The 449670-nt window shown below is 72.2% G+C and carries 426 protein-coding genes, 7 tRNA genes, 1 other RNA gene and 2 pseudogenes (2 of these 436 running past the window's edge); 215 read left to right on the forward strand and 221 right to left on the reverse strand.

What is annotated here, in order from left to right; all coding sequences use genetic code 11:
* On the reverse strand, positions 1 to 1317 hold the 5' portion of the coding sequence (locus OHV05_RS14965; protein ID WP_405018097.1) for a ParB/RepB/Spo0J family partition protein. The gene continues 450 nt to the left of window position 1, outside the view; only the first 1317 of its 1767 coding nucleotides appear in the window; the start codon lies at positions 1315 to 1317; its stop codon lies off the left edge, out of view.
* Between the two features lie 564 nt (positions 1318 to 1881).
* On the opposite strand from OHV05_RS14965, the gene OHV05_RS14970 reads away from it, so the two are divergent.
* The gene (locus OHV05_RS14970; protein ID WP_405018098.1) at positions 1882 to 2910 is read left to right on the forward strand and encodes an NAD-dependent epimerase/dehydratase family protein; all 1029 of its coding nucleotides are present in this window, start codon (positions 1882 to 1884) and stop codon (positions 2908 to 2910) included.
* Here OHV05_RS14970 and OHV05_RS14975 read toward each other — a convergent pair.
* Positions 2907 to 4253, reverse strand: coding sequence for a hypothetical protein (locus OHV05_RS14975; RefSeq protein WP_405018099.1), 1347 nt, complete (start codon positions 4251 to 4253; stop codon positions 2907 to 2909). The genes OHV05_RS14970 and OHV05_RS14975 overlap by 4 nt on opposite strands.
* A 278-nt stretch (positions 4254 to 4531) precedes the next feature.
* On the opposite strand from OHV05_RS14975, the gene OHV05_RS14980 reads away from it, so the two are divergent.
* The 14 genes from OHV05_RS14980 (at position 4532) to OHV05_RS15045 (ending at position 18702) form a co-directional block, all read left to right on the forward strand.
* On the forward strand, positions 4532 to 4942 hold the full coding sequence (locus tag OHV05_RS14980) for an ATP-binding protein (RefSeq protein ID WP_405018100.1): 411 nt from the start codon (positions 4532 to 4534) through the stop codon (positions 4940 to 4942).
* Between the two features lie 143 nt (positions 4943 to 5085).
* Positions 5086 to 6264, forward strand: a complete 1179-nt coding sequence (gene fxlM / locus OHV05_RS14985) for a methyltransferase, FxLD system (protein WP_405021470.1) — start codon at positions 5086 to 5088, stop codon at positions 6262 to 6264.
* A gap of 47 nt (positions 6265 to 6311) precedes the next feature.
* Positions 6312 to 6476: an FxLD family lanthipeptide gene (locus OHV05_RS14990; protein WP_405018101.1), complete on the forward strand. Its 165-nt coding sequence runs from the start codon at positions 6312 to 6314 to the stop codon at positions 6474 to 6476.
* Positions 6477 to 6700: 224 nt separating this feature from the next.
* The gene (locus tag OHV05_RS14995; protein ID WP_405018102.1) at positions 6701 to 6865 is read left to right on the forward strand and encodes an FxLD family lanthipeptide; all 165 of its coding nucleotides are present in this window, start codon (positions 6701 to 6703) and stop codon (positions 6863 to 6865) included.
* 97 nt (positions 6866 to 6962) lie between these two features.
* Positions 6963 to 10025, forward strand: coding sequence for a lantibiotic dehydratase (locus OHV05_RS15000; RefSeq protein WP_405018103.1), 3063 nt, complete (start codon positions 6963 to 6965; stop codon positions 10023 to 10025).
* On the forward strand, positions 10022 to 11236 hold the full coding sequence (locus tag OHV05_RS15005; RefSeq protein ID WP_405018104.1) for a lanthionine synthetase C family protein: 1215 nt from the start codon (positions 10022 to 10024) through the stop codon (positions 11234 to 11236). Before OHV05_RS15000 ends, OHV05_RS15005 begins: the two co-directional genes overlap by 4 nt.
* 11 nt (positions 11237 to 11247) lie before the next feature.
* Positions 11248 to 12108, forward strand: a complete 861-nt coding sequence (locus tag OHV05_RS15010) for a thiopeptide-type bacteriocin biosynthesis protein (protein WP_405018105.1) — start codon at positions 11248 to 11250, stop codon at positions 12106 to 12108.
* Positions 12105 to 13211 (forward strand): hypothetical protein, encoded by a 1107-nt coding sequence (locus tag OHV05_RS15015; protein WP_405018106.1) that lies wholly within the window; start codon positions 12105 to 12107, stop codon positions 13209 to 13211. Before OHV05_RS15010 ends, OHV05_RS15015 begins: the two co-directional genes overlap by 4 nt.
* A 50-nt stretch (positions 13212 to 13261) precedes the next feature.
* A complete protein-coding gene (locus tag OHV05_RS15020; RefSeq protein WP_405018107.1) occupies positions 13262 to 13822 on the forward strand; it encodes a response regulator transcription factor in 561 nt (186 codons plus the stop codon).
* Positions 13819 to 14355 (forward strand): hypothetical protein, encoded by a 537-nt coding sequence (locus OHV05_RS15025; RefSeq protein ID WP_405018108.1) that lies wholly within the window; start codon positions 13819 to 13821, stop codon positions 14353 to 14355. The genes OHV05_RS15020 and OHV05_RS15025 overlap by 4 nt, the downstream gene beginning before the upstream one ends.
* A 169-nt stretch (positions 14356 to 14524) precedes the next feature.
* Positions 14525 to 15760 carry a hypothetical protein gene (locus tag OHV05_RS15030; RefSeq protein ID WP_405021471.1) on the forward strand — a complete coding sequence of 412 codons (1236 nt, stop codon included), beginning with the start codon at positions 14525 to 14527 and terminating at the stop codon, positions 15758 to 15760.
* Complete coding sequence (locus OHV05_RS15035) at positions 15757 to 16656, forward strand: CPBP family intramembrane glutamic endopeptidase (RefSeq protein WP_405018109.1); 900 nt, start codon at positions 15757 to 15759, stop codon at positions 16654 to 16656. Before OHV05_RS15030 ends, OHV05_RS15035 begins: the two co-directional genes overlap by 4 nt.
* Positions 16653 to 17651: a phosphotransferase family protein gene (locus OHV05_RS15040; protein ID WP_405018110.1), complete on the forward strand. Its 999-nt coding sequence runs from the start codon at positions 16653 to 16655 to the stop codon at positions 17649 to 17651. The genes OHV05_RS15035 and OHV05_RS15040 overlap by 4 nt, the downstream gene beginning before the upstream one ends.
* 16 nt (positions 17652 to 17667) lie before the next feature.
* Positions 17668 to 18702, forward strand: coding sequence for a hypothetical protein (locus OHV05_RS15045; protein WP_405018111.1), 1035 nt, complete (start codon positions 17668 to 17670; stop codon positions 18700 to 18702).
* Positions 18703 to 18751: 49 nt separating this feature from the next.
* Here the strand turns inward: OHV05_RS15045 and OHV05_RS15050 are convergent, their stop codons facing one another.
* The 12 genes from OHV05_RS15050 to OHV05_RS15105 all read right to left on the reverse strand — a co-directional run bounded on the left by OHV05_RS15050 (position 18752) and on the right by OHV05_RS15105 (position 30620).
* The gene (locus tag OHV05_RS15050) at positions 18752 to 19246 is read right to left on the reverse strand and encodes a hypothetical protein (protein ID WP_405018112.1); all 495 of its coding nucleotides are present in this window, start codon (positions 19244 to 19246) and stop codon (positions 18752 to 18754) included.
* Positions 19247 to 19351: 105 nt separating this feature from the next.
* Entirely contained in the window at positions 19352 to 19600 is a 249-nt protein-coding gene (locus tag OHV05_RS15055) for a hypothetical protein (RefSeq protein WP_405018113.1), read from the reverse strand.
* A gap of 11 nt (positions 19601 to 19611) precedes the next feature.
* Positions 19612 to 20637, reverse strand: coding sequence for a DnaB-like helicase N-terminal domain-containing protein (locus OHV05_RS15060; RefSeq protein ID WP_405018114.1), 1026 nt, complete (start codon positions 20635 to 20637; stop codon positions 19612 to 19614).
* Entirely contained in the window at positions 20634 to 21467 is an 834-nt protein-coding gene (locus tag OHV05_RS15065) for a hypothetical protein (RefSeq protein WP_405018115.1), read from the reverse strand. The genes OHV05_RS15060 and OHV05_RS15065 overlap by 4 nt, the downstream gene beginning before the upstream one ends.
* A 112-nt stretch (positions 21468 to 21579) precedes the next feature.
* A complete protein-coding gene (locus OHV05_RS15070) occupies positions 21580 to 23394 on the reverse strand; it encodes a type IV secretory system conjugative DNA transfer family protein (RefSeq protein WP_405018116.1) in 1815 nt (604 codons plus the stop codon).
* Between the two features lies 1 nt (position 23395).
* Complete coding sequence (locus OHV05_RS15075) at positions 23396 to 24640, reverse strand: VirB4 family type IV secretion system protein (RefSeq protein WP_405018117.1); 1245 nt, start codon at positions 24638 to 24640, stop codon at positions 23396 to 23398.
* Positions 24641 to 24885: 245 nt separating this feature from the next.
* Entirely contained in the window at positions 24886 to 26427 is a 1542-nt protein-coding gene (locus tag OHV05_RS15080) for an SCO6880 family protein (protein ID WP_405018118.1), read from the reverse strand.
* A 913-nt stretch (positions 26428 to 27340) separates the two neighbouring features.
* Entirely contained in the window at positions 27341 to 28258 is a 918-nt protein-coding gene (locus OHV05_RS15085; protein WP_331730083.1) for an IS3 family transposase, read from the reverse strand.
* Positions 28255 to 28563, reverse strand: a complete 309-nt coding sequence (locus tag OHV05_RS15090; protein WP_331730085.1) for a transposase — start codon at positions 28561 to 28563, stop codon at positions 28255 to 28257. The genes OHV05_RS15085 and OHV05_RS15090 overlap by 4 nt, the downstream gene beginning before the upstream one ends.
* A 38-nt stretch (positions 28564 to 28601) precedes the next feature.
* Positions 28602 to 29531 carry a conjugal transfer protein TrbL family protein gene (locus OHV05_RS15095; protein WP_405018119.1) on the reverse strand — a complete coding sequence of 310 codons (930 nt, stop codon included), beginning with the start codon at positions 29529 to 29531 and terminating at the stop codon, positions 28602 to 28604.
* Between the two features lie 37 nt (positions 29532 to 29568).
* Positions 29569 to 30318 carry a hypothetical protein gene (locus OHV05_RS15100; RefSeq protein ID WP_405018120.1) on the reverse strand — a complete coding sequence of 250 codons (750 nt, stop codon included), beginning with the start codon at positions 30316 to 30318 and terminating at the stop codon, positions 29569 to 29571.
* 2 nt (positions 30319 to 30320) lie between these two features.
* Positions 30321 to 30620 carry a hypothetical protein gene (locus tag OHV05_RS15105; RefSeq protein ID WP_405018121.1) on the reverse strand — a complete coding sequence of 100 codons (300 nt, stop codon included), beginning with the start codon at positions 30618 to 30620 and terminating at the stop codon, positions 30321 to 30323.
* 302 nt (positions 30621 to 30922) lie between these two features.
* Here OHV05_RS15105 and OHV05_RS15110 point away from each other — a divergent pair, with 302 nt between their 5' ends.
* The 4 genes from OHV05_RS15110 (at position 30923) to OHV05_RS15125 (ending at position 33339) form a co-directional block, all read left to right on the forward strand.
* Positions 30923 to 31366: a helix-turn-helix domain-containing protein gene (locus tag OHV05_RS15110; protein ID WP_405018122.1), complete on the forward strand. Its 444-nt coding sequence runs from the start codon at positions 30923 to 30925 to the stop codon at positions 31364 to 31366.
* Between the two features lie 147 nt (positions 31367 to 31513).
* Positions 31514 to 31786 carry a hypothetical protein gene (locus OHV05_RS15115; RefSeq protein ID WP_405018123.1) on the forward strand — a complete coding sequence of 91 codons (273 nt, stop codon included), beginning with the start codon at positions 31514 to 31516 and terminating at the stop codon, positions 31784 to 31786.
* 230 nt (positions 31787 to 32016) lie between these two features.
* Entirely contained in the window at positions 32017 to 33078 is a 1062-nt protein-coding gene (locus OHV05_RS15120; RefSeq protein WP_405018124.1) for a C40 family peptidase, read from the forward strand.
* A gap of 126 nt (positions 33079 to 33204) precedes the next feature.
* Complete coding sequence (locus OHV05_RS15125) at positions 33205 to 33339, forward strand: hypothetical protein (protein WP_405018125.1); 135 nt, start codon at positions 33205 to 33207, stop codon at positions 33337 to 33339.
* A 310-nt stretch (positions 33340 to 33649) separates the two neighbouring features.
* Here OHV05_RS15125 and OHV05_RS15130 read toward each other — a convergent pair whose 3' ends face one another.
* From OHV05_RS15130 to OHV05_RS15140, 3 genes are all read right to left on the reverse strand, one after another.
* Complete coding sequence (locus OHV05_RS15130; RefSeq protein ID WP_405018126.1) at positions 33650 to 33871, reverse strand: hypothetical protein; 222 nt, start codon at positions 33869 to 33871, stop codon at positions 33650 to 33652.
* A 156-nt stretch (positions 33872 to 34027) separates the two neighbouring features.
* A complete protein-coding gene (locus OHV05_RS15135; RefSeq protein ID WP_405018127.1) occupies positions 34028 to 34261 on the reverse strand; it encodes a hypothetical protein in 234 nt (77 codons plus the stop codon).
* Positions 34258 to 34464 (reverse strand): helix-turn-helix transcriptional regulator, encoded by a 207-nt coding sequence (locus tag OHV05_RS15140; RefSeq protein ID WP_405018128.1) that lies wholly within the window; start codon positions 34462 to 34464, stop codon positions 34258 to 34260. Before OHV05_RS15140 ends, OHV05_RS15135 begins: the two co-directional genes overlap by 4 nt.
* Positions 34465 to 34731: 267 nt before the next feature.
* Here OHV05_RS15140 and OHV05_RS15145 point away from each other — a divergent pair, with 267 nt between their 5' ends.
* From OHV05_RS15145 to OHV05_RS15170, 6 genes are all read left to right on the forward strand, one after another.
* Entirely contained in the window at positions 34732 to 35349 is a 618-nt protein-coding gene (locus tag OHV05_RS15145; protein WP_405018129.1) for a helix-turn-helix domain-containing protein, read from the forward strand.
* 344 nt (positions 35350 to 35693) lie between these two features.
* Positions 35694 to 36008 carry a hypothetical protein gene (locus OHV05_RS15150; protein WP_405018130.1) on the forward strand — a complete coding sequence of 105 codons (315 nt, stop codon included), beginning with the start codon at positions 35694 to 35696 and terminating at the stop codon, positions 36006 to 36008.
* 298 nt (positions 36009 to 36306) lie between these two features.
* Positions 36307 to 37425: a tyrosine-type recombinase/integrase gene (locus tag OHV05_RS15155; RefSeq protein ID WP_405018131.1), complete on the forward strand. Its 1119-nt coding sequence runs from the start codon at positions 36307 to 36309 to the stop codon at positions 37423 to 37425.
* 434 nt (positions 37426 to 37859) lie between these two features.
* The gene (locus OHV05_RS15160; RefSeq protein WP_403038258.1) at positions 37860 to 38951 is read left to right on the forward strand and encodes an ABC transporter ATP-binding protein; all 1092 of its coding nucleotides are present in this window, start codon (positions 37860 to 37862) and stop codon (positions 38949 to 38951) included.
* 193 nt (positions 38952 to 39144) lie between these two features.
* On the forward strand, positions 39145 to 39582 hold the full coding sequence (locus OHV05_RS15165; protein ID WP_405018132.1) for a hypothetical protein: 438 nt from the start codon (positions 39145 to 39147) through the stop codon (positions 39580 to 39582).
* 98 nt (positions 39583 to 39680) lie between these two features.
* A complete protein-coding gene (locus OHV05_RS15170; RefSeq protein WP_405018133.1) occupies positions 39681 to 40427 on the forward strand; it encodes an NDP-sugar synthase in 747 nt (248 codons plus the stop codon).
* 112 nt (positions 40428 to 40539) lie between these two features.
* Here the strand turns inward: OHV05_RS15170 and OHV05_RS15175 are convergent, their stop codons facing one another.
* The 7 genes from OHV05_RS15175 to OHV05_RS15205 form a co-directional block, all read right to left on the reverse strand.
* On the reverse strand, positions 40540 to 42045 hold the full coding sequence (locus tag OHV05_RS15175) for a DoxX family protein (protein ID WP_405018134.1): 1506 nt from the start codon (positions 42043 to 42045) through the stop codon (positions 40540 to 40542).
* A gap of 182 nt (positions 42046 to 42227) precedes the next feature.
* Entirely contained in the window at positions 42228 to 43223 is a 996-nt protein-coding gene (gene rlmB / locus OHV05_RS15180) for a 23S rRNA (guanosine(2251)-2'-O)-methyltransferase RlmB (protein WP_403038246.1), read from the reverse strand.
* A gap of 119 nt (positions 43224 to 43342) precedes the next feature.
* Complete coding sequence (gene cysS / locus OHV05_RS15185) at positions 43343 to 44737, reverse strand: cysteine--tRNA ligase (RefSeq protein ID WP_405018135.1); 1395 nt, start codon at positions 44735 to 44737, stop codon at positions 43343 to 43345.
* 72 nt (positions 44738 to 44809) lie between these two features.
* Positions 44810 to 45202, reverse strand: coding sequence for a PPOX class F420-dependent oxidoreductase (locus tag OHV05_RS15190; protein ID WP_403038240.1), 393 nt, complete (start codon positions 45200 to 45202; stop codon positions 44810 to 44812).
* 97 nt (positions 45203 to 45299) lie between these two features.
* Complete coding sequence (gene ispF, locus OHV05_RS15195; RefSeq protein WP_403038237.1) at positions 45300 to 45797, reverse strand: 2-C-methyl-D-erythritol 2,4-cyclodiphosphate synthase; 498 nt, start codon at positions 45795 to 45797, stop codon at positions 45300 to 45302.
* The gene (ispD, locus tag OHV05_RS15200) at positions 45787 to 46560 is read right to left on the reverse strand and encodes a 2-C-methyl-D-erythritol 4-phosphate cytidylyltransferase (RefSeq protein ID WP_403038234.1); all 774 of its coding nucleotides are present in this window, start codon (positions 46558 to 46560) and stop codon (positions 45787 to 45789) included. Before ispD ends, ispF begins: the two co-directional genes overlap by 11 nt.
* A 219-nt stretch (positions 46561 to 46779) precedes the next feature.
* Positions 46780 to 47262 (reverse strand): CarD family transcriptional regulator, encoded by a 483-nt coding sequence (locus OHV05_RS15205; RefSeq protein ID WP_030244332.1) that lies wholly within the window; start codon positions 47260 to 47262, stop codon positions 46780 to 46782.
* Positions 47263 to 47634: 372 nt separating this feature from the next.
* Between OHV05_RS15205 and OHV05_RS15210 the strand changes: the two genes are divergently transcribed.
* The gene (locus OHV05_RS15210; RefSeq protein ID WP_405018136.1) at positions 47635 to 48294 is read left to right on the forward strand and encodes a DUF461 domain-containing protein; all 660 of its coding nucleotides are present in this window, start codon (positions 47635 to 47637) and stop codon (positions 48292 to 48294) included.
* 57 nt (positions 48295 to 48351) lie between these two features.
* Here the strand turns inward: OHV05_RS15210 and OHV05_RS15215 are convergent, their stop codons facing one another.
* Complete coding sequence (locus tag OHV05_RS15215) at positions 48352 to 49047, reverse strand: response regulator (protein ID WP_403038228.1); 696 nt, start codon at positions 49045 to 49047, stop codon at positions 48352 to 48354.
* Positions 49044 to 50312: a sensor histidine kinase gene (locus tag OHV05_RS15220; protein ID WP_403038225.1), complete on the reverse strand. Its 1269-nt coding sequence runs from the start codon at positions 50310 to 50312 to the stop codon at positions 49044 to 49046. Before OHV05_RS15220 ends, OHV05_RS15215 begins: the two co-directional genes overlap by 4 nt.
* Positions 50313 to 50592: 280 nt before the next feature.
* Between OHV05_RS15220 and phoU the strand changes: the two genes are divergently transcribed.
* Positions 50593 to 51267: a phosphate signaling complex protein PhoU gene (phoU, locus tag OHV05_RS15225; protein WP_405018137.1), complete on the forward strand. Its 675-nt coding sequence runs from the start codon at positions 50593 to 50595 to the stop codon at positions 51265 to 51267.
* A 150-nt stretch (positions 51268 to 51417) separates the two neighbouring features.
* Positions 51418 to 51597 carry a hypothetical protein gene (locus OHV05_RS15230; RefSeq protein ID WP_403038220.1) on the forward strand — a complete coding sequence of 60 codons (180 nt, stop codon included), beginning with the start codon at positions 51418 to 51420 and terminating at the stop codon, positions 51595 to 51597.
* A gap of 98 nt (positions 51598 to 51695) precedes the next feature.
* Here the strand turns inward: OHV05_RS15230 and OHV05_RS15235 are convergent, their stop codons facing one another.
* From OHV05_RS15235 to OHV05_RS15245, 3 genes are all read right to left on the reverse strand, one after another.
* Positions 51696 to 52283: a lytic polysaccharide monooxygenase gene (locus OHV05_RS15235; protein WP_403038217.1), complete on the reverse strand. Its 588-nt coding sequence runs from the start codon at positions 52281 to 52283 to the stop codon at positions 51696 to 51698.
* Positions 52284 to 52691: 408 nt separating this feature from the next.
* Positions 52692 to 53933: an XRE family transcriptional regulator gene (locus OHV05_RS15240; protein ID WP_405018138.1), complete on the reverse strand. Its 1242-nt coding sequence runs from the start codon at positions 53931 to 53933 to the stop codon at positions 52692 to 52694.
* A 146-nt stretch (positions 53934 to 54079) separates the two neighbouring features.
* Positions 54080 to 54445: a GntR family transcriptional regulator gene (locus tag OHV05_RS15245; RefSeq protein WP_405018139.1), complete on the reverse strand. Its 366-nt coding sequence runs from the start codon at positions 54443 to 54445 to the stop codon at positions 54080 to 54082.
* A gap of 248 nt (positions 54446 to 54693) precedes the next feature.
* Between OHV05_RS15245 and OHV05_RS15250 the strand changes: the two genes are divergently transcribed.
* The 5 genes from OHV05_RS15250 (at position 54694) to OHV05_RS15270 (ending at position 60416) form a co-directional block, all read left to right on the forward strand.
* Positions 54694 to 55080, forward strand: coding sequence for a hypothetical protein (locus OHV05_RS15250; protein WP_405018140.1), 387 nt, complete (start codon positions 54694 to 54696; stop codon positions 55078 to 55080).
* Positions 55077 to 55343: a helix-turn-helix domain-containing protein gene (locus OHV05_RS15255; protein ID WP_405018141.1), complete on the forward strand. Its 267-nt coding sequence runs from the start codon at positions 55077 to 55079 to the stop codon at positions 55341 to 55343. Before OHV05_RS15250 ends, OHV05_RS15255 begins: the two co-directional genes overlap by 4 nt.
* Before the next feature lie 512 nt (positions 55344 to 55855).
* Positions 55856 to 57544, forward strand: a complete 1689-nt coding sequence (locus OHV05_RS15260; protein WP_405018142.1) for an ATP-binding protein — start codon at positions 55856 to 55858, stop codon at positions 57542 to 57544.
* A 1011-nt stretch (positions 57545 to 58555) separates the two neighbouring features.
* Positions 58556 to 58810 carry a helix-turn-helix domain-containing protein gene (locus OHV05_RS15265; RefSeq protein ID WP_405018143.1) on the forward strand — a complete coding sequence of 85 codons (255 nt, stop codon included), beginning with the start codon at positions 58556 to 58558 and terminating at the stop codon, positions 58808 to 58810.
* 367 nt (positions 58811 to 59177) lie between these two features.
* Positions 59178 to 60416 carry a tyrosine-type recombinase/integrase gene (locus OHV05_RS15270; RefSeq protein WP_405018144.1) on the forward strand — a complete coding sequence of 413 codons (1239 nt, stop codon included), beginning with the start codon at positions 59178 to 59180 and terminating at the stop codon, positions 60414 to 60416.
* Between the two features lie 81 nt (positions 60417 to 60497).
* Here OHV05_RS15270 and OHV05_RS15275 read toward each other — a convergent pair whose 3' ends face one another.
* Positions 60498 to 61256, reverse strand: a complete 759-nt coding sequence (locus OHV05_RS15275; RefSeq protein ID WP_403038215.1) for a phosphoglyceromutase — start codon at positions 61254 to 61256, stop codon at positions 60498 to 60500.
* A 157-nt stretch (positions 61257 to 61413) separates the two neighbouring features.
* Here OHV05_RS15275 and OHV05_RS15280 point away from each other — a divergent pair.
* Both OHV05_RS15280 and OHV05_RS15285 read left to right on the forward strand, forming a co-directional pair.
* Positions 61414 to 61545: pseudogene (locus OHV05_RS15280) on the forward strand (MFS transporter); the annotation flags it as partial.
* 60 nt (positions 61546 to 61605) lie between these two features.
* Positions 61606 to 63291, forward strand: a complete 1686-nt coding sequence (locus OHV05_RS15285; RefSeq protein WP_405018145.1) for a recombinase family protein — start codon at positions 61606 to 61608, stop codon at positions 63289 to 63291.
* A gap of 63 nt (positions 63292 to 63354) precedes the next feature.
* Here the strand turns inward: OHV05_RS15285 and OHV05_RS15290 are convergent, their stop codons facing one another.
* Entirely contained in the window at positions 63355 to 63537 is a 183-nt protein-coding gene (locus OHV05_RS15290) for a hypothetical protein (protein WP_405018146.1), read from the reverse strand.
* 123 nt (positions 63538 to 63660) lie between these two features.
* Positions 63661 to 64056 carry a hypothetical protein gene (locus OHV05_RS15295; RefSeq protein ID WP_405018147.1) on the reverse strand — a complete coding sequence of 132 codons (396 nt, stop codon included), beginning with the start codon at positions 64054 to 64056 and terminating at the stop codon, positions 63661 to 63663.
* Between the two features lie 214 nt (positions 64057 to 64270).
* On the opposite strand from OHV05_RS15295, the gene OHV05_RS15300 reads away from it, so the two are divergent.
* From OHV05_RS15300 to OHV05_RS15335, 8 genes are all read left to right on the forward strand, one after another.
* The gene (locus OHV05_RS15300) at positions 64271 to 64447 is read left to right on the forward strand and encodes a hypothetical protein (RefSeq protein ID WP_405018148.1); all 177 of its coding nucleotides are present in this window, start codon (positions 64271 to 64273) and stop codon (positions 64445 to 64447) included.
* A complete protein-coding gene (locus OHV05_RS15305; protein ID WP_405018149.1) occupies positions 64444 to 64749 on the forward strand; it encodes a hypothetical protein in 306 nt (101 codons plus the stop codon). Before OHV05_RS15300 ends, OHV05_RS15305 begins: the two co-directional genes overlap by 4 nt.
* Positions 64746 to 65177, forward strand: coding sequence for a hypothetical protein (locus OHV05_RS15310; RefSeq protein ID WP_405018150.1), 432 nt, complete (start codon positions 64746 to 64748; stop codon positions 65175 to 65177). The genes OHV05_RS15305 and OHV05_RS15310 overlap by 4 nt, the downstream gene beginning before the upstream one ends.
* Positions 65174 to 65365: a hypothetical protein gene (locus tag OHV05_RS15315; RefSeq protein WP_405018151.1), complete on the forward strand. Its 192-nt coding sequence runs from the start codon at positions 65174 to 65176 to the stop codon at positions 65363 to 65365. The genes OHV05_RS15310 and OHV05_RS15315 overlap by 4 nt, the downstream gene beginning before the upstream one ends.
* A 189-nt stretch (positions 65366 to 65554) precedes the next feature.
* Complete coding sequence (locus OHV05_RS15320; protein ID WP_405018152.1) at positions 65555 to 66493, forward strand: mucin-2; 939 nt, start codon at positions 65555 to 65557, stop codon at positions 66491 to 66493.
* Positions 66490 to 67173: a hypothetical protein gene (locus OHV05_RS15325; protein ID WP_405018153.1), complete on the forward strand. Its 684-nt coding sequence runs from the start codon at positions 66490 to 66492 to the stop codon at positions 67171 to 67173. Before OHV05_RS15320 ends, OHV05_RS15325 begins: the two co-directional genes overlap by 4 nt.
* Positions 67170 to 67616 carry a hypothetical protein gene (locus OHV05_RS15330; RefSeq protein ID WP_405018154.1) on the forward strand — a complete coding sequence of 149 codons (447 nt, stop codon included), beginning with the start codon at positions 67170 to 67172 and terminating at the stop codon, positions 67614 to 67616. The genes OHV05_RS15325 and OHV05_RS15330 overlap by 4 nt, the downstream gene beginning before the upstream one ends.
* Before the next feature lie 155 nt (positions 67617 to 67771).
* The gene (locus tag OHV05_RS15335) at positions 67772 to 67909 is read left to right on the forward strand and encodes a hypothetical protein (protein WP_405018155.1); all 138 of its coding nucleotides are present in this window, start codon (positions 67772 to 67774) and stop codon (positions 67907 to 67909) included.
* On the opposite strand, the gene OHV05_RS15340 is transcribed toward OHV05_RS15335, so the two are convergent.
* On the reverse strand, positions 67876 to 68286 hold the full coding sequence (locus OHV05_RS15340) for a hypothetical protein (protein ID WP_405018156.1): 411 nt from the start codon (positions 68284 to 68286) through the stop codon (positions 67876 to 67878). The genes OHV05_RS15335 and OHV05_RS15340 overlap by 34 nt on opposite strands.
* Before the next feature lie 167 nt (positions 68287 to 68453).
* Here OHV05_RS15340 and OHV05_RS15345 point away from each other — a divergent pair, with 167 nt between their 5' ends.
* The 4 genes from OHV05_RS15345 to OHV05_RS15360 all read left to right on the forward strand — a co-directional run bounded on the left by OHV05_RS15345 (position 68454) and on the right by OHV05_RS15360 (position 71675).
* Positions 68454 to 69296: a hypothetical protein gene (locus OHV05_RS15345; protein ID WP_405018157.1), complete on the forward strand. Its 843-nt coding sequence runs from the start codon at positions 68454 to 68456 to the stop codon at positions 69294 to 69296.
* Positions 69297 to 69457: 161 nt separating this feature from the next.
* Positions 69458 to 70645, forward strand: a complete 1188-nt coding sequence (locus OHV05_RS15350; protein WP_405018158.1) for a hypothetical protein — start codon at positions 69458 to 69460, stop codon at positions 70643 to 70645.
* 102 nt (positions 70646 to 70747) lie between these two features.
* Complete coding sequence (locus tag OHV05_RS15355) at positions 70748 to 70963, forward strand: sigma factor-like helix-turn-helix DNA-binding protein (RefSeq protein WP_405018159.1); 216 nt, start codon at positions 70748 to 70750, stop codon at positions 70961 to 70963.
* A gap of 148 nt (positions 70964 to 71111) precedes the next feature.
* Positions 71112 to 71675, forward strand: coding sequence for a hypothetical protein (locus tag OHV05_RS15360; RefSeq protein ID WP_405018160.1), 564 nt, complete (start codon positions 71112 to 71114; stop codon positions 71673 to 71675).
* A 111-nt stretch (positions 71676 to 71786) separates the two neighbouring features.
* Here the strand turns inward: OHV05_RS15360 and OHV05_RS15365 are convergent, their stop codons facing one another.
* Entirely contained in the window at positions 71787 to 72407 is a 621-nt protein-coding gene (locus OHV05_RS15365; RefSeq protein ID WP_405018161.1) for a hypothetical protein, read from the reverse strand.
* 44 nt (positions 72408 to 72451) lie between these two features.
* Between OHV05_RS15365 and OHV05_RS15370 the strand changes: the two genes are divergently transcribed.
* The 23 genes from OHV05_RS15370 (at position 72452) to OHV05_RS15480 (ending at position 91147) form a co-directional block, all read left to right on the forward strand.
* Positions 72452 to 72970, forward strand: a complete 519-nt coding sequence (locus OHV05_RS15370) for a helix-turn-helix domain-containing protein (protein WP_405018162.1) — start codon at positions 72452 to 72454, stop codon at positions 72968 to 72970.
* Positions 72971 to 72974: 4 nt separating this feature from the next.
* Positions 72975 to 74237: a PBSX family phage terminase large subunit gene (locus OHV05_RS15375; RefSeq protein ID WP_405018163.1), complete on the forward strand. Its 1263-nt coding sequence runs from the start codon at positions 72975 to 72977 to the stop codon at positions 74235 to 74237.
* Complete coding sequence (locus OHV05_RS15380) at positions 74224 to 75696, forward strand: phage portal protein (RefSeq protein ID WP_405018164.1); 1473 nt, start codon at positions 74224 to 74226, stop codon at positions 75694 to 75696. Before OHV05_RS15375 ends, OHV05_RS15380 begins: the two co-directional genes overlap by 14 nt.
* A gap of 21 nt (positions 75697 to 75717) precedes the next feature.
* Positions 75718 to 77958 carry a phage minor capsid protein gene (locus OHV05_RS15385; RefSeq protein WP_405018165.1) on the forward strand — a complete coding sequence of 747 codons (2241 nt, stop codon included), beginning with the start codon at positions 75718 to 75720 and terminating at the stop codon, positions 77956 to 77958.
* An 11-nt stretch (positions 77959 to 77969) separates the two neighbouring features.
* A complete protein-coding gene (locus OHV05_RS15390) occupies positions 77970 to 78140 on the forward strand; it encodes an Rmf/CrpP fold protein (RefSeq protein ID WP_405018166.1) in 171 nt (56 codons plus the stop codon).
* Between the two features lie 97 nt (positions 78141 to 78237).
* On the forward strand, positions 78238 to 78939 hold the full coding sequence (locus tag OHV05_RS15395) for a hypothetical protein (protein WP_405018167.1): 702 nt from the start codon (positions 78238 to 78240) through the stop codon (positions 78937 to 78939).
* A gap of 22 nt (positions 78940 to 78961) precedes the next feature.
* Positions 78962 to 79972, forward strand: a complete 1011-nt coding sequence (locus tag OHV05_RS15400; RefSeq protein ID WP_405018168.1) for a major capsid protein — start codon at positions 78962 to 78964, stop codon at positions 79970 to 79972.
* Positions 79972 to 80181 carry a hypothetical protein gene (locus OHV05_RS15405; protein WP_405018169.1) on the forward strand — a complete coding sequence of 70 codons (210 nt, stop codon included), beginning with the start codon at positions 79972 to 79974 and terminating at the stop codon, positions 80179 to 80181. The genes OHV05_RS15400 and OHV05_RS15405 overlap by 1 nt, the downstream gene beginning before the upstream one ends.
* A 21-nt stretch (positions 80182 to 80202) precedes the next feature.
* Positions 80203 to 80595 (forward strand): hypothetical protein, encoded by a 393-nt coding sequence (locus OHV05_RS15410; protein WP_405018170.1) that lies wholly within the window; start codon positions 80203 to 80205, stop codon positions 80593 to 80595.
* Positions 80592 to 80912, forward strand: a complete 321-nt coding sequence (locus OHV05_RS15415) for a hypothetical protein (protein ID WP_405018171.1) — start codon at positions 80592 to 80594, stop codon at positions 80910 to 80912. Before OHV05_RS15410 ends, OHV05_RS15415 begins: the two co-directional genes overlap by 4 nt.
* Positions 80903 to 81265 (forward strand): hypothetical protein, encoded by a 363-nt coding sequence (locus tag OHV05_RS15420; RefSeq protein WP_405018172.1) that lies wholly within the window; start codon positions 80903 to 80905, stop codon positions 81263 to 81265. Before OHV05_RS15415 ends, OHV05_RS15420 begins: the two co-directional genes overlap by 10 nt.
* Entirely contained in the window at positions 81258 to 81677 is a 420-nt protein-coding gene (locus OHV05_RS15425) for a minor capsid protein (RefSeq protein ID WP_405018173.1), read from the forward strand. Before OHV05_RS15420 ends, OHV05_RS15425 begins: the two co-directional genes overlap by 8 nt.
* An 11-nt stretch (positions 81678 to 81688) precedes the next feature.
* Positions 81689 to 82180 carry a phage tail tube protein gene (locus tag OHV05_RS15430; protein ID WP_405018174.1) on the forward strand — a complete coding sequence of 164 codons (492 nt, stop codon included), beginning with the start codon at positions 81689 to 81691 and terminating at the stop codon, positions 82178 to 82180.
* The gene (locus tag OHV05_RS15435) at positions 82177 to 82677 is read left to right on the forward strand and encodes a hypothetical protein (RefSeq protein WP_405018175.1); all 501 of its coding nucleotides are present in this window, start codon (positions 82177 to 82179) and stop codon (positions 82675 to 82677) included. Before OHV05_RS15430 ends, OHV05_RS15435 begins: the two co-directional genes overlap by 4 nt.
* A gap of 86 nt (positions 82678 to 82763) precedes the next feature.
* Positions 82764 to 82886, forward strand: a complete 123-nt coding sequence (locus OHV05_RS15440; protein ID WP_405018176.1) for a hypothetical protein — start codon at positions 82764 to 82766, stop codon at positions 82884 to 82886.
* Between the two features lie 29 nt (positions 82887 to 82915).
* Positions 82916 to 85360, forward strand: a complete 2445-nt coding sequence (locus tag OHV05_RS15445; RefSeq protein ID WP_405018177.1) for a phage tail tape measure protein — start codon at positions 82916 to 82918, stop codon at positions 85358 to 85360.
* Between the two features lies 1 nt (position 85361).
* A complete protein-coding gene (locus OHV05_RS15450) occupies positions 85362 to 86693 on the forward strand; it encodes a hypothetical protein (RefSeq protein ID WP_405018178.1) in 1332 nt (443 codons plus the stop codon).
* Positions 86694 to 86706: 13 nt separating this feature from the next.
* Positions 86707 to 87855, forward strand: coding sequence for a hypothetical protein (locus tag OHV05_RS15455; RefSeq protein ID WP_405018179.1), 1149 nt, complete (start codon positions 86707 to 86709; stop codon positions 87853 to 87855).
* A 24-nt stretch (positions 87856 to 87879) separates the two neighbouring features.
* Positions 87880 to 88992 carry a hypothetical protein gene (locus OHV05_RS15460; protein ID WP_405018180.1) on the forward strand — a complete coding sequence of 371 codons (1113 nt, stop codon included), beginning with the start codon at positions 87880 to 87882 and terminating at the stop codon, positions 88990 to 88992.
* Positions 88993 to 89718: a hypothetical protein gene (locus OHV05_RS15465; protein ID WP_405018181.1), complete on the forward strand. Its 726-nt coding sequence runs from the start codon at positions 88993 to 88995 to the stop codon at positions 89716 to 89718.
* 79 nt (positions 89719 to 89797) lie between these two features.
* Entirely contained in the window at positions 89798 to 90559 is a 762-nt protein-coding gene (locus OHV05_RS15470; RefSeq protein ID WP_405021472.1) for an N-acetylmuramoyl-L-alanine amidase, read from the forward strand.
* A gap of 28 nt (positions 90560 to 90587) precedes the next feature.
* Entirely contained in the window at positions 90588 to 90827 is a 240-nt protein-coding gene (locus OHV05_RS15475) for a hypothetical protein (protein WP_405018182.1), read from the forward strand.
* The gene (locus OHV05_RS15480) at positions 90824 to 91147 is read left to right on the forward strand and encodes a hypothetical protein (RefSeq protein ID WP_405018183.1); all 324 of its coding nucleotides are present in this window, start codon (positions 90824 to 90826) and stop codon (positions 91145 to 91147) included. Before OHV05_RS15475 ends, OHV05_RS15480 begins: the two co-directional genes overlap by 4 nt.
* Positions 91148 to 91320: 173 nt before the next feature.
* On the opposite strand, the gene OHV05_RS15485 is transcribed toward OHV05_RS15480, so the two are convergent.
* The 3 genes from OHV05_RS15485 to OHV05_RS15495 are packed head-to-tail and all read right to left on the reverse strand — an operon-like array spanning position 91321 to position 92303.
* On the reverse strand, positions 91321 to 91569 hold the full coding sequence (locus OHV05_RS15485) for a hypothetical protein (protein ID WP_405018184.1): 249 nt from the start codon (positions 91567 to 91569) through the stop codon (positions 91321 to 91323).
* Positions 91566 to 91853 carry a hypothetical protein gene (locus OHV05_RS15490; protein WP_405018185.1) on the reverse strand — a complete coding sequence of 96 codons (288 nt, stop codon included), beginning with the start codon at positions 91851 to 91853 and terminating at the stop codon, positions 91566 to 91568. Before OHV05_RS15490 ends, OHV05_RS15485 begins: the two co-directional genes overlap by 4 nt.
* Positions 91854 to 91895: 42 nt before the next feature.
* Positions 91896 to 92303, reverse strand: a complete 408-nt coding sequence (locus tag OHV05_RS15495) for an ATP-binding protein (protein ID WP_405018186.1) — start codon at positions 92301 to 92303, stop codon at positions 91896 to 91898.
* A gap of 295 nt (positions 92304 to 92598) precedes the next feature.
* Here OHV05_RS15495 and OHV05_RS15500 point away from each other — a divergent pair, with 295 nt between their 5' ends.
* The 10 genes from OHV05_RS15500 to OHV05_RS15545 all read left to right on the forward strand — a co-directional run bounded on the left by OHV05_RS15500 (position 92599) and on the right by OHV05_RS15545 (position 99967).
* Positions 92599 to 93465, forward strand: coding sequence for a helix-turn-helix domain-containing protein (locus OHV05_RS15500; RefSeq protein ID WP_405018187.1), 867 nt, complete (start codon positions 92599 to 92601; stop codon positions 93463 to 93465).
* A gap of 5 nt (positions 93466 to 93470) precedes the next feature.
* Complete coding sequence (locus OHV05_RS15505) at positions 93471 to 93671, forward strand: DUF397 domain-containing protein (RefSeq protein ID WP_405018188.1); 201 nt, start codon at positions 93471 to 93473, stop codon at positions 93669 to 93671.
* 146 nt (positions 93672 to 93817) lie between these two features.
* Positions 93818 to 94210, forward strand: coding sequence for a hypothetical protein (locus tag OHV05_RS15510; protein WP_405018189.1), 393 nt, complete (start codon positions 93818 to 93820; stop codon positions 94208 to 94210).
* A gap of 132 nt (positions 94211 to 94342) precedes the next feature.
* Entirely contained in the window at positions 94343 to 94591 is a 249-nt protein-coding gene (locus tag OHV05_RS15515; protein WP_405018190.1) for a DUF397 domain-containing protein, read from the forward strand.
* Positions 94592 to 94674: 83 nt separating this feature from the next.
* Complete coding sequence (locus tag OHV05_RS15520) at positions 94675 to 95520, forward strand: JmjC domain-containing protein (RefSeq protein WP_405018191.1); 846 nt, start codon at positions 94675 to 94677, stop codon at positions 95518 to 95520.
* 360 nt (positions 95521 to 95880) lie between these two features.
* Positions 95881 to 96135 (forward strand): hypothetical protein, encoded by a 255-nt coding sequence (locus tag OHV05_RS15525; RefSeq protein WP_405018192.1) that lies wholly within the window; start codon positions 95881 to 95883, stop codon positions 96133 to 96135.
* Positions 96136 to 96260: 125 nt separating this feature from the next.
* Positions 96261 to 96545 (forward strand): putative ATP-grasp-modified RiPP, encoded by a 285-nt coding sequence (gene tgmA / locus OHV05_RS15530; RefSeq protein WP_405018193.1) that lies wholly within the window; start codon positions 96261 to 96263, stop codon positions 96543 to 96545.
* On the forward strand, positions 96545 to 97513 hold the full coding sequence (tgmB, locus tag OHV05_RS15535; RefSeq protein WP_405018194.1) for an ATP-grasp ribosomal peptide maturase: 969 nt from the start codon (positions 96545 to 96547) through the stop codon (positions 97511 to 97513). Before tgmA ends, tgmB begins: the two co-directional genes overlap by 1 nt.
* Positions 97510 to 98652 (forward strand): ATP-grasp peptide maturase system methyltransferase, encoded by a 1143-nt coding sequence (gene tgmC, locus OHV05_RS15540; RefSeq protein WP_405018195.1) that lies wholly within the window; start codon positions 97510 to 97512, stop codon positions 98650 to 98652. Before tgmB ends, tgmC begins: the two co-directional genes overlap by 4 nt.
* A gap of 187 nt (positions 98653 to 98839) precedes the next feature.
* A complete protein-coding gene (locus OHV05_RS15545; RefSeq protein WP_405021473.1) occupies positions 98840 to 99967 on the forward strand; it encodes an MDR family MFS transporter in 1128 nt (375 codons plus the stop codon).
* Here the strand turns inward: OHV05_RS15545 and OHV05_RS15550 are convergent.
* Both OHV05_RS15550 and mshA read right to left on the reverse strand, forming a co-directional pair.
* Positions 99964 to 100491, reverse strand: a complete 528-nt coding sequence (locus OHV05_RS15550; RefSeq protein ID WP_405018196.1) for a YbjN domain-containing protein — start codon at positions 100489 to 100491, stop codon at positions 99964 to 99966. The two genes, OHV05_RS15545 and OHV05_RS15550, sit on opposite strands and share 4 nt — an antisense overlap.
* Before the next feature lie 65 nt (positions 100492 to 100556).
* Positions 100557 to 101915 (reverse strand): D-inositol-3-phosphate glycosyltransferase, encoded by a 1359-nt coding sequence (gene mshA, locus OHV05_RS15555; RefSeq protein ID WP_405018197.1) that lies wholly within the window; start codon positions 101913 to 101915, stop codon positions 100557 to 100559.
* 142 nt (positions 101916 to 102057) lie between these two features.
* Between mshA and OHV05_RS15560 the strand changes: the two genes are divergently transcribed.
* Positions 102058 to 102888, forward strand: coding sequence for a class I SAM-dependent methyltransferase (locus tag OHV05_RS15560; RefSeq protein ID WP_405018198.1), 831 nt, complete (start codon positions 102058 to 102060; stop codon positions 102886 to 102888).
* Between the two features lie 149 nt (positions 102889 to 103037).
* On the opposite strand, the gene OHV05_RS15565 is transcribed toward OHV05_RS15560, so the two are convergent.
* Positions 103038 to 103571, reverse strand: coding sequence for an O-acetyl-ADP-ribose deacetylase (locus tag OHV05_RS15565; RefSeq protein WP_405018199.1), 534 nt, complete (start codon positions 103569 to 103571; stop codon positions 103038 to 103040).
* Between the two features lie 228 nt (positions 103572 to 103799).
* Here OHV05_RS15565 and OHV05_RS15570 point away from each other — a divergent pair, with 228 nt between their 5' ends.
* Positions 103800 to 105233, forward strand: a complete 1434-nt coding sequence (locus tag OHV05_RS15570) for a PP2C family protein-serine/threonine phosphatase (protein ID WP_405018200.1) — start codon at positions 103800 to 103802, stop codon at positions 105231 to 105233.
* Positions 105234 to 105286: 53 nt separating this feature from the next.
* On the opposite strand, the gene OHV05_RS15575 is transcribed toward OHV05_RS15570, so the two are convergent.
* From OHV05_RS15575 to OHV05_RS15600, 6 genes are all read right to left on the reverse strand, one after another.
* Entirely contained in the window at positions 105287 to 105625 is a 339-nt protein-coding gene (locus OHV05_RS15575; RefSeq protein ID WP_403038196.1) for a DUF2516 family protein, read from the reverse strand.
* 153 nt (positions 105626 to 105778) lie between these two features.
* Positions 105779 to 106345 carry a hypothetical protein gene (locus OHV05_RS15580; protein ID WP_405018201.1) on the reverse strand — a complete coding sequence of 189 codons (567 nt, stop codon included), beginning with the start codon at positions 106343 to 106345 and terminating at the stop codon, positions 105779 to 105781.
* Positions 106346 to 106359: 14 nt separating this feature from the next.
* Positions 106360 to 106767: a helix-turn-helix domain-containing protein gene (locus OHV05_RS15585; RefSeq protein ID WP_403038191.1), complete on the reverse strand. Its 408-nt coding sequence runs from the start codon at positions 106765 to 106767 to the stop codon at positions 106360 to 106362.
* A gap of 77 nt (positions 106768 to 106844) precedes the next feature.
* On the reverse strand, positions 106845 to 107354 hold the full coding sequence (locus OHV05_RS15590) for a DUF664 domain-containing protein (RefSeq protein ID WP_405018202.1): 510 nt from the start codon (positions 107352 to 107354) through the stop codon (positions 106845 to 106847).
* A gap of 115 nt (positions 107355 to 107469) precedes the next feature.
* Positions 107470 to 108066: a dihydrofolate reductase family protein gene (locus tag OHV05_RS15595; RefSeq protein ID WP_405018203.1), complete on the reverse strand. Its 597-nt coding sequence runs from the start codon at positions 108064 to 108066 to the stop codon at positions 107470 to 107472.
* Between the two features lie 114 nt (positions 108067 to 108180).
* Positions 108181 to 108624: a MarR family winged helix-turn-helix transcriptional regulator gene (locus tag OHV05_RS15600; protein WP_405018204.1), complete on the reverse strand. Its 444-nt coding sequence runs from the start codon at positions 108622 to 108624 to the stop codon at positions 108181 to 108183.
* A 112-nt stretch (positions 108625 to 108736) separates the two neighbouring features.
* Here OHV05_RS15600 and OHV05_RS15605 point away from each other — a divergent pair, with 112 nt between their 5' ends.
* Positions 108737 to 109570 carry an alpha/beta fold hydrolase gene (locus tag OHV05_RS15605; protein ID WP_405018205.1) on the forward strand — a complete coding sequence of 278 codons (834 nt, stop codon included), beginning with the start codon at positions 108737 to 108739 and terminating at the stop codon, positions 109568 to 109570.
* Between the two features lie 13 nt (positions 109571 to 109583).
* On the opposite strand, the gene OHV05_RS15610 is transcribed toward OHV05_RS15605, so the two are convergent.
* The 3 genes from OHV05_RS15610 to OHV05_RS15620 form a co-directional block, all read right to left on the reverse strand.
* A complete protein-coding gene (locus OHV05_RS15610; RefSeq protein WP_405018206.1) occupies positions 109584 to 110351 on the reverse strand; it encodes a putative protein N(5)-glutamine methyltransferase in 768 nt (255 codons plus the stop codon).
* 171 nt (positions 110352 to 110522) lie between these two features.
* Positions 110523 to 110714 carry a hypothetical protein gene (locus OHV05_RS15615; RefSeq protein WP_405018207.1) on the reverse strand — a complete coding sequence of 64 codons (192 nt, stop codon included), beginning with the start codon at positions 110712 to 110714 and terminating at the stop codon, positions 110523 to 110525.
* Complete coding sequence (locus OHV05_RS15620; protein WP_405018208.1) at positions 110714 to 113806, reverse strand: SNF2-related protein; 3093 nt, start codon at positions 113804 to 113806, stop codon at positions 110714 to 110716. Before OHV05_RS15620 ends, OHV05_RS15615 begins: the two co-directional genes overlap by 1 nt.
* 135 nt (positions 113807 to 113941) lie before the next feature.
* Between OHV05_RS15620 and OHV05_RS15625 the strand changes: the two genes are divergently transcribed.
* Entirely contained in the window at positions 113942 to 114472 is a 531-nt protein-coding gene (locus tag OHV05_RS15625; protein ID WP_405018209.1) for a DinB family protein, read from the forward strand.
* 104 nt (positions 114473 to 114576) lie between these two features.
* Complete coding sequence (locus tag OHV05_RS15630; RefSeq protein ID WP_405018210.1) at positions 114577 to 115191, forward strand: YceI family protein; 615 nt, start codon at positions 114577 to 114579, stop codon at positions 115189 to 115191.
* A gap of 7 nt (positions 115192 to 115198) precedes the next feature.
* Here OHV05_RS15630 and OHV05_RS15635 read toward each other — a convergent pair whose 3' ends face one another.
* Positions 115199 to 116167, reverse strand: coding sequence for a LysR family transcriptional regulator (locus OHV05_RS15635; protein WP_405018211.1), 969 nt, complete (start codon positions 116165 to 116167; stop codon positions 115199 to 115201).
* A gap of 123 nt (positions 116168 to 116290) precedes the next feature.
* Between OHV05_RS15635 and OHV05_RS15640 the strand changes: the two genes are divergently transcribed.
* Entirely contained in the window at positions 116291 to 117514 is a 1224-nt protein-coding gene (locus OHV05_RS15640; protein WP_405018212.1) for an MFS transporter, read from the forward strand.
* Here OHV05_RS15640 and OHV05_RS15645 read toward each other — a convergent pair.
* Positions 117495 to 118013, reverse strand: a complete 519-nt coding sequence (locus tag OHV05_RS15645) for a GNAT family N-acetyltransferase (protein ID WP_405018213.1) — start codon at positions 118011 to 118013, stop codon at positions 117495 to 117497. The two genes, OHV05_RS15640 and OHV05_RS15645, sit on opposite strands and share 20 nt — an antisense overlap.
* A 46-nt stretch (positions 118014 to 118059) precedes the next feature.
* On the opposite strand from OHV05_RS15645, the gene OHV05_RS15650 reads away from it, so the two are divergent.
* The gene (locus OHV05_RS15650) at positions 118060 to 118833 is read left to right on the forward strand and encodes a TetR family transcriptional regulator (protein ID WP_405018214.1); all 774 of its coding nucleotides are present in this window, start codon (positions 118060 to 118062) and stop codon (positions 118831 to 118833) included.
* 12 nt (positions 118834 to 118845) lie between these two features.
* On the opposite strand, the gene OHV05_RS15655 is transcribed toward OHV05_RS15650, so the two are convergent.
* Positions 118846 to 120114: a GNAT family N-acetyltransferase gene (locus OHV05_RS15655; RefSeq protein ID WP_405018215.1), complete on the reverse strand. Its 1269-nt coding sequence runs from the start codon at positions 120112 to 120114 to the stop codon at positions 118846 to 118848.
* A 97-nt stretch (positions 120115 to 120211) separates the two neighbouring features.
* Here OHV05_RS15655 and OHV05_RS15660 point away from each other — a divergent pair, with 97 nt between their 5' ends.
* Positions 120212 to 121741: a helix-turn-helix domain-containing protein gene (locus OHV05_RS15660; protein WP_403038149.1), complete on the forward strand. Its 1530-nt coding sequence runs from the start codon at positions 120212 to 120214 to the stop codon at positions 121739 to 121741.
* A gap of 193 nt (positions 121742 to 121934) precedes the next feature.
* Positions 121935 to 122849: a hypothetical protein gene (locus tag OHV05_RS15665; protein ID WP_405018216.1), complete on the forward strand. Its 915-nt coding sequence runs from the start codon at positions 121935 to 121937 to the stop codon at positions 122847 to 122849.
* 91 nt (positions 122850 to 122940) lie between these two features.
* Here the strand turns inward: OHV05_RS15665 and OHV05_RS15670 are convergent, their stop codons facing one another.
* The 4 genes from OHV05_RS15670 to OHV05_RS15685 all read right to left on the reverse strand — a co-directional run bounded on the left by OHV05_RS15670 (position 122941) and on the right by OHV05_RS15685 (position 128059).
* Positions 122941 to 124194, reverse strand: coding sequence for a C40 family peptidase (locus tag OHV05_RS15670; protein WP_405018217.1), 1254 nt, complete (start codon positions 124192 to 124194; stop codon positions 122941 to 122943).
* Positions 124195 to 124417: 223 nt separating this feature from the next.
* Positions 124418 to 125488, reverse strand: a complete 1071-nt coding sequence (locus OHV05_RS15675) for a hypothetical protein (protein WP_405018218.1) — start codon at positions 125486 to 125488, stop codon at positions 124418 to 124420.
* Between the two features lie 46 nt (positions 125489 to 125534).
* Positions 125535 to 127316, reverse strand: coding sequence for a threonine/serine exporter family protein (locus OHV05_RS15680; protein WP_405018219.1), 1782 nt, complete (start codon positions 127314 to 127316; stop codon positions 125535 to 125537).
* 107 nt (positions 127317 to 127423) lie between these two features.
* Positions 127424 to 128059: a DedA family protein gene (locus OHV05_RS15685; RefSeq protein WP_405018220.1), complete on the reverse strand. Its 636-nt coding sequence runs from the start codon at positions 128057 to 128059 to the stop codon at positions 127424 to 127426.
* Positions 128060 to 128171: 112 nt separating this feature from the next.
* Here OHV05_RS15685 and OHV05_RS15690 point away from each other — a divergent pair, with 112 nt between their 5' ends.
* Positions 128172 to 129101 (forward strand): cation diffusion facilitator family transporter, encoded by a 930-nt coding sequence (locus OHV05_RS15690; RefSeq protein WP_405018221.1) that lies wholly within the window; start codon positions 128172 to 128174, stop codon positions 129099 to 129101.
* 230 nt (positions 129102 to 129331) lie between these two features.
* Here the strand turns inward: OHV05_RS15690 and OHV05_RS15695 are convergent, their stop codons facing one another.
* Together OHV05_RS15695 and OHV05_RS15700 are read right to left on the reverse strand one after the other, a co-directional pair.
* Positions 129332 to 131656 (reverse strand): hypothetical protein, encoded by a 2325-nt coding sequence (locus tag OHV05_RS15695; RefSeq protein WP_405018222.1) that lies wholly within the window; start codon positions 131654 to 131656, stop codon positions 129332 to 129334.
* 43 nt (positions 131657 to 131699) lie between these two features.
* Positions 131700 to 133604, reverse strand: a complete 1905-nt coding sequence (locus OHV05_RS15700) for an ATP-binding protein (protein WP_405018223.1) — start codon at positions 133602 to 133604, stop codon at positions 131700 to 131702.
* Between the two features lie 304 nt (positions 133605 to 133908).
* Here OHV05_RS15700 and OHV05_RS15705 point away from each other — a divergent pair, with 304 nt between their 5' ends.
* The gene (locus OHV05_RS15705; protein WP_403038123.1) at positions 133909 to 134226 is read left to right on the forward strand and encodes a hypothetical protein; all 318 of its coding nucleotides are present in this window, start codon (positions 133909 to 133911) and stop codon (positions 134224 to 134226) included.
* Positions 134227 to 134301: 75 nt separating this feature from the next.
* On the opposite strand, the gene OHV05_RS15710 is transcribed toward OHV05_RS15705, so the two are convergent.
* On the reverse strand, positions 134302 to 135468 hold the full coding sequence (locus OHV05_RS15710; protein WP_405018224.1) for a TetR/AcrR family transcriptional regulator: 1167 nt from the start codon (positions 135466 to 135468) through the stop codon (positions 134302 to 134304).
* Positions 135469 to 135672: 204 nt separating this feature from the next.
* Between OHV05_RS15710 and OHV05_RS15715 the strand changes: the two genes are divergently transcribed.
* Positions 135673 to 136830 carry an acyl-CoA dehydrogenase family protein gene (locus OHV05_RS15715; RefSeq protein WP_405018225.1) on the forward strand — a complete coding sequence of 386 codons (1158 nt, stop codon included), beginning with the start codon at positions 135673 to 135675 and terminating at the stop codon, positions 136828 to 136830.
* Positions 136831 to 136952: 122 nt separating this feature from the next.
* Entirely contained in the window at positions 136953 to 138593 is a 1641-nt protein-coding gene (locus tag OHV05_RS15720) for a class I adenylate-forming enzyme family protein (protein ID WP_405018226.1), read from the forward strand.
* Between the two features lie 246 nt (positions 138594 to 138839).
* On the opposite strand, the gene OHV05_RS15725 is transcribed toward OHV05_RS15720, so the two are convergent.
* Positions 138840 to 139115, reverse strand: coding sequence for a hypothetical protein (locus OHV05_RS15725; protein ID WP_405018227.1), 276 nt, complete (start codon positions 139113 to 139115; stop codon positions 138840 to 138842).
* A 101-nt stretch (positions 139116 to 139216) separates the two neighbouring features.
* Between OHV05_RS15725 and OHV05_RS15730 the strand changes: the two genes are divergently transcribed.
* Positions 139217 to 139543, forward strand: coding sequence for a cupin (locus tag OHV05_RS15730; protein WP_405018228.1), 327 nt, complete (start codon positions 139217 to 139219; stop codon positions 139541 to 139543).
* 7 nt (positions 139544 to 139550) lie between these two features.
* Here the strand turns inward: OHV05_RS15730 and OHV05_RS15735 are convergent, their stop codons facing one another.
* Positions 139551 to 140129 (reverse strand): TetR/AcrR family transcriptional regulator, encoded by a 579-nt coding sequence (locus OHV05_RS15735; RefSeq protein ID WP_405018229.1) that lies wholly within the window; start codon positions 140127 to 140129, stop codon positions 139551 to 139553.
* A gap of 85 nt (positions 140130 to 140214) precedes the next feature.
* On the opposite strand from OHV05_RS15735, the gene OHV05_RS15740 reads away from it, so the two are divergent.
* The 4 genes from OHV05_RS15740 (at position 140215) to OHV05_RS15755 (ending at position 144361) form a co-directional block, all read left to right on the forward strand.
* On the forward strand, positions 140215 to 141789 hold the full coding sequence (locus OHV05_RS15740) for an MFS transporter (protein WP_405018230.1): 1575 nt from the start codon (positions 140215 to 140217) through the stop codon (positions 141787 to 141789).
* Between the two features lie 283 nt (positions 141790 to 142072).
* Entirely contained in the window at positions 142073 to 142363 is a 291-nt protein-coding gene (gene tatA / locus OHV05_RS15745) for a Sec-independent protein translocase subunit TatA (RefSeq protein ID WP_405018231.1), read from the forward strand.
* 167 nt (positions 142364 to 142530) lie between these two features.
* Positions 142531 to 143802, forward strand: a complete 1272-nt coding sequence (locus OHV05_RS15750; protein WP_405018232.1) for a hypothetical protein — start codon at positions 142531 to 142533, stop codon at positions 143800 to 143802.
* Positions 143803 to 143842: 40 nt separating this feature from the next.
* Positions 143843 to 144361: a potassium channel family protein gene (locus OHV05_RS15755; RefSeq protein WP_405018233.1), complete on the forward strand. Its 519-nt coding sequence runs from the start codon at positions 143843 to 143845 to the stop codon at positions 144359 to 144361.
* A 221-nt stretch (positions 144362 to 144582) separates the two neighbouring features.
* Here the strand turns inward: OHV05_RS15755 and OHV05_RS15760 are convergent, their stop codons facing one another.
* The 3 genes from OHV05_RS15760 to OHV05_RS15770 form a co-directional block, all read right to left on the reverse strand.
* A complete protein-coding gene (locus OHV05_RS15760; protein ID WP_405018234.1) occupies positions 144583 to 146025 on the reverse strand; it encodes a protein kinase domain-containing protein in 1443 nt (480 codons plus the stop codon).
* Positions 146026 to 146188: 163 nt separating this feature from the next.
* Positions 146189 to 147070, reverse strand: a complete 882-nt coding sequence (locus tag OHV05_RS15765) for a hypothetical protein (protein WP_405018235.1) — start codon at positions 147068 to 147070, stop codon at positions 146189 to 146191.
* The gene (locus OHV05_RS15770) at positions 147067 to 147753 is read right to left on the reverse strand and encodes an RNA polymerase sigma factor (RefSeq protein ID WP_405021474.1); all 687 of its coding nucleotides are present in this window, start codon (positions 147751 to 147753) and stop codon (positions 147067 to 147069) included. Before OHV05_RS15770 ends, OHV05_RS15765 begins: the two co-directional genes overlap by 4 nt.
* Before the next feature lie 151 nt (positions 147754 to 147904).
* On the opposite strand from OHV05_RS15770, the gene OHV05_RS15775 reads away from it, so the two are divergent.
* A complete protein-coding gene (locus OHV05_RS15775) occupies positions 147905 to 148606 on the forward strand; it encodes a hypothetical protein (RefSeq protein WP_405018236.1) in 702 nt (233 codons plus the stop codon).
* Between the two features lie 49 nt (positions 148607 to 148655).
* Positions 148656 to 149354 (forward strand): class I SAM-dependent DNA methyltransferase, encoded by a 699-nt coding sequence (locus OHV05_RS15780; RefSeq protein ID WP_405018237.1) that lies wholly within the window; start codon positions 148656 to 148658, stop codon positions 149352 to 149354.
* A gap of 15 nt (positions 149355 to 149369) precedes the next feature.
* Here OHV05_RS15780 and OHV05_RS15785 read toward each other — a convergent pair whose 3' ends face one another.
* From OHV05_RS15785 to OHV05_RS15795, 3 genes are all read right to left on the reverse strand, one after another.
* Positions 149370 to 149867: an NUDIX domain-containing protein gene (locus OHV05_RS15785; RefSeq protein ID WP_403038082.1), complete on the reverse strand. Its 498-nt coding sequence runs from the start codon at positions 149865 to 149867 to the stop codon at positions 149370 to 149372.
* Between the two features lie 105 nt (positions 149868 to 149972).
* Positions 149973 to 150251: a hypothetical protein gene (locus OHV05_RS15790; RefSeq protein WP_405018238.1), complete on the reverse strand. Its 279-nt coding sequence runs from the start codon at positions 150249 to 150251 to the stop codon at positions 149973 to 149975.
* A gap of 93 nt (positions 150252 to 150344) precedes the next feature.
* Positions 150345 to 150578 carry a hypothetical protein gene (locus tag OHV05_RS15795; RefSeq protein ID WP_405018239.1) on the reverse strand — a complete coding sequence of 78 codons (234 nt, stop codon included), beginning with the start codon at positions 150576 to 150578 and terminating at the stop codon, positions 150345 to 150347.
* Positions 150579 to 150811: 233 nt separating this feature from the next.
* Here OHV05_RS15795 and OHV05_RS15800 point away from each other — a divergent pair, with 233 nt between their 5' ends.
* Complete coding sequence (locus OHV05_RS15800) at positions 150812 to 151363, forward strand: heme-binding protein (RefSeq protein WP_405018240.1); 552 nt, start codon at positions 150812 to 150814, stop codon at positions 151361 to 151363.
* A gap of 189 nt (positions 151364 to 151552) precedes the next feature.
* Here OHV05_RS15800 and OHV05_RS15805 read toward each other — a convergent pair whose 3' ends face one another.
* Positions 151553 to 152509: a helix-turn-helix transcriptional regulator gene (locus OHV05_RS15805; protein WP_405018241.1), complete on the reverse strand. Its 957-nt coding sequence runs from the start codon at positions 152507 to 152509 to the stop codon at positions 151553 to 151555.
* An 87-nt stretch (positions 152510 to 152596) separates the two neighbouring features.
* Here OHV05_RS15805 and OHV05_RS15810 point away from each other — a divergent pair, with 87 nt between their 5' ends.
* Positions 152597 to 154078 carry an MFS transporter gene (locus tag OHV05_RS15810; protein ID WP_405018242.1) on the forward strand — a complete coding sequence of 494 codons (1482 nt, stop codon included), beginning with the start codon at positions 152597 to 152599 and terminating at the stop codon, positions 154076 to 154078.
* A gap of 51 nt (positions 154079 to 154129) precedes the next feature.
* Here the strand turns inward: OHV05_RS15810 and OHV05_RS15815 are convergent, their stop codons facing one another.
* Positions 154130 to 155350 carry an MFS transporter gene (locus OHV05_RS15815; RefSeq protein ID WP_405018243.1) on the reverse strand — a complete coding sequence of 407 codons (1221 nt, stop codon included), beginning with the start codon at positions 155348 to 155350 and terminating at the stop codon, positions 154130 to 154132.
* Between the two features lie 149 nt (positions 155351 to 155499).
* On the opposite strand from OHV05_RS15815, the gene OHV05_RS15820 reads away from it, so the two are divergent.
* A complete protein-coding gene (locus OHV05_RS15820) occupies positions 155500 to 156480 on the forward strand; it encodes a DUF5937 family protein (protein ID WP_405018244.1) in 981 nt (326 codons plus the stop codon).
* Here the strand turns inward: OHV05_RS15820 and OHV05_RS15825 are convergent.
* Together OHV05_RS15825 and OHV05_RS15830 are read right to left on the reverse strand one after the other, a co-directional pair.
* Entirely contained in the window at positions 156470 to 157645 is a 1176-nt protein-coding gene (locus tag OHV05_RS15825; protein ID WP_405018245.1) for a low temperature requirement protein A, read from the reverse strand. The two genes, OHV05_RS15820 and OHV05_RS15825, sit on opposite strands and share 11 nt — an antisense overlap.
* Positions 157646 to 157770: 125 nt before the next feature.
* Positions 157771 to 158775 (reverse strand): LuxR C-terminal-related transcriptional regulator, encoded by a 1005-nt coding sequence (locus tag OHV05_RS15830; protein ID WP_405018246.1) that lies wholly within the window; start codon positions 158773 to 158775, stop codon positions 157771 to 157773.
* 300 nt (positions 158776 to 159075) lie between these two features.
* On the opposite strand from OHV05_RS15830, the gene OHV05_RS15835 reads away from it, so the two are divergent.
* The 3 genes from OHV05_RS15835 to OHV05_RS15845 all read left to right on the forward strand — a co-directional run bounded on the left by OHV05_RS15835 (position 159076) and on the right by OHV05_RS15845 (position 160633).
* Complete coding sequence (locus OHV05_RS15835) at positions 159076 to 159399, forward strand: hypothetical protein (RefSeq protein WP_403038058.1); 324 nt, start codon at positions 159076 to 159078, stop codon at positions 159397 to 159399.
* A gap of 266 nt (positions 159400 to 159665) precedes the next feature.
* Positions 159666 to 159902, forward strand: a complete 237-nt coding sequence (locus OHV05_RS15840; RefSeq protein ID WP_405018247.1) for a hypothetical protein — start codon at positions 159666 to 159668, stop codon at positions 159900 to 159902.
* A 62-nt stretch (positions 159903 to 159964) separates the two neighbouring features.
* On the forward strand, positions 159965 to 160633 hold the full coding sequence (locus OHV05_RS15845; RefSeq protein ID WP_403038053.1) for a response regulator: 669 nt from the start codon (positions 159965 to 159967) through the stop codon (positions 160631 to 160633).
* Positions 160634 to 160925: 292 nt separating this feature from the next.
* Here the strand turns inward: OHV05_RS15845 and OHV05_RS15850 are convergent, their stop codons facing one another.
* From OHV05_RS15850 to OHV05_RS15885, 8 genes are all read right to left on the reverse strand, one after another.
* Positions 160926 to 162416, reverse strand: a complete 1491-nt coding sequence (locus OHV05_RS15850) for a SagB family peptide dehydrogenase (RefSeq protein WP_405018248.1) — start codon at positions 162414 to 162416, stop codon at positions 160926 to 160928.
* Positions 162417 to 162473: 57 nt separating this feature from the next.
* Positions 162474 to 164735, reverse strand: coding sequence for a TOMM precursor leader peptide-binding protein (locus OHV05_RS15855; protein WP_405018249.1), 2262 nt, complete (start codon positions 164733 to 164735; stop codon positions 162474 to 162476).
* Between the two features lie 28 nt (positions 164736 to 164763).
* A complete protein-coding gene (locus OHV05_RS15860; protein WP_405018250.1) occupies positions 164764 to 168075 on the reverse strand; it encodes a DUF4135 domain-containing protein in 3312 nt (1103 codons plus the stop codon).
* A gap of 1 nt (position 168076) precedes the next feature.
* Positions 168077 to 170245 (reverse strand): ATP-binding cassette domain-containing protein, encoded by a 2169-nt coding sequence (locus OHV05_RS15865; RefSeq protein ID WP_405018251.1) that lies wholly within the window; start codon positions 170243 to 170245, stop codon positions 168077 to 168079.
* A complete protein-coding gene (locus OHV05_RS15870; protein WP_405018252.1) occupies positions 170242 to 172569 on the reverse strand; it encodes an ATP-binding cassette domain-containing protein in 2328 nt (775 codons plus the stop codon). The genes OHV05_RS15865 and OHV05_RS15870 overlap by 4 nt, the downstream gene beginning before the upstream one ends.
* Positions 172566 to 173432 carry a hypothetical protein gene (locus tag OHV05_RS15875; protein ID WP_405018253.1) on the reverse strand — a complete coding sequence of 289 codons (867 nt, stop codon included), beginning with the start codon at positions 173430 to 173432 and terminating at the stop codon, positions 172566 to 172568. The genes OHV05_RS15870 and OHV05_RS15875 overlap by 4 nt, the downstream gene beginning before the upstream one ends.
* Complete coding sequence (locus tag OHV05_RS15880) at positions 173429 to 174700, reverse strand: cytochrome P450 (protein ID WP_405018254.1); 1272 nt, start codon at positions 174698 to 174700, stop codon at positions 173429 to 173431. The genes OHV05_RS15875 and OHV05_RS15880 overlap by 4 nt, the downstream gene beginning before the upstream one ends.
* 109 nt (positions 174701 to 174809) lie before the next feature.
* Positions 174810 to 174974 carry a thiocillin family RiPP gene (locus OHV05_RS15885; RefSeq protein ID WP_403038029.1) on the reverse strand — a complete coding sequence of 55 codons (165 nt, stop codon included), beginning with the start codon at positions 174972 to 174974 and terminating at the stop codon, positions 174810 to 174812.
* A 263-nt stretch (positions 174975 to 175237) separates the two neighbouring features.
* Between OHV05_RS15885 and OHV05_RS15890 the strand changes: the two genes are divergently transcribed.
* Both OHV05_RS15890 and OHV05_RS15895 read left to right on the forward strand, forming a co-directional pair.
* A complete protein-coding gene (locus OHV05_RS15890) occupies positions 175238 to 176179 on the forward strand; it encodes an ABC transporter ATP-binding protein (protein WP_405018255.1) in 942 nt (313 codons plus the stop codon).
* Positions 176176 to 177018, forward strand: coding sequence for an ABC transporter permease (locus tag OHV05_RS15895; RefSeq protein ID WP_405018256.1), 843 nt, complete (start codon positions 176176 to 176178; stop codon positions 177016 to 177018). The genes OHV05_RS15890 and OHV05_RS15895 overlap by 4 nt, the downstream gene beginning before the upstream one ends.
* A 22-nt stretch (positions 177019 to 177040) precedes the next feature.
* On the opposite strand, the gene OHV05_RS15900 is transcribed toward OHV05_RS15895, so the two are convergent.
* Positions 177041 to 177748 (reverse strand): ABC transporter ATP-binding protein, encoded by a 708-nt coding sequence (locus tag OHV05_RS15900; RefSeq protein WP_405018257.1) that lies wholly within the window; start codon positions 177746 to 177748, stop codon positions 177041 to 177043.
* A gap of 2 nt (positions 177749 to 177750) precedes the next feature.
* Positions 177751 to 179196 (reverse strand): ABC transporter permease, encoded by a 1446-nt coding sequence (locus OHV05_RS15905; protein WP_405018258.1) that lies wholly within the window; start codon positions 179194 to 179196, stop codon positions 177751 to 177753.
* Positions 179197 to 179331: 135 nt separating this feature from the next.
* On the opposite strand from OHV05_RS15905, the gene OHV05_RS15910 reads away from it, so the two are divergent.
* The 3 genes from OHV05_RS15910 (at position 179332) to OHV05_RS15920 (ending at position 182327) form a co-directional block, all read left to right on the forward strand.
* Positions 179332 to 179997: a response regulator transcription factor gene (locus OHV05_RS15910; RefSeq protein ID WP_405018259.1), complete on the forward strand. Its 666-nt coding sequence runs from the start codon at positions 179332 to 179334 to the stop codon at positions 179995 to 179997.
* The gene (locus tag OHV05_RS15915) at positions 179994 to 181241 is read left to right on the forward strand and encodes a sensor histidine kinase (RefSeq protein WP_405018260.1); all 1248 of its coding nucleotides are present in this window, start codon (positions 179994 to 179996) and stop codon (positions 181239 to 181241) included. Before OHV05_RS15910 ends, OHV05_RS15915 begins: the two co-directional genes overlap by 4 nt.
* A gap of 192 nt (positions 181242 to 181433) precedes the next feature.
* The gene (locus tag OHV05_RS15920) at positions 181434 to 182327 is read left to right on the forward strand and encodes a hypothetical protein (protein ID WP_405018261.1); all 894 of its coding nucleotides are present in this window, start codon (positions 181434 to 181436) and stop codon (positions 182325 to 182327) included.
* A gap of 397 nt (positions 182328 to 182724) precedes the next feature.
* Here the strand turns inward: OHV05_RS15920 and OHV05_RS15925 are convergent, their stop codons facing one another.
* Both OHV05_RS15925 and OHV05_RS15930 read right to left on the reverse strand, forming a co-directional pair.
* Positions 182725 to 183381 carry a nucleotidyl transferase AbiEii/AbiGii toxin family protein gene (locus OHV05_RS15925; protein ID WP_405018262.1) on the reverse strand — a complete coding sequence of 219 codons (657 nt, stop codon included), beginning with the start codon at positions 183379 to 183381 and terminating at the stop codon, positions 182725 to 182727.
* 11 nt (positions 183382 to 183392) lie between these two features.
* Positions 183393 to 183716, reverse strand: a complete 324-nt coding sequence (locus OHV05_RS15930; protein WP_405018263.1) for a hypothetical protein — start codon at positions 183714 to 183716, stop codon at positions 183393 to 183395.
* A 369-nt stretch (positions 183717 to 184085) separates the two neighbouring features.
* On the opposite strand from OHV05_RS15930, the gene OHV05_RS15935 reads away from it, so the two are divergent.
* The 5 genes from OHV05_RS15935 to OHV05_RS15955 all read left to right on the forward strand — a co-directional run bounded on the left by OHV05_RS15935 (position 184086) and on the right by OHV05_RS15955 (position 192907).
* Entirely contained in the window at positions 184086 to 185687 is a 1602-nt protein-coding gene (locus tag OHV05_RS15935) for a TIGR02677 family protein (RefSeq protein WP_405018264.1), read from the forward strand.
* Complete coding sequence (locus OHV05_RS15940; protein WP_405018265.1) at positions 185684 to 186979, forward strand: TIGR02678 family protein; 1296 nt, start codon at positions 185684 to 185686, stop codon at positions 186977 to 186979. The genes OHV05_RS15935 and OHV05_RS15940 overlap by 4 nt, the downstream gene beginning before the upstream one ends.
* The gene (locus tag OHV05_RS15945; RefSeq protein ID WP_405018266.1) at positions 186976 to 191103 is read left to right on the forward strand and encodes a TIGR02680 family protein; all 4128 of its coding nucleotides are present in this window, start codon (positions 186976 to 186978) and stop codon (positions 191101 to 191103) included. The genes OHV05_RS15940 and OHV05_RS15945 overlap by 4 nt, the downstream gene beginning before the upstream one ends.
* On the forward strand, positions 191100 to 192371 hold the full coding sequence (locus OHV05_RS15950) for a TIGR02679 family protein (RefSeq protein ID WP_405018267.1): 1272 nt from the start codon (positions 191100 to 191102) through the stop codon (positions 192369 to 192371). Before OHV05_RS15945 ends, OHV05_RS15950 begins: the two co-directional genes overlap by 4 nt.
* A 140-nt stretch (positions 192372 to 192511) precedes the next feature.
* The gene (locus OHV05_RS15955; protein ID WP_405018268.1) at positions 192512 to 192907 is read left to right on the forward strand and encodes a transposase; all 396 of its coding nucleotides are present in this window, start codon (positions 192512 to 192514) and stop codon (positions 192905 to 192907) included.
* Here the strand turns inward: OHV05_RS15955 and OHV05_RS15960 are convergent.
* Positions 192796 to 193947, reverse strand: a complete 1152-nt coding sequence (locus OHV05_RS15960) for an IS30 family transposase (protein ID WP_405018269.1) — start codon at positions 193945 to 193947, stop codon at positions 192796 to 192798. The genes OHV05_RS15955 and OHV05_RS15960 overlap by 112 nt on opposite strands.
* Positions 193948 to 194040: 93 nt before the next feature.
* Between OHV05_RS15960 and OHV05_RS15965 the strand changes: the two genes are divergently transcribed.
* Both OHV05_RS15965 and OHV05_RS15970 read left to right on the forward strand, forming a co-directional pair.
* A complete protein-coding gene (locus OHV05_RS15965) occupies positions 194041 to 194238 on the forward strand; it encodes a helix-turn-helix domain-containing protein (protein WP_405018270.1) in 198 nt (65 codons plus the stop codon).
* A 71-nt stretch (positions 194239 to 194309) separates the two neighbouring features.
* Positions 194310 to 195689 (forward strand): tyrosine-type recombinase/integrase, encoded by a 1380-nt coding sequence (locus tag OHV05_RS15970; protein ID WP_405018271.1) that lies wholly within the window; start codon positions 194310 to 194312, stop codon positions 195687 to 195689.
* Between the two features lie 47 nt (positions 195690 to 195736).
* On the opposite strand, the gene OHV05_RS15975 is transcribed toward OHV05_RS15970, so the two are convergent.
* From OHV05_RS15975 to bldG, 13 genes are all read right to left on the reverse strand, one after another.
* Positions 195737 to 195810 (reverse strand) — tRNA-Thr (locus OHV05_RS15975).
* An 83-nt stretch (positions 195811 to 195893) separates the two neighbouring features.
* Positions 195894 to 196541 carry a leucine efflux protein LeuE gene (gene leuE / locus OHV05_RS15980; RefSeq protein WP_405018272.1) on the reverse strand — a complete coding sequence of 216 codons (648 nt, stop codon included), beginning with the start codon at positions 196539 to 196541 and terminating at the stop codon, positions 195894 to 195896.
* 70 nt (positions 196542 to 196611) lie between these two features.
* Positions 196612 to 198198: an alpha/beta hydrolase gene (locus OHV05_RS15985; protein WP_405018273.1), complete on the reverse strand. Its 1587-nt coding sequence runs from the start codon at positions 198196 to 198198 to the stop codon at positions 196612 to 196614.
* Between the two features lie 81 nt (positions 198199 to 198279).
* A complete protein-coding gene (locus OHV05_RS15990; protein ID WP_405018274.1) occupies positions 198280 to 199347 on the reverse strand; it encodes a hypothetical protein in 1068 nt (355 codons plus the stop codon).
* Positions 199348 to 199525: 178 nt separating this feature from the next.
* Complete coding sequence (locus OHV05_RS15995) at positions 199526 to 200734, reverse strand: DNA polymerase III subunit delta' (protein ID WP_403037958.1); 1209 nt, start codon at positions 200732 to 200734, stop codon at positions 199526 to 199528.
* A gap of 358 nt (positions 200735 to 201092) precedes the next feature.
* Positions 201093 to 204167, reverse strand: a complete 3075-nt coding sequence (gene tmk / locus OHV05_RS16000; RefSeq protein ID WP_405018275.1) for a dTMP kinase — start codon at positions 204165 to 204167, stop codon at positions 201093 to 201095.
* 148 nt (positions 204168 to 204315) lie between these two features.
* Positions 204316 to 207174 carry a type I DNA topoisomerase gene (gene topA / locus OHV05_RS16005; protein WP_405018276.1) on the reverse strand — a complete coding sequence of 953 codons (2859 nt, stop codon included), beginning with the start codon at positions 207172 to 207174 and terminating at the stop codon, positions 204316 to 204318.
* Positions 207175 to 207524: 350 nt separating this feature from the next.
* Positions 207525 to 207980, reverse strand: a complete 456-nt coding sequence (locus OHV05_RS16010) for a DUF3592 domain-containing protein (RefSeq protein ID WP_405018277.1) — start codon at positions 207978 to 207980, stop codon at positions 207525 to 207527.
* 135 nt (positions 207981 to 208115) lie between these two features.
* Positions 208116 to 209651 (reverse strand): methyltransferase, encoded by a 1536-nt coding sequence (locus tag OHV05_RS16015; RefSeq protein WP_405018278.1) that lies wholly within the window; start codon positions 209649 to 209651, stop codon positions 208116 to 208118.
* A 31-nt stretch (positions 209652 to 209682) separates the two neighbouring features.
* Entirely contained in the window at positions 209683 to 210387 is a 705-nt protein-coding gene (locus OHV05_RS16020) for a hypothetical protein (RefSeq protein WP_405018279.1), read from the reverse strand.
* Positions 210388 to 210429: 42 nt separating this feature from the next.
* Positions 210430 to 210798 carry a cyclophilin-like fold protein gene (locus OHV05_RS16025; RefSeq protein WP_405018280.1) on the reverse strand — a complete coding sequence of 123 codons (369 nt, stop codon included), beginning with the start codon at positions 210796 to 210798 and terminating at the stop codon, positions 210430 to 210432.
* A gap of 118 nt (positions 210799 to 210916) precedes the next feature.
* Positions 210917 to 211345, reverse strand: a complete 429-nt coding sequence (locus tag OHV05_RS16030) for an ATP-binding protein (protein WP_405018281.1) — start codon at positions 211343 to 211345, stop codon at positions 210917 to 210919.
* A 177-nt stretch (positions 211346 to 211522) separates the two neighbouring features.
* Entirely contained in the window at positions 211523 to 211864 is a 342-nt protein-coding gene (gene bldG / locus OHV05_RS16035; protein ID WP_057232018.1) for an anti-sigma factor antagonist BldG, read from the reverse strand.
* 221 nt (positions 211865 to 212085) lie between these two features.
* On the opposite strand from bldG, the gene OHV05_RS16040 reads away from it, so the two are divergent.
* Positions 212086 to 214422 (forward strand): DEAD/DEAH box helicase, encoded by a 2337-nt coding sequence (locus OHV05_RS16040; RefSeq protein ID WP_405018282.1) that lies wholly within the window; start codon positions 212086 to 212088, stop codon positions 214420 to 214422.
* Between the two features lie 125 nt (positions 214423 to 214547).
* Here OHV05_RS16040 and OHV05_RS16045 read toward each other — a convergent pair.
* The 7 genes and pseudogenes from OHV05_RS16045 to ssd all read right to left on the reverse strand — a co-directional run.
* Positions 214548 to 214862: pseudogene (locus OHV05_RS16045) on the reverse strand (Rv3654c family TadE-like protein); the annotation flags it as partial.
* Complete coding sequence (locus OHV05_RS16050) at positions 214850 to 215257, reverse strand: TadE family type IV pilus minor pilin (RefSeq protein WP_405018283.1); 408 nt, start codon at positions 215255 to 215257, stop codon at positions 214850 to 214852. The gene OHV05_RS16050 and the pseudogene OHV05_RS16045, both read right to left, overlap by 13 nt.
* Complete coding sequence (locus tag OHV05_RS16055; protein ID WP_405018284.1) at positions 215247 to 215525, reverse strand: DUF4244 domain-containing protein; 279 nt, start codon at positions 215523 to 215525, stop codon at positions 215247 to 215249. The genes OHV05_RS16050 and OHV05_RS16055 overlap by 11 nt, the downstream gene beginning before the upstream one ends.
* Positions 215526 to 215586: 61 nt before the next feature.
* On the reverse strand, positions 215587 to 216405 hold the full coding sequence (locus OHV05_RS16060; RefSeq protein ID WP_405018285.1) for a type II secretion system F family protein: 819 nt from the start codon (positions 216403 to 216405) through the stop codon (positions 215587 to 215589).
* Complete coding sequence (locus OHV05_RS16065; protein WP_405018286.1) at positions 216402 to 217400, reverse strand: type II secretion system F family protein; 999 nt, start codon at positions 217398 to 217400, stop codon at positions 216402 to 216404. Before OHV05_RS16065 ends, OHV05_RS16060 begins: the two co-directional genes overlap by 4 nt.
* A gap of 91 nt (positions 217401 to 217491) precedes the next feature.
* Positions 217492 to 218721: a TadA family conjugal transfer-associated ATPase gene (locus OHV05_RS16070; RefSeq protein ID WP_405018287.1), complete on the reverse strand. Its 1230-nt coding sequence runs from the start codon at positions 218719 to 218721 to the stop codon at positions 217492 to 217494.
* Positions 218722 to 218813: 92 nt separating this feature from the next.
* Entirely contained in the window at positions 218814 to 219926 is a 1113-nt protein-coding gene (gene ssd, locus OHV05_RS16075) for a septum site-determining protein Ssd (protein ID WP_405018288.1), read from the reverse strand.
* A 689-nt stretch (positions 219927 to 220615) separates the two neighbouring features.
* On the opposite strand from ssd, the gene OHV05_RS16080 reads away from it, so the two are divergent.
* On the forward strand, positions 220616 to 221443 hold the full coding sequence (locus OHV05_RS16080) for an HAD family hydrolase (RefSeq protein WP_405021475.1): 828 nt from the start codon (positions 220616 to 220618) through the stop codon (positions 221441 to 221443).
* A 339-nt stretch (positions 221444 to 221782) separates the two neighbouring features.
* On the opposite strand, the gene OHV05_RS16085 is transcribed toward OHV05_RS16080, so the two are convergent.
* Positions 221783 to 222676 (reverse strand): oxidoreductase, encoded by an 894-nt coding sequence (locus OHV05_RS16085; RefSeq protein ID WP_405018289.1) that lies wholly within the window; start codon positions 222674 to 222676, stop codon positions 221783 to 221785.
* A gap of 187 nt (positions 222677 to 222863) precedes the next feature.
* Here OHV05_RS16085 and OHV05_RS16090 point away from each other — a divergent pair, with 187 nt between their 5' ends.
* The gene (locus OHV05_RS16090) at positions 222864 to 223850 is read left to right on the forward strand and encodes an ATP-binding protein (RefSeq protein ID WP_405018290.1); all 987 of its coding nucleotides are present in this window, start codon (positions 222864 to 222866) and stop codon (positions 223848 to 223850) included.
* A 327-nt stretch (positions 223851 to 224177) separates the two neighbouring features.
* Positions 224178 to 226511 (forward strand): SulP family inorganic anion transporter, encoded by a 2334-nt coding sequence (locus tag OHV05_RS16095; protein ID WP_405018291.1) that lies wholly within the window; start codon positions 224178 to 224180, stop codon positions 226509 to 226511.
* Positions 226512 to 226549: 38 nt separating this feature from the next.
* On the opposite strand, the gene OHV05_RS16100 is transcribed toward OHV05_RS16095, so the two are convergent.
* Complete coding sequence (locus OHV05_RS16100; RefSeq protein ID WP_405018292.1) at positions 226550 to 227083, reverse strand: hypothetical protein; 534 nt, start codon at positions 227081 to 227083, stop codon at positions 226550 to 226552.
* Between the two features lie 307 nt (positions 227084 to 227390).
* Here OHV05_RS16100 and acs point away from each other — a divergent pair, with 307 nt between their 5' ends.
* The gene (acs, locus tag OHV05_RS16105; protein WP_405018293.1) at positions 227391 to 229346 is read left to right on the forward strand and encodes an acetate--CoA ligase; all 1956 of its coding nucleotides are present in this window, start codon (positions 227391 to 227393) and stop codon (positions 229344 to 229346) included.
* Between the two features lie 63 nt (positions 229347 to 229409).
* Here acs and OHV05_RS16110 read toward each other — a convergent pair whose 3' ends face one another.
* Positions 229410 to 230555, reverse strand: a complete 1146-nt coding sequence (locus OHV05_RS16110) for a serine hydrolase domain-containing protein (RefSeq protein ID WP_405018294.1) — start codon at positions 230553 to 230555, stop codon at positions 229410 to 229412.
* Between the two features lie 323 nt (positions 230556 to 230878).
* On the opposite strand from OHV05_RS16110, the gene nhaA reads away from it, so the two are divergent.
* The 4 genes from nhaA (at position 230879) to OHV05_RS16130 (ending at position 234239) form a co-directional block, all read left to right on the forward strand.
* Entirely contained in the window at positions 230879 to 232177 is a 1299-nt protein-coding gene (nhaA, locus tag OHV05_RS16115; RefSeq protein ID WP_405018295.1) for a Na+/H+ antiporter NhaA, read from the forward strand.
* Between the two features lie 153 nt (positions 232178 to 232330).
* Positions 232331 to 232807, forward strand: a complete 477-nt coding sequence (locus OHV05_RS16120; RefSeq protein ID WP_405018296.1) for a phage holin family protein — start codon at positions 232331 to 232333, stop codon at positions 232805 to 232807.
* A 111-nt stretch (positions 232808 to 232918) separates the two neighbouring features.
* Positions 232919 to 233863 carry an alpha/beta fold hydrolase gene (locus OHV05_RS16125; protein WP_405021476.1) on the forward strand — a complete coding sequence of 315 codons (945 nt, stop codon included), beginning with the start codon at positions 232919 to 232921 and terminating at the stop codon, positions 233861 to 233863.
* A gap of 115 nt (positions 233864 to 233978) precedes the next feature.
* Positions 233979 to 234239, forward strand: coding sequence for a hypothetical protein (locus tag OHV05_RS16130; protein ID WP_405018297.1), 261 nt, complete (start codon positions 233979 to 233981; stop codon positions 234237 to 234239).
* Positions 234240 to 234246: 7 nt separating this feature from the next.
* Here OHV05_RS16130 and OHV05_RS16135 read toward each other — a convergent pair whose 3' ends face one another.
* From OHV05_RS16135 to nth, 4 genes are all read right to left on the reverse strand, one after another.
* Complete coding sequence (locus tag OHV05_RS16135; protein ID WP_405018298.1) at positions 234247 to 234948, reverse strand: metal-dependent hydrolase; 702 nt, start codon at positions 234946 to 234948, stop codon at positions 234247 to 234249.
* Between the two features lie 148 nt (positions 234949 to 235096).
* On the reverse strand, positions 235097 to 236281 hold the full coding sequence (locus tag OHV05_RS16140; protein WP_405018299.1) for a MarP family serine protease: 1185 nt from the start codon (positions 236279 to 236281) through the stop codon (positions 235097 to 235099).
* Between the two features lie 80 nt (positions 236282 to 236361).
* Entirely contained in the window at positions 236362 to 237024 is a 663-nt protein-coding gene (locus OHV05_RS16145) for an NUDIX hydrolase (protein ID WP_405018300.1), read from the reverse strand.
* Positions 237021 to 237839, reverse strand: coding sequence for an endonuclease III (gene nth / locus OHV05_RS16150; RefSeq protein WP_405018301.1), 819 nt, complete (start codon positions 237837 to 237839; stop codon positions 237021 to 237023). Before nth ends, OHV05_RS16145 begins: the two co-directional genes overlap by 4 nt.
* 188 nt (positions 237840 to 238027) lie before the next feature.
* On the opposite strand from nth, the gene OHV05_RS16155 reads away from it, so the two are divergent.
* From OHV05_RS16155 to OHV05_RS16170, 4 genes are all read left to right on the forward strand, one after another.
* Positions 238028 to 238438, forward strand: a complete 411-nt coding sequence (locus tag OHV05_RS16155) for a VOC family protein (protein ID WP_405018302.1) — start codon at positions 238028 to 238030, stop codon at positions 238436 to 238438.
* A 46-nt stretch (positions 238439 to 238484) separates the two neighbouring features.
* Positions 238485 to 238796, forward strand: a complete 312-nt coding sequence (locus OHV05_RS16160; RefSeq protein WP_405018303.1) for an AraC family transcriptional regulator — start codon at positions 238485 to 238487, stop codon at positions 238794 to 238796.
* A 133-nt stretch (positions 238797 to 238929) separates the two neighbouring features.
* On the forward strand, positions 238930 to 239598 hold the full coding sequence (locus OHV05_RS16165; protein WP_405018304.1) for a GAP family protein: 669 nt from the start codon (positions 238930 to 238932) through the stop codon (positions 239596 to 239598).
* A complete protein-coding gene (locus tag OHV05_RS16170; protein ID WP_405018305.1) occupies positions 239595 to 241325 on the forward strand; it encodes a SulP family inorganic anion transporter in 1731 nt (576 codons plus the stop codon). The genes OHV05_RS16165 and OHV05_RS16170 overlap by 4 nt, the downstream gene beginning before the upstream one ends.
* Here the strand turns inward: OHV05_RS16170 and OHV05_RS16175 are convergent.
* Positions 241317 to 242267 (reverse strand): phytanoyl-CoA dioxygenase family protein, encoded by a 951-nt coding sequence (locus OHV05_RS16175; protein WP_405018306.1) that lies wholly within the window; start codon positions 242265 to 242267, stop codon positions 241317 to 241319. The two genes, OHV05_RS16170 and OHV05_RS16175, sit on opposite strands and share 9 nt — an antisense overlap.
* Before the next feature lie 366 nt (positions 242268 to 242633).
* On the opposite strand from OHV05_RS16175, the gene OHV05_RS16180 reads away from it, so the two are divergent.
* A complete protein-coding gene (locus tag OHV05_RS16180) occupies positions 242634 to 243308 on the forward strand; it encodes a Crp/Fnr family transcriptional regulator (RefSeq protein WP_030392646.1) in 675 nt (224 codons plus the stop codon).
* 75 nt (positions 243309 to 243383) lie between these two features.
* Here OHV05_RS16180 and OHV05_RS16185 read toward each other — a convergent pair whose 3' ends face one another.
* From OHV05_RS16185 to OHV05_RS16205, 5 genes are all read right to left on the reverse strand, one after another.
* Positions 243384 to 244205: an MBL fold metallo-hydrolase gene (locus OHV05_RS16185; RefSeq protein WP_405018307.1), complete on the reverse strand. Its 822-nt coding sequence runs from the start codon at positions 244203 to 244205 to the stop codon at positions 243384 to 243386.
* Positions 244202 to 244384, reverse strand: a complete 183-nt coding sequence (locus OHV05_RS16190; RefSeq protein WP_405018308.1) for a hypothetical protein — start codon at positions 244382 to 244384, stop codon at positions 244202 to 244204. The genes OHV05_RS16185 and OHV05_RS16190 overlap by 4 nt, the downstream gene beginning before the upstream one ends.
* Positions 244385 to 244410: 26 nt before the next feature.
* Positions 244411 to 245256, reverse strand: a complete 846-nt coding sequence (locus OHV05_RS16195) for an NUDIX hydrolase (protein ID WP_405018309.1) — start codon at positions 245254 to 245256, stop codon at positions 244411 to 244413.
* Between the two features lie 293 nt (positions 245257 to 245549).
* On the reverse strand, positions 245550 to 246014 hold the full coding sequence (locus tag OHV05_RS16200) for a RidA family protein (protein WP_403046812.1): 465 nt from the start codon (positions 246012 to 246014) through the stop codon (positions 245550 to 245552).
* Positions 246014 to 246169 carry a DUF4177 domain-containing protein gene (locus tag OHV05_RS16205; protein WP_157531528.1) on the reverse strand — a complete coding sequence of 52 codons (156 nt, stop codon included), beginning with the start codon at positions 246167 to 246169 and terminating at the stop codon, positions 246014 to 246016. Before OHV05_RS16205 ends, OHV05_RS16200 begins: the two co-directional genes overlap by 1 nt.
* 165 nt (positions 246170 to 246334) lie before the next feature.
* Here OHV05_RS16205 and OHV05_RS16210 point away from each other — a divergent pair, with 165 nt between their 5' ends.
* Both OHV05_RS16210 and OHV05_RS16215 read left to right on the forward strand, forming a co-directional pair.
* Positions 246335 to 247393 (forward strand): ArsA-related P-loop ATPase, encoded by a 1059-nt coding sequence (locus tag OHV05_RS16210; protein ID WP_403046808.1) that lies wholly within the window; start codon positions 246335 to 246337, stop codon positions 247391 to 247393.
* On the forward strand, positions 247390 to 248532 hold the full coding sequence (locus tag OHV05_RS16215) for an ArsA family ATPase (protein ID WP_405018310.1): 1143 nt from the start codon (positions 247390 to 247392) through the stop codon (positions 248530 to 248532). Before OHV05_RS16210 ends, OHV05_RS16215 begins: the two co-directional genes overlap by 4 nt.
* Positions 248533 to 248685: 153 nt before the next feature.
* Here the strand turns inward: OHV05_RS16215 and OHV05_RS16220 are convergent, their stop codons facing one another.
* Entirely contained in the window at positions 248686 to 249009 is a 324-nt protein-coding gene (locus tag OHV05_RS16220) for a WhiB family transcriptional regulator (RefSeq protein WP_033333275.1), read from the reverse strand.
* A gap of 400 nt (positions 249010 to 249409) precedes the next feature.
* Here OHV05_RS16220 and OHV05_RS16225 point away from each other — a divergent pair, with 400 nt between their 5' ends.
* On the forward strand, positions 249410 to 251656 hold the full coding sequence (locus tag OHV05_RS16225; RefSeq protein WP_405018311.1) for a transglycosylase domain-containing protein: 2247 nt from the start codon (positions 249410 to 249412) through the stop codon (positions 251654 to 251656).
* 75 nt (positions 251657 to 251731) lie between these two features.
* On the opposite strand, the gene OHV05_RS16230 is transcribed toward OHV05_RS16225, so the two are convergent.
* Positions 251732 to 252187, reverse strand: coding sequence for a GatB/YqeY domain-containing protein (locus OHV05_RS16230; protein WP_405018312.1), 456 nt, complete (start codon positions 252185 to 252187; stop codon positions 251732 to 251734).
* Positions 252188 to 252457: 270 nt separating this feature from the next.
* Between OHV05_RS16230 and OHV05_RS16235 the strand changes: the two genes are divergently transcribed.
* Positions 252458 to 253762, forward strand: coding sequence for a cation:proton antiporter (locus OHV05_RS16235; protein ID WP_405018313.1), 1305 nt, complete (start codon positions 252458 to 252460; stop codon positions 253760 to 253762).
* Positions 253763 to 253833: 71 nt separating this feature from the next.
* Here OHV05_RS16235 and glgA read toward each other — a convergent pair whose 3' ends face one another.
* Together glgA and OHV05_RS16245 are read right to left on the reverse strand one after the other, a co-directional pair.
* Entirely contained in the window at positions 253834 to 255024 is a 1191-nt protein-coding gene (gene glgA, locus OHV05_RS16240) for a glycogen synthase (protein WP_405018314.1), read from the reverse strand.
* Between the two features lie 34 nt (positions 255025 to 255058).
* Entirely contained in the window at positions 255059 to 255235 is a 177-nt protein-coding gene (locus OHV05_RS16245; RefSeq protein WP_403046794.1) for a hypothetical protein, read from the reverse strand.
* A 171-nt stretch (positions 255236 to 255406) separates the two neighbouring features.
* Here OHV05_RS16245 and OHV05_RS16250 point away from each other — a divergent pair, with 171 nt between their 5' ends.
* Positions 255407 to 256759: a helix-turn-helix domain-containing protein gene (locus OHV05_RS16250; RefSeq protein ID WP_403046791.1), complete on the forward strand. Its 1353-nt coding sequence runs from the start codon at positions 255407 to 255409 to the stop codon at positions 256757 to 256759.
* Between the two features lie 102 nt (positions 256760 to 256861).
* Here OHV05_RS16250 and glgB read toward each other — a convergent pair whose 3' ends face one another.
* The 12 genes from glgB to OHV05_RS16310 all read right to left on the reverse strand — a co-directional run bounded on the left by glgB (position 256862) and on the right by OHV05_RS16310 (position 270541).
* On the reverse strand, positions 256862 to 259129 hold the full coding sequence (gene glgB / locus OHV05_RS16255) for a 1,4-alpha-glucan branching protein GlgB (protein ID WP_405018315.1): 2268 nt from the start codon (positions 259127 to 259129) through the stop codon (positions 256862 to 256864).
* A gap of 54 nt (positions 259130 to 259183) precedes the next feature.
* On the reverse strand, positions 259184 to 260698 hold the full coding sequence (locus tag OHV05_RS16260; protein WP_405018316.1) for a maltokinase N-terminal cap-like domain-containing protein: 1515 nt from the start codon (positions 260696 to 260698) through the stop codon (positions 259184 to 259186).
* Positions 260695 to 262698, reverse strand: coding sequence for an alpha-1,4-glucan--maltose-1-phosphate maltosyltransferase (locus OHV05_RS16265; protein ID WP_405018317.1), 2004 nt, complete (start codon positions 262696 to 262698; stop codon positions 260695 to 260697). Before OHV05_RS16265 ends, OHV05_RS16260 begins: the two co-directional genes overlap by 4 nt.
* A 57-nt stretch (positions 262699 to 262755) precedes the next feature.
* The gene (locus tag OHV05_RS16270) at positions 262756 to 263352 is read right to left on the reverse strand and encodes a DJ-1/PfpI family protein (RefSeq protein ID WP_405021477.1); all 597 of its coding nucleotides are present in this window, start codon (positions 263350 to 263352) and stop codon (positions 262756 to 262758) included.
* 19 nt (positions 263353 to 263371) lie between these two features.
* A complete protein-coding gene (locus tag OHV05_RS16275) occupies positions 263372 to 265042 on the reverse strand; it encodes a thiamine pyrophosphate-binding protein (RefSeq protein ID WP_405018318.1) in 1671 nt (556 codons plus the stop codon).
* 95 nt (positions 265043 to 265137) lie between these two features.
* Positions 265138 to 265974: a type 1 glutamine amidotransferase domain-containing protein gene (locus OHV05_RS16280; protein WP_403042912.1), complete on the reverse strand. Its 837-nt coding sequence runs from the start codon at positions 265972 to 265974 to the stop codon at positions 265138 to 265140.
* Between the two features lie 287 nt (positions 265975 to 266261).
* Positions 266262 to 266969 (reverse strand): EthD domain-containing protein, encoded by a 708-nt coding sequence (locus tag OHV05_RS16285; RefSeq protein ID WP_405018319.1) that lies wholly within the window; start codon positions 266967 to 266969, stop codon positions 266262 to 266264.
* A gap of 33 nt (positions 266970 to 267002) precedes the next feature.
* Positions 267003 to 267638: a nuclear transport factor 2 family protein gene (locus OHV05_RS16290; protein ID WP_405018320.1), complete on the reverse strand. Its 636-nt coding sequence runs from the start codon at positions 267636 to 267638 to the stop codon at positions 267003 to 267005.
* 53 nt (positions 267639 to 267691) lie between these two features.
* The gene (locus OHV05_RS16295; RefSeq protein ID WP_405018321.1) at positions 267692 to 268648 is read right to left on the reverse strand and encodes an NADP-dependent oxidoreductase; all 957 of its coding nucleotides are present in this window, start codon (positions 268646 to 268648) and stop codon (positions 267692 to 267694) included.
* 1 nt (position 268649) lies between these two features.
* Positions 268650 to 269390 carry a TMEM175 family protein gene (locus OHV05_RS16300; protein WP_405018322.1) on the reverse strand — a complete coding sequence of 247 codons (741 nt, stop codon included), beginning with the start codon at positions 269388 to 269390 and terminating at the stop codon, positions 268650 to 268652.
* Complete coding sequence (locus OHV05_RS16305; RefSeq protein WP_405018323.1) at positions 269384 to 270070, reverse strand: SDR family oxidoreductase; 687 nt, start codon at positions 270068 to 270070, stop codon at positions 269384 to 269386. Before OHV05_RS16305 ends, OHV05_RS16300 begins: the two co-directional genes overlap by 7 nt.
* Before the next feature lie 30 nt (positions 270071 to 270100).
* The gene (locus OHV05_RS16310; protein WP_405018324.1) at positions 270101 to 270541 is read right to left on the reverse strand and encodes a VOC family protein; all 441 of its coding nucleotides are present in this window, start codon (positions 270539 to 270541) and stop codon (positions 270101 to 270103) included.
* Between the two features lie 164 nt (positions 270542 to 270705).
* Between OHV05_RS16310 and OHV05_RS16315 the strand changes: the two genes are divergently transcribed.
* The 7 genes from OHV05_RS16315 to OHV05_RS16345 all read left to right on the forward strand — a co-directional run bounded on the left by OHV05_RS16315 (position 270706) and on the right by OHV05_RS16345 (position 276498).
* Positions 270706 to 272184, forward strand: coding sequence for an MFS transporter (locus OHV05_RS16315; RefSeq protein WP_405018325.1), 1479 nt, complete (start codon positions 270706 to 270708; stop codon positions 272182 to 272184).
* A 124-nt stretch (positions 272185 to 272308) separates the two neighbouring features.
* Complete coding sequence (locus OHV05_RS16320) at positions 272309 to 272644, forward strand: nuclear transport factor 2 family protein (protein ID WP_405018326.1); 336 nt, start codon at positions 272309 to 272311, stop codon at positions 272642 to 272644.
* An 85-nt stretch (positions 272645 to 272729) separates the two neighbouring features.
* Positions 272730 to 273401: an NAD(P)H-binding protein gene (locus tag OHV05_RS16325; protein ID WP_405018327.1), complete on the forward strand. Its 672-nt coding sequence runs from the start codon at positions 272730 to 272732 to the stop codon at positions 273399 to 273401.
* A gap of 47 nt (positions 273402 to 273448) precedes the next feature.
* The gene (locus OHV05_RS16330) at positions 273449 to 274894 is read left to right on the forward strand and encodes an ankyrin repeat domain-containing protein (RefSeq protein WP_405018328.1); all 1446 of its coding nucleotides are present in this window, start codon (positions 273449 to 273451) and stop codon (positions 274892 to 274894) included.
* A gap of 26 nt (positions 274895 to 274920) precedes the next feature.
* Entirely contained in the window at positions 274921 to 275229 is a 309-nt protein-coding gene (locus OHV05_RS16335) for a muconolactone Delta-isomerase family protein (protein WP_403042940.1), read from the forward strand.
* Between the two features lie 76 nt (positions 275230 to 275305).
* Entirely contained in the window at positions 275306 to 275995 is a 690-nt protein-coding gene (locus tag OHV05_RS16340; RefSeq protein WP_405018329.1) for an NADPH-dependent F420 reductase, read from the forward strand.
* Positions 275992 to 276498 carry a nuclear transport factor 2 family protein gene (locus OHV05_RS16345; RefSeq protein ID WP_405018330.1) on the forward strand — a complete coding sequence of 169 codons (507 nt, stop codon included), beginning with the start codon at positions 275992 to 275994 and terminating at the stop codon, positions 276496 to 276498. Before OHV05_RS16340 ends, OHV05_RS16345 begins: the two co-directional genes overlap by 4 nt.
* A 67-nt stretch (positions 276499 to 276565) precedes the next feature.
* Here OHV05_RS16345 and OHV05_RS16350 read toward each other — a convergent pair whose 3' ends face one another.
* From OHV05_RS16350 to OHV05_RS16370, 5 genes are all read right to left on the reverse strand, one after another.
* The gene (locus OHV05_RS16350; RefSeq protein ID WP_405018331.1) at positions 276566 to 277774 is read right to left on the reverse strand and encodes an IS701 family transposase; all 1209 of its coding nucleotides are present in this window, start codon (positions 277772 to 277774) and stop codon (positions 276566 to 276568) included.
* Positions 277775 to 277853: 79 nt separating this feature from the next.
* Positions 277854 to 280016, reverse strand: a complete 2163-nt coding sequence (locus OHV05_RS16355) for an AGE family epimerase/isomerase (RefSeq protein ID WP_405018332.1) — start codon at positions 280014 to 280016, stop codon at positions 277854 to 277856.
* Positions 280013 to 282133 carry a glycogen debranching protein GlgX gene (gene glgX / locus OHV05_RS16360; protein WP_405018333.1) on the reverse strand — a complete coding sequence of 707 codons (2121 nt, stop codon included), beginning with the start codon at positions 282131 to 282133 and terminating at the stop codon, positions 280013 to 280015. Before glgX ends, OHV05_RS16355 begins: the two co-directional genes overlap by 4 nt.
* Before the next feature lie 134 nt (positions 282134 to 282267).
* Positions 282268 to 282960: an SDR family oxidoreductase gene (locus tag OHV05_RS16365; protein ID WP_403042954.1), complete on the reverse strand. Its 693-nt coding sequence runs from the start codon at positions 282958 to 282960 to the stop codon at positions 282268 to 282270.
* A 238-nt stretch (positions 282961 to 283198) separates the two neighbouring features.
* Positions 283199 to 284542, reverse strand: coding sequence for a sugar phosphate nucleotidyltransferase (locus OHV05_RS16370; RefSeq protein ID WP_405018334.1), 1344 nt, complete (start codon positions 284540 to 284542; stop codon positions 283199 to 283201).
* Between the two features lie 367 nt (positions 284543 to 284909).
* Here OHV05_RS16370 and OHV05_RS16375 point away from each other — a divergent pair, with 367 nt between their 5' ends.
* The 3 genes from OHV05_RS16375 to OHV05_RS16385 all read left to right on the forward strand — a co-directional run bounded on the left by OHV05_RS16375 (position 284910) and on the right by OHV05_RS16385 (position 286718).
* On the forward strand, positions 284910 to 285362 hold the full coding sequence (locus tag OHV05_RS16375) for a hypothetical protein (protein WP_405018335.1): 453 nt from the start codon (positions 284910 to 284912) through the stop codon (positions 285360 to 285362).
* A 240-nt stretch (positions 285363 to 285602) separates the two neighbouring features.
* The gene (locus OHV05_RS16380) at positions 285603 to 286544 is read left to right on the forward strand and encodes a metallophosphoesterase (RefSeq protein ID WP_403042960.1); all 942 of its coding nucleotides are present in this window, start codon (positions 285603 to 285605) and stop codon (positions 286542 to 286544) included.
* 100 nt (positions 286545 to 286644) lie between these two features.
* Positions 286645 to 286718 (forward strand) — tRNA-Pro (locus tag OHV05_RS16385).
* Positions 286719 to 287042: 324 nt separating this feature from the next.
* On the opposite strand, the gene OHV05_RS16390 is transcribed toward OHV05_RS16385, so the two are convergent.
* The 10 genes from OHV05_RS16390 to OHV05_RS16435 all read right to left on the reverse strand — a co-directional run bounded on the left by OHV05_RS16390 (position 287043) and on the right by OHV05_RS16435 (position 297736).
* On the reverse strand, positions 287043 to 288779 hold the full coding sequence (locus OHV05_RS16390; protein WP_405018336.1) for a condensation domain-containing protein: 1737 nt from the start codon (positions 288777 to 288779) through the stop codon (positions 287043 to 287045).
* 64 nt (positions 288780 to 288843) lie between these two features.
* Complete coding sequence (locus tag OHV05_RS16395; protein ID WP_405018337.1) at positions 288844 to 290088, reverse strand: MFS transporter; 1245 nt, start codon at positions 290086 to 290088, stop codon at positions 288844 to 288846.
* A gap of 43 nt (positions 290089 to 290131) precedes the next feature.
* Entirely contained in the window at positions 290132 to 291907 is a 1776-nt protein-coding gene (locus OHV05_RS16400) for an amino acid adenylation domain-containing protein (RefSeq protein ID WP_405018338.1), read from the reverse strand.
* 14 nt (positions 291908 to 291921) lie between these two features.
* A complete protein-coding gene (locus OHV05_RS16405; RefSeq protein ID WP_405018339.1) occupies positions 291922 to 292719 on the reverse strand; it encodes a leucyl/phenylalanyl-tRNA--protein transferase in 798 nt (265 codons plus the stop codon).
* Positions 292719 to 293513, reverse strand: a complete 795-nt coding sequence (locus OHV05_RS16410) for a hypothetical protein (protein WP_405018340.1) — start codon at positions 293511 to 293513, stop codon at positions 292719 to 292721. The genes OHV05_RS16405 and OHV05_RS16410 overlap by 1 nt, the downstream gene beginning before the upstream one ends.
* A complete protein-coding gene (locus tag OHV05_RS16415; protein ID WP_405018341.1) occupies positions 293510 to 294118 on the reverse strand; it encodes a hypothetical protein in 609 nt (202 codons plus the stop codon). The genes OHV05_RS16410 and OHV05_RS16415 overlap by 4 nt, the downstream gene beginning before the upstream one ends.
* A gap of 159 nt (positions 294119 to 294277) precedes the next feature.
* Positions 294278 to 294925, reverse strand: a complete 648-nt coding sequence (locus OHV05_RS16420) for a hypothetical protein (RefSeq protein WP_405018342.1) — start codon at positions 294923 to 294925, stop codon at positions 294278 to 294280.
* Positions 294926 to 294927: 2 nt separating this feature from the next.
* A complete protein-coding gene (locus tag OHV05_RS16425; RefSeq protein WP_405018343.1) occupies positions 294928 to 295728 on the reverse strand; it encodes a hypothetical protein in 801 nt (266 codons plus the stop codon).
* Positions 295725 to 296579 carry an NAD(P)-binding domain-containing protein gene (locus tag OHV05_RS16430; RefSeq protein ID WP_405018344.1) on the reverse strand — a complete coding sequence of 285 codons (855 nt, stop codon included), beginning with the start codon at positions 296577 to 296579 and terminating at the stop codon, positions 295725 to 295727. The genes OHV05_RS16425 and OHV05_RS16430 overlap by 4 nt, the downstream gene beginning before the upstream one ends.
* Positions 296576 to 297736 (reverse strand): MalY/PatB family protein, encoded by a 1161-nt coding sequence (locus OHV05_RS16435; protein ID WP_405018345.1) that lies wholly within the window; start codon positions 297734 to 297736, stop codon positions 296576 to 296578. The genes OHV05_RS16430 and OHV05_RS16435 overlap by 4 nt, the downstream gene beginning before the upstream one ends.
* Before the next feature lie 635 nt (positions 297737 to 298371).
* Here OHV05_RS16435 and galE point away from each other — a divergent pair.
* The 3 genes from galE to OHV05_RS16450 all read left to right on the forward strand — a co-directional run bounded on the left by galE (position 298372) and on the right by OHV05_RS16450 (position 300493).
* Positions 298372 to 299376, forward strand: a complete 1005-nt coding sequence (gene galE / locus OHV05_RS16440; RefSeq protein ID WP_405018346.1) for a UDP-glucose 4-epimerase GalE — start codon at positions 298372 to 298374, stop codon at positions 299374 to 299376.
* Between the two features lie 176 nt (positions 299377 to 299552).
* On the forward strand, positions 299553 to 300149 hold the full coding sequence (locus OHV05_RS16445; protein WP_405018347.1) for a TetR/AcrR family transcriptional regulator: 597 nt from the start codon (positions 299553 to 299555) through the stop codon (positions 300147 to 300149).
* Entirely contained in the window at positions 300146 to 300493 is a 348-nt protein-coding gene (locus tag OHV05_RS16450; protein ID WP_405018348.1) for a nuclear transport factor 2 family protein, read from the forward strand. The genes OHV05_RS16445 and OHV05_RS16450 overlap by 4 nt, the downstream gene beginning before the upstream one ends.
* Positions 300494 to 300543: 50 nt before the next feature.
* Here OHV05_RS16450 and OHV05_RS16455 read toward each other — a convergent pair whose 3' ends face one another.
* Positions 300544 to 301521, reverse strand: a complete 978-nt coding sequence (locus OHV05_RS16455) for an AraC family transcriptional regulator (RefSeq protein WP_405018349.1) — start codon at positions 301519 to 301521, stop codon at positions 300544 to 300546.
* 141 nt (positions 301522 to 301662) lie between these two features.
* On the opposite strand from OHV05_RS16455, the gene OHV05_RS16460 reads away from it, so the two are divergent.
* On the forward strand, positions 301663 to 302529 hold the full coding sequence (locus OHV05_RS16460; RefSeq protein WP_405018350.1) for an NAD(P)H-binding protein: 867 nt from the start codon (positions 301663 to 301665) through the stop codon (positions 302527 to 302529).
* A 59-nt stretch (positions 302530 to 302588) separates the two neighbouring features.
* Here the strand turns inward: OHV05_RS16460 and OHV05_RS16465 are convergent, their stop codons facing one another.
* Complete coding sequence (locus OHV05_RS16465) at positions 302589 to 303275, reverse strand: TetR/AcrR family transcriptional regulator (RefSeq protein WP_405018351.1); 687 nt, start codon at positions 303273 to 303275, stop codon at positions 302589 to 302591.
* A 112-nt stretch (positions 303276 to 303387) separates the two neighbouring features.
* On the opposite strand from OHV05_RS16465, the gene OHV05_RS16470 reads away from it, so the two are divergent.
* From OHV05_RS16470 to OHV05_RS16485, 4 genes are all read left to right on the forward strand, one after another.
* Positions 303388 to 304035 carry an NADPH-dependent FMN reductase gene (locus OHV05_RS16470; protein ID WP_405018352.1) on the forward strand — a complete coding sequence of 216 codons (648 nt, stop codon included), beginning with the start codon at positions 303388 to 303390 and terminating at the stop codon, positions 304033 to 304035.
* A gap of 11 nt (positions 304036 to 304046) precedes the next feature.
* Positions 304047 to 305456: a DHA2 family efflux MFS transporter permease subunit gene (locus OHV05_RS16475; RefSeq protein WP_405018353.1), complete on the forward strand. Its 1410-nt coding sequence runs from the start codon at positions 304047 to 304049 to the stop codon at positions 305454 to 305456.
* 406 nt (positions 305457 to 305862) lie between these two features.
* On the forward strand, positions 305863 to 306603 hold the full coding sequence (locus OHV05_RS16480; RefSeq protein ID WP_405018354.1) for an ABC transporter ATP-binding protein: 741 nt from the start codon (positions 305863 to 305865) through the stop codon (positions 306601 to 306603).
* Positions 306600 to 309404, forward strand: a complete 2805-nt coding sequence (locus OHV05_RS16485) for an FtsX-like permease family protein (protein ID WP_405018355.1) — start codon at positions 306600 to 306602, stop codon at positions 309402 to 309404. Before OHV05_RS16480 ends, OHV05_RS16485 begins: the two co-directional genes overlap by 4 nt.
* A 91-nt stretch (positions 309405 to 309495) precedes the next feature.
* Here OHV05_RS16485 and OHV05_RS16490 read toward each other — a convergent pair whose 3' ends face one another.
* Both OHV05_RS16490 and OHV05_RS16495 read right to left on the reverse strand, forming a co-directional pair.
* Positions 309496 to 309798 carry a hypothetical protein gene (locus OHV05_RS16490; RefSeq protein WP_405018356.1) on the reverse strand — a complete coding sequence of 101 codons (303 nt, stop codon included), beginning with the start codon at positions 309796 to 309798 and terminating at the stop codon, positions 309496 to 309498.
* A gap of 99 nt (positions 309799 to 309897) precedes the next feature.
* Entirely contained in the window at positions 309898 to 310323 is a 426-nt protein-coding gene (locus OHV05_RS16495; protein ID WP_405018357.1) for a hypothetical protein, read from the reverse strand.
* Between the two features lie 274 nt (positions 310324 to 310597).
* Between OHV05_RS16495 and OHV05_RS16500 the strand changes: the two genes are divergently transcribed.
* Genes OHV05_RS16500 through OHV05_RS16510 form a run of 3 tightly spaced genes read left to right on the forward strand, consistent with a single transcriptional unit; the run spans position 310598 to position 313229 of the window.
* Complete coding sequence (locus OHV05_RS16500; RefSeq protein ID WP_405018358.1) at positions 310598 to 311107, forward strand: hypothetical protein; 510 nt, start codon at positions 310598 to 310600, stop codon at positions 311105 to 311107.
* A 53-nt stretch (positions 311108 to 311160) separates the two neighbouring features.
* Entirely contained in the window at positions 311161 to 312978 is a 1818-nt protein-coding gene (locus tag OHV05_RS16505; protein WP_405018359.1) for a prolyl oligopeptidase family serine peptidase, read from the forward strand.
* A complete protein-coding gene (locus OHV05_RS16510; protein ID WP_405018360.1) occupies positions 312975 to 313229 on the forward strand; it encodes a hypothetical protein in 255 nt (84 codons plus the stop codon). The genes OHV05_RS16505 and OHV05_RS16510 overlap by 4 nt, the downstream gene beginning before the upstream one ends.
* A 1-nt stretch (position 313230) precedes the next feature.
* Here the strand turns inward: OHV05_RS16510 and OHV05_RS16515 are convergent, their stop codons facing one another.
* The 10 genes from OHV05_RS16515 to ffs form a co-directional block, all read right to left on the reverse strand.
* A complete protein-coding gene (locus tag OHV05_RS16515) occupies positions 313231 to 314025 on the reverse strand; it encodes an SURF1 family protein (RefSeq protein WP_405018361.1) in 795 nt (264 codons plus the stop codon).
* Positions 314026 to 314337: 312 nt separating this feature from the next.
* A complete protein-coding gene (locus tag OHV05_RS16520; RefSeq protein ID WP_405018362.1) occupies positions 314338 to 315366 on the reverse strand; it encodes a hypothetical protein in 1029 nt (342 codons plus the stop codon).
* The gene (locus tag OHV05_RS16525) at positions 315359 to 315880 is read right to left on the reverse strand and encodes a SigE family RNA polymerase sigma factor (RefSeq protein ID WP_405018363.1); all 522 of its coding nucleotides are present in this window, start codon (positions 315878 to 315880) and stop codon (positions 315359 to 315361) included. The genes OHV05_RS16520 and OHV05_RS16525 overlap by 8 nt, the downstream gene beginning before the upstream one ends.
* Before the next feature lie 225 nt (positions 315881 to 316105).
* Positions 316106 to 317170 (reverse strand): aspartate-semialdehyde dehydrogenase, encoded by a 1065-nt coding sequence (locus OHV05_RS16530; RefSeq protein ID WP_405018364.1) that lies wholly within the window; start codon positions 317168 to 317170, stop codon positions 316106 to 316108.
* Entirely contained in the window at positions 317167 to 318447 is a 1281-nt protein-coding gene (locus OHV05_RS16535) for an aspartate kinase (protein ID WP_403043030.1), read from the reverse strand. The genes OHV05_RS16530 and OHV05_RS16535 overlap by 4 nt, the downstream gene beginning before the upstream one ends.
* Before the next feature lie 292 nt (positions 318448 to 318739).
* Entirely contained in the window at positions 318740 to 319429 is a 690-nt protein-coding gene (locus OHV05_RS16540) for a DUF5063 domain-containing protein (protein ID WP_403043032.1), read from the reverse strand.
* Positions 319422 to 320021, reverse strand: a complete 600-nt coding sequence (recR, locus tag OHV05_RS16545) for a recombination mediator RecR (protein ID WP_057234470.1) — start codon at positions 320019 to 320021, stop codon at positions 319422 to 319424. Before recR ends, OHV05_RS16540 begins: the two co-directional genes overlap by 8 nt.
* 159 nt (positions 320022 to 320180) lie before the next feature.
* A complete protein-coding gene (locus OHV05_RS16550; RefSeq protein WP_184917303.1) occupies positions 320181 to 320519 on the reverse strand; it encodes a YbaB/EbfC family nucleoid-associated protein in 339 nt (112 codons plus the stop codon).
* A gap of 70 nt (positions 320520 to 320589) precedes the next feature.
* A complete protein-coding gene (locus OHV05_RS16555; protein ID WP_405018365.1) occupies positions 320590 to 322803 on the reverse strand; it encodes a DNA polymerase III subunit gamma and tau in 2214 nt (737 codons plus the stop codon).
* Positions 322804 to 322853: 50 nt separating this feature from the next.
* An RNA gene (ffs, locus tag OHV05_RS16560) (signal recognition particle sRNA small type) lies at positions 322854 to 322944 on the reverse strand.
* A 131-nt stretch (positions 322945 to 323075) separates the two neighbouring features.
* Here ffs and OHV05_RS16565 point away from each other — a divergent pair.
* The 3 genes from OHV05_RS16565 to OHV05_RS16575 all read left to right on the forward strand — a co-directional run bounded on the left by OHV05_RS16565 (position 323076) and on the right by OHV05_RS16575 (position 323982).
* Positions 323076 to 323160, forward strand: a tRNA-Ser gene (locus OHV05_RS16565).
* A 127-nt stretch (positions 323161 to 323287) separates the two neighbouring features.
* Positions 323288 to 323566 carry a CopG family transcriptional regulator gene (locus OHV05_RS16570; RefSeq protein WP_405018366.1) on the forward strand — a complete coding sequence of 93 codons (279 nt, stop codon included), beginning with the start codon at positions 323288 to 323290 and terminating at the stop codon, positions 323564 to 323566.
* The gene (locus OHV05_RS16575; protein WP_405018367.1) at positions 323563 to 323982 is read left to right on the forward strand and encodes a PIN domain-containing protein; all 420 of its coding nucleotides are present in this window, start codon (positions 323563 to 323565) and stop codon (positions 323980 to 323982) included. The genes OHV05_RS16570 and OHV05_RS16575 overlap by 4 nt, the downstream gene beginning before the upstream one ends.
* A gap of 453 nt (positions 323983 to 324435) precedes the next feature.
* Here the strand turns inward: OHV05_RS16575 and OHV05_RS16580 are convergent, their stop codons facing one another.
* On the reverse strand, positions 324436 to 325566 hold the full coding sequence (locus OHV05_RS16580) for a GDSL-type esterase/lipase family protein (protein ID WP_405018368.1): 1131 nt from the start codon (positions 325564 to 325566) through the stop codon (positions 324436 to 324438).
* 166 nt (positions 325567 to 325732) lie between these two features.
* On the opposite strand from OHV05_RS16580, the gene OHV05_RS16585 reads away from it, so the two are divergent.
* Positions 325733 to 326227, forward strand: coding sequence for a MarR family winged helix-turn-helix transcriptional regulator (locus OHV05_RS16585; protein ID WP_405018369.1), 495 nt, complete (start codon positions 325733 to 325735; stop codon positions 326225 to 326227).
* A gap of 168 nt (positions 326228 to 326395) precedes the next feature.
* Here OHV05_RS16585 and OHV05_RS16590 read toward each other — a convergent pair whose 3' ends face one another.
* The 18 genes from OHV05_RS16590 to OHV05_RS16675 all read right to left on the reverse strand — a co-directional run bounded on the left by OHV05_RS16590 (position 326396) and on the right by OHV05_RS16675 (position 348695).
* Complete coding sequence (locus tag OHV05_RS16590; protein ID WP_405018370.1) at positions 326396 to 326980, reverse strand: flavodoxin family protein; 585 nt, start codon at positions 326978 to 326980, stop codon at positions 326396 to 326398.
* 68 nt (positions 326981 to 327048) lie between these two features.
* Positions 327049 to 327801, reverse strand: coding sequence for a 4'-phosphopantetheinyl transferase family protein (locus OHV05_RS16595; protein ID WP_405018371.1), 753 nt, complete (start codon positions 327799 to 327801; stop codon positions 327049 to 327051).
* Position 327802: 1 nt separating this feature from the next.
* A complete protein-coding gene (alaS, locus tag OHV05_RS16600; RefSeq protein ID WP_405018372.1) occupies positions 327803 to 330472 on the reverse strand; it encodes an alanine--tRNA ligase in 2670 nt (889 codons plus the stop codon).
* A gap of 134 nt (positions 330473 to 330606) precedes the next feature.
* Positions 330607 to 333183 (reverse strand): aminopeptidase N, encoded by a 2577-nt coding sequence (gene pepN / locus OHV05_RS16605; RefSeq protein ID WP_405018373.1) that lies wholly within the window; start codon positions 333181 to 333183, stop codon positions 330607 to 330609.
* 106 nt (positions 333184 to 333289) lie between these two features.
* A complete protein-coding gene (locus tag OHV05_RS16610; protein ID WP_405018374.1) occupies positions 333290 to 334534 on the reverse strand; it encodes an MFS transporter in 1245 nt (414 codons plus the stop codon).
* Between the two features lie 381 nt (positions 334535 to 334915).
* Complete coding sequence (locus tag OHV05_RS16615; protein ID WP_405018375.1) at positions 334916 to 336253, reverse strand: hypothetical protein; 1338 nt, start codon at positions 336251 to 336253, stop codon at positions 334916 to 334918.
* A gap of 53 nt (positions 336254 to 336306) precedes the next feature.
* The gene (locus OHV05_RS16620) at positions 336307 to 337938 is read right to left on the reverse strand and encodes an ABC transporter substrate-binding protein (protein ID WP_405018376.1); all 1632 of its coding nucleotides are present in this window, start codon (positions 337936 to 337938) and stop codon (positions 336307 to 336309) included.
* Between the two features lie 44 nt (positions 337939 to 337982).
* Positions 337983 to 338903 (reverse strand): transketolase family protein, encoded by a 921-nt coding sequence (locus OHV05_RS16625; RefSeq protein WP_405018377.1) that lies wholly within the window; start codon positions 338901 to 338903, stop codon positions 337983 to 337985.
* On the reverse strand, positions 338900 to 339715 hold the full coding sequence (locus tag OHV05_RS16630) for a thiamine pyrophosphate-dependent enzyme (protein WP_405018378.1): 816 nt from the start codon (positions 339713 to 339715) through the stop codon (positions 338900 to 338902). The genes OHV05_RS16625 and OHV05_RS16630 overlap by 4 nt, the downstream gene beginning before the upstream one ends.
* Positions 339712 to 341562, reverse strand: coding sequence for a M20/M25/M40 family metallo-hydrolase (locus OHV05_RS16635; RefSeq protein WP_405018379.1), 1851 nt, complete (start codon positions 341560 to 341562; stop codon positions 339712 to 339714). The genes OHV05_RS16630 and OHV05_RS16635 overlap by 4 nt, the downstream gene beginning before the upstream one ends.
* Positions 341559 to 342605: an N-acetyl-gamma-glutamyl-phosphate reductase gene (gene argC, locus OHV05_RS16640; RefSeq protein ID WP_405018380.1), complete on the reverse strand. Its 1047-nt coding sequence runs from the start codon at positions 342603 to 342605 to the stop codon at positions 341559 to 341561. The genes OHV05_RS16635 and argC overlap by 4 nt, the downstream gene beginning before the upstream one ends.
* Complete coding sequence (locus OHV05_RS16645; RefSeq protein WP_405018381.1) at positions 342598 to 343917, reverse strand: aminotransferase class I/II-fold pyridoxal phosphate-dependent enzyme; 1320 nt, start codon at positions 343915 to 343917, stop codon at positions 342598 to 342600. Before OHV05_RS16645 ends, argC begins: the two co-directional genes overlap by 8 nt.
* Positions 343914 to 344543: a degT/DnrJ/EryC1/StrS aminotransferase gene (locus OHV05_RS16650; protein ID WP_405018382.1), complete on the reverse strand. Its 630-nt coding sequence runs from the start codon at positions 344541 to 344543 to the stop codon at positions 343914 to 343916. The genes OHV05_RS16645 and OHV05_RS16650 overlap by 4 nt, the downstream gene beginning before the upstream one ends.
* A 16-nt stretch (positions 344544 to 344559) precedes the next feature.
* Positions 344560 to 345441: a RimK family alpha-L-glutamate ligase gene (locus tag OHV05_RS16655; RefSeq protein ID WP_405018383.1), complete on the reverse strand. Its 882-nt coding sequence runs from the start codon at positions 345439 to 345441 to the stop codon at positions 344560 to 344562.
* Positions 345438 to 345626, reverse strand: coding sequence for a lysine biosynthesis protein LysW (locus OHV05_RS16660; protein WP_405018384.1), 189 nt, complete (start codon positions 345624 to 345626; stop codon positions 345438 to 345440). Before OHV05_RS16660 ends, OHV05_RS16655 begins: the two co-directional genes overlap by 4 nt.
* A 64-nt stretch (positions 345627 to 345690) precedes the next feature.
* Positions 345691 to 346992, reverse strand: a complete 1302-nt coding sequence (locus OHV05_RS16665; RefSeq protein WP_405018385.1) for an acetyl-CoA carboxylase biotin carboxylase subunit family protein — start codon at positions 346990 to 346992, stop codon at positions 345691 to 345693.
* Positions 346993 to 347158: 166 nt separating this feature from the next.
* The gene (locus tag OHV05_RS16670) at positions 347159 to 348334 is read right to left on the reverse strand and encodes a peptidogalycan biosysnthesis protein (RefSeq protein ID WP_405018386.1); all 1176 of its coding nucleotides are present in this window, start codon (positions 348332 to 348334) and stop codon (positions 347159 to 347161) included.
* Positions 348335 to 348548: 214 nt separating this feature from the next.
* The gene (locus tag OHV05_RS16675; RefSeq protein WP_405018387.1) at positions 348549 to 348695 is read right to left on the reverse strand and encodes a hypothetical protein; all 147 of its coding nucleotides are present in this window, start codon (positions 348693 to 348695) and stop codon (positions 348549 to 348551) included.
* A gap of 152 nt (positions 348696 to 348847) precedes the next feature.
* On the opposite strand from OHV05_RS16675, the gene OHV05_RS16680 reads away from it, so the two are divergent.
* Complete coding sequence (locus OHV05_RS16680) at positions 348848 to 349915, forward strand: hypothetical protein (RefSeq protein ID WP_405018388.1); 1068 nt, start codon at positions 348848 to 348850, stop codon at positions 349913 to 349915.
* 96 nt (positions 349916 to 350011) lie between these two features.
* On the opposite strand, the gene OHV05_RS16685 is transcribed toward OHV05_RS16680, so the two are convergent.
* Together OHV05_RS16685 and OHV05_RS16690 are read right to left on the reverse strand one after the other, a co-directional pair.
* Positions 350012 to 350683, reverse strand: a complete 672-nt coding sequence (locus OHV05_RS16685) for a response regulator (RefSeq protein WP_405018389.1) — start codon at positions 350681 to 350683, stop codon at positions 350012 to 350014.
* The gene (locus OHV05_RS16690) at positions 350680 to 351861 is read right to left on the reverse strand and encodes a sensor histidine kinase (RefSeq protein WP_405018390.1); all 1182 of its coding nucleotides are present in this window, start codon (positions 351859 to 351861) and stop codon (positions 350680 to 350682) included. The genes OHV05_RS16685 and OHV05_RS16690 overlap by 4 nt, the downstream gene beginning before the upstream one ends.
* A 156-nt stretch (positions 351862 to 352017) precedes the next feature.
* Between OHV05_RS16690 and OHV05_RS16695 the strand changes: the two genes are divergently transcribed.
* The 5 genes from OHV05_RS16695 (at position 352018) to OHV05_RS16715 (ending at position 358521) form a co-directional block, all read left to right on the forward strand.
* Positions 352018 to 352953: an SDR family NAD(P)-dependent oxidoreductase gene (locus OHV05_RS16695; protein ID WP_405018391.1), complete on the forward strand. Its 936-nt coding sequence runs from the start codon at positions 352018 to 352020 to the stop codon at positions 352951 to 352953.
* Between the two features lie 152 nt (positions 352954 to 353105).
* Positions 353106 to 355217, forward strand: coding sequence for an MMPL family transporter (locus OHV05_RS16700; protein WP_405018392.1), 2112 nt, complete (start codon positions 353106 to 353108; stop codon positions 355215 to 355217).
* Between the two features lie 133 nt (positions 355218 to 355350).
* On the forward strand, positions 355351 to 356670 hold the full coding sequence (locus OHV05_RS16705; protein ID WP_405018393.1) for an acyltransferase family protein: 1320 nt from the start codon (positions 355351 to 355353) through the stop codon (positions 356668 to 356670).
* Positions 356671 to 356842: 172 nt separating this feature from the next.
* Positions 356843 to 357835 (forward strand): GlxA family transcriptional regulator, encoded by a 993-nt coding sequence (locus OHV05_RS16710; RefSeq protein ID WP_405018394.1) that lies wholly within the window; start codon positions 356843 to 356845, stop codon positions 357833 to 357835.
* A gap of 77 nt (positions 357836 to 357912) precedes the next feature.
* Entirely contained in the window at positions 357913 to 358521 is a 609-nt protein-coding gene (locus OHV05_RS16715; protein WP_405018395.1) for an isochorismatase family protein, read from the forward strand.
* A gap of 65 nt (positions 358522 to 358586) precedes the next feature.
* On the opposite strand, the gene dacB is transcribed toward OHV05_RS16715, so the two are convergent.
* From dacB to OHV05_RS16755, 8 genes are all read right to left on the reverse strand, one after another.
* Positions 358587 to 360173, reverse strand: a complete 1587-nt coding sequence (gene dacB, locus OHV05_RS16720) for a D-alanyl-D-alanine carboxypeptidase/D-alanyl-D-alanine-endopeptidase (protein ID WP_405018396.1) — start codon at positions 360171 to 360173, stop codon at positions 358587 to 358589.
* A 205-nt stretch (positions 360174 to 360378) separates the two neighbouring features.
* Positions 360379 to 360555, reverse strand: coding sequence for a hypothetical protein (locus OHV05_RS16725; RefSeq protein ID WP_405018397.1), 177 nt, complete (start codon positions 360553 to 360555; stop codon positions 360379 to 360381).
* A gap of 45 nt (positions 360556 to 360600) precedes the next feature.
* Positions 360601 to 361956: a carotenoid oxygenase family protein gene (locus OHV05_RS16730; RefSeq protein ID WP_405018398.1), complete on the reverse strand. Its 1356-nt coding sequence runs from the start codon at positions 361954 to 361956 to the stop codon at positions 360601 to 360603.
* Between the two features lie 55 nt (positions 361957 to 362011).
* Complete coding sequence (locus OHV05_RS16735; protein ID WP_405018399.1) at positions 362012 to 363439, reverse strand: MFS transporter; 1428 nt, start codon at positions 363437 to 363439, stop codon at positions 362012 to 362014.
* A gap of 169 nt (positions 363440 to 363608) precedes the next feature.
* A complete protein-coding gene (locus OHV05_RS16740) occupies positions 363609 to 364127 on the reverse strand; it encodes an SRPBCC family protein (protein WP_405018400.1) in 519 nt (172 codons plus the stop codon).
* Positions 364128 to 364238: 111 nt separating this feature from the next.
* Positions 364239 to 364802, reverse strand: coding sequence for a TetR/AcrR family transcriptional regulator (locus OHV05_RS16745; protein WP_405018401.1), 564 nt, complete (start codon positions 364800 to 364802; stop codon positions 364239 to 364241).
* 48 nt (positions 364803 to 364850) lie between these two features.
* Complete coding sequence (locus OHV05_RS16750) at positions 364851 to 365438, reverse strand: helix-turn-helix domain-containing protein (RefSeq protein WP_405018402.1); 588 nt, start codon at positions 365436 to 365438, stop codon at positions 364851 to 364853.
* Between the two features lie 79 nt (positions 365439 to 365517).
* Complete coding sequence (locus tag OHV05_RS16755; RefSeq protein WP_405018403.1) at positions 365518 to 365991, reverse strand: MarR family winged helix-turn-helix transcriptional regulator; 474 nt, start codon at positions 365989 to 365991, stop codon at positions 365518 to 365520.
* 101 nt (positions 365992 to 366092) lie between these two features.
* Here OHV05_RS16755 and OHV05_RS16760 point away from each other — a divergent pair, with 101 nt between their 5' ends.
* Both OHV05_RS16760 and OHV05_RS16765 read left to right on the forward strand, forming a co-directional pair.
* Entirely contained in the window at positions 366093 to 366938 is an 846-nt protein-coding gene (locus OHV05_RS16760) for an NAD(P)H-binding protein (protein ID WP_405018404.1), read from the forward strand.
* Between the two features lie 79 nt (positions 366939 to 367017).
* Positions 367018 to 367779 (forward strand): group II truncated hemoglobin, encoded by a 762-nt coding sequence (locus OHV05_RS16765; RefSeq protein ID WP_405018405.1) that lies wholly within the window; start codon positions 367018 to 367020, stop codon positions 367777 to 367779.
* A 60-nt stretch (positions 367780 to 367839) separates the two neighbouring features.
* Here OHV05_RS16765 and OHV05_RS16770 read toward each other — a convergent pair whose 3' ends face one another.
* Together OHV05_RS16770 and OHV05_RS16775 are read right to left on the reverse strand one after the other, a co-directional pair.
* Entirely contained in the window at positions 367840 to 368388 is a 549-nt protein-coding gene (locus tag OHV05_RS16770; RefSeq protein ID WP_403043070.1) for a GNAT family N-acetyltransferase, read from the reverse strand.
* Between the two features lie 29 nt (positions 368389 to 368417).
* The gene (locus tag OHV05_RS16775; protein WP_405018406.1) at positions 368418 to 369065 is read right to left on the reverse strand and encodes a DUF998 domain-containing protein; all 648 of its coding nucleotides are present in this window, start codon (positions 369063 to 369065) and stop codon (positions 368418 to 368420) included.
* 154 nt (positions 369066 to 369219) lie between these two features.
* Here OHV05_RS16775 and OHV05_RS16780 point away from each other — a divergent pair, with 154 nt between their 5' ends.
* From OHV05_RS16780 to OHV05_RS16790, 3 genes are all read left to right on the forward strand, one after another.
* Complete coding sequence (locus OHV05_RS16780) at positions 369220 to 369543, forward strand: YciI family protein (RefSeq protein ID WP_405018407.1); 324 nt, start codon at positions 369220 to 369222, stop codon at positions 369541 to 369543.
* 60 nt (positions 369544 to 369603) lie between these two features.
* On the forward strand, positions 369604 to 371535 hold the full coding sequence (locus OHV05_RS16785) for a DUF6596 domain-containing protein (protein ID WP_405018408.1): 1932 nt from the start codon (positions 369604 to 369606) through the stop codon (positions 371533 to 371535).
* A gap of 222 nt (positions 371536 to 371757) precedes the next feature.
* Entirely contained in the window at positions 371758 to 372786 is a 1029-nt protein-coding gene (locus tag OHV05_RS16790) for a DUF4190 domain-containing protein (protein ID WP_405018409.1), read from the forward strand.
* Positions 372787 to 372791: 5 nt separating this feature from the next.
* Here the strand turns inward: OHV05_RS16790 and OHV05_RS16795 are convergent, their stop codons facing one another.
* Positions 372792 to 373142 carry a DoxX family protein gene (locus tag OHV05_RS16795; protein WP_405018410.1) on the reverse strand — a complete coding sequence of 117 codons (351 nt, stop codon included), beginning with the start codon at positions 373140 to 373142 and terminating at the stop codon, positions 372792 to 372794.
* A gap of 112 nt (positions 373143 to 373254) precedes the next feature.
* Here OHV05_RS16795 and OHV05_RS16800 point away from each other — a divergent pair, with 112 nt between their 5' ends.
* On the forward strand, positions 373255 to 373698 hold the full coding sequence (locus OHV05_RS16800; protein WP_405021478.1) for a MarR family winged helix-turn-helix transcriptional regulator: 444 nt from the start codon (positions 373255 to 373257) through the stop codon (positions 373696 to 373698).
* 7 nt (positions 373699 to 373705) lie between these two features.
* Here the strand turns inward: OHV05_RS16800 and OHV05_RS16805 are convergent, their stop codons facing one another.
* Positions 373706 to 374485 carry a TetR/AcrR family transcriptional regulator C-terminal domain-containing protein gene (locus OHV05_RS16805; RefSeq protein ID WP_405018411.1) on the reverse strand — a complete coding sequence of 260 codons (780 nt, stop codon included), beginning with the start codon at positions 374483 to 374485 and terminating at the stop codon, positions 373706 to 373708.
* Between the two features lie 104 nt (positions 374486 to 374589).
* On the opposite strand from OHV05_RS16805, the gene OHV05_RS16810 reads away from it, so the two are divergent.
* Positions 374590 to 374970 carry a VOC family protein gene (locus OHV05_RS16810; protein WP_405018412.1) on the forward strand — a complete coding sequence of 127 codons (381 nt, stop codon included), beginning with the start codon at positions 374590 to 374592 and terminating at the stop codon, positions 374968 to 374970.
* A 54-nt stretch (positions 374971 to 375024) separates the two neighbouring features.
* Entirely contained in the window at positions 375025 to 375621 is a 597-nt protein-coding gene (locus tag OHV05_RS16815) for an HhH-GPD-type base excision DNA repair protein (RefSeq protein WP_405018413.1), read from the forward strand.
* Here OHV05_RS16815 and OHV05_RS16820 read toward each other — a convergent pair.
* Complete coding sequence (locus OHV05_RS16820; RefSeq protein ID WP_405018414.1) at positions 375614 to 375820, reverse strand: KTSC domain-containing protein; 207 nt, start codon at positions 375818 to 375820, stop codon at positions 375614 to 375616. The genes OHV05_RS16815 and OHV05_RS16820 overlap by 8 nt on opposite strands.
* Before the next feature lie 42 nt (positions 375821 to 375862).
* Here OHV05_RS16820 and OHV05_RS16825 point away from each other — a divergent pair, with 42 nt between their 5' ends.
* Positions 375863 to 376579, forward strand: coding sequence for a hypothetical protein (locus OHV05_RS16825; RefSeq protein ID WP_405018415.1), 717 nt, complete (start codon positions 375863 to 375865; stop codon positions 376577 to 376579).
* A gap of 21 nt (positions 376580 to 376600) precedes the next feature.
* Here OHV05_RS16825 and pyrB read toward each other — a convergent pair whose 3' ends face one another.
* Both pyrB and OHV05_RS16835 read right to left on the reverse strand, forming a co-directional pair.
* Complete coding sequence (pyrB, locus tag OHV05_RS16830) at positions 376601 to 377635, reverse strand: aspartate carbamoyltransferase (RefSeq protein WP_405018416.1); 1035 nt, start codon at positions 377633 to 377635, stop codon at positions 376601 to 376603.
* A gap of 198 nt (positions 377636 to 377833) precedes the next feature.
* Complete coding sequence (locus OHV05_RS16835) at positions 377834 to 378352, reverse strand: YbhB/YbcL family Raf kinase inhibitor-like protein (protein ID WP_405018417.1); 519 nt, start codon at positions 378350 to 378352, stop codon at positions 377834 to 377836.
* Positions 378353 to 378423: 71 nt separating this feature from the next.
* On the opposite strand from OHV05_RS16835, the gene OHV05_RS16840 reads away from it, so the two are divergent.
* Together OHV05_RS16840 and OHV05_RS16845 are read left to right on the forward strand one after the other, a co-directional pair.
* Positions 378424 to 379131, forward strand: a complete 708-nt coding sequence (locus OHV05_RS16840; RefSeq protein WP_405018418.1) for a rhomboid family intramembrane serine protease — start codon at positions 378424 to 378426, stop codon at positions 379129 to 379131.
* Positions 379132 to 379216: 85 nt separating this feature from the next.
* A complete protein-coding gene (locus OHV05_RS16845; RefSeq protein ID WP_405018419.1) occupies positions 379217 to 380371 on the forward strand; it encodes a hypothetical protein in 1155 nt (384 codons plus the stop codon).
* Positions 380372 to 380720: 349 nt separating this feature from the next.
* On the opposite strand, the gene OHV05_RS16850 is transcribed toward OHV05_RS16845, so the two are convergent.
* Complete coding sequence (locus tag OHV05_RS16850) at positions 380721 to 382259, reverse strand: helicase HerA-like domain-containing protein (RefSeq protein ID WP_405018420.1); 1539 nt, start codon at positions 382257 to 382259, stop codon at positions 380721 to 380723.
* A gap of 149 nt (positions 382260 to 382408) precedes the next feature.
* On the opposite strand from OHV05_RS16850, the gene OHV05_RS16855 reads away from it, so the two are divergent.
* Positions 382409 to 382729, forward strand: coding sequence for a type II toxin-antitoxin system VapB family antitoxin (locus OHV05_RS16855; protein ID WP_403037817.1), 321 nt, complete (start codon positions 382409 to 382411; stop codon positions 382727 to 382729).
* Between the two features lie 207 nt (positions 382730 to 382936).
* Positions 382937 to 383605, forward strand: a complete 669-nt coding sequence (locus tag OHV05_RS16860) for a LytR C-terminal domain-containing protein (RefSeq protein WP_405021479.1) — start codon at positions 382937 to 382939, stop codon at positions 383603 to 383605.
* Positions 383606 to 383679: 74 nt separating this feature from the next.
* Here OHV05_RS16860 and upp read toward each other — a convergent pair whose 3' ends face one another.
* Entirely contained in the window at positions 383680 to 384315 is a 636-nt protein-coding gene (gene upp, locus OHV05_RS16865; RefSeq protein ID WP_403037814.1) for a uracil phosphoribosyltransferase, read from the reverse strand.
* 173 nt (positions 384316 to 384488) lie between these two features.
* Between upp and OHV05_RS16870 the strand changes: the two genes are divergently transcribed.
* From OHV05_RS16870 to OHV05_RS16905, 8 genes are all read left to right on the forward strand, one after another.
* Positions 384489 to 384692, forward strand: a complete 204-nt coding sequence (locus OHV05_RS16870) for a hypothetical protein (protein ID WP_403037811.1) — start codon at positions 384489 to 384491, stop codon at positions 384690 to 384692.
* A 245-nt stretch (positions 384693 to 384937) separates the two neighbouring features.
* Positions 384938 to 385450, forward strand: a complete 513-nt coding sequence (locus tag OHV05_RS16875) for a hypothetical protein (RefSeq protein ID WP_405018421.1) — start codon at positions 384938 to 384940, stop codon at positions 385448 to 385450.
* Positions 385451 to 385479: 29 nt separating this feature from the next.
* On the forward strand, positions 385480 to 385977 hold the full coding sequence (gene tadA / locus OHV05_RS16880; RefSeq protein ID WP_405018422.1) for a tRNA adenosine(34) deaminase TadA: 498 nt from the start codon (positions 385480 to 385482) through the stop codon (positions 385975 to 385977).
* A 44-nt stretch (positions 385978 to 386021) separates the two neighbouring features.
* Positions 386022 to 386111, forward strand: a tRNA-Ser gene (locus OHV05_RS16885).
* 283 nt (positions 386112 to 386394) lie between these two features.
* Complete coding sequence (locus OHV05_RS16890; protein WP_405018423.1) at positions 386395 to 387816, forward strand: PIN-like domain-containing protein; 1422 nt, start codon at positions 386395 to 386397, stop codon at positions 387814 to 387816.
* An 88-nt stretch (positions 387817 to 387904) separates the two neighbouring features.
* Positions 387905 to 390430: an ATP-binding protein gene (locus tag OHV05_RS16895; RefSeq protein WP_405018424.1), complete on the forward strand. Its 2526-nt coding sequence runs from the start codon at positions 387905 to 387907 to the stop codon at positions 390428 to 390430.
* Positions 390427 to 392196, forward strand: coding sequence for a DEAD/DEAH box helicase family protein (locus OHV05_RS16900; RefSeq protein ID WP_405018425.1), 1770 nt, complete (start codon positions 390427 to 390429; stop codon positions 392194 to 392196). Before OHV05_RS16895 ends, OHV05_RS16900 begins: the two co-directional genes overlap by 4 nt.
* Before the next feature lie 80 nt (positions 392197 to 392276).
* Positions 392277 to 392807 (forward strand): hypothetical protein, encoded by a 531-nt coding sequence (locus OHV05_RS16905; RefSeq protein ID WP_405018426.1) that lies wholly within the window; start codon positions 392277 to 392279, stop codon positions 392805 to 392807.
* A 100-nt stretch (positions 392808 to 392907) separates the two neighbouring features.
* Here the strand turns inward: OHV05_RS16905 and OHV05_RS16910 are convergent, their stop codons facing one another.
* Positions 392908 to 393768: a DNA cytosine methyltransferase gene (locus tag OHV05_RS16910; RefSeq protein WP_405018427.1), complete on the reverse strand. Its 861-nt coding sequence runs from the start codon at positions 393766 to 393768 to the stop codon at positions 392908 to 392910.
* Here OHV05_RS16910 and OHV05_RS16915 point away from each other — a divergent pair.
* Complete coding sequence (locus OHV05_RS16915; RefSeq protein WP_405018428.1) at positions 393768 to 394940, forward strand: ISAs1 family transposase; 1173 nt, start codon at positions 393768 to 393770, stop codon at positions 394938 to 394940. The two genes, OHV05_RS16910 and OHV05_RS16915, sit on opposite strands and share 1 nt — an antisense overlap.
* Positions 394941 to 394962: 22 nt before the next feature.
* On the opposite strand, the gene OHV05_RS16920 is transcribed toward OHV05_RS16915, so the two are convergent.
* Entirely contained in the window at positions 394963 to 395292 is a 330-nt protein-coding gene (locus OHV05_RS16920) for a DNA cytosine methyltransferase (RefSeq protein ID WP_405018429.1), read from the reverse strand.
* Between the two features lie 98 nt (positions 395293 to 395390).
* Between OHV05_RS16920 and OHV05_RS16925 the strand changes: the two genes are divergently transcribed.
* Complete coding sequence (locus tag OHV05_RS16925) at positions 395391 to 396104, forward strand: HNH endonuclease (RefSeq protein ID WP_405018430.1); 714 nt, start codon at positions 395391 to 395393, stop codon at positions 396102 to 396104.
* A gap of 134 nt (positions 396105 to 396238) precedes the next feature.
* Entirely contained in the window at positions 396239 to 397447 is a 1209-nt protein-coding gene (locus tag OHV05_RS16930) for a DNA cytosine methyltransferase (RefSeq protein ID WP_405018431.1), read from the forward strand.
* Here OHV05_RS16930 and OHV05_RS16935 read toward each other — a convergent pair.
* Positions 397355 to 397768: a very short patch repair endonuclease gene (locus OHV05_RS16935; protein ID WP_405021480.1), complete on the reverse strand. Its 414-nt coding sequence runs from the start codon at positions 397766 to 397768 to the stop codon at positions 397355 to 397357. The two genes, OHV05_RS16930 and OHV05_RS16935, sit on opposite strands and share 93 nt — an antisense overlap.
* Before the next feature lie 540 nt (positions 397769 to 398308).
* Here OHV05_RS16935 and OHV05_RS16940 point away from each other — a divergent pair.
* From OHV05_RS16940 to OHV05_RS16955, 4 genes are all read left to right on the forward strand, one after another.
* The gene (locus OHV05_RS16940) at positions 398309 to 398473 is read left to right on the forward strand and encodes a hypothetical protein (RefSeq protein WP_184917147.1); all 165 of its coding nucleotides are present in this window, start codon (positions 398309 to 398311) and stop codon (positions 398471 to 398473) included.
* Positions 398474 to 398543: 70 nt separating this feature from the next.
* The gene (locus tag OHV05_RS16945; RefSeq protein ID WP_403037795.1) at positions 398544 to 398837 is read left to right on the forward strand and encodes a Dabb family protein; all 294 of its coding nucleotides are present in this window, start codon (positions 398544 to 398546) and stop codon (positions 398835 to 398837) included.
* 243 nt (positions 398838 to 399080) lie between these two features.
* Positions 399081 to 399968 carry an RNA polymerase sigma factor SigF gene (locus OHV05_RS16950; RefSeq protein WP_403037792.1) on the forward strand — a complete coding sequence of 296 codons (888 nt, stop codon included), beginning with the start codon at positions 399081 to 399083 and terminating at the stop codon, positions 399966 to 399968.
* Between the two features lie 154 nt (positions 399969 to 400122).
* Positions 400123 to 401037, forward strand: coding sequence for an RNA polymerase sigma factor SigF (locus OHV05_RS16955; RefSeq protein ID WP_405018432.1), 915 nt, complete (start codon positions 400123 to 400125; stop codon positions 401035 to 401037).
* A gap of 33 nt (positions 401038 to 401070) precedes the next feature.
* On the opposite strand, the gene OHV05_RS16960 is transcribed toward OHV05_RS16955, so the two are convergent.
* Together OHV05_RS16960 and OHV05_RS16965 are read right to left on the reverse strand one after the other, a co-directional pair.
* Complete coding sequence (locus OHV05_RS16960; protein WP_403037787.1) at positions 401071 to 401961, reverse strand: tyrosine-protein phosphatase; 891 nt, start codon at positions 401959 to 401961, stop codon at positions 401071 to 401073.
* Between the two features lie 127 nt (positions 401962 to 402088).
* Entirely contained in the window at positions 402089 to 402292 is a 204-nt protein-coding gene (locus OHV05_RS16965; RefSeq protein WP_405018433.1) for a hypothetical protein, read from the reverse strand.
* Between the two features lie 163 nt (positions 402293 to 402455).
* Between OHV05_RS16965 and OHV05_RS16970 the strand changes: the two genes are divergently transcribed.
* Positions 402456 to 403424, forward strand: coding sequence for an aldo/keto reductase (locus OHV05_RS16970; protein ID WP_405018434.1), 969 nt, complete (start codon positions 402456 to 402458; stop codon positions 403422 to 403424).
* 193 nt (positions 403425 to 403617) lie between these two features.
* Here the strand turns inward: OHV05_RS16970 and OHV05_RS16975 are convergent, their stop codons facing one another.
* The 3 genes from OHV05_RS16975 to OHV05_RS16985 form a co-directional block, all read right to left on the reverse strand.
* Positions 403618 to 404565: a C40 family peptidase gene (locus OHV05_RS16975; protein ID WP_405018435.1), complete on the reverse strand. Its 948-nt coding sequence runs from the start codon at positions 404563 to 404565 to the stop codon at positions 403618 to 403620.
* Positions 404562 to 405854 (reverse strand): SPFH domain-containing protein, encoded by a 1293-nt coding sequence (locus OHV05_RS16980; RefSeq protein ID WP_405018436.1) that lies wholly within the window; start codon positions 405852 to 405854, stop codon positions 404562 to 404564. Before OHV05_RS16980 ends, OHV05_RS16975 begins: the two co-directional genes overlap by 4 nt.
* A 167-nt stretch (positions 405855 to 406021) precedes the next feature.
* Positions 406022 to 409186, reverse strand: coding sequence for an Ig-like domain-containing protein (locus tag OHV05_RS16985; protein ID WP_405018437.1), 3165 nt, complete (start codon positions 409184 to 409186; stop codon positions 406022 to 406024).
* On the opposite strand from OHV05_RS16985, the gene OHV05_RS16990 reads away from it, so the two are divergent.
* The gene (locus OHV05_RS16990; protein ID WP_405018438.1) at positions 409173 to 409334 is read left to right on the forward strand and encodes a hypothetical protein; all 162 of its coding nucleotides are present in this window, start codon (positions 409173 to 409175) and stop codon (positions 409332 to 409334) included. The two genes, OHV05_RS16985 and OHV05_RS16990, sit on opposite strands and share 14 nt — an antisense overlap.
* A gap of 222 nt (positions 409335 to 409556) precedes the next feature.
* Positions 409557 to 410738 (forward strand): globin domain-containing protein, encoded by a 1182-nt coding sequence (locus tag OHV05_RS16995; RefSeq protein WP_405018439.1) that lies wholly within the window; start codon positions 409557 to 409559, stop codon positions 410736 to 410738.
* A 60-nt stretch (positions 410739 to 410798) separates the two neighbouring features.
* Here OHV05_RS16995 and OHV05_RS17000 read toward each other — a convergent pair.
* The 3 genes from OHV05_RS17000 to OHV05_RS17010 form a co-directional block, all read right to left on the reverse strand.
* Positions 410799 to 410871 (reverse strand) — tRNA-Arg (locus OHV05_RS17000).
* Positions 410872 to 410910: 39 nt separating this feature from the next.
* Positions 410911 to 410986, reverse strand: a tRNA-Arg gene (locus tag OHV05_RS17005).
* A gap of 129 nt (positions 410987 to 411115) precedes the next feature.
* Positions 411116 to 411209 (reverse strand) — tRNA-Ser (locus OHV05_RS17010).
* Positions 411210 to 411411: 202 nt separating this feature from the next.
* Here OHV05_RS17010 and OHV05_RS17015 point away from each other — a divergent pair.
* On the forward strand, positions 411412 to 414549 hold the full coding sequence (locus tag OHV05_RS17015; RefSeq protein WP_405018440.1) for a PAS domain-containing protein: 3138 nt from the start codon (positions 411412 to 411414) through the stop codon (positions 414547 to 414549).
* Here OHV05_RS17015 and OHV05_RS17020 read toward each other — a convergent pair.
* The gene (locus OHV05_RS17020) at positions 414517 to 415542 is read right to left on the reverse strand and encodes a LuxR C-terminal-related transcriptional regulator (RefSeq protein ID WP_405018441.1); all 1026 of its coding nucleotides are present in this window, start codon (positions 415540 to 415542) and stop codon (positions 414517 to 414519) included. The two genes, OHV05_RS17015 and OHV05_RS17020, sit on opposite strands and share 33 nt — an antisense overlap.
* A 175-nt stretch (positions 415543 to 415717) precedes the next feature.
* Here OHV05_RS17020 and OHV05_RS17025 point away from each other — a divergent pair, with 175 nt between their 5' ends.
* The 13 genes from OHV05_RS17025 to OHV05_RS17085 all read left to right on the forward strand — a co-directional run bounded on the left by OHV05_RS17025 (position 415718) and on the right by OHV05_RS17085 (position 438108).
* Positions 415718 to 415879, forward strand: a complete 162-nt coding sequence (locus OHV05_RS17025; RefSeq protein WP_405018442.1) for a hypothetical protein — start codon at positions 415718 to 415720, stop codon at positions 415877 to 415879.
* A gap of 190 nt (positions 415880 to 416069) precedes the next feature.
* Positions 416070 to 416330, forward strand: coding sequence for an acyl carrier protein (locus OHV05_RS17030; protein WP_405018443.1), 261 nt, complete (start codon positions 416070 to 416072; stop codon positions 416328 to 416330).
* 31 nt (positions 416331 to 416361) lie between these two features.
* A complete protein-coding gene (locus tag OHV05_RS17035) occupies positions 416362 to 419445 on the forward strand; it encodes an amino acid adenylation domain-containing protein (protein ID WP_405018444.1) in 3084 nt (1027 codons plus the stop codon).
* Complete coding sequence (locus tag OHV05_RS17040; protein WP_405018445.1) at positions 419442 to 425834, forward strand: amino acid adenylation domain-containing protein; 6393 nt, start codon at positions 419442 to 419444, stop codon at positions 425832 to 425834. The genes OHV05_RS17035 and OHV05_RS17040 overlap by 4 nt, the downstream gene beginning before the upstream one ends.
* Before the next feature lie 34 nt (positions 425835 to 425868).
* Positions 425869 to 429801, forward strand: a complete 3933-nt coding sequence (locus tag OHV05_RS17045) for a non-ribosomal peptide synthetase (RefSeq protein ID WP_405018446.1) — start codon at positions 425869 to 425871, stop codon at positions 429799 to 429801.
* 80 nt (positions 429802 to 429881) lie between these two features.
* A complete protein-coding gene (locus tag OHV05_RS17050; RefSeq protein WP_405018447.1) occupies positions 429882 to 431177 on the forward strand; it encodes an MFS transporter in 1296 nt (431 codons plus the stop codon).
* A gap of 35 nt (positions 431178 to 431212) precedes the next feature.
* Entirely contained in the window at positions 431213 to 431401 is a 189-nt protein-coding gene (locus OHV05_RS17055) for an MbtH family NRPS accessory protein (RefSeq protein ID WP_057234219.1), read from the forward strand.
* A 29-nt stretch (positions 431402 to 431430) separates the two neighbouring features.
* Positions 431431 to 432477, forward strand: coding sequence for a MupA/Atu3671 family FMN-dependent luciferase-like monooxygenase (locus OHV05_RS17060; RefSeq protein ID WP_405018448.1), 1047 nt, complete (start codon positions 431431 to 431433; stop codon positions 432475 to 432477).
* On the forward strand, positions 432474 to 432989 hold the full coding sequence (locus OHV05_RS17065) for a flavin reductase family protein (protein WP_405018449.1): 516 nt from the start codon (positions 432474 to 432476) through the stop codon (positions 432987 to 432989). The genes OHV05_RS17060 and OHV05_RS17065 overlap by 4 nt, the downstream gene beginning before the upstream one ends.
* Positions 432986 to 434623: an ABC transporter substrate-binding protein gene (locus tag OHV05_RS17070; RefSeq protein WP_405018450.1), complete on the forward strand. Its 1638-nt coding sequence runs from the start codon at positions 432986 to 432988 to the stop codon at positions 434621 to 434623. The genes OHV05_RS17065 and OHV05_RS17070 overlap by 4 nt, the downstream gene beginning before the upstream one ends.
* Before the next feature lies 1 nt (position 434624).
* Entirely contained in the window at positions 434625 to 436160 is a 1536-nt protein-coding gene (locus OHV05_RS17075) for an amino acid adenylation domain-containing protein (protein WP_405018451.1), read from the forward strand.
* Complete coding sequence (locus tag OHV05_RS17080) at positions 436157 to 437362, forward strand: ATP-grasp domain-containing protein (protein ID WP_405018452.1); 1206 nt, start codon at positions 436157 to 436159, stop codon at positions 437360 to 437362. The genes OHV05_RS17075 and OHV05_RS17080 overlap by 4 nt, the downstream gene beginning before the upstream one ends.
* Complete coding sequence (locus OHV05_RS17085) at positions 437359 to 438108, forward strand: 4'-phosphopantetheinyl transferase family protein (protein ID WP_405018453.1); 750 nt, start codon at positions 437359 to 437361, stop codon at positions 438106 to 438108. The genes OHV05_RS17080 and OHV05_RS17085 overlap by 4 nt, the downstream gene beginning before the upstream one ends.
* Before the next feature lie 15 nt (positions 438109 to 438123).
* On the opposite strand, the gene OHV05_RS17090 is transcribed toward OHV05_RS17085, so the two are convergent.
* The gene (locus tag OHV05_RS17090; protein WP_405018454.1) at positions 438124 to 439782 is read right to left on the reverse strand and encodes a long-chain fatty acid--CoA ligase; all 1659 of its coding nucleotides are present in this window, start codon (positions 439780 to 439782) and stop codon (positions 438124 to 438126) included.
* Between the two features lie 142 nt (positions 439783 to 439924).
* Complete coding sequence (locus tag OHV05_RS17095; RefSeq protein WP_405018455.1) at positions 439925 to 440857, reverse strand: DUF1906 domain-containing protein; 933 nt, start codon at positions 440855 to 440857, stop codon at positions 439925 to 439927.
* 120 nt (positions 440858 to 440977) lie between these two features.
* On the opposite strand from OHV05_RS17095, the gene OHV05_RS17100 reads away from it, so the two are divergent.
* Entirely contained in the window at positions 440978 to 441964 is a 987-nt protein-coding gene (locus OHV05_RS17100; RefSeq protein WP_405018456.1) for an EamA family transporter, read from the forward strand.
* A 214-nt stretch (positions 441965 to 442178) separates the two neighbouring features.
* Here OHV05_RS17100 and OHV05_RS17105 read toward each other — a convergent pair whose 3' ends face one another.
* The 6 genes from OHV05_RS17105 to wrbA all read right to left on the reverse strand — a co-directional run bounded on the left by OHV05_RS17105 (position 442179) and on the right by wrbA (position 447507).
* Positions 442179 to 442508 carry a hypothetical protein gene (locus OHV05_RS17105; protein ID WP_405018457.1) on the reverse strand — a complete coding sequence of 110 codons (330 nt, stop codon included), beginning with the start codon at positions 442506 to 442508 and terminating at the stop codon, positions 442179 to 442181.
* A gap of 510 nt (positions 442509 to 443018) precedes the next feature.
* On the reverse strand, positions 443019 to 444245 hold the full coding sequence (locus OHV05_RS17110; protein ID WP_405018458.1) for a 3-hydroxybenzoate 6-monooxygenase: 1227 nt from the start codon (positions 444243 to 444245) through the stop codon (positions 443019 to 443021).
* A 66-nt stretch (positions 444246 to 444311) separates the two neighbouring features.
* A complete protein-coding gene (locus tag OHV05_RS17115; RefSeq protein ID WP_405018459.1) occupies positions 444312 to 445409 on the reverse strand; it encodes a transaldolase family protein in 1098 nt (365 codons plus the stop codon).
* Positions 445409 to 446170 carry an SDR family oxidoreductase gene (locus OHV05_RS17120; RefSeq protein WP_403037711.1) on the reverse strand — a complete coding sequence of 254 codons (762 nt, stop codon included), beginning with the start codon at positions 446168 to 446170 and terminating at the stop codon, positions 445409 to 445411. Before OHV05_RS17120 ends, OHV05_RS17115 begins: the two co-directional genes overlap by 1 nt.
* Positions 446171 to 446204: 34 nt before the next feature.
* Positions 446205 to 446705: an AtaL-like protein gene (locus tag OHV05_RS17125; protein ID WP_403037708.1), complete on the reverse strand. Its 501-nt coding sequence runs from the start codon at positions 446703 to 446705 to the stop codon at positions 446205 to 446207.
* Positions 446706 to 446889: 184 nt separating this feature from the next.
* A complete protein-coding gene (gene wrbA, locus OHV05_RS17130) occupies positions 446890 to 447507 on the reverse strand; it encodes an NAD(P)H:quinone oxidoreductase (protein WP_405018460.1) in 618 nt (205 codons plus the stop codon).
* A 448-nt stretch (positions 447508 to 447955) separates the two neighbouring features.
* Here wrbA and OHV05_RS17135 point away from each other — a divergent pair, with 448 nt between their 5' ends.
* Positions 447956 to 448831 carry a shikimate dehydrogenase gene (locus tag OHV05_RS17135; protein WP_403037703.1) on the forward strand — a complete coding sequence of 292 codons (876 nt, stop codon included), beginning with the start codon at positions 447956 to 447958 and terminating at the stop codon, positions 448829 to 448831.
* Between the two features lie 86 nt (positions 448832 to 448917).
* Here the strand turns inward: OHV05_RS17135 and OHV05_RS17140 are convergent, their stop codons facing one another.
* Positions 448918 to 449670, reverse strand: partial view of an IS701 family transposase gene (locus tag OHV05_RS17140; RefSeq protein WP_403037700.1) — the 3' portion only. It continues 414 nt past the right edge of the window; 753 of the gene's 1167 nt are visible here — the last part of the coding sequence; the start codon falls outside the window, past its right edge; the stop codon is at positions 448918 to 448920.

Raw genomic sequence — 449670 nt, forward strand, 5'->3', positions numbered from 1 at the left:
GCGCTCCGCGCGCACGGCGACGCTGGCGAGAAGCGCGAGAGGAACGCGGGCCTCAGCCATTCGTCCGATGAACCGGCTGTATCGCGCGCTGGCGTCGTCGTCGCCCGGTGCTTGGAGGAACACCAGCGCATCGGGGCTCGTCTCATCTACACCCAGCGTGTAGAGCATCCCCAGCACCCGCTTAGTCAGCCCCTTCGGCACCTTCTTGGAGCGGCAGAGCTCCTGGATGTACTCGTGCCGAATCTCCTCGGCGATGGACAGCGCCTCCTTGCGCTCACGGGCTGCCAGCTCCTCCGCCGCCTTGGCGGCCTCCTCCGCCGGGCTCCGGAACGAGTAGGAACGGGGCACCTGGTGCCCGTACTGATGGGGGTCACGGCAGAGGTACGTGGCCTTGAAATCGCCACTCGCTGACTCATTGAAGAACGCCGCGTTTCCGGGGCAGCTCGCATGGGACTCCGGGGCCAGCACAACACCGTCAGCGTCGGAGAGACGGTCAAGACCCACCTCCTTCGACCCGTTCCAGCCGAAACCGTACGGTTCGCCGACCATGCGGACACCAGCGGCCTTGAGTCCCTGCGTGACCTCCTGCCGCAGCACGGCCCGCGCCGCCTTGCGGCGCTCGTTCTTCAGGGCCCAGTCCAGCTTCCCGTCCCGCTCGATCGTGTCGAGCAGCCGCTTGTACGCCTTCGGGTCGCTTTCGAACTCGGCGATCAGGGCGGCGTCGTCCAGCGTGAGCGCCCCCTCATCCACAGCAGACCGGGCGGTCTTCGGCATTGCGGCCAGCGCGATCGACGCCCGAACCTTCTTCGGGTCCTGGGCGACCCGAGCGGCGATCTGGTCGGCGTCGAGCCCGAGTTCGATGGACAGTTGCGCGTAGGCGTTGGCGATCTCGCTCTCGCGCATGTCCTCGCGGTGCATGTTCTCGATCAGCTGCGCGACGATGCGCGCCTCTTCGGCCGTGAGGTCGTTTCGGACAATGACGTCAACGAGCCGACCCGCCTCGATCGCGCCCTTCGCGCGCCGGTTGCCGAGGATGATCGCTATCCCGTCGTCGTGAGGGGTGGCGATGATCGGCTGAAAGAGGCCGTGCTCACGGATCGAGCTGACGAACTCGTCATCGAGCTCGGCCTTTCGGACGTTGCGGGTGAACACCAGCTCCGCCGGGTCAACACCTTCAAGAAGCACCTTCGCCGAATCCTCCACCGGGTCGGCAGAGTCACAGGTCAGCTCGGCTTCGAAAGCGGCGGTCAGCGAAGCCAGCTCCGGCGAGCCAGCCTCGTCGCTCAGCAGCTCAACAGGGGCAAGTACGGTCGTCACGAATCCTCCAACAGGCGCTTGGTCTCCGTCTGTTGTTCGGGGGTGCCTTCCCCTCCCAACAAGACCAATATTACCTCACTAAGGGTTTTTGGTCAAGCTTGATGGCGTGGATCGGCACGTCGGAAAGGGGGCTGACAGGCCGTCAGTCCAGCGGCGCACCTCCCCCGTCCCCCCGATAGCTGCCTGGGGTCCGGGGCAAAGAGGTCGTCCGGGTCAAGGGCCGGCCGAAGGCCGGTGGCGAAGCCACGCGACCAACGGGAGCGCCCTTGAGGCGGGCGGCCGGCTCCGGATACTGGGCCGCGAAGGGGGGCCGGGGGAACCGCGCAGCGGGGCGCCCGGACCAGAAAAAGCAGCCGTGCCGAAGGCGCGACCACATCCGCCGCCACCGGCGGCCGGCGGGGAACCCGCCCAAAGAAGACAGCCGTGCCAAAGGCACGACCGCATCCCCGCCGTTCCCGGCGGCGACACCCACCAATAAGTGACGGACCGTTTCGGACGTAATGATCACCAGCTGATCCAGCTCGTTGCTGCGGCCGGGAGCCCGCGCCTGGCAGGATCGTCCACATGAGGATTCTGGTACTGGGCGGTGGCTGGTTCCTGGGTCGGGCGGTCGTGAGTGACGCGCTCGCGCGAGGGTGGGAGGTGACCACGTTCACGCGCGGTCGCTCCGGCACCCCGGTCCCCGGAGCGGTTGCAGTGACCGGAGATCGGGAAGTAGCAGAGGACGTCGCACGTCTGGCCACGCACGGCCCCTGGGATGCCGTGATCGACACCTCGGCCTCCGAGCTCGCGCCGCGGACGGTCCTCGGCGGCGCCCGGGCCCTGGTGCACGCGGCCGGGCGGTACGTCTACGTATCCACCGTCTCGGTGTACCAGGGATGGCCGAGCGACCCGCTGACCGCCAACTCCCCCATCCTGGATGGCCCTCCGGATGCCGATGCCGAGTACGGACGGCTGCCGGAGAACTGGACTGGCCCCGATTACTACTACGGTCGACAGAAGGCTGGCGCCGAGCGCGCCATCGAGGAAGCGTTCGGCGCCGAGCGCGCCACCGTGGTCAGGCCCGGTGTGATTCTCGGCCCCGGTGAGTACGTCGGCCGCCTGCCGTGGTGGCTGCGCAGGGCTGAGCGAGGTGGGCGCATCCTCGCCCCCGGAGATCCGGACAAGACAATCCAGCCCGTCGATGTCCGAGACGTGGCTGCCTTCATCCTTGATCAGACTCGGGCAACCGGCCCGCAGGTACACAATCTGACCGCCCCGATCGGGAGGGAGACGATGGGCGGTTTCCTCCGGGCCTGCATGGCCGCGACCGCCAGCTCCGGCAGCCTGGTGTGGGTACCCGACGCGGATCTGCTCCAGAGCGACCTGCGGCAGTGGACCGAGCTCCCGTTGTGGAGGACGCACCCCGGGGTGTGGGACATCGACTCGACATCCGCGTTTGCCGCCGGCTTCCGTAGTCGACCGCTCGCTGAGACTGTTGCCGACACGTGGGCTTGGCTCCAGGACGGCAACTTGCCAGTGCCGCACCAGAGGTGGGATGAACACGGGATCGACCCGGAGAAGGAACGCCGCATCTTGGAGCAGGCTGGTTAACTGCTGGGCCCGCCGACAGCAAGCCGCATCGCGCCTGGTCCCAGGATGCGCGGTGCGGCGACCAGGGTGAAGTCGTCAATCCGATCCGCAAGGTCTCTGGCAGCCGGCGAGTCCCGGAAGGCGGGTGACGCCAGTTCCGTCCGGACCGAATTCACTCGGCTGACCAGCCCTGCGCCGCGCCACTCCCTGGGCAGCTCCAGTACCGGCTGGAGAGCATCCGCGGCGCCGTCCAGGTCCCGACGCAGAAGCAAGGCAGTTGCCAGGTCGGCACCAGCCTGCGGAGCGACCACCAGGGGTGTAGATCCGGATACCTGAGAGGCGATCAGCTCCAGCGATCGCCGCGCAGATGCTTCCGCGCCAGCGCCGTCCCGTAGCAACAGGAAGCTGGCCGAGTTGCTCATCGCGACCCGCTCCAAGCTGAAGTCGAACTCCCCGCCGATCCCGTCGTGGAGTTCGTCCCGGTCCGCCCCGCGTTCGGCCAGGCTGCGCCCTATCGCCGCCTGGGTCTCCTCTACCCGTCCGAGATGGGCATAGGAGCGTGCCGCGATCGCGGCCAGCCGAGCCCTCCCCGTGGCTCCAACACCAGAGAACGACTGCGCCCGCTCGATCTGCCGGACGGCCTGGTTCGGGTTCCCGTTCCAGTACGACAGGAGCGCCAGATATCCGTGGGCATAAGCCTGGAGCGGACCGTGCTCGGCGACTTGGCCGTACAGGGCGGAGGCCCGAAGGAGCTCCACCGCCGTCGGCAGCGAACCCAGATCGAACGCGCAAGCGCCGAGGAGTGCGCTGGCCTGGCCAGCCACAAGGTATAGCCGGCCGCGCTGGGACAGAACCTGCGTACGGTCCAGCATGACCGTGGCAAGGCCCAGCACCTCCCTGGCCTGGGCGAAGATCAGGTGGGGCGGCGTGCTGGTGTTGGCCCGCACGAGACGGACCAGGTCGTCTTCGAGCTGGTCGAGACTCAGATCGGGTAGGAGTTGAGAAGCGGCGTCGGTGGCGTGAGTGTGGGCGTCGCGTGCGGTCATGGCGAGTTCACTTTCATCGAGCACAGGTCGGGGCGGCGCTGCGGGCAGCGCGCGGACCTGCTCGTCGGTGCAGGGTGCAAGTAGTGCCAGTGAGGGCTGGTTGAACAGGCGGGCGAGGATCGCGGGTGCCGGGTGATGAGGGCGACTCGTCCGACCTGACCGCCAGCGCAGGAAGCTCTTGTTGGTCACCGAGGCGTTCCTGTACGCCGAGTCTTCGGTCTCCCGGTAGAGGACTGCGGCAACACGCCGGTACTCGGCCGCGAACGTCCGATAGTTCATGCCCTGCTCAGTGACTAAGGCATCGAACAGCGTGTCCACGGTGATCCCTTCGGGGGCCGGCAGCCCCGAACGCGAGAGCCTTCGATGCCATCTGCCTATCACCACCCCGTCGTTGCTCGCACGGGGTCTCGCCAAAGTGTCTGCGAACTGTCCCTGTTTTGTCCTCACGCTCAACCGATGGGGGACGAAGTGTCTGCCGCTGAGCAGTAGTTATGTCTGCTACCTCAGGCCAATCTTGGTCCTCGCAAGCGAACCACAGCCGGGGCGCGCCGTCGCTCCTGATCTTGGGAGCGAAGCACATGGCCAGAAGTCGGACGATGCCACTGCGCGAGTGGGAGAGTTCCGTTGAAGCTGACTTGGCGTCAGTGCCGGCGGTGCGCCGTGTCGTGTCTGACCTGATGGCCGGTTGGGGCTGGACAGGCGAGCCGCTTGATGACGCGCTGCTCGTCTTCTCGGAACTCGTCGCCAACGCCGTAGTTCATGGGGCGCGGCCGGGCGACAGGATCACGGTGCGGGTGCAGGAGCTCGATGGTGACTGCCGGATTGAGGTTGTGGACACACGCCCGGACTTGCTCCTGGCCACGCGAGCCACCGACACAGCTGAGGAGGGCGGCCGGGGGCTGCTGCTGGTGCGTGCCTGTGCAACGGACATGGCCGTGGTGACCGGGCGAGGCCAGAAGAGGGTGTGGGCGCGGGTGCGGAACTGTAGTCCGGGAGAGGCTGCGTGATGCGACAGTTCCGCTCTTGCGGCCGGGAGAGCAGGCCGCAGGGGTCGGAGGGCATTCTCTCTCCGTCCGAAGCTGCATCAACTAGTCAGGAGAACAGCGTGACCGACTCGAACGAGTGTCAGTCTGACAACCGAACCACCGAGATGAGGTCGGAGATGGTCAACCGGCTTCGTGCGGCGGGTGCCGTGCGGAGCGAGGCGGTGGCCTCGGCGATGCTCACGGTGCCGAGGGAGGTGTTCGCGCCGGAAGCTGAGCTGGGCGTCGTCTACGACGCGTACCGGGCGGTGGTGACCAGGCGCGACGGGAACGGGTTGGCGACCAGTTCGGTGTCGGCGCCTTCGGTCCAGGCGTCGATGCTGGAGCAGGCCGGGGTGCGGCCGGGTGACCGGGTGTTGGAGGTCGGCTCGGGTGGTTACAACGCTGCCCTTGCGGACGAACTCGCCGGCGAAAGCGGCTCGGTGGTGACGGTGGACATCGACCCGTTCGTCACCGACCGTGCCGAGCGGTTCCTCGAACAGGCCGGCTACAACCGGGTCAGTGTGGTGCTGGCCGACGGCGACGAGCCGTTGAAGGAGTACGGCCCGTTCGACCGCATCCTGGTCACGGTCGGGGCCTGGGACCTGTCTCCGGCCTGGACAGATCAGCTCGCGGAGGACGGTGTCATCGTCGTCCCGCTGCGGATGCGGGGCATCACCCGCTCCCTCGCGCTGCGCCGGGTTGGCGACCACCTGGTCAGTGAGTCGGCTCAGCCGTGCGGGTTCGTCCGGATGCAGGGCGGCGGCGCGCACGACGAGCGCCTGGTGCTGCTGCGCGGGACCGAGATCGGCCTGCGATTCGACGAGGACCCGGTTCCCGACACCTCCGCGCTGGACGGTGTGCTGGAGCAACCGAAGGTCGAGGTGTGGCTGTCGGTGACGGTCGGCCAGCAGGAGCCGCTCGACTCTCTGTTCCTGCGGCTGGCCACCTCGCTGCCCGGCTTCGGCCACCTGTCGGTGGACCCGGAGCAGGACACCAAGACTGTCACTCCGGCGAACCGGATGGCGTGCCCGGCGGTCGTGGAGGGCGCGAGCTTCGCCTACCTCTCCCTGCGCAAGGTGTCCGAGGAGCCGGCCCGCTACGAGGTCGGCGCGGCCGGGCACGGCCCGGCCGCCGCCCGCCTGACCGGGCTGATCGCCGAGCAGGTCAAGACCTGGGACACCAAGTACCGCAGCGGCCCGGACCCGGTCTTCACCGTTCACCCGGCAGGCACCCCCGACGACCGGCTCCCGGCCGGGCACGTCATCGACAAGCGGCACAGCCGCATCACGATCTCCTGGCCGTAACCCGCGGCCGGGTTCCACAGCACCACCAACCTGGGAGGGAACAGGACATGACCCAGTCCGTCAACGCCGCTACCGAGATGACCGGCGAGTTCGACCTGGACCTGCGGATCACCGAGGACACCGACAGCATCGCCAACCTGCTGCGCAGCACCGACGACGGCTGCGAGCCCACCTGCGGGGGCTCGTGCACCAGCAACGGCGGCATCGTCTGATCCAGCAGTGACTGGCCCGGGACGTGGTCGGGCAACGGTGTGCTGGCCGACGGTGAGAACCCGTTGAAGGACCAGACCCTCTTCGACCGCGTCCCGGTCAGTGTCTAAGGCCGGGGTCTACCACCGGCTGGGCATCTCATCGAGCGGCGCAGCCTCATCACGATCTCCCGGCCCCGCTCGGCGGCCGGGTTCCACCGCACCACCGACATGGGAGGGAACGGGACATGGCCCGGACCGTCAACGCCGAGGCTCAGAACAGCGGCGAGTTCGACCTGGACCTGCGGATCGCCGAGGACACCGACGTCCTCGCTGGCCTGGTGCACAACACCGACGGCGGCTGCGGTGCCACCTGCGGCAACTCCTGCGTCAGCAGCGGCGGCATCGTCTGATCCCGCGCAGTACCTGAGCAGTAGCTAGTGGCCCGGTGCGCGGCCAGCAGATCCGCGCACCGGGCCGTCCTGTCTTCGAATCCCTGGGGGGAACGCGATGTACCGCGCAGCAGCCATGGCCGTGGCCCGGATCTCGGCCCGTCCCGCCGACGCCGGGAGCGTGGAGGAGCCGGACCTGACCGGCGAGACCGATGCGAGTGCCGAGGGGTGGCGGGCCTGGCTCGAATCGGCTTGGGCCGACCAGGAGTTGGTGTCGGCGATCGAGGTGGCTGCCGGCGCGCAGCTGACCGAGCGGGTGGCGGCGATCGTGGCGGGCGGGGTGATTTCGCCGGTGCGGCTGCGGCGGCTGGTGCTCTCCGTGATGCGCTACGCCCTTCGCGGTGGGCGCCCGACGCCGTTTGGCCTGTTCTCCGGGATCGGCGCGGTGCGGTTCGGCGACCGGTCCGAGGTGCCGGAGGGGGTGGAGCCGTTGGCGGTGGCGCGGGTGGACGCGGTGTGGCTGGACCAGGTGGTGCGCCGTCTGGAGGACCTGCTGGTGGAGCGGCTGCCGGTGGTGGCGAACAACCTCTGCGTCGTACGCGGTGGCCGGCTGGTGCTTCCCGTCCGCCCCGGCTCGGACGGGAGCGGCCCGGTGGAGGCTTCGGTGCGGCTGACCCGGGCGGTCGAGCTGGTGCTGCAGGATGCCGGGAAGGGCTGCACGGTAGGGGAGTTGACCGACCGGCTTCTGGAGCGGTTCCCGCAGCAGAGCGCCGTCTCCGCCCATCGGATGCTGACCACTCTGGTGGACAACGGGGTTCTGCTGAGTGCGCTGCGGGCGCCGATGACGGCGGTCGACCCGCTGGAGCACCTGGTGGGCGTCTTGGAGGTGGTGCGGGCCGACGAGGTCCCGGGGGCCGTGCCGGTGCTGGCCGACCTGCGGGCCGTTCAGCGCGATGTTCGGTGGCACAACGGGCAGGGCAGCGCCGCCGCGCAGCGGGAGGCGCGTGGGGTGCTGGTGGCGCGGATGCGTGAGCTGGTGCCGGAGGCCGGCCAGGGCCTGATGGTGGATCTGCGCTGGCCGGGTGAGATCACCCTGCCGCAGGCGGTCCGGGAGCAGGCCGAGCGCGCCGCCGCCCTGCTGACCCGGCTGAGCCCGCGCCCCGACGGCCATCCCTCCTGGGCGGACTACCACGGCCGGTACGTGGACCACTACGGCCCAGGGGCCGTCGTCGCGGTCACCGACCTGCTCAACCCCGACACCGGCCTGGGCCTGCCCGCCCGCTACCGGGGCTCCCAACTCCCCGAGCCCGCCCGGCGGCTGTCCCGCCGAGACGAGCGACTGTTCGCCCTCGCCCAGCGCGCCGCCGTTCAGAGCGCAGTCGAGGTGCTCCTGGACGACGACCTGCTCGACCACCTCGCCCCCGACGCCGCGCCTGGCCCGATGCAGCCGAACGCCGAGATCACCCTCCACGTGGCCGCAGGCAGCCAGGCTCTTCTCGACCAGGGCTCGTTCACCCTGACCGTGACCGGTGCCCCCCGCGCCGCCGCGACCACCGCCGGCCGCTTCCTCTACCTCCTGGGCGAGGAGTGGACGCAGCAGGCGCAGACGGCTCCGCCCCTGCGGGAGGGTGCCATCGCCGTGCAGGTCTCCACGCCGCCACTGATCACCAAGGTCCAGAACGTCACCCGGGTACCCGGGCTGCTGCCGGTGCTCCACCTCGGCGAACACCCCGGCCTTGAAGCCGAGCCGGGGGTACGGCTGGAGGACCTGGGGGTGTGCGCCGACGAGCGGCGGATGTGGCTGGTCCACCTCGCCGACGGCCGGCCGGTAGAGCCCCGGATGGTGAACGCGCTGGAGTTCCGGTCCGTCACCGACCCGGTCGTCCGGTTCCTGTGCGAGATCACCAACTCCCTCACCCCGCAGTACACCGGCTTCGACTGGGGCGCGGCCGGCCGCCTGCCGTTCCTGCCCCGCCTGCGTCACGGCCGCATCGTCCTCGCCCCGGCACAGTGGCAGCTGCCCGCCGCCGACCTGCCCGACCACAGCGCGGCGTGGCCGCAGTGGGAGAGCGCCACCCGAAAGTGGCTGCACACCTACCGCGTCCCACGGCATGTCCACCTGAGGCACCGTGACCTCAAGCTCCCCCTCGACCTCGGGCAGCGCTCCCACCTGGCCCTGCTGCGCGATCACCTCCAGCACGAGCCGACCGCCGTCCTCAGCGAAGCCCCGGTGCCCGGCGCGAACGGCTGGATCGGCGGCCGAGCCCACGAGATCACCGTGCAGCTCGACAGCACCCGCCCGCAGCTGGCGGCCAAGCAGCATCGCAAGCCCGTTCGCACGGTCCGCCCCGACGCCGGGCACCTGCCGGGCGCCTCGCCCTGGCTGTCCGCCCGCCTGTACGGCAACCCGGACCGCACACAGGAGATCCTCCACGAGCACCTGCCCCGTCTGCTGGACCAGTGGGTGCAACCGCCCCAGTGGTGGTTCCTGCGGCACGTCGAGGGCGGCCACCACCTGCGGCTGCGTCTTCGCCTTCCGGAGGCCGCCGCCTTCACCCTGGCCGGTGAGCGGGTCGGCGAGTGGGCCCGCCGGCTGCGGGCGCAGGGCCTGGTCACCCGCCTGAGCCTGGACACCTACCAGCCCGAGACCGGCCGGTACGGCCACGGCCCAGCGCTCGACCTCGCCGAGCAGGTGTTCGCCGCCGACTCCCGCACCGTCCTGCTCCAACTCGCCTACGCCCAGCAGACGGATACCGACGTGCGGGCGGTGGCCGCAGCGGGGCTCTGCGCGCTGGCCACCGGTCTGCTCGACACCGGAGCCGGCCTGGACTGGCTGCTGGACCACGTCCCGCACCGGATCGGCGTCCGGGTGGAGCGGAGCCTCCACCAGAGGGCCGTCCGCCTGGGCGACGTGAGCGGCGGCTGGGCCGAACTACGGGAATCGGCCGTCGGCCGCGACCTGCTGCGCGCCTGGGCCGCCCGCACCTCGCTCCTCGCCGACTACCGCCACCAGCTGGAGCGGCAGGGCGAGTTGAAGGCGAGCGATGTCCTCGGATCTCTGCTGCACCTGCACACCGTGCGGATGCTCGGTATCGACCCCGACAGCGAGCGCCTGGTCCACCACCTCGCCCGCGCCGCCGCGTCCGCCGCCTGCGCCCGGCAGCTGGCCGGTGCCCGGTGAACACCAGCCAGCGTCACCGCGCCCAGCGCCACCTCGGCACCCTCACCTCCGAGTTGGCCCTGCCACCGGCCGACCGCGGGGCCAGCTGGGGCCAGTCCCTGGCTCAGGGATCGCCCGGCATCGCCCTGCTGCACATCGAACGGGCCGCCACCGGCCTCGGCGACTGGGACACCGTCCACACCTGGCTGCGGGCCTCGATGCGCGCGACCGTGCGCTCCGACACCGCCACCGGGCTGTTCTTCGGCGCCGGAGCCGTCGCGTTCGCCGTCCACACCGCCGCCACCCACGGCCCCGGCGCCTACACCCAGGCCCTGGCCACCCTGGACGCCACGACCGCGCAGGCCACCACCCTCCGGCTGGAGCAGGCCCACGCCCGCATCGAGAGGGGCGAGCGGCCGGCGTTCGCCGAGTTCGACCTGGTCTACGGCCTCACCGGCACCGGCGCCCTGCTCCGCCAGCGCGACCCGAACGGCGCGCTGCTGCGTGACGTGCTGGCCTACCTGGTGCGCCTGACCGAGCCGCTGCCCGGCGGCGAGCCCGGGTGGTGGACCGACCTCGCCCCCTCCGGCGAACTCGACCCCCAGTTCCCGGGCGGGCACGGCAACTTCGGCATCGCCCACGGCATCACCGGCCCGCTCGCCCTCCTGGCGCTGGCCCTGCGCGACGGCATCGAGGTGCCCGGCCAGCAGGAGGCGATCGAACGGATCACTGCCTGGCTGGACGACTGGGAGCAGGACAGCGGCCACGGCCCGTGGTGGCCCGACAAGGTCACCCCTGCCGAAGTCCACCGCGGCCGGCCCCGACTGCTCCGCCCCGCGCGTCCGTCCTGGTGCTACGGCACCCCCGGCATCGCCCGCACCCAGCAGCTCGCCGCCCTCGCCACCGGCGACGCCGCCCGGCAGGAAAAGGCCGAGCTTGCGATGCTCGCCGCGCTCAGCGACACAGGCCAGACCGGCCAGTTCGGTGATGCGTCGCTGTGCCACGGCACCACCGGCGCCCTGCTGGCCGCCCACCGGATCGCCGCCGACGCCGCGAGCGAGCACCGAGGCGCGGCGCTCCTGTTCGCCGCCGGGCGCCTGGCCGATCGCGAGTTCGCCCCGGGTGAGGCCGGCCTGCTCGAAGGCTCCGCCGGGATCGCGCTGGCCCTGCACACCGCCGCCCGCGAACAACTCCCGGTCTCCGGCTGGGACGCCTGCCTCCTGCTCACCTGAGAGAAACCGACATGACCCGCACCGACACGACCCTGCCCGCGCTGGGGCAGGCACCGGCCGCCCCGCCCTGGCTCCAGCAGCACCTCCTGATCGCCGACCGGGCCGATGGGCACGCCGAGCAGTTCGCCGCCGCCCGCCTCGGACCGGGCATGGCCGCCCTGGAAGCGGCCGGGGTGATCACCGCCTGGCACTTCCTGCGCAAGGGCGACCGGTGGCGCCTGCGCTACCAACCCCCCTCCGACCGGCACGCCGAGGCGGCGACCGCCGCCGTCACCACCCTGCTCCGGGCCGGACTGGCCGCCCGCGCACTGACCGGGTGGCGGCCGGTGATCTACGAGCCGGAGACCCACGCCTTCGGCGGCCCCGACGGCATGGAGGTCGCCCACCGGCACTTCCACACCGACAGCCACCACACCCTCACCTACCTCCGCGCCGTCCACGACCGCGAACGCGACGACCAGCGGCGGGAGTTGGCTCTCCTGCTCGCCACCGCACTGATGCGCGGAGCCGGACTGGACTGGTACGAGCAGGGCGACGTCTGGGCGACCGTCGCCGACCACCGCACCCCCGCCGTGGTGCCCACCGCCGCCCTGCGGGCCTCCGCCCGGCGCCTCATCAGCGTCGACTCCAGCCCCGGCTCCCGGCTGATATCGGGCCAACTCGCCCACGCCGCAACCTGGTTCGCCGACCACACGGCCGCCGGTGAGGGGCTCGCGGCCCTGGCCCTCGACGGCCGGCTGACGCGCGGACTGCGCGCGGTCACCTGCCACGTGTTGCTGTTCCACTTCAACCGGCTCGGCCTCAGCACGAACGAGCAGGCCCTGCTCGCCACCGCTGCCGCCGACACCATCCTCACCACGGAGGACCGGTGACCACCACCGGCCCGCTCGCTGACGCGATCCGCCGCTTCCCCCTGGTCCCGCGCAAGCGTGCCCGCGCCCTGCCTCTCGCGACGCGGGTCCGCGCGCTGGCCGACCTCGCCCACGAGGCCGACCGGAACAACGACCTGCACGCCGCCTCCGCCGTCCACAACCGCGCCGCCCTGCTGGCCACCGACACCGGCCAGATCGCCGAGGCCCGCCAGCTGTGCCACGACCACGCCGCGCTCTACATCGCTGCTCGCCCGCTGGCCATGCCGCATGCCACCGTCGTGCTGGAGCCGCTGGTCAACCTCGCCCACCTCAAGATCAGGTGCGACGAGCCCGACGCCGCCTTCGAGCTCCTCACCACCCTCGCCGACGCGGTCACCTCGCGCACCGACACCGTCCTGGACGGCTACCCGGTGGCACTCGCCACCCTCACCGCCACCGAGCTCGACCACCTGGAGTGCGTCGAGTGGATCGACAGCGTCCGCCTCTACGACGGCGCCCGCGCACTGGTCCGGGCGGGCCGCTGGTCGGATGCTCACGCCCATCTGCGCCACGGTGACGGGATCGCCCGTCGCCTCCACGACGGGCGCCAGGTCGCGGTCATCGCCTCCGCCACCGGCGGCCGGCCCTCGGCCGCCCTGGACCTGCTCGCCAGGACCCCGCACGAACAACCCTGGGAACACGCCGTCGGCGCGGCCCTGACCGTGCTGTGCCACCTGGCCGCAGGCCACCCCGTCGCCGCGGGGGAGGCGATGCTGGAGCACTTCGAGCGGACCAACCGGGCGCAGGACCCGCTGACGGACACCCGCCTCGGCCTGGCCGTCACCGACCTCGCCGCCGCCACCGGTGACCACAAGCTCACCGACCGGGCCGCCCGCCTCACCGCCGAGCGCGCCACGCAGGACACGGACGCCTACACCGCCCGCGAGATCCTGCGCCACCCGCCGGTCCTCGCGCACCTGAGCCAGCTCCACCGTCACTCACTGACCGAGACGGTCGAGCAGGCCGGACTCGGCCGCCACGGGCTGACCGGCGAACAACGCCGCCAGGTCACCGCAGCCCTGCGCCGCGCCACCGGCGTGATCATCCGCAACCTCCCCCGCTGACTCACCCCCTCCTTCTCCCCTTCTTCAATACCCGCCTTCCGGAGACCCCGATGACCACCGACCCGCGCACCCACGCCCACGCCATGACCGGCAGCCCGGCAGGTCCCGACGACCCCGGACTCCGAGCGGCGGCAGCCGGGTTGACGCCGGACGAGGCCGAGGTGCTGCGGCTGCTGGCGGGAGCCCTCACCGACAAGGAGGTGGCCAGGCACCTGACGATGACGCAGACGCAGGTGTCCGCCCACGCGCTGGCCGCCACGCGGCGCATGGGCGCCCCGGACCGGACCACCGCGATCCTGCGCGCGATCCACCTCGGGGCGATCCCGGCCGACGCGCTCCCGCCCGTCCGAGCGGACGGCCAGCACCTGACCCGCCGCCAGAGGGACGTGCTCACCCTGATGGCAGCCGGGCTCACCTACCCGCAGATCGGCACCCGCCTGGGCCTCGCCGAAGGGACCGTCAGCGGCTACGCCAGATCGGCCATCTGGTGCGTGGGCGCGAGCACCCGACACGAGGGTCTCCTGCTGGCGGTCCGAAGCGGACTGGTGACGACGGCCGAAGCCTGGCCGCCCGGGACGCTGCCCAGCCCGACCCGGGAGGCAGCGGCGTGACCTGGCCGATAGAACTCGACCTTCCGGCACGGATGGTCATCCCCGGAATCGCCGCCTTCGCCCGCGCGGACCGCCCCGACACGCCGCTGCCAGGCGACGGCAACGAGTGGACCACCGGCCGGTGCTGGCTGTACTGCGCACGCGAGCACGTCCCGGTGCTGTGGATCGGGCCGGTCACCGTCGCCTCCGCCACGGCACCGATGTTCGCCTGCGCGTCCTGCATCAGCCGCCTCAGCGACCTGCTCTGGGACGACCTGCTGGTCGGCAGTGCCCGCCCCATGCCCGCCGCCCCGACCACGCCCGCCCTCGCGGAGGTGACCCTGTTCCACCGGGCCCCGGCCCTGGGTCCGGCCCCGCCCGCTCGCGCCCGGACCAGCCACCGGCGGCCCCGCAGGCGCACCGAACTGCTGGCAGCCACCCTGCCCGGCTGGCTCTCCCGGCTGAGCCGACGCAACCCGACCCAGCCCCCGCCCTGCCCGCCTCCGTGCACCTCCCGGGCCGTCACCGGCCCTGCTGAGAAGAGGAGTTCATGATCGAGGAGATGGGCGCGCACAGCCGCCAGCAGGCTGTCGCCCACGCGGCCGTGGATGCGCTCACGCACTGGCCGAACCCGACCGGCGGGCAGCACGGCGGTGGTCAGCGGTGAGTGCCGAACTGCCGAAGAGGCCAGAGCAGCAGCGGCATCGGCTGGTGCCCGGGGCGATGCTGAGCACCCCGGTCCGGGCTGCGATGGAGAAGGTGCCCCGGCACCTGTTCGTCCCGGTCCGCTCCGCGCGAGCCGCCTACGAGCCGCACCCGATCGTGGTGGCCAAGGACCCCTGCGGCGTGGTGTGCTCGACCACCCCGCCCGGGGTGCAGGCCCAGCTGGCGGAACTGGCGGCCATCGAGCCGGGCCAGCGGATACTGCTGGCCGGCGCCGCACCCGGAATCACCGCAGCCGTGCTGGACACCCTGGCCGGTCCACGTGGGCAGGTCGTCGCCGTCGAGCGGGACGAGGAGCTGGCCGGGCGCACGCGCCTGCTGCTGGCCGCAGCCGGTCACAGCCGAGTACGTGTCCTCTACGCCGACGCGACCGGGCAACTTCCCTTTGGTGAATCCGAGTTCGACAGGATCGTGGCCGCCGGGAGCCTCCCGGGTATCCCACCGGCTTGGTGGGGCCTGCTTCGGCCGGGCGGCCGGCTCGCGATGCCACTGCGCTGGCACGGCCACACCCGCCTGATCGGCCTCACCCACGAAGGCAGCCGGATGACTGCCGACGTCTGGCTGCCCGGTGACGCCCCGCCGCTGGCCTGGCCGTCGGCTCCGAACGGCGGCGCAGACCAGCAGGCGCGGGCCAGCACCGACGGCGAGGTACTGCTGTACCTCGCTCCCGAGCAGCTCGCCGAAGCCGCTGCGGTGCAGGGGGCGGTAGCCGCTTGGGAAGATCCGCTCTGGTCCGGAGTGACTGTTCCCGTCGGGCAGCCCCTCGATGACCTGGCCATCTTCCTGGCTGCTGACGGGGCAGCGGTCGGCCGCCTGCGCGCCACCTACGACCACCGCCGCCCGGTACCGGCCACCGGGCGCAGCAGTCCGGCCCTGGTGGACGGGCGCCGCCTGGCGTACCTGACCCGCCGCCTCCACCACGATGGCCGGCTGGGCGTGCCGTGCTGGGAGCTCGGCGCAGTGGGCCACGGTCCGGGCGGCTCCGAACTTGCCCGGGACTTGCTCTCGTTGGCGGCGTCCTGGGCTCGGACGCCGGGCCACCGCCCAAGCCTTCACCTCTATCCCGACCGCATCCCCGACCGAATTCCCGGGGACGGGACCGCGGTCTCCTTGACCGCATCGGGGCTGCTCATCACACCCCACCGCACGGCCACACCGCCTGGGCCCGGCTTCGAACCGACGCCCCCGCTGTCTGCCCATCACATCGAGAACCAGGAACCGAGGAAGCAGAGTTGAGTACCGTCGCCTCCCACCCCGTCACCGGCAACCCGCCGCCGGCCGCCCCCGGTCGAGCCAGTGGCCGGCACCTGGCCGGACTGCTCCTGGTGGCACTCGGACCGACTGCGGTGTCCGTCGCCCTGGACGCGCTCTCCCGCGCAGGCCACCCCGTCCCCGGCGAGCGGGTGGCCGACGTTGTCCTGCGGCTGATCAGCATCTTCGCCGCCACGGTGTGGCTGGTCCTCCTCACCAGGCCCTCCGCCTGGTGGCGTTCCCTCCTGCTCACCGCGCTCAGCTCCACCGCGCTGATAGCCGAGGCCGCCTTGCTCACGCACCCCGGCGCGCGGCCGGTGGCGGTGGCCGGCGTCACCGGCCTGGTCGCCTGGCTCGCCCTCGTGCTCGTCAGCCGGACCGGCCTGACGCCCCGGCAGCTCCTGGAACGCCCCACACCTGGAATCTCCGAGTCGCGCCAACTCGTCACCGTCGCCCTGACCGTTGCGATCGCCGTGGTCACCTGCCTGGTCGTGCAGGCGCAGATGACCGCGATCACGGACGACCCGGCAGGGATCTACGCCACCGCCCAAGCCAAGGCCGTCGGGATCACCGGCCCACTCACCTCCGTGATCGCCGTGCTCTGGAGCGTCGTTGCCGAGGAGCTGCTCCTGGTCGGCGCCGTCACCGTGCTGGCCGACCGGGCCGGATGGGCAGTCGGCTGGATCTACCTGCTGTCCGTGGGAACGCGGGTCGCCCTGCACGGGTACCTCGGCTGGGCGGCGCTGCCCACCGCACTGCTCGGGGTCGTCTTCCTCCTGCTGTACCGACGTACCGGCCTGCTGCTGCTCCTGATCGGCGTGCACGCGGCAGCAGACCTGCGCTTCGACATCGCCCACCTCCTGGACGGGCTGACGCGATGACTGGTCAGCACAAGACCCAGAGCACCGCTCCTGATTCGGCTCGTATGACGCCTGCGGCGCGTACCGCTTTGGAGGACGCCAGCGCCTCGCAGGGGTTCGACACCCGCGGGGCCAGCCTGTTGCAGCACAACCACAACTGGGTGGTGCGCCTCCCGCATGCGGCCACATGGGGTTCGGTGATCGCCAAGGTTCACCAGGCCGGGGCCGGGCGGGACGCGGTGACCCGGCAGGTGCTCATCACCGAGTGGCTGCACGAGGGCGGCATCCTTACCGCCCGCCCGGCCGGTACCCGCCGGCCCATCCAGGTGGGAGCGCATCTGGTCACGTTCACTCGCGACCTCGGTGACGGCGGCCCCGTGACTTCGGGAGACCTGGGCCGCTTGCTTTCCCAGTTGCACGCTCTCCCCGTGCCTCGCCATCTGGGCCTGTCCCGCCTCGACCCGGCAGCCAGCCTGCTGGCCAGAATCGAGAAGCTGCCCGGCAACGTCCTCGACCCGGCCGACCGGCACTGGCTGACCCACCGCGTCCAGGAAGCGGGCGAGCTGTTCAGGACCGCCGATTGGGTGGGCGAGACCGTCGTCCTCCACGGGGATCTCGCCACCCAGAACACCATCCGTACCTTGGACGGGCCCGCTCTGATCGACTTCGAGTATGTAGCCACCGGTCCGGCGCTCTACGACGCGGCCTTCCTGGCCTGGTCCCGTGACGGATTCGGAGGCGGCCCCAGGCGCTACGACCGGTTCTGCGCCACGTACGGAACCGACGTCACCACCGTGCACGGTGGGAGGCCGTACGCGCAGGTGCTGGCACCGCTTCGGGCCGCCGTCGGCGTCGTCATCGCCCTGGAAGCCTCCCTCCGCGCCCCCAACTGGGCCAAGGAGGCGGCCTACCGGCTGACGTGCCTCCGAAACCAGGGCGATCCCCGGTTCGCCTACCCGTGGCGCTGGTCATCGGCCACCGACTACACGAAGCCCACCGCCCCCGTACCGGCCTGACCATCACGGAGAAGTCATGCGCTTTCGTTTCGGCACCTACAACCTGTTCAACCTCGGACAGTTGACAACCCACGAGGAGCGAGACCGCTACGACCTTCTCGTACAGGTGATTCGCGGCCTCGACACGGATGTCCTCGCCGTCCAGGAGATCATCGGCAGTGACCCGGCCGAAGCCGCCACCGTCCTGCGCCGCCTCGCTGACGACACCGGCATGTCCTGCGAGGCGAGCCGGGCACCCGGCGTGGCACCCGAGGCCGCGATGGCCAGCAGCCAGCACCGGTTCCACGTCGGCCTGCTCTGGCGGCCCGGCGTCGAGCCTGTGCCTGGCAGCCTCTGGACCTGCGGCGGAGGGGTGGATTTTTGGCATGCCATGACCACCGTCGTTTTCGACATCGGCGCCGGACGGTTCATCAAGTTCGGGTCGTACCACGCGGACCCGTTCCGGCCGTCGCAGCGGCTGAGCGAGGCGTACCGGGTGCTGTCGGCGTTCCAGGACGGTTCGATCCCCGGCGGTGTGGGAGCTGACTGGAACGAGATCGGGGCCGACCGCAGGCCGACCGGCGCGTACTTCGACCCGGATACCCTGCCGGGACAGACCCACCGAAAGGTCCGCTACCAGGCCCGCTTCGACCCGGCCGACCCGGCCGCCCCAGCGGTTTCCGACCGGTCCGCGACCACCCTCCTGCTCCAGCAGCCGGGCGGCCTCGTGGACACAGCAGCCGTCGCCGACGTGCCGTGGCTGCCCACCACAGGCCACTGGCTGACCGGCGGCCAGCGCGCCGAAAGCTTCGGCCCACGCCGCATCGACACCCTGCGCGTCACCGCCGACCTGGCCCCCGCCGTCCGGGCCCACACCACCCACGGCGGGCCCATCACCACCAAGCTGGCGGGAGTTGTCTTCCAGCACCTGGCTGACGGCCACGGCTCGATCGCCGCGAAGGCGGCGGCGGTGCTCTCCAGGCACCTGGCCACCGGCGCCCAGTCGGCCGCCGAGCGAGCCAGCGACCACATGCCCGTCACCACCGATCTCGACCTCACGACCATGAAGTGAGTCCGCGCTGCCCCGCCTGGCCGGGCCGAGACGGCGCCGCTGTCCCGGATCAAACCTCGCTGGGCAGCGTCAGGTACTCGCCGGTGGGCCGGGACGCCCCTGCTCGGATGTGTGCCAGGCCGTTGACGAAGATCACCGCACCGTTGTGGAACCTGACCGCGAGGCCGTACTCGATCGCCGACGCTGCCTGCCGGTCCGAGTACGCCTCCACGGACGCGATCTCCTCGCACCCCGCCGCGGCGATCCCCGCAGCCAACGCCTGCTCCACCGCCGCCGTGCGCAGCGGCACGGCGATCAGCTCGGGCATCTCCCGGCTCTTTGGGGCCGCTCCGGTGACTGGTGCCGCTTCGTCGTTGCCGTAGACGTCGCCCGGTGTCGACACTGCGGTGACCTGCCACCAGAGCTGTGCACCGGAGGCCAGCCGCATGGCTACGCCCAGCGGGTGGCCGGTGTGCCCGACCTTGGCGAGCGTGGCCGCCTGCTCGACGCCGGGAAGACCGGCCGCGACGTCCACCAGCAGGATCTCGAACCGCTTCGGGCGCACTCGGCATCTCCTCGTCTCACCAGACGGCAGTGCGTCGCCTGGTGCGCCCCCAAGGTACCGGTGCACCTCGCAGTCGCTTGGAGGACCCGCCCCGCTCTGGTTCTCCTAATCCGCCACCGCTTGCCGGACAGCTTGATCAGCGAGGCGCATGGTCTCGGCCATCTGGTCGAGCTTGGCCGCGACGTCCGCCCTGGTCACTTCCCACCAGCCGGCCCGGTCGTACATCCACCAGGATTCCCGGTACCTGGTGAAGTCGCGGATCGTCTCGCTCATGTACCAAGCGGTGCCGTCCGCGAAGGCAGCGTCCATGGCAGCGTGGCTGAGGTCGGCCAACATGCTCGGGTCATTGGTCACCTTGCTCTCCCTCACGGCCGGATGGTCGGCTGGATGGTGGGGGCTGGCTGCGCCGGTGGCGGTTGCAAGAGCGGCGCCGACTCGACCTGGGGGGCCGGCGTGGTCGCCCTTGTGTCCAGACTCGGCTTGGGCTCCGAACCGAGGCTGCGGGAGGTCACGTCGATACTGCCGAAGTCGCTCGCGAGCTGCGCCCGGATGTCCTCGGCCATGATCTCCCCGCCGAGTTCGACGGCGACACCGACGACGACGGCTGTGGTGGCGAGTCGGGCGAGGTAGTCGGGGCGCTCTTCGACGCTCACCTCGACCTTGACCTCGTAGCGCTCCGGGTCCTGCCGGTACACCTCCCACTCGACGGTCAGCAGGTCGACCGGCTCACCGCGCTCGGCGACGACGACGATCGCCTCGTAGACCTCTCTGCGGGCCCCTGCCTCGAATGCCTCAGGGTAGAGCCAGGCGCTCACTTCCCGGACGTGATCGGGGTGTTGAAGGAGATCGGCGAGCACGGTGTCCTGACGGTCAAGCCGGACGTCGGCCCGCACCTCCTGTCCGCTCGTCGGCCGTGCCCGCGGCTCGTACGGCTCGGGGGCAGGCTCGTTGAACTTGGCGGACGGCAGAGTTTGTTCGGCCCGCTGTGCCAGACGGTCGAGCAACGGATCGGGCCCACGCCTGCCTGTGGTGGTCGTCCGGAGCCGGTCGACGTCAAGTGCGAGGTCCCGTCGGACGGCGGCTTCTTGGACGAGTCGGGCGTAGCTGGCGATGTAGCGGGGCTGCGGCGCAGCGTCGGCAAGCCGTCGGAGGTAGTCGGCACCGACGCCCCGGACGGCTGCCTTCTGGGTGATCAGGTCCGGCATCCGGGCGGCGGGTGTGGTCGGGTGGCTGGTTCGCGACTCGATCAGGGCGGTCATCAGGGCGCGGTTGGTGGGGTGGGCCATCCGGTCCGGGGTCAAGTAGGCGATCTGGTCGAGCCGTTGGGGCTCGCGCAGTGCGGCACCGATCACGGCCTGCTCGGCACGGAGCGCGAGATCGGGGTTGGTCATCTGTTCGTCCTCGACTTCGATCCGGTGGTGGCTTCCCTGTATCGGCGGGCGGCGTCATCGGCGGCGGCCATCCGGGCAGCTGCCTCTTCGAGTCTCTCCAGGAGGTCCTCGTTGGCGACGCGCAGCCAGTCGCCGCCTATTTCGACAGCCCACCAGGCATCGGCGAACTTCACGTACTCGGGGATGCCGGGGCTGATCGGCGTGGCGAGGCCGCGGGTGCGCGCGTCGTCCATCTGGGCGGCGGTGAGACGGTCGGGGCTACCGGCTTCGGCAGTGTCTGCATGGGCGGCCAGCAGTCGGCTGGGAATCCCGGCCCAAGCGTCGGCTTCGGTCCAGCGTTTCTGGAGTTCGGGGGATTCAGCGGCCCGAACTTCCGCTCTGCGGTGCCCGGTTCGGCAGGCCGTGGCATAGACACCGGTCGCGTTCGCCACCACCGCGCGCAGTTCGGCATGCCAATAGCGGGCGGCTTGGCCCACCTGCTGGTCGGGGGCGGCTCCGTAGATCTCCTCGCGCCAGACCTTGAGTGCCCACAGCTCCTCGATCAGCCCGGGGTGCTCCGCCCAGCACTGGGGCAACCTCGATTCCACGGCCAGTTCGTAGCGGTCGTGGAGCCAGATCACCCAGTCGCAGAGAGCGGCCCAGGCTGCGACGCGCTCGGGGCCGGTCATGGTGTGCCACTCGACCAGCTGGGTCCGAGGGTTCGCCACGGCGATGGTTGATCCTGTGTCGGCAGCTGGTGGGCTGTCAGCGCGGCGCTGTCGGAGGGGTCGAATCCGGGCGTGCGGGCGATGCTTGACTCGGCCGATCGGCGTGATCGCGTGCTCGGTCATCTCTGGTCCTGGAGCTGGGCGGGCAGGGTGCGGGTGGCTTCGGGGCAGTCCGGGCACAGGTCGGCGTCCGTGTGCGGCTCGGCGTGGTGCTCGCTCCATGCGGGTCGCGGGGTCACGCGGCCACCACCTCGGCTGGGTCGAGTTCGCCCGCGCGGTAGCGCCGGGACCACTCGATGCTCTCTTCGTATGCCTTGTGGTCGGGGCCTTCGTAGTGGCGCTGCATACGGATCTTGGTGATGGGGGTGGTGGCGTGGATGACCAGAGCTTCGCGCTTCTCCTCGTCCAGGGTGCGGATCTCGTCCGGCGTGACGGTCTTGCGGTCCTGGAGAGTGGTCTGCATCGTGGTGCCGTGGCTGCCGCTCTGGTAGGTCGTCAGGGACTCGCGGTAGATGCCGGCCAACTTGCTGAACTCTTCGAGTTCGTCGCCGCCCAGGCCACCGAGGGCGACCTTGACGGTGGAGCTGCCCCAGAGCATTTCCGCCCCGTCGCGCCCCCAGACCTTGCGGGCCTGGGCCATGTTCTGGAGCACGGCGACGACGTAGATTCCCGAACCGCCCGCGAAGCTCATCAGGTCGGGCAGGTTGGGCAACGGCGAAACGTTGGCGACCTCGTCCAGCAGGGCGCCCAGTGGGGGGTCGAGTCGGCCGCCGGGTGAACGGTCGGCGAGGCGCTTGGCGGTGGCGAACACCTCGGAGACGAAGGCGGAGATCAGCGGGGCGAGCGCGGTGGCCTCCTCCTTGTCCACCAGCAGGTAGATGGTGCCGTTGCTCCGCAGCCAGTGCTCGATGTCGATGCCGTTGCCGGCCTTGGGGACGAAGGTGGCGCGGGCCCGGGGCGAGAAGAGGGGTGTCAGCGCGGTCTGCACCGTGCTGAACAGATTCGCACGGGTCTCACCGGGTTGCCGGTACAGGGCGTCCAGCATCTCGGCGACACCGGGCTCGGCACGGTGGGATTCGGCGAGCAGCCGGATCGGCTCCTCGACCTGGGGGTTGAACGCCCAGCGGAGCACGTCCTCCATACTGCGGCCGGTGATCTCTGCGGCGTGCAGCCACGCGGCCAGCAGGGATGTCGCGGTGGCGCCGAAGAACCCCGCGCCGCTGGAGTCGGAGGTCTCGCTCTTACCGATCTTGACCATCAGGTCCGAGCGTTTCATCGCCTTGCCGAAATCGGCGCAGCCGCTGGCGGGCGACCACTGCACCTGGTCCGGCCACTCGACCATGCCGGTCGGCGCCATTGCCAGGGTCGGGCCGATGCGGCGCCGGATCAGCGCGGTCGCGTCGAGCACGTCGCCGCGGACGCTGGTGACCAGCATCGGGCCCTGCCACGCCTTGATCCAGGGGATGATCACCTGGCTGGTCTTGCCCTGTCGGGGGGCTGCGAGCATCAGCACGGAGTTCTCGATGCAGACCCACAGCAGCATCCCCGCCATGGTCCGGCCGAGTTGCACGGCGACGTCGTCGGCCTTGATCCGGTGCCCCTTGAGTGAGGGCCGGACGATCGGCCCACGGCGGACGACGGCTGCGGCCGACATCGCCTTTGCCAGCTGTGCCGGGGAGGCGTAGCCGCGCACCGAGCGGTTGCGGCGGAGGCGGCGGAGGGCGAAGGCACCCGCCGTGATCATCCCTAGGGTGACGATCACGGTGGCGATGGCGAAACCGAGCGGGCCGGGCAGGTCTGTCCTGGCCGGCTCGGGCCAGGCAAGCTTCGGGTCGTCCAGGTGCTGGGGGATCTGTTTGGCGACGGCGAAGGCGTCGCCAAACTGGACGTCGGGCCACGCGGCATGGGTGATCAGGCCGGCGACCTGGCCGGTGGCCCAGGTTCCGGCGGTGGCGGTGACGACCACGATGATGAGCGCGACGATCAGGTAGTCCGCCGGGCCGTCCAGCACTGGTCGCCGGGCGACGGTCGCGTTCGAGGCGGCGGCCATGTCAGATGGCCATTTTTTCGTTGGTGTAATACAGCTGGCGCTCGATCGGGCTGAGAATGGTCTGGACCACGTGGCTGGAGGTCCGGCCGATCTTCCAGATCGCGCGGCCGATCTGCTCCCCGCTCCAGGAGGCGATGTGTGCGCACTCCGTGTCGGTCAGGCCGATCGCGTCCCTCGTCATGGCCAGTGGCGCGGTGTCCTGGCGCAGGCAGATCCGCACGTCACAGGACGCGATGAGGTTCCGGGCGATGCTCACTTCCTCCGAGCCCGCAGCGCCGACGGCCTCGAAGTCGGCGAGCCTATGAGTCGACAGCACCTGGATGGTGCCCTGTGCACGGCTCAGTCGCAGGTCACTGTCGAGCTTGCGAATCATCGCCGGCACGCGCATCGCACGCCACAGCTCGTCGCGGACGACCAGGCGGACGGGGCCGCCGGGCTCGTCGATCGCGGCTTGTCCCCAGCTCGACACGCAGGCAAGGGTCATGGCTACGGTCTCGTCGCCACGGCCGTCGATCCGGGACAGGTCGACGGTCTGGATCGGCGCGTCGAAGTCCGGCCTCACGGTGGTCGGCCCGTCGAACAGGCCGCTGAGGGAACCACGGACCATATTGCCGAGCGCGTCGGCAGCCGGACGGATCATCTCCCGTAGCTCCGCCACGTCGGCGCCTCGGACGCGCAGGTCCTCGGCCATCTCGGGCAGCGGGTCGCGCAGCAGGGACCAGACCTGCGGGATCGTCGGGTCCACGAGTTGGCTGGCCCCGGTGGCCTGCCCGGAGGCGTGCTGGATCGCCAGAGAGAGAGCAGCCTCCTCGGTGGGCGTCAGGTTGCGGCCGAGCCGCATGACCAGCAGGGAGGACAGCAGGGTGATCCGCCGACGGTGGACCTCGTCCAGGCGCTCCCGCAGTTCCTCCGGGTCGGACGGCAGGTTGTTGCCGAGAGGGCCGGCGTCCAGTGGGTTCAGCCGGTTGCGGAGCCCCGGGCCCAGTTCGACCGGGTCGACGCCGAACGCCCGCGCGAGCGGGGCGTACTCGTTCTTGATGTCGCCCAGGATGAACGAGCGCACCCCATAGGCGGCGAGCCGGGTCACCAGGACCTTGACGGTCGCGGACTTGCCGGTGCCCGGTACGCCGGTCACCAGGAGATTGGGGTTGGTGATCAGCCCTCGGTGCAGCCATTCGATCGGGTGGCAGGCGAACGCGCCGCCAGTGAGGCAGTCAACTCCGATGTAGGCGCCAGCGGTGGGCATGGAGGCGCCGTAGAGCCAGGGGTACAGCCCTTGGACCTGGCCGGTGCTGCCTCTGAAAACCGGGACCTGCGGCATCCTGGGCGCGCGCCCGGCGAACGGGCGGGCGTAGCCGCGCCGGGGCGCGATCGGTTCCCGGCGTTGCTTCGGCGCCTTCTGCGTGGCGGTCTTCGGGACGACGGGGGCCGGGCGGCCGAGCACGTCGGCCAGGTCGAGTACGGGGAGGTCGGTGGTAGGTCGGCGGAACATCACGCCACCCGCTTCTTGGGCAGGCCCATGCCGACCGGCAGCGCTCCGAGGGCAAAGCCGATGTCCTGGGCCAGCCACATCCGCTGTAGTTCGATCCGGCCCTGGTTCGCGTCGGCCTCCAGGGCGGCGCAGGCGTCTTCGAGGTCGGACGGGTTGGTGACGGTGACGGTGCAGTAGGCGGTGTAGCGGACCAGGCCGTGGCCGGCGGCGCGCTCCTGGTCCTGGGCCTCGGCGTGGCGAAGGGCCTGCTTCTCGTGCTCGGGGATGATCTGGCCGGTCTTGTGCCGCATGCTGACGGCGACCTCGCGGGCGGTGCGCTCCTGCATGACCTCGCGCTCAGCGGCGCGGGGGCTGCGAGGTTCGATGTGCATGTTGAAGGTCCTGCGGTACTGGCCCTCCCCCAGCAAAGGGGCCAGCGCTGTACTGAACACCTTGTTCTTGGGCCAGTTGCGGACGGCGTAGGTGACAGAGAGGGCGCCGTCGTGCTCGTACCGGCCGCGCCAGCTCTCTGCGGCGGACGGGCCGGCCGCCACCGGGTCCACCCCGGCTTCGAAGGGGACCTCGTCCCCACGGAACATGGCTGCGGTGGCTGCCGCCCTTCGCTCGGCGAGCATTCGGCTGCTGTGCGGGTCGAAGGCGGTCCGAATGACCTCTGCGAGCTCGCGGGGGTTGAGCCAGCTCTCGACTTGGAGGTCCGCGGAGGCGATCGAGGACGTCAGGGCCCGCAGGTGGCGGACCAAGACGGTGGCGGCACCGGCGTTGCCGCCGCCAGCCGCCTTGATGGGGCCGGCGGCGCGGGCGGCATCCATGGTGATCGCGAGGTACGCCTCTCGCTGGCTGGTGGCCAGGGTGGCGGTGGAGAGCAGCGACTTGGTGATGTCGACTGCGACGGTCGGCGCCTCGTCCGCGACGTGGTCGGCGTGCCAGCGCTGAAGTGCGGCGCCCGATTCCGGAACGAGGCGCTGGAGTGCCTGAATCCGGATGATCGGGTTGCCCTCGGTGCACATCCCGTTGAGCAGTTCACCCCAGCTGGCCACGCGCTGGTCGCGCCGGTGTGAGTCGACCAGCCCGATACCGGGGAAGCGCACCCGGGCGACTGCGGTGAAGGTGCGGTCGAGCTGGTGGTGGACAACGGCGATCGGGTCGCCTCCACCGCCGTCGGCTTCGAGGATCGTCAGCGGGGCGAGGATGCCGGGCAGGTCCATCGTCGGCGCGGTTGGACCGGCCTTACGCGGTGCGAAGGCGCCTGAGAGGAAGCGGTTCTGGCCGCGGAAGCGGAGGATTTCGAAGGACACGAAGGCGACCGCCCATTCGTCAACGGTGCGGCCGACGATGCGGACGAACGCGAGAAGGAAGAGAACAACGGAGAGGGGCCAGGTCACGATGCCGGCCCGGACGTACGAGATGGCGAACGGCCAGATCGTCAGCAGGACAGCGCCGCCGAGCATCGCCGCCCGCTGGGTGGACAAGCCGAACAAGAAGGCGACCCGCTCCTGCTGCCACCCGAAGTACGTGCGAGTGGGGGCCGTGTCGGTACTCATGACCTGGCGCCTCCTTCGGGCTGGTCAGGGGAGGTGGGTGTGGTGCGCTGGTTCTCGGCCGGGTTGGCCTCGGAGCGTGGTGCACGGGGGCGGTCAGCTGGGGCTGGGGCTGGTGCGGACACGGGTGCCGCGTGCCCCTGGACCGCTGCTGCCTGCGGGCCAGGTGCTGGCCGGATGGCGTTGAGTGGGGCTGAGCCGGAAGTCGGCCGGGGCGTGGTTCCCGGGGTGGGGGCCTGGGCTGGCGTAGACGGCGCGTTGCCTGGGTTTCCGGTGGGGGCTGCCTGCGGCGGGGAGCTCGGTCCGGAGCCGCCCTGCGGTGCGGGGCCCGCCGGAGAGGCCATGGCCACCGCAGCGCTGGCGGGGACCGGGGGCATCTCGATCGTGGGCGGGTCACTGCGCGGAGTACCGGCAACCGGAAGATCCGGGGTGGCCTCCTGGAGCGCCTGCGGGTGGTCCGCCTGCTGACCGACAGGGTCCAGCGGTGGCTCCTGCTGGCCGGACCAATCCGGCTGCGGCTGGTCCGGCAGCAGTGCACCAGCGCTGGGCAGCTGCGCTCCCGCGCTGCGGTTGACGTACCCGGCCGGTTGCGCCGCGTACGGGTTCGCGCCCTGCGCACCCGCGTGGCCAGCCATCTTCTCCATGCCGCCGGCCAAGGAGTTGGCCGCCTGCTGAGCGAGTTGCACACCGGCAGCGGCAATCATGCCGATCGGTCCAGCAGCTGCACTGGCGCCGCCCGCCGCCGCCCCTGCACCGCCAGCGCCACCGGAAGCTGCTCCGCCGGCCGCGCCGCCGCCCTTACTGGCGAAGCTGCTCATCGTGCGGCTGGCGCTGTCCTGGCCGAAGGTATCCGGGGAGGGGCCGGACGCGGGACCGCCTGCTGTGTGAGGTTCCCCCGTTGTGCGGGTGTCGCTGATCAGCTGGTCAGGATGGGGTGACGGGTGTTCAGGTTCGCTTGTTCGGCCGTCGCCTGGTCGGCGTAGTGCTTCTCTTCGAACTCGATGGGGCTGAGGTAGCCGAGTCGTTTCTGGATGCGCCGGCTGTTGTAGAAGCCGTCGAGGTACTCGAAGAGCGCGAGGTTCGCCTCGGCACGTGTGGCGAAGACGCGCCCGCGCACGCACTCGGTCTTGATCAGCATCCACAGATTTTCCGCGAGGGCGTTATCGTAGGAGTCCCCGATGGAGCCCATGGAAGCATCAACTCCTGCCCGTAGTAGACGGGTTGTCAGCTTGATGGATGTGTATTGGCAGCCGTGATCGGCATGATGAATGAGCTTGCCCGGCTCGATCTCGCGACTGGCGAGTGCGTACTCCAGCGTCGTCAGGACCAGGTCGGCATCCGCGCGGGCTGAGGTCTCCCAGGCGACGACGCGGCGGGAGAAGGCGTCGCGGATCGCTGAGAGCCACAGCGGGCCCTCGCTGGTCGAGATCATCGTCAGGTCGGTGACCCACAACCGGTTCGGCGCCTGGGCTGTGAAGTCCCGGTTCACCAGGTCCGGGGCCAGGGTGGCCTTCGGATCGCGGCGCGTGAAGCCCTTGCGGCGTGGGCTCATGCCGGCGATGTCGGCTTCGCGCATCAGGCGCTCGACCCGCTTGCGGCCCACCTGGGTGCCCTCGCGTCTGAGGGTGGCGTGCACGCGTGGCGAGCCGTAGTTGCCGCCGGACTCCGCGTGAATCTCCTTGATCCTCCCGGTCAGCTCGACATCGCGGCGCCGCCGTTCGCACGGCTCCTTCTCGGCGCGGCGCCACCGGTAGTAGGTGGTGGAGGGGATGTGCAGTTCCCGAAGTACGCACTCGACTCCCAGGCGGGGGTGCTCGTCAACGAGCGCCGTCACCTGGGCCGGGTCGGGTCGAGTTGCGCCGCGAAAAACGCCGAGGCCGTCCGCAGGACGTCGTTGGCCCGCTTGAGCTGCACGTTCTCCTTGCGCAGGGCGGCGAGTTCGGCACGCTCGTCGGTGGTCAGCCGGTCGTCGCGTTCGCCGGCGTCCGCTTCAGCCTGACGGATCCAGCCGCGCAGAGCCTCGGGATGCACGCCGAGGTCGACAGCCAGCTTCTTGATCTGGGGCTTCGGCTCGGCGGTGCGATACATCCGCACCGCACGCTCACGCAACTCCAACGAGTATTTCCGGGGTGCAGCCATGGTCAGCGGTCCTCTCATGAGTCCCATCTGACCCGCTGTCAGCGCCTTCCGCATCTCGGGGGAACCTCAGTGCTGAGACGGCCTCCTGCGAAGCCGAGCAGGGAGGCAAGGCCAGCGCCACCGCCGACCTGGACGCTCGCGAAGGTGAAGAAGCGCGCGATGGCAGGCCAGGAAAGCGCCGCAAGCAGCAGGACGAGCATCCCGGAGAGGGTGGTCGTCAGGTCCTGGCTGTCGCCTGCCATGTTGAAACCGAGTGTGAAGACCAAGGCGATGATCGGCTTGAGGATGATCAGCTGGATGGTCATCGCAACGAGCTTCGACCACCAGCTCTTGGTGGACTCAGAGACCTGACCGACCGCGCTGATCGGCGACGTGGCGATCAGCACTGCGATGGCCGCGCCGCGCAGCAGCATCTCGAACCACAGCACCAGGGTCAGCAGGATGCCGATGATCGACAGGATCAGTACCAGGGAGACCGAGTTCCCCGGGGGCATGGCTATCAGCTTGGAGATCTTGTCGCTGAACGCTTGCTGCCCGCCCAGGCTGCTGTCCACGATGTACTTGGTCAGCTCATCGCTAGCTACCAGTGTGGTGGACGCGATCGTCAGGGTGAGAAGGAAGGCGAGGACCGCCTTGCCGAGTCCCACGGCGGCGGTGGCCAGGGCCCGCCCGTCATGCGTAACCGCGGTTCGGATGACCTGGCCGACGACCAGCAGGCAGGCTACGAGTGCCGCCACGCCGAGGGACATCGCATAGACACTGCGTACGCCGTTGGAGGCGAGGTCTGGCCCCGGAATCTTGACGAACGCCTGGGCGAAGACCTTGAGCAGGTCGGCCAGCGCATCGGCGAAGCTCTTGCAGATCGACTCCCAGGCGCTGTTCGCCATCTTGCTGACAGCGTCGCCCGCCAGGCCGCCGATGACGTTCTCGCTGACGCAGCCGATGGGATCGGTCAGGCCGCAGGGCATGCCGTCCCCCTGTCGTTCCTGGTGGTGGCCATGGTGCTCATCGCTTCAATTCCTGCCATCCCTTCGCCGATGCCTGGGGGCTGCCCGGCTCGGCGATGAGGCTGGTGTAGTCGGTGGTGGAGTTGCCCGCCGGGGCGGGGATGCGCCAGTCGCCCCCGGACCAGATGAGGTCGAGCGGGTAGACGCCCATGCGGGTCTGCATCCCGCTGCCGGGCACGCTGGTGGTGTAGGTCGCCAGCAGCAGCACCTGGATGGTGTCGGCGCCGACGGACCGGACCTGGTACTCGACCGGGGACAGCACGACGGACGTGCCCGGGTCGAGCTGGCCGGTCGCAGGCAGCCTGAGCGCCTTGCGGGTGGCAGCCGGGCCCTTGGCCAGGGCGTCCGGCGCGTCGGACCAGGCGTCGTCCGCGACGATCCGTGCGACGGCTGCGGCCCGGTCGGGCTCCAGTGTGGAGCCGAGCTGCCTCCAGTACTCGACCGCCGCCGACACCGCGCCTACGCTGGAGTGGGGGTAGCCCACCTGAACACCGTTGACCAGGCGCGCGCCGCGAACGAGCTGGAGCGGCCCGGTCAGGCCGGGAGCAGGTGACGCGCTGGGGTCCGCTCCGGTGACCGAGCCCGGGGCCGGGATGGCGGCCGGCGGCGCGTAGGTCTTGGGAGCACGGGGGCTGTTGTCCGATTCGATGGCGACGCCCACGGCGATGAAGCCCAGGAAGACGACGACTGCGAGGAGGAGCAGCGGAAGAATCCGGCGGCGGGGGCGACGGTCGAGGAACTGGTTCATGGCTAGGCCGCGGCGCCGAAGACCGTGTTGACGACCGGGATGGCGCACGCCGTGACGATCACACCGCCGAGGCTCCAGACAAGGCTCCTCTTTCCCTTCTCTGCCGAGTCGGGCCGGTTGCTCAGGTGGCCGATGCCCATCAGCCCGCCGGAGACGACGGCCGCGACGGCGCACGCGATCAGCGCGCCCCACTTGGCGTACGACAGGAGCAGTGCGGCGCCCTTGCTGCCGTTGGTGGGATCGGCGGGTGCCGGGTTCTGGATATCGGCGAGGTACTGGACGACGTGCAGGGTGGTGGACATAGAGGCTCCCGGAAGTGCGGATGTGCCAGCGGCCTGCACGGCCGTCTGGCTACAAGGAGCCGCCCCTGCTCGATGGGCGCGGGGAGGCAGGAAGCCCTGGCTTCGGAGTCGGCACGTCAAAGACGGTGCGATTCACTCTGGCTAATGGGCTGTTGGCAAACAATAGGCAGGGATGAACCAGTACCGTCAACCAAAGTGAATGTGAGGAGCCTCACTTCGACACTCTCTGTTTTCCCTGGCTAATGAGCGTCACTGTGCGCAACGATGAGGCCCAGTCCGCCGAGAGGAGTGCTACGCGCGTCATGTCAGAAGACGAGACCACCGAGGGTGGAGTGATCGCCTTGCGACTCACTCACCTGTTCGACACCATCCATCCGGCCGGCCGGGCGCCGTACAGCAACCCGGAGGTCGCGAAGGCGATCAACGACGCGGCAGGTGAGCAGATCCTGAGCTCTACCTACCTGTGGCAACTGAAGACCGGCAAACGCACGGACCCAACCCACAGCCGCCTCAAGGCAATTGCAGACTTCTTCGGGGTCGAGGTCGCCTACTTCTACGAGGACGACGCCGCGCGCCGGACCGACGAACAGCTTAGCCTCGCAGCCGCCCTGTCCAACCCGCTAATCCGGCAGATGGCCCTTTCCGCAGACGGTCTCTCGGATGGGACCCTGCGTGCGATCGAAGCCATGATCCAGTCGGCGCGGAAGATCGAGGGCATCACCACCCCCGACGCGACCGGCAAGTGACGCACGCCACCACACAGGATCATTACAACTTCATACAGCCCCCACACTCTGGGCAATCGTTCGCATACGCTTCTGCAAGTCGGGGGCGGGCGGCCGACGGCTACGGCATCTCGTAGCAAATGCCTCCCTGACCAGGGAGGCATTTTCATGAGCACCATCCACTACGACGCCCGGTGGGCTTGCCGCCGACACGCTCCGCCACCGATCACCGGAGGAAGGGCGGCCTCGGCACATGTGGCCCACGGCGAGCAGCGGCTGACCGTGGCAGCACCGCGCTCAGGCGAGGTCGCCGCCGATCGTGGCACCAACGCCAGCCCGACCTTGACTGTCGAGCCCGCACTGCCTGTCGTCTTGGCGCTGGCGGCCATGTTTCCCGACCTGCGGGTGGCCGCCCTCCAGCACATGCTCGGCCGGGCCTGACCCTCGCTCTAGCGAGCCCGCTTCGGTCGGCACCGTCCGGCGCTCTCAGCCGCTCAGCATGGCGATCCCAGCAAGAGCTCGCCTGAGATCCACACTGGCTAAGCAGTGGCGCTAATCACGTTCACTTTGGTTGACCAGAGGGATGCATCTCAGCCTATGGTTCGATCTCGTTCCATTAGCTGAAATAAAGTGACCGGCTGCCGTTGCGCGCAGGTCACCTGAGGTGGCTCGTGAAGAAGGCAGCCCTGATAGCCGTCGTGGCGGCCCTCGCCCCGTGCGGAGTCGTCCTCGGCATCGCACTCTCCGGCGGGACCGCGTCGGCGACTGCGCCGATGGTCGTGGCGGGCAGCGGCATCGGGGGGATCGGCTGCTTCAAGCCGGTGACCGCCGGTGAGGCCACCGCCGACGGGCAGCAGTTGACCACCGAGCAGATCAACAACGCCCAGATCATCTACCAGGTATCGGTCCAGCTCCAGCTCCCTGCGCAGGCCGCGGTGATCGCCATCGCCACCGCGATGCAGGAGAGCACCCTGACGAACCTGGCATGGGGGGACCGTGACTCGCTGGGCCTGTTCCAGCAGCGGCCTAGCCAGGGATGGGGAACTGCGGCCCAGATCATGGACCCCATCTACTCCTCTAAGGCGTTCTACGCCCAGCTCGTGAACGTGCCGCTGTGGGAGGCGCTGCCCCTCACCGTGGCGGCTCAGCGAGTCCAGCGGAGTGGCTTCCCCGATGCATATGCGAAATGGGAAGGGACAGCCACACACCTGGTGGCCACCTTCGGTGGCTCTGCCACCAACTGCTCGACCGGTAACGGCGACGGCGACGGGGGCGGGGGCGGGGGCGGGGGAACGACGACCGAAACGGTGCTTCCCGCAGGCTTCACCCTGCCAGCCGGCACCCCGGTCCAGGTCGTCACCGCGATCACCTTCGGCGTCTCCAAGTTGGGCATGCCCTACCAGTGGGGTGGCACGGGGAACCCGAGCTACGACTGCTCTGGCCTGCTGATGCGCGCCTACGAGGCTGCCGGGATCAGCATCCACCGGACCACCTTCGAGCAGGTCTTCGACGGGACGCCCGTCTACACCGCCTCCCAGCTCAAGCCGGGCGACCTGATCTTCCTCGCCGGCTCCGACGGCACTCCGTCGGCACCCGGACACGTCGGGATGTACCTGGGGTCGAACCTTGTCCTTGACGCGCCACGGACCGGCAAGAACATCCAGATCACGAACTTCACCGGTGGGTACTGGGACAAGCAGGCCACGAGCTTCCGGCGAATCGTCCAGTCGTAGCGACAGTCGCGCAGCCGAGTATCGGACCCTTCGCCACGACGTTGACGGGTTCGGCGAGCCACGCCAGCAGGGGCGGTTGGGCAGGACAACGCCCAGCAGTGACAGAGCCCGAGCCCACTGATCGCCGTGCCGCCGACCACGGCCCACTCTCACCTGAAGACGGCCCTGGGAAGCTTCACCATCGAAGACATCGGCACGCTGTCCGTGCCCCTGGAGGAACTGCAACGCCAGGGCCTGGAGCCGAGCTGGGAGTCGGAGTGAGGTAGATGTGGCGGCCCGCAGGTCGACTGCACCGCCACGTGGGTGGCCTGATCCGGCGGAGCGGCCATCGCCGCTCTGCTCGCCTGGATCGCCCCCTGCTTCCGAATGGTCCCTCTTCCCTGTGCACGGTGGCGGCGGTCGCAGCCACCGTGATCCTGCTGGCGGGGCGCCGCTTCACCCGGCGAAGCTGACGAGATCCGCCTCCTGGTGCCGCCGCGGCCGATCCGGCCGGGCATCCGGCCGCCACCATGAACCGCAAGGGGCTGGGGCCCACCCCCAAGTGAAGGTGTGGGCCCCAGCCCCTGTCGATCTACTCCCGGGCGAGCGTTCCTCTGTCCGATGGCGTCCACTGCTTCGCGGCGGGTTCCCCTGGCGATCGCGGCCACTGTACGTAGACAGCCCCCGGCCGGAGGTCCAGGATCAGGCCGCGCAGGTACTCGCCTGATCCGTCCCGGGTGGTCGAGAGCCAGTGCCGGCCGATCCAGGTGGAGGGCGGCTGCTCGGTGTAGCGGTCGTGAGTGAAGTTGCGCATCGTGGTCTCCTGCGGTGGTGGTATCGGCATCCGAGCCGTGTTGTCGGGGACGGACGGTGCCCGGTCACGGTGGTCGTGGCGGCAGCGGTCGTCTGCCGGGGGCCGTCGGCCAGGTCTCGAAGCTGCAACTCACCTGCCGGGTCATCAGGTGTCGGGTCATCGCATTTGCCCGTTCCATCTGCGGCGGTCGCGCACCAGGCCGGTCGAGCCCCAGAGTCGGATGTCGGCCGGCCGGTAGCGTCGTACGCCTTCAGCGCCCTCGGTGTACTTGGGGCCGATGCCGGCTGCTCCGAGCTCTCGCAGGTCGGAGATTGTGAACCCGAGGAAGTTCGCCGCCTCGTCAATCGACCACCACGGTCGGCGGCGGCCTGCGTCAGCCTGCTGCTTCATCGCGCACCCTCCGCGTCGGAGGAACGGGCTACGAGCCAGGTCCGCACATCGGCTGGGTCGTACCGCCTGTGGCGGCCGACCTTGTAGCTCCTGGGCCCGCTACCCCGCCAGTTCATCTGGTACACGGTCTGCTTCGGGACCTTCAGGTAGTCCGCGAGCTCCTGCAAGGTCCACATCTTCTCGGTGCTGCCGTCCATGCACATGAGCACTCACATCCATCTCGTTCGTCGTTTCGACAAGTTCTGCTGTCGTTCGAACAACTGGGATGAGCATCAGCCAGACGTGCGGTGATTGTCAATATGACTTCTTAACTTGTCATTTCGACAAACTGGCAGGCGGGTTGGCTGGTCCATGCAGGTCGAGCAGTCGACCACTCCTCCCGTCGAGCGTCATAACGACACTCGCGCTTGTCGATTGCGCGATCGAGAGACGGTGAGTACAGTTGCCGATACGACGAGCAAGGAGGCCAGATGTCCAGCGGCTCAGCTCAACCGACGCTGTCGGTGAGCGACGCGGCAGCGATCCGGTTGAAACAGGCCCGGACCAGGCGCGGGTGGACCGTCAAGGACCTGGCGGCCCGATGCGCCGACGCCGGCGCGGAGAAGCTGACCGCTGCCGTGCTGGCCAATATCGAGACAGGTCGCAGAGACGAGAACGGCGTGCGACGGCGAGAGCTGTCGATTGACGAAATCGTGCTGCTGGCCACGGTCCTGGACATCGCGCCGGTCCATCTCATGGGCCTGCCCGACGGGGCCGAGGCAGGGACTCAGCTCCAGCTGACCCCTCAACTGGCGATCAGTGACCGGGAGTTGATTCTGGAGTGGTTCTGCGGGCAACGGGCCCTACCCGGGAGCGACGCCCGCCAGTTCTACTCCGCAGCCCTCCAGCGGATGCCGGCCTCCGACAGCCAGCAGGCCGTCGCCGACCTCACCCGGTCGGTGCTCGAAGAACGCGCAGCCGTGCTAACGGAGACGTTCAACTCGAACCTCGCGGCAACCATGGACAAGATCAACTCCGCCATCAAGGCTGGCGCCTCCCCGGAGGAACTCGCCGCCCTGCTGGGCCCGGACAACCCTGGCCCGAAGTAGGACCCTGCACCACCTCGGCGTTCGGCACTGCCGCGACGCCAGTTAACCGAACCCGCCGCGCGACCCGACCGGTCCGCATCCGCACGGGCAGAGAAGAGGACATTCAATGACATGCACAGACCAACGATTGGCAGCTCGACGTGTACCACGCTCGAATCGAGGACCGCGCTAAGCACGTGTCTTACCAGCAGGCCGTCGCCCGCGCTCACGCAGCCGACAGGACCCCACCGTCCCGATACCGCGTCCGCTGGCGCGACGAGTCAGGCTCCCTTCGCAGCCTGAGCCTGCCCACTCGGCAACTCGCTCGGGACGCCCAAGCTCATATCGCCCGTGGCTGGGCACCGTTGACGCTCGGCAGCCTCGTCGCCGTCTGGTCGCACACGTTGGTGCGGAATGACTACTGGCCAACGCCGCACCCGAGTCGCAGGCCACTCGACCTCCACGCGCTGCCTCGCCTCGGAGCCAGGCTCGCCATCACGATCACCCGAGCGGATGTTGAACGGCTGGTCGCGGCACTCCGCGCCGAGGGCCGACTGAGCATCGCCACGATCAACCGCGTCCTCGCAACACTCAAGCGGGTCTTGGAGTTTGGTGTCCGCAACGGGCACCTGCCGAACAATCCGGCGCTCTACATTCGGCCGCTGCCGCGGCCGGCCTGATCTCCGACTGATCATCCCGCCGCACCGTGCCATCGCGGCCACCGGCACTTGCAAACCACCGATAGACAATGCACCCCGAAATGCGGCAGAAGCCGCTCATTCTACGGGCAGAAAGAAGGAATGAATATGACCATGAAGACTTCAAGGCAATTCCAGGTGATACATGTCCCGCGTATGGATAGAAGACCGCATTAACCACACGGCTTACAAGTCGGCTGTAGCGAAGGCGAAGCCGACTGGGCGCAAGCCTCCGGGCCGATTCCGAGTCCGCTGGTATGACCCGAGCGGGAAGCCTCGGATGCTGACCTTCCTCCGGAAGGTCGACGCCGAAACCAAGCGAACCGAAGTCGAAAGCTCGCTTGGTCTCGGAACCTACCGAGACCCCCGGGCCGGGCGGACCAAGATTGCCACGATCGCCGAATCCTGGTTCGATTCCAAGGTCGATATCCGACGGTCGAGCCGTAGCCGCTACCGGGGCGTCCTGGACCTCCATGTGATCCCCCGTTGGGGCACCACCGCAGCCGCCGACGTTCAGCACGAAGACATCGTGGTATGGCTCGGCAAGATCATGTCGGACTCCGTCGCCTCGGGGTCGCCACTGAGTGCAGCGACCATCCGAAAGATTTGGGTTGTCCTCAAGGGCGTCCTCGGTTACGCGGTCCGGACGAAGAAAATCGCACATAATCCCGCTATCGGAGTGCCGCTCCCCCGGTACACGCCGGCCGAGCATGTCTACCTGACAGATGTGCAAGTGGAGGCACTCGCAGAAGCCTGTGATGAATATCGGGCTCTCATTCTTTTCCTGGCTTACACTGGCGTTCGCTGGGGTGAGGCAACGGCGATCCAGATCAAGCACGTTGACCTGAAAACCAGGCGTGTCAGGATCGCGCAGGCATGGGGCTCCGACAAGGGAAAGTTGTATCTTGAGGACAGCCCCAAGAATCACGAGCGAAGGTCTGTTCCCATTCCAGCTTTTCTCGTGGCCGAACTGGCTATGAGCATTGCGAACCGGGGCCCGGAGGAATATCTCTTCGTCGCGCCGCGCGGTGGTGTCCTGATGATCCGGAACTTCATGCGCAGGCACTTCAAGAGTGCGCTCGTGGCAGCTGGACTGGGTGATCTGGGAATCACCTTGCACAAGCTCCGGCACACTGCGGCCTCGCTGGCGATCGCCAGTGGCGCCGACGTCAAGGTGGTCCAGACCATGCTCGGCCACAAGACCGCGACGCTGACGTTGGACACGTACGGTCACCTCTGGCCGGACCGCTTGGACGAGGTCTCCGACCGGCTCGACGCCCAGCGCACGAAGGCGCTGGAGAAGGCCAGGAAGAAGGCCGAAAAGGCGGCGCGGAAGGCCCGGGAGCTGGCCGAGCAACTGGCGGCCCTGGAGGCCGGCGAACTGGCCGCCGCGGCCTGATGTGTGCTGAATGTGTGCCGCAACGCCAGAGGCCCTTCCAGCGTCTCGCCGGAAGGGCCTCTGACCAGGCAGTTTGTCGGGCTTCCGAGCCCGACGGGGCCAATGAGCACCGCCTTACAAGAGCGGTGCTCTGGCCAACTGAGCTAAGGAGGCGAGGTGACCGTCCACGGCGAGGCCACGGCGGCACCAGTGGGCAGTGTACCGGGCGGTGGTGCCCTGGTGGGGTGGGTTATCGGGGGCCGGGCGGGCGGTCGTGACCGGACTGATGCCGAAATCGGTCGCCCGGAGGGCTGACAATCCGACGATCGGCCGGGTACCGTCGCGAGCAGTCGTCGCGGCGGTGGTTCAGACCACTGACCAGGGACGGCGGACGACAACCCAACCTTTACTCGGATCGTCCGGCACGTTCCTGCCGGTGAAGGAGTGTAAGAACCATGGCTTCTGTCACGTTCGACAAGGCGACCCGGCTGTACCCCGGCGGCACCAAGCCCGCCGTGGACGCCCTGGAGCTGCACGTCGAGGACGGCGAGTTCCTCGTCCTGGTCGGCCCCTCCGGCTGTGGCAAGTCCACCAGCCTCCGGATGCTCGCGGGCCTGGAGGACGTCAACGGCGGTGCGATCCGCATCGGTGACCGCGACGTCACCCACCTGCCGCCGAAGGACCGGGACATCGCGATGGTGTTCCAGAACTACGCGCTGTACCCGCACATGACCGTCGCGGACAACATGGGCTTCGCGCTCAAGATCGCCGGCGTGAACAAGGCCGAGATCCGCGCCAAGGTCGAAGAGGCCGCCAAGATCCTCGACCTGACCGACTACCTGGACCGCAAGCCGAAGGCGCTCTCCGGCGGTCAGCGCCAGCGTGTCGCGATGGGCCGCGCGATCGTCCGTGAGCCGCAGGTCTTCCTGATGGACGAGCCGCTCTCCAACCTGGACGCCAAGCTCCGCGTCTCGACCCGCACCCAGATCGCGTCGCTCCAGCGCCGCCTGGGCATCACCACCGTCTACGTGACGCACGACCAGGTCGAGGCCATGACCATGGGCGACCGGGTCGCGGTGCTCAAGGACGGTCTGCTCCAGCAGGTCGACACCCCGCGCAACATGTACGACCGCCCGGGCAACCTCTTCGTGGCCGGCTTCATCGGCTCGCCCGCGATGAACCTGGTCGACGTCCCGCTGGTGGACGGCGGCGTGAAGTTCGGCGGCTCGGTCATCAACGTCTCCCGGGACGAGCTGGCCGGCGCCGGCACCGACAAGAGCGTCACCGTCGGCATCCGCCCGGAGCACTTCGAGATCGTCCCGGCCGGCGGCATCGAGGGCGTCGCGGTCACCGTGAACGTGGTCGAGGAGCTCGGCGCGGACGGCTTCGTCTACGGCACCACCAAGATCGGTGGCGACGACAAGGACATCGTCGTGCGCGTGCACGGCCGTCAGATCCCGCAGAAGGGCGAGACCATCCACGTGGTCCCGACCGGCGGCGAGACCCACGTCTTCAACACCACCACCGGTGCCCGTCTGAGCGCCTGACGACCCGTCGCGGGGCGCGGCGGCGCCTGACGACTTGTCGACATCACGAACCCCCGACCGGAGATTCTCCGGTCGGGGGTTCGGTCGTCCGTGCGCCGTACGTCAACCGGACGGCAGGACGAAACAGGACACGCGTCACTCATTGGGGTAACGGAGGGCGACCCGGGCCCCACGCACCGCTACGCTCCTGACCGTGAAGCAGCTCGTGCGCCGCATCGGCCAGACCGTTGCCCTGACCCTGCCCGTGATCCTGGTGACCACCGGCACGCTCGCCGTCACCCGCGTCCCCTGGGCGCCACCGACCGGCCTCGACCAGCAGGTGGTGGCCGCCGCCAGTGGTGACGGCACCATCGGCCGCACCGCGACCGCCACCAACACGCAGGGCATGGCCCCGCAGGACGCCCTCCGGGTCGACCTGATGGACGAGCTGCGCACCCACAACCCGGGTACCGCGCTCGACCTGCTGGAGCGCACCATGCGGGAGAAGCCCGCGCTCACCCCGTACTGCAGCACGCTGGCCGCCGACCTCGGCAAGGCCGCCGTGCGCAAGTACCAGGGCGACGCGCAGCGGGCCCGCTCGTTCGCCCGCCCGGTCTGCGACGGCTCGTTCGCGGCCGGGGTGGTCGGCTAACCACCCACCCCGGCCCCTACCGCCCGACGCCCGGCCCCGGCCGGGGCGCGATCCCCGGGCACCCCGTGCGGTCACCCCGGCAGCCCTAGAGTGCTGTCATGACCGCTGACTCGACCGCACCGCACCCGCACTCCCCCGCCGTGACCCAGGCCGTCATCCTGGCGGGCGGGCAGGGTTCGCGGCTGCGCCCGTACACCGACGACCGGCCCAAGCCGCTGGTCGAGATCCCGGGTACCGGGATGCCCATCCTCGGCCACCAGCTCGGCTGGCTCGCCGCCGAGGGGGTGACCGACGTGGTGATCTCCTGCGGGCACCTCGCCGAGGTGCTCCAGGACTGGCTCGACCGGGCCGACCTGCCGCTCGCGGTCAGCACCGTGGTGGAGACCGTCCCGCTCGGCCGGGGCGGCGGCCTGAAGTACGCGGCCAAGGCCCTCCCCCGGCCCGCCGAGCCCTGGTACGCCACCAACGGCGACATCTGGACCCGCTTCAGCCTGCGGGACATGGCCGCCTTCCACCACGAGCGGGACGCCCTCGCGACGCTCGCACTGGCCCGGCCTCGGATCCCCTGGGGCGCGGTGGAGACCGACCAGTTCGGCAACGTGCTGGACTTCATCGAGTCGCCGCCCTCGCCCTTCCTGATCAACGCCGGGCTGTACGTCTTCGGGCCCGGCTTCCAGGAGCTGCTGCCGGACGTCGGCGACCACGAGCGCACCACGTTCCCCCAACTCGCCCGCAGCAAGCGGCTGGCGGGCTACCAGCTGCCCCAGGGGTGCTACTGGCGGGCGATCGACACCGCCAAGGACCTCACCGAGGCCGCCAAGGAGCTGGCGGCGAGCACTTCCTGACGACTGACGACCAACGACAGCGACTGACGACAGCTCAGAGAAACGTCCCGGAACGGCCGAAGCGCGGTGGACGGAAGTCGTCCACCGCGCTTCGGCCGTTCACCGGCGCCGCTCAGGCGTCCACCCCGGCGGCGGCGGGAGCGGACCCCGCCCCCATCCCCACCAGCAGCGGAGCGCCGAGCACCCCGCCGAGCAGCCCGGGGGTACCGCTGGAGGCCGGCTTGGCCGGGGTGCCACCCGTGCCGCCGGTCCCGGTGCTGCCGGTACCGCTGCCCGCCGGGGCGCCCTTGGTCGGGGCCGGGGCGACCGAGCCGGACTCCGACTTGGTCGAACGGGGCTTGGCGCTCCCGCTCTTGGCGGGCGTGGGGGTCGGGCTCGGTGCGGGGGTCTTCGGAGCCGGCCCGGCCGGGGCCGGGGTGGGCGACGGGCCGTTGCCGGGCCACATCGGCGAACCGAAGTCGGTCGGGGGCTTGACCGGCACCGGGTCGGGACGGCCGCCGGTACGGACCGCCGCGCCGAGCATCGAGCCGAGCAGCAGGGTCAGCCCGACCACCACGGCGGTCACCACACCGCTGCGGCGCAGGATCCGCCGGCGCAGCGCGGCCGGGGCCGAGGTGCCGTACCGGCGCCAGGCCTCCAGCGCGATCCGGCCGTCCAGCGAGCCGAACGGCGCCCCGGCGATCAGCAGCGGGCTCCAGGCCGCCAGGAAGATCAGGTCCGGCGTGTCGTAGACCGGCACCGCCCGCCAGCTGACCGTGAACAGCAGCGCCGCCGAGAGGGCCATCGCCGTCCCGGCCGCGACCCGCTGCCAGAGGCCGAGGATCGACAGCACGCCGACCACGATCTGGATGAACGCCACCGCGAGACCGGAGCCCACCGGGTGCGCCATCGCGAAGTCCAGCAGCGGCTGGGCCACGCCCCACGGGTGCAGCGAGGAGAGCCAGCGCATCATCGAGCCGCGGTCGCCGCCGTCGAAGTACACCGGGTCGCAGAGCTTGCTGAACCCGGCGTAGACCGAGAGCGAGCCGAGCACGATCCGCAGCGGCAGCAGCACCAGGCCGAGGTCGACCTTGCGGCCGGGGTACTTGCCCTGTCCGTAGTCGGTGCCGACCGCCGAGACCTCGGGCAGCTCGCCCGTCGGGGCCCAGCTGTCCACCGGCTCCGGGGCGGGCGGCCTGGCCGGCCGGTACGCCTGGAGCTGTTCGGTGGCCTCGCCGCCGACCGGCCGGGCCGGGGCCGGCACGGTGTTGAGGCGGACCGCCTCCAGCAGCTGGGTGGCCGCCAGGTCGCCGGGGGGCGCCTGGCCCGTCCAGGTGACGGCGGTGACCCGCCCCTTGCGCCGGACCGGTGTGGCACCAGCCACCACCGCGCCGCCCGCACCGGCCAGCGCCGGGACCTGGAGCCCGCCGACCACGACCTGGGGGGTGACCATCGGGCGCGGGGTGAAGCCCGCCATGCCGTACGGATCGCCGAAGGCCGCGCCCGCCGGGGCGTCGATCAGCGGGGCCACCGGGGCGGCCAGCCGGACCCGGAAGCTGGCCTGGGTACTACTGAGCCGAGCCGGGTCGGACGGCACCTTGACCGTGTTGAGGCCGGGGCCGGCATCTATTCCCGCCATGCCGCCCGGGGCAGGGCGCCGAGGTGTTCTGGTGTCCACACCCGTCTAACCGGGTGACGGCCGGTTAGGACACTCTCCCGGGTGGATTCCCGACCCGGATTGAAGTGATCATGAGTAAACCGACCGGGCCTGACCAGGCCCGATCGGTTCACTACGACAAATGAGCGTCAAGCTCCGTCGGGTCAGGCGCCCTTGGCCCGCAGCCGGGCGGCCTCGTAGAGCACGATGCCCGCCGCGACACCGGCGTTCAGCGACTCGGTCGCCCCGGGCATCGGGATCCGCACCCGGATGTCACAGGTCTCCGAGACCAGCCGGGAGAGGCCCTTGCCCTCGCTGCCGGCCACGATCACGACCGGGCCGGTGAGCGCCGCCAGATCGCCGATCTCCGCCTCGCCGTCGGCCGCCAGGCCGACCACGATCAGGCCGGCCTTCTGGTAGCCCTCCAGCGCGCGGGTCATGTTGGTGGCGCGCGCCACGGGCAGTCGCGCCGCGGCGCCCGAGGAGGTCTTCCACGCCCCGGCGGTCATGCCGGCGGCCCGACGCTCCGGGATCACCACGCCGTGCGCCCCGAAGGCGGCGGCGGAGCGGACCACGGCGCCGAGGTTGCGGGAGTCGGTGACCCCGTCCAGCGCGATCACCAGCGGGTCCTCGCCGTTGTCGGCGGCGTCGGCCAGCAGGTCGTCCGGGTGCGCGTACTCGTACGGCGGGACCTGGAGCACCATGCCCTGGTGGTTCATCCCACCGGTCATGTTGTCGAGCTGGACGCGCGGCGCCTCCATCAGCGGCACACCGCGCTCGGTGGCGGCCTGCAGCGCCTCGCGCACCCGGTCGTCGGTGTCGATGAACTGCAGCACGTACAGCGCGGTGGCGGGCACCCCGCCGCGCAGCGCTTCGACCACCGAGTTGCGACCGAAGACCAGCTCGGCGGCGCCCGAGCCGCCGCGGCCGCCCCGGCCGCCGGCCCCGGCCCGGCGCATGCCGGCCCGCGACTTGGCGTCCATCTCGCGCTTCACGGCGGCGTTGGCCTGCCGCTGCTTGATGTGCCCCTTGCGGGCCGAGGCGGGCGGGGTCGGGCCCTTGCCCTGGAGCGCCTTCCGGCTGTGCCCGCCGGTGCCGACACTCGCGCCCTTCTTCGAGTCGGGGTTGCGTCGGTTCCTGCGCTGGCTGTTGCCGGCCATGGCTGTACTTCCCTTGTCTGTCTCGCACGCCCCGGCGGCGACCGCCGACGGCATGCTCTGCGTCATGCGGATGGGCCGTACCGGTCAGGTACGGCCCACCCTCACCCCGGTGAGCGGGGTTACTGGTTGTTGAGCGTCCAGCGTGAGCCGGTCGGGCCGTCCTCGATGGACAGGCCCGCCAGCACCAGCTGGTCGCGGATCGCGTCCGCGGTCGCGAAGTCCTTGCGGCCCCGGGCGGCCTGCCGCTGCTCCAGCACCAGCTGGACCAGCGAGTCGACGACCCCGTGCAGGTCGTCACCGCGTTCGGTGCCGGCCCAGTGCTCGTCGAGCGGGTCGAGACCCAGTACACCGAGCATCGCACGGACCTCGGCCAGCCGCGCCACCGCGTTCTCCTTGTCCTCCGCGGTCAGGGCGCTGTTGCCCTGGCGGACGGCGGTGTGCACGACGGCCAGCGCCTGCGGCACCCCGAGGTCGTCGTCCATCGCCTCGGCGAAGGCCAGCGGCACCTCGGGCGCCGCGTCCACCGGACCGCAGCGCTCGACCACCCGCTGGATGAAGTTCTCGATCCGCCCGAAGCCGGTCTCGGCCTCACGGATCGACTCCTCGCTGTACTCGATCATCGAGCGGTAGTGCGGGGCCGCCAGGTAGTACCGGAGCACGATCGGGCGCCAGCGCTGGAGCATCTCGGAGATCAGCACCGAGTTGCCGAGCGACTTGGACATCTTCTCGCCGCTCATGGTGACCCAGGCGTTGTGCACCCAGAAGTTAGCGAAGTCGTCGCCGAACGCCTTCGACTGGGCGATCTCGTTCTCGTGGTGCGGGAAGATCAGGTCCAGCCCGCCGCCGTGGATGTCGAAGGCGTTCCCCAGGTACTTGTGCGCCATCGCCGAGCACTCCAGGTGCCAGCCGGGACGGCCGCGGCCCCACGGGGTCTCCCAGCTGGGCTCGCCCTCCTTGGTCCGCTTCCACATGGCGAAGTCGCGCGGGTCACGCTTACCGGTCTCGCCCTCGCTCTCCGGCTGGGCGAGGTTCTCCAACTTCTGGTTCGAGAGCGCCAGGTACTCCGGGTACGAGGTGACCGAGAAGTAGACGCTCCCCTCGGACTCGTAGGCGTGGCCCTTGGCGATGAGCGTCTGCATCATCTCGATCATCTCGGGCACGTGGCCGGTGGCCCGCGGCTCCACGGACGCGGGCAGGCAGCCCAGGGCCGCGTAACCCTCGTTGAAGGCACGCTCGTTGGTGTACCCGATCTGCCACCACGGGACGCCGAGCTCGCGCTCCTTCCAGAGCAGCTTGTCGTCGATGTCCGTGACGTTGCGGACGAAGGTGACCTGGTAGCCGCGGTAGCCGAACCAACGGCGCATCACGTCGAAGTTGAGGTTGGACCGGATGTGTCCGATGTGCGGGGGCGCCTGGACGGTCGCGCCACACAGGTACATGGAGACACAGCCCGGTACAAGCGGGACGAAGTCGCGTACCTGGCGGGTGCTGGTGTCGTACAGGCGAAGGCTCACAGCGTCAAGCGTAGTGGGCGGCGGGGGGTGCCCCGCCACCTTTCGCCCACGGCGACGTCAACTGCCCCGGGTTCAGGCGTTGCCGACCGCCTTGCGGGGCGACAGCCGGACCACCACCCGGACGTCCTCCGGGCCGTCGTTCCGGTAGTCGTGCCCGAGGTACTTCCGGCTCAGCTCGTCGATCAGCTCCCGGCCGCCCGCCCTGGTCATGGTCACCTCGCCGCGCAGTTCCAGGTACTGGTACGGGCTGCCCGGCGGGTTGACGAGCAGGCTGATCCGCGGGTCCCGGACCATGTTGAGGTGCTTGCGGCGGCCCTCGACGGTGGAGAACAACACGTCGTCGCCCTCCCGCTTGATCCACACCACCGAGGACTGCGGGCTGCCGTCCGGCTGCACGGTCGAGACGGTGACGAAGGACTTGGTGTCGAACAGTGCCTTGGCCTGTTCGGAGAGCTCGACGCCCATGCGGGTCCCTTTCGGTCGGTATGCCCGGTTCACCGGCCACGCTAGTGAACCGGGCACCGCCCGCGGGAGTTGAACACCCGTCAGACCACCGAACGGCCTAGCGGGGCACGCGGTAGACCAGCGCGGTGGCGATCGCGGCCAGGCCCTCGGCCCGGCCGGTCAGGCCGAGGCCGTCGGTGGTGGTGCCGGAGACCGACACCGGGGCACCGACCGCGGCCGAGAGGGCGGCCTGGGCCTCGGCCCGGCGCTTGCCGATCTTCGGCCGGACGCCGATCACCTGGACCGCGACGTTGCCGATCTCGAAGCCGGCCGCCCGGACGATCCGGGCCGCCTCGGCGAGCAGGGTGACGCCGGAGGCGCCGGACCACTCGGGGCGGTCGGTGCCGAAGTGCGCACCCAGGTCACCCACCCCGGCCGCCGAGAACAGCGCGTCGCAGGCGGCGTGCGCCGCCACGTCCGCGTCCGAGTGCCCGGCGAGACCGATCTCGGACTCGGGCCACTCCAGACCGGCCACCCGGAGCGGGCGGCCGGCCTCGAAGGCGTGCACGTCGGTGCCGATCCCGACCAGCGGGATCAGCGGAGCGTCAGAAGCCATCGGAGGCCCTCCTCCGGGCGAGCACGGCCTCGGCCAGCACCAGGTCCAGCGGGCGCGTCACCTTGAACGCCTCCTCGTGACCCGGCACCACGACCACCCGGCCGCCGAACTGCTCCACCAGACCGGCGTCGTCGGTCACCGTCACGGGCTCGGTCAGCGCGCGGCGGTGCGCGGCGGCCAGCACGTCCCGGCGGAAGCCCTGCGGCGTCTGCACCGCCCGCAGCGCCGAACGGTCGGGCGTGGCGAGCACCGGCTCGGGCCGGCCACCGCTCTGCGGCTCGACCAGCTTCACGGTGTCGGCCAGCGGCACCGCCGGCACCACCGCCTCGGCCCCGGCCCGGACGGCCGCGGCGACCGCGTCCACCACCTCGACCGGGACCAGCGGCCGGGCCGCGTCGTGCACCAGCACGATGCCGACCTCGGCCGGGATCGCGGCCAGGCCGAGCCGGACCGACTCCTGCCGGGTCTCGCCCCCGGCCACCACCCGGATGTCCTTGCCGTCCAACCCGTGACTGTCCAGCAGGGCAATCACTTCGGCCACCCCCTCCGCCGGGGCCGCCACCACCACCAGGCCGACCGCCCGGCTGCGCGCCAGCGCCCGGACCGCGTGCACCAGCAGGGGCACCCCGCCGAGCTCGCGCAGGGCCTTCGGGGCTCCGGGGCCGAGCCGCTCGCCCCGCCCGGCGGCGGGGACCACGGCTGCTGCGACTGCTGCTGTGCCGTTCAGGGTTTCGCTCCTTCGGCGCTGTGCCGGTTCGTTCAAGTTTCGCGGTCAGGTTTCGCGCCTTCGGCGCGATGGGTATGGCCCTGGCGAACGTTCGACGGTGCCCGGGTCCCTTCCGAAAGCACCCGGCTCCGTCCGGCCGTTCACCCCCGCACCCGGGTACGCCGAAGCGCCCGAGGTGCCGGGTGACCACCCGGGTCACGTACGTGACCATGGTGACGCACCGGCATCGGGCGCTTCGATCTGCGGGGACTTGCGCTAGGAGGCCAGGACCTCGTCGAGCAGCGTCTCCGCCTTGTCCTCGTTGGTGTTCTCCGCGAGCGCGAGCTCGCTGACCAGGATCTGGCGTGCCTTCGCGAGCATCCGCTTCTCTCCGGCCGAGAGACCGCGCTCACGCTCGCGACGCCACAGGTCGCGGACGACCTCGGCCACCTTGATCACATCGCCGGAGGCGAGCTTCTCGAGGTTCGCCTTGTACCGGCGCGACCAGTTGGTCGGCTCCTCGGTGTACGGCGCCCGCAGCACCTCGAACACCCGGTCGAGGCCTTCCTGGCCAACTACGTCACGCACACCGACGAACTCCGCGTTCTCCGCGGGCACGCGCAGCGTCAAGTCTCCCTGCTGCACCTTCAGCACCAGGTAGGTCTTGTCCACACCTTTGATCTGGCGAATCTCGATGGCCTCGATCAGCGCAGCCCCGTGATGGGGGTAGACCACCGTGTCGCCAACCTTGAACGTCATGTGACAGGGCCCCTTCCGTGGCTTACCAGAATAACACGGTTCTCGGCCCACCCGAAGGGCGTTTTCGCAGGTCAGAGCCGGTCTCGGGGCTTGACAACGGCCCCTCCGGCATGCTGCGACCGGTGTTCGATGCGGCCTTACCGCAGGTCGGAGGCGGTATACGCACCTGACGAAACCTCTGGCAACACTCCCGAAACCATGATTGGATCATGGGTTTTTGCCGTATACGCGGCCGCGGCCCCCGGCGGGCCTCGTCGGCCGTCCGCACAGGGACTCACCCGCGACACGGGGCCACCCCGTGAGAACCGGACAATCGCGGTCGGTAATCTGACCCTGACCACCGACCCGAGATTCCAAGGAGATGCCGCCGCCGTGAGCCGCAGCCTTCGACGCGGCGCGATCGCCGTGATCGCCCTCGCCGCGATCCTCCCGCTGTCCGCCTGTGCCGCCGGGAACTCCCCGGACACCCTGCAGATCAAGCCGGACAACGCCGCGACGTCGATCGGGGACACCCTCAAGCTCAACAACATCGTGGTGGTGACCGCGGACGGCGCGAGCTCCGAGCACGCCGGCCCGGCCCAGCTGACGGTGAACATCAGCAACACCGGCAGCAGCGCCGAGACCCTGCAGTCGATCACCGTCGGTGAGGGTGCCACGGCGACCTTCGCGGACGCCAAGGGTGCCGCGCTCTCCGAGATCGTCATCCCGGCCGGCAGCGCCGTGCTGATCGGCGGCGAGGGCCAGCCGGTCGCCAAGGTCGCCTCGGCCAAGCTGGAGGTGGGTGGCTTCGCCCCCGCCGCCTTCTCGTTCGCCAAGGCCGGCAAGGTCGCCACCGAGGCCCAGGTGCACGCGGCCAAGGGGATGTACGAGGACTTCGGCCCGACCGCCAACCCGTCGGCCTCGCCGTCCGCGTCCGCCTCGCCCTCCGCTTCCGCTTCGGCTTCGGCTTCGGCCGGTGCCTCGACCTCGGCGACGCCGTCGGCCGGCGCCTCGACCTCGCCCTCGGGGTCGACCACCGCGGCCTCGCACTGACCGCAGCCCATGCCGAAGGCCCCCGCTCGCACTGAGTGGGGGCCTTCGGTGTGCGGTTTACGGCTCGAACTTGTAGCCCAGGCCACGGACCGTCACCAGGTAGCGCGGGGCACCCGGGTCCGGCTCGATCTTGGCCCGCAGGCGCTTCACGTGGACGTCCAGCGTCTTGGTGTCACCCACGTAGTCGGCGCCCCAGACCCGGTCGATCAGCTGCATCCGGGTCAGCACCCGGCCCGCGTTCCGGAGCAGCATCTCCAGCAGGTCGAACTCCTTCAGCGGCAGGTCGACCTTGGCGCCGTCCACCGTGACCACGTGCCGGTCGACGTCCATCCGGACCGGCCCTGCCTCCAGCGCGCCGGGGCCGCCACCGTTGTCACCGGGGCCGCCGTCCTCGCCGCGGCGGCGGAGCACCGCGCGGATCCGGGCGACCAGCTCGCGGGTGGAGTAGGGCTTGGTGACGTAGTCGTCGGCACCTATCTCCAGGCCGACCACCTTGTCGATCTCGCTGTCCTTGGCGGTGACCATGATCACCGGGACGTTGGAGCGGACCCGGAGCTGACGGCAGACCTCCGTACCGGGCAGGCCGGGGAGCATCAGGTCGAGCAGCACCAGGTCGGCGCCGTTGCGTTCGAACTGCTCCAGCGCGTCGGGGCCGGTGGCGGCGATGGCCACCTCGAAGCCCTCCTTGCGGAGCATGTACGACAGGGCGTCGCTGAACGACTCCTCGTCCTCGACCACCAGTACTCGGGTCACGATCGCGCCTCCGGGGCAGGAAGGGGGTTGGGGAGGATGGTTGGGCTGTGCGGGCTCGCCGCCGGAGCCTGACCGGCGGGGAGTCGGACGGTGAAGGTGGAACCCTGGCCCTCGACGCTCCACACCGACACGGTGCCGCCGTGGGAGGCGGCCACGTGCTTGACGATGGAGAGGCCCAGGCCGGTACCGCCGGTGGCCCGGGAGCGGGCCGGGTCCACCCGGTAGAAGCGTTCGAAGATCCGCTCGCGGTCCTTCTCGGAGATGCCGATGCCCTGGTCGGTCACCGAGATCTCGATCAGCTCGCCGTCCGCCTCACCGAGGGCGGCGGCGCTTGAGATCCGCCGGGTGGCGATCGCCACCCGGGTACGGGGCGGGCTGTAGTTGACCGCGTTCTCCACCAGGTTACCCAGCGCCGCGGCCAGCTGACCGCGGTTGCCGTGCAGGTAGAGGCCGCCGATGCCGCCCGCCGCGATGTGGATCTGCTTGGCGGCGGCGGGCTGGCGGCAGCGGTCGATCGCCTCGGCGATCAGGGTGTCCACCGGCACCGGCTCCGGGTCGACCATCAGCTGGTCGTCCTGGACCCGGGACAGGTCGATGATCTCCTGCACCAGGCTGGCCAGCCTGGTGGCCTCGATCTGCATCCGGCCGGCGAAGCGCTGCACCGCCTCCGGGTCGTCGGACGCGTCCGCGACCGCCTCGGAGAGCAGCGAGAGAGCGCCGACCGGGGTCTTCAGCTCGTGCGAGACGTTGGCCACGAAGTCCCGCCGGACCGCCTCGATCCGGCGACGCTCGGTCAGGTCCTCGACCAGCACCAGGACCAGCCGGGAGCCGAGCGGGGCGACCCGGACGGAGACCGCCAGCGGGTCGGTGGCGCGGGCCGCACCTGGCCTGGGCACCTCCAGCTCGACCTGGCGGATCTCGCCGTCCCGGCGAGTGGCGCGGGCCAGCGAGAGCATCTGCTCCACGGCCATCGCCCCTCCCCTGACCAGACCCATCGCATAGGCGGCGGAGCTGGCCTTGACCACCTCGTCGCCCTCACCGAGCACGATCGCGCAGGAGCGCAGCACCGAGAGCACGGTGTCCACCCCCGGCGGGAGCGGTGGTTCCTGCGTCGGCGTGCTGCCGACACCTGTCTTTCCGCCCTTGCCGCCGCTGCCTGCCCTGGCCTGCTCCCGCTCACTCCAGCGGAAGGCGATCGCGGCTGTGAGACCGACACCGAGCCCGGCTATGGCGCAGGCTGCGGCGAGGGCCACGTTCACGTCCATGTGGTCAGCGTAAGCGCACACCGGCGGCCCACCCCCGGGGTGAGATCAAGGCATCGGCCGCGCGTTGCCGAGAATTCACCTTCACGCTGCCACTGGTTCACTGCACCGGCCGTGCGTGGTCGCCCAAACGGCCCAGGGTGGATTGCACAGCCCGTTCGGGCGGTGGCGGCACTACGATGCCGCCACCAGCAGCGGCCACCCCGATCATCAGACGGGCTCGCTTGTGACGTGAGAAGGCCGGTCGGCACCGCCACCGACAGAGCTACTGAGGAGAGCAAGAATGCGCGACGCGTACCACGAGGAACTCGACTCGATCAGCGACGGCCTGGTCGAGATGGCCCGGCTGGTCGGTTCGGCCATGGGCCGGGCCACCACCGCACTGCTCGACGCGGACCTGGCGCTGGCGGAGAGCGTGATCGCCGCCGACGACAAGGTCAACGCCCTGCACCACGACCTGGAGAACCGGGCGATCGACCTGCTGGCCCGGCAGCAGCCGGTCGCCACCGATCTGCGGATCGTGGTCACCTCGCTGCGGATGAGCTCCGACCTGGAGCGCTGCGGCGACCTGGCCCGGCACGTGGCCAAGGTGGCCCGGCTGCGCTTCCCGGAGACCGCCGTCCCGGCCGACCTGCACCCGATCGTGCTGGAGATGGGTCAGCTCGCGCAGCGCCTGGTGGCCAAGGCCGGCCAGGTGATCGCCACCAAGGACGTCGAGAAGGCGCTGGAGCTGGAGCAGGACGACGACGCGATCGACGCGCTGCACCGCGAGCTGTTCTCGCACCTGCTGGACGACCGCTGGCAGCACGGCATCGAGACCGCGGTGGACGTCACCCTGGTCGGCCGCTACTACGAGCGCTTCGCCGACCACGCGGTCTCGGTGGCCAAGCGCGTGGTCTTCCTGGTCACCGGCGAGCACGCGGGTGACTTCGTCGCCAACGCCGAGTCCGCCGAGTAGCGGGACGGCCACGGCGCGGGGGCGCACGGGGCGGTTTCGAACCGCCCCTGCGCGCCCGTTGACGCCCCGTCACCGACCGGGCTTCACTCAGGGGGTGGCCACAGCCCCGTGTGCGCCGCAGTGTGCCAGTGCCGAGGAGGGCCCAGCACGATGAAGGCAACCACCGCTCCCACCAGTCCACCGGCGAGCGTCGTCGAGCCGACCAACCCCGCCCTGCTCCCGATCCTCGCCGCCGGCTGCGGCTGTGGCGGCGGCTGCGGCTGCGGCTGCCAGTCGGGCGCCCCCTGCCAGTGCGGCGGCGCCGCGGGTGGCTGCTGCGGCGGTCACTGACCCGGGCCGGTCCCACCGTCCCGCCCGTCGGCCGGGCACCCCTGTCCTGAGCGGGGTGCCCGGCCGACGTACGCCCGGCCGAGGCCCGGAGCCGGTGCCTAGAACTGCAGGTCGACGCAGGAGTAGAAGGCGTTCGTGGTGTCCGCCACGTCCCACACCGCGAGCAGCACGTGGTGCCCGGTCAGCCCGGCCGGCAGCGGCACACTGTGGGTGAGCGTGCTGGGCGGCTGCTGGTTGTTGCCCGGGACGGTCAGCAGCGGGGTGAGGTTGAGGTTGCTCCGGCTCAGCACCGAGGCGGCGTTGTAGCCCGGCTTGGTGAGGAAGTACCGGTACGACGCGGTGGCGTGCCGGGCGGTGAACTTCCAGGTGAAGTTCTGCCGCTGACCCGCCGTCACCTTGGTGGTCGGCCAGGCCCCGTTCCGCGGCGCGTCCAGCTGGGCGAACCGGCTGTTGCCGCCCGCGCAGAGCTTGCCGTCGGCCGGGCCGCTGTTCGGGAAGCCCTTCGGCCCCTCGACGCTCTGCGGCTCCCACTGGATGTCGCCGCAGCCGGTGACGGTGCCCGCCGCGCAGTACGCGGCGCGGCTCGGCGGGCCGCTGATGTAGCCGTGCGAGAAGGCCGGGATCGCGGTGGCGACCGGTACGGCCAGGGCCCCGACGAGGGCCGCGAACAGATGGCGCTTACGCATGGTGCTCCTTCCGGACTCGTCTCCGGGCAGGCCGGAGCGAGCTGTGGGGGTGGATGGAGTGCATGACTGGCGAACGGCCGCCGGTGGGGGATCTTGGCGTGCTCGCGCCAGCGCTGGTGCATACGGTAGGAGCGCACGGCCGACCCGTCAATGGTCTGAACCACCGCCCCACGGCGGCCAGTTGACGATCCGGCGAACGAAAGGGCCCCGCCGGCGCGACTGCGCCGACGGGGCCCTCGGGGACTGCCCCGGACTTACTTCTTGCCCTGGGTCTAACTAGTCGATTTAGCAGGGCAGTTCAACGACCTCTGACCAGGCATCGGGCCGTCAGCGGTGGTCGTCATTGGTCAGCCTTGGCCACCCCTGGACGGCCCACAGACGGCCCGGAAACTGGCCACCGAGCGACGCTCAGGACAGCCCTCCCGGCTTGCTCAGCGCCGTGAGTCGGTCGAGGTAGGACCGCGTGGCAGGCTCCTCGGCGTACTGCTTGCTGACCACGGTGGCCAGCTCTCGGCTGACAGCCAGCAGAGACGGGAGCGACTGGCGCTCACCTCGGAGCGCCCATTCGCCGTAGTTCACCGCGCTCTCCAAGTCGCCTTCCCTGGCCGCCACTACTCCGAGCGTGAGCCGGGCCTCAGCGATCCGCATGGGAGAGCGCTCGGTGCCGTCGTAGTCGGTACCTGCCCGGATGACCTCCTCTGCGAGGTTCCGGGCCATCTTGTTCTCGCCCAGCATCCGGTAACAGTCCATGGCGTAGAAGTCGTACTTCGCCGGGTCCACGACGAAGTGGTTGTCCAGGTTCTCCGGGTAGGGCATGCCTTCCAGCAGGCGACGCCCCCGGTCGAGGGACACTTCGGCCTGCCTGCGGTCTCCGAGTCGGGCCCATGCCTTGGCCTCCTGTGCCGCGAGCTGAACAGCGACGCCCTGGTGAGCGGCCACCTCCCCGCCGGCCGATGCGGCTGCGAGTACGCCCCGGTAGTCGCCCGTGGTGATAGCGAACCAAGCCCGCATCTCGTGAGCCCATCCCTGGATACCCGCGTGCTCCGCCTCGGTCCCGAGCGAGAGCGCAGCCCGCCTGGTGGACTCGGCCGCACGACGGTCGCCCATGTCGTACTCGACACAGCCGACCAGCAGGGCGAGCCACCCTGCCATCGACAGGACCTCCCGATGCTGGGAGAGGGTGAGTCGCTGGGACTGGAGACCGACTACCCGCTTGAGCCACTGCCGTCCCTCGACGGCCAGTTGGGCACTGGGCAGCAACGCGTACTCCGAGCAGAGTCGATCGGTGGTGATCCGGAGCGCGTCCATGGTGGCGTTGTCGACGTCGGACGCCTGCAGGCGACTGACGATGTCCAGCGTCTCCATGCCGCTGACCGCCACGATCTCGGCGTTGCCGTCCCGGCGGCCGGTCAAGGGGAACAGCGCGTGCGTGACCGTGCCGAACGTGGCGGCGATCAGCGGTTGGTAGAAGTCGCTCGGAACTACCTCGCCGGACTCCCACCGCTTCCACTGGCGAAGCATGGTCGCGTTGTCGGGGAGCTTCTTCGGCGAGTGGGCCCGCAGCGCGCCAATTGCGTCTGCCTGCGACCAGTCGCGAGCGTCACGCTCGGCGGCGATGCGCCGTGCCCATGCGGGCCTGTCCAAGCTCATGGTGCCCTCCCTCTGGGGTGGTGCGTGCTCTGAGTCTGGCACTGCGAAGGCCCTGGACAGGAGGGGTGACAGGGCAGTGACACCGGCCCTGTCACCAGCGAGACACCCTCTCTGTCACTCGAACAACACGAGCGGTTACCCGATGGTTAGTCAGGAACGGGCGGCGCCTGCACCTGCCGCTCCAGCTCGGCAACCCGCTTAGTCAACTGATCAACCCTGGAGGCAAGGTGCTCGACCTGGCGAAGCACGTCAGACTCCGCAGCGTCGACTGGCACCGGGGGCACGTCACTGCGCACGAAGGTGCCTCGACCTGGCGTCGAAACGATGCGCCCTTCCTCGCGAAGCACTCGCAGACCGTTGTGCACGGTCATCTCTGCGATGCCGAAAGTCTCGGCGAGCTTCTTCACCGAGGGCAGCTTGGCACCAGGGGGGTACTCCCCCGACCCAATCGCGGCCCGAAGCGTGTCGGCAACTTGCACGTACGGCGGTCGCTCGTCCTGGACAAGGCTCATGTTCCAAACACTACAGGCAGCGCTCTAACACATCTAGGTCGATCGCTTGACAGCTAGAGCCATCTAGAGCAATCTAGGTGATGCAAGGAAGCCCCACACAAGCTGTGGAGCGGCGCCTTTCCGGCAAGTCAGACCGCCGCCCCACACCCCATGAAGGGAGTTCCATCATGCCTGCAACGCTCGCTGATTCGCTGCTGTCCGTCGGTCCGGTCCGTGCATCTGTCACGAGGTTCGGGGAGGACGACGAGATGGAGACCACCCCGCGCGTCGCACTCCAGCTCAACATTCACCTGACGTTCGCCGAGATCCTCGGTCTCCTGCTGCTGAGCCCCGACGGCTGCCTGTCGTGGGAGCACGTGGAGAACCCGGTCGAGAGCGAGATCACCGACTGCATGTGGTTCGCGGTGGCGGACACCAGCATGAACATGGTCGGGGAGTACGCCACGATGGCGATGGACATCTACACCGGCCGCCGGGCCTCGAACCTGCACAGCTTCGCTCTGCGCCTGGGAACCGTCATTACTCACATCTTTGGCGTCACCTCGCCGGAGCAGCCGAGCGCGACCGTCCCCGCCCAGCGTGAGTGGCGTGCGGTGCCCGCTGGCTACGTGCACCCCGACGGGATGCTGGCGTGAACAACCAGACCACCCCCGTTGCCCCGGCCGCCCTGCTGGCGGAGCTGACCGGCTACCAGTCGGACGAGCCGCTGCGGGTGAAGCAGATCGCCCCCGCGCTCGGCGTCTCGGCGGAGACCGCCTACCGGGAGGTGCAGTCGGGCCGCCTGCCGTCCTACCGGGTCGGCACCGGCCGGGGCACCATCCGCATCCAGCGAGCCGACTTCCGCGCCTACCTCAAGGCCCGGGGCATCCCGATCGGTCGAGCCGCACTCACCGACTGACCACCACCGCTCACCGGCGCTCACGGCCGCTCACCGCACGCTCACTTGACCGCCGTACCCGCCGTTCCCAACCGGTGTACCCGCCCGTACCCGCAGGCCCTACCCGGTGTACCCGATCGGTGTACCCGCACCGGATACACCCCCGGGTACACGTACCCGGCCGGGCGCTCACGGATCGCTCACCGGTGCTCACGAAGTAGTCGGGTGTTCGGCGGCACCTTGGCCGCCGCCGAACACTCGACCGGTCGTCACAGCAACAGACGCTTTCCCCGCCCCCGCGCTGCGGCCATCGGTCGCCCTCTGACCAGCCACGCAGCCACCCCGGCGCCAGGAATGAGCGTCCGACTCCCGCCGTGAGCGCGGGGGCGGGGAAAGCCGTCCTGACCCGTCTGCCCGCTGCTGCCGCAGACGAAGACACCACCCGGCCCGGCTGCCCGGGGGAGGCGGTGTCTTCCCCCGATCGACTACCGCTCAACGACCCGACTGGCCCGACCACCCTTGTGAGGTGCCGTATGCAGCCATCGACCCGACCAACCCCGACCGCCCCGCCGACCAACCCCCGCACCGACACCCGACCGCCCGACGCCAGGCCCGCCCGACCGGTCGCCCGCAAGGCAGCCCCGCCGGCCGATCCGGCCGGGGGCGAGCCGGGCGGCAAGCCCAACCAGGCATCCCAGTTGGTCGCGCTCGCCCGGGAGCGGTTCGACCTGGTCGTGTCCGAGGACGGCCGCCCGTACGCGGTGGTCACCGACGGGCCGAACGTGGTGCTTCCGCTGCGGGGCAAGGCAGGGTTGCGCGCCCAGCTGGCCCGGCTGTTCACCGACGCCAACGGCGGGTCCGTCCCCTCCCAGGGCAGCCTGTCCGACGCGATGATGGTCCTGGAAGGCCAGGCGGCGGCAACCGACCCGGTAGAGGTGAGCCTGCGGGTGGCCGGTGGCCCGGAGCGGATCGTCATCGACCTGGGCACCGCCAACGGCCGCGCCGTCGTCATCACCCCCGGCGCCTGGACCGTCGTGGACCGCTCCCCGGTGCTGTTCCGCCGCTCCGGCGCCATGGCACCCATGCCCACCCCCGACCGGGCCCGCACCGCCGAAGGACTGGACGCGCTGCGCGCCCTGGTCAACATGGACGAGCCGACGTTCCGTCAGCTGGTCGGGTGGCTGGTCGCCGCGTGGATGCCGCACATCCCGCACCCCATCCTGACGTTCAAGGGCGAGCAGGGCACGGGCAAGTCCAAGGCGGCTCAGATGATCGTGAACATCATCGACCCCTCCCCCGCCACCCGGCGCACGCAGCCCCGGGACATCAAGATGTGGTCCACGCAGGCGTTCAACTCCTGGGCGCTGTGCCTGGACAACATCAGCGTCATCCCGCCGTGGCTGTCCGACACGCTGTGCAAGGCGGTGACCGGTGACGGGTTCGTGGACCGGGCCCTGTACACCGACGACGACGTGGTGGTGTTGACGTTCCGTCGGGTGCTGGCCATGACCACCATCGACGCCGGAGCGCTCGCCGGTGACCTGGCCGAGCGGCTGATGATCCTCGACCTGCAACTGATCGACCCCACCCAGCGCCGTACCGAACGGGCCCTGGACGCGGCGTTCGAGCTGGCCCGCCCGGCGATCCTGGCCGCGCTGCTGGACCTGCTGGCCGAAGTGCTGACGGTCCTGCCCGGTGTCGCGCTGGACTCCCTGCCCCGGATGGCCGACTTCGCCCAAGTCCTGGCCGCGCTCGACCAGTTGCAGGGGTGGGACACCCTGGCCGACTACGGCGCCGCAGCGGCGGCCGTCAACGCTGATGCCCTCGAAGGGGACCCGTTCGGCTCCGCCGTCCTCACCTTCACCGAGAGCTACGGGCCGTGGTCCGGTACCGCCGGTGAGCTGCTGGAACGGCTCAACCTCACGGCCACGGACAGCATTTACCATCCCAAGTGGCCCAAGGATGCGACCCGCGCGAGCGGCCAGCTCAAGCGGCTCGCCCCGGTGCTGCGCTCGGTCGGGGTGCTGGTGGACGACACCCAGCGCTCCGCCGACCGCCACCGGCGCCGCCTGGTCGCCCTGCGCCTGGCCGACCAGCCCCACACCATCCCCGAACAGGGCAGTGGCCTGGAGACTTCGGGGATCACAGCGTCCGCAGCGCCCACAGTGTCCTGGCCGCCCGTCCGCAAGCCCGGTGAGCTGCGAGAACTCCCCGGACGCTAGGCACGGCCCCAGCGTCCGCACAGCGTCCGCAACGGCCCTCTCAGCGTCCGCACCACCCCGCCAGGTGCGGACGCTGAACCCCCCGCTGCGGACGCTGGCCACCCACCCAGCGACCACACCCCAAACGGCATCTGACCAGTGCGAACACCCGACTGCGGACGCTGCGGACGCACCGGACGCTGCGATCCCCAAACTCTCCAGACACCACCACCCGGAGCACCCACCCATGAACACCCACCGCCACCACAGACCACCCGCCACACCCGGCCGACAGCCCCAACCCCGACCCCGCGCACGCTCCCCACCAAGCCCCGAACAGCCGCTATCGATAGCACCCCACCCCGCTAGCGTTAGCGGCCCTGATAGCAGCCCCAATAGCACCTGACCAGGCTGTTAGCAGATAGCACCCTCCCGGCCGAAGCCCCGGAAAACGGCCCAACCCAGGGTTTGGCTGCCCCACCCCGCACCCGCTATCGGCGCCGCCCCCGACAAGTCGACTGGCGCCAGTCGACTGTCGGGCAGCACAGCCCCAAACCCCGGGTAACGCGCGCGAGCCGACGGTCACCCGACTGTCGCCAGTCACCTGTCACCCCGAACAGCAAGAGGAGCACCTGCTCCGCCCCCGGTGCTCCTCTTGCTGTTCGGGGACAGCCGCACCACCGAGCGTCAGGTGTCTGACGCGTCAGACACCCCTGACGCCAACCGCCCGAATCCCCGGGTAACGCGCGCGCGACTCCCGTCAGACGCGTCTGACACCCCGTCTGACACCCGACCTGACGCACCTGACACCCCGCCCTGACACCCGCTGACGCCACGCCCCGACACCCCGGGGTCTAGCAACGACCCTCGCTAGACCTAGCGAGCCCGCTAGCGACCAAAACCGCCCCTGGCCAGGCACCTAGCCACTAGCGAGACCCGCGCAGGAACACCCGGAACCGCCCCTGGGGCCCACCTGCCACCCTCCGGCGCCGCTAGGACCGACCCCAACCACCACCCGTAGGAGAGCGCCCGATGCCCCGCCGCCAGGTCACCATCACCGCCCTGACCGCACTCCCCACCGCCCCGCCGGCCAACCTCCGGCCGCTGCCCGACCGGTACCTCACCCCCGAAGACGTCGCCTCGCTGTTCGGTGTCCCGCTGGAGACCGTCTACCAGTGGCGCCGCAAGCGCACCGGCCCGCCCGGCTTCCGCGTCGGCCGCCACCTGCGCTACCACCCCGACGCCGTCGCCCAATGGGTCAGCGACCAAGCCCACCAGGCCGCCTGACACCCCGACAGCCGCTGCTACCGGTAGCGCCCCACCCCGCTACCGGTAGCACCCCCGATAGCTCCCCGAACCACACCTGATCAGGCCGCTAGCAGGTAGCGGCCCTCCCCCACCGCGCCCAAAAACAGGCCCACCAGCCCCTCCCGGCCACCCGCCGCGACCGCCCTAACGCCAGGGAGTCGCCAGGGAGGCAGGGAGTTCTCCCTCCCCGCCTCCCTGGCCCGAACATCCGCCCCGAGCAGCGCAGATCACCGCTCAGGGAGGCAGGGAGGCACCCCGTCCCAACCCCGCCAGGCCACCGAAACCGCACCCAACGGCACCCCGGTGCCTCCCTCCCTGCCACACCAACAACCCGAGGACACAGACCATGGCTGGACACATCCAGGACCGCTGGTTCAAGACCGAGACCGGCCCCGACGGCAAGCCCCACCGCGTCAAGACCGACCGCCACGGCACCGGCAAGCGCTACCGCGCCCGCTACACCGCACCCGACGGCGCCGAGAAGAGCCAGTCCTACCCCGACCGGCAGAAGCGCCAGGCCGAACAGTGGCTGGCCAACATCGAGGCGGACATGTCGCGTGGCCAGTACATCGACCCGGCCGCAGCGAAGACCACGTTCCAGGAGTTCGCCGACAGGTGGTTGGCGAGCCAGACCAGCGACCCCAACACGCAGGCGTCCATGAAGTCGCAACTGCGGCTGCACGCCTTCCCGCTGATCGGGGCCCGGCCGCTGGGATCGTTCCAGCCCAGTCACATCCGTGAGTTCGTGGGAGCCCTGGAGACGTCCGGCATGTCCGGCTCGTACGCCCGGGTCATCTTCTCCAACGTCCGTGCCGTGCTGAGTGCGGCCGTGGACGACGGCCATCTGCCCCGGAATCCCTGTGCTGCGCAGACCGTGCGCCCGCCGGCCATCGGGGCGAAGCGGGTCGTCCCCTGGCGGCTGGAACGGGTACTGGCTGTCCGGGCAGCGCTGACCGAGCGGTACCGGGCGACCGTGGACGTGGGCGCCGGGTGCGGACTCCGCCAGGGCGAGATCCTGGGGCTTGCCGTGGACGCTCTGGACTTCGAGAGCGGCACCGTGCACGTCACGCAGCAGCTCAAGCTCAGCCTGAGCAAGCCGGTGTTCGCCCCGCCGAAGGGCGGCACGCTGCGGGACGTGCCGCTGCCCGAACCGGTCGCGGACGCGCTCCGGGCCCACATGAAGCGCTTCCCGCCGGTCGAGATCACGTTGCCGTGGATGAAGGTCGGCGGTCCGCCCGTCACCAAGCGCTTGATCTTCACCAGTACGTCGGACTCGATCGTCTGGCGCGGCATGCTGAACGAGGACTACTGGAAGCCCGCGTTGGCCGCCGCAGGGGTCATCCCGGTGCGCCGGAGGGGAGAGTCACACGCGTCCGCCCGAGAGCACGGCATGCACGCCCTGCGGCACTTCTACGCCTCGGTCCTGCTGGACGCCGGAGAGAGCATCAAGGCCGTCAGCGAGTACCTGGGCCACTCCGACCCGGGGCTGACGCTGCGGGTGTACGCCCACCTGATGCCGGACAGTCGGCACCGGGCTCGCAAGGCGATCGGGGACCTGTTCAAGCCCCAAGATCAGCAGGGCTGACGGCCCACAGGCGGCCCAGGAATGACTACGGCCCCTCACCAGCGCCATACACGCTGGTGAGGGGCCGTTCTGCCTTGGGGCTTACTTCTTGCCCTGGTTCTTGACCGCCTCGATGGCGGCCGCGGCGGCGTCCGCGTCCAGGTAGCGGCCGCCCTTGGCGAGCGGCTTGAAGTCGGCGTCGAGCTCGTAGACCAGCGGGATGCCGGTCGGGATGTTCAGGCCGGCGATGTCCTCGTCGGAGATGCCGTCGAGGTGCTTGACCAGCGCGCGCAGGCTGTTGCCGTGCGCGGTGACCAGGACGGTCTTGCCGGCCGCCAGGTCGGGCACGATCGCGTCGTACCAGTACGGCAGCATCCGGTCGACGACGTCCTTGAGGCACTCGGTGCGCGGACGCAGCTCGCTCGGGATGTCGCCGTAGCGGGCGTCGTCGGACTGCGAGTACTCGGTGCCGTCCTCGAGCGCGGGCGGCGGGGTGTCGTACGAGCGGCGCCAGAGCTGGAACTGCTCCTCGCCGAACTCGGCCAGGGTCTGGGCCTTGTCCTTGCCCTGGAGGGCGCCGTAGTGACGCTCGTTCAGCCGCCAGCTGCGGCTGACCGGGATCCAGTGCCGGTCGGCCTTGTCCAGGGCGATCTGCGAGGTGCGGATCGCGCGGCGCAGCAGGGAGGTGTGCAGCACGTCGGGGAGGAAGCCCTCGGCGGCGAGCAGCTCGCCACCGCGTGCGGCCTCCTTCTCGCCCTTCTCGTTGAGGTCGACGTCGACCCAGCCGGTGAAGAGGTTCTTCTGGTTCCACTGGCTCTCGCCGTGACGGAGCAGGATCAGTCGGTAGGTCGTGTCAGCCATGGGGCTCAGCTTAATAGAGGCGGATAACGGGTGGTCGGGACGAAGGTCCGTCGGTAATGTTCCGATCGAAGATTTGCCACTTACATGGCCGCTGAGCGGGTCGACCTGCCCTGTCCCGCACCGCTCAGCGCGACCTCACGCCCCCGGGGAGCCCCAGATGCCCGCCCTGCACAGCCTGGTCGTCTCACTATCGGAGACGGGCCGTGGACTCCCCCGCCGGTTCTGGTGGCTCTGGACGGCCACCCTGGTCAACAAGCTCGGCGGCTTCGTGGTGCCGTTCGTAACCCTTCGTTAGACCGTACGATCACCTGACCAAGGGGGCAACGTGATTCAAACACCGTCGGGGCCGGTGGCAGGACCGACCAATCCGTACGAGGGGATGCTCGGCGGGAGCTACGCACGCAAGAGCAGCTACCAGGGCAAGAAGCGCCGCAAGGGCGAGTCTGTCCGCGAGCAGCTCGGCGCCAATGAGAAGGAAGCGGCACGGCTCGGCGTGACGATCGCCGAGGAGTTCATCGACGACGACCGTTCAGCGTCTCGCCATGGTGCGAACGCCGAGCGCGAAGACTTCGAGCGCATGATCGAGTGGATCGAATCCGGAAAGATCCACATCGCGTTCGCCTGGGCCTCGACCCGACTGCAGCGCGACCTCGCTGTGTACGTGCGCCTGCGCGATGCCTGCGCCAAGCACGGCGTTCTGTGGTGCTACGGCGGCAAGGTCTACGACCTGTCCAACAAGGACGACCGTTTCCGGACCGCGATCGACGCCGTGATCGGTGAGCGCGAAGTCGACGAGCTGCGCGACAACGTCATGCGGTCGCTGGAGGCGAACGCCGCTGCTGGCAAGCCGCACGGGAAGAACGTCTACGGATACCGACGAATCTACGACCCCTTCACCGGGGCGTTTGTCCGGGTCGAGAAGATCCCCGCCGAGGCCGCGATCGTTCGCGAGATCAGCGACCGGGTCGCCGCAGGCGAGGCGTACACCCGGATTGCTCGCGACCTCAACATGCGGGGCGTCCTGCCGCCGGCGCCTGAATGGACCTGGCAGCAGGTGAACCGCCTAGCCGAGTGGCGCCCTGGGCTGCCCAAGGATGGCGAGCTGCACCCGGCAACGATCCAACGGATCAAAGATCACCGACACTTGCAGGAGGAGGCGCAGCGGCGCCTCGCGGACGGCGAGAAGCCTCTCGACATCTCGCGAGACTTCAACGAGCGGGGCGAGCGTCGGATCATGTGCCGGTGGGTAGCTCCCACCATCGTTGAGTTCGCGCGCCAGACGAGGTACCTCGGAACTCGTACGCGCAACGGCGATGTCACTGCCGAGAAGGCTTGGCCCAGGATCGTCAAGGCATCGACTCATGCCCGCTGCCTGCTCATCATCAGGGCCCGCAAGGACAGCCGGAAGTGGAATACGCGACCTGGCGCCGCGAAGAACTGGCTGTCAGGTGCCATGAAATGTGACGTTTGCGAGATCCTGACGGGTTCAGACAAGAGGGACAGCGGCCCCCGATACTGCTGCGTCCAACCGGGCACGGACGACGCAAAGGGGTACCACGTCAGCGCGGAGACAGGGCCGGTCGACGAGTTCGTACTCGGGAAGCTGCTCGACTGGTTGGCCGACCCGAAGTTCGTCGCAGCGTTCACACAGGACGACAAGAAGGTGCTTGCGGAGATCGAGGAAGCCGAGGCGTCCGTCGCGCTGCTGACGTCGGAACTGGAAGAGTTCTACGTCGAGGCGGGAGCGGGCCGATTGTCGGCGCGTGCACTGTCGTCCGTCGAGGCGGATTACCTACCCAAGATCAACGAGGCCAAGGAGCGAGCGCATGCGCTCCGCGCGCCGTCGGTACTGCAGGGCATCGCCGGTGCCTCTCGTGCTGACCTCGAAGTGGCCTGGCCTCAGCTCAAGTTGGAGCAGCAGCGGCTCATCGCACAGACGCTGCTCGATATCCGCCTCAAGCCTCGGGGGAACTCGGGAAAGCACCTCGACGTGAGCGAGTACGTGACCGTCAGGCCGCTCAAGCTCGTTGCCTGACTGAACGCGAACGGGCCGCACAGCGTCTGCTGTGCGGCCCGTTGGCTATACCGGTGACTGGCCTCACGAGCAGTCACCCGCTCCCGCTGGGGGCTCGTCGCCGAGCTGTGTCAGTGCGCGGTGCAGTGCGACGGCGCCGGTCGGGGTGATGTGGCGGTCGTCGATGGCAATGTCGAGGTTGTCGGCGGTCGCGCGGATGACGACTGGGGCGCCGGTGTCGAGTCGGATGCGGGTAACTGTGATCATGTGCCGTGGGCTTCCCTGGTCGGGGCAGGCAGGGGCGCGGATTCGCATGCGCTTGCGAATCCATTCGAACTGCCGACAGTACCCCGGCGACCACTGCGGGTCACCCTCGTTCTGGTTGCTGGTTCAATTACCAGTACGCGAAGCGTCCGCCGCCCAGTTCCGCAGAAGCTCCTGAACCTTGGGCAGATCCGCCGGCCGGATGCCGGGGACGTGCGCGACGACGACGGCCGCGCTCTCTCCGCCCATCCCGAGAGGGTCGCCCGCAGTGAGGCCGACGTACTGCTCGGCCGCCGCGAGCTGAACCTCGCGAACGTCCTTGCCGGTCGCCGCTGCGACAGCTCTCACGATCCACGGCAGAACCTTGACCGGCTGCCCTTGCCCGATCTTCCAAAGCTGGTTGTGCCCAAGCGACTGCTTGGTCTGCGGATCGACCGCTGCCTCAGCTAGTCGTCGCAAGGTCATGCCGTTCTGGCCCAGTGCATCCCGTACCAGGTCGGCGAACGGGGTCGACTCCCACATGGTTTCTCATCTCCGTTCGTGTCGCGATACGCGAACACACCCATTGAAGCGCACATGCCCGCCGCTTCACCAGCGCACTTAACTCGTTGACGATCACTCCGGGCCATACTTACGGTGCTCTTGTCTCGAAACAGAGACAGATGCGACGCTCTGAGCTGCGGCTTTCTGCACCCTGTCTGTCCCTGTTCTGCAACACGGACGACGAGGGGGAGCTGTGTCTAACCGCACAAAGGTCGCTGACCTGCACAGTCGGCAGGAGTGGCCGAAACCGACCGATGATCAGGTTTCGCTGATCGCGCGCATCCTGGGCCCGCATGTCCAGCAGGCCCGGGCCGAGCGGCTCGCAGCCGAGCAGGCCACCCGCACTGCCACGGGGCGGGCTGCCGCGTGATCACTCCCTCGAAAACCGTTGAGTTCCTCGGTCCGCCGCCGCCGGCGGAGACCAAGCACGGGCGTATCGCCGCCGCGCTGCGGGATCGGCCGGGCGAGTGGGCCGTCGTTCAGCGGGTGGCGAGCATCGGCCGCGCGGCATCCGCCGCGCAGGCGATCCGCTCGGCCAAGCTCGCCGCCTACGGCCCCCCGGGCGCCTTTCAGGCGGTCGCCCGCACCGTGCAGAACGGCCACGTGGTCGAGCACCGGGTCTACGCCCGGTTCGTCGGCCAGCGTCCGCCGGTGGTCGGGGGTGGCTCGTGATCCGCGCCCATCTCCACCCGGACCGGCACACGGTGCGGCTCGACGTCACCGACGCTGCCGAGCGGCTGCTCGACGAGGTCGCGCTCGCGTTCGTCGACGACGAGCAGCACGTCGCCGCCCTGCTGCGCGAGCTCGCTGCGGCGGCCGGACACTCCCGCTCGCGTGCTGCCGATCCGGACGCCCCCGACCATGTCGTCGATCACGCCCGGGCGGCGCACGACGCCGTGCGGGACCGTGCCCGCCGTGGTCTGCGGGCCGCGCTCGCCCGGGCCCGCTCCGGGGTGGCCGACCTGCTGCCCGCCCTCGACGGGCTGCTCGCGGTCGATCTCCCGTACCGGCGTGCTCTCCAACTCGGCGAGCAGCTCGGCGACCTGGCCCTCGACACGGTGGCCGGTCGCCGCGCGGCCGAGCAGGGGGTGCGGCCGTGAGCGTCCGTCAGCCCGGCCCCGGGCGGGGTCTGCACCTGTCCGCCGCCGTGGCCGCCCCGGATGTCGAGGCGGTCCGGGCGGTGTGGCGTGCGGCCCGGGCCGCTGGTGAGCCGCAGTGGTACCTCGACCTGATCGCGGCCGTCGGCCGCACCAAGGCCGCCGCCTCGACCGTGGGGGTGGCCGCGTGAGCGCCGATGCTCTGCAGCTCGACGTCGAGGGTGGCGCGGTTCCGTATCCACAGGCTGTGGACCCGTCCCGGCCCCGTACGCGCCGGGCTCCCACCGACCTGATCCCAGAAGTGACCGCCATTGCCGGCCAGTTGGACGGCCTCGACGCAATCGACGCCGCCGCCCATTCTCTTGAAAGGAGCAACTCCCGTGACGTGGTTCAAAGTTGACGACACGGCCGGCACGCACCCGAAGTTGCTCAAGGCTGGTAACGCCGCGCTCGGGTTGTGGCTGCGCTGCGGCGCGTACAGCGCGCAGCACCTGACCGAGGGTCGCATTCCGGGTGTGGTGGCCGCGCTGTTCGGGACTGCTCCGCAGGCCGCCCGACTCGTTCGGGCTGGTCTGTGGCACGAGAGTGGGCACGAGTGCCCGCGCTGCCGGCCGGTGGTGGTCGGCGAGTTCCTGATGCACGACTTCCTGCGCTACAACCCGACTCGGGCGAGCGTCGAGGGTGGGCGCGATCGGGAGGCGGAGCGGAAGCGGAAGGGTCGGGCCGCGCAGCGAAAGCCTGCCGATCCGGCGTCGAATCGCCCGCCGTTCGGCGCCGAATCGGAGCTCGGCGAGAGCGATTTCGATCCGGAAACACCCCCTGATTCTGACGAAACCGCAGGTGAGGGGCACGCGTCCGGGGCGGATGGGGTGGGCTCGTCCCACCGGTCCCGGCCCGGCCCGGCCCGACCCGTAGTAGGTGGTGGGGGTAGTAGAGAGAGCTCAGGTGGTGTCGGGCGCAGCCCGGAACACTCTCTCTGCGCTCTGCCCGACCAGTGGGCGCCCGACGACGCGCTGCTCGCGTGGGCTGCGGTTGCCGGGCACCTGCAGCGGCTCGGCGTCGACGGACTCGACCACGCCACCGCCAAGTGGCGCACCCACCGGGCCACCGGTCCCGCGCGGAGCGTGCAGCAGTGGCGGCTCGACTGGCAGCAGTGGATCACCAGGGAGCGGCCCGACCAGCCCCCGGCCGCGCGCCGCCTGCAGGCCGTACCCGCCGACGGTCACCAACCCACCCGGGCCGAGCAGCACGCCGCCGCACTGCAGGCCGCCCTCGACCAGATGAACGCCAACGACAGCCAACAGGAGAACACCGCATGACCCCCGACGAGTGCGCCGCTCTGCTGGCCTACGTCGGCCGGCTCGACCCCCGCGCCGCCCACCGCGACCCCGCCGAGACCGCCGGGCAGCTCGCGACGTGGTGCGACCTGCTGCGCGACGTGCCCGCCACCGCCCCGGACGGGTGGGACGCCGCCGCCGTGGCCCGGGCGCACATCACCGGCTCGCCGTACCCGATCCTGCCCGTCGACATCACCCGCCCGTGGACCGCCCACCGGCGCGCGCTGCTCGCCCGGCACACCGACCCGCGCCCCAACGTCGACCCTGACGACGTCGAGGGCTACCAGCAGGCGATCCGGGCGCAGCGGGACGCGGTCGCCACCGGTGCGGTCGAGCCGACCGCGTCGAGGGAGCTCGCCGGGGGTCCGCACCCGCAGCTCGCGCACCTGATCGCCCGTGCGCTGCCGGCCGCCGCCGCTGCCGCGCTGGCACCGTTCCGTCCCCTGCGGGCCGCCCGAGAGGCTGCCGCACTGGCCGGTCGGCCGGACGCGCTGAACGTGCCGTGCACGTGGTGCCGCGCTCCGGTGGGCGAGCCATGCCGGCGCCGCACCAGCCCCAAGAGGGCCGAGCAGCAGGGCGGTTGGTCCCGCCGCTCGACCGTCCACCCGTCCCGACTTGATGCCGCTACCGAGCAGGCCAACCGACAGGAGCGTGCAGCGTGAGCAGCGCCCGCCGCCACCGCACCCGCAACACCACCCAGAACCAGGCTTGCTACCGCGTCACCGGCACGTGGCCGACCAGCCCCCGGCCGGCGACGTTCGCGCACGCCGACCGCCGCCGGTGCGATCGGGTCGCCCGGCAGTTCGCCGACGCCGGCGCGCTGGTCAAGGTCGAAGAACACCTCGGACACGGCGCCTGGCGCCTGGCCTACCGGCTCGACGGCCCCGCGCTGACGGCCGAGCGGCTGCAGGCCGAGCAGGAGCGGCTCGCCGCGCTCCGCCAGGCCGAGACCGAGCGGCGCGAGAGCCTGCGCGAGCAGTGGGCCGAGCACTGCCGCGAGCGTGAGCTCTGCGCCGTCGAGGCCGTCATGGTGCAGCCGCCGATCCCCCGCGACGGAGGCAGTCCACGAGCGCGAACTGTCGCTCACGGTAAGGGAATTCGATGAATCTCCCCTCGCGACCGGTCGATGCGGTCCCCATGCGCGCGGGCCGCCGCGCCGTCCCTTCCGAAAGGTCACACCCCGTGTCCGTCCCTCCCCGCCGTCTCGTGCACGAGACACGCGCCGCTCGTGCGCTCTCCCTCCCCTCGACCCTCCCCGCCGTGGCCGAGCTGCTCGACGTCGTCCGCTCCGAGCTGCTCGCCAACTCCCGCCGCGCGAGCGATGCCGAGCTGTCCCTCGACGCCGACGGGCTGCTCGTTGTCTCCTACCCGATCGACTCGACCGGGGGCCGGCGATGAACGCCCCCGTGCCCGTCGAGCGGGACGTCGAGGCTCTGCTGCACCTGGTCGACCGGGCCGAGCGCGGCGCCCTGCTCCCGGCCGAGGCCGAGCTGCTGCGGGCCGGCGTCCGGGACATGGCCACGTACCGCCGGTGGTGCGGGCAGTGGGCCGAGCACGCTCGCGGCGCCCGGGCCCGGGCCGCCCTGCTGCGGCGCGCACTGCGGCGGGCCCTCGACCGGGCGCAGCGCGCACGGCGGGCCGAGATCCGGCTCGACACCCGGAAGCAGCCGACCGGCCGAGAGCTGACGCCGAGCGAGTACGCCGGCCTGCTCGCCGCCGAGCTGCTCGACGGGTACGCGCTCGCCCGCGCCGCCGTCCGCCTCGCCCCCCGTCACCCGCCACACCGGGACGGCCCCGGGTGGACGTGGTGGCGAACACCGCCACCACCTCGCTACTCGACCGCCCCGCCCCTGATCCGGCCCGGGCGCCCCCGTACCGCCAGAGGGGCGCCCGGGCCCCCAACCCACCGCACCGCCAAGCACTCAGGAGAGAGCGCAACCCCATGCACCCCGCCGAGATCCACCGCGCCGCCGCCCAACTCCGCACCGTCCGCCAGCAGTGGGCCGACCTGCTGCTCGCCATCGAGACACCCCCGGCCTCCGAGTGGCCCCCGGCCCAGCTCTCCACCCACCTTGCCCGCCAGCAGGCCGACGATGCCGAGCTGCTGGTCGCCGACCGCGTCCCCCTGTCCCTGCGTCAGCACCCCGCCCCGGCCAACCTGACCGCGCTCGACGCCGCCGTGCGCATCGAGGAGCTGCTATTCGACTGCGCGGACACGCTCGCCGCCGCAGTGCAGCGCCCGCCCGCGCGGCACCTTGTGAGCAGCCCGGGCCGGCCGCCGGTCTGGGCGGCCATCCTGGGCGACGCCGCCGACCCCCGCCGCTGGACCTACCGCAGCCCCACCGACCCCGGCAGCCGCCGGCACGGCCTGCACTGGGCGGCCGTATGGGTCGAGGGCCGGCTGCTCGACGAGGACACCACCCCCGACCCGCGCCGCGACCACACCCGGGGCGCAGCCCTGTTCGGCCTGCTGCCCGGGCACCTGCGGCACGAGACCATCCGGGTGGCCGGCCAGTGCGAGCGCATCCTGCTGCGGGCCCTGCAGCTCGACGCCCGCTCGACCGCCATCCCCGGGCGGCCGTGCCCGTGGTGCGGCGGCGAGCTCACCCTGCACACCACCCCGGGCGAGCCGCCGAGCGTCACCTGCGGAACCGGGCCGGCCTGCTCGGCGCCCGCACCCCTCGACGACCGTCGCCGGCGCGAGTGGGGGCCGGCCGAGCTGCTCGACCTGCTCGGCGCACTCGGCACGGACGGCGAGCAGCAGGCCGGCCCCCGGGCCGCATGACCAGGCAGGGGGTACAACCACCATGCGGGCCGGGGCAGTTGCCCCGGCCCGTTTGGGCGACCCTCTTGCACACGCGAACTGTAATCATTACAGTAATCATTACTGCAAAGATTGCAGGGCCGGACGCGACCCGGCACCCGTCAAGCCAGGGAGAGAACCCCATGCGTTACGCAACTACCGCCGCCCGCAGTGAAGTTCTGCACAAGCAGGACAACGGCATCACCCGCAGCTACTGCAGCCGGACCGCGCTCCACGTCGTCGACGCCGAGACGGCATCGGCCGGCCTGTCCACCGGCGCCCTGCGCGTCTGCAAGAACTGCGACAACAAGGACGGGGACCGCCGCCGCGCCGCCCTCTCCCTCGCCGATCAGCCCCTGCTCAACCCGCCGGCCGCGCCCGCCCGCCGCAAGACCAAGGCGACCCCGGCCGAGCCCGCCCTGTTCGACCCGGCCACCCCTGCCGCCACCCCGGCCCCGGCCAAGCCGAAGCGGGCCCGCCGCACCCTGGCGCAGCCGGCCATCGCCCGGACCGCGTTCGACCAGAGCGCGGCCGGCCTGACCGACCCGCTGCCCGCCGGCCGGTACGCCCTGCAGGTGTGCGAGGACCCGGAATCGGTGTGCAAGCGCGGCGCCTGCACCCAGAGCTCGACCCGTGCGGTCGGCACCTTCGACGAGGTCAGCCGCGCCGCCGCGCACTTCCGGCACGCGTGGGCAGAGAGCGCGCTCGGCGCCCGGATCGCGCTCACCGAGCAGCCCGCCCAAGCACGCCACGAGCAGGCGCCCGTCGAGCCCCTCCCGGAGGGAGAGTTCCGGGTGAAGATGCGCATGCAGTTCGACCCCGCCGACCTTGAGCGGCTCAAGATCAAGGCCACCGCGCAGAAGGCCGCCGACAACATCGCCCGCGCCGAGCAGCGAGCGGCCGAGCGCATCCGGTACGGCGTCGACCCGGCCCCCGCCCCCGTCGCGACCGAGGAGGCCGTCGAGGGGACCGTCGTCGCACACCAGGGCGACACGTTCGGCTGCCTGCCCCACCACGCCGAACACCCCGACGTGCTCGCCGCTCTGACCGTGCTCGGCGGCAACGGCCGACAGCTTCCGATCCGGCTCGCCACCCTCTACGGCAACGACAACGAGCAGTGCACGAGCGCGTTCGGCGCCATGGTCGAGCCGCGCCGCGATGGACGGGTTGCCCTGTGCTGGCTCGTTGGCGGCAAGCACACCAAGGAAGACGGCGACACGCACCGGATCGAGCTCGTGATGCTGGCCGAGCGGATGAGCTCGGCCGGATGGCTGGTCGAGAGCGGAAGCGTTGGGGCTGTCTTCGCTTGGAACCCGGACGCGATCCGGTAGGCCCCCCACCCCCACCGGTCGGGCCGATCGGGGAGAGTAGGAATCGACATCACACCGCCGGCCGGGCCCCGTGCCCGGCCGGCACCAAGGAAGGAACCGGGGATGACCGAGCAGGAAGCGCGAGAGTTCAGCTACGACGACGCCGTCCGCATCCGTGCAGCCGCGCAGCAGCTCGAACCGCAGCTCGCCCGGATCATCACAGAAGCGCGCGCAGACGGGCGCAGCGCCGCCCGGATCGCCCGCGACCTCGACTACACCGAGGGGCGGGTGTATCAGATCCTGCGGGACGCCAAGAAGGCAGCCGATCCCGCCGAGTAGCAGAGCGGGCCCGCCGGACGACGCGACCGCCGGACGGGCCCAGCACGCCCCGCAAGGGCCGTGCACCCGCTGCCAGAGAGAACCTGCCAGGGGCGCCGCCCACACTAGGGCAGGCGCCCACCACGCCCACGCAGGAGACACCGCCACCATGAGCGAGCAGCCCACCACCGGCGCCCACACCAAGGCCACCGGCCCTCACCCGCAGACCCTGCCGGAGCAGCAGGCCACCGCCCGGGAGTTCGCCGCCAAGCTCGGCGACCTGATCGACGAACACCACGCGACCGAGGCCGCCGAGCGACTGCGCAAGAACAGCGCGTACGCACGCGCCCGGGGGCTCACCGCCGCCACGACCACCCGCCTCGTGTACGAGGCGTACGTCGACGACGAGCTGTCCCTCGACACCATCGCCGACGTGCTGAACCTGTCCCGGGTGCGCGTGCAGACCGAGATCGACCGGTACGTGAAGGTCTGGCACCGCACCGACCTGCAGGCCGGCGGCGCGTGGACACCGGGCGACTTCCTCGACACCGACACCGTCGAGCGCGGCGACGACGAGCAGGCCGCCCTCGACCAGCTCGCGCGGGAGATCCTCGACGAGGAGCTGCCCACCGACCGACCCGACACCGTCACGGCCGTTCGCGTGATGCTGTGGACCGGCCGACCCGGGCCCGACGAGGATGCCGTCGCCACCGCCGAGGCCACCCGGAACTGACCGCCCGAACAGGCTTGCGCCGTTATCAATCTGTGACCTATAGTTGGAGGCGCTCCCGGCGTGCCCGGAGCACACCAACCTACGGCCCGTCACTCGAAGTGGCGGGCCGTCTCAATTTTCGGCCACCGGCTGTAGGTCGTGGTACTCATCGAGAGACCACCGCTGATCGCTCTTGTCGTCGAAGCTAACAAGCGGCTGAGTGATGTACGCGTCGCGCATTTTTCCCGGTACGAGAAAGAATCGGGCGGTGAGACCAGGTGCGAGGGTCTGGACAGGGGCATCCTCCCACCCGCCCTCTGGACGCACCAGGGCAACGCCAGCCGACTCCACGTCACCCACGACAGCTACCTGATAAATCGGCGCATCGCTGCCGTTCATCACATCAATTGCCAGCCCGCTTGAGCCATCAAACCCACTAGCGGCGTACATCGGATAGGGCCGATCCTTTGCCGTCCGCTTGATTTGCTTCGCCTGCTCCCACCTGCGCACCTCTGCAAGCGCCTGAAACTCAGTCAGCTGATGAGCCAGCACTACATCTTGGCGCCCGATAAAGCGACGCTGTTCGTCGATCTGATTGCGCTGACTGGCGAGCGTCCACAACGCACCGCCCGCCGCCACTGTCGCCCCGATTGCGCCAATCCAGGTCGGCACGTCACCCATTTTCACCCCGAGCGGCATTGCGCCAATCAGCATGCCGCACGGCCCCTCGCAACACTGCGCCCATGTCGCCATGCACGAAACCATAGGACCCCTCTTCGGGATCGGAGGTGATCGCCATGCGCGAACCGATCACCGACACCGATCGCGAGCAGGTCCGCCGCCTGCACGCCGATGGCCTGTCCCGCAACGCCATCGCTTCGAAGATCGAGCGGAGCAGCTCGACCGTGTCGAAGATCGCGAAGGATCTCGGCCTGGCGTTCACCGGCGGCGCCCGGGTAGCTCCGGCCACCGCCGCACGGCAGGAGGATCTCGCCGCGCTCCGCCGTGACCTGACGGCCCGTCTGTACCGGCGGGCTGCCGCCAACCTCGACCGGGTCGAGTCCGAGAGCTATGTGCGGGTCGAGCTGTTGCCGACCGGGGACACCGTCGACGTCGTGTCCGACGATCCTCCGGCGCAGGACGAGCGGCACCACTCGCAGGCGATCGGCGCCTATCTCACCAGTGCGGCCCGGCTCGCCGAGATCGACGCTGGCACATCCGGGCACGAGGTGCGGTCGATGCTCACCGACTTGGCCAAGGGTCTACGCGACGCGTTCGCCGACGACGACGTCGAGGGGGCCGCCGACGGGGGGTGAGCCGGTGCTCGACGCCCCCACGCTTCCCCTGTCCCGCAAGCAGCTCCGCAGCGTCGCGCAGGCGTCCGCTCGCATCAACATCTGGCACGGCGCCGTCCGGTCGGGCAAGACCATCGCCTCGTTGCTGGCGTTCCTGCTGGCCGTGGCTGAGGCGCCGCCGTCCGGCCTGATCGTGATCATCGGGCGCAGCCTGCAGACGATCGAGCGCAACGTCGTCGAGCCGCTCACGGACACCAGCCTGTTCGGTCCGGTGGCGGCGCAGGTCCGGCACACCCGGGGCGCCACTACCGCGACCGTTCTCGGCCGCACTGTGCACCTGATCGGCGCGGCCGATTCCCGGGCCGAGGGTCGGCTGCGTGGATTGACGGCCTATTTGGCGTATGTGGACGAGGCGACGCTGCTGCCCGAGGCGATGTGGACGCAGCTTCTCGCGCGACTGTCGGTCCCCGGGGCGCGGCTGCTGGCGACCACGAACCCGGACTCTCCGGCGCACTGGCTCAGGGTCGGTTACCTCGACCGCGCAGCCGAGTTGGACCTGAGGGCTTGGCACTTCAAGCTCGCCGACAACCCGAGTTTGACCGCCGCCTACGTCACGTCGCTGGCTGCCGAGTTCGTCGGGCTGTGGCGCCGTCGGATGATCGACGGCGCGTGGGTGATCGCCGAGGGCGCTGTGTTCGACATGTACGACGAGCAGCAGCACGTCGTCGACACCCTGCCCACCATCACTCGGCATTGGGTGGGGCTGGACTACGGCACTACCAACCCGTTCGCTGCCCTGCTGTTGGGGCTCGGCGACGACGGCCGGCTGTACGTGGTCGCTGAGTGGCGCCACGACTCCCGCAAGGCTCGCCGGCAGATGACCGATGCCCAGTACTCCGCCGCCCTGCGCGGGTGGCTGACCGGGCTCGGCATCCCCGACCCGGAGTGGACGTTCCTCGACCCGAGCGCCGCCTCGTTCCTGGCTCAGCTCTGGGAGGACGGTCACCCCGGGGTGACCCGAGCGAAGAACGACGTACTCGACGGCATCCGCTCGACGTCGACCGCGCTCGCGGCCGGCCTGCTGCGCATCCACCGCTCGTGCACGGGCCTGCTCGCCGAGCTGCCCGACTACGTGTGGGATGCCGCTGCTGCTGCCGCTGGTGTCGACCAGCCGCTCAAGCGGAACGACCACTCGGTCGACGCGCTGCGCTACGTCGTGCACTCCACCGCCGCCGAGTGGCGCCACCTACTACACCGCCAGGGGGTGAGCGCCGATGCCGCTGCCTGACAACAACACTCCGTGGCCGCCGCCGAGCTGCTCGGCCGCGCTCGCCGAGATCGCGGTCGACGACGCGTGGTACTCCGGCGACCGGACGCGGCTCGCCGCCGTCTACCGCGACCAGGCCCGGCGGGAGGATGGCCGCCGCCGGCTGTGGGGGCGCGACCGAACCCCCGCCCCGGGGCAGGCCGACACCCGGCTGCACATCCCGCTGCCCGCCGACATCGCGACCACGTCCGCCGATCTCCTGTTCGCCGAACCACCGGTGTTCACCGTCGACGACACCGCCACGCAGGCCCGGCTCGACGAGATCAGCGAGCAGGCCGGCATCGCCAACACCCTTCTTGAGGCCGCCGAGGTGTCCGCCGCGCTCGGCGGTGTCTATCTCGCCGCAGCGTGGGATGCCGACGTCGCAACGCACCCGCTGCTGACCACGGTTCACCCCGACTGCGCCGTGCCCGAGTGGCGGTTCGGGTACCTGACGGCCGTGACGTTCTGGCGTGAGCTGGAGCGCAACGGCACGACCGTGGTCCGCACGCTGGAGCGGCACGAGCGTGGGCAGATCCTGCACGGTCTCTACGTCGGCACCCCCGACAACTTGGGCCGTGCCGTGCCGCTCACGGAGCATCCGGAGACCGCCGCCGTGGTCGACTCGCTCGGCCCCACCGGCGCCGTCGAGACCGGCATCCGGGCCCTGACCGCCTCCTACGTCCCCAACATCCGCCCCAACCGCCAGCACCGCGGCTCGGTCCTCGGACGCTCCGACTACCAGGGCGGCATCCGCGACCTGTTCGACGCGCTCGACTCGACGTGGTCGAGCTGGATGCGCGACCTACGGCTCGCCCGCGCCCGCCTGATCGTCCCCGACGGCTACCTGCGATCCCACGGGCCCGGCCAAGGTTCCTCGTTCGACCTCGACCGGGAAATCTGGCAGGCGCTCGCCATCCCACCCACCGAAGCGGGGGCCGGAATCACCCTGGCCCAGTTCGCGATCAGGGTCGAGGAGCACCAACGGACCAGTGACGCGCTGGTGCGGCAGATCGTCGGGTCGGCCGGCTACTCCGCCGCGTCGTTCGGGCTCGGCGGCGACGTGGCCGCAGTCACCGCCACCGAGGTCCTTGCGCGCGAGCGCAGGAGCATGACCACCCGTCGGAAGAAGACCCGGTACACCGGGCCGCCGCTGGCTCACATGCTCGACGTGCTGCTGCAGCTCGACCGGGTGCTCGGGTTCTCCACCATCACCCCCGAGCGGCCCGCCGTCGCGTTCGGCAGCGCCACCCCCGACGACCCCGTCTCGGCCGCACAGAGTCTGTCCCTGCTCGCGCAGGCGCAGGCGATCAGCACCGAGACCAAGGTGCGCAGGGTCAACCCGAGTTGGGACGGCGACGCCGTGCTCGCCGAGGTTCAGCGCATCCACGCCGAGACCGGGCAGGCCGTGCCCGACCCGGTGCCCAGCTTCGCCGCCTGATCGTCGAGGGGGTGAGCACCGGTGCCCGTCTCCCCGTGGATGGCCGAGGACCTGTCCACGAGCGTGCGGGACCTGTACGCCGATGCCGAGCAGCGGCTGCTCGGCATCGTCGCCCGCCAACTGGCCGACGGGTTCGAGGCCCCCGGGTGGGCCGTCGCCAAGCTTGCTGACGTGCAGCCCCTGCGGCGCGCGGCGCAGGGGGTCGTCGACGCGCTCGCCACCGCCGGCGAGCTGGCTGTGTTCGACGCCGTCGCCGAGGCGTACAACCGGGGCGCGGTCACCGGGTTGGCCGAGCTCGGCGCGCTCTCGGACGAGGACGCCGCCCGCATCGCCACCTCGACCCCGGCCACCCGCGCGGTCGACCGGCTCGCCGCCGAGACGATCGAGCTGGTGACCGCCACCCATCGGGGCATCCTGCGCGGCGTCGAGGACGGATACCGGCAGGTCGTCGCCGAGATCAGCGCCACCCCGCTACTCGGCATCGACACCCGCCGCCAGGCTTCACAGCGCGCCATGGAGCGGTTCGCCGACCGGGGCGTCAAAAGCTTCGTTGACCGCTCCGGCCGTGCCTGGCGCATGTCCAGCTACGCCGAGATGGCCGTACGGACGTCCGTCGGACGGGCCGCCGTCGAGGGCCAGGCCGACCGGCTGCGCGCCGCCGGCCGCGACCTGGTCATCGTCTCCAACGCCCCCCGTGAGTGCCCGCTCTGCCGACGCTGGGAGGGCAAACTCCTCTCCCTCGACGGGCCGCCCGGGCGCCGCGAGGTGCAGGTCGAGCACGCCACCGAGGACGGCCGGATGCTCCGGGTGTGGGTGGCCGGAAGCGTCGACGAGGCGCGCCGCGCTGGACTCCAACACCCCAACTGCCGTCACAGTCTGTCCGCCTACACCCCTGGCGTCACGTCCCTGATTCCGCCCATGCGATCCGACGGGGCCGGCTACGAGGCCGGCCAACGCCAGCGCGCGATCGAACGCAAGATCCGCCAGCAGAAGGACCGAGCGAGCGCCTCCATGACCCCGGAGGGCAAGCGGCTCGCCGAGCAGCGCGTGCGGCAGCGGCAGAAGGAGCTACGCGACCACCTGCAGCGCCACCCGGAGTTGAAGCGCTTGCGCTACCGCGAGCGGCCCGGGGCCGGCAACCTTCCCGAGCCGCGCCGGCCGCTCGATGCGGATGCGGTCGAGGCCGCCAAGGTGCGGGCCGGTGACGGCCGGACGCCGGCGGAGATGAGCGACGAGCAGCTCGGCGCCGCGCTGCGGCACGGCACCCTCGACGAGCGCGACCGCGCCAAGGTGCAGGCCGAGGCAGACCGGCGGGACGAGCAGCACCTGCTCGACCGCGTCCGCCCCGGCGGCAAGCTGGTCGAGGACCTGACCGGGTTCGGCGACGACGAGCTCGCCCGCACGCTGCCCCTGGTGGGCGACGAGCAGGTGCTGCGGATCGCGGCCGAGATGGACCGGCGCGACCTCGACGCCGCGCTGCCCGGCGCCCGGGCGGACCTGATCGCCCTCTCTGAACGGCAGCTCGCCGAACGGGCCCGGCACGCGCAAGGGTCCGAGCTCGCCGAGCTCGCCGCCGAAGCGGACCGCAGGCAACTGCTGGCCGAGGTTCTCCCCGGGGGCCGGCTGCTGCCGGACCTGTCCGACATCGCCGACGACGTGCTCGGCTGGGCCCTGCGCTACACCCGCCCCGACGAAACGGAGCGGATCGCCGCCGAGCTCGACCGCCGCCACCCCATCACCCCGCCGCCCGCGCACAGCGGGCACGGGGTCGAGGCGATGGTCGCCGACCGGGCCGCCCTCGACCAGGCGCTCACCCCCGTGCCGGACCCGGACGACTGGGTGCACCTGCAGCCCTGGCGCTCTGAGTTCGACGATCACCCGTACGAGCACCTGACCGCCGCCGAGCGATGGCTCGCCGACCGGGAGGCCGCCGATCTCGCCAACCGGGGCGCGTACTCGCGCGAGCAGGTGAGGGAGATGTACGGGGATCACATCTACCGGCAGTGGCTCGACGCCGAGGAGTGGTGCCGTGGCGTGCTGCTCACCCGCAAGGCCGAGCTGTCCGGCGTCGACCCCCGATCGCTGTTCACCGGGCCGGCGCACATCGCCTACGCCCGGGCGTCCGAGGAGCTGCGCCGGTACTGGGCCGACGTCTCCCCGCGCGTCACCCTCGCGGAGTTCACGGAGCAGCTCACCGGCGTTCGCTCGGCCGCCGCCGACACCGCCCGCGCGAGCGCCAACGACCGCGCCAACAAGTTCTAGGGGGTGGGGCGTTGGGATTCCGTGAGGCTGCCGTGCGCGCCGTGCAGAGCGGTCGGCAGGCCGCCCTCGACGGGCAGCCGGTCACCGCCTGCCCGCACCCGCGCGAGTCTCTCCTGCGGACTGCTTGGCTGCTCGGCTACCGCCAGGGCAGCGACCCCGACCTGATCAACGAGAGCAGCTAACTCGGCCACCACGTAGGCCACTTGCAGGGCCCGCACCCCGACCCCGGGGGCGGGCCCTTTCCCATTTCCCGCACCCCGCACGAAGGGCCCACCAGCCATGCCCGAAACCCCGCTCCCCGTCCACCCCCGAACCGGCCTGCAGGCCGTTGGTCTGCGGCGCGACGGCCGCCCGATCTGGCCCATCCTGGGCGGCTCCGGAGAAGGCGACCCGATCGGAGTACCCGCCCCCACCGGCGGCGACCCCACCACCCCGACGGCCCCGCCGATCCCGCCCGCCGCGCCGCCGGTCGAGCAGGGCCCGAGCGCCGAGCAGCTCACCGCCGCGCAGGCGCAGGCCACCGAAGCAGCGGCCGAACGCGACCGGCTGCAGGCCGCCCTCGACTCGATCAGCCAGGCACTCAACCCCGACACCGCCAACGGCGGGCAGGCCGATCCGGCGCAGCTCGCCGCGCAGGTGGCCGACCGCGACCGACAGCTCGCCGAGCTCGGCGACCAGCTGCGAACCGCGCGGGTCGAGCTCGCCGCGCACCAGGCCGCGATCACCGCCGGCGCCCGCCCCGACCGCCTGCTCAACAGCCGCGCGTTCTCCGCCGCGCTGGCCCAACTAGACCTGGGCGACGCGAAGTTCGGCGAGCAGCTCGGCGCCGCGATCACTGCCGCAGTCGAGGCCGACCCCGACCTCTACCGCGCCGGCCCGACCCCGCCCGCCCGCAGTGGCGGCGAGTTCCGGGGCGCACCCCAGACCACAACCCGCCCGGCGTCGCTGTCCGACGCCATCGCCGCCCGTCTCGGCGGCTGAACTCCCTTAGGAGGTACGCCCTATGGCGATCACCCTTGCCGACGCGCGGCTCAACACGCAGGACGACGTGTCCCTGCAGGTCATCGACGAGTTTCGGAAGTCCTCGTGGCTGCTCGACAACATGACCTTTGACAACTCGGTCAACCCGGCCGGCGCCGGCGCGACCCTCACCTACGGGTACACCCGGCTCGTGCAGGAACGTTCCGCCTCGTTCCGAAAGCTGAACACCGAGTACCCCAAGGGTCAGGCCAAGCGCCAGCGGTACACCGTCGACCTGGCCCCGCTCGGCGGAGCGTTCGAGATCGACCGCACGATCGCGAACATCGGCCCCGCAGCGTCCGCCGAAGTGGCGTTCCAGATGGACCAGACGATCAAGAGCGCGAACGCGTTCTTCTCCGACCAGGTCATCAACGGGGAGAGGATCACCACCCCCGGCCAAGAGGAAGGGTTCGACGGCCTCGACAAGGCACTCGCCGGAAGCTCAACCGAGATGGGCGCCGGTGCCTCCCTCGACTGGACCGGCACCGCTCTGGGCACCGACGCCGCCAAGCTGCACACGGCGCTCGACGTGCTCGACGAGTTCCTGTCCCTGCTCGACGGCACCGCATCCGCCCTGTTCGGCAACCGCAAGACGATCGCGCGGATTCGCTCCCTGGCACGTCGGGCCGGCTACTACACCCGCAGCGAAAACTCGTTCGGTCAGACCGTCGAGTCGTACAACGGTGTGCCGTTCGTCGACCTGGGCGCGGTCGCCGGCAGCTCCAACCCGGTGATCCCGATCGAGTCCCGCGACGTCGACGGCGCCGGAGCAGGCGGCACCATCACCGGCCTAACCGACCTGTACGCGATCCGCTTGGGTCTCGACGGATTCCACGGGGTGTCGACCACAGGCGACGCGATCGTGCGTCAGTGGCTGCCGGACTTCACCACCGCCGGCGCGCTCAAGGTGGGTGAGGTAGAGCTCGGCCCCGTGGCCGTCGCGCTCAAGGCCACCCGAGCCGCCGCCGTCCTGCGGAACATCAAGGTGCAGTGATGCAGTATTCGATCACCGCGCCGCACGGCGGGACCGGGGTCGTGGCCGGCGTCGCCTTCACCGACGGGCACGCCACCGCCACCGACCCCGGGCCCGGTGCCCTGCTGTACTTCCGGCGACGTGGCTACGACGTCGAGCTGCTCGACGACACCCCCGCCGAGCTGACCCCGCCGGCCCCTGCGAAGGGCCGGACCACCCGCACCAAGTAACTCGGTTGGGGGTGAGCGGAGTTGACCCCCGCCTACGCCACCCCCGCGCAACTCGCCGAGTGGACCGGCCAACCGGCCCCGCCCGGGGCCGAGCGGCTGCTCGCCCGAGCGTCCGAAGACGTCGACTCGGCGCTGCTGCACGCCGTCTACCCCGTCGACTCCACCGGCGCCCCCACCGACCCCGCGCACGTGGCCGCGCTGGTCGCTGCCACGTGCGCGCAGGTCGAGTACCAGCTCGCCGCCGGAGACGACGGCACCGGCGCCGCGTCCCGCTGGCAGTCCGTGAGCGCCGGTTCGATCTCCCTGTCGACGTCCGCCCCGGCCCCGGCCGGCGGCGCGGTCGATCTCGCCCCCCGTGCCCGCCGCGCCCTGCAGCGAGCCGGCCTGACCGGATGGGGGGTCGAGTCAGGGTGACCAGAATTCCCGGGTGGCTGCTGCGCCACCGCATCACCATCGAGCCGTACCTCGGTGACTCCGCCTACGGCCCGACCTACGGCCCGGAGCAGACCGGGGTGCCCGCCCTGGTCGCCGAGTCGATCCGGCTCGCCCGCGCCCCCGACGGCCGACAGACCGTCAGCACCGCGCAGGTACTGCTCGCCCCCGGCACCACTGTCCCGACCGGCTCGCGGATCACCCTCCCGTCCGGTCGGACCACGGTGCCCATCTCCGTGGCCACGCTCGACGCCCCGGGCCTGCCCGTGCCCGCCCACGTAGAGGTGGTGTGCGAGTGAGTCCCCAACGTGGCCGTCTCACCTGGTCCGGCGACGCCGTACTGCGGGCCGAGCGAGCAGGGGCTGCGGCCGGTCTGCGGGCCGCCGCCGAGCACGTCCTGCAGCGGTCCCGGCAGCGCGTGCCGATCGAGGAGGGAACCCTCGAACGCTCCGGCGTGGCGTCCGTTGACGAGCAGCAGCTCGCCGCCGCCGTCTCCTACGACACGCCTTACGCCGTCAGGGTGCACGAGGACATGACCGCCCAGCACGACGCCGGCCGCTCCGCGAAGTACCTCGAACAGCCGTTGCTCGACGAGGCCGGGACGGTCGCGCACATCATCGCCGCAGCCGTCCGACGGTCGCTGCGTGGCTGACCTGCTCGACTCGCTCGCCCGCCACCTGCAGGCCGCCGGCCTGCTGACCTACGACCCCGCCGGCACGAGCGGCGACACGTTCGTCGAGACGCTGCCCCAACTACCCGACCGGGCCGTGCAGCTCACCCTCTACGGAGCCGGCGAACCCGACCCGCTGAACGGGTGGGACGAGCGGTCGCTGCAGGTCCGGGTGCGCGGCACCGCCGACCCCCGGATCTCCCGTGCCCGTGCGGAAGCGATCTTCTCCGCCCTTCACGGGCTCGCCGGTGTCGAACTGCCCGGGGGGCTGTGGCTGGTGCTGTGCGTCGCACAGCAGACCCCCTACCCGCTCGGCGTCGACAGCGCCGGCCGCCATGAGCACGTGCTGAATCTCCGCCTCGACGTCGAGGCCGCCACCAACCGCCCTACCTAGGAGGTGAGTTCGTGGCGAGCGCCACAACTCCACGCCCGATCGACGCCCGAGGGTGGCTGATCGAAGTACAAGACCTGACCGCCACCCCCGAGACGTGGCTCCGTCTCGGTCTGTTGACCTCGTTCACCCACGCCCCCGGAGAGTCCGAAGAGACCGAAGACACCACCTCGTTCGACGACGAGGGGTTCGCGTCGCAGGACGTGATGCAGCGCGGCGCCACCCTGTCCGTCGAGTCGAGGTTCGCCGCTGACAAGGTTGGCAAGCAGGACGCCGCGCAGGCGTACGTCGACAACGTGTGGGCCTACCGGCTCGGCGCCGACTCCCACAACCCCGTCAGGTGGCGCCACCGCTCCCAGACCACATGGGTGGTCTGGGACGCCACGGTCACCCCGGGCGAGCAGGGCGGCGAGACCAACGCCAAGACATCGTGGTCGGCGACGATCACCCGCAGCGGCAAGCCCACCACCGCCCCCGTCACCCCACCGGCCGGGGGTGGCTCGTGAGCGACACCTACCTCGACGACGTCGACCAGGCCGAGCCCGAACTCGCCCCGGACGTCGCCGACTTCGACGCCTTTTTCGCCGAGCAGGACACCGCCCGACCCCGCGCCGAGCTCGTCCTCTACAGCCGGCGCTACACCCTCCCCGACTCGCTGCCACTCATGTTCACACTGCAGATGGAACGGCTGCAGAGCTCGGAGGACCCCGACGACGTCCGCGCGATCCTGCGGACCCTGGTCGGTGTCGACGCCCTCGACCACTGGGCCGAGCAGGGGATGACCGACCGGCAGCTCGGCGTCGTGCTGATCTGGGCCGCCGCCAACGTCCGCACCCCCGGCTCCGTCTCCATGGCACGCGCGTCCGAGCTGCACGACCAGCAGTCCACCGCCAAGGCACAGGGAAAAGCCCAAGCGGCGCCGGCCCCGCAGAACCGGGAGCAGCGCCGCGCGAAGCAGGGGACGAAGCGGAAGCAGCCGGGGGGCTCTGGACGGCGGTCCTGACGCACTGGGCCGCCGTCGAGTCCGATCTCGCCCGCACCTACCACCTGAGTGCCGAGCAGGTCGCCGGCCTGTCCGAGCGGCGGTTCGTGGTGCTGCTCGGCGGCCTCGACGAGCACTCCCGGTTCCGGGAGTTGTGGGCCCGCACGCCGCGCGTGGTGGACGACCCGGCCGATATTGCCGCGATCACCGGAGTGCCCGCCGGCCCGTAGGCCCGTAGTACTGCCGAGGGGGTGAGCAGGTGACCCTCACGGTTGGCGAGCTGCTCGCCACGATCGACGTCGACGACTCCGGCGTCGAGCAGGGCCTGCGGCGCACCGAGAGTGGGATGCGCCGTACGGCCCGGGTGATCGTCGACGAGGCCGAGCACGGCGGACGGGAAGCCGGGCGCGAGCTCGGCGACGCGCTCGCCGACGGAGCCGAGCACGGAGGGAAGGAAGCCGGCTCGCGCGTCAGTGACGCACTGCGGGCCGTTCCCGGCCTGATCATCGGTGGCGCGATCGGCGGCGCCCTCATGGCCGGACTCGCCGAGGCGGTCCAGCAGGACAAGGGAACCGACCTACTCGCCGCCAAGCTCGGCGCCTCTCCCGAGCAGTCCAAGCAGCTCGGCCAGGCCGCCGGCGCGCTCTACTCGAAGGGCTACACCGAGAGCGTCGAGGCCGCCAACGAAGCTCTCCAGGGGTTGTGGCAGCAGGGGCTCGTACCTGCTGGCGCGACGTCCGAGGAGCTGACCCGGGTGGGCGGCCGGCTGCAGCAGGTCGCCGACATCCTCGGTGAGGACGTCGGCAAGGCCGCCGTCACCGCCGGAAAGATGCTCAAGACGGGCATGGCCAAATCCGCCGACGAGGCGTTCGACGTTCTCGTACGCGGTACTCAGCTCGGCGACAATGCGGCCGAGGATTTGCTCGACACCTTCAACGAATATCCCACTCAGTTTAGGGATTTGGGTGTCGACGCAAAGCAAGCGATGGGCCTTATCCATCAGGGATTGCAGGCCGGTGCGCGCGACGCGGATATCGTCGCCGACGCATTCAAAGAACTCAATATCAAGGTCAAGGACGGCAGCGCCGCGGAGGGGCTTAAGTCCATTGGTCTGAATGCCGAGCAGCTCGCCGTCGCGTTCACCAAGGGCGGGCCGGCGGCGAATGCTGCGCTTGACCAGATCATGGACCGGCTGCGCAAGGTCACCGACCCTGCGGAGCGCACTCGGCTTTCCGTTGCCCTTCTGGGCACGCAGGCCGAGGACCTTTCCCGCGCGCTTTTCTCGCTGGACCCCTCATCCGCTACGGCGGCCCTGGGCGCCGTCGACGGAGCGGCGGCCAAGGCCGGCGACACCATGCGCGACAACGCGTCGACCCGACTCACGGAGTTCACGCGGGGGCTGCAGCAGGGGCTCGTCGAGGTGCTCGGTTCCCGGGCCGTGCCCGCGCTGCTCGCGTTCGCCGACGGGCTCGGAACAGTGGGCGGGAAGCTCGCCACCGGCGCCAACTTCGTACGTGAGCACGGCACGGCGTTCTCCGTGGTCGCTGGCGTGATCACGCTGGTGATGCTGCCCACGCTGGTCAAGCTCGCTGTTCAAGCGGCCACCACCACGGCGAGCGTCGTCACCGGCTGGATCACCCAGAGCGCGGCGGCCGTCACCGGCGGCGCCTCGTTCCTGGCGACCAACGTCACCATCTTGGCCGGTTGGTTGGCGCAGGGTCTCGCCGCCGCAGGGGCGGCCGTGCGGGTGGTCGCCGCTTGGGTGCTCATGGGTACCCAGTCGCTTCTACAGGCCGCGCGGATGGCCGCCGCGTGGGTGCTCGCCATGGGCCCCGTCGGGTGGATCATCGCCGCCGTCGTCGCCCTGGTCGCGCTCGTCGTCGCCAACTGGGACACGATCCGCAGCGCGACCGCCGCCGCCTGGGAATGGATCTGGACCAAGATCAAGCAGGTGGCCGGATTCCTCGTCGATATCTTCATTAATTTCTCTCTCCCTGGATTGCTGATCAAGCACTGGGATTCCATCAAGAACGGCGCGTCGACCGCCTGGAATGCGGTCGTTGACTTCGTCAAGGCAATCCCTCAGCGGCTCGTCGACTTCTTCCTTAACTGGACCTTGGTCGGCTTGATCATCAGGCATTGGGACTCGATCCGAACCGGCGTGGCGGACAAGGCCGGCGCGCTGGTCGACTACGTCCGGGGGCTACCCGGGCGGATCGCCGACGGAATCGGGAATCTCGGCTCGCTCCTGATCGACAAGGGGCGCGATGTCGTGCGCGGGATCTGGGACGGAATTTCCGGCATGGGCGGGTGGCTGCGCGACAAGCTGATCAGCTTCGCCAAGTCGCAGATTCCCGGGCCGATCGCCAAGGCGTTGGGCATCCACTCGCCGTCACGGGTGCTCGCGCGCTCGGTCGGCCGGTGGATTCCGGCGGGCATCGTGTCCGGCATCGAGTCCGGTCAGCCTCAACTCGCTCGCACCATGCGCGAGTTGGTCGACATCCCGGACACCCCGGCACTGACCGCCGCTGTCCGGGTCGCCCCAACTGTGCAGCCCGCACTCGCCGTTGGCGGCTCGGACCCGTTCGGGCCGGCCGGCGGTGGGCCGCTGGTGAACATCGAGAACTGGCACGCCACCGCTGACCAGTCGCCCGACCAGACGGCCGCCGCGCTCGCGTGGCAGATGAAGGGTCGGGGGTGGTGACGTGGCGCCCGGCGACCGGGTCACCGCCCCCGGGCACATCCAGTTCGGCGACCTCCTGCTCGGCCCGGGAACGCCGTATCGCTGGCGCGAGCTACCGGGGTGGGAGGACTCCCCGGCCTACGACTCCGGCACCGCCAACCGGCCCTCCGCCCCCGGCGCCTACCCCGGTGAGCTGCTGCCACAGCCGCGCACGATCACCGTTGTCGGGATCACCATCCGCTCGACCCTTGCCCAACTCGGCGCCACAGTCGGCCGGTTCAAGGCCGGTACCACGCTGCGGCAGGACGAGCAGCCGCTCGTCGTCCACCTGGACGAGCGCGGGCCGCTGATGGTGTGGGCCCGGTGCCTGCGCCAGGGCGTACCGGTCACCAAGAGCTACCGCACCGGGACGATCACCGGCTGCGCGCTGCAGTTCGAGGCGACCGACCCGCGCCGGTACTCCCTCGACGAGCAGAGCGCCGAGACGTCTCTGCCGAGGGACGAGTCGGGCCTCGACTGGCATCTCGCCCCGGCCGGTCCGGTGCAGGTGCTGCCGCAGGCGCAGGCGGCCGGACAGGTCCCGCTCACCGCGTGGTGGGCCCTGCAGGGGCTCACGCTCGGCAGTTCCGGCGGCGCCGCCACGGTGATCGTCACGGCCGCCACCGGCGCCGAGACAGCACAGCTCGCGTGGGTCGGGCCGGACGGGCAGACCGAGTATTTCGCCGTCCGGCCCGGCGACTCGGTGACGTTCCGCTCGCTGCAGCTCCCCACCGGCGCGCGCGTCAGCGTCGAGTGGATCGACTCCGCCGGCGACTACGTCGATTCGTCGTACGGGGCCCTCGACCAGGTGACCGCCGTTGCCCCGGCCCGCTCCGCGTACGTGCGGCCGATCATGGAATGGTCAGCCGTCCCGAACCCGGCCACCGTGCCGATCGGGGCGTCGACGCTGACCGTTCCGAGTCCCTACGTCGAGAGTCTGCTCTCGCTGGACTACGGCACCGCCGGCTCGGCCGGCACCCTGACCGCCCGCAACGGCGGCGACGCCGACGCCCCCGCCCAACTGGCTTTCCGGGGGCCGGTATCGGGCCCGTCGTTGACCGACATGGGCAGTGGCCGGACCTGGTCCTACGACATCGAGCTCGGCCCGGGCGAGGAACTGCTCATCGACTCCGCCAACGGCACGGTCACGCTCGGCGGGGCTTCCCGGCTCGACACCGTCACCAACCTGAGCGCGCCCGAGCAGCTGCTCGTCGTCCGGCCCGGCGAGTCCGTGTTCGCGTTCCGGGCCGCGCCCGGGGCGCCCGTCGACCCGGCCGCCCGCGCAGTCCTGCGCTGGCGTCACGCCTACCTGTAAGGAGGCACTCCCCTTGACCGTGCGCGCCGCCTGGCTGCCACCGGCCGGCCAGACCCGGGCCGACACCCGCGCAGCCCCCACCGGCACCATGACCCCCGCCGGCCCCACCTCGACCGCCCCCGGCATCACCCCCGGCGGCAACCCGTTGAACCTCACCGGCACCGCCCCTCTGCAGGCAAGCCTCTCCGTCGGCCGCGCCGTCGTGCAGGGCACCCTCGTGCAGGGCGCCTACCCCGTCGCCGTGACCGAGCCGGAAGTGCTCACCTTCGCGCCCGGCTCCGCGCAGTGGGACCGCCTCGACCTAGTCGTGCTGCGCGTCTATGACCAGCTCTACGACCTGTCGGGCAAGAACATCGCGGCAGTCGAGATCGTCCCGGGCACGCCGGCCGCCTCACCGCAGCGACCGGCGACCCCGGCGTGCTCGCTGCCGCTGTGGCAGGTGCGCGTGCCCGTGGGCGCGTCCGTCGGCAACGGCGGCATCACCTGGGCATCGGCCTTGACCGATCTTCGCGTCTACACCGTGGCGGTCGGAGGGGTCCGCCCCGACGCGAGCACCGACCCCGGCGCCTACATCGGGCAGTACCGCGACACCGGCGCCCGGATCGAACGCTGGTCCGGCTCGGCATGGGTCGGTTACCCGGCCGCGCTCGGCGGGATCGCCCCGGGCACCCTGGCGTCCGGCTCGTACGCCGGCCAGTACCGCGACAGTGCCACCGGCCCCGAACGCTGGTCCGGAACGGCGTGGGTGCCGCTCGGCGCGTGGACCGCCTTCACTCCCGTGTGGACGGCCAGCACCACCAACCCCATTCTCGGCAACGGGACACTGGTCGGCCGGTACACCCGGGTCGGGAAGACCATCACCTACGCCGGCACCCTGCGCACCGGCAGCACCACCAACGGCGGCGCCGGTATCTGGAACATGTCGCTACCCGTGCAGGCCGCCAACAACGGCGTCATCACGCAGGGCGCGGCGAGCTTCGCGCAGCTCGGCAATAACAACTGGCTGACGGTGGCGGCCGTCCCGCCGAGCGGCACCGCCCTGGGGTTCACCGCCAAGACCAACGCGAGCGCCGGCTCGGCGGACAACGTGTCGAATTTGGTCCCCGTGGCGACCGGCAACAACATCGTCTTGGGCTGGACCGTCACCTACGAGTGCGTGTGACGGTGCAAGGGGGTGGGTGTCTCCATGCTCACCCCGACCCCCTTGTACACCCCGTACCGGGTGCTGATCTGCGACCTACGATCCGACCAACTGCTCGACGTCCTACCCCTGTGGGACGTCACGTTCGACGAGTACCTCGGTAAGACAGGGGCGCTCTCGGCGGCCGTGCGGATCACCGACCGGCAGCTCGCCGCCCGGGCCCGGGAATCCCTGGTGCCCGGGCGTACCGCCCTGTGGGTCGAGCGCGGCGGCGACCTGTGGTGGGGCGGCATCCTGTGGACCACCAACCGCGCCAGCGACCCGCGCGGGTACTCCACCCTGAACCTGCAGGCCGCCACCTGGGACAGCTACCTCGCGCGCCGGATGCTCTACGACTCCCAACTCGCGACGCAGCTCGATCAGTTCGACATCGTCCGCAACCTGGTCGACTACTGCGCGGCACTGCCGGGCGGCGACATCGGCATCGAGCACACCACCAACACGAGCGGCACCCTGCGGGACCGGACGTACTCGCGGTTCGACCTGCCGATCGTGCGGGACCTGATCGACCAACTCGCCAAGGTCGAGGGTGGGTTCGAGTGGCGGATCGCCTCCGTTCGTGACCCGGCCGGGCGCAGGGTCAAGCAACTGCAGCTCGGTTCCCCGGTCATCCGGTCCGGTGCCCGCGACATCGTGCTCACCCACCCCGGGCCGGTCCTGTCCTACTCCTGGCCCACCGACGCCACCGGACAGGCCAACGCCTGGCAGAGCAGGGGTTCCTCGACCAACCGCAACCAGACCGCAGCCAGTACGCCGCTCATGTCGCATCCGGTCGTCAACGCCGCCGACGTCGAGGCCGGTTGGCCCCGGCTCGACGGCAGCTCGGACTACACCACCGTTGAGCAGCAGGCCACCCTCGACGCGCACGCCCGAGCCGATGCCGCTGCCCGGCTGCGGCCGGCCGCCATGCCCGAGGTCACCGTGCGTCTCGACGGCTCGATCACTCCCGCGCTGCTCGGCGCCACCGCCCGACTGCGGATCACCGATCTGTGGTGGCCCGAGGGCATGAACAGCCGGCACCGCATCGTCGGCTGGTCCGTCACTCCACCCCAACGAGGTCGACCCGAATCGGCCCGACTGCTTTTGGAGGCTTCCTAGTTGGCCGCGATTCCGCAGGACCTGCTCGACCGCATCCGCGACCTTGAGCGGCAGGTGCGAGAGATCGCCGGCCGAGGGCAGACCCGGCCCCCGTCCGACCAGATCCAGCACGGCCGCGTCGTCATCGCCGAGGGCGGCACCCTGACCGTCCAGGACGGCGACGGAACCGACGTGCTGCACATCGGCGGCATCTCCCCCGCACACCCCGACGGCAGCCCGCAGTACGGCCTACTCGTCCGGCGTGAGGATGGCTCGCTGGCCATGTCCGTGTGGAGCGGCGGGCCCGAGCCGCAGGGCGTCGACATCTACGACTCGCGCGGCAACACGATCTTCTCCGAGGACCGGGTCGCCGGCGGACTCGCCCGCCCCTGGCTGCACACCCCGCTCTACCCGACCAACGACACCAACCTCTACGCCTGGACCGACCAGGGCAGCCCCAACGAGCTGTGGACCGGCGCGCACATCCGCCTGCACCCCAAGCTCAACGTCACCGGCTACCTGCAGGCCGACGCCGGAACCGTCGGCCGCTGCCAGGTCTACATCGACGGCAACCCCTGGGGCGCCGTCCACCAGACCAACGGCGGATGGGACTTCTGGGCCGACGGTCCGACCGTCTGCCCCGGCGAGTACATGCAGGGCGTGAGCGTGGAAATCCGGGCCTGGCGCGTATCCGGCACCGGCCGCGTGCGCGTCTGCCCGGTCGCCGTCGTCGGCTCCCAGTCCTAACCCACCCCACCACTTCCCCGCCCCCGTGCCGCACCGGCCCGGGGGCTTTCCCATGTCCGGAGGAACCTCCTTGTCCCGTATGCCCAACGCCGTCTGGCGCCCCGTCATCAACCGCACCCCGGGCGGCCGAACCGAGCAGCGCGGCCTCGTCCTGCACGTACAGGCCGACGACACCAGCCCGTTCGGGTGGTTCAACCAGAGCGGCAGCCAGGCCAGTTCGGATTTCTGGGTCAGCCGCACCGGCGTGATCGAGCAGTACGTCGAGACCGGCAGCGACCGCGCGTGGGCGCAGGGCGCAGGCAACAGCGCGTACGCGAGCGTCGAGACCGAGGGCACCCCCGACCAGCCGCTCACCGAGCAGCAGGTCGAGGGCGTCGCCCGGATCTACGCCTGGGGCGCCGAGCTCTGGGGCTGGCCCCTGCGCGTCGTCGACTCCACCACCGAGCGCGGCCTCACCTTCCACGGGGCCGGCGGCCGTGCGTGGGGCGGACACCCCGACTGCCCCGGCGAGATCCGCAAGGCGCAGCGCGGCCGGATCATCGCCCGGGCCGCCGAGCTGCTCAACACCCCCACCCCGCCCGTCACCCCGCCGCCCGTGCCGAGCTTCCCGGCCTGGCCCGGCCGGTACATCTCCCTGCGCTCCCCGTACCTGCGCGGCGACGACGTCCGGCAGTGGCAGCAGCGGATGCGTGACCGGGGGTGGTCGCTGGACGTCGACGGCGTGTTCGGCCCCGCCAGTGCCCGTGTGGCCCGGGCCTTTCAGTCCGAGAAGGGGCTCGACGCCGACGCGATCATCGGGCCCGCCACCTGGTCCGCCGCGTGGACCGCACCCCGAACCTGACCACCAACTCACAGACGGAGGAACCACCTTGACCGACACCACCCGCCGCACCGTCCGCACCGCCCTGCAGACCGTGCTCGGCCTGCTCGCCGCGCTCCCCCTGCTCGTCTCCACCGCCGGCATCCCCGACACCCTGCCGGGCGTCGCCCTGGCGCTCACCGTGGCCACTGCGGTCACGCGCGTGATGGCCCTGCCCGTCGTCGAGGCCCTGCTCCCGGCCTGGCTGCGCACCCCCGCCCCGGACAGTGAGGAGGACACCGCCGAGTGACCCCCGCCGGCCACCTCGACGCACTGCTGCTGTGGTGCGGCGCCATCGCCACCGTAGGCGCGGCGGCCGGCCTGCTCTGGCGTCTCACCCGCTCCGCCCGCCAGCTCGCCAGCAAGGTCGAGGACTTCGTCGACGACTGGACCGGCACCACCGGACGGCCTGGAGTGCCCGCCCGCCCGGGCGTCATGAGCAGGCTCTGCGCCATCGAGGACGCTCTCGCCAAGGTCGAGCACGAGCTGCACCCAAACTCGGGCAGCTCGCTCCGTGACGCCGTCGACCGCGTCGACCACCGAACCCGCCACCTCGACACCCCCCTGTAGATAGACAGTGATGCGCCCCCGTACCGGCACCGATGCCGGTACGGGGGCATTTCGTCGTTGTAGCGCGCGTCGTTCTTCTGCGGCGTCCCTCCCGCGCCAGGAGGGACGCCTCGCGGCCGGAGTGGGGTCTCGTCCGCCTACCGCCCCGGGCTACCTACGGTGGGGCGGAAGTCTCACAGACTGGCGTCAGCTAACGGCCGGTCCGCCATCACCGGCCGGTAGGTCGGCCAACGGTGGGTCATCAGGGGCCCCGAGGAGACCGGCCGCGCCGAGTCGGGCAGCGCGTACGGCTGCCGACCGCCCGCACGCTCCCGGGCCTCGTAGTCGTCGGTGCCATGAGTGACCGCAGCGCCGAGCACAGCACCCGCCCCCATCGCGCACAGCACCAGCAGGAACAGCTCGACCGCCAGCACCCAACTCACTTCGCACCCCCGGAGCCGCTCGTCAGCACCGTTCCGTCGGTCAGCCGGTATCCCAGCCACACCGCACCGTCACGGGTCACCATGTCCGCCTGATCGCGGGTGAGTTCAAGGTGCAGCATGTCGCCCGGCTGCAGGCGCACCTCCCTCTCAACCCGCGCCGCCACTCGGACCGCCGAACCGAGCGGGAACACCAGCTCGACATCACTCGCCGCCGTTGCGGCTATACGCGGGGGCCTGCCACTCTGGCTCATCTCAACCACACTTCCCAGCACTTGAATGCCCATCAATTGACTTACAGCGCAGCGCCATTGGCTGCGTGTTCGCTGCTACGCCGCAGCGATGAGCGCCCACACCGCTTTTCCGCGCTGTCCGATTTCCTCGACGCCCCACTCGTCCGCAAGCGCCTGAACCAGAGCCATGCCGCGCCCGCTCTCCTCCTGGCCGTTCTCCACCTGTACGGTCGGCCGGCGCGTCGAGGGGTCCGTCACAACGATGAACAACTGTCCGTCGTACAGATCCAAAATCACGGAGGGAGCACCCCCGTGCCGGATGGCGTTGGTGAGCAGTTCGGTAAGCAGGGAGCACGGCGCGTCCGAGTTGAGGCCGATCACGGCGAGCGCATCGCGCAACAAGTGCCGGACGGCCGCGACCGCATGGGGATGGGGAGGCGGCGCCAAGTCGAAGCGGAATTCAGCGAAACCGACGTCCGGCGGGCGCACCAAAGGAATCAGCATGTACGGATCTCCAGTCTCCTGGGGTGTAGGTGCTCGGAGCGACCCATCTCGCCGTGGCGTGCCCCTTCTGGTGCTCACGCGGGCAGGCACCGGCTACCTGCCCGCGATCCGGGGTGCACTTCGGAACAACTGACGGCCCATCACCGAGCGGCGCGACGCCAACCGTACGGCATGAGGGGCAAATCTTGCTACCGTTTCGGGAGACAGCCTCTCAATGGTGCGCTGGCCCCCATCCGGGTGGACCTGCTCCGGCGGCGCGCGGCACACTGGCTTGCACCTACCAAGGAAGGGCCGCATGCCACCCCGCCTGTCACCCACAGTCCGTCAGCAGCGTGTCGGCCTTGAGCTGCGCAAGATGCGCGAGCATGCGGGCATGACCCCGGGCGCCATGGCAGCGGCGTTGGGGATCGAGCCTCCCAAGGTCTCCCAAATGGAGTCCGGGAAGTCGGGTATCAGCGTGCCCCGCCTGCACTCATGGGCTTCCGCCAGCAAGTGCAGCAATGAGGCCCTTATCGGCGCTCTTGCTGTCATGGTGCAAGATCGTGGCAAGCGGTGGTTTGACGAGTACCGGGGCAGGCTTCCGGCCGGATTCCTGGATATCGCAGAGATGGAACACTACGCCAACAAGGACGAGGGCCAGGGGATCACCTCCTGGGGTACTACCTACGTCCCCGGGCTCGCCCAAACGATCCGCTATTCCGAGGCAGTTTTCGCTCGAATCAGGCCCCCGCTACCCCGCCATGACCTTGAATCTCGAACGGCTTTCCGCGTGCGGCGGCAGGTGGCCGTGCTCGACGGCATGCCTTACACGATGTTGATTCATGAGGCCGCTCTGCGCATGCAGTTCGGCGGGCCGATCGTGCTGCGCGAACAGCTTGGCAGCATCCTCGACGACTCCGAACGCCCGAACGTGACAGTGCAGGCGATCCCGTTTGACGTTGACACCTTCCCTGGCGCCGGCGAAAACCTGTGCATCGCGGCAGGGGGCGTACCCGAGCTCGACACGGTTCAAATCGACCTGACGCAAGGTCCTCAGTTCATCCATGCCGAATCCGAGCTGCGCACCTACCGGGCAATGTTTGCCGACGTGCGAGAAATTGCACTCTCGCCCCAAGCGTCCCGTGACTTTATCCTCCGCATCATGAAAGAACTGAAGGGCTAGACAGCATGAACGAGTGGCAGCGGTCTACGGACACCGGGAATTCGAATGAGTGCGTGGAGGCCAGATTCGGTAACGACGGGTCGGTCGAGGTTCGCGAATCCGACGATCCGGATATCGTCATTCGCACGACCCCCCGCAAGTGGGCGAAGTTCCTTCTTGGCGCAAAGCGCGGGGAGTTTGACCACCTCGGCGACTTCTCCGACTGACCCGCCCCAACACGAGCAGCCCCTCACCCCACCGAGTGAGGGGCTGCTCCGATTTTGGGAGCACTCTTGCTCCATCACGCACGGTAGGTCTACCGTAACCGCCAAGCGCAGCCAGTCAGGCGGCCGACGTGATGTGGGGCAGAGCCATGTCTACGGTGGGTGTAGTTCAAGGCGTATCCGGTACGGCCCTTGGCCTGTACTCCGGGCCGGTTGTCGTCGAGCTTGACGGCCTGGCTGAGTTGACTGTCTGCCCGGATCTGCCCGCCGCACTCGCGACCGGGGCGCAGTGGCTGGACGCCCTCCCGCTTGAGCCGCAGGCCCGGGCGTTCCTCGACACCTTTCTCACGGCCGACTCGGTCGCCGAACACCTCGACCGGTGCGGGCTCACGGCCGCGCTGGTCTTCATCGGGTGCGATGCGCACCGGCTGCGCATACGGCCCTTGCAAGTCGTTCCGGCGCGTCAGCTTCCACCGCCGTACGGCACCGCCACCGGCCGCCGGAGTCACCCCGCGACAACCGCGCCGCAGGCCATCCCCTAGCTCGCCCTGGGCCCACCCAAGACGCACGGTGCACGTTCGCCGTGCGCGGGTGAGTGCTGCCCTGGCGCGCGCCCCCTTGTTCTCCGGTTCGCCGTCCGGCGGGCCGGCCGCCCTCCGAAGGGAGAAGGCACCATGAGCAACGCCGTTGAGGTCTTGAACTACAACCCGCCCGCGTTCCCCGACCTGTCGTGGATCAAGTCGGACAAGTCCAACGTCAACCAGCTCGACGACAGCATCGGCTTCGCGTTGATGGCCGACGGGAACATCGCGATCGGCATCACGACGGACGAGAGCCAGACGCCGATCGTCTCGACCCCGACCAAGCTCCGGGCGATGATCGCGGGCGCCAAGGACGGGCAGTTCGACCACCTCGTCGCCTAGGTCCCCCACCAGCCGGGGTGTCTGCGGCGGCGCGCAGCCGCAGACACCCCGCCCCTGATTCTGTTGCGCGCTCTGGAGCTGTCATGTCCGTTCTCGACCAACTCGTCGACACCCCGCGCGAGTTCCTCGACGCCTGGCCCGCCGGCCCGGTGCTCTACCCGCGCCACCTCGACAAGCTCGCCGCAATGTTCAACCGCGACGCCGCTCGGCGCATCGTCGCCGATCCCGCGCTGCGGCCCGTCGAGCTCGGCATGGTTCACCGTGGTGCTCCTGCCGCGATCCCCCCGGACGCCGACCACCGCACCCACACCCTTGTACTCAACGGCTTACACCTCACGTGGCCGCCTCTGCGCGAGGCAGCGCGGGTACTCTCCTCCGAGCTCGGCCACCCGGTCACCGCAAACGCGTACCTGACACCCCCCAACTCCGAGGGCTACGGGCCGCATTGGGACACGCATCACGTGCTGCTCGCGCAGGTCGAGGGCGCCAAGCACTGGCACCTGCACCCGCCGATCGTCGACGACCCGCTCGACCGCCACCGCTGGACCGCCGTCGGCTTCACCCCCGAGCAGCTCGCCGACGTCCACACCAACGCGATCCCCGTCACCCTCCGGGCCGGCGAAGTACTGTTCATCCCGCGCGGGTGGGTCCACTACGGTCACACCACCGACGCGCCGTCCGCGCACATCACGTTCGGCGTGCAACTTCTGACCCGGCACTGGGTGCTGCAGCAGGTGCTCGACGCCGCCGCCGAGCGTCCCGAGCTCCGTGCCGCGCTCCCGCCTGGTCTCAGCGGACACCCCGTCGAGTCCATCGTCGAGGACACCAGAACCGCCGTCCTGGCCTTCCTCGCAGAGCTCGACCCCGTACAGGCCGGCGCCCCCATCCACCGCCGCCAGCAGCTCGCCGTGCTCGGAGTCACCTCCTGACCGGCAGGCACTCGTCCAAACGAGGCCGACACCGCCGCGCCTGCTACTGGTGCAAGACCAAGGCGCCGGACCTACGCGATCTCGACACCGGCCACGTCTGGTGCAGCGGCTGCGCCACCGACACCGTCTATGCCGGCGACCCGATCGACCATTACGTCGAACTCACCGACGGAGCAGCGGAGTACACGCGGACGCTGCTGACCCGGTTCCCCCGCCGCGACCCGCCCCGCGCCACCCCTTGAACTCCGGCCGCCCTGCCGCTTCTCCCCTCACGGCAGGGCGGCCGGCACCACCGCCGCCCGCCGCCGCCCCACCGTCCGCACCGGCTACCAATCAACCGCACCGCAAGAAAGGGCAGTTGTGCCCACCATCACCCCGGCCACACTCGAATGGGCCGACGCCAAGCGGCTCGCACACGCTTTGGGCATGGCCGAGTTCCACGCAGCAGCACGCCGAGCCGGTCGGATACGACTCGATGACCGGCTCACGCAGGCCATACGAGAGGCGTACATGTCCGGCGCGAACGACACACTGCTCGCCGGCCGAACGGAAATGACAGCGGACCTACTCCACACGTTCGCCAACAACCAGCCCGGCCGGCCCTTGCGGCTGTAGACCACCGCGAACACCTGCTCCGGCTAGCCGAGTTGGAACCACGACAAGCCGGGGCGGGCTTGAACGCCCCCACCCCCGTGGGGGAAGGTCATCCCAACGGACAGTCCACGCAGAGGAGTCGCACGATGACACCGCGAAACCCCTTGGCCCCCTGGGGCACCACCCGCATGGCGCCGTACGCCGAAACTGCGCCCGTGCCCGCGCTCACCCCCTTGATCGACCCCGAAACGCAGATCGCCGTCATCGTGGACGAACACGGCCGCACGGTCGAGCTCGGCACCCACGGGACCAGCACCAGCGGCGTGACGCCCACCAGCACCGGGGGCGGCGACGGCAAGGGCCCGGGCCAGACCGCACCCAGCGACGCTGACTCGCACGAGTCCTATGACCAGGACCAGAGCAGTAGCTGATGACCGACCAAAGCGGGTCGGTGCTGGTGCTGACCAACGATCACGACGTGACCGCCGACGTGGTGCTGCGCATCCTCGCGGAGCGCCACGTGCCGGTGGTCCGGCTCGACCCCGGCACCGACCTGCACACGGATGCCGCGCTGATCGCCACGTACCGCACCGGCGACCAGCGCGGCACCCTGCGCACCCCAAGCCGTGAGCTCGACCTCACCCGCGTTCGGTCCGTCTGGTCGCGCCGTCCCTCCCCCTACGAGGGGCCGGCCGATCTCGACGGGCAGGAGCGACGGTTCGCCGCCTCTCAGTCCTTCTGGGGAGCAGGCGGCATCCTGGCGTCCCTCCCCGGGGCGCACTACGTCAACCACCCGTGGAGCAACCGAGCGGCCGAGTACAAGCCTGCCCAGCTCTCCGCTGCCCAGCACTGCGGCCTCTCGGTCCCCAGCACGCTGATTACCAACGACCCTGCAGAAGCACGCGAGTTCGTGAGCTGGCAGGCCAGCAGCGTCGTCTACAAGCCGTTGTGGAACACCCCCTACAAGGGGACCGACGGCAAATCACAGCAGGTGTGGGTACGGGAAGTTCGCGGGCACGAGATCACCGACGCCGTGGCCACCTGCCCACATCTGTTCCAAGCCAGGGTGGAGAAGGCGTTCGACGTCCGGGTTACGGCCGTCGGCGACAAGCTGTTCGGCACCCGGATTGACAGTCCCGATCTGGACTGGCGCAAGCGGCAGGCCCTCATGCGGTGCGCCCCCATCGACGTGCCCGAACCGGTCGCGCGCGCCGTGGTCGCCTACCTCGACCGGTTCCGGCTCGTGTTCGGCGCGTTCGACTTCGCCGTCACGGCCGACGGTGCTTGGTTCTTCCTTGAGTGCAACCCCAACGGACAGTGGGCATGGCAACCCGACTCGGTCACCGACTCGGTCGCCCACGCCATCGCTGACCAACTCCAGAAAGGCCAGGACGCATGACCCGATCCGCTGAACTGCGCGCCGCCATGGTCGACCAGCTCGACGCCGGAGGGACGTTCACCGATCCCGCGTGGCGCAAGGCGGCCGAAGCGGTTCCCCGAGAGCTGTTCGTCGGGTCCTACTTCGCACCGGTGCCCGACAGCTCCCCCACCGCCTACCGGGGCGTGCACGCCCACGATGCCGGATGGCTGGAAGGGATCTACACCGACCAGACCCTGATCACCCAGTTCGACGGCACCACCCGCCCGACCGACACCGGCAACGAGCACGTGAGCGGCGTTCCGAGCTCGTCCTCGACCCTGCCCTCGCTCGTCCTGGACATGTGGCAGCAGGTCGACGCCCAACCCGGTGACCGCGTAATCGAGATCGGCATGGGCACCGGCTACTCGACCGCGCTCGGTGCACACCGGCTCGGCGATAGCAACATCACCACCATCGAGTACGACCCCGTCGTCGCGGCAGCAGCCAGCGCGGCCCTGCAGGCGGCCGGCTACCGGCCCCGGGTGATCGTCGGCGACGGACTGCGCGGCGACCCCGACGGTGGCCAGTACGACCGGCTGATCGCCACCTGCGCGGTCCGGTACATCCCCCTGCCGTGGCTGTACCAGGTGAAGCCGGGCGGCAAGATCCTCGTCACTCTCTCCGGTTGGTCTCTCGCCTACGGTCTCGCCCTGCTGACCGTCACCGACCCCGGCCGCGCCACCGGCCGGTTCCTGCCCGGGTGGACATCCTTCATGGTCGCCCGGCCGCACGACCGGCCCCCGCGCCAGAGCCTGAACCTGTTGCCCGGTGACGAGCGTCCGACCCGGATCGACCCGGAGATCATCAGCACGTGGACCGGCGGTTGGGTTGCCCAGCTCGCCGCCCCCTCCGCCGAGCGGATGGGTATGGGCGCCTCACAGATTCTCTCCGACGTCTCCACCGGCTCACAGGCCCGAACGGCGCCGCACCCCGACGGGGGGTGGACCGTCATTCAGCGCGGTCCGCTCCGACTCTGGGACCAGGTCGAGCAGGCCGTCGAGGAGTGGCAGAAGGCCGGTGAGCCCCACCAAGAGGCATTCGGAATCACCATCTCGGACACCGGCCAACGGGTGTGGATCAGCACCGAGAACGGCCCCGGCTGGAACCTCCCCGTCTGACCTACCCGAGCGAGCACGAGCTGAGCCCCTGCTGTCCCCCGGGCCGCAGGGGCTCAGCTCGTTCACCCTGCAAGGGCACGCCGGGATGTTTTCGCACGTCAACGCAGGTGGATTGGCCGACTCCCCGGAAACGCTCAACCGGCCGCAGGATCGCGACTACCATACGGTCTAACGAAGTGTTACCTTCCTGGCGCTCTACCTCACCGTCGACCGGGGCTACTCGGCGGCGTACGCGGGTCTGGTCGCCTCGCTGTTCAGCCTCGGCTCGGCGATCGCGGCGGTCGGCGGCGGCGTGCTGACCGACCGGATCGGGCGGCGGCCGACCCTGCTCGCGGCGCAGCTCGGCACCGGCGTCAGCGTGGCGGTGCTCGGCTTCACCGACGGGCCGGTGGCGATCGCCTCGATGGTCTTCCTGGTCGGACTGGCCAGCAACGCCTCCCGGCCGGCCATCTCGGCGATCATCGCCGACCTGGTGCCCGCCGAGGACCGGGTGCGGGCGTACTCCTTGAACTACTGGGCGGTCAACATCGGCTTCGGCGTCTCGACGGCCGCCGCCGGGGTGATCGCCTCGGGCGGCTATCTGACGCTCTTCCTGCTGGACGCGCTGAGCACCCTGCTCTGCGCGGTGCTGGTCTTCGTGAAGATCCCGGAGACCAGGCCGGCCGTCAGCTCCGCCGAGCGTGCCGAGCCTGCGGTGCACCTCGGCACGGTGTTCACCGACCGCCGGTTCATGGCCGTGGTCGGGATCAACCTGCTGCTCGCCCTGGTCGCCCAGCAGGGCAGCACCACGCTGGCCGTGGACATGGGACTGGCCGGGATCACCGCCACCCAGTACGGCCTGGTGATCAGCCTGAACGGCCTGCTGATCGTGCTGCTCCAGCTCCCGCTGACCCGCCTCATGCAGGGCCGGAACCGGACCGGGCTGCTGCTGGCCAGCGCCCTGCTGATCGGCTGGGGCTTCGGGCTGACCATGTTCGCGGGCTCGTCGGTCTGGTTCTTCGCCCTCACGGTCGCGGTCTGGACGATCGGCGAGATCATGAACGCGCCGACCATGACGGCGCTGGTCGCCGAGCTGGCCCCGGCCCGGGCCCGGGGGCGCTACCAGGGCGTGTACTCGCTGTCCTGGTCGCTCGCGATGTTCGTCGGCCCGGTCGGCGGCGCGCTGCTGCTCCAGTACGGCGGCGGCGTGGCGGCCTGGGGCACCTGCGCGCTCCTCGGCACGGCGGCCGCGGGCGGCTTCCTGCTGCTCGGCCGTCGGACACCGGCCGAGCCGGTGCCGGTGGTGGCGGCGGAACCGGCCCGGGCCGGCGTCTAGTCGGTCTCCGGCCGCTCGTCGACCGGACCGGCCAGGTGGGTGAAGGCCGCCAGGTTGCCGGTGGACTCGCCGCGCTTGGTGCGCCACGCCCACTCGCGCCGGATCGCGGTCGCGAACCCCAGCTCCAGCAGGGTGTTGAAGGGCTCGTCGGCCCCCTGCAGCACGGTGCCGAGCAGCCGGTCCACCACGTCGGTGCTGAGCCCCTCCAGCGGCAGCCGGCCCGCCAGGTAGACGTCACCGAGCGCGTCGATCGCGTACGCGACCCCGAACAGCTTGGTGTTGCGCTCCAGCAGCCAGCGGTACACCGCCTCGTGGTTCTCGTCCGGGCGACGGACCACGAAGGCGTTCACCGACAGGGTGTGGTCGCCGACCCGGAGCGCGCACGGGGTGGCCAGCTTGCGCGTCCCGGGCAGCGTCGCGACCAGCGTGTACGGATCGGTCGCGGCGGGCTCCCAGGCCACGCCCGCCTCGTCCAGCGCGGTCCGGAGCAGCCCGAGGGCGTCGTCCTTGGTACGGATTGCCATGGGGGAGACGTTACTCGGCGGTACCGGGGCCCGGCGTGCTGACTCCCCGTCAGCGTCGGCCCGGCTCAGGCCAGCCGCAGACCGCCGCGCAGCCCGGAGCGGTGCATCGCCGTGGTGTACACCTCGGCGGTGCTCGCCGCGGCGGTCTCCCAGCCGAACTCCGCCGCGTGGGCGGCGGCGGCCGCCCCCTGACGGCGCACCAGCTCGGTCTCGGTCACGTACGGGCGCAGCGCCCTGGCCCAGTCGTGCGGGTCGTGGCCGGTCACCAGGGAGCCCGTCCGCCCGTCCCGGACCGCGACCGGGAGGCCGCCGACCGCGGCCGCCACCACCGGGGTGCCGCAGGCCTGCGCCTCCAGTGCGACCAGCCCGAAGGACTCGCTGTACGAGGGCATCACCAGGGCGGTGGCCGCTCGATACCACTCGGCCAGCTCGGCCTGGCCGACCGGCGGGTGGAAGTGCACCACGTCGCAGATGCCGAGCTCGGCGGCCAGCTTCTGCAGGCTCTCCGGCTTGGCCAGGCCGCTGCCGGACGGGCCGCCGACCACCGGCACGACCAGCCGACGGCGCAGCTCGGGCTCGCGGTCCAGCAGCACGGCGACCGCCCGGAGCAGCACGTCCGGCGCCTTGAGCGGCTGTATCCGGCCGGCGAAGAGCAGCACGGCGGCATCCTGCGGCAGGCCGAGCCGGGCCCGGGCGGCCTGCCGGTCGCCGGGGCGGAACACGTCGAGGTTGACGCCGGGGTGCACCACGGCGAGCTGGTCCGGCCGGGCGGCGTAGTGGAAGGCCAGCTCGCCGGCCTCCTCGGCGGTGTTGGCGATCAGCCGGTCGGCGGCCTCGACCACCTGGCTCTCGCCGATCACCCGGGCGGCCGGCTCGGGCGTGTCGCCCTCGGCCAGCGCGGCGTTCTTCACCCGGGCCATGGTGTGCATGGTGTGCACCAGCGGCACGCCCCAGCGCTGCGCGGCCAACCAGCCGACCTGCCCGGACAGCCAGTAGTGCGAGTGCACCAGGTCGTAGTGGCCGGGCCGGTGGCCCGCCTCGGTGCGCAGCACCGCGTGGGTGAAGGCGCACAGCTGGGCGGGCAGGTCCTCCTTGACCAGGCCCTCGAACGGGCCGGCCGTGACGTGCCGGACCAGCACCCCGGGCGCCAGCTCGACCGTCGGCGCGTCGTCCGAGCTGATCGCGCGGGTGAAGACCTCGACCTCGATGTCCAGCTGGGCCAGCCGCTTGGCCAGCTCGACGATGTAGACGTTCATCCCGCCCGCGTCGCCGGTGCCCGGCTGGTGCAGCGGGGAGGTGTGCACGCTCAGCATGGCGATCCGGCGAGGCCGCCGCGAACGGCCACCCACCAGGGCCTGCAACCGGCCCCGGGCGGGGGGCAGGAGCTGGGCACGGCGAGCCGTTCGAGCAGGGTGCTGAGTCACCTGCGGAGGCCTCCTTCGTTGCTCCCCGTCTGCCGGCCAGCGGCCGCGGGCATTCATCCAGTGTGACAACCGCCGGGGGGGTGGACGGCATTCCCGTCCACCTGGTGGGACCGCCCGACGGCCCGGCCGTAGGCTGCTGGGCATGGCCGCCTCGTTCGATCCCTCCAGCTCCGCCGCCCGTGGGCGGCGGGGCCGACCGGTCGGCACGGTGACCCGGGGCACCACCAACACCAACCGGCTGCGCCGGATGGACCGCTGGATCGCCCACACGCTGGGCCCCGCACTGCGCTCCGCCGACCGGCCGCCGGTGGCGGTGGACCTCGGCTACGGCGCCGCGCCCTGGACGGCCGTCGAGCTGTCCGGCCGGCTGCGCACCGTCCGCCCCGACGTCCGGACGGTCGGCATCGAGATCGAGCCCGAGCGGGTCGCGGCGGCGCTGCCGTACGCCGAGCCGCCGCTGCTGACCTTCCGCCGGGGCGGCTTCGAGGTCCCGCTGGACGGCGCCGAGCGGGCGCTGCTGATCCGGGCCGCCAACGTGCTGCGGCAGTACGAGGAGGGGGCGGTGGCGGCGGTCTGGGAGCGGCTGTGCGGACGGCTGGCGCCCGGCGGGCTGCTGGTCGAGGGCACCTGCGACGAGATCGGGCGGCGGCACGTCTGGGTCGCGCTCGGCCCCGAGGGGCCCCGGACGGTCACCTTCGCGGCCCGGCTGGGCGGCCTGGACCGGCCGTCCGACCTGGCCGAGCGGCTGCCGAAGGCGCTGATCCACCACAACGTGCCGGGTCGGCCGGTGCACGCCTTCCTCACCGACTTCGACCGGGCCTGGTCGGCGGCGGCCCCGTACGGGGCGTTCGGCGCCAGGCAGCGCTGGGTGGCCGCCTGCCGGGCGCTGGGCGGGAGCTGGCCGCTGCTGGACGCGCGCGGGCGGTGGCGGCAGGGCGAGGTCACGGTGCCGTGGAGCGCGCTGGCGCCGTAGCGCCGGGGCTCGGCCGTCCGTTCGACAGCCCGGGTGTCCGTCCGGACCGATTCACTCGAACGAGTTATCGAATACCTCTGGTGTGCCGACACCTCGTCACGCCACCATGGAGGCACCGCGGGAGCGGCCCGCGGTGTCCCGATCCTCCGTCAGCCCCGCTGCCCGGCAGCATGCTCGAACGCCCGGTACGCCTCCGGCCCGAACAGCACGAACCGCACCTCGGTCAGCTCCGACCCACCGTCCACGACCTCCACCACCGTCGCGAGGGCGATCCGCGCCGCGTCCTCCATCGGCCAGCCGTACACCCCGGTCGAGACCGCCGGGAAGGCCACCGTCCGCGCGCCCAGCTCCGTCGCGACCCGAAGGGACTCCCGATAGCAGGACGCCAGCAGCCCGGCCCGCTCCTCGTACTCCTCCGGCAGGTGGACGGGCCCCACCGTGTGCACCACCCAGCGGGCCGGCAGCCGGCCCGCCGTGGTGGCCACCGCCCGGCCGGTCGGCAGGCCCTTGCCGTAGTGCCCGGCGCGCAGCCGTCGGCAGTCGGCCAGGATCTCCGGTCCGCCCTTGCGGTGGATCGCGCCGTCCACCCCGCCGCCGCCCAGCAGCGAGGAGTTGGCGGCGTTCACCACCACGTCCACCTGCTGCTCCGTGATGTCACCCTCGACCAGAGTGATCCGCGTCACCGTACCGACCCTTCGTCCCGTTCCCTGCCGGGCACCGCAGCCGCAGTGCCCGCCGTCAGCGTCCGCCCGGCCCCGGTCGCGTGGCAATAGCCACAGAGTCGCCGCCGGGCCGGAGAAAACTCCGGAGATCACGTTATGGTCGCGGGAAGCTCCCCGACACACGGTGCCAAGCGGGCACTGCGCGCGGACCTCAGCCGTTGCCCAGTCGGGGAAAGGGAGGACCGACCGATGCCCGCAACGGGAGACGGGCGGGCACCGCGTGCCGCGTACCGGCCGGGCGCCCTCACCGATGCACGCAGCCCGCGTGCGGAGGCGATCGAGGCCGGGCACAGCCCGATACCGCACCCCCGCGCCGTCGCCGGCACCCCGGACGCCCCGTTCCGCCTGCTGGTGATCGAGAACGACTTCACCGACGCGGCCTTCCTGGAGCAGTTGGTCACCGACAGCGGCTCGGCGATCGAGCTGCACTGGGCCCAGGGGGTGGCCTCCGCCGCCACCCGGCTGACCCGCCCGGCCGGCCGCCGAGGCCGCCCGCGCGACACCGAGTTCGGCTGCGTCCTGCTGGACCTCGCCGACCCGGCCGACCAACGCGGCCCGTTGCAGGGCCTGGAGGGGCTGCGCGAGCTGCTCAAACACGCCCCGCAGACGGCGGTCGTGGTGCTCACCGACGCGGCCGGCGCCGAGCTGGGTGCCGCCGCCGTGGCGGCCGGGGCCCAGGACTTCCTGATCCGGCACGAGACCGACGGTCCGCTGCTGGCCCGCGCGCTGCGCTACGCGGTGGAGCGCAAGCGGGCCGACGAGTCCCAGCGCCGCCTGGTCGAGGCCGAGCTGCGCGGCCAGGAGAACGCCCGCCTCCAGCGCCACCTGCTGCCCACCCCGCTGCTCGACGGCGCCGGGCTCTCCTTCACCCGCCGCTACCGCCCCGGCCGCAGCCGGGCACTGCTCGGCGGCGACTTCTACGACGCGGTCCGGACGGACGACGGCACGGTGCACGTGGTGATCGGCGACGTCTGCGGCCACGGCCCGGACGAGGCCGCGCTCGGCGTCGCGCTCCGGATCGCCTGGCGCTCGCTGGTCTTCGCCGGGCTGACCGGGCAGGCCCTGCTCACCACGCTCCAGCACGTGCTGGAGCACGAGCGGCGCAGCGACGAGATCTTCGCGACGCTCTGCATGCTGGTGCTCTCCCCCGCCCACCCCGACCCCGACTCCCCGGTCCGCGCCGAGACCGACGCCCCGGCCGACCGGCCCGGTCAGGAGCGGGCCAGGTTCTACCTGGCCGGGCACCCTTCGCCGCTGCTGCTCGCCCCCGGCGGCACGCCGACCCTGCTCTCCGCCGACCAGGCCGGCCCGGCCCTCGGGCTGCTGCACTGCGACGACCCCGGCGCCAGCTGGCCCGCCGAGGAGCTGATCCTGGACGAGGGCTGGAGCCTGCTGCTCTACACCGACGGCCTGGTCGAGGGCCGGGTCGGCGCGGGCTCGCGCCGCCTGGGCCAGGACGGCCTGGTCGAGCTGATCGGCGACCACCAGGCCGGTGGCCTGACCAGGGGCCGGCTGGTCGACAGCGCGATCGCCGAGGTCGAGGAGCTGAACGGCGGCGCGCTGACCGACGACGTCGCGGTGCTGCTGCTGGAGCGCAACCCCACTCCGGTGATCATGGGCTGAAACGTCGATGGGGAGCAGCCGCCCGGCTGCTCCCCATCGACGGTGACGACTCGTCACCAGGGCCCGTACGGCCCCGTGTTCTGCTTCCCGCCGTTGCCCCGACCGTCCGTCAGCTGCTTGATCGCGGGCCGGACGTCCACCATGTAGACGATCGCGGCGGCCAGCCCGGCCAGGGTCAGGATGCTGAACACCTCCGCACCGAACAGCAGGTCGAGCCCGAGCGCCAGCCCGAGGATCGCCAGCCAGAACGTCTTGGTCTTCTTGTCGGCGGCCCGGAAGGCGTCCTCCCGACGGGTCACCGCGTCCACGAAGGCGAACAGCTTGAAGCCCACGGCCGCCATGGCCAGCCACCAGAACGGATCCAGGTAGCCCAACCTCAGAATCTCGGACACTGCGGACTCCTCACTGCGGCTCCGGCGACATCGTCGCCCATCCTGGCACGGCCGGCCGGCCGTACCGGGGACAACGAACCGGTACCCCTGGTTCGTGCCCCGTCCGCCGCCCGGCTACCGCTCGGGCAACTGCTTTCCCGGACTGCTCCCGGACTACTTCGCGGAGTCGCCGGTGCTCTTCCGGGCCCGCGGCGCCCGCTTCGGCGCCGGCTCGGCGGCGGGCTCCGCCACCGGCACCTGCTCCGGCTCCTCCTCCTGCGCCCACTCCGACGCGGGGACCTCCTCGGGCTCCAGGTCGACCACCACGGCCTCGACCTCGGCGGCCGGCTGCTCCTGCTGGGGAGCCTGCTGGCCCTCCACCACGGCCTTGCCCCGGACCGCCAGCTCCTCGTACGCCTCCTTGGCCTTCACGGCCAGCTCCAGCGCGAGGCCGACCTGCTGGAGCGCGAAGCCCTGGGCCTTCTCCTGCAGCCCCTTCAGGTCGCCCGGCAGCGTGGAGACCGTCTCGGTCACCTTCGCCTGCGCCTCGACCAGCCGGGTCTGCGCCTCCTGGAACCGGGCGGTGGCCTTCTCCTGGGCACCCTTGCGGTCCGCCGCGAGCGCCTCGACCTTGGCGGGCACCTCGCGCAGCTTCTCGTACGCCAGGTCCCCGGCGCCCGCGATCGCGTACAGCGGGGTCGGGTCGCTCAGCGTCTTCTTGATCTCGTCGGTGATCGGCATGACCGGTCCTCCTGCTATCCCTCGACAGTCCGGCGGTCGGCCTGTCCCTCTGCTGCTTCCCCGGGCTCGCCGACGCTCTCCTGATTCTCTTTCAGGAAGGCGTCGTAGACCGCGAGCAGCGCCTGCTTCTGCCGCTCGCTGATCAACGGATCGGCCAGGATCGCGGCCCGGAGTTCGAGCCCCTCACCCTGCCGCTCCTCCAACATCCCGGCCTGCACGTACAGCGTCTCCGCCGAGATCCGCAGCGCCTTGGCGATCTGCTGCAGGATCTCCGCGCTCGGCTTCCGCAGCCCGCGCTCGATCTGGCTCAGGTACGGGTTCGAAACCCCCGCCACCTCCGCCAGCTGGCGCAACGAGTACTGCGCGTTCCGCCGCTGCTCCCGGATGTACTCCCCGAGCGAGCCGACCTTCAGTGAAGCCATGCCAGCACTCTGCCCGACCCTGCTTGCAATTGCAAGCAGGGTGCTAGCGGGAGCAAGCTCCCCGCGAACGGCCTCCGCTACCGCCGCCGGAGGATGCCTCGGACGAAGGCCGCCTGGCCGGCGTGCTGGAGGCTGTCGGAGACGACGCTGACCAGCCGGACGCCCAGGATCACCGGCGGCGTCCAGTTCTCGTCCACGATCCGGTCCAGGGCCGGGCCGCCGAGCCCGCGTACGTACGCCAGGGTGTGCGCGTGCACGGCGTCGTAGTAGCCGGTGAGCAGGTCACCGGAGTCCACCCGGAGGGCCGCGACCTGGCGGGCGGTGTGTCCGTAGCCGGTGGCGTCCACGGGGAAGGGCAGGTCGAAGCGGTCGTACCAGCCGCCCGCGGTCCAGAGCTGTTCGGTGCCCGCGACCTCCGCCACGTGGTCGTCCTGCACCCGGGTCAGGTGCCAGACCAGCCAGGCGACCGAGTTGGCCTTCGGGTCCAGGCGCTCCGCGAGCTCGTCGGGACCGAGCCCGGCCACCGCCTCGTGGACGGACTCACGGACCCGGCCGAACGCATCGACCAGCAGGGCTGCGCAGTTCATGCGGGCGATCCTCCCAGAGACCGGCCGCCGGGTGACGGAGGTCACGTCCGGCCGTGTCACGGGACCGGCGGGAAGTCGGCGCGGCAGCTGCCCGACCCGATCGCAAGGACGACCGCTACTTCGCGGCGGCCGGGCGGTAGGTGCAGACGTTCACGCCGGCCTTGCTGGTGACCGTGGAGACCAGTTCGAGGGTGCGCAGGCCGCCGTCGGCGGGGAAGACCGACTTGCCGCCGCCGAGCAGGACCGGCATGACGATCAGGCGGAGCTCGTCGAACAGGCCCTCGGCCAGCAGCAGCCGGACCAGGGTCGGGCTGCCCATCACGGCCAGGTCGCCGCCGGGGGCGGCGTGCAGCTCGCGGAGGCGGGAGACGGCCTGGTCACCCGGGATGCGGGTGGTGTTCTCCCAGGTCAGGTCGGAGTCGCCGAGGGTCGCCGAGACCACGTACTTCGGGAGCGCGTTCATCCGGTCGGCGAACGGGTCGCCCGCCCGCTCGGGCCAGGCACCCGCCATGGTCTGCCAGGTGCGACGGCCGAACAGCAGCCCGTCGGCCTCGGCGGTCGCGTCGGCGAAGGTGCCGCCGACCACCTCCGGGTCGAAGAACGGGTGCGACCAACCGCCGTGCGCGAAGCCGCCGTCGGTGTCCTCCTCCGCCCCGCCCGGGGCCTGCACGACGCCGTCGAGGCTGACGAACTCGGTGATCACGATACGCATGGGGACTCACTCCTTGTGGTTGCTCCGTGTATATCAAGGGCAGCCGACAGGACCGCCCGGAACTCACCGCCCCCCGGCGGCCGGTGGAGCGGTTCGCGCCCGGATGACGGAGCGTCAGGACCGGCCGGGCGTCAGGTGGCGGGCCAGCACGGCGAGCGCTTCGGTGACCTCCCGCAGCCGGTCCGGGTCACCGTCACCGAGGGCGGCGGCCAGCGCGTCGGTGACGGTGGTCGCGCGGATCTCGGCGACCCGGGCGGACGGTTCGGCGGCGGGGTGGATCAGGGTGCGGCGGCCGTCGGCGGGGTCGGGCGCGGTACCGACCGAGCCGGCCTCCTTGAGGCGGGCGACGGCGGTGGAGACCTGGCTCTGCGGGATGCCGGTCCGGGCCACGACCTCGCTCGCGGTGGTGCCGGGGTGGGCGGCGACGTCGGTGGCGACGATCAGGACCGTACGGGTGCTGCCGGGCCGGCCGGCGGCGCCGCCCGGGGGCTCCGGGATGGCGCTCTCACCGATCTTCATCAAGGTCCGGCCCAGCAGGAAGAGGTCGACTCCGTTCATGGGGACAAGGTACATCCAGATTGATCCATCTCTATTGATACATCCAATTGGATGTATTACGGTGAGGGCAGGCGCAACGGACGGACCGTCAGCGCCCGGAGAGGAACCCGCCATGCCCACCGCCAGCCTCACCGTCCCCGGCGCGACCCTGCACTTCGAGGTGCGCGGGAGCGGCCCGGTCCTGCTCGTCTCGCAGAGCGGCGAGGGCGACGCCGACCGCAGCACCGACCTGGTGGCGGGCCTCACCGACGCGTACACCGTGGTCACCTACGACCGGCGGGGGCTGTCCCGCAGCCGGCCGGACGACCCGGAGCGCGGGGCGAGCCTGGCCGAGCACGCCGAGGACGTGCACCGGCTGCTGGCCGCCGTCACCGACGGGCCCGCGCTGATGCTCGGGTGCAGCCTCGGTGCCTCGATCGGCCTGCACGTCGCGGCCCGGCACCCCGGGCAGCTGAGCGCCCTGATCGCGCACGAGCCGGTCACCCCGCGACTGCTGCCGCCGGCCGAACGGGCCGGGCACGAAGCCGAGCTGACCGGACTTCAGCACCACTACCGGCAGCACGGCCTCGGCCCGACGCTGCCCGAGATGGCACGGCTGCTGGGCATCGACCTGCACGGGCCGACCGAGGACGGGCTGACCCCGCACCCGATGGACGCCCGCCGGATCGCCAACTTCGACCACTTCATCCGGCACGACTTCGGTGCGGTCGTGCAGGACACCCTGGACCCCGAGGTGCTGCGCGGCACCACCACCCGGATCGTCCCGGCCGCCGGGCGCTGCACCCCGCCGGAGGTCTTCGACCGCCGCTGCGCCGACGCCCTGGCCGAGTTGGTCGACGAACCGGTCCGGATCTTCCCCGGCGGCCACAACGGCAACCTCGCCCACCCCCGCGCCTACGCCCACCGCCTGCGCGAGGTGCTGGCCGAAGCGGTCCGAGCCGTCTGAGTGGTCCGAGCCGTCAGGCGGCCCGGATACCGGCCACCACGGTGGCGTCGTGCCGGTCGGAGGTGTGCAGGGTCGGCGTCAGGCCCCGGTCGGTCATCGCGGCGGCCGTGGCGGTGGCCTGGCGGGTGCTGGTCTCGATCAACAGGTGGCCGCCCGGGGCGAGCCACCGGGGTGCGGCGGCGATGACGCGGCGCTGGACGGCCAGGCCGTCGGGGCCGCCGTCCAGGGTGAAGTGCGGTTCGTGGTCGCGGGCTTCGGCCGGGAGGAAGGGGATCGCGGCGGTGGGGACGTACGGGGCGTTGGCGACCAGGACGGTGATCCGGCCGCGCAGGGCGACGGGCAGCGGGGCGTAGAGGTCGCCCTGGTGGACCGTCGCCGTGGCCGGGAGGTTGCCCCGGGCGCAGTCGGCGGCGGTCGGGTCGAGGTCGGCGGCGTGCAGCTCGGCCGAGGGGACGGTGGCGGCGAGCACCGCGGCCACGGCGCCCGCGCCGCAGCAGAGGTCGAGGGCGACACCGTCCGGCCGGAGCAGGCCGGCGGCCAGTCCGGCCAGGAACTCGGTACGGCGGCGCGGCACGAAGACCCCGGGCGTGACGGTGATCCGGAGGCCGCAGAACCCGGCCCAGCCCAGGACGTGTTCGAGCGGATGGCCCTCGGCCCGGCGGCCGACCATGGCGGCGAGCTGCTCGGGCGTGGTGGCGCCGGCGAGGAGGAGGTCCGCCTCGTCCTCGGCGAAGACGCAGCCGGCGGCCCGGAGGGTGGTGACGATGGTGGCGTACGACATGACGGCGGCCTTTCGAGCGGACGAAGGGCGCTCGGGTGGCCAGCCGGTCAGTGCGGCGGGGCGACGGAGGAGAGCACCCGTACGGGACGAGCGGTCATGGGTGTCACCTCCGGGGTCGGGTCGTGTGCTGCCGAGACCGGCACTTTACCAAAGCACAGGGCTGAACCGGCGTCAGCCGACGCTGCCGTCCGGGTCCGCCAACCGGCGGTACGTCTCGGCCAGCAGGACGCTCAGGTCCCGCCCGCCGATCCGGATCCCGGCCGGGCCGAGGCCCGCGGTCGGCGGTTCCCCGGCGGCGGCCGGGGCGGCGGCCCGCAGGGTGAACTCGCCGTCCCAGAAGCGGGCTGCCGGGTCGGGTTCCATCAGACGGCTCCGATCGCGTCGGCGGACAGGGTGACCAACTCCCGCAGGGTGCCCGGGTCGAGGCCGGTGAGCCACTGTTCCTCGGTGGAGACGGCGGACTCGGCGAGGGCCCGCTTGGCCTCGATCAGCTCGCCGATCCGTTCCTCCACGGTGCCGACGCAGACCAGGCGGCGGACCTGGACGTCCCGGCGCTGGCCGATCCGGAACGCCCGGTCGGTGGCCTGGTCCTCGACCGCCGGGTTCCACCAGCGGTCCAGGTGGATGACCTGGTTGGCGGCGGTGAGGTTGAGCCCGGTGCCGCCGGCCCGGAGCGAGAGCAGGAAGACCCGGGGGCCGCCGGGGGCCTGGAACCGCGCGACCAGCTCCTCCCGCCGGTGCTTGGGGACACCGCCGTGCAGGTAGAGCACCTCCTCGCCGAGCCGCTCGGCCAGGTGCGGCTGGAGCAGCCGGCCGAACTCGGCGTACTGGGTGAAGACCAGCACCCGGTCGCCCTCGGCCAGCGCCTCGGTGAGCAGCTCCTCCAGCCGGGCCACCTTGCCCGAGCGGTCCCCCAACGGCGAACGGTCGTGCAGGAGTTGGGCCGGGTGGTTGCAGACCTGCTTGAGCTTGCCGATCGCCGCCAGCACGGTGCCCTTGCGCTCGACGCCCCGGATGCCCTGCTCCCGGTGCAGCACGTCGGCGACCACCGCCTGGTAGAGCCCGGCCTGTTCGGCGGTGAGGTTGCACCAGACGGTGATCTCCTGCTTGGCGGGCAGCTCGGTGGCGATCAGCGGGTCGCTCTTCAGCCGGCGGAGCACGAACGGGCCGCTCAGCCGCCGCAGTCGCGACCCGGCGTCGGCGCTGCCGTGCTGCTCGACCGGGACGGCGAACCGCTCCCGGAACGACTCCGTACTGCCGAACAGGCCCGGGTTGGCGAAGTCCAGGACGGCGTGCAGCTCGGCCAGCCGGTTCTCCACCGGTGTGCCGGTGAGGGCGATCCGGTGCACCGCCACCGGGAGCGAACGCAGCGCCCTGGACTGGGCGGTGGCGGAGTTCTTGACGTACTGCGCCTCGTCCGCGACCACCCGCCGCCACCGGACGCCGGCCAGCGTCCGGACGTCCCGCTGGAGCACCCCGTAGGTGGTGATCACCAGGTCGGCGGGCGGCAGCTCGCCGCGGTCGCTGCCGTGGTGGACGTGCACCCGGAGCATCGGCGCGAACCGGGCCGCCTCGCGCTGCCAGTTGCCGACCAGCGACATCGGACAGACCAGCAGGGTCGGGCCGGTCGCGGTGCCCGCGTGCTGCTCGGCGGCCAGCAGGGCCAGCGTCTGGACGGTCTTGCCGAGGCCCATGTCGTCCGCCAGCACCCCGCCGAGGCCGAGCCGGGCGAGGGCGTGCAGCCAGGCCAACCCCCGTTCCTGGTACGGGCGGAGGGTGGCGCCGAAGTCCGGCGGCAGGGCGGGGGCGGCGGTCTGCTCGGTCCGGCCCGCCAGCAGCTCGCCGAGCGGGCCGGTGGCGGTGACCTCGGTGACCGGGAAGCCGCCGACGGTGGCCGCCGGGTCGAGGGCGAGCCGGAGCAGCTCGGCGGTCGGCAGCGAGCCCGAGCCGTGCCGGGCGAGGAAGGCGAGGGCGGCGGCGATCTGCCCGGCGTCCACCTCGACCCAGCGGCCGCGCAGCCGGACCAGGCCCTGCTGGGCCGCCCCGAGATCGGCCAACTCCTGCTGGGTGAGCCTGACTTCGCCGATCGCGGCCTGCCAGCGGAAGTCCACCACGGCGTCCCGGTCGACCTGGGCGGCCCGCTCCACGGTGCCGGGCGGTGCGACCCGGGCGGCGGTCAGGGCCAGGCCGAGCGCGGGCCTGCGCTGCCACCAGGCCGGCAGCAGGACGCCGAACCCGGCCAGGGTGAGCGCGGGTGCGGCGTTGCGCAGGAAGTCGAGCGCGCCGGCCCGGTCCAGCCGCAGGCCGGTCGGCCTGCGGCCACCGGCCGGGCCGGGGCGCAGCTCGGGCCGGCGCAGGGCGGCCCGGTCGAGTTCGGCCAGGAAGCTCTCCACCGGGTCGGCGAGCTGCCGGGACAGGGCGGCGAACGCCGGTCCGCCGTCCCAGAGTTCGGCGGCCGGGACGAGCAGCGAGGGCTGTTCGACCGCCTGGATCAGGAAGTCGAGCCGCCAGTCGTCGTCATCGGGCCGTCCCTCGGGGTCGTCGTCGGCGGGGCCGAGCGGCTCGGAGAGCCGGAAGCAGAGCCGGACCGGACTGTCCGCCGGCGGCGAGCCGGCCAGCCAGACCGCCAACTGCTCGCGCAGCCCGGCGAGTTCATCCTCCGGGGCCTCGAACCGCCCGTCCGCCCGGTGCAGCGCGGCCCACCAGGCGGCCGGAGCCCCGTCGGCGGCGGGCACCGCCGTACCGTCCAGGGCGGTCCTGATCTCGTGGTCGACGAAGCGGTCCAGCAGTTCGGCGGCCAGCTCGACGGCCCCGGTCCGGCCCTCCGCCAGCACGGCGGGTGGACACCCCCGGACCAGCGCGTCCAGCTCCCGCCGGTCGGCCCGCTCGGGGGCGGGCTGCCAGTGGGCGTACGGGGCGCCGTCCCGGTCCCGGACCACCGGGAGCACCCGGCCCCGGCCCGCCAGCCGCCAGGCCAGGTCGTGCACGGCGGTCAGCCAGCGCAGCGAGGCGCCGTACGCGAGCTCCACCGACCCCGCCACACCCGGGAGTTCGATGCTGGCGCCGGACCAGTACGGGTCGAACAGCCCACCGAGCAGCTGGGCCGCCTCGGCCGGCGGGAAGAGCAGCACCGGCACCCGCCAGGAGGCCGGGGCGAGGCCCCGGCCGGTGGCGCCGATCGGCAGTTGCGGGGAGGGGGTGGGCGCCCCGCCGAGACCGGGCAGCCGGAGCGTGCTCCACCGCTCGGGGGCCTGCTCGGCGAGCCAGCCCGGGCCCGGGCCGAGGGCGGCCAGCAGCCGGGCCACCTCGGCCGCCGGGGCCGCGAACGGGTGCGCGGTGGCGGCCACCGCGGCGCCGGACGGACGGTGCAGCCGGGCCGCCGTGTAGGCGCGGGCGTCCTCGGCCCAGAGCGCCAGCCGCCCGTCGGCCCGCCAGAGCGCGTGCAGGGCGTACATGGACGGGGCCTCCCGGGAACGGCAGCAGGGTTTCACCCTAACCGGGGTGCGTAGCGGCCAGGATCTGACCTAGTTCCCGCCTACCTTTGGTCGTACCGGAGCGGGGGTGACCCGCCTGACGAAAAGGTGATCGACATGGTGGTCCTGGTGGCGGCGGAGAGCAGTGAGCGCGAGGGTCTGCTGGCCTTCCTGGAGGCACACCGGGGCGCGGTGCGCCGCTCGGTGCACGGCCTCACCGAGGAGCAGGCGCGGGCCACCCCGAGCGCGAGCAGCCTGTCCCTGGGCGGCCTGCTCAAGCACGTGACCACCTGCGAGCAGCACTGGATCGAGAGCGTCCTGACGGGCCGTGAACTGCCGCAGCAGCCCTGGGAGGACCAGCACCGGCTGCTCGACGGCGAATCCGTGGCCGACTGGCTGAAGCAGTACGAGGCGGTGGCCGCCGAGACCGAGCGGGTGATCCGGGCGCTGCCCGACCTGGAGGTGGACGCGGCACTGCCGGAGGCGCCCTGGTTCCCGCCGAACAGCCGGCGGACGGCCCGCTGGATCCTCACCCACCTGTGCACCGAGGTGGCCCGGCACGCCGGACACGCCGACATCATCCGGGAGAGCCTGGACGGCAGTACCGCCCTGGCGCTGGTCGCGGCGGTCGAGCGGGACCGGGCCTGAAGTTCCGGCGCGCCTTGGTTGAACATTGAACGAAACGGGGTTATGGTGGTGGCACGCCAACAAGTTGAAGCCTAAACAAATGGCTTCCGACCCGAGGAGAAGCCATGGGCATCTTCAACCGCACCAGCAAGGCCGCCACCACCGGCACCGCCGTCGCCGAGGCCCCGGCCGGGCCCGACCTGGCGCACCTGACCGGTGACTACACGATCGACGCCTCGCACAGCCGGATCGGCTTCGCGGTCCGCCACGCGATGGTGACCAACGTGCGCGGCCAGTTCGCCGGGCACGACGGCCTGCTCCACCTGGACGGCAGCCGGCCGGAGAACTCCACCGCCGCGCTGACCATCAAGGTCGCCAGCATCGACACCGGCAACACCCAGCGCGACGAGCACCTGCGCACCGGCGACTTCTTCGAGGCGGAGACCTTCCCGGAGATCACCTTCCGCTCCACCTCGGCCGAGCGGCTGGACGGCGACTCGTACCGGATGACCGGTGACCTCACCATCAAGGGCACCACCGGCGAGGTGGTCCTCGACCTGGAGTACACCGGCAGCGCGACGGACGTGTACGGCGCCCAGCGGGTCGGCTTCGAGGGCAGCACCACGGTCGACCGCACCGCCTGGGGCCTGTCCTACAACGCCGCGCTGGAGACCGGCGGCGTGCTGATCGGCGAGAAGGTCAAGCTCAGCTTCGACATCTCGGCCGTCAAGAGCGTCTGAGCCGCGCTCAGCACTCCAGCAGCGCGGCATCCTCGGCGGGCAGCCAGCTCACCGGCGGACGCCGCAACCACCCCTCGCGCGAGCCGAGTTCGGCCACCGCCTCGCGCAACGCGGTGAATCCCGGATGACGAAGCTCCGGGCGGTGCACCAGGCTCACCAGACTGAGCGGCACCGGATCGACCAGCGGACGGGTGACGGCCCCGGGTATCCCGGGGCCGCCGGTCGTGGTCAGCATCGCCTCACCGTGCCGGGCCAGATAGTGCCCGACCTCCTCCACTCCGACCGGCGGGCTGTGCGGGGCCGCCGCGAGCAGACCGTGCGCGTCCAGCAGCCGCCGCCCGAGCGCGGTCCACTCGGTGGTCGCCGGATTCCCCGCACAGATGTCCACCGGGTGCCCGGCCAGCGCGCTCAGCGGCACCTCGGACAGCGCGGCCAGCCGATGGCCGAGCGGGAGGAAGACCGCCATCGCCTCGAACCGGACCGGCAGCTGGGCGAGTTCCGACCGCAGACCGGCCGACAGGCCGGCGAACCTCCCGAACGAGACGTCCAGCCGATGGGCCGTCAGCTCCGCCGCCGCCGCGGTCAGCCCGCCGTGGAACCGGGCCAGCAGCTCCAGCTCGGGCCGCGCCGCCCGGGCCGCCGCGAGCAGCCGGACGGCGGTCAGGTCGTCCCCCGTCACGTCGTTGTTCAGGTCCACCAACAGCGGCCGGTGGCCGGACTGTTCGGCCAGCAGCTCGTCGTGCAGGGCCAGCAACCGCCGGACCTTCGGCAGCAGCCGCTCCCCCTCCGGCGTCAGCCGCACGCTGCGGGTGCTCCGGTCGAACAGCCGCAGCCCGAGCGCCAGCTCCAGCGCCCGGACGTCCCGGCTGAGCGCCTGCTGCGCCACGTGCAACCGCTCGGCGGCCCGCCCGAAGTGCAGGGTCTCGGCGGTCGCGGCGAAGCCGCGCAGCAGACGCGGGTGCAGGTCACGAGGCATTCCCGCACCCTAGACCACCGTATTGACACCGCAGCTGTGTCAATCGGGCCGAACAGGTGTTGGACCGGCCCGGACCGCGGCCGGAAGGCTGGGCGCACACCCCGCGCCCACCCCAGGAGTTCCGTGTTCGCCTCGTACCGCCGCCTGTTCGCCGCCCCCGGCGCGCTCGCCTTCACGCTGACCGGGCTGTTCGCCCGGCTGTCCTTCGCGATGACCGGGGTCAGCACGGTGGTGCTGATCGCCACCCGCCGCGACTCGTACGCGCTGGCCGGGGCGGTCTCGGCCGCCGGCGTGCTCGCGGTCGCCTTCGCCCTGCCTCTGAGCGGGCGGCTGGTGGACCGGTACGGGCAGGCCAGGGTCTCGTTCGCCGGCGTGCTGCTGGCGGTCTGGCCGATGACCGGGCTGCTGCTCTGCACGCACTTCGGCGCACCCGCCTGGACGCTCTTCCTCTGCTGCGCCGCCTCCTCGGTGATCCCCAACCTGGGCGGCATGGCCCGGGCCCGCTGGGCCCACCTGTACCGGGACGACCCGGCGGCCCGGCACGCTGCCAACTCCCTGGAACAGGCGCTGGACGAGCTCTGCTTCATGGGCGGTCCGGTGTTCGCCATGCTGCTCTGCACCTCGCTCTTCCCGGAGGCCGGGCTGCTGGTCGGCGGGGTGCTGGGCTGCGGCGGCCTGCTGCTGTTCGCCGCCCAGCGGCGGACCGAACCGCCGGTGCAGCCACCGGCGGCCGTCCCCACCCGGGGCGCGCTGCGGCACGGCGGACTGCGGGTGCTGGTGCTGGTGTTCGCCGCGACCGGGGTGGTGTTCGGCTCGACGGAGGTCAGCACCATCGCGTACGCCGACTCGCTCGGCCAGAAGCCGCTGGCCGGTGGGCTGTTGGCGCTGGTGGCGGCCGGGTCCTGCGTCTCCGGGCTGGCCTTCGGCCTGGTCCGGAGCCGGATCGGCGGTGCGGGGCGGCTGCTGCTCGGGGTGGCGGCGATGACCGTCCTGCTGCTGCTCCCGCTGGCCGCCGGGGTCTCCGGGGCCGGGCTCGCGGTGCTCGGCCCCGCGCTGTTCGTGGCCGGGTCGGGCACCGCACCGACCATGGTGGCCGGTATGACCATGGTTCAGGAGCTGCTGCCCGCCCGGCAGTTGAACGAGGCCATGGGCGTCGCGGTGGCGGGCATCCTGATCGGGATCTCCACCGGGGCGGCGGTCGGCGGGATGCTCGCCGAGCGGGCCGCGCCGGGCACCGGCTTCCTGCTGCCGGCCGGAGCCGCCGGGCTGGCCCTGCTGACCGCGCTGGCCGGCCACCGCCGGCTGGGCGCCCGGCCGGTGGCGGAGCTCAGCGCGTCGGCGGCGTGACCGGGAAGCTGTACTCGTACTCGGGCAGCCGGTGCCCGCCGGGGAACCAGCCGATCCGGTCGCCGGTGCGCACCCCGCCCGCCCGCCGGTAGAACGCGATCGCCCGGGTGTTGGCCTGCAGCACCTCCAGGTAGAGGGTGCGGTCCGGGAAGTGCGCCCGCCCGGCGGCCAGCAGCCGGGCACCGATCCCGCCGCCGGTCCGGCCGGGGCGGACGTGCAGGTTGTCCAGCAGCACCCGGCCGTCCGGTTGCGGGACCAGGTAGGCGAAGCCGTCCAGCTCTCCCGCGCGCTCGGCGAGCAGCAGCAGCGGGGTGTTGGCGGGCTCCCCGTAGTCCACGCCCAGCCGCAGCTCCCAGAGTTCGCGGCGCTCCTCGGCCAGACCGTCGCCGAGCGCCTCGGCCGGCACCAGCCCGGTGTACGCGGACAGCCAGCTCGCGCTGTGCAGGGCGGCGACCGCCGGGGCGTCGGCGGCGGTACCTGGTCGGATCTCGTGCGGCATGCCACCGAGCCTGTCACATCGGCCCGCCAAGGTAGGCTCCACAGGCGTGGAGCAGCCCAAGGACGTCACGGACCCGGTGCCGGCCCCGAGCGAGCCCGGCAACGCCGAACTGCCGGGCGGTCGGGCCAGGCCGAAGACCGACAAGAGCGAGCAGACCCGGGCCCTGATCCTGGACACCGCGATGCGGCTGTTCAAGGAGCGCGGTTACGACAAGACCACCATGCGGGCGATCGCCGCCGAGGCCGGGGTCTCGGTCGGCAACGCCTACTACTACTTCGAGTCGAAGGAATTCCTGATCCAGGGTTTCTACGACCTGATGACGCACGATCACGCCCGGGAAGCCCGGGAGCGGATGGCCGGGCACACCGACTTCGCGGACCGGTTGGAGATCGCCCTGGTCTCCTGGCTGGACTGCGCGGCGGAGTACCACACCTTCGCCTCGCAGTTCTTCCGGACCGCCGCCGACCCGAACAGCTCGCTCAGCCCGTTCTCCAACGACTCGCACCCGGCCCGGGCCACGGCGGTCGAGCTGTTCCGCGAGGTGCTGGCCGGCTCCGACCTGAGCAGCAAGCTGGACGCCGAGCTGGTCGAGCTGCTGCCCGACCTGCTCTGGCTGCACCTGATGGTGGTCGTCCTGTACTGGGTCTTCGACCGCACCCCGGACACCGAGCGGACCCGCGAGTTCGTCCGCCGCTCCACCCCGATGGCGGCCCGGATCCTGACCCTCTCCCGCTACCGGGTGTTCCGCCCGATCGTCCGGGACGCCAAGGGGCTGATCCAGGACTTCATCCTGCCGACCATCGGCCGGACGAAGTCCTGACCCGACGGAGGGTCAGAAGCCGTCCGGGTTCCAGGCCCGGAGCGGGGTGCGCAGCAGCAGGTCGGCCCGGGCCGCCGCGCCGGGGAGCAACTCGGTGACCAGGCCGCCCGCGACCAGCCGGGGCAGCGTCTCCGCGCCCAGGTAGAGGCTGCCCAACGGGCCCGCACCGAGCGCCAGCTCGGCGGGCTCCTCGGTCCTGGTGCAGCGGCCGGTCCCGTCCGGGGCCACCTCCAGGGCCCAGTGGCCGTCGGCCCAGCCGTACGGGTCGGTGACCGCCAGGACCGTCCGGCCCGGTGCGCCGTACCGACGGGCGGCGAAGGCGGCGGGGACGTCCAGCACCCGGAGCCAGGTGAAGTCGGAGCACTCCGGGCCCGGCCTGGCCATCCGGGGGTCGTTCAGCCAGAGCGGCAGCGGGTCGTCCGGGGCGAGGTTCGTGATCTCGACGGTGCGGACCCAGTCCACCGAGAAGGCCAGCCGCCAGAGCGCCACGGCGGTCGGGGCGTCCAGCGCGACGAAGTCGGCCACGGTGAGCGTGCAGTCGGGGGCCGGGCCGTCCCACTTGTCGTCCAGGCGGTAGACGATCAGACCGGTCACCGTGCCGCTCGCGTCCCGGTGCAGGGCGGCGAACGGCTCCTTCCAGTCGAAGCCGGGCAGCGTCGCCTCCCCGGTGGCCAGCCGCCACCAGTACGGCTTGCGGGCGATCGCGCCGGGCTGGGTGCGCCGCCAGCGCTCGTGCAGGTCGGGCCCGAGTTCGCGGAGCTCGGCCATGGTGACGAAGTCCACCCGGCCGCCCGGGCTCTCCGGCAGCTCGGCACGCAGGCCGCCGGACTCCAGGACGTCGATCCGCAGGCCGCTGTTGACGGTGGCCGGGCCGAAGCCGAACCGGCCGTAGATGTTGTACTCGGCCGCGATCAGGATCGCCACCGGGCAGCCGCGCCGGTGCGCGTCCGCCAGGTCGGTGGTCATCATCCGGCTGAGCAGTCCGCGCCGGCGGTGGGTGGAGTTGACCGTCACCCCGGTGATCGCGTCGGCCCGGACGGTGCCGCCGCCCGGAACGGTCAGCTCGGTGTCGAAGCTGCGGAAGGTGGCCACGCAGCGGGCCGGGTCGAACGGGTCGAAGGCGCCCTGGAAGCGGTTCGGCTCGAACTGGAGCCGGCGGAACTCGACCCCCTCGGCGACGTGCGGCCGCAGGAACCCGCGCGCCACCGCCCGGTCCCAGGCCGGGAGCTCGTCCTCCGTGATGTACCGGATGTCCGTGTTGTCGGATCGCGCGTTGCCCATCGGGTCACCGTACGACGCGGCGTCAGAAGCGGCATCCGGTTTTCTCGGGACTCCCTCCGCCCTTCCTTCATCTCATATATGAGATATCGTCTGCCCCATGAGCGACGACTACCTCCAGCGCATCGGCGGTCTCATCCGCACCGCCCGCGAGCACAAGGGCAAGACCCAGGGCCAGCTCGCGGCGGCCCTCGGCACCAGCCAGAGCGCGGTCAACCGGATGGAGAAGGGCCAGCAGAACCTCACGCTGGAGATGGTCGCCCGGATCGGCGAGGCGCTGGACAGCGAGATCGTCTCGCTGGGCTACGCCGGCCCGATGCACCTGCGGGTCGACGGCGGGCGGCAGTTGAGCGGCGCGATCGACGTCCGCACCAGCAAGAACGCCGGGGTCGCGCTGCTCTGCGCCTCGCTGCTGACCACCGGTCGCACCACGCTGCGCCAGGTGGCCCGGATCGAGGAGGTCTACCGGATCCTGGAGGTGCTCGCCTCGATCGGCGTCAAGGCCCGCTGGACCAACGACGGCCGCGACCTCGAACTGACCCCGCCCGCCCGGCTCGACCTGGACTCGATGGACGAGGCCGCCGCCAAGCGGACCCGCAGCGTGCTGATGCTGCTCGGGCCGCTGATGCACCGGGCCGAGCAGTTCAGGATCCCGTACGCGGGCGGCTGCGACCTGGGCACCCGGACGGTGCAGCCGCACCTGGCCTCGCTGCGGCAGTTCGGCCTGGAGGTGGCGGCCACCGACGGGAGCTACCACGCCCGGGTCGAGGCCGGGGTCTCGCCGGGGCGGCCGATCGTGCTGACCGAGCGCGGGGACACCGTGACCGAGAACGCGCTGATGGCCGCCGCCCGGCACGACGGCGTGACGGTGATCCGCAACGCCAGCCCGAACTACATGGTCCAGGACCTGTGCTTCTTCCTGGAGCAGCTCGGGGTCAGGATCGAGGGCATCGGCACCACCACGCTCACCGTGCACGGCCTGGCCGATATCACCTGTGACGTGGACTACGCCCCGGCCGAGGACCCGGTCGAGGCGATGAGCCTGCTCGCGGCCGCCGTGGTGACCTCCTCCGAACTGACCATCCGTCGGGTGCCGATCGAGTTCCTGGAGATCGAGCTCGCGGTGCTGGAGGGAATGGGCCTGGACCACGACCGCACCCCCGAGTACCCGGCCCGCAACGGCCGCACCCGGCTGGTCGACCTGACGGTCCGTCCGTCCAAGCTGACCGCGCCGGTCGACCGGATCCACCCGATGCCGTTCCCCGGCATCAACATCGACAACGTCCCGTTCTTCGCCGTGATCGCCGCCGCCGCCCACGGCACCACCCAGATCAACGACTGGGTCTACGACAACCGCGCCATCTACCTGACCGACCTCACCCGCCTCGGCGCGGCCGTCACGCTGCTCGACCCGCACCGCGTCATGGTCCAGGGCCCGACCCGCTGGCGGGCCGCCGAGACCGTCTGCCCGCCGGCCCTGCGCCCGGCCGTGGTCATGCTGCTCGCCATGCTCGCCGCCGAGGGCACCTCGGTGCTGCGCAACGTCTACGTGATCAACCGCGGCTACGAGGACCTGGCGGAGCGCCTCAACTCGATCGGCGCGGCCATCGAGACCTTCCGGGACATCTGACCGGGAGCAGACCGCCGATATACGGCGTTCCCCCCACCCGGGGCGTAAACGGAAGAGCGCGCACATGACTGACTATTCGTCAATCCTCGTTCAGTAATAATTAATTGATCGGGCACCCCCCTCGTGGAAGACTCCGCGTCGGCGATCGCGGAACAGCCGCGCCCGTCTACTTCGGTGTTCTTGGGGGAAGATCATGAAGGCATTCCTGTCCGCCGCCCGACCGCTCGGCCGGGTGGTCGCCGGCTTCGGTCTGGCTCTCACCCTGGCGGTCGGCACCACCGCGCTGACCGCCGGCGCCGCACACGCCCAGAGTGTCGGCTCGGGGTCGCTCAGCTTCAACGGCGACCCCGGCGACTACATCAGCCAGGGTCAGCAGCACGACTACTCCACCTCGGCGAAGGACCGGCTCACGGTCTACTCCAACGAGGACCGGAGCGCCGTCAGCGTCTCGGTCAACGGCTACCAGGGCAACTGGTGGAGCCTGGACCTGGCGGCGCCCACCGGGGAGCAGCTGCACACCGGCACCTACACCGGGGCCACCCGGGCCCCGTTCAAGGGTGCCGGGCCCGGCCTCGAGATCAGCGGTGACGGCCGCGGCTGCAACACGCTGACCGGCTCCTTCACCGTCAGCAACCTCGTCTTCGGCCCGCACGGCTACCTGCAGACCCTCGACGCCAGCTACGAGCAGCACTGCGAGGGCGGCGCCGAGGCCCTGCGCGGCGAGGTGCACATCACCAACCCGGTCGCGCCGGCCGAGCTCAACCTCGGCCTGGGCATCGCGGTCCAGGGCACCGCCAGCTCGCTGAACGGCAAGGCCACCGTGCACGGCACGGTGACCTGCAACAAGCCCGTCCAGGTCGCCGTCGCCGGACTGGTCACCCAGGTGAAGAACCGGGTGCTGATCCGGGGCGCCTACTCCACCTCGGTGAGCTGCACCCCGGGCGCGCCGGTGGCCTGGAGCGCGGCCGCCGACCCGACCGGGACCACCCCGTTCCAGCGCGGCAAGGTCGAGGTCACGGCGCAGGCCACCACCACCGACCCCGACTACGGGGTGAACGTCACCGCGAGCCAGACCACCGCGGTCGACCTGAGCAAGACCGGCAAGTAACACCCTCGGGGGGCAGCTGAGCAGGCCGGACCGGTCCAACCGGTCCGGCCTGCTCGCCGTGCGGCGCCGGGCCGACCTGCAAGGGGCGGGGTCAGGGGCGGCCGTAGAAGTCCGGGCGGCCCATGATCCAGAGGCTGGCCTGCTTGATCGCCGTGCCCGGGCGGGGGGCCTCGATCATCTGGTCGTCGCCGATGTAGAGGGCGACGTGGTGGATGTCCCGGGCGCGGCCGGTGTCGGTCCAGAAGACCAGGTCGCCCGGGCGGAGCTGGGCGTAGCCGACCGGGGTGGACTCGGCGTACTGGTCGGCGGCGAAGTGGGTCAGGTTCTTGCCCGCGCGGCGCCAGGCCATCATGGTCAGCCCGGAGCAGTCGTAGCCGGCCGGGCCCTCGCCGCCCCAGATGTAGGGCAGTCCGATCTTGGAGCGGGCGAAGGCGATGGCGGCCTCCGCACCGCCTGCCGACCAGGGGGACTCGGCCACCGAGTCGGCGGACGGACGGGCCGCGGCGGCAGCAGCGGCCTCGGTGGCCGCCGCTGCTGCGGCGGCGGCCCGGGCGGCCTCCTCGGCGCGGGCGGCGGCGAGCGCCTCCAGGGCCTCCCGGCGCTGCCGCTCCAGGTCCAGGGTGGTGTTGCGGGCGGCGGCCAGGGCGGTGAGCAGCTGCTCCCGGCGGGTGGTGATCTCGGCGACCTGGGTCTGCTGGGCGGCCAGCCTGGCCTCGGCCTGCTCCTTGGCCAGCCGGACGGCGGCGGCCGCCGACACCGCCTCGGCCTCGGCCGCCCCGGCCGCCTCGGCGGTGCGGGCGGCCTCGGCGGCGGTGGTCGTGGCGGTGTCCAGGATGTCCTTGGTCCGGGCGCCGACCATGCCGATGGCGGCGGCCTGGGCACCGATCGCCCGGGGCCCGTCGGCCCCCAGCAGGGCGTCCAGGGCGGAGAGTTGGGCGCTGGCACCCTGCCGGTAGGTCTCGGCGGCCAGCTCGGCGGCCCGGTCGGCGGCGACCACCCGGGCCTGCGCCGCAACCGCCGCCAGCGCTCCGGTCCGACTCGCCTCGGCCCGGGCCCGGGTGAGCCGGGCCTGCGCGCCGTTGTAGGACTCGACGGCCTGCTCGGCCTCCCGGCCGGCCCGCTCCAGGTCGGTCTGGGCGGCGGTCAGCCGGGCCTCGATCGCGGCGGTGTCGGCGGCCCTGGCGGTCTCCTCGGCCTGGGCGGCGGCGATGTCGTCGGTGCTGGGGTACGGCTCGTCGGCCGGGGCGGCGATGCCGGGCGCTGCGGGTGCCGCGCCCGCGACGGGCAGCAGGCCGAACAGGCCGGAGAGGGTGAGCAGGAGGGTCGGGAGGATTCTGCGAGCCACGGGGTGCCCCTCTCGCGACGGCTGACGGTGGATCAAATATCCCATCAAGTGATAAATCGGTCACTCGTTGTCATAGTTTCAGACCTGACGGTGGCTCAGCGCCAGGCCCACGCGGCCGGGCGGGTGAGATGTCGGATTGTCTGCCCCGTTCGGGCAGCGGCGCCCGGCGCACTCCGCCCGGCGGCCCGAGCGCCCCGGTCCGAGCGCCCGGCCGGACCGGCCGTCAGTGCGGGCGCCTGGCCACCGGGTGCGGCACCCGGGGGGCCGCGGCCCGCAGGCGCCGGTACGGGGCGTGCGGCTCGGGCCCGGCCGGTGCGGCGGGCCGGACGGCGTACGTCCGGGCCCGGCCGGCCCGGACCGTCCGGCGGCGGGCCACCGACGGTGCGGTCCGCTCGGGCGCGGCGGCGGGGCCGGGGACGGCCGGCTTGGCCCGGCGGTCGGCCAGCCGGGCGGAGCGGCGGGCCAGCGCCCTGGCCTCGTGGGCGTCCAGGTGCGCGGTGGCCCGGGCGGCCATCCGCTCGGCGACCCGGTGGGTCGCGGTGTGGTGGGCGGGCACCTTGTCGGGAGCTCCCGCGATCAGGTCGAAGAGCCAGGTCCGCGCGCGGTCCGCGCGGGCGTGCAGCAGCCGTTCACGCCGGACCGCCCGCGCCCTGCGCCGGGGCCGGTTGGCATACCGCCAGCGCGCCCAGGGGCTGGTCGGCCGGGCCAGCCGGACCGCGCCGATCCAGGACAGGCCGGGCACCATGATGCCGAGCAGCCCGGTCCACACCTTGCCCTTGAACAGCGCGACGATCGAGACCGCGGCGTTCACGCTGATCACCGCGACCAGGCCCCACCTGGTGTCCTGCCCGGGCACCACCCCGAGCGGCACGTACCCGGTCAGCAGCAGCCCGGTGAACAGGATGCCGAAGATCACCGCGTCCACCGACTTCCGGCCCTGGGCGCTCCAGTACACGTCGTCCAGGTGCAGGATCAGCGCGAACTCGTCCAGCACCAGACCGCAGCCGATGCCGAAGCTGAGGCCGAACCAGTCGCTCCACGGGGCCGCGCCGTTGGTGGCGAACACCCCGATCCCGCCGAGCAGCAGGAAGCCCAGGCCGAACACCATGTGGTGGATGTGCAGACCGCCGGGGGTGATGTTGCCCGGCCACCAGCGCACGTTGGCCCGGATCATCCGGACGCTGACCCGGATCAGCACGAAGGACAGGATGAAGCCCACCAGCAGCAGGAACAGCGGCTGTTTGTGCGCGGCCACGATGTGGGTCCGGTAGCCGTCCAGCAGGGCCTCGATCATGCTTCGTACCTTCGTTCCGTCCTGACCCCGGGTCAGTGACCGGGGGTCAGAAACCGCGGGTCCGCTTGGCCGCCCGGCGCGGCACCAACAGGTAGGGGGCGAGCCGTTCACCGGCCGTACCGAGGCCCCCGGTGCCCGGCAGGTCGCTGGGCATCTTCAGGAAGAGACGCGCGATCTCCCCTCCGAGGTTGACCCCGACCGCGAGGGCCAGCGCCAGCGCGGCGGCCCGGCCGACCTGCACCACGCCGCCGACGGGATTGTTCTGGGTGAAGGCCAGCATCCCGAGGTAGATCGCCGAACCGGGCATCAGCGGCCCGAGCGCGGCGGTCACGTACGGCAGCGCGGAGGTCGCCTGGTAACGGGCGATCAGCTGGCCGAACAGACCGACCAGGCCGGCCGCCAGCCCGGTGGCGACGATCGGCGAGACCTGCGCGTTGTAGGCCAGCACCCCGTACGTGGACCAGCCGATGCCGCTGTTCAGGGTGACCAGCGGCAGGATCCTGCGGTCGGTCTGCAGCAGCATCGCGAAGGCCGCGGTGAGCACCATCGCCGCCACCAGCTGCACCGGTGGGTGGCTGATCCCGATCAGGCTCTCGCTCGGATTCAGGTTCGGATCGAGCTTGGAGCCCGCGTAGAGCACCAGCATCACGCCGATCACGATGCCCGCGACCAGGTAGAGCACCTCCAGCAGGCGGGCGGCGGCGGTGATGTAGAAACCCGTCAGACCGTCCTGCACGGCGGCCACCAGGGCCCGGCCCGGCAGCAGCGCGAACAGCCCACCGGTGATCACCACCGAACCGCGCAGGCCGAGGTGGTTGAGCGACAGCACGATGCCGGAGACCGCGGCGGGCATCGCCGCCAGCACGAACTGGTAGAACTCCGGCAGCCCGCGCCGGGCGATCAGCGAGGCCAGCCGGTCACCGAGTATCGCCGCCACGAAGGCGTTGGCGAAGACCAGCCAGGCCTTGGCGTCCAGCTTGCCGCCGACCAGGAAGGTGGCCGCCCCGGCCAGCAGCCCGGTGGCCAGCGCGAGCAGCCAGCCCGGGTACGGGTGCCGGTTGCGGCGGATCGCGGCGAGCCGCCGGTAGGCGTCGTTCACCGTCAGCCGTTCGGCGGTGATGTCGGCGACCAGCAGATAGACGGCGGCCAGCCGGGTGTAGTCGGAGGTCCGGCGGCGGACCACCCGGTCGGCGGTGACCGGGGGTTCGACCAGCGACGGCTGGTAGGAGATGCCGATCAGCGTGAAGGTGACCTGCGGCTCGCAGTGGTCGAGGCCGTAGGCGTGCGCGATGCCGAGCATCGCCGCCTCGACGTCCTCGGCGGCCTCGCCGCTGGCCAGCAGCAGTTCGCCGATCCGCAGCGTCAGGTCGAGCACCCGCGGCACGTTCCGCTTCACCGCGGACTCGGGCTTCTGCTCCCGCTGGGTCCGCTCGTAGGCCGGCCGCTCGGCCATCGGCGTGCGCAGCAGGGTGCGCATCCGGTCCGGCCAGGGGGCCTCGCCCGGCGCGCCCTGACGGAGCATCGGGACCGCGATCCCGGTCGGCGGGCTGAAGCCGACCGCCTTCCAGACCTCGGGGGTCAGGGTGTCCTCGGGGTTCCAGACCGGCTCGGCCGACTCCACCGGGCCGAGCAGGCCCTCGGTCTGCTGCGGCGCCGGAGCCAGCGGGATGACGGTCTGCTGCTCGACCGGGGGCGCGGCCGAACCGAGCAGACCCTCGGTCGGCGGGGCCTCGCTCGGGAGCAGCTGTTTCCTCGGCACCGGCCTGGGCGGCCTGCCGCCCCTGACCTTCTTGCCGCCCCCGGGTCGGCCCCGGCCCCGCTTCGGCACTGCCGCTCCTCCGCCGCCCCGGTCCGCATGGTGATGGTCGGTCCCACCTTGCCTGATCGGAGGGCCGGATGCACAACAGCCTGGGGTCGGCCCGGCAAACCCTGGGGTCAGGCCGCCCGCTGCGCGGTCCGGCGGGCCCGGAGGAGTTCGACCACGACCGGGATCACCGACACCAGCACGATCGCGATCAGGATCGCCTCGATGTTGTCCCGGACGAACGGGATCTGACCGAGGAAGTACCCGAGCACGGTGACCCCGGCACCCCAGAGCACGCCGCCGACCACGTTGTAGACCACGAAGGTCCGGTAGTTCATCCGGCTCACGCCCGCCACGATCGGGGTGAAGGTCCGGACGATCGGCACGAACCTGGCCAGCACGATCGCCTTCGGCCCGTGCCGGTCGAAGAAGGCGGCGGCCTTCTCCACGTTCTCCTGCTTGAACAGCCGCGAGTCGGGCCGGCGGAACAGACCCGGGCCGACCTTCCGCCCGAACAGGTAACCGACCTGGTCACCGGCCACCGCGGCCAGCACGATCAGCGCGCAGACCAGCCAGAGCGGCTGGGGCACGAAGCTGCCGTCCGCCACCAGCAGCCCGGCGGTGAACAGCAGCGAGTCGCCCGGCAGGAAGAAGCCGATCAACAGGCCCGACTCGGCGAACACGATGGCCAGGATGCCGACCAGTCCGAAGGTGGAGATCAGCGTGGTCGGGTCGAGCCAGGACGGGCCGAGGGCGAGGCTGGTCACGGGCGGGGGCTCCTCAGGGCGGGCAGCTTAGGCAAAGAAACAGTAAAGCATTGGCCAAGTAAGCGGTGCGTGAGGGCCTGGATTCCCGGCAATCCGGACATACTGTCCGACTATGACCAGCAGCGAAGCCGAGGAGAGCCTCGGCACCGTGATCGTGGCAGGGCTCTGCAACCTGGGGATCGCGGTCGCCAAGGCGATCGCCGGGGTGGTCAGCGGCTCCAGCGCGATGCTCTCCGAGGCGGCGCACTCCTTCGCCGACACGGTCACCGAGCTGCTGCTGTACGCCTCGATCAAACGCGGCGCCCGGCCCGCCGACGACGCCCACCCCTTCGGCCACGGCCGGGAGCGCTACCTCTGGGCCCTGCTCGCCTCGGTCGCCACCTTCGTCGGCGGCGCGGTCTTCTCGGTCAACGACGGCATCCACACCCTGGTGGAGGGCGAGGAGCTGGGCAGCCCGACCCTCTCCTACCTGGTGCTCGCGGCCGCCTTCGTCCTGGAGGGCATCTCGCTGCGGCGGGCGGTCCGCCAGGTCCGATCCGAATCCGCCCGGCTCGGCACCGGCACCCGGCAGTACCTGCGGCACACCCCCGACACCGCCGTGAAGGCGGTCTTCCTGGAGGACTCGGCCGCTCTGGTCGGCCTGCTGCTCGCCTTCGGCGGCCTGCTCGGCTCCCAGCTCTCCGGCTCCGCCGCCTGGGACGGCGTCGCCTCCCTGCTGATCGGCGCCCTGCTGGCCTGGGTCGCGTACGTGCTCGGCCGGGACAACTCCTCCCTGCTGATCGGCCGCTCCCTCCCGCAGTCGTTCGAGGACCGGATCGAGCAGACCCTCCGTCAACAGCCGCACGTGGAAGCCATCCTGGACCTGATCACCATCCTGCACGGCCCCAAGGAGGTCCTGGTCGCCGCCAAGGTCGACTTCTCCGACCTCGCCACCGCCGCCCAGGTCGAACGCGCCTGCGACACCGCCGAACAGGCCGTCCGCACCGCCTTCCCGGCCGTCACCCGCATCTACCTCGACCCCACCCCGAGCCCACCCGCCTAGGCGAGGCGACTCGGACACCAGGGCTCGATCTGTGCTCCGGGCATCTACGGTCCAGGGGCTCGGGGAACTACGACGCCGGCCCTTGCAAGGTGATCGTCGCGTAGGTGGTCAGGCACTTTCGCATTGACACCCGCCAGCCACGAACCGTCGCAGTTCCCCGAGCCCCTGGACCGTAGACCCGGAGCGTCTGCAAACAGCGCAGCCCCGAACCCCTGACCGTCCTGCGAGAGCTAGAGGCCGTAACGCTCGACGATGTCCTGGTGGGGTTCCACGTCGACGCCGGCGGCAGCCGCGAGTTCGGGCCAGCTGAGCGGGTGCCGCCAGTCCTTGGTGAGGGTGTTCAGGATCGCGTCGGCCTCCGCCGCCGAGGCGAGCGGCGGCACCCCGAGTGCGGCGTAGACGCCCGGCAGCGCGTCGCCGGTCTCCGGGTCCATCAGCCGGTAGCCGTCGCCGCTGTGGGCCCAGACCGCGAACCCCGCGTCGGTGAGCGCCTCGCGGAACGCCACCCACTGCGCCGTCCCCGGCCAGACCCCGTCCAGCCACCAGGTGGTGAACCCGGCCGGGTCGAGCAGTGTGAACAGCTCGAAGGCGGGCCGCCAGTCCAGCCCCTGGTCCTCGGGCTCCTCGTTCAGCAGGGTCGGGCCGAAGACCACCAGGTCACCGTGGTTGAGCGTCAGGTCGTCGCCGAGCACCGAAATGATCCGGGCGGTGGCCGGGCCGGTGCGGATCGCCGGGACGTCCGCTGCGGTGCCGTTGCTGCGCCGGGCCCGGACGGTGACGATCTGCCACTCCTCGTCCACCGGGCCGCTGTCCTGCTCGAAGTCGATGCCGAGCAGGGCGCCGGTGGAACGGACCACCGCCCAGTCCCGGTTGGCGCTGGCGACCGTCACCAGCTGCCAGAGGTCGGTGCTCTGCACCGTGCGGTACTGGAGGTCGGCGGGCGTGCCGTCGGCGGGCAGCGCGTGCTCCAGCAGTTCCTGGTACAGCCGTTGGGCGGTGCCGTGGTCGCCGAGCCGGACGGCGGCCGTCGCACCGAGCCGTCGCGGGTTGATCCGGCTCGGGTCCTCGGCGATCATCGCCGCGCAGTGCTCACCGACCTCGGCCCACCGGCCCTCGGCGGCGGCCCAGCGGGCCCTGACCCAGTACGCGTCGGCCGGGCTGTCCACCATCAGCCGGTCGGCCAGCCGGCGGATGCCGTCGCCGTCCCCGGCGTCGATCAGTGCGGCGGCCAGCACCCGGGCCAACTGGTCGTCGCCCGGGTCGACTTCGAGCTGTGCCCAGAGCAGGTCGGCGGCCGCCCTGGCGTGTCCGAGTGCGCCGAGGGCTCCGGCCAGACCGACCAGCAGATCGGTCGCCGGGGTGACCGCGTACGCGGCCGCCAGCAGGTCGGCGGCCTGCTCCCCGGAGCGCGGGTGTCCGGTCAGCCAGTCCCGGAACTCCTCGATCGGCACCGGGAGTTCGGCCACCGACAGGGCGTCGGCGGCAGCCCGCAGCCCGGCCACCCGGTCGGCCACCCCGTCGGTGCGGCGGAGCAGCCCGAGCATGCGTTCACCGGTGGCGGCCAGCGTCCTGGCCACCTCCCGGGCGCCGCGCCGGACGGCCAGTCGCCCGGCCACCAACAGCAGGTCCAGACAGGGCCGGTGGGAACCGGCCGCCTCCAGGTAGCCGACCCAGTGCGCCAGCCGGGCACCCAGCTCGGCGTCGTTGGGGTGGGCGTCGGCCTCGACCAGCGCGGCCACCGCGCAGGCCCAGCGGTACCGGATGTCGGCGAAGTTCTCCGCCTCCCCGGGCGTCGGCAGCTGCTCCAGGGCGGCCTCGGCCCGACCCAGCGAGGCCAGCATCAGCGCCCGGCCGACCGCCAGCTTCCGCCGGTCGTCCTGGTCCAACTGCCTTCGGCCGGCCAGGAATCCGCCCTCGGCGGCGTCGTACGCGTCCAGCGCGTCCTGGTACCGGCCGAGCCGGTGGAGCGCGGAGGCCCGGCTGTGCCCGAAGGCCAGCGAGACCTGCTCGCCCGCCGCCAGGATCCGGGCCTGGGCCTGGTCCAGGTGGACCAGCGCGGCCTCGGCCCGGTCGTCGTCCTCCAGGGTGTCGGCGTACTCCCGGGAGAGGCAGTCGAAGCAGGCCCGGGCCGGTTCGACCCGGGCCAGGGTCTCCTCCAGCACCGCCAGCCGCTCGGTGACGTAGCCGGGGCCGTCGATGTTGGCGTGGCAGATGGTGAAGTCCTGGACCGCGCAGACGGACTGCGGACAGGACTCGGTCTCCGGCCGGTGCGCGAACTCCAGCAGCGACACCGCCTCGGCGAGCGCCACCTCACCCTGGTGACGCTTGTTCAGCAGGTTCTGCAGCCGCCAGTGCCGCAGGAAGACCTCGACCCAGGGCAGGTCGAGCGCACGGGCCGAGGCCAGTGCCTCCGGGAAGACCGCGTCCAGCTGTTCGTTCCGCCCCTCGACGGCGTGTCCGGCAATCTCCGCCAGTGCGGTGGCCAGCCGGTGCTGGCCGGACTCCAGCAGGCGGCCGTGGCTGTCGTGCACCCAGGCCCAGATGTCGGTGCTCATACGGTGTCCCCCTGGCCGGGCAGGCCCGGCCCGTTCGCTGCGGTCATCGGTCGTGCGGTCCGTGCTGGTCGTCCGGCGGCACGTCCGGTGCGGACGTACCTTCGGGAACGGCCGCCGTGAGCGCCGCCACCGCGGTGCCCACGCCCCCCAGCGCGGCGGCCAGATCCCCGGCGGCGGACCCGGCGGCCGCCGCCATGATCACCTTGAGCGAGCGGAGCAGCCCGGCCGCCGTGGCACTGCCGGTGTGCCCCGCCCGGTACGCCGCCAGCAGCTGCTGGACGGCGGGCGCGGTCAGGTTGAGGTAGAGCCTGGCCTTGACCGTACCGTCGGTCCGCGCGGTGAAGGCACGGGCCAACTGCAGTGCGGCGGACGGGATCCGGGCACCCGCCTGATCGCTCTCGATCCGCTCCTTGAGCTCGGCCTCCCGGTCCGGGACCAGCACCAGCGGCAGCCCCGGCGGGTCGAACCTGGCCGGCACCAGCTGCTCGCCGCGATCGGCGAGCGCCCCCGAGAGCCAGGCGAACTCCTGCTGGGGCAAAGGCCGTTCGGGATCGCGGAACAGCTCCCGGTTGCCGCTCTCGCTGCCCAGCTCGACCAACCGGCAGTCCCGCAGCGCGGCGTACCGGCGCAGGAACGGCAGCACCGCGTACCGGTCGCCCCGGGCGATCGGCACCTGCATGGCGCGGTAGAGCATCTCCTCGAAGCCACCGCCCGAGCCGAGCGCGACGTGCACCGCACCGGACCCGGCCGCCCGCAGCGCACCGGCCGTCAGCTCGCCCTGCGAGGTGGGCACCGGTACGTCGTCGGCGAGCAGGGTGAACAGCCGGTCGTCCACCAGTGCGGCGCCCAGCAGTTCCTGGCCGTGCCGGGCCAGGATCCGGCGCCAGGCGACCGGGTCCAGCCGGGCGATCTCGTACAGCCCGTCCACCACCGCGTCGGCGAGCACCCGTTGCAGCGCCCGGTAGTGCTCGTCGCGTTGCAGGTCCTCCCGGCTGGCGGTCGGGGTGAGCCGGTCGGACTCGATCACGCCGCCGACGAATCCGGCCCAGGGCGGCAGCAGGTCGCGGGCGTCCTCGGCCAGCAGCATGCCGCGCAGGTAGACCGCGAGGTCGCGGTTGTCGGTGGACCCGTAGCTGCCGCCGTCCTGCACCCAGAGCAGGCCGACCGCGTCGGTGGCGCCCTCCACCGGGGTCACCGGCAGGGTGGCGAGCGGCGAGAAGTGCCGGCCGAAGGCGGTCGCGAAGCGCATCCTGGCCTGCTGCGGATCCTCGGCCGGCTCGCCCCGCCAGGGCACCGGGACGCCGTTCACCGGCTGCTCGTCCTCGCCGACGTGGACCGGGATCGGGAGCAGCACGCAGTACCGGCCGAGCACCTCGCGGAGCACGGCCTGGTCGGCCAGCCGGGCGTGCTCGGCCTTCAGCAGCAGCTCGACCACGGTGCCTGGGGCCGGGCGGGGCGGCACCGGTTCGACGCTGTACTGCTCGCCGCCCCGGCTCCGGTAGCGGTGCCCGAGGGTGGGCTCGCGGTGCGAGGTGGTGGTGACGGTGACCTCCTCGGCCACCGAGAAGGCGGACAGGAAGCCCAGGCCGAAGGCGCCGATCAGGGTCTGGTCACCCGTCAGGTCCCGCAGCAGCCGGGTGTACCCGGTGCCCACGGTGGCCAGGTAGGCGTGGATCTCCGGCTCGGTCAGCCCGGCTCCGGCGTCCTCGATCGAGATCGTCCGGCGGGCCCGGTCGGCTCGCACCCTGATCGCCCCGGCGGTGCTGCCCGGGTTCTCCAGAATGCGTCGGGTATGTGAATCGTGGGCGTTCTGGACCAGTTCGCGCAGCGCCACCAAGGGGGTGGAGTAGAGGTGCGTGGCCAACACCCCGACCAGACCCCCGAGGTCGACCTCGGTCGTACGCAGATTCTGTTCCGGCGGCCGCCCGGACTGAAGACCTTCTGACATGAGGCCCAAGTCTGCCAGTAAGACAATCCACCTACTAGCTTTTTGTGCTTTACCGGTGCCCGGTCCGGACATTCCCGGCTCCGTCCCAGGTCGGACGGGGGGGAATTGCCCGTTCCGGGCCACTTCGAGAATGCCGGAGACCGCGTCGGCGGGCGGTCGTGACACGTTCGGGCGAACCGACTGCCGGAGCATTGAACTCGGCCGACCCTCTGGTGAATGCTGGTCATGCGACGTCAGGCAACGGCACGTTACGGGGAGGCCACCCCGGGCGGGCCACATTCGCACCAGTTACAGGGAGACCACCGTGTCCCGAATTCGCGCAGCCGCCACCGTCACCGCCCTCGGCGTCTTTCTGCTCCTCGGAGCCGGCGCCGCCCACGCCGACAACGGCGCGGGGGCCGCCCACGGCTCCAACAGCAGCATCGTGAGCAACATCGGCTCCAGCAACGTCGTCGGCAGTGTCAACGGCAACGGCAACGCGACCCAGCAGGCCGCCACCGGCTCCGGTGCGTCCAACCAGAACAACAACTCGGGGGTGGCCGGGAATTCCGGCGGTATCGGCGTGATCCAGGGCAACGGCGCCTTCGCCCACAACGTCTACTACCCCTTCGTGCTCTACTAGACCGGCCGCCGCAGCAGGCCGATCGGCACCGGGCGGGGCGGGTCCAGCACGGACCCGCCCCGCCCGGGCATTTGCTCAGCCCACCCCCAACACCGCCCGGGTGAAAGCCTCCAGACGCTCCGTCAGATCACCCCGCTGACAGCCGGGCCGATTCCGCACCCCGTCGTTGACGAGTGAGAACATCGCGTGCACCCGGATCCTGGCCTCGGCCTTGTCGTACTCCGGCCGCACCTGCCGGAGCAACCCGACCCAGGTCCGCAGGAAGTCCCGCCGGGCGTCGATCGCCGCCTTCCGGTCCGGCTCGGCCAGCCGCTCGGTCTCACTGACCGTCACACCCAGGTAGTCGACGTGCCGCCGGGCGAAGTCCAGGTAGGCCCGCAGCCCGCAGCGGAGTGCGCCGGCCGGGGTGTCCGCGCCGGCCAGCGCACCGGAGATCTCGTGCCAGAGCCGCTCCCGGCCGCGCACCAGGGTGGCGGCCAGCAGCTCGGCCTTGGTGTCGAAGTGCCTGTAGACGCTGGGCCCGGCGATGCCGACCGCCGCGCCGAGCTGGTCGGTGCTGACGTTGTCGAAGCCGCGCTGGTGGAACAACCGGGCGGCGGCGGCCAGCAGTTCCTCCCGCCGACTGTCGGCGACCAGCGGCTCGGCGACCAGCGGCTCGGCGCCCCCGACGGGCTCCGGCCCCGGGCCCGCCGGGTCGAACGGGGCGGCCAGCAGCGCGACGCCGAACTCGGTCAGCAGCCGCTCGAACCGCCGCCGGGGCGGGGCGAAGGTGTGGTACGACAGGCCGCCGTACGCCGAGAGCAGTGACCAGCAGAGCAACTCCGCCTCGGCCAGGTCGAGTTCGGGCCTGGCCCGGCCCAGCACCTCGGCCATCCGCCGCACCTCGCACCGCAACTCCCGGCGCAGCACCGCCCGCTGGGCGGCGGGCAGCAGCCGGGCGTCGCGCTGCCAGAGCGTCCCCAGGGCCCGGTGGTCGATCGCGGCGGCGGCCAGCCGGGCGCACAGCTCGGCCGGACCGGACCGGCCGGCCGTCACCGCCGCACGGAGCCCGGCGAGTTCGGCGCCGACCACCTGGCGGAGCAGCTCGGGCTTGTTCCGGAAGTGCCGGTAGAGCGCGGGGGCGGTGATGCCGACCCCGGACGCCACCTCGGCCATCGACACCTGGTGGTACCCGGAGCGGTGGAACCGCTCGCCGGCGGTCACCAGGATCTGCGCCTTGCGCCCCGGCGGACGGCGGGCCACACCACGCTCCGTCGTCACCCTCTCGCCCCCTGCAAGCGATCAACCACGGTCGTCGGTCAGGGTAGCAAGGATTCACTTGTCCGGCCGGGAGAAGCCGGGACGGCCGGGGGGCACACGAAGAGCCCTCCCCAGGATGCTGGACAGCGGAAGCTACCGCCGATTAACTTGACCAGCGATCAGGGGGCACCACGAAGGGAGCGCCGCGTGCGCCGCACCGTGTTCAACGAGGACCACGAGGCGTTCCGGGAGATCATCCGGGGCTTCATCGCCAAGGAGGTCACGCCGGTCTACGAGAGCTGGGAGGACGAGGGCCACCCGCCCCGGGACTTCTACCGCAAGCTCGGCGAGCTCGGCGTCTACGGCATCGAGGTGCCCGAGGAGTTCGGCGGCGCGGGCGAGAGCGGCTTCAAGTACCAGGCCGTGGTGGTCGAGGAGTGCGCCCGCGCGGGCGTCACCTTCGGCTCCTCCGGGGTGCACACCGGGCTGGTGCTGCCGTACCTGCTGGAGTACGCGAACGAGGAGCAGAAGCAGCGCTGGCTGCCCGGCTTCGTCTCCGGCGACATCATGACCGCGATCGCGATGACCGAGCCCGGCGCGGGCTCCGACCTCGCGGGCATCAGCACCACCGCGAAGCTCTCGGCGGACGGCACCCACTACGTGCTGAACGGCGCCAAGACCTTCATCACCGGCGGCGTACTGGCCGACCTGGTGCTGGTGGTCTGCCGGACCACCCCGTACGACCCGGCCGACCGCCGGGCCGGGCTCTCCATCCTCTGCGTGGACACCACCTCCGAGGGCTACGCCGTCGGCCGCAAGCTGAAGAAGATCGGCCTGCGCACCTCGGACACCGCCGAACTCTCCTTCACCGACGTCAAGGTGCCGGTCGCCGACCTGCTCGGCGAGGAGGGCAACGCCTTCGCCTACCTGACCCACAACCTGGTGCAGGAGCGGCTGGCGATCGCCGTCGGCGCGTACGCCTCGGCCGCCGCGGCGGTGCGCTTCGCGGTGCAGTACGTGAAGGAGCGCAAGGTCTTCGGCCAGGCGGTGGCCGAGTTCCAGAACACCAAGTTCACGCTGGCCGACTGCCAGGCCCAGGTGCTGGCCCAGCAGGCCATGGTCGACCAGGCGCTGGAGCTCTACCAGCAGGGCGAGCTGACCGTCGCGGACGCGGCGGCGGCCAAGCTGTTCTGCACCGAGTCGGCCTCCCAGGTGATCGACAAGTGCCTTCAGCTGCACGGCGGTTACGGCTACATCCTGGAGTACCCGATCGCCCGGCTCTACACCGACAACCGGGTCTTCCGGATCTACGGCGGCACCAGCGAGGTCATGAAGACCATCATCGCCAAGTCGCTGGGTCTGTAGACCCGCCCCACCAGCCCGGCGGGCCGACCCCCACGTCCCCCACCCCGCCGGGCTCCGGCAGCGGGCCGTTCCCCCATCGGCCCGCTGCCCACCTCCGTCCGCGCCGGCCAGCAGGGGACCCGATGCCACCTCGACCCGACGACTCCCACGCCCTGGTGACCCGGGCGCAGGCCGCGCTGCGCGCCCCCGGGATGCCCTTCGAGGTGGAGTGCACCCCCGAAGGGCCGCGCTACCTGCGGGCTCCGCGCACCCTGCGCGACCTGCTGGACGGCACCCTCGCGCACGGCGACCGCCCGTTCCTGATCGCCGGCTCCGCGCGCTACACCTTCGCCGAACACCACGGCGCCGCCGCCTCGTTGGCCACCCACTGCCTGGGGGCGTACGGGCTGCGCCCCGGCGACCGGGTGGCGATCGCGATGCGCAACCTGCCGGAGTGGCAGGTCGCGTTCTGGGCCTGCCAGTCGGCCGGCCTGGTGGCGGTGCCGCTGAACGCCTGGTGGACGGCGGAGGAGCTGGCGTACGCGCTGGACGACTGCACCCCCGCGCTGGTGATCGCCGACCCGGAACGGGCCGAGCGGCTGACCACCTGGGCCACCGCGCACGGCGTCCCGGTGCTGACCGACCTGACCGGCCTGCCCCGGGACGGCGTCGCCCCCGAGGTCCGGATCGAGCCGGACGACCTGGCCACCCTGCTCTACACCTCCGGGACCACCGGCCGCCCCAAGGGCGTCGAGGCCACCCACGCGGCCTGGTGCGCGGCCGCCACCGCCCCCCGGTTCTTCGCGGCCACCTCGGTGCTCTGCGCGGGCGGCGACCTGGCGGCGGTCCGGCCACAGACCGTCCTGATGACCTTCCCGTTCTTCCACGTCGCGGCCTTCACCACGATGTTCCCGCTGATGGCGAGCGGCGGCACCGCCGTCCTGATGCCGCGCTGGGACGCCGAGGAGGCCCGGCGGCTGATCGCCGAACACGGCGTCACCACGTACGCGGGCGTGCCGACCACGGCACTCGGGCTGCTGGACTCGGCCGACGCCGCCGGGGACCGGCTGCCCGGGCTCACCATGCTGAACACCGGTGGCGCAGCCGCCCCGCCCGGCCTGGCCGGCCGGATCGCCCGCCGCTTCGACGGCCGGGTCGAGGCCCGCAACGGCTACGGCCTGACCGAGACCTGCGGCGGCGTGCTGGCCAACCTCGGCGCCCGCTACCTGGCCCACCCCGACAGCATCGGCCGCCCCTCCCCCGCCCTGGAGCTCCGGATCGCCGACCCGGCGGGCCGCACCCTGCCCGACGGCGAGGCCGGCGAACTCCTGCTGCGCGGCCAGTCGGTCTTCCGCGGCTACCGCAACAACCCCGAGGCCACCGCGGCCGCCTTCACCGACGGCTGGTTCCGCACCGGCGACCTGGCCCGGGTGCTGGACGGCGAGGTGTACGTGCTGGACCGGCTCAAGGACCTGGTGATCCGGGGCGGCGAGAACGTGCACTGCATCGAGGTGGAGGGCGTCCTGACGGACCATCCGGAGGTCGCGGACGCGGCCGTGCTCGGGGTTCCGCATCCGACCCTGGGCGAGGAGGTGGCGGCCGTGGTGGTGCTGCGGGCCGGGGCGACGGTCGGGGCGGCGGAGCTGCGGAGCCACGTCGGTGGGCGGCTGGCGGCGTTCAAGGTGCCCACCCAGCTGGTGCTCAGGACGACGGAGCTGCCGCGCAACGCGACCGGCAAGGTCGTCAAGCGGCAGCTCCGGGAGGAACTTCCGGCCACGCGCTAGGCAGTAGCTCGGGGCTGCGCCTTCGGCAGGGCGTTCGGTTGCACTACCCAGGGGCTCGGGGCTCTGCTGACGTGCGGCTCCGCCGCGTGGGCGAGGAGATCGGCGTTCGGGTCACTGCGAAAGTGCCTGACCACGCACGGACGGATCACCTTGCAAGGGCCGGCGTCGCCCACGCGGCGGAGCCGCACATCAGCAGAGCCCCGAGCCCCTGACCGTAGAGCTGAAGCACCTGCCAAAAGGGCGGGGTCAGTTGTGGCTGGTCATGCCCGGGTGTTCGGCGCGCCAGGCTTCGAGGCCGGCCAGGGAGGCGGCTCGGGCCTGGTTGAGGGTGCGGTGCGCGAGCTCGGTGGGCGGGGTCTCCAGCTTCTGGACCCAGCCGCGGCCGGCGGACAGCAGGGCCGCCCCGACCAGCGCGGTGCCGGCCAGGCCGATCAGCGCGCCCGCCCCGGTGAGCACCACCCCGGCGCCCAGCAGTCGTCGGTTGACCTCGAACCCACCCATGAACTTCTGATACGTCGCCATGTGACCCACCATCGGCCGGACCCCGCCCCCGCGCATCCCGGCCGCCCCCGTTCGGGTTCCGCCGCCGGGCCGCCCGCCCCCGGGGCGGCTAGGGTCGCGGCATGGGTACGGGAATCGACCTGGCCGCCGTGGCCGAGGAGCACGCCGCCAAGGCGGCCGCCTCGCCGCACGGACGCAGCGCGCACGTACTGCTGCACGACGGTGTGCTGCGGCAGACCGTGATCGCGCTGACCGCCGGCACCACGCTGGACGAGCACAACGCCCCGGCCGCGGCCGGGCTCCAGGTGCTGAGCGGCCGGGTGGCGCTGACCATCGCGGGGCGCCGGGTGGAGCTGACGGCCGGTCAGCTCCACCCGGTCCCGCAGGAGCGGCACGGGCTGCTCGCGCACACCGACGCCGTGGTGCTGCTGACCACCGTCACCGGATAGCGGAGGCTCAGGCCAGCACCCGGGTACTGGTCAGCTCCAGCCCGCGCAGCACCTCGGCGCCGGTCAGCGACTGGGCCGGGTCGACCAGCCACTGGCTCACCAGGCCGGCCAGCAGGGCCTGGTGGAAGGCCCCGAGCACCACCTCGTCCTCGGTGTCGGGGACCTCGGTCAGCTCGGAGAACATCGCGGCCATCCCCAGCCGGGCGTCCCGCTGGACCGCCTGGAACGCCTGCTGGATCTCGGGCATGTCGTCCAGCCGGGCCAGCGCCTCGAACTGTGCCGCCCAGAGCCCCTGGTACTCGATCAGGGTGGCCCGGACGCAGTCCCAGGTGGCGACGAAGCGCTCGCGCGGGGACGCGCCCTCGGGCACCGCCTCGGCGACCGCCTTCTCGACCACGTCGCCCCAGCCGCCGATGGCCTCGATCATCGCGGTGTTGAGCAGCGCCTCCTTCGACCCGAAGTGGTAGCCGATGGCGGCCAGGCTCACCCCCGCGGCGGTCGCCACGTCCCGGGCGGTGGTCCGGCTGTAGCCCTTCTCGAACAGGCAGCGCTTGGCGCCGGCCAGCAGATCCTCTCGATTTCCCATGGTCGAAAGCCTACGCGTCCGAACAGACGATTGTCTTGCACATCCGTACTAGACAATCGTCTGACACATACGTATGGTTGCACTCATGACCGCAACCCACGGCCTCGCCGGCCGCCGCGAATGGACCGGACTCGCCGTCCTCCTCCTGCCGACCCTCGTCCTCTCGATGGACATGGGCATCCTGTTCTTCGGCCTGCCGTTCATCAGCAAGGAGCTGCAGCCGAGTGGCACCCAGCAGCTCTGGATCATGGACATGTACTCGTTCGTGCTCGCCGGGCTGTTGATCCCGATGGGGGCCCTGGGCGACCGGATCGGCCGCCGGAAGCTGCTGATGGCCGGCGCGGCCGGCTTCGCCGCCGCCTCGGTGCTGGCCGCCACCGCGGACGGCGCGGGGCAGCTGATCGCGGCCCGGGCGCTGCTCGGGCTGACCGGGGCGACGCTGATGCCCTCGACCATGGCGCTGATCCGGAACATGTTCCACGACCAGAAGCAGCGGCAGGCCGCGATGGGCGCCTGGAGCGGCGTGCTGATGGCCGGTGCCACCCTCGGCCCGGTGGCCGGCGGTCTGCTGCTGGAGCACTTCCACTGGGGCGCGGTCTTCCTCTGCGCCGTGCCGGTGATGCTGTTGGTGCTGCTCGGCGCCCCCGTGCTGCTGCCGGAGTACAAGGCCCCCCGGGGCGGCAGCTTCGACCTGCTCGGCGCGCTGCTCTCGGTCTCCGCCGTCCTGCCGATCGTCTACGGCATCAAGCAGCTGGCGGTCGAGGGCTGGGACCTGACGGCCGCACTGTCGATCGTGGCCGGTCTGGTGCTGGTCGGCCTGCTGGTCCTGCGACTGCGCACCGCCGCCCACCCCCTGATCGACCTGGCGCTGTTCCGCAACCCGATCTTCACCGGGGCCATCTCGGTGAACACCATCGCGATGCTGGCGATGATGGGCTTCTCCCTCTTCACCTCGCAGTACCTCCAGCTGGTCCGCGGCTTCAGCCCGCTGACCGCCTCGCTCTGGGCACTGCTGCCCAGCGTCGGGGTCGGTGCGGCGGTCGGCATCTCCGGGGCGCTGGCCGGGAAGATCCGGCCCGCGGTGCAGATGGCCGGCGGCATGCTGGTCGGGGCGGTCGGCTTCGGCATCCTGACCCAGGTCCAGGTCGACTCGCCGCTGGCACTGATCCTGATCGGCGCCGGGGTGCTGGCCGCCGGCAGCGTCAGCACCGTGATGCAGACCGCCGAGCTGGTCGTCTCGGCCGCCCCGGCGGACCAGGCCGGCGCCGCCTCGGCCACCTCGGAGACCGCCAGCGAGCTGGGCGGATCGCTCGGGATCGCGGTGCTCGGCGCCGCCGGTGCCGCGGTCTACAGCTCCCGGCTGGACGGCCACCTGCCGGCCGGCCTGCCGACCGAGGCCCTGACGGCCGCTCAGGACACCCTCGGCGGCGCCGTGACGGTCGCCACCGAGCTGCCCGCCGACCTCGCCGAGCAGCTGCTCGGTGCCGCCCGGGTCGCCTTCACCGACGGCCTGCACCTGGCCGCCGCGGTCGGGGTGCTCTGCCTGGTGGCCGGTTCGGCGGTCGCCTACCGCCTGCTCGGCAGCCTGCCGGCCAACCGCGCCGAGGAGATCCCCGAGGAGCAGCTCACCGAGGCCCCGCAGCACGTCCCGGCCGCCTGATCCGGCCGGCCGGCACCGCCCCGCACCCTTGGCCACGAGTCCCCTCGGGGGGCTCGTGGCCAAGCTCGTCCCGGGCCGGGGCGGGGTGTACCGCCCGGCCTGCGAACCCGAATCAATGGTCCAGACCACACCAAGGGAAAAGCGCACGTGAACACCTGGTTTTTGACCGATGTTTCACGGCCGATGTATACGTTCGCCGTATCCGCCAGGCATACTGGCCGAGGCCGGGCAAGCTCGCGCGGCCCATGAACAGCTAGATTTCCGAAGGGACCGGTGGTCAGGGATGCTGCGCAACGGTTTCGAACCCTGGCACCTCCTTGTGGTGCTGGCTGTCATCATCCTGCTTTTCGGATCGAAGAAGCTGCCCGACATGGCGCGCGGGCTCGGCAAGTCGATGCGCATTCTCAAGGCCGAGACCAAGGCCCTGCGCGAGGACGACGCTCCGGCGGCGGGCACCACGGCTCCGGCCGACGGTACGGCGCAGAGCACCGCCACCGAGCAGCCCCGACCGGCGGTCACCCCGACCACCGTCACCACGGCGGCCGAGGCCACCAAGACGACGGACAAGGCCTGACCCCAGCGGTCGGTCCTCCCGGGCCGCCGATCCGTCCAGGTGACGGATCGGCGGCCCGAGCCGTTTCCCGTCCCGGTCCCGTCCCGGTCGGACGGCGCGTCTGACTGGCCGTCCGAAATGATGTGTTATCTCCTGGTGTGCACTGCCCGCCTATCAGGAGGTGCCGGATGGCCGACAGCGACCAGCCCGCCGAGCTGGAGGAACTGCGCCAGCGGCTGGCCCTGTTGGAGGAGGGTGCCACCCCGCCCCGGAACCGGCACCGGGTCAGGTCCTTCTGCGCCGTCCTGCTGATCCTGCTCGCCTGCGTGCTGACCCCGCTCAGCGCCGTCGCCGCCTGGACCAACTCGCAGGTCGGCGACACCGACCGGTACCTGGCCACGGTCACCCCGCTGGCCGAGAACCCGGCGGTCCGCGCCGCCGTCACCGACCGGGCGACCACCGAGATCATGAAGCACCTGCCGGTCGGCACCCTGCTGGACGAGGTGACCCCCGATCAGCGGCCGCTGCTGAACGCCGCACTCGGCCGGGTGAGCAGCGCGATCACCGACGGGCTCACCGGATTCGTCCACAGCCAGGTGCAGAAGGTGGTGGAGAGCGACGCCTTCGTCACCGTCTGGGTCGCGGTGAACCGGAACGCGCACGCCGCCGTCGACCGGATCCTGACCGGCGAGGGCGGCGGCGCCGTCCAAGCCCAGGGCGACACCGTGACGCTCGACCTGGCCCCGCTGATCGACCAGGTGAAGACCCGGCTGGTGGCCGACGGCCTGGGCATCGCCGCGAAGATCCCGGAGATCCACACCGACTTCGTCCTGGTGCAGTCGGACGCCATCCCGAAGGCCAGGACCGCGTTCCGGCTGCTCGACCTGGCCGGGTTCTGGCTGCCGGTGCTGACCGTGCTCTGCGCCGGGGCCGGGGTGCTGCTCGCCGGACGGCGGCGGCGGGCGCTGGTGACCGCCGCCCTGGGCGTGGCCGCCGGGGCCGCGCTGCTCGGCCTCGGGCTGACCGTCTTCCGCGCGTTCTACCAGGACCGGCTGCCGGCCGGGGTGAACCAGGCCGCCGCCACCGCCGTCTACGACGCGCTGGTGCACTACCTGCGGAACACGGTGCGAGCGGTCGTGGTGCTCGGCGTGCTGGTCGCGTTCGGCGCCTGGGTGAGCGGGCGCGGGCGCTGGGCCGGCACCGTACGCGGCTTCTGGGAGGCCGGCTTCGGCGCCGTCCGGGGGGTGGCCGGGCGGGCCGGGCTGCGGCTCGGGCCGGTCGGCCGGTTCGTGCACCGGTTCAAGGGCTGGCTGGTCGGCGTGGTGCTGGCCGGCTTCGTGCTGGCCTTCCTGCTCTGGAGCTACCCGACCGGGACGGTGGTGCTCTGGCTCGGGGTCGGGCTGCTGGGGGCGCTGGCCGTGCTCGAACTGCTGGACGACCGGCCGGACGCCGGCGTCTGACCGGGGCGTGGACCCATCGGGAGAGGGGCGCGGAGTGCGGATGCCGTCCGAGAAGGTGGCCGACCGGCTGGGGCTGGCCTGCTCGGTCGCCGGGCCGGTGCTGCTGCTGACGCTGTACTTCACCGTGCCGTTGGACTTCTTCGGCCCCGAGCACCCGGCGGTCGGCTGGGTCACCTTCGGGGCCGGGCTGGCGGTGCTGGCCGGGTTGCTGCTGCGGGAGATCCGGCGGGAGCTGCTCGGGCTGCCGGGGCGGCCGACCCTGATGATCGTGCTGCTGAGCTGTCTCACCCTGGTGGTCTTCGCCTCCACCTACTACGGGCTCGCCAAGGCATCGGGGCAGTTCAGCGGGTTGCAGACCCGGGTCGACGCGCTCTACTTCACGGTCATCACGATGTCGACGGTGGGCTACGGGGACATCTCGCCGACCGGGCAGGAGGCCCGGATGGTGGTGATGCTGCAGATCCTCTACACACTGGTGTTCCTGACGGCAGGGGCGACGTCGATCACGCGGCGGATGCGGGGACGCTTCGTCGAACGGAACACCGAGCGGGAGCGCTAGCCGGGGCTCAGAGCAGCGCTTTTGGCAGGGCGCTTCGGGGCTACGGTCCAGGGGCTCGGGGAACTGCGAGGAGATCTGGCGTGCGGGTCACTGCGAAAGTGCCTGACCGCGCACGGACGGATCACCTGTTCCGAGGCCGGCGTCGCAGTTCCCCGAGCCCCTGACTCCGTAGCGGGCTGAGCACCTGCCAAAAGGTCGGTGTCGCCCACGCGGCGGAGCGGCTAGTCGACGGCGGCGAGGAGGAGGCTGAGTCTGGCTTGCCAGGTCTGGCTGGTGGGGGTGTCGATGGCGTGCTTCTTGGCGAGGTCGCGGACCAGGCGCTGGGCGTTGCGCAGGGAGTCCTGGGCGGCGTCCTGGTCGCGGCCGGTGAGGGCTTGGGCGGCCTGGTCGAGTTCGTCGAGGAGGGCGCGGTAGCGCTCGCGTTCCTTGCCGGTGTCCGCCTGGGCGACGGCGGCGCGCAGGGCGACCACGGCGGCGGCCGGGCCGAGCTTGGGGGTGGCGCTGGGCTTGCCGGTCGGGGTGGGGGTCGGCTTCGCGGAGGGGGTGGGGCTCGCGGACGGGGAGGGGGACGCGGTGACGCTCGGGGTCGAGGTGGCGGCGGCCTTGGCGGCGGGGACCTCGGGGCCGCCGAGGGTGAGCAGCCCGACCACGGCGGCGCCGGCGACGGCCACCAGGCCCGCCCCGGCGTAGGCCAGCGGGCGGCGGCTGCGGGCGGGTTCGGGGGTGCCGGGGTAGGCCACCGGCGGCAGGAAGGAGGTGCGCTGCTGGTCCTGGAAGGGCAGCGCCACCGGGGGCATCGCCCGGGTCGCGGCGAGCAGCTCGCCGGTCCGGTCGACGGGGGTGAACACCGGTACGGCGGCCAGCAGTTCGGCCCGGGCCGCAGCGGCCCCGGCCGGGCGGTCGGCCGGGTTCTTGGCGAGCAGCCGGAGCACCGCGGCGTCCAGGGCGGGCGGCAGTCCGGGCCGCCGGTAGGACGGCGGGGCGGGCTGTTCGGTGACGTGCCGGTAGGCGATGGCGACCGAGGTGTCGCCGGTGAACGGCGCCTCCCCGGTGAGCATTTCGGTCAGTACGCAGCCGACGGCGTACAGGTCGGAGCGGCCGTCCAGCGGGCTCGCGGTGGCCTGTTCGGGCGAGAGGTAGCCGGCCGTGCCGAGGACGGCGGCGGTCTGGGTCAGCTGGGCTCCGGAGGAACTCGCCCTGGCGATGCCGAAGTCCACCACCTTCACCCCGCCGTCGTGGGTGATCATGATGTTGCCCGGCTTGATGTCCCGGTGCACCAGCCCGGCGGCGTGCGCGACTTCGAGCGCCTCGCAGACCGCGGCCGCGATCCCGACCGCCCGTTCGACCGGCAACCAGGTTGTCTCGGCGATGAGTTGGCTCAGCGGCCGGCCGTGCACCAGCTCCATCACGATGTACGGGGAGCCCTGGTCCACGCCCGAGTCGAAGACGGTGACGATCCTCGGGTGGTGCAGCCGGGCGGCGTGCTGCGCCTCCTGGCCGAACCGTTCGGCGAACCGGGGGTCGTCCGCCAGACCGCCGTTCAGCACCTTGACCGCGACGGGGCGGCCCAGCTGGTGGTCGTGGCCCCGGTGGACGGTGGCCATGCCACCGACGCCGAGTATCTCCCCGAGCTCGTAACGCCCGTTCAGCGCACGTCCGATCACCGTCACCAGCTCCTTCCCCCGCTCGGCCGGAGGTCGTCGGATCGCCTCGCGCTCTGAGCACGATAGCGGCTGCCCCCGAACGGGCCGGCGGTACGGGTCGTGGTCCGGACGGACGGTGGATCCGGGGGGATGGACTTCACCCACCGTCCGTCCGGAGTCTGGGTCACCCCCGGTCGGCTCCGTCCGAACCCTCGCGGGTCGGGTGGCCGTCCGGTGGGTCGGTCTTTCCGCCCCGGCCGCCCGGGGACTTGGTGGCGAGCGCGCCGCCGAGCAGGCGGGCGCAGTACTCCGGCACGTCCTCGGGCTTGCCCGCCGCCGCGATCAGCGGGGCGAAGGCCGGGTCCCCGGCGAGGGCCTTGGCCCGGTCGCCGGCCAGCAGCCGTTGGCCCAGCGTCCGGCAGAGCCGCTCCAGCTCGGCCGGGGCGGCCGACGTGCCCGGGGTGCCAGGGGTACCCGGGGGCGTACCGGGCGGGCTGACCGCACCGCTCGGCACCACCGGGTCGGCCGTGCTGCGGCTCGGCGAGGGGCCGGCCGACCTGGAGCGGGCGGCCGGCGGAGTGGCGGACGGCAGGCTGAACGGCTGCCCGGTGGGGGCCTCGGTCCACGGCGCGGTGGCGCTCGGGAGCGAACTGACCGGCGCCTGGACCGCCTGGCCGCCGCCGCGACCGCCCGGCAGATGGGCGCCCGCGGCGACCGCGACACCGCCCAGCGCGGTGGCCACGCCCGCGACCAGCAGGGCCTTGGCGCTGAACGCCCTGGCCCGCGCGGTTGCGGTGGCTGCCATCGTGGTCCGTCTCCGGGGTGCTGCGGTGGACTGGTCCCGCACCGACCGAAACGCCGTCAGGGCCGCCTGCTCGCCGGGCAGTTCGCCGCCGCCGACTTCGGGGGCAGCGGCGGAGGCGATCAGCCCGGCGAGTGCCGCGTGGTCGGTGGGGACCGTACGGCCGGCGAGCCGGTCCTGACCGGCCGACGGGTCGGCCGGGGCCCCGGCGAGCAGTTGCTCGGCGGTGGCCCGGTCGATCCGTCGGGATCGGTTGGTGCTCATCTCATGTCCTTCAGCGTCGCGGACCGTCCTGCTGTCACACCCTGCGGCGGGTTCTTTTCGTCGGTGGTTCCCGGAGTTTGCTGCGCGGGGATGCCGGCCGCCCGGCCGCCGCTCTGCTCCAGCAGCTCGGCCAGCCGCCGCAGACCCCGGTGCGAGGCCATCCGGACCGACCCCGCCCGCTTGCCGAGCACCCGGGCCGCCCCGGCCGCGTCCAGCCCGAGCACCACCCGGAGCAGCACCGCCTCGGCCTGGTCCGGCGGCAGCCGGGATATCAGGGCGAGCGCGTCGGCGGTGGAGACCAGGGCCACCGCGCTCCCGGCGGTGTCCTCGACCGCCGCGAGCTCGGCCAGGTACTCGACCGGCAGGTCGGCGACCGGGCGGCGGCGGACCCGGCGCAGGTGGTCCATCGCCCGGTTCCGGGCGATGGTGGCCGCCCAGCCCCGGAAGCCGTCCGCGTCCCCCCGGAAGCCGCCCAGGTCGCGGGCGATCTGCAGCCACGCCTCGGAGGCGATGTCCTCGGCGTCCTCGGGGCCACCGCCGACCAGCACCCGCAGATAGCGCAGCAGGCCGGGCTGGACGGTCCGGAAGAGCAGCCGGAAGGCGTCCTCGTCACCGCACTGCGCCGCACGGACGGCTTCGGCGAGGTCGGGGGCCGGGGGTTCGGGACTGTGCACCCGCCACATCATGCGGCATCCCCGGGCGGGTCCAAAGGCCCCCTTTTCCCGGCCCTTCGCCCGCAGCGGATAGCTCTGCCCCGGACATAACTTGGATGGTGTACGAAGCGGGACGCCCCTCCGGCGCGCCTCCGCCCCACCCACCACCGAGGACGCCGCAATGACCGCTGCTCAGGAGCTCTTCGCCGAGGGGATGCGCGAGCACTTCGCGCCCGCCCTGCGGGCGCTGGGGCTGACCGACCAGCGCGGTTCGTTCGGCCTCCCCGCCCCGGACCACTGGGCCCTGCTCGGCGTACTGCCGCTGCACCGGGACACGGACGCGGTGCGCTACACCGTCACGCTCAGCCTGACCGCCAAGGCCGACCGGCCGGGCCCCGGCGAGCGCCCGGACCCGAACGCCCCGACCGGCGCCGAGCTCTGGCACGCCCGGATCGGCGAGCTGATGCCGGTGGACGACGAGATCTGCTGGGAGCTCTCGCCCGGGCCGCGCTGGCTGGTCGCCGTGGAGGACTCGGTGGCCGCCGTCCGGCACTACGCGCTGCCCGAACTCCGCCGCCGGCTGGCGGCCGCCGCCGCGACCGGGCCGGGCTCGTACACCGAGACCTACCTCTCCCCCGCCGAGCTGGAGGAGGTCAACGCCGCCCTGCTGACCGCCGCCGTGGCCCGGATCCAACGGGCCGAGCTGGTCGACAAGGCCGTGCTGCTGACCGGCGCCTGGAGCCGGTCCGACCCGGTGGCCCTGGAGGTGCTGACCGGCGTCGCAGAGGGCCTCCTGAGCGCCGGGGACGACCGCTTCCGGCAGGTCAGGTGCGTGGACTCGCTCGGCCGCGAGCTCTGGCTGTTCCGGGGCCCCGGCGGCTGAGCCGTTAATGGCTGGCGGCCCGGCCGCCGCAGCGTGAACACTGCGAGGCATGGCGCAATTCGCGGATTTCGACTCCCGTGGCTATCCGATGGTGGATGTCCGGACGGGATACGGGCAGTGGGTCGGCAGCTACGAGCGGACCGTCGAGGACCTGATGGACCTCGCGGTGCTGGAACGGCTGACGGTGCCGGACTGGGCAGCGGCCGGACGGGCCGCCGACCTCGGCTGCGGGACCGGGCGGACCGGGGTGTGGCTCTGGGCCCAGGGCGTCGGCGCGGTGGACGGGGTCGACCTCACCCCCGAGATGCTCGCCCTGGCCGGCGCCAAGGGCGCCCACGACCTGCTGGTGGAGGCCGACCTGGCCGCCACCGGGCTGCCGGGCGGCGGGTACGGCCTGGTGGTCTCCTCGCTGGTGGACGAGCACCTGGCCGACCTCACCCCGCTCTACCGCGAGGCGTACCGGCTGGCCGCCCCCGGCGGACTGTGCGTGCTGGTCGGCCTGCACCCGCAGTTCATCATGGCGGCCGGGATGCCCACCCACTTCACCACCGACGCCGGCGAGGACGTCGCCATCGACACCCACCTGCACCTGGTCAGCGACCACCTGACGGCCGCCCTGGCCGAGGGCTGGCAGCTGGCCGAGATGCGGGAGGGCACGGTCGGCGAGGAGTGGATCGCGCTGAAGCCCAAGTGGTCCCGGTTCCGGGGCGTCCCGGTCTCCGCCGCCTACGTCTGGCGCAAGGTCTGACCCCTGGTCCAGCGGTCAGAAACCGCCGGCGGGGGTGGTGACCATCCTGGTCCGGCCGTCCGCCAGGGCGGCCAGACCGGCCGCCAGCCGGGGCGCGCGGGTCGGGCCGAGCAGCACGGACGCCTCCTCGGGGGTGACCCAGCGGTGGTCGTCCAGCTCGCCCGCCGGAAGGGTGATCGGGCTGTCGGCGGGGATGGTGCCGAAGTCGAACAGGAAGTGCACGGCCGGGTGGGCGAGGTCCTCGGTCGGGTGGGTCCAGGCCACCGCGAGCAGCGTCCCGGCCCGGCCCACCAGACCCGTCTCCTCCAGCAGCTCCCGGCTCGCGCACTGCGCGGCGTCCTCGCCCCGGTCCACCGTCCCGCCGACGAACTGCCAGTCGGGGCGGTAGCCCGCCTTCACGATCAGCACCCGGCCCGCCGGGTCGCGGATCAGGCACCCCGCCGCCGCGAACACCCTCGGCAGCGAAGCCAGCCACTGGTCACGGGACTGCAGGGTGTGGCTCTCCTCGGACATCTGCGCTCTCCTCCGGCCGACGACGACGTGTGTCGCCCCACTCTCCCGCACCGGGGCACGCGGCGGGGCGGGCACCCGGATCACCGGACGCCCGCCCCGACGGTCTCAGTGCGCGGAGTGCTTCTCGGCGCCCCGGTGCCGGTGGCCGGGCAGCTCGGCGTGGTGGGCCGAGCCACCGAGCATCGCCGGGACGGCGAACGAACGACGGCCGCCGTGGCTGAAGGCCGCGTCCCCCGTCCGGGGGCCCGGCTCGCCGCCCAGCGTCCCTGGGCCGCCCGTCATCGGCGGCTGCGGCCCCGGATCGGCCACCATGCCACGACGTTGCAGCAGCTCCTGGGTGCCCCGGCGGAGCTTGGTCATGTTGCCCGTGGATCGCTTGGTCATCGTCGACCTCCGTTCGGCGACCGATCGCCCCGCCGGTGTGCGCGGCGATCCGGACGCCAGGCAGTTATGCCCGGATTCTAAGCTTTTATCCGATCAGCGGTATTCATCCTCGTCCAGCTCCACCACCCGGACCTGCTCGGCCGCGTCCGCGTCGTCCGCCGCGTCGGCGCCCAGCGAACGACGCTCCCGGAGCTGCTCGTAGTCGTCGCCCAGGTGCTCGGCGACCGCCCGCTCACCGTCCACCACCTCCTGCGCGACCGGCGCCGACTCCTCCTCGAAGTCGTCGAAGTCCTCGGGAAATTCGGGATTCTCGGGATTCTGGGGCATGGCGTCCCTCCCTGCTGATGCGGATCCCCGGCTTGCCCCGGGGGTCCTCTAGCAGTATCCGACTCCGGTGGCGCGACTGCGCACCCTCGCCGGGTGGGTGGTGTCGTATCAGCCGATCGGTTGACACCCGGGTCGGCTGTCGCGTCGACGGGTCCGGGGTCGCGGCCGGGTGAGGATCGAAGCAGAGCGGGAGCCGCAGGCTTCCGAAGGCGATCCGACGAGGAGCAACTCCCATGCAGAAGATGAGCGTTCGGACCCGGGTCCTGACCGGCGCGGTGACCCTGGCGGCGGTCGGGGCGGGCACCTTCGGTGCACTGTCCGCCTCCGCGGCCCCGCAGAGCGACCAGGCCAGGCCGGCCGCCGACGTACGGAAGTCCGAGACGGTCACCAGCACCCACCTGAGCGTCGCCGCCGCCACCAAGGCCGCCCAGGCCGCCCTGGCCGCCGCCGAGAAGGAGAACCAGCGGGTCACCGTCGCGGTGGTGGACCGGAACGGGAACACCCTGGTCACCCTGCGCGGCGACGGGGCCGGCCCGCAGTCGTACGAGTCGGCGGAGCGCAAGGCGTTCACGGCGGTGTCCTGGAACGCACCCACCTCCGAGCTGGTCAAGCGGCTCGCCCAGACCCCGAACCTGAAGGACATCCCCGGCACGCTGTTCCTCGGCGGCGGCGCTCCGGTCGCCTCGCAGGGCGCACCGATCGCGGGCATCGGCGTCGCGGGCGCCCCGAGCGGCGACCTCGACGAGAAGTTCGCCCAGGCCGGCGTCGCCGCCCTCGGCAAGTAACCCAGGCGCTCAACCGCCTACAGCGCCAGGGCTCTGCTGTAGGCAGGTGGTTCGGGAAAGGCAGGGGCTCGGGGCTCTGGGTAGTCGACCGCTGAGCGCCTGCCTACGGCACAGCCCCCGAGCCCCTGGACCGTAGATGCCCGAGCGCCTGCAAAAGGCGCAGCCCCGAGCCCCCGGCCGAGCATCTGCCTAGAGGGCCGCTGCGCGAACGGCGCGAGCCGCCAAGTCGGCGAGGTGGGTGCGGAGTTCGGCCGGTTCGTGGACCTCGAAGTCGCAGCCGAGGCCGGCCAGGCGGAGGGCGAACCACTCCAGGGAGTCGGTCCGGGTGCGGAGGCGGGTGCGGTCGGGGCCGAGGGCTTCGAGCTCGTCCCCCGGGAAGCCGAGGCGGTCCCGGAGGCGGTGCAGCGGGGCGTGCAGGGTGACCACGGCGGTGTGGCTGCGGGTGCGGTTGGTGAGCCGGGCGGCGACGTAGGCGCCGGCGTCCTCGGCCGGGAGCTCGCGGGGCTGGGTACGGATGCCGGTCGGCTGCGGTTCGCGGATCCGGTCGACCCGGAAGATCCGCCAGTCGTCCCGTTCGTTGTCGAAGGCCACCAGGTACCAGCGGCGGCCGGTCGCGACCAGGCGGTGCGGTTCGACCAGCCGCCTGGTCTCGGCCCCGTCGCCGGCCCGGTAGTGGAAGCGGAGCTTCTCCCGCCCGGTGGTGGCCGAGGCCAGCGTGGTGAGCACCTCGGGGTCGACCCGGGGACCGCCGCCGACCAGCGGGACGGTGGCCGCGTTCAGCGCACCGACCCGTTGGCGCAGCCGGGCGGGCAGCACCTGGACCAGCTTGGCCAGCGCCCGGACCGACGCCTCCTCGATCCCCTCGACCGCCTGCCCGGCGGCGGCCCGCAGACCGACCGCGATCGCCACCGCCTCCTCGTCGTCCAGCAGCAGCGGCGGCATCGCGGCACCGGCCACCAACCGGTAGCCGCCGATCGCGCCCTTGCTGGCCTCGACCGGGTAGCCGAGGTCGCGCAGCCGTTCGATGTCCCGGCGGATGGTGCGCGGGCTGACCCGCAGGCGGTCGGCCAGTTCGCTGCCGGGCCACTCGCGCGGGGTCTGGAGGAGCGAGAGCAGGCTGAGCAGCCTTGCCGGGGTGTCGGTCATGCGCCTCAGCATGCCGCACAAAGCGGCCAGGATCTGACCTAGATGGCAGGTAGCTTCGGTCCGTTCCCAGCCGAAGGAGTACCCCGCATGTCCCCCGTCACGGACGCCCCCGACCGCCGCCGCTGGCTGGCGCTCGCCGTGGTGATGACGGCCAGTCTGATGGACCTGGTCGACGTCACCATCGTCAACATCGCCATGCCGAGCATCCAGCAGGACCTGGGCGCGACGTACAGCACGCTGCAGTGGATCACCGCCGGGTACGCGCTGGCGTTCGCGATCGGTCTGATCACCGGCGGGCGGCTCGGCGACATCTACGGCCGCAAGCGGCTGTTCCTGATCGGGATCACCGGTTTCACCCTGGCCTCCGCGCTCTGCGGGCTGGCCGGCAGTCCGGAGATGCTGGTCGGCTCCCGGGTGCTGCAGGGGGCGACCGCCTCGCTGATGGTGCCTCAGGTGCTGTCGATCATCCATGTCACCTTCCCGGCGCACGAGCGCGGCAAGGTGTTCGGGATGTTCGGTGCGATGGTCGGGCTCGGGGCGGTGCTCGGGCCGCTGCTGGGCGCGCTGCTGACGGAGTGGGACCTGTTCGGCCTGGCCTGGCGGCCGATCTTCCTGGTCAACCTGCCGATCGGGATCGCCGGGCTGCTGCTGGGCGCGAAGTACGTCGGTGAGTCCAGGGCCCCGCAGGCGCTGAAGCTGGACCTGCTCGGGATGCTGCTGGCCGGGGCCGGTCTGCTGATGCTGCTCTACCCGCTGACCCAGGGCCGGGAGTCGGGCTGGCCGGTCCGGGGCTTCGTCTCGATGGGCCTGAGCCTGCCGGTGCTGGTGCTGTTCGTGGGGTACGAGAAGGCCAAGACCCGGCGGGACGGTTCGCCGCTGGTGGAGCTGGCGCTGTTCCGGGTGAAGAGCTTCGCGGCGGGCATCGGCGTGCAGCTGAGCTTCGGGATCGCCTCGGGCATCTTCTTCATGGTGTGGACCCTCTACATGCAGCTCGGGCTGGGCTGGAGCGCGCTGCGGGCCGGGCTGACCGGGGTGCCGTTCTCGCTCGCGGTGTCGGTGGCGGCGGGCCTGTCGGTGCAGGTGCTGGTGCCGAGGTTCGGCCGCCGGGTACTGCAGGCCGGGGCGCTGGTGATGGCCGCCGGGACGCTGATCTACCTGGCCGAGGCGGCCAGGTACGGCACCGGGATCGAGTCCTGGCAGATGGCGCTGCCGCTGGTGGTGATGGGTCTCGGGATGGGCCTGATCGTCGCCCCGCTGACCGACCTGGTGCTCTCCGAGGTGCCGCGCGAGCACTCCGGCTCGGCCTCCGGACTGATCAACACCACCCAGCAGTTGGGCGTCGCGCTGGGCCTCGGGCTCTCCTCGGTGGCGTTCTTCACCGTGGTGGACGCGGCCGACCCGGCCGTCCAGGCGATGGGCCCGGTCTTCGTGGACGCCTTCCAGCACGCGCTGTGGTGGGTGAGCGGCGGGCTGCTGCTGGTCTTCGCGCTGGTCTTCGCCCTGCCCCGGCGGGCCCCGCGTCCGGCCGTCGAGGCCGAGGCGCCCGAGCAGGAGCTGGTCCTGGTCTGACGACCGCTCGGCGAGCCCGGTACGGAACATCCGTACCGGGCCCGTCCCCGTTCAGGCCGCCGCGACCAGCTCGGCGGCCGCCGGGCGGGCCGGGGTCAGCCGTTCCAGCAGCAGCAGGGCGGGCACCGCCAGCAGGCTGAGGCCGATCAGGAACAGCCACGGCCGGCCGGAGCCGCCGGCCAGCAGCAGGGTGAGCAGGGCGGGGGCCACGGTCTGGCCGAAGGTCCAGGAGAGCTGATAGACCGCCAGGTACCGGCCGCGCAGCTGCTCGGGGGCGAGCGCGACGCTCAACTCCTCGGCGAACGGCGTCGCCACCGTCTCCGCCAGGGTGTAGACCAGCATGGCCAGGAAGAGACCGGCCGGCACCGCCCAGCCCGGGGCGTGGGCCAGCACCGCGAAGGTGCCGAAGGCCAGCGTGTTGATCCCGCAGGCCGCGATGATCACCCGGGTCGGCCGGAACCGCTCCAGCCAGCGGCTCACCACGGTCTGGGTGAGCGCGGCCTGAGCACCGTTCAGCACCAGCAGCCCACCGGCGAGCCAGGCCTCCCGGTGCAGGCCCTCGGTGATGTAGACGGCCAGCAGCAGGCTGAGGATCAGCGAGCCGAAGACGAAGCAGACGTTGATCCCCACCAGCAGCAGGTAGCGCCGGTCGCGGAGCACCGTCCGGTAACCGCCCCCGGCGGCGGCCCGGGCCGGGAACGGCCGGACCGCCGGGCGCCAGCGCCACAGCAGCAGGACGGCGACCAGGTAGCTGACCGCGTTGGCCGCCACCACCCCGCGCAGTCCGGCGGTGCCGCCGAGGCCGACCAGGAAGGCGCCGAGCGCGCCGCCGAGCCCCAGGCCGACGTTGCGCAGCATGTGCAGCATGGCGAACCAGCGCGGCCGCTCCGACCCGTCCGCCGCCAGCACCACCAGGCCGGTGCTGGACGTCCAGTAGGTCACCGCGCCGACCTGGGCCAGCCAGGCGGCCGCCACGATCTGCCAGACCTGATGGCTCACCAGGAAGCCCGCGTACCCGGCCGCCGAGATCAGGTTGCCCGCCAGCGCCACGGCGCGGGCGCCCCAGCGGTCGATCAGCGGACCGACCGTCACCGCCGTCGGCACCGCGAGCAGCCGGGCCAGCGTGAGCGCCCCGCCGATCACCGGCAGCGAGAGCTCGGTGGTGCGGGCGAAGTAGACCAGCACGAACGCGAGCACCAGTCCGCTGCCCAGGCTGTCGATCACGGCGGCCCCGACCAGACCGCCGTTCCCCGCCACTCGGGGCAGGCCCAATCTCCGCAAGGTACGCATGGCCGACGGCCCCCTCATCCAGGACGCTGACCGGTCTGCTGGAATGGGTGCCGGTCGCGGGTCCGACCCTGTCAGCGCGGCCCCGGGGCGCCCACAGATTTCGTCCTGCTCGAATCGTCCGGAGGCGGACCGTGCTCACCCTGCAGTTCTCCGCCCAGGACCTGGCCAGGACCCGGTTCGGCCACTCCCCGCTCTGGGAGGTGGTGACCAGCGTCGAGGCGCTCAAGGACCCCGGCGGCAAACCGCTGCACCTGGGCTGGGCCCGCGAGACCCGGGCCGCCCTGCCGGCCGTGGACCTCTCGCTGCTGTTCGCCCTGGTGCCGATCCCCACGCTGTACGTGCCGAGCTTCCTGACGCCCGTCCCGCAGACCGAATCGCCCTCGCTGGAGCAGGAGTTGGCCGTCCTGACGGCCACTCCGGCGGAGACCGTCCGGGCCGACCTGGCGCTGCTCGACGGTCCGCTGCCCGCGCCGCTGGTCGCCCTGCACCGGGACCCGGCCGGCGAACTGGCCCGGCTGGCGGACCAGGTCCTGGCCTACTGGGAGGTCGCCCTCCGACCGCACTGGAGCCGGATCCGCCGCCTGGTCGAGGGGGAAATCCTGTACCGGGCCCGGTCGATCGCCCACGGCGGTGCCGCCGAGCTGTTCGCGGAACTGCACCCGCAGGTCAGCTGGTCCGACGACACCCTGCGGGTCAGGCACCGCTACTACGAGGCCACCCGCACCCTGGACGGCGGCCGGGGACTGGTGCTGGTGCCCACCGTCTTCGTCTGGCCCGGTGTGTTCTCCCAGAGCACCCCGCCCCGGCAGCCCGGCCTGGTCTATCCGCCGCGCGGCATCGCCACGCTCTGGGAGCGCCCCCGGGACCGGGCCCCGGACGCGCTGGCCGCCCTGCTCGGCCGCTCCCGGGCCGGACTGCTCGCCGAGCTCGACTCCCCCGCCTCCACCACCGAACTCGCCGCCCGGACCGGGATGCCGGCCCCGACCGTCTCGCACCACCTGACCACGCTCCGCGCGGCCGGTCTGGCCGTCTCGCACCGGACCGGCCGCACCGTGCTCTACCTGCGCACCCCGCTCGGCGAGGCGCTGCTCGCCGGGGGCGCTACCCCGTGACCCGGCGGCGGCCCGGCAGTCGGAGCAGCGGCAGCGGGCGGCCGGTCTCCACGATGAACGCCTCCGCCCCGTTGACCGCGCCGAGCACCAGCACCACCAGGACCGCCGTGACCAGTTGCGGCCCGGCCGAGGCGGCCGACGCCACGGCCAGGCAGGCCAGCACCCCCGCCGTACGCGGCACCGCCGCCGCGCCGAACATCCGCCAGCGGGCGTAGCAGAACCCGGCCAGGTAGAGCGCGGCGCCCGGCGCCAGCATGAACTGCGCGAGCTCGTGCGGCCGTTGCAGCGGGTGCGCGAGCAGCTCCTCCAGTCCGACCGCCATCAGGATGATCGCCACCGCGTATGCCAGGTGGGCGTAGCTGAACACGTCCCGGACGATCCTGGCCTGCACCGGATCGACGTCCAGGCTGTACCGGGCCGCCGGGGCGCCGTAGTGGAAGTAGGTCCACCAGAGCTGGACGATCAGCACGAACGCCACCCCCAGGGTGGCCAGCGGGACCGCGCCGAGGTGCCCGTCCGAGAGGTGGCCGCCGGCGGCGATCACCGTCTCACCGAGCGCCATGATGACGAACAGGCCGAACCGCTCGGGCAGATGGGAGGTCTCGAACCTGGCCCGGTCCAGCCGCCGGCCCAGCAGCGCCGTGCCGAGCACCTCGATCACCGCGCCGGCCGCCCACAACACCTGGCGCGGCCCGCCGTCCAGCAGGGCGCCCGCCAGGAACAGCGGCCCGCTGACCAGCAGGCTGACCGAGAACGGCTCGATCCGCAGCCCGCCGAAGGTCGGCCACTGCCGCATCCGCTGCCACAGGATCAGCCGCATCAGCAGGTAGCAGACGCCGAACAGCAGGCCCCGCTCCCCCAGTGCGTCCGGGACCGCCACGCTCATCCCCAGTCCGCAGGCCGCGAGCGCGAACACCAACAGCCGCCCGGGCACCCCGTCCAGGCTCTCGCCCGTCGCGTTGCCCAGCAGGGCCGCGCCGACCCAGCCCATCCAGAGCGGCAGGAAGAGCATGATCGCGAGTGCCACGTCCAGCAGCGAGTGCGCGTGCGCGAGTGCCACCGCGATCTGGGTGATGGCGAAGACCCACACCAGGTCGAAGAACAACTCCGCCCAGGTGACCCGCTGTTCGCCGCGCTCCGGGCCGCCGCCCACCTCGTCCGACATCCCCGTCGCCCCCTTCGACCCTCGGCCGCTCCCCGCGCGCCCGGGCCCCACCGTGCTCAGTCGCCCCACCGTACGACATCCGGAATCCGCCAACCTCGGTGCGGGTGGCCGGAAGTGGCCGGACGTCAGCGCGAGGTGGTCTCGCCGAGCCAACCGAGGGCGGCGACCTGGATGCCGGCCTGGAAGCGGCTGCGGGCGTCCACCCGGACCATCAGGTCGGCCATCATCCGGCGGACGGTGCGCAGCGAGACGCCGAGCCGCTGGCCGGCCCGCTCGTCGGTGAGCCCCTCGGCCAGCAGCCGGAGCAGCTCCCGCTCCTGCGCGGTGAGACCGTGCGGATCACGTTGCACCGTCTCGCCCAAGGTGCGGGCCTGGTCCCAGAGTTGCTCGAACAGGGCGCGCAGGGCGGCGATCACGCCGGGGCTGTGCAGCAGGACCGCACCCTTGCGCGGGTCCTCCGGGTCGATCGGGACGATGGCCGTGGCGTTGTCGACCAGGATCATCCGCAGCGGCAGGGTGGGCGTGGTCCGGACGGCGCCGCCCAGACCGTGCAGCCAGCGGGCGTACTGCACGGTGGCGGGGTCGTTGCGGACGCTGTCCTGGTAGATGGTGCGCATCCGGACGCCGCGCTCCAGGGTCTCCAGGTCGAGGGCCCGGCTGGCCTCCATCACCTGCGGCGGCTGCGGGCCGCCGGGCGCCAGCGCGAGCACCTCGGCCGTTGCGTCGGAGGCGAGTTGGACCAGTCGGCCGCGGACCTCGCCGAGGTCGGCGATCAGCTCCACCCCCGACTGGCTGCTGGGGGCGCGGACGCTCGCGTACTCGGCCATCAGACCGGCCATCGCGGCCCGGCTGCGCTCGATCTCCTGCTGGCGGCGGGCCGCCTCGGCCTCCTGCCGGGCCAGCAGCGTGGCCAGCCCGAGCTCCGGGTTGACGGCGCGCCAGCGGTCCTCGGCACCGGTGGGCCTGGTGAGCGCCAGGTCGGCCAGGTGGTCGAGCGCGGCCCTGACCTCGGGCTCGCGCGCCTCCAGCCGGTCGGCGATGCCCTGGGTGTCCAGCTCGGGATGGAGCAGCATCGTCCGGTACACCGCTTCGCCGAACGGGTCGAGACCCATCGGCTGGGAGTCGGTCAACGCCCCGTCACCAGAAGTGCGGACCACATCACACCCTCCCCGTGACCGGAATCGAACCGGTCGATCTTCCGCAGTCCCTGACAGGCGGTCAGCGTACCGTCACGAGAAGGAACATAGAACAGTCTTACGGACAATCGCGGGGGTCCGATGGACGAACCGTGAAGGACGGGCATCCGGCGGGGTCCCGGTGGCGGAATCCCCCGTACCGGGTCGGGGGACCCGCGACATGTTGCTGCCAGGCGTCGACATGCCACCGGAAACTGCCGGTCGGTGCGCCGCCGGTGCCGCACGCTTGCAGGTGTGTATGCGATTCGCGCCCACCTGGAGACGCCCGGCGGCCGACCGTCCGGTGCCCCGGTGGCACCGGTCGTGCGGGACGGTCTGGAGCGTGGGCTCCGAGGACCGGCCCGGCTGAGCCACGCACGGATCCGGGTGACGCCGCAGCAGTTGGACGCGGTGGTCTTCGTGGCGGCCGGCAATCTGCTGGACGCCGAGGACGGGCTGCGCGACGCCTGGCACGAACTGACCAGCAGCGGCGGCGTCCTGAGCGGCTGGCACCTTCTGCACTGCGAGGCGGACGCCCGGATCGCGCTCGGCCTGCACGAGCTGCCCAGCCACCCCTGACGGCATCCTGGCCGGTCAGAGCGGGTTTCCCGGCCCTGGCACCAACTGACCCGAGCTGGCCTCAGAGTGTCACGGCACTGTGGTGCCAGCTCCGGGTGCTGACAGGGACCACCTCGGGCGGCCACTCTCATGGTGTCGGCAAGAACGACGGACCGGAACACCGGGACAGCAGCCCCTCAGGGGCCCGGTACGGACCGCCGCCGCGCACCACGGATCCCCGGAAGCAGCCCGGGGCTCAACGAAACGCGAGAGGATCGGGCACCCCCATGACGCAGAAGGTCCGTTTTATCACGATTGTCGCCCTGGGTTTCAGCGTCCTGACCGGTACCGCCGCCGCCGTCCAGCTGGCGAGCCCGGCCCCGACCGCCGTCGTCCTGACGGCCGACGGTGCCCCCGGCGACCTGGCCACCGCAGGCCAGCCGGCCCCCCTGCCCGCTCCCGCCGCCACCACCACCCCGGTCCCGATCCCCACCGGCACCCAGGGCACCTGGGGCTGGGGCTGAGCCGACCGACACCACCCCGCCCGACCGTTCGCCCGACACTTCAACGCCACCGAGGTAGCCGGATGATCACCCTCCTGGACCACCCCCCGTACCGTTCGGCCCCGGCCCCCTCCGCCGGGACCCCCACCGTGAGCGTCCTGCTCGCCGACGGACACCACCTGTTCCGTTCGGGGCTCGGCGCCCTGCTCGACCGGGAGGCCGACCTCGCCGTGGTCGCCGAGTCGACCAACGCCGAGGAGGCCGCCGCCGAGGCCGCCCGGACCAGGCCGACCGTCGCCGTGCTCGACCCGGATCTGCCCGGACCCGGCGGACCCGCCACCGCCGCCCTGATCCGCGACCGCGCACCGGGCACCGCCGTCCTGCTGCTCATCGCGGTACCGCGCTCCTCCGACCTGCAGCGTGCGGTCGCCGACGGCGTCGCCGGGGTGCTGCTCAAGGACGTACCGCCGGGGGCGCTGATCTCCGCGGTCCGCGAACTCGCCCGGGGCGGACGGGTGTACGACCCCCGCCTGGTCGCGGACGTGGTCCGGCCGGCCGCGATGCCGCTCACCCCGCGTGAGCTGACCGTGCTCGGCCACGTGGCCGACGGGGCCACCATCACCGAGGTCGCGGCCGCGCTGTCGCTCTCCCCGGGGACGGTGCGCAACTACGTCTCGGCCGCGATCGCCAAGACCCACGGGCGGAACCGCTGCGACGCGATCCGGATCGCCCGCGAACACGGGTGGCTCTGAGCCACCACCGGACATGCCGATGCCCCGCCACTCCACGGCGGGGCATCGGCTTTTGGGCACGCGGTTCGGAAGACATGGACCCGGGGCTGCGCTGTTTGCAGACGCTCCGGGTCTACGGTCCAGGGGCTCGGGGAACTGCGAGGAGATCTGGCGCTCGGGTCACTGCGAAAGTGCCTGACCACCTACGCACGGATCACCTTGCAAGGGCCGGCGTCGCCCACGCGGCGGAGCCGCACATCGGCAGAGCCCCGAGCCCCTGGTGGTGCACCACGTGCCAAAAGGTCGGCGTCGCTCAACTCGCGCGGGAGGTCGTCACGATGTCGTTGAAGCCGTGGGCCGTGCGGGGCACGTCCGCCGGGCGGCTGCCGATCAGGAACTCGCCGACCGAGGACTCCGCCGTCCAGTCCAGGCCGAGTGCCCGGGCCGCCGCGTCGGTGTCGCCCGAGCCGAGGCCGCACGGCGCCAGCCCCATCGCGGTGGCCACCAGGTACAGCGTCTGGTAGACCACGCCGACGTGCTTGAGCGTCAGCGCGTACGCGATCTGGCTGTACTTCCAGGACAGCCGCCCGAACCGGGAGGTGACGGTCAGCAGCACCTGCGGGTCCACCGCGCATCCGGTGGCCCGCCAGGCCGCCGTCATCAGCTCGCGGAACGCCGCCTCGTCGCCGGCCCCGGCGAACGGCCGCGGCCGCAGGCGGTGGGCCGCCGCGTCGTAGCGGTAGACGCCCGGCACCAGGCCGTCGCAGCGCACCACCGAGAGGTAGACCTCCAGTTCACCGGTCGCGCCGCCGGCCGGGTAGGGCCGGTCCACGATGTCGTAGCCGTGCGGGTCGGACGGGTCGCCCGGCACGATCCGGCGGACCCGGGCCACCCGGTACAGCAGCTCGCCCAACTGGGCCAGCGTCACCGGGGTCTCGGCGTACGAGCGGACCGAGCGGCGGCCCTCCAGCACCTCGCTCAGCGCGGGGTCACGGGCCAGCACCTCGTCCCAGTCCGGTACCGGCAGGTCGATCCCGGTGCCGTCCTCCCGGGCCCCCACGCCCGGGATCGCGGGGAGTTGGGCGATGTCGGTGTGCGCGAACACCCCGCCGCTCGGGTAGTCGTGCCGGCCCGGGCGGCTGCGGGCGTGGAACAGCAGGTCGTGGAAGTCCCAGAGCGGCGGCTCGCCGGTCGCGCCGTCGTCCAGGAACCCGGCGCCCGCCAGCAGCCCGGCCAGCGCCTGGCCGGCCGGCTGGCTGATCCCGGCCAGCATGGCTGCTTCCGCCACCGAGCGGTTGGCCGTCACCGCCGCGACGAACGCCCCCGCCGCCGGCTGGTGCAGGGTCAGCCGGAACGGCGCCATCGGCGACTCCAGCACGCACGCCCCGGCGTGCTCCTCGGGCAGCCGGCGCAGGTAGGCGAACCGGGACAGCACCACGGAGGCCGGCGGGCGGACCAGGCCGGGCAGACCGGCCGCCCGGGCGATCGGTACGGCGGTCGCCAACGGCTCGCCGAGCGGGTCGGCGATGGTCGTGGTGACCAGGTAGGGGAACCGACTCAGCAGGTGGAACAACCTGCCGCCGTCGGCGAGTTCGTCGACGTCGAGATGGGTCCGGGTGAGTGCGGCGAGCCGCTGGACGGTTTCGGCGCCGAGCGCGTGCACGCGCTGACGGCCCCAGGGGTGGCTGAGCTCCAGGTCCTCGCCCTGCGCGGTCACCTCCACCTCCGGGCGCAGCCGCAGCAGCGTGCGCGGCGTCCCGCCCTCGGCGGTGAGGTCGTGGGGCAGCTGTTCGGTCACGGTCATCGGGTACCTCTTTCCGGGCTGGACGGGCCGCCGCCGAGGGGCGGCGGCCCGGCGTCGTCAGATGAAGATCGGGATCGGGTTGAGCTCCTCCTCCGGGGTGGGCGTATCGAGCCAGCCCAGCGCCACCGGCACGTCGTACAGCCGGCCGGGTCCGAACCTGGCCCAGAAGTGCCGCATCCCCGGGACGATCACCTTGGCCACCGGCAGACCGATGTCGGGGCGGGTCTGGTCGAGCACCAGGAACTCCATCCCGCGCTCCTCGACCAGGCGTTGGACCAGCGCCAGGTCGTCGGCGAGGTCGTCGCCGGCCAGCTTCGCCCAGCGGGCCGGGCCGGCCGCCGCGGCCGCCGGGTCGGGCAGCAGGTAGGGCTGGTTGGCCACGGTCGCGGTGGTCCACCACTCCTTCTGCTCCCGGTCGGCGCCCGCGTAGGTCACGGTGCCGTCCGCGTCGCCCGCCACCGGGCCGAGGAACTGGTTCATCTCGGTGAGCGCCCGGGTGAGCGCGATGTGCGGGTCGAGGTGTGCCCCGAAGGCGATCAGGATGTCCTCGGCGGGCTTGTCGGTCCGCCGGGAGAACGCGCCGACCACCGGGATGCCGAAGTCCGAGGTGAGGTCGAGCGCCCAGATCTCACGGTTCAACCCACGGTAGATGTCGCGGAGTTGGTCGATGTACGGGTCGCCGAAGGCGTCCAGGTCGACGGCCGGCCGCTGCACCCGGTTGTACCACCAGAGCGCCACCGCGTCCCGCTCGACCAGCTCCAGGAAGCCCTGCAGGGTGGCGTCCTCGAAGGAGGTGCCGGCCGCGCAGCCGTTGGAGTCACCGGCCGCGAAGAAGCCGTCGTGGTGCCGGTAGCCGTAGTACAGCGCCATGGTGGGCAGCCAGCGGGTCCGCTGCTCGGTCAGCGACCAGGCCGGGGACCACTCGATCCGGTCGTCCTCGCGGAACCGCTCGGGGATGGTGTTGAACATCGAGGGCTTGCCGTTCCACCGGCCCCGCTCGGCGAACTGGCGCTCGCTGTAGAGCAGCGAGTCGGCGGGGTGGATCGCGGCGTCGCCCAGCTCGGTGAAGCTGGCGGTGCGGCGGGCCTCGTCGCCCTGGAAGACCCCGGAGTACCGCTCCATCGCCTCGCCGAGCGCACTGGCCCTGGCCTGCACGTCGGTGCGGCCCTTGCCGCAGCTGACCGAGCGCAGCCCGGTCCGGAGCTGGCGCAGGTCGCCGCTGCGCCGGGACAGGTTCTGCCCGGAGACGTACACCCGCAGCCCGGTGGGGGTCCGCCCGGCCGGCACCAGCGAGGTCACCACGCCGGTGACCGGGGAGAGTTGGGGCTTGTACCGGTCCAGCATGTCCTCCGGCGAGGCGGACCGGTGGCCGCCGTCGGCGGTGTACGCCTTCGGGCGGCGCTCGAAGCTCACCGGGGCCGACTGCCGTGCCGCCACCAGCCCTTCGTCGCCGCAGGACGGGCACTGCGGACGGCGGATCAGCCGGTGCCGCTCGGTCTCCAGCAGCACGGTGTCCAGGGTGAGCACGACCGGCTCGGCCGGGCGCACCCCGGCCAGCCACTTGGCCGCCTCCAGCGCGGCCAGCTGGACACCGGTGCCGAGGGTGGCCGCCAGGTGGGCGCCGGCGGTGGAGATCGGGCCGTCCTGGCCCAGCCGGTGCTGCAGGTAGCTGAGCGACTGGCGGTTGGCGGACAGCCGGTGGGCCAGGCACTCCCAGCAGCCGGTGGTCCCGTCCTGGTCGGCCTCACCCGGCACGAACACCGGGCCGACCCAGACGATCGAGCCGACCGGACGGGCCAGCAGCCAGGGCTGCCCGCTCTCCCGGGCCTCCCGGTCGCGCTCGGCCAGGCCGGGGTGCAGGTAGTCCTCGGTCAGCGCGACCGTGAACCCGGCGGTCGGGTCCACCGTCACCCCGGCGGCGGCCAGCGCGGCCAGGAAGGGCGCCGGGTCCAGGTCGCCGTAGACCTCGACCCTGGCCCGGGCGGTGCGCAGCGCGGTGCTCGCGGCGGCGCCGTCCAACCCGGCCATCTCGAAGTAGGCGGCCCCGGCCGCGTCCTCGACCGGGCCGGTGTCGGCCAGGTAGCCCCGCTCGCGGAGCCGGTCGACGGCGATCCGCACCTTGTCGGCGGGCACCGTGTCGCGCAGCACCTCGCCGATCTGCTCGGCCGTGCGGGTGCCGTCCAGCAGTGGTGCGAGGGTCTGGGCGAGCCCGCCGTCCACCACCGAGACGCCACGCTCGGAGACCAGGTAGACGGCCTCGCCGTCCACCACGTAAGGGGTGTAGTGGTGCTTGAAACCGATCGCGGATGTGTTGGGCATGGCTGGTACCTCTGATCTCGGGCGGCGGTCAGCGCAGCGTGGCGAGCGGGGCGGTGGCGGGGTCGAGCAGGCGCAGCAGCAGCAGGCCGACGGCGGCCGAGCCGTCCAGCGCACCGAGATTGATCCGGTCGTCGGCGGCCCGGTCCGGGTACCAGCTCCCGGTCGCCCGGTGACGCGCGATCAGCTCGCCGACCAGCAGGGCGGCGGCCTCCCGGCCGTCGTAGAACGGACCGGGGAGCAGCGAGTCCTGCGGATCGGAGACGGTGTGCAGCAGCCCGGCCTCGGCGGCAGTGAGTGCCTCGCCGGCCGTGGCGACCAGGTCGCGGGTGCTCCGGCCGGTGATCTGGTGGGCACTCACCGGCGGGGTGAGGGCGCCCAGTTCGGCCGGGTCGACGGTGCCGGCACCGAGCGCGACCGCGGTGTCCAGGCAGGCCAGCCGGCCGGCCCGGGTCGCGGTGGCGAAGCGGTGGCCGCGCAGCCGTTCGCGGACCGCCTCGGGGGCCGCGAGCAGGGCGGGCGCCTCGGCCACGGTGCGGGCCAGCGCGGCGGCGATCGAGTCGGGACCGGCGGGCACCAGGTCGAGGAAGCCGTTCTCGGCCTCGCCCTCGGTCTCGCCGCCGGGCTCGGCGTCCAGCTGCTCCAGCGCGGCGGCGGCCAGCGCCCGGATGCCGTCGTCGGTCGGCGCGTGGCCCGGGCCGGTGACCCGGCGCAGCCGGAGCAGGTTGAGCAGCAGACCGGCGCTGCCGAGCGGCAGGTCCGGGTTGGGCGTCCGGGCCGGGCGGCCCGGACGGGTCGGCGCCGGGCCGGCGACCGCGACCGTACCGGGCACCAGGGCCTGGGCGGAGGCGACCAGTTGGGGCTCGCCGAGCAGGGTGCCGACCCGGGCGAGGGCGTGGATCAGCGCACCGGGACCGGCGAACCCGCCGGGGACGGGTGCGCCACCGGCCAGCCGGCTGTCGGCGGCGAAGGCGAACGCACGCGGGGCGGCCGGGTCGATCAGCCGGGCGGCGGCGGTCAGGGTGTGGTGGGCGGCCCGGTGGAACCTCGGTTCGCCGGTGGCGGCCCAGAGTTCGGCGAACAGCACGGCCAGCCCGGGGGTGCCGCTGACCAGGTCCAGGCCGAGCACCTCGACCTGCCGCAGTCCGCTGCCGGGGTACCAGCTCTGGCCGAGCCAGCCGTTGCCGCGCCGGTCGGCGAGGATCTGGTCGCCGATCCCCACCGCGAGGTCGAGCAGCTCCCCGTTGCCGGGGATCCGGGACCGTACGGGGGCCGGTGCGGGCAGCTCGGTGCCGCCCCGGGCGGCGTCCACGCAGCCGGTGAGGACGGCGAGGTGGCCCTCCAGGTCAAAGCCGTCGAGCTCGGCGACCCGGTCCTGCAGGCGCTGCCAGCCGGTGCTGCGGAAGTGGCCCGGGATCTCCCGGCCCTCGGCGGTGAAGACCGAGGTGGAGGAGGTCAGCGAGCGGAAGAACGGGATGTCGAGCTGGCGGAACGAGTCGAGCTCGGCGAGCACCACCTCGAGCAGGTCACCGCGCCCGGGGTCACCGGCCAGCGCCGTGATGGCACCCTGCAGCGCACCGGCGATCACCGTCTCGCGGGTCGCGCCGCTGTCCAGCGCGAGCGGGCTGGTGGAGGCCCGGATGATCTTGTAGCCGTCCCAGGTGTGCCGCCAGATGTAGCGCACCCAGATGCCCCGGAAGCCAGCCAACGGGCCCTCGGGAGAAGCGAGTTCGTCCCGCAGCCGGTGCAGCGTCCGGTGCATCTCGCGGTAGCCCTCGGTCAGCTCGGCGCTGTACTCCCACGGGTCGGCGGTGACGGTGGCCCCGGCCTCGTCCAGGTGCACCGGCCGGTACGGCGGCAGCGGCAGTGCGGGCACCCCGGGGGTGATCTCCAGGCTGCCGATCCGGGACAGGCAGCCGATGTCCAGCGCGCCGCTCTGCTTGGCCGGGGTCCAGGGCTGGAAGGCCATCGCGGTCCGCACCACGGTGGACTCCAGGTCGTCCAGCAGACCGTGCTGTTCGGCACTGATGGTCGGCGGGGTCTGCACCCGGGGGTAGAGCAGGCACTCCAGGTCGATCAGCGCGGGGTGCTCGCCGTCCGCCAGCAGGTTGTCGGCCCACAGGTCACGGCCCTCCAGCAGCTGCACCAGACGGATCGTCATGCCGAGCCGGCGGTAGAACCGGGCGAAGCCGCCGGCGTCGGCGCAGGGGCGGTGCGGGACCAGCTCCTCCCAGCCGTAGTCGCTCTCGCAGTCGGCGGCCAGCGAGGCGGCGTGGCCGTCGTCGCCCCGGTCGCTGCGGATCAGTACGGTGCGCACCGGCAGGTCCAGCGACAGCTCCTCGTTCAGGCGGCGCGACAGGTCCAGGTAGGCGGCGGCGTGCCGCATGTCCTTGGGCTTGTAGACCACCGCCCGGTCGTTCGCGAAGTACAGCAGCGACACCGAGCGGCCGCCGGCGTGCCGGTCGCCCGCCTCGCCGCGCACCTTGTCCAGCGGGCCCGGGTCCTGACCGTCCCACATCTGCTCGACCAGCAGCGCGCGGTCCGCCGCCAGCCGGGCGAACAGCTCGGTCTGCACGTGCTGCCACTGCCGGCAGACGGTGCCGACCAGGTAGGCCAGCGCGGGCAGCCGCTCCAGCCGGGCCAGCCAGCCCTCCTGCGAGGTGTCCAGGCCACCGGCGGCGTCCCAGTCGGTGGCGCGCGGACGGCCGGTGGTGGCCTGCAGCTCGTGGCAGAACGCCAGGTTGCACGCCTCGACCAGCCGGCCGGTCAGGGTGCCGGCCAGATCGGCGCGGGCCCGGTCGGTGACCGGGACGCCGAGGATGCCGCCCGTCCCGTACGGCAGCAACTCGTCCGCGGCGGCGGCGAAGGCGGCGCCGAGCGCGCCCGGGGCACTGGTCCCGGCACTCGCCGCGACCGGCAGCGTGCGCAGGAAGACCGCCAGCGCGAGCGCCCAGTCGGGCAGGTTCGACGGATCGGCGAGCACCACCGAGCGCAGCCCGTCGCCGAGCGGACGGCCGGTCTCGGCCAGGTGGTCCAGCAGTGCACCGGCGCCGCCGTGCTCGCCGGCCGCCCGGCGCAGCCAGGTGTCCACCGCGGCGGTCCGGCCCCGGCGGTCCTCGTCCGGGTCGGGGGCGAACGACGTGCTGCCGTCCGCCCGGGCCTCGGCCCGGTCGGCGAACGAGGCGGCGGCCGTCACCACGGCCCGCAGCCGTTCGTCGCCCCTGGGCAGTTCGGGAAGCAGCACCCCGGCCTCGGTGGCGTGGTCGGCGGCGGCGCGGTCGTCGGTGTGCGGGGTGGAGGCACCGTCGACGGGGCGGAGCCAGGTCTGCAGGTCGAGCGGCATCTCACATCTCCTGGAGTCGGGCGAGTCGGGTGAACAGCGGGTCGTGGCCGAGTAGTTCGTCATAGCTGCCGGTGGCCGTCAGCCGACCGCCGGAGAGCACGTGGATCCGGTCGGCGGTACGGATGGTGCTGAGTCGGTGGGCGATCACCACCCGGGTGCGGTCGAGGCCCGCGACGGCTTCGGCGACCCGCAGCTGGGTCGCGTTGTCCAGCGCGGAGGTGGCCTCGTCCAGCAGCAGGACGGCGGGCCGCCGGACCAGGGCGCGCGCCAGCAGCAGGCGCTGCACCTGACCACCGGAGAAGCCCTGGGCGTCCTCGCCCACCCGGGTGCCGAGGCCGAGCGGGAGGGCCCGCAACTCGTCGGCGATACCGGCGAGTTCGGCGGCCTTCCAGACCTGCTCCTCGGTCACGTCGGGGTCGCTGCCGGCCAGGTTCTCCAGCAGCGAGCCGCGCAGCATCCGGCCGTGCTGGAGCACCACGCCCAGCCGGCGCCGGACCAGTCGGGCGTCCAGCCCGGCCAGGTCCTGGCCGTCGTAGCGGACGGTGCCGGACCCGGGCGTCTCGAAGCCGAGCAGCAGGCGCACCAGGGTGGACTTGCCGGCGCCGGACGGGCCGACCACCGCCACCAGTTCGCCGGGCGCGGCGTGCAGCGACACCCCGTCCAGCACCGGCGCGGCGCTGCCGGGGTAGCGGAAGGTCACCCGGTCCAGCGCGACCGAGCCGCGGAGTTCCCCCGGGTCGGTCAACTGCCGGTTCCCCTCGGCCGGGTGGACCTCGGCCAGGATCGGGCGGATCCGGTCGAGCACCGGTGCGATGCCGTAGGCACTGGCCGCCGCGTGGGTGACCTGGCCGAGCGCCGCCGCGACCTGACCGGCCGCCACCCCGGCCGCCATCAGGTGCCCGGACGGGGTCGACCCGTCCAGCACCGCCCCCGCCAACAGCACCGCCAGCAGCAGCGGTTGCAGTCCCGCGGTGAGGGCGCCGGCCGCCGCGTCGGCCCGCTGGGCCGCCGCGTCCGCCCGCTTCTGGGCGGCGAACGGCACCGCCCAGCGGGCGAAGGCCTGGATCTCCCGGCCCGCCGTCTGGATCTTGTCGATCCCGAGCAGCAGCCCGTACAGCACGCCGTTCAGCTGTCCGTGCAGCTCGAACACGGTGCTCTCGTGGCGCTGGCGGCGGCGACCGAGCAACAGCAGCAGCCCGGTCACCACCAGCACGGCGAGCAGCAGCAGCCCGCCGAGCCAGGCGTCCACCAGCAGCAGGACGGTGAGTCCCGAGGTGGCGAACACCGCCCCCAGCACCGCGCTGACCAGCACCTCGGACAGCGCGGCCCGGGCCTGGGCCACCGCGTTGGCACGGTGCACCAGGTCACCCGTGGTGTAGTCGCGGAAGAACCGGGCGTCGTGACCGAGCAGACGGTCCCAGACAGCCGGTTCCAACGCGCTCTGCACCCGCCCGGTGAGCCGGACGGCGGCGGTGTTCCGGACGATCACCAGCAGCCAGGCCGCCAGCACCGCCGACCCCAGCAGCAGGGTCAGCCAGCGCACCGGGTGCCGGTCGGCCGCCAGCAACTGCGGCATCAGCACACCCGCGCTCAGCGGCACCATCAGTCCGAGCAGCGCCGCCCCCAGGCCGGCTGCGGTCAGCCGCCCCAGGTCCCGCCGGGCCCCGGGCACCCGGAGCACGAACCGGGCCAGGTCGGCCGGGCCGAGGTCGCCCGTGGGCAGCGGCAGGTAGAGCAGCAGCGCCCTGTCCTGGAGTGCCACGGGGACCCGCCCCGACGGATCGGCCGGGTCGTACCGGCGGTGGCCACCCGCCGGTCGCGGCACCAGCGCGACCGGTCGGCCGTCCGCCGCCGCGAACCCCACCATCGGCCCGGCCGTACCGGCCGGATCGCCGTGTCCGTCCGCCCCGGTCGGCAGGGTCACCGGCCGGTACCGCACCTCGGCCGACCGCAGCAGCGCGGTCAGCGGGTCGCGGGACTTGCGGGCGGCGGGCGGGAGTTCGGCCCCCTGCGGGACCGCGCCCAGCGCGGCCAGGGCGGCCTGCGCCTGCTCGGCCGGGTCTCCGGCGGCCACCGGGGCCACCGGTCGTCCGCCCCGGCCGACGTGCAGCACGCCGACGGCTGCGGCGAGCGCGGCCCGGTTGGCCTCGGCGGTGGCCGTGGCGGTCATGACTTCCCCTCCTTCTCGGTCTCGGTGTCCTTGGTCTTCGTGGTCTCGGTCTTCTCGGCCAGCAGCATCCGGTACGGGCCCGGGACGGCGGCGAGTTCGGCGGGGGCGCCCTGCTGGACGATCCGGCCACCGGCCAGCACGACCACCCGGTCGGCGGCCTGGATGGTGCTCAGCCGGTGGGCCAGCACCAGGCAGGTGGTGCCCCGGCGCCGCAGGTGCTCGTTGACGGCCGCCTCGGTGTGCGCGTCCAGCGCGGAGGTGGCCTCGTCCAGCACCAGCAGGGCCGGGTCGAGGGCGAGCGCGCGGGCCAGTTCGAGCCGCTGGCGCTCACCGCCGGAGAGGTTGCGGGCGTCCTCGTCGATCCGCCCGGCGTCCAAACCGCCGCGTCGGGTCACCAGTTCGACGACCTCGGCGTCGTCCAGCGCGCGCCGCAGGGCGTCCTCGTCGGCGGCCGGGTTCCAGAGCGTCAGGTTCTCCCGGACGCTCCCCTCGAAGAGCCGCAACTGCTGTTCCACGTAGGCGACCTGACCGGTCACCACCGAGCGGTGCCAGTCGTCCCGGGGCCGGCCGTCCAGCAGCACCTGGCCGGACCAGGGGCGCAGTACCCCAGCCGCCAGCCTGGCCACCGTGGACTTGCCGCTGCCGCTGCCGCCGATCACGGCCACCCACTCCCCCGGGCGGATGTGCAGCGAGATGCCGGTCAGCGTGGGCGGCCGGTTCGGGTCGTAGCCGAACTCGACGTCGCGCAGCTCCAGTTCACCGCTCAGCCGGGGCGCAGTCCGGAGACCGTCGGCGTCGTCGGCCGGGGCGTCCAGGACCGGGGTGAGGTACGGGTCGGGCTCGGTGCTCTCGACATCCTCCAGCAGCGCGTTCTGCGCCCGGGCGATGGTGAACTCCGAGGCCGCGCCGACCAGTTGTCCGACCGGCGAGAGGAATCCGTTCAGCAGCAGCAGGAAGGCGAGCAGGGTGCCGACCGAGAGCGAGCCGCCGAGCAGCATCGAGGCGCCGACCACCACCACGGTCGCGGTGGCCGCGGCGTTCAGCGCGCCGGGCAGCGAGAGCGGCACGATCACCGCCGTGGTGACCCGCTGGCCGGTCTCCATGGCACGGGCCTGCCAGCCCGCCCAGGACCGGAAGAACGAGTCCTCCGCACCCTCCGCCTTCAGTGTCTCGATCGCCGACACACCGGCGAACGCGACCCCGTCCCGCTTGTACTGCTCCGCGTGCAGCCGGTGCACCAGACCGCCGCGCCGCCGGTCCGCGACCCGCAGCGCCAGCAGGTCCAGCACCGCCACCACGACCGGCACCGCGGCCAGCCGTGGCTCCAGCCAGACCAACGCCGCCAGGTGCACGGCGGCGGCCGCCGCCGAGGCGGAGGCGGCCGCCACCCGGTGCGAGAGCAGCATCGCCAGGCCGTCGTTCATCTGCACCCGGGTGACCAGACCGCCCAACTGGCGACGGTGGAAGAACGATCCGGGCAGCCGGAGCAGCCGCCACAGGAACCCGGCCGAGGCGCGGGCCGCCATCGCCTCCAACACCCGGTTGACCAGGGTCTGTTGGAGCCAGGTGCCGAGCAGCACCGTGCCGGCCACGGCACCCGCGGCGAGCGCCAGCGGCACCGCCCAGGAGGTCGAGCCGCCGATCACCACCGAGCGGAGGTAGGCCCGTAGCAGGAAGGCCGCCGCGACCCCCGGCACCGCCAGCGTCACGGACAGCAGCACCGCCAGCAGCAGCGGTCCGGCGAACGCGCGCATCCGTGCCGTCAACGCCCGCAGCAGCGGGAAGCGTCGGCCGCCCGCCTCGAAGTCGGGACCGGGTTCGAAGCCGACCGCGATCCCGGAGAAGGTGTCCCAGAACTCGGCCGGGGTCGCCGAGTAGGAGCCCAGCGAGGGGTCGTTGATGTGCACCCGGCCGCGCTTGATCCCCTCGTAGATCGCGAAGTGCGGGCCGGTGACCAGGACCATCGACGGGACCTGGAGGTTCTCCAGGCCGAGCAGCTTCTGCTCGGTCCGGTTTACCCGCCGTCCCTTGGCGATCACCCCGTACCGGCCGGCCGCCTTGGCGACCACGGCCGCGCTGACGCCGTCCCGGCTCACCCCGCAGGCCCGGGAGGCCTCCTGGAGCGTCACCCGGCGGCCGAACGCGCCCAGCACCACGGCCAGGCAGGCCGCGCCGCAGTCCTGCTCCTCCATCTGTGGCACCACCGGTGTCCGCAGGTGGCGGCGCGGCTTGCGCGCGGTGGGCGGTGGCGTCCCCTTCGGCTGCTTCGCCGGCTGCGGCTGCTCCGCCGCCGGGGCCGCCGTCTCGCGGACGTCGAGGCTCATCGCCCGGCCCCCGATCCGAACACGGCCTGGTACGGGTGCCTGGCACCCAGGTCGACCGAAACGGTCAGCGGCAGCGGGCCGCGCAGCTGCCCGACGGCGGCCGGGATGCTCGCGTAGGCCGTCCACACCGGGGCCGACCCGGTCGGCAGACCGGGCAGCGGCACGGTGAAGGTACCGTCCAGCGAGTCGGCCCGGACCGGCAGGGCGTCGGCCGTGGTGACGGTGGCCCGGACGGTCCCCACCCCGGGCACCGGCACCAGCACCGTCCGTCCTGGCACCAGCTGCCCGGCGTCCTGCACCGAGGTCGCGAAGATCCGTACGGTCTGCGGGAGTCGGGCCGAGTCCAGCGTGACGAGACCCGCACCGGGGGCGATCGCGCCGCCCGGGGTGGCGAGCAGGGCGGTGACCGTGCCGGCGGACGGCGCCCGGACAACGAGCTCTTCGCCCGCCGGTGTCCGGAGCACCGCGATCGGCTGACCCTGGGTCACCAGGGCACCGGTGCCGATCCGGTAGGAGAGCAGCGCGCCCGCCTGGTCGGCCCGGACGGTCTCCGGAGCCGGACCGTGCGCGAGCACCGCGGGCAGCGCGAGCGTGTGCGGCAGCGAACCGAACACCGCCCAGCCGGCACCCGCGCCGACCGCGAGCAGCAGCGCGGCGGCGGCGACCCGGAGCCGGGCACCGACCAGTCCCACCGGGCGGTCCAGCCCGGGCTCCAGGACTGCGGCGGCCCGGGCCGCCGCGACGGCGGTGGTCTCCTTCGGGCCCACGGTCGGCTGCTCGGTCTCCGGGCCGTTCGGCCTGGTCGCGACGGTCACGTTCTCCCCGCTCTCCGGTGTCCGCGTTCTGGTGGCTGTACCGCTCATGGCTGTGCCGCCCCCACCAGGGCGGCCGGCTCCGTCGCCTTCGACGGGCACCGCAGCGGCAGTTCGCGCATGCCGCCGAAGACGAACTGGGTGCTCCACGGCACGGTCCGCTCGGTCAGCGGGGTGCTCAGCTCGCGGGTCCGGCCCGCCTCCGCCAGACCGCGCAGCACGGCGGCGCCCGCCATCAGGGAGAGCGGTGCGCCCAGGCAGTGGTGCGGGCCGTGGCCGAAGGCGAGGTGACGCGTCTCGGCCCGGCCCGGGTCGAAGACGTCCGGGTCGGCGAACCGGCGCGGGTCCCGGTTGGCGGCCGCGTACAGCAGCAGCGCGACCCGGCCGGCCGGGACGACGGTGTCGCCGAGGGTGATCTCGTGGGTGAGGGCGCGCGCACTGGCGCGCACCGGGCTGCCGAGCCGCTGGGCCTCGTCGAACACCGCTTCGGCCCGGTCGGGCCGGCTTCGGATCAGTTCGGCGAGGTCCGGGGAGCGCAGCAACTGCCAGACGGCCAGGGCCAGTCCGGAGGTCAGCGTCTCGAGTCCGTTGGCGAGCAGCATGACCACGAAGGCGAGCAGGTCCTCGTCGTCCAGCCGGCCCTCGCCCCGGGCCACGGTGAGCCGGCTGATCAGGTCGTCGCCGGGAGCGGCGGCGCGGGCGGCGCAGAGCTCCTCGACGTAGCTGCGGAACTCCTCGAACTCGGCATCCAGTTCGGCGATCCGGGCCGGATCGGCCGGGGCGTCCTGGCTGCCGAAGTCGTCGAGCAGCGAGCGGGCCATCAGACCGGCCCAGCCGGTGACCCGTTCCTGTTCGGAGTCGGGGATGTCGAGGATCGCGCAGGAGACCGCCACCGGCAGTGGCACGGCGAGATCGGCGACCACGTCGAACTCCCCTGCCGCAAGCAGGGGTTCCAGGGTCCGGGTGGTCGTGTTCTCGATCCGGGTGCGCATCTGCTCCAGGCGGCGGGCGCTGAAGGCGGTGGTGGCGAGGCGCTTGAGCCTGGTGTGGTCGGCGCCGTCGCGCATCGGGAGCATCCGGTTGACGATCCGGGCCAGGGCGGTCGAACCGGCCCTGGGCAGACCGACGGTGGTCGGGTCGACGGCCGTCCCCGGGTGCATCAGGACGGTGATGATCTCCTGGTAGCCGGAGACGACGTGCACCCGGCCGAGGTCGAGCACCGGCGCCTCGGCCAGCAGGCGGCGGTAGAGCGCGGGCGGGTCCTGCTGGGCGGCGGGCTGCTGGATGAACCGCGTCAGCTCCTGCCGGAGGTTCTCCATGGCCCGGCTCTCCTTCACTGGCTGGCCCGATGGGGGGTGGAATGCGGGGGAAGCAGGGTGCCGCGGTGACCCCACCCGGGGGCGGGCTCACCGCGGCACAGGACCCGAATTACTCGGCAGCGACCTCGGCCGCGGCGTTGGACACCGAGCTGAAGCTCGAGACCGGGCAGGCGGCGCAGGCCAGCGAGCTGACGGAGACGCCGGCGTTGACGCTGTCCAGCTCCTCGATCTCGATGTCGAACTGGTCGTTCGCGGGGGTGATGTTGTCAGCCATGGTGGGCTCCCTTCGGGGTGTGGCGCCTGCCCCGGCGGGGCTGGTCACCATCGGCGCCGATTCGCTTTCCGGCTTTTTCTCCGGCTCGTTTTCGGCGATGAGGAAACTATGCACCCGGCCCCCATAAGTGCGTCAGTAGGGGATGTCAGAAACTCACCTCTGCAAAATGCAACAGTTGTACCCATGACATTTTGAATACCTTCTGACCTGCGATGATGTCGCCCACTTGCCTTATCAGGACACCCCGGTTCACCCTGTATCCCATGACACTCACCACAGGCCCGGGAATTACCGGGGAGCCAGCCGTGGAAGTAAGCGACCTGCGTCGCAGCTACGGCGACTACGAAGCCGTCCGAGGAATTTCCTTCACGGTCGCGCGGGGCGAGCTGTTCGCCCTGCTGGGCACCAACGGCGCCGGCAAGACCACCACCCTGGAGGTGCTGGAGGGCTACTCCCGGCCGAGCTCGGGCACCGTCCGGGTGCTCGGCCTCGACCCGTACGGCCAGGGCCGCCTGGTCCGGCGGCGGACCGGCGTGATGCTCCAGGAGGGCGGCTTCTTCAAGGAGTTGACCGTCCGGGAGACCGTCGACTCCTGGCGCTCCTTCATCTCCGGTGCGCAGCCCACCGCCGCGGTGCTCGACCGGGTCGGGCTGACCGAGCGGGCGGGCACCCGGGTGGCCCAGCTCTCCGGCGGCGAGCGGCGCCGGCTGGACCTCGCGCTGGCGGTGCTGAACACCCCGGAGCTGCTGTTCCTGGACGAGCCGACCACCGGCATGGACCCGGAGGCCCGGCGGGCCACCTGGCGGCTCGTCAGCGAGCTCAGGGCGGCGGGCACCACGGTGCTGCTGACCACCCACTACCTGGAGGAGGCCCAGCAGTTGGCCGACCGGGTGGCCATCATGGACCGGGGACAGCTGGCCGCCGTCGGGACGGTCGAGGAGGTGCTGTCCGGCCACGGCACCCGGATCACCTTCCCGCTGCCCGCCGGCCTGCTGCCCGCCCAACTGCCGCCCGTCCTCGGCGAACTGCCCACCGTCACCGACGGCACGGTGCGCTACACGGTGGCCCGGACGGCGCCCGCGCTGGCCGCCCTGCACACCTGGGCGGCGGAGCTGGACGTCGAGCTGGACGGCATCGAGGCCCGCAACGCCTCGCTGGAGGACGTCTTCCTGGAACTGGCCCACGAAAAGGCGGAGACCCGATGAGCAGCGCGACCACCACCTCCCCCCACGGCCTGGCCTGGCCCGCCTACGCGCGCGGCCAGTTCCTGCTCTCCTGGCGGGTGTTCTGGCGCAACCGGCGTTCCACCTTCATCGGCTTCCTGCTGCCGGTGCTGCTCAACCTGGTGATCGCGGCCCCGCTCCGCGACCGCCAGATCGCCGGGGTGAACGCGGCGGCGTACAGCACGGTCGGGTTCATCGGCTTCGCGCTGGTGACCTCGTTCATCAACCTGCTGAACGGCGTGGTGGCCCGCCGGGACGACCTGGTGCTCAAGCGGCTGCGCGGCACCGAGGTCCCGCCGACGGCGATCTTCGCCGGGCAGTTCGGCGCGGCCGGCGCGGTGGTCCTGCTCCAGGTGCTGGTGCTGGGCGGACTGTCGGTGATCTGGTTCGACGCACCGCTGCCCGCCGACCCGCTGCTCTTCCTGCTCACCCTGACCGGCGGCTTCCTGCTGTTCGCCGTCCTCGCCGTGGCCCTCTCCGGCCTCACCCCGAGCGCGGAGGCCGCCCCGATGATCGCCACCCCGGTCCTGCTGGTCTGCATGTTCGCCGGCGGCGTGGTCGCGCCGCTCAGTTCGATGCCGACCTGGCTCCAGGGCCCCGCCCACAACCTGCCGCTCGCCCCCGTGGTGGAGACGCTGCGCACCGCCTGGTTCGGCCGCGGCTTCGGCCCGGAGTCCTGGAACGGCGCCCCGCTCCCCGCCCTCGACCTCCTGCACGCCTGGCAGCACGCGGCCCCGGCCCTGCTGGTGGTCGCCGCCTGGACGGCCGGCGCCGCCGTGCTGGGCCGCCGCCTGTTCCGCTGGGAGCCCCGCCACGGCTGAGGGTGGGTCAGCAGACGCCCGGTCAGGCCGTGGTCCCGTGGACGAGCGTGCCCCGCTTCAGGCGGAACACGTGGTCGGAGGCGTCGGCCACGGCGCGGGCGTGGGTGACCAGGACCACGCACTTGCCCTGCCGGTGGGCGAGGTCCCGGAACAGCCGGACGATGTCGGCGGCGGTGTCCTCGTCCAGCGCCCCGGTGGGCTCGTCGGCGAGCAGGATGTCGACGTCGCAGGCCAGCGCACGGGCGATCGCGACGCGCTGCTGCTGCCCGCCGGAGAGCTGCAGGACGCGCCGGTCGCGGTCCTGTTCGTCGATGCCCACGGCGGCCAGCAACTCGGCGGCGCGTCGTCTGCGGTTGCCGCCCCGCACGCCGGCGATCTCCATCGCGCAGGTGATGTTCTGAACGGCCGTCAGGTAGGTGATCAGGTTCAGGGACTGGAACACGGTGGCGGCGTGGCGGTTGCGGTAGCGGCCGGGGCCGAGAGCGGCCACGTCCTGGCCGCGGAAGTAGAGGTGACCCGAGGTGGGCGGGTTCAGTCCGCCGGCGATGGACAGCAGGGTGGACTTGCCGCTGCCCGACGGGCCGACGATGGCGTGCACCCGGCCCGCGTGGAAGTCGACGTCGACGTCCTTGAGGACGTGGTGCATCCGCCCCCGGCGCGGGTAGCCGTGCCGGACACCCTTCAGCTGGAGGAGCGGGACGGCTGCGGCGGAGGGGTCGTGCTCGGTCATGGTCACGCTTCCTTGCTGAGGATCTCGTTGGGGTTCAGCCGCAGGATGCGGATGCCGGGGACGACGGTGGCCAGCACCGCGACGGCCAGCCCGGCTCCGGCCACGCCCGCGACGTCGGCGGGGCCGAGGCGGACGGCGAGGTGGTCGATCGGCTGCGGACCGGCCTGGCCCGGCAGCTTGGGCAGGTAGCCGTCCTGGTTGGCGACCCGGCCCGGGTCCCGCTGCTGTGCGGCCTGCTCGGCCGACCGTTCGGCGGCGTCCACCTGCTGGGAGAGCAGGGAGCTGCCGACGGCCCGGGCGAGCAGCGGGCTGACGGCGGTGGCCAGACCGACGGCGAGGGCCGCACAGGCGAGGATCTCCACCAGGTGCTGGCCCAGCAGCCTGGGCTTCCGCTCCCCCATCGCCAGCAGGATGCCGAGCTCCCGACGGCGGTCCCGCAGCGCGGCCGCCACGACCAGCGCGACGATCGCGGTACCGGCGACGGAGACCAGCCAGACCGTCACGGTGGCGAACCGGGCGGTCTTCCCGATCGGGCCGACCAGGGCCTGGTACTGCTTGTCGTTGACGGTGACCGGGAACAGCACGGGGTCGATGCCGGCCGCCGCGGCGGCCGCCTTGAGCGCGTCGAGCCGGTCGGGGCCGTCCAGGGTGAAGGTGGCCTGCTTGACCACGCTGCCCTCGGGCCCGGTGCCGTAGCCCGCCAGCGTGGTCGCGCCGGCCGGGGTGGTGTAGATCTGGTTGGCCGGGTCGGCCATCGGCGGGACGTACTGGCTGCCGGAGGGCGTCTCGTCGGCGTAGATGCCGACCACGGTGAACTCGAAGTCCTTCCCCTGGTTCGCCGACCCGATCTCGTTGGCCTTCAACATGACCTTCGAACCGACCTGGAGGTTGTTCTTCCGGGCCAGCCGCTGTTCCACCAGCACCACCGGACCGTCGGTGCCCGGGCCGATCCCGGACCCGGCAACGATCTTCGCGTTCCCGTTGCGGAAGGCGCTCAGGGCGGCGCTGTCGTGGATCCCGGTGACCTTGAAGAAGTCCGACATCGGGCCGCCCGCGCCGGGCGGCGTGGGCACCGGCTGGTACAGCTGCGCGGTGCCGGTCGGACCGGCCCCCGAGTCGATCGAGTAGTTGTAGCGCTGCACCCCCGGCGAGCTGCCGACCCGGTCGACGGCCTTGCTGTGGAGGTTGCCGACGTCCCCGATCGTGCCCGGGGCACCGCCGGAACCGCCCGTGAGCTTCCCCGAGTCGATCGCCGCGTTGAGGTCGAACTGCAGGGTGGCGACCGCACCAACGCTGCTCTTGGCCACCGCCCCGGCCCGGTCGGCGGCCGACCGGATCAGGAAACCGGCGAGCACCAGCGTGCAGATCACCGAGAGCAGCCCGGCCGTCAGCACGGTCCGCCCCGGATGCCCGGTCAGTCGCCACCAGGCCCGCTTGAAGAAGTTCATGGCCCCGACGGTAGGGACCGGGATGTTTCGCGAGCGTTTTGTCCCCGGCCCGGGCCCCGACTATGAACGTGCCTCTCATCTGCCTGGATTAGCGTCCGAGCCGGGACCGGGTTCGGGACCGGAGAGGAGTGCGACATGCGTGTCCTGGTCGTCGAGGACGAGAAGCCGATGGCGCGGGTGCTGGAGATCGGCCTGCGCCGCGAGGACTTCTCGGTGGACGTGGTCCACGACGGGTCCGATGCCCTGGACCGGATCGACGTGCACGAGTACGACGCGGTGGTCCTGGACCGGGACCTGCCCGGCGTGCACGGCGACGACGTCTGCCGCCACATCGTGACCACCCGGCCCGAGTGCCGGGTGCTGATGCTCACCGCCGCCGGCCGGCTGGACGACAAGGTCGAGGGCCTGGGCCTGGGCGCGGACGACTACCTCGCCAAGCCCTTCGACTTCCCCGAGCTGGTGGCCCGGCTGCGCGCCCTCTACCGGCGCGGGCCCGAACTGCACGCCCCCGTCCTGTCGTTCGAGGACCTGGACCTGGACACCCACCGCCGGATCGCGACCCGGGCCGGTCAGCCGCTGCGGCTGACCCCGAAGGAGTTCGCCGTGCTCGAACTGCTGATGCGGGCCCGGGGCGGGGTGCTCAGCACCGAGCACCTGCTGGAGAAGGCCTGGGACATCCACGCCGACCCCTTCACCAACGCCGTCCGGCTGACCGTCCACACGCTGCGCCGCAAGCTCGGTCCGCCGCCGCTGGTGCACACCCTGCTCGGCGCGGGCTACTACCTGGGCCGCAGGCCGTGAGGCGGACCCTGCGGCTCCGGAGCCGGCTCTTCGCCGGCTTCGCGGTCACCCTGGTCGCCGCCGCCGCGCTGATGGTCGCCGTCATCTACACCGGCATCCGGTACCTGCCGAGTTACCAGCTCAGCACCGTCGCACCGCACCGACTGCCGGTCGCCGGCGCGGCACCGGCCGACGCGGTGGCCGGCGGGACGGTGCCCGGCACGACGGTGCCCGGCGACCTGACCCAGGGGAGCCCGGCCAGGACGCTCATCATCCAGGACAAGCAGGACGTCTGGCAGACCGTGCTGGTGCTCTCCGTCACCGGTCTGACCACGGTCACCGTGCTGGGCCTGGGAGCGGGCTGGATCATCACCAAGCGCCTGCTGGCCCCGCTGCGGACCATCAACCACGCGGCGGCCACGGCGGCCACCGGCGACCTGAGCGCGCGGATCAACGCGGACGGCCCCGACGACGACCTCAAGGAACTCGCCGACACCTTCGACCGGATGCTCGCCCGGCTGGAGCAGTCGCTCTCCGCACACCGCCGCTTCGCCGCCAACGCCTCCCACCAGCTGCTCACGCCACTGGCCACCAACCGGGCCGTCCTCCAGGTCGCCGCCGCCGACCCCACCGGAGCCGTACTGACCGAGCTCGCCCCGACCCTGGTCGAGACGAACGAACGCAACATCGCGATCGTGACCGGACTGCTCCGACTCGCCGACGCCCAGCACGTCGACCCCGGGTCCGAGCCCGTCGACCTGGCCGCGCTGGCCGCCGAGGCGGTGCGCGAACGCCGGGCCCTGGCCCGCGAGCACGGCATCGAGCTGACCCTGGAGACCGGGGGCCGCTGCGAAGTCCCGGGCAGCTCGACCCTGTTGGGGCAGTTGGTGGCCAACCTGCTCGACAACGCCCTGACCTACAACCACCCCGGTGGCAGCGTCCGCCTCTCGGTGTACCGCGCCGACGGCGTCCACCTGGAGGTCGACAACACCGGGCCCCTGCTCGACCCGGCCACCGCCCACCGCCTGTTCGAACCCTTCTACCGCCCCCAGGGCCGCGTCCACCGCGACGGCCACGGGCACGGACTGGGCCTGGCCATCGTCGACTCGATCGCCACCGCGCACCACGGCACCGCGACCGCCACCGCCCGCCCCGCAGGCGGACTGACCGTCACCGTCGAGCTGCCGCCGCACCACCCGGCGGAGCGGGAGCCCGACCTGACGCCCGGTCAGCCGGTGTCGCCGAAGGTCAGTCGCAGCTCGTAGCGGTGAGCCCGGCAGGTCTCCCGTCTCCCGCCTGACCGCACACGCCGCCCCCTTGGCAGTGGATCACCGGGCCCTGCGCACTCCTGGGTCGGGACGAACGTCCCGCAATCAACCGGCCCAGCACTGGTACACCTGACGATAGAGGGCAAACAGGACATACGTCCGACGCCACTGACGAAGGGTCACCCCCCGATGCAGCGCATTCTGGACCTCGACACCGCCGACCTGGCCACCCTGCGCGGGCGTGAGCTGACCGCCTCGGTGGCCGCGAGCGAGGGCCGCGCCATGGTCGCCGAACTGTGGGTGCACACGGCCATGCTGGCCGGGGCCCACGAGACCGGCGGGGTCTCCAACCTGGAGATCGCGGCCGCCTTCGGCGCGGACATCCTGATCCTCAACGTGCTCGAGAAGGGCTTCGACGGCGAGCGCTGGACCACCCCGGTGCTCGGCGAGTTCGCCTCGGCCGCCGCGCTGGCCGACGCCGTGGGCCGCCCGATCGGCGTCAACATCGAGCCGGGCGACGTGCCGGCGGGCCGCAAGGCCACCCTGGAGAACGCCAAGCGGCTGGTCGACTCCGGCGTCGCCCTGCTCTGCGTGACCGCCAACCCGGCCACCGGCGCCACGCTGGCCGACATGGCCCGCACCAGCGAGCAGCTGCGCGCCGGACTCGGCGACGACGTGGCGATCTGGGCCGGGAAGATGCACATGGCCGGGCGGGTCGAACCGCTGGACGCGGCCGGCATCGCCGCCGTCGCGGAGGCCGGCGCGGACGGCGTCCTGGTCCCCCTGCCCGGCACCGTCCCCGGGGTGACCCGCGAGATCGCCGCCGAGGCGGTCCGCCGGATCCACGCCGCGGGCGCGATCGCGATGGGCACCATCGGCACCAGCCAGGAGGGCTCGCACCGCAACCTGGTGCCCCAACTCGCCCTCAACGCCAAGGAGATCGGCGTCGACGCACACCACATCGGCGATGCCTTCGTCGGCGGCTCGATGGACCCGGAGTTCCTCTACGACTACTCGGTCGCCGTCCGCGGCCGCCGCCACACCTGGCACCGGATGGCCCGCAACGCCCGCAAGCGCCCCTGACCGAACCGGCCGGAGACACAACAAAGGCCCCAGGTCACGGCGAGTGAGTCCTGGGGCTTTCGTAGAGCCGCTTTCGGGATTCGAACCCGAGACCTACGCATTGCGAGACCATAAGGGTTCGTGACACCTCGTTCCGGCTCTTACCGCCCGGTACTGTCTTGCCTGATCAGAGCATGTACACCTTGCTAGGCCATGACACCTGGTGATGCACCGTCCAAAGGCGTCCGTCCACCGCCCGTCCACCGGGGGCGTCCTTGTGGGGGCATTCGGTCCCGTGCGGCGGCCTTGTCGCGTCCCTACAGAACAGCCGCCAATGCTGCGCTCGGGTGCCGAAGCGCCGACAGCCGCCGAAAGAGCCCACTCCAGTTGGCACTCAGGGTCACGACGTCCGGTTGGGTCATCCCTCGTCGACCCGTTCATCGAGGATCTCGGCAGCCCAGGCACGCAGCCGCCGGCGCATGTCCTCCACCTGGCCGCCATAGACGCCGTATGCCTCGTACTCCCGGTCGGGCCAACGGTCGACCGCCCGCAGCGCCTCGGCGAAGTAGCGCGGATCGAAACCGGCATCGTGCTCCGCCGCCAACTGCAGCAGTCGATCACCCGAGTACTGCTCGGAGGCGAGCGCGGCATTCACGTCGAGGTAGTCACGCGGCGCGGCCCGTCCGAACAGCGTGGTCACCTTGTTGGCCACCGCGTCGTCGGGGTGCAGTACGGGACCGATCTCCAACACGGCAGGCGGCCGAGCCCGCCAGTCGCACCCGAGTTCCACCTTCGCCGTGTGCCCCTGCTCGTCGGCAACCGCGAACCGGGCGAACACCTCACCGGACTTCTCCACCTCAACGGTCAGGTCTGCCGCCCGGTACGCGGTGGCCACCACCTCGACGGCTTCGGAGAAGGCGACCGGGTCGGCGATGTCCGTGAAGAGGTCGACATCATCCGACAGCCGTTCCAGGAACCCGTGCACCTGCACCGCATACCCGCCGGCCAGCACAAAGCCGTATCTCGCTGCGGCTTCAAGACCGATACGGGCAAGCCGGGTATGAAACGGGTCCATGCCAGTGAATACTACGCAGCGCTACGGGCCAGCTCCGGGAAATGCCCCTCCCACATCGACCGCACCCGCGGCGGAAGCCACAGCCTCTGCCACACGGCCGACAGAAGCACCGGGTCCAGGAACCGCCGGAGCTCCTCCACATGCATGGCCTCCCGGATGACCGTTTCATAGAGCATCCGAAGGTCAACGTCGTCCGACAGGTCGTAGGCCCTCTTCGGCGTCCAGTCCAACACGGTCGGCAGAACCACGACCCCGTCCGTCGGACCGGCCAGCTCATCCAGCGTCTCCGGAACCGTGTACGGCCGGATCTCCGCGTACCGCACCCGTGTCTCCATGCGCTCAGTATGCCCAGCCTTCGCCCCTTACAGCCACAGTCGGGAGGACTGCCGGCTGATCATCTGGGTGCTGAGGCTCGGCCGACGGGACCCCATCTACGGAGACTGACTTCCTGCCACGACTGAGCGCGGAGAGCACTGCTGAATCCCGCCCCGTCGGGCTTCGCGGGATGGCAGGAGCGCGCTCGCTCAACGGCCCGGCTCTCCGGTGTGCCTGCGCTGACCGTCACCATGCACACCCCTTCCGCGGCAACAAGCGCGACCTCAGTGGACTGCAGTCGCGGCATGGTACGCGGGCGAAGGGACCGACCCGGGTAGATCAGGGGAAGCCGCCGGAGCAGCTTGGGCCATCCGGCACAATAGGGACCCATGACCAGCGTCGACGGCCCACGCGCGGGCTCACCGGTCGGCGACGCCGGCCGTCCGGTCGGGCCGTACCAGCCCTTCGCCCACCTCACGACGGAGCACTCCGCGCTCTACCGCCAGGTCATGGGCGTGTTCGTCCGTGCCAAGCAGGAGTTCACCGTCCATCTGCGTCCCGAGGACGTCCACCTCGGCCTGCCTCCCGAAGCCCGTCCGCCCCTGGAGGCGGTGGCCGTCGCGCTGGACCGGCTCGGCAGGTGGGGCAACCTGCGGGCCGACCCGGACACCAGCCGGGTCACCGCACTGGAGGACTTCTACCGCTCCCGCCACATCTACCAGCTCACCCGTGCCGGCGAGGCCGCCGAGGAGGCGCTGGCCGCGTACGACGACGCGCTCGGTCGGCGCGGTGAGTTGCAGGCGGTCGCGCTGGCCGACATCGCCGTACAGCTCCGGGCGCTGCTCGCGCTGGCGGACCGGTCCGACCCCGACCCGGCGGTGGTGCACCTGGCGCTGCTCGCGCTGGTCGACCGCTTCTCCGGGCTGGCGGAGAACGCCCGGGCCTTCATGAACTCACTTCAGCGGACGGTCGATCTGCACGAGGCCGAGGTGGAGGTCTTCCTCGCCTACAAGCAGCGGCTGATCGAGTACCTGGAGCGGTTCATCGAGGATCTGGTGACCCGGGGTGCGGAGATCGCCGGCCTGCTGGACACCCTGGGCGCGCCACCGGCCGGGACGGTCGCGCCGTTGCTGCGGTTGGCCGCCGAGCGCGAGGCGTCCGACGCGGCCCCGGATGCCGCCGCCGAGGCCCTGGCCGCCGCCGAGCGCCGCTGGCAGGGGCGATGGGACGGGCTGCGCGCCTGGTTCCTCAGCACGCCGGGCCGCAACTCCCAGGCCAAGCTGCTGCGTTCCGCTGCCCGCCAGGCCGTACCCCAACTGCTCGCCGTCGTGCAGGCGTTGAACGAGCGCCGGGCCGGACGATCGGACCGCTCGGCCGACTTCAAGGAGCTGGCGCGCTGGTTCGCCGAGGCGCCCGACGACGATGCCCGGCACCGGCTCTGGCGATCCGCGTTCGGGCTGCACTCCGCCCGCCATCTGACGATCGATCAGGAGGCGCTGGGCGAGCGGGAGGCCGACCCGGTGCCCGCTTCCGCGTCCTGGTACGACGCGCCGGGCGTGCGGATCAGCCCACAGCTGCGCCGTACCGGCTCGTACGAGCGGCGCGGCCGGGCCCGGGCCGTCCAGGACCGCGCCGAGGCCAGGGCGTACCTGGCCGAACTGGCCCACAAGCAGGCCGAGCAGACGGCGGCGGCCCGGGCGCGGCTGGTCACCCGAGGCGAGGTACGCCTCAGCGAGCTGGGCGAGCTGGACCCAGCCGCCTTCGGGCTTTTCCTGCTGCTTCTCGGTGACGCCCTGTCGGCCTGGCGGCCGCAGACGGATTCGGTCACCGCCACCACGAACGACGGGACGCTGGAGATCAGGTTGACCAGGTTTCCCGGCGGCGGCACCGCCGAGATCCACACCCCCGACGGTGTACTGCGTGGGCCGGAGCACACGGTCGAGATCATCGATCTGGCGGCGGAGCGCGAGTCAGCATGGAGTGGGCGATGAACGACAGTCGGCTCGGCGACGCCCTCGCCGCGCAGCGAGCCGAGGAGGTCCGCCGCGCGGCGAGGGCACTGCTGCGCCGGCCCCTGCTGCGCGCGGGCGGCTCGCACGCCGACGACTTCCGGCTGGTGCGGCAGCACGCGACCGAGCTGCGCACCTGGTTCGAACGTAACACCGGCTGGGCGCTGCTGGTGGATTCCGAGGTGGCGCGGCTGCGCCGCATCCCCGGCCGGGACACCGATCCGACCCACCCGGCGCGTGATCAGCGCTCCGGGCTGCCGTTCTCCCGGCGCCGCTACGCCCTGGTCTGTCTCTGTCTGGCCGTACTGGAACGCGCCGAGCAGCAGATCGCGCTGGGACGGCTGGCGGAACAGGTGGTGCTCGCGGCGGCCGACCCCGCGCTGGACACGGCCGACGTGACGTTCACCCTGGGCGACCGCGAGCAGCGCACCGACCTGGTGGCCGTGGTCCGGCTGCTGCTCGGATGGGGCGTGCTGGCCAAGGTCGCGGGGGACGAGGACGCCTTCCTCAAGTCGGCCGGCGACGCCCTGTACGACGTGGACCGCCGGGTGCTGGCCGGGCTGCTCGTGGCCAGGCGCGGGCCCAGCACCGTACGTGCCGGTACCTTCGAGCAGCGCCTCACCGAACTCAACGCCGAGGTGCTGCCGGACAGTGACGAGCTGCGCAACCGGGCCTTGCGGCACACCCTGACCCGCCGTCTGCTCGACGATCCGGTGCTCTACCTGGACGAACTGTCCGAGGCCGAGGCCGCTTATCTCGCGTCGCAGCGTGGCGCGTTGAGCCGTCGGATCGCCGAACTGACCGGCCTGGTACCGGAGGTACGGGCCGAGGGGATCGCGATGGTGGACCCGGACGACGACCTGACGGACCTCCGGATGCCGGAGTCGGGCACCGACGGCCACGTCGCGCTGCTGGTGGCGGAGTACCTGGCCGGCAAGGGCGGCACCGTCCCGCTGGCCGACCTGCACCGGCAGGTGACCGGCTGGGCGCTGGAGCACGCCGGCTTCTGGCGCCGGAGCGCCACCGTCCCCGGCGCCGAGACGGAGTTGACCGGACAGGCCGTCGAGCGGCTGGTGGCCCTCGGGCTGCTGGAGCGCACGGTGGACAGCGACGGCGCGGCCGCGGTACGAGCCCGCCCGGCGCTGGACCGTTACCGGGTGGGCGAGACCGTCCTGCTGGAACCCGGCCAGAGTGCGCCCAAGACGCGCAAGGCCGCCACCGCGAAGCGCAACAAGACCGCCGCCGCAAGCCGCAAGAAGGGCAAGACCGGATGAACACCGCCGTCGAGACGCTGCTGCCGATGCCGGGCCGCACCCGCTGGCAGCCACTGCGGGTGGGGCTCGTCGACCTCTTCTACTACGACGTCGAGGAGTTCCATTTCCGCGACGGCCGACTGCTCTTCCGTGGCAACAACGGCACCGGCAAATCCAAAGTGCTCGCCCTCACCCTGCCGTTCCTGCTGGACGGCGACCTCTCCCCGCACCGGGTCGAGCCGGACGCCGACCCGAAGAAGCGGATGGAGTGGAACCTGCTGCTCGGCGGCGAACACCCGCACCCCGAGCGCCTCGGCTACACCTGGATCGAGTTCGGCCGCCTCGACGAGGACGGCAACGCCCACTACACGACGCTCGGCTGCGGGTTGAAGGCGGTCAGCGGTCGGGGCATCGCCCGGCACTGGTACTTCGTCACCGACCGTCGGATCGGTGACGACGGAGGACTCAAGCTGCTCGACTCCACCGGGGCAGCGATCACCCGCGACCGGCTGGCCGAGGCACTCGACGGCCGCGGGCTGGTGTACGACTCGGCGCGGGCGTATCGCCGAGCGGTGGACGAGGCACTGTTCGGTCTCGGCGAGCAGCGGTACGCGGCCCTGGTGGACCTGCTGGTGCAGCTGCGCCAGCCACAACTGTCCAAGCGTCCCAGCGAGAAGGCGCTCTCCCAGGCGCTGACCGAGTCGCTGCCGCCGATGGACCAGGCGGTCGTCGCCGACGTCGCCGAGGCGTTCCGCTCCCTGGACGAGGAGAAGGACCAGTTGGCGGTCATGGTGGCCGCCGAGCGCGCCGCCACGGGCTTCCTCCAGCACTACCGCCGCTACGCCCAGGTGGCCGCCCGGCGCAAGGCCCGCGCACCCCGCGCGCAGCACTCCCGCTACGAGTCGCTACGCGCCGAACTGAACACCGCCGACCAGGACTTCGAGGCCGCCGGTACCGCACTGGCCGAGGCCGAAGCCCGGCTGGAGCAACTGGACGGGCTGCGCACCGGCCTGCGGGCCAAGGACGAGGCACTGCGCGCCGGGCCGGAGATGCGCAGCGCCCGCGAGCTGGAACAGGCCGCCGAGCTGGCCGAGCGCACCACCCGGGACGCCGAGCGCGCCGAGGTCGACCACAATCGGGCCCAGACCGAGGTGACCAGGTACACCGCCCGGCTGGGCGCGGCCCGTTCCCGCACCGAGGCCGCCGAACGGGCCCAGGACAGCGCACTGGCACGCGCCGCCGAGACGGCCGCGGCCGCCCGGCTGGAGCGGGAGCACGCCGACCGGATCGCCCGACCGCTCGCCGAGAACGACACACCGGAATCGGCGCAGCGAACAGCCTCCGAGCTGACGGACCGCCGCCAACGCTCGGTCGCACTGGTCGAGGAGCAGTCGGCCTCGACCCAGGCGGCGGTACGGGAACTGGACCGGGCCCGCCGCCGGCTGGAGGACGCGGATGCCGAGCTGACCCATCGGGCCGACCTGCGGGCCGAGGCCGAGGAGCGCGCGGCGCAGGCAGGCGAGGGCTACCGCACGGCCGTCCGCACACACTTCGCGGCCTGTACCCTGCTGCGCCCGGCCGCCCCCGAGGGAGTACTGGACGAACTCGCCCAGTGGGTCGGGACGCTGGCAGGAGCCGACCCGTCGCGTACGGCGGCGCAGCAGGCCGCCTCCACCGCCGGTGCCGAACTCGCCCGGCGCCGCGCGGCACTGGAGGTCGAGCAGCGGGAGATCCAGCAACGGACGGACGAACTGCTGGCCGAGCTGGCCGAGTTGAGGGCGGGCGGCCAGCGCGGCCCGAGCGCCCCGCCCAGCCGGTCCACCGAGGCCCGGCGCGGCCGATCCGGTGCCCCGCTCTGGCGCCTCGTGGACTTCGCCACCTCCAGTGACCTGACGATTCATCAGAGTGCTGATCTGGAAGCGGCCCTGGAGGCATCGGCCCTGCTCGACGCCTGGGTCGACCCGGACGGGAACGTCGCCTCCGCCGACACCTGGGACACACTGATCACCGTCGGCCCCCCGGTGGACGCGCCGTCCCTGCTGGACGTACTGCGCCCGGCGGTCGATCGCGCCGACCCGGCCGCGTCGGCCGTTCCGGACGAACTGGTGTCCCGACTGCTGGCCGGAATCGGCCTGCTCGGCCCGGACGACGCACTTCCCGACAGCGGAAGCTGGATCGGCCTGGACGGCCGGTTCCGCCTCGGTGCGCTCACCGGCGCCTGGTCGAAGCCGAACGCCGAGTACCTCGGCGAAGGCGCCCGCGAACAGGCCAGGCGCGCCCGGATCGACGCCGTCGACGCTGAACTCGGCGATTTCTCAAGGCAGTCGGACGCGCTGTCGGTGCGGGTCGCCGCACTGGAGGCCGACGTCCGCACGCTGGCGGCCGAACAGGCCGCACTGCCGGACGACTCCGCCCTGCGCACCTCCCACGCCGCCGTGTCGGCGGCCCTCCTGGAGCACGGCCGGGCCGCCGAGCGCCGCGAGGGCGCCGACCGGGAGGCCGCCGAGGCCACCGCCACCGCTGACCAGGCGAACACCGAACTGCACAGCCTCGCCGAAGAGTTGGGGCTGCCGACCAGCACCGCAGAGCTGCGCGGGGTGCGCGAGGCCCTGGGCGTCTATCGTGAAGCCCTGGCAGCGCTCTGGCCCGCCGTACGCGAGCACCGGGCCGCCCGGTCGGCACTGGCCACCGAGGAGTCCGACCACACCCGCGCCGCCGAACACGCCGCCGAACTGGCCGAGCGGGCCCGAGCGGCGGCCCGGGAGGCCGTCGCCGCCGGCGGGCGCCACGAAACGCTCGCCGCCACCGTCGGCACTGCCGTCGCCGAGCTGCAACGCCAACTCACCGAGGTGGCCACCGCCCTACGCGACTGCGAGGAGAACGAGCGCACCACCCGCCGCGAGCAGAACACCGCCACCGGCCGGCAGGCCGCCGCCGACGCCCTGCGCGCCCGGATGCGCGCCGAGATCGAGGACACCGTACGGACCCGCGCCGAGGCGATCGACGCGCTGCGCCGGTTCGCCGCGACCGGGCTGCTCGCGGTGGCCCTGCCCGAACTCGAGCAGGCCGGTGACTCCTGGGCGCCCGAGCCGGCCGTCCGCCTTGCCCGCGCCATCGAGCGCGAACTCGAAACCACGGACGACACCGACCCGGCCTGGGAGCGCGTCCAGCGCCGGATCACCGAGGAGCTCAAGGACCTCTCCGACGCCCTGGCCCGGCACGGCCACACGGCAGCCGCCCGGATGCTGGAGGACGGACTCGTCGTCGACATCCTCTTCCAGGGCAGGGAGCGTTCCGTCCCCGACCTGGCCACGGCACTCACCGCCGAGGTCGCCGACCGGCAGCACCTGCTGTCCGCCCGCGAGCAGGAGATCCTGGAGAACCACCTGATCACCGAGGTGGCCGGAACCCTCCAGGAGCTGGTCAGCGCCGCCGAGCACCAGGTGCTACGGATGAACGGGGAGCTGAAGGACCGTCCGACCAGCACCGGCATGCTGCTCCGGCTGGTCTGGCGACCCGCCCGCAACGCCCCCGGCGGCCTGGCCGCCGCCCGCGACCGGCTGCTGCGCCAGTCCTCCGATGTCTGGACAGCCGCGGACCGCATCGCCCTCGGCGAGTTCCTGCAGGCCCAGATCGACCGGGCCCGCACCGACAACCCGTCCGGCACCTGGCTGGAGCACCTCACCACGGCCCTGGACTACCGCTCCTGGCACGAGTTCGGCATCGAACGGCACCAGCACGGCAAATGGCAGTCCGCCACCGGCCCGGCCTCCGGCGGCGAGCGCGTGCTCTCCGTCTCCCTCCCCCTGTTCGCCGCCGCCTCCTCCCACTACGCCTCGGCCGGCAACCCGCATGCCCCGCGCCTGGTCACCCTGGACGAGGCGTTCGCCGGAGTGGACGACGACTCCCGGGCCAAGTCCCTCGGCCTGCTCACCGCGTTCGACCTGGACGTGGTGATGACCTCCGAACGCGAGTGGGGCTGTTACCCGCAGGTCCCCGGCCTGGCGATCGCCCAGCTCTCCCGGATGGACGAGATCGCCGCCGTCCTGGTCACCCGCTGGGAGTGGGACGGCCACCACCGCGTCCGGATCGAGGCCCCCGCCGAGGCCGTACCCGCCCAGCGCCAGGGCGACCTGACCGAGTGAGCCCCGACCTCCCGCGCCTGCGCCGCCTGCTCGGCGGCCCCGAGACGAGCTGGCTGGTCGATCGCGTCCGCCGACGCCTGGAGTCCGGGCAGTCGCTGGACGACACCGTCACCCGGACCGGAGCCGACGACGCCGAGCGCGCGGCCGTCGCTCGGCTGCTGGGCCGCGCACCGCGCCCGGGGCGCTCGCTGTCCGTCCCACTGGCAGCGGTCGACCAGGTGCTCCGCGCCAGCGGTGCCAGCCCGGACGGCCTCGCCGCCGCCGTCATCGCACTCACCGGCCCGGTGACACCCCGTCAGGAGGCGGTGGAACAACTGGCCCTGGCCTGGCGGCGCGCGTTCGCTCCGCTCTCGGAGACCGTGGCCGCCCGCCCCGAACTCCACGACTGGTACGCCTCACTCCACGCCACCGGCCTGGCCCGCCGGCTCACCCGCACCCCCGAGGAGGCGGCACCGCTGCTGGCCACCCTCGCCCGCCTGCTGCTCCGACTCCCCGTCTCGCCCCCGCGCTCGCTCGGCACCTTCGCCGCCGAGCACACCGGTCACGCCCACGCCCTCGACCAAGGGCCGCTGGCGACCCTCACCCTGGATGCCGTCCGAGCCCTCACCGGTATGCCACCCGGTGTCGGAGCCCAGGCCCGCCGCGACACCTGGGCCGCCGCAGGCCTGCTCCTCGACGAACTCTCCTCCCAGGTCCTCACCCTCAACCTGCCCGGCGACAGCCACTCCGCGACCGGCCGTGCCCTGAGCGCCCTCGGCTCGGTCGGCCAGCCCGCCGTCCTGACGCTGCGCCAGCTCGTCCGGGACACACCCCGGCCGCCTCCCGACGGTATGGCGTACGTCTGCGAGAACCCCTCCGTCGTCCTCGCCGCCGCCGACCGCCTCGGCCCCCGCAGCGCCCCGCTGATCTGCCTCCAGGGCCAGCCCAGCACCGCCGCCCTGCACCTGCTCCGCCTCTGCACCGACGCCGGATGGACCCTGCGCTACCACGGCGACTTCGACTGGGGCGGCATCCGCATCGCCACCCACCTGCTCGCCCACGTGCCCTGGACCTCGTGGCACTACACCACAGCTGACTACCACGCGGCCCTCGCCCGCCACCCGGACACGGCACCGCTCACCGGCACCCCAGCCGAGACCCCGTGGGACCCCTCGCTCGTCGGCGCCCTCGGCACCGCAGGCCGCCGCATCGAGGAGGAACTCGTTCTGGACCAGCTCCTCGCCGACCTCGGCGGACCGCCGGAGCGCTCCCCCGAACCGACCACCTGACGCGAGGGGCAACCTCTCCGGCGCCTATGGTCAGCAAGTGGCCTCATCACACCGCTGCCCGGCGAGAAGGTACTGAAGCTTCCCCGTGGACCTGGACACCTGGAGACTGGGACGTGAGGTTCCAGAGGAAGTAGAGCCAGGTGAGTAACAAGCAGGGCAAGCGGTACTCGGAGGAGTTCAAGCGGGACGCCGTGACGTTGGCCCGCTCCTCGAGCAAGACGGTTACGGAGGTGGCCCGGGAGCTGGGGGTTAGCCCTGAGGGGCTGCGGAGTTGGGTCAAGCAGGACCAGGCTGACCGTGGTGAGGGCAGTGCGGGCGAGCTGACCAGCGCTGAACGTGAGGAACTGCGGCGTCTGCGCCGGCAGAACCTCGAGCAGCAGCAGACCATCGAGGTCCTGAAAAAAGCGACGGTGGACTCAACCCGTCAGCGCAACAGGGCCTCCAGCCTATCGGCCGGGGTGTCGAAGTCGAGGGTCTGCCGGGGGCGGGTGTTCAACCGCAGGGCGATGATGTCCAGGTCGTCCTGGGTGAGGTGACCCATTCCGGTGCGCTTGGGCAGGTACTGGCGCAAGAGGCGGTTGGTGTTCTCGTTGGTGCCGCGCTGCCATGGGCTCTGGGGGTCGGCGAAGTAGACGGCCAGGCCGGTCGCAGCGGTGACGCTCTTGTGGGCGGCCAGCTCCATTCCGCGGTCCCAGGTCAGTGACTTCCTCAGCTGGGCCGGTAGTTGAAGCATCTGGGCCGAGACCCTGGCCGTGACAGTGGCCGTGTCGCGTGCATCGAGCTGGACCAGCACGGTGAAGCGGGTGGCACGCTCGACGAGGGTCGCCACCTGGGTCACGCCGCTGCCCATCACGAGGTCGCCCTCCCAGTGCCCCGGCACCTTGCGATCGCGCGCCTCGGCAGGGCGTTCATGGATCGGGATCGCGTCCTTGATCTGCGAACGCCACTGCCCGGTAACGGTGTTGTGGATGTTGCGTCGGGTCGGACGCCCCGAGCGCAGATGCTGCCGGAGTTCCTTCGCGAGGACCTTGCGCGTCTGCATGAACAGAGACTTGTAGATGCTCTCGTGGCTGATCCGCATCCCCGCGCCGGCCGGCTGGGTCTTGGACAGATACCCGGCTATCTGCTTCGGTGACCAGTCCTCGGCCAGCTTCTCGGCAACCAGGACGCGAAGAGGCTCATTGGTGGCCAGCAGGCAGTCCTTGGGGCGCAGGGCGCGGTCCCAGGCCCGGTCCTCGGCGTCCACCGCCCGGTAGTGCCCGGCGCCCTTGTTCCGGGCGATCTCCCGGCTGACGGTCGACGCCGCACGCCCCAGGGCACGGGAGATCTCACGGAGCGAGTCGCCTCGAGCCAGGCCGCGGGAGATCGCCTCCCGCTCGGTGAAGCTCAGCAAGCCGGGCCGACGGCGCCGCAGGGGCGGAACGTATCCGCCGTTGGACTTGACGATCGTGAAGATCGACCCTGGTGGCCTGCCCAGGGCACGGCAGATCGCACTGATCGACTCACCGGCCTTCCAGCGGTCCCACAACTCTCGCTTCTGCACGTCCGACATGCCCGGACGACCCATCCTCGCCATACGCCACACCCTTCACCACCTCGGGTGTTGCGCTGACCGATTGAGTCCACCCGCCTCGGACAACACTCGCAACGCACCACGGAAGGACCGAGCATGACCACAGCCACGCCCGTCCGAGCCGTCCTCTACACGCCGGAGGAGGCTGCCGAGGTACTTCGCATCAGCCGCTCGAAGCTCTACCAGCTTCTCGCGGTGCGCGAGTTGACGTCCATCAAGATTGGCCGCTGCCGCAGGGTGCGCCCCCTGGACATCGAAACGTACATCGAGCGCCAGGCCACAGCGACCAACTGACCCTTCACAGAACCGACTTCGAGGGCGCCAAGCCGACCGGCCTGGCGCCCGTCATCCTTCAGGAGCGCTGAGTGAGCAAGCACAGGACCCGCCAGCCCAATCTTGAATCGACCATCTACCAAGGCGTGGACGGCCGTTGGCACGGCCGCGTGACCATGGGTGTCAAGGCGGACGGAAGCCCCGACCGGCGACACCGAAGCGCAGCGACCGAGGTCGAGGTCAAGCGGAGGGTCAAGGCGCTGGAGAAGGCACGCGACGCCGGCCGGGTCGCCAAGGCTGGACGGGCGCCGACTGTCGAGTCGTGGATGACCACTTACCTCGACACGATCGCATCCCAGAAGCTGAAGCCCCGCAGCCTGGACGACTACTGGTCGAAGACCCGGAATCACATCATCCCGGGCATCGGGAAGCACAGCCTTGACCGTTTGCTGCCCGAGCACCTCGACGTGCTCTACGCGCAGCTCCGATCGGAGGGCCGGGCTGCCTCCCATGTACTCAAGGTCCACCGGATCCTGTCCCGCGCACTGAAGATCGCACATCGGCGGGAGATGGTCGCCCGCAACGTCGCCACACTGGTGGACCCGCCGTCGTTGGAGGAGGTGGACGCGAACCCGTTCACCCAGGAGGAGGCCCGGCGCTTCCTCCTGGCGGCGATGAAGCGCCCGACCGCGCTGCGATGGGCCATCGGCGTGGGGCTGGGTCACCGTCAGGGCGAGGCGCTTGGCTTGCGTTGGCGGTTCGTTGACGAGGAGGCCGAGACGATGGACACGTCGTGGCAGCTCCAGCGCCTGAAGTGGCAGCACGGTTGTGCTGACCCGCATGCCTGCGGCGCGCGGCTCCACCGGGGTCCGTGCGACCCGGAGTGCACCAAGCACCGGTCCTGCAAGCGTGGCCGCCCCAAGCCGTGCCCGCCGGCGTGCGTCCGGCACGCCAGCACCTGCCCGGAGCGCCGGGGCGGCGGACTGGTCATCACGCGACCGAAGACCAAGGGCAGCCGTCGGACCTCGCCGATCCTGCCGCCGCTGAAGCCTGCCCTACGTGAACACCGCAGGGCACAAGAGGCACTCAAGGCTGCCGCAGGCGAGGAATGGCAGGACCACGACCTCGTGTTCTGCCGACCCGACGGCCGGCCGATCGACCCGCACGACGACTGGGAGGAGTTCAAGGAGCTCCTGGCCGAGGCCGGGATCGAGGATCGCCGCCAGCACGACGGCAGACGCCACTCCGCCGGCACACTCCTCAACGAGTTGGGGGTAGACCCCTTCACGATCATGGAGATCCTGGGGCACTCGCAGATCAGCATGACCCGTCGCTACGTCAAGACCACGACCCCGACTCCCCGGGAAGCAGCGCGGCGGATGGGCAACGCGCTCTTTCCCCGAACTGAGACCACGACTGAGACCACGAACACTCAGGAGGCTCGCGCCCGGCGCCGCCGGCGCATGCGGTAACAACAAAGGCCCCAGGTCACGGCGAGTGAGTCCTGGGGCCTTCGTAGAGCCGCTTTCGGGATTCGAACCCGAGACCTACGCATTACGAGTGCGTTGCTCTGGCCAACTGAGCTAAAGCGGCACCGCTGTCTCCGGCAAGATGATCACGCCGTCGGCAACGCGTGCCAGTCTACACGGTGCGCGCCGGTGGTCCGCACCGGCGTTTCAGGCGGAGGAGACGGCCAGCTTCGCGGCGAAGCCGGCGAACAGGACCGCGACGCCGCTGGTGAGGCCCGCCGAGAGGCGCTTGCGGCGGCGGAAGGCGGTGGCCAGGGTGGTGCCCGCGAAGATCAGCAGCGAGAGGTAGAGCACGCTGAAGGTCTGCAGGATGCCGCCGAGCAGGGCGAAGGAGAGCACCGGCTGCCCGTACGCCGGGTCGACGAACTGGGTGAAGAAGGACAGCAGGAACAGGATCGCCTTGGGGTTGAGCAGGCTGATCACCAGGGCCCGCCGGAACGGGCGCTCGGTCGCGGTCGGGGCCTCGTCGGCCTCGGCGGCGGTGGCGTGCCGTTCGTTCCAGAGCTGGCGGGCCGCCCGGAGCATGCCGAAGCCGATCCAGAGCAGGTAGGCCGCGCCGCCGAACTTCACCACGGCGAACACCGCCGGGTTGGCCTTCAGCAGCGAGGAGGCGCCGAGGGCGGTCAGGCTTATCAGGGTGAAGTCGCCGACGAACACGCCGGCGGCGGCCGCGTAGCCGGTACGGATGCCCTTGCGGGCGGCGACCGAGAGCACGTAGAGCGAGTTGGGTCCGGGCAGCAGGACGATGACCAGGGCGCCGAGGACGTACGTCGCCAGGTCGTTGACTCCGAGCACGAAGCATTCCTTCGGCGGTGGGTGCAGGTGGGCAGACATCGTACCCACCGGGCCGAAGATCGTACTTCCATTACTTCGCGCAGCTGGTCCCCGCCGCCGGGGCGTCGCCGCCGAGCAGGTAGCGGTTGACCGCGCCGTCGACGCAGGTGTTGTGGCGCCCGTACGCGGTGTGGCCGTCGCCGTCGTAGCTGAGCAGCCGGCCGGACTCCAGCTGGCCGGCCAGGGACTGGGCCCAGGCGTACGGGGTGGCCGGGTCGCGGGTGGTGCCGACCACCACGATCGGGGCGGCCCCGGCGGCGCGGACGGTGTGTGCGGCCCCGGTCGGCTTGACCGGCCAGTACCCGCAGGCCAGCGCCATCCAGGCCATGTCCCGCCCGAAGTGCCTGGACGCCTGCTCGAACTCCGGCACCGCCGCCGCGGCCTCCGCCGGGGAGGCGAACGGGGCGGGCAGGTCGAGGCAGTTCACGGCCATGTTGGCGTACATCAGGTTGGGGTAGCTGCCGTCGGCGCCCCGGTCGTAGTACTGGTCGGAGAGCTTGAGCAGCGCCGTGCCGTCGCCCGCCTTGGCGGTGGTCAGTGCGGTGCGCAGCTGCGGCCAGAGGAACTCCGCGTACATCGCGTGGATCACGCCTGTGGTGGCCTGGGCCTCGGTCAGCTTCCGGCTCGACTCGGTGGGCAGCGCGGCGCCGTCGATCCGCTTGAACAGGGCGTCCAGCTGCTGGTCGATCGCCTGCTCGTCGCCGCCGAGCGGGCAGTCGTCGCGCTTGGCGCAGTCCTTGGCGAAGGCGGCCCAGGCCACGTCGAAGCCGCCGGCCTGGGTCTTGTTGCCCGCGCGGGCGTCCAGCGACGGGTCCATCGCGCCGTCCAGCACCATCCGGCCGACCCGGGACGGGAACAGACCCGCGTAGGTGGCGCCGAGGAAGGTGCCGTAGGACTTGCCCAGGTAGCTGAGCTTCTGGTCGCCGAGCAGGGCCCGCAGCACGTCCAGGTCGCGGGCCGACTCGACGGTGCTGACGTGGCCGAGGAAGGCACCCGCCCGCTGCTTGCAGCCCGCCGCGAACTCCTGGTCCACCGCCACCAGGGCGTCGATCTCCGACTGGTCGTCAGGGGTGATGTCGGCGGCGGTGTACGCGTCCATCCGGTCGCCGCTCAGACAGGTCACCGGCGAGCTCCGGCCCACCCCGCGCGGGTCCAGGCCGACCAGGTCGTACGCTCCCCGGACCTCCGGGTCGTAGCCCTTGGCGACGCCCTCGACGTACTCGACGGCCGAGCCGCCCGGGCCGCCGGGATTGAGCAGCAGCGAGCCCAGCCGGGGCTTGCCGCCGGTGGCGCGCTTGCGGGCCGCGGTCAGCAGCAGGTCGCCGCCGGCCGGGGCCGCGTAGTCCAGCGGCACCTTGAAGGTGGTGCACTCGAACTCGCCGTCGCAGCTCTTCCAGTCGAGCTTCTGCGCGTAGTACGGGGCGAGCGCGGCCGGGATCTCGGCGGGCAGCGGCTCCAGCGGGGTGACCCCGGCGGCCGGGGTCACCGGGGCGTGGTCCGAGGACGGCGCGGAGGAGACGGTCTGACCGGGCGTCGAGCCGCCGGAGGTACAGGCCCCGAGCAGCAGCGCGGCGGCCAGGGCGGCGGGCACGAGGCGGGACGGCCGGACAGCTCGCATGGGGGCTTCTCTCTGCGCTCGGTACCAAGGGTGCGTCGAGCGTAGCGGCCCAGCGTGGTCCAGCCGGTACGGATCAAGGTCTCAGCCGGTGCGGGTCAGGCTCTCGGCCAGGTACTGGGCCGCCACCCGGACCAGCCGCAGCCGCTCCCGGTCCGGCGCGAAGTCCTGCACCACGTCGGAGATCCGGACGTTCGCCTTGGCGGCCCGGCCGCCGCCGTCGTGCAGGGCGGTCTGCAGCTTGCGGGCCGCGGCCAGCCCGTCCGCGTCGTTCTTCGCGGCCGCCAGCAGCAGCTTGGCGGCGGTCCCCTCCGGGGCCTCGGCCCCGGTGCCCGCCAGCGCGGTGGCGTCGTACCGGCCGGAGACGGCGGCCGCCGCCCCGTACAGGTCGGGCCTGGAGAGCCCGGCGGCGGCCGCGCAGGCCGCGCCGCCCTCGATGCCCAGCACACCCCAACTGCCGGGCCCCGCCGGGAGGGTACGGAACGCGGCGGCCACCGCCGTGCGCAGCGCCTGGTCGTCGGTGATCGCCTGCGGGGCGGCGGCGACCAGCTCGCAGGGGTGCTCGGTGCCGTTCGGCGCCTCGGGCGCGACCACCACGAACGGCCGGGCCCGGCCCAGCTTCACCGCCGAGGCGATGCCCTCGAAGACGTCCGGCACCTCGGCGTCGGCGGTCCGCCGGGCGGTGCCCGCGTGCAGCACCACGACCGGGAACCTGGCCTGCTGGTCGGCCTTGTACCGCTCCGGCAACCAGACCCGTACGGTGCGCGGCCGCCCGTCCGGACCGGCCACCGCACCCTCCAGCAGCTCACCCCCGGCCGGCTTGCCGATCACGTCGAACCGGGTGACCACCGGCGGGAGTTCGGGCGAAGGACTGGCCAGCGGCGGGGCCGCCGGACGCTCGGCCGGGACAGCGGCGGCCCGGGCCGGGTGAGCGCCCCGGCCGTCCAGCGCGACCGCCACGGTGAGCGCGGTCACACACATTCCGCACAGTACCGCGCCACCCGCACGGATCAGCAACGGGCGTTGCTCGGCGACCAGTTCGTACGTCTGCGCGGACTTCAGGTCGCGCCAGCGCACCAGCGCGGCCCGGGTCAGCCAGAAACCGACGACCAGGGCCAGCACCAGCGGGACGACCAGGAGCGGACGGGGCATGGGACGCACCACCTCGGGAGACCGAACGCGAACGGCCCGGCCTTCGGGGCCGCAGACCACGGTGTACTCGGTCCACAGCGTGCAAGACGGAACGGCGGACGGTCGCGCGGCTCCCGGGGCGGGTGCCGGATTCACTCGAAAGAAGGAGGTGACGCAGCGTCAACTGCCGCTCCGCAGGTCAGCCCGCGCGGAGCGCCACCGTCATCGCCTCGACCGCCAGCAGCGGATCGACGTTCCGGTCCAGCGCGCGACGGCAGGCCAGCACCGCCTCGATCCGGCGCAGCGTGTTCTCCGCCGTGCTCTGACCGGCCACCCGGCCGAGCGCCTGCCGCTGGTCCTCGTTGGCGAGCGCGCCGCCCGCGCCGAACTGGAGCGCCAGCACGTCCCGGTAGAAGCCGAGCAGGTCGAGCAGCGCGACGCCGAGCGTCTCCCGCCTGGTCCGGGTGGCCCGGCTCTTCTGCCGCTTCTCCAGGTCCTTGACCGCGCCCGCCATCCCGCGCGGCGCCCGGCTGCCCTCGGTCGCGCCGTACGCGGCCCGCAGGTCACCGGTCTCCTTGGCGTCCTGGGTCTCGGCGAGCGCCTCGGCGTCGGCCTTCGCGGTGTCCACCAGCCGCTGCGCGGCGGCCAGGCAGCCCCCGATGTCGGCCACCTCCAACGGGATCCGCAGCACGTCCAGCCGCCGGGCCCTGGCCTGGTCGTCCACCGCCAGCCGCCGGGCCCGGTCCACGTCGCCCTGCCCGGCCAGCGCGGCCACCCGGGCGGTCTCCGGCTCCACCCCGTCCCGGCGCACCAGCATGTCCGCCACCGCCTCGGCGGCGGGCGTCCGCAGCACCAGCAGCCGGCAGCGCGAACGGATGGTGGGCAGCACGTCCTGCACCGACGGCGCGCAGAGCAGCCAGACCGTCCGCGGGGACGGCTCCTCCACCCCCTTGAGCAGCGCGTTGGCCGCCGACTCGGTCAGGCGGTGCGCGGCGTCCACCAGGATCACCGACCAGCGGCCGCCGGTCGGGTAGCTGGACGCGCGCATCACCAGCTCGCGCATGTCACCCACACCGATGGACAGCCCGTCGGTCCGGACGTACTTCACGTCGGCGTGGCTGCCCGCGAGCACCGTGTGGCAGCCGTCGCAGAAGCCGCACCCCGGGACGCCGCCCAGGTCGAGGTCCGGGCTGGTGCACTGGAGAGCCGCCGCGAACGCCCGCGCGGCGGTGACCTGGCCCGCCCCCGGGGGGCCGGTGAACAGCCAGGCGTGCGTCATCAGCGAAGCGTTCCCCGCCGGGACCCCGGCCGACCGGCCCGCCACCACCGTCGCGCGGGCCGCCCCGGCGGCCGCCGTCAGCTGCTCGACCACCCGATCCTGGCCGACCAGGTCGTCCCACACACTCACGCCGCACTCCCACCACTCGTCCCAGCCCGAGCCTAACCCTCCGGGCGGACACCCTCCGGACACCTGCAGCCGCCTACCGTCCAGGGGCTCGGGCTCTGCTGATGTGCGGCTCCGCCGCGTGGGCGACGCCGACCTTTTGGCACGTGGTGCACCACCAGGGGCTCGGGGAACTGCGACGCCGACCTCGAAAAAGGTCACGCATGCGTAAGCGGTCAGGCACTTTCGCAGTGACCCGCACGCCAGACCTCCTCGCCCACGCGGCGGAGCCGCACATCAGCAGAGCCCCGAGCCCCTGGGTAGTCGACCGCTGAGCGCCTGCCGACAGTGCAGCCCCGAGCCGCTGGACCGTGCCGAAGGCTCAGCTGCGGCGCTTCCGCGGCTTCTCGTCCGGCCCCGGCTCGTCCGTCTGCCACTGGGCCCACTCCTCGCGGGAGCCCAGCAGGGTGTCCGTCAGGCTCGGCAGGTCGTCCATCGGGGTCTCCTCCGCCCAGGACGGCCGCGGCCGCGGTTCGACCACCGGCATCTCCCGGGTGGACTCGACCGGCGACTCCGGAGCCTTGGCCGCCTTCGGGGCCTTCGGCGCCTCGTCCCGGAACAGCCCCGGGGGCACCTTGTCCGCCACCGGGTCGGCCTTCAGCCCGACCTTCGGCAGGACCGCCGTCTCGTCCGCCGCCGGCACCTTGGGCAGCACCGCCGTCTCGTCGGCCGGCACCGGCTTCCGGATCTCCCTGGTGCTCTCGTCGGCGCCCGGCGCCGACAGCTCCATCGTCGTGGTGCTCTCCGAAGCCGAGGCCGACCCCGCAGCCGCAGCCGCAGCCGCGACCCGCGCCGCCTCCGCCCGCTGCAACGCCTCCTCCGCCCGGCGCCGCTGCTCGGCCCGCTGGAGCTCGCGCTGCCGGTGCAGCTCCTCCTGGGCCGCCGCCTCGGCGGCCAGCCGCTCCCGCTCGGCCAGCTCGACCTTGAGCCGCTCCGCCTCCTCGGCAGCCCGGACCGCCGCCAGCTCGGCCTGCCGGGCCGCCTCGGCCTCGGCCAGCACCCGGGCCTCCTCCGCCGCCTTGGCGGCGGCCTCGGCGGCCAGCCGCTCGGCCTCGACCCGGGCCAGCCGGTCCTTCTCGGCCTGCTCGGCGCGGAGCTCCTCCAGCAGTTCCAGCCGCTTGCGCTCGGCCTCCTCGGCCTCGGCCTTCAGCCGGGCCGCCTCGGCGGCGCGCCGGGCGGCCTCCTCGCGGGCCAGCCGGTCCTGCTCGACCTGCGCGGCCTTCTCCTGCGAGGAGAGCGGCAGCTCGCGGTCCAGCCGGTGCCGGACGGCAGTGGTGACGGCGGCGGCGGTCTGGCTGCCGTCCACCACCAGGTAGCGCGCGGGGTCGGCCGCGGCCAGCGCGAGGAACCCGGCGCGCACCCGGGCGTGGAACTCGGTCGGCTCGGACTCCAGCCGGTCGAGCGCCTCGGTGAAACGCTCGCGCGCCGCCTCCGGCGCGACGTCCAGCACCACGGTCAGATCGGGGACCAGCCCGCCGGTGGCCCAGCGCGAGATCCGGGCCACCTCGGTGGCGGCCAGGTCGCGACCCGCGCCCTGGTAGGCGATCGAGGAGTCCATGTACCGGTCGGTGATCACCACCGCACCGCGCTCCAGCGCGGGGCGGATCACGTTCTCGACGTGCTCGGCCCGGTCGGCCGCGTAGATCAGGGCCTCGGCCCGGTGCGAGAGCCCGGTGTTGCCGACGTCCAGCACCAGCGCGCGCAGCCGCTGCCCGATCGGGCTGCCGCCGGGCTCGCGGGTGACCACGACCTCGTGGCCCTTGCTGCGGATCCACTCGGCCAGTGCGTTCGCCTGGGTGGACTTGCCGGCGCCGTCGCCGCCCTCCAGGGCGATGAAGAAGCCGGTCCCGCCGACCCGGTGCGGCGCCACCGCGTCGGCGCCCCGGAGCGAACGGATCAGCTCGCGGCCGAACGGGACGTCGCCCCGCTGGTCGTCGGTCTTCAGCAGCACCACGGCGGCCAGCACCAGGGTGAGCAGCCCGGCCGTGCCGATCGCCAGCGCGGCGCCGTCGTGGATGAAGGTGAAGCTCCCGGTGGTGGCCCGGCCGAAGGCGACCTCGCCGTACCCGGCGGCCAGCAGCGGCATCAGCACCACCGAGGCGCCGACCACCACCCGCAGCACCGCGTACAGGTGCTCGGTGACCCGGGGCAGCCGGAGTTCCTCGACCTCCTGGGCGAGCAGCGTCCGGGCGGTACCGATCACCACTCCGGCGGCCACCCCGGCGAGCGTGGTGAGCAGCAGCACCAGGACGAAGTCCAGCACCAGGCCGGCCAGGATCAGCGCCACGCCCTCGCTGATCAGGGCGAGCGCCAGCAGGCGGCGGCGGGACAGCGAGGGGAGCAGCGGACGGGTGATCCGGACGCCGATCGCGGGGGCACCGGCGGCGGCCAGCACCACCAGGCCGAAGCCGATCGGACCGGCCCGGTGGTCCACGGCGGTCAGCAGGCCGAGCACCGAGACGCCCGCCATCGCCGCGTAGGCGGCGGCGACCGAGAAGGTGAAGTACGGGGCCGAGCCGGTCCGGCCCTTGCGCAGCGCCGGGCCCGGGGTGGCGTCGGTCGGGGCCCGCAGGCCCTGCAACGGGGAGCGCGGCCCGCCGAAGGCGCCGGTCGGCAGCTCCTGAAGGTAGGTCAGCACCGCCGAGGCGGCGAGCAGCAGGGCGGCGCCGACACCGGCGGTGGTGAACTGATGCGTCCTCAGCCAGTCCGAACCGAGCGCCGCGAAGACGTTGTTGAGCAGGGTCAGCCCGACCAGCAGCGCCCCGGCCAGCGGCACGGTGGCCCAGCCGGTGCGCTGGTCGACGGTCCGGACCGTCTCCAGGTTCGAGGCGGACGGCCGCTGCTCCCCCTGCGGGGCGTACGGGTCGGCGGCGGGCAGCAGACCGGGCACGGCCGCGTCCTTGGCCACCAACCAGATCCGCTCAGCCGCACCGGTCAGGAAGGCGGTGCCGAGCAGTACCCAGGTGGCCGAACCGGTCGACCAGCCGAGCCACCAGGGCGCCAGACCGATCAGAACCGCGCGGAAAACGTCGGCACCGAGCATCGTCCAGCGCCGGTCCAGTCGCCCGCCGAACAGACTGTGCACCGGACCGAGCAGCGCCGCGCCGAACACCAGGGTGGCCAGCAGCCGGGCCGCCAGCACGGCGGCGACCGCCAGCGCCTGGCCCCGGTAGCCGTGCCCGAACTGGCCGCCGACCAGCGCCGCGACCCAGGTCAGGCCGATCAGCACCAGCAGACCGAGCCGGTCGCCGGCACCGCCGACGAGCTGGGTGACCCAGAGCCGCCGGTACGGGCGCAGCCGCAGCAGCGCCCCGGCCCGCTCACCGGGTGTCCCGGCCGGCCGCACCCGGGACAGGTCGGCGGTGCTCGTCGGGGTGGGCTGCTCCTCGCTCGTCATACCGTCAGCGTAGCGGTCGACGCCTGCGGCCAAAGGGGGGAAGGCCCTCCGGATGCCCGGTCATGACGGGGTTGTGACACACCGAGGGCCCGTGCCGTGGCACGGGCCCTCGGTTCCGACCGGCCGACCTCGCGGTCCGCCGACCGGGTCAGCTCTCGTCCGGAGCCGCCGTCTTCTTCGCCGCGACCTTCTTGGCGGCGGTCTTCTTGACCGTGGTCGCCTTCTTGGCCGTGGTGGTCTTCTTCGCGGCGGTCTTCTTGGCCGTCGCCGTCTTGGCGGGTGCGGCCTTCTTGGCCGGGGCCTTCTTCGCCACGGCCTTCTTCGCCACGGCCTTCTTCTTCACCGGTCCGCGGGCCCGCTTCTCGGCCAGCAGCTCGTAGCCGCGCTCGGGCGTGATGGCCTCGACGTCGTCGTCCTTGCGGAGCGTCGCGTTCGTCTCACCATCGGTCACGTACGGTCCGAAACGACCGTCCTTGACCACCACCGGTCGCTCGCTGACCGGGTCGTTGCCGAGCTCCTTGAGCGGCGGCGCGGCGGCGGCCCGCCCGCGCTGCTTGGGCTGGGCGTAGATGGCCAGGGCCTCCTCGAGGGTGACCGTGAACATCTGCTCCTCGTCGGTCAGCGACCGCGAGTCGGTGCCCTTCTTGAGGTACGGGCCGTACCGGCCGTTCTGCGCGGTGATCTCCACGCCCTCGGCGTCGGTGCCGACCACCCGGGGCAGCGAGAGCAGCCGCAGCGCGTCCGCCAGCGTGACGGTGTCCAGCGACATCGTCTTGAGGAGCGACGCGGTGCGCGGCTTGACCGCGTTCTTGCCGGTCTTCGGGGTGCCCTCGGGCAGGATCTCGGTGACGTACGGGCCGTACCGGCCGTCCTTGGCCACCAGCTGGTTGCCGGACTCCGGGTCCTGGCCCAGCTCGAAGTCGCCGCTGGGCTTGGCCAGCAGCTCCTCGGCCAGCTCGACGGTCAGCTCGTCCGGCGGCATCTCGTCCGGCACGTCGGCGCGCTGGCCGGGCTCGCCCTCGACCTGGGACGCCTTCTCCACGTACGGGCCGTACCGGCCCACCCGCAGGGTGATCTCGTCGTTCAGCGGGAACGAGCTGATCTCCCGGGCGTCGATCGCCCCCAGGTCGGTGACCAGTTCCTTCAGGCCGCCGAGGTGGTCGCCGTCGCCGTTGCCGGCCTCGGCCGCGCCGCCCTCGGCCGCGCCCTCGACGCCGCCGAAGTAGAACCGCTTGAGCCACGGCACGGACTGCGCCTCACCGGCGGCGATCCGGTCGAGGTCGTCCTCCATCCGGGCGGTGAAGTCGTAGTCGACCAGCCGGCCGAAGTGCTTCTCCAGCAGGTTCACCACGGCGAACGACAGGAAGGACGGGACGAGCGCGGTGCCCTTCTTGAAGACGTACTTCCGGTTGATGATCGTGTCGATGATCGACGCGTACGTCGACGGACGGCCGATCTCCCGGTCCTCCAGCTCCTTGACCAGCGAGGCCTCGGTGTACCGGGCCGGCGGCTTGGTGGAGTGGCCCTCGGGGTTGAGCTGCTCGGCGGCCAGCGGGTCGCCCTCGGTGACCTGGGGCAGCCGGCGCTCGCGGTCGTCCAGCTCGGCGTTCGGGTCGTCGGCGCCCTCGACGTACGCCTTCAGGAAGCCGTGGAAGGTGATGATCTTGCCGGAGGCGGAGAACTCCACGTCCTGCCCGGTGGCGGCCCGGCCGCCGACCTTGACCGTCACCGACTGGCCGACCGCGTCCTTCATCTGGGAGGCGACGGTGCGCATCCAGATCAGCTCGTAGAGCCGGAACTCGTCGCTGCTCAGCCCGGTCTCGGCCGGGGTGCGGAAGCGGTCGCCGGAGGGCCGGATGGCCTCGTGCGCCTCCTGGGCGTTCTTGACCTTGCTGGCGTAGGTGCGCGGCGCGTCCGGCAGGTAGTCGGCCCCGTAGAGCTGGGTGACCTGGACCCGGGCGGCGGTGATCGCGGTCTCCGACAGCGTGGTGGAGTCGGTACGCATATAGGTGATGAAGCCGTTCTCGTACAGCTTCTGGGCCACCTGCATGGTCCGCTTGGCACCGAAGCCCAGCTTGCGGCTGGCCTCCTGCTGGAGCGTGGTGGTGCGGAACGGGGCGTACGGCGAACGGCGGTACGGCTTGGACTCGACACTGCGGACGCTGAACGCGGTCTGCTCCAGGGCGGCGGCCAGCGCGCGGGCGGCCGTCTCGTCCAGGTGCAGGGTGCTGGCGCTCTTGATCTTGCCGTCCGAGCCGAAGTCCCGACCGCTGGCGATCCGCTTGCCGTCCACGGTGGACAGCCGGGCGCCGAAGCTCTCCGGGTTCGCCGCGTCGGCGGCCGTCCGGCCGGTGCCGAAGGTGCCGGTCAGGTCCCAGTACGAGGCGGTGCGGAAGGCGATCCGCTCACGCTCGCGCTCGACCACCAGGCGGGTCGCGACGGACTGCACCCGGCCGGCCGAGAGCTTCGGCATGACCTTCTTCCACAGCACCGGCGAGACCTCGTAGCCGTACAGGCGGTCGAGGATGCGGCGGGTCTCCTGGGCGTCCACCAGGCGCTGGTTCAGCTCGCGCGGGTTGGCGACGGCCTCCTGGATGGCGGCCTTGGTGATCTCGTGGAAGACCATCCGCTTGACCGGCACCTTGGGCTTGAGCACTTCCTGCAGGTGCCACGCGATGGCCTCGCCCTCGCGGTCCTCATCGGTGGCGAGGAAGAGCTCGTCGGACTCCTTGAGCAGGGCCTTGAGCTTGGAGACCTGGGACTTCTTGTCCGCGTTCACCACGTAGATCGGGGCGAAGTCGTGGTCGACGTCGACACCCAGCCGGCGGACCTCGCCGGTGTACTGGTCGGGGACCTCGGCGGCCGTGCCGGGCAGGTCGCGGATGTGCCCGACGCTGGCCTCGACGATGTAGCCGGGGCCCAGGTAGCCCTTGATCGTCTTCGCCTTGGCCGGCGACTCGACAATGACGAGTCGCTTGCCGTGCGCGGTCTCGCTGCTCGGGGACACCTTCGCTCTTCTCTCCCGGTCGTTATGTCTGCTGGCGGCGCGGCCGTGGACCGGTGGCGTTCGACCCGCCCCCGACCCTCGTCTACTGCTCGTGGTCCTCGCCCGAGGCTGCCACTGTGCGACGGCCCCACCAGCGGAGTGTGACCGTACCCTGGCCACCCTTGTCAAACGAACGGATCGCACTTTTTCACCGGCAAGGCCGACCGACGCCACTCGAACGGTAACCCGATGATGCGTGTTCGTGCCGCGCGGACGGGATTCCGGGGTGTCCCGGAAGCCGATTCCGGTCGTCCCCGACCGGTCGGCCGGGTGGCGCCGGCGCCGACCGCCCGACCTGCCTGGCCAGCCCTCTAACGGGCCAGGACGGTGCCGAGCAGGCTCAGCCCGCCGGCCAGCGCGCTGGTGCCGAGCAGCGCCCAGAACACGTCACCGGGCACCGCCGAGGCGGCGTCCGGCGCGGCCAGCACCACGCGACCCGGCCGCTCTGCGTCGTATGCGACCGGAACGGTCACGCCCGGACGCAGCCGGGACGGCCGGCGCAGCGGGGTGTGCCCGCGCGGCCTGGCCAGCATCGCGCCGCCGTCCTCGGTCGGGAAGGACAGCAGCGGCGCGCTGTCCAGCTCACCGGAGGTGTCCCCGTAGGACTCGCCGTACGGATCGCGGTCGGCGATCACCCGCGCGGTGGCGGGGACGCCGTGCCGGCGCAGGTGGTGGCGAAGGCGCAGTTCGACGGCGCACCAGAGCAGCAGGGCGCCACCGAAGCACGTGAGTACCACCCCTGCGGCCACCGCCGTCGGCGTCTCCATCGCGCTCCCCCACCCGTTCCGCTGTCCACAGCCCGTGGACAGCGAGCGTGGCAGGCCGTGGCCAACCCACGGCCGCCGCCGGGAGTACGCCGGGCAACCGCGAGATGAACCGGACCCAACCGGCCGACCGGCCGACTACCCGACCGGCTCGATGAAGCCCTGCTCGGTCAGCATCCGCAGCGACTCCGGCACCCGGTCCCGCAGCACCACCCGGTCCTCACCGAGCAGTTGGGCGATCGCGTCGACGATCTCGCCGGCCGCCAGGGTGCCGTCGCAGACGCCGACGAAACCGGCGCCGACGGTGTCCACCTTGGTGGCCCGCCGCATGCCCCGGTTGTGACGGAGGATCACGTGCTCCGGGTCCTCCGCGCCGGGCGCGCCGATCTGCTCCTGCACCACCTCGTCGGCGAGTCGGTAACGGGTCGCCAGCAGCGCGGCGTCGTCGTGCGTCCGGAGGAAGTCCTGCCGGGCGAACCAGCTCTCGATGTGCGGGCCGAGCGGCTGCTCGACGGTGTGCGGCCAGTCCTCGATCCGGACCGTCGGCTCGGCTGAGCCGCCCGCCCGCAGGGTGATCCAGCCGAAGCCGACGCCCTCGACCTTCGCGGCCTCGAAGGCGTCCAGCCACTCGCCGTACCTGGCCTGGTAGTCCGGTCCGGGCCCCCGGTGGTCACCACCGTCGCGCAGCCACAACTCGGCGTACTGCGCCACGTCCTGGACCTCGCGCTGGACCACCCAGGCGTCCAGTCCGGTGCCGGCCACCCAGCCGGCCAGCCGGTCCTGCCAGTCCTCGCCCCTGACGTGCTGCCAGTTGGCGAGCAGGTGGCAGTAGCCGCCCGGCTCCAGGTGCGCGGCGGCGCCCCGGACGATGCTGCGGCAGAGCTCGTCGCCGGCCATCCCGCCGTCCCGGTAGACGAACCGGCTGCCGGGCGAGATCACGAACGGCGGGTTCGAGACGATCAGGTCGAACCTCTGCCCCCCGACCGGCTCGAACAGGCTGCCCTCGGCGGTCTCGAACTCCGCGAAGCCGGACAGCGCCAGGGTCAGCGCGGTGAAGTGCAGCGCGCGCGGGTTGAGGTCGGTCGCGGTGAGGTGCCCGCCGTGCCGCGCGGCGTGCAGCGCCTGCACGCCCGAACCGGAACCGAGGTCCAGCACCCGGCGCACCGGCCGCCGGACGGCCAGGTTGGCCAACGTGGTGGAGGCGCCGCCGACACCGAGCACCAGGTCCTTCCTGGCCACCCCGTGCGCGGCCTCCCCGGCCCCGATACCGCCGGCGCCGCCGACCGCGCAGCCGAGGTCGGACACCACCCAGGCGTCCGCACTGGCCATCCCGGCCACCTCGTTGGCGTACGGGCGGACGTCCACGGTGGCCCGCACCGCGTCGGCGCCGTCCCGGACCAGCCAACGGTCCGTCAGGCAGCTCTCGACCGGCAGCGCGGCGGCGGCCGCCGCGTACGGCACCGGCTGCTGGAGCAGGAAGAGCCGCACCAGCGTCTCCAGCGGGGTGCCACCGGTGGTGGCCCGCAGCGCGGGCACCGCCTCGCTCCTGGCCAGCGCGGCGTACCCGGTGGACCCGAGCAGGTCGAGGCAGCCGTCGGCGGTGTACGAGGCGGCGAGCAGCGCCTCGCGCAGCTCGGCGAGACGGGCGTGGTCAAGGACAGGGCTGTTGGTCACCCGCCCATTGTCGCGCGGTGGCCGGGTCGGTTCAGCCGCTGGCGCCCGGCGACGGGGACGCGGGCGGGGTGCTGCCCGCGCCGGCGGCGGGGGTGGCGGCGGGTGTCGCGGCGGGAGCGTTCGGATCGGCGGCCGGGGACGCCGCCGTGGATCCGGACGGGCTCGGCGAGGTCTTCGCGGCGGGCTTGCAGCCCGGCTGCTTGGCCATGGCGGTGCCGAGCTCGCCGCTCTGCAGCTTGTTGAGCCCTGCGGTGGACTGCTGCGCGAGGCGCTGCACCTGGTCGCCGACGCTGCGCAGGGCGTCCGCGAACTTCGCCTGCTCGGTGGTGGGCAGTGCGGTGAGCTTCTGCTGCGCGTCCAGGTAGCCCTGGGCGGCCTTCTTCAGCTCGTCGGCCGCGCCCTGCTGAGCCGCCGCCCCGCCGTCGATCTTCGGCTCGCCGGCCTTGGAGATCGCCTCGGCCAGCTGCTGGTTGGTGGCGGCCAGCACCCCGAGGTCGGCCGCCAGCCGCTGCTGCAGCTCGGCCGGCTGCTCGCCGGGCAGCACCTTGTCGGTGTCGGCGAGGGCGGTCTGGGACTGCGCGATCGGGCTCTGCGCGGAGTCGCAGACCTTCTTGGCCCAGGAGTCGAGCGCGGCGGTGTCGTTCCCACCGCCGCACCCGACCGCGCCCACCGCCAGCAGCAGACCGAGCGCGGGGGCGGCCCACAGCCGCTTTTCGAGCATCACGTCAGGCTTCACGGTGCCGAACCTACACGGCGCCGCAGGGCACCCGGCAGGGGATCAGGCGCGCTCGACCCGGATCGGGTCCCCGGGCCGGACGGTGCGCAGCACCCCGGGATCGCCGTCCAGCGCACCGAGCAGGTTGCACGGACTCGCCAGCCGGCACTCGTCGCCGCGCGAGACCGGGGTCGGGCCGTACGGGAGCGCGAGGCTGTCCCCGTCGGTCCAGAACGCCACCGTGCCCGGCTCGACCACCTGTTGGGCGTCGTCCTCGCGGGCCACCGAGACCGGGGTGCCGAAGTAGACCTCCTCGCCCCAGGTGCTCGCGGTGGAGCCGACCGGCAGGGCGGCCCAGAGGGCCTCGGAGGTGGGCGTCGAACGCAGGGTGGCGGTGGCCTGACCGGCCGGCCACAGGATGCGGATGCGCATGGGGAAGGTGTCCCTCTCTCGAACCGAAACCGATCGCGCCCGAGAGCAGGGAACCGCCTGCTTCAACAATCTGTCAATATTTCGGCCCGGAACAGGGCCAGCAAGTCCGGGGCAGGCCCTAGAGGTCCACCGACTCCGTCGGAACGCCCCAGCTCATCCGGATCAGGCCGCCGTTGGCCCCGGAGGTCACCTCGACGTCCTCGACCAGCGCGGTGATCACCGCGAGCCCGAGGGCGTCCTCGGCGTCCTCGCCCATCTCCTCGGCGGTGGAGCCGAGCGGCGGCAGACCGGCCGGACCGGCCTCGTCCTCCACCTCGATGAGGAAACGCTTCTCCTGATCGGTCAGCGCGACCCGTACCGCGCCGCCCTGCACGCCGCCCCGTTGATGCAGGCTCACCGCACGGGAGCACGCCTCGCCGACGGCGAGCCGCACCTCGTCCAGCACCGACTCATCGACTCCGGCGCGCCTCGCCACCGCCACGGCCACGAGTCTGGCCGTCCGGACATGCTCGGGAAGTGCGCTGAACCGAAGTTCGACCGTTGCCATCGTCTTCCCCTCCGGGATACAAGCCTCGGGCTCGCGCGGGCTGGCAGAAGCGCCGCCGGGGCAGTGCCCACCGCTCACCACCGGCGGGGCCGAGGCCCCGCCGGTGGTGAGCGGATGAGCTCAGGTGAGAGCGTCAGGGGCCGAAGCGGTCACCCGCACCGGCCCGTTGACGACTGGTCAGTCGGTGGCGGCGACCGCGTCGTCCACCGAGGTGTGAATCGGGAAGACCTTGGTCAGACCCGTGATCCGGAAGATCTTCAGAATGCGCTCCTGGTTGCACACCAGGCGCAGCGAACCCTCATGCGCACGAACTCGCTTGAGGCCGCCCACCAGGACACCCAGACCGGTCGAGTCCAGGAAGTCAACGCCCTCCATGTCGACGACCAGGTGGTAGTTGCCCTCGTTGACGAGCTCGACCAGCTGCTCGCGCAGCTTGGGGGCGGTGTACACATCAATCTCGCCGCCTACCTCGACGACCGTACGGTCGCCGACAGTGCGGGTCGACAGGGACAGGTCCACGGAACCTCCAGCACCTTGCCTTGCTACGTCATTGCGATCCTCGGCCGGACGGCCGTCACCGCGTTGGTCGCAGGCCGGGCACGGCACGGCCGTGGCAGTTGAGCCCCGGCGGTGCGACCCTCGGCCATGCGGCCGTCACGGCTTCATTCAACCACTTGCGACCATGCCCGCACGATGGCTTGGCGCGATTCTCCGTCACGCCGGTGACACACTGGGTCCTCATGCCGCCCCGTCACCACCAGCCCGAGGCCCTGCTCGCCGCCCTGTCCGCCAGCCGGGGCCGGGCCGACCGCCTCACCCATACGGAGCATCTGGCAGCCCGTCAGGCCCGCTACGCGCCCTGGCCGGACGGAATCCGTCCGGAGATCGTGGCGTCCGCGCAGGCCCTGGGCATCGAGGAGCCCTGGGCACATCAGACCGAAGCGATGAAATTGGCCAAATCCGGCCAAACTGTGGTGCTGGCCACAGGGACCGCCTCGGGCAAGTCGCTCGGCTACCTCGCGCCGGTGCTCAGCGAACTGCTGGACGGCACCGAGGCCCGCAACGGCCGGGGCGCCACCGCGCTCTACCTGGCCCCGACCAAGGCGCTGGCCGCCGACCAGCGCCGCCGGGCCGCCGAGCTGGCCCCGCAACGCGTCCGGGCGGCCCTCTACGACGGCGACACCCCGCCCCAGGAGCGCGAGTGGGTCCGCCAGTACGCCTCGTACGTGCTGACCAACCCGGACATGCTGCACCGGGGCATCCTGCCGGCCCACCCGCGCTGGGCGTCCTTCCTGAAGACGCTGAAGTACGTGGTGATCGACGAATGCCACAGCTACCGGGGCGTGTTCGGCTCGCACGTGGCCCAGGTGCTGCGGCGGCTGCGGCGGGTCTGCGAACGGTACGGCTCCTCGCCCACCTTCCTGCTGGCCTCGGCCACCACCGCCGACCCGGCGGCCACCGCCCAGCGGCTGACCGGGCTGCCCGCCGTCGCGGTGACCGAGGACGCCTCACCGCGCGGGCCGCTGGTGTTCGCGCTCTGGGAGCCGCCGCTCACCGAGAACGTCGGTGAACAGGGCGCCCCGGTCCGCCGGACCGCGACCGCCGAGGCCGCCTACCTGCTCACCGAGCTGGTCGAGCGGGGCACCCGCACGGTGGTCTTCGTCCGCTCCCGCCGCTCGGCCGAACTGGTCGCCCTGCAGGCCCAGGACCAGCTCGGCTCCCCGCTGGCCGCCCGGGTCGCCGCCTACCGGGGCGGCTACCTGCCCGAGGAGCGCCGGGCGCTGGAGCGCGACCTGCACTCCGGTCGGCTGCTCGGCCTCGCCTCCACCTCCGCGCTGGAGCTCGGGGTCGACGTGTCGGGCCTGGACGCCGTCCTGATGGCCGGCTACCCCGGCACCCGGGCCTCGCTCTGGCAGCAGGCCGGCCGGGCCGGGCGGGAGGCCCAGGGCGCACTGGCGGTGCTGATCGCCCGCGACGACCCGCTGGACACCTACCTGGTGCACCACCCGGAGGCGCTGTTCGCCACCCCGGTCGAGGCCACCGTGCTGGACCCGGACAACCCGCACATCCTGGCCCCGCACCTGTGCGCGGCCGCCGCCGAACTCCCGCTCACCGAGGCCGACCTGCCGCTCTTCGGACCCTCCACCGGGCAACTGCTGACCGTGCTCGAACAGCGCGGCCTGCTCCGGCAGCGGACCAAGGGCTCCTGGTACTGGACCCGCCGGGAACGGGCCGTCGACGCGGTGGACCTGCGGGGCAGCGGCGGCAGCCCGGTGCAGATCGTCGAGGGCTCGACCGGCCGGCTGCTCGGCACCGTGGACGCGGCCGCCGCCCACACCACCGTGCACACCGGCGCGGTGCACCTGCACCAGGGCCGCAGCTACCTGGTGCAGGACCTCGACCTGGAGAGCTCGGTGGCCCTGGTCGAACCCGCCGAACCGCCCTACACCACCGCCGCCAGGGACCTCACCTCCATCTCGGTGCTGGCCACCGACACCACCGTGGAGTGGGGCGAGGCCCGGCTCAGCTTCGGCTCGGTCGAGGTGGTCAACCAGGTGGTCGGATACCTGCGGAAACGGATCTCCACCGGCGAGGTGCTCGGCGAGAGCAAGCTCGACCTGCCGCCCAGGACGCTGCGCACCCGGGCGGTCTGGTGGTCCGTCACCGAGGACCAACTGCTCGACGCCACCATCCCGTTCGACCAGTTGCCCGGCGCGGCGCACGCGGCGGAGCACGCCTCGATCGGCCTGCTCCCGCTGTTCGCCACCTGCGACCGCTGGGACATCGGCGGGGTCTCGGTGCCGCTGCACCCGGACACCGGGCTGCCGACGGTCTTCGTGTACGACGGCCACTCCGGTGGTGCGGGCTTCGCCGAACGGGGTTTCCGGGGCGCCGAGCAGTGGCTGACCGCGACCAGGGACGCGATCGCCGCCTGCGAGTGCGAGCGGGGCTGCCCGTCCTGCGTCCAGTCGCCCAAGTGCGGCAACGGGAACGACCCGCTGGACAAGGCGGCGGCGGTACGGCTGCTGGACGTGCTGCTCGCGGGCGCCCCCGGACGGTCGGCCGGGAGCGCCTGACGGCCCGTCCGAGCGACCCGGTGGCCCGCCGCCGCCACCGGGTCGCCGTCGCCCCAGGCCCAGACCGGCCCCGCCCGGGAACGGGCCCTGGCCGGGCCGACCGGCAGCGGCAGGCCGGTCACCGGCACCTCCACCACCACGTCCACCGCGTCGATGCCCTCCCGCACGGTGCAGCTGACCAGGCGGGCCCGGTGCTCGCCGGCGATCCGAGCGGCCCGCCCGCAGCCGCCGTCCTGATCCAGCATCAGGTGACCGGCGGCGGCCAGCGCCGCCAGGTCGGCGGCCGACTCCGCCCGGTGCCGGGCCGCCACCGCCGCGCCGAACGCGAGGCAGACCGCGAACAGCACGCAGCCGAGCATCCCGAAGGAGACCAGCCAGATCGTCGCCGAGCCCAGGTCGCCCGGCGACCGTGAAGCCCCGCCGGGCCTCAGGCCGGCCATCGCTCACCTCCGCCGGTCGAACCGATCACGTCCTCCCGCGCGGCCGCCGCCTCGGCGTGCAGCCGTACCGACAGTGCCCCGCCGAGCCGCCCGGGTGCCGGGCTCGGTGCCTCGACGGTGACCCGGACGGTGTCGCCGCCGGTCGCGACGCTCACCCTGGCCCCGGCCGGGGCGGCGGCCCGGGCCAGCGCGGCGGCGTTGCCGTCGCCCCGGGCGGCCGCCCTGGCACCGACCCGGGCCGCGTCCACGCAGCGGATCTGAGCGGCGGCCGTGACCACGCCCCAGACCAGCAGCGCGCACAGCAGCACCAGCGCCGGGAGGGCCACCGCCGTCTCCGCCGTGACGAACCCGCGCTCCCGGTCACGCGCGGACCCTGACGCCCGGTCAGACCGCATGGAGCGCCCGGTTGAGCAGCTCGCTGAGCGCGCCGGAGACCACCCCGCTGGTCACCACCTTGTAGAGCAGCGCCGCGAACGCGCAGGCCGCGACCGTCCCGACGGCGTACTCCGCCGTCGTCATGCCCGCATCGGCCCGGGCGCCGCCCAACCGGCGGGCCCGGACGGTCAGCCAGTCGACCCGGCGACGCAGCAACCCCCGGATCCGGCGGGCCGGACCGGCCGGGCGACGCGCAGCGGGACGGACTCGCGCAACGTGAACAGTCATCAGAGACTCCTTGTCAGCAACTCAGCAACTCGGCAACCGGACTTGAACGAGGACCGAGCGGTCAGACCCGCTCGGCGAACAGCGCCGTCAGCCCCATCACCACCGGCACCACGCCGATCAGGACGAAGGCGGGCAGGAAGCAGACCCCGAGCGGCGCGGTGGCCAGCACCCCCGCCCGGCGCACCCGGGCGTGGGCGGCCCGGCCCGCGGCGGCCCGCTGGGCGTGCGCCAGGCCGACCAACGGAGCCATCGGCGGCGAACCGCTGACGCTCGTCCGGACCAGGCAGCGGGCCAGCGGGGCGAGCGGTGGGCAGTCGGCACCGAGTCGGTCCCAACAGACCTCCGGTGGTGCTCCGAGCGCCAACTCGGCCGCCACACCGGCCAGTCGGCCGCTCATCGGCTGATCCACGCTGTCCGCCACCGCGGCGGCCGCGGCGGCGGGCGACGAGCTGGCACCCAGGCAGGCCGCCAGCAGCTCGGCGGCCAGCGGCAGTTGGCGGGTCAGCCGCTCCTGCTCCAGGGCCGCCCGGCGGGCGCTCGGCGACCGTATCCTCGGCAGCCAGCGCCGGGCCGCCAGACCGACCAGCAGCCCCGCCACCAGCCCGGCCGGGCCACCGACCAGCACCGCCGCCCCGGCCCCGGCCGCCGCCGGAACGGCCCGGTCCAGCAGCACCTCCCGGGTCACCCCACGGGCCCGCAGCACCCGCCCGGCCCGCCCGGCCCGGCGCCGCCGACGCCGGGCGAACGGCCGCCCGAGCGATCCGCCCCAGCGCCTGACCCGGCGCCGGACCGTCCGCCGCCGGACCGCCTTCAGCAGCTCGGCCCCGACGCCCGCCGTCACCGGCCCGGCCAGCAGCCCGAGCAGCAACTCCCGTCTCACCACGCCACCTCCGCCCGCACCGCCGACGCCTCCGGCCCCACCCAGCGGTCCTGCGGTGGAGCCCCGGCACGCGTCCTGGACAGCCCGCAGTCACCACTCCGCCGACCACCCGGCTCCGGCGGCGCGTCCTCCGCCGCCCTGACGATCCGGGCCGTCCAGGCCAGCCCGGCCGCCTCCAGCAGCGCCCCGGCCGCCAGACAGGCCAACCCGGCCGGCGTGTGCAGCAGAATCCGTACGGGCTCCGCGCCGAGCGCGGCCCCGAGCAGCAGGCCGACCAGCGGCAGGGCGGCCAGCACCGCGACGGTGGTCCTCGGCCCGGCGAGTTCGCTCTCGATCTCCTCGGCCAGGGCCCGCTCCGCCCGCAGGGCGTCGGCGAGTTGGTCCAGCCCGGGCGCCAGGCCGGTGCCGCTCTCGGCGGTGACCCGCCAGCAGGCGGCCACCGCCGCCGCGCCCCGACCGCCGGGCAGCTCGGCGACCGACCGCAGCGCCGCCGGTACGTCCGCCCCGTAGCGGCCCGCCGCGAGCCGGGCCGAGGACTCGGCCCCGAGCCCCTCGGTCAGACCGGACGCCCGGCCCAGCACCGAGTGCAGCGCCTGCTGCGGCGTCGCCCCGCTCCGCAGTTCGGCGGCCAACCCGGCGCACAGCTCGACCACGGCGGCGGCCCGCCGTCGTGCCTCGGCCGCCCGTCGCCGCCGGTTGCGCCAGCGCCGGACCGGCAGCACCGCCAGGGCGGCCAGCAGCGGCGGCACCGGCGAGCTGCTGAGCTGACCGGCCAGCAACCCGGCCGGGAGCAGCAGGAGTTCCGGCACCAGCCAACCCGGCCGACCCCTCCCGAGCACGGCCCAGCGGCTCGGCGGCCCGCTCCGCGCCGGACCACCGAGCAGCGCACCGGCCCGGCGCACCGTCCGGGCGTGCCGTCGGCGGCGGAACGCCAGCCCGCCGATCAGCCCGACCGCTCCGGCCGCGATCACCAGTAGTTGATCGATCGTCATCATCGGGGCTCCGTCCCGTTCCTGAGCAGGTAGCGGGCGGCGATCGCCGCCGCGCACAGCAGCAGGGCCCAGCCGAGCCGCCATGCCTCGGGCGTCATCGCGCCACCGCCGTCGGCTCGGGCAGTCCGACGCCCCGCTCGGCGCAGCGGCGCCGCAGCCGCTCCCAGCCCGGGCCGGGGACGCAGCCGCCCTCGGCCGTGAAGGTCAGCGCGGGGACCGTCAGGGCCAGCCCGCGCTCGTCGCCGACCAGCATGTGCAGCTCGGCCACCCGTCGTCGCCCGGTCCGCTGCTCGCGGACCAGGTGGATCACCACGTCCAGCGCGGCCCGCAGTTGGCTGTGCAGCGAGAGCCGGTCCAGCCCGGCGAGCGAGCCGAGCGCCTCCAGCCGGGCCGGCACGTCGGCGGCCGTGTTGGCGTGCACCGTCCCGCAGCCGCCCTCGTGGCCGGTGTTGAGGGCGGCGAGCAGGTCGACCACCTCCTCGCCCCTGACCTCGCCGACCACCACCCGGTCCGGCCGCATCCGCAGGGCCTGCCGGACCAGGTCCCGCAGGGTGAGTTCGCCCAGGCCCTCCTGGTTCGGCGGACGACTCTGCAGGCGCACCACGTGCGGGTGGTCGGGCCGGAGTTCGGCCGAGTCCTCGGCCAGCACGATCCGTTCGTCCGGCTCGACCAGGCCGAGCAGGGCCGCCAGCAGCGTGGTCTTCCCCGTCCCGGTGCCGCCGCTGATCAGCAGCGACAGGCGGGCCCGCAGCACGGCGGTCAGCAGTTCGGCGCCGATCGGCGGGAGGGCGCCGCCGGTCACCAACTCGGCCATGGTGAAGGGCCTGGTGCGACAGATCCGCAGCGAGATGTGGGTGCAGCCGGCCGCGATCGGGGGCAGCACGGCGTGCAGCCGGGTGCCGTCGGGCAGCCGGGCGTCCACCCAGGGGCGGGCGTCGTCCAGCCGACGGCCGGCCGCCGTGGCCAGCCGGTGGGCCAGCCGCCGGACCGCCTCGGCGTCCGGGAACCGGATCTCCGGCACCCGGCGCAGCCCGCCGCCCCGGTCCACCCAGACCTGGTCCGGGCCGTTCACCAGCACGTCCGTCACGTCGGGCTCACCGAGCAGCGCGTCCAGCGGCCCGGCGCCGACCAGTTCGGAGCGGAGCACCCGGACGGCGTCGAGGACGTCACCCCCGCCCAGCGGCGGGCGGGCGGCCCGCAGCGCGGCCGCCACCGAACCGGCGGTGGGCGCGGCGCCGACCTCGGCCAACCGGAGCCGGACGGCATCGACCAGGGCCGCCGCCCGCTCGTCGGAACCGGCGGCAGCAGCCGCTGAGCCCGTCATCTCCCCCGCCGGCGCCCGCCGGGTGGCGGCTCCGCGCCCCAAGGGCCTGCGGGGCGGCGCGACGGACCACCCGGGCCCGCGCTGACGATCCGTCATGACGTACCCCCGCCCGCCGCCTGGACCGGCGGCATGACCTCGGCCAGAAATCCCCCGCAGAACCGGGCCAGCGGCCCCTTCTCCCGGATGCCGGGCGGGGAGCCGCGCTCGACGTCCACCACCAGCCCGGGCTCGGTGGGCAGTTCGCCCGCCAGCCGGAGCCGCAGGCCCCGGGCCACCTCCGCCCCGGTCAGCCCGGCCGGCCCTGGCACCCGGACCACCACCCGCAGATCGGCCAGCCGCATCCGGGCGGCGGCCGCGACCCGGTCGGCCGCCGCCATCGCGCGCAGCTCCGCGGGCACCACCAACAGCCCGGTGTCGGCCTGTTCGAGTGCCTGGCCCGCCGCCGGGTCGAGGTGCCTGGGCAGGTCGAGCACCACCAGGCCACCCCGTCGGCGGGCGGCCGCCAGCACGCTGCGCATCGCCTCCGGCGGCACCGCCAGGGTGTCCCCGCGGTCCCACGAGAGCGCCGTCAACCGGTGCATCGAGGGCAGCGCCCTGGCCAGCTCGGCACCGCTCACCCGGCCCCGGGAGCCGGCCAGGTCGGGCCAGCGCAGCCCGCCGGCCTCCTCGCCGCCGAGCAGGACGTCCAGCCCGCCGCCCAGCGGGTCGGCGTCGATCAGCATGGTGCGGTGGCCCGCCCGGGCCGCCGTGACGGCCAGCGCGCAGGCCAGCGTGGAGGATCCCGCCCCGCCCCGGCCGCCGAGTACGGCGACGGTGAGGGCGGGCCGGCCGACCCCTTCGGCGGCGTCGGCGATCCGGTCCAGCAGCCAGGCCTGGGCGTCGGGCAGGAAGATGACGTGCTCGGCGCCGAGCTGGACCGCCCGGACCCAGACGTCGCAGTCGTCCAGGTCGAGGCCGAGCAGCAGCACGCCCGCCCGCCGGGTCAACCCGGCGCAGCGCTCGGACTGGTCGTCGCCGACCAGCACCAGCGGGGCGCTCTCCCAGAGCCCCCGGGGCGGCGGCGCACCGGAGAGCAGCTGCGGGTCGGTGCCGGCCGCCGCGCAGAGCCGCAGCAGGTGCTCGGCCAGGGTCTCGTCCTCGGTGACGATCAACGGCCCCCGGGCGGCCGGTCGATCGGTGAGTCGGTCGGTGATCGGTGTCGACACGGCTGTCTCCCCCGGTACGGCTGCTCCCTCTGGCGAGGTCCGGTCGGACGGCGCCCGACCGGGGCCCACCCTCCGGCTCCACCGACGGCCCGTCAGCCCGGCTCCGATTCCCTGGGGACAACTCGGGGGCTGTGGATAACTTTGTTCACTCGCACGGGGGGCGATTGCCCGATGAATTGACGCGGACTTCGTCACCGAGAAGATCCGGAAGACCCCGGACGGGTACAAAGGAAGATCGACAGCGCCGTCGAACGGGGCATCGAACTCGATACTCAGAGTGACGATCCGGCCTCGCCGAGCGGGCCGCCCAACCACCGCGCCAGTGCGGGAAACACCTCACCGCTGACCCCGCCCAAGTGCCGCCGGGCCCGGAAAATGGCCCTGGACGTGCGACGACCCCCGCCGGGGGGGAGAGCGGGGGTCGTCTATCCACGGTCCGACTCGGGGGGGAGGAGCCGGACCGGGTTAGCACGGTCGCGAACGATCCGTGACTTCCATGGTGTACCCGACGGCCCAGAAACACAAACCCAAGCGGCCATGAGTACGCCATATGGCGGGGTCTTTTGCCCAGCCCTCTATCCTCTGATCCCGTGGACACCACCGAGAACGCCGACACCGCCGACCACGGCGAGAACTCTGCCCGCGATTCGGTGCCGGACGGCGCCCCGCAGGTGCCGCTGCCGGACCCCGTGACCGCCGCGACTCGCCCGTTCGGAGCAACGCGGACCGCCGCGTTCTTCGACCTCGACAAGACGATCATCGCCAAGTCGAGCGCGCTCGCCTTCAGCCGCCCGTTCTACCAGGGCGGCCTGATCAACCGTCGGGCCGTACTGAAGAGCGCGTACGCTCAGTTCGTCTTCCTGGTCGGCGGCGCGGACCACGACCAGATGGAGCGGATGCGCGAGTACCTGTCCGCCCTCACCAAGGGCTGGAACGTGCAGCAGGTCCGGGAGATCGTCGCCGAGACCCTGCACGGCCTGATCGACCCGATCATCTACGACGAGGCCGCCTCGCTGATCGAGCAGCACCACCAGGCCGGCCGCGACGTGGTGATCGTCAGCAGCTCGGGCTCGGAGGTGGTGGAGCCGATCGGGCAGCTGCTCGGCGCGGACCACGTGATCGCCACCCGGCTCCAGGTCGAGGACGGCCGGTACACCGGGGAGATCGACTACTACGCCTACGCCGAGAACAAGGCGGCGGCGATCCGGGAGTTGGCCCTGAGCGAGGGCTACGACCTCGCCAACTGCTTCGCCTACAGCGACTCATCGACCGACCTGCCCCTGTTGGAGGCGGTCGGCCACCCCTCCGCGGTCAACCCCGACCGGGCCCTCCGCAAGGAGGCGCAGGCCCGGGACTGGCCGATCCTGGTCTTCGACCGGCCGGTCGAACTCCGCCGTCGGCTCCCCGAGTTCTCCGCCCCCAGCCGCTCGGTGCTGCTCGCGGTCGCGGTCGGCACCGCCGCGTTGACCGCCGGGCTGCTCTGGTACGCCGCGAAGCGCCGCCGCCCGGTTGCCTGAGCCCGGTCCGGTCACCGTGGGCAGCCGGCCAAAGAGTTTCCGTTTCGGGTTCCCCTTTGTCCGATTTCGCGGTAGAAAGGACTTACGGCCCGCGAGACCCGGTCAGGACCCTGAGAGGTCAAACCGACAACGCAGTTCAGGCCCCACGGACCGAGTACAGATAACTGAGCACCCACATGCAGCCGACCCGCTGTCGGGCCGCCGCACCAGGTGAACGGGCAGTAGATCCCCACCTGATGGGCAATCACGGTGCATGCTTGGTAACCCGGTACCTGTACCAGCGGCGGCGCCCAGCAGTACCGGGCGCCGCCGCAACTCGTTGCCCCGAGGCGTCGGGGCTCAGACCATCCCGCGCTGCATCGCCTCGCAGACCGCCGTGCTCTCCCGGACACCGAGCCGCAGCGCCCGCCCGCAGTGCGTGACCCAGGCCGCCATGCCCTCCGCCGTACCGCTCAAGTAGCCCTGCAGGGCCTGCCGGTAGGCCACGGTGCCGAGTTCGGCCAGGCCGACCTCGGCAGGGCAGATGGCCTTCGGGTCCAGCCCCTCGGCGATCAGCACGATCCGCTGGGCGGCCCGGGCGATCACGCCGTTGTGCGAGGCGAACGGCCGCAGCGCGAGCAGCTCGCCGTGCACCACCGAGGCCACCACCAGCGCCGGGGCGCCCTGGCCGGGCGCGCGGTCGGCGCGGTCGGCCAGCAGCCGGGCCAGCTGGTCCAGCCGGGCGGCCGCCTCCGCGGCGGGCGGAGCGGGCGGCAGCGTGACGGCCTGCGGCGGCGGGGCGTCCGCCCCGACCCCCTCGGCCATCGTCAACTCCAGCGGGAACAGCTCGTCGGCCGGCTCGCCCGCCGTCCTGGGCCGGCCGGCCTCGGCCGCGCCGTCCCCGACCGCGAGCAGGTGCAGCCGGGCCAGCACCTGGACCGGCGAATGCCGCCAGACGCTGAGCAGCTGCCCCGCCTCGGCGGAGATCCGCAGCGCACCGCCGACCGTCCTGGCCTCCGGGTCGGCACCGAAGTCGGTCCGGCGCCGCACCTCCTCCAGCGGCCAGTCGGCACCGTCCAGCGCGGCGGAGGCCCGGGCCCCGCGCAGGGCGGACTCCGAGGTCACCTCGGCGGCGCGGCGGCGCATCGCCCGGTGGCCGTACAGCCGGTCGACGGCCTTGCGCACCTCCGCGACGGCCTCGGGGACTCCGGGGAGCTCGGCCAGCGGGGCGAGGGGGTCTGTTCCAGTGGTCACCTACCCGAGGGTAATGAACACCTCCCCCAGGGCCCGACAGCAACCCCACCATCACCCGTTCGAGGCAATCCGACTTGCCCGCCCGCGCGGTGGGCCAAACCCCGGATAGCATGAGCGCTATCGGTGACGATAACGATTACCAACAACTTCAGCCGCCCAGCGGCTGGGCCGAGAGCCGGAGTCTCAGATGAAGATCGCCTTCGTCGGCAAGGGCGGCAGCGGGAAGACCACGCTGTCCGCACTGTTCATCCGCCACCTCGCCGCAGCAGGCTGCCCGGTGATCGCCGTCGACGCCGACATCAACCAACACCTGGGGCCGGCCCTGGGGCTGACGGACGATCAGGCCGCCGCCCTGCCCTCGCTCGGTGCGCACCTGCCGGAGATCAAGGAGTATCTGCGCGGCAGCAATCCGCTGATCGGCTCCGCCGAGCAGATGATCAAAACCACGCCGCCCGGCCGGGGTTCGCGCCTGCTGCGGATCGTCGAGGAGAATCCGGTGTACGCCGCCTGCGCCCGGCCGGTCGCGCTGGACGAGGGCTCGGTCCGGCTGCTGGCCACCGGTGCGTTCACCGAGCAGGACCTCGGGGTGGCCTGCTACCACTCCAAGGTCGGCGCGGTCGAGCTGCTGCTGAACCACCTGATCGACGGTCCGGACGAGTACCTGGTCACCGACATGACCGCCGGTTCGGATTCCTTCGCCTCCGGCCTGTTCACCCGCTTCGACCTGACCTTCCTGGTCGCCGAGCCGACCCGGAAGGGCGTCTCGGTCTACCGCCAGTACAAGGAGTACGCCCGCGACTTCGGGGTGACCCTGAAGGTGGTGGGCAACAAGGTGAGCGGCGCCGACGACCTGGCCTTCCTCCGCCGGGAGGTCGGTGACGACCTGCTCACCTGCTTTGGCCAGTCCGACTGGGTGCGCCGCCTGGAGCAGGGCGCCGAGCCCGAGCTGCGGACGCTGGAGCCCGCCAACCGGGCCGTGCTGGCCCGGCTCAGGGAGCAGGCCGAGCTTGCCTTCGCCGCCCGCGAGCCGGAGCGCTGGACCAGCCAGGCCGTCCACTTCCACCTGCGCAACGCGGAGAGCTGGGGCAACGCCAAGACCGGCATCGACCTGGCCACCCAGGTGGACCCGGGCTTCGTGCTCGGCGCCGGGCACCTGGACGCGGCCGGCGTCTGACCGGCCGGCGGCCCGACCGCAGCGCACGGGGCGACCTCGGAGTCCGAGGCCGCCCCCGTGCGCTTCTGCACATTCCCGATGGTTCGCCTACTCCCCGAAGGAGTGAATCCCGGGCGCAGCACTGTCCGTCGATTTCACGCTGTGCAAAGATCTCATTACTCTTGGTTTACCGAATCTTGATGGTCCCAGGGGTGGACGAGCCGACCCCGCCGTGCTTGCACCCCACGACCATCCCCGCCACACCGTCGCGACCCACGACAGCCGATCCGACCCCGAAGCACCTCCCCGGACCTGACTGCGTTCGTTCCCCCGGAAAGACGGGACACCATGACCTTCGACGTCTCCGCCGCACCCATCGCCTCCGACACCACCGACCACGCCCCGCCGGGCCGCTTCGGGCGGCCGGCCCGGGATCTGCCGGCCTCCCTGGTGGTCTTCCTGATCGCCGTCCCGTTCTCGCTCGGCATCGCGCTCGCCACCGGCGCCCCGCTCACCTCCGGGCTGGTGGCCGCCGCCGTCGGCGGCATCGTCGCCGGAGCCCTCGGCGGCACCCCGCTCCAGGTGACCGGCCCGTCCGCCGCGCTGACCGTGATCATCGCCGGTCTGATCGCCCAGTTCGGCTGGCAGGTCACCTGCGCCGTGACGGTGGGCGCCGGGCTGCTGCAGTTCCTGCTCGGTACGTTCCGGGTGGCCCGGTCCGCGCTGGCCGTCTCCCCCGCCGTCGTGCACGGCATGCTGGCCGGGGTCGGGCTCACCATCGCGATCGCCCAACTCCACGTGGTGCTCGGCGGATCGCCGCAGAGCGCCGCGCTGGCCAACCTGATCGCACTGCCCGGCCAGCTCTCCGGGCCGCACCTGCCCGCGCTCGCGGTCGGCGGGCTCGCGATCGCGCTGCTGTTCGCCTGGCCCCGGCTGGGCCTGCTGCCCGGCCGGGCCGGCCGGATCGGCGCCGTCGCCGCCCGGGTGCCCGCCGCGCTGGTCGCAGTGGCCGCCGCCACCGGGCTCTCGATCGCCCTCCGTCTCCGGCTGGCCCGGGTCGAGCTGCCGACCTGGGAGCAGCACGACTTCGCCGCCCTGCCCTCGCTCGCCCAACTCGGCGCGCACTGGCCGGTGTTGCTGGCCGCCGTGCTGACGGTGACGGCGGTGGCCGGCGTGGAGTCGCTGCTCTCCGCCGTCGCGGTCGGCCGGCAGGCGCCGGGCCCGATCGACCTGGACCGCGAGCTGCGCGGCCAGGGTCTCGCCAATCTGCTCACCGGCCTGCTCGGCGGTCTGCCGGTGGCCGGCGGCGCGGTCCGCAGCACCGCCAACATCCGGGCGGGGGCCGTCAGTCGGTGGTCCGCCGTGCTGCACGGGGTCTGGGTGCTGGTGGCCGCGCTCGCGTTCGGCGGTGGCCTGCGGCAGATCCCACTGGCGGCCCTGGGCGCGCTGGTGCTGGTGGTCGGCGTCCAGATGGTCAGCTTCGCGCACATCCGGCGGGTGCACCGGCACCGGGAGTTCCCGGCCTACCTGGCCACCGTGCTCGGTGTGGTGCTGCTCGGCGTCCCGCTCGGGGTGCTGCTCGGCGGCGGGGTCGCCGCCCTGCTGGCGCTCCACCGGCTGACCCGGGCCCATGTGGACGTGCTGGCCGAGCCGGACGGCTCCTGGACGGTGCGGACGCACGGTCCGCTCACCTTCGCGGTGGTGCCCCGGCTCAGCCGCGCGCTGGCCGACATCCCGGCCGGCGCCCAGGTGACGGTCAGTCATGACGGCTCGTTCCTGGACCACGCGGCCTACGAGCAGTTGCACACCTGGCGGTCCGGCCACCAGGCGTCGGGCGGCCGGGTCTCGATGCTGACCGAGCTCGACGAGGAGGTGCTGGACCCGGACGGCACGGTCCGGGCGGGCAGCTCGCCGGGCCCGCACCGCTGCCGGGCCTGGACGCCCTGGGGCGGCCACCACTGCATCGAGCCCGGCGCCGACGACCCGCACGGCCGCCTGCTGGACGGCGTGCGCGGCTTCCAGCAGCACACCGCCCACCTGGTCAGGCCCGAGCTGGCCCGGCTGGCCCGGGAGGGTCAGACGCCCTCCCAGCTCTTCCTGACCTGCGCCGACTCCCGGATGGTGACCAGCATGATCACCAGCAGCGGGCCGGGCGACATGTTCACCGTCCGCAACGTCGGCAACCTGGTCCCGGCCCCGTACGAGCCGGGCGCCGCCGACGACTCGGTCGCGGCCGCCGTGCAGTACGCGGTGGAGGTGCTGGAGGTCCGCTCGATCACCGTCTGCGGCCACTCCGGCTGCGGGGCGATGAAGGCCCTGCTGGACGGCGTGCACCTGAACCCCGGCCCGCCCACCCCGCTCGGACGCTGGCTGCGGAACGGCCGGGGTTCGCTGGACCGGCTGCGCCGGGCCCCCGCGGTGTTCGCCGACCGGCCGGTGGTCAGCGAGGTGGAGCAGCTCGGCATCACCAACGTGGTCCAGCAGTTGGACCAGTTGCTGGCCCACCCGGCGGTGGAGCGCCGGGTCGCGGCGGGCACCCTCCGGCTGGTCGGCATGTACTTCGACTTCGCCGACGCCCAGGCGTACGTGCTCGACCCGGAGCTGCGCAGCTTCGTCCCGGTCTCGGAGCAGCGGGTCCCGACCGGGCCCGCCCCGACCGAGAGCACCGACCTGGCGGCCTGACCGGCCGTCAGCCCGGCCCGCCCCGGTCGCACCCGCCGTTACGGGTCCAGCAGGCCGGCCAGGTCGGCCGGGGTGACGTAGCCAGGCCAGCGGCCGTCGGCGAAGAGGTGCACCCCGGCGTCCCAGTAGCACTGGTCGACCAGTTGGGAGCAGATCATGTGCCCGCTGTCGGCGACGTACTTCCCGATCAGCAGCCCGACCGGGAGGTGGAAGCGGTGCGCGGCCAGCGCGAAGTAGTCGGCCGCGCTGTACGGGGTGCCGATGTAGCGCCGGGCGGCCGCGACCACCGCCCGGCGCTGGTCGTCGGTCAGCGGGATCCGCCCCGACGACCAGCGGATCGGGCGGCCGTCGTAGACGGAGAGCGGTCGGAGCTCGGCCCCGCCGGGCTGGGCCTCGACCAGCTCGCCGTTCCCGACGTGGACGAAGGCGTGTTCCCAGTCGGCGAATCCGTCGCCGTTCAACCACTGGCCGATCCTGATCAGACGGCCGCCCCGGCCGCCCATCCGGACCACGGCGAAGTCGCCCGGCCGGGGCTCGGGGTCGGAGTCACTGTTCGCGGGAAGTCCGGACACGGCTGTCCCCCCACCAGGGCGGGCGCGGTTCGGCCCGGTGCCGTTCGGCCCCACCCGTGCTGTCAGTGGAGTACCGCCCGGACACCCCGTCAAGGTCCGCCGCAGCGACTCGTCACCCGGGTCCGGGACCCGGAGGGGCGGCCGCGGCACCGACCGGTCGGCCACTGTCAGTCAAAGGTCTACACCAATTCTCCGGTGCCTCTTGTCAACAGGCCGGTTCGCCTGGTGAGCTGTGCGCTGGGACACACGGGACAATCCCTTCCGCACGGGATCCCCCGGCAGATGGAAACTCGATGAGGAGTGCGCGTTGAGCAACGAGAGCCTGGCCAACCTGCTCAAGGAGGAGCGTCGTTTCGCTCCCCCGGCGGAGCTGGCGGCCGACGCCAACGTCACCGCGGCCGCGTACGCGCAGGCGTCCGAGGACCGGCTCGGTTTCTGGGCCGAGCAGGCCCGCCGCCTCAGCTGGGCGGTCGAGCCCACCGAGACCCTGGACTGGTCGAACCCGCCGTTCGCCAAGTGGTTCGCCGACGGCAGGCTCAACGTGGCGTACAACTGCGTGGACCGCCACGTCGAGGCCGGCAACGGCGACCGGGTCGCCATCCACTTCGAGGGCGAGCCCGGCGACAGCCGCTCGATCACCTACGCCCAGCTCAAGGACGAGGTCTCGCAGGCCGCCAACGCGCTGCTGGAGCTCGGCGTCCGCAAGGGCGACCGGGTCGCGGTCTACCTGCCGATGATCGCCGAGGCGGTCGTGGCGATCCTCGCCTGCGCCCGGATCGGCGCCACCCACTCGGTGGTCTTCGGCGGCTTCTCCGCCGACGCCGTCGCCTCCCGGATCCAGGACGCCGACGCCAAGCTGGTGATCACCGCCGACGGCGGCTACCGCCGCGGCAAGCCCTCCGCGCTCAAGCCCGCCATCGACGAGGCGCTGACCAAGGTCGACGGCGTCGAGAAGGTCCTGGTCATCCGCCGCACCGGCGAGGACGTCAGCTGGACCGAGGGCCGCGACGTGTGGTGGCACGAGATCACCGCGCGTCAGTCCACCGAGCACACCCCCGAGGCGCACGAGGCCGAGCACCCGCTCTTCATCCTCTACACCTCGGGCACCACGGGTAAGCCCAAGGGCATCCTGCACACCTCCGGCGGCTACCTGACCCAGGCCGCCTACACCCACCACGCGGTCTTCGACCTCAAGCCGGAGACCGACGTCTACTGGTGCACCGCCGACATCGGCTGGGTCACCGGGCACTCCTACATCGTCTACGGGCCGCTCGCCAACGGCGCCACCCAGGTGATCTACGAGGGCACCCCGGACACCCCGCACCAGGGCCGGTTCTGGGAGATCGTGCAGAAGTACGGCGTCACCATCCTCTACACGGCGCCGACCGCGATCCGCACCTTCATGAAGTGGGGCGACGACATCCCCGCCAAGTTCGACCTCTCCAGCCTCCGGGTGCTGGGCAGCGTCGGCGAGCCGATCAACCCCGAGGCGTGGGTCTGGTACCGCGAGCACATCGGCGGCAACAAGACCCCGATCGTCGACACCTGGTGGCAGACCGAGACCGGCGCGATGATGATCAGCCCGCTGCCGGGTGTCACCGAGACCAAGCCCGGCTCCGCCCAGCGCGCCCTGCCCGGCATCGCCGCCACCGTGGTGGACGACGAGGCCAACGAGGTGCCGAACGGCTCCGGCGGCTACCTGGTGCTGACCGAGCCGTGGCCGTCCATGCTCCGCACCATCTGGGGCGACGACCAGCGCTACATCGACACCTACTGGTCCCGCTTCCCGGGCCGCTACTTCGCCGGCGACGGGGCCAAGAAGGACGAGGACGGCGACATCTGGCTGCTCGGCCGCGTGGACGACGTGATGCTGGTCTCCGGCCACAACATCTCCACCACCGAGGTCGAATCCGCCCTGGTCGGCCACCCCGCCGTCGCCGAGTCGGCGGTGGTCGGCGCGACCGACGCCACCACCGGCCAGGCGATCGTCGCCTTCGTCATCCTGCGCGGCACCGCCACCGAGAGCGAGGAGCTGGTCGCCGAGCTGCGCAACCACGTCGGCCGCACCCTCGGCCCGATCGCCAAGCCCAAGCAGATCAAGATCGTCAGCGAGCTGCCGAAGACCCGCTCCGGCAAGATCATGCGCCGCCTGCTCCGCGACATCGCCGAGGGCCGCGAGGTCGGCGACACCACCACCCTCGCCGACAGCAGCGTGATGAACCTGATCCAGTCCCAGCTGCCGGGCGGTTCGGACCACAGCTGACCGGACGTCACCGGCACTGCGGCGGGGGCCCGCGAGGCCCCCGCCGCAGTGCCGTGTCCGGGGTCAGCCCGCCAGCCGCCGCAGCGTCGCGTACGCGGTCTGGGTGAACCGGCGCCGCAGCCCGGGCAGCGTGCTGGCCATCGCGACCAGCCCCACCTGCGCCGCCGGGTTGAACCCGGCGAACACCGCCGAGGCGGCCCCGCCGTCCCGGCCGCCGGACGCCTCGGCCGTCGCACCGCGCCCGCGCAGCGAACCGGTGGCCCCGGTGTGGAAGAGCAGCTCGCCCTCGTCCAGTGCCCGGTGGTTCCAGGTCAGCGCGATCCGCGCGCCGGACCGCCGCCGCTCCACCCTGGGCAGCCGGACCTCCCGCAGCGCCGCCTTCAGCGCGGCGGCCGCCCCGCCGCGCTCCGTGATCGGCACCGCGTCCACCGCCAGGTGCGCCTGCAGGTAGCGCAGCATGTCGTCCGCCGTCGAGCTGAGCGCTGCCGCCCCCGGCAGGGCCGGCAGCCGGAACGACGGCACCCGGCGCCCTCGCCGGTAGCCGTGCGAGGGCTCCCGGTCCGGCGCGCAGGAGGTGTCCATCAGACCCAGCGGGCCGCAGATCCGACTGGCCAGCAGCTCCTCGTACCGGATGCCCGCCGCGCTCTCCAGCGCCAGCCCGAGCAGCCCGCAGCCGAGGCTGGAGTACCGGACCTGCGCCCCCGGCATGCCCCGGACCGGCGTCCTCGGCAGCGCCCGGAGCAGGTGCGGGCGGCTGAAGGTGGCGTACGGGTCGGTGAACCAGCGCGGCAGCGCGGAGGGCAGCAGGCCGACCGGCAGCCGGGGCAGGCCCGAGGTGTGGGTGGCCAGGTGCAGCAGCGTGATCGGGCGCTCCTGCGGGTAGCCGGGCAGCACCTCGGCGGGCAGGTAGCGGTCGATCGGGTCCTCGTACCCGACCTCGCCCCTGGCCACCATCTCGGCGAGCAGCAGGCCGGTGAAGGTCTTGGTCACCGAGCCGAGCGCGAACCGGGTGTCGGCGCGCACCGGCCGGGCGCCGGACCGGTCCGCGTACCCCCGGCAGACCACCGTCCGCTCGTTCCCCCGGATCACGGCGACCGCGATGCCGCCGGTCGGCGTGGCCCCGCTGAACAGCGGCCGGAGCAACTGCGCCAGCTCCGGGGAGAGGGCGGGTAAGGGTGCGAGGAGCCGGTCGGTTATCTGACTGGGCATCAAGAGCTCCGGGATCGGGAGAAGCCGCCCGGTCCGGACGGCACATGCCCCTGACGATAGGAACGCCACCGTCCGGCCGCACCGCGCGGCGGCCATCCGAGCGAGCGCACGCGAGGGGCGCGCGGCGGCCGGCCGTCGGCTCTCCGAGCGGAAGTCGGATCGCCTCATAAAATGGGCGAACCGGACACCGCCTCGAGGTTCCCTGCAGCCACCCGATAGGCTGTCAAAAACACAACAAGATTTCTGAGGCGCGCCGGGAAGACTGGTCGGCACCGCACCACCGGTGTATCCGTTTCCCGCTCCCCGCCTGGAGGTCCCCCGTCGTGGCCACGCCGCCGCCCACCCCGACTCGCCGTCAGTTCCTCGGACGGCTCTCGCTGCCCGAGCGGACGTACCTCACCGACGCGCTGCGCACCGAGACCGTGGGCGGCATCCTGCTGCTGCTGGCCGCCGCCGCGGCACTCCTCTGGGCGAACCTCTGGCCCGGCTCGTACGACAGCGTCCGCGAGTACACCGTCGGCCCGTCCTCGCCGCTGCACCTCGACCTCAGCCTGGACGCCTGGGCCAAGGACGGGCTGCTGACGATCTTCTTCTTCGTGGCCGGGATCGAGCTCAAGCGCGAGTTCGTCGCCGGGGAGCTGCGCACCCCGAGCGCCGCGATGCTGCCGGTGGTGGCGGCGGTCTGCGGCGTGACGCTGCCCGCGATCGTCTACGCGGTGGCCAACTCGGGCCCGGGCGGGCACCCGGCCGGCTGGGCCATCCCGACCGCGACCGACATCGCCTTCGCGCTCGGCGTGCTGGCCGTGGTGGGCAGTCACCTGCCGTCCGCGCTGCGGGCGTTCCTGCTCACGCTGGCCGTGGTGGACGACCTGATCGCGATCCTGATCATCGCGGTGTTCTACAGCTCGGGTATCAAGTTCTGGGCGCTCGGGCTGTCGCTGGCGGGCCTGGTGCTGTTCTGGTTCCTGCACCGGCACGGGGTACGCGGCTGGTACCTGTTCCTGCCGCTGGCCTTCCTGATCTGGGCGCTGATGCACGAGAGCGGGGTGCACGCCACCGTCTCCGGCGTCGCGATGGGCCTGATCCTGCGCTGCCACCGGGTGGACGACGAGAAGGTCTCACCCGGCGAGCACATCGAGCACCTGGTCCGGCCGCTCTCGGCGGGCTTCGCGGTGCCGGTGTTCGCGCTGTTCGCGGCCGGGGTGGCGATCACCGGCCCGGCGCTGGGCGAGGTGTTCACCCAGGCGGCGCCGCTCGGCATCGTGCTCGGCCTGCTGGTCGGCAAGACGGTCGGCATCTTCGGCGGCACCTGGCTGGCCGCCAGGTTCACCCGGGCCGAGCTCAACCCGCAGCTCAAGTGGGCCGACCTGTTCGCGGTCTCGACCCTGGCCGGCATCGGTTTCACCGTCTCGCTGCTGATCAGCGAACTGGCCTTCCCGGACGACCCGGCGCTGGCCGACCGGGCCAAGGCCGCGGTGCTGGTCGGCTCGCTGCTCTGCGCGCTGGTCGCCACGGTGCTGCTCAAACTGCGCAACCGGCACTACCGGGAGCTGGTCGACGAGGAGAACCTCGACTCGGACGGCGACGGCATCCCGGACGTCTACCAGCAGCCCGCGCACTGACCGGGACGGCACGCTGAGAGCCCGTCAGGTGACACGCCGTCGCCCGAGGGGCGCCCCGGAGTGGTGCCGGACTGGCCGGTAGGGGCATGATTCAGAGCTGTCGGCACTAACCCCGCCACCGCAACTGCCCGGCCTCGTGAAGGAGAACCGCTGATGCCCGCAGGAACCGCAGAACCGACCAGCGACGGCCGGGCGCCCTACGAGGGCGAGCGTTCGGTGGGGCAGCTGTTCGCGGCGGCCACCGCCGACCTGTCCGCCCTGGTGCACGACGAGATCGCGCTCGCCAAGGCGGAGATCCGACAGGACGTCAAGCGCGGGGTCTCCGGCGGCGTCTCGCTGGTCGTGGCCGGCGTGGTCGCGCTCGCCGCGGTGCCGATGCTGAGCTTCGCCGCCGCGTACGGGCTGCAGGCGCTCGGGCTGACCCTCGGCTGGTCGTTCCTGATCGTGGCCGGGGCCTACCTGCTGCTGGCCGCGCTGCTCGGGCTGCTGGCGCTGCGCTCGTTCAAGAAGATCGAGAAGCCGCACCGCACCATCGAGGGCGCGCAGAAGACCGCCGACGTACTGAAGAACGCCCGGCCGCGCCCGGCCACCCAGGAGGAGATCGACCGGGGCCTGGGCCGCCGCCCCTGACGACCGGGCGGGGCACTTGTCACAGAGCATTCACAGCACCGCTGGGTGCCGGGGGACGCGTTCGGCAACCGGGTGTGACAGGCTCTCGGTATGCCGCTGGACCAGATGCCCATGCCCTCCCGGGCCAGTACCCCGAGGACCGAGATCACCGAGACCCCGTGGGAGCTCCGCTCGGCCGGACCGTGGAACCACCGCGACCTGGCGGCGAACGGCGCCCGGTTCCACATCGCCGAGGCCGGTGAGGGCCCGCTGGTGCTGCTGGTGCACGGCTGGCCGGAGTACTGGTGGGCGTGGCGGCACCAGCTGGCCGCGCTGGCCGAGGCGGGCTTCCGGGCGGTGGCGCTGGACCTGCGCGGGGTCGGCGGCAGCGACCGCACCCCGCGCGGCTACGACCCCGGCAACCTGGCGCTGGACATCACCGGTGTGATCCGCTCGCTCGGCGAACGGCAGGCGCACCTGGTCGGGCACGCCATGGGCGGTTCGCTGGCCTGGGTGGCGGCGGTGATGCGCCCCTCGGTGATCCGCAGCCTGACCGTGGTCTCCGCGGCGCACCCCCGGCAGCTGCGCCGGGCCCTGCTGACGGACCGTCGTCAGATGGCCGCCTTCGACCACGTGCTGAACTTCCAGCGCCCCTGGGTGCCGGAGCGCCGCCTGGTGGCGGACGACGCGGCCCTGGTCGGGCGCTACCTGACCGAGTGGAGCGGGCCGAACCAGCCGGACGCCGAGGCGCTGCACGCGTACCGGCAGGCGGTGCAGATCCCGAGCACCGCGCACTGCTCGATCGAGCCCTACCGCTGGCTGCTGCGCTCGATGGCGCGGCCGGACGGCATCCAGTTCGCCCGCCGGATGAAGAAGCCGATCACCGCGCCGACCCTGCACGTCCAGGGCGCGGCCGACCCGGTGCTGCTCTCGCACACCGCGCTGGGCGCGGGCGAGTTCGTCGAGGCGCCGTACCGCTGGCGGCTGCTGCCGGGGGTCGGGCACTTCCCGCACGAGGAGGCGCCGGCCGAGTTCTCGGCGGAGCTGATCGGGTGGGTCAAGGAGCACCAGGGCTGAGCGCCGACGGCGCTCCGGCGCACCGGACTTGACGCATGTTCATATGACAAGTGCATAGGACAGTCGGGTCATCCGGTCGCGGTTACGGTGCCCGAAGGGCGGGCATCCATCCGGTATGACCTGGATGCCCGACCGCGAAGCTGTCACGCGCCGACGCCGCCGCACCAGCAGCTCGCAGCACTCCGAACCACAGGCCGAACCGCACGCCGAGCCGCGCCCCGGTCGGCAGCCCGCGCCGGGCCACTGGCCGGACGCGTACGAGAACTACGGCCGGATCGGCCGCCAGCGGGAGCCCGAGGCACACCCGATGGGCATCCCGCGGATCCTCCGGCGGCGCGCCCGCTGGGTCGGGGCGCGCCTCCGTCGCGAGGAGTGAGCCGCCGTCAGGTCAGCACGGTCGGCGAGACCGCGGTGAACCAGAGCAGCACGAAGGTCGCCACCGACATGATCGGCACCAGCACCTTGGTCTCCACCGAGTTGCCGGTGCGCTTGATCAGCACCACCTCGTAGCGCTCCTTGTGCGGCCAGAGCAGCGGCGCGCCCTTCTTCGTCAGGCAGTCGCCCAGCAGGTGCGCCAGGGTGCCCAGCGCGACCGCGTACGGCAGCCAGCCGGGCGCGCTGGGCATCCAGTTGTTCATCCCGAAGGTGCCCAGGACGGACAGGCCGATGATGGTGATCCACATCGTCGGCCCGTCGCCCGGCGGGTGCAGCCGGAGCGCCCGGATCGCCATCGCGAGCAGGAAGAACGTCAGGCCCAGGGTGAAGTTGCGGCCCAGGTAGGTGACGCCGGCCCAGGCGCCGCCGCCCATCAGCCCGACGAACAGCAGCGAGTGGGTGGCGTGCCGGTGCCCGCCGGAGGCCCAGGCCACGAAGCGGCAGAGCACCTTGGAGATCGGGCCGAGGAAGTTGGCGATCGTCCCGTCGTGGTGGTCCAGGTCGGGCAGCAGGGCCGCCCCGGCCGCCAGGATGGTCCCCATCATGACGTCGGCGGGCGCCAGGTGGACGTCGAACAGCATCGGCGCCAGGAACGGCGCGGTGCCCGCGTACAGCATCGCTCCGCTGACCGCGTGCGAGTGACCCATCATGACCGGCCGTCCTCCAATGCCCCGTACTGCGCCTGACCTGCCGTCGGACCCGGTGCACCGCAGGGCTGTTGAGCCGAACGGGTGAGCCCGGGGCGACGCTACCAGCCGGGACCGGCCGAGCGCGGCAGGTGCGCGGGGTGACGTCGGGTCAGAGCGCGCAGCCCTCGGTGTCCACCCGGGTGGCGGCGGTCGCACCGGCCTGCGCCTCACCGCGCACCTCGGCGGCGGTCAGCACGTAGCCGGTGTCCGAACTGTCCAGCGACTTGGCGAAGACCACCCCGTACACCCGGCCGTCGGGGGTGAGCAGCGGACCGCCGCTGTTGCCCTGCCGGACCAGCGAGCGCACCGAGTAGACGTCCCTGACCACCTGGCCGCGGTGGTAGATGTCCGGGCCCTTGGCCTGGATCCGGCCGCGGATCCGGGCGGGCTGGACGTTGAACGCGCCGTTCTCCGGGAATCCCGCGACGATCGCGCTGTCGTTGGTGTTCGCCTCGTCGGCGAAGGCCAGCGCCGGGGCGTTCAGCTTCGGCACGTCCAGCACCGCGATGTCGCGCTGCCAGTCGTAGCGGACCACGGTGGCGTCGTAGAGCTGGCCGGTGCCGCCGATCTGCACGGTCGGCTCGTCCACCCCGCCGACCACGTGCGCGTTGGTCATCACCCGGTGCGGGGCGAACACGAAGCCGGTGCCCTCCAGGGTCTTGCCGCAGGCGGTGGCGGTGCCGACCACCTTGACCAGGCTCAGCCGGGCCTTCGCCACCACCGGGCTGGCCGCCAGCGCCGGGTCGGGCGCCTCGACCTCGGTGATCGACTCCCGCTCGAAGGGGTTGAAGACCTGCGGGAAACCGTTCCTGGCCAGTGCCTTGGTGAAGTCGGAGAACCAGTTCTGCGCGTCCGCCGGCAGGACGGACTTCACCCCGCCGAGCACCTCGGAGTTCCGGACCTGCTTGGAGACGGTCGGCATCGAGGTGCCCGCCAGCGCGGAGCCGATCAGCCAGGCGACCAGCAGCATCGAGATCACGTTGACCACCGAGCCGCCGACCGCGTCCAGCACCCTGGTCGGGCGCCGGCCGATGTGGCCACGCAGCTTCCAGCCGAAGTGGGTGGTCACCGCCTGGCCGATCGCGGCGAAGACGATCACCACCACGACGGCGACCACCGAGGCCACCGTGCCGGGGTCGAGGTGGCGGAGCAGCAGCGGGAGCAGCTGAACGGCGATCAGGCCACCGCTCAGGAACCCCAGCACCGACAGCACGCCGACCACGAAGCCCTGCCGGTAGCCGGTGACGGCGAAACCCAGCGCGGCGGCGATCAGCAGGAGATCAAGGACATTCACCCGGCTACCCTCCCACGGGCCGACGCCCGAACGGCGGTACACCGGGCGACCGCACAGAACTCCCGCATGTGCGTCGGCGGCTACAGGCTGAGCGTCCGGGAGCTGTCCCACTCCCGTTCGAGGCCGCTGAAGTGCAGCACCCGGTCGATCACGCCCGCCGTGAAGCCCCAGACCAGGCGGCCCGCGACCTCGAAGGCCGGGCCGACGTGGCCGGACGGATGCCGCAACCGGGCCCGATTGGCCGGATCGGTCAGCTCGGTCAGCGGGACCCGGAACACCGCGCCGGTCTCGGCCGGGTCGACCGGCGCGACCGGGGTCTCCCGGCGCCACCAGCCGAGCACCGGCGTCACCACGAAGTCGCTGACCGGGATGTACAGCGCGGGCAGGGTGGCGAACACCTGCACCCCGGCCGGGTCGAGGCCGGTCTCCTCCTCCGCCTCGCGCAGCGCGGCGGCCACCGGGCCGACGGTCGCCGGATCGCCGTCCGCCGGGTCCAGCGCCCCGCCCGGGAAGGACGGCTGGCCGCCGTGCGAGCGCAGCGCCCTGGCCCGCTCGATCAGCAGCAGGTCGGGGCCCGAGGGACCGTCACCGAACAGCACCAGCACGGCCGACGCCCTGCCACCCCGGGCGGGCGGCAGGAAGCGGCTGAGCTGCTCGGGCCGGACCGTCTCGGCCGCCTCCCGCACCGGCAGCAGCCAGGGCGGCAGCCCGTCCCGCTCGATCAGTTCCGCCAGCCCCGTCACTCCGACACCTCCACCGTCCCGGCCGGCCTGGCCGGCTCCCCCGGGTAGTCGGCCGGCGGCCTGAGCCGTTGGCCCGGCTGGCCGCCCTTCTCGTACTTCAGCAGCTTCGCGGCCTTTCCGGGGTCGGTTTCGCCGACTCCGTACGACGGGCAGAGCGCGGCGATCGGGCAGGCCCCGCAGGCCGGGCGGCGGGCGTGGCAGATCCGGCGGCCGTGGAAGACCACCCGGTGCGACAGCATGGTCCACTCGGACTTCGGGAAGATCTCCGCCACCGTCGCCTCGACCTTGACCGGGTCCTCGTCGGTGGTCCAGCCGAACCGCCGGGACAGCCGTCCGAAGTGGGTGTCCACGGTGATGCCGGGCACCCCGAAGACGTTGCCGAGCACCACGTTGGCGGTCTTCCGCCCCACCCCGGGCAGCGTGACCAGGTCCTTCAGCCGGCCCGGCACCTCGCCCCCGAAGTCGTCCCGGAGCGCGATCGACAGCCCGATCAGCGACCGCGCCTTGTTCCGGAAGAACCCGGTCGGCCGGATGATCTCCTCCAACTCCTCGGGGACCGCCGCAGCCATGTCCTCGGGCGTCGGGTACTTCGCGAACAGCGCCGGGGTGGTCTGGTTCACCCTCAGGTCGGTGGTCTGCGCCGACAGCACGGTGGCCACCAGCAGCTCGAAGGGGTTCTCGAAGTCCAACTCCGGGTGCGCGTACGGATAGACCTCCGCCAGCTCCCGGTTGATCTTCCGTGCCCGCCGCACCATCGCCAACCGCGACTCCGGCTTCGCTGCCCGCCCGGGCCCGGTGACCTTGCTCTCTGCCATGCAGGAAGGCTACGCCGAGCGCCCACCGGCGGACGGCCGATCGGTGATCCCGCCCGGCCGGTCCGCTCCTCCGTTCGACCCCGGCGGGGCGCACGGGGCCGTGCGGACGGCCGACGGTCCGTCAGCCCGCCCGAACCGGTCAGGATTCGAGAAGCGGCCCCCACCGGCCCGCGGCTAGCGTGATCTCCATGGACATCACCATTCACACCACGGCCCTCCCGCACGACGACCCGGACGCCTCGCTCGCCTTCTACCGCGACCTGCTCGGCTTCGAGGTCCGCAGCGACGTCGGCCAGGGCCGGATGCGCTGGATCACCGTCGGCCCGGCCGGTCGCCCCGACACCTCGATCCTGCTGGCCCCACCGGCCGTCGACCCGGGGATCACCGAGGACGAGCGCCGGACCGTCCTCGAGATGATGGCCAAGGGCACCTACGGCTGGATCCTGCTGGCCACCCCGGACCTCGACGGCGTCTTCGGGAAGCTCCGGGGCGGCGGCGCCGAGGTGGTCCAGGAGCCGACCGAGCAGCCGTACGGCATCCGCGACTGCGCCGTCCGCGACCCCGCCGGGAACATGGTCCGTTTCCAGGAGCTCCGGTAGCCGTCCGACACCGCCGAAGTCCGACACCGTCGAAGGGGGTCCCACCATGTGCCGTCCCGCCTGGGCACTCGCCCGCAGCGCGGCGCAGCGCCTGCACGACTTCGCCCGGCTGCGCCGGGTCCGTGACCGGATCGACCGCGAGTACGCGCTGCCGCTGGACGTCGTGGCACTCGCCCGCAGCGCGGACCTGGCCACCGAGGAGTTCGGCCGGCAGTTCCGGCTGGCCTACGGCGCCACGCCGCACGCCTATCTGACGCTGCGCCGGATCGAGCGGGCCCGGACGCTGCTCCACCACGAGGCGATCGACCGGATCCACGCCGCCCGGGTGCACGCCGTGGTCCGGCCGGCCGCAGGCTGACCCTCCCTCAGGACCACGGCCGGGCCGCTCACCCGTTCGGCGGGCAGCGGTCGCACCTCCCACCGCCTGCGACCAGGGTGTTGACGGGGCGTAGCCGATGCGGACGGCCCCGTCCGGCGGAGAGGGGCAGGCCATGGGTGAGGCGATCGGCTCGATGCTGTCGTCGGCGGTGGGGATCGCGATCAGCCCGGTGCCCTTGATCGCGGTGATCCTGATGCTGGCCACACCGCGCGGGCGGGTGAACGGGATCGCGTTCACGGTCGGCTGGCTGGGGACCCTGGCGGTGCTGGTCGCGGCGGTGGTGACGCTCGGCAGCGGACTGACCGACGACGGGGAGAAGCCGACCTGGGCGTACTGGCTCAAGCTCGGCCTGGGGGCACTGTTCGTCGTCCTGGCCGCCAAGCAGTGGCGGGGCCGGCCGCGCGAGGGGCACGTGTCCGCGCCGCCGAAGTGGATGCAGGCCGTGGACCGCTTCACCGCCGCCAAGTCGGCCGGACTGGCCGCCGTCCTGGTGGCCGCCAACCCGAAGAACCTGGTGCTGGCGGTCGGCGGCGCGGTGTCGATCGCGACCAGTTCGGCGGGCACCGGCGGCAAGACGGTGGCCGCCGTGCTGATGGTGCTGATCGGCTCGCTCTGCACGCTGCTGCCCGTCGGGGTGTACCTGGTCGGCGGCGACCGCGCGACCCACCTGCTGGGCGAGTGGAAGGCCTGGATGTCGGTCCACAACGGCGCGATCATGGCGGCCGTGCTGGCCGTCCTCGGGGCCAAGTACCTCGGCGACGCGATCTCCGGGCTCTGGTGAAGGGGCCGGATCTGCGCGGACCGGCGCGGCGGGCCCGCGCACTGCCCGCCCGGCTGGGCCGGCCGAAGCCCGCCGACCTGGTCTCCGGCATGGTGACCGGCCTGTTCTCCATCCCGGAGGGCATGGCGTACGCCGCGATCGCGGGCTTCAACCCGGTCTCCGGCCTGTACGCGGGTGTGGTGCCGCCGATCCTGGGCTCGCTGACCGCGCCGACCGTCCTGATGGTCACCACCCTCACCAGCGCCATCGCGCTGACCGGCCAGAGCGTGCTGACCGACGCCGGACTCGACCCGCACGACCTGGGCAACGTGGCCGCGCTGACCGTGCTGGTCGGCGGGCTGATGCTGCTGCTGGGGCTGCTCCGGCTCGGCGTGGTGCTGGCCTTCGTCTCGAACGCCGTGATGGTCGGTTTCTCCACCGGCATCGCCCTGCAGATCGTCACCGGCGTGCTCAAGGACGCCACCGGCTACCGGCCGCAGGGGCACAACAAGCTCACCCAGCTCGTCGACTGGCTGGTGCACGTCGGGGACTGGCAACTCGCGGCCACCCTGGTCGCGGTGGCCACCGTGGTGGTCTGGGCGCTGGCCCGGACCGCCCGGCGGCTGGAGTCGGTGGCCCTGCTGATCGCGATGGTCGCGGTCAGCCTGCTGGTCGCGGCCCTCGGCACCGACGTCGAGCTGGTGAGGGACATCGCCGCCATCCCGGCCGCGCTGCCCTCCTTCACCGCCCCGTCCTGGGGTGCGATGCCCCATCTGCTCGGCGGCGCGCTCTCGGTGGCACTGGTCGCGCTCGCCCAGGCGGCCGGCATCGCGCCCTCGATGCCCAACCCGGACGGCAGCCGCTCCGGCGTCAACGGCGACTTCGTCTCCCAGGGCGTCGCCAACCTCGGCGGCGGGCTGTTCCAGGCCCTGCCCTCCGGCGGCTCGCTGTCCCGGACCGGCGTCGCCGCCTCCGCCGGGGCCCGGACCCGCTGGGCCGGGGTGGTCTCCGGGGTGTTCCTGGCGCTGGTGGTGCTGACCGTCGGCTCGCTCGCCGAGCGGATCCCGATGCCGGTGATCGGTGGCCTGATCCTGGTGGTCGGCGGCGAACTGATCTGGGGCAAGCGGAAGGACGTCCTGCTCGTCCTGCGCACCTCGAAGCTCTCCAGCGCCGCGATGGCGGTCACCTTCCTGGCCACCACCCAGCTGCCGCTGCAGCAGGCGATCGTGATCGGTGCGGTGCTCTCGCTGCTGCTCTACTGCGTCCAGGCGGCCCGCCGGGCCCGCTTCGTGGCGCTGGTCCGGGACCCGCAGGGCCGCTGGTTCACCCGTCCCGTCCCCGACCGGCTGCCGCCGGGCGAGGTCACCGTGCTCGAGTACGACGGCACCAGCCTGTTCGCCGAACTCCCCACCCTGCGGGCCGACCTGCCCGAGGTGACCGGGGCCAGGAACGCGGTGCTGGTGCTGGCGGTCCGGGCCGCGCCCGACATCCCGTCCTCCGCCATCGTCAAGGCGCTGCGCCGCTACACCGACTCCCTGCACGCCGAAGGCGGCCGGCTGGTGGTGGCCGGCCTGCAGCCCGCCCACCTGGCCGTGCTCCGCCGGACCGGGCTGGCCGACCACCTCGGGGCGGACGCCCTGGTGCCGGCCGAGGGACCGCTGCTCGGCCCGTTGGACCGGGCCTACGGCGAGGCCGAGGACTGGATCGCCACCCGTACCACGTCGGAGTCGGACGGGACGTCAACCTAGCGCACCGACCACCGGGTTGAGCGGTGAGGCGGCGAGCCCGCCCGGGGCGACGCCGGGCAGAAAGTCGGTCCACCGGCCGCTCATCGCGGTGGGCCGGGCCACCACCCGGGTGCCGTCGGCGTAGTAGGCGGCGGAGAGCACCCGGCGCGGGGTGTCGGTGCGGTTCGGCCCGGCGGTGTGGAAGCAGTCGGCGGCGTGGAACGAGACGTCCCCGGCCCGGTACGGCGCGGGGACCGGGGTGACCCCGTCGGCCCGCAGGGCGGCGGTGACGAAGCCGTCGTACGCCCGGTCGGCGACCGCCGGGGCGGCCGCCAGCGCGGGCGACACGGCCGTCCGGTCCAGGCAGGCCAGCGGCCCCATCTCGGTCGGCACCTCGTGCAGCGGGATCCAACTGGTGCACACGGACGGGGAGTCGAGCGGGTAGTGGTCGGCGTCCCGGTGCCAGGGCGTCCGGCCGCAGCCGGGCTCCTTGGAGAGCACGTTGTCGTGGTAGAGCCGCACCGGGCCGGCTCCGAGCAGGCGGGTCGCGATGTCGCCGAGCCGGCGGGAGAGCGCGACGCTGCGCAGCAGCGGGTCGGTCAGCCAGAGCTGTTCCAGCGCCAGGAAGCGGCCTGGATTGGCCAACCCGTGCGTGGCGCCGAGCAGTTGGTCGGTCCGCTCGGCGAGCGCGGCCAGCACGGCGGGCGGGATCACCTCGGGCAGCCGGACGTGGCCCCGGCGGCGGAACCGCTCGACCTCCCGCTCCGACAGGAGGTACGGCTGGTGGAGCGCCCCCGCCACTTCCCCCGGGGTGGCGGGCCGCACCGGCCGGGGGCGCGGCGCCTCGACCGGGACGCCGGCCGGCCCGGGAAGGTTGACCGCCAGGGACATGTACCAGTCCCACCACTCCTGGTCGTCGCCCGCCCATTCCGGCTCGGTCGCTCGTACGGTACGTGCGTTCATGGCCCACCGCCCCAGCCGGTCATGTCCGTGTCATGAGTGGGCGTCAGCCTACTTGGCCGCGATCACCCAGGGCGAGAGCATCCGGCGGCCAGTTCAGGGCAACTACCGGCCCCGACACGGCGATCCGGCCGGGAATGCTCCCGACCGGCCCCGAGCTGACGACGGGCCCACGGGCCGGTCGACCCGGCTACTGCAAACGGGTGAGGAGAGGCCCGCTACGGCATTCGGGGAGCACCGATGAGTACAAATGGCCCCGTACCGCACCCCCCGCCCGCACCCCTCCTCATATGATCGGAGCGACATGCGTCATCCTTGGTGAGGCAAGTCATGACGGAAGCACCACCCACCACCAGCAGGAGGAAGCACGTGGACGACGTTCTGCGGCGTGCCGCGCTGTTCGCGGCTCTCGATGACGAGCAGGCCGGCGAGCTGCGTGCCTCCATGACCGAGGTGACGCTGGCCCGTGGCGAGTCGCTCTTCCACGAGGGCGATCCGGGAGACCGGCTGTACGTCGTGGCCGAGGGCAAGGTCAAGCTGCACCGCGCCTCCCCGGACGGCCGGGAGAACATGCTCGCCGTGCTCGGCCCCAGCGAGATGATCGGCGAGCTCTCGCTGTTCGACCCGGGCCCGCGCACCGCCACCGCCAGCGCGCTGACCGAGGTCAAGCTGCTCGGCCTCGGCCACGGCGACCTGCAGCCCTGGCTGCACGCCCGCCCCGAGGTCTCGATCGCGCTGCTCCGGGCGATCGCCCGCCGGCTCCGCCGGACCAACGACGTGATGTCGGACCTGGTCTTCTCCGACGTGCCCGGCCGGGTGGCCAAGGCGCTGCTGGACCTGTCCCGCCGGTTCGGCGTGCAGTCCGACGAGGGCATCCACGTCGCGCACGACCTCACCCAGGAGGAGCTGGCCCAGCTGGTCGGCGCCTCCCGCGAGACCGTCAACAAGGCGCTGGCCGACTTCGCCGGCCGTGGCTGGCTGAAGCTGGAGGCCCGCGCGGTGGTCCTGATGGACGTCGAGCGGCTCTCCCGCCGGTCGCGCTGACCCGCACCGCCTGAGGGCCCGTGAGCTGCTGCTCACGGGCCCTCGGGCGTATCCGGCGGTCCGACGCATCCGGCGTCAGATCAGGCCGTGGTCCTCCAGGTAGCGCAGCTGCGCCAGCACGGAGAGCTCGGCGGCGGGCCAGAGCGCGCGGTCCACGTCCGCGTAGACCTTGGCGACCACCTGCCCGGCGGTCCGGTGGCCGGCCTCCACGGCGGTCTCCACCTGGGCCAGCCGGTTGGCCCGGTGGGCCAGGTAGTAGTCGACCGCGCCGAGCGCGTCGGTGAGCACCGGGCCGTGGCCCGGCAGCACCGTGCGGACGCCCTGCTCGGCGGCCATGGTGTGCAGGCGGCGCAGCGAGTCCAGGTAGTCGCCCAGCGTCCCGTCCGGGTGGGCGACCATCGTGGTGCCCCGGCCGAGCACGGTGTCGCCGGTCAGGATCGCGCCGTCGGCCGGCAGGTGGAAGGTCAGCGAGTCCAGGGTGTGCCCGGGGGTGCCGACCACCCGGATCTCCAGGCCGCCGACCTCGACCACCTGGCCGCCGTGCAGGCCCTCGGAGCCGAGCCGGTGGGCCGGGTCCAGTGCCCGGACCTCGGTGCCGGTCAGCTCGGCGAACCGGGCCGCGCCCTCGGCGTGGTCGTGGTGACCATGGGTCAGCAGGGTCAGCGCCACCCGCTTGCCCTGCTGCTCGGCGAGGTCGACCACCCGGCGCAGGTGCCCCTCGTGCAGCGGGCCCGGGTCGATCACCACCGCGAGCTCGGAGCCGGGCTCGGACAGCAGCCAGGTGTTGGTGCCGTCGAGCGTCATCGGCGAGGGGTTCGGCGCCAGCACGCAGAACGCCCGGGGGGTGGCCCCGCCGCCGATCTCGGCGGCGGGGTCACCGGGAAGTGGACCGCTCACCGGCCGCCCTCGCAGATCCGGTGCAGGCTGCGCGGGTGCAGCGGCCGCACCAGGGAGCGCAGGTACGGCTCCACCGGGACGGGGTCGAGCTGCCCCGCCAGCGAACGGAGGGTCAGCGGCCGGACGGAGAGGGTGGGCTGGGGGTACGCCGCACGGCGAACCACGTCGTTGTGGGTCATCGGGCGATCCTTCCTGGACGGAGCGGTCAGTTGGGAGGAAAAATACCCTCGATGGTCAGCTCTTCATACCCCGACCATCGCACTGAGATCCGATCACCGGTCAGCTCGGCGGTACCGAGGACCGGCTCGATCTTCCGGTCCGCCGCCAGCGCGGCCACCTGCGCCGTCGTACCGGCCGGCCGCAGCTCCCGGAGCACCGTCACGGTCGGCGGCATCATGCCGTACCGGCCCGCCGCATGGCCCTCGACCGCCTCGGCGGGAGTCAGCCAGGCGACCCGGTCCGCCTCGCCCACCGAGTCGGCGGCCCGCTGCCCGGCGGGCAGCGCGGCGACGAAGAACCAGGTGTCGTAGCGGCGTTCCTCGAAGGCCGGGGTGATCCACCGGGCCCAGGCCGACAGCAGGTCGGAGCGGAGCAGCAGCCCGTGCGACCGGAGGAAGTCGGCGAAGGAGAGCTCGTGCGCCTCCAGCGCGGCCCGCTCGGCGGACCAGTCCGCGGCGTCGGCCATGGTGTCGGCGTCGGGGCCGGCCAGCAGCACGCCGGCCTCCTCGAAGGTCTCCCGGACGGCGGCGCAGACCACCGCCTGCGCGGTGGCGGCGTCCACCCCGAGCCGCTCGCCCCATTCGGCGGGGCCGGGCCCGGCCCAGCCGAGCTCGGCCTCCGCGTCCCGCGGGTCGACGCCGCCGCCCGGGTAGGCGTACATCCCGGCCGCGAACGCCATCGAGGTGCGGCGGCGGAGCAGGTACGCCTCCGGGCCTGCGGCCGCGTCCCGCAGCAGCACCACGGTGGCGGACGGCTTCGCGACCGGCGGGGTCAGCTCACCCGCCGCGAGCGCCCGGATCCGGGCAGGCCAGGACGGCGGCATCGGCATCATGCCCCGGATGCTAACCCGCGATCCCGCACACGGACAGAGCCTCGGGCTGCACCTTCGCAGAGCGCCTGGCACTACTCGGGGCTGCGCTGTAGGCAGGCGCTCCGGGTCTACGGTCCAGGGGCTCGGGGAACTGCGAGGAGATCTGGCGCCGGGGTCACTGCGAAAGTGCCTGACCACCCACGCACGGATCACCTTGCAAGGGCCGGCGTCGCCCACGCGGCGGAGCCGCACATCAGCAGGGCCCCGAGCCCCTGGGGGTGCACCGCGCCCCCCCGGGGGGGCCTGAGCCGCCGTCAGGCGGAGATGCGGACCTGGAACTCGATCTCGACCGGTGCGTCCAGCGGCAGCACCGCGACGCCGACCGCGCTCCGGGCGTGCACGCCCGCTGCGCCGAAGACCTCGCCGAGCAGCTCGCTGGCGCCGTTGATCACGCCGGGCTGACCGGTGAAGTCGGGGGCGGAGGCGACGAAGCCGACCACCTTGACGATCTGCTCGACCTTGTCCAGGTCGCCGATCACCGACTTGATGGCCGCCAGGCCGTTCAGCGCGCAGATCTGCGCCAGCTGCTTGGCCTCCTCGGCGGTCACCTCGGCGCCGACCTTGCCGGTGCTCGGGAGCTTGCCGGCGACCATCGGGAGCTGACCGGCGGTCAGCACGTACTCGCCGCTGCGGATCGCCGGGACGTACGCGGCGACCGGCGGGACCACTCCCGGGAGGGTCAGGCCCAGCTCGGCCAGCTTGTCCTCAACCTTGCTCATCAGCTCTTCTCCCGCTTCAGGTAGGCGACCAGCTGCTCCGGGTTCGGGCCCGGAACGACCTGGACGAGCTCCCAGCCGTCCTGACCCCAGGAGTCCAGGATCTGCTTGGTGGCGTGGACGAGCAGCGGCACGGTGACGTATTCCCACTTGGTCATGAGGGTGACTCTAGTGCCTGGCGGGGGTGTGATCCGGGACACAGCCCGGGCATGAATCGGCATGCTTCCCCCCGGGCTCCCGGCATCGGGGGCGGCGGCTGGTTACCCTCGCGGGAGGAGGCGGCGCACCGGGTGCGGCGCCACTGAGACGGACGGAGACGGAGCGTGGACCAGGTGGACCGGCGCGATCCGGACTGGGAGGGTGTCCGACTCCACGTGGTCAGTGGCAAGGGCGGCACCGGGAAGACCACCGTCGCGGCCGCCCTGGCGCTGGCGCTGGCCGCCGAGGGAGGCCGGACGCTGCTGATCGAGGTGGAGGGGCGGCAGGGCATCGCCGAGCTGTTCGGGCTGGCGGCGCTGCCGTACGAGGAGCGCAAGGTCGCCACCGTCTCGCGGTCCCGGCTCGGGCTGGACGGCCGGGGCCCGGCCGGTGAGCTGTACGCGCTGGCGATCGACACCGAGCAGGCGCTGCTCGAGTACCTGGACATGTTCTACAAGCTGGGCCGGGCCGGGAAGGCGCTGCAGAAGGTCGGCTTCGTAGACTTCGCCACCACCATCGCGCCCGGGGTCCGGGACGTGCTGCTGACCGGCAAGGCGTGCGAGGCGGCCCGGCGGAAGGGCCCGGACGGGCGGCGGGCGTACGACGCGATCGTGATGGACGCGCCGCCGACCGGACGGATCACCAGGTTCCTGAACGTCAACTCCGAGGTGGCCGGGCTGGCCAGGTTCGGGCCGATCCACGGGCAGGCCCAGGCGGTGATGCGGGTGCTCAGGTCGCCGGAGACGGCGGTGCACCTGGTCACCCTGCTGGAGGAGATGCCGGTGCAGGAGACGGTGGACGGCATCGCCGAGCTGACCGAGGCCCAACTCCCGCTCGGCGGGGTGCTGGTGAACATGGTCCGGCCGCCGGTGCTGGACGCCGCCGCGGTCGACGCGGTGCACGGCGACCACCGCGAGGAGGTCGCGCTGGCGCTCGGCGAGGCCGGTCTCGGCGGGCGGTCCCGGTCCGCGACCACGGTCCGGGCGGCGGTCGAGCCGCTGCTCGACCCGCTGCTGGACCAGGCCAGGGAGCACGCCGAACGGGTCGAGCTGGAGCGCGAGCAGCGGGCGGCGCTCCAGCAGCTGAAGCGGCCGACGTACGAACTCCCGCTGCTCGGCGGGGGTGTGGACCTGGGCGGGCTGTACCGCCTGGCGGGCGAGTTGAAGCGGCAGGGGGCGGCATGACCGAGCTCGACATCGACACCCTGATCGGGGACCCGAAGACCCGGATCGTGGTCTGCTGCGGTTCCGGCGGGGTGGGCAAGACCACCACCGCGGCGGCGATCGGCCTGCGGGCGGCGGAGCGCGGCCGGAAGGTGGTCGTGCTGACCATCGACCCGGCCCGGCGGCTGGCCCAGTCGATGGGCCTGACCGAGCTGGACAACACCCCCCGGGTGGTCAAGGACGTCTCCGGCGACGGCGAGCTGCAGGCCATGATGCTGGACATGAAGCGGACCTTCGACGAGGTCGTGCTGGCCCACGCCGAGCCCGAGCGGGCCAAGGCGATCATGGAGAACCCGTTCTACCAGTCGCTCTCCGCCGGGTTCGCCGGCACCCAGGAGTACATGGCGATGGAGAAGCTCGGCCAGCTCCGGGCGGCCGGCGAGTGGGACCTGATCGTGGTGGACACCCCGCCGTCCCGCTCCGCGCTGGACTTCCTGGACGCGCCGAACCGGCTCGGCTCGTTCCTGGACGGCCGGCTGATCCGGATACTGACCGCCCCGGCCAAGGTGGGCGGGCGGAGCGCGATGAAGTTCCTGAACGTCGGCATGGGCCTGATCACCGGCACCCTGGGCAAGATCTTCGGCGCTCAGCTGCTGACCGACGTGCAGACCTTCGTCTCCGCGATGGACTCGATGTTCGGCGGCTTCCGCGAGCGGGCCGACAACACCTACCAGCTGCTCAAGGCACCGGGCACGGCCTTCCTGGTGGTGGCCGCGCCGGAGCGGGACGCGCTGCGCGAGGCGGCGTACTTCGTCGACCGGCTGGCCGCCGACGAGATGCCGCTGGCCGGGCTGGTGCTCAACCGGGTGCACCGCACCGGGGCGCCCCAGCTCACCGCCGAGCGCGCCCTGGCCGCGGCCGAGGCACTGGAGGAGAACGGCTCGGGCAGCACCACGGTGGCGGCCGAGACGCTGGCCGCCGGGCTGCTCCGGCTGCACGCCGAGCGGATGCAGGTGATGGCCCGTGAGCGGCTCACCCGGGACCGGTTCGTCTCGGTCTACCCGGACGTGCCGATCGTCGAGGTGCCGACCCTGCCGGGCGACGTGCACGACCTGGACGGCCTGCGCGCCATCGGCGAGCGGCTGGGCAGCCGGGACTGACACCTCGGGTGCGGCGCGCCCGGGCTTCACCGGGCCGCCGACACCGGGCACTGCGGGCGGGCGGCTGACGACAGGTCAGCCGGCCTGCTCCGTACTCTCCGGACGGCCGTCCCCCAACGGCCGCGCGCGTCTACTGCCGGAGGGCCGTGTGGGCTAGCCCGCCTGCGCGTAGTCGGTCAGGATGACGCCCGTGGCGAGCGACTCCTCGTACTCGGTGCGGGCGGTCTCCAGCAACCTTCGCCAGGACATCACCGTCGGCCGACGGCGGAGCAGGGCCCGCCGCTCGCGCTCGGTCATCCCGCCCCAGACGCCGAACTCCACCCGGTTGTCCAGCGCGTCCGCGAGGCACTCGGTGCGTACCGGGCACCCACTGCAGACCGCCTTGGCGCGGTTCTGCGCCGCCCCCTGAACAAACAGCTCGTCTGGATCACTCGTGCGGCAGGCTGCCTGCGCACTCCAGTCGTCCACCCAGCCCATCACGGCGCCGTCCTCTCCCGAATCGGGGCTCCCCCACGGCGGCAACGGCATATTCACCGCTGCCAGTTGAGGACGTTACGGAAGAACGACAGCACGCAACAGCCCCTTCGGGCCCAATCTCAAATGACCCGATCGGACTATGGGTATCCGTCTTCTCACTCGTTGGAGTGATCGCAGGTCGGGGGCCTTGCCAAGGGCATTCGGAGCACTTTCGTCACCCTCTGCCACAGTGGGCCCGGCGGAGCTGACGACTTATCACCCGATAATGGATCAATTCGGGCAAAGCTCATCACTCACAAGAGTGATGATGATGAACAGAGCGAAGCTGTCGCAGTGTTGTGACAAGCCTAGGCGAACACCTGCCCCCATGTCCGGGAATCAGCGACGTAGTGTTCTCTCCATGGCACCTCAGCGACCCGCGGGATCCCCGCTTGACAAGGCCGGGCTCGGGCTCAAGTTCCTGGGCATCAGCGTGCTGGCCGGAGTTCTCGTCGCGGGCATGGCGCTGCCCGCCATCGGGGCACTCGGCCTGACCGCCAAGGACACCGCCGAGAGCTTCGACAACGTCCCGACCGACTTCAAGGCGCCGACCCTCTCCCAGGCCTCGTACATCTACGACGCCAAGGGCGGTCAGATCGCCAAGGTCTTCGACCGCGACCGGACCATCCTGACCCAGGAGCAGATGGCCCCGATCATGCGGCAGGCGCAGGTCGACATCGAGGACGCCCGGTTCTACGAACACGGCGCGATCGACCTCAAGGGCGTGCTCCGCGCGATCGGGAAGAACGCCGAGTCCGGCGAGGCGACCCAGGGTGCCTCCACGCTGACCCAGCAGTACGTGAAGAACGTCAACGTCGAGCTGGCCGGCGACGACAAGGACGCCTTCCGCGAGGCCACCAAGAAGAGCCTGGGTCGCAAGATCCAGGAGCTGAAGATCGCCATCAAGCTGGAGGAGGAGCTGACCAAGGATCAGATCCTCACCAACTACCTGAACATCACCTTCTACGGCCACCAGGCGTACGGGGTCGAGTCGGCGGCCAACCGCTACTTCAGCAAGAGCGCCAAGGACCTGAGCATCGCCGAGGCCGCCACGCTGGCCGGGCTGGTGCAGAACCCCACGGCGTACGACCCGCTGCTGCACCCCAAGGCGACCCAGGCCCGCCGCGACACGGTGATCGGCAAGCTGCTGGAGAACAAGCACATCACCGACGCGCAGGCCAAGGAAGCGATCGCCACCCCGCTCAACCTGAAGTACAAGGAGCCGCTGAACGGCTGCATCACCGCCCAGGCGGGGATGGGCTTCTTCTGCGACTACGTCCGGCACGTGGTGAAGCAGGACCCGGCCTTCGGCAAGACCGCCACCGACCGGCAGCGGCTGTGGAGCCAGGGCGGCCTGAAGATCTACACCACCATCGACCCGGACAAGCAGGCCGCCGCGTACAAGGCGGTGACCACCAAGGTCTACGCGACCGACTCGGTGGCGGCCGCCGCCACCATGATCAAGCCGGGTACCGGCGAGATCCTGGCGATGGCGCAGAGCCGCCCGTACGGGCTGGACGCCAAGCAGAACCAGACCGTGCTGAACCTGAACGCCGACGCGGCGATGGGCGGCGGCAACGGCTTCGCCCCCGGCTCGACCTTCAAGCCGATCCTGGCCGCGGCGGCGCTGGAGAGCGGGATCCCGATCACCCAGGAGTACCCCTCCCAGTACGAGATCGACTACCCGAAGATGTCGACCTGCACCGGGACCTGGTACGAGAAGGGCAAGAAGCTCACCAACGAGAGCACGACCGAGATCGGCCCGTACGCGCTGAAGGAGGCGATGGCCAGGTCGGTCAACACCTACTTCGTCCAGATGGAGGCCGAGATGGGCCTCTGCGCGGTCAAGCAGATGGCCGACAAGCTCGGCATCAAGAACCTGGCCAGCGGGAAGCCGCTGCAGGAGGTCGCCTCCATGGTGCTGGGGACCCAGGAGGTCTCCCCGATGGTGATGGCCAACGCCTACGCGACCTTCGCCGCGCGCGGCAAGTACTGCGCCCCGATCGCCCTCAAGTCGGTGGTCGACACGGCCGGCACCCAGCTGAAGGTGCCGCAGGCCAACTGCACCCAGGTGATCAGCCAGACCACTGCGGACGGCATCAACACCCTGCTGCTCGGCGTGACCGAGAAGGGCACCGCCGCCACCCTCGGCCTGGACGACCGCCGGCAGATCGCCGGCAAGACCGGTACCACCGACGAGCGGTACGCGGCCTGGTTCACCGGCTACACCCCCGAGCTGGTCACCTCGGTCTGGCTGGGCGGCCCGACCGGGAACGTCTCGATGAAGAACATCAAGATCGGCCCGACCCGGTTCAACACCGGGGTCTACGGCGCCACCGGCCCGGGGCCGATCTGGCAGATGGCGATGAGCGACGCGCTGGACGGCACGCCCAAGAGCACCTTCCAGACCGTCAACATCCCCGAGCCGCAGCCCAAGCCCGACCCGAGCTCCTCCGCCTCCCCGCCGTCCGGCGACGGCGCGACCGCCAACGGCGGGCTGATCGGCGGCAACTTCACCCTGCCGCCCGGCCTGATCGGCGGCAACGGCAACGGTGGGAACGGCAACGGCGGGAACGGCAACGGCGGCAACGGCGGTGGCCGGCACTGACCGGCTGACCGACACCACGGCGAGGGCCCGCCCCGGGAGACCGGGGCGGGCCCTCGCCGTTGGGTCCGGCCGCTGTTACGGCTGCAGCGCGGCCTTCACCGCGGCGGCCACCCGGCCGCCCTCGGCCAGGCCGTCCACCTTCGGCTTCACCAGCTTCATCACCGCGCCCATGCCCTGCGGGCCGGTCGCCCCGCTGGCCGCCACCGCCTCGGCGACGATCGCGGTCAGCTCCTCGTCACCGAGCTGCTTCGGCAGGTAGCGCGCCAGCAGCTCGCCCTCGGCCCGCTCCTGCGCGGCCGAGTCGGTACGGCCGGCGACGTCGAACGCCTCGGCCGCCTCCCGGCGCTTCTTCGCCTCCCGGGCGATCACCTTCAGCACCTCGTCGTCCGAGAGCGTCCGCTCCGTCTTGCCCGCCTTCTCCTCGGCGGTGACGGCGGACAGGGTGAGCCGGATGGTGGAGGAGGCGAGCTCGTCCCGGGACCTGATCGCGGCGGTGAGGTCCTCCTGCAGTTGCTGCTTGAGCGTAGTCATGCCCGAATCCTCGCAGCTGGGCCCGGCGATCGCTCACCATTTCGGCCGGCCCCGCCGCTCCGGCCCGCCCACCGACGGCTTCGCCGGGCCCTCGCCACCCGGCCCCGGCGGGCCGGCGGACCGACCTCGGAGAGTACGGCCGGCCGCTCCCCGGCACATCGACACCTGGCAATGTGACTCACTAGATTTCAAATGGTAAATCCCGCTGTCATTCACTGCGCGTTGCGTCTGCTTTGCCATGCCTTGAATCCGCAGGAAGGTTTGGATCCCGTGACCCCCACCTTGGACCTGACGACCCGTCTACTCCTGGGCCTCGCCCTCATCCTGGGGCTGAGCAGAGGGGCCGGTCGGATCGCCGTCCGGCTCGGACAGCCACCGGTGCTGGCGGAGGTGGCGACCGGGATCGCGCTCGGACCGACCCTGTTCGGCCGGCTGCTGCCTGACTGGCACCACCGGCTGTTCGGCCCCGACGCCCTGACCGTCTTCAACGGCCTGGCCCAACTCGGCGTGGCCGTCTACGCGTTCGAGATCGGCGCCACCCTCGCCCGGCCGCACCGGGACGGTCCGCAGGCACCGCCGACCCGCTCCCCGCTGCCGCTCGCCACCGTCTCGCTGCTGGTGCCCGCCGCCGCCGGGCTGCTGCTCACCCCCTGGCTGCACGGCACCGGGGCGAACGGTTCGCCGGCCGCCTTCGCGGTCTTCGTCGCCTGCGCCTTCGGCGTGACGGCCGTTCCGGTGCTGGCCCGGATCCTGCAGGACCGGGGCCTGGACGCGACCCCGGTCGGCCGACTGAGCCTGACCGCCGCCTCGATCGGCGACGGCGCCTGCTGGTGCCTGCTGGCGCTGGCCCTGTGGCTGTCCGGCCGGATCGAGCTCGGCAACCTGCTGCTGGGGCTGCTCGCGGTGGGCGGGGCGGCGTTCGCGGCCCGGCACCGGGCAGCGCGGGACCGGACGGTGCGGGACCGGACGGTGCGGGAGCCCCGTCGATCCCGGGTCGCCCGGGAGTGGGGCGTGGTGCCCCTGCTCGGCGCGATCTGCCTGGCGGCCGCGGTCTCCTCGGCGCTCGGGCTGCACGCGCTGTTCGGCGGGCTGGTGCTGGGCCTGCTGCTGCCCGCGGCCGACCCGGGGGCGGACCGCCCGGGGGCGCCGGGCGGCGCGGCCGGACTCGGCGTGGTGGCCGCGGCCCTGCTGCCGTGCTTCTTCCTCGGCACCGGCCAGCAGGTGGACCTGGGGACGAGCGTGACCGCGCCGGGCTTCGTCGGCCGGCTCCTGGTGGTGCTGCTCGTGATGACGGCGTCGAAGCTGCTGGTCTGCGCGCTGGCCGGCCGGTGGTACGGCTTCGGACGGCGCGACGCGCTGCGGCTGGGCGTCCTGATGAACACCAAGGGGCTGACCGAGATCGTGGTGCTCGCGGCCGGCCACCAGGCGGGCATCATCGGACGGGAGCTGTTCGAGTGCCTGCTGCTGGCGGCGCTGCTCACCACGCTGGCGGCCGGTCCCGCGCTGGCCCTGCTGGACCGCGCCGAGCGGAGCGGCCGGCGCGGCCGCCGACCGGAGCGGGCGGCGGTGCGCTGATCCCGTGGGTGGCCGAAGGGCGCTTCGGGGGGTGACCCGGCAGGCCGCGCCGCCGGCCACCCACGGGTGCTTCAGGCGGCCCCGGTCAGCCGGCGGTAGACCTCGACCGTCCGCTGGGCCAGCTGGTCCCAGGAGAACTCCTGCACGGCCAGCTCCCGGCCGGCCTGACCGTACTTGGCCGCCAGCTCCGGATCGTCGAGCAACAGGTTGACCGCGAGCGCGAGTTCGAGGGCCAGCAGCTCCGGGTCCACCGGCTCACCGGTGCCGTCGGGGCGCTGCTCGTACTCCACCAGCAGGCCGGTCCGCCCGTGCTCGACGACCTCGGGGATGCCACCGACCTCGGTCGCCACCACGGCGGTGCCGCAGGCCATCGCCTCCAGGTTCACGATGCCCATCGGCTCGTAGAGCGACGGGCAGACGAACACCGTGGCGCGGGTGAGCAGTTGACGCACGCTCACCGCGTCCAGCATCCCGTCGATCCGGAACACCCCGCTGCGGCGGCGGCTCAGCTCGTCCACCAGGTCGGACACCTCGGCGGCGATCTCCGGGGTGTCCGGCCGCCCGCAGCAGAGCACCAGCTGTGCCTCCGGGCGGAGTTCGAAGGCCGCCCGGAGCAGGTGCGGCAGACCCTTCTGCCGGGTCACCCGGCCGACGAAGAGGACGATCGGGCGGTCCGGGTCGATGCCGAAGCGGTCCAGCACCGCCGTGCCGTGGTCCGGTCGGTAGACCTCGGTGTCGATACCGTTGTGGATCACGTGCACCCGGTCCGGCGCGATCTCGGGGTACACCTCGAGGATGTCGTCGCGCATCGCCCCGGAGACCGCGATCAGCGCGTCGGCGGCCGAGGCGGCGGACCGCTCCATCCAGCTGGACAGGGCGTACCCGCCGCCGAGCTGCTCTGCCTTCCAGGGGCGGAGCGGCTCCAGGCTGTGCATGGTCATCACGTGCGGGACGCCGTACAGCCGCCCGGCCACGTGCCCGGCGGTGTTGGCGTACCAGGTGTGACTGTGCACCAGGTCGGTGCCGGCACAGCCGGCCGCGATCCGCGGCCCGGCCCCGAGGAAGCCCAGGGCGGCGTTGCCCTCGGCGAGGTCCGCGGGGAGCGGGTAGGCCGTGGTCCCGGCCTCGGACCGCGGCTCGCCGAAGCAGTGCACCCGGACGTCGATCAGCCGGCGCAGGGCCCGGGTCAGCTCGGCGGCATGGACGCCGGCCCCGCCGTAGACGTCCGGCGGGTACTCCCTGGTCACGAGGTCGACGCGCATCTCACTCCTTCTTCTGCCGTGGGGCCGGACCGACTCAGCAGCACTCGGGCGGGCCGGGGGTGACAGTCGGCGACGGCGAGCCGAGGACGGCCTCGGGGCCGTTGACCACCGTGGGCGCCGAGGCGGCGGACGAAGTGGCGAACGAGGTGGCCAGCAGGGCGCTCACGGCCAGGACCGCGCCGGTGAAGAGCAGGGCGATGGACTTCGGCATGGTGGTGTCATCTCTAGGAGGTGGGGTGATTGACAAGGAGAGTCAATCGAAATTGACTCACTCTGTCAATCATCAAGTTGCGGTGTAGCAAGACTCACGCGTCGACACCTTGGCCAGCCGGGGCACTTCCTGTAAAACAGGAAGTCAAACGGAACCGTTGACCGGAGAGACATGGAGCAACCACAGAGCAGTACGAGTGGGATCGGGCAGAGACTCCGTGAGCTGCGCCAGAAGAAGGGGCTGAACCAGCAGGACCTTGCCTCCGCCGACATCTCGGTCAGCTACGTGTCCCTGATCGAGACCGGCAAACGGGCACCCTCCGACGCCGTGCTGAAGGCGCTGGCCGAACGGGTCGGGTGTTCGGTCGAGTACCTGCGCACAGGGCGTGACGACGCGCGGGTCCACGAGCTGGAACTCAAGATCGCCTTCGGGGACATGGCGATGCGGAACGGCGCCAACGGCGAAGCCCTGCAGTCGTACAGCGAGGCGCTCGCCGCCGCGCCGTTCCTCAGCGACCAGATGATCCACCGGGCCCGGCTCGGCCAGGCCATGGCCTTCGAGAAGCTGGGTCAGCTCGAAGCCGCCATCCAACTGTTGACCTCACTGTTCGACAGCCCGGACGTGGTGCCCGGATCGGCCGAGTGGACCCAGCTGGCGGTGGCACTGTGCCGCTGCTACCGGGACTCCGGCGACCAGATGCTGAGCGTGGAGATCGGCGAACGCGCCATGCGGACCCTGGACGGGCTCGGCCTGAGCGTCACCGACGACCACATCCAGCTCGGGGCCACCCTGATCAGCTGCTACCGCAGCCGGGGCGACCTCACCCAGGCGAAGCTGATCGCCAGCCGGCTGATCCCGGCCGCCGAGCAGACCGGGTCGCGGGTGGCCCGGGGCTCGGTCTACTGGAACGCGGCCGTGGTCGCGACCTCCCAGGGCCGGATCAGGGAGGCCCTGACCCTCACCGAACGCGCGTTGGCGATGATGGCCGAGAGCGACAACGTGCGCCACCAGGCGCTGCTGAAGGGCTCCTACGGCTACCTGCTGCTCAGCATGCCCGACGCCGACCTGGACCGGACCAAGGAGCTGCTGGAGGAGTCCCAGCAGGCCCTGCTGGACGTCGGCAGCGCGATGGAACAGGCCAGGAACGAGGTCAGCCTCGCCCGGCTCGCGGTACGCCTCGGGCACCCCACGGACGCGCTGTCGCACGCCAGTCGGGCCCTCGGGCTGCTGCGCAACGACGCCCACTGGGAGGCCGCCGAGGCCCGGGTGATCCTCGCCCACGCGCAGTACATGAGCGGCGAGCCGGACAGCGCCAGGGCCACCCTGCGCGCCGTGGAGCGACAGCTGAGCCAGGTCCCGGTCAGCCGGGACCACGCGACGGTGTGGCGTCACGTCGGGGACCTCTGGAAGGAGATCGGCGACGCCCAGGAGGCGATGAGCGCCTACGAGAACGCCCTCGCCGAGGTCGGTCTGCTGGCACTGCCGAGCCGCCCGGCCTCCACGGTCACCTCGCAGCGCGGCTGACCACCGGACAGGGCCGGGACCGCTCCGAGGTCGGAGCGGTCCCGGCCCTGTCCGGTCCCGGACCCTGACATCGGTGAATGTCAGGGCCCGGCCGGTCGGGCGTCACGCGTGCCGCGCCGCCACGGGCTCCTCGGGTGCCGGGGTGCGGTCCTGCGGGACCAGCCAGACGGTCGCCAGTGGCGGCACGACCAGTTCCAGGCTGCTGTCCCAGCCCTTCCAGGGGACCGCCTCGGCGGTGACCACCGCCGCCTCCCCGGCCGCACCCGACCCGCCGTACCCGGGGGCGTCGGTGTCCAGCACGGTGCGCCAGTCACCGCCCTGCGGCAGCCCGACCCGGTAGGCCGGCCTGGGGACGGGCGAGAAGTTGCTGATGCTGACCAGCTGCCGGCCGGTGCCGTCCCGACGGACGAAGGCGTAGACGTTCTCCTCCGCCGCCGTGACGTCCAGCCACTCGAACCCGGCCGGGTCGGTGTCCAGCCGCCAGAGCTCCGGGCGTTCCCGGTAGGTGCGGTTGAGGTCCCGGACCAGGTGCTGCACGCCGCGGTGGTCGGCGGCAGCCGGCCAGTCCTCCGCCAGCAGCCACCACTGCAGGCCCGCGTCGTGGTCCCACTCCACCCCCTGGACGAACTCCTGTCCCATGAAGAGCAGTTGCTTACCGGGGTGGGCCCACATGAAGCCCAGGTAGGCCCGCACCGTGGCACGCTGCTGCCACCAGTCGCCGGGCATCTTGGCGACCAGCGAGCCCTTGCCGTGCACCACCTCGTCGTGCGAGATGGGCAGCACGTAGTTCTCCGAGTACGCGTACGTCATCGCGAAGGTGAGCTCGTCGTGGTGGTACCGGCGGTGCACCGCCTCCCGCCCGAGGTACTGGAGCGAGTCGTGCATCCAGCCCATGTTCCACTTCAGGCCGAAGCCCAGGCCGCCGGTGTCGGTCGGCCGGGTGACGCCCGCCCAGGCGGTGGACTCCTCGGCGATGGTGACCACGCCGGGGCAGCGCCGGTAGACGGTGGCGTTCATCTCCTGCAGGAACCGCACCGCGTCGAAGTTCTGGTGCCCGCCCTCCGCGTTCGGCACCCACTGGCCGGGCTCGCGGGAGTAGTCGAGGTAGAGCATCGAGGCGACGGCGTCGACCCGCAGGCCGTCGATGTGGAACTCCTCGCACCAGTAGACGGCGTTGGCGACCAGGAAGTTGCGGACCTCGGTGCGGCCGTAGTCGAACTCCAGCGTCCCCCAGTCCGGGTGCTCGGCCCGCAGCGGGTCGGCCGGCTCGTACAGCGGCTCACCGTCGAACCGGGCCAGCGCGAAGTCGTCCTTCGGGAAGTGCGCCGGCACCCAGTCCACGATCACCCCGATACCGTGCCGGTGCAGGGTGTCCACCAGGAACCGGAAGTCGTCCGGGCTGCCCAGCCGCGCCGTCGGCGCGTAGAAACCCGACACCTGGTACCCCCAGGAACCCCCGAACGGATGCTCCATCACCGGCATGAACTCCACATGCGTGAAGTTCAACTCCTGGAGATACGCCGGGAGTTCGTCCGCCAGTTGACGATAGGTCAACCCGGGCCGCCAGGACGGCAGGTGGAGCTCGTAGACCGACATCGGCGCCTCGTGCGGGGCCGTCGCGGCCCGGCGGGCCAGCCAGTCGGCGTCCTCCCACTCGTACGTCGACTCGGTGACCACCGAGGCGGTGCCCGGCGGGCACTCGGCCTCGCGGGCCAGCGGGTCGGCCTTCTCCAGGACCCGGCCGTCGCCGGTCCGCACCTCGTACTTGTACCGGGTGCCCGCGCCGACCCAGGGGACGAAGAGCTCCCAGACGCCGGAGGAGCCGAGCGAGCGCATCGGGTGACCGGTGCCGTCCCAGTGGTTGAAGTCCCCGATCAACCGCACCCCCGCCGCGTTCGGCGCCCACACCGCGAACGCCGTCCCCGGAATCCCCTCCACCGTCCGCAGATGCGAACCCAACGCCCGCCACAACTGCTCGTGCCGACCCTCCGCGATCAGATGCAGATCCAACTCACCCAACGTCGGCGGCAACCGGTACCCGTCCTGCTGGACGTACTCCACCCCCGCGTAACTGACCCGCAGTTGGTAGGCCGGGACCTCGTCGACACCGGGCAGCAGACCGGTGAACAGGCCGTCCCGGTCCGGGACCAGCCGGGTCTCACCCGCCCCGGTCTCCACCACCACCTGGTCCGCCCCGGAGCGCAGGGCGCGGACCACCAGCCCTTCAGGGGTGAGGTGCGCGCCGAGCAGGCCGTGCGGGTCGTGGTGCTCACCGGACAGCAGCCGGTCGTGCTCCTCCGTCGGCAGCGGCGCCGGTACGAGCGCCCCGGAGCGGGCGGTGGTCGTCCGGGTGGTCGGCGGGACTGTCACGGATCGGTCCTTTTCGTGGAGACGGGAAGGGAAGGGGCGCGCGGACGGCCGGGCTCAGCGGCCGGAGACCAGCCGCTGGATCGCGGCCAGCGGGATGGGCAGCCAGTCCGGGCGGTGCCGGGCTTCGTAGACGGCCTCGTAGACCGCCTTGTCCGCCTCGAAGGCGCGCAGCGCGACCGGGTGGCAGTGCGGGTCCATACCGCCCGCGGCTGCGTAACCGGCCGTGAACGCACGGCGGTTGCGCACCGCCCAGGCGTAGGCCCGGCGGCTCTGCCGCAGCCGGACCGCGGAGGGTTCGCCCTCGGGCGGGGCCGCGCCCTGCTCCTCCCGGCGCACTACCTCGGCCAGCGCCTGTTGGGCCGCGTAGTCGAACGAGCGGAGCATCCCGGCGACGTCCCGCAGGGCGGGTTGCGGCAGTCCGCGTTCGGCGGCCGGGCGGGCCGGTTCGCCCTCGAAGTCGATGATCTTCCAGCCGTCCACGCCGCGCAGCACCTGGCCGAGGTGCAGGTCGCCGTGGATCCGCTGGCCGTGCTCACCCCCGCCGCGCAGCGCCACCTTGGCGTAGTCGTCGTACAGGGTGGCGATCCGGCCCGCGTAGGGCTCCAGGTCGGGCACCAGCCGCACCGCCGCCTTGAGCCGACGCTCCATCCCGCCCGCCTGGTCCAGGACTTCGGCCGATTCCATCCTGGCCCGCCCGAACGCCTTGGTCAGCGCGGTGTGGAGCTCGGCCACGGCCTCGCCGAGCGCGCGCGCGTCGGTGGTGAAGCCGCCGATCGCGGGCACCACCCGGCAGTTGCCGACCAGGCAGTCGGCGGCCTGCTCGACGGCCAGCTCCCAACCGTTGCCCTCGGCGGGCAGGAACTCGGTGAGGACACCGAGCACCGTCTCCTCCGCGCCGGCCCCGGCGGTGCCCAGCCAGCCGACCAGTCCGCTGGTCCGGGGGGACCCGACCTCGGTGAGGCCGCGCAGGGTCTCCACCTCCGGGTGCGACCCCGGCTCCGGGCTGCGCAGCAGCTTGAACATCAGCCGGTCGCCGTAGACCACCGAGGTGTTGCTCTGCTCCACCGAGAGTGCCCGCGGCACCAGCCCTGACAGGTCCAACGGGCCGTCCGAAAGCCAGAGTTGGAGACCTTCCGCGCGCCCGGCCGCCGACCGTTCCAGCAGTCGGGACATCAGCTCCGGATCCTCGGTCGCCTCGTAGAGGTACCGGCCGTCCCACTCACCGCCGGTGGCGATGCCGATCCGGGCCGCCGCCAATCCGGCGGGCAGCGAGCGGCGGATGCCGATCAGCAGTTGGTAGCGCCGGACCGGGGCACCGGAGCCGGAGTGCCGGGCCGTCAGCAGCAGGTGGAGCAGCACCGGCGCGTCGGGGTCGGCGGGATCACCGGCCAGCACGCTGCTGCCGAGCGGTTCGAGCGCCTGCAGGCAGCCCCGCTCGTGCGCGAACCAGCGCCGGTTCACCAGCCACGGGACGAGCGCGGGCAGCAGCGGGCGCACCAGCTCGTCCGCCTGGCGGGTGGGCCGCCGGACGACGGCGGCACAGGAGTCACAGACGACTGCGGTGGTCATACGGGCGCCCCCCGGTCCAGCGTGAGCAGGTGCGCGGGGGCCACCGCGGGGTCGAGCCGGACGTAGTTACGAGTGCCCCAGTGGTACACCACACCGGTCAACTCGTCCCGTACGGGCACCTGTTGGCCGAGCGTCAGACCGAGCGCGGCCAGGTCCAGGGTGACGGTGGCCTCGTGCGCGTGCCGTGGGTCGAGGTTGACCACCACCAGGAAGACGTCCGCTCCGCTCCGTTTCGAGTAGGCGAGGACGTGGTCGTTGTCGGTGGGGTGGAAGGTGAGGTCGCGGAGCTGCTGGAGGGCGGGGTGGCGGCGGCGGAGCTGGTTGAGGGTGGTGACGAGGGCGGTGAGGGGGGTGGGGGTGGTCCAGTCGCGGGGGCGGAGTTCGTACTTCTCGGAGTGGGCGTACTCCTCGGTGCCGGGGCGGGTGGGTTGGTTCTCGGCGTGTTCGTAGCCGGCGTAGATGCCCCAGGTGGGAGCGAGGGTGGCGGCGAGCACGGCGCGGGTGGCGAAGGCGGCGGGGCCGGCGTCGGCGAGGTGGCGGGGGAGGATGTCGGGGGTGTTGGCGAAGAAGTTGGGCCGCATGTAAGCGGCGGCGTCACCGGTGAGTTCGGTGAGGTACTCGGTGAGCTCGGTCTTGGTGTCGCGCCAGGTGAAGTAGGTGTAGGACTGGTGGAAGCCGACCTTGCCGAGGGTGTGCATCATGGCGGGGCGGGTGAAGGCTTCGGCGAGGAAGAGCACGTCGGGGTCGGTGCGGGCGATGTCGCCGAGGACCTTCTCCCAGAACACCACCGGCTTGGTGTGGGGGTTGTCGACGCGGAAGATCCGCACGCCGTGGTTCATCCAGTGCCGCAGCACCCGGAGGGTCTCTTTCACCAGGCCGTCGAAGTCCTGGTCGAAGTTGACGGGGTAGATGTCCTGGTACTTCTTGGGCGGGTTCTCGGCGTAGGCGATGGTGCCGTCGGGGCGGTGGCTGAACCATTCGGGGTGCTTGTTGACCCAGGGGTGGTCGGGGGAGCACTGGAGGGCGAAGTCGAGGGCGATCTCGATGCCGAGGGCGGTGGCTTCGGCGACGAAGTGGTCGAAGTCCTCGATGGTGCCCAGGTCCGGGTGGACGGCGTCGTGGCCGCCCTCGGGGGAGCCGATCGCCCAGGGAGAGCCGACGTCGTGCCGGCCGGCCGTCAGCGAGTTGTCGGGGCCTTTGCGGAAGGCGCGGCCGATCGGGTGGATCGGGGGCAGGTAGAGCACGTCGAAGCCCATCGCGGCGACCGCGGGCAGGCGTTCGGCGGCGGTGCGGAAGGTGCCGGAGACCGGCGGCAGGTTGCCGTCCGGATCGATCACCGCACCCTCGGACCGCGGGAAGAACTCGTACCACGACCCGAACAACGCCCGTTCCCGATGGACCGTCAGCTCCAGCGGCTCGGCGGTGGAGAGCAGTTCCCGGAGCGGATGGTCGGCCAACCGGGCGGTGACCACCGGGTCGTGGGCCGCCGCCAGCCGTCGGACGGCCGGCAGGTCCGGGTCGAGCAGGGCGGCGGAGGCGGCCAGCACGGCGGTCCGGCCCGCTCCCCTGGGCCCGGCCAGGGCCGCCCGGCGCAGCAGCTCCGCGCCCTCCTCCAGGGTGACCTCGACGTCCTGACCGGCCGGGATCTTGATGTCGGCGCGGTGCAACCAACTGCTGACCGGGTCGCTCCAGGCTTCCACGGTGTACGTCCAGCGGCCGGGCGCGGTGGGCGTGACGTACGCGCCCCAGCGGTCGGTGCCCGGCGCCAGCTCCCGCATCGGCGTCCACGGGCCGCGCCGCCCGCGCGGACCGCGCAGCACCACGTTGGCGCCGAGCGCCTCGTGGCCCTCCCGGAACACCGTGGCGCTGACCAGGAAGCGTTCACCGGTCACCGCCCGGGCCGGGCGGCCGCCCCCGTCCACCGCCGGCGCGACGTCCAGCACGGGTATCCGGCCGATGGGGGTGGGCCGGCCGGGCGCCCCTGCCTTGATGGTGCTCATCTCGCCGATGTCCTCTCATGGTTGGGCGGTCATGGTCGGGCGGTCACCCGCCGCCGGTCAGACCACGTCTCCGAGCCGGCGCCTGGTCCGGGCGGTGAGCTGGTCGATGATGGTGCGGGCGAAGACGTGGCAGTGGTTCCCGGTCCGGGCGGTGACCAGGTCCTCGTCGACGACGACGTCCTGGTCCACGTAGACGCCGCCCATGTTGCGCAGGTCGCCGAGCAGGTTGTTGTGCACGACCGCCCGGCGGCCCTCGATCACCGACGGGATCGGCGCGGCCAGCCACATGCCGTGGCAGATGATGCCCTTGACGATCGCGGGGTCCGCGAAGGCCCGGCGCAGGAAGGACACCGCCGGGGGAAGAGCCTGCACGTCCTCGGTGTACCTGAGCCGGTCGGCGACGATGCCGGAGGGCACGATGACGGCGGCGAACTCCCGGAGCCCGTACTCGTCCAGGTCCTCGAAGGACTCGGTCACCTCGAACGGCATCCGGTGCTCGTGCCCCCGGAAGACCAGCCGGTCGTTGCCCCAGAGCCGGGTCAGGAAGTGCACCTCGGCCCCCTCCTCGGCGAACCGGCGCTGGTAGTAGAGGATTTCGGGCTCGTAGAAGTCGCTCTCCATCAGGACCGCGATCTTCTGTCCGGTCAGCCGCACGGTGGCCCCGCCCTCCCGGTCAGTCACGGCCGATCACCAGGTCGATCAGGAACGGCCCCGGGTGCGCCAGCGCCCGGGCGATCGCCGGGGCGACCTCCTCCGGCTTCTCCACCCGCACCGCCGGGACGCCGAGCGACTCGGAGAGCGCGGCGAAGTCGATCTCGGGCCGGGAGAGGTCGAACAGGTCGGGGAAGTCGTGGTGCGCGATGTCCTGGCTGCGCCAGTACTGCTCGATGTTGTCGTCGAGCAGCTTGTAGCGGCCGTTGTTGCAGATCACGAACTTGGCCGCGATGTCGTACCGGGCCGCCGTCCAGAGGCCCTGGATGGTGTACATGCTGCCGCCGTCACCGGTGAAGCCGACCACGGTCCGCTCGGGGTGGGCGAGCTTGGCGCCGATCGCCCCGGGGATGCCGACCCCGAGCGAGCCGCCCCGGGTCTGGTGCCAGTGGCCGGGCTGGTTCGGCGGGTTGTACCGGAAGAGGCCGGGCGAGGAGGTCAGCGCCTCGTCGAACAGCACGGCGTCGGACGGGAGTTGACGGGACAGCTCGCGGCCGAAGTACGCGGCGGTGAGCGGGCCGCCGTCGTCCGCCGCCAGGTCGTGGGCGACCGCTTCGGCGTACGCGGCGGCCTTCCGGTCGGCGAACCGCTGGATCCGGCCGGCCACCGCCTCCCGCTGCTCGGCGGACTGACGCCGCGTCAGCGCGTCGGCCAGCCTGCCCAGGGAGAGCTTGGGGTCGGCCACCAGCCCCAGGTCGACCGGGAAGTTCTTGGCGATCGCCCCGCTGTCCAGGTCGATGTGGACCACCGGAGCGCCTTCGGCGAAGACGCCGCCGAGCAGCGGGTAGACCTCAGGCAGGGCGTAGGTGCCGACGATCAGCACCGCATCGGCCGCCGCGGTCACCCGGCTGCTGTTCTCGCCGAACATGTGACCCAACTGGCCCTGGTAGAGCGGGTGGTCGGCCGGCAGGTTGACCTCGGCCCAGTCCGCTCCCCAGACCTCGGCGCCCCACGCCTCGGCGAACCGGGCGAGCTCCGCCTGGGCTCCGGCGAAGTGCACCCCGTCCCCCGCGATGATCAGCGGCCGCTCGGCGTCCGCGAGCAGCGTGGCGGCCAGACCGACCGTCTCGTCGTCCGGGGCCACGGCGGTGTGCAGGTAGGAGGTGGGCACGGCCGGCTCGCTGGTCGGCAGGTCCAGCACGTCGGCGGGCAGCACCACCAGCACCGGTCCGTACGGCGGGGTGGCGGCGACCTTGAAGGCCCGGCGCAGCACCCGCAGGGTGGACTCCGGATCGACCACCCTGGTGGCCCACTTGGTGACCGGCTTGGCCATCCCGACCAGGTCGGCGGCCATCTGGGCGTCCATGCTGTCGTAGGCCAGACCGGACTCCCCCACCACCACGACCAGCGGCGCGTGGCCCCGCATCGCCTGGTAGAGCATGCCGATCCCGTTGCCCAGCCCGACCCCGGAGTGCAGTTGCAGCAGGGTGGGGGTCCGGGTGGCCCGGGCGTAGCCGTCGGCGATGCCGACCACCACGGCCTCCTGGAGGGCGAGCACGTACTCGATCTCGGGGAAGCCCCGCAGCTCGTCCAGGAAGCCCTGCTCCACGGTGCCGGGATTGCCGAACATGTACTTCACGCCGTCGGCTTTGAACTGCTCGAGCATCGCCACCCGGGCGGGCCTGCTGGCCATGGCTTGCGTACCTCTCGATCGGTGGACTGTACGGAGGGGCCGGGCACGGGCGGCCGGCCGGTGTGCGCCGAGGCGCGGCCGCCCGTCGCCGCGGGTCAGGCCTTGAAGCCCCACTGGCGCAGGCCCTGCTCCAGCACCTCGACGACCTTCTGGCCGGTGAGGTAGGAGTCGGGGGTCGAACGCCCGGTGATGAACGGGTAGTCGACGATCACCGAGGTCTCCTTGCCGAAGTTGCCGTGGTAGGCACCGTTCGGAGCGGTGGCGTCGCGCAGGATGTACTCCAGCGGGTACGGCGGCGGGCCGATCACGAAGTCGGTACCCATGAAGCCGGTGCCGTCCTTGTAGTCGTACTCGATGCAGTGCCCGGTGACGTGCTTGTTCCGGAGGATGCTGACCCGGTCGTCCTGCTCGCGGGCGAAGGCCAGCGCGGCCACGCCGTAGCACTCGGCGGCGATCGGCAGACCGAGGTTGTAGAAGGCCAGCACCAGGTCGTGCACCCGCCAGTTGTTGGCCAGGTCGACGATCGGACCACTGCCGCCGACGATCAGCAGCGCGTCGTACCGGTCGGCGATCTGCTCCTGGACGTGCTCGCGGCGGTGGTTGTAGCCCTCCCACGCGCGCAGGAAGTCGTTGCGGCTACGGTACGGCCGGTCCGGCAGCCAGGACGACAGGTCGAGCGGGTTGTCCAGCCGGTCCGAGCCGTCGAAGGCACGGACCTTCTCCGCCATGTCGGTGCTGGTCACCGAGCGGCCGAGCGGCGGGTCGATGTACTCCGGGTCGTAGCTCGGCGGCAGGGCCACCGCGCGCTTGCCGGTCGGGGTCGCGAAGGTGATCTCGTAGCCGGCCTTGTCGAAGGTCTCCAGCGGGCCGATCAGCTCCTCTCCCCAATAGCCGTACTCGGAGAGGACGATGAGAATGCGCTTCTTCGCCATGGGCGATGGTCTCCTTCGGATGGAGGTGCGATGGGGGTCGGCGGCCGGCCGGGAAGGGGAAGCTGTCCGGCCGGCGCCGACCGCCCCGCAGCTGTCGCCACTGCGACTGCCGCAGGCGTGGGCCCGGTGGGGGCGGCCGGTACGGCCACCCGTGCGCGTCCCGGGAGGGGGCTCCGGAGCGGTGCTCCACGGGCCCTGGTCCTGTCTATCAAGTGCCCGGCACCGGACGTCGTCCCGGTGCGGGGGCCACTGGCGCCGCGTCAGGTCAGCGGTCGCACTTCGCCAGGTCAGCGAGGATCGGGACCGATGATCCAGGACTCGGTGGCGGCCAGCGAGAACACGTACTTCGGGTCGACCAGGCCCTCCTGAGCCGCCTTCAGCTCGGCGAACCACGGCGAGGAGAGGGCCGCCCGCAGCGACTGCTCGTCGTCGAACCAGAGCTGCTCGACGCTGTCGAAGCTCGCCTCGCCGAACACGTAGTAGCCGTCCCGGGTGTGGGCGTGCAGGTAACGGCGCAGGCCGGGGGCCTCGGCGACCACCCCGGCGTAGGCGCCGAGGGTCCGCTCGCGGTAGTCGGCCAGCTCGACCCCGGGCGCCCGCTTGAGCAGGACGGTGAGCTTCACCCGGCCCGGGTTCTGCTCGTCCAGGGCGGGGCCCGGGACGATCTCGTACGCGGTGGTGTCGATCACCATGCTCTGCCAGAAGGCGGCCCAGTTGGGCTCGTCGAGCCGGGCGCCCTGGAGGAACTCCTCGGTCTGCAGCGAGGCGAGCTGCTCCTCCTCGTTCTCCAGCCAGATCTCGGCGATGCCCTGGTGCGGCAGGGCCGGCGAGCCGAGGTCGGCGTCGAACGGTATCCGGCTGTCGATCAGGTACTTCCGGATCTGCGGGATCCGCCCGGCGAACTTCACCGCGTGGACGTTCACCCAGTAGTCCTGGAACTCGAGCGCGGTCATGCCGGGCTTCGGTGCGGCCAGGATGAACTGATGGATCATCATGTCTCCTTGGTAACGGGTGGAGCGGGGGTGGCGTCAGCGCCAGAACGCGTCGCTGCCGGTGGCGCCGTCGCCGAAGAAGGCCTCCTGGCCGGAGACGACCTTGCCGTTCTCCCAGTGCAGCAACTGGACGACGTCCGCCGCGAGGGCGCAGGAGCACTCCGCGTCGGAGCGGATGGCCGACTCCCGGCAGAGGTAGGCGGTGAGGTGACCGTCGATCATGATCTGCTCCTCCTCCGACCGGAAGGAGCCGCCGGACAGCTCCCGGCGGGCCGCCACGTACTTGAGGAAGGCTTCGAGCCCCTGGTAGCGGCCGGACAGCGCGTTGCTGCCGGGGACGGACCAGGTGAGGTCCTTGTCCCAGTACTGCACGATGGTGGCGAGGTCACCGCTGTCGAGGGCCGCGTAGGCGTCCTTGACCCGGCGCGGGGTGACCTTGACCGCGAGCTCCTGCTCGGAGCTGACGATGCCGCCACGCATCATCTCCTCGGTCAGCAGGTTGCCGCCGACCGAGGTGGCGCCGGGCTTCATGTCGTCCACCGTGACGTAGACGAAGGGCCTGGCCACCTCGCCCATGACCGCGACCAGCGCGTCGGTCATCTCGGTGGTGATCTGCGCCTTCTCCGCCATGCTGGCGAAGCCTTCGATGAGACTGACCCTGATGATGGGCATGGATGGTTCCTCATTCCTGACGGGATGTGCGCTCCTCCGGGAGCGGGCGGCGGTCAGACGACCTGCAGGACGACCTTGCCCCTGGCCTGGCCGGTCTCGATCAACTCATGGGCCTTGTCGGCACGTTCGAGCGGCAGCACGTCGCCGATCACCGGGCGCAGGGCGCCCGCGTCGATCAGCGCGGTGATGTCCTCGAGGTCCTTCCGGTCGCCCTCGACGGTCAGCGACACGGCGCGCAGCCCGCGCCGGGCGGCCTCGGCGACCGTCTCGGGGTCCGGCGGCACCGGGAGCGACACCAGCACGCCGCCGGTCCGCATCACCTTCAGCGAGCGCAGCCCGTTCTCCCCGGCCACCGTGTCGACCACGACGTCGATGTCGTGCGCGAGTTCCTCGAAGCGCACCTTGGTGTAGTCGTACGCCTCGTCGATGCCCAGGCTCTTCACCAGCTCCAGCTGCTGGGTGCCGGCCGTGCCGCAGACGTAGGCCCCCCGGGCGCGGGCGATCTGCACCGCGAGGTGGCCCAGGCCGCCGGCCGCGCCGTGCACCAGGACCCGGGTGCCCGGGCCGGTCCGGCCGACGCTGACCAGGCTCTGCCAGGCGGTCAGCGCGACCAGCGGCACACCGGCCGCCTCCACATGGGTCAGCGCGGCCGGCTTGAAGGCCAGCTGACGGGAGTCGACCGTCACGTACTCCGCGTAAGTGCCGCCGATCCGGGGGAAGTTGACCATCCCGTACACCTCGTCGCCCGGCACGAACCGGGTGACGCCCGAGCCGACCGACTCGACCACGCCGGAGACGTCCCAGCCGATGGTGATCGGAAGTTCACCCTGGGACGGCGAAATGCCGCTGCCCGCACGGGTCTTGCAGTCGACCGGGTTGACGCCGGCCGCGTGCACCCGGACCAGCACCTCGGTCCAGAGCGGCTCGGGGCGCGGGACACCCTCGTCGAGCCGCAACACCTCGGGGCCGCCGAAACTGTGCTGGCGGACGGCGCGCATGGTCTCCGGCATGTCAGGACTCCTTGTTCGCGATGGTGGTGAACGCGCCCGGCCCGGGCGGCCCGACGGGCCGCGGTGCCTCGGCGGACTGCGCCACCTCGGCGGGCTTCGGGCTGACGTCGATGAAGTAGGACAGCAGCAGGACGACGTAGAAGCAGATGCTGACCGTCGCGCTGACCCACGAGAGCAGCACCGCGACCAGGTAGAGGAACGGCCCGACCCCGAACCTGGCCCGGATCCGCCGGGCCTGGGTCGGGGAGATGTGCTCCCCCAGGTGCTGGTGGCTGCGCGAGGCGTAGATCCAGATGGCGTTGAAGAAGACCCCGCCCAGGATCAGCACGATGCCGTAGAACGCCGCCGCGACCTTCTCGCCCTCGCCCTCGGTGACCGCGTCCGCCAGGACCGCGGTCGGGAACGGCAGGAAGGAGACCGAGAGCAGCAGCAGCAGGTTCAGGATCATCAGGGTGCGGTTGATCCTGATGATGTAGTGGAACATCAGGTGGTGGTTGAGCCAGATCATCCCGATCAGCAGGAAGGTGATCGAGTACGCCAGGTAGGACGGCCACAGGTGCGCCAGCGCCAGCCCGAGGCCGTCCCGGAAGGTCGCCGGGTCCGGTACGTGGATCTCCAGGATCAGCAGCGTGATGGCGATCGCGAACACGCCGTCGCTGAAAGCCTCCAGGCGTGCGGTGGACATCACCGGGGCGGCGAGGATGCTCTCGTCGTCCTCCGGTGGAACGGTCTCCATCACCATGCGATCACTCTCCGGTCCTGGAAGAACTTGCCGGTCGGTCCGTGCTCGGTCAGCGTGGCCAACCACACGGCGGTGTCGGCTCCCTGATCCGGCGTCAGCGGCGCCCCGCGACCGCCCATGTCGGTGCGCACCCAGCCGGGGCACATGGCGTTGACCTTGACGTGGTCCGGCACGGAGTTCGCGACCACCAGCGTCAGCGCGTTCAGGGCCGCCTTGGCGATGCCGTAGGCCGGCGGGTTGGGTCCGCCCCGGGTCAACTGGCCGCCGGTGGACGAGACGTTGACGACCCGTCCGTACCCGCGTTCGACCATCCCCGGCACGAAGGCCTGGCAGGTGCGGAACGCGCCGAGCAGGTTGACCTGGAGCGAATCGGCCAGGACCTGCTCGGAGACCGCGAAGAACGGCTCGGTCGGGTAGATCCCGGCGTTGTTGACCAGGACGTCGACCACGGTCCCGGCCTCGGCCAGCCGGTCGGCACAGGCCCGGACGCTGTCCGGGTCCGCGACGTCCAACTGCTCTGCCCGGACCGGGCCTTTGATGCCCGCGGCCGCCCGGCGCCCTCGTTCGAGGTCGCGCGAGCCGAGGACCACGTCCAGCCCGGAGTCCGCGAGCAGGCGGCAGACCGCCAGCCCGATCCCCCGGTTGGCTCCGGTGACGAGTGCGGTGTGCGATGACGACACCAGTGCCTCCCTTCTCCAGGACCCGAGGGGTCAGCGCCCGCCGGTGACCTGGACGAACTCGAGCAGGTTGTCCTCCAGGTCCCGGACGAAGGCCACGCTGATGCCCAGCGGGGCGACCTCGACCGGTCCGACCGTGACGGGGACGGCGCGCAGCTCCAGCAGGGCCAGCACCGCGGTCAGGTCGTCGACGTAGAAGGCGACGTGGCTGGGCCCCTGGACGTAGCCGTGCTCGGGCGGGTCGGCCCGCCGCAGCCCGGCCGAACCGGCCCGCTCGGCCAGTTCCAGGCGCAGCCCGTCGGCGCCGAGGAACGCGACCCGTTCGCCGCGCTCGGGCATGTCCAGCCGGCTGACCAGCTCCAGCCCGAGCACCCGCCGGTACCAGTCGACGGCGCGGTCGATGTCGGCCACCACCAGACAGCTCGACACTCCCGTGACGTGCTGGGTGACCCGACTCGCCTGGACGGTGGTCATAGATCCTCCGTGGTGCGTCCGATGCTTCCAGTGACAGCCGCAGCCTAGGTGATTGACTGTGCGATTGACAAGAATTGACTGAGGGAGTTTTCTGTTGGAGCGCAGATTTTCCCGGCGCCTCCCCCGTCCCCACCGACCGACACTTCCGAGGAGTCAGACACGTCATGACGACCATCGCTCGCTCATCGACCGACGCGGGGGAAATCTCCGCGCGCAGGAAGCAGCTCTCCCTGCTGATCCTGTGCGGCGCCGTCTTCCTGGACGCGCTCGACATCTCCCTGCTCGGCGTCTCGCTGCCGAGCATCAAGACCGGCCTCGGCCTGTCGGACGGGGCCCTGCAGTGGCTGGTCTCCGGCTACACCGTGGGCTACGGCGGCTTCCTGCTGCTCGGCGGCCGGGTCGCGGACGTCTGGGGTCGGCGGCGCACGTTCATCGCCGCGACGGTGCTGTTCATCATCGCCAGCCTGCTGGGCGGGATCCTGACCTCCGGCGCGCTGCTGATCGCCACCCGGGTGCTCAAGGGCCTGGCGGCCGGCTTCACCGCGCCCGCCGCGATGTCGCTGATCACCACCACCTTCCGGGAGGGCGAGGAGCGCAACCGCGCGCTCGGCGTCTTCGCGATGACCGGGGCCGGCGGCTACAGCTTCGGCCTGGTGCTCTCCGGCGTGCTGACCGAGATCGACTGGCGCCTGGTGTTCTTCGCACCCGGCGCGATCGCGATCGCGGTCCTGCTCGCCGCCCCGCTGATCAAGGCCGACGCCCCGCGCAGCACCGGCGGGCCGCGGCAGAGCTTCGACCTGGGCGGCGCGATCACCGCGACGCTGGGCATCATGGCGCTGGTCTACGGCCTGGTGCAGGCGCCGGCCTGGGGCTGGGCCTCGGTCGAGACCATCGGCGTGCTGGCCGGCGCGGTGCTGCTGCTGATCGCCTTCGTGGTCATCGAGGGCCGGCACAGCTCGCCGCTGGTGCCGCTGTCGCTGTTCCGTTCCCGCTCCCTGAGCAGCGCCAACCTGGTCAGCGTGGTGTGGGCCGGCTCCACCATCGGCTGGCAGTTCATCGCCACCCTGTACCTCCAGGAGGCGCTGCACTGGAGCGCCCTGAAGACCGCCTTCGCGTTCCTGCCGCTGGGCATCGTCATCGTCGGCGTGGCCAAGTTCGCGGCGGGTCCGCTGGTCAGCCGCTGGGGCATCCGCGCGGTCGTCACGATCGGCATGCTGATCCAGGCCACGGGCGTCCTGCTCTACCTGGGCGTCGGCACCGACAGCAGCTACGCGCTGGCCATCCTGCCGGGCATCATCCTGCACGGCATCGGCAACGGCCTGGTCTACCCGACCGTCAACATCGCCGGCGTGAGCGGCGTCGCGGACGAGCGCCAGGGCGTCGCGGCGGGCGTGATCACCGCCTCGTACCAGGTCGGCGCCGGCGTCGGTGTCGCGGTGCTGGCCGCCGTGCTGACCGCCACCGCCGGTGGCGGCGCGGGCGACGTGAGCAGCTACCGGTGGGCCTTCCTGGTCGCCGGCCTGTTCTCGCTGACCGGTCTGGCGATCGGCTTCCAGGGCCTGCGGCAGCCGCGCCCGGCGGCGGCCGCACCGGCCGCGACCGGCGCGGGCGCCGAGCGCGCCAAGGTCACCGCCGAGCACTGAGCGCACCACCTCCTGGCGGCCGCTCCGCCCCCCACGATCGGGCGGCCGCCAGGGCTGCATTTACATATTGATTGACAAATAATGACAAAGTTGATTGACTATGCTCCGAGCCGAGAGGGCACCCATGGCGCACCAGGACGAGCTCAGTACGGTCCGCGCGTTCGTCGCGGCCGCGAACCGGGGCGACCTGGCCGGCCTCACGGCGGCGCTCGCCCCCGACGTCCGGATCGACATGGCCGGAGCGGTCCAGCACGGCCGCGACCAGGTGCTCCGCTCGTTCTTCGTGCCCTGGGTGGTCCGGGTCTCCGGGCAGTACCGGGAGACCGGGATCGCCCACGGCGAGGACGGGCCGACGGTCTTCTACCGGTTCGAGACCCCCACCGGGCTGGTCGAGGACCTCGCCTACACCTACCGCGTCCGGGCCGGTGCGGTCGTGGAGATCGTCGGCCGGTTCGCGTGACCCCCGGCGGGCCGGCATCGGACCGGCCCGCCCCCGTGACATCCACCGGAGCCAGCGGCCCGGTGACACGTCGAAGGAGAAGTCTGTGGACAACCCGGTAGCGGTGATCGGTGGCGCCGGCTCGGTCGGACGCCTGGTGGTGGCCGGCCTGGTGAGCCGCGGCGAGCAGGTCCGGGTGGTGAGCCGACGGGCCCGCCCGGGCGGCTCGGTGGCGGCCTTCCGGGCCGACGTCCGGGACCGGGAGTCGCTCGGCGCCCCGCTGGCCGGCTGCTCCGCCGTGGTCGTCAGCGTGGAGCCCGGCACCTCCGACAGCGGGCCCAACAGCCCGAAGGCGACCATGTACGACGGCGTGCTCAACGTGCTGGACGCCGCCACCGCCGGCGGCGAGAAGCCGCACATCGTGCTGGTCAGCCAGATCTACGTGACCCGCAGCAACCACCCGATCAACTCCACCGGGCGGATGCTCGACTGGCGGCTGGCCGGCGAGGACGCCGTCCGCTCCTCGGGCCTGCCCTACACGGTGGTCCGCCCCAGCTGGCTGACCGGCGGCGGCACCGGCGGCGTCCGGCTGGAGCAGGGCGACACCGGGGACGGCCAGATCTCCCGTCAGGCCGTCGCCGACGCCTGCGTGCAGGCGCTCTACCTACCGTCCGCCCGCTCGCTGACCTTCGAGATGTACGGCGCGCCCGGCAGCGCCCCGGCCGACTGGGACGACCTGTTCCAGGCCCTGGCGCCGGACTCCGCGACCGCCCGCTGACGCCGGTTCAGCTCATCCACCGACTCGTCTGATTGGAACCGTTCCCGATGGACAGCACCCGTACGCACGAGGTCATCTCCCAGTGGTTCGACGCACTCGGCCGGGGAGACCTGGACACCGTCATCGCCACCCTGGCCGAGGACATCGAGTTCGAACTGCCGATGGACACCTGGAACCGGGTGATCCCCTACCTGGGCAAGCACATCGGCCCGGCGGCGGTCGCGGTGGCCTTCGGCATCCGCGCGGAGACCACCGAAGTGCTCGAGTACGAGGTCAGGGACCTGCGGGCGGAGGGCGACACCGCCTTCGCCGTGGTGTACACCAAGGGCCGGCACACCCGGACCCTGCAGGAGTTCGAGATCGAGGACGCCCACCGCTTCGTGGTCGGCGAGGACGGCACCATCGTCCGCTGGAAGGTCTACTTCGACCCGAACGGCGAGGTCGCGGCGTTCACGGCGGACCGTCAGGAGCGGCTCGTCCAGGCCGTCCGCGCCGGTGACGCCGAGACCGCGGGCCACCTGATCGAGGCCGAGCGGGCCGACGTTAACCGGACCGACCCCGACAGCGGCCTGACCCCGCTGCTGATCGCGGCCGGCCGGGGCGACGAGGCACTGGTCCGGCTGCTGCTGGCGGCCGGTGCCGACCCCCGGACGGCGGACGCCCGGGCCGGGGCCACCGCGCTGCACAAGGCGTGCCAGAGCGGCAGCGTGCCGGTGGCCCGACTGCTGGTCGAGGCCGGGGCGTTCGTCGACGCGGTGGTCCCCACCACCGGGCACACCCCGCTGATGGACGCGCTCTGGTTCAAGTACCCGGACCTGGTGGAGTACCTGCTGGAGCAGGGCGCCGGGCTGGAGCTGTACACCCACTACGGCTTCTCGCTGCGCCAGCACTTCGAGTACGAGCTCAACGTCAACACCCGGGGCAAGGATCTGCTGCTGCGGGCCGAGCAGCTGCTGGCGGACCGCCGCAGCCAGGACGCCGAGCGCGTCGCCGAACAGCAGCTGATGGCCGCCGTGGTGGCCGACGACGTCGAGCAGGTCCGGGCGCTGCTGGCGGCCGGTGCCGAGGTCGACACCCGGGCCCCCCGGCTGAACGGCTTCAACGACGGCCACACCCCGCTGCACGTCGCCACCCGGGACGGCCACCGGGAGATCGCCCGGCTGCTGCTGGCCGCCGGGGCGGACGTGAACGCGGTGGAGCCGTGCTTCGGCGCGGTCCCGCTGCACAAGGCGGTCTACAACGGCCACGCCCCGATCACCGCCGACCTGGTCCGCCAGGACGGCATCGACCTGGACTTCCAGGGCGCGACGAACGGCTACACCCCGCTGCACGACGCGCTCTGGCACGGCTGGGAGGAGTGCGCCGCCATCCTCGTCGAGGCCGGCGCCCGCACCGATCTGACCGGCCACGACGGCAAGACCCCGTACGACCTGGCGGCCGAAGTCCTCGGCGCCGAGCATGAACTGACGGTCCGTCTGAACCCGGCGGCCTGATCCCGTCCATCCCCCCAGGAGAACTCATGCTGTTCTACGTCCAGATGAAGTGGAAGCACGAAGGCCGGATCACGCTCGAGGAGCTGTGGGAGGTCGAGCAGGAGGAGGCCGAGCACGCCAAGGAGACCATGGACTCCGGCTTCTGCGTCGGGATCTGGAAGGTCGCGGCGCAGAAGCGGGTGATCGCGATCATCGAGTCCCCCGACGCCGAGGAGCTCGACCGCACCGCCCTCGGCCGGCTGCCGATGCGCGAGTACCTGGAGTTCGAGCAGGTCTGGCCGCTGCGCGACTACCTCGGCTTCGCCGAGGACGTGAAGCTCCGCTACAAGGTCTGACCCCCAGAAGGCCCCGGGCACCCGCCCGGGGCCTTCTCGCGTCCGTCGCCCACCACCTCCAGGAGGAGGCCCCACCATGCGTTACGCAGTCATCGGCACCGGAACCGTCGGCCGGACCCTCGCGGCCCGGCTGGCCGGTCTCGGGCACGAGGTCAGGATCGGTACCAGGGACGTCGAACGGACCCTGGCCGGCACCGAGCCCGACGGGTACGGCAACCCGCCCTTCGCCCACTGGCTCGTCGACCACCCGGAGCTCCGCCTCACCACCTTCGCGGCGGCCGCGGAGTTCGCCGAGGTGGTGGTCAACGCCTCGATGGGAACGGCCAGTCTGGCCGCACTGACCGCCGCCGGGGCGGAGAACCTGGCCGGCAAGCTGCTGATCGACGTCGCCAACCCGCTGGACTTCTCCCGGGGCCTGCCGCCCACCCTGGACCCGGTCAACACCGACAGCCTCGGCGAACAGATCCAGCGGGCCTTCCCCGCCGCCCGGGTGGTGAAGACCCTGAACACCATGAACGCCGGGGTGATGGTCGACCCACAGCGGGTGCCGGGTCCGCACGACGTCTTCCTGTGCGGCGAGGACGAGATCGCCAAGAAGGAGACGGTCGGGCTGCTGACCGCCTTCGGCTGGCCACCGGACCGGGTGATCGACCTGGGCGGGATCGGCAGCGCCCGGGGCCTGGAGCAGGTGCTGCCGCTCTGGCTCAGCCTCTGGGGCACGCTCGGCCACTGGGACTTCAACTTCCATGTGCGGAGCGCCCGGTGAACGCCCGCCGGGCAGCCGCCGCGCTGCTGACCGTCGCCGCCCTCGCCACCGCCTGCGGCAGCACCGGGCGGACCGCCGCCGGTCCGGCACCGGCGGTCACGGCCTCCGCCACCGCGGGCACCACCCCGGCGGGCACCGGCACCGAGCCGACCGCCACCGGCACCCCGGCCCGCCCGCAGGACCTGACGGTGATCCGGGCGTTCACCGACGCCGCCAACCGGGGCGACCTGGCCCGGGTCAGCTCCAGCTACGCCCCCGACGCGCACTTCGACCGGGCCGGCGCGCAGTTCGCCGGCCGGGACCGGATCGTCAACTCCTTCCTCCGCCCCGACGTGCTGGAGGACGGCGGCCACTACCGGGAGATCTCGGTGACGGCGGCGGGCGACCGCACCGTCGTGGAGTACGTCTTCACCGCCAGGGGCGGTGCCATCACCGAGCACTTCACCTACGCGTACCTGATCCGGGACGACGTGATCACCCACGTGATCGGACGCTACGTCTGACGCCCCGTCCGGACACGACGGAGCCCGGGTGCCGGACCACTGGTCCGCCACCCGGGCTCCGTTCTGTTCAGCCCACCTCGGAACGGAGTTCGGGCCGCCGGGCGAACTCCAGCTCCTGGAGCGTGTGGAAGCCCAGCGCGGCGGAGGCCAGGGTGACGTGGTGGTGCCAGCCCCGGAACGACCGGCCCTCGAAGTCGGCCAGCCCGTAGTGCCGTTGCAGCCGCTCACAGCCGGTGCCCGAGCTGTGCCGCAGGGCGGCGAGCGCGGCCACCTCGGTCAGCCGGTCCGAGGTCAGGTTGGTGACCCACTGGGTCCGCGGCTGCGGCCGGCCGAACGGCCACTCCACCACCAGGTTGCGGGGCGCCCGGCCCCGGATGCCGGACAGCCGGGTGGGCGGCACGACCGGACCGCCGAGCAGCGCCGTCGCCATGAACCGGGAGTGCCTGACCCGGCCGGTGCCCTCCTGCCAGCCGAGCACCGTCCCCGGGCTGCGGTTGCCGAGCGCCCGGGCCAGCTCACCGGCCGGCATCCGCCCGACCGGGGTCCGGCCGGGCGGGGTGGGCACGGTCAGCTGCGTGCCGACGCCCACCGCGATCAGGTAGGACAGGCCGCGCTGCTCCAGGCCGGACAGCAGCGGTTCGATGTCCTGCCCGTGCGACCAGTCGGCGAGCACCGGCGCCCGGGGCACGTCCCACTCCAGGATCTGGTCCAACGACTCCAGCAGGTAGTCGTCGCGGGACCGGTGGCGCTGCTCCTCCGGCAGGTGCGCCTGGGCCCGCAGGTCCTGGTCGGTGTCCCACTCCCGGGGCAGCAGCAGCCGCCAGTTCACCGGCAGGCTGCCCTCCGCGTGGACCAGTGAAGTCGCCAGCGCCAGCTGGCAGTTCATCGTGCGGCCGGCCGACGGGACGAACTGCCGGGCCACCCCGACCGAGCGGGTGCCGTTCTTCTGGAAGGCGACCTCGTCGAACGCCCAGGCCTGCGGCGCCGACAGCGCGCTGACCCGCTCGGCCAGGTGCCTGCGCACCCCGTCGCAGTCCCAGGTGGACTGGCTGACGAACTGTTGGATCGGCTGCACCACCCGTCGGCCGAGCACCTGCTCGGTGATGTTGGCCGGGGTCCGGCGGCCGGAGGCGTGGAGCAGTCCGCGCAGGTAGACCTCGCCCCAGCGCCGCTGGTCGGTCCTGGCGAAACAGGCGAACAGCTCCCGGCAGTAGTCGGAGAGCCCGTCGTGCCGCTCCCTGGCGGGTGCTTCGCGGAGGTGTGCGATCGTGGCCACAACAGTCCTTAGGAGTCTCGGAAAAGGGGCCGGTCCTCCCCCGCGCCGTGGTCAGCAGGGGAGGACCGGGGCTACGGGGTCACGCGTGCTGCGGGCAGCTGTGCTCCGGGTCGAGCACGAAGGCGTCGGTGGCGACCAGGGCCTGGGTGACCTCGTCCAGCGCCGAACCGACGATCACGAAGTCCACGTCCAGGCCGACCTTGGTGCGCTGGAACAGCAGCTCGTTGATGGCCGGACGGGCGATCCCGGTCACCTTGCACAGGTGGAACTCCACCCGCTCGGGCCCGACCGACAGGGCCTCGGTCATCCCCCGGCGGAACTTCTCCAGCTCCTCCAGGTCGACCACGCCCTCCAGGAAGATGTGGGTGGTCCGGCCGTCGAAGTCGCTCCTGATCCGCAACCGCATGTCGGCCGGCTCGACCACCACCCGGACCCGCAGCGGCTGGTCGGAGGCCGGCAGGTTGACCGTCAGCTGCTTCGGGTCGAAGTCCTGGTACGGCCGGTCGTCGATCCACACCCGGTCGATCTGCACCGACCCCTCCGGCAGCAGGTCCGGCGAGACCCGCAGCACCCGGCCGGGGAACGAGTCCGGCAGCGGCCGGAAGTGCAGGGTCAGCGGCGAGGAGGTGATCAGCAGGTTGGTGTACGCGGCAGCCAGGTAGCACAGCTCCAGCGCGTGGTAACCGGCCATCGAGTGGCTGCCCTTGAGCCGCTCGGTGCCGAGCAGGTACGGGATGCCGTTGGCCAGCACGTTGAAGTAGACGCCACCGTCGTCGTAGTCCAGGAAGAAGGCGTTGTAGAACGCGGCCGCCTCCCGGCCCAGCCGCTTGTGCTCCGGGTCGCCGGAGACCCCGGCCAGGATCAGGTACGCCAGGATCGACTGCTCCTGCTGCCACCAGGCCTTGCGGTCGTGCCAGACCAGCCGGTGCGCACCGCTGTCCGGGTCCGCCCGGCGCTCGACCACGTCGTACCAGCCGCCGCGCTGCTGGTCGCTGCCGACCGGCGGCATGATCTCGGCGATCCGCTCCGCGAGGGCGGTGTACTCGGGCTTGTCGCGCAGCGACCGGATCCGGGTCAGGTTCCAGGCGATCTTCAGGTTGTGGCCGACCACGGCCCGGTCCTGCTGCCAGCCCCAGGTCCGGTCCGGGGTCCAGTCCTCGTGGAACCGCTCCTGGACGAACGGGCTGGCCGGCTCGTCCGGGAAGTACCGGGCGATGTCGTCGGCGGTCTGCTCCAGCAGCGCAGCGAAGTCCTCCCGGCCGGTGGCCAGGTAGGCGTTGATCAGGTACGCCGGGGCGTGGTCGCCGACCGAGTTCCAGTTCTTCCGGGCCCGGTTGCGGCCGAGCGCGTCGGAGCGAGGGTCCATGGTGATCGGGTCGAGGTGGGAGAAGAAGCCACCGCGCTCGTCGTCCTTGAAGTACCGGTGGAACAGCTCGACGGTGCGGTCGATGTCGCTCAGGATCCGCGGGTCACCGGTGATCCGGTAGGTCTGGGTCGGCCCGGCCAGCGCGTAGATCTGCTCGTACATCGGGATCGCGTCGAAGTCGTCGCCGAACTCGGAGGCGAACACCTTCCGCTGGCCGGCCGGCGTGATGTCGATGCCGTGGTACCAGTAGGCGATGCCCTCCCGGTCGTCGCTGACCCGCATGTGCTCGCGCAGGTAGTCGGTGCCGGACTCGGCCGCGTCCAGGAAGCGCTGCTCCCCGGTGAGCATGAAGGCGGTGGCCAGCCCGTAGACCAGCCGGGAGATGGTGTCGGTCTCCTGGCGCACGTCCTGACCCGCCGAGTCCGGCAGGTGGGTGCCGCTCAGCGTCAGCTTGGTCCGGAAGTTGCGCCAGTCGTACACCCCGTCGGGGAAGTGCCCGCGCAGGTAGAAGTCCGCTATCTCGGAAGCCTGTTGGACCCACCAGTCGGGCTTCTCGAAGACGTAGGCGCCCCGGGTCTCCTCCGGGAAGGTGATCTGCCGGGCCTCGATCCGCTCGCCGCCGTCCCACTGGTGGAACAGGCCGTGGACGAAGACGTAGCGGCCCTCCGCGAGCATGTCGCGGGTGGCGCCGGAGGTGTCGCGCGACTCGTCGCCCAGGTTGCGGACGATCTGCGAGCCGAGGAAGCCCTCCAGGTGGATGGTGAACTCGCGTCCGTCGGAGGTGCGCAGGCCGAAGCGGTCGCGGGTGGGATCGTACGACGTCACGTAGCCGGCGATGCTGTCGGAGTACGTGCGGCGGGTCTCGGGTGCGCTCATCGGTGGAAGCCTCCGTCGTGGGGCAGCGAGGTCAGGACGACCACGCTGCGACCGTGGGCGTGGTAGGTGTGGCCGGCCACCGGCTCCTCCGAGCCGGCCGTCAGGACGTCCGCGGGTGCCTCCAGCGCCGTGTCGACGGTGCGGGCCCAGCGGTGGCCGCCGATCCGCGGCAGCTCGAAGTCGAGGCCGAGGTGGAACATGTTGAGGATCACGTGCAGGTCCGGCTCCCCGCCGAAGCCGGCCAGCGTGAACGCCAGCACCCGGGCGTCGGTGTCCTCCCAGCCCGGCTGCTCCAACTTGGTGCCGTGCCAGGTGACGTCCGGCAGGTCCCGGTCGTTGCGGCGGCCGGAGAAGAAGTGCGGCTCGCGGACCGCGGCGGTGCGCTTCCGGAAGGCGATCATCTCCTGGAAGAACCGCCGGGTCTCGGTGTTCTTCTCGGCCTGCTCCCAGTCCAGCCAGGCGATCGGATTGCCCTGGCAGTAGGCGTTGTTGTTGCCGTCCTGCGAGTTCCGGAACTCGTCGCCGGCCAGGATCATCGGCACCCCGCGGCTCAGCATCAGCAGCGCGACGTGGTTCTTGATCTGACGGACCCTCAGCCGCTCGATGTCCTGGGCGTCGGTCGGGCCCTCGACCCCGCCGTTCCAGCTGAAGTTCTCGTGCGCGCCGTCCGCGTTGGACTCACCGTTGGCGTGGTTGTGCTTCTCGTTGTAGCTGACCAGGTCGTTCAGCGTGAACCCGTCGTGGCAGGTGATGAAGTTGACGCTGTTGGTGGGCAGTTCACCACTCTTGCTGAACAGGTCGCGGGAGCCGCCGATCCGGGTGGCGACCGCGCCGACCAGGCCGCCGTCGCCCCGCACGAACCGCCGGATGTCGTCCCGGTAGGGCCCGTTCCACTGCGACCAGCGCTTCCCCGGGAACCGGCCGACCTGGTAGAGGCCGCCGCCGTCCCAGGGCTCCGCGATGATCTTCGTCTCGGAGAGGATGCCGGACAGCTCGATGCCCCAGAGCACCGGCGGCACGTCCATCTCGTACCCCTCGGCGCCGCGCGACAGCTCGGAGGCGAGGTCGAAGCGGAAACCGTCCACGTGGTGCTCGGTCACCCAGTACTCGAGGCACTCGATGATGAACTTGGCCACCGCCGGGTGGTTGGCGTTGATCGCGTTGCCGCAGCCGGTGAAGTCCATGTAGTGCCGGCGGTCCTGCGGCCACAGGTGGTAGTAGGTCTCGTTCGCCTGGCCGCGGAAGCTGATGGTCGGGCCGTGCTCGTTGCCCTCGGAGGTGTGGTTGAAGACCACGTCAAGGATGACCTCGATCCCCGCCCGGTGCAGCGCCTTGACCATGTCCCGGAACTCGGTGATGTGCGTGCACTCGCAGGCGTCCGAGCAGTACCCGGTGTGCGGGGCGAAGAAGCCGAACGGGTCGTAGCCCCAGTAGTTGTGCAGCGGCGTCCCGTTCGGGCCGGTCCGCAGCACCTGGCGCTCGTCGAAGTCGAAGACCGGCAGCAACTCCACGGCGGTGACGCCGAGTTCCTTCAGGTACGGGATCTTCTCCACCAGGCCGGCGAAGGTGCCGGGATGGGTGACGCCCGCCGTCGGGGAGGCGGTCAGGCCGCCGACGTGCACCTCGTAGATGACCGATTCGGCCAGCGGAGTGCGCAGCGGCTCGTCGCCCTCCCAGTCGTAGCCGTCCAGGTCCACGACCATGCTGCGCATCGAGTACGCGCAGTTGTCCTCCGGGCCGATCGCCCGCACCCGCTCCCAGAGGGAGTTGACGTTGGCCCGGGCGTACGGGTCGAGCAGCACCTTGCGCGGGTTGAAACGGCTGCCGGAGTCCTTCGTGTGGTGCGGGCCGTCCATCCGGTACGCGTAGGTCTGACCCACCGTCAGGCCATCGACCCGGCAGTGCCAGAAGTGGTAGCTGCGGTGCAGGTCCGGGTCGAGTTGGATCACCCGACCGGGCGCCAGCGCGTCGTACCGGTCGAAGAGCAGGAGCTCGACCCGGGTGGCGTGCTCGGAGTACACCGAGAAGTTGACCCCGGTGGCATCGAGGGTGGCGCCCAGCGGCTGGGCACGACCGGGGCCGATCACGGCCTCGGCCAACCCCGGGGGCGCCCCCATGGGCGTGTGACTCTTTGTCATTTTCTCTGTCATTTCTGTCGCTGCGACGGGGGAGGATCGAGCGGCGGAGCGGGCCGGCCGAGCGCTCCGGCCGGCCCGTTTCAGGCCGGGTTCGGACCCGGTTCAGGTCCGGCTCAGGCCACGGGGGCGCGGTCCAGTTCGAGCGAGGCGAACGCCCGCTCCCAGTCCGTGAGCCGCGCGCCGGGCTCGTTGAAGAGCTCGAAGGTGAGACCGCGCGCCGGGGTGGAGTAGAGGGCGTGCACGACCGCGTCCGCGACGTCCTGCCGGTCGACCTGACCGAAGCCCCGGTCGCCCTGCTCCAGCCGGACCCGCTCGCCCACCGCGTGGTCGTCGATCAGCCAGCCGGGCCGGACCACCGTGTACGGCAGCCCCGACTCGCGCAGCAGCTCCTCGCCGGCCCGACGCCACTCCAGCAGCCGCCCGTACGCGTTCAACGGGTGCCCCTGGTGGGTCGCGTGCAACTGGCTCACCAGCACCACGTGCGGGCGGGCCCCGGCGGCGGTGGCCGCCTCCAGCACGTTGCGCACGCCCAGGTACATGGTCGCCTCGGGCCGGTTCGGCCCCTGGTCGTCGGTGCCCGGCTCGACCGAGATCACCACCGCCGACGACCAGGCCAGCGGCCCGGCCAGGGTCTCCGGCAGGCGAACGTCGCCCTGGACGAACACCGCGCCGGGCGGCAGGTGACGTCTCGCCAGTTGCACCGTGCGGCCGATGGCACGCACGCTCTCACCTCGGTCCAGCAGGCGCTGCACGATCAGTCGGCCGAGTCGGCCGGCACCGCCGACCACCACTACCGGGCTGTCCATCGGTTCCTCCTCGTTGCGCTCGAAGGCTTGCCCCGTCCGTTCACCGGCCGCAGGAAGTGCCTGCGGCCGGACCTGTCGCACCGGTCGGGCCGTCGGTGGTCGCGCCGCCCGGATGTCGGGTGGTCGCTCCGCCGGGCTCGTCGGGTGGTTGTTCTCCCGGGCTCGTCGGGTGGTTGCCCCCCAGGCTTCCGGGCGGTGGTCCGCCCGGGCTTCCGGGTGGTTGCCCGCCCGGGCCTGTTCAGACCCAGCGCAGGATGTCGTCCGAGCTGGTCAGCGCCGTCCCGGAGGGCAGGTTGGCCATCGCCGGGACCTTCAGCCGGGGGTAGACGCTCACCCCCGACAGCCGCGTCCCCGGCCACAGGAACGCACCGTCGCCCACGGCCGAGAAACCGTCCAGCCGCACCGGCTGCGCGCGCTCCGAGCGGATCTCCACCATCGGTCCGACATAGCTGTCCTTGATCTCCGCGTACGGGCCGATCACCGCCGAGTCGCCGCAGGACGCGCCGACCAGGCTGGCGCCCTCGCGAACCTCCGCGCCGTCCCCGATGTCCGAGTACTCGAGCCGGACGTCGGCACCGATGGTGACGTGGCGGCCGATCCGGACGCCCGCGCCGATCTGCACCGTGCCGTTGGCGAGCTTGTCGGCCAGCGTGGTGCCGGTGACGTCGTCCCGGGTGTCGAGCGAACTCTTGTGGACCCAGAACCGCGGGCGCTCACTGTGCGGCGTCGTCATCAGCTGGTTCATCTGCGGGTAGTCGCCGGCCAGCACGTTCCGCAGCGTGACCAGGTAGTCCTCGACGTTGCCGAGGTCGCCGAGCCGGGCGATGTGATGCGCCGCCACCGGGTGGCCGTTGCGGACCAGCCAGGGCAGCAACTCACCGCCCCAGTCCAGCCGTTGCTGGGCCTGCCGCATCAGCTTCGGCTCCCGGGCGGCGGCCCGCAGCCGCCCGCAGTCGATCAGGTACATCCCGGCGTTGGTCGGGATGAGCCCGCAGCTGTCACCGCTGATGCCGGGGAAGAACTCGTGCACCTGGGCCAGGTTCGGCTTCTCCACGAAACCGGAGACCCGGCCGTCGGAGTCGGTCTGCACGGCCCCGTACTTGCCGGCCACCTCGAGCGGGCTGCGGGCGACGGCCGCCACCGTCACCAGCGCGTTGTTGGCGTGATGGGTGGCCCGCAGCTCGGCCAGCGAGAAGTCGAAGATCGAGTCCACCGGCAGGACCAGCGCCTCACCCGTGAGGTCCCACTGCTCCAGGTTGTGCAGGGTGGCCGCACCGGAGCCGACGTTGTACCGGTCGAAGCTGGAGCGCGAGTACCGGACCTCGACCCCGTACCGCTCGCCGTGCCCGAGCAGGAGCTTGACCTGGCTGCGGTTCTCCAGCCCCTGCGCGACCACGTAGAACCGGCGGATGCCCTGCTCACGGCAGGCGTCGATCACCCACTCGACGAGTCGGCGCCCGGCGAACGGGATCAGCGCCTTACTGCGGATGTAGTCAGTGGCTTCCAAGGTGATCGGTTTGGCCCGCTCACCCCTGCCTCCGGCCAGGATGATCCCGACCGTGTCACTGTCTCCCCCGGCCATCGCGTTCCTTCGCCTCGCATCGGCAACGTTGTCCTTCGAGATTCAACAGGCGCTGTCAAATCTTGTCAATCCCTGAGTTAACCGAGGCTCCGAGGACGCCGCCCTGGTCGGCCGAGGAGTCCCGCCAGTGTCGGATCAGGGCCTGTTTCGACCGTCGCGCCCCCATTTGATCCGGCCTCCGGCGAATGCCCCCAATGGTCGTGATCACGACCCGCTGGGAGCATTTCCAGGCAATCGGACGTGTTTCTCCTCCCGGCCGGCCCGGCAAATATTGGTCATCCACCGTGGCTGACCGATCACCCAATGCGCTATTTTCGGGAGAGACCATTGGCCGTCAGCCAATGGAACGAGCGGCGGGGGCCACGGCGTGACAGGCGGGATCGGCAAACGAACATTGGCAGTGCCGCCAAGCCGAAGGGCTGCATTCTTCGATCTCAGAGGCGGCGCGGGCGATTCGGTCGATCCGGCCAGGGCAGCCATGCAGAGACATCGGGCCGAGGGCGACCTGGTCGTGCTTCTACTACCCATTTTTGACGGAGCGTCGCAGGACGGCTACAGAGGGGCAGCGGCCGACGTCGTCCTCTATTACTCCCCCACGGCCAATGCCTCGAACAGCCGACTTGCCATTGTTGTCGGGCTCATGGCAACAATGGAACTCTCGGCCTCCCGCTGCTTCGGCTACGGTGATCACCCGGAGAGCGCGGGAATGCTCTGCGCGGTCGGCAATCCACGCGTACTGGGTGACGATCCGGAAATTCGCCGGGTCGCCAAGGAGCGCGGCTGGCCCACAATCGAAGCCCCGTCTTCCGCGAATTCTTGACGGAGCACGTCAGATAGCGACATTTGTCGGCCCGGGGTCGGATCCGGTCGGTCCGTTGACCGGCGGCGTCCTGCTGGAGTGACTCCTCGCGTGACCTCCGCGAGCGCGTCCCGGCCCGGCGGGTCGGACAAGGTCCGACAAGGTCCGACCTGCTCCGCCGCGGAGCGCATCGACCGGCACTCCCCTCACGTCCCTGACATCCCTGACATCCGAACGCCGGTGAGCTGAGATCATGGACCGATGCGACCTCTGTACTCCGTCCCGCTCGGAATCGCCGCCGCCGGCGCCGCCTGCCTCGCCTACTCCGCCGGGTACGAGGTCCGCTCGTTCCGGCTGCGCCGGGTCGAGGTACCGATCCTGCCGAAGGGTGCCCGACCGGTACGAGTGCTCCAGGTCTCCGACATCCACATGGTCAACGGCCAGACCAAGAAGCAGCGCTGGCTGCAGAGCCTGGCCGGCCTCCGCCCCGACCTGGTGGTGAACACCGGCGACAACCTGTCCGACCCGCTCGGCATCCCGGCCACCCTCGACGCGCTCGGCCCGCTGCTCGACTTCCCCGGCGTGTACGTCTTCGGCTCGAACGACTACTACGGCCCGAGCCCGAAGAGCCCCACCCGCTACCTCAAGGCCCTGAAGAGCGGCGTGCACGGCCTGAACAACCCCGACGGCTCCGGCCGGCGCGGCATCACCGGCGCCGTCCACAACCCGTGGGAGGACCTCCGCGACGGCTTCGACGCGGCCGGCTGGCTCGACCTCACCAACACCCGCGGCCGGCTCAAGCTGGCCGGTCTGGACGTCGAGTTCACCGGGCTGGACGATCCGCACATCCGCCGTGACCGCTACAGCGCCGTCACCGGCGGCCCGTCCCCCGAGGCCGACCTCTCCATCGCCGTGGTGCACGCCCCCTACCTCCGGGTGCTGGACGCCTTCACCGCCGACCGCTACCCCCTGATCCTGGCCGGGCACACCCACGGCGGCCAGCTCTGCGTCCCCTTCTACGGCGCCCTGGTCACCAACTGCGACCTCGACGCCCGCCGGGTCAAGGGCCTCTCCGCCCACCGGGCCGGCGGCCACCAGTCCTACCTGCACGTCTCGGCCGGCTGCGGCACCAACCGCTACACCCCCGTCCGCTTCGCCTGCCCCCCGGAAGCCACCCTGCTCACCCTCACCCCTCGCCGCTGACCCCCAGCTCAGCGCCCCGACAAACCGGATTTCGCGTCTCGGCACCCGTCCGGTAGAGTTCTTCTCGTTGCACCGGGAACGGAGAGCAACGAAGCAGGACCGGGGTGTGGCGCAGCTTGGTAGCGCGCTTCGTTCGGGACGAAGAGGCCGTGGGTTCAAATCCCGCCACCCCGACCCAGTAGTACGAGGTCAGGGCCTTATCGGAGAGATCCGGTAGGGCCCTGCTTCGTTGTGCGGGTCCAACTGAGTGACTGAGCCTCAGAAGAGTTCGTCCATCACCACGGTGCCGGTCCGGATCACCGACCGGATCTGCTTCCGGTACACCCCTCGGCGGCAGCGGTGCTGGAGTGTCTGACCTGGCGTGAGATCTCCTCCAGCGGCACGTCGATGAAGCTGTGCCGCAGCCGCCCGGCACCCACCTGGCGGGGGCCCGGACCCGCAGCGTGCGGTGGGATGGGCGGGTACGCACCCGAGCCCACCCCACTGTTCGAAGCAGCTTCAGATGTGGAAGTGATGGCGGGCTCGGAGCACCCGGGCGCACTCAAGTACCGGCAGGTCGCTCAGCAGCAGTTCGACGGACGAAACGAGGGACCGTACGAAGGTCTGGGCGTGCTGTGCGGACCATGCTTCGGCCTCGTACTGGAGCAGGACGGAGGTTGCGCCCGGTTCGACCGTGATGCCGATCGCCACGCCCGGGCGGAGGGCCGGGGTGAGGTCGGCCTCCGCTGCGGACACCCGCGCGCCGGCCAGGCTGAGCGACGATCCGCCCGGATGCTCCGAGACATCGAGGTAGAGCCAGGGGCGCCAGAGCTGCTCGGTGTCGCGGCCCGGCTGAAGTTCGTTGACCAGCAGCGGCAGTGGCATGGCATGGGCCATACCGCTGAGCACCGAGGTACGGGCCGAGCGGAGCACCGCGGAGGTGGGCAGCTCGGAGTTGATCCGGAAGCGGAAGATCGACGAGGTGGCGAACCAGGCCACCTCGCCGTCCCATCCCGCCGGGCGGACCGAGGTGGGGCTGACCACGCCGATCACGCTGCGCCCCGAGTGCGCGAGCGAGCTGAGCGCGAGTGCGCTCAGAAATCCGCCGTACAGTGTGCAGCCGTGTGCGGCGCACCACTCCCGGAGGCGTTCGACGAGGTCGCTGCTGATCACCTCACGTGCCTGCTCAGCCGTGGTCGGGTGTGCGGTGGGCTCGTGCATGCCCGGCAGTCGCATCTCGGGAAGGGCCTCCAACGGGTCGAGGTTGCCCCGCCAGTAGGCCAGGTTCGTGGCCAGGCGCTCGGTGTGGATGTGGTGTTCGGTCTCGCCCCAACTGAGGCTGCCGGTGGGGGCGGCGCCGAGATCCGGGGCCCGGCCGTCGAGGCGTGCGCGATAGGCGTCGGCCAGCGAGACCAGCAGGATGCTGAACGACTCGCCGTCGGACACCAGGTGCTCGACGGTGACGACGAGGCGCATGGTCGAGTCCGGCAGCCGGAGGACGGTCACCCTCAGCTTGACCTCCCGGTCGAGCTGGAACAGGCGCGTCGCGTCCTCGTTGACGACCCGGTCGGCGGCGTCGGCGCTGTCCACGGCCACGACCCGGAAGAGCCGGTCCGTGTCCAGCTCGTCCGGCCGACCGAGGCTCGCGTGGTGCCCGGCGTCGTCGGAGGCGAAGAGGGCGCGCAGCGAGGGGTGGCGGTCCACCAGGTCGTGGCAGGCCAGGCCCAGGGCCTCGGTGTCCAGCTCGCCGGACACCTCGAAGACCTCGGTGATGTGGTGCGGTATGCGGGCACCGGTGGACGTGACGTCCCGTTCCCGGCGGCGCTCCTGACTGTACGTCAGGGGAATGCGCTGCCCTGCGAGCACCGGACCGGCCGCCCGCTCCTCGGCGAGGTCACCGCTCGGCGCGCCCCCGGCCGCCTCGACGGGGCCGGCCAGGGGAGCGGCGTCGCCCGCTGCATCCGGTTCCGGGGCGGTCGGCGCCGCGGACGCGACCCGCTCCCGCAGTCGCTCGGCCAGCTCCCCGAGCACCGGGGCCTCGAAGATGTCGTCGAGCGACACCTCGACACCGCCCAGGCCGCTGCCGAGCTGGGTCGCCAGCCGGGCGGCCATCAGTGATGACCCGCCCTGTGCGAAGAAGTTGTCGGTGAGGAGGACGGGCACTCCCAGCAACGCGGCTGCGGAGTCCAGCACGACGGCGTCGACCGCTGCAGCTGTGGGCGCCTGCGCCGGCTCGGTCAACGTGCTCTCGGTCATCGTCGTGTCCTTGTCGTTCGTTCGATCGCGGGCTACTGGGTGATGGCAGGGGCGACGGTCGCTGTCACTCGGCGGGCCAGACCGCCTCGCGCAGGCTGCGCTGTGCCGAGGCCGCGAGCAGTGGCACGGTGAGCAGTGCGCAGACGATGAGGACGGCGGTCTGCGGGGAGAAGGTGTCCAGCAGGAGGCCGGCGAGCAGACTGCCCAGCGGGGTGCCCACCGAGAAGGCCATGAAGGTGCCGGCGATGACCCGTCCGCGCACCTCGTCCGGCACCGCGCGGAAGACCAGGATGTCGATCATGACCATGAGGGCGGGCATCCCCGTGGCCACGGCGAGGAGCAGCGCGAAGACCCAGATCGGGCCGGCCGGCACGGCCAGCCCGGCGAGCAGCGGCACGCACAGCCAGCAGGCGGTCAGCAGGAGCTTCCCCGGCTGCATCAGGGTGTGCAGTCGACTGATCAGGGTGGCGCCGATGATCCCGCCGACGGCCTCACCCGCGAGCGCGAAGCCGACCGCGGTGCTGGAGTGGTGCTGTTGGAGCGTCACCACGGTGATCAGGATGGTGGCGGCGCCCGCGAGGTTGACCGTGGCGGCGACCGCGGTGACGGCCCGGAGGGTGCGGTTCTGCCACAGCACCCGGAGCCCGAGGAAGGCGCCACCGCGCGCCTTGCCCGTCCCGGCGGCCGGGCGGCCGTCGAACCGGACCGCGGAGGCGGTGCAGAGCGAGACCAGGAAGCCCACCAGTGCCAGCACGAAGGGGGCGGTCCTGGCCACGGCGAACAGCGCGCCCGCGAGCAGCGGACCGAGCAGTCCGGCGACGCTCACCCGTGCCTCGTCCTGGCTGAGGGCCTGGGTCAGCTGTTCCTTGGGGACGATGGAGCGCAGGACCAGCGCTCGGGAGGGCGCGCCGAGAGCCTGTGCGGCGCCCAGGCCGACGGCCACCGCGAACAGGTGCGCCATGGTGGGCGTGCCCAGGCTCAGCGCGACGGCGACGGTCGCGATCATGCCGAAGCGGAGTGCCTCGGCCGTGATCAGCAGCGTCCGGCGGTTGAACCGGTCGGCCAGCGCGCCGGAGGGCATGCCGAGCGCCATCTGGGTCCCGACCTGGAGCGCGCTGAAGACGGCAGCCTGGCCCGGGGACCCGGTCATCGCCAGGATCAGCAGCGGGAACGCGAGGTTGCTGATGCCCATTCCGACGGCGCCGGCCGTGGCGCCCGCCCAGTAGGCCTGGAACTTCAGGTTTCGACGCAGCGGCGGGAGGGCGAGGGCGGGACAGTCCGCTTCAGGTAGCTGTGTTTCGGTCGTCATGGCTGCACCTTGTGGTGGGTCTTGGGTCAGGGCGGGTGTGGGATCAGCCACGGGAGAGCTCGGTGAGGTGCTGGGCCAGCGCCTCCAGGCGCGGGTGGGCGAAGACCGCGTCGATCGGTACCACCAGCTGGTGCTGCCGGAAGACCGCGGCCACCAGCCGGGCTGCCGCAAGCGAGGTACCACCGGCCTCGAAGAAGTCCGCCGTGCCATCGAGTTCGGGACGGCCGAGCAGGTCGCGACAGATGCCGAGCAGGGCTTCGAGACCGAAGGTGGGCTCGTCGGCGGAGCTCCGCGCAGCCGCTTCAGCCTGCCCGGTAGCTTCCGCCCGTGCCCGCAACGTCGCTTCGGCCTGCGCACGGAGGGCGGTCTGGTCGACCTTCCCACTGGTGGTCATCGGGAAGCTCTCCAACGCGAGGAAGGCGGTGGGCAGCATGTAGGAGGGCAGGCGCTGGGCAAGCGCGTCGCAGAGTGCGCCCTGCAGCAGGCCGGTCGACCCCAGCGTGCAGGCGGTGAGTTCGCCGTCGATCCGTAGCACCCGGGCGTCCTGGGCGGCGGACACCTCGACGATCGCGGCGGCGATCTCGCCGGGCTCGATCCGGTGACCACCGATCTTCAGCTGCTCGTCCATCCGGCCGACGAAGACCAGGGCGCCGTCCCGGTGCCGGACGAGATCGCCCGTCCGGTACCAGCGTGTCCCGTCCTCGGTGGTGGAGAACCGCGCATCGGTCAGCGCGGGGTCACCCTGGTAGCCGTCGGCGACACCGGGCCCGCCGATCAGCAACTCACCGACGTCCCCGGCCCCGGCCTCTGCGCCGTTCTCGGCGAGGACCCGGACGGTGACCTCCGACAGCGGCACGCCGATCGGTGCGGTGCCGCCCTCACCGAGGACGTCCTCGGTGAGCCGTCCGGCGATCGAGGTGACGGTCGCCTCGGAGACCCCGTAGGCGTTGAACAGGTCGATGTGCCGGGTCGAACCTTGCAGCCACGTGCGCGCGGTCTCCAGCTGCACGACCTCGCTGCCGGCCACCACGAGCCGCAGGGCCGGCGGTGGTGCCGGCTGAGCGGCCAACTGGCGGGCCCAGCCCGCGACGTAGGAGGCCGGAAGGTTGGCGACCGTTACCTCCGTCTCGGTCAGGAAGCGGGTGAACCGGTCGTAGTCGTACTCGCCGAGGGCGCTCGCCAGGACCACCACGGTCGCGCCGCGGGCGAGCGTCGGCCACAGCTCCTCGGCCGCGACGTCGAAGGTCAGCGAGGTCGAGTGGAGCACCCGGTCCTCGCTGTCCAGGGTGTAGACGGCGCCGGCCGCGCGGGAGTGCCAGGCCAGTGAGTCGTGCGAGACGCGGACGCCCTTCGGCTCCCCGGTACTCCCCGAGGTGAAAACCAGGTACGCCGCCGGGCGGGGGGTGACCCCGCCGGACGCGGCCGGCTCGGGGGCGAAGGCGCTGGGGGTCTGGGTCCACTGTGCGCAGCCGTCCGACGGGTGCAGCTCCAGCACCGGGCGGGCGGTGCGCAGGATCCGCTCGCGGCGGACCTGCGGAAGGTTCGGGTCCACGACCACGTAGCCGGCCTCGACGGACAGCACCGCCAGCATGGCGACCACGGCCCCGTAACCGCGCCGGGCGTGGAGGGCGATCAGGTCGCCGCGTCCGGATCCTGTCGCGATGAGCTGTGCGGACAGCGCCTCGGCGTCGGCGCGCAGCCGCCCGTAGCTGTACGAGTGGGCCCCGTCGACGACGGCGATCCGCTCCGCCTCCACTTGGTTGATCAGGGTGACCGGGTGACCGGTGGCGTACACGTTTCCTCCAGTACTGACATGCATGTTCGGCACCTGCCTCAGCCCGCCGCCGCGGCCAGCCAGGCCGCGTGCTTGGGCTCTTCGTCCAGCCGCAGCGGCTGGTCCACCGCACCGAGAGCGGCCAGGTAGTCGTCCCGGTCGACCGGCCGGGCCCCCAGGCCCTCGGCCAGCGGGCCCGGCATCTGCGCGTCCAGGAACGCCACGCCGCTCCCCGCGAGCCGGCCCTGCAGGTCAGCGATGGCCACCTTGCTGCCCTCGGGGCGGCGGTGGAACGTCGAGTCCATGCTGAACACTCCGCCGAAGCCGATCCCGAAAACGCCGGCGATCAGTTCCTCGCCCTCCCAGACCTCGACGCTGTGCGCCCAGCCCTGGCGGTGCAGGTCCGCCAGCGACTGCGCGAACGTCGCCGAGAGCCACTGGCGTTCGTGCGCCCGGTTCTCGGCGCACTCGGTGACCACCCGCTCGAAAACCGTGTTGCAGGTGGTGGTCCAGCCCAGGCGGTTGCGGAGCCTACGGCGGAGATTGGTGGACAGGTGCACGTCGCCGGGGCGGAAGACGGGGCGGCGGGCAGGGTTCCACCACACGGTGGCGAACCGGCCGAGCGGGTTCTGGGTGGGCAACTCCTGCACGGTGCCCAGCTCGACATGGACGGCGAACATGATCTCGTTGATCTCCACGCCGTCCGCGTGCTCGGTGGGGAGCGGGAAGAAGCCGTGCCGGAACGCCGCCAGCAGGGTGTCGGGGGCAAGGTCGGCGCCCACGGCGCACGGCAGTCCGTCGGGTACCCGGCTGGTGTCGATCGACTGCCAGGCGACGTCGGCCTCGGTCTTCGGCATCAGGCCACCGCCTCCGGCAGGGCTCCGAGGTGAGCAGCCGTCAGGACCGCCAAGGCCTCCTCGGCTGCCGTCCGGACGGCGTCGGCGGCGAACAGCTCCGCCTGCGGCAGTGGAAGCATCTCAACCCCGGCACCCGCCCAGGGCGGCGAGCAGGCGATGCCCTCGCTGAGGAAGACCCGCGTGGGCTGCCGTACCCGGGTCTCGTGCACCGAAGCCGCCAACCCGTACGAGAACCAGGCGAGTTGCTTTCCGGCGAGGCTCTCCGCGATCGGCGCCGGCAGGTCCGGGGCCACGGCCATAAGGACCTCGAGCAGAAAGCTCCGCGCCGCGTCGAAGGCAGCCGCTTCGGTCCGACCGCGCAGCTCGGGCAGGTTCGCGAGGTCGACTCCACCGTCCAGCTTCCGGGCCAGTTCGACGAGGAGGGCCTGCGGGTCGTCGGGCCCGAGGTCCGCCGGTTCCAGGAGCAGCACCGAGGACCGGCCGGGCCACGCTTCGGCAAGGGCCTGAGCGAGCACCGCGCCGGAGCAGTAGGCGACCACCAGGAGCGGTCCCTCCGGCAGCGCCGACTCCCCGAGCCAGTGGGCGGCTTGCTCGGCCACGGGGTGCGGCCCGACGAGCAGTGCCGGGTTGGCAAGCGGGTCGATCCGGTGCCGGACGACGGACGGGCCCTCGGGGAGCACCGCCTCCAGCGACCGGCGCGGGATCTCGTTGGCGAACTCCAGCACGAGCACGGCGCACCCGGCCTCGTGCCGCTCGCCCGACGGAGCCTCGGGGGTGGGAAGGGTCGTGTTCACGGTGCCACCAGGTGAGAGGGGGTAGGTTCGGGTTCGGAGGAGGCGGGGCAGGGCGCCGCCCCGGTGCCGAGGGGCTCGGTCAGCGGTTCGTAGAGGCACCAGACCATGGTCGGCTTGAAGATCTCGTGGACCAGCAGGTTCGGCGCCTTCGAGACCACGTCCAGTGACCCGACGCAGGCGTCCACCACGCCTTCGTTCGCCTGGTCCACCGCGATGGGCTTGGCATTGACGTAGTGGATCTCGGCCTGCGGGGTGTACTTCCGCGCGAAGAAAGCGGTGGCCGGGTGGATCGCGATCCGGCGGACGCCCTCCAGGGTCCGCGAGCGCTGCGCGTTGGTGGCGATGCACATGTCCTTGGTCTGCTGCTCCCAGACGGCCGCGAGGGACATCCGCCCGTACGCCCTGAAATGCAGATCGACCCAGCTGTCCACGACCTCCGTGCCACCGCGTTCGATGAAGCCCGCAGCCACCAGGGCGTAGGTGCCGTGCTCCTCCCCGTACGCGACCGCATCGGCGAAGGAGTCCGCCAGCACCACCTCGGGGAAGAGCCGGGTGGCCTCCGCGTGCGCATCCGTCCCGGCCGGGCCGAGTGTTGCGACCCTCATCCCCGGTTTGCTCTTCCACGTGCCGGTGTGCCCCGGCAGTACCTCGGTCACGACAAGTCCCCCTCATGTGTTCCCACGGGCGCGTGACGGTGTCGGTCGGCGCCCGCCTGTCGGCCAGGACCCGGGGGTGTCCCGGGGGCCTGGCCTCTGTGCTTCGGGCTACGCCAGCGGGATCGTGCCCCGGATGACGAAGGTGTCCCGGATCTCGTACAGCCGGCGCACCGTCACGTTCCGGCCGCCGATCAGCTGAGACGTCGTGCGCGCCTCCAGGGAGCGGACCCCCTGACGCTCGTATGCGTCGACGTCCAGGGTGGCGAGGCCGTGCGAGCGGGCGTCCCCGACCGAGTAGTCGGTCCACAGCAGCATGGGCAACTCCTGCTCCGGGGGCAGGAGTTCGGCCACGGTGAGCTCATCCGTCCGGGACCGCAGGTCGACCTCCAGCCCGGGCGCCGTGAGGATGCCCGGGTCAGCGGTCCTGGGTGCGAAGAGCTTGTTGAAGCCCAGCAGGTAGCCGCGGATCAGCGAGTACGGGTGGTCGACGTAGGTGACGACCGGAAAGAGGAAGTCCCTGCCGTTCAGCCGGACCGGGACCTTGAACAAGGTCTCGACGAAGTCGATGGACTGTTCACCGGACACCTGGGAGGTGACCCGCGCGGTCGTCACGAGGAAACGCCGGGCCTGCAGCTGCTCCACCAGGGCCACCGGCAGGCCGTGTTGGGCGAAGGACCGGAAGTCGACGGCCTCCGGCTCGTCGAACACGGCCGTGGTGGCCGAGACGACAAAGCTGTTCGGGAGGTTGATGGACACGCTCACTGGCTCCGATCGCTGGCGGGGGTGGGACGGGCCGTCAGGCACGAGAGTTCGAACGGGAGGCCCTGGTTCTCCAGGAAGGCTCGGTCACGGACAGCGCGGAACGTCGCCTCCCCGGTGTCCCCCTCGGCGGCGCGGGCCAGGAACTCGGCCGATGAGGGCAGCAGTCGGACGCCGTGGTCCGCGGCCAGGGTCCCCAACGCCGCGGTACAGACCTGGTACAGCGCGGTCAGGTCGGACGGCGGAACGTCACCGGTCGGGTCGTCGGCCGGCGCACCGATGGTGTGGGCCAGCTCGGGTTCCGCCAGCAGCCGCCGGAGCGCGCCCACGGCCTTCCCGATGTTCTCCTCGCGGCCTGCGAAACCGGACTTGGCCAGGTAGTACGCGACCGGCTGGGCCAGCCACGGCAGCACGCTCTCCGACGCCCGCTCCGGCAGGCCGTCCAGGTGGGCCTGGAGGCCGAGCGGGTCGCTGATGAACGGCCGGGTGGCCATGCTGGTCACGTAGGCCGCGTGCCGGACCCGGAAGAAGTTGTCCGCGAGCGTGATCGCCGCACTGACCGTCAGACCGGAGTCGTCGGACAGCGAGCGGAGTACCGGGGCGAGTTGGGCTCGCACCGGACCGGCGTCCGCCTCGGACCGGATCACCGGGATGAGGTCCAGGTCGGAGACCACCTGACCGTCCCGGGTGCGGAAGTCGCCGCGGGAGAGCGAGCCGGACAGCGCGACCGAGGCCCCTGTCACCGGGGCGAGCGCGGAGGTCAACCGGCCCCTGAGCTCGTCGACGTCGGTGGATCTCATGCCCGCACCGCCGGTCCGGTCACCGCGGTGAAGTCCGCTGCGCCGCCGTAGGCGTCCTCGGCCGCCCGGAACGAGCGGTAGACCAGGTCGAGCAACTCGTTGGAGTCACCCAGTACGTCGTGGGCGTAGCGCAGGTCCTTCACCAGGTGCCGCAGGGCGAAGTCGGGGTCCGAGTAGTCCTGCGCGACCGTCCGGTCCAGCTTGCTCGCGCAGACCGGAGCCATCCAGCCTTCGGCACCCAGGATCTGCCGGGCGACGTCGAAGTCCTGGCCCAGTGCCTCCTGGAGGGCGGGCACGTACGCGGCCACGGAGTGCATGATCGAGGCCCCCCAGGCGTTGTAGACGAGCTTGAAACGGGCCGGGTTGCCCGGCACCGCGAAGTCGTAGCGGTTGCGGACGAACGTGCCGAGCACCAGCTCCGCACGCGCGTCGTCGGCACTCCCGTGCACGAAGGCCGCAAGGGTGCCGTCCGTCGCGCCGGCCCGGCTCCCGGTCACCGGCGATTCGAAGCTCACACCGCCGGTCCGCGCGATCCGGTCGTGCCACTCGACCGCCCAGTCCACGCTGAGCGTCGACATCTCGATGCAGGTGGTGCGCACTCCGGAGAGTGCACCGACCACGCGTGGGTCCGTCCAGAACTCGCGGCTGCGCTCGTCGTCCGCGAAACAGCCGAGGATGACGTCGAACGGTGCGTCCGCCAGGCTGTCCAGCGAGGCGATCTCCACCCCCTCGCACGGGGGCGTGAGTTGATGCCTGCTCAGAAGGGAGACCGCCATGTCAGCTCGCTTGGCGAGGTGGGGAATGACCCCGCGGGTCATCACCCCGTACCCCGCCACCAGCACCCGGATCACTGCTGTCCCACCCCTGTTCGTTCTGCTGATTCGACGTGTGCGGGCGGCGGCAGCCGGCGCCGGTCCGCAACCGCTCCGGCCATCGCGGCCAGAGCCCGTTCCAACTGGTCCGGCGGAAGCGCGAAGTTGAGGCGCGCGAAGCCCGGACTGCCGAACTCCTCGCCGTCGCACAGGGCCACGCCCGCGTGCTCGCGGAAGTACGCCGCCACGTCGGTCACCCCGAGGCTCCGACAGTCCAGCCAGGCCAGGTAGGTCGACTCCGGTGGCGTGCACCGCACACCGGGCATGTCCGCCGCGACGGCCTCCGCCACGGTCCGGCTGTTCTCCCGCAAGCGCCCGAGGGTGGCCACCAGCCAGTCCAGCGAGCCCTGTTCCTCATAGGCGGCGCAGAGGGCGGCGACACCCAGCCGGGACACCGACCGGATGTAGAAGTCAGCTACCCCAGACCAGAGTTGAGCGTCCTGTTCGGCCGAGAAGACCAGTTGTGCGCACTTGAGCCCCGAGATGTTCCACGCCTTGGACGCGGAGGTCGCGGTGATCGTGTGCCCGGCGGTCCGCTCGTCCAAGGATGCGTACGGCACGTGGGGCCGACCCGCCAGGTTGAGGGGCGCGTGGATTTCGTCACTGAACACCCGGGCCTGGTGGGAGTCGACGATCCCGGCCAGTGCCGACAGTTCCTCACGGGTGAATGCTCGGCCGGTCGGATTGTGCGGGTGGCAGAGCACCACCAGCCGTCCGCCCGCGGCGAGCGCCCGGTCGATGCCGGCCAGATCCATTCGATGACCGGACGGCCCGTCGATCCCGGGAACCCGCAGTACCGGATGGCCGAACTGCTCCGGCACGGTCAGGAACGGCGCGTAGGCCGGTGTGGGCACCACCACGGGTGCCCCCGGCGGGAGGAAATGCCGCACTACCGCCTGGAATCCGCTCACCACGTCGCTGACAAATCCGATGGCGGCCGGATCGACCCTCCAGCCGTAGGAGTTCCCCAGCCATGAAGTCAGGGATTCACGAGCCCGCCCGACGCTCCCGGGGTCGTTGTATCCCAAGGTGTCGAAGCGCACCTCCCGGGAAACTGCCTCGCGGATCGGATCAGCAGTGCCGTAGGCCATTTCGGCCACCCATGCCCCAATGGAATCCGGGTACTTGGTGGCCAACAGGGACCTCGGGAGAATCATATTCATCCCATTCTGTCTTATCGGTAAGTCGCAGTCCGGATTGGATCCCAGACGGTATCCCAGGCTGTTCGTTCCGTCGCCTTAATTCTTCCATCCCCCTGGCGCACCGGCTGCAGCGGTGGTCGATGTTACTGACCGGTTCGAGCGTTGGCAATGCCCTGACCTTGGTGTTTTCAAAGTCGCCCCTTCTGCGCGCTTGCGACTCTGATCGCCCTGAAATGTCCGAATAATCCAAGCGTCGACCTGAATCAAGTGATGCGACGGGGAATGCGAGCGGTATACCCCAGAGTCAGGGCGTTGATTGCGCGTCAACTTGCTGGCAACCCGGCAGAGTTGGGATGGTCACACGCACCCCCATTGGATCGGTTTGATATTCGGCACTCCCTTATCCGGAGCCCGGCAGGCGGGTCGGCCGCCGGGAAGTCACCCTGATCGAGGGAGATTTCCACCCGCCCGCTATCCTTCTCGGTATCCGATCTGCAGACGGGGCCGCAGCCCGTTGTGGGGGCAACGTCGGCACTCACCACTGTGGTCACCCGGGCCCCGAGGTCCGCTCGATCGGTCACCGACAACAGGGCCCAGTGCATGGGCACACAGAAGGGTTGGTCCGACCTATGAAGGTTCTGATCTCCGGGGGTGCCGGGTACATCGGCTCCACCGTTGCCTCGGCCTGTCTGGATGCCGGGATCACTCCGGTCGTCCTGGACAACCTGGTGACCGGCCGGCGCGAGTTCGTCACGGGCCGCGCCTTCTACGAGGGGGACATCGCCGACGGCACCCTGGTCGACCGAATCTTCGCCGAGCACCCGGAGATCGAGGCCGTGGTGCACTGCGCCGCGCTCATCGTGGTGCCGGACTCGGTCGGTGACCCGCTCGGGTACTACCGGGCGAACGTCGCCAAGAGCCTGGATTTCGTCGGCCACCTGATCCGCAACGGCTGCGAGAAGATGATCTTCTCCTCCTCGGGGTCGATCTACCTCCCTGGTGCCGACTTCAGCGTCGACGAGCACTCCGGCATCTCGCCGCAGAGCCCGTACGCCCGGACCAAGGCGGTCTGCGAGGGCATGTTCGCCGACATCGCCGCCACCCAGTCGATCCGCATCCTCTCCCTGCGCTACTTCAACCCGATCGGCGCCGACCCTCAGCTGAGGACCGGCCTGCAGCTGCGTCGGCCCAGCCACGCGCTCGGCAAGCTGATCGAGGCCCAGGAGGCCGGCGTGCCGTTCCAGATCACCGGCACCGACTGGCCGACCCGGGACGGCTCCGGCATCCGTGACTACGTCCACGTCTGGGACCTGGCCACCGCGCACGTGGCCGCACTGCAGCACTTCGACCGCGCGCTGGAGGAGCAGCAGTCCTCGGTGATCAACCTGGGCACGGGCACCGGCACCACCGTCACCGAGTTGGCCGCGGCCTTCAACGACGTCGTCGACCAGCCGGTCTCCCTGGTCGAGACCGGCCCCCGACCGGGCGACGTGGCGGGTGCGTTCACCCGTAGCGACCGGTCGAAGCGGCTGCTCGACTGGGAGCCGCGCTTCTCCATCGCGGAGGGCATCCGGGACTCCCTTCGCTGGGCCGAGGTCCGCGACGAGCGCCTCGGTCTCACCGACCTCGGCTGACCTTCTGCGGGCCAACCGGCCCGAAACAGCCAGTGGTACGAGCAGGGCCCTGTCGGAGAGATCCGGCGGGGCCCTGCTCCGTTGTGCGGTGCCGGTCGGTGATCGGGCATCCGATCTGGGACGGCGCTGCGCGTGCTATTTTGTGAGCAGTCGTTCAACTAATTCGGAAGGTGACCATGGGGCGCAAGCAACTCTGGGACCGGGCCGAGGTGTTGGCCGCCGCCATGCGGCTGTTCCGCCGCCAGGGGTACCAGGGAGCTTCGCTGCGGGACATCGAGGAGGCGACCGGGCTGCACCCGGGCAGCCTGTACCGGACCTTCCGGAACAAGGACGGCCTGTTCCAGGCGGCCCTGGAGGCGTACCACGAGCAGGTGGTGCAAGGGCGGGTCCGGACCCACCTGTCGGAGCCGGCCGATCCGGTGGCGGGCATCCGGTCGTTCTTCACCTCCGCCTACGGGACCGGGCTCGACCCCGATCCCGGCTGCCTGCTCACCAACACGGCGGTGGAGTCGTTCACCGTCCCCCAGGCCGCCGCCGGCGTACGGCAGGGCCTGGCCACCATCGAGGCGGGGTTCGCCGACGCCCTGACCCGGGCCCGGGCGCTCGGACGCGTACCGGCGGAGCTGGACGTCGAGATGACGGCCGCTCAGCTGCTGGCGCTCTACCAGGGTTTGTTGGTGCTGGTCCGGGCCGGCCTGCCGATCACCAAACTGCACACCGTCACCGATGGCGCGCTCGCGTCGATCGGCCCCACGAACGAGGGACAGCGATGAGTGACACACAGCAGCTCTGGACGGACTACGCGGCCTGCTGGTCGGCCGAACCGGGCGAGCGGCTCGCCGCGCTCGGGGCGGTCGCGGTGGACGAGGTCGGCTACCGCGACCCGGGTACGGAGGTCAGCGGCCTGGCCGAACTGGCCGACTACATGGCCGGGTTCGCCGGTACGTTCCCCGGTCACCGGTTCCGCATCGACGAGGTGCTCGAGCACCACGACCGCTCGCTCGCCCGGTGGACCCAGCTCAGCGAGCAGGGTGAGCCCGCGATGGCGGGCGTCAGCACCGCGCTGCACCGCGACGGCCGGCTCGCCGACGTGACCGGGTTCTTCCTCCCGGCCTGAACCGTCCCCGGCGGGACCGAACGAGCGCGCGCCCGCACCGGCCCACCCGTTCAGTCCCGCCGTCCCGCACCCCCGCGCCGGTACCGGCCCGGGGCCAGGCCGTACTCCCGTTTGAAGGCGTTGGCGAAGGCGAACTCCGAGCCGTAGCCGACCCGTTCGGCCACCGAGCTGAGCGGGCTGTCCGTCTCCCGGAGCAGGCGGGCGGCCGTGGTCATCCGCCACCAGGTCAGGTACCCGAGCGGCGGCCGGCCGACCGTCGCGGCGAACCGCTTGGCGAAGGCCGCCCGGGACAGCCCGCCTCTGGCGGCGAGGCTCTCGACCGTCCACGGGGCGTCAGGTGCGCGGTGGACGGCGTCCAGCGCGGCGCTGACGGCCCGGTCCCCGAGTGCGGCGGCCCAACCGTGGGCCGGGCCCTGCTCCCCGGCCGGAGGCTGGTCGAACCAGGCGCGGAGGATGAAGAGCAGCAGCATGTCCAGCAAGGCCGGGACGACGGTGTCCGCGCCGAGCCGAGGACGCTCCAGCTCACCGCCGAGGAGTTCGACCGCGGCCCGGATCTCGGGGTGGCGCCCGAGCCGGGCGGGCAGGTGCAGGACGTCCGGCACGTCCCGGAGCAGCGGGTGCGCCCGGGACGGGTCGAGCTGGTACGCGCCGCAGAGGGTGACCGTGGCGGGCCCGGTGACCGTGGCGGGCCCGGTGCCGTCCGGCGGCCGGCCCACCGAGGCGGTGGCGTGCCGCTGTTCGCGCCAGGTGCCGTCCTGCGGGTCGCAGGCGGCCTCGGCCAACGGAGTTGACGGATGGTCGGCCAGCGCGTGGTCGTGCCCGCGCGGCATGAAGACCACGTCGCCGACGCCCAGTGCGACCGGTTCGCTCTCCCGGGGGATCAGCCAGCACGAGCCCTGCAGGATCACCTGGAACCCGCCGCCGGGGGCGGGCAGGAAGCGCTGCCCCCAGGGGCCGTACCACTCCACCCGGGCCGAGCGGGGCTCACCGGTGCGCATGACCGCCACCACGTCACTGAGGACATCCATCCGCAGAAGATACCGGCCCGACGAAGACGATCGCGTATGAATCGGAGACCCGGGCGCATGGGAAGTCTTCGCCAGGCGACCTACGGTCGAGCCAACGGCACCACAACGGGTGAGATGCCGTCAGGGAGAGGCAGTCCGGTCATGGTTGAGCAGTCACCGAAGGTCCTGGTCGTCGGAGCGAGCGGCACGGTGGGCCGGCACGTCACCTCGGGCCTGCTGCGGAGCGGGGCGGAGGTGCTGGCGCTGACCCGCGAACCGGAGCGCGCAACCCAACTGCCGAGCGGGGCAACGCTCGTACGCGGCGACCTGACCGACCCGGAGAGCCTGGCGGCGGCCGCGCGGGAGGTCGACGCCGTGTTCCTCGCCTGGCCCCTGCACTCGGCCGAGGGCGCCGCCGAGGCCGTGGCGGCGCTGACCGGGAACGCCCGCCGGGTGGTGTACCTGTCCTCGGCCGCCGTCCGGGACGTCCCCGGCGGGGAGCCCGAGTCGCCCGGTCGGCCGGACGCCGAGGTCGAGGCGCTGATCGTCCGCTCCGGCGTGCGGTACACCTTCCTGCGGCCGCACGGTTTCATGGCCAACGCCCTGCGCTGGGCTGCGGAGATCCGGGCCACGGGCCTGGTGCGCGGCTACGGTGGCGCAGCCGGGCTGACCCTGGTCGACGAACGGGACATCGCCGCCGTGGCGGTCCGGGCCCTGACCGAGGACGGGCACCACGGGGCCCGGTACGCGCTGACCGGGCCCGCGTCGCCGACCCAGGCGGAGCAGGTGCGGATCATCGGTGCGGCCGTCGGCCGGCCGGTCCGGTGGGAGGAGATCTCCCGGGCGGCGGCCCGTCGGCAGCTGGTCGACAGCGGCTGGCCACTCGGGATCGTGGACGGCGCGCTCGACTTCGTCGCCGCCCGGGTCGACGCACCGGAACCGGTCACCGGTACGGTCCTGGACGTCACCGGCACCCCCGCCCGCTCCCTGCACGACTGGGCCGTCGAGCACGCCGACCGGTTCCGCTGAGCTCGACCGGCGGGCCACGACTCCCCCGGCCGAGCAGACCGCCCGGGCAGAGCGGCGGATCAGCCCGCCCGGTACGCCCGTACGAAGGCCAGCACGCCCGCCTCGATCAGCCGGTCGGTCTCCTCCCTGGGCAGCGGGAGGACACCGTAGTGCGAGAGCTGCACGATCAAGTGCGAGGTGAGCGCCATGAAGTGGGCCGCCGCCATGGCCACGTCCCCGTGCGGGTCGAGCAGCCCGGCCGCCGCCAGGCCGGCCATCGTCTCGGCGAGGGCCCGGCCGACCGGGCCGGGGCCCGCGTCCTTCCAGGCCGCCAGCACCTCCGGCGGTACGTGGTCCGCCTCGGCGTGGATGTGGCGGACCAGCGCGAAGTGGTTCGGATGGTCGGCCATCAGGCCGACGAACGCGCGGGCCAGCGCGATCAGGTCACGCTCCAGCTCCGCCGGGCGGGGCGGCCGCTCGGGATCCACCAAGGCGCGTAGAAGCGCGAGTTGGGCATCCCGCACCTCACCGGAGGTCCAGGTGACGACGGTCCGGAAGAGATCGGCCTTGCCGCCGGGGAAGTGGTTGTAGAGGGTGCGGGTCGACACGCCCGCCGCCGCGGCGAGGGCGTCGACCGAGGCCCTCGCGTAGCCCTCCCGGCCGAAGACCGAACAGGCCGCGCTCGCGAGAGCGATCTGCTTCTCCAGCTTCCGGGGCGACAGCTCGCGCTGCGCCTCCGCCGACCAGGTCTCGTTGCCGCTGCTCACAGATGCCTCCCGAGAGAAATTACAACGACCGTTGCACTTTAGACAACGCTCGTTGTACTTTACCGGAGGGGAGGCCGCGACGGGCGGTCGCCCAGGAGGAGGGGACACCACCATGCCTGCCAGCGAAGCCGCAGCCACCGCCGTCCGCACCACCGCCGGCGCCGCCGACCGGGACGCGCCGCTGCGCGTGGCCGTCATCATCGGCAGCGTCCGGGAGGGCCGCCAGGGGCCGGCCGTCACCGACTGGTTCGTCGGGGCCGCCGCCGCCCAGGCCGGCCTGGAGTTCGACGTCATCGACCTGGCCGAGGTCAACCTGCCGCTGGTGATGCCCGGTTGGGGCAGCACGCCGAGCCCCGAGACCGCCGCCGCCCTCGCGGACGTGACCCCCCGGCTGGCCGACGCCGACGCGTTCGTGGCGATCACGCCCGAGTACAACCACAGCTTCCCGGCCGTCCTGAAGAACCTGATCGACTGGCACCACCAGCAGTGGCACGCCAAGCCGGTCGGCTTCGTCTCGTACGGCGGGCTCGGCGGCGGGCTGCGCGCCGTCGAGCAACTCCGGCTGATCTTCGCCGAGTTGCACGCCGTGACGGTCCGCGACTCGGTCAGCCTGCACGGGCCGTGGTCGGGCCTCGGTCCGGACGGGGCGCCGCGTGACACCGACGTGCCCGCAGGTGCTGTCAAGGGCATGCTCGGCCAACTCGCCTGGTGGGGACGGGTCCTGCGGGACGCCCGGAGCACCCACCCGTACCAGGGCTGAAGGCGCGGGAGATGAGCACGGCCCAGCTCGCCGAGGCGCCACGGCACCTCCCCCGGCCCTCGGCCACGGTCCTGAACCGCACCCTCGTCGTGGTGGTGACCGGCTCGATGATGTCGGTGCTGGACACCACGATCGTCAACGTCGCGCTGCGCAGCCTGGCCGAGACCTTCCACGCCCCGCTGGCCACCATCCAGTGGGCCACCACCGCCTACACGCTCGCGCTGGCCGCCGTGATCCCGACCGCCGCCTGGGCGATGGGACGGATCGGCGCCAAGCGCAGCTACCTGACCGCCCTCACCCTGTTCACGCTCGGCTCCGTGCTGGCCGCCTTCGCCTGGGACGCGGGCAGCCTGATCGCCGCCCGCGCCGTGCAGGGGCTCGGCGGCGGGCTGCTGATGCCGGTCGGCATGACGATGGTGATGCGCGCCGCGGACAGCGAGCGGCTCGGGCGGGCGATGGCGGTCGGCGGGCTGCCCATCCTGATCGGGCCGGTGTTCGGCCCGGTGCTCGGCGGCTGGCTGCTCGACGTCGCCTCCTGGCACTGGATCTTCCTGGTCAACCTGCCGGTGGGCGCGGCCGCGCTGCTGCTCGCCGGGAAGCTGCTGCGGTCCGACCGGCCGGTCGACCCGGCCGCCGCGCCCGGGCTGGACGTCGCCGGGCTGCTGACGCTCTCGCCCGGCCTCGCGCTGCTGCTGTTCGGCCTGGCCAGAGGCGGCGAACGGGGCGACTTCGGCGCCGCCGGGGCGCTGCTCCCGACCCTGGCCGGAGCGCTGCTGGTGGCCGCCTTCGGGTGGCGCGCGCTGACCGCCCGTCAGCCGCTGCTCGACCTGCGCCTGCTGCGCGACCGCAGGCTGGCCGCCGGGGCCGGCACGCTCGCGCTGTTCACCGCCGGCTACTTCGGCTCGATGCTGCTCGGCCCGATGTACTGGCAGCTGGCCCGGGGTGTGAGTGCCACCGAGGTCGGACTGCTGGGCGCGCCGGTCGGACTGACCGTCGGCCTGTCCTTGCAGGTCGCCGCGCGACGGATCGACCGGGTCTCGCCCCGGCGGCTGATCACCACCGGCGTCGCCCTGGGCGCGCTGGGGATGGTCCTGACCGGACTCCAGGTCGGCGTGCCGGAGGTGCCGGCCTGGCGGGTGGTCGGTTCGGCGATGGTGATGGGCGTCGGCGCCGGGATGGTGCTGATGCCGACCATGACGACCGCGAGCCGCGACCTGCCGAAGGAGCAGCTGGCGGCCGCCAGCACGGTCCTGAGCATCAACTCCCAGGTCTGGGCCTCGACCGGCACCGCGCTGATCTCGGTGGTGCTGGGTGCGGCCGGCCCGGATCCGGCGGGGTTCCGGCTCACCTACCTGGTCGCGGGGGGCGTGCTGGCGCTGGGGCTGCTGCCCGCCGCGCTGCTCCCGGGACGGCGTTCCTGAGCGGGCGCGGCACCAAGCGGAACCGTACGACCGAGGGCCCCGCCGGATCACTCCGGCGGGGCCCTCGGTCGTGCCCGGCCCGAGGTCACGCCGGTCAGTGGGAACAGTCCGGCAAGTTGGTCGGCCCACCGAGAATTCGATCGCCAGGGCCGCCGCGCCCCGTCCGACCTGGGCAGATCCGGCGAACGGGTCGGCAGATCGGCTCCACTGACCGCTTGAAGCGCGGCTGCATACCGGGTATACATACTCGGTATGCAGGCACGTCAGGGTGGTTCGACTGACCGGGTCTGACAGGACAGTGACTGGGGTGCCGCCCCGGGTGAGGCCGCCTTCCGGCCCCGCCGACGGACGGCAGCTGTGCTGCGCCCGGTGCCTCGGGTGACGGCCGACGAGAAGGAGCCGACGAGTGACAGCCACAGAGATCAGGGAAAGCGAAGGGGCGGTCCTCCGCCTGCGCGGGGTGTCCCGGGTACACGGTCAGGGCGCGACCCAGGTGCACGCCCTGCGCGGGATCGACCTGTCGGTCCGTCCCGGGGAGTTCGTCGCGGTGATGGGCCCCAGCGGGTCCGGCAAGTCCACTCTGCTCACGCTGGCCGGCGGGCTGGACACCGCCAGCTCCGGCCAGGTCCGGGTGGAGGGGCAGGACCTGGGCAGGCTGTCCAGGACCGCGCTGTCCGCCGTCCGCCGCCGGGCGATCGGCTACGTCTTCCAGGACTTCAACCTGATCCCCGTACTGACCGCCGCCGAGAACGTCTCGCTGCCGCGCGAACTGGACGGGGTGACCAGCCGCCGGGCCCGGGCCGAGGCGCTGACCGCGCTCGCCGAGACCGGCGTGGCCGAGTACGCCGACCGCTTCCCCGACCAGTTGTCCGGCGGACAGCAGCAGCGGGTCGCGATCGCCCGGGCGCTGGTCGGCGAACGCCGGCTGGTGCTCGCCGACGAGCCCACCGGCGCGCTCGACTCGGCCGCCGGGGACACCGTACTGTCCGTGCTGCGGGCCCGCTGCGACGCGGGCGCGGCCGCGGTCATGGTGACCCACGAACCCGCCCACGCGCAGTGGGCGGACCGGGTGGTGGTGCTGACCGACGGGCAGGTGGTGGAGGAGCGCCCGGGCGGCGCCGCCAACAGGACGGACCAGAACCGATGAGCCTCTCCGCCTGGCGGGCCGCGCTCCGGATCGCCCGCCGCGACGCGCTGCGGGCCAAGGGGCGCAGCGCCCTGATCATCGCCATGATCGCGCTGCCGGTGGTGGGTGTCACCGGCGCGGACATCGTGGCCCGCAGCACCCAGCTCACCACGCAGGAGCACAGCACCCGCCTGATGGGCACCGCCGACGCGTACGTCAGCACCAGTGCCCAGCCCGGCTGGCGGCTGGTGCAGGGCGCGGAGCCCAGTATCGACAACACCTCGATCCTGTCCCAGAAGGGGGTGAAGCCCACCCCCACGCCGGAGGAGGCGGCCCGCAGCGGCCAGCCGCTGCAACGACTGCTGGAGCAGGCACTGCCGGCCGACGCCAAGCTGCTGCCGGTCGAGGCCACCACCGGCTACCACCTGACCAGCACCACGTACGGTCAGGGCCAGGTGCAGGTCTGGGGGATGGACCTGGCGGACCCGCTGGCCGCCGGGATCACCACGCTCCGGCAGGGGGCGTGGCCCGCCGCACCGTTCGAGGTCGCGGCGACCACCGCCTTCCTCACCGACTCCGGGCTCCAGGTCGGCCAGAGCACCACGCTCAAGGGCACCACCCAGCCGCTCCGGATCAGCGCCGCCGTCGAGTACCCCGGCGAGCTGCGGGCGAACCGGCTGGTCGGCCGACCGGGCGAGCTGAGCGGTCTGCTCACCGCCCTGCCGGAGAAGACCGGCCTGGCCACCGCCCCCGGTGCCCGCGACTACCTGGTCTCGCTGCCCGGGCACGCCGCCTTCAGCTGGGAGGCGGTGCAGCAGGCCAACGCCTTCGGCTTCACCGTGGCCTCCCGGGCCGTGCTCGCCGACCCGCCGCCGGCCACCGAGGTCAGCTCCAGGGCCAGCACCCTGGACACCGAGGCGCTGCGCAAGACCGAGACCATCGCCGCCACGGCGGCCGGGCTGGCCCTGCTGGAGATCGTGCTGCTGGCCGGTCCGGCGTTCGCGGTCGGCGCCCGCCGCTCCCGGCGGCAGCTCGGGCTGCTCGCGGCCTGCGGCGGCAACCGGGCGCACATCCGCCGGGTCGTGCTCGGCGGCGGCATCGTGCTCGGCGGCGCGGGTGCGCTGGCCGGCGTGGTGCTCGGCGGGGTGACCGCCCTGGTCGCCCGGTCCTACCTGGAGGGCAGGTCGGGGGCCCGGTTCGGGCACTTCGCGCTGAACCCCACCGACCTGTCGGGCATCGTGGCGCTCGGTGTGGTCACCGGCCTGCTGGCCGCGTTCGTGCCGGCGGTGCAGGCCGCCCGGCAGCCCGTGGTAGCGGCCCTCACCGGACGGGTCACCTCCCGTCCGCCGGCCAAGTGGCTGGCCGTCGTCGGCGCACTGACCGCCCTGGCGGGCGCCGCCCTCGCGCTGACCGGCGAACTCTCCGACTCGGGCTCGCGCTCGGTGCTGGCGGGCTCGGTGCTCGCCGAGCTCGGACTGATCGCCTGCACCCCGCTGCTGATCAGCCTGTTCGGCCGGCTCGGCCGGTTCCTCCCGCTCTCGCCCCGGCTCGCACTGCGCGACTCGGCCCGCAACCGCGGCCGGACCGCCCCGGCGGTCGCCGCCGTGATGGCCGCCGTCGCCGGTGCCGTCGCGGTGCTGACCTTCCAGGCCAGCGGCGAGTCGGCCGCCCGGTCCGGGTACGTGGCCTCGGCCCCGTCCGGTGCCGTGGTGCTGAAGGCCGAGTCCGTCCGGGGCCCCGACAGCCTGGCGGTGTCCACCGCGAAGAACGCCGCCGCGCTGCGGACCGCCGTGGAGGGCACCGTGCCCGACCTCGGGCAGCGCGCGGACCTGAGCGTGCTCAGCTACGGGGCCTGCGACAGTACGCCCGGCTCGTTCTGCGGCCGGGTGCAGGTCGCCCCGGCGCCTGGGAACACCTGCCTGGCCCCGCCCGGTCCCGGCGGCATCGACCTCCGCTGCGCGCGCGGCTCCGCCGCCGAGCCCGAGGACATCCGGGACGTGATCAGCGGTGATCCGGCCGTGCTGCACAACCTGCTCGGCGTGGACTCGCCCGCCGCCACCAAGGCGCTGGCGGACGGTCAGGTGGTCGTCCTGAACCCCGGCTACCTCCAGGACGGCAAGGTCACCCTGCAGCTCACCCGGTTCGGTGCCACCGGCCCCGAGGGCAACCAGACCAGTACGGTCAGCCTGCCGGGCGTGGCCGTGACCGGCACCGCCCAGGCCGCCCGCGCGGTGATGTCACCGGCGGCCGCCCTGGCGGCCGGGCTGCTCTCGGTCGACCAGCAGTCGGTGTGGCGGCCCGCCCGGACCCTCACCTCGGCCGAGGTGCAGCGCGTCACCTCCGCCGTGGTGCAGACCGGCCCCGGCAAGCTCGCGGTGGAGCGCGGCTACCAGGAGGGCTCCGGCAACGCCCTCGTCCTGGGTCTCGCCGCCGCCGCCTCGGCGGTGGCCATCGCCGCCGCCGCCATCGCCACCGGCCTGGCGGCCACCGACAGCCGGGGGGACCTGGCCACCCTGGCCGCCGTGGGTGCCACCCCGGGCATCCGCCGCCGACTGTCCGCCTTCCAGTGCGCCGTGGTGGCCGCGATGGGCGCCTCGATCGGGGCACTGGCCGGGCTGGTGCCCGCCGCCGCCCTGCAGCGGGTGCAGAACCTCGGCATCGAGGCCAAGCTCGGCTCCGGCTCGTTCCGGATCGGCAGCAACCCGCTGGTGATCCCGTGGCCCGAGCTGGCCGCACTGGTGATCGGGCTGCCGCTGCTGGCCTGGGTGCTCGCCGCCGCCTTCACCCGCTCCCGGGTGGCCCTGGCGCGGCGGACGGAGTGAACCGGCGGTACTGAGCGAGTGCGGCGGCCCTACCGGGGAGACCTGGTGGGGCCGCCGCACTTCTTTGCAAGGAGGAGATCTGTCGTGCGGGTCACTGCGAAAGTGCCTGACCCTTTACGGACGGATCACCTTTCCCGGGTGGGCGTCGCAGTTCCCCGAGCCCCTGATGGCTGGTGCCGTTCGCCGGATCCGGGTACTTCCAGAGGTCGGCCATCAGGTCGGCGATCCGCACAGCGGTGAGCGGCCCGGTGGTCAGGGCGGCGGCGAGGGCGGGCAGCAGGTTGGGCGGGAGGGTGCGGGGGTCGCCGATCAGGACCGACTCGTCGGGGAAGGTGAGCAGCACCAGCGGAGCGCCGTCGTCGAGTTCGGCGTGGTACCAGGTGACCCTGTTCATGTGCCCCCTCCCGCTGACGGCGGATGCGTGCGACTCCAGCTGGAATCGAACGTACACCCGATTACGGGGACTGGCGAGGACGACACACGGGTCCGACGGTCAGTACTCCGCAGCGCCTTCGGAGTCGCCGCGAGCCGCCACCAGGGCCTCGATCACGGCCCGCACCCGGGGCAGGTCGGCCGGGTCGAGCTCGGCCAGGTGCGCCACGATCGCCCGGGCGTCGGCGGGCAGGCCGGTGAGCTCGGTGGTGACGTAGTCCAGGTACTGGGCCGCGGCGGCGCGCTGGACCTGGAGCAGCGGCAGGCCGAGCCCGGCCGCGAGCGCGCGGAGCACCTGCGGCTCGGGCGCGCGGACCACCTCGTTGCGGACCAGCTTGTGCAGCCAGGTGGTGCCGGGGCGGTAGCCGGTGGCCGGGTCGACGGTGCTCTCGGTGAGCCGCCGGAAGGTCACCCCGGGACGGTCCAGCGCCTCGCGCACCAGCCGGGAGAGCGCGTCGCCGGTGTCGCCGGGCACGGTCGCGGGCATCTCGTCGTCTCCCCTCACGGCAGTCGGCCCCTCACTCCGACCCGGGCGAGGGCGCGGGCGACAGCCGCGTTCGCGAACGAGGCTAACAGCGCCGACCTGCCGATGCTGCCACCCCTCGGGGCCGGTGACCAGCCGGTTCGGTGACCTACCCAAGGGAATCGAAAATAAATCGAATACGTGTTCGCGTTCGCGAACGCATCTAGGTAAGGTCCTGTCCGCGAGCAACGACCAGCGGTTCAGCGCAGCAGATCAGAGCAGCAGCAGGAGGCAGTCCGTGACCACGCCGACCGAGTTCTTCGGGGTCCCGATCCAGCGGAGTCGCCAGCCGGTCGCCTGCCGGGTGCAGCAGCGGCCGCTCTCCGCCCTCCGGCCGCTGTTCGAATCGGTGCTCCGGGATCCGGTGATCACGGCCTTTGGCTGGTCCCAGACCGGCCCGGTCCCGGTGGAGCCCGACGGTGCCCGGCTCCGGGTCGGGCCGCCCTGGTTCCGCACCACCGCCGACCGGGCCGAGCAGGACCTGTACGCGCTCTCGCTCGCCCTCCCGCACCCCAGCCTCGGCGGCCACCGCTACGGGCCGGGCGCCTCCCCGATGCACTGGCGCAGACTGCCCTACCAGGGGCCCGACCAGGCCCGCTTCGACCGGGCCCGACGGCTGTCCGAGGCACTGGAGTCCGGCGCGTTCGACCGGGTGCTGGCCGAGTCGTTCGGCGGCCCGGCCGGCGGCGCCACGGCGGTGACGGTCTGGCGGGACCGGATCAGGGTGGTGCAGTGCGCCTTCGTCTGACCGGCGGGGCCGCACCGTTCCGCCGGGCCGCGAGGATCGGGTTTGATGGGGGGATGAGCAACGAGAAGAGCCCCGTACCGGAGTGGGAACAGCGGTTCCGGGCGGCACGGGTCTCCCTGCCCGACTGGGCGGAGCAGGCCCCCGACCGCGCCCTCTACGTCTCCAACTCCACCGGCACGTACGAGATCTACGCCTGGGACCGGTCGGCCGACACCCACCGCCGGGTGACCTCCCGCCCGAATGGGACCACCGACGCCGAGCTCAGCCCGGACGGCGCGTGGATCTGGTGGTTCGACGACACCGACGGCGACGAACTGGGCGTCTGGCGCCGCCAGCCGTTCACCGGCGGCCCCGACGAGCACGCCGTGCCCGGGGTGCCGGCCGCGTACGACGCGGGTCTGGCGCTCGGCCTGGACGGCACCGTGGTGGTCGGCACCTCGGACGACGAGCACGGCACCACCCTCTACCTGCGCCGCCCCGGCGCCACCGAGGTCGAGCGGATCTACCGGCACGAGGAGTACGGCGGCGTCGGCGACCTCAGCCACGACTCCACCCTGCTGGCGATCGACCACACCGAGCACGGCGACGCGATGCACTCGGCGATCCGGGTGCTCCGGCTCGCCGACGGCGCCACCGTGGCCGAGCTGGACGAGGTGACGGGTCGTCAACACCCCAGTGGGGTGGCCTGCCTGGGCTTCGCCCCGGCCGACGGCGACACCCGGCTGCTGATCGCCCACCAGCGCACCGGCCGCTGGGAGCCCGCCCTCTGGGACGTGGCCACCGGCACCGAGACCGCGCTGGTCCTCCGCGACGACCAGGGCCGGGAGTTCCCCGGCGACCTGTCCGCGCAGTGGTTCCCCGACGCCCGCGCCCTGCTGGTCGAGCACGAGTACGAGGCCCGTAGCGAGCTGTTCTGCTACGACCTGGCCACCGGCGGGCTGACCCGGCTGGACACCCCGCGCGGCACCGTCTCCGGCGCGACCGCCCGGCCGGACGGGACGGTGGAGTTCCTCTGGTCCTCGGCGGCCGAACCCTCAGCGGTCCGCTCCACGGCGGGCACCGTGGTGCTGCGGGCCCCCGGCCCGGTGCCGCCGGGCTCGGTGCCGGTCGAGGACGTCTGGGTGGACGGCCCGGGCGGCCGGGTGCACGCACTGGTCCAACGCCCCGCCGGGACCGGCCCGTTCCCCACCCTGTTCGAGGTGCACGGCGGCCCGACCCACCACGACAGCGACTCCTTCGCGGCCGGGCCCGCCGCCTGGCTGGACCACGGCTTCGCGGTGGTCCGGGTCAACTACCGCGGCTCCACCGGCTACGGCCAGGCCTGGACCGACGCGCTGCACGGCCGGGTCGGCCTGATCGAGCTGGAGGACATCGGCGCGGTCCGGGACTGGGCGGTCGACTCCGGCCTGGCCGACCCGTCCCAGCTGGTGCTCTCCGGCGGCTCCTGGGGCGGTTACCTCACCCTGCTCGGCCTCGGCACCCAGCCGGACAGCTGGACCCTCGGCCTGGCCGCCGTACCGGTCGCCGACTACCTCGCCTCGTACCAGGACGAGATGGAGGCGCTCAAGTCGCTGGACCGCACCCTGTTCGGCGGCTCGCCCGAGGAGGTGCCCGAACTCTGGCACGCCTCCTCGCCGTTGAGCTACGTGGAGCAGGTCAAGGTGCCGGTCTACCTGAGCGCCGGGGTGAACGACCCGCGCTGCCCGATCCGGCAGATCGACAACTACGTGACCCGGCTCGAGGAGCTCGGCAAGGAGCACGAGGTCTACCGCTACGATGCCGGGCACGGCTCACTGGTGGTCGAGGAGCGGATCAAGCAGCTCCGACTGGAGATCGACTTCACACTGCGGCACCTGGGGAGAGCGCGTTGAGCATCAGACGTGGGGTGGTGGCCTCCGGCGCCGTACTGGCGCTGCTGCTGACCGCAGCGGGCTGTTCGTCCGGCTCGGACGACTGCGACGACCGGTCGGCCGGCACCGTGGCCGGGACGGTCTCGCCGGTCCAGGCCCAGTTGCTGGCCAAGTCCGGCAAGGGCTCGAAGAGTTCGAAGAGCGCGAAGAAGTCCAAGGGCCACCGGAGCACCGGTCACAAGGGCGCGGACAACGACGACTGCGACGACTGACCTAGTCGGTGACCGGGTCCAGTCCGAGGGCCCGGTCACCGGCGTTCTCCGCCTCGCGGCGGGCCAGCCGGAACCACATGAAGACCACGAAGCCGCCGAAGACGAACCACTCCAGGGTGTAGCCCAGGTTCTGGAACGCCCGCAGGCTCAGACCGTTGCCGCCCTGCGGCTGCACCGTCGGCACCACGGTCAGGCCGTCCGCCACCGTGTCGGCGGCCACCCAGCCGTCGTACCCGACGTCCGGCAGCACGTTCACCAGCGCCGCCGGGCTGATCGTGCCCAGCTGCCCTTCGGGCAGGCCGCCGGCCACCGCACCGTTGCTGCCGCTGTTCTCCGGCGCCTGCAGCCGCCCGGTGACGGTCACCCGGCCGGGGTCGACCTCCGGCGCGGTCCGCCCTGCGGCCGGGCCAGGCACCCAGCCGCGGACCACGGCCACGCAGGCGCTGCCGCCGCCGTCCGGGCAGAGCGGGGTGAGCACGTAGTAGCCCTGCTTGCCGTCCACCGTGCGGTTGGGGACGAGCAGTTGGTGCGCCGCGTCGTACCGGCCGGTCAGGGTGACCGCGCGGCCGACCGTCTCGGTGGTCACCCGGGCCCGCGCGTCCGGCAGCAGCTCGGCGAACGGGACCGCCGCACCGCCGGTCGCCGCGTCGGCGGAGCGGACCGCGTCCTGGTGCCGCTTCACCTGGTCCTCGAACCGGCTGAGCTGCCAGGAACCGAGGAACAGGCAGACCACGACCGCCAGGACGGCGACCACGGTGCCGCCGAGCCAGCGCGAAGTCAGGAGAAACCGGTACACACACACCACGGTAACGACCCCTACACCCACCCCCGACACCAGGGCCTCACGCTGCGCTCCGCCCCGTGGGCGACGCCGACCTTTTCGCAGGTGGCTCGGAAGAGTCAGGGGCTCGGGGCTCTGCTGTTGTGCGGCTCCGCCGCGTGGGCGACGCCGGCCCTTGCAAGGTGATCGTCGCGTAGGTGGTCAGGTACTTTCGCAGTGACCCGCACGCCAGATCTCCTCGCCCACGCGGCGGAGCCGCACATCAGCAGAGCCCCGAGCCCCTGGACAGTGCAGCCGAGCGCCCTGCAAAAGGCCGAGCTCGCCGACCTACGGCCCCGTCGACGGGGAGGTGTCCGGGATGCGTTCCGGGCCGTTGCGGTAGACGGTGCCCGTGCAGGCGTTGGCCAGGGTGGCGACCACCTGGGGGCCGCCCGGGTCCGGGGTGTGGGTGAGGGTGAGGGTGGGGCGGCCCGGGGTCGGGCTGGCCGTCGGGGCAGGCGACTCGCCCGCCGACGGCGAGGCTTCGGGGCCGGGGGCCTCACTCGCGCCCGCCGTCCCGCCCGATCCCGGACCGGCCGCCAGCGCCCGGGAGTTGACGACCTCGGCACCGGGACAGGGCCCGTCCGGCACCCAGCCGAACCGGACCTGGTAACCCGCCATCGGCGGGAGCAGCACCGGCCCGCCCCCCACCGGCTCGGCCAGCCCGGCGGCCGGCCCGCCGGCCGTGTGCGGGGCCACCTTGACCGTGGCCGAGTCGGTCACCAGCCGGCCGCCGCCGACCAGTTCGCAGGCCCGCCCGGAGGTGTTGACCACCCGGAACCACCCGTACACCCGACCCTCCGGATCGGCCGCCGCCAGGTGGGAGCTGCCCTGCCCGAGGTCGGCCGGTCCGCAGCCGGGCACCGGCACCGTGCCCGCCGTCGGCGAGCCGGGGACACCGGCCAGCGACCCGCTGGTGGTCACCTCGGGCAGCGGCTCGGTCGGGGAGCCGACGGGCGAGGCGGTGACGACCGGCATCGGCAGCGAGGTGGGCCGACCGGTGCCGCCGCTCCTCGACGGCCCCGGCGTGACGGCCGGGCCGGACGGCCCGGTCGCGAGCGGGCCGTCCACCGGCCCGCCGGAGAGGTCGAGTTGCTGCACCCCGTGGATGGTCGGCAGGGCGGCGGCGGCGAGCAGCGCGGCGGCCACCACGCCCGTCCACCTGGTCCGCTGCCTGGCCCGGCGCCGGGGCACCTGGTCGTGCAGCCGGGGCAGCGCGGTCGGGTCGGGCTCGACCTCGGCCACCGCCCGGTGCAGCCGGTCGCGTAGCTCCCGCACCAACGGGTCCTCCCCCGAGGGCCGCCGGCCGTCAGTCATCGCTGCTCTCCATCAGCACCCGCAGCGCGGCCAGGCCGCGCGAGCCGTACGCCTTCACCGAGCCGACCGAGATCCCGAGCGCGTCGGCCACCTGGGCCTCCGTCAGATCGGCGTAGTAGCGCAGCACCAGCACCTCCCGCTGACGGCGTTGCAAGCCTCGGAGCGCGGCCTTCAACTGGTCGCGCTCCAGCGCATCGTAGGCGCCTTCTTCTGCACTGGCCATGTCAGGCATCGGCTTGGGCAGCAGCCGCAGGCCCATGATCCGCCGGCGCAAGGTGGAGCGGGACAGGTTGACCACGGTCTGCCGCAGGTAGGCCAGGGTCTTCTCGGGTTCGCGGACCCGGCGCCGGGCCGCGTGCACCCGGATGAAAGCCTCCTGCACCACGTCCTCGCAGGAGGCGACGTCGTCCAGCAGCAGGGCCGCCAGCCGGAGCAGGGAGCGGTAGTGCGCCTGGTAGGTGGCGGTCAGATGATCGACGCTGGCTCCCGCCGCGTCCGCCGCGGCGGTGCCCATCCGGCTACCGACCGGCCGCGCCGCCACGCGCACCGTGCCCACCCGCACTGCCCCCACCACGTTCGCCACGCATGTTGGACACTTGATCCCCTGTCATGGTTGCCCCCGACTGCGGGCTCATTCTCCCGCACCTGCCGGGGTGCCTCCAGTGCCCTTGCGGGGGAATCTGACGGATCGTCTGCCGTTCACCCGGACTCAACCTCCACCGGACGACCACACCCGGGCTCAGCCCAGCCGGGAGAACTCCGCCGCCACCAGCTCGGCGATCTGCACCGCGTTCAGGGCGGCGCCCTTGCGCAGGTTGTCGCCGCAGACGAAGAGGTCGAGCGCGGTGGGGTCGTCCAGCGCGACCCTGACCCGGCCGACCCAGACCGGATCCGTCCCGACCGCGTCGTTCGGGGTGGGGAACTCCCCCGCCGCCGGGTCGTCGTAGAGCACCACGCCCGGGGCGTTCTGCAGGATCTCCTGCGCGGCGACCAGGCTCACCTCGCGTTCGAAGACCGCGTGCACGGCCAGCGAGTGGGTGGTGACCACCGGGATCCGGACGCAGGTGGCGGAGACCTTCAGACCCGGCAGGCCGAGGATCTTCCGCGACTCGTTGCGGACCTTGAGCTCCTCCGAGGACCAGCCGCCGTCCTCCACCGTGCCGGACCACGGCACCGCGTTCAGGGCCAGCGGCGCGGCGAACGGGCCGTTGTCGCCGACCACGGCCCGCAGGTCACCGGTCTGCTCGCCGACCGAGGTGCCCGCCACCTCGGCGATCTGGGTCCGCAGGGTGTCCACCCCGCTCTGCCCGGCGCCGGAGGCGGCCTGGTACGCGGCGACCACCAGCTCGCTCAGGCCGTACTCGGAGTGCAGCGCGGCCAGCCCGCCGATCAGGGTGAGCACGGTGCAGTTGGGGTTGGCGATGATCCCGCGCGGGCGGATCAGCGCCGCCGGGGCGTTCACCTCGGGGACCACCAGCGGGACGTCCTGGTCCATCCGGAACGCGCCGGAGTTGTCGACCACCACCACGCCCTTGGCGGCGGCGATCGGGGCCCAGCGGGCGGCGATGTCGTCCGGTACGTCGAAGATCGCCACGTCGATCCCGGCGAACGCCTCCTCGTCGAGCCCGACCACCTCGGTCTCCACCCCGCGGACCGTCAGCCGACGGCCCGCCGAACGGGACGAGGCGATCAGCCGGATCTCCCCCCAGACGTCCCGCCGGATGGAGAGGAGGCCGAGCAGTACGGCTCCGACGGCGCCCGTGGCGCCGACCACCGCGAGGCTCGGCCTCCTCTCCGGGGTCATCGGCCGGTACCGCCGTAGACGACCGCCTCGTCCGTCTCGGTGTCCAGACCGAAAGCGCTGTGCACGGCCCGGACCGCCTCGTTGACGTCGTCCGCACGGGTGACCACCGAGATCCGGATCTCCGAGGTGGAGATCAGCTCGATGTTCACGCCGGCCTCGGAGAGCGCCTCGAAGAAGGTCGCGGTCACGCCGGGGTTGGAGCGCATGCCCGCACCGACCAGCGAGATCTTGCCGATCGCGTCGTCGTAGCGGAGCGACTCGAAGCCGATGCCCTCCTTGACCCGGCCGAGGGCGTCGATGGCCTTCTGGCCCTCGGTCTTCGGGCAGGTGAAGGAGATGTCGGTGAGACCGGTGGACGCCGCCGAGACGTTCTGCACCACCATGTCGATGTTGACCTCGGCGTCCGCGATGGCGCGGAAGATCCGGGCGGCCTCGCCCGGCTTGTCGGGCACGCCAACGACCGTGACCTTGGCCTCGGACGTGTCGTGGGCGACTCCGGAGATGATCGCCTGCTCCATCTCGCCCCCTTCGGGCTTGGTCGGGTTGATGCTGCTGACAATGGTCCCCGGCAGACCGGAGAAGGACGAGCGTACGTGAATCGGGATGTTGTAGCGCCGCGCGTACTCCACACAGCGGTCCAGCAGCACCTTGGAGCCGGACGAGGCCAGCTCCAGCATGTCCTCGAAGCCGATCCAGTCGATCTTGCGGGCCTTCTTCACCACCCGCGGGTCGGCGGTGAACACGCCGTCCACGTCGGTGTAGATCTCGCAGACCTCGGCGCTCAGCGCGGCGGCCAGCGCCACCGCTGTGGTGTCCGAGCCGCCCCGGCCGAGGGTGGTGATGTCCTTGCTGACCTGGGAGACACCCTGGAAGCCGGCCACGATCGCGATGTTGCCCTCGTCCAGGGCGTTCCGGATCCGGCCCGGCGTCACGTCGATGATGCGCGCCTTGTTGTGGACCGAGTCGGTGATGACCCCGGCCTGGCTGCCCGTGAAGGACTGGGCCTCGTGGCCCAGCGACCGGATCGCCATGGCCAGCAGGGCCATCGAGATCCGCTCGCCAGCGGTCAGCAGCATGTCGAACTCGCGTCCGGAGGGGATCGGGGAGACCTGCTCCGCGAGTTCGATGAGCTCGTCCGTCGTGTCGCCCATGGCGGACACCACGACGACGACCTCATGGCCGGCCTTCTTGGTGTCGACGATCCTGCGGGCTACGCGCTTGATGCCCTCGGCATCCGCTACGGATGAGCCGCCGTACTTCTGCACGACAAGGCCCACGTGCGCTCCTCGACTAGTGTCGTTTTCGGGGGACTGGTGGCCCCCGCACCCCCGGGGGAACGGGGGCGCTGCGGTCGGCGCCAGTCTAGCGAGCGGCCTGGGCCCGACCTGCGGTTTCCATATGATGAGACGCGGATATCACGAGGTGGGCAGCCGTCCGGCCGCCGGGACCGGCAGGTCTGCGGGCCCGGCCCGACCTCCCCGGAGAATCGCCGGGGAGGTGGACGCGGCACCTCGGATTTCGCGTCGGCGGGTGGGCGGTGACTGGTGCGTCACACCGGCGCGGCGCCGCCTACAGGCCGAGCTCGGCGACCATCAGGTCGCCCGCCTGCTGCTCCAGCTGCTCGTCGGTCAGCCCGTCGTCGTCGGTGTCCGCACCGTCCGCCGCCGCACCGATCGGGCTGTCCAGCCGGACGTGCGCGATCAGCGACTGCAGTGCCCGCAGCACCGCCGTGCAGGTAGAACCCCAGCTGGACAGGTAGGAGAACTGCCACCACCAGAGCGCCTCGCTGACCCGGCCCTCCTGGTAGTGCGTCAGACCGTGCCGCAGCTCGGCGACCACACCCGCCAGGTCGTCCGAGATCCGGAACGCGCTCGGCTTCTCCGGCGGCCCGTACGGGTCGAAGACCTCGTGGTAGACGTCGATCGGGGCGAGCAGCGCGGCCAGCCGCTCGCGCAGCTCGACCCCGTCCGGCTCCGGGCCCGCGTCCGGCTCGAACCGGTCCTCCGGGACGACGTCCTCGATCGCGCCCAGGCGGCCACCGGCCAGCAGCAGCTGCGAGACCTCCAGCAGGAGCAGCGAGACCACGCTGCCGGGCTCGTCGCCCTTGGCGACCTCGGTGACCGCGAGCACGAAGCTCTCCACCGAGTCGGCGATCTGCACCGCGAAGTCGTCCGGCTCGTGCCGGTGCTGCGGGCCGCCGGGTGCGGCGGCACCGGGGTGCGCGCCGGCGGGCTGGGTACTGCTGGGCTGCTCAGACATCGAGAAGTCGTCTCCCTTCGAAGGCCCGTCCGAGGGTGACCTCGTCGGCGTACTCCAAGTCCCCACCGACCGGCAGGCCGCTGGCCAGCCGGGTCACCTTCAGGCCCATCGGCTTGCACAGCCGGGCCAGATAGGTGGCGGTCGCCTCCCCCTCCAGGTTGGGGTCGGTCGCCAGGATCAGCTCGGTGACCGTGCCGTCCGCCAGCCTGGTCATCAGCTCGCGGATCCGCAGGTCGTCCGGCCCGATGCCCTCGATCGGGCTGATCGCGCCGCCCAGCACGTGGTACCGGCCGCGGAACTCGCGGGTCCGCTCCACCGCCACCACGTCCTTGGGCTCCTCGACCACGCAGATCACCGCGAGGTCGCGCCGCTGGTCCAGGCAGACCCGGCACCGCTCGGCCTCCGCGACATTGCCGCAGACCACGCAGAACCGGACCTTCTCCTTGACCTCCAGCAGCGCGTGCGCCAGCCGGCGCACGTCCACCGGGTCGGCCTGCAGCACGTGGAAGGCGATCCGCTGCGCGCTCTTGGGCCCGACGCCGGGCAGCCTGCCCAGTTCGTCGATCAGGTCCTGAACCACGCCCTCGTACAACTTCGCGCCTTCCCTCGGGCCCTGGCCACCGGCGGTGCCGTCGGCTCCGGTGCCATCATCCAACGAATCGGGCGTCGGACACACCGTCCGACGCCCGACTCACCATAAATCTCGCGCCGCCCCGCCGGTGCGGAACCGGCGGCAGGGCAGAAGGGCAGGTCAGAACGGCAGACCGGGGATGCCGCCGCCGAGGCCCTGGGCCAGCGGGCCCATCCGCTCGGCCTGCATCTTCTGGGCGGTCGCGTTCGCGTCCCGGACGGCGGCCAGGATCAGGTCAGCCAGCGTCTCGGTGTCCTCCGGGTCGACCGCGGCCGGCGCGATGGTCAGCGAGACCAGCTCACCCGCACCGGTCACCGTCACCTCGACCAGGCCACCGCCCGCCGAACCGGCCACGTGCGCCTCCGCCAGCTCGCGCTGCGCCTTGGCGAGCTCCTCCTGCATCTTCTGCGCCTGCTTCAGCAGCTGCTGCATATTGGGCTGGCCACCACCAGGGAACACGGCTCACTCCTGTACCTGTACGACTCACGACTGCGGAAACACTTCCGACCCGAGCCTACGTCGGCCGGGCTCAGCGGTTGTGGTGAATCTCCTCCAGGACCGTGGCGCCCAGCTCACGGACGATCAGCTCCTGGCTGTGCGCCCCCTGGTCGACCTGGGTGGGCGAGGGGCCGCTGAAGCTGGCGTCGCCCTCCAGGTCGTAGTCGTCCGGCGGGTAGTCCTCCGCCGGCGGCCCGTCGACCGGCGGCGCGGGCGCGCGGACGGGGGCGGGCGCCGGGGCCGCCGGGGAAGGCGCCGCCGGCTGCTGCGGGGACGGGGGCGCGGTCTGGGCCGACCAGGGCTGCGGCGGTGCGGCCTGCACCGGCGCGGGCTGCGGGGGCTGGGCCTGCTGCTGTGCCTGCTGCTGGTGCTGCGGCTGACTCTGCTGCGGGGCGCCCCAACCCCCGGTCGACGGCGGCGGGTTGCCACCGGCTCCGGCGGCCACCCCGCCGCTGGTGCCACCGGACGGGTCGACGATGCACTCGACCCGCCAGTCCACCCCGAGGGAGTCGGCCAGCGCCTGCTTGAGCACCTCGTCGCTGTTGCTGCCGACGAAGCTGTCGCGGGCACCCGCGTTGATGAACGAGACCTGCAGGACGCTGCCGTCGAAGCCCGCGACCTGGCCGTTCTGGCTGAGCAGGATCCAGGTGAACCGGCGGCGGTTCTTCACCGCCTCCAGGATCTGCGGCCAGAGCTGCCTGACCTGGCCCGCGCCCTGCTGGGCGGAGACCGAGGGCTGACCGGCCGTCGGCTGCGGAGCCGCCGACTGGACCGGCGGGGCCGGCTGGGCCGGTGCCACCGGCGTGGGGGCGGGGGCGGGCGCCTCCTGCGCCGGCGCACCGGCGGACGGGAAGCTGCGCGGGATCGGCCACGCGCCGGGGGCGGCGGCTGCGGGCTGACCCGGCGTCACCTGCCCGGGCGGGGCGGCCTGCGGCGGTGCGGCCTGGACCGGCGGTGCGGCCTGCACGGGCGGGGAGGCCTGCACGGGCGGGGCCTGCTGGACCGGCGGTGCCTGCGGTGCCTGCTGCATCGGGGGGGGCACCTGCATCGGCGGGGCAGCCGACGGCGGCGCCGCGAATCCGCCTGCGGCGGCCCGGCGCTCCAGCTTGTCCAGCCGCGCCTGCAGCGACAGCTCGTCGCCGTACGCGCCGGGCAGCATCACCCGGGCACAGATCAGTTCCAGCTGGAGCCTCGGCGCGGAGTTCCCCCGCATCTCGGTCAGCCCGGTGTTGACCAGGTCGGCCGCCCGGCTCAGGTCGGCCGGACCGAACCGGTCCGCCTGGGCCTGCATGATCGCGACCCGGTCGGCCGGGGCGTCGATCAGCCCCTTCTCCCCCGCGTCCGGCACGGTGGCCAGGATCACCAGGTCACGCAGCCGCTCCAGCAGGTCGGTGACGAACCGGCGCGGGTCGTGCCCACCCTCGACCACCCGGTCCACCACCTGGAAGACCGTCGCCCCGTCCTGCGCGGCGAACGCGTCCACCACCTCGTCCAGCAGCGCCGAGTCGGTGTACCCGAGCAGCGCCGTGGCCATCGCGTACGTGACGCCGCCCTCGCCGGCCCCGGCGAGCAACTGGTCCATCACCGACATCGAGTCCCGGACCGAGCCCGCGCCGGACCGGACCACCAGCGGGAAGACCGAGTCCTCGACCGCGATCTGCTCCCGCCCGCACACCTGCGCCAGGTAGTCCCGCAGCGTGCCGGGCGGCACCAGCCGGAACGGGTAGTGGTGCGTCCGGGACCGGATCGTCCCGATCACCTTCTCCGGCTCGGTGGTGGCGAAGATGAACTTCAGGTGCTCCGGCGGCTCCTCCACCACCTTCAGCAGCGCGTTGAACCCGGCCGGGGTCACCATGTGCGCCTCGTCCAGGATGAAGATCTTGTACCTGCTGTGCACCGGCGCGAAGAACGCCCGCTCGCGCAGGTCACGCGCGTCGTCCACACCACCGTGCGAGGCGGCGTCGATCTCGATCACGTCGATCGAACCGGGCCCCCCGGTCGCCAGGTCCGTACAGGACTGGCACTCTCCGCACGGGGTGGGCGTCGGGCCCTGCGCACAGTTCAGACAGCGGGCCAGGATGCGGGCACTGGTGGTCTTCCCGCACCCGCGCGGGCCGCTGAACAGGTAGGCGTGGTTGACCCTGTTGTTGCGCAGGGCCTGCTGGAGCGGAGCGGTCACGTGCTCCTGCCCGATGACCTCGGCGAAAGTCTCGGGGCGATAGCGGCGGTACAGGGCTAGGGACACACCCCCGACGATATCGGGACGGGCGGACAAACGCGGTCCCCCGGGAACGCAAGGACCCCTCGTGCACCCGCCAGAGCCCTCCTACCCTTGCTGCCTTCCGGCCCTGGGGGAGTTCAGAGAGATAACGCCGCACGAGGGGCTGCCCCAAGAGTAGCGGATCCCCGACCGAAGCCCCACCACCACCCCTCCACCCCGAACCGCAGGCCACTACCCCCACCCACCTGCGGATGGGTGGTCGCGAGCACCCCCGAACATGTACTAAGCTCTCCCACGGAGGATTCGCCTAGTGGCCTAGGGCGCACGCTTGGAAAGCGTGTTGGGATAAAACCCTCACGAGTTCGAATCTCGTATCCTCCGCCTTCACGAAGGCCCCGGACCGCTCAGCGGTCCGGGGCCTTCGTCGTTGCATGGATGCGGCCTGATCGCTCGGACCAGACACAGGGAAGCCATGCCATCCTCGACTATGGCGAGTATGGTGACTTGTATGGCATCCAAGAAGGTCACCGTCACGCTCCCCGAAGACCTGCTGGACGAGATCCGCGCGGACACTGCCGAACGCGGCCTGTCCGCATACGTTGCCGACGCCCTCCGGGCCAAGCGCGACCGCGATCGCTTGCAGGAGCTGGTCGTATGGCTGGAAGAGGAACACGGGCCGATCCGTAGCGACGAACGGGCTGCCGCCTACGCGGAGTTGGACGACCTGGATGCGGAACACGATCGGCGCCGGGTGGCCCGTGGCAAGAGCAGCGGGGCGGCCGCGTGAAGAAGCGCGCCGAGGAAGTCCGGCGGCTGCGCGTCTTCGTGTTGGACAGTGAAGCCCTGTCGCTCGCGGTCAGCGGCGATCGCATGATGATCGCCCGGCTCGACCTCGCCGCCCGTGGTGAGGCGGAGATCGTCACCTCGCCCATGACCTTGGTCGAGGCGTACGACGCACGGACCACCGAACAGCGCTGGGATTGGGTGCTGTCACGGGTGAACGTCGCCGAACTGGGCAAGGACGAGGCGCGACAAGCGCGTCGGCTGCTGGCGGACGCCGGCCTGCACGGGCACAAGTACGCGATCGACGCCATGCTCGCGGTAGTAGCGCTGCGGCAGCGAGGTCAGGTGACGGTCTTCGCCTCCGACACGGAGGATCTGGAGAGGTTGCTACCGGACCACGTCGTGGTGGTGAAGGTCTGACTGGCTGCCTGTCGCCTCCTGCGATCCGGCGTCGGAGCGATCCTGCTACATCGAGATCACGGCAGAGGGCACGGTCTCCCACGGCACCGACCCCGGGGCCTGCGAACGAGCGCGGAGCGGCAAGTCCACCCTCTACGCGGTCTGGCCGGGCGAGTGGAACAGCCAATTGTTCGCCGTCGACGACTTGGACGAGTACGCCCGCGCTCACGGCGTCATCAGTGGTCTCGACGGCTCTTCCTCGCAGCACCCGGGTCGCCCGAGTCTCATGGCGCCTGGCGGCTGCACCTGCCCGGCGACCCCGGATGCCAGGGTCGCCGGGTGGCGACGGCCTCCCTCGATGCCCACCCGCCGGCCCGGGCGAGGATCAGGTGACCATCCCTCGTGCTGCCGCAGTTCCTCGCTGCCTGCGAGGCGTCCACCGGAGCTCGGGCGGACGCCGCCGGTGACGTGCTGTCACAGGCGCAGGTATGCGAGGTCGACGGCGGCGGCCATCGCGTGCGCGCCCGCGTCGTTGAGGTGCAGGTGGTCGCCGCTGTCGAGGTCGGCCCGAATGGAGTCCGGCGCGTCCGGGTCCTGGACGGCTGCGGCGACGTCGACGACGGTGTCGAAGACGGTGGAAGTGCGGATCCACGCGTTGACCTCACGCCGCACCGCGCGGCCCTCAGGGGTGTCGATACCCGGGTAGACGGTGCCGGCGTACGGGCCCATCGTCATGCCGATCGTGGTCAGCCCGTGCGAACGCGCGCGGCCGGCGAGCGCGGTGAAGCCCGCGATCAGGTCCTCGGCGGTGGCCGGGGGCTCACCGAACATGCCCGGCAGGCCCACGTCGTTGAGGCCGAAGTGGAAGAGCACATGGGTGACGCCGGGCACCTGGAGGACGTCGCGCTCGAAGCGGGCCAGGCCGCGCGGGCCGACCTCGTCGGTCAGCAGGCGATTGCCGCCGATGCCCTGGTTGACCACCCAGCCACAGTCGAGCCGCCGGCTCAGCTGGTTGGGAAAGCGTTCGTTGGCGCCGGTGGAGGTGCCGACGCCTTCGAACCAGGAGTCGCCGAACGCGACAGCGATCGCGGTGCCTTCGGGGGCGAGGACGTCGATGCCGGTGACGTAGTAGCGGCCGTCGATCTCCTCGGCACCGGTGAAGTCCGCCGCGACCGCGTTGCCGGGCAGCACGTAGGCGTTCTGCGACGGGGTGTGGGCGTACGTCGCGAGGCCGGTGTCCTCGGGCAGACGGAGCGTCAGCGCCAGGTCGGTCCCTGCGGGCACCGCGAGGGCGACGGGGTCGCTGTGGAGCCGCTCGCCGGCGGGGATGACCACCTCGGTCGCGCCGCCGAACCGCAGCGCGGTGTCGGTGGCGGGGTCGACGGCGCTGCCGCTGGTGCGGACCGCGAGCCGTGCTGCCCCGATGACCAGGGGTTCCTTGCCGTACTCGTTGCTGAGGAGGACGCGCAACGCCTTGCCGCCGCCGTCGAGGCGGAGGATCTGGCGAAGCGTCTGGTCGTGGAATCCGCGGGAGGGCTTGATCTGGATGGCCTCGTGGGGGCTGAGGACGGCGGAGCGGAAGCCTGCAACCCAAGTGGTGGTCATGATGGTGAACTCCTCGTCGTGGTGCGGGGTTGCGCGGTCGGTCGGCGTCCGCGATGGGTCATTTAGTTGCTGCGAGGAATATCCTCGTCGCAAGCAGATGTCTACCTCGCGGATATTCCGCGTGTCAACTGTCCGCACGGCAAGCACTTGCGGCTAGGATGAGGGCATGGACCGATCCGATGTCTTCGACGACCCCCGCCTGACTGCGGCCGGCTTGCTCTTCGAGGCCCGCGACGGGCTGATCGCGAAGCTGGCGCCGACCCTGGAGAAGGCAGGACTGTCGTCCTTGGACTTCGAGGCCTTGATGCGGTTGAGCCGGTCCCCCGGGGGGCGGTTGCGGATGACCGACCTGGCCGCCCAGTCCTTCCTGTCGACCAGCGGCGCCACGCGGGTTGTGGACCGCCTGCAGCGCGGCGGCCTGGTGAACCGGGAGTCGAGGGCCGACGACCGGCGCAGCACCTATGCCGTCCTCACCGCCGAAGGCGCAGACCGACTGCGCGGGGCGCTGGCCGAGCACCTCGACGAGATCGAGCGCTGGTTCACGGGCCTCTTCACCCCTGAACAGCTGGGCGACCTGGTCACCAACCTGCGGACGCTCCGCGATGTCGTCCACCCGAACGCGGAGATGAACACCGCCCCGCCGCCGACCGCCGGAGAGTGAATCCCCTCGGACAGGACCTCGACCAACCGGGCTTCCCGCAGGATCCGACAGCGGCGGGGTGCTGGTCTCGTATCCTCCGCACCCGCCCGCCAAGGCAAACGCGAGGCCCCGACCGCACTGCGGTCGGGGCCTTCGTCGTTCCCGTCTCAGCGGCGTCTTGCGGGACGCCTAGGGCCGCACCGTCGCCGGGAAGAAGGAGTCGGCGGACCGCAGTGCCTCGGTGTCGGCGAGGATCTGGCCGGGGGCGTTCGCGTAGCCGAGCAGTGAACCGCCCCAGTGCATGGTCAGGTAGTCGGCGCAGTTGCGCAGGGTGCCGATCAGCGGGCCGGCCATCGCGTGGTCCTCGGAGGACAGGGTGCTGACGCTCCACATCGTCTTGCCGGCCATCCGGGGCTTGAAGTCGACGCCGGGGACGCGCATCCAGCCCGACCAGTGGTCGAGGTAGAGCTTGGCGCTCGCCGACAGGCTGTACCAGTAGAGCGGCGACGCGATGACGAGATCGGTGGCGGCCAGGGTGGCGTCGAGCAGCACGCGGGCGTTCCCGGCCGGCTCGGGGTACACGCCGGGGCCGACGTGCCGGCGGTCCTCGAACGCCGGGAGCGGGAGGTCGCTCAGCCGGAGCCACTGCTGCTCGACGTTCTCGGGCAGGGCCGCCGCCGCCCGCCGTACGAGCGTCTCGGTGTTGCCGTCCGGGCGGGAGCCGGCGAGCAGGAAGAGGAACTTCCGCTCGCCGGCCCGGTGGGTGGTGGACATTGGCTGCTCTCTCCAGTCGGTGCTGCCCCGAATCCACGGGGTGAGGTCGGGGTCGGGCGGACGAACGGTCAGGCCGGGCCGTCGCCGGCCGCGGTGGTGTCGTGGACCGACACGGAGCCGGTGCTGGTCATCGGCCGGGCGAACGCCGCCAGCACCGGCCCGTGCATCGGCAGGTCCTGGACCGTCCAGCGGTCGGGAGGTACCCGGCACTCTTCCGCGAGGTCCACCGACACGGGCCCGGTCCGGCCCGGATGCACCAGCACCCGGTGCGGCGCGGTGGTCAACGGAAGGCCCGCCGCCTTCATCAGTGCCTCCTTCCGGGTCCAGGCGCGCACGAAGGCCGCGCTACGGCCGCCCGGGGAGAGAGCCCGTACCTGTTGCTGCTCCTCGGGTGCCAGGCAGCGGTCGATGAGTCCTTCGGTGTCGAAGCTCCGGACGTGTTCGAGGTCCACCCCGATCGGGTCCTCCACCGACAGTCCGAGCAGCCAGAGCTCCTCGGACCGAGCCACGCTCAGGAACACCCGTGCGTTCGACGACGCGAGGACGAGCGGCCGGTACCGGAGGCTCTCGCGGCCGGCGGGGCCGGTGCGCCCGAACCGGATCTCCGCGGGTGGTACATCCGAATAGGCGGCCACCGTGCGGCGGACGGAGGCCCAGGCGGCGACGAAGCGGCGACGGTCCTCGCTCCGGGAGAACCGGGTGGACCGGTCCCGTTCGTCCGCCGCCAGGAGCTCCATGTCCTGGTCCGGTACGGAGCCGTGCCCGTCGCCGATCCAGAGGTGGGTCTCGCCGCGTTCGGGGAGGGGGCGAGCGGCTAGCACGTCATCGGCCCTTCACGCTCACGTGCTGCCGGACGGCGGCGATGGCGTCGTCGACGGCGGCGGGGTTGGTGCCGCCGCCCTGGGCGACGTCGTCCTTGCCGCCACCGCCGCCACCGAGGGTCTTGGCGGCGACCTTGACCAGCTCACCGGCCTTGACGCCACGGGCACGGGCGTCCTCGTTGGTGGCGACCACGGTCACCGGCCGGCCGCCCGCCACCGTGAAGACGGCGACCACGGCCGCGCGCGAGCCGAGCCGGGCCCGCACGTCGAGGACCAGCTTGCGCAGGTCGTCGGCACCGGTGCCGTCGGCGACCCGGGCGGCCACCACCGAGACGCCGTTGACGTCCTCGGCGCTCCCGACCAAACCGGCGGCGAGCGCGAGCACCTTCTCCGCGCGGAAGCGCTCGATCTCCTTCTCGGCGTCCTTGAGCTTGGCGAGCATGCCCGAGATCTTCTCCGGCAGCTCCTCCGGACGGCCCTTCACCAGCTCGGTCAGCTGGGCCACCACGGTGTGCTCCTTGGCCAGGAACCTGTACGCGTCGGCGCCCACCAGCGCCTCCACCCGGCGCACCCCGGCACCGATCGACGCCTCACCGAGCAGCTTCACCAGACCCAGTTGCGCGGTGTTGCCGACGTGCGTGCCACCGCAGAGCTCCTTGGAGAAGTCACCGATGGTCACCACCCGGACGGCGTCGCCGTACTTCTCGCCGAACATCGCGACGGCGCCGGCCTTGCGGGCCTGATCCATCGTCATCACCTCTGCCGTGACCTCCAGTTCACGGGCCAGCACCTCGTTGATCTTCTGCTCGACATCGACCAGGACAGCGCTCGGGACAGCCGTCGGCGCGCCGAAGTCGAACCGGAACCGGCCCGGGGCGTTCTCCGACCCGGCCTGCGCGGCGGTCGGGCCGAGCGCGTCACGCAGCGCCTGGTGGGTCAGGTGGGTGGCGGAGTGGGCCCGCGAGACCGCGCGGCGGCGCTCCAGGTCCAGCTGCGCGTACGCGGCCGAGCCGACCACGACCTCGCCGACCAGCACCGAGCCCTTGTGCACGATGACGCCGGGCACCGGCTGCTGCACGTCGCGGATCTCGACGACGGCACCCGAATCCATGCGGATCCGGCCGTGGTCGGCCAGCTGGCCGCCGCCCTCGGCGTAGAACGGGGTGCGGTCGAGCACCAGCTCGATGTCGTCGCCCTCTTGCGCGGCCGGGGCTGACACACCGTCGACCAGCAGGCCGACGACCGTGGCCTCACCCGAGGTGTCGGCGTACCCGGTGAAGACCGTGGCACCGGCCGAGTCGGCGACGGCGCGGTAGGCGGAGACGTCGGCGTGGCCGTGCTTCTTCGCCCTGGCGTCGGCCTTGGCCCGGTCCCGCTGCTCCTTCATCAGACGGCGGAAACCGTCCTCGTCCACCGACAGGCCCTGCTCGGCGGCCATCTCCAGCGTCAGGTCGATCGGGAAGCCGAAGGTGTCGTGCAACTGGAAGGCCCGGTCACCGGCCAGCGCCGTGGAACCGGCGGACTTCGTCTCGGCGACGGCGGTGTCCAGGATCGTCGTGCCGCTGCGCAGCGTCTGGAGGAAGGAAGCCTCCTCGGCGACGATGACCGTCTCGATCCGCTTGCACTCCTCGAAGAGCTCCGGGTACTGCGGGCCCATCGCGTCGATGGTGATGTCCGAGAGCACCTTGGCGACCGGCTCGGTGGCACCCAGCAGGCGCATGTTGCGGATCGCCCGGCGCAGGATCCGGCGCAGCACGTAGCCGCGGCCTTCGTTGCCGGGGGTGACGCCGTCGGAGACGAGCATGACGGAGGTGCGGATGTGGTCGGCGACCACGCGCAGTGAGACGTCGGATTTGGTGTCGGCGCCGTAGGTGTGGCCGGTGAGCTGGGCGGCGCGGTCCAGGATCATCCGGCTGGTGTCGATCTCGAAGAGGTTGTCGACGCCCTGGAGGATGGTGGCCAGGCGTTCCAGGCCCAGGCCGGTGTCGATGTTCTGGTTGGGGAGGTCGCCCAGGATGGGGAAGTCGTCCTTGCCGGAGCCGGCGCCGCGCTCGTACTGCATGAAGACCAGGTTCCAGATCTCCATGTAGCGCTCGCCGTTGACGGCGGGGCCGCCTTCCTCGCCGTAGGCGGGGCCGCGGTCGTAGTTGATCTCCGAGCAGGGGCCGCACGGGCCGGGGACGCCCATCGACCAGAAGTTGTCGGCCTTGCCCAGGCGCTGGATCCGCTCGGCCGGGACACCGATCTTGTCCCGCCAGATCGCCTCGGCCTCGTCGTCGTCCTGGTAGACGGTGATCCACAGCTTCTCCGGCTCCAGGCCGTAACCACCCTCCGCGACGGAGGAGGTCAGCAGCTCCCACGCATAGCTGATCGCCCCCTCCTTGAAGTAGTCGCCGAAGGAGAAGTTGCCGCACATCTGGAAGAAGGTGCCGTGCCGGGTGGTCTTCCCGACCTCCTCGATGTCCGGGGTCCGGACACACTTCTGCACGCTGGTCGCACGGCTGAAGGCGGGCTTGACCTCACCGAGGAAGTACGGCTTGAACGGCACCATGCCCGCGTTCACCAGCAGCAGGGTGGGGTCGTCGGCGACCAGGGACGCCGACGGGACGACAGTGTGTCCGCGCTCCTCGAAGAAGCGCAGCCACCGGCGGCGGATCTCTGCCGACTCCATCATTGGTCCTTCCGAACGGGCAAGGTCGCGGGTGTCACTACCCCGGGACCGCGGTGAGGTGGATGCGAGAGGTGGCAGCCACCCGTCAGGGGCACTGCCAGAGGGTGCCCGAAGGGGGCGGGCACCCTCGGCCGTCAGCTTGCGGCCGGGTCAGGGCCGACGGGCCGGTGGTCGGCGTCACGGCGCCGGGCCCGGATCGCCCGCGCGATCTCGTCGCGCCCCTCGGCGAGCAGGCGGCGAAGGGCAGTCGGCACGTCCTCGCGGGCGAGGCAGGCGTCCGCCGAGGCCAGCGTCCGTTCGGAGATCGCTCCCGAGGGGAAGGCGTCCCGGGCGAAACGCTGGGCCGTGCCGCCGGCCGAGCCGGACCAGACCTGCCCGACCTCGGCGAAGTACCTGTCGGCGAAGGGCGCCAGCAGATCGCGGTGGTCCGGCTCGGCGAAACCTTCGAGGGTCGCGCGCAGCAGGCTGTTGGACAGCGTGCCGGAGAGGATCCGCTGCCACGCGGATGCCTTGGCCTCGGGCGTCGGAATCGCGGCCCGGCAGACGACCGCGCTGCGTTCGCCGGCCGCCGAGTGGTCGTGTCGCAGCTCCGCGTCGATCTCGGCGGGCCCGGCGGCCCCACGCACGACCAGCCGGCGCAGCAGCGCCCAGCGCAGGTCGACGTCGACCCGCAGGCCCTGGAGGTGATCGGCACCGTCGAGGATGTCGCGCAGGAAGGTGAGGTGCTCGGGCGAGGTCGCCGTCCCGAGAAGCGCCTGCGCGTAGACCAGTTGGAGGTCGGACCCGGGTGCCGCACGGCGCAACGCTTCGGCCGCCACACCCGCGAGCGACTCCAGGCCGGTGGCCTGCCACTCCGGGGACGCGTAGTCGTGCACGGCCTTGCGGGCCTGATCGAGGAGGGTCTGCGCGAGGGTCGCGTCGGTCACCGAGCCGAGGCCCGACACGACCAGGCGGACGTAGTCGCGGGCCGGCAGTTCGGCGTCCCGGGTCATGTCCCAGGCGATCGTCCAGGTCTGGGCCGCGGCCAGCGGGTCACGGATCTCGCCGATCCCGCCGATCCCGCCGAGCAGGGTCTCCAGCGACCGGTCGTCGAGCCGGACCTTGGCATAGGTCAGGTCGTCGTCGTTGAGCAGCGTCAGATCCGGACGGGTCTCGCCGACCAGCTCGGGCACCTCGGTGCGCGCCCCGACGACGTCGAGCTCGACGCGCCGCCGCCGGACGATGCCGGTCGGGCCACGGTCGTAGAGGCCGATCGCCATCCGGTGCGAGCGGAGCACCGGCCGGCCGGCCGGGGCCTCCTGGACGACGGTGCACCTGGTCACCCGGCCGGCGTCGTCCAACTCCCAGGCGGCACGCAGGGTGTTGACGCCGGAGGTCTCCAACCACTCCTCGGACCAGGTGGCGAGATCACGCCCGGACGTCTCCTCCAGGGCGGCGAGGAGGTCGGCCAGCGTGGTGTTGCCCCACGCGTGGCGGCGCACGTAGACCTGGATCGCGGCCACGAAGTTCTCCCGGCCGACGTAGGACACCAACTGCTTGAGCACCGAGGCGCCCTTGAGGTAGGTGATCCCGTCGAAGTTGACCTCGGTCGCCGCGATGTCGGGGATGTCCGCGGCGATCGGATGCGTCGACGGCAACTGGTCCTGCCGGTACGCCTCCGCCTTGCGGAGGTTGGCGAACGTCGTCCAGGCGCCGGTCCACTCGGTGACCTCGGACTGGGCGAGCACACCCGCATAGGTGGCGAACGACTCGTTGAGCCAGAGGTCGTCCCACCACCGCATGGTCACCAGGTCGCCGAACCACATGTGCGCCATCTCGTGCAGCAGGGTCTCGGCACGCCGTTCGCGGAGCGCGGCGGTGGCACGCGAACGGAAGACGTACTTCTCGTTGACCGTGACACAGGCGGCGTTCTCCATCGCGCCGACGTTGAACTCGGGTGCGAACACCTGGTCGTACTTGGCGAACGGGTAGGCGGTGCCGAAGACTTCGTCGAAGAAGTCGAACCCCCGCTTGGTGATGTCGAAGAGGACGTCGGCGTCGAGGTGCTCGGCCAGCGAGGCGCGGCACAGCAGCCGCAGCGGGACGATCCGGCCGTCCTCGGCCCGGTGCCGGTCCTGCTCCACGTGGTAAGGACCGGCGACGAGCGCGAGTGCGTAGGTCGGGAGCGGATCGGTCGGCGGGAAGTGCCACACCGTGCCGGCGGCGCCGGCCTCTCCGGCCTCCTCCGCAGCCGAGTTGGAGACGACCTCCCAGCTGGTGGGTGCGACCACGGTCAGTTCGAACCGCGCCTTGAGGTCGGGCTGGTCGAAGCAGGCGAAGACGCGGTGCGCGTCGGCGGTCGCGAACTGGCTGTAGACGTAGACCCGTTCGTCGGCGGGGTCGACGAAGCGGTGCAGGCCCTCGCCGGTGCGCGAGTAGCGGCAGTCGGCGACGACGCGGAGCTCGTTGTCGGCCGAGAGGCCGGGCAGGGCGATCCGGCCCCTGCGCGAAGTGCCCTCCAGCGGCTTCCCGTTGAGGACGACCTCGTGCACGTCGGCGTCGGCGAGCTCGATGAAGGTGGTGGCGCCGGGCTCGGCGCAGCTGAAGCGCACCGTCGTGGTCGAGCGGAAGGTCTCCGGGCCCTGGGTCAGGTCGATCCGGACCCGGTACGCGTCGACGGAGAGCGTCGCCGCGCGTTCCCGCGCCTCGTCCTGGGTCAGATTGCCTGCCACACCTTGTCCTCACCGGTAACCGCCCGCACGTGGCGTTCGGTCGCTGCGACGACGGGGCACGGGTCGGCCCGCCGGTTGTCACACTCGTCCATCTGGATCGGCCGGATCACGCCGGCTCCAGCACCTTGGTCTCGACCTGCTGAGTGACGCTCAGGCGCCGCTCGACGGCGCCGGTGAGCCGCACCGTCGCCACGGCGGTGAGCAGCCCGACCACCGCGCAGCCCCACCAGAGGGCGGCCGGTCCGATCGTCGTGAACAGGCCCACCGCGATGACGGGCGCGGCCAGCCGCGCGGCCGACCAGACCCAGCTGAACGCACCCTGGTACCGGCCCCGGGCCTCCTCCGGAGCGATGTCGGTGACGATCGCCCCGGCGACGACGCCGTTGACGACCTCACCGAGCGACCAGACCACGACCGTCAGGACGTACTGCCAGGCCTGGTGGGCGAGCCCGGTCGAGGCGACGCCCAGGCCGATCAGCGCCCACGAGGCGGCCAGCACCTTGACCCGGGGCAGGCCGGACAGCCGTCCGTACAGCACCGGCTGCAGGGCCACCACGAGCACCGCGTTGGCGACGCCGACCATCCCGAACACCGCGGGCGACAGGCCGTCCGAGCGGATCGCGAGCGGGATGGTGAACTCGGTCTGGGTGTAGATGGTGATGCCGAGCAGGCTGAGCGCCATGTGGGCGACCATCAGCCGGTCCCGGAAGACGACGCCGTAGCCCCCACTGCCGGGCGCCTTGGTGACCTTGGGCCTCGGCAGGTCCTTCGGGATGCCGACCAGGACGATGCCCGCGTAGACCAGGCAGGTCGCGCCGTCCAGCAGGAAGAGCAGCCAGAAGCCACGCCCGGCGAGGTAGCCCGCACCCGCACTCGCCGCCGCCGTACCGATGTTGAATCCCCAGTGCAGCAGGCTGAACGCCTTACCGCGCAGGTCGGTCCCGACGACGTCGCCGACGAGCGCCGACGCGGCCGGGCGGTAGATGCCCGAGGTCAGGCCGAGCAGCGCCGCCGCCACGCCCAGTGTGACCGCGTTGGGCGCGGCCAGCAGGGCGCCCAGGCCCGCGGGGGTGGCGACCAGGCCGATGATCACTGCGGGCCGACGGCCGATCCGGTCGGCGAGCAGGCCGCCCAGCAGCGGGCCGAACATCCCGCCGGCGCCGAGCGCCACCACGATGCCGCCGGTCTGCGCGGTGGTGATGCCCCGCGAGCCCAGGTAGAAGACCAGGAACGGGACGACCATGGTGCCGATCCGGTTCGCGATCATCCCGGCGAACACGATCCAGAACGGACGGGGCAGGCCGCCGAAGTTGGCCGACAGCGCGGTGCGCAAAGGTGCTGGACTGCTCATTTCGTTTCCTTGTGGTCGGTACCGTGCGACGTTGCGGACACGGGTCGGGTGGGGCAGGGGACTGCGCGCTGAGGAACGGTCGGCCCACCCGAGGACCGGCAAGGGCGAATCGCCCGACGGTCTCCTCGGCGGTCCGGCCACGCCGAACGATCTCGGCCGCGCCGGAGTACGAGCCGAAGTGCGAGGGATTTCCTGGGAGTTGGTATGCCCCCTCCGGCAGCCAGCCTGCCCCAGGCCACGAGCCGGGGGCCAGCGGCGGCGGGTGGTGACAAGTCGGATGCGACTTGTACCCACCGTCCGCCTCCCGGCGGGGGAGAGAGCCGCCGCGCGCCCACCGGGGAGAGCGGAGGGCGCGCGGCGCGGGGCCTGGCCGGGCAGTGCTCAGTAGTGGAGCACTCCGGCGGTGCGGGTGTTCTTGTACGCGGTGACACCGATCACCGGGCTCTCGAAGGCCGGCACCGCTCGCGCGTACGCACCGGCGTAGCCGCCCGGGGTGTAGAACAGGCCCCAGGCCGCCTGCCAGGCCTCCTCCTCACCGGTCAGCGGGTTGACGACCGGCTCGGAGCGCGGCACGACCCGCTCCTGCACGATGGCGCCCTCGGCCACGCCCTGCGCCAGGGCCGCCAGCCACTCGTCCTCGGTGCTGGTCCAGCCGGCGACCACGCCGGTGCCGCCGTAGAAGGCGTTCGGCTTGAGGATCAGCTCCTCGCGGTGCTCCCGGGCGTACGCGAGCAGCTCGTCGTGCTCCGGCGACGGCTCGCCCTTCAGCGAACGGGTCCACGGGAGCACCCGGTCGATCAGGGTCAGCTCCTCCTCGGAGAAGCTCGACCGGTGGCGCGGGTCGGAGAGCAGGGCCAGGCAGGCCTTGTTGGCGAACAGGTTGCTCTCCATCGGGGTGAACAGGAAGACGGTGCCCGCCTCGTGGGCCCGGAAGATCGGCTCCACCAGCTCGGCGCCGTGCTCGTCCCCGATGATCTCCTCGACGGTGAAGCAGCGCAGGATGACGTCGACCGGCAGGTCGCCCAGGTGCAGCTTGCCGTCCCGGTCCTCGACGTCGCCGACCTCGGCGACGTGGAAGTCCACGCCGAAGCCGCGCATGACGTCGCGGAAGGTGTTCCAGTGGCTGGCGTAGTTGGCGAGCCCGCCGGGGCCTTCGAGCAGGGCCACCACCGGCTCACGTCCGGTGGCGATCTCGGCGCCCGCCTGCACCAGGGTCTCGGCCACCGCGCGGCCGGTGTGGGTGTACCCGAGGCCGTGCTGCGCCGCGAAGGCCGCGAACGGCTCGGCGTCCAGCAGCGCGCGGGGGATCTCGCCGGCCCGGTCGGCGCCGCCGACCTCGCTGGCGATGCCGATCTCCAGGAGCTTGAAGGAGGTGCCGTTGTGGTACATGTCGGCGCGGCCGTAGCGGGGCGGGGTGATGCCGCCGAGGCGGATGATCAGCTTCTTGCGCTGGTCGTCGATCCCCAGCGCGTCGCAGTAACGGTCGAGGTCACCGTCGAAGAGCCGCTGCGGCAGCGAGGTGATCACGTCGAACAGGGCGAGGACGTCGTCGGCGAACGCCTGGATCTCGCGCTTCTCGATGAACAGCGGCCTGGACAGGTACGAGCCCGTCCAGTTGGCGAGGGCCGGGTCGCGCTCGACCTCGCCCATGATGCCGGGGAGCGCGCTGCCCTTGGCCAGGCTCTCCTTGTTGTACAGCTCAGTGATGTGGTCCGTCATGGCGAACTCTCCGATTCTGCTGGGTCGTTGACTGGCGGGGGTGCAGCGGGTCGTCAGTCGACGACGTGCATGCGGGTGAGGTTCGGCACGAAGTACTGCGCGCTGAGGAACAGCCCGCCCACCCGGGGGCCGAACAGGGTGAACTGGCGCTTGTAGTAGACCGGGATGACCGGCGCGTGCTCGGCCATCAGGCGCCGGTCGAGCTCGGCGTAGCCGTCGGCGACGGCCGCGCGGTCCGGCTCCTGGCCGAGCCGGGCGATCTCCTCGGTGATCTCGGCGTCGTCGAAGTACGAGAGGTTCATGTTGCCGCCGTCGGTGAGCCGGTCACCGCGGAAGAGCACGTCGAACACGCCGGAGGCGTCCGGGAAGTCCGGCCCCCAGACCCCGTAGATCAGGTCGCAGTCGTTGTCCGGGTTGCCCATCAGGCTGTAGAAGGCGGACTTGTCGACCGGCCGCAGCACGATCTCGAAGCCGGCCTTCTCCAGCGCCTCCTTGACCGCCGGGGCCACCGGGCGGTTCGGGGCGGTGTCCGGGTAGGCGAAGACCAGCGGCCGCAGCTCCTTGTCCGCGATCAGCTCCTTGGCCTTGACCGGGTCGCCGTTCGGACCGGCCGGGAAGACGTCGTGGTGACGGTAGCCCGGGACCATCGGGGCCAGGATCGTGGTGCCCGGCTGCGCACCGGCCTTCCCGCCCGCCAGCTCGACGCAAGTGCCCCGGTCGAAGGCGTAGTTGAGGGCGCGGCGGACATCCACGTCGGTGACCCGGCGGGTGTTGATGTAGACGTACTGGAGGTAGGCCGTCGGGCCGGCGATGACCCGGGCCAGCAGGGTCGGGTCGGCCTCGACCTGGGCCACCCGGTCCTCGGCGACGTCGAAGGTCGCCACCGCGAGGACGTCGGCCTCGTTCGGCTCCAGCAGACGCTCGGTCTGCTCCTGGCGGGCGACGCCGAACTCCCAGCGGATCTCGTCCGGGTACTGGCTGCGGATCGGGTCGGTGGCCGGGTCCCAGTGCGGGTTGCGCTCCAGCAGGTAGTGGTCGCCGGGGACGAACTCCTTGACCCGGTACGGGCCGGTGGCCAGCCAGGAGGTCTCGTACCCGTCCCGGGTGTCACGGTCCGGCGGGACGGGCGTGGTGGTGGTCGTGGTGGCCATGAAGGGGAAGCCGGGCTGCGGCTCGGGCAGCGAGAAGACGATGGTCCGGTCGTCGGGGGTGGTGACACCCGGGGCCGGCGTGCCGTCCTCGTACGGGCCTCGGTAGCTGCGCTCCGGGTCCAGGGCCTGCTGGATGAACTGCGGGCCGTAGACACCGTTCGAGGAGAACGAGCGGGCGACGGCGTGCGCCACGTCGCGGGAGGTGATCGGGGTGCCGTCCTCGAAGAACAGGCCCTCGCGGAGCGTGTACGTCCAGGTCAGGCCGCCGTCCGTGGTCCGGCCGGTGTCGGTGGCGAGGTCGCCCACCAGCTTGCGGGGGCCGCTGCCCGGGGTCTCCAGGTAGCCGGTGAGGGTGCGGTGGAAGATGCCGGTGGCGACACCGAGCGTGGTGCCGATGTACATCTGGGTCGGGTCCACGTGCTCCGGCGGCGCGTCGGCGAGCAGGGTGACCCGGCCGCCCCTGCGGGCCCCGGGGACGGCGGGGGCCGGGGTGGGCGTCTGGCCCAGGTGGTCGATCTCGAACTGGTGGGACACGGGAGGACTCCAGAGTGAAGGAATGAGGCCGGGGGCGACCGCTCTCAGGCGGACAGCGCCATCGGAAGGTTCAGGGCCGAGAGCACGGCGGGCAGGTCCAGGCCGAGTTGGCCCATCACCTCGTGGTGGTCGCCACCCTGGGTGGGCCAGGCGTGACCGGCGTTGACGCCGGTGACCTCGCAGTGGGGCAGCAGCAGGGCCAGCGCTTCGGCGATGCCGCCCTCGCGCCGGTGCTCCTCGACCACCACGAAGCGCGAGTGACGGGTCGTCAATTCGGCGGCTGCGAGCTCGAGGTGGGCGTGGTCGAGGTAGGTGAGGTGCGCGTGCGCGACCTCAGGGTGGAGCTCCCGGGCGGCCAGCGCGAGCCGGGTGCCCTCCTCGCCGACCGAGACCAGGCAGGTCGCGGCGCGCTCCGCCGGATGCTCCCAGTTCACCACCGGAAGCCGGTCGCCGTCCCAACTCAGGCTCTGGTAGCTCGCGTTGCGGCCCGTCCTGATGTAGTGCGGCCGGCCGGACTCCACCGCGGCCCGGACCACGGCCCGCATCTCCGCCGCGCCGTACGGCGCGGCGATGGTCACGCCCGGGATGCTGCGGAGCACCGCGAAGTCCTCCAGGCAGTGGTGCGTGGTGCCGAACCAGGCACCGGAGACACCGGCGTACGGGGCGACCACGGTGACCCCGGCGCCCAGGTACCCCAGGGTGAGCTTGAGGCTCTCGGCGGCCCGGAGCGCGGCGAACGGCGCGAAGGTGCTGACGAAGGGCTTGTAGCCGGCGGCCGCCAGCCCCGTCGCCATGTCGATCATGGCGCCCTCGGCGATGCCGAGGTTGAAGAAGCGGTCGGGGTGGGCCGCCTGGAAGGGGTGGCCCTTGCCGCCCAGGTCTGCTTCGAGGCAGACGACGGTGGGGTCGGTCTCGGCCAGCCGGGTGAGTTCGTCCCGGTAGGCGTCACGTCCGGAGCTGGTCATCGGATCATCCGCTTCCACTTGGCGGCGCGCGCGGCGTCGATGGTGACGTAGTGGGACCCGGCCTTCCCCTCCACGGCCGGGACCCCCTTGCCCTTGACGGTGTCGGCGATCACGGCGAGCGGACGGCGGGCCGCCGAACGGTCGTCGCGCAGCACCTCGGTGAGCGCGGTCAGGTCGTGCCCGTCCACCTCCACGGTGTCGAACCCGAAGGCGGCGAACCGCTCGGCGAGGTTCGGCAGCGGCGAGATGTCCTGCACCATGCCGTCGTTCTGACCGCCGTTGCGGTCGACCACCAGCACGAAGTTGCCCAACTGCTGTGCCGCGGCGACCTGGCAGGTCTCCCAGACCAGGCCCTCCTGCAGCTCGCCGTCACCGGCGACCGCGATGCCCAGACCGCCCTGGCCGCCGATCCGGCGGGCCATCGCCCAGCCCGCCGCGTACGGCACGCCGTGTCCGAGGCTCCCGGTCGGGAAGCGCACCCCGGGCACCTTCGGCCCCGGGTGGCCGGTGTACGGGTGACCGAGCTGCCCGTACAGCGGCGCCGGGTTCTCCGGCAGGATCCCGCTGACGTGCAGCGCCGCGTACAGACCGGCGGCGGCGTGGCCCTTGCTCAGGACCACCTCCGTCCCGTCGTCCGACGAGGCGCGGTGCAGCGCGGCGATCAGGATGTCGAGCACGGACAGGCTGCCGCCGAGGTGGCAGCCGCGCGGGCTCGCGGCCATGTCGATCACCAGCTTGCGGGCCCCGACGGCCCGTGCGGCGAGCAACTCGCCGACACTGAGCGGTACTTCGGCATCCAGCAGGGTGGTCATGACCCGCTCCGTTCTTCGAGCGCGAACCAGCGGGCGACGGCGTCGGTCAGCACGGAGTGCGCGGTGCGGTAGTCGTCGGCGCCGATCCGCTCCTCGTCGGTGTGGTCGAGCGCGGAGTCGCCCGGCCCGTAGGCCACCATCGGAACGTCCCGCCAGGTGGTGGCGAGGGTGTTCATGTCGGAGGTGCCCTTCTTCACGACGTAGGTGGGACGGATGCCGGCCTGCCCGAAGGCCCGGGTGAAGACCTTGACCAGTGAGGTGGACCGGCCACCGGCGTAGCCGGGGGTGGCCCGCAGCACCTCGATCTCGACGCCGGGCCCGGCCTGCGCGAGCGCGGCGGCCCGGAGCACCGCCAGGTCGGCGAGCGGCGGGATCCGGAAGTTGAGGATGCCGATCGCCCGCTGGCTCTCGCGGCCCGGCTCGCACCGGATGTCGATCACCGCGCTGAGCGCGTCCGACGCCTCCTTCTCGACCGCGCCCCGGATGTCCTCCAGCGTGCGGACCAGCGCGTCGGGCGCCGAGACGGCGTCCAGGCCCGCCGAGTGACCACTCGTCACCGATGCCGTCACCCGGAGCTTGAACAGTCCGAAGTAACCGAGCGTCAGCTTCTGCGAGCCGCTGGGCTCGCCGATCACGACCGCGTCGGCCGGGTAGCGGTCGCGGGCGTGGAAGGCGCCCTTCGAGGAGGAGATCTCCTCCTCGACCGCGCCCACCACTCGCAGCTGGCCGCCCGCCGGGATCTCGGCCGAGGCCAGCACCGCCAGGAAGTTCACCAGGCTGCCCTTGGCGTCCACGCTGCCCCGGCCGTGCAGCTCGCCGTCCCGCCACTCGACCGGCCACCGGTAGGGAACCGTGTCCAGGTGTCCGAGCAGCAGCAGCCGGCGTTCGCCGGTGCCCCGGGTGGCGACCAGGTTCCCGACTTCGTCGATCTCCGCGTCGATCCCGTGCTCGGCACACCAGCCGAGCAGGTAGCGGGCCAGTTCGTGCTCGTCGCCGGAGACGGACGGCACGCCGACCGCGCGGCCGAGCAGGGTCAGCTCGGGCTCCGGCGCGGGGGTTCGCCAGAAGCGGGTCCAGCCCGCCGGGTCCGCCATGGTGTGGGGCCCGGTGATCGCCACGTCGGCGGCACCGGCCAGGGCGAGTTCGGCGGCCCGGACCTTCTGCCGCATCCGGCCGCCGGCGTACCGGCCGGCCTCGCCCGGGTGGGCGTGCCGCAGCGTCGAGCCGGGGACGGACGGGTCGGTGAGCAGCCCGGCGGTGCCGGTCACCAGGCGCAGGTGGTCGGCGTCCAGCGCGTTGCTGAGCGCGGCGGCCAGCACGTCGGCGTCCACGTTCAGCAGCGCGCCACCGTCCCGGTCGCGGACCGGAGCGGAGAGGCAGACCACGTCGTAGGTGTCGAGCAGCGCGTTCAGCCGCACGGTGTCGACCTCCTCGGGGACGCCGGCCCGGTGGTCGCGGACCACCGTGGCCTTGCCGGCCGCCGAGACCGCCTTGAGCGGCCGGTTGGCCCGGCCGGTCACCAGGCCGCCGCGGGCGGCGACGGCGGTGAAGACCGTCAGACCGTGCTCGCGCAGGCCCTCCTCGACGGCGGGCAGGGTGACCCGCTCGTACGCGTCGACCAGGTGGGCCATCTCCTCCGGCGGGCAGTACCGGACCGCGTCGCCGTTCGGCAGCCGCAGCTCGGGCATCGGGCGGCCGATCGAGCGGTAGTGCCGCTCGATCCCGACCGCCCCACCGGCCACCAGCAGGACCCGGGCGCCCCGGGCCACCAGCTGCGCCAGCTCCGCGTGGATGACCACCCGGTCGAGCGTCGCGCTGCCGACCTTGACCACGTACAGCGGCCTCACGGGGACACCGCCGTCCGGGGCAGGCCCGCCGTCTCCTCGAAACCGCTGACCAGGTTCATCGCCTGGATGGCCTGCCCGGCGGCGCCCTTGATCAGGTTGTCGAGCGCGGTCACGGCGACGCACTGGTCGTCCTTGACGGCGATCGCCACCTCGGCGACGTTGGAGCCGACCACGGCCTTCAGCATCGGGAAGTCCTGCGGCGCCTTCGGTGCCGGGCGGACCCGGACGAACGGCTTGCCGACGTACGCCTTGGCGAACGCCCGCTTGACGTCCAACGCCGCGGTACCCGGCTGGAGTTTGGTGTACGCGGTGACCATGATGCCGCGCGGCACGTCCAGGCTGTGGGTGGAGAACCGCAGGTCGGGGGCGGCCCCGGCGTAGTCGGCCAGCGCCTGCCGGATCTCCGGCGTGTGGCGGTGCCCGTGCAGCTTGTGGACCCGGAAGTTCCCGGACCGCTCGGCCGGCTGCTCGGTGCCGCCGCGTCCGCCACCGGTCGAGCCGGTCTTGGCGTCGACGACGACCTGCGGCTGCACCAGCGACTCGGCGAACAGCGGGTACAGGGCGTAGATGGTGGCGACCGCCATGCAGCCCGGCAGGTTGATGAAACGGCTGTCGGGCACCGTGTCGGACAACTCGGGTATGTAGTAGGCGAATTCGTCCTCGGCCGGGCTGGCAGCCGTCTTCGGGTAGAACTCCTGGACCTCCTGCGGGTCACGCAGCCGGAAGTCCCCGGCCAGGTTCAGCACCCGCGCGGCCTTCCCCGCGATCAGCGGGAGCCGGGCCGGCAGCGTGCCGGTGGGCAGGCACCCGAAGGCGACGTCGACCTCCTCCAGCTCCTCCAGCTTGCGGAACTTCAGCCCGGCGGCGCCGGGGTGGTTGCGCAGCCAGGGGTGGACGGCGCCCACCGGCGTACCGGCGCTGCGCTCGGCGGACAGGAACGCGAGCTCCACCTGCGGGTGGTCCAGCAGCAGCCGGATCACCTCACCGCCGGTGTAACCACTGGCCCCGGCGACCGCGACCCGGATCTTCTTCTGCTCAGCCAAGGCGGGCCGCCTTCTCGTACGGGCGGCGGTAGTCGCCGTCCGCGACCAGCTTGCGGATCGCGTCGGGGCGGCGGGCCACCTTCTCGAAGGCGTCGGCGTAGCGCAGCGCCCGCTCGTACTCGACCGGGGCGCGCAGCTCGCGGCAGAGCACCAGGGTGCTGTCCAGCATGCCCAGCGTCACCGGGAAGTCCTCCGGCCTGTGGTCGCGGACCGCGCCGGGGTTGAGCGAGAACGGGTAGCCGTTGCCGAAGCCCGTCCGGTGCCGGAAGGGCAGGTGGCAGGGGATCGGGGTGTTCTGCCACTCACGGGCCGGGACACCCTCGGCGACCAGCAGCTCGTGCACCGCCTCCTTGACCGCCCACACCGGCAGGTCACCGAGGCCGACGGCCTCGGGGAGCAGGGTGATCCGGTACATGTTGTACGCGTGGGTGTGCCCCTCGGGCACGTACGGCGCGCGGAACAGGCCGGTGCCGTTCAGCGCCTCGCCCAGCAGCGCGGCGTTGCGGGCCCGCACCTCGTCGTAGTACGGCAGGCGCTTGAGCTGGCTGGCGCCGAAGGCGGCGGCGACCCAGGACATCCCGTAGTCGATGCCGTGGCGCTCCAGGTAGTCGGCCGCGCGCTGGTACGACTCGCCGTCCTTGAAGAACGCGATGCCGCCCTCGCCGCCGAGCGGGAAGTTCTTGTCGGCCATCAGGCTCTGGCCTGCGGCGTCACCGAACGAACCGGCGACCTGGTCGCCGATCTTCGCGGAGTGGGCGTGCGAGGCGTCCTCGACCAGGGCGATCCCGTGCCGGTCGGCGAGGGCGCGCAGGGCCGGTACGTCGGCGGGGAGGCCGTGCACGTGGACCGGCATGATCGCGCGGGTCCGGGCGGTGATCGCGGCGGCGGCGGCCTGCGGGTCCATGCAGTAGGTCAGCGGGTCGATGTCGACGAACACCGGGACGGCGTGCGCCGCGACCACGGCCTGGGCGGTGGCGATGAAGGTGAAGGCCGGGACGAGCACCTCGTCGCCCGGCTGCACCCCGGCGCCGACCAGCGCCAGGTGCAGGCTGGAGGTGCCGCTCGCGGTGGGCAGGGCGTGGTTGGCCCCCACGTACGTGCGGTAGGCCTCCGCGAAGTCGGCCACCACCCGCTCGGGCTTCGCCCGCTGGGCGAGCATCAGGTTGAAGACGTCTTCCTTGGTGATGACCGGGAAGATCGTGCGGCGCAGCTCCTTGGGGATCATCGCCCCGCCGCCGAACGCGGCCAGCTCGGCGGTCAGTTCCTCGGTGTCGGGCAGGGGAAGCGGCTTGGCCGGGAAGTCAGTGATCACGTCGTTGCTCCGGAAGTGGTGAGGGGCCGGGTCGCCTGGCTCAGGGCCATCCGGGCGCAGGCGGCGACCAGCGGGCTCAGCCGGTAGTTGAACTGGACTCCGGGCACCAGATCCGCGGAGTCCTCCTCCTGGGTCCACATGGTGCGCAGGTCGTAGGCGCCGAAGATCTTCAGCCGCTCGGCCCTGGCCCAGACGGCCGGGTCGTCGGTCAGCACCGCGGCGGCCGGGCCGAAGCCCAGCCCGGTGAGGTCCACGACCAGGGCCGGGGCGGTCGACGCCCGGGCCAACTCGCCCAGCCGGTGGGCGTTCTCGGCGTCCAGGGCGATGTGGTCGAAGGCGGCCGGGCCGCCCTCGACCACGGTGACGCCCAGCCAGGCGAGGAACGCCAGGTCCTTCGCGCCGAGGCCGGGCCGGCTGATCTCGTCGCCGTGCCCGATGCCCTGGCCCACCAGCGCGGCGTGCACCGCCGCGCTGCGGCTGTTCAGCAGGACCGCCTTGCCGTACCCGCTCTGCTTGGTCAGCAACCGCTCCAGACCCGGCAGTTCGCGGTCGCTCTTCTCGATGCTCATGACCACGCCCGAGGTCAGGACCCGGGTCAGCACAGTGGCCGTGTCGAACAGTTCCATGGGATTCCTCTCCCTCTTACGCGGCTGCCGGGACGGTGTTCCGCCCGTAGGACTCCGCGACATACGCGGCCAGGTGGCCGGCCACGTTCACGCCGTGCTTCGCCGAGGAGCGGGCGAACTCCGGGTTGGCGTTCACCTCGAGGACCATCAGCTCACCGGTGGAGCGGTCCTCGACCAGGTCCACTCCGTAGAAGCCCTCGCCCAGGACGTCCACGACCTGCGCACAGCGCTTCTCGATCTCGTCGGTGATGTCCACCCGCACGACCTCGGCGCCGAGATGGGTGTTGGTCCGCCAGTCCGCCGAGACCCGCTGGATCGCGACCACCGGCGTCCGGCCCACCACGACGACCCGCAGGTCGTGGCCCGGCTTGTCGATGTACTTCTGCACCAGGACGGGGAAGAGCTTGCCCGCCGCGTCGGCGGACTCGCGCCCGCCGACCCAGGCGTCCACGCACTCCTCGTCCGTCATCCGGGTGACGCCCCGGCCCCACGAGCCGCTGACCGGCTTGAGGACGCTCGGCCAGCCGAGCTCGGCGACCGAGTCGCGGACCTGCTGGTAGCTGTACGCGTGCAGCGAGACCGGGTGCGGGATCCCGTGCTGGGCGAAGATCAGGGCCTGCAGGCCCTTGTCGTTGCAGGTCTCGATGGTGGCGGCGCGGTTCAGGGTCTCCACCCCGACGAACTCCAGCCGCCTGGCGACGTCGATCGCCTCCCGGTGGGACAGGTTCCGGATCAGGGCGAGGCCGGGCGGGGCCGTGTGCCCCGCCACCACCCCCGCCAGGTCCTCCAGCAGGATCGGACGGACGTTCAGGCCCTCGGCGCGCAGCGCCTGGAGCACGAGCTTCTCGTCCGGTCGCAGCATGGTGACCGAAAGCAGTACCTCTTCAGGAAATGTCACTCGCCCCAGTCCTCTTCAACCTCGGGTGCCAGCTCGACGCGAACGGTCGCGTCGGTCTTCTCGACCACCTCGTGCTCCTGGCCGCAGGCCCCGCACTCGGTGATCTCGCCCTTCTCCCAGTCCGCCTGGACCTCGAAGTCGGTGTCGCACACCAGGCACTTGGGAGTGTCGATGGCAGTGGTCATCTGTCTCGTTCCTTTCTCGGATGTTCTGTGTCGTCGCCGCTCTGCCGGACGTGGGTCACGGTGGTCAGACCGGGTCGACCACGAGCGTCACGCGCTCGACGGCCTGCTTGGTCACCAGCTCCGGATCGGTGTCCAGCGGGGCGTCGACGATCACGGATGCCGACCGATGGCCGGAATCCTTCTGGATGCCCAGCAGATCGCCGGGCAGCCGACCGACCAGGACGGCGCGCGGCTCTGCCGGGGCGCCGACCGGGGCCGGAGTCATGAGGGGCCAGCGGTCGTCCCGGCTGGGCCAGGAGACCTCCACCCCGTCCGCGGTGACGTCGCGCAGGACGCCGTGCGGGTGGTCGAGGAAGTGCTGACGGGCACGGCGGCGCGGCGCCGGGTAGGAGGCCGGCACGCCGAGCGCGAGGTCCAGCATCACCGGCTCGAACGGCTCGCCGACGGCCAGCTCCCACAGGAAGGTGATCGCGTCGCCGGGCAGCCGGGCGGCCACCTCCATCAGCACCACACCGTCGGCGGTGAGCCGGTACTCGGCGTGCGTGATGCCGTCGCGGACGCCGACCCGGCGGAGGATCTCGGTGTTCGCCGCGAGCAGCGCCGCCTCCTCCTCGGGCTCGATCAACGCCGGGCTGGTGTGGGAGAGTTCGGTGAAGAAGTCGCTCTCGTGCTCGTTCGTCTCCTTGCCGGTGACGGCGGACCAGAAGACCTCGCCACCCTGGACCAGGGCCTCGACCGAGAACTCCCGGCCGATCACCCGGCTCTCCACCAGGGAGATCTCGTCCGAGCCGAACTCACCGAGCGCAGCCGAGAGTTCGGCCTGGTTGTAGACCTGACGGACACCCGAGCTGTAGAACCGGCCGGCCGGCTTGACGACGGCGGGGAACTCGTCCTGCGGCAGACTGAATCCGGCACGCTCGGCGACCGGGACGACCTGCCAGCGCGGCGAGAACTCCGGCACGGCGGTGCGCTGCAGCAGCTTGTTGCGGCAGATGACGGCGGCGGCGGAACCGACGCCGGGCAGGCCCAGGCAGTCGGCCAGCACGCCCACCGGCTCGACGAACACCTCACCGACCGAGATCACACCGCGGACGTCGTACCTGCGCAGCAGCGGCTGCACGGCCGGCAGCACCGTGGCGATCCTGGCGTCGGTCACCTGGACGACCTCGGTCAGCTCGCTCAACGGGTGTGTGCCGTCGGCCCGGGCGGCCGCCAGCCGCTCCAGGTCGGTGTCGGTACTGACCACCGCGAGGGCCGCGAGGCCCCGGCGCCTGGTGTCCTGGATCAGCCGGCCCTGCCGGGCGAGCACGACCAGGTCGCCCATGAACAGCACTGCGCCGGGCAGGGGGGAAGACTCTGTGGACACGTGCGGGGACTCCTTCTGTTCGTTGACTGTTTCGCGGAGCGGGCACGCCGGAGGAGCGGCTGTGCCGATGGGGCGGGCATGCCGGTGGGGGTGGCTGTGCCGGTCGGGGCCGCCGCGTGGTCAGGCGTGCCGTTGCGCGCCGGGCCGGCCGTGGCGCGTCAGCCGTTCAGCAGAACGGCGCGCAGAGGTCGAGTTCCAGCGCCTTCGCCACGGCGGGGGAGATGTCGGCGAGTCGGCCCAGCTGCGCCGCGTTGTGGGCACGGATCTCGTCCCCGTGGCCGGTCAGCACGCTGTCCTGTGACAGGTCGAGCAGCCAGAGCGGCCGCAGCCGCGCACCGCGGAGTGCCTTGGCGTCGGGGGACTCGATGCCCGGGTGGATCCACCGCAGGCCGTGCTCGGCGGCGATCCGGACCGGCGCGTAGTACACAAGATTGAAATACTCCGCCGCGCCACGAACCAGTCGTTCGTAATCGAATCCGACCGCCCGTACGAACAGCGTGTCCCCGTGGATGTAGAAGAGGCAGAAGCCGACGGCGGCCTCGCCGGGCCGACCGCAGAACAGGACCTGCGCCTTTGCGCCCATGGCGGCGCCCTGCAGCCGGAACGACTCGGTGAGCACGGCCGTGTCATAGGCATGCCCATAACGTTTCTGGGTATCCGCCAGCAATTCGGCGGCCTGCCGGTAGCACTCCGCCAGCGGGGCCTGGGTGATCTCGTACCCGGCTGCGCCGAAGGCCTTGACCTCCTGCTTCACCGAATCGCGACGCCCCTTGGAGGGCAGCGTCCGCAGCCACTCCGGCCACCCGCCCGCCGGGACCGAGACCCAGGCGTCCGTGGTCAGCAGCACCGGCATCGCCTCGACCCCGGCCGAGCGCAGCGCCAGGACGTCCGGGGTGCCGAGGAAGCTCGCGACACACGGGACGGAGCCCGGCGCCGCGTCGGGCAGCAGCTCGCTGCCGGCCAGCTCCGCCCCCAGCCTGCGGACCCCGTCCAGCAGGGCCGGCGCCGCACTCTCGACGCTCACGCCGTCGCGGGTGAGCAGGTGGGTCTGGTAGCCGCGACGCTGTCCGACCAGCAGGCCGGCCGCCTGCGGGGCGGGCAGACCCCGCGAGGTCAGCTGGGTGTGCCACCGGTAGAAGGGGTTGGGTTCCTCCGCCACCGCCGTGACACTGACGGCCGCACCGTCGGCGTGCACCGCGCCGGTGGCCGTGCGGCCGCCGACGTCGGTGGCGCAGAACCGCAGCCAGTCATGGGAGGAGTAGAGCCGGTTCCCGGCCAGGTCGTCCCAGTCCCGGGCGGGCAGGCCGCCGGTGAGCCCGTCGAAGGCCGACAGCGCGCTCATGACCCGGCTCCGGCACCGTGGACGGGCAGCTCAGAACCCGAAACCGGGTCGACTTCGTCCACATCGTGGGACAGACTGCCCCGAGCGATCGATCCGTAGCACATATCCGCACATCCAGAAACCACATAATGCATCAGGCAGCCGCTTTCTACTCCGGACGTCACATACCTGGCCGGAATCACATCTCTCACCCCCGTCGCCACCGGACCACCGGCTAGTGCCAGATGATGTCTCCGTTGGAGCCGAGGGGGGTGCTGCCCGCCGTCACCTGGACGGCGGCCGGAGCCGGGGCTGCGGCGAGGGCGATTCCACCAAGGGAAAGGATGGAAATAAGCGACATTACGACGAACTTGAGCTTCACGGACGGATCCCCCTGCTTAGTCTGCTTCTGCTTTCAGCCGGCGTCTCTGGCCGCTGGGACAACCGTGCCCGACTTGACGTAGCAGGCGCCAGGGCAACCCTGGTGACAAGAAGTGGCAAGCGACTAGCACTCACCCGCGAAGGGTACGAAAGATGCACAAAACGATCTCGGGGGCGAGTGGCACACCACCCCTCGGGGACCTGCACATCGCCCTCTACCGATGGGCACTGGAGCGGGGACGGCTCGACCCGGCCAAAGCCGCGATGCGGCTGGGTGCCCCTCTGGCGGACATCGACACCGCCGTGCGCGACCTGGTCAAACTCCACCTGTTGCGCCCGGAGCGGGATGAACACGACAAGTCGGATGATCTTGCCGACCCGGCCGGCTCGCCCGAGGACGAGGCGCTCGGCTACATCCCTGCCAGTCCGGACGCGGCGGCGGCCCACCTGGCCGGCCCGATCGAGGCCGAGATTCAGAAGCACCATCGGGAGGCCGAACGGCTGAGAAGTCATGTAATGGCCATGAAGCCGGTCTTCGAGGAGTCCTGGCAGAGCCATTTCATGCAGAATCCGATCGAGCACCTGACCCTGCTGGACACCGTTCGCTCGACCCTGGCGCGACTGTCGGCCGGCGTACGAATTGAGGTGGCCGCGGCCCACCCCCGGCTACCGCCGCAAGAAGCATTGGAAGAGGGCTTGGCGCGCACCGCCGAAGTCATCGACCGGGGCATTCAGATGCGAACTCTCTACCCGCATTCCGTACTCGCCCACCAGTACATGCAGCAGCACCTGACCAAGATGACGGCGCTGGGCGCACTGGTACGAACTACCGGTCACATCCCGGACCGGGTGATCTTCTTCGACTGGGAGACCGCGGTGATCGCGGACCAGCGGACCGCCGGAGGCGAGGGTGCGATCGCCATCCGAGACCCGTCCCTGGTCGACCACCTCTACCGATCATGGGAGGGCACGTGGGACTCAGCGCTCCCGTTCACGTCGGCGCCGAGCGGAGTCGGTTACGGGTCGGCCAAGGACGAGCTGCGACGCTCCATCGTCCAACTGCTGGAATCGGGGATGAAGGACGAGATGGCGGCCAGGCGGCTCACCATGTCGATCAGCTCCTACCGGAGGCATGTCACCGACATCATGAGCGATCTCGGTGCCGAGAGCCGTTTCCAGGCCGGGAGTTACGCCCGCCGGAGCGGATGGTTCGACCACTGAGCCCACCGTGCGACCCGGCTCCGCCGGTTGAGGGCCCGGACCGCTCGGCGGTCCGGGCCTCCGTCGTCTCCTCCCCGAGGAGCGGCTGTGGCCGGGTCACGGCGACTGGTCCGGCGTGACGCCCGTGGCGACGGCGAGGACGGCGAGGCGGATGCGGTTGTCCCGGCCGGTCTTCGCCATCAGGTTCGCCACGTGTGTCTTGACCGTGGTGACGCCCAGGTGCAGGCGGGCGGCGATCTCCTTGTTGGACAGGCCGCTGCCGACCAGGCCGAGCACCTCGCGCTCGCGCGGCGTGATGGCGGCCACCTCCGGGAGGTCGGCACGGGAGCCGGGGAGCGCCCCGGTGCGGGCGTCGACCGCGTGGCCGACCAGCCGGTCGAGCGCGGCCCGGCTGAACGGGGCCTCGCCGTCCGCGGCCCGGCGTACGGCGTCGATCAACTCGGCCGGCGGGGTGTCCTTGACCAGGAAGCCGCAGGCCCCGGCCGCGAGCGCCGGGTAGAGGTGATCGTCGTCGTCGAAGGTGGTGAGCGCGACGACGCGGGTGGCCGGGTGCGCGGCCAGGATGCGGCGGGTGGCGGTGATGCCGTCCAGCACGGGCATCCGCAGGTCCATCAGGACGACGTCCGGGCGCAGGCGCTCGGCCAGCCGGACCGCCTCCGCGCCGTTGTCCGCCTCGCCGAGGATCTCGATGTCCGGGGCCTGCTCGAAGAGCATCCGCAGGCCCATCCGGACGAGCTGCTGGTCGTCGGCCACCAGGATGCGGATCACGGTGTCCGCTCCGGGACCCGGACGGGGGCGACCGGGGCCGGGAGTACGGCCGTCAGGCGCCAGCCGCAGGGCGTGGGGCCCGCCTCCAGGCGGCCGCCGAACAGGTCCACCCGTTCGCGCATGCCGACCAGCCCGTGCCCCGACGGACGCGCGGCCGACGGTCCGGCATCCCCCGCCCCGTCGTCCTGGAGCGTCAGGTGCACCGCGTCGTCGTCGGCCACCCGTACGGTCAACTCGGCCCGGGTGCCCGGGCCGGCGTGCTTGGCCGCGTTCGCCAGACCCTCCTGGGTCAGGCGGAGCACCGCGAGACCGCGGACCGCGTCGAGGCTCGCGAGAGCGGGATCCACGACCGCCGAGACGGCCAGACCGGTCCGGCGGCTGCCCTCCAGCACCGACTCCAGCGCGGCCGGCAGCGCCCCCGGCGTGACCAGGGCGGCGGCCGTCCCGGCTCCCGCGACACTGTCCGGGTCACGCAGTACGGCCACCAGGCGGCGCAGATCGGCCAGCGCCTCGCTGCCGCTGGCGTGCAGGTCGTCGAAGACCTCGGTGACCCGTGCGTCGACGGTGGCGGGAATGACGTGCCGGGCGATACCGACCCGCAGCACCATCGACGAGACGTGATGGGCCACCAGGTCGTGCAACTCCCGTGCGATGGCGGTGCGTTCCGCCGCGCGGGCGGCCAGCAGCCGCTGCCCGGCGCCGGCCGCCTCCCGGGCGGCGTGCACCCGGGCGGTGCGGGCCGCGTCGCGGGTGGCCCGTACGTAGGCGCCCAGCAGCAGCGGCAGGCCCGCCACGATGCCCATCTTGTAGAGCACCGAAGGGAGTTCACCGGGCAGGTCGGCGAGGCGGTTCACCGCGACGGCGAGCGCCAGGGCCGCCGCCCCGGCCACCGGGCGGCGGCCGGACTCCCGTACGGCCAGCTCGAAGAGGACGACGGCGGCCAGCACCTTCAGGGCGGGGACGATGTCCGAACCGAGCGCGTGCGCGGCGACCAGCAGGCCGGACAGCGTGAGCAGCGCGCCGAACGCCCACCGGCCCGCCACCGCACACAGGGCGAGCCCGGCTGCGGCGAGGCCCAAGTCCCGCTCCCCCGAAGGCCGGTGGACCAGCAGGAGATCGCCGACGAGCAAACCGACGAGCACCACCGCCCGCACGGCGGCGAACCGTCGGTCGAACACCAGCTCAATCCCTGATCGATTCACGCGCTTCACGATAGGCGGGCGCCGGTGCGCCCCGGGTCCTGCCGTGGGAGGAGGGCGCCTCCTCCCACCGGCCGCGAGGACCGGCCCACGGGTGGAGCCGGACCACCGGGCCGGACTGCGAGGGTGATCGCCATGGAGACCAACACGAACACGAAGGCCGGCTCCCTGGGACGACGCTCCCTGCTCGGTGGCGCGGCCGCCCTCGGGATGGCGGGCTCGGTCCTCGGCGCACCGGCGGCGAGCGCCGGCCAGGCCGGGTCACGCACCAGGGACGGGCGGTTCCAAGGGAAGTCGGTGCTCATCACGGGCGGCACCTCGGGCATCGGCCGGGCCACCGCCCAGGCCTTCGCGGCGGCCGGCGCCCGGGTCGGATTCTGCGGCAGGCGGGCCGAGTTGGGGCGCCAGGTGGAACGGGAGATCCGGGACGCGGGCGGCGAGGCCACGTACGTCCAGGCCGATGTGCGGGTGGCCGACCAGGTCCGGAGCTTCGTGGACCGGGTCGCGAGCCGGTACGGCGGCATCGACGTGGCCTTCAACAACGCGGGGATCGGGAACGGCAAGCTGCCGCACGAGCTGAGCGTCGAGGAGTGGGACGACGTCCAGGCCACCAACGCCCGGGGCGTCTTCCTCGCCGTCAGGTACGAGGTCCCGTACATGCTCGAGGCCGGACACGGCGTCATCATCTGCACCTCCTCCTCCGCCGCCGAACAGGCGAGGCCGACCAGTACCGCGTACACCGCGAGCAAGCGGGCGGTGCAGGGCATCGTGAAGGCCGCCGCGCTCGCCTACGGAACCCGGGGCATCAGGGTCAACGCCCTGCTGCCCGGCACCACCGACACCCCGTTCGTCCGCCCGCCCGGGATCCCGGACGACGCCTGGACGGCGTACAAGAAGGCGTTCGGCCCGCTCAACATCGACGGCCTGGAACGGATGGCCGAGCCTGCGGAGATCGCCCGCGCCGTGCTCGGGCTCGCCTCCGACGACTTCCCCTACATGACGGGCAGCTCGGTCGCCGTGGACGGCGGCAGCACGGCCGGCCGCAGGATGATCCAGCCGAGCCGCCCCTGAGGAGACGGCGGAGCACGCCTTCGATCCGAGGCGGGGTCACCTCGGTGACCGGGGCCGGTACGCCACCTGACATTCCCGGTGACTGTGTCGTCGGACTGCTGGGACGTCGGGCGCAGGCCACGAGACCACGGTCGAGAAGCAGAGGGATCAACATGATGCGAAGAATGGCTTCGTTGCCCGGTGGCAGGGTGGGGAAATGGGTCGTCCTCGCGCTCTGGGCGATCCTGCTGCTCCCGGTCCTGATGCTGGCCGGCCGGCTCGGCGACGTCGAGGAGAACGACAACTCGGCCTGGCTGCCCGGTGACGCGGAGTCGACCACGGTGGTCGCCCGGGCCGAGAACTTCCAGCGGGCCGACACCCTGCCCGCGATCGTGGTCTACGACCGGCCCGAGGGCGTCACCGCCGCCGACCTGGCCGAGGCCCAGGCCGACGCCGAAGCCTTCAAGGGCATCGCGAACGTGGTGGGGCAGCCGCAGGGACCGTCGAGGTCCCAGGACGGCAAGGCCATCCAGACCGTGGTCCAGCTCCACAAGGACCGGACGGGCTGGGAGGGGATCGGCACCACCGTCGACGCGCTGACCAGGGTCGGTGAGGAGAACGCGAACGGTCTCGGCTTCCACGTGACCGGACCGGCCGGTCACGCGTCCGACTCGATCAAGGCCTTCAGCGGTGGGGGTGTCCTGACCACCATCACCGCCCTGGTGGTCGTGGTGATGCTGCTGCTCACCTACCGCAGCCCGTTGCTGCCGCTGCTCCCGCTGCTGACCGTGGGCGTCGCCCTGGTCACGTCGGAGGCGGTGATCTACCTGCTGGCGAAGAACGCCGGACTCGTCGTCAACAAGCAGACCGGTTTCATCCTGACGGTGTTGGTGTTCGGCGCCGCCACCGACTACGCCCTCCTGCTGATCTCGCGGTACCGGGAGGAGTTGCTGCGGCACGAGGACCGGCACGAGGCGATGGCCGAGGCCCTGTACCGCTCCGGTCCCGCGATCGTCGCCAGCGCCGCGACCGTCGCGGTCAGCCTGACGCTGCTGATGCTGGCCACCCTCAGCTCCACCCAGGGGCTCGGGCCGGCCTGCGCCGTCGGCGTCCTGGTCGGGCTGCTCGCCATGGTCACCCTGATGCCGGCCCTGCTGGTGGTCTGCGGCCGCTGGATCTTCTGGCCGGTGAAGCCGTCGTACGGATCGGCCGGGGCGGCCCAGGGAGGCATCTGGACCCGGGTCGGCACCGGTGTCTCGCGCCGGCCGCGGCTGGTGTGGATCGGCACCACGCTGGTCCTCGGGGCCGTGGCGATCGGAGTGCTCGGGCTCAAGGCCGACGGACTCTCCAGCAAGGACCAGTTCACCGGCACGCCCCAGACGGCTGTCGGCGAGCGGATCCGGTCCGAGCACTTCCCGGCCGGGTCGGGCGACCCCGTCTTCGTCGTGGCCAGGGCCGCCTCGGCCGAGCAGGTGCGGACGGCGCTGTCCGGCGTACCGGGAGTCGTCGGCGTCTCGACTCCGCTGGTCCAGGACGGCGAGGCCATCATGCTCGGGGAGCTCGGGGACGACCCCAGCGGCAGCGCCGCGATGCGCACGGTCGAGCAGGCCAGGATCGCGGTCCACCGGATCGAGGGGGCGGATGCCCAGGTCGGGGGCAGCACGGCGATCATGCTCGACACGCAGGAGGCGGCCGCCCGCGACTCGAAGGTGATCATCCCCATCGTGCTGGTGGTGGTGCTCCTCGTCCTCGCGCTGCTGCTGCGCGCGATCGTCGCGCCGCTGCTGCTCATGGCGACGGTGGTGCTGTCGTTCGGAGCGGCTCTCGGCGTGAGCAGTCTGGTGTTCACCCACGTGTTCCACTTCGCCGGCGCGGAAGCCTCGTTCCCGCTCCTGACGTTCGTGTTCCTGGTCGCCCTGGGCATCGACTACAACATCTTCCTGGTCACCCGGGTGCGCGAAGTCGCGCTGCTGCACGGCACCCGGCGCGGCGCCCTGACGGGCCTGTCCAGCACCGGAGGTGTGATCACCTCGGCCGGGCTGGTGCTGGCCGGCACCTTCGCGGCGATGGCCTCGCTGCCGCTGGTGTTCGCGGCCGAGCTCGGGTTCGCGGTGGCGTTCGGCGTGCTGCTGGACACCATGATCGTCCGCTCGGTGCTGGTCACCGCACTGACCCTGGACCTGGGGCGGTGGATGTGGTGGCCCAGCAGGCTGTTCAGGCAGCCCGACGCCCCCCGGCCGTCGGCGGGCAAGCCCGACCTCGAACCCGCGCTCAGGCGCGTGTGATGCCCTTCCGCCCCGGGCCTTCGTCGTTCCCCGGCGGGGCCTCCGCACGGCCCCGGCGGCCGGGGGCGGAGGCCCCGCCGGGGAACGACGGGCGGGGCAGTTTACCCCCGGAGGCGTGCGCTAATCTCCTCGAATGCCCCTCATAACCCAGGCACCCGCCCCCGAGACCGCGGGGGACCAGGCCGGGCCTGCCCCCAGCCCAGCGAAGCCGAGACTCGGCTGGCTCGACGCCCTGCGCGGGTTCGCCGCGCTGGCCATCGTGGTCGAGCACTACGTCCAGGTCGTGGTGCCGGAGGAGTTCGCCCGGCTGTCCGGCCGGTTCGACATCGGGAGCTACGCGGTCTTCCTGTTCTTCCTGGTCAGCGGCTACATCGTGCCCGCTTCGCTGGAGCGCAGGGGCAGTGTCCGGGGCTTCTGGATCAGCCGTCTGTTCCGGATCTACCCGCTCTGCCTGGCCGTGGTGGCTCTCGGAGCTGTCACCTGGAAGCTGGGCTGGTACACCGACGCGCTCACGCCGCTGAGCCCGTTCACGGTGGAGCACCCGGCGATCGCCGCCCTGGGCAACGTGACCATGCTGCACGACTTCCTCGGCGTGCGCGGCGCGGTCTTCGTCATGTGGACGCTCTCCTACGAGATGGTCTTCTACCTCCTGGTGGCGTCCCTCTTCGTCCTCGGTGTGCACCGGCGCAGCGCCGAGCTGTCCACCGCGTTCGCCCTGGTGGCCGTGCTCGCGGTGGGTGCCTTCCCGCTGTACACGCTCGCCCACGACCTGCCCGGCCTGCGCCGCGCGGTCCTGGTCGCGGCGGTCGTCATGGCGGTAGGGCTGTTCGCGGTGATGAGCCGCCGCCGGAGCCTGGCCACCGTCGGCGCAGTGGTGCTGGGCGCCCTGGCCCTCGGCCTGCTGGTCGGCAACAGCCGGATGCCCGGCTGGTTCAGCATGACCATCCTCGCCACCATGTTCGCGGGGACCGCCATCTACCGCGTGGAACAGCGCCAGATCGGCTGGGTCAGGTGCGCCGTGGCGCTGGCCGTCACCGCCCCGGCCATCCTGTACGTCGGCGGTCGCTACGGTGAGAACGGTCAGGCGGCGCCCGCCTTCCAGTGGCACTGGGTCACCACCATGCTGGCCACCTGGGGGACCTTCGCCGTCGGCATCGCCCTGCGACGTCTGCGGATGCCCAAGGCGCTGACCTGGCTGGGCTCGATCAGCTACTCGGTCTACCTGGTGCACGCGGTGCTGCTGACCGCGCTGCTCTGGCTGATCTCCCCCACCCCGGTCACCTCGCTCTCACTGGGGACCAGGGCCGTGCTGGGCATCGGGTTCTGCGCCGTGGTGCTCGGGGTCAGCCACCTCACCTTCCACCTGATCGAACGGCCGGCCCAGCGGCTCGGCAGCCGGCTGACCAAGGCCCTGGACCGCCGCGGCGCCCGGCGGACCGGCCTCCCGGAGTAGCACCCGGTCACCACCGAACGGGACAGGGGACACCACTCGAAGGCACCGGCCGCTCAGCGGCCGGTGCCTTCGGCATAGCCGCACCCCGACCGCGCCGTCGGACCGACCCGATGTCCGGATCTGACAGGGAATCGTCATTGCGGCCATCGCCGAACGCGACCACGATGGAGGCATGCCCACTCCCCACCGCGTCGTCATCGCGGTCTTCCCCTACGTCGACCTGCTCGACGTCACCGGTCCGGCCGAGGTGTTCGCGCTGGCCAACCGGGAGACCGCGGGCCGGGCCGGCTACCAGGTGCGGCTGGCCGGGCCGACGGCCGGTGCGGTGCGGACCTCGGCGGGGGTGCGGCTGCTGACCGATCTGACCTTCGGTCAGGTCGGCGGGCAGGTGGACACCCTGCTGGTGCCCGGGGCGGTCGAGATGACCGGGGACGGGCCGGTGGCGAAGGTCGACCCGGAGATCGTGGCGTGGGTGCGGGAGACCGCCCCGCTGGCGCGCCGGGTGGCCTCGGTGTGCGTGGGCGCGCACGTGCTGGCGGCGGCCGGGCTGCTGGACGGGCGGACGGCGACCACGCACTGGTCGACGGCGGCCCAACTGGCCGCCGACCACCCGGCCGTCACGGTCGACCCGGATCCGATCTTCGTCCGGACCGACCGCGGCCGGCTCTGGACCGGTGCGGGGATCAGCGCCTGTCTGGATCTGGCCCTCGCCCTGGTGGCGGAGGACCAGGGCGAGGAGGTCGCCCTCGCGGTGGCCCGGCAGCTGGTGATGTACCTCAAGCGGCAGGGCGGCCAGAGCCAGTTCTCGGTGCCGCTGAGCCGCCCGGCCTCCGCCCGCCGCGACATCGACGAACTGCGCCTGTGGATCGCCGACCACCTGGACGAGGACCTGTCCGCCGCCGCCCTGGCGGCCCGGATGTGCCTGAGCGAGCGTCACTTCGCCCGGGTGTTCAAGCAGGAGACCGGCACCAGTACGGCCGACTACGTCCAGGCCGCCCGGGTGGAGGCGGCCCGTCGGCTGCTGGAGAGCACCGACGCCCCGCTGGAGCAGGTCGCCACCGTCGCGGGCTTCGGTTCGTCCGAGACGCTGCACCGGGCCTTCCGGCGCCAGCTCGCCACCACGCCCGCCGCCTACCGCCGCCGCTTCCGCACCCAACCCGCCTGACCCTCCCCCTCCCCCTCTCCCGAGCTGCGAGCCAGCCGGCTTCGCCATGCCCGAACGACGACCGAAAGGCCAAGAGCATGACCACCGTCAGCCCTTCCACCACCCTCCGCGACCTGAGCGGCCTGGACAACGAGCCGCCCCGGCTCGCCGACGCCGTCCTGGTGATGATCGACTTTCAGAACACCTACCGCACCGGTGTGATGGCCCTGGACGGCGCCGAGGAGGCCCTCGCCGCCGGTGCCCGGCTGCTGGCCCGGGCCCGGGCCGCCGGCACCCCGGTGGTCCACGTCCTCAACGACGGCGGCGAGGGCACCCCGTACGACATCCGGGCCCACGTCGGCGCGATCAGCGACGAGGTCGCCCCGGCCGACGGGGAGGCGGTGGTGGTCAAGCAGGTCCCGAACGCCTTCCACGGCACCGAGCTGGAGCAGATCCTGGCCGAGCTGGGCCGGAAGGACCTCGTGCTGGCCGGGTTCATGACCCACATGTGCGTCAGCTACACCGCCCAGGGTGCCTTCAACCTCGGCTACCGCCCGACCGTGGTCGCCGAGACCACCGCGACCCGCGCCCTCCCCGGCCCGGACGGCGGCGTGCTGCCCGCCGCCGCGCTCCAGGCCGCCGCCCTGACCACCGTCGCCGACCTGTTCGGCACCGTCGTCGCGACGGTGGACGCGCTGCCCGCCTGACCCCCGGCAGCACAGAGGCCCCGACCGCCGGGCGGTCGGGGCCTCCGTCGCGCTCCCGGCTCAGGTCAGGAAGCCCGCTCCGCCTGCTCCTGGAGCAGCCCCGAGATCCGGGACAGGTCGTTGATGACGTCGAAGAAGCTGTTGATGTCCGGCGTGGAGGCGCCGTTCACGGCCAGGTAGAAGGTGTGCAGCCGCCCGTGCCCCGCGTCGAGGTAGCCGCCCAGGGTCTCGCCGCCGACGGCCAGCCGCTCGTTGAGCGCGTCGAAGCCGAGCACCGAGCCCGGCTTGGCCCACACCTTGCCCTTGCCCGGGCAGGTCGGGCAGCCCGCGCAGGCGGTGGCCAGCGAGCCGTCCACGCCGAGGATCGGCTGCGCCTCGCGGAACCGGTCCGCGTCCGGGGTGCCCTGCCAGTAGTGCAGGATCTCGTTCTCCACCCGGGGGGTGACCCGGTCGATCGGGTTGCCGCCCCGGCCGTCGAGCAGCTGCGCCTGGGTCGGGTCGATACCGGCCTGGCGCAGGAAGGCGTTCAGGACCGGGAAGCCGCCGTCGCACTGGTGGCTGCCGGCCGTGACGGCCATCAGACAGATCGTCAGGTTGGCCCCGAGGTTGTGACTGACCTTCAGGATCAGCTTGGCGTACTCGGCGAAGACCGGGGAGACGTACGCGCCGACCCGCTGGGTGCCGTCGTACGTGGCGGGCAGCACGCCGGCCGGGTTCGGTCCGGTCGGCGGCGCGGTGACGGTGACGCCCGCCCGGGCCAGCGCCTCGATCAGTGCCGTCCGCCCGAACGCCGCCGGGTCCTGCACGTGGGAGATCCGCAGGGTCGGCGGAGCGTCGGCCGCGATGGTGCCCGACAGGGTCAAGTGGGTGCCGTCCGGCGAGGCGGCGACCGCGATGTCCGTGGTCCCGCCCGCCGCGACCGTCTGCACGGTCGACTCCACCTGGTACGGCGCGACCTGCGGCCGCCAGCTGAGCCGGGCCGTCGTGCCGGGGGCGGTCGGGGTGGTCAGCAGGTCGATCACGTTGTCGTTGACGATCAGCGGGTCCGGGCCCGGGTCGAGGCCCTCCGAGGTGGTGAACAGCCGGGAGTCGACGGCGACGTCGCCCCGGATCTCGGTGAGGCCGGACTCGCGGACCTGACGGGCGATCTCGTCCAGTCCGGCGAGCGGGTTCTCGGGGGTGAGGGTGGCGCCCGGGACGTCGTTCGCGTAGGTGTGGTCGATCGTGGTGTAGTCGACGCCGCCGTCCGGCTTGGTCCGGCCGCCCATCGTCAGGTCGCCCTGGGCGACCAGGACCAGCGACCCGTTCAGCACCGTGCCGTCGCGGTCCCCGACCGCCTGCACGGGTGTGCTGAACCGGTGGTCGCCGCCCAGGGTGTGCCAGGCACCCGAGACGCTGACCAGCTTGGCGGTCGAGCCGGGGATGAAGAACTGGTCGGGGTACCGCGAGTGGATCACCCGCCCGGTGGCGTCGTCGATCTCCAACAGGCCCCACTGGGCGTGCTGGTAGGCCGGCTTGTTCATGATCGCCGTGATCTCCGGGCCGAGGTCGTCCGACTGATCGGGCACCGGGCCCGCCGCGCCGACCGTGAGGGCGGTGGCCAGCACCGCCCCGAGGGCGGTGACCCGACTGCGCCAACTGCGAGATCTCATGAACCCACCTGTTCCGGGCCGTGCCCGATGTCCTGACGGATGCTCAGTTTCCGCAGGGATACCGCGCGGCGGCCGGCCGTCGAACATCCTGACGGGCCGTTCACCCGCTTGCCCGGCGATCCCGCCCCGGATCACCCGAACGACGCCCCGGACGGCCGAAGGCCCCGGCTGCCGGAGCAGTCGGGGCCGGTGGAGCGTGAGCGGGTCAGTCCCGCAGCGCGAGCAGCAGGGCCGGGACCAGGAGCAGCAGCAGCCAGGGCTCGGCGAGGACGGCCACTCCCAGGCCGGTGTAGGCGGCGGCCTCGGCCACCCGGCGGCGGCGCTTCCGGTCGGACTTCTTCGACGCCTGGGCCGCGTCGGTCTTCACGAACTGCTCGGACATGGTTTCTCCTCGGGAATCGGTTCGGGTGACGGGCGGGTCAGCGGTTCAGCGGTTCAGTGCGGCGTCGGGGATCCAGGAGCCGTGGATCATCGCCGGCACCCGGCGCGGCAGGTGGACGGTGGCGACCGGCGGGAGGGCCAGGTCGGAGGCGTCGAGCACCAGCAGGCGGGAGGCATCGGCGTTCAGGTCGCCGACCACGGTGAGCAGGTAGCCGGCGTCCTCGTCGGTGGCCCCGGCGGCGGGTACGAACACCGCCTCGCTGGGCAGTTGGCCCACCCCGACCGGCCGCAGCTGCCGGGCGCCGGTGGTGCGGTCGTACTTGACCAGCGCGTGGCTGCCGATGCCCTGGTCGTCCGGGAAGGACAGCGCGTACTGGTAGCGGTGCTCCCGGCCGAGGTACTCCTCGTTGATGGTCGGGAACTCCACCGTCAGGTCGTCGGTGAACTCCTCCCGGACCGTGCCTGCCACCGGGTCGACAGTCCACCGGACGCCGCGGGAGCCGGAGTTGGGCTCGGCGCCACGGTCCGGCGCACCCACCCACCAGTTCCAGGAGCGCTGCCAGCCGGTCCGGCCGACGGACGGGCCCTCGACCACGATCCGGCCCTGCCGGTCCTCGTAGGCGTTCGCCAGGTGCATCGCGTAGCCCTGCCCGATCTCGAACCAACGGACCTCGGCCGCACGGCCGTTGCCCTGCGGCATGACACCGATCCGGGACGGCTGGGCGTCGCTCCAGCCGTACGGGATGCCCGAGTGCTCGGTGTGGTCGAAGGTGACCGAGCCCTCCAGGAACACCACGTGGTGCTCGGTGATGGCGAAGTCGTGCTTCAACGCGGCGGTGGCGCCCGGGACTTCCTGGCTGTGCAGCAGCTCGCCGGAGGGCGCGGCCACGTGGTGGACCAGGTACGGCGGGAACGGCGAGGAGGCGAAGAAGTGCAGCTCGCCGGTGACCGGGTCCTCCTTGGGGTGCGCGGTCATCGCCGAGGTGAGCCTGCCGCCGAAGTCGTACGCGCCGACCGTCTCCAGCTCGGCCGTCAGCTCGAACGGCAGGTTCGCCTCGCAGAGCGCCAGCAGGCGGCCGCCGTGCTCGATGACGTGCGTCCCTGCGGTGCTGGCGGTCAGGTCGGGGCCGTGCTCGGTCAGGTACGGCGCGCCGTCCAGGGCCGGGGTGTGCACCCAGCGGTTGCGGTACCACTCGGCCCGGCCGTCCCGGAGCCGGATGCCGTGCACCATGCCGCTGCCCTTGAACCAGTGGGTCGGGGTGATGCCGGGCTTGGGGTTGTGGCTGTTGCGGATCAGCCGGCCGGTCAGCTCGGGCGGCAGGACGCCTTCGACGGTCAGCCCGGTGGCGGAGATCTCGTCGGCGACGGGGGTGTAGTGACCGGTCAGGTAGGGCTTGTTCATGGTCGGATCCACTTCTCTCATCGGTGAGTCGACTGGGTGTCAGCGGTGCGGCCGGTTACCGGCCGGCTTCGGTACCGGCCTCCGGTGGAGCGGCGGCCGTGCCGGGCCGGGCGGTCGGCCTGGGGGCCCGGGCCACGAACGGGGTCAGTGCGGCGGCGAGGGCGGCCACCCCGGCGGAGACCAGGAAGGCGGTCCGGTAGCCCGCGGTGAGGGCGACGACATGAGGCTGTCCGGCGCCGACCGCGGCCGTCCGGGCGGCGGCGAGGGTGGCGAGCACGGCCAGACCGACCGCGCCGCCGATCTGCCGGGTGGTGTTGACCAGGCCACTGGCGAGCCCGGCGTCGGGCCCCGGTACGCCGGTCACGGCGGCCGCGGTGAGCTGGACGAAGGCGACCCCCAGGCCCAGGCCGATCAGCAGGGTGGGGCCGAGCACGTCGGTGGCGAAGCCGCCGGTCACGGAGATGCCGGCCAGCCAGACCAGTCCGCCGGACAGCAGCGCCAGGCTGCCGGCCAGGGTCGGCACCGCACCGAACCTGCGGGCGGCCCTCGGGGCCAGCGAGGAGCCGAGGATGTTCGCCGCCGCCAACGGGAGTTGGGACAGCCCGGCCTGCAACGGGCCGTTCCCGAGCACCTGTTGCTGGTAGAGCGGGAGGAAGAAGAACAGCCCGATCCAGACCGCGCCCAGCAGGGCCATCAGCAGGTTGGCGGCGGCCACCGAGCCGGTGCGCAGCAGCCGCGGCGGCAACAGCGGTGCGGGATGCCGACGTTCGGTACGGACGAAGACCGCCAGCAGGACCGCCGCGACACCGCCACTGGCGACCGCCCACGGGTCGGTCCAGCCGGAGCGTCCGGCCAGGGTCAGCCCGTGGACCAGGACCACCAAGGCCGCCGTGACGGTGACGGCACCGACCAGGTCGACCCTCCGCGGTCCGGCTCCGGACGGGGTGTCACCGGGGACGAGGCGCACGGCGGCGGCCAGGACCAGCGCGGCGCCCAGCGCACTGGTGTGGAACACCGACTGCCACCCGAGCGTCGCGGTCAACACCCCGCTGAGCAGCACCCCGGCCGCGCCCCCGGCGCCGGAGACCGCGCCCCACACCCCGAGCGCCCTGCCCCGCCCCGGCCCCGGCGGGTACACCTGCATGACCAGCGAGAGCGCGGCGGGGGCGATCGCCGCAGCGCCCACGCCCTGGAGCGCGCGGGCCGCGATCAGCTGCCCCGGACCGTCCGCCAGCGCGGCGGCCGCCGAGGCGGCGAGGAAGACCGCCAGTCCGCCGAGCAGGACCCGCCGGCGCCCCGTCAGGTCGGCCACCCGCCCGCCGAGCAGCAGCAGTGCGCCGAAGGCCAGGCCGTACGCGTTGACCACCCAGGTCATGCCGCCGCCGGAGAGGCCGACGCCGGCCCGGATCGCCGGGAGGGCGACGTTGACGATGGAGGTGCTCAGCACCACCACGAACTGCGCGGCGGCCAGTACGGCGAGCACGGCGGGGGGCCGAGGGGCGGGCCTGGCAGCGGGTCGAGCGGCAGGTCGGGCGGCTTCGCCACCCACGGTCCTGGACACAGCAGCACTCCTTGTGTGGTCACTCACTCACTCATGGGGCCGAAAAAACCGGGCGCCCGCAGCGCCCGCAGGTCACGCAGGTCACCGCAGGTCACGCACCCTGCTCGGCGCGCTGCTTGAGGTTGTGCAGCCAGTGCTCCAGCGAGCCGTCCAGTGCCTGCTGCAGCAGCTCGACATCGGCGCTGACCGGCTCGCCGGTCCAGGACTCCTCGGTGTGCACCCGGACGCCGTCCCGGGTCGGGGTGAAGGTCCAGACGTGCACGGCGGTGATGCCCTGGGCCGGGCCGCCCCAGACGATCCGGCGCCCGGGGTCGACCTGCACCACCGTCGAAGTGATCCCCTCCAGCCCCTCGGTGGACCACACCCAGGACGAGCCGGGACGGAGCGGGCCGGGGGTCTGCTTGACCACCGAGCCGACGCCCGGCTGCCAGGCCGGCCAGTTCTCCACGTCGGTCTGGATCCGCCAGACGCGGTCCAGCGGCGCGTGGATGACGATCTCGTCGCGGGTGATCACCGGGGCGCTCCGGTCGATACCGACGGGCTCGGGGCAGCCGGCGCCGCCCGTCCCGACGGCGAGCAGGGCGGCGACGCTGGTGGCGATGGCGTGCATGGCGTTCTCCAGGGTGACGAGGGGGCGGCCGACCGGCCTGACCCGATAATGTGTGGTTGATTACTCAGTCCGAGGACCGAAAGAAACGCCGGGCCGCCCGGGGCCCGCGACCTAGAAGTGCCGGATACCCGACTTCAGCGTGCGCGCCCACGGGGCGTCCACCGCGTCGGCGTCCATCGCCACCAGCAGGTGGCAGAGCATGCCGACCGAGAAGAACTCCTGCACCTGCCGGTCGTCACCGCCCGAGGCGCCGCGCACGTACTCCACCAGGCGGGCGTACCCGGCCCGGACCGCGGTGCGGATGGCCGGCTCGGAGACCGCCGCCGCCTGGGCGTGCATCTGGACCAGCAGCAGGTCGTTGTCGCTGATCAGGCGGGCGTACGCCTCCCCCATCGCGGAGAGCACCACCTCGGGCGAGCCACCCGGGGCGTCGGCCGCGCCGAGCTCCAGACTCCCCCGGACCCGGACGAAGCAGTGCTCGACCACGGCGGCGAACAGCTCCTCCTTGCTCGGGAAGAGCCGGTAGACGTACGCCTGCGAGATCCCGGCCGCCTTGGCCACCTCCATCGTGGTGGTACCGAAGTACCCCCGGGCGGCGAAGGCACCGATCGCAGTGCGGAGCACCGTCTCGCGGCGTTCCTCGGCGGTGGAGAGCTGGCGTCGTTGCGTTGGCATGTGAGTACTCAACCACTCACACTTTCTTTCGTCAACACCCGCGGCGGATCAGCCCGCCTTGGGCCTGGCCCGGACGTGCATCCGCTCCCCCTGCCGGCCGAACAGGCTGAGCACCTCGACCGGCCGCCCGTCGGCGCTGCCGAACCAGTGCGGCACCCGGGTGGAGAACTCCGCCACCTCGCCCGGGCCGAGCACGAAGTCGTGGTCGGCCAGCACCAGCCGGAGCCACCCGTCCAGCACGTACATCCACTCGTGGCCCTCGTGGGTGCGGAGATCCGGTTCGCCACCCCGGTCGGGAATGATCATCTTGTACGCCTGGAGCGGGCCCGGCGTCCGGGAGAGCGGCAGGTAGGTACCCCCGCTCGGCAGCGACCGGGGCGCCAGCCGGACCCGGGGGTCACCCACCTCGGGCGCGCCGACCAGGTCGTCCAGCGGCACCCGGTAGAGCCCGGCGAGCGGCAGCAGCAACTCCAGGTTCGGGCGGCGCTGCCCGGACTCCAGCCGGGAGAGGGTGCTCTTCGAGATGCCGGTGGCCTCGCAGACCGAGGTCAGGGTGAGCCCCCGGTCGGTCCGCAGCCGGCGGAGCCGGGGGCCGACCTCGTCGAGGACCGCTCGATAGGGCGCCGCACTGTCCATCCGGGCATTCCACCCCGCCGTCCCGGAAACGGCAACAGACGCCCACACCCGGCTCCGCCCGATGGCCGGGCGACGGCCGTCAGCGGTTCCGCAGGGCGTCCTGGTCCGCGACGTACTTGAGCATCAGCCGGGCGAACTCCAGCCGCTCCTCCTCGGACCAGTCGGCGGTGACCGCCTCGTAGGCGGCGCGCTGGTGGCGGCGGAAACGGGCCATCAGCTCCCGGCCCTCGGGGCTGAGGTGCAGGACCGTCCGGCGGCCGTCCTGCTGGGAGGCGGCGCGGATCAGGTAGCCGGCCGCGATGTTGTCGGACACCATCCGACTGGCCACCGAGGGGTCCACTCCCAGGTGGGCGGAGACCGCGCCGACGGTGACCTCGGTGGGCTCGGCGGCCTGCTCGGCCTCCAGCACGATATTGAGGACCAAGGTCCGGCTCAGGTCCTTCTGGGAGACCGGGTTCTCGACCTCCAGCAGGGTGGACCGCCGGAGCTTCCCGAAGGCCGGGCCCACGGTGTCCAGCAGCCGCTCGGCGGTGCTCGGCTCGCGCTTCGTCATGGGGCCGATGATATCTGGATGACTCCCTGAATACATGTGTTGACATGAAAACGTGTGCATGTAAGCATGCATATGTCTTCACCAACGAATGGAGCAGCCCCATGACCACCCTCGTCACCGGCGCCCGCGGCAAGGTCGCCCGGGCCGTCCTCGACCGCCTGCACGCCGCCGGCCACCCCGTCCGGGCCGCCAGCGCCCGGCCCGCCGAGCTGACCGTCCCGGCGGGCGTCGAGGTGGCCGAGCTGGCCCTCGGCAGGCCGGCGACCTTCGCCGCCGCCCTGCGGGGCGTCCGCCAGGTCTTCCTCTACCCGGAGCCCACCGGCATCGACGAGCTGACCGCCGCGGCCGAGGCGGCCGGGGTCGAGCACGTGGTGCTGCTCTCCTCCTCCTCGGTGCTCGGCCCCGACCCGGAGCAGGACGCCCTCGCGAGCCACAGCCACCGGGTCGAGCGCGCCCTCACCGCCTCCGCGCTGACCGGCACCTTCCTGCGCCCGGACGCCTTCGCCAGCAACGCGCTGGGCTGGGCGTACTTCGTCGGGCAGGGCCTGCCCGTCCAACTCGCCCATCCGGACGCCGACCTCGCGCCGATCCACCCCGAGGACATCGCCGACGTCGCGGTGGCGGCCCTCACCGGCGACGCGCTCACCGGCCGCCCGGTCACGCTGACCGGCGCCGAGGCCCTCACCTTCCGCGCGCAGCTGGCCGTGCTGTCCGAGGCCGTCGGCCGGGAGATCCCGGTCGAGCGGATCACCCGGGCCGAGGCCGAGCGGCAGCTCGGCGGCTTCCTGCCCGCCGTGATGGTCACCGCGCTGCTCGACCTCTGGCAGGCCGCCGAGCAGCACCCCGCCGTCCTCGCCGACACCACCGAGACCCTGCTCGGCCGCCCCGCCCGCACCTTCCGCCAGTGGGCCGCCGAGAACGCCCACGCCTTCACCCCGAAGCCCTGACCCGGCAGGCCCCGGCGCCGTCACCGCTTCTCCTCCTCAAGTCCTTGTCCGGGCAACGATCCTGACGTTGAGTCAGCACATGATTGTCGAGTACATCCGGTACCGGATCGCCGAACCACAGCGCGCCGCCTTCGAGGCCGCGTACCTCCGAGCCGCCGGCCCGCTCGGCGCGGCCGAGCAGTGTGTCGACTACGAGCTGGCCCGCTGCACGGAGGACCCGAGCGCCTACGTCCTCCGCATCCGCTGGACCTCCGCCGAGGACCACCTCGGCGGCTTCCGCAAGGGCGAGCTGTTCGCCGCCTTCTTCGCCGAGATCAAGCCCTACGTCGAGTCGATCGAGGAGATGCGGCACTACGAGGTGACCGCCGTCGAGGGGAAGGGCGGCTCGACCCCGACCCTGTACGAGTGGGCCGGTGGCGCCGCCGCCTTCGACCGGCTGTTCACCCGGTTCTACGAGCGCGTCCCCGAGGACGAGATCCTCGCCCCGGTGTTCGCCGGGATGGACCCGCAGCACGCCCGGCACGTCGCGGCCTGGCTCGGCGAGGTGTTCGGCGGCCCGGCCCGCTACAGCACCGAGCTGGGCGGCCACCGGCACATGGCCTCCCGGCACCTGGGCCGGGGCGTCACCGAGCAGCAGCGCAGCCGCTGGGTCGCCCTGCTGCTGGACACCGCCGACGAGGTCGGCCTGCCCGCCGATCCGGAGTTCCGGGGCGTGCTCGCGTACTACCTGGAGTGGGGCACCCGGATGGCGCTGATCTACTCGGGCCCCAACCCGCCGCCGCTCCCGGAGACGCCGATGCCGCGCTGGGACTGGGGCATCACCCCGCCGTACCGGGGCTGACCGAGCCTCGGATCCGGCCCTGCCCGGTGGGCCGCCGGCCCGGCCTGCCGGAGCACCGGGTCAGCCGCGGCGCGCCCAGTCCTCCCTGAGCAGCCCGAACAGCACCCGGTCGTACCGCTCCCCCGCCACCAGCACGGCGGAGCGGCGGCGGCCCTCCTCCTGGAAGCCGAGCCGGGTGAAGGCCCGGACGGCCCGCTCGTTGCCGCTCCAGGTGTCCAGCTCCAGGCGGTGCAGCCCGTACGCGCCGAACAGGTGGTCGACCAGCAGGCCGAGCGCCTCCGAGCCGTGGCCCCGGCCCCAGTACGCCGGCTCGCCGATGGTCACGCCCAGGGTGGCGACCCCGGCGTACGGGTCCAGGTCGCGGTAGTCGGCCATGCCGATCACCCGACCGTCCGTCAGGTCCTCGACGGTGAGCACGGCCGACTCGCGCGGCATCAGCCGCAGCATGGTGTCGAAGCCGAGCCCGATCGCCTCCGCCGTGACCGGCCCGAAGCACGGGTCCCCGGCGGCGGCCGGCCGGACCACCTCGGGGTCGTTGCGCCAGCGGAGGTGGTGCTCCGCGTCCTCGGCGCGCAACGCCCGCAGCCTGACCAGCTTTCCTTCGAACATGACCACTCCGTTGTCGGGCTGACGGTTGCTCAGCGGCCCCGACGGTACCCGGCGGCGATCACCGAGATCCACAGCATGGCGACCAGCACGCCGACCGCCAGGGTGAGCGAACCGGCCGGGCCGCCGCCCATCGCCCAGCCGTTGCCGAGCAGCAGCGCCGTCCCGGCGATCCGGGAGCCGACCGCCGGCCCCCGGCGGCCCGCCCGGTGGAAGTGCCGGCCGAGCAGGAAGCAGGCCGCGATCAGGGCCAGGAAGGTGATCGACCCGGCCACCAGGTGGGCCGTGCCGTGCCAGCTCATGGTGGCCGGCCTCCCCGCCGGGGTGCCGACCGGGAAGCCGTCGGCGGGGTCCAGCACGAACACTCCGGCGGCGGCCATCCCGACGCCCGCGGTCCGGACCAGCCGGGCCACCCAGGCGCTGTCGACGACCCGGCGCAACCCGGCCGCGCCGGCCAGGTAGAGCGCCCCGACCAGCAGGAAGTTCGTGATCTGCAACCAGCCGAGCGAGCCGTTGCTCAGCACACTCAGCGGGTGCCTGGTGATGTCGAAGCCCTCCCGGGTGGCGGCCTGGGTCAGGGCCAGGACGGCCCAGACCGGTGTGGTCAGGACGGCGCAGCCGAGCAGGGTGCGGGTGCCGACGGCGGTGCTGCGGGCGGCGGGGAGCTGGACGGTGGTCATCAGGGGGTTCCTTCCGGGGTTCGGTCTCTCACCGCTACGTCGTCCGGGCGCTGTGACAGGGAACGGTGCGCGTTCCCTGTCGGATCGGCCTGTTCGACGTACCGGCACAAGCACCGATCGCAAGCACCGATACGACAGCCCCCGGAGGCACCCCATGCGCTACCTGATGACCACCAACGCCGACGGCTCCGCTCCCGACGAGAAGCTGTTCGCCGAGATGGGCCGGTTCATCGAGGAGCTGACCGCCTCCGGTGTCCTGCTGGCCACCGGGGGCCTCGGTCCGACCAGCATCCTGGTGAGCTCCTCGGGCGACGAGATCACCGTGACCGACGGGCCGTTCGCCGAGGCCAAGGAGGCGGTGGCCGGCTTCGCGCTGGTCGAGGTCCGCTCCCAGGAGGAGGCGATCGAGCTGGCCCGCCGGTTCCGCCGGATCGTCGGCGACGGCCAGAGCCGGATCCAGGAGGTCTTCACCGGCTGACCCCGCGTCAGCACGCCCACCTGCCCCGGCCCGTCGTCGAGCCGGGGCAGGTGTGCTGTCATGGTCACCGTGCTGGATACCCGCCGGACGATCAGTGCGGTCTGGAGACTCGAATCGGCGAAGATCATCGCCGGTCTGGTCCGGATGGTCCGCGACGTCGGCCTGGCCGAGGAGCTGGCCCAGGACGCCCTGGTCGCCGCACTGGAGCAGTGGCCGCGCACCGGCGTGCCGGACAACCCGGGTGCCTGGCTGACCGCGATCGCCAAGCGCCGCGCCGTCGACCACATCCGGCGCGACCAGCGGCTGCTCCGCAAGCAGGAGCAGCTCGCCCTGGAGCCGGCCCAGCAGGCCGACCCCGAGCCCGACGACCTGCTGCGGCTGATGCTGATCTCCTGTCACCCCGTGCTGCCCACCGAGGCCAGGGCCGCCCTGACGCTCCGGCTGCTCGGCGGCCTGACGGCGGAGGAGATCGCCCGCGCCTTCCTGGTCACCGGCCCGGTCGTCACCCAGCGGATCGCCGCCGCCAAGCGGACGCTGGCCGAGCGGCAGGTCCCGTTCGAGCTGCCCGGCGAGGAGGAGCTCGGCGAGCGCCTCTCGTCCGTGCTCGAGGTCATCTACCTGATCTTCAACGAGGGCTACTCGGCCACCTCGGGCGACGACCTGATGCGGCCCGGCCTGTGCCAGGAGGCCCTCCGGCTCGGCCGTCTGCTGGCCGTGCTGGCCCCGCGCGAGCCCGAGGTGCACGGCCTGGTCGCCCTGCTGGAGGTGCAGGCCTCACGCTCCGCCGCCCGCACCGGACCGGCCGGCGAACCGGTCCTGCTGCACGAACAGAACCGGGGCCGCTGGGACCAGTTGCTGATCCGGCGCGGCTTCACCGCGATGCTCAGGGCCCGCGAACTCGGCGGGCCGCCGGGCCCGTACGTGCTGCAGGCCGCGATCGCGGTCTGCCACGCCCGGGCCCGGACCGCCGAGGAGACCGACTGGGGCCGGATCGCCGACCTGTACGAGGCACTGGCCCGGCTGCTGCCGACGCCGGTGGTGCGGCTGAACCGGGCGGTGGCGGTCGGCATGGCCCGGGGCCCGCAGGCCGGGCTCGACCTGACCGAGCCGCTGACCGCCGACCCCGCGCTGCGCGACTACCACCTGCTGCCCAGCGTCCGGGGCGACCTGCTGGCCCGGCTGCACCGGCCCGCCGAAGCCCGGCTGGAGTTCCAGCGGGCCGCCGCACTGACCCGGAACGCCGCCGAACGCGCCTTCCTGCTGGGCCGGGCCGACGCCCTCGCCGCACACCTCCCGACCGGCCCCACCCTCGGCTCGGCCACCCGGGACTTCCTGGCCGGAGCCGGGCTGGACGCCGCGACGGTGCGCTCGTACGGGCAGACCCTGCGCCGGCTCGAGCTGGCGCTCGGGGCGGGGCTGCCGTCCGCCGACCTGACGGCCGCTCAGGTGGCCGGGGTGTTCGCGACGGCCTGGGACGGGGCGGCGGCCCGGACCTGGAACCGGCACCGGGCGGCCGTCCGCTCGTTCGCGCTCCGGGCCGGACCGGCCGGGATCGCCGACCTGGTGGAACGCCGCACCGAACCCCGGCGCCCCGCCGTCGAGCCGCTGGCCGGCGAGCGGCTGGACGAACTCTGCGCCCGGCCGGAGGTGGGCCTGCGCGAACGGACCCTGTGGCGCCTGCTGCACGAGTCGGGCGCCGGGGTGACGGCCGTCCTGGCGCTGGACGTGGAGCAGCTCGACCTCGACGACCGGACCGCCGGGCCGGGCATCGGCTGGCGGTCCGGCACCGCCCGGCTGCTCCCGGGGCTGCTGGACGGCCGCACCCGGGGCCCGCTCTTCCTCACCGACCGCCGCCCCGGCCCGGCCCGCGCCCCCACCGCCGACCTCTGCCCGGAGACCGGCCGGGCCAGGCTCTCGTACGAGCGCGCCGAGTACCTGTTCAAGCAGGCCAGCGGCGGCCTCACCCTGCGCCGGCTCAAGCCCCGGCGCTGAGCGGACGCCCGGGCCGCACTGCCGGTCGTCCGCCGGGCCCCGGTATGTTGATCAGCCGCCGACCCTGTCGGCCTCCCGCCCCGGGGTGACGACGTGCGGCTCCGGCCCGGATCGGTGTCCGGGGCGCGGAAATCGGGTCGCCGGCGCCGGGGGGAGCAGGACAGACTTCGGCGTCGCGACCGAACAGCCGCTCACCGTCTCCACGTGTCCGAAGGATTCCGTATGACCACTCCCGCCCCGCCCGACAGCCCGCAGTCCGCCGAGGACCAGGCCGGCGCCAACCCGTGGGCCGCGCCGGTCCCGGGCCAGGGCGAGGCCCCGGAGCAGGACGGGGCCGCCGCGCCCGGGCCCGCCCCGGCGCCGGGCGAGATACCGGGCGGTGTCCCGGGCGGGCCGTACTGGCAGCCGTACCCGGCGCCGGCGCCGCAGCCCCGCAACGGTCTGGGCATCGCCGCGATGGTGCTCGGGATCGTCGGCGCGCTCTTCGGTCTGGCCATCATCCTGTTCTGGCTGTCCTGGCTGCCGTCGCTGCTCGCCGTGATCTTCGGTGGCATCGGACTGAGCTACGCGCGCAGGGGTCTGGCGACCAACCGCGGGATGGCCCTCGCGGGCGTACTGCTGGGCGTCGCCGGGCTGCTGGTCTCGGCCGGCACCGGGGCATTCTTCGCGGTCCGGGTGCACCAGGTCAACGAGGACCGGCGGGCGTACGAGAAGGCCGAGAACATCCGCGTCGAAGCCGCCAGGGAGCAGGCGGCGAAGGAGCGGCAGCAGTTCGAGGCCGCCCAGGCGAAGGAGCGGGAGCGGCAGGCGGCCGAGCAGGCGAAGAAGGCGGCGGACGAGAAGGCCCGGCACCTCGGGTTCGGTGAGTCCTACACCTACGAGGACGGGCTGAAGGTCACGATGGCCAAGCCGGTGCCGTACGTCCCGAGCGGCGGCGTGGGCGACGTCCCCGACAACACCAGGATCGTCGAGGTCCGGATCACCGTCGTCAACACCGGGCCCGAGGAGCTCTCGCTCTACGGCTCGGGGGCACCCTTCGTCAAGAACACCAAGGGCAACCTGATCTACCACGTGATCGACGGGAGCGGGCGGATGAAGTTCATCGCCAACGACGTCGCCCCCGGCCAGGACTCGTCCAGCGTGTCCGCGTACGCCCTGCCGAACAACGGGGCCGACCCCTTCTACGTGGAGTTCCACTACGGCAAGGGCATGAACAGCAAGACCGTCACCTGGACCGGCTCGGCCGGCTGAGCCGGTCAGGAGGCCGCGACCGCCAGCGCCAGCACGGCCGCCGAGACCACCAGCAGCACGGCGGCCGGGGGCGTGCCCTTGTAGTCCGCCGTGCGCAGGTGCGCGCCGACCGCGCCGACGAAGTAGAGGACGACGCCGACGGCGGCCGCCACCCCGAGCGGTCCGATCCAGATCCCGGCCAGCAGGCCGAGCGCACCGGCCACCTCGCAGGCGGCCAGCGGCGGCAGCCAGCCGAGCGGCACGGCGATGCCGGTCATGCTCGCCACCACCTTCTCGTCCCGCTTCAGCTTGGCCGAGGCGGAGGCCAGCAGGACCAGGGCGAGCAGGACTGCGGTGACGACATAGGCGATGAACACGACGGGCCTCCGGACGGATCGCGGGCGAGTACCGTGGAGGCTAGCAGATAGTTGAAGAGCATCAACCATTGAATGGGTGCGACAATTCGCCCCCGGTAGGGTTGACGGCGTGATGGAGGACCTTCCCGTACTGACCCTGGCCTTCCAAGGCCACCTCGCCGGCACCCGGGTCAGGAAGGCGATGGCGGAGCACGGGCTGAAGCCCGGGCACGGGCATGTCCTGATGGTGCTCCAGGACCAGGGCGCGGTCGGCCAGCACTGCCTGACCGAGACCCTCGGCGTCGACAAGAGCGTCACCGTCGCCCTGCTCAACGACCTCGAACGCGACGGCCTCGCCGAGCGCCGCCGCGACCCGGCCGACCGCCGCCGCCACATCGTGGAGATCTCCCCCCGGGGCACCGCCCTGGTCACCGAGCTCCGCACCACCCTCGCCGCCGTCCAGGCCGACCTGTTCCGGAACCTCGCCCCCGCCGAGATCGACATCCTCAGGTCCGCCCTCGCCCGCCTGCACACCACCCCGGACGACGACGGCTCCCCCTGCGACGGCCAGGACTGACCCGGCGTCACTCCCCGGCGGCCCGCTCGGCGATCAGCGCGGCGAAGCCGTCCAGGACCCGGCGGAGGCCGAACTCGTAGGCGTGGTCGGCACTGTAGGCACCCTGGTGGGCCTCGCCGGCGGCCGCGCCGATCCGGGTGGCCAGCGGGAAGCGCTCGGGGTCGAAGACCTTGGCCAGGATCGGCGCGTTGGCCTCCCACCAGTCGGCGTCCGACATCGTGCTGTCGCGCTCGGCGGCCCGGGCCTCGAGCGCGGTCCGCGCCGTGGAGCGGACGAAGTCCAGCAGGTGGGCGAGGGCCGCGTCGAGGTCCAGGTCGGGGAGGCCGAGGCCGTCGAAGGCGCTCAGCTCGTGGTCGTACTTGGCGATCAGCCCCGGCCCGAGCGGCGGCCGGGTGGCGGGCAGGGCGGCCACCCAGGGGTGGGCAAGGTGGAGCGCCCGGTTGGCCTCGGCGACGGCGGTCACCCGCTCGCGCCAGGGTGCACCGGCATCCACCGGCCGGGGCATCCGCTGGAACAGCGTGTCCAGCATCAGGTCGAGCAGCTCGGCCTTGCCGGGCACGTACGTGTAGAGCGTCATCGGCGTCACGCCGAGCTGCTGGGCGACCCGCCGCATCGAGACGGCGTCCAGACCCTCCGCGTCGGCCAGCTCCAGGGCCGCCCGCACCACCGCGTCCACACTCAGCCCCGGCCGGGGGCCACGCCCGCCGGCCGGCGCCCCGCCCGGCTCGCGCCAGAGCAGGGCGAGGGTGCGGGAGGGGTCGCCTGCGCTGCTTCGGTCCTTCGCCATGGCCCCATCCTCTCCTGTCCGGACCCTGGGGAATAAACTGCGGGCGCCATTGTTGTACGGCGTATAGAGTACGCCGTACGGAATTCACCGACCCAAGGAGTGCCGTGCAGATCACCGCCGCCGCCGTCTCGCTCACCGTCGACCGGGTCGAGCCCTCCGCCGCCTTCCTGACCAGCCACTTCGGTTTCCGGGAGGAGATGGCCGCGGACGGCTTCGCCTCCCTCGCCCGGGAGGGCGCACCCAACGTGGTCTTCCTGCGGCGCGGCCTCGAAGTGCTGCCGGAGGGCTTCCGCGACCAGCACGCCGCCGGGGTGATCCTGGCCTTCGTGGTCACCGACCTGACCGCCGAGCACGACCGCCTCCGGGCCGCCGGGGTGCCGATCACCATGGAGCTGCGCGAGGAGCCCTGGGGCGAGCGCCTGTTCCAGGTCACCGACCCGAACGGCGTGATCGTCCAGCTCGTCGAGTGGGCCGCCACCGAGTAGCGCCCGCCGCGTGCCGACCGGCCCCGGCCGGTCGGCACGCCTAGGCTTCGGCCCATGGCTACCGAAATCCACCTGGCACAGCAGGACGAGGCGGACGAACTGCTCGGGCGCAGCCCGTTGGCGGCGCTGGTCGGGATGCTGCTGGACCAGCAGATCCCGATGGAGTGGGCCTTCACCGGGCCCCGGACGATTCTGGACCGGATCGGCGGCGACGACCTGGACGCGCACCGGATCGCCGTCTACGACCCCGAGGAGTTCGCCGCCCTGGTGTCGGAGAAGCCGGCCGTGCACCGGTACCCGGGGTCGATGGCGAAGCGGGTGCAGCAGCTCTGCCAGTTCCTGGTGGCGGAGTACGCCGGGCAGGCGGCGGCGGTCTGGGAGGGGGCGGCGACCGGGGCAGAGCTGCTGAGGCGGCTGCAGGCGCTGCCGGGGTTCGGGAAGCAGAAGTCGCAGATCTTCCTGGCCCTGCTGGGCAAGCAGTACGGCGTGCGGCCGGAGGGCTGGCGGGAGGCCGCCGGGGTGTACGGGGAGCAGGACGCCTTCCGCTCGGTGGCGGACATCACCGGGCCCGAGTCGCTGGTGAAGGTGCGGGCGCACAAGCAGGAGATGAAGCAGGCGGCGAAGGCCGAGAAGGCCGCGAAGCTCAAGTGAGCCGCTCGTACGGGTAGCGGTCGCGGACGGCCCGGTGGAAGTAGCGACCGAGGCTGGGCGCGGCGAGCAGTTCGCGGTGCACCTCGGGCGGCACGTCCAGGTAGCGGTAGACCGAGCCGCTGTGGAACTCGAGCTCGAGCGTCGTGCCCTGATGGCCGACGGAGCGCAGACAGCTGGATTCCACCTGTTGACGGTTCATGGCATCTCCGTACCTTCATGGTACGTACGTAATACTGACGGTATGTCACCTATGACCGATACCGGCCGACGGCTGCTCGCCGATCTGCTCGTGGTGGGCCGGACGTACCCGCTGGTGCTCGGCGGGGACTGTGCCGCCCGGGCGCACGGCCTGCCGGACCGGCCGGTGCGCACGGTCGAGCTGGCCACCGAGAGTCCGGTACCGCTGCCGAGGCTGACCGGGGCGGTGGCCGACGGGCTGGCGCGGCGCGGCTGGTCGGTCCAGGTGCTGGTGGGCGATCCGCTGGTGTCCGCGCTGGCGGCGACCGATCCGGGGACGGCCGAGGTGTACGGGGTCGAGCTCCGGAAGGAGACCTTCTGGCAGCAGCCGGTGCAGGGACCGGACGGTCCGGTGCTGGCCCTGGCCGACCTGGCCGGGACGGAGGTGCGGGCGCTCGCGGACCGGGGCCTGCCCCGGGACCTGGTCGATCTGCACGCCCTCTCGGACCGCTGGTCCTACCCGGAGCTGGAGACCCTCGGCCGGCACCACAGCGGCCCGGACGGTCTCGACCTGACGGAGCTGCAGGCCCGGCTGGGCGGCACCGACTGGATCGACGACACCCGCTTCACCGCTCTGGGGCTGACCGCCGACCGGGTGTCGGCCCTGCGCGGCTGGGCCCAGGGCTGGCTGGACGACCTCGCCGAGCGGCAGCTGGAGGCGGCGGAGCCGACCGATCCCGAGGACCGGCCGGCTCCGGGGGCCCCGGCCGACCACGTGTAGGCCGACCACTCGCCGGAGCGACTACTTGTAGAACGGCGCGTCGTCCGGCCCGACGAACTCGGGCCGGTACCAGCGGGCCGGGCGCAGCGAGTCGCGGATCTCGTCGGCCACCCCGAGCACCGAGGCGAACAGCGCCATCCGGGTCGGGATGCCCGCGTCGGTCTGCCGGAAGATGGCCAGCCGGGGGTCGCGGTTCAGGTCGGGGCTGAGGTCGTTCGAGCCGGGGCGGCCGTCCCGGGGCAGCGGGTGCATGATCACCGCGTCCGACCGGAACACCCGGTCGGCCAGCGCGGCGTCCACCCGGAAGTCGTCGCTGTAGGGCAGCGGCCGGTCCTTGAAGCGCTCGGTCTGCAGCCGGGTGGTGTAGACGACGTCGGCGTCCTTGAGGCCCAGGCTCGGCTGGTCGCTCTCCTCCACCGTGTGGCCGCGCTCGGCGGCCAGCTCCAGCAGGTGGGCGGGCATGTTCAGCTCGTCCGGGGCGACGCAGACGATGGTCAGGTTCTCGTACCGGGAGAGCAGCTTGACCAGCGAGTGCACGGTGCGGCCGTGCCGCAGGTCGCCGACCAGCGCGACCCGGCTGCCGTCCACGGTCTTGCCGAGGCGGCCGAACTCGCGGTGGATCGCGAACATGTCGAGCAGCGCCTGGGTCGGGTGCTCGCCCGCGCCGTTGCCCGCGTTGATCACCGGGACGTTGGTGGCGGCGGCGAACTCGTGGATCGAGCTGACCTCGGGGTGCCGCATCACCACCAGGTCGCAGTAGCCGCTGACCACCCGGCTGGTGTCGGCCAGCGTCTCGCCCTTGGCGATCGAGGTGACCTCCGTCCCGGTGGTGGAGGTGACACCGCCGCCGAGGCGGAGGAAGGCGGTCTCGCAGCTGAGCCTGGTACGGGTGCTGGCCTCGAAGAACAGGCTGGCCAGCACGGCCCCTTCGAGCACCCGGGTGACCTGCTGCCCCCGGGCCACCGGCACCAGCAGGTCGGCCAGTTCGAAGAGCCGCTCCAACTCGTCCCGGTCGAAGAGATCGCTGGAGAGAATGTGCTTCCCGGTCAGTGACATGGCGGCTCGGTTCTCCCTGTGGCTGCGCGGTGGATGCCGCCAGTTTACTGGCCCGGCGGCACCCGACCGGCATCCCCCACCCGCTCCCGCGACCCCGGCGGACCCACTGCCATCAGGACTTTCGTCCCCGTACGGAGCACCCGGTGGGCACCCCGAGGATCACTCCGGATACGTCAGGTCCGCCCCTCGGGGGCCGCCTCAGCCGCTGGCGTGCTCCACCACGAGCACCGCCCGGGCGAGGGTGTGGAAGGTCAGGTTGAACCCGACCACGGCGGCCGGGGTGTCCGGACCGAGGTCCAGCGTCGGGACGTCCAGCGCGTGCACCGCGAAGACGTACCGGTGGGCCGGCCCGGGCGGCGGGGCGGCACCGTCGTAGCGGTAGCCGGCCGAGTCGTTGCGGACGTGGAAGGCCGGACCGGGCAGGCTGGAGGCGGAGGCGCCCGCGCCGCGCGGCAGCTCGGTGACGTCGGCGGCCAGGTTGACCGCCAGCCAGTGCCACCAGCCGCTGGCGGTGGGCGCGTCCGGATCGAAGCAGGTGACCGCGAAGCCCAGGGTGCCGGCCGGGAAGCCGGACCAGGAGAGCTGCGGGGATTCGTTGCCACCGCTGTGGACGTGGCGGTACGGCGTCCGCCCACCGTCCGTCAGGTCGGCACTGGTCAGCTCGAACGACGGTACGGGCGGCAGGAATTCGTACGGGAGCGGCGCGCGCTGGCTCATCGCGGGGGCATCCTCACTGGTGGGTGACGGGCGTCTCCCGCAGTTTAGGAGCGCCCCGTAGAGTCGGGGCCATGGCAGCCCAGAACACGCCCAGCAGCATCGCCGACCCGGCCCGGATGGTGGCCGACGCCCGGCGCGCCTTCTTCGTGATGTTCGGCGTGCTCTGTCTGGTCTGGGCGGTGCAACTGGCCAACTGGCTGAGTGACTACCGGCTCACCGTCGAGGGCGGCATCGTGGCCCACCGGCCCGACCAGCTCGCCGACCTGCTGACCGCGCCGTTCCTGCACGTCAACTGGCAGCACCTGGAAGGAAACTCCGGCCCGCTGTTCGTGTTCGGCTTCCTGGCCGCGTACCGGGGCATCAAGCGCTTCCTCGGGCTGACCGCCCTGCTGGTGCTGACCAGCGGGGCGGCCGTCTGGCTGTTCTCGGACGACCGGGTGGTGACCGTCGGGGCCAGCGGCGTGATCTACGGGTACTTCGGCTACGTGGTGCTGCGCGGCCTGATCGACCGGAACCTGATCGACAGTCTGATCGGCGTGGTGATGGGAGCGTCCTTCGCCTACATCCTCACCACGGCGGTACCCGGCACTCCGGGCGTCAGCTGGCAGGGCCACCTGGGCGGGCTGCTCGGCGGGCTGGCCGGCGCCTGGATCTTCCGCGCCCGGAAGGGCGCCGACGCGGCCCCGGCGGCGACCCCGGCCCCGGTGCCCGGCCAGGCCGAGGCCCCGCCGAGCGAGCGGGCGCAGCTGCTCAAGGAGCTGGACGACCTCGGCCTGTGAGCCGTCCGGGCGGTCAGGTATAGACCAATACGGGCACCCCCGGCTAGCGTGGGGTCCCCCGCACCACCTGCCCCGGAGCCGCCCCGTGGAGTCGTCCGTCCTCGCCTTCGCCACCGACCTGATCGACGAGGGCGCCGACACCTTCTTCGGCAACCTGACCGACCGAGCCGGCGTCGGCGGCGTCACCCTGGCGTCCGTCTACCACGAGGCGCGCGACGTCTTCCCGCACAACCCCCGCCGGGTGATCCGCTACCTGGAGCCCGGCGCCGCCTACTTCCGCCCCGACCCGGCCCGCTGGGCCGGACGGCGGCTCACCCCGCTGCCGTCCACCGCGATCGGCGACCGCGACCCGTTCGCCGAGGCGGCCGAGCAGGCCCGGCGGCGCGGGCTCAAGCTGCACGCCTGGACGGTCTTCTGCCACAACGACCGGCTCGGTTTCCGGCACCCGGACGTCTCCCCCGAGAACGCCTTCGGCGACCGCCACCTGACCGAGCTCTGCCCGGCCAACCCCGAGGTCCGCGAGTACGCCACCACCCTGGTCGGCGAGTTCGCCCGGTACGGGGTGGACGCGATCCGGGCCGAGTCGCTGCACTTCCACGGCCTCCGGCACGGCTACCACCACGAGCGCTACTTCGAGGAGCTCGGCCCGGTCGCCGAGGCCCTGCTCGGGGTCTGCTTCTGCCCCCACTGCCTGGCCAACGCCGGCCCCGACGCCGAGCACGTCCGGACGGTGGTCCGGGACGAGCTGCGCGCCCGGCTGGCCGACGAGCGCCGGGCCGCCGAGCCGGTCGCCCTGGACGAGCTCGCCGACGGCGCGGTGGCCGCCTACATCGACGCCTCGGCCCGCACCGTCACCTCGCTGGCGGCCGAGGTCGCCGAGGCCGCCACCGCCGGCGGCATGCGACTCACCTTCATGGACGGCGGCGGCCCCGGCACCGGCTGGCTCTCCGGCATCGACCTGCCCGCCCTCGCCAAGACCGCCCACCAGATCGAGACCCTCGGCTACGCCACCACCCCCGAGGCCGTCCGCGAGAAGCTCGCCGCCTTCGCCCTGCACGGCGTACGCCCCGAGGAGATGGCGGTCATCCTGCGCCCCATGGCCTCCGACTGCGACAGCCCGGAGAACCTCGCCGCCAAGATCGCCGTCCTCCGCGACCTGGGCCTCCCCGAGGTCGAGTTCTACAACTACGGCCTGATGCGCCTCACCTCCATGGACCGCATCGGCCACGCCCTCCACTGAACCCCGACCTTTCGGCAGGTGGTTCGGCAGACAGGGGCTCGGGGCTCTGCTGATCTGCGGCTCCGCCGCGCGGGCGACGCCGGCCTTTTGCAGGTGGCTCGGCAGCTACGGTCAGGGGCTCGGGGCTCTGCTGATCTGCGGCTCCGCCGCGCGGGCGACGCCGACCCTTTAGGCAGGTGGCTCGGCAGCTACGGTCAGGGGCTCGGGGCTCTGCTGATCTGCGGCTCCGCCGCGCGGGCGACGCCGGCCTTTTGCAGGTGGGTCGGCAGCTACGGTCAGGGGCTCGGGGAACTGCGACGCCAACCTCAGGAACGTCGCACTCACGTACCGGTCCAGGCACCTTCGCCGTTCACCGCCGCCGCCTCGACGTCCCGAACAGATTCCGCGAGATCTCCCGCCCCAACTGCGTCCCCGCCGACCGCGCGAACGACTTCAGCATCGGGTTGCTCAACAACGACCCGAGCAGCCCACCACCCTCCTCAGTCGGCTTTGCCTCCGGCTCCGGCTCCGGCTCCGCGACCGAGGGCTCCGGCGCCCCCCGTGCCGCGAGCTTCTCGTACGCCGACTCCCGGTCGACCGCGTCGCGATACCGCGCCGTCAACGCCGACCCCTCCACCGCCGCCCGCAGCGCCGCCTCCTCCACCGGCCCCATCAGCGACTGCGGCGCCCGCAGCCGGGTCGCCGCGACCGGCGTCGGCGCCCCCTTCTCCGACAGCACCGTCACCACCGCCTCCCCCGTCCCGAGCTGGGTGAGCACCTCGGTCAGGTCGTACGTCGACTTCGGGAAGGTGGAGACGGTGGCCTTCAGCGCCTTGGCGTCGTCCGGGGTGAAGGCCCGCAGCGCGTGCTGCACCCGGTTGCCGAGCTGCGCCAACACGTCCGCCGGGACGTCCTTCGGGGTCTGGGTGACGAAGAAGATCCCGACCGCCTTGCTGCGGATCAGCCGGACGGTCTGGGTGATCGCCTCCAGGAAGCCCTTCGATGCGCCCTTGAAGAGCAGGTGCGCCTCGTCGAAGAAGAACACCAGCTTCGGCCGGTCCAGGTCCCCGACCTCGGGCAGCTCCTGGTAGAGGTCGGCCAGCAGCCACATCAGGAAGGTCGAGAACAGCCGCGGCCGGTCCTGCACCGCGGGCAGCTCCAGCACCGACACCACGCCCCGGCCGTCCGGGGCGGTCCGCAGCAGCTCCGCCGTGTCGAACTCCGGTTCGCCGAAGAACGCCCCGGCCCCCTCGTTCTCCAGCACCGTCAGCGAACGCAGGATCACCCCGGCGGTCGCCGAGGACAGCCCGCCGATGCCCTTGAGCTGCTCCTTGCCCTCCGGGGAGGTGAGGAAGGAGATCACCGCCGAGAGGTCCTTGAGGTCGTACAGCTCCAGGCCGTTCTTGTCTGCGAAGTGGAAGATCAGGCCGAGCGAGGACTCCTGGGTCTCGTTCAGCTCCAGCACCTTGGCCAGCAGCAGCGGGCCGAAGCTGGTCACGGTGGCCCGCAGCGGGATGCCGGTGCCGAGGCCGCCGAGCGCGTAGAACTCGGTCGGGAAGCCCTGGCCCTGCCACTGCTGCCCGACCTCCCCGGCCCTGGTCGTCACCTTGTCGTTGACCGCGCCCGGGGTGGAGATCCCCGAGACGTCGCCCTTGATGTCGGCCAGGAAGACCGGCACGCCCTGCGCCGACAGCTGTTCGGCCATCAGCTGCAGCGTCTTGGTCTTCCCGGTCCCGGTCGCCCCGGCCACCAGCCCGTGCCGGTTCAGCACACCGAGCGGGATCCGGACCTGCGCCCCGGGGTACGCGGCGCCGTCCAGCAGCACCGCACCGAGCTCCAGCGCGGGGCCGGTGAAGGCGTACCCGGCCGCGATCTCCTGGACGGCGGACGGCATTTCCTGGGTGGTCATCTGGGCGGACTCCCGCTCGGGTCGGAGGCATCGTCAGAAAACAGGTGCCCACAAATAGGGACACTTCCTATGTAATCCCTATGAATCTCCGAACGCAGGCCGCGCCGCGCTTGCTGTGCCTCGGGGCGACGTGACGGTAGGCTTTCCGTGTGATCTTCAAGCGCATCGGCAACGGACGGCCGTACCCGGATCACGGCCGGACCAGCACCCGCCAGTGGGCGGACGTAGCGCCGCGCCCGGTGCGGCTGGACCAGCTGGTGACCACCAAGGGGCAGTTGGACCTGGAGACCCTGCTGGCCGAGGACTCCACGTTCTACGGGGACCTCTTCGCCCACGTGGTGAAGTGGCACGGCGACCTCTACCTGGAGGACGGGCTGCACCGCGCGGTGCGGGCCGCGCTCCAGCAGCGCCAGGTGCTGCACGCGCGGGTGCTGGAGATGGACTACCCACCAGCCTCACCGAGCTCCTGACCTGCCGTCATCCTCCGCGCAGCCGTTCGGGTGCCGGTACATCCTTTCGAGTGCCCGGGTACTCCAGATGATGATCATTTAGTACCTTCGCACCCGGAGTGGCACTAATCTGCTGAGTACGGCCGAAAGCATCCCGGCGATCCGCCCTCCCGGCCGCACCCGTCACCGAGCCTTGCCCTGGCACGAGGGGGAGACCGACCCGTGAGCATGTTGACTCCCCAGGGACTGAAGGGGAAGCAGTACCGGATCACCGGTAACTCCTACCCCCGCCTTGGACGCCCGCCCCGCAGGAGCCGCAAGGTCCTGGCCCTGATCGGCTCGCTGCTCGCCCTCGCCCTGATCGGCCTCGGCGGCGTGCAGCTGGTGGACATCTTCTCCGGCAAGAACCGGAGCGGTACCGCCCAGGCCTGCGCCTCCCCCGCCGCCACCGTCTCCGGCAAACCGCTGGCCGCACCGGACGCAGCTCCGGGGGCACCGTCGGCGCCACCGAGCAGCACCGCCGTCCCGCAACCGGCCGCCGTCACGGTGAACATCTACAACGCCACCGCCAAGTCCGGCCTGGCCGCGCGGACCGCCGAGGAGTTCAAGAAGCGCGGCTTCACCATCGGCAAGGTCGGCAACGCGCCCGCCACCGTCGAGAAGCTGCCCACCACCACCGTCCAGGTGATCAGCGGCCCGGCCGGCCTCGGCGGCGCCACCCTGCTCGCCTCCCAGGTCACCGGCGCCACCAGGACCGCCGACACCCGGGTCGACCCCTCGGTCGACGTGGTGGTCGGCGACGCCTTCACCGCCCTGCTCGAACCCGACCAGGCGGCCGCCGCACTGGCCCTCGCCACCAAGCCCTCGCCGACCCCCTCGCTGCCGGGCAGCTGCTGACCCGCCCACCGCACCGCGTACGCAGCAGGGCCCGACCTCCACGGAGGTCGGGCCCTGCTGCGGTGTCCGCTCGGTCAGCCGGCCGTGCCGTACAGGCGGTCGCCCGCGTCGCCCAGGCCAGGCACGATGTAGCCGTTCTCGTTCAGCCGCTCGTCCACGGCGGCGGTGACCACGGTGACCGGCAGCCCGGCCAGCTCGCGCTCCATCATCGCGACGCCCTCCGGCGCGGCCAGCAGCACCACGGCGGTGACGTCGGTGGCGCCGCGCTCGATCAGCATCCGGATCGCCACGACCAGCGTGCCGCCGGTGGCCAGCATCGGGTCCAGCACGTACACCTGACGGCCCGCGAGGTCCTCCGGCATCCGGGTGGCGTACGTGGAGGCCTCCAGGGTCTCCTCGTTCCGCACCATGCCCAGGAAGCCGACCTCGGCGGTCGGCAGCAGCCGGGTCATGCCGTCCAGCATGCCGAGCCCGGCGCGCAGGATCGGCACCACCAGCGGGCGCGGGTAGCTCAGCCGGGTCCCAGTGGTGACCGCGACCGGGGTGGTGATCTCCACCTGGTCGGTCCGGACCTCCCGGGTGGCCTCGTACGCGAGGAGGGTGACCAGCTCGTCGGTCAGCCGACGGAAGGTCGGTGAGTCGGTGCGCTCGTCGCGCAGGGTGGAGAGCTTGTGGGCCACCAGCGGGTGGTCGACGACATGGAGACGCATGCTCCGACCATAACGGGCAACGGCACACATGTACGACCTGCCGGGGCCGCCCCAGGGCGTCCCGGGCGGCCTTCACCCCTTCACCACCTCTCCTCCCCGGCGCGCGTCGGCAATCCCGAAACCCCCGCACCTCCTGTGGTATTTACCGGACAGTTCTGGGAAAGTCGGACGGTATGAAGAGCACCCCGCACGCCGGGCCCGGCTCGACAGAGCAGCCCGAGGCCCGACCCGAGACCGAAGCGGAACGCCGCCGACGGCGTGCCCGCTTCCTCAGTGAGCTGGCCGAAGCCCGGGAACTGCGGGCCAGGGTGCAGCCCCGGCGCACCAAGGAGCGCCGACTCCGTGAGGCGCTCCGGATGCGAACCTTCCGAATCTGACGGCGCGTCGGCCCTCCATCGTCGTCTTCCGACACGACCTGCGAAGACGCGCTGCCGAACACTCCCCGCAGGGCCCGGCTTTCTGTCACGATGCCGGAGGGACGGTCCGAACGGCGGGCCGCCTCTGGCGCGGGGGCGGCCAGACCGCGTTCGCCCGAGATCGCCTACAGCCGAGACCAATCTTGGGAGAGTCCCTGGTGGCGTACTTCGCTGCAGTGCTTGCTCGCACCGACGGCGCGTGGGATGTGAGCGAGACAGAGCTGGACAACGTCGAGACCATTGCCGACCTGGCCGACCTGGCCCGGGCGGCGGCCCAGGACGACGAGAGCGTCCTGGTCTTCATCGAGCAGGAGGACGCCTGGTTCGCCGTCCTCCGGGTGGACGGCGAGGACGATCCGCGGATCTTCGTCTCCGACGGGGCCGCTGCCGCCCGCAGCTCATACGGTTCGATCCTCACCGACGAACTGCTGGACCGGGTCGGCGACTCCGACTTCGACGACCTGGACAGCCTGGTCACCGACCTCGACGACGAGGACGCGGACCAGGGCTCCGACGACGACGAGGACGAGGCGGCCGGCGCCACCGGCCCGGGCGGCGTCCCGGTCGGCCCGCTCGGCGACCCGGAGCTGCTGATCGAGTTCGGCCTGCCCGCCGAGGGGCTGCTCGACCTCAGCGGCGAGGGGGCGATGCCCGGCGACGCCCTCTCCGAGATCGCCGACGCGATCGGCTGCGGCGAGGTGCTGGAGGCGGTGCGGTAGCCGGTCGCGCGGTGCCCGACACTGGTCCCATGCAGATCGCCCCGCTCCCGGCCCCCGTACGCCCCGACCCGGTACGTGACCGCTGGACGGACGCGATGCGCCTCGCCATCGACGAGGCCGCACTCGCCACCGCCACCGGTGACGTACCGGTCGGGGCGCTCGTCCTCGGCCCCGACGGGACGGTCCTCGGCCGCGGCCACAACGAGCGCGAGGCCGTCGGCGACCCCACCGCCCACGCCGAGGTGGTCGCCATCCGGCAGGCCGCCACCGCCCTCGGCGAGTGGCGGCTGGCCGGCTGCACCCTGGTGGTCACCCTCGAACCCTGCACCATGTGCGCCGGCGCCATCGTGCTCGCCCGGGTCGCCCGGGTCGTCTACGGCGCCTACGACGACAAGGCCGGCGCGGCCGGCTCCCTGCTCGACGTCCTCCGCGACCCCCGCCTCAACCACCGCCCCGAGGTCGTCCACGGCGTCCTCGCCGGCCCCTGCGCCGACCAGCTCCGCACCTTCTTCGACACCCACCGCTGAACTGATTTCGTCCCCGCCCACCCCGTCCGGTAGAGTCTCGTCTCGGTAGCGTGTCCGAGCGGCCAAAGGAGCACGCCTCGAAAGCGTGTGTGGGGGCAACTTCACCGTGGGTTCGAATCCCACCGCTACCGCCAGCTCGACGTAGGGCCCCGATCCACTGGATCGGGGCCCTACGTAGTTCGCAAAGGTCGAGCCCAGGTCCAAGATCGCCTGTTGATGAGTGCGGCGAACTTCTTGTGATGTCTTGCCGCCGTGTAGCCCAGGCAGCCCCCCACTGGATGGCTGAATGCAACGGGACGCTACATCGCAGGTATCGCAGGGCGGGCCCGGGGCTATGATCTCCGAACGCCTTGACTGCGGCCCGCAGTGCGGGAATGATCACCCAGAGTAGTGAACTTGCCGGACTGGGGTGCGCTGGTGGAGAACGAGTCTGGAATGCTGCAGCAGTACAAGGCCTGGCTGCAACCTGGTGGCCTGATGTGCGACGAAGATCGTCGGCGGTTTTTCACTGAGGCTCTCGTTGTGCTCGACACGAACGTCTTGCTGAGCCTGTACGAGTACACGCCGCCCGCCCGTGCTCAGGTTCTTGCTGCTTTGGAGCGTGTCAAGGAGCGCTTGTGGCTCCCTTATCAGGTTGGCCTGGAGTTTGTGCGGGGAAGGCACCGGGTGATCGCTTCCCGGACTAGCACCCTGCGAAGCGCTCCCGACGACGTCAACCGCAAACTCAACGAGGCGCGGAAAGCCCTTCTGGGAGCCAGCGCACTTGTCAAGGATCTCTTGGCGAAGTACGCGCAAGACGACGATGCCATCAGGGAGTTGGACAGTCAGATCAACCAGGATGCCGTGGAGGAGCGGTTCACGGACTGGAAGGAGACGCTCCTCAAGCAGGTCGCCAAGCTGAAGAACGAACATGACGTCGCCTTGGCATCAGTGGCATCCAACGACCCAGTACTGCCATGCGTCGCCGAGCTCTACGGCGACCGCATCGGGAAGCAGCCCGCCCAGGAGGTCCTGCGCCAGCGAGTCAAGGAAGCCGCCGAGTACCGGTTCCCCAACAACATCCCCCCGGGCTTCTCCGACCGTGGGAAGGCCACGCCTCTCCAAGCAGCGGGGGACTTTCTGCTATGGGAGGAGCTGGTGGAAGAGGCGAAGTCTTCCGACAGCCTGGCCCGCGTCCTCTTCATTTCGGCTGATGTCACCAAGGGCGACTGGTACGAGCCGGAGGAGTCTGGCCGGGGGCCTCGCCCCTGGCCCATGCTGTACGACGAGCTGCGGCTACGGTCGGGCGCCGAGCTGTGCATTGAGACGCCGGGCCATTTCTTCCAGGGCGTTAGACAGTATCTGGATGCGGAGATCACTGAGACGACGTACGAGGAGATCGACCGCGCTGCGGAAAGGCCAGTCTCCTTCACACAGGACTATGCGGACCCTGTGACAGAGGAAAGCGCTGGGCTGCTGGAGCCACCTCCAGGGCTTGCCCTCGCGGCATATCGCGCGGCCGGCCTGACAACAGCTCCCGTACGCGCTGCGCTGGAGTCGCCCGAGCGTGCTCAATGGATGTTCCAGTGGTGGTTGATCGGCGTCACAGCCCAGCTCGGCCGACGTGAGCCGGTCGACGGTGAGCCTGAGATTGAGCTGCAGGCGGCAACACGGTCATCCATAAGGCCAGCACCGCACTGGCAGCCAGGGCAACTTCTCAGGTTGGGTGAGTGGCCGTACCGATCGACATCCTGGATCGCACCGTGGTTCGTCCAGCTACTCAACAGGACAGCCCAAGCGGACAGGATGCTGCTACAGCGGCTCGCCGCGCATCAAGCTGACCTTGAACATCCGGAATGAAGCCTCTGCCAACGCCACCAGGCAAGGGTTGCCGAAGATTAACCTGCGCTTGTCTTACACCCCGCCAGAGAACGGAATGTCCTTGCCGATGGCGCACAAACTGCTCGACATCACCCCGACTCCTGACGTGCTGGTGGCGCTCACCCGGACGCCCATCAGCCCGCTGGACGCGCTGAGCGAGCTGATCGATAACGCTATCGACTCATTCCGAGCCGCGGAGACAGCCGGGCAGTCGTCACCTGTGCGTCAGGTGCTCATCGACATCCCCGGGAACGCCGAGGTCGGCAGGGACGAAGGCCTGGTCCGGGTTCGCGACACAGGTGCTGGCCTATCAGAGGAACAGATCGCCGATGCAATGCGGGCAGGCTTCAGCAACAAGAACCACTACGACACGCTTGGCCTGTTCGGGATGGGCTTCAACATCGCGACCGGGAAGCTCGGTCGTGTGACCCGCGTTGTCTCTGCCCGGAGGGACGATGACTACGCCGTCGAAGTCGTCCTAGACCTTCCGAGGCTCATTCAGGACAGGAAGTTCACCGTCACGGCAGAGCGGCGGGACAAGCCGCAGGGCCTTGAGCACGGCACGGTGGTCGAGGTTCGCGGCTGGTGGCCTGCTGGTGACGCCAACAGCGGGTTCATCCGCGACCTCGCCAAGATCCCTAAGAACACCCTTCGGGACCGTATCGGCCGCCGGTACGCCACGCTCCTCAGGGGCGAATGCGGCGAGCCGGTCCACATAAACGTCAACGGAGTGCGCTGTCAGCCGTTCGAGCACTGCACGTGGTCGACTCAGCGGTATGTCACCCGCCAGGCCCACGGGAACATCTCTGCACGTGTCGAGTTCGATGAGGTCATCGACCAGTCACGCCGGTGCCTGCAGGACGGCACCGAGTTCGGGGCTGCAGAGTACTGCCTCCGCTGCGGCGGAGGTGAGAGCAGGGAGATCAGGCACCGGATCCGGGGATGGGTGGGCATCCAGCGATTCGACGATCAGGACGACTTCGGCATCGACCTCATCCGCAACGGCCGCGCAATCCGTGTCGCTGAGAAGGAAGCCTTCTTCCAGTACACCGACCAGGCTACCGGCAGGCCTGAGCGGGAGTATCCGATTGACCAGCAGTATGGCCGTATTGTGGGGGAGGTACACCTCGACCAGGTTCCGGTAGACTTCCAGAAGCAGGACTTCCAGAAGGCAACGACGGAGTGGCAGGCCGCCATGGCCTACCTGCGTGGCGGATCCCTCTTGCCCACGAAATGGGAGGAGGGAATCCCCAACAGCTCCCACGTATCCCAGCTCTTCCAGGGTTACCGGAAAGTCAGGAATATCGGTCGCGGCGACATGTATATGGGGCACTATGACGTCGCGAAAGGCAAGGCAGCACGCATTCCGCGCGACGTCGAGAGAGAGTACTACCGGCGGTTCCTCAACCGCGAGGTTGGCTACTACGACGACGCCAAGTGGTGGGAGCTAGTCGAGACAGCCGGCGAGCCCCCCATCGAGGCCCTGCCGGAATGCCCGGAGTGCGGCTTCCAGAATCCCCGTGATGCCGAGACCTGCAGCGGATGCGAATTCGTCCTCGACAGCAAGCCATGCCGCAACACCGACTGCCAGAAGCCAATTCAGCGATCGGCTGTTTCCTGTCAGCACTGCGGCACCTCGCAGGTCACGAAGATTGAGATGCCCTGGGCGTGCGCATTCTGCAGCACGGCAAACAAGGCGGGAGAGGAGCGCTGCTCGGTATGTAACAGCGTCAAGGGATCCCCCCATCCGGCGAGTTCCGAAGCTCTCGAGCCGGCGTCCGAAGAACGGCCTGGCCTCAGCGTTTCGCGGCTTGTCATCGCGCTCGCCAACGGCAAGCCGACCGACCCGCTGGATATCGAGGTCCGCTCGGTCATGCGTCCGATCGCTGCGGCCCACGGGCACGAGCCTGTCCCGCTGGTTACGAACTCCAAGCCGGGGCACATGACCGTCTACGCCGACCTGACCCACCCAGCCTTCACTGACATGGGCCTGCGCCCCGAGTATCTCATCGCCTCAGAGGCGGCCCAGTACCTGCATGCCCTGCACGCGAACCTGCGGGGCCAGCGGGCTCACACAATCGCGACCCTGACTTCAGAGATCCTCAAGCAGGGCTGGGGGGAATCGGTCGCCGAGAATGCCGATACGGTCAGAACACAGATTAAGGACTTGTTCAGCCAGATCACTGAGAAGGTCGCTACAGTCCCGCGAGCAGAAGACTTCTACGATGAGCTCGATGAGACCCAACAGCGCTCCATGGCCGAGTCGATGATCAAGTCTGGAGTCGACCTATCGGAGCTCAGCCGCTTGAAGAAGACGGGAGGGTACCTCCGCTTCTGCGACAAGGACACGCTCGCCTCCTTCTTCAATCGGCACCCCGGAGGCTGGTTCGGCGGCCAGGTTTGGTCCGACGGTTGGCCGGAGGCTGCGGACGTTGGCCCCATCGTTGCAGAGAAACTCCGCGAGGAGCTGCATCTGAAGTATCTGCGCTGTCTTGAGGACTGCGCCTCCTATCTCCGATACGAGCAGCCCGAGCGCTTGCTCGTTGTTCGCGCCAGTGCCGCCGCTGAGTTCCTGAGTGACAAGCTCTCATGACTCAACGGATCGCCACTGACCTCCACCTCGACGGCACGGGATGGCAAGCGCTCGAGCGGACTGTGCAGCGCCTGATCACCGCCCAGGGGTATACCGGCGTGCAGCTCGTCGGCGCGTCGGGAGACGGCGGAGCCGATGTCATCGCCACCCGGGGCGGCCGCCGGTGGCTGTTCCAGGTGAAACGCTGGCGCCTCCCGGTAGGGCCTGACGTCATCGCGCAGACCGTAGCTGCATGCCGCCGATACGATGCGGACATCCCCGTCGTCGTCAGCACCAGCGGGTTTGATCCGAGCGTCAGGATGCAGCAGGAACAGCTCGTCGCACGTGGCCTCAAGCTACAGCTATGGGACCGCCGGACTCTCCTCCGTCAGGCAGAGCGGGTCCCTGCGGAGCCGCTGTCCCAACGCGATCCCGACAGATATCAGCTCCGCTCCTACCAAGTGGCCGCAGTAGACGGGATGATGGGCGAGCTCGTCAACGGCGCCCGGAGTTCCCTTGTCGTCCTCGCCACTGGCTTGGGGAAGACATTCGTTGCAGCGGAGTTCTACCGGCGATACGCCGCGGCACGGCCGGATATCAAGGCACTCGTGCTAGCCCACCGCAACGAGCTCGTCTACCAGCTCGAGCGCTCGTTCTGGCCGATGCTCCCGGCTTCCTGCTCGACCGGGGTGTGGAACGGTAGTGAGCGGCCTGGTCCGGGCGTGCTTGCCGACCTCGATATCGTCTTCGCCTGCGTGGACAGCGTGGCTGGCGCTGTCTCTTCGGGGCGGCCCTTGCCTGACTACGGACTTGTCATCGTGGATGAATGCCATCACCTGGGCACCAGCACGTACAACACCGTGTTGAAGGAGCTCTCCGCAGGAAGCGGTGGCGCCTTCTTGGTCGGAATGACTGCTACCCCTTGGCGGCCTGACGGGACAGCCCTGTCTCACTGGTTCGACTTCCCTATCGTCAACGTTGATATGGTGCGGGGCCTACGCGACGGCTATCTAGCAAATGTTGACTATCGCATGTATACAGACAATATTGACTGGGACTCGCTGACCGCAGGTAATCCTGGGAGTTCCGGGCCGACGCTAACCCCCCGAGGCATTAACCGAACCCTGTTCATTGATGAGTGGGATGACGCTGTCGCTGAACGGCTCGCAGAGGCATGGTGCGAGCAGAGCAGGCCGAGAGCCATCGTTTTCTGCGGCACCATCGACCATGCCGAGCGCATGGCTGGACGTATCAACGCACTTGGCTTCACCAGTGCAGAGGTCATCGCTTCACGCACCTCGAGCGGTAAGGCCGTTGACACCGCAACCCGCGGCCGCATCCTCTGGGATTTCGCTGACGGCCGCACCGGCGTGCTCTGCGCGGTCGACGTCCTCAACGAGGGCGTCGACGTCCCGGACGTCAACATCGTTGTCTTTCAGCGGGTCACCCATAGCAGAAGGATCTTTGTCCAGCAGCTCGGGAGAGGACTCCGACTATCCCCGGGCAAGGAACGTGTAATTGTCCTCGACTTCGTTTCAGATATTCGACGCTTCGCAGCCGGATTGGGGCTCCAGGAATCACTCGCGACCTCTGGAGGAAACCGCGACGCACGCGTCAGCATCGGCAGCAGGGTCACTTTCATGCGCGCCAATAGCGAGGACCGCCAGGGCGCCCAGTTCCTCAGGGAATGGCTTGGCGACCTCGATGCCGTCGAAAGTGCAGGCGAGGACACCCATATCCTCAGGTACCCTCCTGACGACATCCTCGCCAAAGCCGTCAAGCGATAGGGATGGAACCCCGAATGCCAAGGAACAGTGCTAGTGCCCAGAAAAGCTGGCATCGCCTCAAGCCCGACACGGTATATGCAGTGGGGCAGCTCCACTCGCAGCTTTCAGAGCCCGACGCGTCGCCGCAGGACCTGATCGACGCCTACCTCTTTGCCAAGCAGGTGCTCGCCGAGTCCATGCAAGCCCTGCTTAGGGACCAGCTCCCAGAGTCCTGCCCTGCCTTTCGCGAACTCAGGGAGCGCCTCAGCGAGACTCTTACTGAGCAGTTCGGCGGCCGGATACCGGCGAAGTACCTCAAGGTGCCGTATGGGACACGAATCCATGAAGAGCTCTTCAGCATCCTCCTGCAGCGCGCAGGGGAGCCTGTGCCGGCGATGATGCTCCGCATCATCGCTGCCGACTCTGTCCACGCAGAGAGGCGTATGCGTGAGCTCAGGGAGCTCGGACTCGATATCCACGCAGGGAAGGCCCAGGGGACCGATGTGTACACCCTGTGCTCCCTGGAAATTGATCCAAGCCTGACCCCTTCTATCATTGGGAACCTCATCAAGAAAGACAAGTCGCTTCCGAAGCAGGAAAAGGATGCCCTGCTCGCCAGCCTCGAGGCGTGATCTGTAGCAGTTTCGATTAAATCCCGAAGCGCCAGATCAGTTTTCTCATTCTATAGTTCATATAGATACTAAAAAATTCGACCACTGTGCCAAGCGGCAACTACACAGCAGGCTGACGCGGTGCTGGCCTCAACACAGCAGCAAGGGAGCGGCCCACGGCTTCCGCAACCGGCGGTGGGAAGGCGTTACCAATCTGGCGGTAGCGCGCAGTCTTGTTTCCGGTGAACATCCAGGTGCCGGGAAATCCTTGGAGAAGGACTATTTGATCGGTGGTCAGCCGGATCGGCAACTGATCCCCCTTGCTCGGCACCCGATTGGCAAGGCTGACCCCGTTAACGCCGAGCTTGGCCCATGCCTTCCGTGCCCCCGAGGGCCCCAGGTCTGGACCGCCATGCCTTCGGGACCCGCCGCAGATGGTGGGGCCGACTTGGTCCGCAAGGGCCGCCCAGGTGTCCGCCAGCTCCCAGCCATCCCAGGACATTGAGCTTCGGAGGACCCGGCCCACGGTCACCAAGCCCTCGCGGAGCAACGGGACCGGCCATTCGAACTGCCCCCAGAGAGCAGACGGCAAGGCCACCAGGACGGCCCTGGGGCGCAGCTGGGGCACTCCGAAGTCGCAGGCGTTCAGCAACCGCCATTCCGACTCATAGCCGAGGGCCAACAGCTCGCCGGCTATCTCCTCGCGATAGTCGGCGAACTTAGGGGAGAGAAGGCCCTTAACGTTCTCGATCATGATCGCCCTCGGTCGAAGCCGACCCGCCAGAGCAAGCACTGCGGGGAACAAGTCCCTCGGATCGGCCCTCCCCAGCTGACCAAGGTTTCGGCGTAGTCGCATGACGTCCGGCTTGTGACGATCTGTCGGGTGGGCAGTCCCGGGAAAAAGACAGGCACGGCTTCCAAGATCATGGAGTTCTCGACGCCCCGTGATCCAAGTGGAAGACCGTGCCTGCCGACGCATCATTGCCGATCCCACCTGCCCTTGACCAGCTCCGCGAGCGCCCCGAGGTCGTACCCGAGGAGATCCCGGGGCTGCTGGAACGGCTGGCCGAGGTGCCGGACCCCCGTGACCCACGCGGAGTGCGCCACGCCCTGGCCGTCGTACTGACGCTGACCGCATGCGCCGTGCTGACCGGGGCCACTTCGCTCTTGGCCGTCGGCGAGTGGATCGCCGACGCCCCTGCTCAGGTTCTGGAGTGCCTCGGCATCCGTATCGATCCGCTGCTGCCCACGCGGCTGGTGCCCGTCGAGTCGACGGTCCGCCGGCTCCTGGCCCGCATCGACGGCGACGCGCTGGACCAGGCGGTCGGCCGCTGGCTCGCCGACCGCCGCCCCCAACCGAGCGGTGCCGCCGACCTGCGCGGAGTGTCGGTGGACGGCAAGAGCCTGCGCGGAGCCGCCAAGGCGAAGGGCCGCAGGGTCCACCTCCTGGCAGCCATGGAGCACACCACCGGCCTGGTGCTGGCCCAGCTGGACGTCGGCGAGAAGACCAACGAGATCACCTGCTTCCAACCCCTGCTCGACACCGTCGCAGGCCTCGCCGGGACGGTCGTCACCAGCGACGCGATGCACACCCAGCGCGAGCACGCCGGCTACCTCCTCGGCCGGAAGGCGCACTACATCGTGATCGTCAAGGGCAACCAGAAGAACCTCCGCGAGCAGCTCAAGTCCCTTCCCTGGAAGGACATCCCACTACAGGTCCGCACCAAGGACACCGGTCACGGACGCTTCGAGATCCGCCGCATCAAGGTCGCCACCGTGAACAACCTGCTCTTCCCCGGCGCCCGCCAGGCCATCCAGATCAAGCGCCGCCGCACCGACCGCAAGACCAGCAAGACCACCATCAAGACCGTCTACGCCGTCACCAGCCTGACCGCCGACCAGGCCACCCCGGCCCAGCTCGCGAAGCTGATCCGCGACCACTGGCACATCGAGGCCCTGCACCACGTCAGGGACACCACATTCGCCGAGGACGCCTCCCAGCTCCGCACCGGCAACGCACCGCGCGCGATGGCGACCTGGCGAAACCTCGCCATCGGCGCTCTGAAGCTTGCCGGAGTCACCAACATCGCCGCCGCCCTCCGCCGCAACGCCCGAGACGTCACCCGGCCGCTCGCCCTCCTCGGCCTCACGTGATCACAAACCGGACATCACGCGACTACGCCGAAGCCTTGCCCAGCTGACGCCCCGCCAGCGAAAAGGGCGGACAGGGCACACCGCCGGCCAGCAAGTCCGGTGCGGCTCCGAGCTGCGGCGCACCTTGGAGCTGCCGCACGTCACCTTGAAGGACCGGCCACTTCGGGCGATTGGCCTGGAGCGTGGCGCAGGCATCCGCATCAAGCTCCACCAAGCATGAGTGCGTGAAGCCAGCCCTCTCCAAGCCCAGCGCCTGCCCTCCCGCCCCTGCGCAGACCTCCAAGACGGTCATCCGCCCTGTCGCGGCAGCATCAGGCAAGCAGAATTTATCTGTCGGCATGTTGATCAGCATGCCCCAACTTGCCCGGCAAGCACAGGCATCATAGGGTGGCTTCACTCGAGCGAGTGAATGTCGAATGTATGACCTATTACCTGAGGATGAGTGGGCCCGTGAACGAGCCGCTGGACTGGCGCAACGAGACGCTGGGGGCGCGCATCCGCGTAGCCCTCTGGCTGCAGGAACAGGGCGTTGGGGCGAAATTCAAGAAGCAAGAGATCCGCGCCGCCATCGTGGGCACCGAGCAGGTCGACCGCCGCATGCGAGATTTGCGGCCGGCGGGCTGGGTGATCAGGACATACCGCGACATGCCCGGCCTGGCGCCTGATGAGTTGTACCTCGAGACCATCGGTCTGCCTGTCTGGGAGGCCAAGCACCGGGCAGCCGGGCTGCGCCAGATCAGCGCGAAGACACGGCGGCTCGTCCTGGAGCGCGACGGCTCGCGGTGCCGCCGATGCGGGGTCGGAGCGGGAGAGCCCTATCCGGAGAGTCCGTCGATCCTCGCCAGAATGACTCTCGGCCACGTCGTCGGACACGAGGCAGGCGGATCAGCGACCCCCGAAAACCTGATCACCGAGTGCGCACGCTGCAACGAGGCCGTCAAGGAGTTCACCGGACCTCAGCTTGGAGACGGTGAGGTCTGGAAGCGGATCGAGGCGCTGTCTCGTCGGGACAAGCAGGACCTGCTGGCCTGGATGGTCCATGACGCAAGGGTGATCAACCAGAGCGAGCGCGTCTGGGGCCTCTACCGGCAACTGCCAGCTGCTCACCGGGATGCTCTCAAGAGCAGGCTGTACAGCCTGCTGCACTCCACCAGGGAGCCCTAGCGGCGGGAGTGACAGAGGCCTCGGGCAGGCTTGCCTGATGTCACCGCGGATGAGGGTCCGAAGTGTCGTTCCAAGCTCCTTCGGCGCTCTGCGACACTTGGACCTTCTGACGGATGAAATCAGGAGGATCCCAGATGGCCCCCAGCGCCGAGCCGCTGACCTCGATTGAGATCTGTGCTGGCGCCGGCGGGCAGGCCGTCGGGCTCCACGCCGCAGGGTTCAAGCACCTTGCACTAGTCGAGATCGACAAGCACGCAGTAGAGACCCTGAAGCTCAATCTGCGGGACCGGGCGGGCTGGGACTACGAACGCGAGCACTGCAAGGTGCTCAGCATCGATGTCAAGGACTTCAAGCCACTCTCCGAGATCGAAGGCTTGGAACGCGAGGAATTGGCCCTCCTAGCCGGAGGGGTGCCATGCCCGCCCTTCTCCATCGCAGGCAAACAGCTCGGCGCGGACGACGAGCGGGATCTGTTTCCGACCATGCTCAACCTCGTGGAGGACCTGCGCCCCAAGGCGGTCATGATCGAGAACGTCCGCGGCATCCTCGAACCCGACCACAAGTTCAAGGGCTACCGCGAACAGATCGTGCAGCGCCTTCGGTCTGCGGGGTACCGCTTCTGCGGCTGGAAGGTCCTGGAGGCAGGCGACTTCGCTGTTCCTCAGCTCCGGCCTCGCGCAATCCTGGTGATGATCCGCAGTGACGTGTACCGCGGTTTTGACTGGCCTGAGCCGAATGACCAGCCGGTCACCGTGGCCAACGCGCTGCAGAAGACCATGCGAAACAGGTACACCGCCTACAAGCGCACCCTCAGCGACCCGCTGGACGTCCAGGAAGCAGAGGCTGCTTACCAACGCTGGCTGCGGAAGGCCAAGCAGGGCTCGATCGCCCCCACACTGGTGGGCGGCTCGAAGAAGCACGGAGGCGCCGATCTGGGGCCCACCCGGGCGAAGAAGGCCTGGGCCGCGCTCGGAGTCGACGGCATGGGCGTCGCCAACGACATGGACAAGGTTGTTCCGCAGCGGGACCTGCTGTCTGACACCGGGCCCATGCTGACGGTCCGCCAGGCCGCAATCATCCAGGGGTTTCCGGAGAACTGGGAGTTCTACGGCGGGAAGACGGCCCGTTACCGGCAGGTCGGCAATGCCTTCCCGCCCCTGGTCGCGGAGGCCGTGGGCCGAGCGATTGCCGAAGCGCTGAACAGGACCGGCCCTGTCCTTCCGGACCCGGAGGAGGCCCTCAACGACGGGTCACTGCTCACCCGGAGCCTGCTTCCTACGCAGGAGGCCAATCCGTCTGGCAGCCACGGTGTCAGCGACGAGGAGAGCACACTCGTCGGCTGACTGGTGCTCCCAGAATCGGAGGACTGTCCACCCGGCCTGCTGAAGCCGAGCGTCCGTATCACGATCACGGGCAATGTTGCGGGCGACCTTGTCAGACCAGTAGCCCGGATTGGTCTTGGGCGGGACGTAGTGCTCCGGACAGCCGTGCCAGTAGCAACCATCGACAAAGACTGCGACCTTCGTGGGCCGGAACACGAGGTCTGCCGTCCGGCGGAGATCGGGCAGCGGGCGGGCGCAGACCCGGTACCTCAGACCAGCGGCGTGCAGCAGGGACCGGATGGCCTGCTCTGGCGCCGTGTCCCGGTTCCGGATCGCCTGCATGTTCTTCCGGTTGGCCGCTGACGACGCCCACGACCCCTCCGGCGGGGTCCAGGGACCGCTTGCCATCAGTCCCCTCCCGTCTCAGAACCGAACTTGCCCAAGCCAGTATGAACTGGCTGACGGGCCGAGAGGGAAGACAAGCAATACGAGCACCCGGGACGGATGCTGAAGGCCCCGCGCTCTCGGGTCACTGACCACCGGTGCCCGGTGAGTGCGGGGCCTGCTCGTGGTTGGAGGGGGCAGCCGTCCCGGGGGGACGGACGGCTGCCCCGGCGGAGTCCCACAACCGGGGTCGTGTCGGGGGGAAGTCACGACGCCCGGTCCCACAGCGGGGAGCTCCGGTCCACGTACCGGTGATTCCTGCCAGATCCCTCGGTACGTGTTCCATCCTGCGGGACGGGGTGGGGGTGGGCATCCGGAGAAGGGCCCGTCTTGCGGGGACCTTCGTCCTGGGGAGTGAACGGGGCACTCACCTGATGGGCCGTCCGGTGGATAAGCTGCGGGGCAGGTGGTGCGGCGATCGGGAGGCGGGCGGTTCGGGTGGCACAGGCGAAGAGGATCGGCATGTGGATGCTGCTGATCTTCGTGATCTACACGGTCATCACTTCTCCGACCAGAGCGGCCGAGTTGGTCCAGTCGGGGTTCGTCGGGATCTCGGACGCGGCCAAGGCGGTCGGCACCTTCATGACCGGGCTGGTGAGCTGACCCGGAGTGTCCCGGGCTACCGTGGGCGGGTTCGAGCAGTACACCCTCACCCCCCGCTAGGAGCGGCAGCGTGATCCGGCACCTGGTCCTGTTCAAGCTCAACGACGGCGTCACGAAGGACGACCCGCGGGCGCTCGCCGGCGCCGAGGCGTTCGACGCGCTCGGTGGCGTGATCCCCGAGCTGCGCGAGTGGGAGTGCGGCTGGAACACCACCGACCGCGACATCGCGTACGACTACGCGATCAACAGCAAGGTCGAGGACCGCGAGGCGCTGGCCGCGTACATCGGCCACCCGGCCCATCAGGCTGCCGCCGGACAGTGGCGTGAGTTCGCCACCTGGGTGATCGCCGACATCGAGGTCTGATCGTCCACAGCTGGACGATCGTACCCGTAGCACCCTTGAGCCCCCTGGCATGCAGGACGTCAGGGGGTCTCTGCGTACCCGGCAGCTCTCCCGACAATCCACCAACACGCCAACCGCCGGTACTTGCCCGCGATGTGCACGACTTGTGATGCTATGACCGGTTTTGCCGGAAGCTGGCGAGGTGATGAGCGAGCGCGGACCACAGCCGGTGGGTCGGATTCGCAGGGACTAGGGAGGGGTGACGTGTCCGTGCAGACACAGGGCAGCAGCGCGCCGGAGACCAGCGAGGAGACCGTGCCGAAGGAGCCCGGCGAGGCTCAGCAGGCGGACCCGCTGGTGGAGTTGAGGGATCGTCCGCCGGGCGCCCGGAGTTCGGTGGACGTCCGGACGCTGACCAGGGTGCTGTTCGAGCGGCTGGCCGAGCTGCCGCCGGGCGCACCGGAGCGCGAGCGGGTGCGGGCGGCGCTGATCGAGGCGAACATTCCGCTGGTGCGCTACGCCGCGACCCGGTTCCGCAGCCGGAACGAGCCGATGGAGGACATCGTCCAGGTCGGCACGATCGGCCTGATCAACGCGATCGACCGGTTCGACCCGACCCGGGGCGTGCAGTTCCCGACCTACGCGCTGCCGACCATCCTCGGCGAGATCAAGCGGTACTTCCGGGACAACGTCCGCACCATGCACGTCCCGCGCCGGCTCCAGGAGCTCTGGGTCCAGGTCAGCGGCGCCATGGAGGAACTGACCATCACTCACGGCCGCTCGCCCAAGGTGCCGGAGATCGCGGCCAACCTGCGCATCCCGGAGGAGGACGTCCGGGCCTGCCTGGCGGCCGGCCGGGCGTACAACGCGGCCTCGCTGGAGGCCGCCCAGGAGCACGAGGGCGGACTGGCCCTGCTGGACCGGCTCGGGTACGAGGACTCGGCGCTCGCCGACGTGGAGCACCGGGACATGGTCCGGCACCTGCTGGTGCAGCTGCCGGAGCGGGAGCGGCGGATCATCATGCTGAGGTTCTTCGCGAACCTGACACAGTCCCAGATCAGCACCGAGTTGGGCATGTCGCAGATGCACGTGTCCCGACTACTGTCCAGAATCCTGGCCAGACTGCGGACCGGGAACTCCTGGGAGGAGTAGGGTCCTCGCTGCGCGTTACCGCTGAGTGACATCTTGCGACGTTCGGGTTTGCCGGGGCGCGTGGTCCGGTATTGAGCTGGAGGGGTCGTCCGGCTCCGGGAACTGTCACTGGGTGATACCCGTTGAACAGTCAGTCACGAGGGGGGTGGGGAGCATGTCCGGAGAGCTGGGCAGTGCGGAGGGCCACGGTATGGCGGCGGCTCTCGTGTCGGTGGCCGAGCCGACATCGGGGCAGGTGACGGGCCGGCAGGTGACGGGGCAGCAGATCCCGGCGCAGCAGACGTCCTCGCCCGTCCTGGTCGTCGACCGCACGCTGGACACCCGGACGCTGTCGCGTTCGCTGTTCCAGCGGCTGGCCGTGCTGGAGCCGGGCAGCGACGAGCACACGTACGTCCGCGACACCCTGATCGAGCTCAACCTGCCGCTGGTCCGGTACGCCTCCGCCCGCTTCCGCAGCCGGAACGAGCCGATGGAGGACATCGTCCAGGTCGGCACGATCGGCCTGATCAAGGCGATCGACCGGTTCGACCCGGAGCGCGGGGTGGAGTTCCCGACCTTCGCGATGCCCACCGTGGTCGGCGAGATCAAGCGCTTCTTCCGGGACACCAGCTGGTCGGTCCGGGTGCCCCGGCGGCTGCAGGAGCTCCGGCTGGCGCTGACCAAGGCCGGCGACGAGCTGTCCCAGAAGCTCGACCGCTCCCCCACCGTCGCCGAGCTGGCGGTCTTCCTCGGCGTCACCGAGGAGGACGTGGTGGAGGGGCTCGCGGTCGGCAACGCGTACACCGCCAGCTCGCTGGACTCCACTCCCGGCGAGGAGGACGGTGACGGCCCACTGGCCGACCGGCTCGGCTACGAGGACCTCGCACTGGAGGGCGTCGAGTACCGCGAGTCGCTCAAGCCACTGCTGGCCAAGCTGCCGCCGCGCGAGCGCCGGATCATCATGCTGCGCTTCTTCGGGAACCTGACCCAGTCGCAGATCGGCGAGGAGATCGGCATCTCGCAGATGCACGTCTCCCGGCTGCTCACCAAGACGCTGACCCAGCTGCGGGCCGGGCTGATCAGCGAGTAGCGGCAGCGGGAGTAACGGGGGCCGGGGGGTCAGTCAGGCCAGCAGGTTGGCGCGCAGGCCGGCCAGCACGCTGTCGTCCAGGCCGAGACCGGCCTGCCAGAAGTGCTCGAAGGAGGTCCAGCCGGTCGCGACCTCCTCGAAGGCCGCCTCCAGGTACGCCCGCTCGGCCCGGAAGACCGGCAGCAGCAGGGTCGGGTCCTTCATCAGACCCTGGGTGCCGAAGCTCTCCACGATGTGCGCGATCAGCGCGGCCGAGCGGGTGTTGGTGAGCAGGTAGTCCTCGAACACGGTGTCCCGGTCGACGCCGAGCGCGGTCAGGGTGAGGGCGGCCACCCAGCCCGTCCGGTCCTTGCCCGCCGAGCAGTGGAACAGCACCGGCGGGCCGTCCGGCGCGGCCAGCAGCCGCAGCACGGTGGCGAACCGGTCCCGGGCCACCGGGTCGGTGACGAACCAGCGGTAGAGGCCGGTCATCATCCCGGCTGCCTTGCCGTCGCCGAGCAGCGCGAACTGCTTGTCGGCGTCCCGGTCGGCCAGCGCGTCGCGGAGCGCCACGTAGATGTCGAAGTCGGCGGCGAACACCGGCAGGTGGTGCAGGGTCGGGCCGTCCACGCCGACCGGCTCGACGGTGACCGGCTCGGTGGAACGCGCGAGCTCGACCAGGTCGGCCGTGGGCAGACCGGGGATCAGGTCGGGGCCCGCCTCGCGGACCTCGTCCGTGCTGCGCAGGTCGACCACCCGGCGGACGCCGGCCGCGACCAGCAGCGCGCCGTCCTCGGCCGTGAGCCGGTTCAGCGCGTCGGCGCGCAGCGCGACCCCGTGCCGCAGCACCGCGCCGTCCGTGGTCCGGTAGCCGCCGAGGTCGCGGGCGTTGGCCGCACCCGACAGCCCGAGGCTGCGGGCGATCTCGGTGGACTGCTGGGTCACGGTGGCCTCCGGTGGCACTGGTGTACGGGTCGCTCGGGCCCGGCCAGTCTAGGTTCTGCCCGACCGGGTCCGTCGCGACCGTGTGCAGCGCCGGGCACCCGGCCGGAGCCGGGTGCGGCGGAGGTGGTTACTTGACGGCCAGCCAGACCACGGCGCCGAGCACCAGCAGGGCGACCACCGCGATGCCGACGAACAGGCCGGTGCGGTTGCTGCTGCCACTGGCGCTGCCGTAGGTGGTGACCGAACCGGGCGCCTGGGCGGGCGGGGTCTCTTCGACGAACGCCCGGAACATCTGGGTGTTGCCGGCGGGGTCGTAGTCGTTGTCAGCCATGGGCAGGACTCTAGCCAACCCGGCCGGTCGGGGAACACCCCGGACCCCTCGTAGGAGTGACCGGAGAGTAACCGGCCGCCGGTCTGCGACGGGCGTGCGACAGCCTTGTGAAAAGTGGTCCCCGGCCGGAATGGCGGCCCGGCCGATCCGGTTGACTGCGGTCATGACCGACAAGCTCAGCGATGCTCCCCACCGGGTGACCCTCGGCGGTTCTGATCTCACCGTGTCCACTCTCTCGCTCGGCGGCAACGTGTTCGGCTGGACCGCCGACCGGGCGGATTCCTTCGCCGTTCTCGACGCGTACGCGGCCGGCGGCGGCAACTTCGTCGACACCGCCGACGTCTACTCTGCCTGGGTGCCGGGCAACACCGGCGGCGAGTCCGAGACCATCCTCGGCGACTGGCTACGCAGCCGGGGCAACCGGGCCGACATCGTGGTGGCGACCAAGGTCGGCGCCCACCCGGAGGCCACCGGGCTGTCCGCGGTGACCGTCAAGTCCGCCACCGAGGAGTCGCTGCGCCGGCTCGGGGTCGAGCGGATCGACCTGCTGTACACCCACCGGGACGACACCTCGACGCCGGTCGAGGAGTTCGTGCCCGCGCTCGACCAGCTCGTCCGGGAGGGCAAGGTCCGGGCGGTGGCGGCCTCCAACATCAGCGCGGAGCGGCTCACCGAGGCCCTGGAGTTCTCCGCCCGGGAGGGGCTGGCGGCGTACGTCGCGGTGCAGCCGCACTACAACCTGGTCTCCCGCGACACCTACGAGGGCCCGCTCGCCGACGTGGTCGCGGCGTACGGGCTGTCCGCCGTGCCGTACTACGCGCTCGCCTCCGGCTTCCTGACCGGCAAGTACCGGCCGGGCGGCGACCCGGTGGCGAGTGCCCGGGCGCTCGGCGCCGCGCGCTACCTGGAGAGCCCGCGCGGGCCGAAGGTGCTGGACGCGCTGGACCGGGTGGCCGCCGCGCACGGCGTGGCGCCGGCCACCGTCGCACTGGCCTGGCTGGCCGCGCAGCCGACCGTCGCCGCACCGATCGCCAGCGCGCGGACGGTGGCGCAGCTGCCGGCGCTGCTGGCGGCGGCTCGGCTGGAGCTCGGGGCGGAGGAGCTGGCGCTGCTGGACGCGGCCTCGGCCTGACGGCGGACCGCCCGACCGGGGGCCGGCTGACGGCGCATCGGGGCGCGGGGCCCGCGTGAACTGCCGGACGGGCGGCTCGCGCGGGTGGCCACGCCCCTGACGTGCCGCCCTGAGGGTGGGACTGTCGGAACGTGGACTTCCCGGCGCCCCGCCACAGTCGGCGGAGCGCCGGGAAGGCATGAGGGGCGCCGGACTACGGGCGGCCGAAGTGCGTGGGGTAGTACCCCTTGCTCAGGGTCGAGATCCGGATGGTGGTGCCGGGGCGGGCGGCTTCCAGGTACTTGTTGTCGCCGAGGTAGATGGCGACGTGGTGGATGCCCGAGGCCCGGCTGCTGTTGGACCAGAAGATCAGGTCACCCCGGCGGAGCTGCCCCGAGCCGATCGGGGTGACGGCCGCGTACTGGTCGTCGGCGACCCGGGGCAGGCTGATCCCGGCGCGACCGTACGCCTGCTGCACCAGGCCGGAGCAGTCGAAGCCGGCCGGGCCGTTGCCGCCCCAGAGGTACGGCCTGCCCAACTGGGCCGAGGCGAAGGCGATCGCCGACTCGACGGAGCCGTTGGCGGGCTTCGCGGGCGCGGTCGGCGGCGCGGGCGTCGGGGCGGGAGCGGTGCCGCCGACGGCGCCCTGGCCGGTGCGGGCCTGGTAGACCGACAGATAGCTGGTGTAGCGCCACTCGCCGCTGCCGTTCTTGAACCAGTACTTCGAACCGTCCCAACCCTGCTGGATCCCACCGGAGTTGGTGGACGAGCCGGTGGAGCCTGCGGAGGACGGACCGGCACCCTGGCCGGTGCGGGCCCGGTAGACCGAGAGGTAACTGGTGTAGCGCCACTCGCCGTTGGCGTTCTTGAACCAGTACTTCGAACCGTCCCAGCCCTGCTTGCCCGGCGCCGGCATGGCGTTCGCGGTGGTCGCGCCGAGCCCGAGGCCGATCACTCCCGCACCGGCCAGCACGGTGGTGGCGACGCAGGTGGCCCGGACCGCCCGGTGCATTCGGCTGCCCTCCACCTCGCCGGGTCCGGATGTGTTCCGGGTCCTGAGCAGGTGGCGCGCGGTGGCCAGGCAGTGGGCACAGGCGCACGGTCCGGCGGTCGGGGAGCTCTCGGAGAAACCGATCAGGGCGGGGTCGGTGGCTATCTTCACGCGGGTTTTCCTTCCTTCCTCCCGGCCCGGACGGCCGGTGAGGGTACCGAGGCGGCCACCCCGGCGGGGGCCACGAACGCGACCAGCAGGTGCTCCATCAGCGCGCTGCGGGCGGCCTCGTCCAACTCGTGTGCGGTGGCCCGCTCCAGGCGGCGGACCGCGAGGGCGGCGGCCTCGACCGCGTCGTCCACCAGGACGGTCCGCAGCCCCGCGTCCAGGTCGGCGAGGCGGCGGCGGCGCATGCTCTCGGCCACCTCGGGCGCGTAGTCGAGGGCGAGCGGCTGGACCGAGTAGACCTCGATCCCGGCCGGCGCCGCCTCGGCCGCCAGCGACCTGGTCAGCTCGTCGGCGAACCACTGGCCGTCCCGCAGGGCGGGACCGGGGGCGGAGTTGCTGTCGCAGGGCAGGGCGCTGGCGGTCCGGGTGAGCACCGCGTGCACCTGCTCCCGCAGGTAGTCCTCGTGCTCGGCGATGGCGAGCGTCGCCCGCGCGGTGTCCCGGACCCGCCAGACGATCAGCAGCCGGACCACGATCGGGGTACCGGTGCGGTCGGCGACCTGGACCGGCTCGCTGCGCCAGTGGCGCAGCCGGACGTCCACCCGGCGGCGGCGCAGCAGCGGGTTGACCCAGAGCAGACCGGTCCGGCGGACGGTGCCCCGGTAGCGACCCCAGCGGCTGAGCACCCGGGTCTCACCACCGGCGTTGACCAGCAGTCCGGCCAGGGTGGTCAGCGCCACCAGCCCGGCCGCCGAGACGGCGACGATCGAGCGGGCCGTGATCTCGGCTCCGCCGCTCGCCTTGGCGGCGCTGGTGCGGAGGTCCGGCAGCGGGTCGAAGTGCGGGATCACCCCGGCACCGGCGAGCACCAGGACCACCCCGGCCGTCGCGGCCAGCAGCACCAGCAGGGCGAGCCAGCCGGGCAGCGAACGGGCCTGGTGCTCACGGAGGGTGGGATCGGTCCGGGGCGGCCGACGGCTCGCCCGGGACTCGCTGCTCGACGCGCCGGCGGGACCGTCGGCCTGGCCGGACCGGGCAGCCGTCCTGACGGCGGGTCCGTACGGCGTGTCGGGTCCCGCCAGGGCGTCCACCAGGGTCCGGGCGCCGAGCTCGGACTCGGTGTCCAGCTCGTCCGGGACGATCACCACCGGCCTGGCCTTGATCAACGGCTTGGCGACCGCCTCGGCCACCGCCTTGCTGAGCTGGGTGGCGCCGCCGCCGCGCTGCGGCAGCTCCGGCGGGGTCGGGGGCCAGGAATTCGGTCGCGGCGAAGGGTCGCGGGTGACGTCCATGCACGGTTCCTTGGGGGTCGGTGTGTCGCGCGACGGGCGGCCCGGGATGTGATCGGGCGGGGCCAGATTCAGGCTAAGTTGATAAGTCATCAAATGCGACATTTAGTACTCGGCGTGTCGCGGCCAATCTGACGGCGCGTCGGGCGACGCGCCGTCAGATCCCCAGCTCAGCGACGTCGCCGCCCACCCGAACCACGCCCGAACACCCGACGGGTCAGCAGCCCGACCGCCACCAGCATCAGCAGCACGCCACAGGCCGCCGTACGCCAGGTCTCGGCGCTCGGACGCTCGGCGCCCACCGGCGGCGCGGCGAGGTTGCGCTCCTCCGGCCCCGTCGGGGTGGCCGAAGCCGCCTCGGCGGACGGGCTCTCGGGAGCGGAGCCCTCGGACCCCTCGGGCGCGGCGGGTGCGGCGGCCTTGGTGGCCTTGCCGGCGGCCGGACTCGCCGACGGCGAGGTACTCGCGACGGGCGAGGCGCTCACGAGCGGCGAGGTACTCGCGGACGGCGATGCACTCGCGACGGATGAGGCGCTCGCGGACGGTGCGGCGCTCACGCTGGGCGAGACGCTCGCGGACGGCGAGGCCGCAGCGCTCGCTGCGGGTACGGCACCCCCCGCCTCCGCCACGCCGGCCACCGGCGTGGCCGCTCCGACGGCCGGTGCGGTCACCTCGGCCGACGGTGTCGCCACCCCGGCCGGCGGTGCGGCGACGGCGGACGACGGAGCGGGCGCGGACGGCACGGCGGCGACCGCTGCCGGAGCGGGCTCGGAGGAGGCGGACGGGGACGGGGACGCGGCCACACCCGCCGGAGCCGCCGCCGGGCTCGCAGGCGTCTCGGCGATCACCGGCGGGACCACGATCGGCAGGAACGCCGCCGCCTCCTCCGGCGTCAACATCGGTTCGCCGAACGGCTCCCCGACCTCGGCCACCGAGGCCGAGGGCGACGGCACACCCGAGGCGCCCGGCACACCCGCCGGCGACGGGTAGGGCACGAGCACGTCCGAGGGCACCGGCAGCACAGGCGACGGCGTAGGCATGACCGAAGGCACCCCAGCGGAAGGCACCGCGGACACCGTGGGCGAGGCCGAGGGCGTGGCAGGTACCGAGGGCAGGCCCGACACCACAGCGGACGGCGAAGGCGAGGGCGACGGCGACGGCGACGGCGACGGCGAGGCCACCGCCGCAGGCCGCGCCGTGACCGTGACCGCGTCCGCCGAGGTGGCGTTGCCCGCCCGGTCGGTGGCCGTGACCACCAGGCTCTGCTCACCCGCCGTCAGATCCCGGGCGGGCGTGCAGCTCCAGGCCCCGTCGACCCCGGTCACGGCGGTGCAGAGCACCACCCGCTCCCCGGCCGTACCTCCCCGGGTGGTGACGGTGACGGTGGAGCCGGGTTCGGCCCGGCCGGTCAGCCGGGGGCGGACGGTCGTGAGTTCGGCGCCCGCGGCGGGCGAGCCGAGCACCGGCCGGGGCGGCGCCACGGTGTCGACCGTGAGCGGCGCCGGTGCTCCGGCGGTCCGGTTCCCCGCGCCGTCGGTGGCCGCCGCGGTCAACTGGTGCCTGCCGTCGGCGAGGTTCTCCACCGGCAGGCAGGACCAACTGCGGTCGGCCGCCACGGCGGTGCTGCACAGCTCTCCGGCGATCCGCCCGGCGCCGGGCGCGTTGGCGGCGTCCACCACCGAGACGGTGCTGCCGGGATCGCCGGTACCGGTCAGCAGCAGGCCCGGGTCGTTGGTGTACTCGGGCAGGGTGAGCACCGGGGCGGCCGGCGGGGCGGTCTTGACCGTGATCCGCACCTCCTCGCCGCGCAGCACCACGCCGCCCTTGGTGGTCTCCACCGGGGTGAGGGTGTGCGCGCCCGCCGGGAGCGGCGCGTCGGGCCGGCAGCCCCACCGGCCGTCCTTGCCCACGGTGGCCCGGCAGAGCGTGGCGTCACCGGCCATGATCGCGACGGTGGCGCCCTGCACCCCGCCCTCGCCACGGATCTCCGGACGGACGTCGGCCACCACGGCGCCGCTGACCGGTCCGGTGATCTCCGGCCGGGCGGCGCCGACCGTGAGGTTGATCCGCTGGTCGGTCACCTCACCGGAGTCGGCGAAGCCGCCGGGGGTGACGAGTTGGGCGGAGTTGCGGGCGATCCGCAGCCTGGCCCAGGTCTCGCCGGCGGCGGCGTTGCCGGGGACGGTCCACTCCAGCCGCGCGGTCTTCGCGCTGACCAGCACCTCGCTCTGCACCCGTTCGGTGGCGTCGAACCTGCCGTTGTGGTCGAAGTCGATCCAGCCGGCCAGGGTGGCCGGCCCCGGACCGGGACTGACCGGGACGGTGAGGTCGTAGTACCGCCCGATCGCCGCCTCGGCCGGGAACTGCACGGTCGGGTCGGCGCCCTGGTACTCGCCGCGCCCGGGCTGGAGCGCGGGCGGTGCCGGGTTGGCCCAGGGGCTGCGACGGGCCGCGCCGCCGTCCACCTCGACCATCGGCTGGGCCCGTTCGCTCAGTTCGGCCGGCTCCTGCGGGGTCAGGTCGCCCGGGGGCAGCAGCGGGTGCAGCGAGGCGGCGGCCAGCACCGGGCGTGCCCCGGCGACCCCGGCGGCGGTCCGCCCGAGGAAGACGTCCGAGACCAGGTGCGAGGCGTTGCCGTACCCCTGCGGGGCGGTGCCGACGCCCTCGTCGAGCGTCACGGTGTACGCCTGCGCCAGCGGTGCGGGGGCGGTGGTCGAGCCCTCCCGCGCGGTGCTGCGCTGTTCGACCCGGAAGGTCACGGTGCTGACGGTGCCGGAGAGTTCGAGCGTGCCGCTGCCGAGACCGGTGCCGTCGGCGGCACCTTCGCCGGTCGGGGTCAGGGCGTTGTCGCCGACCGTCCAGCCGGCCCAGTCGGTGCGGGCGACCAGGCTGGGGGCACTCGGCGAACCGCCGGTGACGGTCAGTCGGCTCGCTGTGCCGGTGGTGCCGCCCTTGCCGGTGGCCAGCGCGGCCAGTCCGCTCAGGTGCAGCCGGGGGTTGCGGACGGCGCGGCCGAAGGACAGCTGGAGGGTGCCGAGGGTGCGCCAGGAACCGTCGGCCACCGGGCGCTCCACCCCGAGTTCGAAGCCGGTGGCCGGGTCACCGCCGCGCAGCCCGTCGGCGTATCCCGGGCCGCCGGTGGCGAGTTTTCCGGGGACGCTGCGAACCGCGACTCCGGGGAGGGGGGCGAAGTCGAACTGGATTCCGAGGCCGGAGGGCAGCACGGCCCGGCGCTCGGCGGTCCAGGAATCCGGGGTCTGCTGGGCCTCGGCAGCCGGTCCGAGCAGGGTGGTATTCCAGCCGAGGAGCAGCCCGGCGGCCGTGATCGCGGCCATTCTCCGGGTGATTCCGTTGCGTCGGGGTGATCTCGTCGCCGGCCGGCCCGAGCTGGTGGCTGACGACTCGGCGGCGTGGGAGGACTGTCGGCTCATCCGGCTCTCCTTCGTGTCGGCCGCCAACCGGCGCGGCGGGCATAAGTTCTGACAAAACGGAATCACGATCTGGAGTCCGTCATACCGTGACACCGCGATGAATGCCCCAGTGCTACCCGATTGGCGGTCACTCGTCCGGCAGCCTAGGAAGCCGACCGGCCATCCGTTTTCAGCCACTCGGGGTTGGCGGTCAACCGGCCGTTACTGTCCGGTGCTTGACCGTTCATTACTGATACCTGTTCGAATAATTCGCAGCTTGCGTAGAATCTGCGCGGTGTCCTTCGACCCAGCGGTCATCCGCGCCAGCTTCGCCGTCGTCGAACGCCGGGCCGACCAGCTGGTCAAGTACTTCTACGTGCACCTGTTCGCACACAGCCCGGAGCTCCGGCGGCTCTTCCCGAAGGATCTGACCGAACAGCGCGACCGCCTGTTCCACGCGCTCACCCAACTCGTGCTCCAGCTCGAACAGCCGGGCCGGCTCACCGAGTACCTGCGCGCGCTCGGCCGGGACCACCGGAAGTTCCAGGTCACCGCCGAGCACTACCCCGCCGTCGGGGCCAGCCTGCTCGCCGCACTGCGGCACTTCTCCGGCCACTCCTGGACCCAGGAGATCGAGAAGGCCTGGTCCGAGGCGTACACGGTGATCTCGCAGACCATGCTGGACGGCGGCAGGGCCGCCGCCCAGAGCCCGGTCCGGTGGGAGGCCGAGGTGACGCACCGTCGGCGGGCGGCGGCCGACCTGGTGGTGCTCACCCTCCGGCCGGACCACCCGTACCCCTACACGGCGGGCCAGTACCTCTCGCTCTGCTCGCCCCGGCTCCCCCGGCTCTGGCGCCCGTACACGATCGCGGGCGCGCCGCGCCCCGACGGCACCCTGGAGCTGCACGTCCGCCGGGTGTTCGGCGGGCAGCTGAGCAGCCTGCTGGTGAACGACGTGCTGCCGGGCGAGACGCTGCTGCTCGGTCCGCCGATCGGCGACACGGTGCTCGACCAGCGGTCCGACCGGCCGCTGCTGGCGGTGGCCGGGGGCACCGGCTGGGCCACCGTCAAGGCGCTGATCGAGCAGCTGGCGCGCGGCCGGGAGCGGGCGGCCACCGTCTTCCTGGCCGCCCGGCAGGACGCCGACCAGTACGACCTGCCGGCCGTCCGGGCGCTGGTGGCCGAACACGCCTGGCTGGAGGTGGTGCTGGCGGCCCCCGAGGACGGCGCCGAACGGGAGGCGGCGGTCGACCTGCTGCGGACCGGCCTGCGGGACGGCGCCGACTGGTCCGGCCACGACATCTACCTCAGCGGCCCACCGGACCTCGCGCCCGAACTCGCCGAGCTGCTGGTCGAACTGCACGCCGAGCCCGAGCTGATCCGGTACGACCCGGCGCCGCTCACCGCGCGCAGCGGGCGGCCGCTCTCCTCCTCCGAGTGGTTCCTCACGCCCCGGTCCGCACCGTGGGTCAGGTAGCGGCCCGGTGGGCCGGGAACGGCGAAGGCCCCGGGTGGGTCACCCGGGGCCTTCGATCTGTGCGCTCAGCAGGATTCGAACCTGCAACCTCTTGATCCGTAGTCAAGTGCTCTATCCGTTGAGCTATGAGCGCTCGGGCGGCCCAACGTGCGGGCCGCAGAGCGGTGGTGCGTGGTGCGCTCAGCAGGATTCGAACCTGCAACCTCTTGATCCGTAGTCAAGTGCTCTATCCGTTGAGCTATGAGCGCTCGCCCTGTGCGGCCTGGGCCTTGCGGGGCGGTGCGGGGACAACATTACATGACCCTCGACCTGGGGCGAAATCGTTTGCCCGGGGGTACGGCAGGAGCCCCGCCGGTCAGTGACCGACGGGGCTCCAGTGGCGGAGGCTGAGGGATTTGAACCCTCGATGGGCTTGAAGGCCCAAACCGCATTAGCAGTGCGGCGCCATAGACCGGACTAGGCGAAGCCTCCTCCACGACGGATCGCACCGACCAGCGGTGCACTCCGTGCGACTGAGATGATGCCACAACCCCGAGGCCTGACACCAACCACCGACAACGTTACCGGCCGGGTCGTCCACGGCGCAAAGAAGAATGAGATACTCCAGTCTCCCGAGGAGAGCGCGAGCCGCCGGTCGCACGCCGTGACGCAAGCCGTGAGGAGACCTGTCGACGTGAGCAGCAGGCCGATCCGAGGCGCTGCTCGCCTCGCCGCCATACTCGATGCCCTGCCCGACGCACTGTTGCTGGTGAACAGCAACGGCACCGTCGTGGACGCCAACTCCGCCGCCGTCCAGGCGCTGCAGACCCCCGGCACCTCGCTGGTCGGGATGGGCGTGCTGGACCTGCTGCCCGAGTTCGACCCGAGCCGGATCCCCGGCTCGATGCGGCCCGCCCCGCGCGAGCCCGAGGGTCTGGACCGGCCGGTCCGGATGACCGCGCGGCGCACCGACGGCTCGACCTTCCCGGTCGAGGTCTCCGGCAACGACTTCACGGACGACGGCGAGGAGCGCGGCGGCTCCGGCTACAGCTCGCGCTTCCCCCAGGACGGCGGCTCCGCCGGTGAGCTGCTGCTCCTGCTGGTCCGCGACCTGAGCAGCCGGCTCGGGGTCGAGGCCGAGCTGCGCAGGCAGCACAAGCAGACCGAGATGATCCTGCGGGCCGCCGCCGAAGGCGTGCTCGGGGTGGACCTCGAGGGCCGGGTGGTGCTGGTCAACCCGGCCGCCGCGCACATCCTCGACTACCGGGCCAGCGAGCTGGGCGGCCGCGAGCTGCACCCGCTGATCCAGCACTCGCAGGCGGACGGCAGCCCGCTGGCCCTGGAGGGCTCGGCGCTGCTGGACACCCTGACCTCCGGCCGCAAGCACCGGGTCAGGGGTGCGGTGCTCTGGCGCAAGGACGGGAGGCCGGTGACGGTCGACCTGACCACCGCCCCGGTCCGGGACGGCGACCAACTGGTCGGCGCGGTGATGACGTTCACCGACCGGACCAGGGAGCTGGCGCTGGTCGCCCGGAACGAGCATCTGACGGCCGTTCTGGAGAGCGAGCTGGGCAGCGCGCTGGACACCCTGCACCGCCGGATCGACGCGCTGGCCGCCGACCCGGCCGGGCAGCTCTGGCCGGAGGCCAACTGGACCCTGCGGCGGCTGGCCGACGAGTGCCGCCGGTTCGGCACCCTGATCGACGGGGTGCTGGACCACCAGCGGTTCGAGACCGAGACCGAGAACGGCCGGCAGGAGCTGGACCGCCGCCCGGTCGGGCTGGACAAGGTGGTCCAGCGCGCCGTCGAGCAGGCGGGTGAACTGGTCGGCGCGGGCCGGGTCAGGTACTCGGTGCACGCGGCGGGCGTCGAGGTGGTCGCCGACCGCGAGCGGCTCGCCCGGGCACTGGCCCACCTGGTCGCGGACGTCAGCGGCGTGGCGCTCTCGCTGGACACCCCCGGCACGACGGCCGGTCCGGACGGGCCGGCCGAGGCGCCGATGGTGGTACTGGCCGCCGCCCAGCGCGGCGAGGTCGCCCGGATCGAGGTGCGCGGGCCGTCCCGGGCCGTCAACCCGGTCCACCTGCCGATCGCCCGGAGCACCGTCGAGCGACACGACGGGGTGCTCCAGCGGCACGAATTGCCGTCCCGGGCCGGCACCACGTACGTGGTGGAACTCCCGCTCGACCCGGCCACGGTGACCGGGCCGCGCGCGGTGGGGCAGCACCACGTGCCCAAGGAGACCGACACCGCGATGCTGCCGGACCTGCCCGAGGTCCCCCCGGCCGAGGTCGCGGAGGCCAAGGAGCCGGTGGCCGAGGCCGTCCCGGCGAGCGGCACCGACGAGCAGCCGGTCGAGCAGCGGGGCGAGCAGCGGGCGGAGGCCGAGCCGGGCGGCCCGACGGACCGTCAGGCCGAGCCCGCCCGGGGTCCGATCGCCCTCGGCCCCGGCCCGGTGCCGGAACCGCCGGCCGCCGGACCGGTCGCCGAGCCGGCCGTGGCCGAGGAGGAGCCCGGGCGGGTCGGACGCCGCCGTCGGGGGCTGCCGGAGTCGCTGTCGATCCCCGGGGTGCCCGACCCCGGCACGCCGGTCTACCCCGGCCTCGAACTGGCGCTGCCCGCACCCGTCGAGGTGCCGCCCGTCCCGACCGAACCGCCGGCCGTCCAGCCGACCGGCCGGCGTCGGCGGCTCGCGCTGCCCGCCCAGGCGGAGCCGAGCCCCGCGCCTGCGCCATCCCCCGAGGTGCCGGCCCGCCGGGCACTTGAGCTCCCGTCCGGGGAGAGCCGTCCCGAACCGTCCGTCGAGCCGCCTGCCGAGCAGCCGAGGCCGGTCGGCAGCGGGCTCGGCGAGCTGACCCCGCCGCGCCCGTCCGGTGGCTTCGCCGGGGCGTTCCCGAGCGCCTTCCCGCAGCAGTCCGCGCCGGTCGAGCGCCCCGCGCTGCCCGCCCTGGCCAGTGCGCCGGAGCAGGGTGGCGAGCCCCCGGCGCCCGTCGAACCCCGTACGCCCCCGCGGCCGACCGCCGAACTCGCCCTGGCCGGGCCGGAGTCGGCACCGACCGGGGCCGAGGACCCGCCGACCATGGTGGTGCCGACGGTCGACGGCGGCCCGCGCCGCCTGCTGGTCTGGCCCGAGCCCGACCCGTCCACCAAGCAGGCCCTCCAGGACCGCGGCTACCGGCCGGTGATCGTCCGCTCCCGCGAGGAGGTGGACGCCCAGGTGTCCGCCTACCCCGCCGCGCTCTTCGTCGACCCGCTGACCGGGCCGATCACCCGTACCGCGCTGCAGTCGCTGCGCACCGCCGCGCTCAACAGCCGGGTGCCGGTGCTGGTCACCGCCGGCCTGGGCCAGGCCACCCGGGACGCCGCGTACGGGGCCGACCCGGCCGTCCTGCTCCGGGCGCTGGCGCCCAAGGACAGCGAGAACCACTCCTCCCGGGTGCTGCTGGTCGAGTCCGACCCGGACATCGCGGCCGCGCTGATCGCCAGCCTGGAGCGGCGCGGCATGCACGTCGAGCACGCCACCGACGAGAACGACGCGGTCTCCCGGGCCAGCAGCGTGCAGCCGAACCTGGTGGTGATGGACCTGCTGCAGATCCGGCGCCGCCGGGTCGGCCTGCTCGACTGGCTGCGCGCCAACGACCGGCTGCACCGCACCCCGCTGGTCGTCTACACCTCGGTCGACCTCGACCCGCAGGAACTGCCCCGGCTGCGGACCGGCGAGACCGTGCTCTTCCTCGCCGAACGCTCCACCTCCGAGGACGTCCAGTCCCGCATCGTCGACCTGCTCGGCCGGATCGGTTCACTCGCCGAGGTGGGCGCCGCGCGCGGCTGAGCCGTCCAGCAGGTCCCGGGCCCGGGTGAGGTAGCCCGCCTGGAAGCGGCTCTCCGCACCGAGCTGCTCGAACAGGTCGGCGATGTACTTGCGGCAGGTCCGCAGGGAGACGCCGAGCCGGCGGGCGATGGTCTCGTCCCGCAGACCCTCGCTGAGCATGGTGAGAATGGCCAGCTCGACGCCCTCGCGCACCTCACCGTCCGCGAGAGCCGGGCTGTACGGGGCGCCCATCTGCCAGTTGCGGTCGAAGGCGGTGCAGAGGAAGGCGACCGTGGACGGATCCCGGATCACGGCGGCCCCTCCCTTGACCTCCGAGTGCGGGAGGAAGACCACCTCTCGGTCGAAGGCGATCATCCGGCCGAACAGCTCGACCTGGGTGCGCACCTGGGCGCCGATCGCGGTGGCCCGCTCGACGTAGACCTGGGTCGGGGCGTGGTGACGCGAGGTGTGCTGGTAGAGCGTGCGCATCCGGACGCCGCGCTCGATCATCGCCAGGTCCCTGGCGATCGACTGCTCCAGCTCCGCGGCCGGACGCCCCCCGCCCGGCTGCGAGGTCATCACCTCCGACCGGCAGGCGTCACTCGCCTCCTCCAGCATCTCGATCACCCGGTCCAGTGACTCGACGAGCTCCAAGGGCGCTTCTCTGGCGGCCTCCTGAACACCCGTCGCGTACAGCGCGTTGAGCGAGTCGACGGTGTCCCAGATCGAGAAGATGCCGGCCAGGCCCCGGCGGAGCCTGGACTCGGTGGCGGCCACCTCGGCGCTGGCCAGCTGGGGGTCGACGGGGCTCCAGCCGGGTGGCCCGCCGTTGTGCTGGTCGTCGCCGTCCCGGCTGATCAGTGGCACGGCCGCCAGCAGCTCCAGCGAGCGGGCGACCCGCTCGGGGGAGATGCCCAGACCGACAGCAGCGTCCTCGGCCACCAGACAGCCGTGGGTGACGGCCCATCCGTAGACCTGCATGTCCTCGGCCTGCAGGTCCTGCAGCCGGGCCATGATGTCTGATTTAGGAGTGTTATTCACTCTTTGGTCGCCCTTCATCTTGGTGCAGCTCACCATCATGCGGCCTTTCGAGCTGGATTGCGACCTACCAATTCACGATGCTTGGGACATGGCCGAACGGGGCGATCCCCCGAGGGCCTTTGCACCGAATCATGGGGGAATAAAAAAAATGAGCGTCACCCGCAAGCGAATCATCATGCTCTCCGCCGCCCTGGCAGGCGCGCTGGCCCTGGCCCTGGGCGCCACCGTGACCACCGCCGAACAGCCCGGAAGCCCGTCCACGGTCGTCTCGGCCACCGGTCTCGGTCTCCCCGACACCGGCTGGAGCTAGTCGCCCGCTGCTGCCGCGACGATATCGCGGCAGCAGCGCAGGAAGGCAGCAGCGCGGTGGCGGACGGCCGATCGGCCACCGCGAAATATTAATCAGCATGAATGCAGCACGACAGCAATGTGTCCAGATTTACCGGACCCTATCTGTCATGTCCACGGCTAATGTTTCCAAGAATTCGGAGTTGGTTCCGGTGTCAGTCCAGAACACGTTCGCCGGGCGCGTCTCCGCCACCGAGATCAGGGCTCTGGTGACGGACGTCCTCGGCGTCGAGGTGCCGGGGGAGGGCTCGTTCATCGGGCACGGCGGCGACTCGTTCCACGCGGTGGTGATCGTCTCCCGGATCGAGGAGCAGTGGGGCGTCGAGGTCGAGTTCCTCGACGTCCTCAACTCCACCCCGGACGGGCTGACCGAGACGGTGAACGCCGCGCTGAGCGGTCCCGCCCAGCAGTAGAACGAAGGAGTGGCGGCCCGCCGCCGAGATCATGAACGGATCACTGTCATTCGGTCCGAGCACCGCCATCCCCACCGCCGCCACCGCGCACCACGCGGTGCTGGCGGTGGCCGCGCGGACGCCGGACGCTCCCGCGCTGCGGGCGGGCGGACGCGTCGTCAGCTACCACGAACTGGTGGAACGGGCGCGCGCCGTGCAGCTGACGCTGAGCCACCTGGGCGTCCGGCCCGGCTCGTTCGTTCCCGTCCTGGCCCGTCCCGGGGAGGCGTTCACGGTGGCCGCGCTGGGCGTCCTGCTGGCAGGCGGCGCCTACGCCGCGCTCGACCCGCAGTGGCCCGCCGAGCGCGTCAACGGGGTCGTCGACGACCTGGCCGCCGCGTTCGTGCTGGACACCACCGGTGCGGGCCTGGTGTCGGCCGCGGTACCCGTCGTCGCACTGCCCGGTGCCGCGCTCCCCCACGGCGGCCGACCCCACGGCGGCCGACCCGGGGCGGGCGCGGCGCCGAGCGCCGACCTCGCGCCGGTGGAGACCGGCGCCGACGCGCCGGCCTGCGTCTTCTTCACCTCCGGCTCGACCGGCCGACCCAAGGGCGTGGCCGTCCCGCACCGGGCGGTGCTCCGCAGCTTCCTCGACGGCGGCTACGCGGACCTCGGACCGGACACCGTCATGCCGCTGGTGGCGGCACCGTACTGGGACGCCGGGACGCTGGAGATCTTCGGCCCGCTGCTCAACGGCGGCTGCGCGGTGGAGGTCCCGGACGGTCTGCTGACCCCGGCCGGGCTCCGCCGACTGGTCCGGGAGGACGGGGTCAACACCCTGTTCCTGACCAGCTCGCTGGCGAACCTGATCCTGGACGAGGACCCCGACGCCTTCACCGGCGTCCGCCATCTGATGGTCGGCGGCGAGCGGGTCTCCCCGTCCCACCTCGCGACCTTCCTGGCCGGGCACCCCGGCGTCCGGCTGAGCAACTGCTACGGCCCGGTCGAGTCGATGGTGTTCGCCACCACCCACGACGTGTCCGCGGCCGACCTCGACGCGGCCGACGGCATCCCGATCGGCACCGCGATCCGCAACACCGTGCTGGCCGTGCTGGACACCGAGGGTGGCCTCGCCCCGGTCGGCCAGGTCGGCGAACTGCTGATCGGCGGCGACGGGTTGGCACTCGGCTACGTCAACCGGCCGGAGGAGAACGCCAAGCGCTTCGGTGTCCTGGAGCTGCCGGGCCGGGAGCCGCTGCGAGTCTACCGGACGGGCGACCTGGTCCGGATGGCGGCCGACGGCCGGCTCAGCTACCTCGCCCGCGCCGACCGGCAGTTCAAGGTGCGCGGCTACCGGATCGAACCGGGTGAGGTGGAGCGGGTGCTGGGCGCCCTGGACGGCGTCCGGGAGTGCTTCCTGCTGCCGGTCCGCACGGCCGAGGGCACCGTCACCGGCACCGTCTGCGCCTACACGGCCGAACCGGGACCGGCCCTGACGGCCGAGGAGTTGAGCCGCCTGAGCGCGGCCGCGCTGCCCTCGTACCTGCGGCCCGACCGGTTCGTCCGGCTCGACGCCCTCCCGCTCGGGCCGACCGGGAAGGCCGACCTGCGGGCCGTCGAGCGGCTGGTCCGCCCGGTGGAGCCCACCGGGGCGCCCGCACCCGTACCGGGACCGGACGGGTCACCGGCGCTGTGTGCGGTCCGCGAGATCCTCGGCGTGCCCTGGCTCGGCCCGGACCAGGACCTGCTGTCCTTCGGCGCCAACTCGCTCCAGATGCTGCGGATCGCCGCCCGGTTGTCCGTCCTGCTGGACACCGAGTTCTCCGCCCGGGACGTCTACCGGCACAGCACCGTCGTCGCCCTGGAGCGACTGGCCGCCCGCCGGCCCGGGCGCACGGCTTCGCGGCCCGGCCGCGCTGACGGTCAACTCTCGTCCGGCGAGCGCAGGTTCTGGATCGCCGAGCAGCTGGCGCCCGGCGCACCCGGCCACGTGGCGATGAGCCGGATCGAGGTCTCCGGGCCGATCGACGCCGAACGCCTGGAGCAGGCGTTGGCCGCGGTCGCCGCCGCACACCCCGCGCTGCGGACCACCTTCCCGCTCGACCGGAGCCGACCGCACCGGGCCGTGGCCGCGCACCCCGCACTGCCTCCACTGCTCCGTCGCTCCGGCCCGGGCGAGAGTGAACTCACTTCGCTCACCGATGAGTTGGCCGCCTCCGTGCACGACCTGGCGAACGGCCCGCTGCTCGCCGCCGGTCTGCTGACGGAGCGTGCCGACCGGCACACCCTGCTGATCGCCGTGCACCACGCGGTGTACGACGCGCACTCGGAGCAGGTCCTGCTCGGCGACCTCGCCGCCGCCTGGGACGGCGCGGCACTGCCGCCGGCATCCGGGCCCCCGGCCGCCGGACCAGCCGACGACGCCGACCGGGCCTTCTGGCAGGCGGAGTTGGCGGGCCTGGAGCCCCTGGCGCTGCCGGTGGCCACACCGGACCTGCGGCAGCTCTGGACCTCCCCGGTGACCGGGCGGCCGATCGCGCTGCCCGCCGGGACGGCCGGGCTGCTCCGGGCGGCGGCCGTCCGCCACCGCACCCCCGCGCTCACCCTGCTGCTCGCCGCCTGGTGGCGGGCGCTCGCCGGCTGGACCGGCCAACTCGACCTGGCCATCGGCACCGTGGTCGCCGACCGGGCCCCGGCGGACGAGCGGACCATCGGGTACCTGGCCAACGGCCTGCCCATCCGGGTGCCCGGACACCCCGGCGCGTCCGGCCCGGAGCTGCTCGCCCTGATCGGCGACCGGCTGCTGGCGGCGTTCGCCCACGCCGCGCTGCCCACCGACCGGATCGCCGCGCTGGCACCGCGACCACCGGCCGGACGATCCCCGCTCTACCAGACCATGCTCGTGCTCCAGCGGGTCGGCGCCCCGGTGCGGCTCGGCGCCGCCACCCTGCGCCCCCGGCCGGCCCCGCCGCTGGGCCCGCAGACCGAACTCTGCTGCGAGCTGTGGGAGGACGGCGACGAGCTGACGGGTGCACTGCACGCGCCGCTCGGCCTGCTGCCGCCGGACACCCTCGCCCTGCTCGCCGGCCTCTTCGCATCCGAGCTGAACCTGCTGCTCACCAAGGACCTGACATGACCGACACCTTCACCGAGCCCGCCCCCGACCCCACCGCCGGTGCGGCTCCCGGCCTCCCGCTCTCCTCCACCCAGGAGCGGATGTGGTTCGAGGAGCAGCTGCGGCCGGGCGGCACCGCGTACCTGATGCCGGTGATCTCCCGGGTCGACGGTCCGCTCGACCCGGCCGCCCTGCAGCACGCCGTGGACACCGTGGTGGCCCGGCACTCCGCGCTGCGCACGGTCTTCGCCGACCTGGACGGCACCCCCGTCCAGCAGGTGCTGCCGACGGTCGAGGCGCCGGTGACCTTGCTGGACCTCCGGGAGCTGCCGGACGCCGCCGAGGCCGGCCGGGAGGCCGCGCTGCGGGAGGCCCGGCGGCCGTTCGACCTGACCGAGGGGCCGCTGCTGCGGGTGCTGGTGATCCGCACCGCCGAGCAGCGGCAGCTGCTGGTGGTGACGGTCCATCACCTGGTGTTCGACGGGACCTCGTTCGGCCTGTTCTTCGCCGAGCTGTCGGCGGTCTACCGGGCCGCGCCGACCGGCGGTCAGCCGGACCTCCCGCCGGTCCGCCGCCAGTTCGTCGAGGCGGTCCACGCCGACCGCGAGCAGCTCACCCCCGAGGCGTTGGACGGCCTGCTCGGCTGGTGGCGGGAGTACCTCGACGAGACGCCCCGGGTGCTCGAACTGCCCACCGACCGGCCCCGTCCGGCCGTCCGGAGCCACCCCGGTGCCCAGCAGCGGCTGTTGCTGGACGCCACGGTCAGCGCCGGGGTGCGCGAGCTCGGCCGGACCCACGAATGCACCCTGTTCATGACGGCGCTGTCGGCCTTCGGCGTGGTGCTCTCCCGGCAGACCGGCCTGCCCGAGCTGCTGGTGGGCACCCCCGTCTCCACCCGCCGGGCCGGGGACCACCGCGTCCTGGGCTGCTTCCTCAACACCCTCCCCGTCCGGCTGGACCTGGGGGCCGACCCGTCCTTCGCCGAGCTGCTCGGCCGGGTCAGGCACAGCGCGCTGGAGGCGTTCGCCCACCAGCGGGTGCCGTTCCAGCAGCTGGCCGCCGACCGCGCCACGGACCGCGACCCCGGGCGGAACGGCCTGGTCCAGGTCTTCTTCAACGTGCTGCCGCCGGCCGCCCCGCTGGAGCTGCCGGACTGCACGGTCGAGCAGCTGCCGTTCCCCGAGATCGACAGCAAGTTCGACCTGACCCTCTATGTCTCCACGGTGGACGGGCAGTTGGCCCTGGACGCGGTGTACGACGCGGAGCTGTACGAGGCCGAGCGGGTGGCCGACCTGCTGGAGCAGGTCGGCCTGGTGCTGGCCCAGGCCGTCGCCGACCCGGCCCGCCCGGTCGGTGCCTTCGCCCTCGCCACCGCCCGCGCCACCGCGCTCACCCCCGACCCGACCCTCGAACTGCCCGCCGGCTACCCGGGATCGGTACTGGAGCGGCTGGCCGCGCACGCCCGCCGACAGCCCGACCGGCCCGCCCTGATCGGCCCGGACCGCAGCTGGACGTACCGCGAGCTCGCCGAGCAGACCGACCGGACGGCCGCGCGGCTGCTCGCCCACGGCGTCCACCCCGGCGACGTGGTGGCGGTTCAGGCGACCCGTGACCCGGCCGTCGTGGTGGCACTGCTCGCCACCCTGCGCGCCGGGGCGGCCTTCGCGATCCTGGACGCCGACTACCCGGCAGCCGAACTCGCCCTGCGGGCCGCCGAGTTGAAGCCGGTCGCGTGGATCTCGGCCGCCCCCGGCCGGGCCGTCGAGAGCTTCATGACCGGCCCGGTGATCCCCTTCGACGCCACGGGTGACCCGCTGCCCGCTCCGGTCGGGCCGACCGCCGGGGACCTGGCCTACGTCAGCTTCACCTCCGGCACCACCGGGCGCCCGCAGCGGGTGCTCGGCGACCACGGCCCGCTCGCGCACTTCCTCGACTGGTACACCCGGGCCTTCGCACTCGGCCCCGAGGACCGGTTCTCGGTGCTCTCCGGCCTCGGCCACGACCCCTTCCTGCGCGATGTGCTCGCGCCGCTCTGGGCCGGCGCCGGCGCCGTCTTCCCCGGCGCCGATCTGCGGGACACCGCCGCGCTGGCCGAGTCGCTGCGCCGGGACCGGATCACCGTCACCCACCTGACCCCCGCGCTGGGGGCCGCGCTGGCCGCCGCGGACGGCGCGGGCTGGCCCCTCCTGCGGCTGGCCGGCTTCGGTGGCGACGTGCTCGGCCACCGCACCCTGCGGGACTGGGCGGCGCTCGCCCCGGCCGCCGACCTGCTCAACCTGTACGGCGCCACCGAGACCCCGCAGGCCGTCTCGGTGCACCTGGCCCGGCGGGCCGGGCAGCCCGCGCCGGGCGGCGCCGGCCCGGTGCCGCTCGGCCCCGGGATCGACCAGGTGCAGCTGCTGGTCCTGGCCGGTGACCGGCCCGCCGCGATCGGCGAGATCGGTGAACTCGTGGTCCGCACGCCGCACTTGGCGCGTTACGCCGAGGGCACCGGCGGGTTCGGCCGGAGCCCGCTCGCGGCCGCCGGTCCCGACCCGGTCTACCGCACCGGTGACCTGGCCCGGCTGCGCCCCGACGGTCTGATCGACCACCTCGGCCGGGCCGACCACCAGGTCAAGATCCGCGGCCACCGGGTCGAACCGGCCGAGATCGAAGCCGCGTTGACCGCGCAGCCGACCGTACGGCAGGCCGTGGTGCTGGCCGTGCCGGAACGGTCCGGCGGCTACCGGCTGGTCGGTTACCTGGCCACCGGCGACGTCCGGCCCGACCTGGCCGAGCTGCGGGCCGCGCTGGCCGCCGCGCTGCCCGAGCACAAGGTGCCGTCCGCCTTCGTCGTGCTGGACGAGCTGCCGCTCACCGCGAACCGGAAGACCGACCGGGCCGCGCTGCGCCGGCTGGGCCGCGAGGAGGCCGCGGTCGGCCGGTACGTGGCTCCGGCCGGGGAGCTGGAGGAGCAGCTCGCCGGGATCTGGCGGGAGGTGCTGGGCCGCGAGCGGATCGGCAGCCGGGACAACTTCTTCGCGATCGGCGGCCACTCGCTGCTGCTCAGCCAGGTGCTGGTGCGCGTCCGCCGCACGCTGGGCGTCGCCCTGTCGCTGCGCGAGCTGTTCCAGCACCCGACCGTCGCCGGGCTGGCCGCCCTGGTCGAGCGGACGGGCCGGGGCACGGGCGCCGAGCGGCCGGTCCCCCGGTCCGACGAGCACGCACCGGCCCCGCTCTCCTGGACCCAGGAGCGGCTCTGGCTGGAGGAGCAGCTGCGCCCCGGCGACGCCGCGTACAACATGCCGTTGGTGCTGAAGGTGCGCGGGCCGCTCGACCTCGGGGCCCTGCAGATCGCGGTGGACGCCGTACTGCGTCGTCACGCGGTGCTGCGGACCGGCTTCACGCTGACCGGCGGAGCTCCGATCCAGCAGCCCACCCCGGGGGCGAAGGTGACGGTGCGTGAGGTGGACCTGCGCACCGCGCCCGACCCGGCCGGGGCGGCGCTGGCCGAGGCGATGCGGGAGACCAAGCGGCCCTTCGACCTGGCCGCCGGCCCGCTGCTGCGGGCGCTGGTGCTGCGCAGCGGCGCGGACGAGCAGCTGCTCGTCCTGACGGTGCATCACATCGTTTTCGACGGCTGGTCGTTCGGCGTGCTGCTCGACGACCTCTCCCGGGCCTACCGGGCGGCCCTGGCCGACGGCGCGGCGGAGCTCGGCTCCGGGCTGCAGTTCGCCGACGTGGCCCGCTGGCAGCGGGCCGAGCCGGACGACGACGCGGCGGCCGCGCTGCTCGCCGGGTGGACAGAGCAGCTGGCCGGGGTGCCGACCGTGCTGGAGCTCCCCACCGACCGGCCCCGACCCGCCGTCCAGGCGCACCGTGGCGCGCGCCGCCGGCTGGTGCTGGACCCGGCCGTGTCCGAGCGACTGCGCGAGCTGTCGCTGCGGAGCGGCGGCACGCTGTTCATGACCCTGCTCTCCGCGTTCGGCGTGGTGCTCTCCCGTTACACCGGCCAGGACCACCTGCTGGTCGGCACCCCGGTGGCCAACCGGGAGCGGGCCGAGTTCGAGGACCTGGTCGGCTGCTTCCTGAACACCGTGCCGGTCCGGCTCGACCTGCACGGCGAGCCCGGGTTCGACGAGTTGGTCCGCCGGGTCACCGACAGCGCGCTGGCCTCCTTCGCCCACCAGGAGGTGCCGTTCGGCAGGCTGGTGGCCGAGCTCGCCCCGGAGCGTGACCTCTCCCGGAGCCCGCTGGTCCAGGTGCTGTTCGCGCTGCAGAACGTCCGGCTCGGCGCCTTCGAGGCGCCCGGGGTGACCAGCGAGCTGGTCGAGGTGTCGGAGGCGAACAGCCAGTTCGACCTGAACCTGCGGATGCTGGACACCGGCGAGGAGATCCTCGGCTGGCTGGACTACGACACCGACCTGTTCGACCCCGCGACGATCGGGCGGCTGATCGAGCACCTCACCAACGTGCTGGCCGCCGTGGCGGCCGACCCCGCCGTGCCGGTGGCCACCGTCGAGCTGCTGGGCCGGGCCGAGCGCCACCGGGTGGTGCGGGAGTGGAACGGCACCGCCGTCGGCTGGGACCTGGAGCGCACCCTCACCTCGCTGCTGGAGGAGCAGGCCGAGCGCTCCCCCGAGCGGACCGCGGTGCGCATCGGCGGGCAGCAGGCGAGCTACGCCGAGCTGCACCGGCGGGCCAATCGACTGGCCTGGCGGCTGCGCGAGCTCGGGGTCGGCCCCGACGTGGTGGTCGGCGTGCACCTGGAGCGCTCGGTCGAGCTGATGGTCGCCCTGCTGGCGGTGCTCAAGGCGGGCGGCGCCTATCTGCCGCTCGACCCCGGCTACCCGCGGGAGCGGCTGGAGTTCATGCTCACCGACTCCGGCGTCCCGGTGCTGCTCACCGGCCCCGACGGCGCGGCGGACGCACCGGCCGCCGACGGCGTCACGGTGCTCCGGGTCGGCCCCGAGGCCGGGGCCGGGTATCCCGGGCACGCCCCGGAGCCGACCGCCGGTCCGGACCACATCGCGTACGTGATCTACACCTCCGGCTCCACCGGCCGCCCCAAGGGTGTCCAGGTGCCGCACCGGGGGATCGTCAACCGCCTGCTGTGGATGCAGGACGCCTATCGGCTCGGCGCGGACGACACGGTGCTGCAGAAGACACCGATCAGCTTCGACGTCTCGGTCTGGGAGCTGTTCTGGCCGCTGCTGGCCGGGGCCGGGATGGTGCTGGCCGAGCCCGGCGGACACCGCGACCCGGACTACCTGGCAGGGCTGATCCAGCGCGAGCGGGTGACGGTGTGTCACTTCGTCCCGCCGATGCTGGAGACCTTCCTGACCGCCGCCGCGGCCCCGGACTGCCACTCGCTGCGGCTGGTGGCGTGCAGCGGCGAGGCACTGCCGGCCGAGCTGGCCCGGCGCTTCCACCGCGCCCTGCCGACCGCCGCCCTGGAGAACCTCTACGGGCCCACCGAGGCGTCCGTGGACGTCACCCGGTGGTCCAGCCGCCCCGGCTGGACCAGGCCCACCGTGCCGATCGGCGCGCCGATCGCCAACACCCGGGTGTACGTGCTGGACCGCTCGATGGCCCCGGCCCCGATCGGTGTGCCCGGCGAACTCTTCCTGGGCGGTGTGCAGTTGGCGCGGGCCTACGGCGGCCGGCCGGAGCTGACCGCCGACCGCTTCGTGCCGGACCCGTTCGCCGAGCCCGGCGCCCGCCTCTACCGGACCGGCGACCTGGCCCGCTGGCGGCCCGACGGCACGGTGGAGTACCTCGGCCGGATCGACCACCAGGTCAAGGTGCGCGGCTTCCGGATCGAACTCGGCGAGATCGAGGCGGCGCTGGCCGAACAGCCGGGCGTCGGCCAGGCCGTGGTGATCGTCCGGGAGGACGAGCCGGGCGACCGGCGGATCGTCGCCTACCTGACGCCGACGGCCGACGGCCGCCCGGTGCCCGACCGGGCCGCGCTGCGGGCCGGGATCGGGCGGCTGCTGCCCGACTACATGGTGCCCGGTGCGTTCGTCGCGCTGCCCGCGCTGCCGCTGAGCCCCAACGGCAAGGTGGACCGCCGGGCGCTGCCGGTGCCCGACCGGGACCGGTCCTCGACCGCCGGGTACACCGCGCCGCGCGAGGGCACCGAGCAGCAGCTCGCCGAGCTCTGGCAGCAGGTGCTGCGGCTGGACCGGGTCGGCGCCACCGACAACTTCTTCGAGATCGGCGGCGACTCCATGCACGCCGTCCGGGTCGTCGGCCTCGCCCGCGAGCAGGGCCTCGACCTCCCGCTGACCGAACTGTTCGCCCATCAGACGGTCGAGGCGGTGGCCGGCTGGCTGGCCTCCCGCACCGAGGTGGCCCAGGAGCAGCGCCCGGTCGCCGCCTTCGGCCTGCTCTCCCCGGCGGACCTGGCCAAGCTCCGCGCCAAGTAGCACCCCCTCCCCGACCGTCCTGGAAAGGACCGCCATGACCCTCGGCGACATCGTCGACGCCTACCCGCTGACCAGGCTCCAGTCCGGCATGCTCTACCACAGCCTGTTGGACCGGGACACGCCCACCTACCACGACATCTCCGCCATCCGGCTGGCCGGCCGCTTCGACCGGGCCGCGCTGGACGAGGTGTTCGCCGGGGTGATCGCGCGCTCCGACATGCTGCGCAGCTCCATCGACCTGACCAACTTCAGCGAGCCGATGCAGCTGGTGCACTCGGCCGTGCCGACCCCGCTGACCGTCGAGGACCTGCGCGGCCTGCCCGCCGAGGACCAGCGGCGCCGGGCCGCCGAGTGGACCGCCGCCGAGAAGGCCACCGCCTTCGACCTGGCCGTCGCCCCGCTGCTCAAGCTGCACGTCCTGGTCTTCGCCGACGACGACTTCCAGCTCAACCTGAGCTTCCACCACGCGATCCTGGACGGCTGGAGCCTGTCCCTGGTGACCTCCCAGCTGCTCACCGGCTACGACGCCCGGCTGGCCGGGCGGACGAATGAACCCGAAGCCCCGGCCACCCGGTTCCGCGACTACCTCGCCCTGGAGCAGCAGGCGCTGGCCGGCCAGGAGGCCAGGGACTTCTGGGCCCGCACGCTCTCCGACACCGAGTTCACCGGCCTGCCCCGGTACCCCGACCAGGGCCTGGCCACCGAGCGCACCGCCCAGGTGTACGAGGTACCGCTGCCGGCCGACCTGACCGCCGGGCTGCGCGCGGTGGCCGCCCGGGCCAAGGTGCCGGTGAAGTCGGTGATGTTCGCCGCGCACGCCCGGGTGCTGGCACTGCTCTCCGGCTCCACCCGGGTGGTGACCGGGCGGGTCAGCAACGGCCGCCCGGAGACCGCCGACGGCGACCAGGTGGTCGGCCTCTTCCTCAACACCCTGCCGCTGGTGGCCGAGGTGGCCGGGGTCAGCTGGATCGAGCTGGCGCAGCAGATCCACCGTCAGGAGAGCGAGGCGCTCGCGCACCGCCGCTACCCGATGGCGCAGCTGCTGCAGGACCTGCGGCGCCCCGAGCTGTTCGAGGTCGTGGTGGACCACCGCAGCTTCCGCAGCTACGACATGACGCTGGAGCAGATCGCCGTCACCGGCGGCGAGTTCTTCGAGCAGACCAACTTCCCGTTCACCGCCAACTTCGGCACCGACCCGGCCACCGGCGAGGTCCGGCTGCGGTTCAACTACGACCTGGCCGAGTTCTCCGCCGGGCGGATCACCGAGATCGGCGGCTACTACGCCGCCGCGCTGGCCGCCCTGGTGGCCGAGCCCACCGCCCCGGCCCAGGCCGCCGGGCTGCTCGCGGACGAGCAGCTGACCCGGCTGGTGAGCGGCTGGAACGACACCGCGGCGCCGCGCACCCCGGGCCAGACCCTGCCCGAGCTGCTCGCCCGGCGCGCCGCCGAGCGCCCGGACGCGGTGGCGCTGCGCTCCGGCGACACCGTGCTGACCTTCGCCGAGCTGCACGCCCGGTCGAACCGGCTGGCCTGGCGGCTGCGTGAACTCGGGGTCGGCCCCGACGTCCTGGTCGGCGTGCACCTGGCCCGCTCGGCCGACCTGATCGTCAGCCTGCTGGCGGTGCTCAAGGCGGGCGGCGCGTACGTACCGCTCGACCCCGGGTACCCGTCCGACCGGCTGGAGTTCATGCTCGCCGACGCCGAGGTCTCGGTGCTGCTCGCCGACCCGGAGCTGGTCGGCGCGCTCGACCCGGCCGGCGCCCGGGTGCTGGCAGTGGACGCGGCCGCCACGGCCGGGTACCCGGAGCACGAGCCGCCACTGGCGGTCACGCCGGACCACCTGGCCTACGTCATCTACACCTCGGGCTCCACCGGCCGCCCCAAGGGCGTGCAGATCCCGCACGGCGCCCTGCTCAACCTGCTGCAGTCCTTCGAGCGGGACCTGGAGATCACCGATCGGGACCGACTGCTGGCGGTCACCTCGCTCTCCTTCGACATCGCGGGCCTGGAGGTGTACCTGCCGCTGCTGGTCGGCGCCGAACTGATCCTGGCCCCCGACATCGCGGTGGACGGCCCCCGGCTGCGCGACTTCCTGGAGACCAGCGGCGCCACCGTGATGCAGGCCACCCCGTCCAGTTGGCGACTGCTGGTGGAGGCCGGGCTGCGGGCCGACCCGGCGCTGCGGGTGATCTCCGGCGGCGAGGCGCTGCCGGACGACCTGGCGGCCGAGCTGACCGCGCGGTTCCCGGTGGTCCACAACGCCTACGGCCCGACCGAGACCACCATCTGGTCCTGCCTCCAGCGGGTGCTGCCCGGTGCGCCGGTCACCCTCGGCGGCCCGATCGCCAACACCCGGGTGCACGTGCTGGACCAGACCTTCGGCCTGGTGCCCGAGGGCGTCCCGGGTGACCTCTGGATCGCCGGCGACGGGCTGGCCCGCGGCTACCTCGGCCGGGCCGACCTGACCGCCGACCGCTTCCTGCCCGACCCGTTCGCCGGCACGCCCGGCGCCCGGATGTACCGCACCGGCGACGTGGTGCGCCGACTGCCGTCCGGTGAGCTGGAGTTCCTCGGCCGCTCGGACCACCAGGTCAAGGTCCGCGGCTTCCGGATCGAGCTGGGCGAGATCGAGTCGGTGCTGGCCCGGCACCCCGGCGTCGGCCGGGTGGTGGTGGTCGCCCGGGAGGACCGGCCCGGTGACAAGCGGCTGGCCGCGTACCTGACCCCGGTGGGCGACGCGCCGACCACCGCCGAGCTGCGGGCCGCCGTCGCCGCCGAGCTGCCGGACTACATGGTGCCGAGCGCCTTCGTGGTGCTGGACGCCTTCCCGCTCACCCCGAACGGCAAGATCGACCGCAACCAGCTGCCCGCACCGGGCCGCGAGGAGTCCGCCGCCGGGATCTTCGTCGAGCCGCGCACCGCGACCGAGCGGGCGCTCGCCGAGATCTGGTCCGACGTGCTCGGCGTGGAGCGGATCGGGGTCACCGACGCCTTCCTGGAGCTCGGCGGCAACTCGATCTCCGCACTGCGGGTCATCATGCGGCTGCCGGACATCACCGAGGTCGAGCTGCCGGTGGCGGCCCTGTTCGAGGGCGGCACCATCGAGCGGATCGCCCGGATCATCGACGGCGAGCAGGAGGTCGTCAACAGCGTGGTGGTCGCGCTGCGCTCGACCGGCTCCAAGCCGCCGATCTTCTTCGTCCACCCGCTCGGCGGCAGCGTGTTCAGCTACGCCGAGCTGGTCGAGGCGCTCGACCCGGAGCAGCCGTTCTACGCCGTGCAGGCCCCTGAGTACGCGGGTCCGGACGTGCCCAGGCCGGACACCATGGAGGGCATCGCGGCGCTCTACCTCGCCGAGCTGAGGGCGATCCAGCCCGAGGGCCCGTACCACCTGGGCGGCTGGTGCATGGGCGGGATGATCTCGTACGAGATGGCCCGTCAGCTCCAGGCCGGCGGCGAGGAGGTGGCGATGCTCACCATCGTCAGCGCGAGCATCGACGACCCGGTGCCGCCGCGGTACGTGACCTCGGAGTCGGCCGCGATCCTCGGTGCGTTCGGCCACAAGCTGCCGACCACCGAGGCGGTGCTGGAGGCGCTGGACGAGGACGCCCGGCTCCGGTACGTCATCCAGCTCACCCACGGCACCGACGACGAGCGCGCCGACGCCGCCACCGTGGACGACCTGCGCCGGCTGGTCCGGCTCTACCAGCGGCACGCCCGGGCCCTGATCACCTACCGCGACACCCCGCGCGAGCCGTTCCGCGGCGACGCGCTGCTGATCCGCGCCGAGACCGAGCTGTTCACCGGCTGGGACTTCGGCTGGAAGGAGCGGGTGGACGGCCGCCTGCTCATCGACGAGTCGCCCGGCAACCACTTCTCGATGCTGGAGCAGCCCAACGTCCCGAAGGTCGCGGCCCGGATCGAGGCCGCCGCGGCGGGACGGCCGAGCGGCGTCGTCGCCGAGTAGCACCGCACCCTCCGGCCGGCCGCGAGCAGTGCGGCCGGCCGGCCCTCCTCCCTCTTCCTCCGAACCCCCAGGAGCACCCGATGCCCACCACCACCGAGACCCCACCGGAACAGGCGCGGGACGCCCGCCCGAGCGTCTGGCGCAACGCCGACTTCACCAAGCTGTGGATCGGCCAGACGGCCTCTCAGTTCGCGGCCCAGATCAGCGACTTCGCCCTGCCGCTGGCGGCGGTGCTGGCGCTGTCCGCCAGCTCGGCCGAGGTCGGCCTGCTCGCCTCGGTGATCCGGCTGCCGTACCTGCTGGTCTCGCTGTTCGCGGGTGTCCTGGTGGACCGGATGTGCCGACGCAACCTGATGGCCGCCGCGGACCTCGGCCGGGCCCTCGTGCTCGGCGCCGTCCCGCTGCTGTACTGGATGCACCAGCTGGGGATCAGCTGGCTGTACCTGCTGGGCTTCCTGGCCGGCTGCTGCACGGTGCTGTTCGACGTCGCCGCGCAGGCCTACCTGCCCCGGCTGGTCGAGCGCGAGGACCTCGCCGCCGGCAACTCGGCGCTCGGGACCAGCCAGTCGGCCGCGACCATCGGCGGCCCGGCGCTGGCCGGTGTGCTGGTGCAGTGGCTGACCGCACCGGTCGCGGTGCTCGCCGCCTCGGTCTCCTACCTGGTCTCGGTGCTGAACATCTGGCTGATCAAGCAGCGGGAGCCGGCCGCCGAACCGTCCGGCGCCACCGGTGCGGCCGGGACGCTGCGTCAGGTCCGGGAGGGACTCTCGGTGGTGTTCCGCAACGAGCCGCTGCGGACCACCACGATCATGGCCTCGATCTTCAACGTCTCGTTCACCGGCTTCGAGGTCGTCTTCGTCCAGTTCATGCCGCACACCCTGGGCCTGTCGGCGGGTCAGATCGGCCTGGTGATGGCCGCGCTCGGCCCCGGCTTCCTGGTCGGCGCGATGTTCGCGGGCCGGTTGCCGAAGAAGCTCGGCTACGGCCGCACCATGCTGATCACGGCGAGCGTGGCCAACCTGGTGATGCCGGCGATCGCCCTGGTGCACGGTGGCGGGGCGCTCGCCGTCGGCACCCTGATGGTGGTCAACTTCCTGTTCGCCTCCTTCGGGGTGGCCAACAACGTGACGATGCTGACGATCCGTCAGTCCATCACCCCCGACAGCCTGCAGGGCCGGGTCGCCGCCACCAACCGCTTCGTGGCGATGGGTGTCGCCCCGCTGGGCGCCCTGCTCGGCGGCGTGCTCGGCTCCGCCGTCGGCCTGCGCGGCGCCGTCCTGATCACCACCCTCGGGTTCGGCCTCGCGCTGATCCCCCTGGTCACCTCCTCGATGGTGCGGATCAAGCACCAGCTCCCGGACCCGATCTCCGCATGACCGTCCCTTCCTCCGTCGAAAGGCAGCACCACCCCATGTCCGAGCAGGAGTACCAGCCCGTGCACACCGTCGTCGTCAACGCCGAGGAGCAGTACTCGGTCTGGCCGGTCGTCACCCCCGTACCCGCCGGCTGGCGCGAGACCGGCCACCGGGGCACCCGCACCGAGTGCCTGGCCCACATCGAGACCGTCTGGACCGACCTGCGTCCGCTCAGCGTCCGCTGACGGCCCGCGCAACCCCACCGAGGCTTCCCATGGATTTCAGTCTGTTCTACTTCGCCGACGGGGCGATCGGCGGCTCGCGCGGCCGGTACGACCTGCTGTTGGACGGTGCCAGGTTCGCGGACACCCACGGCTTCGCCGCGGTGTGGACGCCCGAGCGGCACTTCCACGAGTTCGGCGGGCTCTACCCCAACCCCGCGGTCACCGCGGCGGCCGTCGCCGCCGTGACCGAGCGGATCGGCGTCCGGGCCGGCAGCGTGGTCGCCCCGCTGCACCACCCGGTGCGGATCGCCGAGGAGTGGTCCGTGGTGGACAACCTCTCGAACGGCCGGGCCGGGGTCTCGCTGGCCTCCGGCTGGAACGCGGTGGACTTCGCGCTCCGTCCCGAGGGCTACGCCGACCGCAAGGACGCCGTGCTGGAGACGGTCCGGACCGTCCGCTCGCTGTGGCGCGGCGAACCGCTCGCCGTCACCGACGGCGCGGGCAAGCCCGCCGAGGTCAAGGTCTTCCCGCCGCCGGTCCAGGCCGAGCTGCCGATCTGGGTGACCAGCGCCGGCGGTCCGCAGACCTTCCAGGCGGCCGGCCAGGCCGGCGCGGGTGTCCTGACCCACCTGCTGGGCCAGGACTTCGACCAGCTGGCCGAGAAGATCGCGCTCTACCGCAAGGCGCTGGCCGACCGTCCGGACCACGACGGGTGGCCCGGCCACGTCGCGCTGATGCTGCACACCTACCTCGGCGAGGACGCCGACCAGGTCAGGGAGACCGTCCGCGAGCCCTTCACCGCGTACCTGAAGAGCTCGTTCCGGCTGATCGCCCGGTCGGCGACCAGCATCCTGCAGGGCTTCGACGTGGACAAGCTCCGCGAGTCGGACATCGACTTCCTGGTCCGCCGTTCCTTCGACACCTACTACAGCTCCAGCGGACTGTTCGGCACACCGGCGCAGGCGGCCGCGGTGGTGGAGCGGGCCAAGGCCGCCGGGGTGGACGAGCTCGCCTGCCTGATCGACTTCGGCATCCCGGACCGGACGGTGCTCGCCGGCCTGGAGACGCTGGACGAACTGCGGCGGTCCGTCCAGTGACCGGCACCGACACCCGGCTCTTCCGGCAGGTGGCCGGCCGCTTCGCCACCGGGGTCACCGTGGTGACCACCCGGACGGCCGACGGCCCGTTCGGCATGACCGCCAACTCCTTCGCCACGGTCTCCCTCGACCCCCGGCTGGTGCTGGTCTGCATCGGCGAACGGGCCCGGATCCGCGAGCACCTGCTCGACACCGGCAGCTTCGCGGTGACCGTGCTCAGCTCCGGTCAGCAGGCCACCGCCCGCCGATTCGCCGACCCCTCCCGGCCGGGCGGCACCGCCGCCTTCGCCGACGACGCCTGGATGCCGGGACCGGTCACCGGGAACCCGGTGCTGCTGGACGGCGCCGGCTGGTTCGACTGCGCCGTCCGGGACATCCACCCGGCCGGTGACCACTCGATCGTGGTGGGCGAGGTACGCGCCCTCAGCCTGCTCCCGGCCGAGCAGCCGCTGATCTTCGCCGGCGGCGGGTTCCTGACCGCCGCCCGTCCCACCCTGGAGGTACCCGCATGACTCCCCCCGCCACGGGCGACGTGATCGCCCTGGACCCGGCCGCCTCGCGCGGCCCGGCCCCGGCCCGGCCCGGCGCCCGCCGGGGCGGCACCCTGCACATCCTGCGCGACGGCGAGTACGACCACCTCGACCCGCAGCGCAGCTACACGCTCCAGTCGCTGGCCATCGGCCACCTGCTGTTCCGCACCCTGACGATGTTCCGCGAGGACGGCGCCGGTGGCCGGGTGCTGGTCGGCGACCTCGCCGAGACGCCCGGCCGGGACCTCGACGGTGACGGCCGCCGCTGGGAGTTCACCCTCCGACGGGGCGTCAGGTTCGAGGACGGCCGCGAGGTCACCGCCGCGGACGTCGCCCACGGCATCGCCCGCTCCTTCGCGCCGGAGATCTCCGACGGCCCCACCCACCTGCGGAACTGGCTCGGCGAGAACGGCGGGTACCGCGGCCCGTACCAGGACGGCCCGGACGTCCCCGGCCTGGAGCTGACGAGCAGTCACGGTCTGGTGCTGCGCTTCCGCGACCCACACCCCGACCTGCCGTTCGCCGTCTCCCAGCCGACCACCGCTCCGGTCCCCGCCGACGCCGACACCGGGGCCGACTACGGCCACGCACCGGTCGCCAGCGGCCCGTACCGGATCGCGGAGCACATCCCCGGCAAGCGGCTCACCCTGGTCCGCAACCCGTACTGGGACGCCGCCACCGACCCCGTCCGGCACGACCACCCGGACCGGGTGGAGATCGAGATGGGCATCGAGCACGGCGAGCAGAACCGGCGCACCCGGGCCGACCGGGGCATCGACGCGTACGCCGTGGCGGAGAACAACGCGCCCGAGTCGGTGGCCGCCGAGCTGATCGCCGACCCCACCCTGGCCGGCCGGCTGCGCCGGGACGCCACCCCGCTGGTCTGGTACCTGGCGGTCAACACCGCCCGGGTCACCGACCTCGACGTCCGCCGGGCCATCGCCCACGCGGTGGACCGCAGCGGCATCCGGCAGAACATGCTGGGCGAGGCCCAGGGGCGGCTGGTCCACACCCTGCTGCCCGCCGCCACCATCGGCCACCGCGACTACCCCGACCCGTACCCCGCCGGCGAGCACGGTGACCCCCGGGCCGCCGCCGAGCTGCTCGCCGGGCGGAGCCCCGAGCTGCGCATCCTCTGCCGCAGCGGCGACTACTTCATGGCCGGTGGCCGGGCGCTGGCCGAGAGCCTGGACCGGGCCGGTTTCCGCACCGAGCTGGTCGAGATCGACCGCCCCTCGCACAACGCCACGCTCAAGACCCAGGGCCACCCGTACGACCTCTACCTGATGTGCATGGCCGCCGACTGGCCCGGCGCGTCCACCCTGCTCGGCATGTTCGACGGCCGCACCATCGGCCCCACCGGCAACGACAACTTCGTCTACCTGGACGACCCCGGGGTCAACGCCGAGATCGAGCGGATCGGCCGGCTGCCCGCCGCCGAGGCGGCGGCCGAGTGGGCCGCGCTGGACGAGCACCTGCTGCGCGACCACGTGCCGATGGTGGCCCTCTTCTCGTACCTGCACGTGGCCCTCAGCGGGTCCAAGGTGGGCGGGGTCTTCACCTCCTCCTTCCTCGGCACGCCGGTCTACTACAACGCCTACGTCGAGGAGGTCTGAGATGGCCGACCGGCCCACCCTCTACGAACGCTTCGCCGACACCGCCGCCCGCCACCCCGGGCTGGCCGCCCTCGAGCTCGGCGAGGAACGCCTCAGCTACACCGAACTCGCCGAGGAGGCCGCCCGGACGGCGGCCCGGCTGCTGGCCGCGCTGGACGGCCGACGCCCCCGCCGGGTCGGGGTGCTGGCCAACCGCAGCGTCGCCGCGTACGCCGGTTACCTGGCGGCCAACCGGCTCGGCAGCGCCGCCGTCCCGCTCAACCCGGGCTTCTCCCCCGAGCGGCTGGCCACCACCGTGGCCCTGGCCGAGCTGGACGTGGTGCTCGCCGACGCCCCCACCGCCGACCTGCCGGTGCCGGTGGTGCGCGCCGACGCGCCGCTGGCCGCCGACGCGGCCGCGAGCGTGCCCGTCCACCTGCCCGGGCCGGACGACATCGCGTACATCGTCTTCACCTCGGGCTCCACCGGCACGCCCAAGGGCGTGCCGATCCAGCACGGCAACGTCGCGGCGCTGCTCGACTACGCGATCGCGCGCTACGAGCTCGGCCCGGGGTGCCGGCTGTCGCAGACCTTCGACCTGACCTTCGACCCGACGGTCTGGGACATGTTCTCGGCCTGGGGCTCCGGCGCGACCCTGGTGGTCCCCACCCGGAACGAGCTGGTCCGCCCGGCCCGCTTCATCGAGCGCCGCCAGATCACCCACTGGTTCTCGGTGCCCTCGGTCATCACCTACGCCGAACGGCTGCGGGACCTGACCCCGGCCGGTATGCCCAGCCTGCGCTGGAGCCTGTTCGGCGGCGAGCAGCTGACGCTGGAACAGATCCGGATCTGGCGGGCGGCCGCGCCGCAGAGCGTGCTGGAGAACCTGTACGGCCCGACCGAGGTGACGGTCGCCTGCACCCAGTACCGGCTGCCCACCCGGCCCGAGGACTGGCCGAGTTCGGCGAACGGGACGGTCCCGATCGGGACGCCCTACCCGCACCTGGACTTCCTGGTGGTGGACGAGGACGGCAGACCGGCCGACGAGGGCGAGCTGTGCGTGCGCGGTTCGCAGCGCTTTCCCGGCTACCTCCGGCCGGCCGACAACAGCGGACGGTTCCTGTCCTTCGCCGACGGCCGGGCCGTGCTGCACGAGGGTGACGGTCCGCCAGGTCCCGAGCTCTACTACCGCACCGGGGACCGGGTGTCCCGGGTCGGCGACGCCCTGGTCCACCTCGGCCGGCTCGACCAGCAGGTGAAGGTCCGGGGCCACCGGATCGAGCTCGGCGAGGTCGAGGCCGCGCTGCGCGCGCTGCCCGGCGTCGGGGAGGCCGTGGTGCTCGCCCTGCCCGACGCCTCCGGCGAGGTGGCGCTGGAGGCGTGCTACACAGGGCCCGGCCAGGACCCGGTCGCCCTGCGCGGCGCGCTCGGCGGGCGGCTGCCCGGCTACATGGTGCCGCGCGGCTTCACCCGGCTGGACACCTTCCCGCTCAACCCCAACGGCAAGACCGACCGCCGGGCCCTCGCCCTCGAACTCGCCGAGCGGGGACAGCGATGAGCGCGACCGTGGTGCTGATCGGCGCGGCGCCGATGGCCGAGGGGTACCTCAGGGCAGCCGAGCGGCTCGGGCTGCGGGTCGGTCTGGTGGAGACCGCCGACCGGGCCGCCGCGCTGCGCGGGTGGTACGACTGCGTGGTGGACACGGCCGAGGTCGACCCGGCCCTCGCCGGGCGCGACGACGGCTGGATCCGGCCCACCGACGCGCTGGTCCGGCGGCTGCGGCCGGACGGTGTGCTCGCCTCCTCGGAGATCCACGTGCTCGCCGGGGCGATGGCCCAGGAGCAGCACCGTCTGCCGGGCCCGGGGCTCGACGCGGCGGCGGTCTCCCGGGACAAGGCCCAGCAGCGCTTCCGGTTCGCCGCCGCCGGGCTGGCGCAGCCGGAGCACCTCAAGGTGCCCCGGTTGTCCGCCGCGACCGGCTGGGCGTCGGCTCGGCTGCCCGTGGTGGTCAAGCCGCTGAACCGGGCCGGCAGCGACGGCGTGGAGCGGATCGGCAGCCCCGCCGAGTGGTCCGACGCGGTGCGCCGCCGGGAGGCGGAGGGGCAGCTGCTGGTGGAGGAGTACGTCGAGGGTCAGGAGTACTCCTGGGAGGGCCTGGTGGCCGACGGCCGGGTCTGCTTCGGCAGCCTGACCCGCAAACTCACCACCGGCGCACCGGACTTCGTGGAGCTCGCGCACTTCTCCGGGCACGAGCGGGTCGACCCTGGCCTCGGCCGGGCCGCCGACGCGCTGGGCCAGGCCGTCGCGGACGCGATCCGGATGCGCACCGGGATCATGTTCGTGGAGTTCCGCACCCGGGGCGACGATCTGGTGATCATGGAGGTGGCGGTCCGGGCGCCGGGCGACCACTGCATGGACGCGATGTCGATCGCCTACGGCGTGGACCTGTTCGGTGAGGTGCTCAACCTCGCGGTGGGCAGCGCCTTCCGGCCGGCCCCGGAGCTGGAGCCGAGGTACTCGGGCAGCTGCTTCCTGGTCGCCGACCGGCCCGGCGTGCTGGAGTCGGCCGGCGAGACCGAGTGGGCGGCCTGGCCCGGCGTGGTCCGCAGCGGTGTGGACGCCAGGCCGGGCACACCGGTCGGGCCGCCCCGGTCCTCCGCCGACCGGCTCGGCTGGGCCCTGCTGGACTGCCCCGATCCGGCCGAACTGACCCGACTGGTGCACCGACTGCGCTCGGTACGGCCCGTGTTGGCCCGATGAGCGGGGGCGCGGGCCGGGCCAGGGTCTGGCGGGTCGAGGTCACCGCACTCAGCGCTGCGGCGGCCACCGAGGCCCGGTGGGTGCTGGACCGGGAGGAGACCCGGCGGGCCGCGACCTTCGTCCGGGCCGCCGACCGGGAGCTCTACCTGGTCGCCCACGTGGCGCTCCGGGTGGTGCTGGCGCAGGCCCTGGGCCGGCCCGCCCACCGGGTGGAGTACGGCCGGGCCGACTGCCCGGGCTGCGGCGGGCCGCACGGCCGTCCGGTGGCCGTCGCCGAGCGGGCGCCGGAGTTCTCGCTCAGCCACACCGACGGGCTGGCGCTGATCGCGCTGGCCGACCGGCCGGTCGGGGTGGACGTCGAGCGACGCGCCGTCTTCACCGGGTCCGACGGCCCGGACATCGCGGCGCAGCTGCACCCGGCCGAGCGGGCCGCACTGGCCCGGCTGCCGGAACCGCGGTGGGCGGACGCGCTGCTGGCCTGCTGGGTCCGCAAGGAGGCCCACCTCAAGGGCACCGGCATCGGCCTGGCCGACGGCCTGGCCGGACACCACGTGGGCTTCGGTCCTGAGTCCGGCTCCTGGGCCGGCCCCACGCCCGCGGGGCCGGCGGGCTGGGGCCTGGCCGGGGTGCCGGTGCCGGCCGGGTACGGCGCGGCGGTCGCGCTCAGGTCGACGGCCGGGACCGCCCCGCAGGTGCGCACGGACGATCTCGACCTGGCCGGCGCACTGGCCGCCGGTCGGTGGTGAGCACCGGCCGGCCGGTCACTTGCCGAGGAGCGTCACGTCCAGGTCGTCGGCCGCGTACTGGGCGCGGATGACCTTCTTGTCGAACTTGCCGACCGAGGTCTTCGGGACCGACTCGACGATCGACCAGCGCTCGGGCAGCTGCCAGGACGCGACCCGGCCGGCCAGGAAGGCCCGCAGCTCGGCGAGGCCGGCGGTGGCGCCGGGCCGCAGCACCACGGTGGCCAGCGGACGCTCGCCCCACTTCTCGTCCGGCACCGCCACCACCGCCGCCTCGGCCACCTCCGGATGGGCCATCAGGTGGTTCTCCAGCTCGACCGAGGAGATCCACTCGCCGCCGGACTTGATCACGTCCTTGGCCCGGTCGGTCAGCGTCAGGTAGCCGTCGGGGGTGATGGTGCCGACGTCACCGGTGCGCAGCCAGCCGTCCGGGCTGAACTTGTCCTCGGGGCGCTCGGGCTCCTGGCCCGCGCCGGCGAAGTACGCACCGGCGATCCACGGCCCGCGGACCTCCAACTCCCCCGCCGAGACGCCGTCGTGCGGCATCCGCTCGCCGCCGGGCCCGATCAGCCTGGCCTCCACCGAGGCGGGGAACAGGCCCTGGCTGACCCGGTAGGGCCACTCCTGTTCCGGCGTCAGGCCGGCCGGCGGCTGGGCGAAGGAGCCGAGCGGCGAGGTCTCCGTCATGCCCCAGGCGTGCACCACCCGGATGCCGTGCCGCTCCTCGAAACCGCGCATCAGGGCGGGCGGACAGGCCGACCCGCCGATCACCACCATCCGGATCGAGGAGGTGTCGTAGGAGCCCGCGTCCAGCTCGTCCAGCAGGCCGTTCCAGATGGTCGGCACGGCGGCGCCCACGGTGGGCCGCATCCGGTCGATCATCTCGGCCAGCGGCTTGGGCTGCAGGAAGCGGTCCGGCATCAGCAGCCCGGCGCCGGACATGAAGGCGGCGTACGGCAGGCCCCAGGCGTTCACGTGGAACATCGGGACCACCGGCAGCGCCAGGTCACGGGCCGTCAGGGCGAAGCTGTCGGCGGAGTTCACCTGCATGCAGTGCAGGTAGACCGAACGGTGGCTGTACGCAACGCCCTTGGGGTCGCCGGTGGTGCCCGAGGTGTAGCAGAGCGCGGCGGCTCGGCGCTCGTCGATGTCGGTCAGCCACGGGTAGTCGGTGGGCCGGTCCGCGATCAGCGCCTCGTACTCGTGCACCCGGCCGGCGAAGCCGTCCAGCAGCGAGCGGTCGCCCGGGCCGTTCACCACGATGTGCCCGAGCGTCGGGTTGAGCTGCGGCAGCACCGCGGCGAGCAGCGGCAGCACGCTGCCGTCGACCAGGATCACCCGGTCGGCGGCGTGGTTGACGATGAAGGCCAACTGGTGCCCGGGCAGCCGCAGGTTGAGGGTGTGCAGCACCGCGCCCATCGACGGGACGGCGAGGTACGCCTCCAGGTGCTCGGCGTTGTTCCACATCAACGTCGCCACCGTGGTGCCCTCCACCACGCCGAGCTCGTCCCGCAGCGCGTGCGCCAACCGCCCGGCCCGCGCCCCGACCTCGGCGTAGCTGCGGGACACCGGGCCGGTGCCGTCCCAGGTGGTGACGGTGGAGTTGCCGTGCAGGGTCGAGCCATGCGTCAGAATCCGGGCGACGGTGAGCGGTACGTCCTGCATCGTGCTGAACACGCGGGTCCTCCTTGACCGGGCGGGCGGGGCAGCACGCCACGACTACTGGCGGGTGGTGAGATGCTGCTCGGACCCGATTCTGACGTCAAGGCACCGGACTGTCAGCGGCGAAAGTCACCTCTCCGGGACGGATCGCCCGAGCTCAGGTCGCGACCGGTCCGTCCAACTGGTTGCGGTCGATGCCGAGGGTGGCGCCGCCCCAGGTCTCCTGGACGTTGCCCTGGTACTGGTGGATGCGCTGACGGTCGGACCACTGTCCGGCGTCCAGGCCGCTGACCCCCGCGGTGTCCGCGCGGCCGTCCCAGCGGGCGTACCAGATCGCGTCGGGGAGCGGGGAGCTGCCCGCGCGGGCGGCGGCGGCCAGGTCGGCGATGCCGGAGTCCGCGCTGGAGTAGAAGCCCGAGCGGAAGCCCTCCTGGTGCAGCTTCTGCGTCCAGCCGACGGTGAAGTCGACCACGCTCTGGGCGCAGGCCCGGTCGCCCCGGGGATAGGACTCGATGTCCAGGTAGACCGGACTGCCCGGGCCGAGGCCGAGCGCGCGCAGGGCGGCCGCCGCCTCGGCCGCCTCGGTCTGGCCCTGCCGGACGGCACCGGCCGGGTCGATCCGCTTCGGCTTGTTGCCGAGCGTGCTGCACGGGGCCTGCAGGCCGACGTGGGTGGGCATCAGCTGCCAGCCCATCGCCCGGACCCGGCGGACCCAGTCGGCGGTCAGCCGGGGCTGCGAGCAGCCGCGCTGGCCCCCGCTGACGTAGATGCCGACCGCACCGTAGGGGGAGTTCTGCTTCCAGGCCGCCATGGTCTCCGGCGACGGGGCGGTGCAGGCGTCGAAGCCCGGCCCGCTGAACACCTGCCGGGCCGCGAGTGCCTTGGTCCTGGAGCGGTCGGCGAGCACGGTGGCCCGGAGCACGACGGGGGCCGGCGCGGCAGCAGCGGCCGGGGGCGGCCCGGCCGGACCGGGCGCGGCGACCGCCACCGGCTCCGCGGCCGAGGCGGTGCTGCCGTCGGGCAGCCCGTCCGTGGCGAGCAGCAGGACGAGGGAGGCCGCGGTGAGGGCAGCGGGGCCCAGAAAGCGCATCACCCCTCGATACTGACTGTTCGTCAGACAAATGCGAGATCCGGCCGGTGAATTCACCCGTCCGCACCTGCCAGGACATGTGCTTGCCGGGCCTACGGTCCTTACGCGAGACTGACCGGTATGTCCCGCCCCGACCTGTCCGCCGGCCCGGCCGACCGCGCCACCACGCAGCGCACCGGCACCACCGGCACCACCGGCACCACCGGCACCACCGGCACCGCGCTGCCCACCGCTCCCCGAGGCTCCGCCCGGATCCCGGCACCGGTGCTCTGCGTGGTGGCGATGTTCGCCGTGCAGCTCGGCATCGCGCTGTCCAAGCCGCTGTTCGGACAGCTCGGGGTCGGCGGGGCGACCTTCCTCCGGCTGGCCTGCGCGGCGGCGCTGCTGCTGGTGCTGACCCGGCCGAGACTGCGCGGCCGGAGCGCGCGGGAGCTCGGCTCGACCGCCCTGCTCGGGGCGGCCTCGGCCGGGATGACCCTGCTGTTCGCCGGGGCGGTGGACCGGCTGCCGATGGGCACGGCCGCGACCATCGAGTTCCTCGGCCCGCTGGGCGTGGCGCTGGCGCTCTCCCACCGGGTGACCCATCTGCTCTGGGCCCTGCTGGCGGGCGGCGGGGTCGTGCTGCTCACCCTGCTGGGCGAGGGCGGCCACCAGGGCGGCGGCGGCCTGGACCCGGTCGGGCTGGCCTGCGCCTTCGGTGCGGCCGCCTGCTACGCGGGGTACATCCTGCTGACCGACCGGGTCGGCGCCACCTTCCAGGGCTTCCAGGGGCTCGCGGTCTCACTGTCCGTCAGCGCGGTGCTGCTGGCGCCGTTCGGCGCGGTCGAGGCCTGGGACGGGCTGACCACCAGTGGGTCACCGGTGCGGCTGCTGCTCGCGGTGGCCGGGGTGGCACTGCTGCTGCCGGTGATCCCGTACGCGCTGGAGATGACCGCGCTGCGCCGGCTGCCGCAGCGGGTGTTCAGCGTGCTGGTCAGTCTGGAGCCCGCGGTGAGCGCGCTGATCGGTCTGCTGGTGCTGCACCAGCTGCTCGGAGCGGCCCAACTGGCCGGTATCGCCTGTGTGGTGCTGGCCAGCCTGGGCGCCACCCTGAGCGGCCGGCGCTGACCGGCCGGCCCGGAGCGAGGGCCGGAGCGGCGGCCCGGAGATGCCCGTGGGCGGTGCCGTCGAACGGCACCGCCCACAGAGGTCGTACGCACTGAACCGGGAGTGAGTGACCCTCTCCACCCCGTACGGCTTCGGTCGGTCGTGCGGCCGGGTGCTCAGCTCACCCGGGGCCGCTCCCGCTGCCCGGCGCCCCCGCCGGACGGCTCGGGACCGCTCAGTGGAAGACCGGCGCGAAGACGAAGTTGAAGTCGCGGTTGCCCTGGTCGCTGAAGATGAACCCGGCGTTGTCCTTGACCTGCAGGTTGTTGTTCTGGTTCGACGCGCCGGAGCCGGTGGCCACCTGCTGGGTCTGGTTGTAGTTGCCGGTGACGGTGCCGAAGATGTTCCCGCTGCCGACGTTGGACACCACGCTGCTGTTGGAACCGTCTCCCGCCAGGGCTCCGTTGTCCGCCGAGGCGGCGCCGGCGCCCACGAGCAGCAGGGCGGCTGCGAGCGGGGCGGCGGCCAGCAGGCCGACCAGTCGGGTGGTGCGAGTGCGAGCCATGTAAAGCCTCCAGATAGCTGCTGCGGTACTTCCGGTACTGCGCTCACTGCTTGTACTGCACTGGTACTGCGGTCCTGCTTGCCGAAGTTCGCGGCCAGACGAACAACTGCGGGGCTGCGACGCCGGGGACCACATTTCCGCAACAAATCGACAAAGCGCCAGTACCGGCCGACCTTTTCGCCCATTAGCGTGACGTGACCCCGGATCCGCATAGTGCGGGAACATCCGGTTCGTGGGCAGACACACCGGCGCCCACCTGCGGTTACCTCTGAACGGCGGCAGCGCGGTGCGGCCTTCGGACCGGCGCGCCGAAAGGATCACCCACCCGTCGCGCGCCACCCCGGCGCACTCACCTGTCGCGCACGCCCTCCGGGGCGCGAACCGGCCATTCCGGCCGGAGTGTTCGGCCATCGGGCAAATGCATAGGACAGTGATTTGAATGACAGGAATTCTGTCATTCCGAGAAAATGCGGGCCGGACCCCAGGGGGCGTGGGGTCCGGCCCGCCGGCTCAGCGGACGGTGCCCGTCCGACGGCCGATCAGCGGCGGCTCGGTGACCCGGCCTTCGCCGACCCGGGCGCCGTGCAGCCACTCGACCTTCCGGTACAGCTCGTCGGGCCGGAGCGCGGCCAGCATCGCGTTGCGCTCCCCGGCCCGACGGCCCTCCGGGTGGTACAGCCGACGGCCCAGCTCCCGGGCGACCATCTGGGCGGCGGCGGTGCGCTCACGCCGCTCACCCACGAACTTCTCGAAGCGCTGCTCGAACTCCCCGGCCTCGGTGCCGATCAGCTCGCCCAGCACCACCGCGTCCTCCAGCGCCTGGCAGGCGCCCTGGGCCGCGTACTGCAGCATCGGGTGCGCGGCGTCGCCGACCAGCACCACCCGGCCGTCGGTCCACCGGTCCACCGGGTCGCGGTCGCAGAGCACCCAGGAGCGCCACTCCTCGCCCAGCTCCAGCAGCCGCCGGGGCACCTCGCCGAGCCCGGGGAACCCGTTCAGCACCAGGTCCCGTCCGACCGGCACGGCGGTCACCGCCTGCCGCGCGCCGTCGTCCCGGGTCGCCGCCAGGTTCAGGAACCGGCCACCGGCGATGGGGTAGTGCACGAAGTGCCACTTCGGCCCCGCCCACAGCGTGACGGTGTTCCAGCGCAGCTCGACCGGCACCCGCTCGATCGGGATGACGGAGCGGTAGATGGTGTGGCCGGAGACCTTCGGGGCGCCGTCGCCGACCAGCTGCCTGCGGACGGCGGAGTTGATGCCGTCGGCGCCGATCAGCGCGTCGCCGTGCACCCGCCCGCCGTCGGCCAGCCGGACGGTGACGCCGTCCCGGTGCTGCCGGTAGCCCGTCACCGCGGCGCCGGTGCGGAGGTCGATGCCCGGCGTGGCCCGGGCCGCCGCCAGCAGCGGGGCGTACACGTCGGTCCGGTGCACCACCGCGTACGGGTTGCCGAACCGCTCCCGGTAGCCCTCGGTGAGCGGCATCCGCGCCACCGCCTCGCCGGTGGTGCCGTCCATGAAGCACAGCTCGTCGATGTGCACGGCACGCTCGCGGACCTCGGCGCCGACACCGAGCCGGTCCAGGGCGTGGAAGGCGTTCGGGGCGAGCTGGATGCCCGCGCCGAGCTCGGTGAAGGTGTCACGGCTCTCCAGCACCACCACCCGGTGGCCCTGCCGGGCGACGCCGAGCGCCGTCGCCAGGCCGCCGATGCCGCCACCGGCCAGCAGGATCTTCGCCATCGGAGCTCTCCTCACACGGTTCGGGGCGGGTCGGTTCGGGGCGGATCGGGTGGATCGGACGGTGTGTCAGGCCGCGGTGCCGAACTCGGCCAGCCGGGCCAGCACCCGCTCCAGCAGCGCCGCCCTGGCCAGCCGCAGCCCGGCCAGCGCCTCGCGCTCGGCGCCGGCCAGCAGCTTCGGCAGGTCGACGCCGAACCGGTCCAGATAGCCGAGCACCTGCTCGGCGTCCGCGTACCCGCCGGCGAACCGGGCCGCCGAGGCGGGCCGGCCGTGGTCGGCGAGGGCGGTCAGGGTCCGTTCGGAGAGCAGGGTGACCGAGTTCGGCGCCACCAGCTCCTCGGCGTAGCGGGTGTCCCGGTACCGACGGTCCATCACCTCGGTGGCGTCCCAGAGCAGCCGCTGCGGTCTGGCCCCGAGCGCGGCCAGGCCGCCCCAGCGGGCCGAGCCGAGCGCGCGCTCGTACCGCCGGTACGCCAGCCGGGCCAGCGCGATCCCGCCCTGGCCCCGGAACGCCCGGGCCTCCTGGGTGCCGATCAGGTCCAACTCCCGGTCCAGCACGGTGTCCAGCAGGCCGACCGGCAGCCCGGCCACCGAGTTGATCCGGGAGACGTCCACGCCGTTCGCGACGGCCAGTTCGAGACCGGCCAGGAACGCCTCCAGCACCTGGCGGTAGCGCTCCTCGGTGAGCACCAGCGAGACGTGCACGCCGATCCCCTCGCCCAGACAGCGGGTGATCGCGGGCAGCGCCTCGGGCGTGGCCGGGATCTCCAGCAGCAGGTTCGGCCGGTCCACCGCCAGGTGCAGCGAGCGGGCCTCGGCCAGCGTGAGGCAGGTGCCCTCGGCGAACGCGGGGTCGATCCTGGCCGAGACCAGCCCGTCCAGACCCGCCGTCCGCAGGTACACCGGCTCCAGCTCCTGGCAGGCCCAGCGCAGGTCACTGATCGTCAGCTCGCGCAGCGCCGTCGCGGCGGTGGCACCGCAGGCGGCCAGCGCGGCCAGCTGCTCGCGGTACGCGTCGCCGTCGCCCAGCGCACCCGTGACCCCGACCACGTACCGGTCGCGGACCAGCCCGGTCAGACCGCCGTCCGCCAGCCGGTCCCGGCCGAGGCCGTCCAACCAGAGCGACACGCCCTCCTCGGAGAGCTCGCGCAGGATCCCGCCCATCAGGCGGTGGCACCGCCGTCCAGCACCAGGTCGTGGCCGACCACGAAGCGGGCCTCCTGGCTGGCCAGCCAGAGCACCGTGTCGGCTATCTCCTCGGTCCTGGCCACCCGGCCGACCGGCAGGCCGGCCCGGACCCGCTCGGAGCGCTGCTGCTCGCTCTCGTCGGAGCGCCGGTCCGGGTCGGTGTCGACCGTGCCGGGGCTGATCGCGTTGATCCGGATGCCGTCCTTGATGTACTCCCGGGCGGCGGTCCTGGTCAGGGTGGAGAGCGCGGCCTTGGAGGCGGCGAAGGCGCCGAAGCCGGGCACCCGGCCGTGGATGCTGATGTTGGCCGCGGTGTTGATGATGACGCCGCCGCCGTTCGCCTTCATGTGCGCGATCTCGTGCTTCATCAGCAGCCAGGCCCCGGTCAGGTTGGTGGCCAGGATGTCGCCCCAGACCGCCTCGCAGACCTCGGCCAGCGGGCTGGCCTGTCCCATCACACCCGCGTTGTTGAAGGCGATGTGCAGACCGCCGTGCCGCTCGACCGTGGAGCGCACCAGCTTGATGACGTCCATGCCGTGCGTGACGTCGGCCCGGGCGCAGTCGGCGGTGCCGCCCTCCTTCTCGATCAGCGCCACGGTCTCCCGCAGCTCGTGCGGCTCCCGGCCGGCCACCATCACGGTGGCTCCCTCACGGGCGAAGGCCAGCGCGGTGGCCCGGCCGATACCGGAGCCGCCGCCGGTGACCAGGGCGACCTTGCCGTCGAATCGTGCGGTCATCAGGTTCCTCCTGTGGGGGATGGGCGGGGCGGGTTCAGGCCGCGTCGGTCAGCCCGGCGGACGGCCCGGCGAGGGCCGGGCGGGCGGTCCGGATCTCGTCGATCGCGGCCCGCAGCGCATCGGTGAAGTAGGCGTCCGCGGCCTCCAGGAACCTGCTCTCCCGGACCGCCCGCTCGATCCCGGCCGGGGCCAGCTCGACCGAGATGGTCAGCGCCAGGTCGCCGTCCTCGGTCCGGTCGATCCGGTTGCCGATCGACTTGATCTCCGGGTCCCCCGGCTGCCGGTAGAGCACCGACTCCCCCGGCTCGACCTCGACCCGCTGGAACACCGTCCGGCCGTCCCGCACGATGCTGCGGGTGAAACCGCCGGAGAACCGGTCGAGCACCGTGCACTCGGTGATCGCGGGGAGGTACGGGACGGGGTTCTCCGCCTTCGCCAGCAGCTGCCGCCAGAGCCCGCGGGCATCGAGCTGTTGGTGCTCCGGGGTCGTCCCGGAATTGACCGGTACGGTCCAGGCGATGGTCACCGCTGACATCTGTCGTTCCTCCCACCGGAATTACCGAGCCGTGCTCTCTGCACAGAACTCTGGAGGAATCCGGCACCAGCGGCAACAATGGTTCGGCTACTTCGTCAGCTGGCCTGCCGGCCGAACGAAACAGGGGATTCCGGAAGAATCCGGAATCCCCTGCGTCCGTTCACGGAAGATCGTCGCGGCCGGCTCAGATCGCGGCCAGGCCCACCTTCAGCGCCGTGGCGATCTGCACCGCGCGCCGGGTCTGGTACGCGATCGCGTCCAGGTTCTCGTCGTTCGGGGGACCGACCAGGTTGTTGGAGACGTGGCTGGTGCCGTACGGGTTCCCGTTGCTCGGCGCGAACTGGATGCCGTCCGAGTAACCGGGGGCCACGATGATCGCGCCCCAGTGGTAGAAGGTGTTGTTCAGCGCCAGCAGGGTGCTCTCCTGGCCACCGTGCAGGGTGGAGGTGGAGGTGAACGACGAGACCACCTTGTTCACCAGCTTGCCCTGGAACCACAGGCCACCGGTGGTGTCGATGAACTGCTTGAGCTGGGCGGCCGGCAGGCCGAACCGGGTCGGGGTGCCGAACAGGACCACGTCGGCCCACTCCAGGTCGTCGAGGGCGACCTCGACCACGTCCTTGGTGGCCTCGACGTGCTCGGCCCACTCCTGCTTCGCGGCGACCACGGAGGCGGGGGCCAGCTCGGCGACCTTGCGCAGCCGGACCTCGGCGCCCGCCTTCTCGGCCGCCGCGGCGGCCTCCTCCGCCAGCTTGTACACGTGGCCGGTGGACGAGTAGTAGATGATGGCGACGTTGGTCACGGTCGCTGCTCCCATTCGGAATTCGTCAGATCCGGGATCCCTGCGGTCACCCCGTCCCCTCGACTGTCCCGCAGCCACCGAACAGGTCGCAATGGCGGATCATCGACTTCATCACCTTGCACCGTCGACGAATTGACGGTGCGTCGGATTTTCGGAGCGGAGAAATCCGCCTGCTTCCGCCGCCGCCTTCGAACCCGTTCGAACCGCGCCGTCGGCGGCGAAAGGCCGGCGTCGCGCGGCGGAGATCGTCCGGGCCCCGACCGGGGCCCGGGGCCGCCATTCTGACGGTTTCGGGGGGCGACTTCGTCAGGTCGTTCGCGAAGGTGACTCTGTGTCAACCCGGTCAACCGCTCCGGGTACCGAGTACCTATGGTGGGGGGGCAACGGGGACGACATTCGGAACTCAATGGTCCGGGCAGGCGTTCCCCTGGCGAAAGGAGCACCACCGATGCGCACCGAACAGCCACCCGTGCTGGAGAGCAGCGTGCCGCCTCGCCAGACGGCCCGCCGCGCGGCGGTACTCGGCTCCCCGGTCGGCCAGTCGCTCACCGCGGTCCTGCACCGCGCCGCCCTCACCGCGATGGGTCTGGACTGGAGCTACCAGAGCATCGAGTGCGACGAGACCGGGCTGCCCGGGGTGCTGGCGGGATCCACCGCCGGCCTGGCCGGGCTCTCCCTGGGCATGCCGCTGAAGCGCGCCGTGCTGCCGCTGATCGACGAGGTCAGCGACCTCGCGCTGGACGTCGGCGGCGCGAACACCGTGGTCTACCGCCGCGGCCGCAGCCACGGCGACAACACCGACGTGTACGGGATGCTCACCGCACTGCACGACGCCGGGGTCACCTCACCCGGCTCCGCGGTGGTGCTCGGCGGCGGCTCGACCGCCTGCTCGGCGCTGGCCGCCCTGCGGGAGCTCGGCGTGCTGGAGCCCGCCGTGGTGGTCCGGGAGCGCAGCCGCGCGGCCGAGGCCACGGCGGCGGCCGGCCGGCTCGGCATCGCGGTGGACGTGCACACCTTCGGGCAGCTCGACGAGCTGCTGCCCGGGGTCGGGCTGGTCGTCTCGACCCTGCCGGCCGGGGCCGCCGACACCTTCGCGGCAGCCGTGATGCACTCCCGCGCGGCGGTCTTCGACGTGGTCAGCTCGGCCTGGCCGACCCGGCTGGTGAAGGCGGCCGGTTTCGCCGGCTCCACCGTGGTCGACGGCCTGTCCTTCGCGGTCCACCAGGCCGCCAGACAGCTGGAGTTGATGACCGGCCGGAGCGACGTCCCGATCCAGGCGATGCGCCGGGCCGGCCAGGCCGAACTGCTGCACCGGGCGGACTGACCGCTCGGCCGCACCCCGGCGCGGCGGCCGCCGGCCAGGGTCTGCCCCGGACCGCCGCCCCCGCACGTCCGCCGCCCCCGCCGCCATCAGGCCGACAGCTCCTGGGACTTGTCGAAACCCTGCCGACGCGCGGTGGAGAGCACCGAGATCGCGTGCGCCACCGAGCAGAGCGTCGCGTGCCGGTGCCAGCCGGCGTACGAGCGGCCCTCGAAGTCCCGCATCCCGACCCGACCACTGACCTCGCCGAAGTCCTTGGCCACCCGCCGGGTGAGCCGGCCCAGCCGGAGCAGGGCCACCGGCGGCACGTCCACCAGGTTGGAGAGCCAGAGCTCGGCGGGCCGTCCCTTGGCGCCCGACCAGCCACCGACCAGGGCCAGGGCCCGCTCCGGCGCGGCCACGGTACCGGGCCGACGGATCGTCGGCATGGTGACCCTGGTCCCGCTGACGAGTATCGACCTGGTGATCGAGTACTCCGGGTCCACCCAGCCGACCGGACGGGAGAACCGTTTCGCCCATTCGATCAACTGCTGGGCCTGGAAGACCCGTTCGCCCCGCCCGGGCAGGCTGCCGTCGAAGCCGACCAGCCGGGTCGAACCGCTCACCCGCATCACGAACGGGACGTTGCGGCGGCAGAACTCCTCGACCAGGACCGTCGCGTCGAGCTCCCGCGCGTCCAGCACGGCCGGGCGGCGGCGCAGCCCCCAGTCCGGCCCGGCCAGCTCGACCACGCTGTTCACCGCGCACAACTCCGGTGTGGTGGCCGAGACTTCGTCCGGGATCTTGGCGCGCTTGCGGCGCTCCTCGTTGGCCAGCCAGTCCGCCGGGAGCACCAGCCCCCA

The sequence above is a fragment of the Kitasatospora sp. NBC_00070 genome, from assembly GCF_045041205.1.
GTDB lineage: Bacteria > Actinomycetota > Actinomycetes > Streptomycetales > Streptomycetaceae > Kitasatospora.

What these genes read in the sequence shown, in the direction of transcription:
- OHV05_RS16380 (WP_403042960.1), top strand. Translation starts at nt 285,603, where the DNA reads ATGCGACCTCTGTACTCCGTCCCGCTCGGAATCGCCGCCGCCGGCGCC.
- OHV05_RS16175 (WP_405018306.1), bottom strand. Translation starts at nt 242,267, where the DNA reads ATGAACGCACGTACCGTACGAGCGACCGAGCCGGAATGGGCGGGCGAC.
- OHV05_RS16010 (WP_405018277.1), bottom strand. Translation starts at nt 207,980, where the DNA reads ATGGAGACGCCGACGGCGGTGGCCGCAGGGGTGGTACTCACGTGCTTC.
- rlmB (WP_403038246.1), bottom strand. Translation starts at nt 43,223, where the DNA reads ATGGCCGGCAACAGCCAGCGCAGGAACCGACGCAACCCCGACTCGAAG.
- OHV05_RS16260 (WP_405018316.1), bottom strand. Translation starts at nt 260,698, where the DNA reads ATGACCACCGCAGTCGTCTGTGACTCCTGTGCCGCCGTCGTCCGGCGG.
- OHV05_RS16395 (WP_405018337.1), bottom strand. Translation starts at nt 290,088, where the DNA reads ATGACGACCGAAACACAGCTACCTGAAGCGGACTGTCCCGCCCTCGCC.
- OHV05_RS15460 (WP_405018180.1), top strand. Translation starts at nt 87,880, where the DNA reads ATGCTCACCCCGACCCCCTTGTACACCCCGTACCGGGTGCTGATCTGC.
- OHV05_RS16525 (WP_405018363.1), bottom strand. Translation starts at nt 315,880, where the DNA reads ATGGGCACCGCCGCGGCGGACGCGGCGGGAGCCAGCGTCGATCATCTG.
- OHV05_RS15615 (WP_405018207.1), bottom strand. Translation starts at nt 110,714, where the DNA reads ATGGAACCCGACCCGGCAGCCCGCTTCTGGGACGGCGAGTTCACCCTG.
- OHV05_RS15935 (WP_405018264.1), top strand. Translation starts at nt 184,086, where the DNA reads ATGACCAGCGTCGACGGCCCACGCGCGGGCTCACCGGTCGGCGACGCC.
- OHV05_RS17135 (WP_403037703.1), top strand. Translation starts at nt 447,956, where the DNA reads ATGCGCACCGAACAGCCACCCGTGCTGGAGAGCAGCGTGCCGCCTCGC.
- upp (WP_403037814.1), bottom strand. Translation starts at nt 384,315, where the DNA reads ATGCGTCTCCATGTCGTCGACCACCCGCTGGTGGCCCACAAGCTCTCC.
- OHV05_RS16520 (WP_405018362.1), bottom strand. Translation starts at nt 315,366, where the DNA reads ATGACTGACGGCCGGCGGCCCTCGGGGGAGGACCCGTTGGTGCGGGAG.
- OHV05_RS16475 (WP_405018353.1), top strand. Translation starts at nt 304,047, where the DNA reads ATGAGCACGGCCCAGCTCGCCGAGGCGCCACGGCACCTCCCCCGGCCC.
- OHV05_RS15825 (WP_405018245.1), bottom strand. Translation starts at nt 157,645, where the DNA reads ATGTCGGACGAGGTGGGCGGCGGCCCGGAGCGCGGCGAACAGCGGGTC.
- OHV05_RS16110 (WP_405018294.1), bottom strand. Translation starts at nt 230,555, where the DNA reads ATGCCCAGTCAGATAACCGACCGGCTCCTCGCACCCTTACCCGCCCTC.
- OHV05_RS16825 (WP_405018415.1), top strand. Translation starts at nt 375,863, where the DNA reads ATGTCACCTATGACCGATACCGGCCGACGGCTGCTCGCCGATCTGCTC.
- OHV05_RS15355 (WP_405018159.1), top strand. Translation starts at nt 70,748, where the DNA reads ATGACCGAGCAGGAAGCGCGAGAGTTCAGCTACGACGACGCCGTCCGC.
- OHV05_RS16490 (WP_405018356.1), bottom strand. Translation starts at nt 309,798, where the DNA reads ATGAACAGGGTCACCTGGTACCACGCCGAACTCGACGACGGCGCTCCG.
- OHV05_RS15130 (WP_405018126.1), bottom strand. Translation starts at nt 33,871, where the DNA reads ATGCGCAACTTCACTCACGACCGCTACACCGAGCAGCCGCCCTCCACC.
- OHV05_RS16660 (WP_405018384.1), bottom strand. Translation starts at nt 345,626, where the DNA reads ATGACCACTGCCATCGACACTCCCAAGTGCCTGGTGTGCGACACCGAC.
- OHV05_RS14980 (WP_405018100.1), top strand. Translation starts at nt 4,532, where the DNA reads ATGCCACTGCGCGAGTGGGAGAGTTCCGTTGAAGCTGACTTGGCGTCA.
- OHV05_RS15630 (WP_405018210.1), top strand. Translation starts at nt 114,577, where the DNA reads ATGGGCATCTTCAACCGCACCAGCAAGGCCGCCACCACCGGCACCGCC.
- OHV05_RS17060 (WP_405018448.1), top strand. Translation starts at nt 431,431, where the DNA reads ATGGATTTCAGTCTGTTCTACTTCGCCGACGGGGCGATCGGCGGCTCG.
- OHV05_RS15490 (WP_405018185.1), bottom strand. Translation starts at nt 91,853, where the DNA reads ATGGGCATTCAAGTGCTGGGAAGTGTGGTTGAGATGAGCCAGAGTGGC.
- OHV05_RS15895 (WP_405018256.1), top strand. Translation starts at nt 176,176, where the DNA reads ATGAGCAGCGCGACCACCACCTCCCCCCACGGCCTGGCCTGGCCCGCC.
- OHV05_RS15205 (WP_030244332.1), bottom strand. Translation starts at nt 47,262, where the DNA reads ATGACGTTCAAGGTTGGCGACACGGTGGTCTACCCCCATCACGGGGCT.
- OHV05_RS16095 (WP_405018291.1), top strand. Translation starts at nt 224,178, where the DNA reads ATGACCTTCGACGTCTCCGCCGCACCCATCGCCTCCGACACCACCGAC.
- OHV05_RS16295 (WP_405018321.1), bottom strand. Translation starts at nt 268,648, where the DNA reads ATGCCGGAGACCATGCGCGCCGTCCGCCAGCACAGTTTCGGCGGCCCC.
- OHV05_RS16415 (WP_405018341.1), bottom strand. Translation starts at nt 294,118, where the DNA reads ATGAGGGTCGCAACACTCGGCCCGGCCGGGACGGATGCGCACGCGGAG.
- OHV05_RS16920 (WP_405018429.1), bottom strand. Translation starts at nt 395,292, where the DNA reads ATGCTGATCAACATGCCGACAGATAAATTCTGCTTGCCTGATGCTGCC.
- OHV05_RS16615 (WP_405018375.1), bottom strand. Translation starts at nt 336,253, where the DNA reads ATGACGGACCACATCACTGAGCTGTACAACAAGGAGAGCCTGGCCAAG.
- OHV05_RS15075 (WP_405018117.1), bottom strand. Translation starts at nt 24,640, where the DNA reads ATGCCCACCGCTGGCGCCTACATCGGAGTTGACTGCCTCACTGGCGGC.
- OHV05_RS16580 (WP_405018368.1), bottom strand. Translation starts at nt 325,566, where the DNA reads ATGACCACCACTTGGGTTGCAGGCTTCCGCTCCGCCGTCCTCAGCCCC.
- OHV05_RS15570 (WP_405018200.1), top strand. Translation starts at nt 103,800, where the DNA reads ATGCCCGCAACGGGAGACGGGCGGGCACCGCGTGCCGCGTACCGGCCG.
- OHV05_RS16785 (WP_405018408.1), top strand. Translation starts at nt 369,604, where the DNA reads ATGGTCACCGTGCTGGATACCCGCCGGACGATCAGTGCGGTCTGGAGA.
- OHV05_RS15990 (WP_405018274.1), bottom strand. Translation starts at nt 199,347, where the DNA reads ATGCCCCGTCCGCTCCTGGTCGTCCCGCTGGTGCTGGCCCTGGTCGTC.
- OHV05_RS17080 (WP_405018452.1), top strand. Translation starts at nt 436,157, where the DNA reads ATGAGCGCGACCGTGGTGCTGATCGGCGCGGCGCCGATGGCCGAGGGG.
- OHV05_RS15260 (WP_405018142.1), top strand. Translation starts at nt 55,856, where the DNA reads ATGCAGCCATCGACCCGACCAACCCCGACCGCCCCGCCGACCAACCCC.
- OHV05_RS16285 (WP_405018319.1), bottom strand. Translation starts at nt 266,969, where the DNA reads ATGATGATCCATCAGTTCATCCTGGCCGCACCGAAGCCCGGCATGACC.
- OHV05_RS16125 (WP_405021476.1), top strand. Translation starts at nt 232,919, where the DNA reads ATGCCCTCCCGGGCCAGTACCCCGAGGACCGAGATCACCGAGACCCCG.
- OHV05_RS15365 (WP_405018161.1), bottom strand. Translation starts at nt 72,407, where the DNA reads ATGGCGACATGGGCGCAGTGTTGCGAGGGGCCGTGCGGCATGCTGATT.
- OHV05_RS16985 (WP_405018437.1), bottom strand. Translation starts at nt 409,186, where the DNA reads ATGGCCGCGATCACGGCCGCCGGGCTGCTCCTCGGCTGGAATACCACC.
- OHV05_RS15585 (WP_403038191.1), bottom strand. Translation starts at nt 106,767, where the DNA reads ATGGCTTCACTGAAGGTCGGCTCGCTCGGGGAGTACATCCGGGAGCAG.
- OHV05_RS15690 (WP_405018221.1), top strand. Translation starts at nt 128,172, where the DNA reads ATGACCAGCAGCGAAGCCGAGGAGAGCCTCGGCACCGTGATCGTGGCA.
- nth (WP_405018301.1), bottom strand. Translation starts at nt 237,839, where the DNA reads ATGGCAGAGAGCAAGGTCACCGGGCCCGGGCGGGCAGCGAAGCCGGAG.
- OHV05_RS16450 (WP_405018348.1), top strand. Translation starts at nt 300,146, where the DNA reads ATGAGTGACACACAGCAGCTCTGGACGGACTACGCGGCCTGCTGGTCG.
- OHV05_RS15080 (WP_405018118.1), bottom strand. Translation starts at nt 26,427, where the DNA reads ATGAGTACCGACACGGCCCCCACTCGCACGTACTTCGGGTGGCAGCAG.
- OHV05_RS16955 (WP_405018432.1), top strand. Translation starts at nt 400,123, where the DNA reads ATGTCCGGAGAGCTGGGCAGTGCGGAGGGCCACGGTATGGCGGCGGCT.
- OHV05_RS15930 (WP_405018263.1), bottom strand. Translation starts at nt 183,716, where the DNA reads ATGGAGACACGGGTGCGGTACGCGGAGATCCGGCCGTACACGGTTCCG.
- OHV05_RS15090 (WP_331730085.1), bottom strand. Translation starts at nt 28,563, where the DNA reads ATGGCTGCACCCCGGAAATACTCGTTGGAGTTGCGTGAGCGTGCGGTG.
- OHV05_RS16725 (WP_405018397.1), bottom strand. Translation starts at nt 360,555, where the DNA reads ATGTCCGAGCAGTTCGTGAAGACCGACGCGGCCCAGGCGTCGAAGAAG.
- OHV05_RS15235 (WP_403038217.1), bottom strand. Translation starts at nt 52,283, where the DNA reads ATGCGTAAGCGCCATCTGTTCGCGGCCCTCGTCGGGGCCCTGGCCGTA.
- OHV05_RS15675 (WP_405018218.1), bottom strand. Translation starts at nt 125,488, where the DNA reads ATGATCGAGGCCCTGCTGGACGGCTACCGGACCCACATCGTGGCCGCG.
- OHV05_RS15045 (WP_405018111.1), top strand. Translation starts at nt 17,668, where the DNA reads ATGCGCTTTCGTTTCGGCACCTACAACCTGTTCAACCTCGGACAGTTG.
- OHV05_RS17055 (WP_057234219.1), top strand. Translation starts at nt 431,213, where the DNA reads ATGTCCGAGCAGGAGTACCAGCCCGTGCACACCGTCGTCGTCAACGCC.
- OHV05_RS15495 (WP_405018186.1), bottom strand. Translation starts at nt 92,303, where the DNA reads ATGCTGATTCCTTTGGTGCGCCCGCCGGACGTCGGTTTCGCTGAATTC.
- OHV05_RS16790 (WP_405018409.1), top strand. Translation starts at nt 371,758, where the DNA reads ATGACCACTCCCGCCCCGCCCGACAGCCCGCAGTCCGCCGAGGACCAG.
- OHV05_RS16705 (WP_405018393.1), top strand. Translation starts at nt 355,351, where the DNA reads ATGCCCCTCATAACCCAGGCACCCGCCCCCGAGACCGCGGGGGACCAG.
- OHV05_RS15655 (WP_405018215.1), bottom strand. Translation starts at nt 120,114, where the DNA reads ATGGGCAACGCGCGATCCGACAACACGGACATCCGGTACATCACGGAG.
- OHV05_RS16820 (WP_405018414.1), bottom strand. Translation starts at nt 375,820, where the DNA reads ATGAACCGTCAACAGGTGGAATCCAGCTGTCTGCGCTCCGTCGGCCAT.
- OHV05_RS15900 (WP_405018257.1), bottom strand. Translation starts at nt 177,748, where the DNA reads ATGACCGAGCACGACCCCTCCGCCGCAGCCGTCCCGCTCCTCCAGCTG.
- OHV05_RS15070 (WP_405018116.1), bottom strand. Translation starts at nt 23,394, where the DNA reads ATGGCCGCCGCCTCGAACGCGACCGTCGCCCGGCGACCAGTGCTGGAC.
- OHV05_RS15500 (WP_405018187.1), top strand. Translation starts at nt 92,599, where the DNA reads ATGCCACCCCGCCTGTCACCCACAGTCCGTCAGCAGCGTGTCGGCCTT.
- OHV05_RS16300 (WP_405018322.1), bottom strand. Translation starts at nt 269,390, where the DNA reads ATGGTGATGGAGACCGTTCCACCGGAGGACGACGAGAGCATCCTCGCC.
- OHV05_RS15750 (WP_405018232.1), top strand. Translation starts at nt 142,531, where the DNA reads ATGGCCGACAGCGACCAGCCCGCCGAGCTGGAGGAACTGCGCCAGCGG.
- OHV05_RS15625 (WP_405018209.1), top strand. Translation starts at nt 113,942, where the DNA reads ATGGTGGTCCTGGTGGCGGCGGAGAGCAGTGAGCGCGAGGGTCTGCTG.
- OHV05_RS15370 (WP_405018162.1), top strand. Translation starts at nt 72,452, where the DNA reads ATGCGCGAACCGATCACCGACACCGATCGCGAGCAGGTCCGCCGCCTG.
- OHV05_RS15620 (WP_405018208.1), bottom strand. Translation starts at nt 113,806, where the DNA reads ATGTACGCCCTGCACGCGCTCTGGCGGGCCGACGGGCGGCTGGCGCTC.
- OHV05_RS16980 (WP_405018436.1), bottom strand. Translation starts at nt 405,854, where the DNA reads ATGGACGTCACCCGCGACCCTTCGCCGCGACCGAATTCCTGGCCCCCG.
- tgmA (WP_405018193.1), top strand. Translation starts at nt 96,261, where the DNA reads ATGACACCGCGAAACCCCTTGGCCCCCTGGGGCACCACCCGCATGGCG.
- OHV05_RS16835 (WP_405018417.1), bottom strand. Translation starts at nt 378,352, where the DNA reads ATGAGCCAGCGCGCGCCGCTCCCGTACGAATTCCTGCCGCCCGTACCG.
- OHV05_RS15805 (WP_405018241.1), bottom strand. Translation starts at nt 152,509, where the DNA reads ATGACCGACACCCCGGCAAGGCTGCTCAGCCTGCTCTCGCTCCTCCAG.
- OHV05_RS15515 (WP_405018190.1), top strand. Translation starts at nt 94,343, where the DNA reads ATGAGCAACGCCGTTGAGGTCTTGAACTACAACCCGCCCGCGTTCCCC.
- OHV05_RS15580 (WP_405018201.1), bottom strand. Translation starts at nt 106,345, where the DNA reads ATGCCGATCACCGACGAGATCAAGAAGACGCTGAGCGACCCGACCCCG.
- OHV05_RS16025 (WP_405018280.1), bottom strand. Translation starts at nt 210,798, where the DNA reads ATGCGCATCCGCATCCTGTGGCCGGCCGGTCAGGCCACCGCCACCCTG.
- OHV05_RS16530 (WP_405018364.1), bottom strand. Translation starts at nt 317,170, where the DNA reads ATGACCCCGGAGAGGAGGCCGAGCCTCGCGGTGGTCGGCGCCACGGGC.
- OHV05_RS16730 (WP_405018398.1), bottom strand. Translation starts at nt 361,956, where the DNA reads ATGAACAAGCCCTACCTGACCGGTCACTACACCCCCGTCGCCGACGAG.
- OHV05_RS15925 (WP_405018262.1), bottom strand. Translation starts at nt 183,381, where the DNA reads ATGGACCCGTTTCATACCCGGCTTGCCCGTATCGGTCTTGAAGCCGCA.
- OHV05_RS16050 (WP_405018283.1), bottom strand. Translation starts at nt 215,257, where the DNA reads ATGCGGTCTGACCGGGCGTCAGGGTCCGCGCGTGACCGGGAGCGCGGG.
- OHV05_RS16190 (WP_405018308.1), bottom strand. Translation starts at nt 244,384, where the DNA reads ATGACCCACAACGACGTGGTTCGCCGTGCGGCGTACCCCCAGCCCACC.
- OHV05_RS16750 (WP_405018402.1), bottom strand. Translation starts at nt 365,438, where the DNA reads ATGGACAGTGCGGCGCCCTATCGAGCGGTCCTCGACGAGGTCGGCCCC.
- OHV05_RS15905 (WP_405018258.1), bottom strand. Translation starts at nt 179,196, where the DNA reads ATGAACTTCTTCAAGCGGGCCTGGTGGCGACTGACCGGGCATCCGGGG.
- OHV05_RS15730 (WP_405018228.1), top strand. Translation starts at nt 139,217, where the DNA reads ATGGGTACGGGAATCGACCTGGCCGCCGTGGCCGAGGAGCACGCCGCC.
- OHV05_RS15590 (WP_405018202.1), bottom strand. Translation starts at nt 107,354, where the DNA reads ATGAACTGCGCAGCCCTGCTGGTCGATGCGTTCGGCCGGGTCCGTGAG.
- OHV05_RS15325 (WP_405018153.1), top strand. Translation starts at nt 66,490, where the DNA reads ATGACCCCCGACGAGTGCGCCGCTCTGCTGGCCTACGTCGGCCGGCTC.
- OHV05_RS16695 (WP_405018391.1), top strand. Translation starts at nt 352,018, where the DNA reads ATGGAGACCAACACGAACACGAAGGCCGGCTCCCTGGGACGACGCTCC.
- OHV05_RS16840 (WP_405018418.1), top strand. Translation starts at nt 378,424, where the DNA reads ATGGCAGCCCAGAACACGCCCAGCAGCATCGCCGACCCGGCCCGGATG.
- OHV05_RS16160 (WP_405018303.1), top strand. Translation starts at nt 238,485, where the DNA reads ATGTGCCGTCCCGCCTGGGCACTCGCCCGCAGCGCGGCGCAGCGCCTG.
- OHV05_RS16570 (WP_405018366.1), top strand. Translation starts at nt 323,288, where the DNA reads ATGGCATCCAAGAAGGTCACCGTCACGCTCCCCGAAGACCTGCTGGAC.
- OHV05_RS16250 (WP_403046791.1), top strand. Translation starts at nt 255,407, where the DNA reads ATGGAGCAACCACAGAGCAGTACGAGTGGGATCGGGCAGAGACTCCGT.
- OHV05_RS15850 (WP_405018248.1), bottom strand. Translation starts at nt 162,416, where the DNA reads ATGACCGTGACCGAACAGCTGCCCCACGACCTCACCGCCGAGGGCGGG.
- OHV05_RS16220 (WP_033333275.1), bottom strand. Translation starts at nt 249,009, where the DNA reads ATGGGCTGGGTGGACGACTGGAGTGCGCAGGCAGCCTGCCGCACGAGT.
- glgX (WP_405018333.1), bottom strand. Translation starts at nt 282,133, where the DNA reads ATGGGGGCGCCCCCGGGGTTGGCCGAGGCCGTGATCGGCCCCGGTCGT.
- OHV05_RS16815 (WP_405018413.1), top strand. Translation starts at nt 375,025, where the DNA reads ATGGCTACCGAAATCCACCTGGCACAGCAGGACGAGGCGGACGAACTG.
- OHV05_RS16335 (WP_403042940.1), top strand. Translation starts at nt 274,921, where the DNA reads ATGCTGTTCTACGTCCAGATGAAGTGGAAGCACGAAGGCCGGATCACG.
- OHV05_RS15725 (WP_405018227.1), bottom strand. Translation starts at nt 139,115, where the DNA reads ATGGCGACGTATCAGAAGTTCATGGGTGGGTTCGAGGTCAACCGACGA.
- OHV05_RS15845 (WP_403038053.1), top strand. Translation starts at nt 159,965, where the DNA reads ATGATCACCCTCCTGGACCACCCCCCGTACCGTTCGGCCCCGGCCCCC.
- OHV05_RS16870 (WP_403037811.1), top strand. Translation starts at nt 384,489, where the DNA reads ATGAAGAGCACCCCGCACGCCGGGCCCGGCTCGACAGAGCAGCCCGAG.
- OHV05_RS16800 (WP_405021478.1), top strand. Translation starts at nt 373,255, where the DNA reads ATGGAGGACCTTCCCGTACTGACCCTGGCCTTCCAAGGCCACCTCGCC.
- OHV05_RS16775 (WP_405018406.1), bottom strand. Translation starts at nt 369,065, where the DNA reads ATGACCACCGTCCAGCTCCCCGCCGCCCGCAGCACCGCCGTCGGCACC.
- OHV05_RS16445 (WP_405018347.1), top strand. Translation starts at nt 299,553, where the DNA reads ATGGGGCGCAAGCAACTCTGGGACCGGGCCGAGGTGTTGGCCGCCGCC.
- OHV05_RS15700 (WP_405018223.1), bottom strand. Translation starts at nt 133,604, where the DNA reads ATGTCAGAAGGTCTTCAGTCCGGGCGGCCGCCGGAACAGAATCTGCGT.
- OHV05_RS16215 (WP_405018310.1), top strand. Translation starts at nt 247,390, where the DNA reads ATGACCGAGCTCGACATCGACACCCTGATCGGGGACCCGAAGACCCGG.
- OHV05_RS16710 (WP_405018394.1), top strand. Translation starts at nt 356,843, where the DNA reads ATGCCCACTCCCCACCGCGTCGTCATCGCGGTCTTCCCCTACGTCGAC.
- OHV05_RS14970 (WP_405018098.1), top strand. Translation starts at nt 1,882, where the DNA reads ATGAGGATTCTGGTACTGGGCGGTGGCTGGTTCCTGGGTCGGGCGGTC.
- OHV05_RS15600 (WP_405018204.1), bottom strand. Translation starts at nt 108,624, where the DNA reads ATGAACGGAGTCGACCTCTTCCTGCTGGGCCGGACCTTGATGAAGATC.
- OHV05_RS16760 (WP_405018404.1), top strand. Translation starts at nt 366,093, where the DNA reads ATGACCACCCTCGTCACCGGCGCCCGCGGCAAGGTCGCCCGGGCCGTC.
- OHV05_RS15755 (WP_405018233.1), top strand. Translation starts at nt 143,843, where the DNA reads ATGCCGTCCGAGAAGGTGGCCGACCGGCTGGGGCTGGCCTGCTCGGTC.
- OHV05_RS15240 (WP_405018138.1), bottom strand. Translation starts at nt 53,933, where the DNA reads ATGAGCTTGGACAGGCCCGCATGGGCACGGCGCATCGCCGCCGAGCGT.
- tatA (WP_405018231.1), top strand. Translation starts at nt 142,073, where the DNA reads ATGCTGCGCAACGGTTTCGAACCCTGGCACCTCCTTGTGGTGCTGGCT.
- OHV05_RS15000 (WP_405018103.1), top strand. Translation starts at nt 6,963, where the DNA reads ATGTACCGCGCAGCAGCCATGGCCGTGGCCCGGATCTCGGCCCGTCCC.
- OHV05_RS15740 (WP_405018230.1), top strand. Translation starts at nt 140,215, where the DNA reads ATGACCGCAACCCACGGCCTCGCCGGCCGCCGCGAATGGACCGGACTC.
- OHV05_RS15115 (WP_405018123.1), top strand. Translation starts at nt 31,514, where the DNA reads ATGAGCACCATCCACTACGACGCCCGGTGGGCTTGCCGCCGACACGCT.
- OHV05_RS15145 (WP_405018129.1), top strand. Translation starts at nt 34,732, where the DNA reads ATGTCCAGCGGCTCAGCTCAACCGACGCTGTCGGTGAGCGACGCGGCA.
- OHV05_RS16225 (WP_405018311.1), top strand. Translation starts at nt 249,410, where the DNA reads ATGGCACCTCAGCGACCCGCGGGATCCCCGCTTGACAAGGCCGGGCTC.
- OHV05_RS15245 (WP_405018139.1), bottom strand. Translation starts at nt 54,445, where the DNA reads ATGAGCCTTGTCCAGGACGAGCGACCGCCGTACGTGCAAGTTGCCGAC.
- OHV05_RS16205 (WP_157531528.1), bottom strand. Translation starts at nt 246,169, where the DNA reads ATGACCAAGTGGGAATACGTCACCGTGCCGCTGCTCGTCCACGCCACC.
- OHV05_RS16505 (WP_405018359.1), top strand. Translation starts at nt 311,161, where the DNA reads ATGAGCAACGAGAAGAGCCCCGTACCGGAGTGGGAACAGCGGTTCCGG.
- OHV05_RS16585 (WP_405018369.1), top strand. Translation starts at nt 325,733, where the DNA reads ATGGACCGATCCGATGTCTTCGACGACCCCCGCCTGACTGCGGCCGGC.
- OHV05_RS16625 (WP_405018377.1), bottom strand. Translation starts at nt 338,903, where the DNA reads ATGACCAGCTCCGGACGTGACGCCTACCGGGACGAACTCACCCGGCTG.
- dacB (WP_405018396.1), bottom strand. Translation starts at nt 360,173, where the DNA reads ATGAGATCTCGCAGTTGGCGCAGTCGGGTCACCGCCCTCGGGGCGGTG.
- OHV05_RS16590 (WP_405018370.1), bottom strand. Translation starts at nt 326,980, where the DNA reads ATGTCCACCACCCACCGGGCCGGCGAGCGGAAGTTCCTCTTCCTGCTC.
- OHV05_RS16130 (WP_405018297.1), top strand. Translation starts at nt 233,979, where the DNA reads ATGACCTGGATGCCCGACCGCGAAGCTGTCACGCGCCGACGCCGCCGC.
- phoU (WP_405018137.1), top strand. Translation starts at nt 50,593, where the DNA reads ATGCGCGACGCGTACCACGAGGAACTCGACTCGATCAGCGACGGCCTG.
- OHV05_RS15785 (WP_403038082.1), bottom strand. Translation starts at nt 149,867, where the DNA reads ATGTCCGAGGAGAGCCACACCCTGCAGTCCCGTGACCAGTGGCTGGCT.
- OHV05_RS17095 (WP_405018455.1), bottom strand. Translation starts at nt 440,857, where the DNA reads ATGCGCTTTCTGGGCCCCGCTGCCCTCACCGCGGCCTCCCTCGTCCTG.
- OHV05_RS15250 (WP_405018140.1), top strand. Translation starts at nt 54,694, where the DNA reads ATGGAGACCACCCCGCGCGTCGCACTCCAGCTCAACATTCACCTGACG.
- OHV05_RS16310 (WP_405018324.1), bottom strand. Translation starts at nt 270,541, where the DNA reads ATGACCACCGTCCAGGCGAGTCGGGTCACCCAGCACGTCACGGGAGTG.
- OHV05_RS16340 (WP_405018329.1), top strand. Translation starts at nt 275,306, where the DNA reads ATGCGTTACGCAGTCATCGGCACCGGAACCGTCGGCCGGACCCTCGCG.
- OHV05_RS15940 (WP_405018265.1), top strand. Translation starts at nt 185,684, where the DNA reads ATGAACGACAGTCGGCTCGGCGACGCCCTCGCCGCGCAGCGAGCCGAG.
- OHV05_RS15865 (WP_405018251.1), bottom strand. Translation starts at nt 170,245, where the DNA reads ATGACCGCCACGGCCACCGCCGAGGCCAACCGGGCCGCGCTCGCCGCA.
- OHV05_RS16715 (WP_405018395.1), top strand. Translation starts at nt 357,913, where the DNA reads ATGACCACCGTCAGCCCTTCCACCACCCTCCGCGACCTGAGCGGCCTG.
- OHV05_RS15780 (WP_405018237.1), top strand. Translation starts at nt 148,656, where the DNA reads ATGGCGCAATTCGCGGATTTCGACTCCCGTGGCTATCCGATGGTGGAT.
- OHV05_RS16165 (WP_405018304.1), top strand. Translation starts at nt 238,930, where the DNA reads ATGGGTGAGGCGATCGGCTCGATGCTGTCGTCGGCGGTGGGGATCGCG.
- OHV05_RS15155 (WP_405018131.1), top strand. Translation starts at nt 36,307, where the DNA reads ATGCTGACCTTCCTCCGGAAGGTCGACGCCGAAACCAAGCGAACCGAA.
- OHV05_RS15960 (WP_405018269.1), bottom strand. Translation starts at nt 193,947, where the DNA reads ATGGCGAGGATGGGTCGTCCGGGCATGTCGGACGTGCAGAAGCGAGAG.
- pyrB (WP_405018416.1), bottom strand. Translation starts at nt 377,635, where the DNA reads ATGTCACTGACCGGGAAGCACATTCTCTCCAGCGATCTCTTCGACCGG.
- OHV05_RS17050 (WP_405018447.1), top strand. Translation starts at nt 429,882, where the DNA reads ATGCCCACCACCACCGAGACCCCACCGGAACAGGCGCGGGACGCCCGC.
- OHV05_RS16245 (WP_403046794.1), bottom strand. Translation starts at nt 255,235, where the DNA reads ATGCCGAAGTCCATCGCCCTGCTCTTCACCGGCGCGGTCCTGGCCGTG.
- OHV05_RS15550 (WP_405018196.1), bottom strand. Translation starts at nt 100,491, where the DNA reads ATGGCAATCCGTACCAAGGACGACGCCCTCGGGCTGCTCCGGACCGCG.
- OHV05_RS16275 (WP_405018318.1), bottom strand. Translation starts at nt 265,042, where the DNA reads ATGGCCAGCAGGCCCGCCCGGGTGGCGATGCTCGAGCAGTTCAAAGCC.
- OHV05_RS15140 (WP_405018128.1), bottom strand. Translation starts at nt 34,464, where the DNA reads ATGTGCATGGACGGCAGCACCGAGAAGATGTGGACCTTGCAGGAGCTC.
- OHV05_RS15360 (WP_405018160.1), top strand. Translation starts at nt 71,112, where the DNA reads ATGAGCGAGCAGCCCACCACCGGCGCCCACACCAAGGCCACCGGCCCT.
- OHV05_RS15395 (WP_405018167.1), top strand. Translation starts at nt 78,238, where the DNA reads ATGCCCGAAACCCCGCTCCCCGTCCACCCCCGAACCGGCCTGCAGGCC.
- OHV05_RS15840 (WP_405018247.1), top strand. Translation starts at nt 159,666, where the DNA reads ATGACGCAGAAGGTCCGTTTTATCACGATTGTCGCCCTGGGTTTCAGC.
- galE (WP_405018346.1), top strand. Translation starts at nt 298,372, where the DNA reads ATGAAGGTTCTGATCTCCGGGGGTGCCGGGTACATCGGCTCCACCGTT.
- OHV05_RS17040 (WP_405018445.1), top strand. Translation starts at nt 419,442, where the DNA reads ATGACCGACACCTTCACCGAGCCCGCCCCCGACCCCACCGCCGGTGCG.
- OHV05_RS16355 (WP_405018332.1), bottom strand. Translation starts at nt 280,016, where the DNA reads ATGAGCGCACCCGAGACCCGCCGCACGTACTCCGACAGCATCGCCGGC.
- OHV05_RS15810 (WP_405018242.1), top strand. Translation starts at nt 152,597, where the DNA reads ATGTCCCCCGTCACGGACGCCCCCGACCGCCGCCGCTGGCTGGCGCTC.
- OHV05_RS14990 (WP_405018101.1), top strand. Translation starts at nt 6,312, where the DNA reads ATGACCCAGTCCGTCAACGCCGCTACCGAGATGACCGGCGAGTTCGAC.
- OHV05_RS15100 (WP_405018120.1), bottom strand. Translation starts at nt 30,318, where the DNA reads ATGAACCAGTTCCTCGACCGTCGCCCCCGCCGCCGGATTCTTCCGCTG.
- OHV05_RS15380 (WP_405018164.1), top strand. Translation starts at nt 74,224, where the DNA reads ATGCCGCTGCCTGACAACAACACTCCGTGGCCGCCGCCGAGCTGCTCG.
- OHV05_RS15190 (WP_403038240.1), bottom strand. Translation starts at nt 45,202, where the DNA reads ATGGGCGTCGAGCTCTCCGAACAGGCCAAGGCACTGTTCGACACCAAG.
- OHV05_RS16155 (WP_405018302.1), top strand. Translation starts at nt 238,028, where the DNA reads ATGGACATCACCATTCACACCACGGCCCTCCCGCACGACGACCCGGAC.
- OHV05_RS15560 (WP_405018198.1), top strand. Translation starts at nt 102,058, where the DNA reads ATGGCCGCCTCGTTCGATCCCTCCAGCTCCGCCGCCCGTGGGCGGCGG.
- OHV05_RS15645 (WP_405018213.1), bottom strand. Translation starts at nt 118,013, where the DNA reads ATGCCGCACGAGATCCGACCAGGTACCGCCGCCGACGCCCCGGCGGTC.
- OHV05_RS16280 (WP_403042912.1), bottom strand. Translation starts at nt 265,974, where the DNA reads ATGGCGAAGAAGCGCATTCTCATCGTCCTCTCCGAGTACGGCTATTGG.
- OHV05_RS15295 (WP_405018147.1), bottom strand. Translation starts at nt 64,056, where the DNA reads ATGTGGGAGTCGACCCCGTTCGCCGACCTGGTACGGGATGCACTGGGC.
- OHV05_RS16055 (WP_405018284.1), bottom strand. Translation starts at nt 215,525, where the DNA reads ATGACTGTTCACGTTGCGCGAGTCCGTCCCGCTGCGCGTCGCCCGGCC.
- OHV05_RS16930 (WP_405018431.1), top strand. Translation starts at nt 396,239, where the DNA reads ATGGCCCCCAGCGCCGAGCCGCTGACCTCGATTGAGATCTGTGCTGGC.
- OHV05_RS17025 (WP_405018442.1), top strand. Translation starts at nt 415,718, where the DNA reads ATGAGCGTCACCCGCAAGCGAATCATCATGCTCTCCGCCGCCCTGGCA.
- OHV05_RS16650 (WP_405018382.1), bottom strand. Translation starts at nt 344,543, where the DNA reads ATGGAACTGTTCGACACGGCCACTGTGCTGACCCGGGTCCTGACCTCG.
- OHV05_RS16365 (WP_403042954.1), bottom strand. Translation starts at nt 282,960, where the DNA reads ATGGACAGCCCGGTAGTGGTGGTCGGCGGTGCCGGCCGACTCGGCCGA.
- OHV05_RS17070 (WP_405018450.1), top strand. Translation starts at nt 432,986, where the DNA reads ATGACTCCCCCCGCCACGGGCGACGTGATCGCCCTGGACCCGGCCGCC.
- OHV05_RS15610 (WP_405018206.1), bottom strand. Translation starts at nt 110,351, where the DNA reads ATGTCGTACGCCACCATCGTCACCACCCTCCGGGCCGCCGGCTGCGTC.
- OHV05_RS17110 (WP_405018458.1), bottom strand. Translation starts at nt 444,245, where the DNA reads ATGGCGAAGATCCTGCTGGCCGGTGGCGGCATCGGCGGCCTGGCGACG.
- OHV05_RS15060 (WP_405018114.1), bottom strand. Translation starts at nt 20,637, where the DNA reads ATGACCAACCCCGATCTCGCGCTCCGTGCCGAGCAGGCCGTGATCGGT.
- OHV05_RS16765 (WP_405018405.1), top strand. Translation starts at nt 367,018, where the DNA reads ATGATTGTCGAGTACATCCGGTACCGGATCGCCGAACCACAGCGCGCC.
- OHV05_RS17045 (WP_405018446.1), top strand. Translation starts at nt 425,869, where the DNA reads ATGACCCTCGGCGACATCGTCGACGCCTACCCGCTGACCAGGCTCCAG.
- OHV05_RS15720 (WP_405018226.1), top strand. Translation starts at nt 136,953, where the DNA reads ATGCCACCTCGACCCGACGACTCCCACGCCCTGGTGACCCGGGCGCAG.
- OHV05_RS15735 (WP_405018229.1), bottom strand. Translation starts at nt 140,129, where the DNA reads ATGGGAAATCGAGAGGATCTGCTGGCCGGCGCCAAGCGCTGCCTGTTC.
- OHV05_RS15105 (WP_405018121.1), bottom strand. Translation starts at nt 30,620, where the DNA reads ATGTCCACCACCCTGCACGTCGTCCAGTACCTCGCCGATATCCAGAAC.
- OHV05_RS16135 (WP_405018298.1), bottom strand. Translation starts at nt 234,948, where the DNA reads ATGATGGGTCACTCGCACGCGGTCAGCGGAGCGATGCTGTACGCGGGC.
- OHV05_RS15040 (WP_405018110.1), top strand. Translation starts at nt 16,653, where the DNA reads ATGACTGGTCAGCACAAGACCCAGAGCACCGCTCCTGATTCGGCTCGT.
- OHV05_RS16485 (WP_405018355.1), top strand. Translation starts at nt 306,600, where the DNA reads ATGAGCCTCTCCGCCTGGCGGGCCGCGCTCCGGATCGCCCGCCGCGAC.
- OHV05_RS15800 (WP_405018240.1), top strand. Translation starts at nt 150,812, where the DNA reads ATGCAGAAGATGAGCGTTCGGACCCGGGTCCTGACCGGCGCGGTGACC.
- OHV05_RS15030 (WP_405021471.1), top strand. Translation starts at nt 14,525, where the DNA reads ATGCTGAGCACCCCGGTCCGGGCTGCGATGGAGAAGGTGCCCCGGCAC.
- OHV05_RS17100 (WP_405018456.1), top strand. Translation starts at nt 440,978, where the DNA reads ATGTCCCGCCCCGACCTGTCCGCCGGCCCGGCCGACCGCGCCACCACG.
- OHV05_RS15170 (WP_405018133.1), top strand. Translation starts at nt 39,681, where the DNA reads ATGACCGCTGACTCGACCGCACCGCACCCGCACTCCCCCGCCGTGACC.
- OHV05_RS16070 (WP_405018287.1), bottom strand. Translation starts at nt 218,721, where the DNA reads ATGACGGGCTCAGCGGCTGCTGCCGCCGGTTCCGACGAGCGGGCGGCG.
- OHV05_RS16965 (WP_405018433.1), bottom strand. Translation starts at nt 402,292, where the DNA reads ATGGCTGACAACGACTACGACCCCGCCGGCAACACCCAGATGTTCCGG.
- OHV05_RS16470 (WP_405018352.1), top strand. Translation starts at nt 303,388, where the DNA reads ATGCCTGCCAGCGAAGCCGCAGCCACCGCCGTCCGCACCACCGCCGGC.
- ispF (WP_403038237.1), bottom strand. Translation starts at nt 45,797, where the DNA reads ATGGCTTCTGACGCTCCGCTGATCCCGCTGGTCGGGATCGGCACCGAC.
- OHV05_RS15520 (WP_405018191.1), top strand. Translation starts at nt 94,675, where the DNA reads ATGTCCGTTCTCGACCAACTCGTCGACACCCCGCGCGAGTTCCTCGAC.
- OHV05_RS15870 (WP_405018252.1), bottom strand. Translation starts at nt 172,569, where the DNA reads ATGAGCCTCGACGTCCGCGAGACGGCGGCCCCGGCGGCGGAGCAGCCG.
- OHV05_RS17020 (WP_405018441.1), bottom strand. Translation starts at nt 415,542, where the DNA reads ATGGCCCGGCTGCAGGACCTGCAGGCCGAGGACATGCAGGTCTACGGA.
- OHV05_RS15135 (WP_405018127.1), bottom strand. Translation starts at nt 34,261, where the DNA reads ATGAAGCAGCAGGCTGACGCAGGCCGCCGCCGACCGTGGTGGTCGATT.
- OHV05_RS15160 (WP_403038258.1), top strand. Translation starts at nt 37,860, where the DNA reads ATGGCTTCTGTCACGTTCGACAAGGCGACCCGGCTGTACCCCGGCGGC.
- OHV05_RS16910 (WP_405018427.1), bottom strand. Translation starts at nt 393,768, where the DNA reads ATGATGCGTCGGCAGGCACGGTCTTCCACTTGGATCACGGGGCGTCGA.
- OHV05_RS15020 (WP_405018107.1), top strand. Translation starts at nt 13,262, where the DNA reads ATGACCACCGACCCGCGCACCCACGCCCACGCCATGACCGGCAGCCCG.
- OHV05_RS15220 (WP_403038225.1), bottom strand. Translation starts at nt 50,312, where the DNA reads ATGGACGTGAACGTGGCCCTCGCCGCAGCCTGCGCCATAGCCGGGCTC.
- OHV05_RS15855 (WP_405018249.1), bottom strand. Translation starts at nt 164,735, where the DNA reads ATGCCCAACACATCCGCGATCGGTTTCAAGCACCACTACACCCCTTAC.
- tadA (WP_405018422.1), top strand. Translation starts at nt 385,480, where the DNA reads ATGCAGATCGCCCCGCTCCCGGCCCCCGTACGCCCCGACCCGGTACGT.
- OHV05_RS16745 (WP_405018401.1), bottom strand. Translation starts at nt 364,802, where the DNA reads ATGCCAACGCAACGACGCCAGCTCTCCACCGCCGAGGAACGCCGCGAG.
- OHV05_RS15270 (WP_405018144.1), top strand. Translation starts at nt 59,178, where the DNA reads ATGGCTGGACACATCCAGGACCGCTGGTTCAAGACCGAGACCGGCCCC.
- OHV05_RS15265 (WP_405018143.1), top strand. Translation starts at nt 58,556, where the DNA reads ATGCCCCGCCGCCAGGTCACCATCACCGCCCTGACCGCACTCCCCACC.
- OHV05_RS15290 (WP_405018146.1), bottom strand. Translation starts at nt 63,537, where the DNA reads ATGATCACAGTTACCCGCATCCGACTCGACACCGGCGCCCCAGTCGTC.
- OHV05_RS16315 (WP_405018325.1), top strand. Translation starts at nt 270,706, where the DNA reads ATGACGACCATCGCTCGCTCATCGACCGACGCGGGGGAAATCTCCGCG.
- OHV05_RS16455 (WP_405018349.1), bottom strand. Translation starts at nt 301,521, where the DNA reads ATGGATGTCCTCAGTGACGTGGTGGCGGTCATGCGCACCGGTGAGCCC.
- OHV05_RS15765 (WP_405018235.1), bottom strand. Translation starts at nt 147,070, where the DNA reads ATGAGCACCAACCGATCCCGACGGATCGACCGGGCCACCGCCGAGCAA.
- OHV05_RS15275 (WP_403038215.1), bottom strand. Translation starts at nt 61,256, where the DNA reads ATGGCTGACACGACCTACCGACTGATCCTGCTCCGTCACGGCGAGAGC.
- OHV05_RS15470 (WP_405021472.1), top strand. Translation starts at nt 89,798, where the DNA reads ATGCCCAACGCCGTCTGGCGCCCCGTCATCAACCGCACCCCGGGCGGC.
- OHV05_RS15010 (WP_405018105.1), top strand. Translation starts at nt 11,248, where the DNA reads ATGACCCGCACCGACACGACCCTGCCCGCGCTGGGGCAGGCACCGGCC.
- OHV05_RS15065 (WP_405018115.1), bottom strand. Translation starts at nt 21,467, where the DNA reads ATGACCGAGCACGCGATCACGCCGATCGGCCGAGTCAAGCATCGCCCG.
- fxlM (WP_405021470.1), top strand. Translation starts at nt 5,086, where the DNA reads ATGAGGTCGGAGATGGTCAACCGGCTTCGTGCGGCGGGTGCCGTGCGG.
- OHV05_RS15405 (WP_405018169.1), top strand. Translation starts at nt 79,972, where the DNA reads ATGCAGTATTCGATCACCGCGCCGCACGGCGGGACCGGGGTCGTGGCC.
- tmk (WP_405018275.1), bottom strand. Translation starts at nt 204,167, where the DNA reads ATGACGAGCGAGGAGCAGCCCACCCCGACGAGCACCGCCGACCTGTCC.
- OHV05_RS14995 (WP_405018102.1), top strand. Translation starts at nt 6,701, where the DNA reads ATGGCCCGGACCGTCAACGCCGAGGCTCAGAACAGCGGCGAGTTCGAC.
- OHV05_RS15920 (WP_405018261.1), top strand. Translation starts at nt 181,434, where the DNA reads ATGCAGCGCATTCTGGACCTCGACACCGCCGACCTGGCCACCCTGCGC.
- OHV05_RS16850 (WP_405018420.1), bottom strand. Translation starts at nt 382,259, where the DNA reads ATGACCACCCAGGAAATGCCGTCCGCCGTCCAGGAGATCGCGGCCGGG.
- OHV05_RS16935 (WP_405021480.1), bottom strand. Translation starts at nt 397,768, where the DNA reads ATGCAGGCGATCCGGAACCGGGACACGGCGCCAGAGCAGGCCATCCGG.
- OHV05_RS16610 (WP_405018374.1), bottom strand. Translation starts at nt 334,534, where the DNA reads ATGAGCAGTCCAGCACCTTTGCGCACCGCGCTGTCGGCCAACTTCGGC.
- OHV05_RS16320 (WP_405018326.1), top strand. Translation starts at nt 272,309, where the DNA reads ATGGCGCACCAGGACGAGCTCAGTACGGTCCGCGCGTTCGTCGCGGCC.
- OHV05_RS16290 (WP_405018320.1), bottom strand. Translation starts at nt 267,638, where the DNA reads ATGCCCATCATCAGGGTCAGTCTCATCGAAGGCTTCGCCAGCATGGCG.
- OHV05_RS16120 (WP_405018296.1), top strand. Translation starts at nt 232,331, where the DNA reads ATGCCCGCAGGAACCGCAGAACCGACCAGCGACGGCCGGGCGCCCTAC.
- OHV05_RS15885 (WP_403038029.1), bottom strand. Translation starts at nt 174,974, where the DNA reads ATGGCTGACAACATCACCCCCGCGAACGACCAGTTCGACATCGAGATC.
- OHV05_RS16195 (WP_405018309.1), bottom strand. Translation starts at nt 245,256, where the DNA reads ATGATGCCGATGCCGCCGTCCTGGCCTGCCCGGATCCGGGCGCTCGCG.
- OHV05_RS17115 (WP_405018459.1), bottom strand. Translation starts at nt 445,409, where the DNA reads ATGGGCGGGATCCTGCGCGAGCTCTCCGAGGAGGGCGTGTCGCTCTGG.
- OHV05_RS15345 (WP_405018157.1), top strand. Translation starts at nt 68,454, where the DNA reads ATGCACCCCGCCGAGATCCACCGCGCCGCCGCCCAACTCCGCACCGTC.
- OHV05_RS16030 (WP_405018281.1), bottom strand. Translation starts at nt 211,345, where the DNA reads ATGGCAACGGTCGAACTTCGGTTCAGCGCACTTCCCGAGCATGTCCGG.
- OHV05_RS16040 (WP_405018282.1), top strand. Translation starts at nt 212,086, where the DNA reads ATGCCGCCCCGTCACCACCAGCCCGAGGCCCTGCTCGCCGCCCTGTCC.
- OHV05_RS16740 (WP_405018400.1), bottom strand. Translation starts at nt 364,127, where the DNA reads ATGCACGCCATCGCCACCAGCGTCGCCGCCCTGCTCGCCGTCGGGACG.
- OHV05_RS16425 (WP_405018343.1), bottom strand. Translation starts at nt 295,728, where the DNA reads ATGAGATCCACCGACGTCGACGAGCTCAGGGGCCGGTTGACCTCCGCG.
- OHV05_RS15770 (WP_405021474.1), bottom strand. Translation starts at nt 147,753, where the DNA reads ATGTGGCGGGTGCACAGTCCCGAACCCCCGGCCCCCGACCTCGCCGAA.
- OHV05_RS16755 (WP_405018403.1), bottom strand. Translation starts at nt 365,991, where the DNA reads ATGACGAAGCGCGAGCCGAGCACCGCCGAGCGGCTGCTGGACACCGTG.
- OHV05_RS16670 (WP_405018386.1), bottom strand. Translation starts at nt 348,334, where the DNA reads ATGAGCGCGCTGTCGGCCTTCGACGGGCTCACCGGCGGCCTGCCCGCC.
- OHV05_RS15595 (WP_405018203.1), bottom strand. Translation starts at nt 108,066, where the DNA reads ATGCGTATCGTGATCACCGAGTTCGTCAGCCTCGACGGCGTCGTGCAG.
- OHV05_RS16200 (WP_403046812.1), bottom strand. Translation starts at nt 246,014, where the DNA reads ATGAGCAAGGTTGAGGACAAGCTGGCCGAGCTGGGCCTGACCCTCCCG.
- OHV05_RS15790 (WP_405018238.1), bottom strand. Translation starts at nt 150,251, where the DNA reads ATGACCAAGCGATCCACGGGCAACATGACCAAGCTCCGCCGGGGCACC.
- OHV05_RS16390 (WP_405018336.1), bottom strand. Translation starts at nt 288,779, where the DNA reads ATGACCGAGAGCACGTTGACCGAGCCGGCGCAGGCGCCCACAGCTGCA.
- OHV05_RS16860 (WP_405021479.1), top strand. Translation starts at nt 382,937, where the DNA reads ATGTTGACTCCCCAGGGACTGAAGGGGAAGCAGTACCGGATCACCGGT.
- OHV05_RS15510 (WP_405018189.1), top strand. Translation starts at nt 93,818, where the DNA reads ATGTCTACGGTGGGTGTAGTTCAAGGCGTATCCGGTACGGCCCTTGGC.
- alaS (WP_405018372.1), bottom strand. Translation starts at nt 330,472, where the DNA reads ATGGAGTCGGCAGAGATCCGCCGCCGGTGGCTGCGCTTCTTCGAGGAG.
- OHV05_RS15660 (WP_403038149.1), top strand. Translation starts at nt 120,212, where the DNA reads ATGAGCGACGACTACCTCCAGCGCATCGGCGGTCTCATCCGCACCGCC.
- OHV05_RS15890 (WP_405018255.1), top strand. Translation starts at nt 175,238, where the DNA reads ATGACACTCACCACAGGCCCGGGAATTACCGGGGAGCCAGCCGTGGAA.
- OHV05_RS15985 (WP_405018273.1), bottom strand. Translation starts at nt 198,198, where the DNA reads ATGCGAGCTGTCCGGCCGTCCCGCCTCGTGCCCGCCGCCCTGGCCGCC.
- OHV05_RS16700 (WP_405018392.1), top strand. Translation starts at nt 353,106, where the DNA reads ATGATGCGAAGAATGGCTTCGTTGCCCGGTGGCAGGGTGGGGAAATGG.
- OHV05_RS15400 (WP_405018168.1), top strand. Translation starts at nt 78,962, where the DNA reads ATGGCGATCACCCTTGCCGACGCGCGGCTCAACACGCAGGACGACGTG.
- OHV05_RS16330 (WP_405018328.1), top strand. Translation starts at nt 273,449, where the DNA reads ATGGACAGCACCCGTACGCACGAGGTCATCTCCCAGTGGTTCGACGCA.
- OHV05_RS15695 (WP_405018222.1), bottom strand. Translation starts at nt 131,656, where the DNA reads ATGAGCACCGACATCTGGGCCTGGGTGCACGACAGCCACGGCCGCCTG.
- OHV05_RS16770 (WP_403043070.1), bottom strand. Translation starts at nt 368,388, where the DNA reads ATGTTCGAAGGAAAGCTGGTCAGGCTGCGGGCGTTGCGCGCCGAGGAC.
- OHV05_RS17035 (WP_405018444.1), top strand. Translation starts at nt 416,362, where the DNA reads ATGAACGGATCACTGTCATTCGGTCCGAGCACCGCCATCCCCACCGCC.
- OHV05_RS15605 (WP_405018205.1), top strand. Translation starts at nt 108,737, where the DNA reads ATGCCCACCGCCAGCCTCACCGTCCCCGGCGCGACCCTGCACTTCGAG.
- OHV05_RS15880 (WP_405018254.1), bottom strand. Translation starts at nt 174,700, where the DNA reads ATGGAGAACCTCCGGCAGGAGCTGACGCGGTTCATCCAGCAGCCCGCC.
- OHV05_RS15795 (WP_405018239.1), bottom strand. Translation starts at nt 150,578, where the DNA reads ATGCCCCAGAATCCCGAGAATCCCGAATTTCCCGAGGACTTCGACGAC.
- OHV05_RS15945 (WP_405018266.1), top strand. Translation starts at nt 186,976, where the DNA reads ATGAACACCGCCGTCGAGACGCTGCTGCCGATGCCGGGCCGCACCCGC.
- OHV05_RS15875 (WP_405018253.1), bottom strand. Translation starts at nt 173,432, where the DNA reads ATGAGCGGTACAGCCACCAGAACGCGGACACCGGAGAGCGGGGAGAAC.
- OHV05_RS17120 (WP_403037711.1), bottom strand. Translation starts at nt 446,170, where the DNA reads ATGACCGCACGATTCGACGGCAAGGTCGCCCTGGTCACCGGCGGCGGC.
- OHV05_RS16230 (WP_405018312.1), bottom strand. Translation starts at nt 252,187, where the DNA reads ATGACTACGCTCAAGCAGCAACTGCAGGAGGACCTCACCGCCGCGATC.
- OHV05_RS16090 (WP_405018290.1), top strand. Translation starts at nt 222,864, where the DNA reads ATGAAGATCGCCTTCGTCGGCAAGGGCGGCAGCGGGAAGACCACGCTG.
- OHV05_RS15095 (WP_405018119.1), bottom strand. Translation starts at nt 29,531, where the DNA reads ATGCCCTGCGGCCTGACCGATCCCATCGGCTGCGTCAGCGAGAACGTC.
- OHV05_RS15860 (WP_405018250.1), bottom strand. Translation starts at nt 168,075, where the DNA reads ATGCCGCTCGACCTGCAGACCTGGCTCCGCCCCGTCGACGGTGCCTCC.
- OHV05_RS16895 (WP_405018424.1), top strand. Translation starts at nt 387,905, where the DNA reads ATGGCGCACAAACTGCTCGACATCACCCCGACTCCTGACGTGCTGGTG.
- OHV05_RS15350 (WP_405018158.1), top strand. Translation starts at nt 69,458, where the DNA reads ATGCGTTACGCAACTACCGCCGCCCGCAGTGAAGTTCTGCACAAGCAG.
- OHV05_RS16805 (WP_405018411.1), bottom strand. Translation starts at nt 374,485, where the DNA reads ATGGCGAAGGACCGAAGCAGCGCAGGCGACCCCTCCCGCACCCTCGCC.
- OHV05_RS15635 (WP_405018211.1), bottom strand. Translation starts at nt 116,167, where the DNA reads ATGCCTCGTGACCTGCACCCGCGTCTGCTGCGCGGCTTCGCCGCGACC.
- OHV05_RS15775 (WP_405018236.1), top strand. Translation starts at nt 147,905, where the DNA reads ATGACCGCTGCTCAGGAGCTCTTCGCCGAGGGGATGCGCGAGCACTTC.
- OHV05_RS16265 (WP_405018317.1), bottom strand. Translation starts at nt 262,698, where the DNA reads ATGAGCACCATCAAGGCAGGGGCGCCCGGCCGGCCCACCCCCATCGGC.
- OHV05_RS16680 (WP_405018388.1), top strand. Translation starts at nt 348,848, where the DNA reads ATGCACAAAACGATCTCGGGGGCGAGTGGCACACCACCCCTCGGGGAC.
- OHV05_RS15175 (WP_405018134.1), bottom strand. Translation starts at nt 42,045, where the DNA reads ATGGCGGGAATAGATGCCGGCCCCGGCCTCAACACGGTCAAGGTGCCG.
- OHV05_RS16780 (WP_405018407.1), top strand. Translation starts at nt 369,220, where the DNA reads ATGCGCTACCTGATGACCACCAACGCCGACGGCTCCGCTCCCGACGAG.
- OHV05_RS15910 (WP_405018259.1), top strand. Translation starts at nt 179,332, where the DNA reads ATGCGTGTCCTGGTCGTCGAGGACGAGAAGCCGATGGCGCGGGTGCTG.
- OHV05_RS15965 (WP_405018270.1), top strand. Translation starts at nt 194,041, where the DNA reads ATGACCACAGCCACGCCCGTCCGAGCCGTCCTCTACACGCCGGAGGAG.
- tgmC (WP_405018195.1), top strand. Translation starts at nt 97,510, where the DNA reads ATGACCCGATCCGCTGAACTGCGCGCCGCCATGGTCGACCAGCTCGAC.
- OHV05_RS15505 (WP_405018188.1), top strand. Translation starts at nt 93,471, where the DNA reads ATGAACGAGTGGCAGCGGTCTACGGACACCGGGAATTCGAATGAGTGC.
- OHV05_RS17085 (WP_405018453.1), top strand. Translation starts at nt 437,359, where the DNA reads ATGAGCGGGGGCGCGGGCCGGGCCAGGGTCTGGCGGGTCGAGGTCACC.
- glgA (WP_405018314.1), bottom strand. Translation starts at nt 255,024, where the DNA reads ATGCGCGTCGACCTCGTGACCAGGGAGTACCCGCCGGACGTCTACGGC.
- OHV05_RS16495 (WP_405018357.1), bottom strand. Translation starts at nt 310,323, where the DNA reads ATGCCCGCGACCGTGCCCGGCGACACCGGCGACGCGCTCTCCCGGCTG.
- OHV05_RS17125 (WP_403037708.1), bottom strand. Translation starts at nt 446,705, where the DNA reads ATGTCAGCGGTGACCATCGCCTGGACCGTACCGGTCAATTCCGGGACG.
- OHV05_RS15230 (WP_403038220.1), top strand. Translation starts at nt 51,418, where the DNA reads ATGAAGGCAACCACCGCTCCCACCAGTCCACCGGCGAGCGTCGTCGAG.
- OHV05_RS16405 (WP_405018339.1), bottom strand. Translation starts at nt 292,719, where the DNA reads ATGCCGAAGACCGAGGCCGACGTCGCCTGGCAGTCGATCGACACCAGC.
- OHV05_RS16970 (WP_405018434.1), top strand. Translation starts at nt 402,456, where the DNA reads ATGACCGACAAGCTCAGCGATGCTCCCCACCGGGTGACCCTCGGCGGT.
- OHV05_RS15110 (WP_405018122.1), top strand. Translation starts at nt 30,923, where the DNA reads ATGTCAGAAGACGAGACCACCGAGGGTGGAGTGATCGCCTTGCGACTC.
- OHV05_RS17075 (WP_405018451.1), top strand. Translation starts at nt 434,625, where the DNA reads ATGGCCGACCGGCCCACCCTCTACGAACGCTTCGCCGACACCGCCGCC.
- OHV05_RS16400 (WP_405018338.1), bottom strand. Translation starts at nt 291,907, where the DNA reads ATGCATGTCAGTACTGGAGGAAACGTGTACGCCACCGGTCACCCGGTC.
- OHV05_RS15665 (WP_405018216.1), top strand. Translation starts at nt 121,935, where the DNA reads ATGAAGGCATTCCTGTCCGCCGCCCGACCGCTCGGCCGGGTGGTCGCC.
- OHV05_RS16630 (WP_405018378.1), bottom strand. Translation starts at nt 339,715, where the DNA reads ATGACCACCCTGCTGGATGCCGAAGTACCGCTCAGTGTCGGCGAGTTG.
- OHV05_RS16540 (WP_403043032.1), bottom strand. Translation starts at nt 319,429, where the DNA reads ATGTCTGAGCAGCCCAGCAGTACCCAGCCCGCCGGCGCGCACCCCGGT.
- OHV05_RS16370 (WP_405018334.1), bottom strand. Translation starts at nt 284,542, where the DNA reads ATGGCCGGGGGAGACAGTGACACGGTCGGGATCATCCTGGCCGGAGGC.
- OHV05_RS17105 (WP_405018457.1), bottom strand. Translation starts at nt 442,508, where the DNA reads ATGGCTCGCACTCGCACCACCCGACTGGTCGGCCTGCTGGCCGCCGCC.
- OHV05_RS16460 (WP_405018350.1), top strand. Translation starts at nt 301,663, where the DNA reads ATGGTTGAGCAGTCACCGAAGGTCCTGGTCGTCGGAGCGAGCGGCACG.
- tgmB (WP_405018194.1), top strand. Translation starts at nt 96,545, where the DNA reads ATGACCGACCAAAGCGGGTCGGTGCTGGTGCTGACCAACGATCACGAC.
- OHV05_RS16065 (WP_405018286.1), bottom strand. Translation starts at nt 217,400, where the DNA reads ATGATGACGATCGATCAACTACTGGTGATCGCGGCCGGAGCGGTCGGG.
- OHV05_RS16900 (WP_405018425.1), top strand. Translation starts at nt 390,427, where the DNA reads ATGACTCAACGGATCGCCACTGACCTCCACCTCGACGGCACGGGATGG.